The sequence below is a fragment of the Metabacillus sp. KH_069 genome, from assembly GCF_057838075.1.
Genome location: NZ_CM174460.1, coordinates 1363087 through 1824459, shown reverse-complemented (window position 1 = coordinate 1824459; position 461373 = coordinate 1363087). Strand labels below are relative to the sequence as shown.

The window sequence follows — 461373 nt, the reverse complement described above, 5'->3', positions numbered from 1 at the left end:
GTGGGCACTTTGATATTCTGTGAAACGGCTCTGCCGAGTTCAATGCTTATTTCATCCAGCAGCGATTGAAGCTCTTTCTCTGCCTTTTTAAAAGCAATTACTGCGTCATGAAGGTCAAGCTCACGCTTTGCTTCCCTCATGGCCTTGGTGATTTCCTTATAATCTGGATGATATTTGCCGAAACGCTGGACATCTTCGTATAAGTCCTTGATTTCTACAAATTTGGCGATCACCTTTTGTGCAGATTTATCTTTGTTTAATGTATTTAAAGTGCGGCGATAGTCTTCCGCAATTTCTGACTCAACAACTAACGATCCAAGAAGCTCAGCTTCGTCGATTAAATTGACGCTTTCTATAGTAGCAAACATAGACGCATCACCTCCAGCTATATTTTAACATGTTTTTGCCGGAATGGTAAATGCAAGCGTCTCACTGGACCGTAACATTCCACGTTTTTTTTAAATGATATTTCGAAGAATCATTGTGCAATAGTTCAAGGGAAATCGTATGTGTTCCTGTTTTTAAACCTTTTATAATAAATGCTGCTGTATGTATTTCATCCGTTTTTTTTCCGTCAACATACAGGTTCATGTATCCTTCACCATTTATTTTTTTCCCGCGCTCATCTGAAAAAGTGAAATTTGGGACAAAGCACTCTATGTAAACATTTTGCCCTTTAATATGATGATTGACATAAAGCTGTCTTCCTGTCTGAGCACCCGCTTCAATTGCATCCTTTTTTGCAATGCTGATTTCCATCGGAACGGCATCTCCCTCTGGACGGGGTTTTTCATTTGTGCAGGCTGTAAGAGATACGAGAAATAAAATCAGCACCATAAAGTGTTTTATCAATGACAACGCCTCCTTATGGAGGTAGTTTCACCAGTTTTATACCAAATATGTTTTCAGCCAAATAAAAAAAGAAAGTCATGGCGGCGACTTTCTTCCTAGTCAGTCCTGCTGTCTCATCGACTGAAACATTCCAAGCATCATGGATGCCATCTGCACTGAATTTGAAAATTGAGCTACTTTATGCGGAATGGTTTTTTGATAATAATTCATCATCGCAAGCTTCATGGATTCTGTATCTTGAGGATTTCTGGCGAGCTTTCTGTACCAATGGGGCTGTTCACGCAAAAATTTTTTTAATTCATTGTCTGCTGCAATCATTTCCTGAATTTCTTTTCTCATGCTGTCGCTCCTGCTTAATCTTTCCTGAAGGAAAAGGGATTGCTTGGTGTTTTCGACTGGTTAGATGATGAGCCTTTTGTAAGCCCAAAGGTTGAAAATAAGTTTTGTATGGATGAAATGGTGTTGTTCATGTTGTACAAATGCTGATTCATTTGATTGGCATCCATGCTTTTTACAGCCGTCATCATCCTGGACATAAAATCAGACTTCTTTTCTGCTGCAGTTTCCGCCTCATCTGCATCATCTCTGTACTTTTTCCATGAAACATCATTTTCTCCAAGCAAATACCAGTCTTCAAATAATTCCTGCCATTTTTTCTCGCCTTTTCTGACTTCAGTAATCAATTTAGGGTGTTTTTTAACAAATTCTTTAAATTGTCCAATTGAAGGATGTTCTTTTTTTTCTGTCATTAGCTGATCACCTCTGCTTACCTTCGCCTACTATATTTTATTGGATCGTCTAAAAACGGTTCGCCCATTTTTGCCCTTTTACCATGCTGCACAGATTTTTAATAAAATCCTGATTGCACAATATTTGGGAGGACTGATAAGATGAAGTGGAGAATAGAAAGGATTGGGTGAGAGATGGAACAGGAAGAACTGATGCGCTTATTGGCGGAATTAAATGAAGAAGATGCTCCCGTTTTAAAGCTGTTTCTTGAAGGCCTGAAAAAGAAAGCAAGTAAAGAAAATGGATCATACATAGGTGCATTGCTGCATGCACAAGGTGAATATTCCGAAAATCAATTTATATTAACCATCCCCAACACGGCAATTATTCAAAACTCCCTGAATATCGTACATGGAGGAATTACCGCTACACTGCTTGATTCTGCAATGGGATCACTTGTACATCACGTTTTGCCTGAGCACCTTGCTGCCGTTACTTCTGAAATGAAAATAAATTATGTTGCTCCCGGAATTGGCACGGAACTGAAATGTATAGCCTCTCTAATCCATAAAGGCAGCAAAACGGTCGTGACTGAGGGAAAAGTCTTCCGTGATGACGGCAAATTGATGGCACATTGTACAGCAAGCTTTTTTATTATCGATCGTCCTAAACGATAAGTAAGGAGATAGAAATGTTTCCTTTTTTTAAAAAGACATGTTATTTCTGCAAGAAAAAATCCAAGAACACAGAAACTTATATTGGTGATAAACAGGCTAAAATTCAAGTTTGTCACCTTTGTAAGGGCTATGCTGAGAGACGTGCGTATAAAAAAGCATAGACTGGCCTGCATTCTTAAACGAAGCAAAAAGACACCCGCTTGGATGTCTTTTTTTGTTGTGATTATCATTCATTAAGCGGCCTGATAAAATTTTGGGTATAGTAGAGCTCATTTACACCTACACCGAGCCTTGTAAAATCTGGATTTAAAAGCGTATCACGGTGGCCCTTGCTGTTCAGCCAGCCTTCAACAGCCGCTATACCATCAATATATTGGGCTGCAATGTTTTCACCGGCCATCTGATAAGCTACATCCCCTTCTTTTAAACGGTCTGCAAGCGACCCCTCGGTTGGCGATTCATGTGAAAAATAGTCATTGGAAAGCATATCATTGCTGTGCAAAAAGGCTACCTCTGAGGTCATCTGATCCCACTCTACAGGAGGAACATCGTGCCGGCTGCGAATAATATTTGTAAGATCGAGAATTTGATTTTCTGCTCCCTTTTCTACAGCCTTCCATTCTTCTGCGTTAAGCTGCTTAGGCTGAATCAGTTCTCCGCGGTAAACAACTTCATAAGGACGCTGCTTTACCAGCGTTTCTTCATCTAAAGCTCTGATGCTTGAAAGCTCGCCATCAAATTTATCTAAATAAAGCTGAACATACACATTGCCCATTTTTACGATCGGCCTTGTGTTCATATCCTCTTCTGACATTTCAAATCGATAGGAATTGCCGTCAAAATCAATGGAGATACTGGAAGAAATCGAATTAGTCTTAAAAACCTCTCCAACAGGCTGCCCAAGTTTATAAGGCTTTACATTCACCTCAGGGCCGATGGCATATACCGTGACGACTTTATCATCAAGCACTCCCACCTGAAGGTACTGCTGATCGTTCTGGTTATAAATCCACCATTCATAGTCATAGGATGAAGGATCTTTCCTTGCAGGTTCCCCAAGTGTTTTAAGGATCTCTCCCGAAGATTTTCCAACAAAAGAAAGAACGCCTGAATCCGGCATATTTAATTCTTCGTTTGATTCATTTGCGATTTGTTCATTTTCATCTATTTGTTTGATCGGTTCTTTATTTCCATATTGAATAAAAAGAATATAAGTAATAAAAATAATCATCAATAAAAAAATGGTTTTTAATATACTGCTCAGCTTAAATCCCTCCAGGTGACTCATTTCTACCATTATATGAACCATTAGATTCATTATACTACTAAACAGTATTTCACAATATTGGCAGATAGTATATCCTTTTATAGGTCATTTAATCAAAATTAGCAGCATTTTTCAAATAAGATGTTCCATTTAAACTTTTTTCAAGTTCTATTTCCATCCGGAGTAAAGTCCCTTCCACTTAAATGGCTGTTCAGAAAGTCTGTTTTCGCATAATTATTGTTCTAGTTTATAAAAGTTGTCCGTTCTTTTCCGCTCCACTTAAAGTTTGTAACATGGAATGTAATAACCACAAAGTTTATGAAATGAGCCTATAGAAAAAATCAGACAGGATTTTTCCTGCCTGATTCCTTTTAGAGACTTATTGGACAATCCTTTTACAGCTTATTGAAGCTGATGATCATCCTTTTCAGAAATTGTCGTTAATGCAGAGCCTGCCTGCTGATCTGTCAATTGATTTAAGGACAGATCCCCAAGTGAAACCATTCCAACGATATGTCCATCTTCTACAACAGGAAGCCTTCTGATCTGATGCTCTGCCATGAGCTGTGCTGCTTCATCTGCAGATGCATCCGGACTGATTGTGCACAAGTGATCGCTCATCACTTTTGTCACTTGATAAGATCCAGGATGTTTTTCTGCAATCCCTCTAACAACTAAATCACGATCCGTTATCATCCCGAGCAATTGATCGTTCTCAATGATCGGAATGGATCCCACGTTCCATTCTTTCATTTTGACCGCTACTTCGTACACATTATCAAGCGGCGTGCATGCCTGGATGTCATTAGACATAATATCTCGAACCTTCTGCATAAAAAACCCTCCTTGAAAGTAAATAGAATCATCATTCTGCTGAAATAGTTTGGCCTAAAAAAAGATAAAGATGTAAATTATCAGGTAAAGATTGAAAGTTCCATGCATTCGTACTATGATTGAAGTGGAGTTCATTAAAGCGCTTTACTAATGAAAATGCCGTTATAAGGTTTTAGGAGGGAATACATAATGAAATTGGAAAACACTGGACTGGATGGTTTGACAGTAGAATTAGCAAGGCTTGATGAAATTATGGATGAACTTGGCATCGTCCGGGCTGGTCAGTGGGATTATGAACGTGTTACATACGATCGTAAATTCGAAAACAAAGGTGAAACATTTTATCTGCGCATCCCTGGATATGCAGTAGAAGGCGATATTGGCGCAAAGCATGCAGTTGTTAAATTAATGACACCTCTTCTCGGCAAGCACTATTATCCGCACGGAGTAGAATACGGCGAAGGCGAAACGTTTCCAAATGCCGTTTTAAGTACAAGCCAGAAGCTGCTTAAACAGCTAAAAGAAGAAGTAGGCCGCATCGTATAAAGATTTTCATGCAAAAGCATAAACTGCTTTTGCTTTTTTATTTGATCCTTTTATTAAATCCCTTCATACGCCTCATACTGAGAATGATATTTTCATAAAATTTTAAAAAACCTATCTGCACACCGTACTTTCGTACTATAATTTAAGGAGAACCATTGAAAGGAGCAAGGGATTGTCTACTATACTTAATAAGCGAAATTTCCTCATTATTCTATCTGTTATTGTGATTGGGCTGATCATCTATTTTCTTCTGCCCATATCGATTCCCTTGATTATGGCATTTATTACTGCGTTATTATTGGAACCTCTCGTAAAGCTTTTCCAAAACCGTGTTAAGCTGAAACGGAAAATGGCTGTGCTCGTGACTTTTTTGATCTTTCTGTTCACCATTACCATCAGCGGTTACTTTATCACAACTAAAGTAGTAGGCGAAGCCATTCGGACAATTGAAAATGCACCAAGCTACATAAACGAAATTACGATAGCCTGGAACAATATTGAAAAAAGGATTACAAACTCAGCAAAGGACCTTCCGCCGGAGTTTGTAAATGAAATCAGCAATCAGGTAGAAGAATTTCTTGAAAAAACAAAAGCCGATCTTGCAAGCTCTGTAAATATAGACAATGTCAAAAGCATATTTACAAACATTCCTAATTATATGGTAAACATGCTGGTTTTCTTGATTGCCTTATTCCTGTTTATGCTTGAGCTGCCAAACCTGAAAGTCCGAATGTATGGACACATGACGGAAAATACTGCTCAAAAAGTGAACTTTATGATTACTCGCATGTCATATGTCATTTTCGGCTTTGCAAAAGCACAGTTTTTAGTCAGCATTATTATTTTCGTTGCTTCCTTTATCGGACTGCTGCTGATAGCCCCCGAAATTGCGCTTGTTATGTCCATTATCATTTGGATAATTGATGTGATCCCAATCATAGGATCTATCATTATTATGGGCCCCTGGACACTTTATCATCTCATTTCAGGCGATCCAGTGCTTGCGACTAAGCTTGGAATTCTGACAGCTGTTCTTTTAATTATCAGACGAACCATAGAACCTAAAGTAATGGGCAGCCATATTGGATTATCTCCTCTCGCAACGCTCATCTCGATGTATCTTGGTTTAAAACTGTTTGGTGTCCTTGGTTTTTTCATCGGCCCAATGATTTTAATTGTGTATAATTCCGCAAGAGAAGCTGGCATAATCCGATTTAATTTTAAATTTTAAAAAATGAAAGAGGCTGGGACAAATGGTTTTCAGCCAAAGAAAAATCCGAACTATTATGTGAAATTCCAACTTGAATTTCGTTTTAGTTCGGATTTTTTCTTTGGCTCTTTTCATAAATATATTTGCTACAGTTCTAAATGTTAGAACCCTTAAGTGGATTGTAGCGGAAGGAACTTGACTCCTGCGGGAAATAGAGCAAAATGGGAGACCCCACAGGCAACGCCGAGGAGGCTCCCATGCTCCCCGCGGAAAGCAAGTTCCTGGAGCGGAAAGGAACGGGCATTATTTATCATGAAAAACAACAATTTATGTGAAAATAGCTCTTTCTTTTAATGATTTTCGCACTATTCAATGTTCGGCTTTCAATGTTCCAGTCTCTTTTTAAATGCGATCCATGCAAATAGATTTTTTCGAGTGAAGCATTTGCTTCAGCAAATCTAGATCATCTTCCGGTCCCTGAATCAGATCTGCGTCATAGAGCGAAGCTGCTTTCATATACCTGAACAAAACAGCGGTTAAAATGGCTATATCCATCTGCAGACCTCGTTTTGGAGGATGAGAACAGGCACTTCCTTGAGATGCCTTCTGAAAGTGAGTGATCTTGCCCTTTTTTATAAGATAAGTTCCGCTGTTCCAGTCTGCAAAGGAATCATGGATGTGCAAAAAAAGCGGCTTTTCGGCAGGAGCTACCATATATTGCTCTAAAAAAGATTTGACATTAATGATCCTCCCCATAATGGAAGGTTTAACCTTCGATAGAATAAAAGGGTTTTTCAATAAAAACGAAAAATGATCCTGTTCATATGTACGCCAAATCAGTTCTTCAAATTTCAATCCTTTCTGGCAGAGAAAAGTCCAAAGTGATTTTTTTGCTGTGTCATTGAGGGCTATGCATTCATCGATATACAGCTTTTGGTTTTCGAGCCTGCAAATCAAGTATCCATCTGCACTCCCCTCCTTAAGGAAGTGAACAAAAACAAAATGATTTTCATTTAATATCTCTTTTTTCCACCATTCTTCCGATCTGACTAACAAACCATTATTCTCTTTGCTGAAACAATCATAAACTACTTGCAGAAACGGCAAAGCAAGAATCCCGCTGAGCTCTTTGACATTACAGCTCCCGCTAAACGACCGGAGAGGAAGATCTTCTTTCCTTATCGTCCACTGCTTTTCATTTGAAATGAGTTCCCAGCCGAATTTTCTGTAATAAGGTATGGAAAAAGGATGCAGATATGAAATGGAATAGCCGCGGTGTTTCATCCATACTAAAGCTTCAAATAGAAGCTTGTCCATATCATGCTTGCGCCGCTTTTCCGGCAACACACAAATAGATGACAGTCCTCCCATCTTCACTTTTCCCCCAGAAAAATAGATGTTTTGATCCAGGATGTGTACTTTAGCAATCAGCTTCTCACATTCAAAGTCACCAAGTATACACTCACTCTGGAGGCGATTTATTTTTGTGCAATCGTTCTTTAATGAGAATTGTGATAAAAGGGCAACCTCTTCATAATCACTCTTTTCTGCTCTACGAATCATATGGTATTCCTCTCATCTAGGCTTTCTTTTTGAGTTCCCAGGATAAAAAAACGTCCTCTTTTTTTGTGCAGATCATACCGAGTTTTTCAAAAAGGCGAATGGATTTTTTATTATGATCGATGCATTCCATACTGATTTGAATGACCGATTTTTCACTTGTCAGCCATTCAATGACAGCTTCAATCGCTTCAAATGTTAAACTTTCTTCATCTTCGGCCTCGTGGATGTTGTAGCATAGTTCCACACAGCCATGCTCATCCGGCATGCCCTGCAGAAATAAGTCTCCTACAATTCTCTTTTCATGATACAAAATAATCAGCCAAAGTCCCCAGCCGTATTCTTTTTCATTCCTCTCCAGTCTTTCTATATAGAGCGGGAGCATTCCTTTGACGGCAGTTGAAGGCCAAGTAACAGGTATTCCAATCGGGGAGCGGCTTTCCAGTTCTTTTCTGTGAAAGACTAAAGATTTTGCAATATCTAAAGAACAGGGGATAATCAGCAGCCGATCTGTTACAATTTCAATCATCTTACAGTCACTCCCTTTCGTAAACCGTCTGATACTTTCATTTTATGGCCATTCTGTGCGTCCTATACTTAAAGAAAAAAAGAAACAAAAAAGATGTTATAGAATGATCCATTCCATAACACCTTTCGCGTCTCACTAAAACCCTAAAATCGCTTTGAATACAGAGGTCGTCTCTCCGCCTTTATACTGAATATACAGCAGATAATAGACAGCCACGCCGGTAATGGCGGTAAAAAACCAAATAACGCTTGTAACCGGACCTGATTTTCTGTGCTTTGACAGATTGTTTTTATAGCCTGAAATCAAGGTGATAATGCCAAATATTGCACCTATTGTAGCTAAAGTAATATGAAAAATCAGGAAAACAGTATAATAGACTTTAATGTTGTCTGGTCCGCCGAATGCAGTGTTCCCTACAAAGACAGTTCTCGAGGCATATACTAAAAAGAAGATAACCGCAAAAACAGCTGCGGTAAGCATGGCCTTCTGATGGGCTTCTATTTTGCGCTGCTTTATTAAATACCAGCCAACAGCAACAGAAACTGCACTTAAAACAATAAAGGCTGTACTAATAGTAGGTAAAATAGGTACATTCATTTTTGCAGCTCCTAAAAATAAAAATTATAGATTGATAAGCAGAAAATTAGAGCGAAAGTTATTTAATCGGCTGCGGAGTAAATCTTTTTCTTTCCTCAAGATCATCACGCTCTCTCTCCTGACGGGCCCATTTGAAGAAAATAATCCCAAGTAGGGTTCCATAAACAAACTCCTGGATAATTTTCATCATGATGCCTCCAAGCTGCTGATCTTCAACAAGAGGCAATGTATTAAACATTTCCGGACCAGTCAAATTCAGTCCTGACAGCATACTTGCCGGGACGCAGAGTTCCAGGGCTCTGGCCCATGCGCTTGGATCTGAATACGTAGAATAAAGCGAAGTATCAGCAAATATGATAAGAGCACAAGCTGGCGTCAGCAGCATTCCATTGGCGAATATGTATCCGATTTTCTTAATTCCGCCAAGCTCTCTCCATTCAGGCAATTCATTCAGCAATGGCCACCACATCAGCATTGCTGTAATGAAAATTAAAATCGTTACGGAAGCATGCAGGACATGATCTGTTTTCACAGCATCAAATACAAGCGGAATATGATAGATTGAAAAAATCCCATTGAAGACTATCAAGGCTATCAGCGGTTTAGACAGAAATGAAACGATTTGCTTCACTCCCTGTCTGTAAATCATCGCTCTCCACATCCAGACCGGAATGCCATAGATAATCAGAGGCGGTATCAGCAAATATAAAAGGGCCATTTGTGTCATATGTGCACTGAACATTAAATGTCCCATTAAATCCAGCGGACTGCCTTTTACAGCATATAAAAGAATCATGCTGCCTGCAAAAAGTGCCTTCTGTTTGAACGGGACAGGCTGGCTATCATGAAATCGATTTCGAAGAGGTCCGATTAATAGAAAATAAATGCCAAGAATGACCGCAACAAACAGGAAAAAATAAGGGCTCCACATTGCTCTAAAACCAAACATTTCTAAATTTAACAATGAGTTCATCTCCTATTTCTGCTATAACTCCTGCAAACTATTATACACCTTCAATGAAGCGCTATCAATGAACGTTCTATGACATTAGAAAAGCCCAGGAACATAAACTTGAAATTCCCGAACCGGGCAGGAAACGGCCGCTCATTTGATTTGCAGTCTGCTGCCTTACTTTTCAGCAAATAAAAAAACCGGCTGAGGATTCAGCCGGTTTTAGGATTACCACCAAATGATTGTAACAAATGCCAGTACTGTCAAAAATGCTACACCAATTCCTGAGTAAAGGAAAAGCGCAGGCACTTCATGGCCTTTATGGCTCATATGCATAAAGTAGTAAAGCTGGAAAATAACCTGTATAACAGCAAGCAAAAGGATAAACGGAATTTTAAACCATTCTGCAATGCCATCATAGCCAATTGCTACAAATGCAATGACTGTAAGGAAAATCATTAATGCAAATGTAACAACCTGAAATTTCATATCTTCTTTATTTTTCTTGCGGCGATATGCAAGATCTACTTTTGGGTTTCCTGAGTTTTGATTAGCTGCCATCAGTTTATCCCACCATTCCCATTAAGTATACAACCGTGAAAATGAACACCCATACAACGTCAATGAAATGCCAGTATAAACTTGCAACGTAGTATTTTGGTGCGTTGTATAAGTTGAGTCCTCTTTTTGCATTGCGGACCATCAATGTCGTAATCCACAGAAGACCGAATGCCACGTGGGCACCGTGAGTTCCAACAAGCGTGTAAAAGGCAGAACCAAGTGCACTGCTTGTCATTGTGAAATGAAATTCGTGAATATAATGATTAAACTCATAAATTTCAAGGGCAAGGAAGCCTGCTCCTAAAAGCACCGTGATTCCCATCCAAAGCTGCATCTTTTTAAACTGAAAGTTCTTCATGTGATACATCGCATATACACTTGTAAGCGAACTTGTCAAAAGAAGCATTGTTGCTGCAAATACAAGTGGAAGTTCAAACATTTCCTGTGTAGTTGCACCGCCGTTATTTGAATCTCTTAAAGCTAAAAACGTAGCAAACAGAGAAGCAAACAGGACCGTCTCTCCCCCAAGGAAAAGCCAGAATCCTAAAAATTTATTTTTGCCTTCAAGGGTCGCCTTTTCAGGTGAGGCAGGGAACGTTTCAGCTGTTAATTTTTCCTCAACATGCATTATGCCTTAACCCCCTTATCGTTATCATCATTCATTAAATCTTCTTTGTGAATATGATAACCGTGATCATCAATGATTGAACGAAGGAACATACACCCAAGCGTAATTAAGAATCCGATAATAATAACCGGAACTCCCCATGCATAATCTGCATGATACAATAATCCGAATGCTGCAACAAACAATCCAAAAGACATGATCAGCGGCAGGATGGAACCGTTAGGCATATGGATGTCTCCAAGCGGTTCTGCAGGAGTCATGCCTTTGTTGCCTTCCATTCTTTCAACCCACAAAGCGTCAAGACCGCGGACAAGCGGTGTTTGTTTAAAGTTATATTCTGGTGCAGGTGATGATACAGCCCATTCCAGGTTGCGTCCATCTCCCCAAGCATCTCCTGCTGCTTTTTCTCCTTTAATTGAAGAAATAACGATATTGTAAATCAATACGATTGTTCCTGCAGCCATCAAGAAGGCACCAGCCGTACTGATCAGGTTCCCCGTTTCAAGTCCCTGTCCAGGAAGGAAAGTGAAAATGCGTCGCGGCATCCCCATCAATCCAAGGAAATGCTGGATAAAGAACGTTAAATGGAATCCGGTAAAGAACAATACGAAAGTTACAACACCAAGTTTTTCGCCAAGCATTCTGCCGAACATTTTCGGCCACCAGTAGTGCAGGCCTGCGAATAATCCCATAACAACTCCGCCTACGATAACATAGTGGAAATGGGCAACTACGAAATAGGTATCATGATACTGATAATCTGTCGGTGCAGCTGCAAGCATGATTCCTGTTACTCCGCCCATAACGAACGTCGGAATGAATGCAACAGACCAGATCATCGGCACTGTAAAGCGGATGCTCCCGCCCCACATTGTAAACATCCAGTTGAAGATTTTAATACCTGTCGGAACGGCAATGGCCATTGTGGCTACTGCGAAAATCGCATTTGCGATTGGGCCAAGGCCAGTTGTGAACATGTGATGCGCCCACACCATGAATCCTAAAAATCCGATTAATACTGTAGCAAATACCATTGACGAATATCCAAATAATCGCTTTTTCGAGAAATGCGGCAGAACATCTGAGAAAATCCCGAAAGCCGGAAGAATTAAGATGTAAACCTCAGGATGTCCGAAAATCCAGAATAAATGCTCCCAGATAATCGTATTTCCTCCAAGCTCCGGAACAAAGAATCCAGTGCCAAATACACGGTCAAACATCATAATTGCTAAACCAACTGTAAGCGGCGGAAAAGCAAATAAGATAAGTGCTGAAGCTACAAAAGTTGTCCAAGTGAACAACGGCATGCGCATGTAAGTCATACCAGGTGCACGCATGTTAATGATTGTTGCGAGGAAGTTAATACCCGCAATCAGTGTACCAAATCCTGATATCTGAAGTCCCAGCAAATAGAAATCTACTCCATGGCCAGGCGAGTTCAGTGCAAGTGAAGCGTAATTCGTCCAGCCTGCATCAGGTGCTCCATCTAAAAACCAGCTCAGGTTCAGGAAAAGTCCTCCAAAGAAGAACAGCCAAAAACCGAGTGAGTTTAAAAATGGAAATGCAACGTCACGAGCTCCAATCTGAATCGGTACAACCGCATTCATAAAACCGAAGATGAGCGGCATGGCTGCAAGGAAAATCATGGTCGTGCCATGCATAGTTAAAATCTCGTTGTAAAGGCCGGCTGCGATAAAATCGTTATTTGGCACAGCGAGCTGAATTCTTATAAGCATCGCTTCTAATCCACCTACGAGGAAGAAGAAGCCGCCGGAAATCAGGTAAAGGATGGCGATTTTTTTATGGTCTACTGTTGTTAAATAGTCCCATAGAACAGCGCCGAACCCTTTTTTCTGAGTTAACGTACTCACAGTGTTACCTCCCTTTTATTCTGCTGAGACATCTTACTTCGTTTCGACTTTTAAGCCGCTTAAGTATTCAGTAAGTGCATCAAGTTCCTCATCATTCAGCTCAGGATACGTTTTTGTCATCTTGTTTCCTGGTTTGTACTGTTCAGGATCTTTCAGCCAGTTTCTGATATTTTCTTTATCATGAGGCAGAATGCCCGCTACCCTGGTGCGCTCTCCGAAGTTAGCTAAGTTTGGAGCTGTTCTAGCCTGTTCAGGACGCTCATCCACAGGTGTCACAGCATGACAGCCGATGCAGCTTTTTCCTGGAATAACTTTTCTCCCTGTTTAGCTAAGTCTGAAGATGCAACTGCTTTTGCACCTTTCATTTCTTCAAGCCATTGATCAAATTCTTCACGGGATTTTGTTTTTACTTTAAAATCCATTAAAGCATGTGAAGGGCCGCAGAGCTCTGCACACTTCCCGTAAAAATATTCACCTGCTTCTTCTGAACGCTTGCTGTCAAAATTAAGCCAGAACTGATTTATGTTTTCTGTGTTTGTATCCATTTTGCCGCCTGCTGAAGGAATCCAGAATGAATGCTTAACATCAGAAGCAATCAGATTAAAGTAAACCCTTTCATCTGTTGGAACAACTAAATCCTGGCTCGTGATAACCCCTTGATCAGGATATTCGAATTCCCACCAGTAAAGATTCGCTCTGACATTAATGACAACCGCATCTTCAGGTTTGCGGTCCTTTTTGTCCATTGGTTTCACATCTGCAAGTTCAAATGTAGCAGATACTACTGGAACCGCTAACACAAGTAGTAAAAGAATAGGAATAACAGTCCAAATGATTTCAAGTTTATGACTTCCCTCTACTTGCTCAGGAATTTTATTTTCCTCACCTTTGCGCTGTCTGAATTTCAGAACTACATAAATGAAGATCACAGTTACGACTGCGATTACAATGACCATGATGAGCGTACTCAGCACCATTAATGAGTACTGCATATCCGCAACTTCACCAGCTGGTTGAAGAGCGGAAAGATATGGTTCACCACAGCCGGCTAAGACAAGTGTCAACATTGCAAAGATGGCAACGAGACGTAATTTTGTCAGCCTCTTTTCCATAGCTAAATCAAACCCCTCTTTCAGTAAATTAATTCCCGCAATATCACAGGAATTGATAATTCCTTCTATGTAAATTCCTAAAAGAAAGAATTCCTAACCTAGTTGATCGTGAAAAGTACCATCGCCACAAAAAGGATCGTTAAGTAATTCAGTGAATAAATAAACATCCACTTTGCCCATTTCAGATCATCTCTCATTTTCATGCCTGACAAAGCAAGCACAAGCCAGCCGATATTTAAAGCGGTTGCCAGAATGATGAAAGAAACCCCAAGCTGAAATAAGTAAAACGGCAAAGGCAGAAGACAGATCACCCAAACCATCATTTGCCTTTTTGTAATGGCAAAACCATGAACCACCGGCAGCATCGGAATGCCTGCAGCCCGGTATTCTTCCACTCTTTTCATTGCAAGAGCAAGAAAATGCGGCGGCTGCCATATGAACATGATCATAAACAATACCCAAGCTGTCACACTCAGGTCTGCATCGATTGCAGCCCAGCCGATAAGGGGTGGAACTGCACCCGATACACTGCCTACAACAGTATTCAGTGTATAGTGGCGTTTTGTCCACATTGTATATAAAAAGACGTATGTAATTACGCCGATCAACCCGATTAACGTAGCCGTTACAGTTGTCATCAGCAAAAGAATAAAGCCGAACGTAAGCAATAAAATACCAATCCACAAAGCTTGAATTGGGTTCATTTTCCCAGTAACTGTCGGTCTCATTTTCGTTCTTTCCATGATATGATCTATATCACGGTCGTAAAAATTATTGATTGCACAAGAACCAGCAATAATTAAAGCTGAACCAAGTAAAACAAATAAAACACTATCTATATTCTGCAGGAAGCTTTGTCCTGTAAAATGCAATGCCAGCCACAGCCCCGTGAAGGTAGTAATCATGTTAGAATTGACAATGCCCATCTTTATAAGACTCAGGAAGTCTTTAAGAGCTGTCGTTTCGTGGATTTCTTCAGGCCGGGTTCCGCTTAGATGTGTTTCAGATAAGGTCCTTGAATCAGGCACGTTTTATAGACCTCCTTTTTCATTCTGCTTCTAATAAAAAGAATCAGCTGTATGATGGAAACTTTCTATATCATACTAAATAAAACAATATTTACAAAATGCTTCCTTCTTGATATTAAACCATAATCAGCAAAAGTTTTGTGAACAAATTATGAAGAAGTTATGTCGAAATTGTGAAGCAGATGAGCAGCGCAGGTTAATTAATTGAAAAGCTGTCCATTCACTGATACTCTAAAAAATGATGGCATAACTTTTTGACCACGATAACATTCTATCATAACTATTAGGAATTTTTTATAGATTATGGAATCTTTTGCGAAAAAAACATCTGCGAAAGAGTCACCCATATAATTCCTTTTTAATGTGCCTGTTTTCCTACTATAATAAACAGAAATGGTATCCGTCATATTTTTGTTGCCTGATCGGCTGAGGCTGGAGCTGTTATTTCACGCGCACAAGCCCGTTTTTTGTCGATTTAGATAAATCTCATCATTACGAATAAGAAGGTGAACATCTTGCAGAGAGCATTAAAAGGTTTAGGCGTGCTCACATCTATTGTTATGCTTCTCGTACTCTTAGGAGGAGCTTTGGTTACAAAAACAGAATCTGGAGCAGGATGCGGCGATTCTTGGCCGCTGTGCCACGGCGAACTGATTCCGTCTGAGATTACCCCGGAGCTTGTTATTGAGCTCAGTCACCGGGTTGTCAGCGGACTAGCAGGGATTCTTGTCCTTCTTTTAGCTGTTTCATCATGGATTATGATTGGACATAAACGCGAGACAAAATTTCTTGCAGGTTTATCATTCTTTTTCCTGATTCTGCAGGCATTAATTGGAGCCGCAGCAGTTAAATGGGGACAGTCAGATGCCGTTCTTGCGCTCCATTTCGGCATATCGCTCATATCATTTGCTTCTGTTCTGCTTCTTACTTTGCTTATCTTCGAAGTAGATAAGAAGTTTGATACAGAATCCTTGATTATTGATAAAAGAATGAAGTTTCATATGATCGGCATTATCTCTTACTGCTATCTAGTTGTGTATACAGGTGCATTTGTAAGACATAAAGAAGCAAGTCTTGCATGTCCCAACTGGCCAATGTGCAGCAACAGGCCATATGGTCTTCCGGCTACTCTTCATGAGTGGATTCAGATGGGCCACAGATTTGCCGCCGCTTTAATCTTTATCTGGGTGGCAATAGCTGCCTACAAAGCATTTAAATACTATAAACATCAAAAAATCGTTTATTACGGCTGGATGATTGCTTTTGCCCTTATTTCCATGCAAGTAGTGTCCGGGGCGCTTGTCGTGCTGACGGGTTTAAATTTAGCTGTCGCACTCGCCCATGCATTAATTATCTCTTGCCTTTTCGGGGTTCTCAGCTACTTCATCCTGCTTATCAGCAGAAACAAAATAAACCGTCAGGCACAATTGAATAAAGAAAATAAAAAAGTAATCTAAATTGAGGGATTCTTCTATCCCTCAAATAGTATGACGAAGCCAGCCATCCTCTTTCGGCTGGCTTTTTTGATTAAATGTTATCTCTAGAATTATCGAGAGCCTATGACTCCCATAAACCCATCCACCGCCAGGTTTGCCTTCTAAAAGAGCTGATTTGATTCCACTTTTCTCACCTTTTACTGGTGAAGTGTCCTCATAGACCTGCTTTGATTCCTTTTTTCTCTCCTTTTCTAGGTGAAGTGTCCTTATAGCACCGCTTTGATTCCACTTTCCTCACTTTTTCCTGTTGAAGTGTCCTCATTGCATCGCTTTGATTCCACTTTTCTCACCTTTTGCTGGTGAAGTGTCCTCATTGCACCGCTTTGATTCCACTTTTATCACTTTCTCTAGATGAAGTGTCCTCATTGCATCGCTTTGATTCCACTTTCCTCTCCTTTTCCTGATGAAGTGTCCTCATAGACCTGCTTTGATTCCACTTTCCTCTCCTTTTCCTGATGAAGTGTCCTCATAGACCTGCTTTGATTCCACTTTCCTCTCCTTTTCCTGTTGAAGTGTCCTCATTGCATCGCTTTGATTCCTCTATTCTCATCTACTCTTGATGAAGTGTCCTTATACCACGGCTTTGATTTCACCAACAAAAAAGCACACCAAGCGGTATGCGAATTTACTGTTTTATAAAATTTATTAAACTTTCAGCGCGCGTCCCTTTCTTACATGTCCTTAAACATTTCAATCGCTTTTTTCCTTTGCTCGCTGTGTTCAACTGTAGGCTCAGGATAGTCCTCACCGATCCTGCAATTCGTCCGTTTCTGCTGATCATCGTTCATTTTCCATGGTTCGTGAATGAACTGGGCATCGACATCTTTTAGCTCGGGTACATATTTCCGGATGAATTCTCCATCAGGATCGAATCTTTTCGACTGTGTGACCGGATTAAACACTCTGAAATAAGGCACGGCATCTGTTCCGACTGAAGCGGCCCACTGCCAGCCGCCAATGTTGGATCCCGCCTCATAATCTACTAGCTTTTTCGCAAAATATTCTTCTCCCAGGCGCCAGTCGAGCAGATAATCCTTCGTTAAAAAAGAGGCAGTAATCATCCTTAACCGGTTATGCATCCATCCTTCAGCGTTCAGCTGCCTCATTCCCGCATCTACAATTGGATATCCGGTCTTACCGTCGCACCAGGCTTTTAACCGCTCGTTATTTCTGCTCCAATTTATTTTGTGATACCGTTCATCCGCCTCTTCAACGGCACTGTTTGGGAATTGGACATAGACCATATTATAAAAATCCCTCCAGGCAAGTTCTTTTATAAAGGTTTCCTTGCCGCTGTCCTGATCTCCCTCAATCTGTGAGATATAATGGTAAACCGTTCTTGGAGAAATGGCTCCAGTTTTTAAATACCTGGAAAGCGTGCTTGTCCCGTTTACAGCGGGAAGATCCCGTTTTTTATGATAATCCTCTAATCTATCGGAAGTGAAGCTTTTTAACGTTTTTAAAGCAGCTGCTTCTCCTATGTCCTCTCGCTTTTCAAAATCTCCTGCTATTTCTTCAAGCTCGCGGCTTCCATCTGCTGTTAATTTTTCAAACCTGCAGGCGCGTTCAGCAAGGGTCTTTAAATTTATTTGGAGAGGCATGCTCTTATCAAGCTTTCTCCACGCCCTGTAATAAGGAGTAAAGACTTTATAAAACTCTCTATTCTGCTTTTTCACTTCCAGTGCGCCGTGAAGAAAATGATCCTGGAATGTATAGGCTTTTCGATTTTTATCATGAATGAGCTTCATGACCTCATCATCGCGTTTTTTTCCATAGCCTGTTTCATCTTCATTGAAAAAGAACATCTCAATCTCGGGAATGTTATCTAGTAAAGAAGTAAAGACCTTATCTGTCTCTCCTGATAAAAGGTGAAACGCAATGTTCTTACTCTCACACTCTTTCATAAATAAAGATAATGTCTGGAAGAAATACTGATGCCGCATATCTATGCTGTCACTCAAAAAGTGAGGATTCATCTGAAAAAACAATAACAATCTTGCATCATTCTTTTCTGCCCACTTCATCGCATTTGAAAGAGCTGTATGATCCTGCAGCCTTAAATCCCTGCGAAACCAAACTGCCGCTGTTTTCATAGTTTATTCACCTCATTCTAGATTGTATCCAGCTCAATTCAATTATGAAAGAATGGATGGGTTTTTGTATGCTTATCCAAATGCACATTAAGCCGAAACAGAAAAAAACAGCCCGGAGGCTGTCTTTTAATGACTGATTTCAATTAATAAATCACCAGTTTGAATGGCTTCACCGTTTGATACATGAATATCCTTGATCGTTCCTGAGAATGGAGCCTGAACGGTTGTTTCCATTTTCATTGCTTCAGTCAGGAGCAAATGATCGCCCTTGCTGACTTTTTCGCCTTTTTCAACTAAAACCTTGATGACCGTGCCAGGCATTGTGGCTCCGATATGATCTTTGTTGCCTTTATCTGCTTTCATTTTCGCTGTGATTGTCGCTTTAATGTTTTCATCACGGATAATGACCTCGCGCGGCTGGCCGTTTAATTCAAAATAAACGACGCGTGTTCCGTCCGGCTGAGGCTCTCCAATTGAAACCAGTTTTACGATCAGCGTTTTCCCCTGTTCGATTTCAACTTCAATTTCTTCTCCAAGTCTCATTCCATATAAGAATGTTGGTGTATCAAGAACCGAAATATCCCCGAACTGTTCAAATGTCTTTGCATAGTCCATAAACACTTTTGGATAAAGTGCATGAGCGATCGCATCAAAGCTTGTCACTTGTCTATTTAAGCTTTGGAACAGCTCTTCTTTCAATGCGCTAAAGTTGACCGGCTCTAGCAATTCACCAGGTCTGACCGAAATCGGCTCGCGGCCTTTCAAGATAATACGCTGAAGTTCTTTCGGAAAACCGCCGTGAGGCTGACCAAGATATCCTTCAAATAATTCTACAACGGAATCCGGGAAATCAAGCGTTTCTCCGCGCTCATATATATCATCTTCGATTAAATTATTTTGAACCATGAAGAGGGCCATGTCGCCGACTACTTTCGAAGAAGGCGTTACCTTGACTAAATCTCCAAACATATCATTTACGCGGCGGTACATCTCTTTTACTTCGTTCCAGCGGTCATCCAGTCCAACAGCTTTTGCCTGCTGCTGAAGATTGCTGTATTGTCCGCCGGGCATTTCATGCATGTACACTTCCGAATGAGGCGAATTCATGCCGCTCTCAAAATCCTGATAATAGTGGCGCACGCCTTCCCAATATTGAGACAGTTCTTCTAATGCTTCAATATCAGCTTTTGGCCGGTGGTCCATTCCTTGCAGGGCATGATAGAGAGAATTTGCGCTCGGCTGTGAAGTTAAGCCGGACATAGAGCTTACAGCTACATCCACAACGTCGACTCCAGCTTCGATCGCTTTGGCGTATGTGAAAATACCATTTCCGCTCGTATCATGTGTGTGAAGATGAATTGGAATGGAAATCGTTTCTTTTAAAGCAGAAATCAGATCATAAGCAGCCTGAGGCTTAAGCAAGCCTGCCATATCTTTAATTCCCAGGATGTGAGAACCTGATTCTTCCAGTTCTTTAGCCAGATTTTTATAATATTCCAGATTATATTTCCGGCGGGAAGGATCTAAAATATCTCCGGTATAGCAAATCGCCGCCTCGGCAATTTTATTTGATTTTCTGACAGCTTCAATTGCAGGGCGCATTCCTTCAACCCAGTTCAGGCTGTCGAAAATACGGAAAACATCTATTCCTGCATAAGAAGACTTTTCTACAAACTCTTCAATGACATTATCCGGATAATTTTTATAGCCCACTGCGTTAGATGCACGAAGAAGCATTTGCAGCAGGATATTTGGAACTTGCTTTCTGACTGTGAGCAGTCTGTCCCAAGGATCTTCTTTTAAGAAGCGGTATGCTACATCAAATGTTGCTCCGCCCCACATTTCAAGTGAAAATAAATTAGGAAGAAGCCTTGCAGTAGGTTCCGCGATATGTTTGATGTCATTCGTTCTTAAGCGTGTTGCCAGAAGTGATTGATGAGCGTCGCGGAATGTTGTATCTGTTAACAGCACTTCATTCTGTTCTTTCAGCCATCTCACAAGACCTTCCGGACCCTGCTCGTCAAGGATCTGCTTTGTTCCGCTTGGAATCGGTTCGGAAAGTTTCACTTTTGGAATGTAGAGCTTATCGAAAACCGGCTTCTTTTTCTTTTCAATGCCCGGAAAGCCATTAACTGTTACATTTCCAATGTAGGAAAGCATTTTTGTTCCGCGGTCTTTTTTCTTTGAAAATACGAACAGCTCTGGTGATGAATCAATGAAAGATGTATCGTATTCACCTGACATGAATTTCTCATGTTTAATCACATTTTCTAAAAAAGGAATGTTGGTTTTAATCCCTCTGATCCTGAATTCCCTTAAGTTTCGGATCATTTTTGCGGCAGCCTGCTCAAACGTAAGCGCCTGAGTTGAAAGCTTAACCAGCAGTGAATCATAATGCGGCGTAATAACAGCTCCCTGGAATCCGTTTCCGGCATCAAGCCTTACTCCGAAGCCGCCTCCCGAACGGTATGCCATGATCTTGCCAGTATCCGGCATGAAGTTATTCAATGGATCTTCTGTTGTAACCCTTGATTGAATGGCATAGCCCGTTACCCTGATTTGATCCTGTGGCGGTATGCCAATTTTTTTGCCATGAAGAGGATAGCCTTCTGCAACCATTATTTGAGTCTGAACAATATCAATTCCTGTGACCATTTCGGTAATTGTATGCTCTACTTGAACACGCGGGTTAACTTCAATGAAGTAAAACTCACCATTGGCAACTAAGAATTCCACTGTTCCAGCATTCACATATTCAACTTTGTTCATCAGCTTAACGGCTGCATCACAAATGTCTTGTCTTAATTTTTCATCTACAGAAACACTTGGAGCGACCTCGACCACTTTTTGATGACGTCTTTGCACGGAACAATCACGTTCAAACAAATGAATGATATTTCCGTGTTCATCACCAATAATTTGCACTTCAATGTGCTTAGGATTTTCAATTAGTTTTTCAACGTATACTTCATCGTTGCCAAATGCAGCTTTTGCTTCTGATTTGGCACGTTCATAGGATTCTTTAACAGCTGCAGCGCTGCGCACAATCCTCATGCCGCGTCCGCCGCCTCCAAGTGAAGCCTTAATAATGAAAGGATAGCCATTTTCGCGGCCAAAATCTACAACATCCTCTAAGCTTTGCACAGGTCCGCTGCTGCCCGGAATGACCGGAATATCTGCAAGCTCTGCCTGCTTTCTTGCTTTCACTTTGTCCCCAAACATGTCAAGATGGTTAGATTTAGGGCCAATAAAAATAATTCCCTCTTCTTCGCATCTTCTTGCAAAATGAATATTCTCGGATAAAAATCCGTAGCCGGGATGAATGGCATCCACTTGATTGGCTTTAGCAATTTCAATAATGCCATCGATATCTAAATAAGCATCGATCGGTTTTTTCCCTTCGCCTACTATGTATGCTTCATCTGCTTTGTAACGGTGAAACGAGCCTGAATCTTCTTTAGAATAGATAGCCACTGTCCGGATATTAAGCTCCGTGCAGGCACGGAACACACGGATGGCAATTTCACCTCGGTTTGCTACAAGTATTTTCTGAATGTTTTTCTGCGACATAGGAATCCCCCTTAAGCTTCATCAGTTGCACTACTAAAAGTATAACACATTTATAATTAGTATAACACTTTTATTCTATTGAAATGGTACCGTATTACTATGTGTTTCACTTACCGGCTTTTGTTCAGTCTTCTGATAAGTCGCCCGGTATTTAATAAACATTGATATATTAATGAGAAGCCCCATTGAAAGCATTAACAGAATCATTGAGGAGCCTCCGTAGCTTATAAATGGAAGAGTAACTCCGGTAATTGGCAGCAGCCCTGTTAGTCCGCCAACGTTAATAGCTGTCTGGATTCCAATCATGCTTGAAATGCCAATAGCGAGCAGTGTGCCAAATGCATCTTCACAGTTTCTTGCAATGTGAAAGCCTTTCAGCACGATAAAAGCAAGAAGGATCAGGACAAACGCTACTCCTAAAATCCCCAGCTCTTCAGAAATGATCGCCAGAATAAAATCTGTGTGCGATTCAGGCAAATAGCCGTATTTTTGTACGCTTTCCCCGAGGCCAAGCCCCGTCAGTCCGCCTGAACCAATGGCGTAATAAGAATTTATTAAGTGAAACCCTGAGTCTTTCGCATCTCCGAATGGATCCATAAATCCGACAAAACGGCTGACCCGCTCCGCTGTAAAGATCTTGTCCCATTTCAGCAAAACAAGCGGACTGATTGCAGCAAGACCTGCAAGACCCAGGATAATGAGCTTAAAGATGTTCTTCATGCCCAAACCTGAACATAAGACCATCGAAAGAGCGATCATCCCAATGATTGATGCCGAGCCTATATCCGGCTGCAGAATAATCAATACACAGATAAATCCTGTAAAAATAATCGGAGGCAGCACGCCTCTTCCAAAATGATCAATATATGATTGTTTTTTTTCGTACACAGCTGCAAGGTACAAGATAACGCTCAGTTTCACAAATTCTGCCGGCTGCACTTTAAAGCCGAACAGGGAGAACCAGCTTCTGGCACCGCCTGCAACGGAACCAAATACGAAAATAGCAAGGAGCATCAGGATGGACAGCATGACTACCCCCCTGATAAAGAAAGGACTTAAATAAGCTCTGTAAGGAAAGAACATAGTAGCCAAAAGGACTATAAACCCTATTGCTATAAAAATTGCCTGCCTCTGAAAAAAGTGATCGCTTGTATATCCCCACCTGGCAACCGCAGAAATCATACTTGAGCTGTACACCATGACCAAACCAAATCCGCATAAGAGAATCACAGCAAGTATGAGTGAATAATCATATGATTTAAGAATTTTTTTTATCATTTTATCGCTTCCTATCGTGACTTGTTGCTGCATTCTGGATGATTTTATTTTCCTAGTTAGAAATTCGAGATTAAAGCGCAAATTCCTTCCATTATGTTTTCATCTTCTGAACGCACGCCTTATGGTAACCCGGCAAACGTGCGTAAACAAGTTATAAAAGTATGTAGGTCTTTTGTTCTGGTATATAAACCTGCTAAAAAAGGCTGTTTTCGTTCAGACGTTTATTACATAGATATATGACTGGCGAGCTTTATAAAAAAACTCAAACTGTCTAATTAAACAGTTTGAGTTTTATTGTTATTTCTTTGTGAACGCCTCGTGCAATGCTGACATTTCTCTTTCGAGTGTGTCTAGGATAGCTTTGCCTTCCCGCTCATCAATCAGATTCAGCCTTACGGCAAAATCAATTTCTCTCGACAGTCCAAACATTTGTGTATCTAAAACCTCTTCATAAAGAGGACATTGAGGCATCGTCAAATTGTCCATTTGGACTTGAATCAGCTTCGTAATTTTATCAGCATCTGCCTTTAAGAGCGCAAGTGCTTTTTCTCGATGATCAATCGCAATCTCAGACGCCAATTGAACCCCTCCGTTCCCGAGCGATTACCCTAATCTATCTATTAATATTATAGGGAAAACAGTAAAAAATCAAGAAAAAACAAGGTGTTATTCATAACTGAACTTGTTCCCGCACAAAGCTTCATCAGAAAATGCTTAATTCATACTTTTCAGACAAAAGATGAAGCAGTTTTATACCCGCAATACTGTTCCCTTTTTTATCAAGAGAAGGGCCAAAAATTCCGATTCCAAAATGATAGGGCACGATGCCCATAATACCTCCGGACACTCCGCTTTTAGCAGGGATTCCCACTTTTATTGCAAACTCTCCAGAAGCATTGTACATGCCGCATGTCACCATAAACGTTTTGCAGATTCGCGCAATATCTTTGGGGATGATTTGTTTTTCTGTTTGAGGATGTCTGCCGTCCAGAGCGAAGACTGCCCCGATTTTCGCAAGGTCGAGACTGTGCATTTCTACAGCACATTGCTTTGAATATAAATCAATTAAATCCTCTACATCACCATCAATGATGCCGTCTTTTTTCATAAAATAACAAAGAGACCTGTTCAGCCAGGCGTTTTCAAATTCAGATGAAGCGATCTCATGACAGACTTTAATCTCCTTATTGAAGGTTAATTCTTTTGTAAAAGCTAAAAAGCGGGATAGTTTTTCTTCCTTGTCAGATCCCTTGATCATATTTGTAACAGCAAGTGCGCCTGCATTAATCATCGGATTCAGCGGCCGCTGATTTTCATGAGTTTCAAGCTTGACGATTGAATTAAACGGATCTCCCGTCGGTTCCATGCCCACTTTATCAAATACATAGGATTCCCCATGATCCATCAGTACAAGAGCAAGCGTCAGCACCTTTGATATGCTTTGCAAGGTAAAGCTTTTTTCAATATCCCCAGCTGACATACATGTATTTTCAACATGATAAATCGCAACGGATAAATCACCTTGATCTGCTTCTCCTAGTGCAGGAATATAGTCAGCAATCTTGCCTTCCTTCGTCACTTCCCTTGCAATGCTGACAAGCTCCGCCAATTCTTCACTGGTTTGACATGGCATGGTTGTTCACCTCTTCATTCAGTATGAGGTGTTAGTTTGCCCAAAAACTGTCATGCCGATGTCCCCCATGACAAATTCACAGAAAGCGCTTATACTTTTAAAGAAAGGACGTGTAGCAATGGATTCAATCATTTTGATAAAAGGAAATATTGCCTTTCCAATTACACTGGATCCCGGCGTATGGATATTTGATGACAGAAAAGTCGATCTGACTGTTTATTTTGATGAAAACAAAAAAGAACGGAACGAACTGGAAGAGTACACTAAGGCAGTCTCAAAACACTGGGATCAGGAAATCCGTGAAGGAGCAAAGCTCCCGGAAAACAAAAATAATAAACGAACGGAAAAAGAACGAATCTTGAATGGGACGTTTGGTATTCCATTTCTTCCATTCCTTAAAAATGCGGAGCCTGCTGAAGCAGCAGAATATGCTGTTTTTAAAACCGGGCAAGGAGACGTAAGAATGTCTCTTGAGGAAGCCTCTGCCCTCATACTCGGATTCAGTAAAAATGGTAAACCCCTTACTGACGAAGGTCCCGTTACTCTCTATTACGGAGATGGCAGCAACCGTGATAATCCTATTACGAACATAAAAGAAATTATTATTGAGTAAGAAAAGCCGCTGATGACAGCGGCTTTTCCCATCTTTCACAATAAATCTGCTGCCAGCTGGGCAAGACCTGAGCGCTCCCCTTTTACTAATCTGACATGCCCCGCAATATACTGATCCTTAAACTTCTCCACCACATAGGTTAAGCCATTATTGTATTCATCAAGGTAAGGATGATCGATTTGCTCAGGATCTCCCATTAAGACAATTTTGCTTTTTTCCCCTACTCTGGTCAAAATCGTTTTTACTTCGTGCTTCGTTAAGTTCTGGGCTTCATCAATAATAATGAACTGCTCAGGAATACTTCTGCCGCGAATATACGTCAGGGCTTCTACTTCTATTGATCCCATCCCTGCTAAAATGGCATCCAGCTCGCCAGGTTTTTTCGCATTGAAAAGATATTCTAAATTATCATAGATCGGCTGCATCCACGGTCTTAGTTTTTCCTGCTTTTCACCAGGAAGATAGCCAATATCCTTCCCGACAGGAACGATTGGCCTTGCAACGAGCAATTTTTTGAACGTGACTAAATCCTCTGTCTGCATCAGACCTGCAGCTAAAGCGAGCAGCGTTTTCCCGGTGCCTGCTTTTCCAATTAATGTGACCAGTGGCATGTCATTTCTGAGAAGCAGCTCCATTGCCATCGTCTGCTGGACATTTCTTGGCCGTATTCCCCAAATGTGATCGTGATCAAATACGAGCCTCTTTACCTTTTTTCCTGTTTTATCAACACATCCGATCGCAGAAGCAGAGCCGCCAAGCGCATTTTTCATGATGACAAATTGATTTGGATAAAATGGATGATTCGTCACTTCAGACAAAATCAATTCATTTTTTTCATAAAATCTGTTTAAATCATCACCGCTTATATACAAATCTAGATAGCCTGTATAGATTCTTTCAATTTCAACAACCCTGTCGCTTAGAAAATCCTCAGCCAGCAGTCCGATTGCATCCGCTTTTACCCTGACCAGCGTGTCCTTGCTCACAAGGATGACCGGCCGGCCGTTCTCCGTTGTTTCCTCTTCAATTGAAAGATTTTTCGCCACTGCAAGAATGCGATTATCGTTTGTTTTTTCTATAAAAATCTCCTGAAGTTCATGAAATGAGCGATGATTCAGCTCAATCCTCAAAAATCCCCCGCTTGGCAAAGGAATTTTTTCATGAAGCTTTCCAATCAGCCTTAGGCTATCAATCAGTTTGGAAACATGTCTTGCATTTCGTCCTATTTCATCCATATACCGCTTTTTTGAATCGACTTCTTCAAGAACGACTGCCGGAATCACTACTTCGTTTTCTTCAAAAGAAAAAATGGAATTCGGATCTTGCAGTAAGACATTCGTATCCAAAACATAGATTTTACTCAACCTTCCGCCTCCTACCCAGTTCAGGTTTTTATAGTGTATTGCACGTGAAAGTCAGACGAAGATAATCAAGCTGTAATTGAAGCGTTGCTAAAATATATGAATTGGTGCATAAAGATAGAAGATTTATTAGACAATAAAATTAAAAAGCATGGTCTAAAAAGGAGTGATTTCATGCGCAACTTTGTTTTTTCAGCACTGTTTATTCTGCTCGCTCTATCAGGATGCCAAGCAAATCAGGGCTCTCAGGACGACACACCCGAAGATCACAACGGAAAACCCATTAATGTTCGAAACACAGTAAATGAACCTGTGGAAAAAAAATCAGGTCAACAGATTTCAAAACGCCTGGTCAATCTTGCTGGGCGTGTACCGGGAGTCAATGATGTAAGCGCAGTTGTTCTTGGGAAATATGCAGTTGTAGGCATTGATGTAAATTCAAAACTTGACCGCAACAAGGTTGAATCAATTAAATACGCTGTTGCAGAAAGCATTCAGCATGATCCATATGGTGCAAACGCTGTGATTATCGCTGATGCGGATACTACAGTCCGTCTGCGGGAAATGGGCAAAGATCTTCAGCAAGGACAGCCTGTTGGAGGCATCCTTGAAGAGCTTGCCGCAATCGTCGGCCGCGTTATGCCTGAAATTCCCAGTGATATGCTGAATAATCAAAGAAACAGACCAACCGAGGAAGATAATGATCAGCTGAACAAAAAAGAGCAAAAAGAACTTGACCGCGAACAGGAAGATCAGTCAGAAAATCATTTAAATCAGAACTGACTGCTTCCCTTCCCACTATAATCTGGATTGAAAAAAAGCTTAGATATTCCAATCTAAGCTTTTTTCATTGCTTCTAACACCTGACTGTCAAGCTTTGCTGCTGCTTTTTCATCATATGTTTTTTCATATGCAGGTTCGGCTGATATTTTTGACCCGTAAAACATGACATCACGGACTTCAGATATCTTAATCTCAATTAAAGCAAGTTTTAATGGGACACCCTCAAGCTTGTCAATTTTGACATAGGCATGGCCATTTATAGAATATGTAGACTCATTTGCCAGCAGCGTAATAGCTGCAGCAGGATGTTTTTTTACGTTTTCAACAATTCTGGACCGATTATCGACAGCCAGGTAAACTCGTTCTAAATCAGGGGCATATACCCATGATACAGCTGATACGTTCGGAGATCCTGTTTCATGATCAAGAGTTGCAAAAACAGCAAATCTTTCTTTTTGGAGATTGTCAAACAAAGGCTGAATCAATTTTGTTTCTACCTTATTAGCCATTTTCTTCCCTCCATTAAAGTTGTATAATGCTATCATACCTTTTTTTATTTTTGTTTCCAACTGTAAAGTCACATAGAAAAGCGGAACCGCCTGTTTAGCTCCGACAGACAGATAAGGATTCAGCGGAAAAGTCCGGTTTTGACTTTTTCGCTGAATCCGTTCTGGCCGAGGAGTTAGGCGGTGGAGCTGGACAACGAAGCGCAAAATTTTATACTTCTTATCTTTCAAGAAAAGCGGAAGCGCCCGTTTAGCTCCTTTATAAAAAGGTTTATCATCCGATTATAAACATTTAACAATTAATTTTAAAAATGTATTCAACAATTTTCAGAAAAAGAATGATGAGGTGTACCATGAGAGTAAAATGTGTTTTATGCGATAAAGTAGAAACCATTAATGATGAAACGCTTCAGGCGAAGAGGCTGCGAAACCGCCCGATCCATACGTATATGTGCAGTGAGTGCGACCTGAGGATTGAAAACCGGACGATTGAACGTGCTAATACAGGAAATTTCAGATTGTACAGAGATAAGAAAACTGAGGATAGCTGGTAGTGGTTAAGAGGGGAGCTCTTATTGGCCTGATCAGCGGTATTGTTCTTGGTCTTTTTTTAAAATTCGCTGAAATAGTCAGTGGAGAAAAAGTCTATGTGCTTTTGCTAAACATTGATTTTATTTACAAAGAGCCTCTCCCTGAGCTTTTTGAATTTGTCCTCCATTTGGCTGTTGCTGTCTTAATTGGAGTTCTGTATAGTTTCACATTAACCTTTTTTACTATCACATCACAGCTGAATAGATGGCTGACAGCATTTGCGCTGACTCTGCCTGCTGTTTTATTATATTTTCCTTTAACGGCCCTTGCTGTAAGAGAGACGCCGGCAATAGACAACTTAGAAGCACTTACATGGTGGACAGCCGGCCACATCCTTTTTGCGGCTGCAATGGCTGCGTCAGCTCAAATTATGCACAAAAAAACACCTCATTAAGAGGTGTTTTTTTTGTAATTCTGATACTTTTCAGGTTCTGCTTTAATCTGATCAATCATGCTGTCGATTAATTCTGCCGGAAACCTGGATGATTTAGGCTCGCCATTCAGTGTGTAGCTCACAAGATACATGTCATCATCTTTGTGAACTTGAACATCGGCAAGATCATGGTTTTCTTTAAGCAATTCATCAAACAGCCTGAATGTATCCACTGCTGCAGTATCTTCAGGACGGGCATCCGCTACAACTTTAATGGAGAGCCAATTATAAAGCGAGTCCTGGAGAGATCTCATGTTGCTGCATTCCGCTCAGCTTTTTTGGACTGGTGCAGACGAATCTTATAGATGATTAAGATGAGTGCTGCAACAATCAGCCCTTCTGCCACAGGAAGAAATGCACCTAAAAAAGTTAAAACTGTACACCCGAACATTAAGAACAAATAGATGACAATTGCCTTAAGCAGGGGCAGCTTTTTAGCAAACCCCAGCTTAAATACGACAATTGATAATCCGAGAATGACCAAGTATAAAATATTTGCCCCCATTTGAGTATCAGGTTCAGTTGCCGTATAAATGGCATACGCAACCGGCCACATACTTTCGTAAACGTTCATCCCGTGTTCCCCTCCATTGCATGTCTAGGGTTATCTCTTACAGCAAGCCAGCTAATTTTTTCTTCTTAGCTTGTTTTTCGCGCTCATTTTTATCAAGAATTTTCTTTCTTAAACGAATAGAAGTTGGTGTAAGCTCACAGTACTCATCATCGTTCAAGTATTCAAGAGATTCTTCAAGAGACATGATGCGAGGTTTTTTCATTGTGCTTGTTTGGTCTTTATTTGCAGAACGGATATTTGTTTGCTGCTTCATTCTGCAGATGTTGACAACAAGGTCATTTTCACGATTGTGTTCTCCGACGATCATGCCCTCATACACGTCTTTACCAGCATCAAGGAAAATGATTCCGCGGTCTTCAACACCTTGAATACCATAAGTTGTTGATTTTCCGTTTTCCATAGAGATTAATACGCCCTGACGACGTCCTCCAACTTGACCAGGCTGCATTGGCTGATAGCTGTCAAATGTATGGTTGATGATGCCGAATCCGCGAGTAATCGACATGAATTCTGTAGAGTAGCCGATTAATCCGCGTGCAGGCACGTTGAAAATTAAACGAACTTGACCGTTTCCGTTGTTGATCATATCAAGCATTTCACCTTTGCGGGCACCGATTGATTCCATGACAGAACCAGTATGCTCCTCAGGTACATCAATTTGAACGCGCTCAACAGGCTCACATCTTACACCATCAATTTCTTTTACGATAACTTCAGGTTTAGATACTTGAAGCTCATAGCCTTCGCGGCGCATGTTCTCGATTAAGATTGAAAGATGAAGCTCTCCGCGGCCTGAAACGATCCATGCATCCGGAGATTCTGTGTTTTCTACACGCAAACTAACATCAGTCTGCAATTGAGACATTAAACGCTCTTCAATTTTACGTGAAGTCACATATTTTCCTTCGCGGCCTGCAAATGGACTGTTGTTTACAACAAATGTCATTTGAAGAGTAGGCTCATCAATGCGAAGGATCGGCAATGCTTCCTGATGCTCAACCGGGCAAACTGTTTCCCCTACGTTGATATCTTCCATTCCAGAAACAGCGACTAGATCTCCTGCTTTTGCGCTTTCAATCTCTACACGCTTTAAGCCTTGGAAACCAAATAATTTAGTTACACGGAAGTTTTTGAAAGAACCGTCAATTTTCATTAATGAAACCTGCTGTCCTACTTCCATTGTTCCGCGGAATACGCGTCCGATTCCGATACGTCCGACATAATCGTTGTAATCAAGAAGAGCTACCTGGAATTGAAGAGGCTCATCTGTGTTATCAACTGGAGCTGGAATGTGCTCAACAATTGAATCAAACAATGAAACCATGTTCTCTTCCTGATCAGCTGGGTCCGGGCTTGTGCTCGCTGTTCCGTTCATAGCTGAAGCAAAGATAACCGGGAACTCAAGCTGCTCTTCTGAGGCATCAAGTTCAATAAATAAATCAAGAACTTCGTCTACTACTTCCTCTGGACGTGCAAAATCGCGGTCGATTTTGTTTACAACAACGATTGGCGTTAAGTTTTGCTCAAGCGCCTTTTTAAGAACAAAGCGTGTTTGAGGCATACATCCTTCATAAGCGTCAACAACAAGCAATACGCCGTCAACCATTTTCATGATGCGCTCAACTTCGCCGCCGAAGTCGGCATGTCCTGGTGTATCCATGATGTTGATGCGTGTATCTTTATAATTAATTGCCGTATTTTTTGCTAAGATCGTAATTCCGCGCTCGCGCTCTAAATCATTGGAATCCATCGCTCTTTCAGCAACTTGTTCGTTCGCACGGAACGTACCTGCCTGATGAAGCATTTTGTCGACAAGAGTCGTTTTTCCGTGGTCTACGTGGGCAATAATAGCAATGTTTCGAATATCATTTCGAAGTTTCACATTTTCATCTCCTAAAAAATTAAAATAACCTTATGTATTATACCACAAACTTTTATAGAAAAAAGGAATCATTTTATGTAAACTGATAAAAGGGGCAAAAAATGCTGTCCAAACGGTTATGGAAGGGGATGAAAAATCAGATGAAATCTGGAAAATGGATCTTCTTTCTTTTAGCATTCATTGCAGCCGGATCGATGGTTAGCGTCGGCATTGCAGTTGGTGAAAGAAGTATTTTAGGCATAGTGATCTCTATTCTTGCTCTTATTGCGGCGATGGGCTTTGGATTTGCCACAAAAAAGAAAATGCGGGATAAAGGAATTCTTTAACAAAATCGGGGCCATGTCTCCGATTTTTTTATTTGTTTAGGAAATTATAAAAGGTATAGGTTGTGGATAATAAAATAAAGTTATCCAAGTCCAGCTCCGCATAAAAACCCCTTTAAAAGGGGCTATACAGGTTTAACTGATGTTATATACTCTTTGCCTTGTTTATCTTTTTCAGATTTAAGCTGTTCAAATCCGCACTTTCCAAGAAATTGCAGCCAGTCAAGCCTGGATGCCGGACAGCCGGCAAAAACTGCTTTGTGTCCATCCTGTTTTAAAATAGTTGATATCTGCCCGATTATTTCCTTGCCCAGGCCTTGTTTCCGGTGCTGATGATGAATCAGGACCGTTCCAATCCACGGCTTTTCATTGGAGGGAGCCCAGTCAAGATGAAATGAGATGCCTATTATTTCATCTGACTTCATCCAGACAAGCCAATAGCCGTTATACATTTTATAAGATGACATGTATTCTTCTGCCTGAGACGGCGTGCATTCCTCTGCTTGCCATGTTTCGCTTGCTCCGATCAGTTCTGCAAAAAAGGGATAGTCCGAATCTTCAAATGGACGGTATTTCAGCATCTACTTGTGCAGATAATCCTTAAGAATGGTCGAATGAATTCCTTTTTTCGCAACGAAAATACTGTTTTGTCCAAGCAGATTTATCTTTTCTCCATCTAAAGTCGTTGCTTTTGCCCCTACTTCTTCAAGTAAAATCAGACCGGCAGCAAAATCCCACGGAGCAAGTCTAAGCGTAATATACGCGTCAAGCCTGCCAGATGCAACGTAAGCAAATTCAAGTGTTGCTGATCCATATGAACGTGTCCCTCTCACCGCTTTTGCGACAGGAACTAATAAGTTATGATCAAATCGTTTATTTTCCATGACCCATGTTGCATTCAAAGCAATCACAGCCTGGTTTAATGGGACATCTTTAAGCTCAGGAAGTTTATAATCATTCATAAACGCTCCTTTGCCCCTGACCGCATGATACAGCTCGTCATGAACAACATCATAGATCAGACCAACTCGTCCAACCCCGTCTTCATAAATACCGATTGAGATGGCGAAATTCCTTTGCTGATGAACAAAATTCATTGTTCCGTCAATCGGGTCCACAATCCAGACGATTCCCTCTAAAGACTGAATGTCGTGGCCAAAACCTTCTTCCCCAAGAATGCGATGCTCCGGATAGGTTTCATTAATCTTTGAAATTAAATATTGCTCGGTTTCTTTATCCATATTGGTGACAAGATCATCCGGATTCGATTTAGACTGGATTTGGAGCACATTTTGAAAGGACTGGCGGATTGTTTCTCCTGCTGAATATATCCATGATTTTGCATCACTTTCGATCTTAGACCAATTTGACATGTATAAACCTTCTTTCTATGTAGGTAAGCTATTTATATAAATTAAGAATAACGCAAGGAAATTATGGAAAGCAAGCAAAGGGCGCCTCCTGCGGACCAAAAATCATTTACTCAGATAAAAACGAACCCTTTTGCGAGGTTCGCTTTGTTTGCTGCATTTAAGCCTGCAGTCTGAGCCATTCTTTTCTTAGTCTTTCTAGCTTCCGCTTGCATTCATTCTTCTTTGTTTCGTCATTTTCGCTCATGGCGTCATAAAGGGTGGCCAATTCATAATCTAATTCAAGTTTCAGCACCCCAATACGATTATCCGATTCCTTTTGTCCAGTAGTTTTCACAATTTGCTTCATCTTTCTACCGCCCCTTTCAAATATTGTCTATAATTGTTAACCAGCGACTTTTCATTTAACATAATTTTCTGATATTTTTATATATGATATGAAACTTGAAAATAGGATGCAACTTGGAACTGAAAATTGTGTATTTACCTATTATTTATTTAATACCACATTCTCAAAGTGTCGAAACGTGCAAGTTTCTTTCGAATATGCTGGCTGGTGTGCTAAAATGTTCGCATGCACTGTGATATCAGGAGGTTTTAGAAATGGACTTTAAAGGTTTTACTAATGAAGATTTCGATGTTTTTAAAATAGACGGCTTGGATGAGAGAATGGAAGCTTTAATTCAAACAGTAAGACCCAAGCTTGAGCAGTTAGGCGAAAGATTTGCATCTGATCTCTCAGGAATGACTGGAGATGAAATGTATGCACATGTAGCAAAGCACGCCCGGCGCTCGGTGAACCCGCCTAAAGATACATGGGTCGCTTTCGCAGGCAACAAGCGCGGATATAAAATGCTGCCCCACTTTCAGATCGGTTTATGGGAAACGCACGCTTTCGCCTGGTTTGCGGTTATTTATGAATCGCCTGTAAAAGACCAGTACGGTGCTGAGCTTGCAAAAAACTGGAGCAAGCTGCGTTCTGGGATCCCAGAGCATTTCGTCTGGTCGGGTGATCATACAAAACCGGAAGTATCGGTTCAACATAACTTGAGCGAAGATGATTTCAAGAAAATGTTTGAACGCCTTCAAACCGTAAAAAAAGCGGAACTATTATGCGGTATTAAAATAGACCGCGCGGATGCCGTTAAAATGAACGGAAAAGAATTTACAGATAAAATAGAAGAAACATTCAAAACGCTGCTTCCTCTTTATACTATTGCTCAAAAGGCTGCCGTGTCATAAAATTTCTCTCAAATACACAAAAGGACGGGATTTAACCCGTCCTTTTACATTTTGATTTGATCAGAATCGCTGCTTTCTCTGCTTTTTTTAATGGCACGGTAAGAAGAATACCCGCTCATTTCTTCAAAATCATCGCAAAGATTTTTCTCTTCTGCTTTGCCCGGGACAATCTCCTTGAATCTCCGGTACGCCTTCATTAAGTCTTCCCGGCTGATCCCTTTCTCATATGCTTTTTCAATCGATTGGAAAAATGCAATCACATCAATGATTTCATTTGTGCTCCAATCAGGCTGAATCGGATATTGATAATCCATTGTTCCTCACCTGCCTTTTCCTGTTGAGTGGTAAGTTAACTCCACCTTTGTCTTATCTCAGAGGCCTCAGTGATCATCCTCGACATAAGCTGTTCGACGCTTGGCACATCGCGGATTAAGCCTGTCACTTGTCCGGCCCAAGCAAAACCACTGTCTATCATACCATCATATATGTATCTTTTGTTAGCATGTCCGCTAATATAATCTTTTAGCTTTTCATAATCAGCTTGTTTTTGCTCCATCTCCAATATTTTGGCTGTCCAAGGTCCCGCAAGAGCTCTTGCCGGCGCTCCAATACTGCGTTTAATGACAACCGTGTCGCGTTCTGAACTGTTTACTAGAGCATGTTTGTATTCTGAATGAGCATGAACACACTCCTGTGTTGCAATAAATCTCGTTCCCATTTCAATTCCTTCTGCTCCAAGACTAAGAGCAGCCATTAGTCCCCTGCCATCACCAATTCCTCCGGATGCAATGACAGGAATCGATACAGAATCAACTACTTGCGGAATTAATACGAACGTCCCGGTGTCATCTCTCCCCAGGTGGCCTCCGCCTTCTTGTCCTACAACCATGACAGCGTCTGCTCCAAGCTCTTCCGCTTTCTCAGCTTGTCTTCTGGCAGCGACCAGAACAAGTTTTTTTACATTTACCCCTTTTAATTGATCGAATATAGCCGAAGGGTTGCCGCCTGTCATTGAAATAACCGGCACTTCTTCTTCAATTGCCACATCCAGCAGATCTGAATAGGGCCTGCCGTGCTGACCGACGGCAAAATTTACCCCAAACGGCTTATTTGTTTTTTTGCGGACTTTTGCAATCTCTTCCCGAAGCAGTTCAGGTTCCCCAAGAGACATGGCAGTTATTTGTCCCAGCCCTCCTGCATTGGAGACAGCAGCTGCTAAATCTGAGTATGCAAGATAGGCAAGCCCTCCTTGAATAATTGGATATTGAATGTTAAGAAGCTCTGTAATTCTTGTCTCCCATTGCATGAAAATTCCCCTTTCGTTAATACATGAAAAATCCTTCTTTTATTGAAATTCTCTTTTTCTGATTCATCTCCTTTATTAAATAGAATAAAAAAAGGCAGCTGAGGCTGCCTCAAGTCATCAAGAATTGATTTTTACTTCCTGATGAAAAAAAAGTTTCGAAGGATTGATCTCAAGCATCGTTCGTATGTTCTCATCAGGCATTCCCTGTTTCCGAAGCTCAGGGATAATATTTTCAAAAAGGTGGGCAGGATGCCAGTTTTTCATTTTTTCCTGAATCACTTCAGGCAGAATTAACGGCCTTCCCATCCAATGATTAACCGTGTCATGCGACAGCATGATTTGATCTGTATAGCCATGCGATACTAATTTCAAAAGCGTTTCTATTCGTTCGTCATCATTCGGAGCTCCAACCATGCCCTGAATGCCAAAGCGGTCAAATGCTATAAATGCCCCTTTTTCCAATACCTTTAGGTGATAATCTGTATCCGTATTGCCGCACATATGGCCAATCACTATTTTTTTAGGGTTACAGCCAAGCTCCATCAATAGTTCGACTTGTTCTGGCCCCATTGTGCCTTCCTGTGTATGAGTCAGGATGACCGTGCCCTCCTCGCGCTGCACCCGTGCAGCCGCTTTAAAGAACATTCGTTCATACTCCGTAATGACTCCTTTGCTTGAAGCAAGCTTGATAATGCCTGGCTTTATTCCGGTATTCCTGATCCCTTCTGTTATTTCTTTTTTAAACATTTCATATATTTCTTCTTCAGCTGTACCGAGTCCCTGCCTGAATTTAAAATACGGCGTTGCTCCTTCTCCCTCGTAATAAAAACCTGTGGCGCACACAATCTGAAGTCCTGTCCGTTCAGATATTTCCTTTAATAGCTCAGGGTTTCTGCCGCATTCGTTCGGTGTTGGATCGACTACTGTGTCAACCCCGAAACTCATGAGTCTGCAGCGCTATGGTAATCCCTGTCTCAAGGGCATCCTGTTCATCAAATCCTCCCAGGGAGTCATCTCCGTGGAAGCCTGGATAGCCAAACACAAAGTGTTCATGTATTAACGTTTTTCCGAGCTGATCCGCTTCTATTGGTCCAGTTACTGTTTCAACCGTATGTTTCATCCTCTCACCCCACTACCTTTTGTTTTTCTTCTTCCTGAAGCTTTCTCCACAGCAGTTTGCCGCTTGATGTCATTGGCAGGCTTTCTCTGAATTCTACGTGCCGCGGATATTTATAGGCGGCCATTCTTTCTTTTGACCAGTTCACAATTTCTTCTGCATCAATTTTGCCTTCAAAGTCTTTATTTAAAATAATGAACGCTTTAACGGTTTCACCGCGTCTTTCATCAGGAATCCCCACGACGCATGCCTGCTGCACGGCTGGATGCTGATACAGAACACCTTCAATTTCCGTCGGCCACACTTTAAATCCTGATGCGTTGATCATCCGTTTGACACGGTCTACAATAAAGTAATAGCCCTCCTCATCACGTTTGCCGATATCTCCTGTTCTGAAAAACTTCTTGCCCTCAATATTAATAAAAGATTTTTCATTTTCCTCATCACGATTAAAATAGCCCAGGAAAATCTGCGGACCGGAGACAACGATTTCTCCCTCCTGCCCTGTTCCAAGCTCTGTCAGATGAACAGGATCGATCACTCTTGCGTCCACATCGAAAGAAGGAATTCCCAGACACTGCAGCTTCGAACGATCCGGCGGATTGAAATGAGTCTGGGCAATCGTTTCAGACAGCCCATATCCTTCAATAAACTTGAGACCTGTCATTTTATACAGCTTTTCTCCTACAGCAGCAGGAAGAGCTGCCCCTCCTCCTGCTAAGTTCATTAAGGAGGACATATCTTCTTTTACAAGCGCAGGATTTGCTAAAAAGTCAATCAGCATCGTGCTGATGTTAATCCAGTGTGTCACTTTTAAATCGCGAATGACTTTCCTTGCATATTCCCTGTCCCATCTCGTCATCATCACGACTGTTGCTCCTGAAAGAATCGGGATATGCATGCTGTGAACCATCCCTGTCACATGAAAAAGAGGCAACGTTGCTAAGCAGATGGCATCAGAAGTAGCATTCAGCCAGTGGTAGCCCCCAAACGTATTGGCTTGAACAGTCCGATGTGTATGCATGCACCCTTTCGGCAATCCGGTTGTGCCGGAAGTGTAAGGCAATACAGCCAAATCATCTGCATGAGCGCTCATTTCAGATGGAGGAAATAATCCCTGCACAGCATCTTTCCACAGATGATGATTTAAATCTTCTTCAGCACCTCTTTTGACTTCGTCCGGAATATCATCTTCAAGCGATTTCGGTGATAGATAATCAGAGTAAGCAGCTATAATGACATTTTTCAGTGTTGTTGAATCAACAACAGAATGTATCCGTTCGTATAGCTCAATTCCGATAATACCTGTCTTCATCTGACAGTCATGAATATAAAACCTTAGCTCTTCTGCCGTATTCATCGGATTAATCGGAACAACAACCGCGCCCGCTCTAAGAATGGCATAATAGCCGATGACAAACTGAGGGGAATTTTGAACGAACAAAAGAACTTTTTCACCACGCGTGACGGATAGTTTCTTTTCCAGAAACCCTGCGAGTGCATCAACTTCGCGCAGAAGCTGCCTGTATGTAATTTCAGCACCATAATAATAAATGGCTGTTTTATCAGGATATCTCCTCGCTGATATTTCCAGATTGTCATAAAGCGTTGTTTCGGGAACCGTTAACGTATGGGGAACTCTTAACGGCCAATGATCAAAATGTGTTTGAATCATCGTTTCACACCTCTCCTCTTTTATGGTAACGCTTACAGTTTAATTTCTAACTTTTCTGATAAATACCTTTTTCTAAATGAAATATTTTTGGAAACCCTGAAGATAAAGAAAGAGAGTTTCCCGGCGCAGAAGCCGGGAAACTCCATTTTGTTATTTTTTGATATTTACAAGCTTGCCGTCTTCTACAGCGTAAATGGATGTTTCCCAGTCAAATCCATTATTTTCGATCCCCGTTAAATGCCAGACCATCTGCTCGTCTTCAAGGTTCTTAATTCCTTCCTCCATGTTTTCCATGATTTTAGCCGGATCTGACACTGTGCCTGCAGCCTGCATCGCTTTTACGGCAACATGCAGGGCCTGATAGTTAAAAGCACTCTCAGCTGTTGGTACACCATCGCTTACTTCTGCATATTTTTCAACAAATGCCGGGCCGCCAGGTGCATCACTTTGTTTAATAGGAAGTGTTCCAATTCCGCCCTCAAGCATTTCGTATCCTCCAAGCACTACTTCCATTTCTTCAAATTTTGCCTGATCCATTATCATGATTCCGCCTTTAAAACCAAGCTCGCGCGCTTGCTTAATCAAAAGAGCAGTCGGCTGAGAGGGACCTCCGACAAAAAGGACGTCCGGTTTTTCTTTTAAGGCATTTGTCATGATTGTAAAAAAGTCTGTTTCTTTGCTGAAATCGACAGATCCGTCAAAAACAATCTCTCCGCCTTTTTTCTCCCAAACCGGTTTAATTGTCGCCGTCCAGTCTTTGCCGTATTGGGTGGCCGTTGGAATTAAAGCGAGCTTTTTCCCAAACCGCTCCATTTGATAATCAGCATACGGTTCCGGATAAGCATCATAAGATGAAGGAATGCTCAAGGTCAGTTTATTTCCCTGCTCCTGAATTTTAGGCTCACTTGTATAGGCGCCGATAATGAAGTTTTCCTGCTGATTAAACACTTGAGTGGCGAAAACCCCTCCGCTGTGCGGAACGAAAACGATTGGGGTCTTGTTTTCCTGCACAAGTCTCCGTGCGTTTGTACCTGTTTCATTCGGGAGATATTTATCGTCCAGGGAAACAATTTTCACTTTGTATTTTTTCCCGTCTACTTCAAATCCCTCTTTATTAATTTCATCTGCAGCCATCGTTAAACCTCTTAACGTATTTTCCCCGTAAAATGCCGCAGGGCCTGAAAGCGGACCGCTAAAACCGATATTGACTGTTCCGTCTTTTGAACCTGATTCTCCCGCAGCAGTTGACGATTCACTTGAATTGCAGGCTGTGAGTCCGAATAAAGAAATAGACAATCCAAGAACAAGACCCAATTTTTTTAGCGATATCACATTAATTCCCCCTATTTTTTCATATGTTTGCCTTCATGAAACTAAAAAGCTATGGTCATGCGCCTATGTAAGCACGCTTAATCTCTTCGTTATCAAACAGTTCATCTCTTGAGCCTTCCATAACAAGCTGTCCGCTCTCCATGACATATCCTCTTGAAGAGATGGAGAGAGCTGCATGCGCATTTTGTTCCGCAAGCAAAATGGTGGTGCCTTTTTTATGGATTTCCTCTATGACTTTGAACATTTGGTCAACGATAAGCGGTGCAAGTCCAAGCGATGGTTCATCCAGGAGGAGGATTTTCGGGTGGGACATGAGAGCCCGCCCGATCGCAAGCATCTGCTGCTGTCCTCCGCTTAAAGAGCCAGCTGCATCTTTTCTTTTATCAAACAAAATCGGGAAGAGGGCATAAATTTCATCCAGCCTCCGTTTGACCATCTCTTTTTCCTTGCGGTGGCTGTAGCTTCCCATTTTCAAGTTTTCGTAAACAGACATTTCCGGGAACAGCTTTCTCCCTTCTGCACACTGGACAATCCCTGATCTGACCAGCTTGTGAGGAGGTTTATTATGAATTTCAGTATCATTAAATAAGATTTGTCCCTCTGAAACTTTATTCAGCCCTGAGATTGTATTGAATAATGTGCTTTTCCCGGCTCCATTTGCCCCAAGGATCGTGACCAGCTCGCCCTGTCCAATCTCCATTGACACATTTTTCAGTGCCTGATAGCGGCCGTAATAAACATCAATATGTTGCAGCTTCAGCATAGGCATGTCCTCCTAAATAGGCTTCGATGACATTTGGATCCGATTGAATATCCCGCGGCAGACCTTCAGCAATTTTTTTTCCGTGATTCAGGACCATGACTTTATCAGCTAGACTCATGACCATCTTCATCTTATGTTCGATAAAACAGACGGTATAGCCGTGGTTTTTCAGCTTAAGAATGAGCTCTGAAAGACCATCTGTTTCATCAGGATTAACACCTGCGGCAGGTTCATCCAGCAGCACAATTTTCGGTTCAGTTGCAAGCGCCAGCGCAATGGCTACCCTTTTTTGAGATTCTTGCGTGATGGATGATGCTATTTCTCCTGCCAAATGCTCTATGCCGCAGAAAGATAGAGCCTCCATTGCTTTGTCATAACACGCTTTTTGTTCTGATTTCTCCCTTTTGCTGTTAAAAATGCCGTCGAACAGATGGGCTTTCGTCCGAAGCCGGTAGCCGATCAGAACGTTATCAATAACGGTTGAATCTGAAAACAAATTTGTCGTTTGAAACGTTCTGCCGATTCCGAGCTTTGCCATTTTTGCCGGTTTGGCTTTCGTCACATCATTTCCTTCAAAGTGAATGCTTCCGGACGTAGGAGAATGAAAGCCGCTGATCAAGTTCAGAAATGTGGACTTCCCTGCTCCATTCGGCCCGATAATGGCGGTAATCTTGCCTTGTTCAATCCCAAGGTCAACGTGATTCACAGCCGTTAGACCGCCAAAGGATTTCGTCAATTGATTAATCTCGATCAGCATCAGCCTGCCTCCTTCACTTTCTCTTTTACCGGTGCTGTCCTGCGGCTGGTAAGATACGTTTTAACGGAATAATAACTGCCGACAAGCCCTTTAGGATAAAAAAGCATGATCAGCACAACAATCGGCCCGAAAATAAGCATTCTGTACTCTTCTAAAAATTGAAGAGATTGTGTGACAGATACGATTAAAAATGTGCCCAGAATCGGCCCTGTCATGGTTCCAATCCCTCCGACAAGCAAATACATCAGCATTTCAAACGTCACTGTGATGGCTGAAATGTCCGGGCCGAGAAAACGGATAAATCCTGCATAAAGCACGCCGGCGAGACCTGCAAAAAAGGCAGACAGGACAAATGACAGCAGCTGATTTTTCATTATATTGATGCCGATTGTTTTTGAAAGATCTTCACTCCCGCGAATTGCATGCAATGTTCTTCCAAAAAGTGAATCTTTCATTCTTTTCACAACAAATATCGTTCCAAGAAGGAAAAGGAGAATGAAGTAATATTGAGATTCGATTGTTTCAAACGTGATCGGCCCTATTGGTGAGGGAACTGGAATGCCGATAAGACCTCTGACTCCCCCTGTGACCTCATCCCATTTATCAATGGTCAAATAAATAATGAAACCGACACACATTGTGTATATAGCAAAAAAGTGATGTCTCGTCCTCAGCGCGATCAAACCAATCAAGAAACTCAAAGCTACTGTAACAGCCAGAGCAGCAACAAAAGCCAGCCAGAAATTCACTTGATAGGTTGCCGTCAATATCCCGAGGGTATATGCACCGCAGGCAAAAAAACCGGCGTGTGCAAGTGAGAGCTGCCCTGTAAATCCAGAGATGATATTTAATCCGTAAACTGCTATCGACCAAATCATGACGAGAATGATAATTTGCTTGTGATAGTGATTTTGGGACATCAGCGGGAACAAGACGGTGATCAGCAGGATACCAAGCAGCACAAGTCTTTGAATCTTCATGTGCGCGCCCCCTTTGAAAATAATCCTGTTGGTTTAATGGTTAAAATAGCCACTAGAAGAAGAAAGGCTATCATATCTTTATAATCATTTGATAAATAGGTAGCACCAAGGCTTTCTGTTAAACCAAGGAGAAAGCCTCCGACAATCGCGCCGGGTATGCTCCCCATGCCTCCGATAATAATAATGACAAAAGCTTTCATAATAACGAGACTCCCCATCGTCGGAAAGACAAGATTAATAGGGGAAGCGAGCGTTGCGGCTGCAGAAGCAAGACCTGCTGCAATAGCGAATGTAAGCATGGCAACCATGTTTGCATTTATTCCTACTAAAAACGCTCCTTCTCTATTTTGCGACATGGCCACAATCGAGGCGCCTGTCATGGTTTTTGTCAGGAAAAAATGAAGAGCAAGCATTAATAGGATTGAAGATACAACAATCAAGATCCGCTGCTGGGTCAGGGTCAAGCCGAAAATTTCCACCACTCCTGAAAAAGGAGTTGGCATTTGTTTATAATCAGTGCCCCAAATTAAATGAGCCAATGCTTCGAAAAAGAGCATAAGTCCAATGGCCGCAACCATCACCCTCATCGGGTTCACATTCCCCAGGAATTTGAACACAAACTGTTCGCATAAAATTCCTAAAACAGCCACAATCAAAATCGACAGGATCATGGCAATCCAATAATTGATGCCGTACTGTGTCATAAACAGCAGGCTTACATAGGCTCCAATTGTATAAAAGGATCCGTGAGCGAAATTTGGAATATGAAGAATGCCAAAAACGAGCGTCAATCCTAAAGCAACTAAGCTGTAAACGCTTCCAATTGTGATGCCGTTAAATAATTGCTGAAGTAATAGTTCCATAGCGGGCCCCCTTACTTTTTTTGCTGAAAATAAACAAATAATTGAATAGAACCGTTCGTGTGTACGTAATTAAGAAGTCTGTATGAATAAGAAGTGTATTTTTCAGCATATAGGCGGAATTAGTAGAAGGATCTGCAGAATGTAATGGAAAAAAAGGTGGCCCGCTTCAAACCCGGACGGGCCACAATTTATTTAGAAAAAATGACTGAATATTGCTCATTTTTGACAAGCGGAATCGTACAAATCTTTAGCCAGACCTGGACATTTCTGCCGGAGTATACAGCCGATTCTGCTTTGCTTATTTAAGGTACTAAAATGAGTTTTCCTTTTGTTTGTCTTCCCTGCAGCATCTGATGGACTTCCTTTGCACTTTCCAAAGGATAGACGCCCCCGATTGTAAGCTTTAATTCTCCACTTTGAAGATAACCAAGCAGATCTGACAGGCTTTGTAAATATAACTCTTTCTTTCTCATGATCTGCGGAAGGAAAAATCCGATGACCGACAGATTTTGTGCCATGAGTGATGAAGGATAAAGCCTTGATTGTTCACCGCTCGCCACTCCATAGATAACAAGGCGGCCAAACGGCGCCATGCAGGATAATGTCTTGCGGAACACATCTCCGCCAGCCATTTCAAGCGCTACATCTACCCCTTTGCCTCCGGTCAGCTGAAGAACTTCCTTCTCCCAGCCTTCTTGGGTATAATCCACCGCTTCGTCAGCACCCATTTCAATAGCGAGTCTTCTTTTTTCAGGGGTGCTGGCGGTTGCAATGACAATAGATGCGCCAAACAGCTTTGCAAGCTGAACGGCAATGGTCCCGACTCCGCCTGCAGCTGCATGAATCAGAACAATTTCTCCCTGTTCGACCCGCCCCATTGTTTTTAATATGTGATAAGCACTTAGCCCTTGAAGAGGAAGCGATACCGCTTGTTTGACATCCACTCCGTCTGGAACAGGGATTAATCCTCTTTCTTCCGCTACTGTATATTCCGCATATCCTGTTGCTCTGCTGGAACCAAGAAGCGTGACGACTTTATCGCCTTTTTTAAAGCGGGTGACATCACTGCCGATTTCCTCAACCGTTCCTGCCACCTCTGCACCCGGAACAAACGGGAGAGGTGTATCAATGACATATTGGCCTTCTCTTCTCGCTGTATCTGCATAGTTCACGCCGATAGCTTCTATTTTAATTAAAACTTCCTTTGCTGCAGGCTCCGGAACTTCCATTTCAACCACTTTCAATACCTCTGGACCGCCGTATTCTTCTAATTGTATTGCTCTCATCATCATCACTTCCCCTGAAAGACTGGCTTGCGTTTTTCTTTAAATGCATGAATGCCTTCTTGATGATCTTGTGTTGAAATCATCAGTGTCTGGGCAATCCGTTCCTGCTCCAATATTTCTTCAAGTGTGCTGACCGCAGAAGAATTGATGATTTTTTTCATCATGCCATACGCTTTTACAGGTCCCTGTGAAAGCTTATGCGCATAGGAAACGGCTTCATCCTTCAGCTGTTCTGACGGAACCACTTTGCTAACAATTCCATACTCCTCTGCCTGTGCTGCGGTAATTGGTTCAGCATTGAAGAACAATTGCTTCGCTTTATAAGGACCGATGATGCGTGGAAGGAAATAGAGACCGCCTCCATCAGAAATCAGTCCAACCTGTGAAAAACTCATTACAAATTTGCTGTCTTCTGCTGCAAGTATTTGGTCGCATGCAAGGGCAAGATTAAACGCTGCTCCAGCAGCAAATCCGTGTACAGCTGCAATGATTGGCTTATCGAGGTCTTTGAATGCTTTTATGCATTCGTTCAAGCGTCCGATGTGGTCGTATACCTGCTGCCCGTCTGCTTCACCCATTGTTTTCACGTCACCGCCGGCACTGAATGATCTGCCTGAGCCGCTTAGAACGACAGCTCGTATACTGTCATCTGCTTTTGCCTGATTTAACTCACTTGTTAATGCTAAAATCATTTCGGCGCTGAATGCATTCAGCCTTTCAGGACGGTTCAATGTTAAAAACAGTACATTCCCGCTTTTTTCTACTAGTAAATCACTCATTACTAATCTCCTCCTTGGTTTATGTAATCAGCCAGCCGCCGTCTGCAAGCAGATCGGAACCGGTCATATATGACGCTTCGTGTGAAGCGGCAAATGCAATAATGTTTGCAATTTCTTCAGGTTTTCCAACCCGCTTTAATGCGGTATTCCGCTTAATCGCTTCTTGGAATCTCTCGTTCTGAAGACCAGGTTCAGTAAGCGGGGTTTCAATAAATCCCGGTGAAACAGAATTGACTCTTATCCCATTTGGGGCAAACTCATAGGCTAAAGCTTTTGTAAAATTGATAACAGCTGCTTTAGCTGAGCTGTAATGAGGAATTTCGGCTCCTGCTTTATGTCCGGAAAGCGAGGCAACATTGACGATCGCTCTGTTTACCTTCTTGACATTGCTTCTCTCTGCCATATATCCGCCAAGTGCTTTTGAGGCAAGAAAGACACTTTTCAAATTGACATCCTGAACAAAATCCCATTGTTCAGCAGTTGTTTCCATGATTCTTGAATGCACGGATCCGCCTGCATTGTTTACAAGAATATGCAGGTCTCCAAATTCCTCTTTTACATAAGTCAGCAGAGCACTGATATCCTCTTCCTTTGTCACATCCGCAGAGAATGGATAAGCCGCCTTATCAGCAGTGTTCAGCTGATTAGCCGCTGATGTCAGCTTTTCCTCATTTCTGCCGACAAGAATGACTTTTGCTCCTTCTGCAATCAATCGTCTGGCCGTTTCAAACCCAATGCCGCTTCCGGCTCCAGTAACTACGGCCACTTGATGATGAAACCTCATGCGCACCCTTCCTTTCAGTTGGAACTTACCTTTATCCGGTGAAAATCAACCAGTTCATCTCCTATCAATACCGGCACTGTGTTGAAACAATCCCGATTGCTGATAAAGGTGATTTCTTCTCTAAATCCATATTCTTCAAGCATCTTCCCAACTCGTGACTGGCTAAGAACTAAAGCTTGCTCATGACTGCTGCCTTCGTAAAATAATTTTGCCGTCAAGGCAGAATCACTGAGGTTAAAGCCTTCCTGAGCTGTCAGCTGATGAATTAAATATCCTGCACCATAGAAGTCTTCCAGACTAAACTGTCCGGATGAACCTGAACACACGATGATGATTGTCTCATCTTCATGTGCCGCTGTAAGAACATCAGCAACAGCTTTTGAGTTTAATAGAGAGCAGGCATAGACTTTTTTAGCCGGGCTGCTCTTATGAACCGCAACCGTTCCGTTAGTAGTGGATAATATGACTTTTTTACCGGCTGCTGTGTCTTTTAGAGCGGAAGGGTTCGGATCGAGAAACCCCTCAATCGTTCTGCCTTCATATTCACCCACCAGAATGCACTCATCCGTGGATATCCCTGCTGCACGTTTCCTTGCCTGATCCCCATCCAGCACAGGGATAACGGAAACAGCCCCATGATGAAGGACGGTTGCAATGGTAGATGTTGCGAGCAGTACATCAAAAACAACCGCTATTTTGTTATCCATTTTCACTTCATCGATTTCTTCTTTTCTTGTCACGACATGTATTTTCCCCATATTCAGTCCTTCTGTGCCAGGCGCAAGGCATGCTGGATCAGCGTTTCTGTAAACGGGCCAAACCGGGCAAAGCGCTGGTCATTTGTCTGTCCTTTTTTATAGCGGTAGTAAATCTGCTGGCAAATGACAGCCAGCTTAAATGTGGCAAACGTCGTGTAATAATGAATATTTGTGACATCCCTTCCGCTTTTTCTCGCATAGCTTTCAATAAACTCATCTCTTGAATAGAAGGTGCCATTTGTTGTGATCGACGGCTTGCCCATTCCTTTTTTCAGCGGTTCAGGATCCCCTTCCTCCATCCAGTAGCTCATGGCGGCACCTAAATCTGCAAGCGGATCGCCTATCGTGGTCATTTCCCAGTCAAACAAACCCGTCATCTTTTTCAAGTCCTTTGAAAACAATGAATTATTCAATTTAAAATCATAATGAATCACAGTCGGTTCCGGTGATGACGGCAGCTTTTCTTCAAGCCATTTTGTCAGCAGTTCCACTTCGGGAATGTCATCGGTTTTTGCCCTGTGATAGCGGCCAATCCAGCCGTGCACCTGGCGCTCCATAAAACCCTCAGGCTTGCTGAGCCTCTCTAGCGCTGTTCCTTTATATGGGACTTGATGAAGGTTAACAAGCGTATCCACCATCAGCTCGGAAAGGGAGCTTCCAAGTTCTTTTGATGCCTTTATTCCTTCGGGAAGCTCTGTATCCACGAGGATACCGTGCCGTCTTTCCATGACGAAAAACGGACTGCCTGCAATGGACTCGTCGCTGCTGAAAAAATAGGGCTTGGGTGCCAGCGGAAAAAGAGGATGCAAGTCTTTCAAAATGGTATACTCTCTTTCCATATCATGAGCTTTTGGGGCAACTGGACCAAGAGGCGGCCTCCTTAGCACCCCTTCCCAATCGCCTATTTTCAGAGCGTATGTTAAATTTGAAGCGCCGGTGCCAAATTGTTCAATTTGCAGAGAACCTCGGGGAATAGTATGAATTTCTGTTCTCAAGCAGTTCTCAAGAACCTTTGTATTCAGTTCTTCCCCTGTGCGGACTGGAATGATTTGCGACATCGAATCACCTCTTTTGTTTGAAGATTCAGATTTTTACTTCTGCAGCAAATCTCTTCAGCTGCTCCTTAAGATGCTCCGGCATGGCTTCTGTTGCTTGAGTCTTAAAATTAAATGTGACAATGACTGCTTCGCCTTCAGCTATCAGCCTTCCGGTCTCCTGCTCCGTTATTTCATGAAGAACGGTAAAGCTTTTTGAACCGATTTTCAAAACGGCGGTTTTAATGATCAGATGCTCGTTAAAATAAGCCTGGCCGCGAAAATCACATGTCGCTTTTGCGAGGATAAACGGCCAGTCCCCAGAAGACATAGAGTAGCCCAGTGCTTCAAAAAACTGTACTCGTGCATCTTCCAGATAAATAAAGTAACTCGTATTATTCACATGTCCGAGCGCATCTGTTTCGCAAAACCTTACTCTCATCTGTGCTTCATGCACCTGAGCCCACCTCCCTTTATTTATGGCTGAAAGCAGGCTTTCTTTTTTCGATAAATGCCTGTACGCCCTCTTTGATATCTTCTGTCTGAAATACTTCTTCAAACAATTCCGCTTCAAGGTCGAGTCCTTCTTCAAGTGAGCTGCTGAGCCCCTGATCAACCGCTTTTTTGATCTTTGAAAGAGCGGGAAGTGAATGGCGCGTCATACGGCCAGCAAGCTCCAGCGCTTTTTGGAGGCCATCCCCTTTAGGAACTACATATGACACAAGTCCAATGTTTTTAGCTTCTGCTGCATCAATGGGGTCACCTGTAAACATCAGCTCTTTCGCTTTTGCATCTCCTACTGTGCGAGGCAGTCTTTGTGTGCCTCCTCCTCCAGGAAACAAACCGAGCTTAATTTCCGGAAGTCCGACCTGAGCATGCTCCTCTGCAATCCGGAGATCGCATGTTAAAGCGAGTTCACAGCCTCCGCCAAAGGTCAGCCCGTTTAAAACGGCAATGGTCGGCTTTGGAAACTGATCAATCTCATTCAGGAATGCATGGCCTTCAAGGAAATTGGCTTTGATTCCTTTTCTGCCGATCAGATTAGGAAACTCTTTAATGTCAGCTCCAGCCATAAACGCCCTGTCTCCAGCACCAGTCAGGATCACCGCAACGGTTTCATTGTCTTCTTTAAGTGCTGCAAAGGCTTCTTTCAGCTCCCTTGTCACCTGCTGGTTCATGACGTTAAGCGGAGGATTATTGATCGTTACGACGGCAACTGCTCCTATTTTTTCATATGAAACGGCGCGCTCTGTCATTTTTTCACCTCTTCTTTTTGATATGTGTACCAGCCCTTGCCTGTTTTTCGGCCAAGGTCCCCTTGTCTTACTTTCTGCTCAACACAGGCGAACGGTTTGTCAGCTGGATCTCCTGACTCAGCGTAGCGCTGCTGCATGACGTAATATCCGACGTCAATTCCTGATAAGTCCATTAATTCAAACGGGCCGATTGGATGATTTAAGGCTTTGCGGCAAATAATGTCGATATCTTCATAGCTTGCATATCCCTCTTCATAAAGGAAAACAGCTTCTCTCTGAAGAGCTCCTAAAATACGATTTGCGATAAAACCTGAGATTTCTTTCTTCAAAAGCACAGCTGTGCGGTTGATCGTTTTACAAACATCCATTGTTAATTCTGCTGTTTCAATTGATGTATTCTCACTCATGACTACCTCTACACAGTCCATCACAAGCGGCGGGAAAAAGAAATGCATGTTCACGACTTTGTCTTCCCGGTTTGTTGCAGATGCGATCAGAGAATTTACAATCGTTGAGCTGTTGGAGGCCAAAATAGCATGCGGCTTTGCAAGCTGATCCAGTCTTGCAAACAGCTCCCGCTTCACATCAAGCTTCTCTACTACAGCTTCAATAATAAAATCTGCATGACTTGCTGCGCGCTCAAGTGAAGATGTGAATTTCAATCTTGCAAAAGCTTCCTGTTTCGCTTCTTCCGTCAGCTTGGATTTTTTCACCCATTTATCCATGATCGAATGCAAGGTTGACTCCGCTTTTTCTAAAGCGCTTTCCTGAACATCCTGCAGAATCGTTTCATAGCCGCCCAGTGCACACAGCATCGCAATTTGATGTCCCATTTGTCCTGCTCCAATAACTGAGATTTGCTGAATGTCTTCTTTTTTCATCATGATCCTCCTCTAATGACTACTAACCAGTCGGTATGTTATAGGCGAAGAAATTCCCGGTCGCCCGAAAATTCCTCTACTTATTTAATCCTTCAAGCACGATTTTCAGAAAAATATCCGATACTTCACGATCCGATACGCGGCCATTTGGATCAAACCAGAAATAACTCCAGTTCGTCATGCCCAAAATCCCGAATGTGACAATATCCATCGGCAGATCTGAGCGGAATTCGCCGGCAGCAATTCCCGCTTCAAGCACCTGCTGAATCTTCACTCTGAAAAGATCTCTTTTTGCTACTACCTCTGCCATATCTTCTTCACTTAAATTTCTCATTTCTCTGAAGAAGACCTTTGCGCTCAATCCTTCTTTTTCTATATCATGAATGAGCATATAAACCATTTCATGCAATTTATCTTTGTACATTTTCGCATCATCCTGGATAATTTCTTCCTGTTTTCGCAGAAGATCGTCAATGTACTTTAAGTGTATCGCCATTAACAGCTCTGTTTTGCTTTTGTAATAATAATAAAACGTGCCTTTTGTGACACTCAGGGCGTCTACAATATCCTGGATCGATGTTTCTTTAAACCCTTTTTCTCCGAATAGCTGTATGCTTTGCTGTATGATTTTTTCTTTCATTATGCCTAATCCTCTCTAGCCTAGATTAAAGAGATTATACCATAAGCCCTATCATGAGATTCATAGATTATTTGCTTTAAATTCAGCTTTTTACACCTTCTTCTCTGAGAGCCCTCCGCAATATTTTGCCGACGCTTGTCTTCGGCAGCTCATCGCGGAACTCAATGATGGCAGGCACTTTATAGGATGCCAATTGGCTGCGGCAAAATGAAATAATTTCTTCTTCTGTTGTCTTTTTCCCTGGTTTTAATACAGCGAAGGCTTTTACCGTCTCTCCGCGGTAAGGATCAGGCACGCCGATAACAACTGCTTCCTGTATCGCTTCATGCTCGTATAAAACCTCTTCGATATCCCGGGGATAAACATTGTATCCGCTGGCAATGATCATATCTTTTTTCCTGTCGACAATATATAAATATCCTTCCTCATCGACCTTCGCGATATCACCTGTAAAGAGCCAGCCATCCCGAATGGTATTGGCTGTTTCCTCCGGCATATTCCAGTATCCTTTCATTACCTGAGGACCTTTTATGATCACTTCTCCGAGAGTCCCTGCCGGAACCTCTTCTTTACCAGTTGCGACATCGACAATTTTATAAGCTGTTCCAGGCACCCCGATACCAACACTGCCCGGCTTCCGCTCTCCAAACGGAGGATTGCAGTGCGTCGTAGGGGCCGCTTCGGATAACCCATATCCTTCTAAAATTTTCGCACCTGTTTTCCGTTCAAATTCTTTAATCAGCTCTACCGGCATTGGCGCGCTGCCGCTGTTGCAGATGCGGACGCTGCTGATTCCGTATTCTTCTGCCTTTGGATGGTTTGTGATCGCTACATACATGGTCGGAACTCCCGGAAAAATCGTCGGCTGCTCACGTTTAATTGTCTGCATCACTTCTTCAAGATCAAAACGAGGCAGCATGATCATGGAGTTGCCGCGAAGAACCGTTAAGTTCATGCAGGATGTCATCCCAAATACGTGAAACAATGGAATGACAGTTAAGCAGCGCTCTGAGCCTGATTTCACTTCATTTTTAAAGAATTCATACGACTGATAAATGTTTGCCATCAAGTTCCGGTGTGTAAGCATGGCTCCTTTGGATCGTCCGGTCGTCCCGCCTGTGTATTGCAGGACGGCAATATCATGCTCAGGTTCAATCTGAATTGGCAGCACTTCTCCTGAACCCATGCCCAAAAACTGCTGAAACGAATAATCATCGGGATCTGGTGTGAGTTCTTCCTGCAGACTCACTGTTATCACTTGCTTTAAGTCAGTAGTTTCCCTAATAGCTTTTACTCTTGGATAAAGAGCATCAAAAACGACGATCGTCCCAGCCCCAGAGTCATTCAGAATATGGTTCAGCTCTCTTTCCACAAGCATTGGATTTACCTGTGTGATGATGGCGCCAGCTTTTAATGCACCGTAATAAGCAACAGCATACTGCGGGCAATTTGGAAGCATAATCGCCACCCTGTCGCCTTTTTGAATGCCTTTTTTCTGAAGGGCAGAGGCGAAGGCAGTAACCATTCCCGCAGCTTGCTGATAAGAAATGGATTTTCCGTAAAACGAAATGGCTTCTTTTTCACCATACTTATGTACGGTTTCCTCAAACATTTGGGGAATCGACATGTAAGGTATGTCAAAATCATGATGCACATGCTCCGGGTACGTTGCAAACCATTTATCCAATTGCAGGTTCCTCCTTTATGGTTAGGCTCTTTTTTGAGACCCCGCTGTCTTTTCATACAGCTCTCGCGAAAAAGACCTATTGATTAAAAGGTAATTGTTCCCCCATCTACAAGCAGCGTGGCTGCTGTCACATAAGAAGCATCATCGCTTGCCAGAAACAGGACGGCCTTTGCAATTTCCTCAGGCTGCCCAATTCTTGCAAGAGCATTCGATTTCGTATAGATTTCCCATCTTCTTTCATCATTGCGCCACTCATCGATGATAGAAGTATCGATCACTCCGGGAGCAATCGCATTTACGCGGATATTTCCCTTGCCGTAATCAAGAGCGGCGTTCTTTGTCAGAGCAATAACTCCCGCTTTTGATGCATTATATGGAGCCATCCGCTTTTTCCCTTTCATTCCGAGGACGCTTGACGTATTGATAATTGAGCCTCCGCCGCTTTGCAGCATGTATGGGACGGCATGTTTGATTCCCAAGAAAACACCTTTAAGATTGATGTCAACGACCCGGTCCCATTCCTCTGTTTCCATATCGCCGATTTTCACGTTTTGATTAGACACACCGGCATTGTTGAAAAGAATATCAAGTCCGCCGTATTCCACTGCAGCTGTTTTCATCACCGCCTGAACATCCGCAGATTCAGTCACATCCGTTTTAACAAAAAGGCATGGCAGGTTTTTCTCCCTGATTTCATGAGCCGTTTTTTCTCCTGCTTCCCAGTTGGAATCGCCGATTACTACCTTCGCTCCATGTTCTGCAAACAGCATGGCTGTTGCTTTGCCAATGCCGTCTGCTCCCCCTGTAACAACTGCAACTTTTCCGGCAAGTCTCATAAATCAATCTCTCTTTCTATGATCGTAGCAATTCCCTGGCCGCCTCCAATACACGCCGTGATCAGGGCATAGCGTCCGCCTGAGCGTTTCAGCTCATAGATCGCCTTTGTCATCAAAATCGCACCTGTTGCTCCAAGCGGATGGCCGTGGGCAATTGCTCCCCCGTTTACGTTCAGCTTGCCGTGATCAAAATTCAGTTCCCGGTCGCAAGCTAAGACTTGTGCAGCAAATGCTTCATTCAGCTCTACGATGTCCATGTCTGCCAGGGATAACTTTGCTCTCTCAAGCACTTTTTTCACTGCTGGAACAGGGCCGATTCCCATAATATTCGGATCGACACCTGCAACAGCATAATGCTTTACTGTGCAAAGCGGCGTCAAACCTAGTTCCGAAGCTTTTTCACGTGACATGACCACAACTGCTGATGCAGCATCATTCAGCCCAGAACTGGTTCCGGCTGTTACGGTTCCTCCTTCTTTAAAAGCAGGACCCAATGCTCTTAAACCTTCAATCGTCGTATTTGGACGGGGATGTTCATCCGCGCTGAACAGGATAGGATCACCTTTTCTCTGACGGATCTCTACAGAAACAATCTGTTCGTCAAATCTGCCTTCTGATACAGCTGCTGCCATTCTCTGCTGGCTGCGGAGAGCATATTTATCTTGTTCCGCGCGGCTGATCTCATATTTGGAAACCAGATTTTCAGCTGTAATTCCCATTGGAGGATTGCCGATTTCTTTCGGAGACAGCACGGCTGACCTGAATTTTGGCGGTGCAGGACTGAATGGTTTTTTCGGTTTCTCCATTAAATAAGGAGCAAGAGACATGCTTTCCGTGCCGCCTGCAATATAAATGTCTCCGTCGCCCGCTTTAATCGCCTGCGCTGCAAGATTGACAGCATTGATGCCTGAGCCGCATTGACGGTCAACTGTCAGCCCTGGTATATCCAGTGATAGTCCGGTAGACAAGGCTGTTAACCTTGCAATATTCCCGCCGCCAGAGAGGACATTTCCAAAAATGACATCATCAATCATATCTGCAGATACATTTGCTCTGTTCATTGCCTCTTTAATAACAATGGCCCCAAATTCATTGGCTTCCATTGATGAAAGTGCACCGCCCTGTCTCCCGATTGGAGTTCTGACAGCAGCTACGATGACTGGATCACGATTCATTTAACATACCCCTTCCTTACATGGCATGTGTTCCGCCGTCTACGACGAGAACATCACCTGTTATAAAATCAGAAGCTCTTGCCGCCAAAAACAGGGCAGCGCCTTTTAAATCCTGATCTGTTCCAAAGCGTTTAAGAGGAGTGATATTCAGGAAATGATCTTTCCCGTTTTCAATGATCACCTGTGACATTTTAGTAGGAAAAAATCCTGGTGCAATAGCATTTACATTAATGTTGTGCTGGCCCCATTTCACGGCAAGATCTTTAGTAAAAGTGATGACAGCACCCTTACTTGTGTTATAGGCAATCGTGTCCATATAACGCGGATCTGTTCCGCCAAGCCCTGCCACAGAGGCGATATTAATGATTTTCCCGCTCTTTTGTTTAATCATATGTTTGCCTGCTTCCTGGGACATGAGAAATGTACCGGTCACATTCACATTCATTACCTTATTCCAGGCTTCAAGCGGCATATCCTGAACAGGTGCGCCCCATGTTGCCCCGCTGTTGTTTACTAAAATATCAATTTTGCCAAACTCTTCGATTGCCGTTTTTACAGTATTTTTCACATCTTCACTATTTGTCACATCACAGGATAAAGCGATGGCTTTTACTCCATATTCTCTGCTTAATCGTGAAGCTACATCTTCACATGCCGCTGCTTTTCTAGAACAGAGGACAAGTGATGCTCCCGCCTGTGCAAATCCTTCTGCCATCTGCTCGCCAAGCCCTCGGCCTCCGCCTGTGATAACGGCCACTTTGTCTGTCAGATCAAACATTTCTTTAATGTGCATGCTGCCCCTCCTTATACTGTCTGAAGATTTACGTCGTATTTTTTCAGCTCAAGCCTTGCAAGCTGGGCGCGATGCACTTCATCCGGACCGTCAGCAATTCTCAATGTTCTGGCACTTGCCCACTGAGCGGCAAGCGGTGTATCCTCGCTGACTCCAGCTGCACCGAATGCCTGAATAGCCCGGTCGATTACTTTCAAAGCCATATTCGGAGCAATGACTTTAATCATTGCGATTTCCGTTTTAGCTGCTTTATTCCCGACAGTATCCATCATGTAAGCCGCTTTTAACGTCAGTAAGCGGGCCTGTTCAATTTCAATGCGGGAGTCTGCGATCCATTCTCTGATGACACCCTGGCTTGAAATCGGTTTGCCGAACGCCTCTCTTGTTTGTACACGCTTACATAATTCTTCAAGCGCACGTTCTGCAGCACCGATTAATCTCATGCAGTGATGAATTCTTCCCGGTCCCAGGCGGCCCTGTGCAATTTCGAATCCTCTGCCTTCACCAAGCAGCATATTTGAAGCCGGCACCCTTACATCATTAAAAGTGATTTCTGCATGACCGTGCGGAGCGTGATCATAGCCAAAAACAGGAAGCACTCTCTCAATCTTGACGCCTGCAGCATCAAGAGGAACTAAAATCATCGACTGCTGCTCATACTTTGGGGCGTTAAAATCGGATTTGCCCATTACAATAGCAATCTTGCAGCGCGGGTCGCCCGCTCCTGAAGACCACCATTTTCTTCCGTTAATGACATACTCATCTCCATCACGGATGATGCTTGCCCCGATATTCGTCGCATCTGCTGAGGCAACATCCGGTTCAGTCATTGAAAAACAGGAACGGATTTCACCGGCAAGCAGAGGCTTCAGCCATTTCTCTTTTTGCTCATCTGTGCCGTAGCGGACGAGAACCTCCATGTTTCCCGTATCAGGCGCTGCACAGTTAAACACTTCAGGTGCAAGCAATGAGCGGCCCATAATCTCACAAAGCGGCGCATATTCCAGATTTGTCAGGCCTGCGCCGTACTCACTTTGGGGCAAAAATAAATTCCATAATCCTTTTTCTCTTGCTTTCATTTTCAGATCTTCCATAATAGATGGAATTTCAGACCATCTAGATTCCTGCGCATTTAATTGTTCTTCATACTTTTTTTCATTCGGATAAACGAATTCTTCCATAAAAGCTGTCACTTGTTTTTGTAAGTCAATCACCTTATCAGAGTAAGTAAAGTTCAACAAAATCACCCTTTCTTATAACTTACTAACCGGTTGGTATGTAAATCTACTTCTATCATAATATGTAACTGCCAAAAAAGACAACTATTATTCTAAAAATTCTGCCAAATTAAATCTTTTACGGGTTTTTCCTCCTTTCAAAAATACCTTTTCAATCTAAAAGGAAAGTGATATAATTCACTTGTTTTATGTGTAAATATCGAAAATGAAACCATGAAAATAGATACTATTTTTAATTAAAGAAGGTGGGAAAACAAATTGTCGCAATATGAAACACCCTTATTTACAGGATTAAAAGAGCACGCGAAAAAAGATCCTGTTCAATTCCATATCCCGGGGCACAAAAAAGGAGCTGGCATCGATCCTGAATTCCGTTCATTTATCGGAGATCCTGCTCTTTCAATAGATTTAATCAACATTGGACCACTTGATGACCTTCACTCTCCAAAAGGAATGATCAAAAAAGCTCAGGACCTTGCAGCTGAAGCATTTGGAGCAGATTATACATTCTTCTCCGTGCAGGGAACAAGCGGTGCGATTATGACAATGGTGATGGCTGTATGCGGTCCTGGAGATAAAATCCTTGTTCCCCGCAATGTTCATAAATCGGTTATGTCAGCTGTTGTTTTCTCTGGTGCTACACCAATCTTCATTCACCCGGAAATTGATAAAGAGCTCGGCATTTCACACGGCATCACAACGGAGTCTGTTGAACATGCTTTAGAGCAGCATCCAGATGCAAAAGGCCTGCTGGTCATCAACCCTACTTACTTCGGGGTGTCTGCTGATTTAAAGAAAATCGTTGAAATTGCCCATTCTTACAATGTGCCTGTTCTTGTTGATGAGGCCCACGGAGTGCATATTCACTTCCATGAGGACCTGCCGATGTCAGCGATGCAGGCAGGAGCAGATATGGCAGCAACAAGTGTTCATAAGCTTGGAGGCTCAATGACGCAAAGCTCTGTGCTGAATGTGAGCGAAGGATTGGTATCCGTTCAAAGAGTTCAAACCATCCTGAGCATGCTGACGACAACATCTACGTCATACCTGCTATTAGCTTCTCTCGATGTTGCCAGAAAACGCTTGGCTACAGAAGGACGCGAACTGGTCGAACAGGCAATCCGCCTTGCAGAAGATACTCGCAAAAAAATTAATGAAATTGATAAAATCGAGTGCATCGGTGAGGAGATTGTCGGCACCAAAGCGGCATTTGATTATGATCCGACGAAGCTGATCATTTCGATTAAAGAACTCGGTTTAAATGGCTATGATGTAGAAAAGTGGCTGCGTGAAAACTATAATATTGAAGTTGAAATGTCAGATTTATATAACATCCTCTGCATCATTACACCTGGGGATACTGAAAGAGAAACTGGCATTTTGGTTGAAGCGCTGCAGGCGCTGTCTTCAGAATTCATGAACGCATCGGCAGACTTGGTAAAACCGACCGTCATGCTGCCTGATATTCCTGTTTTAGCCCTGACACCGCGCGATGCTTTTTACGCAGAAACGGAAGTTGTGCCTTTCAGTGAATCAGCAGGTCGCATCATTGCAGAGTTTATCATGGTTTATCCGCCTGGAATTCCAATTTTCATCCCTGGTGAAATCATCTCAGAAGAAAATCTTGCGTATGTGCGCAAAAACCTGGAAGTCGGACTCCCGGTACAAGGACCAGAAGATCCTGAACTTAACTACTTGAGAGTGATTAAAGAACATAAAGCAATCAGATAATAGGAAAAGACGATTCATTTGTGAATCGTCTTTTTTGCGCATAGGTTGCCAGCCGAAGCGTATTCAACTGCCAGCATAAAGAAAACAAAAGCATGCAGGAATTCCTGCATGCTCCCATCGATCCTCTATTTAAACCCCTTGAATAACTGTGATTTCTCTTTCGAGTACCTGGCAATCGCAGCTTGTGCACTTCCCATACAAAACACTGACCTTTTCGTCCTCAAAATGATCGATCGTACCATTGCATGTTTGACATACGATTGTTCCCATTTCCATACCCCTTTTTTAAATGGATTAGCGCTTTTCGAATGATTGAAAGCGCTTAACACTTTGTAAGTCTATAATAATATAACACATTTAATCCGTCAAGCCTAAATTGTATAACACATTTAATCTTTTTCTCTTAATATATTTATCTTACTTTCTTATAAAAGCATATTAAAAAACTGGCTGAAATACGCCAGTTTTTTCTTATTCATATTCGGTTGTCAATTGGACGGCTGGGATCACTTCTTTGAAGAAATCAGAGAGTTCGGATGCCTGCTGCAGGGTATCGGTGCGAAATGTGTGCTGGAGGAGGTCGAGGTCTTCGATATCTGATGAGTCGAGCAAAGCTGCTTTACCGGTCTGCAGACATATAACGAGCGGTTTTCCAAAAAACATGTTTGAGTAAACGATGGCCAAATCATACCTCAGATCACATGAAGCAAATCCAACATACCTGACGTTTGCCTGCTCGGTATCATCGTAAAATTTTTCTGAAACGTACATAAAGGCCTCCTTATATTTATCTGATTATTCAGATTAATTATAACCTACTTTACCCTTTTGCACAATTAGGTAAACCTTTATCTTGTCAGACTGTCTAAATATTTGTAAAATTTAAGATAATCATTCAGAATTCAGAAAACTTAGGAGTTGACATGATGGCCACTCACGCTTTTATAAAATTAGTCGGCGGATCCATTCAGCAGCACATAACGGTCGATGAAGTGGAAAATCTTTTTCACTACTATAAGGAGATAACGAGTAAAACCGGCCAGCAATTAAACTTCGCATATGAAAGTTCTGCTTTCCCTTATGATTGCAGGCAAACGGACGGCTATCTTTCTTTAACTTCTGAAGAAAGAGGATATGGAAAAATGTATGTGGGAATCGGTGAAGCCGGAGATGAGCATCCTTCTTTTCTGCAAATCACCCTCCCCTCTGATTCGAAATACGGTGACAGGAATAAAGCAAATGAGTTTTCTAAATTTCTGGCAAAAAAATTAAAGGGCGAATTAACCTTATTCAACGGCAGAAAAATGTACTTTTACAAAAGATAAAAGCGATCCTGAAGGACCGCTTTTTTTTATGAGATTTTTTCAATTGAATCAGGATCGGCTATTTCATACCCCTTTGCTTTCAACCCTTCCACGATTCCCCCCAGTGCCTCATTTGTCCATTCCCTGTCATGCATTAACAGGTTGGCGCCATCTGTGAGAAACGGCGAATTGACCATAATGTCTGTAAGAGCATCTTTCGATTGATAATCCTGCTCCCAATCATACCCGTATGTCCAATTCATCACAACCATTTTTTCTTCACCTGCAATCTTCCTGCTTTCATCAGTGTTGCTGCCGAACGGAGCACGGAAAAAGCGAGGTCTTTCTCCAATGATTGATTCAACAAGATTATTCAGTTCAACAATTTCTTTTTCCTGCTCTTCTGCCGTCAGATCTTTTAAATTAGCATGTGTCATCGTATGGTTGCCGATTGGAAATCCAAGGTCATGAATGTCTTTCAATGTCTTTTTTTCTTCGTCCGTATCTAAAAAGTGTCCATTGACGAAAAAGATGGCACCTGCTCCCAAGTCTTTTAGTGTACGGGCCATTTCAAGACTGTGTTTATCCGGAGCATCATCAATTGTAACTAAAACAGCCTTTGAATTGACATCTGCGCTCAGAGGCTTAATGCTCCAATTCGCCGGATCTATTTTATATTTAGGAAGAGCTTCCGGTTCAGCTGCTGCCTCCTCCGTTTCTTTATCTTCTTTCACTTCAGGTTTTTCCGGCGGCTTATCAATTTTCTGTTCTTCTTTCTGCTTGTCCGCTTCAGCAGGGGCCGATGCTTTATTTCCGGTCTGATTTGAGCTGCACGCCGAAAGCAAACAAACTGCAGCAAGGATGAAAAACAAATACTTCATTATGTATCCCCCATTCTTTCTCCTTTATCAGTATAATATAAGGCTGATTGCTTCACTATATAAAAAGAGGAATTAATTAACAACGGTACCTACTTACTATGTATAAGGAGCTAGTTCTTTTATGAAAAGAATGACACCTGTTTTTATCATTTCCGTAGTTGTTTCTGTACTTTTTATTATCTGGGGAGCATTGCCTAAAGGTTTAGTGGGAGATGCCAATTTATCAAACGCTACGACGATTGTTCACGGATTTATCATTGAAAAGTTTGGCTGGTTTTATCTGCTCACAGCGTCTTTCTTTCTGATTTTTGCTGTGGGATTAATCTTCACGAAATATGGAAATATAAAGCTTGGAAAAGATGACGATGAACCAAGTTATTCATATCTGAGCTGGTTTGCGATGTTATTCAGTGCCGGGATGGGGATCGGGCTTGTCTTTTGGGGAGTTGCAGAGCCTATGAATCATTACAGCGCTCCTCCTTCTGGAGAAGGATTTACAGATGAATCCGCCAGAGCTGCTTTACGTTATTCCTTTTTTCATTGGGGCCTGCATCCATGGGCAATCTATTCTGTTATCGCTCTTGCCCTTGCCTATTTCACCTTCAGAAAAGAGCAGAATGGCGTCATAAGCAACATTCTCAGACCATTATTTGGTGATAAGGTAGATGGAAAGCTCGGAATCCTCGTAGATTTTCTGGCCGTTTTTGCTACTGTTTTCGGAGTTGCTACTTCTCTCGGTCTGGGAGCGATACAAATAGGGGGAGGCGTTTCCTATTTATTTGACGGAATAAACAACTCCTTTACCACCCAGCTGATTATTATTTTTATTGTCACATTTTTCTTTATGCTCTCCGCTCAAACAGGTTTAGATAGGGGTATTAGAATTCTCAGTAACGCTAATATAATTATTGCGATATCACTGATGATTTTTCTCCTTTTTGCAGGACCAACCAATTTCATCATGGATTTGTTCACAACGACCATTGGAGGCTACCTTCAGAATCTGACGTATATGAGCTTTCGCCTTACACCATTTACTGAGGAAAGCACCTGGGTGCAGGACTGGACCATTTTTTACTGGGCATGGTGGATCTCCTGGGCGCCGTTTGTCGGCACCTTTATAGCAAGGATATCAAGAGGACGGACAATCAGAGAATTTTTAATTGGTGTGCTTGCTGTTCCGACTATCTTTGGCGCGCTCTGGTTCTCTGTCTTTGGCGGCTCTGCTCTATATCTTCAGCACTTTATGAAGAAACCGATTATGGATATCATGAATGACAAAGGGATGGAAGTAGCGCTGTTTGCCGTGCTGGAGCAATTTCCTCTCGGTACATTCATGTCCTTGCTTGCCATCCTGTTAATCAGCACCTTTTTTATTACATCAGCTGATTCTGCAACGTTTGTTCTCGGAATGCAGACGACGAATGGCGATTTAAATCCATCCGGCAGGGTGAAATTTATTTGGGGCATCATTCAGTCTGCAGCAGCTGCCATTCTGTTGTGGACGGGCGGTCTTGAAGCCCTGCAAAGAGCTTCCATTATCGCTGCTCTTCCATTTGCCGTCATCATGATTCTGATGGTCTTTTCACTATTAAAGTCCTTGCGCAAAGAAAGACTTGCAATGTATGAGCCTGTGCAAAAAAATAATGAAAAATGAGGCTGGGACAAAAGGTTTTCAGCCAAAGAATAATCCGAATTATTATGTGAAATTCCAACTTGAATTTCGTTTTAGTTCGGATTTTTTTCTTTGGCTCTTTTCATAAAAATTGTTGCTACAGTACTAACTGTTAAAAACCTTAAGTGGATTGCAGCGGAAGGAACTTGACTCCTGCGGGAAATAGAGCAAAGTGGGAGACCCCACAGGCAACGCCGAGGAGGCTCCCATGCTCCCCGCGGAAAGCAAGTTCCTGGAGCTGCAAGGAACGAACAACATTTATAATAAAAAACAACAATCTATGCGAAAATAGCCTTTCTTTTAATGGTTTTCGCACTATTCAATGTTCGGCTTTCATTCAGGAGATGATCGTTACGTCCCAGCCTCTTTTTTATGAAGACAGTGCAATTAAATAAAAGTTCTAATCAGCAAGAGAAATTCATCTTTGCAGAAGAACGCCGCCGCGGCAGTTGCAGCCGTCACAATCAAAGAGATTTTTTTTGATTGTGAAAGAGATGCCGCCATAATATATGCTATGTACAAAAAGACCCCGAGCAAGATCATTTTTGCCTGCAGAGAATCTTTTTCAGAAAGCCGCTCCACCACCAAATAGCTGCCCCATATCATACATTGCAGAAAAATAATCATTGGCCATTTCATCTTTACTCCCCTTCTTTAGCTCTACCGTTATATCACTAGTATTTAAGTTATGCGACATACTTGCTGTATATTTTTCATTTATGTAACAAATAGGTAACATTCAGGGGAATATTCGGAAAACATGATAAAATAGCATTAATTTAGCATGACGGCATTATAAAAATAGGTAGTAAGTATTGGTTTTTCATTCTAAAAAGAACGGTATGTTAAGACCATTTCAATTTAAAGAGGTGGGCAATATGGCAAAGTCGGTTATTGTCGCCTTCATCATGCCAGTATTTCTTCTATCATCTTGCAGTTTGAATTTCACTTCTGAAGCGATTAATAAGCCCGAACCGGAAGAAAGAAAGCTATTATTCTTTTCAGATGAACAAGATGAATATCGGGAATCCGTCTATTATGACGCACTCATTGACTTAAAACGGGATTTTCCAGAAGAAGTTGAAGGTTTGCAATTTATTGAGCCAAGCGCGGAAGAAAAGTATTCGTTTGAAGTAGAAAAATATCCTTCTCTTGTTGTAGTGGACGATAATCAAGTGATCTTCCAAATTGAAGGGCACGTAGGGAATAAAGAAGAGATTATTACCCCTGTCATTAAAGCTTTATCAGGGAGCAGCGGACAGCGTTAATCACCTGAGGTGGTTCTATTTAAAATAGCCGCCTTTTTATTTTGTAAAAAAACCCCCTTAATGCTGAACATTAAGGGGGTTTTTCCTATTATTTTACGATGTGGATCGGGCTTCCGATTGCCACTTCAGCAGCTTCCATTGTGATTTCTCCCAATGTTGGATGCGCGTGGATAGTCATTGCAATATCTTCAGCAGTCATACCTGCTTCGATTGCAAGGCTAAGCTCTGAAATCATATCAGAAGCTGCAGCACCAGCAATTTGTGCTCCAATAACAAGACCGTCTTCTTTACGTGTAACAAGTTTCAAGAAACCGTCTGTTTGGTTAAGAGATAGTGCACGTCCATTTGCAGCAAATGGGAATTTAGCAGCAACAACCTCAAGTCCTTCTTCTTTAGCTTGTGCTTCTGTGTAACCTACTGAAGCAAGTTCCGGCTCAGAGAATACAACAGCAGGAATTCCTAAGTAATCAATTTCAGCGTTTTCGCCAGCGATTACCTCAGCAGCAATTTTGCCTTCATAAGAAGCTTTATGTGCAAGCGGAGGACCTTCAACGATATCGCCGATTGCAAAGATGTTTGAAACGCTAGTGCGGCACTGCTTATCAATTTTGATGACGCCGCGGTCTGACATTTCAACGCCTACTTGCTCAAGACCAAGCTCGTCTGTATTAGCACGGCGTCCAACTGTTACTAACAAGTAGTCAGCTTCAACTGTCTGCTCTTCGCCTTTTACTTCAAATGTTACTTTTACGCCGTTTTCTGTTTCTTCAACAGATTTAGCTTTTGCTTTTGTATGAATTTCAACGTTTCCTTTTTTCTTAAGGTTGCGTTTTACAAGTGAGCTCATTTGTTTTTCGAAGCCCATTAGGATCTCATCCATCGCTTCGATGAATACAACTTCAGAACCGAAGTTAGCATAAGCTGTTCCAAGTTCAGTTCCGATGTATCCTGCACCGATTACAACGATTTTCTTTGGAATTTCATTTAAGCTAAGTGCGCCAGTCGAATCAAGAACGCGTTTAGAATATTTGAATCCAGGAATTTCGATCGGACGTGAACCAGTAGCAATGATTGCATTTTTGAATTTATAAGTTTGAGATGAATTATCATCCATTACTTTAATAGATTCGCTGTCTACAAAATATGCTTCGCCGCGAACGATTTCAACTTTGTTGCCTTTAAGAAGTCCTTCAACTCCGCCGACAAGCTTTTTCACAACGCCAGCTTTGAATTCTTGAACTTTCGTAAAATCAACTGTTACGTTCTCAGCTTTGATTCCCATGTCTTCAGAATGCTTGGCATGCTCAAAACGGTGACCTGCAGCGATTAATGCTTTAGAAGGAATACATCCAACGTTTAAGCAAACGCCGCCAAGGTTTGCCTTTTCTACGATTGTTACTTTCTGTCCTAATTGTGCAGCGCGGATGGCAGCTACATAGCCGCCAGGTCCCGCACCAATGACAAGAGTATCTGTTTCAATAGGGAAATCTCCTACTACCATCGATTACGCCTCCATTAAAATAAGTTGTGGGTCGTTCAATAAACGCTTAATGTGATTTAGTGCATTTTGTGCTGTAGCGCCATCGATCATACGGTGGTCAAAGCTTAATGATAAAGCAAGCACTGGAGCAGCAACAATTTCACCGTCAACTACGATTGCTTTTTCAGCAATGCGGCCGATTCCAAGAATCGCAACCTCTGGGTGATTGATTACTGGAGTGAACCATTGTCCGCCAGCTGAGCCGATGTTTGTAATTGTACAAGATGCGCCTTTCATTTCCGCAGCAGAAAGTTTACCGTCGCGTGCTTTAGTTGCTAAGCCGTTAATTTCATCAGAAATGTCAAAGATTGATTTGCGTTCTGCATTTTTAACAACTGGAACCATAAGTCCTTTTTCTGTATCAGCAGCAATACCGATGTTGTAGTAATGCTTTTGAACAACTTCTTCTGTTTTGTCGTCGATAGAAGTGTTTAGAACCGGATATTTCTTAAGCGCTGATGTAAGAGCTTTCACTACGTACGGTAAATATGTTAACTTAATACCCTGCTCGGCTGCAACACCTTTGAACTGTTTTCTGTGAGAAACTAGTTTCGTCACATCCACTTCATCCATTAATGTTACGTGAGGAGCTGTATGTTTTGAGTTAACCATTGCTTTAGCGATCGCTTTTCTCATCGGGCTCATTTTTTCGCGTGTTTCAGGGAAGTCACCTTCTGGAACAGCTTGTTTAGCCGGTGCTTTTTGCTCTGCTTTTTCTTCTTTAGCTTCTGCTTGAGGAGCTTCAGTTTGTGTTTCAGCAGGTTTAGAGCCGCCTTCTAAGAATGCATCAATGTCTTCTTTTGCAATGCGTCCGTTTTTGCCTGATCCTGATACTTGGCGGATTTCAACGCCTTTTTCACGAGCATATTTGCGGACTGAAGGCATTGCGATGATGCGTCGGTTTGGATCAGCGTCTGCCTGATCCTGTGCACCTGCACCAGTAGCTTCTGTTGTTTCTTGTTTAGGAGCTTCTTCTTTTTTCACATCTTGGCCAGCTTCAGCAGTTGCCTGTACTTGAGCTTCTTCTTTTTTCGGCTCTTCTTTAGCAGGCTCATCCCCATGGTCATCACCTTTAAATTTAAGGTTTTCGTAACCTGGAGCATCAAATGTGATAAGAGTCTGTCCAACTGTCGCAACAGTTCCTTCTTCAACTTTAAGCTCAATAACTTTTCCTTTTACAGGAGAAGGAATTTCAACGACTGCTTTATCATTCTGGATTTCAGCCAGTACATCATCTTCGTTTACTTCATCGCCAGGCTTGATAAACCACTTTACAATTTCACCTTCGTGGATACCCTCACCGATATCCGGCATTTTAAATTCGAAAGACACGGTATATTACCTCCTATTTTTCATATGGAAAAGAAACCAGTTTGCAGGTTTCAAAAGAATTAACATTTGATGTTTGTTCAACTGCTTTCACGCGGCCGCGCCGCGCTGATCATGGAACATAAACACGCCATTCTTCCGGGACCCTCTGATTTCTTTTCTCAGAATGTATAATTAGAAATTCATTACTTTTTTAGCTGTTTCAATAACATCTTTGAAGTTTGGCAGCCATACACCTTCAGCTTGAGAGAAAGCAAATACAGTGTCTGGAGCTGTCACGCGAAGTACAGGAGCTTCTAAGCTTAAGATTGCACGGTCATTGATTTCAGCAACAACGTTAGCTGCAATTCCCGCTTGCTTTTGAGCTTCTTGTACAACAATTGCGCGGCCTGTTTTTTCAACAGATGCAATGATTGTGTCGATATCGATCGGGCTGATTGTGCGAAGGTCGATTACTTCAGCAGAAATTCCGTCTTTTTCAAGCTCTTCTGCTGCTTTCAATGACTCATGCACCATTGCGCCGTAAGTAATAATTGAAAGGTCAGAACCTTCTCTTTTCACTTCAGCTTTGCCGATTTCAATTGTGTATTCTTCTTCAGGAACTTCCTGACGGAAAGAACGGTAAAGTTTCATATGCTCAAGGAAAACGACAGGGTCGTTGTCGCGGATAGCAGAGATTAAAAGTCCTTTAGCGTCGTAAGGAGTTGAAGGAATAACAACTTTCACACCAGGCTGCTGAGCCATAAGACCTTCTAAGCTGTCAGCGTGAAGTTCAGGTGTATGAACGCCTCCGCCGAATGGTGAACGGATTGTAACTGGAGACGACCAGCGTCCGCCAGAACGGTAGCGCATACGAGCCATTTGGCCTGAAATAGAATCCATTACTTCGTAAACGAAACCGAAGAATTGAATTTCAGCAACAGGACGGAATCCTGTTAATCCAAGACCGATCGCAAGACCGCCGATTCCTGATTCAGCAAGAGGTGTATCAAATACACGGTCTTCGCCGAATTCTTTTTGTAATCCTTCAGTAGCACGGAATACGCCGCCGTTTACACCAACATCTTCTCCGAACAATAAGACGTTAGAATCATTTTTAAGTTCTGTGCGCAGCGCATCAGTGATTGCTTGAATCATTGTCATTTGAGCCATGGCTTACTTCGACTCCTTTGCTTTGTAGATTTCATATTGCTCTTTCAGATTGAATGGCATTTCTTCGTACATGATATCCATTAAATCTGTTACTTTTTGTTTTGGATATTCATCCGCTTTTTTGATTGCTTCTTTAATATCTTCTTTAGCTTGTTCAATTGCTTTGTTCTCTTCTTCTTCGTTCCAGATTCCTTTGCTTTCAAGGAACTTGCGGAAACGTACAAGAGGATCTTTTTCTTCCCATTCGTTATCAAGCTCTTTTGTACGGTAGCGTGTTGGATCATCGCCAGCCATAGTATGAGGGCCATAACGGTAAGTAAGTGTTTCAATCAATGTAGGGCCTTCGCCGTTAACAGCGCGCTCACGTGCATCACGCACAGCAGCATACACAGCAAGTGCATCCATACCGTCAACTTGAATTCCTACGATACCTGCAGCAGCAGCTTTTTGAGCGATTGTTTGAGCAGCAGATTGTTTTTCAACAGGAGTAGAGATCGCAAATCTGTTGTTTTGAACAACAAAGATAGCCGGTGCTTTATAAGCGCCTGCAAAGTTGATTCCTTCGTAGAAGTCACCTTGAGAAGCTCCGCCGTCACCCGTATAAGTGATTGCAACAGTTTTAAGGTCTTTCTTTTTCATTCCAAGAGCTACACCAGCAGTCTGGATGATTTGTGCACCGATGATGATCTGCGGTGAAATCGCATTTACATCTTCAGGGAACTGGTTTCCGTGGAAATGTCCGCGCGAGAATAAAAACGCTTGATATAATGGAAGTCCGTGCCAGATGATCTGCGGAACGTCACGGTATCCAGGAAGAACGAAATCTTCTTTTTCAAGTGCAAAATGAGAAGCGATCTGAGATGCTTCCTGTCCTGCTGTTGGAGCATAAAATCCTAAACGTCCTTGACGGTTTAGTGAAATAGAACGCTGATCCAAAATACGCGTATAAACCATACGGCGCATTAATTCTTTTAATTGGTCATCTGATAAATCAGGCATTGCAGCTTCGTTTACAACCTCGCCCTGTTCATTCAGAATTTGGAACGTTTCAAACTGCTTTGCAATTCCTTCGAATTGCTTTTTGCTGTCAACAACAGCATTTTTAGTCTTAGCAGCCATATTTAGTCACCTATCCTTTCTCTTATAAAAAAATAGTTCTAGATAATTACTGACACATACAGCATTAGCCTACCCAAAATGAGTACGCCTGACACATTTTTTTAGGCTATCCTCTATATATCTTTATACCACCTGAGAGAATGCCGAAACGTTCTCTATGTATTGGACAGTACAAATATCTGTACTAATTTAAGTGATGAAAGAAATTAATACAATTCGTTTCAACATGTATTAGTGTACACCATGAAAAATAAGTTCGTCAATTGATTTATATCGATATTCTGAAAAGATATCCCATGTTTTTATTTTACTTTTATTCCCTTTTTATCAATCTGTACTATAACTAATTGTTCATCTGTATTATAAAAAACGGTACAGAGATTTATAGTAAGAAGCCGTTTGAATATGCTGATTCGGGCTGTCTTTATACATCAGTCTGACTGCTGAATACAAAAAACCTGCAGAGAAATCATTCTCTGCAGGCCATGCGGTGTTTTACGAAACTGTTTTTCAGGATTTTGAAGCATTTTCTTCCGGCTGCTCTACCTCTATCTCTGCTTCCTTGTAAAAGTCCATTTTTGCCTGATTGTACTGTTCTGTATACTCATTGAATTTTTTATTTTCAGCTAATACTTTTTCATAGGTGCTGTTAATTTCAGTAATTTTAGCTTCAAGCTCTTCGAGTTTTAAATCCTTTTTTTGAAACATTTGATACAGCTCTTTATCTAAGGCAATGGCTTCTTTATATGAAGCATAAAGGGCATCATAGGAATCGTAGCGATTCTGCATCAGCTCCTGAAGTCTTTCCGCCTTCTCTTTCGCTCCGTCTTCTTCCAGTTCCTTTGAAAGTTCTGCAATGTTTTTAAATTCTTCTTTGGAATCAAGAATGCTTTTCTTTTCATCCTCTACCCGCTTTTCTCTTTCCTCTACCACAGAGGCTGCTTCCTTTGATAGAGAAACAATCTTATCGTACTCTTTCATTCCTAAAGAAATGATTTCTTCATAAAGTTCATTTTCTTCTTTTTCAAGCTCAATTAAAGGTTTCTGCTGCTGCTCAAATGTATCCTCAAGAGAAACAACCTTCTCCAGAGCCGTATACATTTCTTCTTCTGGCGAAGAGCCGGAACAGCCAGATAATAATACCGATCCAATCAAGATTGCCGCCGCCGCGGAAATTGGTTTAGACATTTTTTTCACCGTGGGTCCCCCTAACCATTCAACACTTTAACTATAAGACGTTCTCGGGTTATTTACAATATCTTCTTTTAACAGAAAGAGGAATTGCCCGTTTAGGTCAGACAGTCAGATTAGAATTCACCCCAAAAGTCGGAGTTTTCCTTTTTGAAAGGCTGTTTTCGCTTAAATTGTTGTTTTGATAAAAAATATTGCCCGTTCCTTTCCGCTCCAGTCACTTGCTTTTCGCGGTCCGGCTGGGAGACTCTATTTTCCCGCAGGAGTCAAGTTTATCCGCTGCAATCCACTAAGGTTTACAACTTTTAGTCTAAAAGCAACAAAGTTTACGAAAAGAGCCTTTTGAAAAGATGGGATGATCAGTTTTAAGCCGGTTCGGTCAATGCAAGTAAACGCTAAAAACATATATAACAGCTTACATCCAATTAATGACCATTCGAGACCATTGTATGGTTTCTCCCTATGTCAGCTGTTCCTTGTCCAAGCTATTTGCAAAGCTCAATTTTTTTATTGTATCTGGGCATTTGTCTATACACTTTCCATGCCGTGACATAGTTTATATTAGACGCTCAGGCTAATGCACAGAAGATGAGGGTCATACTAAAAGGAGGTTTTTTACATGTACGGATGTTGCCCTGGATATGGTTACGGCTACCCGGCTGCTGGCGGACGCACTTTCGCTTTAATTGTAGTATTGTTTATTCTATTAATTATTGTTGGTGCTGCTTTCGTAGGCCACTGCTAATGAATGATTGCGGCCGATGATGCCCACATTTTATGTGGGCAAGCCGCATGATTGATGCCGCTTATCCTGAATGGACAAGCTGTACTTTTCGTTTGACAGGAATTCCATTATACTTATATAGATGATTTAGGATCAAAAGAGCAGGCGCCTTGTTCTGAATGAGGATCCAGGCGCAGGAGATGGACGCAGAAACCTATTTCCATATCCACTGCCTCTTGACTTTTATAATTTCCTGGTAAGACAAGAAATGGAGTGTGAGTCCCCGTGATTACAATGGATGATATTATCAGGGAAGGCCATCCGGCACTTCGCAAGGCGGCAGAAGAAGTTGCCATGCCTCCTTCTGATGAAGACAAAAAAACGCTGCAGGATTTACTTGATTATGTTTCTAACAGTCAAAATCCTGAAATGATTGAAAAATACGGCTTAAGACCTGGAATAGGACTTGCTGCACCGCAAATAAACGTTTCAAAACGGATGATTGCCATTCGGCTGACGGATGAAAAAGGAATTTTGCACAGTTATGCATTATTTAATCCGAAAATTGTCAGCCATTCTATTGAAAAAAGCTACTTAACAAGCGGTGAAGGCTGCCTGTCTGTCGACCGCCCTGTACCGGGATATGTACCCCGCTATGCAAGAATCCGCGTGAAAGCCGTATCGCTTGAGGGCGAAGAAATCGATTTAAGACTGCGCGGTCTGCTGTCTATTGTGTTTCAGCATGAAATTGATCATTTAAATGGGATTATGTTTTATGACCATATGAATGAAAAAGATCCTATGCAGGAACCCGAAGGCGCCATTGCCATTGAACGCTGAAAAAACCTGTCTGCATGATGAGCAGACAGGTTTTTTAATTAATAAATATGTTTAGTGCGAATCAAAGCGAAAACACGATCCTACAGCAGTCCTACTTTTTTCAGCCCATTAAGGATACCGTCCTGATTTACATCAGTCGTCACTTCATCTGCAAGCTCCTTCAGCTCAGGAACTGCATTCCCCATCGCTACTCCTGTGCCGACATATTTAATCATTTCAAGATCATTCAATCCATCACCGAAGGCATAAACATCTTTCTTCTCGATCTCCAGGCGTTCCATCAGCTTTTTGATGCCTTCAGCCTTGGAGCCTCCGAAAGGAAGAATATCAGTAGCAAGCTCGTGCCAGCGGATAATATGAAAATCTTCATATTTTTTATAATCTTCTTCTTCGCCTTCTTTACAGAAAAGAAGCGTTTGATAAATTTCGCGATTACGGTAAAAATCCGCATCCTGCTCCGGATGCATAAACTTGAGGCTGCCCATGCTTTCGTGTATATAGGGATGATCTGACTCTGTTGACATCATAGTATCATCACTCATAAAGACTAACGGATGATTTGAAGTGCGTGCAAATTCATATAGTTCTTCCAGTCTTTCTGTATTAAGCGGATTTTTATAAATGACTTTTCCTTCAAATACAACAAACTGTCCATTAAAACTGACAAAGGAATCGATTCCAAGCTCTTGTCTAAGATCCTCAAACATGAAAGGAGCCCTCCCTGTTGCGATGGCAACATGGTGACCTGCTTTTTTTAAATCTTCGATGGCTGTCCGTGTCGTATTCGGTATTTCTTTATCATGATTTAATAAAGTGCCGTCTATATCAAAAAATATGACTTTTCCGTTCATAAAAAACGTCCCCTAACCTGTTTGAATTAATCAACCACAACTAGACTCATAATAAAGGAAAATTTTTCGCTTCTCAACAGAAAACGTTTAACCTCTTCACATTAAACCATGAAAAACAAATATTTTCCACAAATACCCATGTTAACTTTCCTTTTTATCACATATACTAAGTCTGGCAGATTTACGAGGGTTCGGCACACATCGAATTGGACAAGATAAGGAGTGAGACGGAAATGATGAAAAGATTGCGACGCAGATTAAGATCTCAATGGAATAGTATTCTTGGCAGAAAAACAATGGCTTAAAAAAACCCCTCCTATAATTAGAGGGTTTTTTTTCTAATAGAAACAGGCCCAGCTCTTATGAGGGTTGGCTTAGGGACGATTATCGCATATAATAGAACAAGTTAGTCTAACATACGGCAGTTAAGGAGAGATTTGGCAATGCTATATAAAGTTTATTATCAGGAGAAATTAACTCAGGTTCCTGTCCGCGAAAAAACGAAAACCCTTTTTATTGAAGCTAAAACAGAGGGTGACGCAAGAAATAAACTAAAAGACCGCTTTTATAATATTGAATTTATTCAATCAGTTGAAGGCGCTTTTCTTGAATACGAAAAACAAAACGAAAACTTTAAAGTATTGGAGATTTGATTTTTATGAAATTTGTTAAAAATGATCAAGTTGCGGTTTTCGCACTTGGTGGACTCGGAGAAATCGGAAAGAACACGTACGGTGTCCAGTTCCAGGATGAAATCATTATGATTGATGCCGGCATTAAATTCCCTGAAGAGGAATTGCTTGGAATTGACTATGTTATTCCCGATTACACGTATTTAGTGAAAAATGAAGATAAGATTAAAGGTCTTTTCATTACACATGGCCATGAAGACCATATCGGCGGTATCCCTTATCTTCTCAAGCAAGTAAATGTGCCTATATACGGAGGCAAGCTTGCACTCGGCCTAATCCGCAACAAGCTTGAAGAGCATGGCTTATTGCGTCAGGCTAAATTATATGAAATTAAAGAAGATGACATCATTAAATTCAGAAAAACGTCTGTTACCTTCTTCAGAACTACACACAGCATCCCGGATTCGTACGGAATCGTTGTCAAAACACCGCCTGGAAATATCGTACATACAGGAGATTTCAAATTCGATTTTACACCAGTTGGAGAACCTGCAAACTTAACGAAAATGGCTGAAATCGGAAAAGAGGGCGTGCTGTGCTTGCTTTCAGACAGCACAAACAGTGAAATTCCTCACTTTACGATGTCAGAGCGCCGCGTAGGCGAAAGCATTCAGGAAATCTTCCGCAAAGTAGATGGCCGCGTGATCTTCGCCACTTTCGCATCAAACATTCACAGACTTCAGCAAGTCGTTGAAGCAGCTGTTCAGCATAACCGTAAAATTGCCGTATTTGGCCGCAGCATGGAATCCGCGATTGCAATCGGTCAAGATCTCGGATACATTCAATGTCCAAAGGAAACATTTGTTGAGCCGCATGAAATTAACCGCCTTCCTGCCAATAAAGTGACTATTTTATGTACAGGAAGCCAGGGTGAGCCAATGGCCGCTCTTTCCAGAATCGCAAATGGCACACACCGCCAGATTCAAATCATTCCTGGAGATACAGTTGTATTTTCTTCTTCTCCGATCCCTGGAAACACGATCAGTGTAAGCAGAACGATCAACCAGCTTTACCGTGCAGGTGCTGAAGTCATCCACGGTCCTTTAAGCGATGTTCATACATCAGGCCACGGCGGACAGGAAGAGCAAAAGCTGATGCTTCGTTTAATGAAGCCGGAATATTTTATGCCGATTCATGGCGAGTACCGCATGCAGATTATGCATTCAAGACTTGCCAAGGACTGCGGTGTAGCTGAAGAAAACTGTTTTATCATGGATAATGGCGAAGTTCTTGCCCTCAGCGACCGCGAAGTATCGGTTGCCGGAAAAATCCCTTCTGGCTCTGTCTATATTGACGGAAGCGGAATTGGCGATATCGGAAATATCGTATTGCGTGACCGCCGCATCCTTTCAGAAGAGGGATTAGTCATTGTAGTTGTGAGCATTAATATGAAAGAATTTAAAATTTCTGCAGGTCCTGACATTATCTCCCGCGGCTTCGTTTACATGAGAGAATCAGGAGATCTTATTAATGATGCACAAGTGCTGATTACGAAACATTTAAATAAAGTAATGGAACGCCGCACAAGCCAATGGTCTGAAATTAAAAATGAAATTACAGACACGCTTGCGCCTTTCCTTTACGAAAAAACGAAACGCCGTCCGATGATTTTACCTATCATTATGGAGGTGTAAGCAGAAAAGCTGCCGGTAATCCGGCAGCTTTTTTGGATTAGAAATTCTGTCGTAAAGTGCGCTCTATCATATTGAAGAAAAAGAAACTATCCTGTATAATGAACTGTACTGACCGTTCAGTCAAATTTGAAAATGATAGAAAGGTAGTGCCTATCAATGAAAAAGCCATCCTCTCTTGAAAAATTCGTACAGCGTCTAAAAGATAAAGGGGTTAAAGCAGAGCTCATCAGTCCTGCCACAAAAAAAGTTGTGACTCTCCTGCAATTAGACGGTAAGCAAATAAAACAATATCCATTAGAGCAATAAGCTTTATTCGCATAAAGCTCCCTCATGGTCATACATAAATGTAAACAACCGGCCTCATAATGAGACCGGTTTTTCATATTCAGTATTCTAAATGGGCAAAAGCAGTGACATCAAAGATTCCCTGACAAGTTATTTTTAATTCCGGAATAACTGGAAGCCCAAGAAAAGATAACGTTAAGAATGGATTAAAAGTGTCAGGCAAGCCTGCCTTTTTTAATGCTTCATGTATAGAATGCAGGCCGAGCAGCACTTCATCATATGGCTGATCAGACATTAAACCAGAAATGGAAAGCGGAAGCTGTGCAAGAATGTTTCCATCCTGTACAACGGCCAATCCTCCTGCACTTGATTTCAGCACTTGGAGAGCAAGAAGCAAGTCTGCATAATTCGCACCTGCTGCAATGAGGTTATGAGAATCATGCGCGATCGACGTTGCGATCGCCCCTCTTTTCAGCTGAAACCCTTTTACAATGCCTTTTCCGATCAGTCCCGTATTCTTATGGCGTTCAGCCATGATCAGTTTTAAATGATCAAGCTCTGTGGAAGGATGGAAAATACCGTCCCTTACACTTGTTTGTTCGTATATTTTTCTTGTCACAAGCTGATTGGGAATGATTTCAATAATGGGCACCGGCTGAGCTTTTGTAATAGGGAGTTTCAGGTCAGAAGGCTGTAACTCATGCAGATGAACTGTATCTAATAAGTCAGCAGGTGTTTTCGATGATTGGTGCTCAGCCGTTCTTACCTCACCCTCATGCGCAGCTAATTTCCCAGCTTTATATACTTGCTCGATCTGAAAATCGTTTAGGCTGTTTACTACCAGAAGATCCGCTTCATAACCAGGTGCCACAGCTCCTTTATCCTTTAGACCGTAGCACTCAGCTGCATTTAATGTGGCCATTTGTATGGCTGCAGCAGGATCAACTCCATGCTGCACAGCAAGCCTTATATTATGATCGATGCTGCCTTCTGCTGCTAAATCATCCAAATGCTTATCATCCGTGCAAAATAAAAATCGTCTGGAATTGCGCACATTAACAGCTCCTATGACATTCGGCAGATCTTTTGCAACGGAACCCTGTCTGATCAGCACATACATGCCGCGCTGCACTCTCTCTATTGCCTCTTCCGCATTCGTCACTTCATGATCTGTCATAATTCCCGCTGAGCGATAGACATTGATCATATCTGCCGGGAGCCCTGCCATATGTCCGTCGATCACGCGCGAGTGGCGCGATGTCATCTCAAGCTTATTCAGCATGCTTTCAGAAGCTGTTTGGACAGCGACATAATCCATGACTTCTGCCATGCCGATGACTCGATCATGATTAAAAAGCGGCTCTAAATCATCAGCTTCCAATCTTGCCCCTGCATGTTCAAAGCTTGTGGCAGGCACACTGGACGGCAGCATCACAAAAACATCAAGCAAAATGTTTTCTGAGCTGTCCAGCATATATTGAATTCCTTTAACTCCTGATACATTCGCGATCTCGTGCGGATCCGCAATGACCGTTGTTACACCATGAGGCAGAACCACTTTTGCAAACTCGTGCGGCGGAACCATCGATGATTCAATATGAACATGACCATCAATTAATCCTGGACAAAGATACTTACCGCTTATATCAATTTCCTCCATGCCGTCATAATCGCCTATGCCGACAATTCTTCCATTTGTGACGGCAACATCACTCTTTAATATGTCTAGATTAAACACATCGACAATCTGCGCATTTTTAAAAACGATATCTGCTTTTTTTCTCTTTGTACTTCCTTCAATTGATTGTCTGATTTCTTCTTTTTTCATAAAAAAACCCCTCGCTATTTGGAGGAGTGAGATAAAAAAAGGCAACAGAAAATGCCCTTTTTATTCATTCCTCGTAGTCAAACTTTTTACGGCAGTTCGGTAGAAACTTTTGGACCATATTTCCAATATTATACGAGTGCATGAAATTAAGTATTTAGTAACATATAGTAAGGGGTAATAAGCTATCAGTCAACGGTTTTAGTTTCCGTTTTAAAATTTTTCAATATGTGGTATGATAAACAAAAAGTTGAATAACATAAAAATGACCGCAAGTGCAGCAACACTTACGGCCATGCATACATTCGGTCCCGCGTCAGGCGTCGGCCATTTTAATCAATCAATCAAACAGACCTCACCCGCAACTGACAAAGCTGGGAGGTCTATTTTTTCTGGTCAAACGACATAATGGCTATGATAAGCGTAGCAAATGAAATCGCAAAAGATAAGCTCTCATAGACTGTCACCCGGGCATCACCCCCTTTTCCTTGCTTCACAGAGAAAAGAGACAGGGGCTAGCCGACCACCCATATGTTCACGAATGTATACATCTTCCATTATACCACAATCGGCAAAGAACAAACGTTCCATTTCTTAACACAAAAAAAGACACCTATAGTGTCTTCTTCTGATTAAGATTCTAAAACCCGTTTTTCAAATCTGTCGATATCTGTATCTGCACCAATTACAATTAAAATATCATCTTTTTGAATCACTTCATCTGCCTGAGGAGTTACAAATATTTCTTTGCCTCTTTTGATGGCAACGATGTTTATTCCGTATTTTGCGCGGATATCAAGGTCAATTAATGTATTACCAGACAATTTATTATTGACGACAATCTCGACAATACTGTGCTCGTCGGAAAGTTCAAGATAATCAAGGACATTATTTGAGATCAGATTATGTGCAATTCTTCTGCCCATGTCTCTCTCTGGATGAACGATCTGATCGGCTCCAATTTTCCGTAAAATCTTCTCATGATAGTCATTTTGTGCTTTAACAGTGATGAATTTCACTCCGAGTTCTTTCAGCATCAGAGTTGTTAAAATACTTGACTGAATATTATCGCCGATTGCAACGATAACGTGATCGAAGTTGCGGATGCCAAGGCTTTTTAACACAGCTTCGTCAGTTGAATCGCCGACAACCGCATGGGAAGCAATATTGGCATATTCATTCACTTTATCTTCATCCATATCGATGGCCATTACTTCCATGCCCTCTTCACTCAGCTCACGGCATATACTGCCTCCAAAACGCCCAAGACCAATAACTGCAAAATCCTTTTTCATATGTACGTTCCTCCAGCCATCATACTATAAACAATTTTTAACATAACTTTATTCCTTATTAAAAAAAATTACAAGCTTTACTTTTTGCCCTTTACATATTCTGCATCAAATAAAAACAGACGCAAGAGCAAAACAAGCGATGGAATCAAAAGCAGCAGCCCGGCTATAAAAACGACAACAAGTGTAATTCCCATCGTTTCATTCGTATATCCGGAATAAATGGTCACAAACGGATCCAGAATATACGGCAAATGAGACGCCCCATACCCGAAGAAAGCAAAGAAAAATTGCAGCATCACCATTATAAAAGCCGTTCCAAGATTCTTTCTTTTATAGATTAACCAGACGGATGCCATAAAAAACAAGAGAGACAATCCGAACATCCACCAAATATCGAGCGCTTGGCTAAAATGACGGGAATTGTGCTGCTGCAGAGAAAGAAAAACAAGAAAGCTTGCAAGGATTGTAGGCGGAGCCCAAAACAGCGCAAACCTTCTAAGCAGCGACAAAGCTTTGCTGTCTGAAGCACGATCTGCATAGTATGTTAAAAAAGAAGCACTGATAAACAGTACGGAAACAATGGCAAGAAACACTACACTCCATGAATAAAAACTTGTAAATAACTCGTTTGCAAGAAAGACGACAGTGTCATTTCGTTCTTCTAAAAATCCCCCTTCTGATATAGAAAGAGCTGTAGACAGGGAAGCGGGAATCAGAAGCCCTGTGGCTCCGTATAAAAACGTATAAAAAAGACTGTCTTTAGCTCCGTAGTTCCCAAATGCGTAAAACGAGCCGCGGATAGCTATTAAAACCAGCGCTATGCTTCCCGGAACGAGCAGCGCTGTGCCATAATAATAGGCTGTTTGCGGGAAAAAACCTACGATTCCAACAAAAAAGAAGACGAAAAAGACATTTGTCACTTCCCACACTGGAGATAAATAGCGGCTGATTAAGTTATTCACGATATCATCCCGCTTGGTCAGCTGCGCATAAAAAGCGAAGAAACCAGCTCCAAAGTCTATAGAAGCAACGATTAAATATCCGTACAGAAAGATCCACAGAACCGTCATGCCAATGATCGGAATATCCATTTAGACTTCTCCCTCCTATTTAAACCGGTACTCAAGCTCCGCTTCTGCCGGATTTTCTTTGAACATGCGCCTAAGCACGATGATGCACAGTGTTCCAAGCAGAGTGTACAGTCCGAAGAACAGCATAAACATTAATCCTACATGGTCAGATGTCGTCGCTCCTTCAGCTACCTTCATATACCCTCTGAGAATCCATGGCTGACGGCCTACCTCAGCAAAAATCCAGCCCGCCTCGATCGCAATCATGGAGAGCGGTCCGGCTGCTACAATCGGCCATAAAAGCCATGACTGAAAGCCGCGAAGCCTCTTAATTTTTCCAAATAAAACATACAGCATGGACAGTCCCAGACCAAACATCCCAATGGTTACCATTACATCAAACATATAGTGAATCCAAAGCGGGGGTCTTAAGTTTTCTTCAATTTCATTTAATCCTGTTACTTCTGCATTAAAATCATTGAACGATAAAAAGCTGAGCATTTTAGGAATTCTGATTTCATTGCTTATTTCTCCGTCTTCATTCAAGGTGCCATATAAAATTAAATCAGCTCCCGCTTCTGTTTCAAAATGCCATTCTCCCGCTGCCAGCTTTTCAGGCTGATGCTCCGCCAAAAATTTTGCAGAAAGATCACCAGCAAGAGCTGTGCCCAGTGAAAAGACGAGTGCCGAGACCATCGTCACCTGCAGAGCTTTACGGTGATAGTCTGTTCTTCTTCCTTTAAGAATCATAAATGCTGTTATAGCAGCGAGCACAAACGCTGAAGTCATGTACGAAGACATCAGCACATGAAAGACTTTTGAAGGCGCCGCAGGATTAAACATCGCCGCTATCGGATCAATTCCGGTAATTGTTCTGCCATTCAGCGTAAATCCCTGAGGAGTATTCATAAACGCATTAACTGTAGTAATAAAAACAGCTGACATCGACGATCCTATAATAATCGGAATAGAAATCAGCCAGTGGTATATTGGTTTTTTAAACCTGTCCCATGTATAAAGATAGATTCCCAAAAAGATTGCCTCAAAGAAAAAAGCGAAGGTCTCCATAAAAAGCGGCAAGGCAATAACCTGTCCGGCAATTTCCATGAAACTCGGCCAGAGTAAAGATAACTGCAATCCAATACATGTTCCGGTGACCACCCCTACTGCCACTGTAACAACAAAGCCCCTTGTCCAGCGCCTTGCAAGCAGGATATAGTGGGGATCTTTTTTTCTGATTCCCATCCATTCGGCAATCGAAATTAAAACAGGCACTCCGACTCCAATCGTTGCAAAAATAATGTGAAAGGCAAGTGTCAATGTTGTAAGCATCCGGCTAAGTATGACGCTATCAAGTTCAGCCAAAGGGCCACATCTCCTTTTTAGTGTTCTAATGCTCTTATATCACAGATTCTAAACTCCAAAACATGCAAACTTTGTGATGCGCTGAACATGTTATTGAATGATGATAGGCAAAGAAGATTTCTCTTCTGCCTATTAAGGTTTATATTCGGGAAGAGCGTTCATATATGCACGGATTTTTTCGACATACTCATCTCCGAGTCTTCCTTCAGCACCTCTCAGTATTTCTGTTGAGTAGTGGCTTGGCGGGCGGAATTCTTCTTTTTTCTGAATGACAGTAAAGGTAAGGCACTGCTCATACACCTTTTCACCGATTTCCACACGGATAAAGGCAGGACGATACGTTTTAGAGTCAACACCTTCACGCATATAAAGATAGTCCACTGCTTCCTCAGGTACACGATATAAAATGCCTTCAGCACCTCCGCCGTCTTCAACTAAATCAGCCCGGCCCCCGTCTTCCATCGTGACAGTAAATTTAACAGAGTACTTTTCTGATTTTCCTCCACCGATAACATCCGCAAAATGATCCTCAACAGACGCTTTTTGAAAGCGTTCTGTATCCATGCATGAGCCATAAGCAAAATAAAACGTTTCAGCCGGAGGATTCAAGATGAATTGATATTCTTTCCAATCTCCGCTCTTTATTTTTTTCATCCCTTCAGCCTGCTCAGGATTTATCACATAACAAAAGGCATCATGTGCCAATGTATCGGTATAGACCCGGACAGGAACAAATTCAAACAGGCTGTCATTTGCTTCCGGTCCCAGGTAACCTTCTAATTTATGAATCTCAGGAAGAAGATCCTCATCAATTTCATAGAGCTCTCCGTACACTGTATCCTGGTCTACAGTCATCGCTGGATAGCCTTCATTCGAATCAAACAGCGAACCATTTGTCCAGGCTTGTTCGGCAATGCACGTTCCCTGCTTTATATAATGATGGTTTTTCTCCATATAACGCAGTGTTCCATAAACAAATAAATGACAGTTCATCTTACCAATCTCCTCTTAAACGGGTTCTAATATAGATTTCCGATTGACAACAGGCAGGACAACTTCAAAGGTGGTCCCATTATTTAAGCTGCTGTTTACATTGATATGGCCGTAATGGTCTTTTATGATTCTTAAGCATACGGTCAGGCCAAGACCAGTTCCTTTATCTTTTGTAGAAAAGAAAGGTTCGCCAAGTTTTGAGATTTTTTCTTTAGGAATTCCCATCCCGTTATCTTCAATTGAAATGATCACAGCCTCGCCTTTAAGTCTGCAGCTCATGTGGATATTCCCTCCATTTGGCATTGCCTCAATCGCGTTTTTGATCAGATTGATAAATACCTGCTTAAGTTGATTTTCATCACAATCAACAATAATTTCTTCGGTTGGAAAGCTTTTTTTAAGCTGAATATTATGTAAAATGGCATTAGATTCAATCAGCACAGCCACCTGCTCCAAAATGGAAACCATATTCTTTTCTCTGAAATGAATCGCCTGCGGTTTAGCCAATACAAGCATCTCGCTTAAGACCAGCTCAATTCTCTTGATTTCTCCAAAGATAATATCAAAATAGGAATCTTTGTCAGGAAATTCATTTTTAATAAGCTGCAGAAAACCGCTGATGGATGTAAGAGGATTCCTCACCTCATGGGCAATTCCGGCAGCAAGCTGTCCGGCAATCGACAGTTTTTGAGATTTCAGTGCAAGATGCTCATTCATCTCTCTCCATTCCCTCTCTTCAAGCTTTCTGTCTGTAATGTCCTGAATTGTCCCGACTGTTCCAATCAAATAGCCTTCATTGTCATAGTACATTTTAAAATGAACATAAGCATAAAATTCCCCGCCGCTTTTCTTGCGATAGGATGTTTCGAGTCTTCCCTCTACCCGTTTCGAAGCCGTATAATCAGCAAGCGTGCTTCTCACTCTCTTTTTTTCCTCAAAAGTGATGTAATGATAAAAGCTGGAATACAAACTTTCAGAACGTTCATAACCTGTTACATCCGTCCACGCAGGGTTTAAGTATATAAAGTTCCCTTCACCATCAGTTTGAAACACCACTTCCTGGATGTTCTCAAGGACCAGCTTTGTCTCATCAAGCAGGTTTTTATAGCGGAGCTGGCTTTCGCTCAGCTGCTGAATCAACAGCTTTGAATGGTCAAAATAAGTTCCCAGTTTCCAGACAACAGCCAAGATGATGACACAGAATAAACTGCTGTACAGCAGCGGAACGGACTGACTCCCAAAGATAAAGTCAAAGATATTCCATAAAATCAGAAGACATACAGCCAGTAAAGTTATTATTATTCTGCCCGCATATTTGTTCATCGCAGCACCTTTTCGGGTTCTATTTTTTTCAGTATACCATTTTCTGATTTATCAGCATATTCTGACGCTTGGTTTGCATCTATTAATCATGCAGACTATGTTCAGTCAGTACTGCTTTTTTCAGCATTTGCTGCATATAACCGATTCCTCTGCAATTCTGAAGCGGATAAATAAATTTACCTTTAAGCGTATTTTCTGCTATAGGCCTGAATTTCTTCCCTCCAAGTACAACAAACTCTTCAAATTGATGAAGGTTCTTTTCATCAGCCTGCTTCTGAAGTTTTTCAAGTGTTATTACTTCTTCTGTTTTCATACTGAAAGAGACATTATAATTGCCGGGTACTAAATCCTCAGGAAATAAAAATCCATGTTTCGCAGAAAGAATAACCCAGTCATCAAAAAACATTTCTGCATACTGGCGGCATAGCAAATGAAAGGTCCCCGTATAGGCATTTTCAGCTTCCACTTGTCCTCGATGGGGCTCCTTATCCCAAATTTTTTTATTTCCGCATGGTATTACACATAGCTGCTTCAATTTCGTTTCTCCTTTTTTGTATGATGCTGCTTCTAATAGCAGGCAAGTCTAATAGTTGAATATACTTCTTTTTTAGCAGAAGAAAGTGTTTTCTGTCCACAGATTATCATAGATAAAGATTATTAAATAATGACCCCGCTTTAAGCCATATCTATACATCCATTTAGTTATTTTTATAGCGGCATTTATGAAGATTTCATTTCAGCATAATGAAAAAGAGTCAAGTTCTATTCCCTTTATCCTTTTTTAAGCCAAAGGATCAGGTTGCATCCCTGCTCCTCTAGGCTCTGATCAAATCCACTTCTATTCTCCATTCCCCTTACAGCCAAGGATAATCTGTTCCGAATGCGGCTGCCATTGATTCGGTTTCTTCTTTTCGCTTTTTCCGGATGACTGCCCGCTTGAGTGCTGAGTCATTCAGCGTCTTTTCTGTATCTGACTCCGGAACAACTTTCGGGACGGGAGTTGGCTTATTATGTTCATCTACTGCAACCATTGTTAAGAAAGATAGCGCACATACATTTCGATTTCCGTTTAGAAGATCTTCTGCTATGACCTTTACAAAAACCTCCATTGATGTTCTCCCCGTGTATGTTACAAATGCTTCAAGACATACGGAATTTCCTTCATAAATAGGATGCAGAAAATCAACAGAGTCCGTTGATGCGGTAACAACATGCGAGCGAGCGTGCCTGATGGCCGAAATGGCTGCTACGTCATCAATATAAGCCATCAGCTTGCCGCCGAATAAAGTTCCGTAATTGTTTGTATCAGACGGCAGAACGATGCTGGTTTTTACAACAAATGAATGCCGGCAGAATTTCACTTCCATTATAGATGCACTTCCTTTTTTCAATTCTCTCTTTCTTATTCCCTGAAGTTCAAAAAAAATACATCAAAAAAGGACTGGTACCCCCATAAATCGACACTGTTTGCAGAATGAATATAAAAGACTCGAAATCTATGAGGATTGGGTGAAAATAAATGTTTTCTACTTCTGAAATTGGCATTGACTTAGGTACAGCAAATATTCTTGTATACAGCAAGGAAAAAGGAATCGCGTTAAATGAACCGTCCGTTGTGGCGATTGATACAGTAACAAAAAATGTTTTGGCTGTAGGGACGGAAGCAAAAAGCATGATTGGCAAAACGCCGGGTAAAATTGTGGCGGTCCGTCCGCTTAAAGACGGTGTCATTGCTGATTATGATGTAACAACTGAAATGCTTAAGCAAATTATGAAAAAAGCTTCGAAAAAATTAGGATTCTCGATCAGAAAACCTACTGTTGTCGTATGTACTCCTTCAGGTGCAACAAGTGTTGAACGCCGTGCCATTCACGATGCAGTAAAAAATGCAGGTGCTAAAATTGTCCATTTAATTGAGGAGCCTGTTGCAGCTGCAATTGGTGCAGATCTTCCTGTAGATGAACCAATTGCAAATGTCATTGTTGATATCGGCGGCGGGACAACAGAGGTTGCCATTATCTCATTTGGCGGCGTGGTATCTTGCCACTCCATCCGAATCGGCGGAGATCAGCTTGATGAGGACATCATTGGATATGTCCGTAAAAACTATAACCTGTTAATTGGTGAGCGCACAGCTGAGAACATTAAAATGGAAATCGGCTATGCTCTTGTCAAGCATGACGAACTGTTAATGGAAGTCAGAGGGCGTGACCTTGTTACAGGCCTTCCAAAGACAATCACTCTGTCATCAACTGAAATGCAGAATTCGATGAGAGAATCATTGCTTCATATTCTAGAAGCGATCCGTGCTACCCTGGAAGACTGCCCGCCAGAGCTAAGCGGCGATATTGTAGACCGCGGGGTGATTCTGACAGGCGGAGGCGCTTTAATGAAAGGCATGCAGGAATGGCTCAGTGAAGAAATTGTTGTTCCTGTCCACCTTGCACCAAGCCCGCTTGAATCAGTGGCAATCGGAACTGGAAGATCTCTTCAGGTCATTCACAAGCTGCAAAAAGTATCAAAGTAAGATGGAAAGAGCCGCAAATGAGTGCGGTTCTTTTTTTTCAGAAATATAAGAACGTATGTTCTATAATCTATTCTACATATTTCTTCAAAATAAATCAATCATTTGAAAATTATTCTTTTTTTCTCCATATTTTTGAAACTTTTCTCTTTTCACATGCGTCTTACCTATTGTATGATTCACATAAAATAATCTGCATTTTCACTGGGGGAGAACGAGATAAAACGCTTATTTTTGTTCGTGTCAATTATTTTTGTTGTAAGCGGATGCGGTTTAGTGGAAAAAGAAAGCCTTATCATGACGAAAAATGCGGTGAGCGCAAAAGCTGTTTCTTCAAAGGCGATTGAAATGAATCGGGAGTTTGCTCTGATTGACAGCAGAGATGGCAGTACAGCAGCAACATTCGTACCAGCTGACGATAAAGATAAAGAGCAGCATGAAGAGGATATGAAGGCTCTGGTCCGGCAAATGGCTGATAAATTTGATCAGCCAATGACTCCTTCAAAAGTCAAAGACGGCAAGCTTTTACCGGGTCAAAGCCGTGTTGTGCTAGATGAAGAAGCTCTATTCAATCAATTGCTGAATCTATCTGCTTTCAATCACGAAATTCCGCTGCCAATTACGGAAACAGCTCCAAATCTTACACAGGAAGCATTAAATGGCGCTGCGCAAACAGTGATCGGAAGCTACAAAACAACGTTTAATCCTTCTGTAGCAGGAAGAAGCACCAACATTGCCCTTTCATCGAATGCAATTGATGACATCGTTTTGGGGCCAGGAGACAGATTTTATTTTAATTTGGCTGTCGGGGAGAGAACACCTGCACGCGGCTACCAAAAAGCGCTTGAGATTGTAAATAAAGAGTTTGTCGAAGGAATTGGCGGAGGAATCTGTCAGACATCAAGCACTTTGTACAACGCTGTTGCAAAAGCCGGGCTTGAAATAATCGAACTACACCACCATTCCAAAGAAGTCGGTTATGTCCCTATTAATCAGGATGCGACTGTTTCATGGGGCGGCTACGATTTTAAATTCATGAATAATAAAGATTTTCCTGTTATTATCAAAACGATAGTCGATCAAAAAAGCGGCAGTCTTGAAGTTCAAATTTTAGCAGCTTCAAAAAACTGAAGGCTGAGTCATCTCGACTCAGCCTTTTTTAAAAGATAAGAAAGTATAAAGTTTTGCGCTTCGATGGCGAGCGGAATCGCTCAGGCTCCTCGGCCAGGACGGATCCGAAAGTATTGGCAAAAAGCGCAATATTTTCGGATCCTTATCTGTCTGCCTGCGCTAAACGGGCGCTTACGCTTTTCTTGTCATCTTATCAGCTTCCTCTTATCTTGAAGAAGTCTGCTGTACTCTGCATCAAGCATTGCAAAAGAAGGGTCTTCTCTGCTTATTACACTGAGTTTGCTTAACACAGCTGTCAGCTGATGATCGATTTTAAGCAGCTCTTTTTCAGTATCGGTTTCATTCCATTCTTTTCTGTCTTTTGATAAATAGTCACCGAGCTTCATTTCAACTCTTCTTACCACCGCGTCTTCAAATACGAGCAGCTTATCACACAATTTGTTCATAAAATACTGATCGTGAGACACGATGATAATGGTCCCTTCAAACTCATCAAGCGTCTCCTCAAGCTGTTCCCGGCTCGGGAGGTCCAGATGGTTTGTCGGCTCATCGAGTATGAGAACGTCGTATTCTTTCAGGATCATGGACACAAGCTTCACCCTTGTGCGTTCACCTAGGCTTAGTGAACCAATCGGCTGCTTAAGCTTCTCCTCAGTCAGCCCCATATTTGCGAAAGTGGTCCGTGCTCTTAAAATCTGTTCCCTCTCATGAAGATCCAGAGCTTCAAGAACGGTTGCATCTTCCCTTAAATCATTTACGTCCTGACTTAAATAGGCGATCTTCATCGTTTCGCTTTTCCATAGCTCGCCGCCGGTCACGTCCTCCAAGCCTTGAATCATCCGGATGAGCGTAGATTTGCCGGCTCCATTTTTTCCGACAATGCCTATTCTTTCTCCATGTTTAATATAAAAATGACTTTTCTTAATCAGGGAAAGCTGCCCAAACGTTTTTTCAAGCGCTTTTGCTTCCAGTACGCGCTTGCCCCTTTTTCCGCTTGAGTCGAACTGAAACAGGACTTTGGCTTCTTCCTGCGGTTTTTCTTTTTTATTCTTTTCAAGTTCAGCCGTTAAACGCTTCATCTTAGAGCGGACCTGAATGTCCATTTTTTTCGCCTTTACCCGGTTGTATTCTTTAAAGCCCATTTGTTTCCGTTCGGAAGGACTGCCCTGTTTGGTTGATTCACGGTGAGCTTTTTCTGACCAATTCTTTAAATTCTCCATTTGTCCTTCAATTTTCGCTTTATAGCGCTGCTGCACTTCATACTGATGCTTTTGTTCTTCTGCCAGTCTTTTCTTCTCGTTCCTGTATGCCGTGTAATTCCCTTTGAACTCCTTTATCTTCTTATTTTCCAATTCAAAAATATGAGATACGGTCCTGTCAAGAAAGTAACGGTCATGGGAGATAATCAGCACGGCGCAAGTATTGGTTCTCAGCTGATCTGCAAGCCATTCTATTCCATGATAGTCCAAATGATTGGTCGGTTCATCCAGAATCAGCAGATCGGGGTTTGTGGTCCAAACATGAGCGAGTGCAAGCTTCAGCTTCTCCCCGCCGCTTAAATGATGAAGCCGGTCTTCCTTCCAATTCTGCACTTTTTCAAGCCCTAATTTTTTTGTTGTTTCAAAAATCTCCTCAAAGCTTTGATCTTCTAAGACCCCTTTAAAATCATGTACGGTGTAATCAACTGATTGCAGCAAATATCCGATTTTTAAGTCTTTTTTTCTCGTAATGCTGCCTTCATCAGGGAGAAGCTTCCCAAAAATCAGATTGGCTAACGTCGTCTTGCCTGCTCCGTTGTAGCCGACTAATCCGGCACAATCTTCTTGTTTCAATTCAAACTGTATGTTTTCAAGAATGACTTGATCTCCATATTGTTTTTTTACATCTTTCACATTAAGGATTGTATTTGCATGCCGCTGTTTAACTAATCTTTCATTTTTAGCCATAAAAAAACCTCCCAAGTTCGCCTAGAGAGGATTTCAACCATATGAAATAAACGGAATACCCGCCAATAAATGCAGAAAGATGCATAGATTTGGGCCTTCAGCTGGAAATGGTATGAAAAATGAGCGCACTCATCCTATTCTCTAGGTCTCGTTTTTTTGCTTATTCAAAAAACGTTTAGAAAATAAGATTAGTTCCACATGTCTCCAGTACCTTTTCCTTTCCGATATTAGAATGATATTAGTATATGATAAAAAAACAAAATCTGTCAACAGTATTTGTAAGCAGTTACATCATGGATTCGTATATTCCGGCCAGTTGAAGATTCTCTTCCCAGGAAGCCCCATCCTCCAGACACCAGCATGCACTCAGCACAGCCTGACAAAAGCCCCAGCCAATCATACGGCTTCTGTCCAAACCTAATTCTTTTTCAAACTGCTCCATTCTCTTTTCAAGCACGTCCCGGGGATTTTTTTTATCAAATAAATAATTTTTACAGAAGCTTGTGACTTCAAATTCAGCTTCACCTATAACCCCCTTGGGATCTATGGCAATCCAGTCACTGCCTTTTTTCAAAATATTATCCTGATGGAGATCGCCATGCAATAGAATGGGTTTAGAAATGGTGTTTATCAATTGAGCAAAAATAGCCTCAGCCTTATGTATACATTTTTCATCTATGATATTTTGCTCCATCCTTCTTAAGCCAGACACCCAATCTGACAAGTGAGGAAAAGGATGACCGACTGCATACGGCTGCCAAATTCTCTTCATAACAGTAGAAGCAGCTAAAATAGCTTTTTCATCACTTTCAATCTCTGAAAGCATGGTGCCCGGGTTTACTTTTTCCAAAATTAAGAGGCCTTCATTTAGATGTTCATCAATCAGTTTAACCATGCCATTGCCCCTGCCCAGTACTTTTAATGCGAAGCTCTCAGCAATCAAATCTTTATGGTTTGGGAGTCCGACTTTAACAACCGCCTCTTCCCCATTTGCTTTAATAGCCTGAGCGACATAGTGATACGACAATTTATAAGGATCGCCTATTTTCAGGCCGTAAGTCCGCTCGCACCTGGCAATAATGAAAGGGAGTTCACGGAGCCAGGCTTCCCCTTTATCTCCATGAACTCCGGTAATCGTTTGTTTAAACTCTTTTGGAAGGTTCATTTTCCCTTTCCCTCACTAAAAGCCTGGTCTGCAAGGATGGCGTACGTAATTTCATCCGCCGGAGGATTATGGAGCCCTGCTCTTACATCTCTGTAATACCTTTGCAGAGGAAGGGAATTAAAGATACTTTGTCCGCCAACTACACGCATGGCTTGGTCGACCACTTCGACTGCTGTATTTGTAGCAACTGTCTTGGCAGCTGCGAGCTCTGCTCCGAGTTTATTCCGTTCGTTTGGAGCAGTGTCCCATTTTTCTGCTGTTCCATATAAAAGGTGTCTGGCAGTCAGAAGCGAAAGGTCCATGTTTGCAATCTTTCTTCTCACTTCAGGCAGATCTTTAATTGGATGATTTAAACTGTTTGGCTGATGTTTTTTAGCAAATTCGACGGCAAAATTCCTCGCTGCTATGGCAATTCCCAAATAACATGCAGGTATATGCAGCAGCCAGCCTTGCGGAGACGTTCCTTTAGAAGGTTTCGATTTCAAACCTGTCATCGCTTCCAGTTCAAGTTCCACATTTTCAAGAATTAAATCATCGCTTCTTGTTCCTCTCATTCCAAGCGTGTTCCATGTTTCTTCTATGGACAAACCGGGAGATTCCTTTGGAATAATAAATTCCCCTACTTCTCCAGTATCCTCGATCGTTGCAGTGATCAGGAAATAATCAAGTGCAGGAGCAAGAGATGTAAATATTTTCTTGCCGTTAATGATCCACTTATCCCCGCTTCGCTTTGCTGTCGTTTCGGGTTTGCCGCCTCTTGCAGGACTTCCTCCATTCGGTTCAGAAGCGGCACTGTTCAGTAATTTGTCGAACTGTATGATTTCTCGGGAAATCCGGGCATACGTTTTTTCATTCCACTTTTCAGTTTCTCTGATGTTCATGAGGATTCCCAGATGCCAGCCGAGCGATAAAGCCGTTGCCCCGTCTCCCTGTGCCAATTTTTCCTGTATCAACACAAATTCATAAAGAGACAGATTGTCTCCGCCATATTTTCCTGGGATTGATAATTTCAAGAATCCCGCTTTTTTTAAATCATGAAAGTTTTGAAAAGGAAAAAGAGCCTCCCGGTCATAATAATCTGCCCGCTCAGAAAACTGCTCTGCAAGCTCAGAAGCTTTTTCCAACAATGCCTTTTGCCGGTCTGTTTTGATGAATTGCTGATCAAGCACGATTCCACCTTCTTTCACCTTATATTCTATCTTTTCTCGCCATTTTGATAAAGTATTCCGATCTGATAGCTGTTTGTATATAGAATACTCAGTCTTTTATATTTCCTAATGTTAGCAGTTCTGATAAAATAGAACTAATTCTGGTTAAAGGAGATAAACTAATGACTTCTTTTCAAAAAAATCTCGAAAAATATGCGGAGCTTGCTGTTAAGGTTGGCGTAAACATTCAAAAAGGACAAACTCTTGTCATCAACGCTTCACTTGATGCAGCGGAATTTGTTCGCTTAGTTGTAAGAAAAGCCTATGAAACAGGTGCAAAACATGTGCAGGTAGACTGGAATGATGATGAAGTAACCCGTACTAGGTTTGAGCTTGCACCGCAGGAAGCTTTTGAAGAATTTCCTGAATGGCGTGCAAAGGGTCTTGAAGCGCTTGCCGAAAATGGCGCTGCCTTCATGTCGATCGTTTCATCTTCCCCTGATTTATTAAAAGGCATCGACTCAAAGAGAATTGCTGCCAATTCAAAAGCTGCAGGCACTGCGTTATCTACATATCGAAATTATGTTCAGGCAGACAAAGTAAGCTGGTCTGTAATCGCGGTTCCATCACAGAAATGGGCTGCAAAAGTATTCCCGGAAGCCGGTGAAAATGCAGTTGAACAGCTGTGGGATGCAATCTTCAAAGCAACGCGCACAGATCTAGAAGACCCTGTAGCTGCATGGAAAGAACATGATCAATCCCTGAACAGCAAGGTAGAATATTTGAACGGCAAAAAGTACAAAAAGCTTCATTACCGTGCAGAAGGAACAGATTTAACAATTGGGCTTCCTGAAAAACATCTTTGGATTGGCGCAGGCAGCGTCAATGAACAAGGTAATGAATTTATGGCCAATATGCCGACAGAAGAAGTGTTCACAGTTCCTGAAAAAGAAGGCGTAAATGGAGTTGCAGCAAGCACTAAACCACTCAGCTACGGCGGTAACCTCATTGACAAGTTCTCGATTACATTTGAGAACGGCCGGATCACAGATGTAAAGGCAGAAGAAGGAGAAGAAATATTAAAAGAGCTTGTGGCAACAGATGAGGGCTCCCATTACCTAGGGGAAGTGGCTCTTGTTCCGCACGATTCACCTATTTCGATGTCTAATGTTTTATTCTATAATACGCTTTTTGATGAAAATGCATCCAACCACTTGGCAATCGGCAATGCTTATGCTTTCTGTATTGAAGGCGGAAAGAAAATGTCCCGCGAAGAATTGGAGAAAAACGGCGTCAATTCAAGCATCACACATGTAGACTTTATGATTGGATCTGCTGAGATGGACATTGACGGGATCCTCGAAGACGGCACGAGCGAGCCGCTGTTCAGAAAAGGTACTTGGGCCATTTAGGCTCTAATCTAAAAAACCGCCTGGAGATTCACTCCAGGCGGTTTCTATTTATTTCTCAGATGGTTACTTTTCAAACCACATCAGCCCGATTGTTCCTTCACCAACATGAGCGGAAATCACTGGACTCAATTCTCCAACTTCTATTTCCAATGACGGGTCGATTTGCGATAGTCTTTCCTTCCACTCACCCGCTTTTTCAAAGAGATTGCTGTGAATGACAGCTACTCCATAAACACCATTTTCTGTATAGGATGCTTTAAAAAGTTCAAAAATGCGGTTTTCAGCTTTTTTGGTCGTTCTCACTTTTTCAAGCTGAACTAATTCACCATTCTGAAACTCAATAATCGGACGAATTTGCAGCAGATTGCCAATAACCATGCCCACGCCGGAGACACGTCCCCCTTTGTGAAGCTGCTCGAGGCTGCCAATCAAGTTAAGTCCTCTTACCCGCTCAGGGAGCTTCTGCAAATGTTCGGCTATTTCCTTGCCTGTATACCCTTCACGGTCCATGCGGGCACCCTCAAGCATCATGTACTCCAGAGCTTTTGCGCCAATTTTGGAATCAATATGAACCATTTTAAACCCGGCAATTTCTGCAGCGAGCATGGAAGCATTCAGGGTGCCGCTTACTTTTGAAGTCACATGAATGGCAATCCCCATTTCGTACTCCTGTTTCAATTTTTCATATAATTCAACGAAATCACCGACAGCTGGCTGACTTGTTGTTGGTGAAACCTTCGATGCTTTTAATTTTTTATAAAACTCTTCATTTGTCAGTTCAATGCCGTCTTTATAACTATTGCCATCAAATATGATAGAGAGCGGCACAACATTTATCCCGTATTTTTCAGCAGTATCTTCTGAAATGCAAGATACACTATCTGTTACCCATGCAATTTTTTTCAACGTATCGTTACCCCCAGGCGTTTTCACTAGGCTCTTTAGGAAGACATTGTTTTCTAATCTCAGTCTTTGCAAAAAACAGCCTTTCATTAACACATACTACCAATTCCTACTAGATTGCTAGGAAAAGTGTCAACAGTTTTCATTCTATAGTGAACTAAAGGAATAAACAATAGAAAGATTTACATGTTCATTGAATTTTCTTATTTTATGAAGAAGATTGACGAAAAAAGCAGAATTCATGTACGATGAGACATATCAACCTGAACGGGAGAGTAAAACGATGAAATCTGTTGAAGTCTACATATTATCCGGATTTTTAGGAGCGGGTAAAACAACGCTATTAAAAAACATTTTAAAACAAGAACAAGATAAGAACCGGAAAATTGCCGTCATTATGAATGAACTCGGGAAAGTGTCCATCGATTCTGACGCTGTCTCGGATGATATTCCTTTAAAAGAGCTTTTGAATGGATGTGTATGCTGCACAATGCAAGGGCAGTTAGAAGCACAGCTCCAGGGAATGCTCTCACAATACGATCTTGATGCGATCTATATTGAAACAACGGGTGCGGCACATCCGATTGAAGTGCTGGACGCCTGCTTATCGCCTGTTTTTGCTGAAAAGTTAGCCATAGGGTCTATCGTAACGCTTGTTGATGGCGCCCGCTATCATGATCGCAGTGCCTTAAGTATTCAGCTTCAAAAGCTCCTGCAGGAACAAATTCATCATGCTGACATTGTTCTTTTGAATAAAGTGGACAATCTCTCTGAATCAGAACAGGCATCCCTGGTCTTTGACATTCAGAACATTGCCGCTGATTCCAAAGTGCTGCTGACTCAATACGCCAATATCAGATTAAGCGATTTTCAGCATTTAGCCCGCAAGCAGCAGAAGGAGCATCAAAAAACACATGTACAGCTTGATCTTCATTTGAAAACATATGTTCATACCTTTACAGAACAAATTGATTTTGACGCTTTTGAAGATTTTCTGAGAAACATGCCCGATACAATCTACCGCATTAAGGGATACCTATCCTTTACACATTCCCAGGATACGTACTTGTTTCAATATTCTTACGGCATGCCGCTCTATTTAAAAGAGCCTGTTAAAATGAAAAAGACGCTTGTTTTTATCGGCGAAAATTTAGATCATGCCTGGCTGAAGGATCAGCTGGAGGCATTGCAGAAATAGCTTTCGTTAAATGACCTGCAATAGGCAAAATAGATAGGTAAACGGGTAGTAAATTGCACTGCAATTTGTACCCGTTTTTTTTGAATAAAGGTTTGTGCTTGTTGAGTATTCAGTACACTTTAGTTATTCTTTTTCGTCATTCAACTGTAAAATGATTCGGCTTCTTTGATTTCACGAAACCCGGACGTTTGCTCAATTGAGGAATCATACTACCCCTTTGATTCCACAAAACCCGGACGTTTACTCAATTGAGGAATCATACGACTCCTTTGATTCCACAAAACCAGGGAGTTTGACTTATTGTCATACGAACCCTTTGATTCCACAGTACCCGGGAGTTTGACCAATAGTGGAATCATACGACCCCTTTGATTCCACAAAAACCGGGAGTTTGCTCAAATGAAGAATCATATGACCCCTTTGATTCCACAAAAACCGGGAGTTTGACCAATAGTGGAATCATACGACCCCTTTGATTCCACAAAACCCGGATGCTTAACCAGTTAGAGATCCAAAGACAAGTGAATTAGTATTTAAGTACAATAATGAACCTTTATCAATTCCTGACAAAATGAAATAACGCCCAACTGGAAAATTGGGCGTTTTCCTAATGCTATTCTGTTAGACTAAAGTTTTCTCCTCAAAGGGACACTGTTTTCATATAGCAGGCCGGTTCTCTTAGCGATTCTTCTCGTATATCTTCAAATTCGCATACACCATCGATAAAACCTGCGCTTCTATTTTATGTTTTTCAGCAAGCTTCATTAGATACCCCTGCAGATGATCTGCTTCGACTTCTGCCAGTTTTTCCATATCCCTCTGCATGGAGGACTTCATTCCATGTGTCATGTTATGTATTTTTTCGAGCTGAATATCTTCAATTCCGTCAGCGATTGGCGCACTTTCCGCACGCATAATCGATCCGATTTCGTAAAAGAGTTTCTGTGTAACACTCAATCCGAATTCATTTTCGCGGATGGGCCCGATTGGTGAGCGGAACAGCGTTGTGACACCAGACAAGCCGGAGATGAACATATATTTATGCCACATATCAGCGAGGATTCTGTCACTCTTTCGTATCTCAGCATTTGAGCCGGCAAATAATGCTTCCAGTTTTTCAACTGCTTCAGACTGCTCACTGTATAGTGCCCCGTAGACGAGCTCATGGATCGGACTGGTCTGCACGATTACCCCATTCTGATCCACTGTTGATTCAATAAAACATAAACCGCCGATGACACGATCTTCAGAGAATCTCTCCTGCAGCATGTCCAAGTGGGCAAACCCATTCAGAAGCGGCATGATGAGAGTCTGATCTCCCACAAATGGCGACAAATCCCCGATTACTTTTTCCAGATGATAAGCTTTCACAGATAACAGGATGAGATCGAATGCTTCCCTTTTCTCTCCGGCAAGCATGACTTGCGGATAAAAGTGATAATCACCGTGTATACTTTTCACTTGCAAACCTTGTTCACTCAGCAAATGTGCCCTTTTTTCTCTGACTAAAAACGTGACATCTTCCCCTTTTTCGGCAAGACGGGCACCAAAATATCCGCCCACCGCTCCTGCACCAACTACTAAAACTTTCACTTTTCCATCCCCTTCCCTTCATATATAAGTTTATAGAAGCTTTTAAGAAAAGACAAAAAATCCTGCTCGGAATAAGCAGGATTTCTTCTTAACTTTCTTTTTTCTTTGTCCCAAGATTTTGAGTAATTCGGTCTAAAATAATGGCAAGGATGACAATAGCGATACCTGCTTCAAAACCGCGCCCGACTTCAATTCTTGTTACAGCCCTGTAAACATCCACTCCAAGTCCAGGTGCGCCGACAAGAGAGGCAATGACGACCATAGAGAGGGCAAGCATGATGCTTTGGTTAATTCCTGCCATAATGGTTTTAGTGGCAAGCGGAAGTTCAACCTTTATCAGTTTCTGCATGGTGGTCGATCCAAATGCATTGGCCGCTTCAACCAGATCTTCAGGAACCTGGCGAATCCCCAGGTTTGTCAATCTGATGGTCGGCGGCATAGCGAAGATAACAGAAGCTATGATCCCTGGAACGACTCCAATACCAAAGAAAAGAATCGCCGGAATTAAGTAAACAAATGCAGGCATTGTCTGCATTAAATCCAGGATTGGCGTCATAATTTTTGAAAATGTTTCATTCTGAGAAGCAATAATCCCAATCGGCACTCCGATGATAATCGAAATAATAACGGAGGTTAAGACAAGTGACAGGGTATCAATCGTCTGTTCCCAATAGCCAAGGTTAACAATAAACAGCAGTCCGACAAAGGCTAAAACCGGCAATGACCAGCTTCGGCTCACATACCATGCTATGCCTGTTACAATCAAAATCAGCAATAAAGCAGGTATAGCCATTAATCCGTATACAATTAGATCGGTAAACCCTTCAATCCCATCTGAAAGCCAGCCGAAAAAGCCTTCAAACGTTTCATTTAAATAGGTGACAAATCCATCAACCCATCTGCCGACTGGAATTTTAGGAATGTTATTCATGGATGGCCACCTCTTTTTTCTCTGTTCCCGCAAGAGCCTGAATCACTTTCTCGCGTTTAATAATACCTTTAATTCTCATGTTTTCATCTACTACAGGCAATGGATACTTGCTTGATGCCATTTTTTCATAAAGATCATCAAGGACGGTATCCATCGTTACATACGGAATATCTTTTACGACATATGTTTCTGTCGGGACATCTTCCTGAATCGCTTTCACGGCGTCATCAGCTGATATGAGTCCCATCAGTGTTTGTTTTTTATCGACAGTGTAGACGCTTGAATATCCTGCGTCTCTCATAAGCTTGAGCGCAACACGCGGGCCTCTGTCAAGCAGGATTGTTTCTGCACGGCTCATAATCGAGCCTGCTGTGATGACTTTCGATAAATTCACGTCTTCAACAAATCGTTCCACATATTCGTCTGCCGGATTGGTCATGATTTCTTCCGGAGTTCCGATTTGAACAATCGATCCATCTTTCATTAGGGCGATGCGATCACCAATCCTAAGGGCCTCATCAAGGTCATGAGTAATAAAGATAATCGTTTTCTCCATTTTTTCCTGAAGCTCAAGTAATTCATCCTGCATGTCCTTGCGAATAAGGGGATCGAGGGCACTGAACGCCTCATCCATTAAAAGAACATCAGGTGCATTGGCCAAAGCCCTCGCAAGTCCGACACGCTGCTGCATGCCTCCGCTGAGCTCGCTCGGATAACTGTCCATGTATCCTGTTAACCCTACAAGCTCCAATGATTCTTTGGCACGCTCGTGTCTTTCTTTCTTTTCCATTCCCTGTACTTCTAGTCCATATTCCACATTCTCAACGACCGTACGATGAGGAAACAGGGCAAAGCGCTGGAAAACCATACTCATTTTTTTTCGGCGCATTTCCCTTAAGGATTCGCCTTTTAGTTTCATAATATCTTCATTATCAATGTAAATATGACCTGATGTAGGATTAATCAGCTTATTTAACAGTCTTACAAGTGTTGATTTCCCGCTTCCTGACAGTCCCATGATCACGAAAATTTCACCGGCATAAACCTCAAAGGTTGCGCGGTTTACTCCGACAGTCATTCCTGTTTCCTTTAAAATTTCTGCTTTTGATTTCCCTTTTTTCAGCAAATCTACACCCTTTTGCGGGTTTTTCCCGAATACTTTTGTAATCTCATTCACTTTAAGCTTCACTTTTCTCAAGTACAAAACACCTCTCACTCACGACTTCTATTGTTTCAGTTTTCACATCATAAAAATGAAATATGTAATTTTTCCGCTGGAATAGGAAGAATATATGATGGACGGGGTGCTAAAACGGAACCTGTTATCTTTACCCCCTCTAACAGAAATTGAAACAAATTAAATGTTTCCAATACATTTTTATAGGGAATAACATACTTGTTACATAACACGGCTGGAGGTTTTATTGGTGAAAAAAAGCTTTTATGCAATAACAATGGCAATCTTATTTTGTTTTGTTTTATCCTCATGTACTCCCGGAAATACGGATAAAAAAATTAAAATCGGCATGGTAAACTGGATTGATAACATTTCGACTGCTTATTTGTGGAAGCTGATTCTTGAGGAAAAAGGATATGACGTTGAAATCATTGAACTTGAAAAGATCGCGCTATGGACAGGTCTTTCCCGGGGAGATATCGATGTGACCGGACAAGTTTGGCTCCCGCTTACCGACAAACCGCTCTATGATAAATTTAAAAAAGACGTTGAAATCGGAGAGCCATGGTTTGAAGGGACACGACTTGGTCTTGCGGTGCCCCAGTACATGAAGGATGTAAACAGTATAGAGGACCTTAACGCAAAGAAAGCTGAATACAATGGTGAAATCATCGGGATCGATCCAGGCTCAAGCTTGATGCAGCTGACAACAAAAACGAAGCAGGAGTATGGCCTTGACTATGAGCTTGTTGAATCTTCCGAGGCTGCCATGCTGACAGAATTTAAAAAAGCGTACAAAAAGAAAGAACCGATTGTTGTTACGCTATGGAGTCCTCATTGGGTTTTCGCTGATTACGACATTAAATACCTGGAAGATCCTAAAAATGTGTATGGTGCTCCTGATAAAATTCATTCAATGTCAAGGATCGGATTTACGGAAGAACATCCGGAAATTGTGAAATGGATGTCAGAATGGAAAATGAATGATAAACAATTAAATTCTCTTATTAAATACGTTCAGGAAGAATCACTGACGCAAGAGCCTGATGCTTATGAAAAAGGCGCAGAAAAGTGGATAAAGAAGAACAGAGATCTTGTGGACAGCTGGATAGAGGAAAAATAAAAAAACCGCCGATTGGCGGTTTTTTGTATTAAATGACGGAAAACGGCTTGCTCTCGGCAAGGCTATTCCGTTTTTTATGCATACATAGTTTGAATCTGCTTTTGAACATCCTCATTTTCAAGGTACTCATCATATGACATTTGTTTGTCAATCACGCCATTTGGTGTAACCTCAATGATGCGGTTTGCAATCGTTTGAACAAACTGATGGTCATGAGATGTGAAGATCATTGCACCCTTGAAAGCAATTAATCCGTTATTAAGAGCTGTGATTGATTCTAAGTCTAAATGGTTCGTAGGCTCATCTAACAGCAGAATGTTTGAGCTGCTGAGCATCATTTTAGACAGCATGCAGCGGACTTTTTCTCCACCGGATAAGACACTTGCTTTTTTAAGAACTTCTTCACCAGAGAAGAGCATTCTTCCAAGGAACCCGCGCAGGAAGCTTTCGCTTTGGTCGTTCGGCGAGTATTGGCGAAGCCAGTCAACAAGGTTTGATTCAACGCCTTCGAAGAATTCGCTGTTGTCTTTAGGGAAATAAGCTTGAGAAGTGGTTACTCCCCATTTGAATGTTCCGCTGTCTGCTTCCATTTCGCCCATTAGAATTTTAAATAGAGTCGTAATGGCGATTTCATCACGGCCGACAAGGGCAATTTTATCTTCTTTGTTCATAATAAAGCTAACATTATCAAGAACTTTTACACCGTCGATTGTTTTAGAGATGCCGTCTACACGGAGAACATCGTTGCCGATTTCACGTTCCGGTGTAAAGCCGACCCAAGGATAGCGGCGAGAAGATGGTCTGATATCATCAAGGGAAATTTTATCAAGCAATTTCTTTCTTGATGTAGCCTGCTTGGACTTCGAAGCATTTGCACTGAAACGCGCAATAAACGCTTGAAGTTCTTTAATTTTCTCTTCTTTTTTCTTGTTTGCATCAGATGCCATGCGGCTTGCAAGCTGACTTGATTCATACCAGAAATCATAGTTTCCGACATAAACCTGAATTTTACCGTAATCAAGGTCCGCAATGTGCGTACATACTTTGTTAAGGAAGTGACGGTCATGGGATACTACAATAACGGTATTTTCAAAGTTGATCAGGAATTCTTCAAGCCACTGAATCGCTTTGATGTCCAAGTGGTTGGTAGGCTCATCAAGAAGAAGAACGTCCGGCTTGCCGAACAAGGCTTGAGCAAGCAATACTTTCACTTTGTCTCCGCCAGTTAAGTCTGCCATTTTCTTGTCATGAAGCTCATCTGTGATGCCAAGACCTTTTAAAAGAATGGCAGCTTCACTCTCAGCTTCCCACCCGTTTAGTTCTGCAAATTCGCCTTCAAGCTCAGCTGCACGCATGCCGTCTTCATCTGAAAAATCAGCTTTCATGTAGATGGCATCTTTCTCCTGCATTACCTCATAAAGGCGGGCATGGCCCATAATAACAACCTTCATTACTTCATAGTCTTCATATTCAAAGTGATTTTGTTTAAGAACTGCAAGACGTTCGCCAGGTCCTAAGCTGACGTTTCCAGTCTGTGCTTCAATCTCACCTGAGAGAATCTTAATAAAAGTAGATTTCCCTGCACCGTTTGCTCCAATTAAACCATAGCAGTTGCCAGGGGTGAATTTTATGTTAACATCTTCAAAAAGTTTGCGGTCACCATATCGCAATCCAACATTGCTTACTGTAATCATTAAAGTTAGTCCTCCATCTATACATAATCTACAAAATTATAACACGAACTGGCGAAAAAAAATAATAAATGCAGTTTTGGCCATGAAAATAATCTGTTCAATTATCCAAAGTCCATCTAATGTTCACATTCCAAACGTTTTGAACGGTGCATTTTTATGGTAGGATTATGTGTATTACATCCCGGAGGTTATCCCATATGAAATTACTTACACTCCTAGAATACTCGCTATATATTCTATTTACCGGACTGTTCCTTGCTTTTACAGGGTTTCAGACGAGCAATGTCACTTTTTTCATCGGCCTTGTCGTCATCTATCTCATCGTCCACTATTTCAGCAAAAAAATCTTAACTAAATACGGAAAAATAGATGCGAAGGTATCTTTTGGAAAATCAATTCTTGGCATTATCGGAGCAGTTTTTGTCACGATGCTCGTTTTGACGCTGATATACACATAAGAAAAGCGCAAGCCCCCGTTTAGCGCAGGCATGACAGATTAGGATCCGACAGAAAAGGCGCTTTTTGCCAATACTTGCGGATCTGTTCTGGCCGAGGAGCCTGAGCGATTCCGCTCGCCATCTAGAAAAGCGGAACCGACTGGTAAGACCCGACAGACAGATAAGGATCCGGCTGAAAAGGCGCTTTTCGCCTTTACAGACGGAGCTGTTCTGGCCGAGGGGCTAGGAGGTGGAGCTAGACATCGAAGCGCAAAATTTTATACTTTCTTATCTCATAAAAACAGACATCCTCATCGGATGTCTGTTTTTTCGATTCTGCGTGTTTCTCTGCCGAATCGATCTCTTATTTCCTCCATGCGTTTTCGATTGACGCCAAAATCGTAATAGCCGATCCGTGATGCTGACCTGAAATGAATCTTCTTTTCTCCCGGATCGAGGAAAAACTCGACATCATCCTTAAATTTCAAGACTTTCGATCTAAACACAGCATGCAGGCGATTATTGCTTTGCTCAGCAATTTCCGCATGCTCCATTGAGTGAAGAGCATTTCTCAGGTGATTCATTGCGGCGCCTGCATCACAAAAATAGGAGATCGGTTCAATTTGATGGTAGCTCGAAGTATTTACAGTTGACACACAATTTTTTTTCGACTTAGAGCATGCTTTTATATTCATAGTATCCTTCATATTTGCATCCCGCCTTTTTCTTCTTTTTCCCAATCATGGAAAAAAGAAAACCGGAGATTATTCTCCCATATCAGTTGGAGGCGCTGAATTGCCTTTATTCATGTATTTTTTAATTCCAAGCCACAAAGCAAAACAGATTAAAAATAAAACGAGCAGAACTGGAAGATTTCCAGCTGTAAAGACAATTAGAGCAGAACCAGCTGCAAGCAGGGAGTTCAAGCTTTCCATGAACTGTTTTTTCGTTTTATCCCATGTATTCAAATGTTTGTTTTCAAGTCCCGGCACAGTAACCTTATCCTCTGAGATCTGCATCGTAATCGTTGCGAAAGAAGTTTGGTTTTTTAAGTAATTGATTCTGCCTGTTATCTGTTCCATTTCCTCTTGAACTGCACTTAAATCGGAGGATATTTTCAGCAGATCCTCTGTTGTTTGAGCATCTTTCATAAAGCTTAGAAGCCGTTCCTCTACGGCCTTTTTGGCTTTAAGCCTTGATTCAAGGTCTACGTATTCCTCAGTTACATCCTGGCCTGTGACCGTCTGCTGATTCACTTTTACGCTTCCCTTTTCAATGGTTTTTAAGAAGCTCTGGAATTTATCCTGCGGCACCTTGACTGTCAATGATCCTTCCTTCGGCATTTCATCCTCATTTGTATATGTATTTGATTCAATGACATATCCGCCTAATGAAGCAATGGTACTTTGAAAAGAAGAAACAGCTTCATTAAAGTTTTTCACCCTAATAGACAGATCAGCCGTATAAATGACTTTTCGGTTTTCCGGTGCAGAAGGGACAGCTTTGTTTTCAGGTGAAGTTATTTCTGCCTTGTCAGCCTGCCCTCCTTCTGAATTCATGGTCATATCAGAGTCTGCCATCTCATTTGCAGATTCTCCGCCTGAGCTGTCCGCACTTTTATCTGACTGACTTTCTGAACTGCTGCACGCTGCACTAAATAATGCGAGAAATAGGATAACGATGATCGTTCCAGCTTTTTTCATTTTCAACACACTCCCCTTTTATATAAACGATTAGACGAGAGTGATTTCCATTTGGTTACATCTTTAGCATTATTTTGTTTTTCTTATTTTTTCAAATGGAAAGAACACAAATTCTGCCTTTCCGGCAATGCGGTCCTTTGAAATGAATCCAAGACCATTTCTCGAATCCATGCTGTTTGTCCGGTTATCTCCCATGACAAAAACGTCATGTTCCGGCACAGTGACACGTTCAAAATCATCCATCAGAAACATCCCAAGTTTTTCCGCCTTCTGTTCATTTGAAAGCAAATACGGCTCCGTAAGCTGCTTTCCATTTATTTTCAGCTTATGACCTTTAACTTCCACTGTATCGCCAGGCAGCCCAATGACTCTTTTTACATAATGAACATCCTTTTCATCACCATCTATGATGACGATATCTCCCCGCTTCACGTCGCCGATCATAAAACTTGATTTGCTCACAAACAGGCGGTCACCGTCATGGAGAGTTGGATCCATCGATGATCCTTCAACTAAATATGGTTCAAAGAGAAATAGACGGATGATCAAAGCCAGTCCCACTGCAAGCAAAACCGCCTTGCCCCATTCCAGTAATGAGTGTGACTTCCGTTTTTTTGACATATAAGATCCCTCGTTTGCCGGAAATTTTTCTCCTTAAATAGTTAACCGCAGACGATTCAAAACCCTTTTTCCACAAGAAAAAAAGAAAACAGTACACGCCCCTCCCGTTTTTTCAATTTATTTCAGCTTAGAAGAAATTATGAACAATAAATCCCCCATGTCCGAATACATTTAATGGACAAGGAATCGAAAGGCAGATGAATCTGAATGGAAAGCTTATTCTTTATCGTTAAACCGATTGTGCTTGGCATAAGTCTGGCTGCACCAATAGGTCCGATTAAATTGGAGATGATCAAGAGAGGTATCATGGGAGGATTTTGGCCTGCGATGCTAGTTGGAATTGGAGCCATCACAGTCGATATGATGTTAATGTTCGGCATCTTTCTCGGTCTGGTGACATTTCTTGAAAGCACACTGTTTTCTGCAATCTTAAGTGCTGTCGGAAGCTATCTTTTAGCGAAGCTCGGCATTAGCAGTATTCTCCGCTCGCTGTCTGCAGAAAGAATGATAGAGTCAGATGATGAAAAAAAGAGCAGTGCGGGTTCATATTGGACCGGCTTTTTCATCGCTCTTGGCAACCCGTTTATTTTTATATTTTGGCTCGGGGTTTATGGCTCTGCGCTGACAAGTCTTGGCCCGCACCATACGTTTCTTTATTTGCTGATCTACAGTTTGCTGATCATAGCGGGGGTTACTTTATGGAATTTAAATATTGCTCTGACGGTTCATTTTATCCGGGATTATATTAAAGATAGAATGCTGAAAGCCATTACCTTCGCTGCAGGTGTTATCTTACTTGGATTTAGTATAAAATTATTCATTCAAATGGTTGGATTTATTACCTGAATGCTCGAGCAGGGCTTTTTTGACAGCCGGACTCAGTTTTATGACAGCTAGAATATTCGGAATGACAATCAATATAAGAAAGAAATCAAGCAGTGTCCAGACAAGCTTTACACTGCATACAGCCCCGGCAAGAATCGCGGATAAATAAAAGAAGCGAACTGCAGGCATTTTTGTTTCTGGTCTAAGATATTCCATTTGTTTTTCCCCGTAATAGATCATGATCATAATTGTCGAAAGTACAAATAAGGTAAGGAAAAAAGAAAGCATGTGTGCCGCTGCCCTTTCAGGAATAAGTGTTGCAAAGGCATATGCAACCAGAGATGATGCCTCCTGCTCGCTGTGCTCTTTCCAAACACCGGAGCTGAGCACGGTCAGTCCAGTAAGGGTACAAATGACAAGAGTATCCACGATGACCGCAAGCATTCCCCAATAGGCTTGAGTGAGCGGTTTTTTTACATCTGTGGCAGAGTGAGCGATAGCTGATGTACCAAGTCCTGCTTCACTCGAATAAAGTCCTCTTGATAACCCCCATCTGAGAGTACCGGCAATGGCAGCACCTGGGAAAAGCCCCAGTGCCGCTGAGGGAGTAAACGCATGGACAAAAATTTCTTTAAATATAGCTGGCAGCTCAGCTGTATGACTTAAAATGACCCAGAAAGTTGCTGCTATGTAAAGTCCGACCATTAAAGGCACGAAAACACTCATGACCCGGCTGATTCGTTTCATTCCGCCGAAGACAACGAGAGCAGTTACAATCATTAATGCCACCCCGGTTATTAATTTAGGCAGCCCTGCTGAATGCCCTAAGGAAACGGAAACTGCATTCGACTGCACCATAATACTTACAAATAATTGAAGAAATAAAATCAGGGCATAGCAAAAAGCAAGCTTCTTCCACATCAGCCCCTTTCTCATATAATAAGCCGGTCCGCCCACCCATTCACCTGATTGATTTTTCTCTTTATACATTTGTCCGAGCATGATTTCAGTGATCATTGTTGCCATCCCGATTAATGCCACAATCCACATCCAAAAAAGCACTCCCGGACCTCCGAAATAAATGGCCAGAGGAATTCCGATAATATTATTTGCACCGATTGTACCTCCTAGTGCAGAAGAGAACGCTGCAAAAGGTGTAATTTGCCCGCTCGTTTTGTTTTTGGTAAAAACAGATCCGATGGTTTCTTTAAGCATCTCATGCAAGATACGGAATTGAATAAACCTTAATCGAATGGTTAAAAAAAGGCCTCCGCCCAGTAAAACAATGATCATAGGATAGCCCCAAAGCCATTCACACACTCTTGTAAACAAAGCCACCACACTCTTCTCCTTATACTTAACACTTTGAATAGTTTGTGCTTCTATAACTCATTCCATGTTAAAGCAATAAAAAAAGAGGACCATCTAAAAGATGATCCTCTCTTTTCTCTAATTATTCAAATGGTGCCGTTACCAGATATCCTGCATAAAAAAGCACTTCTTTTGTATACACAGGCAATTTCGTTTCCCATGTTTGGTACGCTGAAGTCGTAGTAGGTGAAGAATAAGCATTCATCCCAAGCTGTTTTGCAAGGAGGAAGGAACGCTTCATATGGTATGGATCGCTTACGATCGTGTATGAATTCAATCCTGCTTTTTTCCCTGCTTCATATGCGTACTTCAGATTATCTTCTGTCAGTCTCGAGCTTGTCTCAAGTAAAATATCTGATTCTTTCACACCGTGCTTGACCGCGTAGTTTTTTCCGACAACCGCTTCAGGCAAATCCGTTTTGATCGCTTTTCCTCCTGTAAAGATAATCTTATCAACGTCTTCCTTTTTATATAGCTTGATTGCATGGTTGATCCGTTCTTTAAAGACAGGTGAAGGATTCTCTCCCCATGCAGCAGCTCCGAGCACAATGGCTGCATCGGTCTTAACGGTTTCGTGCTTATTGCCAAAATGCCAGATGCTGACCGAAGAATAGACCATCAGCAAAAGAACGGCAAGCAGGACCATTTTAAAAAGAAATGCGGCAATTTTCCCAAACTTCATTGTAATCATTCCAATCTCATCTGCACATAAAATACCTATACCCTTTTTACCATCATCACCAGCATGGGGCAAGAGTTTTTTTATGAGAAACGCGGAATCGGCTGTTCTGACGGCTTTTCTCTGGTTTATGATCCTGCATCTTATTACATCCAATCACAGCCTGAGAAGTTCTGTTTCATGCGAAGAGATTTCACGGTAAATTTGGATATTTTGTAAGCACGATTAAAATGAGGCTGGGACAAAAGATTTTCAGCCATAGAATAATCCGAACTATTATGTGAAATTCCAACTTGAATTTCGTTTTAGTTCGGATTTTTTCTTTGGCTCTTTTATAAATATTGTTGCTGCCATACTAAATGGTAGAAACCTTAAGTGGATTGCAGCGGAAGGAACTTGACTCCTGCGGGAAATAGAGCAAATTGGGAGACCCCACAGGCAACGCCGAGGAGGCTCCCATGCTCCCCGCGGAAAGCAAGTTCCTGGAGCGGAAAGGAACGGACATTATTTATCATGAAAAACAACAATCTATGTGAAAATAGCCCTTTCTTTTAATGGTATTCGCACTATTCAATGTTCGGCTTTCATTAAGGAGATGATCGTTACGTCCCAGCCTCATTTTATCCTTATTCATATCGAAGAGAATCAATCGGATCAAGCCGTGCTGCTTTGTTTGCAGGCAGCATCCCAAAGATGACGCCGATGATCATGGAGAATCCGAGTCCGCCGAGTACAACCTGCCACGAAACAAGCGACGGCCAGCCTGCAAAAACTGAGACAAGCGACGCCCCTCCGGCTCCAAGAAGGATCCCGATGATTCCGCCAATCAATGTCAGAGTAATGGACTCAATTAAAAATTGAGTGAGTATTTGTCTTTTCGTCGCTCCCAGCGCTTTTCTGATGCCGATTTCCCTGGTTCTTTCAGTGACAGAAACAAGCATGATATTCATGACCCCGATGCCGCCGACAAAGAGCGAAATCCCTGCAATGGACCCGATGATTAATGTCATAATTCTAGTTACCTGTCCGATCCCTTCAGCGATTTCTTCCATATTGAAGACTTGATACGCATCCTCTTTATCATGCTTCTGATTCAAGAGCGCGGTTGCTTTTTTTCCTGCTTCCTGAAGTTCCTCTGCACTTTCTGCCTGAAGAGTTACCTGATTAAAATCAGATTTGCCGAAGGAAGCACGATAGGTATTGGAAGGCAAGTAAATTTCCATGGAGCCAAATGAAAAAAGACCAGTCGGCTTTTCAAGCACACCGACAATCTCAAACGGCTGTCCATTTACCCAGATTACTTCACCAATAGGATTTTTCTCTTTAAATAACTCCTTTTTCGTCTCCTGACTGATGACGCCAGCTCGGCGGCCGCCGATAAAGTCGCCTTCAACAAGATTTCTTCCAGACTCAATTTTCAGTTCGTTTACTTCAATGTAAGCCTGATTAATGCCAAAAATGGAAGTATCCACTGTATCTTCCCTGTACCTGGCAGGCATGAATTCCGAGCTGGAGGCCACTACTTTAGAGACTTCAGAGATACCTGATAACTCATCAATATCCGACTGAGTAAAGGCTGATTCCATATAAGCATTGGGACTCGACTGCATTTCTTCTTCACTTGGCTGGTAAAACACTTCAATCGTGTTGCTTGAACCGGTAAATTGCGATTTCAGCATTTGCTCCCCGCCCTGTCCGATGGCCACAACAAGTATGACAGATGCAACACCAATAATAATTCCAAGCATTGTTAAAATAGACCTCAGCTTATGAGCGAGAACAGAAGCGAACGCCATCCGCAGGTTTTCCATTATGCTCATGCGTTTCTCCTTTCTGCTCCGGCAGATTGAACTTCCCCGTCTCTTACCATGATGATGCGCTTCGTGTAGTCCGCTATTTCCTGTTCATGCGTGACAATGATCACTGTTGTCCCCTCAAGATTAAGAGCTGCAAATTGCTCCATAATGGAGACGCTTGTCTTTGTATCCAGAGCACCTGTAGGCTCATCTGCAAGGATAAGACGGGGCTTGTTGACAATGGAACGTGCTATAGCTACACGCTGTTTTTGCCCGCCTGAAAGTTCATTCGGGAGATGGTTCATCCGGTCTGCAAGCCCGACTTTCTCAAGTGCCAGCATCGCCCGTTCTTCCCGCTCTTTTTTCTTTACCCCTGCATAGACCATTGGAAGCTCTACATTTCTCAAGGCGGTCAGTCTCGGCAGCAGCTGAAACTGCTGAAAGACAAAACCGATGGAAAGGTTCCTCACTTTAGCGAGATCAGTATCCTGATAGGCGGCAACGTCTTCTCCATCGAGAAAATAATGTCCGTTTGTCGGACGGTCCAAGCAGCCGATAATATTCATTAACGTCGATTTCCCTGAACCCGATGGGCCCATTATGGAAATGAATTCGCCTTCTTCAATGGTTAAATGGATGTCTTTTAAAACGTCGAAGGATTCTTTTCCGACCTTGTAGCTTTTCGTAATGCCGGAAAGCTGGATCATTTCACCGTCACTTCCGTCCCGCTCTGAAGATCGTCTTTCGGCTTTGAAACAATCGCATCATCTGCTGTTAATCCATCTTTAACTTCCATATAATCGGAAGAAGCTGTTCCTATTTCAATCGTCTTTTTCTTCGTTTTCCCGTCCAGAACGGTATAGACAAAATAGTCCTCACCATCTTGTTTTACAGCATCAACAGGTACCGTCTGCACGCTGCGCTTTTCCGTTTCAATTTCCATAATCATTTTAAAGCCGGGTTTTGCCTTCATTTCGCTGCCTTCAATGGATACCTCTACCGGATATTGTACAGCCGCATTTTCAGTACCCATTGAACTTGGCGGAGCTTCAGGAAGCAGACCGATGTTGCTGACTTTTCCCTTCCACTTTGCGTCAGGGACAACATCCGAACTTAAGGTAACAGGCTGTCCGTCTGCCACTTTTAAAGAATCATATTCAGACAGTACGCCGCTGACAATAAACTGATCTGTTTTTGCAATATGTATAACTGCTTTTATGCCGCCCTGTTCTGCTGCTTGTTCAGGATTTTCATCAATGGTCATGACAGTGCCTGACATGTCGCTTTTCACTTCGAGAGCACTAAGCTGTTTTTCTATCGTTTCTTTTTGCAGCAGAAGCTGGCGAAGTTCTATATCTGCCATCTTTTGTTCCATTTTCAGCTGATCACGCTCAGCATCGATTGTTTTTTCAGCTTCATCTTCTCCAACTTGTTTGCTTAAATCTTTTTCTTTTTCATTGAGATCGTCCAGCTGATTTTCAAGCTGATTGATTTTAAGATAACCAGATTCAATGGAAAGAGCATTTTGTTCTTTTTCTAGAGAAAACTGCTGATTTTCATAGCGGAGGAGGGGAGTTCCCTCTTTCACGGCATCTCCCTCTTTTACTAGAATTTCAGCAATGTCCCCTTTTTCCGGATCTTGATAAATATACTGTTCATTTTGGAACTTCAGTGTACCGGGAACCATCACATTCGAAGCAATTTCCTGCTGAGAAAGCTTCACTGTACGGACGGTTACTTCCTCTTTGCTCATCGCACGATAGACGTATACCCCCACGAGCAAAGCGATGATTGAAACGACACCGATTGAAATCCAGATTTTTTTCTTCATGCTGCAGGGAACATCCCTTCAAGCACGCCTCCTGCAGCTGCCAGCACTGCACCGATGACGAAGAAAACAATCGCAATTGTCCATGCTGCTGCCTTAGATAAACCTGCCACGCGCTGAAGTCCGAGTGCCGTTAAAATCGTTCCCCAAATTGTGAAGACTTCAAACGTCATAAGCAGTCCTCCCAAACCGCCTTCAGCACCGACAATGCTGTTCAAGCTAGTGTAGGGATTAACATAATTCTCTTCTTTTACTAAAAAGGCAATAAGTCCGTTTAAAAGCGTTCCAATCGATGTGACAAATGCAATGTAAATCGTCATGGAAAGAATTTGTTTAAATTTAACGGCAGACCCAACCATTTTCGTAAACGCAAGTGTGATGGCAGCCATAATTATAAGAACGATAATACTTCCAATACCTCCGACAACGATACTGACGACGCCCATGATTGTTCCAAACATAGCGGCTTCTTCTACTGTAACTCCAAGCTCTGATGATAGATCACCTGTAAGTTCAGGAGCATTTACTAATGATAAGAAAGTACCTGCTAAAACCATCAATGTAACAAGGAGAAAACCAACAAGCACTTTAGGTTTTTGACGAATGCGGTCAAATTGCTCCCCCGGGTTCATGATCATGCCGAATAAAGACGGTTTAGGCGGCTCTGGTGAGTTTCCTTCAACTGCAGGATTTGTTTGCTGTTCCATATCCAATTACCTCCAATTTTTATATGTTCTGTAAGTAATACGATTGTCATAAAAATAGGTTTCATCATTTCTATCATTCTTTGAAAATATTTTATAGGATCAATAAAAAGAGCCAACCGCGATCGATTGGCCCTCTCTTCTTACCCCGCATCAAGCATTCTGAATTGAGCTTTCACAAGTTCAAAATAGATTCCCTGCTGCTTCATAAGCTCTTCGTGATTTCCTTGCTCCATAATATTCCCATGATCGAGTACAATAATATTGTCCGCCTCGCGAATCGTCGATAAGCGATGGGCAATCATAATGGCGGTTCTGCCTTTTAAAAGAGTTTTCAGGGCCTGCTGGATTTTCACTTCTGATTCTGTATCAATACTTGCTGTTGCTTCATCCAAAATTAATATTTTCGGATCAGCAAGTATGGCCCTTGCAAAAGAAAGAAGCTGCCTTTCCCCAACAGATAGCACGTTTCCGCGTTCTTCGACCTCTGACTCATAGCCATTTACAAGATCTTTAATAAATTCATCTGCTCCAACGGCTTCAGCAGCAGCAATGACTTCTTCGTCTGCTGCATCCGGTCTGCCGAAACGGATGTTTTCCATGATCGTTCCCGAGAAGATAAAGGTATCCTGCAGAACGACGCTGATTTGCGACCTCAGGCTTCCGATTGATAAATCGCGGATGTTTATGCCGTCGATCTTTACTTCTCCGCCTGTTGCATCGTAAAAGCGGCTGATTAAGTTTGCAATCGTTGTTTTTCCGGAACCGGTGTGTCCTACAAGGGCGACAGTCTGACCGGATTCAATTTGAAGGGAAACCCCGTTTAATGCCTTGCGGTTCCCATCATATGAAAATTCAACTTTATCAAACTCGATATCCCCCTTCATATCTTGCAGAACGACCGGATCATCGGTTTCTGAAACAATTGGTTTTTCATCTAAAAATTCGAAAATCCGTTCAGATGAGGCCATCCCCATCAGCAGCTGATTATACACTTGGCCAAGTCTTGAAATCGGCTCCCAGAACATTCCAAGATAAAAAGCAAAGGAAACAAACTCCCCAATTGTGATCGAGTCATTTGCAATTAATGAAGCACCAAACCAAATAAGAATGGCAGTGCCTATCGCATTTGTCATTTCAACAAATGGACGGAAGACAGCATTCTTCTGCGTCGCATCCTGCCAGCTGCTGAAGTTTTCCGTGTTGATCCCGTCAAAGAACTGAATGTTCTCTTTTTCCTGCGTGTAAGCTTGAGTAACCCGGATGCCCTGTATGCTTTCATTCAAATGAGAATTCAGCATAGACTGCTTCAGCCGGACGGTCTGCCATGATCTCCGGATTTTCTTGCGCAGGCTTGTTGAGATAAAAAACATAATCGGCAGGATAATCATAATAGCAAGGGCAAGCGGCGGACTGATCGTAAACAAGATGATAATAACCCCGATAAGCAAAAGGAAATCCATTAATAGATTAATAACCCCGCTTGTAAAAAGCTCCTGCAGAGAGTTAATGTCATTCATGATCCGGACGAGAATCGATCCTGCTGACCGGGAATCAAAAAAACGGTGGGACAGAGATTGAACATGTGTAAACAAATGCTTGCGCAAATCATAGATGACATTTTGCCCAAGCATGTTCATCCATCTGATCCTGAGCGTATTGGCCACATAAGAAACGAGGTAAAGTCCAAATATGGACCCTACCAGCACCCACAGCAAATCCAGGTCTTTCTGAACGATTGCTTTATCAAGCGTGTATACTCCGATTAAAATTGGCACAATTAAACGGACAATGGTCGTTAATATAACGGTGAGAAAAGAGAGAGGCAAAAGGTTTTTTGAATACGGCTTAATATACCCCATTAACCTCCCCATCTGTTTCCAGTTAAAAGGCTTTTCAATAATTTGATCCGTAGAATAGTAGAATCTCTGCTTAATTAAATCCTGCTTTTCTTTCTTTGGCATCTTTTTCACCTACCCTGCGTTTGACTGTACAACAGCTTTTTGGTCTTTATATTGAATATCATAAATTCGTTTGTAAGGGCCGCCTGTATGGAGCAGCTGCTCATGTGTTCCTCTTTCGGCAACCTCGCCATCCTGAAGCACGATAATTTCATCGGCATGTTTTAATGAAGAAATCCGGTGAGCGATAATAATCGTCGTTCGATCCTTCATGACGGCTTTTAAGTCTTTTTGGATACGGAACTCTGTGTCCATATCAACCGCACTCGTTGAATCATCCAAAATCAGAATGCTCGGATCCACGCAAATGGCGCGCGCAATGGAAATCCTCTGCTTTTGTCCCCCTGATAGACCCATGCCCCGTTCTCCAAGCATTGTGTCGTACCCCTCAGGAAGCTCCATAATAAATTCATGTGCCTGAGCGCGTTTGGCCGCATCGATGATTTCATCCATCGTGGCATTAGGTTTTCCATAAGCAATATTTGATTTAATCGTCGTAGAAAAAAGGAAAGATTCCTGCAGCACCACTCCGATGCTTCCTCGCAGGGATTTTAAAGAATGATCTTTAATATCCTTTCCGTCAAGCAGAATCTGGCCTGAAGTAGGCTCATAAAAACGCGTCATTAATTGAGTGACGGTTGTTTTTCCTGAACCCGTAGCCCCAATCAGTCCGACCGTTTTTCCAGGAGGCGCATCAAATGAAACATTTGTTAAAGCCGGTACATCTTCTTCATTGTATTTAAGCGAAACATTTTTAAACGTAACGTGGCCTGATAATTTATCTGCTGACAACTCACGGTCTGCATCACTGATCTCTTCATCCGCATCTAGAATTTCAAGTAATCGTTCACCGGAAGCTTTTGCTTGAGAAAATAAGTTGATGACGAATCCCAAGTTCATGATCGGCCACATTATATACCAGACAAGGCTGTAAAAAGCCACTAGCTCACCCGGCTTAAGACTGCCGTTAATCACCATGTATCCGCCGAAAGCAAGTAATGCAACGACGCAAATATTTCCGATGAACTCCATAAGCGGAAAATATTTCGCCCAAACATTCGATGTATCTAAATATTTCTGTTTGTAATCATTGTTTGAGGAATTAAACTTCGATATTTCAAAGTCTTCTCTGGATAAAGATTTTACAGTATGAATGCCGCTTATATTTTCCTGAACATTCGTATTCAGTTTCCCAAATGATTTGCGGATGCCTCTGAAAGCAGGGTGCACCCTTTTATCAAAACGGTAGACGGCGACAGCGAGGAACGGCAAAGCTGCAATCGTGACGAATGTCAGCGGTACCGAGTAATAAAACATGACGCAAAGACTGATGACAATCAGAATAATGAAGCGAATCAGCTCCGCAATTCCGAATGACAGGAAAAAACGGAAGCCTTCCACATCCGCCGTGAGCCTTGACATCAAGTCTCCTGTTTTTGCATTGTCATAATAGCGAAATGGGAGGCGCTGAAGCTTTTCATAAAGTTCATTTCTCATTCTGTACACGGATTTAATTCCAAACATATCCCCTAAATACTGATGAAAATAAGTCGCTACTCCCTTTACCGTCATGATGCCGACAAACCCAAGCGCAATCCAGGGCACAAGTGAAAACTGTTCTTTCAGCACGACATCATCAATGGTAAACTGCAGCACCATCGGATACACAACCGTGATGACTGTCATAATCAGCAGAAAACCCATTGACCATAAGAAATCATTTTTGTAAGGCATATAAAAGGCCCTTAGTTTTTTGAATGTTTCCAATGAAAATCCCTCCTTTGGCCTTTGCTTTTTTTTCTTAGCTTTCAAAATATTTACAACGTATTACTTAATATATCGGGTTTCGAAATATATTTCTAGTCATTTTACGCAATTTTTATAAAATTAATGCTAATTAATGAATTCAGACTCCTTCCCTATTATGAGCCTTCTCCGTCATAAGTCGGATAACTGAAAAAGCACGGAATCAAAGATCCATGCTTCTGAAAACACACTATCTATTTCTATGTTTCAGCCAATTTTTCATGACTTCAGCTTTTGGAAATTGCGTTTGTATACGAGTTTCCATTTTCGCGGCTGCTCCCACAGATGGCTAAACCGTTCATGCTGGCACTTTATCTATTAATGGTGATTTCGTTTTGCTTTATTCAAAATCTGCAAGACACAGTCCGTTTTTGCATCTGCATATTCATTTCCTGTTTTCCAGTCATTCTTTGAAAGATCTTGCTTTACAGCCTCATACATCAGCCGATCTTCCGGATGCCTGCGGAGATGATCACGGAACAGGAGGTGATCCTCCCACCATTGATGAGTGACTGGCACTGTATGAATGTGGGCTGTCCGGTGGTCATGCGGAATGTTTACTCCTTCTTTTTCAATAACATTAGGATAAAGATGCAGATATTCCTTTTTTACCCCGATAAAAAAACGCCTGAATGGCAATGCATCATCGTACACCTTTTTATAAATATAAGGGGAATCTGCTAAAGAATCGACTACAAAAGACAGATCTTCAATAGACGGTACACCGATTAAAATATCAATGACAGGCTTTGCTGAAAGACCTTCAACCGAGGTGCTTCCTATATGTTCAATTTTAATGGAAGACTCATTAAAAGCATTTTTCAGCGTTTCCTCGTGCAGGCGGAATTGCATTTTCCAATCCGGGTTATATTCTGATAGATGGATCTTCATCTTATTCACCAAGCAATGGCTTGCCTTCAGCATCAACCAGCAAGGTAATTCCCACCCCGCCGCCGGAGATCGTCTGCAGGTATTGAACCCCTGTTTCTGTATCCTTTATGACCCTTATTACATCGAGGGTCCCTTGTGACTGAGTCACTTCAAACCGTTTATTTGCTGCCATCCAGATCACTCCTTTAGAAATAATAGGTAATTTCACATTTATAGTATCATATTTAGGTTGGAATCTATGTTTTTTAACCATTTTTTAAGATCTTAGAGCCTTTATAAATGAACAGCAGTCTGAATGATCTTTTGGTATGGCTGTTTTCGCATAGATTGTTGTTTTTCATTATAAATGTTACCCGTTCCTTGCAGCGAGAGGAACTTGCTTTCCGCGGGGAGCATGGGAGCCTCCTCGGCGTTGCCTGTGGGGTCTCCCACTTTGCTCTATTTCCCGCAGGAGTCAAGTTCCTTCCGCTGCAATCCACTTAGCGTTTTTAACAATTAGTCTAACAGCAACAATATTTACTAAAAGAGCCTTTTGTATAGAGAAATATTTTTTATAGAATCCTTCTTTTTCTTGATTTGTTTAATAACAGAAAAATGGTAAGATGATAAATATTGGCACCAAAAATTTTTCATTCAAGGAGTGATTATGTACTATGTCAGTAGACGTTTACCTTAATTTCAATGGCAATTGCCGGGAAGCAGTCGAGTTTTATGCAAAGGTTTTCAAGACAGAAGAACCTAAATTTATGACGTTCGGCGAAACACCGCAAAATCCAGAGTATCCTCTGCCTGAGGAAGCGAAAAACTTGATCATGCATACAAGACTTACTATTGATGGAAGCAATGTCATGTTTTCTGACACTTTTCCGGGAATGCCTTTTGTGGAAGGGAATAATATCACTCTTGCTTTGGTAAATAAGAACATCGAAGAGCTGACTTCTATTTTCAACCAGCTTAAAGATGGCGGCACAGTCGTCATGGATCTTCAGGAAACATTCTGGAGCAAGCTTTATGGACAAGTAACAGATAAGTTCGGAATTCATTGGCAGGTTAATTACGAATAAGTAAAAAAAAAGGGGCCGCGCTGGCCTCTTTTTCAATTCTCAATAGATTTTATGACTCTTGCTGGATTTCCTCCAACGACAACATTGTCAGGGACGTCCTTCGTCACGACCGCGCCGGAGGCAATAACTGCATTGTTTCCGATTGTTACGCCCGGGTTAATGACCGCTCTTCCGCCAATCCACACGTTATCGCCGATTGTGACAGGTTTTCCGAATTCCGCTCCGCTGTTTCTTTCTTCCGCATTTAATGGATGGGTGGCTGTATAGATGTGGACTCCTGGAGCAAGCATGCAATTGGCGCCGATTGTTACCTTGCACACATCCAGAATCACACAGTCAAAGTTGGCATAGAAGTTTTCCCCAACGTGAATGTTTGAGCCGTAATCACAGCGGAATGTAGGTTCTATGTAAATATTTTCTCCAGTCGTTCCAAACAGTTCCTTAAGTATTTTTTTACGCGCATCATCATCCGTTTCAATTGTCTGGTGGAACAGCCTTGTTAATCTTCTGGCGCGGGCACGTTCACTTACTAAATCTTCGTCCCAAGCTAAATAAAGTTCTCCCGCCAGCATCTTTTCTTTTTCTGTTTTCATGAAGAGCATCTCCTTGTAACCGTTATAATTCCTTCATTATACCCTCAGCCATTTCTTTTCCACAAGAAAAAACAGCGCGATCCACCATGCGCTGTTTTCCCATTTAATTCGTATCTGCGATCCCATTCAGCTCCCCAACAACCGTATCCACGATAAACACGGCGTCCTCTTCTTCCAGATTAAGAGGAGGAGAGATTGCAAGGACGTTGTTGTAGCCTGCTACAGTTGCGCCATTTTTCCCAATTATCAGCCCTTTTTCCTTGCAGGATGCAATTACTTTATTCACAAGACCTGCATCCAGCGGTTTTTTCGTCACTTTGCTTTCTACAAGCTCGATTCCAATCAAAAGACCTTTCCCTCTTACATTTCCAACATAACGATTATGCTGGAGACGTGATGTGAGTTCAGATTTCATTTGGCCTCCAACCTCGTTTGAACGTTCGAAAAGCTTTTCATTTTCAAAGATTTCGATATTTTTAAGTGCAAGTGCACAGGCGGCAGGATTTCCTCCAAACGTGTTCACATGGCGGAAATAATCATATTCCTCTGTTCCTTTAAAAGCTTCATAGATTTCTTTTTTAACAGCTGTAGCGGATAGCGGCAAGTAGGCGCTTGTAATCCCCTTGGCCATCGTTATGATATCCGGCTTTACTCCGTAATTCATAAATCCGAATGCTTTTCCAGTTCTGCCGAAGCCGCAGATGACCTCGTCAACAATGAGCAGAGCCCCATGCTTTTCACAGACTTCTTTTACGCCTTTCATATAATTCTCAGGCGGCATCAGAATGCCTCCGCCTGTTATAATCGGTTCCATGATCATCGCGGCAATGGTTTCGCTGAGCTCCCATGTCATCGTCTGGTCAATGGCCTGAACCGATTTCAGTTCAGCCGGGGCTGCATTTTCGTCTTCCGGATACCGGTAAGTGTCAGGCGGAGGCACATGTATAAATCCTGGTGCAAGCGGCTCGTATTTATATTTCCGCTGAGCCTGCCCGGTGGCAGCTAGAGATCCCATTGTATTGCCATGATAGGCCCTGTACCTTGAAATGATTTTATAGCGTTCATGGCTGCCTGTTTGCTGATGATATTGGCGGGCAATTTTGAATGCTGTTTCATTTGCCTCAGATCCGCTGTTCGAGAAAAAGATGACATAGTCTCCGCCAAGCATGTCATTCAGCTTTTCTGAAAGCTGAATGGCAGGCAGATGACTTTGTGTTAACGGAAAATAAGCAAGCTTTTTCAGCTGCTCGTATGCAGCTTCCGCAAGCTCTGTTCTTCCGTAGCCTGCATTCACACACCACAAACCGGCCATTCCGTCCAAATACTTTTTCCCGTTTGCATCACTGATCCATGCGCCCTTTGCTTCCTCTGCTATAATTGTCGCCTCTGGATTGAATGGCTTCATAGAATGCCAGAGATGGGCCTCATCTTTTTGCAGAGCATCTCTTACATCTGTACTCTTTTGCATATTCATCCTCCTTGTCTATTAAAAATCAAATCTGGATGTAATCATTTTTTTGCGTGTATAGAAGTTTACGCCGTCTTTGCCATTAACATGTAAATCTCCGTAGAAAGAATCCTTCCACCCCGAAAATGGGAAGAAAGCCATCGTCGCCGGCACCCCGACATTAATTCCAAGCATTCCTGCATCCGCTTCTTCTCTGAACGTCCGAATGGCCTGAGCATCCTTTGTATAAATGGTAGCTCCGTTTCCATAACGGGATTTTCGTATATAATCAAGACCTTCATCTAAATTTTCCGCTCGCAGCACACTGAGCACCGGTGCAAAAATTTCATCCTTTGCAATGGTCATTTCAGGGGTTACCTTGTCAAAAATCGTTGCTCCCAAAAAATAGCCTTCTTTTTGATTTTCCATATCCCGCCTTCCGTCTCTTAAAAGTGCTGCCCCTTCCTCAATGCCTTTTTCAATATAACCAATGACCTTTTTCAGGTGCGTATCACGAATCACCGGAGTCAGAAGCACTTCCGCGTCCAGACCATTTCCCATCACTAAGTCATCCGCTTTTTGATTTAATGTCTGCATAAATTGATCCCCGTCTCCAACAACAACTACTGCGCTGCAAGCCATACAGCGCTGGCCGGCACTGCCAAAAGCAGAGCTGATAATATGCTGTGCCGCTTTGTCAAAGTCTGCATCGGGCATCACCACATGATGATTTTTTGCACCTGAGAGAGCCTGAACCCTTTTACCTTTCGCAGCAGCTTTTTCATACACATATTTTGCAACAGGCTGAGATCCTACGAATGAAATCGCTTTAATATCTGGATGCTCCAATAATCCGTTCACCACATCGTGACTTCCATGGACAATGTTTAAAACACCGTCCGGAGCACCTGCTTCCGTGAACATCTCAGCAAGCTTATTGGCAAGCAGCGGTGTCCGCTCAGATGGTTTTAAAACGAATGTATTTCCGCAAGCAACCGCAAGCGGGAACATCCACAATGGCACCATCATCGGAAAGTTAAAAGGAGTAATTCCGCCGACAACGCCAAGCGGGTAGCGGAACATTTCAGAATCCATCTCTTCTGCAATTCCGGATAAGGATTCACCCATCATTAAGCTTGGTGCTCCCGCTGCAAATTCAACGCACTCTATTCCTCTTTGAACCTCGCCATATGCCTCTTTATAAGCCTTGCCATTCTCAGAAACAATTAATTTGGCAAGCTCTGCATGATTTTCTGTCAGTAAATGATGATATTTAAATAGAATTCTTGCTCGTTTCGGAACCGGCATCAGCTTCCATGTTTTAAATGCCAGTGCTGCCGCCTTTGCCGCCTGGTCTACATCTTCGGCTGTTGAAATCGGTACAGCTGCGATCTTCTTCCCCGTTGCAGGATTAATTACGCCCTGCACTTCATTCCCTGCTGCACTCACCCATTTTCCATTGATGAAATTTTTAATTGCTGCTGCTTCATTTGCAACTGTCATTGTCATCCCTCCGCATATTCTGAAAATTCTACTAATTATGTTCATTATCTCTCACAAAGGAACGGCAATCATTAGACACTATGTAAAAGATACGGGGGGAATGTTGCTACAGTTTGATTAGAAAAGCGGAGCCGTTCTGGCCGAGGAGTTGGGAGGCGGAGCTGGACAATGCAGAAAAGCGGAACCGACTATTCAGATCAAGGAGTTAATGCTGAATTGATGGGTTTTCTAATTTAATTGGAGGGGTTTTAGAATTAATTCGTGTGGTTTCCGGATTAATTGGAGGGGTTTCCAAATTAATTCGAGGAATTTGTTCTGGCCTGATATGAAGATAAGAATCCACCCCAAATCCTCGTCTCAAGCAAAAACCTAATCAAAAAAGAGCACTCTTCAAAAGAGCACTCTTTCCTGCTATTCGATCTTATGCTGCAGCGGAATGGTTCCTTCTGTATTCATGATGAAATCGTGAGCCATCAGCATAAACTCAAGAGCCAGTCTTCTGTCTGAGTTCATGAAGTTTTCCCCAAGGAGCAATTCAAGCTTTTCTATGCGATGGTAGAGTGTCTGCCTGACGATAAATAATTTTTTCGAAGTTTCTTGTTTAGAGCCGTTGCATGCCAGATAGGTTTTTAAAGTAATCAGCATGTCACCGTTATATTTTCGGTCATATTCTATGACGGGGGCCAAATATTCTTGAATGGTTTCTTCGAGATTGCCATGTTTTTTTAACAAAGACATCATCCGGTACATATGCAAATCCTGATAAAAATAGCTTTTGCCTTCTTTAGAAAGTGAATCTTGCAGAGCCAGGGTTTCTTTAGCTGTTTGATAGCTTAAATGAATACTGCCGAGTTTGTCGGCAAACTTCCCGACTCCAATAGAAATAGATGAGGTTCTGATCCGTTCGGAACCGTTTCCTGAATGAATTCTTGAGAGGGCCCCATCCATTCTCTCTTTCCAATCCTTCTTGTTCCGTTTATTCCCCACGATAAAAATAAGATGATGGCGGACTTCAACGGTAAACAAGTGAAATCCAAATTGCTCAAATACCGTTCGAAACAGAAGCTTGAAATAAGTGCTGTCGACGTTTGGAGCCTGCCCCCCTGAATCAGGCGAAAGCTTGCAGATGCAGACAGTTCCTCCATTTAAACGCAGCTTCGGATCAATGAAGGAGAGCTGTTCTTTGATGACTTCATCCGTGTATTCTCCTTCAAGCCAGTTTGTCAGCCACTCGCTTTCTTCTGCCATCTTTTTTTCTTTGACATATAAATCCCGCAGCAAATGCTGGGCAAATGCGTTGGCTGTTCTGTCTAAAATGAGAAGATCAAATTCATTCAGTTCGCGGCAGCCGGCGACAATCAGCAGCTCAGCGTAGGTTTCTCCAAGAATCTGCACAGGCTGACTTGCGATATTGGATTTATTGTTTTCCTCTCTATTCCCAATTTTCAAAAGCAACGCTTCTTTTTCATCTGCCTTTGGCTCTGGGAAGAAATCGGCTTTATTTCCGCTCAATACAGCAATAACCTGAACTTCTAAATAGGCTTGCAGAAATTTCAGGATTTGCTGGCAGTCTTCAATTTCAAGCAGCATTTTGTTCAGCTGCTGGGAGTATTTTTCTAAATCTGAGAGAAGTTGATATTGTTTATTAATGATGAGGGAATGCACATCTTGGGTAATTTCAACAAAGGGAACCTCTTGATGAAACAGAATGATAGGAAAATGGTGGTGATCTGCAAGTTTGGTAACTGCATCCGGAATACTGTTAATGTGTGTGCCCATTTCGATGCAGAGTCCGGCAGCATGCCTCTCGATCAATTGCCTTAGAAAGGAGACAAAGTGTTGGGGATCATCTTTAAAGCCAAGACCAGTTGTAAGAATCAGCTCATGGCCATTTAAGAGATTGCTGATTTGAACCGATTCAACAATATGAACCCATTTCAATTGGCGGTGCAATCCTTTAGCACCAGCGATTACGTCTGTTTGGGCAAAATGCTTTCGATTTAAAATCTCATCAATCGTTATGTATGATTTCATCCGCACACCCCTTTTTTGATGTCGCTACAGTCTATTATAAAGAATGGCATGTTTGAACACTATACGTTTGTCAGTTTTTCTCACAAAAAAGATAGGACAAATTCTGCCCTATCTTTGTCGAACGATGTCATTTTCGGATTTGAGCCAGCAGCATGGCGGAAAAATACTTTCTGGCATCCGCCGTTTTTACGTGCATTTCAGCTGAATCGTTTTGATTCTTGTGATTTCTGAAAGTAAGATAAGCACCGCTTAAATTTTCAGTCACGCTTGTGATTTTGTAGCCCTGACTCAGATAATAATCAATCTTATCTCTTTCAGACAAATACTCCTGGTAATCAGACATAACGAGCCTCCTTCTTATAATTGCTCTGTTTGTGCCGGGGCAATGGCAACGTTCGGCACTGTTTCATCTTCGAGATCGATTGTCCAGTCATTTCCGACTGAGATACCCAGATACTTTTGATCATCGGGATCTATTAATTCAGCCTGGGCATAAATCTGAAACCACCAATATTTCGCCAAAATGTAATAGACAATGCAGCCGACTGCAAAGCCGACAATAAATGAGTATGAAGGAATAGCCACTGCAGCTGCGCCTCCAATGATCCATGCGATAAAGCCTGCAGCATTTACACCTTTCATATATTTATATTGTCCATCTGATTCGAAGAGGTCTTTTACATTAACCCTGCGCTTTCGAATTAAATAATAATCAGCTACTAAAATCCCGCATATGGCAGATAGGATTCCTCCGACTATTAATAAAATTCCGATAATGACGCCAAATAAACTCCACGGCTGAACGACGATTCCAATCAAACCTGCAACTGCTACTCCCGCCCAGAAAGGAACCTTTGGCCCTCCCACATTAGAGAAAATGGTCGCTGCAGGAATCAGGTTTGCAGAGGTATTTGTGGACCACTGCGCGAGCACAATCATAACCAATAAGATACCAAGAATAATGCCGGATGCAGATTGCTGCAGGGCAACGACCGGATCATAGTTTGTCACAGCGATGTAAGAAACGGCGCCAATCACGACCATAAAGGTTTGCACGATTGGATAGGCAATTAAATTGCCCGCTATTTGGCCTTTGTTCCGCTTGAACCAGTTCTTTTCCATTTTAGGTGCTTTCACAAAACGGGAAAGGGATGGCATATCCGCAGCGAGGGTTCCCCAAAATCCCATATTAGACATAATGACAACCATGAACGCTGTAAATGCCGCTCCTCCAGTTGCCGGATTTTCAACCCATGACCACACGTTTCTGCCTTCCTGCAGCGCCTGATCTGATAGAGTAAAATACATCCAGCCTGAAATAATGATGATGACAGGTGCCGCTAAATCAGCAAATCGTTCAATCGCCTTCATTCCCAGTGCTGTATTGACGACTTGCAAGATGGCAAAAATAAAGAAGCAGACAATCCAATTATCAAACCCGAATAAAGTAGCAAGAATGGCATTCATGGCACTGGCGCCAAAGAATGTATTTACACCAAACCAGCAAGAAGCTACAAAACCGCGTACAACGGAAGGGATGTGCGTCCCGACTGTTCCAAAAGGCGCTCTCATATAAACAGGGAAGGATAAGCCATGTTCAACACCAATATCCCCTGTTAACGTCATTATCAGACCAAGGACAATCGAACCAATTATTGTTGCAGCAATCACCCATCCTAATGGAAGACTCTGAACACCTGATCCGCCGATGGCAAATGCAGCAAGCACAACAGCCATCCCAACCCAGATTAAAGCAAAGCCCAGCGAACCAATGTTTTTCTTATGATGAGGAATCGGCAGCAAATCAGGAGACTTCAAATAATTTTTAGCCACTTTCGCATATCCCCTTCCAAATGGTTATCTCTTTGGTTTTTCAGATCGAAATCGGTGCGCTTTTGGTCGCGTCAAGCAGCTCTCCGTATTTAGCTCTCTTCTGATATTTGCCTCTGCCTGCCTCGCCGGCAAATTGCTTATCCTTTATCACAAATTCACCTCTTGATAAAACGGAAACAGGTTCTCCTGTTACTTTCAGACCCTCAAATGCGTTATAATCAACGGCCATGTGGTGAGTTTCAGCAGAAATCGTCCGTTCTGCAGATGGATCGAAAAGGACAAGATCCGCATCAGAGCCGACTGCAATTGTTCCTTTTTTAGGATAGAGACCGAATAGTTTTGCTGTCTTTGTACTAGTCATATCAACAAATTGGTTTAATGAGATTCTTCCTTTATTCACGCCTTCTGAAAAGAGAATGCTTAGACGATCTTCAATAATAGGGCCGCCATTTGGAATTTTAGTAAAATCTCCTTTTCCCAAATCCTTCTGTCCTTTAAAATCAAACGAGCATTGATCAGATCCAATAGTCTGCAGCACTCCTGTTTTCAGCGCATTCCAGAGTACATCCTGATGCTTCTTCTCGCGGAGAGGCGGTGACCAGACATATTTTGCTCCTTCAAAATCCGGCTTTTCCAAGTACGTTTGATCAAGAACCAAGTATTGAGGACATGTTTCCCCCCACACATCAAAGCCCTTGCTTCGCGCTTCAGCAATTTTTTCAACAGCGTCGGCACATGAAACATGTACAACATACAGCTGAGAGCCGGCAAGCCCCGTTAATTGAGCCGCTCTTCCAGTTGCTTCGCCTTCAACTTCAGGAGGGCGTGTTAACGCGTGATTTATGGGATCTGTCTTTCCTTCAGCGAGTGCTTTTTTCGTCAGATAATCAATGACATCTCCATTTTCAGCATGTACCATGACAAGACCGCCAAGTTCTTTAGCAGTCAAAAGCGTCCGGAATAATGTTTCATCGTCCGCCTGGAAAACATTTTTGTAGGCCATAAAGACTTTAAATGAAGAAATGCCTTCTTCATTAATGACAGCTGGAAGCTCTCCAAGTACGTCATCATTTATTTCAGAAATCATTAAATGAAAACTGTAATCGATTACTGCTTTATCTTTGGATTTTTCATGCCATGTCTGAATGGCATCCTTCAGCGGTTTCCCTTTTTCAGTTAGACAAAAATCAATAACCGTGGTTGTGCCCCCAAAGGCTGCAGCCATTGTTCCGCTCTCAAAATCGTCCTTTGTCACGGTCCCTCCAAAGGGCATATCAAGGTGTGTATGCGGATCTATTCCGCCGGGAAAAACGTAGCAGCCCTTTGCATCAACGATTTCTGCTCCCTCTTCAGGCAAATTGCAGCCAATCGCTGCTATTTGTTCCCCTTCTACTAAAATATCTGCTTTATACGTATCGGCAGCTGTTGCAATTATGCCGTTTTTAATTATTTTTTTCATCAGTCCGCGCCCTCCCTTTACTTCACAAAGTCTGCACTTGAAGTTCCAAGTGCTCCAATCACCGACTGCCTTTCATTCCATGTCATTGGAGGCAGTTCATTAGCAAGCTCGACCATATCGATGGCTCCATCTACCGGACATACGATTGAACAAAGATTGCATCCGACACAATCTTCTTCACGCACTTTCAGATAGGACTGGCCGCTTGCATCCTTAAGCATGTCAATGCACTGATGGGATGTATCTTCACAGGCAATATGACATTTGTTGCAGTTGATACAGACATCTGTATTGATTTTCGCTACAACTTTATAGTTTAAATCAAGCTCTCCCCAGTCTGAGTATCTAGGAACAGACTTGCCGACCAGGTCCATGACGGAGGTTAAACCTTTGTCATCTAAATAATGGGACAGGCCTTCAATCATATCTTCAACAATTCGGAATCCGTGATGCATGGCGGCTGTACAAACCTGGACACCCATTGCCCCCATCAGCATGAATTCGACTGTATCCTTCCAGTTTGAGATGCCGCCGATGCCTGAAATCGGCACATTGATCCGCGGATTCCTTGCACATTCCGCTACCATGTTTAACGCAATCGGCTTAACAGCGGGACCGCAGTACCCTCCGTGCGCTCCTTTTCCGGCTACATGGGGAATGGTATTCCAGGTATCAATGTCAACGCCGGCGAGGCTGTTTATCGTATTAATCATGGAGATGGCATCCGCTCCGCCTGCAACGGCTGCCTCAGCTGTTACCGTAATATCGGTGATATTTGGCGTAAGTTTGACAATCACAGGAGTTTTAGCCGCTTCTTTAGCCCAGTATGTTTGCCTCTCCACCAGGTCCGGAACCTGACCGGAAGCCGCTCCCATGCCGCGCTCTGCCATGCCGTGGGGACAGCCGAAATTAAGCTCAAGTCCATCTACTCCGACATCCTCAACCCGCTTAACAATTTCATGCCATTTCTCCTGTTTCGGTTCTACCATCAGCGAGGCAATAATCGCATGATCCGGAAATCTTTTTTTCGTTTCGTAAATTTCCTTTAAATTCACCTCAAGCGGACGGTCTGTTATCAATTCAATATTATTAAAACCGGCTACACGCTGCCCATTAAAACTGACCGCGGCAAATCGGGAAGAGACATTTAAAATCGGATCTCCGAGCGTCTTCCATACAGCCCCTCCCCAGCCTGCTTCAAACGCCCTCTGAACCTGATAGCCGGAATTTGTCGGAGGGGCGGATGCAAGCCAAAAAGGATTCGGTGACTTTATCCCCGCAAAATCAATTCTTAAATCAGCCATGAATGAACCTCCCTTAATTAGAAATGTGGAATCACCCGTTTAGCTCCGAAAGACAGATAAGGATCCGGCCGAAAAGGCGCTTTTAGCCTTTGCGGACGGAGCCGTTCTGGCCGAGGAGCTGGGTGATGCAGCTGAACACTGAAATGCGGAACTGCCTTATACAGATTAGAGGCAGTTCCGTTTTAATTTAGTGTCATGTAAAATTCAGGCAAGCTTCAGTTCTTCAAAAGATATCTTTTTATGGATCTCATAAGCTGTCAGCTTTCCTTGCTGCGCAGCTGATACGACCATCGCATCTCCTTGGCCTTTGCCGAAAATCACATCTCCGCAGGCAAAGATTTTCTCATTTGAGGTTTGGTAAGAATCCTCTGAAATACGCACTACCCCGTCAGAGTGTTCGACGCCGAATTGTTCGATTAAATTGAGGTATCTGGATTGACCGATTGCACGGATGACAGCATCGGTTTCGATGATAAACTCAGAGCCCGGTACGGGAACAGGACGAGGTCGCTGTCCATCAATTCCTGCAGAAAGCTCCATTTTGAAGCATTCAATTCCTATTACTCTATTATCCTCATTTGTAACAATCCGTTTTGGGGCAGTAAGCCATTTGAATGCTACGCCGTCCTGTTTGGCGAATTCATATTCAAAATCGTAGGCAGTCATTTCCGCCTGAGTTCTGCGGTAAAGAATGCTTACATCCTCTGCACCTAGCCTGACGGAGCAAGTAGCAGCATCGATTGCCGTATTTCCGGCTCCTACAACAACGGCCTTCTTCCCTATGAGATCCATCATTTTTACCGTTTTTGTCTCTTTCACAAAATCAATTGCATCGTATACTCCATCTGCATCTTCGCCTTCAATGCCAAGCTTAGGAACGGATGACATTCCGACAGCAAGAACAACGGCATCATAATTCTCTATTAATTCAGAAGCCATGACATCTTTTCCTACCCGTGTATTCGTCCGGATTTCGACATCAAGGTTTTTCACTTGCTCAACTTCCCAAAAAGAAATGGATTGCGGCAGCCTGAATGAGACGATGCCATACGTATTTAAACCGCCGGCATATGGTTCTGCTTCAAAAATCGTTACGGTATAACCCAGCAGAGCAAGCTCCCTTGCAGCTGATAATCCTGCAGGACCTCCGCCTACAATGGCTACGGTCTTGCCATTCTTTTCTCCCGCTTTAAACAGGACTTGTTCATTATGAATCGCCCAGTCGGTGGCATAGCGCTGTAAATTTCCGATCATGATCGGCTTTGTAGATGAATTAAGGACACATGCTCCTTCACACAGCTCCTCTGTCGGGCAAACACGGGAACAGCTTGCTCCCACAGGATTGGCTGTCATAATGGTTTTGGCGGATCCCTTCAGGTTTCCAGAAGCAATCTTCTTAATAAAAGAGGGGATATCAATACCAGTCGGACAAGCCTGAATACAAGGTGCGTCGTAGCAATATAAACATCTGCTCGCTTCCTCGAACGCTTCCCTGTTTGACAGGGCCTGCTCAACCTCCATAAAATTTCTCTCTAAATCTATTAAAGAAATTTCCCTAGTCAAGATAAAAACCTCCTTTTCCAGCGATTAAGGCAGCAAAGCCGTCATTTCCTGATACGTTTCCGGACGTCTGTCACGATAAAACTGCCACGTATCCCGGACTTCGCGGATTAATTTTTTATCCATTTCACCGATAACGACCTCGTCCCTGTCACGGCTTCCTTCGGCCACAAAGCGGCCTCTTGGATCCGCAAGATAAGATTGTCCGTAAAATTCACCCATGTTCCAAGGCCCTTCGTAGCCAACACGGTTGATGGCTCCAATGTAATAGCCATTTGCAACCGCATGTGCCGGCTGTTCAAGCTTCCATAAATACTCCGAAAGACCCGCTACTGTAGCTGAAGGGTTAAAGACAATTTCAGCCCCATTTAACCCAAGAAGCCTTGCACCTTCAGGGAAATGGCGGTCATAACATATATAGACCCCAATTTTCGCAAAAGCTGTATCAAAAACTGGATATCCGAGGTTCCCCGGTTTAAAGTAAAACTTCTCCCAGAAACCGCCTCCTTCTTTGCCCACTCCTACATGCGGTATATGATGTTTTCGGTATTTCCCTAAGTATGATCCATCTGCATCAATGACTGCAGCTGTATTATAATAAGTAGCAATTCCTTCGCGTTCATAAATAGGCAGAACTATTACGATGCCCAGTTCACGGGCCAGCTCCTGAAACCGTTTAGTAGTCGGTCCATTTGGAATTTCTTCTGCTGCATCGTACCATTTCGTGTTCTGTTCCGTACAAAAGTACGGGCCATAAAAGATTTCCTGAAGACAAACAATCTGCGCACCCCGGTCGCTTGCTTCTCTCACAAGCTTAATATGCTTTTCAATCGCTTTTTCTTTGTGAACTTCGACAGCCTCATTTCCATCCACATCATTGCTGGCCTGAATTAATCCAATCACTACTTTGTCTGACATGCGACAGCCTCCTTAGGACAATTCTTCAAAATAAATAAAAATATTCTAAATATTAAAAATTCAAACTTTGTATCTATTTTACTTTCAATTCCCTCCATTTACATTGTACAAATTGTTAAAAGGTTTCTTTCATTTCTCTTGCACTATGTAAAGAAGGATCCACTCTATGTGAGATTAAGTAACATTTTAGTGTAAAATTTGTGTTATCTTCTTTTTTTCGTTAGGATAAGGAGGAGACAATTGAATTAAATTGAGAGATTGGAATGATACATATTGAATATTGCAGCCTACACGGTTGAAAAATTGCATGATCCATTCGGCATTCTATCAGGAGATCGTTATGAATTCTTTCTGGAGCTTGATGTGGATGAAGACGATGAGTTATATACAGAGAAGGGCCTGCTCTTAAAGGTTATTTACTTAGTCGATGACAGCGGCGGAAGAATCTCCGTTTATCACCTCATGGAAAAGGAAACAAACACATTTCTTGATTTCGAGCTTGATGAAGAAGAAGAAGCCATGATCAAAGAATTTTGCCAGGGGCATTATTCAGAAGAAAATTAAGAAAGAGCAGGCGGTTAGCCTGCTCCTTTTTTATGCTTCTGTTTTTTTGCCTTCTTCCACAATATGAAACAGAAGATGCGCCAGATGATGGATCGGTCCGTGTGCTTCTTCCTCTTCGTTTGTTTCTTCATTAAACTCCAGATCATTTAAATAAAGAGCCGTGAATTGATAGAAATCCTTCAGCTCAAATGAATAGCAAGCGCTTGGATCTTCCTGCTCTTCTTCATAATGAAGAACGAGGTACCACTCTTTTCCGTCTTTATCTTCCCCGTCAAAGAAAACGAAAAAGCCGACGTTTGTATCAAGCTCGAACAAATGGCGCGTTCCGCCTTCTGTTACCAGGTGAAAATCTTCCTCGTTCAGTTTTTGAACGGTCATTGCATCTGTTTGATCTTCTTTATGAAATTCTACTGAAAATGAATTCATGCTATCTCTCCTATGTATTAGATTCTTCCCTATCGTATACCACTTTTCCCTGAAAAACAAAACGAAGGCCCCTTTTTAAAAAAAGGAGCCGTTTCATTACTTTTTAAAAATGCCAAAAGGTTTTCCGATCGGCAGGAAAACACGTCCAAAATGAGCATTCAGCACTGCTGCAGCTGAACCGTAAAACGATAAGAGAGCAATCAGCATTTCAGAAACTGCCGCAAGCATATGCGTCGCTTCGTGCATGATGCCGAAAGAACTTAAAGAAAGACCGATAAATAAGAAATCAATTAGGACAAAAATAAAAAATAAGACTTTATGCGTTTCCATGGCACCAACTGTCATGAATAAGCTGAAGATTAAATAGCCTACAAAAGCAAAGCCAAGCTGTTTTGGATCAACGCTTGCTGCAAGCTCATCTCCGAATACACCTAATTGAATGAGCCAAGAACCTCCGACACCAAGCCAAAACAGGCCAAATGCACCAAAAGCAGTCGTTCCGAACGTGTTGTTGTGCTTTGCATCATTGATGCAGGCAAACAGCTGAGCAAATCCCCCTAAAAAAATCGCCCACGGTAAAATAAAAGAAAGACCCTCTGTTAACCCAAGCTTTTGCGAAGAAGCAACGAGTGTAACCATTGCAAGTCCAAAAAGTCCAAGCGCTGAAGGATCTGCGGTTGTCATTTTTACTTGTTGTACATTCTGATTGTTCATGATGAACCTCCTATATTTTAAACACATACTTGAACAAGATACAGGATTGAAATAGCGGTGTCAATGAGTTTTTGGGGATATTAATTAGTAAACGATTACATTTTTTCTGAAGAAAATAAAAAAAGCTGCCATCAGGCAGCTTTTTAGCTCATTATAATTTTACAACGTTCTCAGCTTGAGGTCCGCGGTTGCCTTCAACGATGTTGAATTCAACTTCTTGGCCTTCTTCTAACGTTTTGTACCCTTCGCCAGTGATCGCGCTGAAGTGAACGAATACATCGTTTCCGCCTTCAACTTCGATAAATCCAAAGCCTTTTTCTGAATTAAACCATTTTACTTTTCCAGTTGCTTGCATGAGAAAACCTCCAAAAATTTTTTAATATGTCCTACTATTTACAACATGGTAAATAAAATATTCACATATTATAAAGAGTATCAATAGAGGAATAGATAGTCTTTATAACATGTGAATGCTAAACCCCATATGAATTCATCTTAAAAAGATTTGACTGATAGTCTGACAATATCTATTGGTTATTCATTTATTTAACTGTGAACACAAAGCAACGAAAGCCCTACCTCTCTCTCGTCCTTGCGGCTCCGATGACCGCGCCAGCTTGAATTGAGCTAACAAAAATCAAAGGATTTGAACTTGAAAAACTAGATTATCCAATAAGGATAATTGAATGTGAAACTCTATTATTTCTTGGTAGAAGGGTATTTATATTATGAACTAACTTTTTTATTATACATTGATTGAAGAAGAAAATCAACTTTTGAGCATGTTTTAGCCGACTTTTTGTCGAATACTTTAGCGATAATTGCTGGATTATTTACGAAAGTTTTTGAAATCACTTTATTATAGGGAAAATCTTAATTAACCAGCTCTGTGCGAACTCATTAATAATTATCAAAAGGCTGTTTTCGCATAGATTGTTGTTTTTGATTATAAATGTTGTCCGTTCCTTTCCGCGGGGAGCGTGGAAGCCTCCTCGGCGAGCCTGCGGGGTCTTCCATTTCGCTCTCTTTTCCCGCAGGAGTCAAGTTCCTGCAGCGTAGATCCACTAATGGTTTTAAACATGTAGTCTCATCAAAGTTTATGAAAAGAGCCTATCAAAAAAAGCGCCCCATTCTCATGGGGCGCTCTTCTCTTATTCTGCTGCGTTTTCTGTTTCAGCCAATACGCGGTTTACACGCTTTTCAAGCATTTTCATGCCGCTTCCGCCTGCCTGGAAATGACGAAGAGCTCCAGTTTTATCAAATACATAGTACGCAGGCACATATTGATTATCAAATGCATCTGTCAGCTTGTGTTCGCTGTCAACGAAAATCGGCTGTGTGATGTCATGCTCAGCTGCTGTTTTTTTTATGTCCTCTAAGTTCAGATCGTCTTCTGATCTAGGCATGTGAACAGCAACTACGTTCAGTTTATCTTTGTACTGATCTCTGAATTCATTAACCTGAGGCATTGCTTCCTTGCAGAGATGGCAGCTTACAGACCAAAAATGAATGAGTGTTGGTTTTTCACCAATTAAATCTTCTTTTGTCTGCTGGCCGTTCAGCCATTCCACTGCACCGTTTAATTCCGGCATTTGTTCGCGTAATTTCATTGTGAATCCCTCCATTACTTGTATAAGAAAAGCTTAAGCGCCCGGTTAGCTCCGACAGACAGATAGGGATCCGACAGAAAAGGCGCTTTTTGCCAATACTTTCTTATCTCTTAAAAAAGGCCTAACCAAGAGTTAGACCTTCCTTTTCTTTTAAAACTTATAGAGTTGCTTGTCCTGGCTTCCAGTTAGCTGGGCAAAGTCCGCCAGTTTGCAATGCTTGAAGCACACGAAGTGTTTCATCTACATCACGGCCGATGTTGTTGTGGTTTACAACAGCATATTGAAGCTCGCCGTCTGGATTGATGATGAATAGTCCGCGAAGAGCAACACCTTCTTCTTCGATTAACACGCCGTACTCGCGTGATACAACGTGGTTTGTATCAGCAGCAAGCGGGAATTTCAATTCGCCAAGACCGTTTTCTTTACGGTCTGTGTTGATCCATGCAAGGTGAGTATGAATTGTATCTGTTGAAACGCCGATTACTTCAGCGTCAAGGTCTTCAAACTCGTCAGCGCGGTCAGACATTGACGTAATTTCAGTTGGACATACAAACGTGAAATCCATTGGATAAAAGAATAATACTGTCCATTTGTCGTTTTTCATGTTTTCCTCAAGACTTACTTTAGCGAATTCTTTGTTAGCCATTACAGCATCCATTTCAAAGCGCGGAGCTTGTTTTCCTACCATGCGTTCTGCCATTATGTATCCCTCCAAAATGTATTTTGATATCTGGTATCGATATCAGCTTAATTGAGAATAATCAAATGATTTTCTCAACTGGTGACTTATTCTTTTCACATTGAACATTATAGAGCAATCCGTATTTTTAGTCAATGTTAAATAATAATTAATTTAATATAGACTGCCCCATTTATTATGAATACATCAATTGGTATTCCCTTTTCTGTGCCAAATCAATCATCAAACTTCAGCAAAATGCGATTGATTTCAACAAATTAAGTTTAACATGCTGTGCAGCGGGTAACCAAATAATTAGTCTTGGTTTTAATTGCACAGGAAGGATGTTGCAGATGGAATTTTTTGATTTACTGAACAAAATTAATTGGGCAGGTCTTATGACAACTGCAGGAATTATCACCTTAAAGCTGATTGGGATTCTGATCGCTTTCGTAGTAGTAAAAGCTATCGGCACACGGGTTGTTGATAAGACGTTTACACGCGTACAGCAGCGCCAGTCGATTTCAATTGGCCGGTCAAGAACCCTTCAAAGCTTAACATTAAATCTTTTTTCTTATATTTTAATTTTCATTTTTGTTGTTATGGTGTTCGAGGTATTTGAATATGATGCGACAGCACTCCTTGCAGGTGCCGGAGTTGTCGGACTTGCGATTGGTTTTGGAGCTCAAGGCCTTGTAAGCGATGTTGTAACAGGTTTCTTTTTACTTCTCGAAAAACAGATCGATGTGGAGGACTATGTTACGACAGCCGGTTATTCAGGAATAGTTGAACAGGTTGGTCTGAGGACAACTCAGATCAGAAGCTTTGACGGTACATTGAACTTTGTGCCGAACCGTGAAATCGTCAGTTTAAGCAACCATTCGCGCGGAAACATGAGAGCGCTTGTTGATATTGGAATTTCATATGATGATAATATTGATGAAGCCATCGCCGTCCTTCAGGAAGCGTGCGACCGCATTGCTGCTGAAGACCCTGCGATTGTTGACGGACCAAGCGTAATAGGCGTTCAGGGTTTAGGTGCTTCAGATGTGGTCATCCGCATCATTGCCAAAACTGAAAACATGATGCAGTGGGGAGTCGAGAGAAATCTCCGCAAGAAATTAAAAGAAACACTCGATGCCCACGGGATTGAGATTCCGTTTCCGCATCAGGTATTTGTTGAAAAAAAGGCTAATCAGGTTCAACATTAAAAAGCTGCCAACCGGCAGCTTTTTTCTCGTGTGTTAGTGCATTCTGTTCTCAACATGCTGGCAAATTTCATCTGCCGTATAACCGCTTGCACTGAAAACAGACCCATTTGTCACCGCATTGCTGATCCCCATGATATTGGAATCTTGACCGGTAATGATGCAGAAGTCACAGCCTTTTGCATCCTCTTCATTTCGCAATTGAACGACCTCATAGCCTTTTTCCTGAAGAGCTGCTGTTACATCTGATAATGATTGTTCAACACCTATTTTTGGCATTTCATCCACCTCCTATCACTAATGTGTCACATGGAGGGGACGTTTATTCTTGGATTCAATTTGCTTTATAGAGAAAATATTTGCACATCAGCTGAACAGCCGTTTCAATCGCTTCTTCTTTAGGCTGCAGTTTAGAATGGTGCAGTCCGTATGGGGATTCCACTCCGAGCCAGAACATAAAGCCTGGAATTTCATCGAGCATATAGCCGAAATCCTCGCCTGTCATGGCTTCACGGCATAATACAACCTCTGTATCCGTGTTTACTTTTGTGAAATCCATGAATTCTTCAGTAAGCTCGTGATGGTTATATACTTGGTGGTACATTGAGCCATAGTCAATAACCGCCTTGCATGCATAGCCAATCTCTAGCCCATGAACAAGCGCTTCAATCCGCTCTTTCACTTTTTCCATAGATTCAACAGAAAGCGTTCGAATGGTTCCTTCTAGTCTTGCATTTTCTGCAATAATATTTTGGACGGTCCCGCCGGTAATTTTCCCGAAAGTAATGACTGCACTGTCCAGTGGGTCGACATTCCTTGCAACGACAGACTGCAGCTGTGTGACAAGTGAAGCTGCGGCAACAATCATATCCTGTGTTGTATGCGGATATGCCGCATGTCCGCCCTTGCCTTTTAGGTCAATAAAAAGCTCTGACGTATTGGCAAAGAGCAAACCTGGACGGGTGGCAATTGTACCTACTGGATATTCAGGCGCAATATGGAGTGCTGTAATTAAGTCTGGCTTCCACTCTTTCATGATTTCACTCTGCAGCATAGGTTCAGCTCCGCCTGGTCCCTCTTCAGCAGGCTGAAAAATAAAGAGCAGATCATCTCGAACTTGATTTTGAACAAAATAAGTGATAATGCCAAGTGCAATCGTCATATGAAAGTCATGACCGCAGGCATGCATGCGGTCTGCGTGCTCTGATTGAAAAGAATAATCCGTTTCTTCAACAATCGGCAGCCCATCCATATCTGCTCGGTAAGCAATTGTTTTCAAAGGATCGATCCCTTTTACTTTAACAAATAGTCCAGTTTTCCACGTTTTGATTTCAAGTCTTTCAGATGGCAGTGAACTTAAATATTTCAGAAGGTATTCCTGCGTCTTAAACTCCTGAAAGCCAAGCTCTGGGATACGGTGGAGATCCCTTCGAATCGTAATTAATGATGGCAGCTGATCCATGACACTTCCCCCTTATACCTATAGAGAAGGCGCGGATGAAAGTCATCCACGCCTTAAAAACAGAAACTCGTATTATAACTGTCTTAATTCTTGTTTGATTTCTGTTTTTGATTTTGTTTTTTCGTCGATATCTTTAATTTTTCGAGCAGGTGTACCAGCTACCACTGTATAAGGAGCTACGTCATCAATAACAATCGCTCCTGCAGCAACAACCGCTCCTTTTCCGACAGTAACGCCTTCAAGAACAACTGCATTTGCTCCGATTACAACGTCATCTTCAATGACAACCGGTTTAGCTGATGGCGGTTCGATAACTCCAGCAAGAACAGAACCTGCTCCGATATGACAGTTTTTTCCGACTGTTGCGCGTCCGCCAAGGACAACGTTCATGTCGATCATTGTACCTTCACCGATCACAGAACCGATATTAATAGAAGCTCCCATCATAATGACAGCATTATCGCCGATTTCCACTTGATCACGGATGATCGCGCCTGGCTCGATGCGGGCTTTAATGCCTTTCATGTCAAGCAATGGAATGGCTGAATTGCGTCGGTCATTTTCCACAACGAAATCTTCAATTTTAGCTTCATTTTTTGTTAAAGCCTCTTGAATTTCAGCCCATTCACCGAAAACAACCCCGCTGTTTCCATTTAAAAATGTTTTTGAAGAAGAACCAAAATCGATGCCTTCTACGTCACCTTTTACGTAAACTTTTACAGGTGTTGATTTCGTGCTATTTTGTATAAATGAAATAATCTCATTTGCATCCATCATTTTCATATGTATTCCTCCTTCAGACTATGTACTTCATTACTGTATCAAAGGAAGTGTTTGTTGACAAGCCGATTGTCTGCACAAATTATGAACGCACAGCCGATTGGATGCAGCGGGCAAATTGACGGCCGAATTCCAGACAGGCTTCCTCCTGATCACCATCCGGAAAACACTCAATCTTAAGGCTTTCCATAATAAGAGAGCCATTATTCTGCTTGATTTTTTCAGCAAGCAGGTCAACCGCACCGCAAAAAAGATCATAAGCTGTATCACCTGAACCAAATAAAGCGATGGTCTTATCTTCAAAATCATAATCGTCCATCTCATCATAAAGATCCATCATTTCATCAGGCATCTCTCCGTCCCCCCATGTATAAGCACCAATTAATATGTGATCATACTCTGTGAAAATGGTGCCGTCAATATCCATTGCTTCAAACTTTTCAGCTTCTGAGCCCGCTTCTTTTAGGCCTTTCTCCATTAAATCGGCAATGGCTTCTGTATTGCCTGACATGCTTGCAAAAATAATGGCTGTTTTCCCCATTTATTCAATCTCCTTTCTTAATGAACCACTGTTGAATAACCGTACAAGTCACCCTGCTTGCTTTCATGAAGGCCTGCTGCAAAAAATGAACGTCCGCTGCCTGCAACCCTGAACGCATGCCCTTTAATTGTTTCCGCTGGAAAAAGGGCCATCGTATCCTCATTTAATGCATATATCCTTGAAAATCCGTACTTATCCTGACTTGAAGCGGCATACGTGATTGTTTCATCACAAAAAACATCAAGAAACGCTTCCTCGCTGTAGATATTTTGACAGCTGATCCAGTTAAGATCATGTCCATCATTCAGGTTAGCCATTTCAATACTTCCTGCATGTCCTTTTGCAGAGCCTCTGCAGATCAGCAGATTTCTATTTTTATCAACGGCTATTGAAGAAATCATGGAGTGTCCTTCTTTTTTAATCCTTGTAAAGGAACCTGTATGATAATCATATCTCCACAAGCCCCCATGCTCTGCATGAATCTGCGTACCGATAAAAAGCTGATTATCATGGAGATAGAGAGATCGGATAACAGGTTTTGAGGAAAAGCGCTTAAACGGCTTAAAGCCGTTCCATGATCTCCCGCTGTCATTTGACTGATAAATCGTATGTTTTCCGTGAATGATGACCGTTCCATCATCATTACCCGCAATGGACCAGATGGCTGCTGTTGTCGGAAGGTATGCTTCAGTGCTTGAGAAATCCGAAGTATTCATGCGGAAAATAAAGCCTTCTTCGCCGACTCCGTACAAATATGAACCAAGCAATTTTAAACAGCGGATTTTCTTATTAATCCGGAGAAGCATTTCCCATTGATCATGGCCGTCAAAAAAATAAAGCCCTTCATTTTTTATGGCAACAAAATACCCGCTTCCCGCCACTTTTTCGACTGCTGTTGCACCTCTATGAAACATTTAATGTCACCTTCCCGTTTTTGGCACACCATGAAGAAAAAGCTTCAGCAAACTGGATGCATTCTGAGATTTCCTCTTCTGATTCAGGTGAACCCTCTATTTTCAGCAAGTCTGCAAAAACATCCGCCCCTGTTTCCGTAAATCTTTCATGTAATAGGTCGACTGCTTCACAAAACTTCGGATAAGTGTGATCACCTGATCCAAAGCAGCCGATGTGTTTGCCTGTAAGATCAGCAGAAGCAAGTTCTTCATAAAAGTCCTCCGCTTCATAAGGAAGATCCCCATCCCCCCATGTATAGGATCCAGCGAGTATATGATCGTACTCCTTGATGCTCTCACTATCACAAGCATCCATTTCTTCATATGTAACTTCCATCTCATCTTCTTGCAGTCTTTTCCCGATCAGTTTAGCGATATCTTCTGTATTTCCTGACATACTTGCATATATAATAAGAGTTTTTTTCAACAAAGCCACCTCTTTAATTGATAATGATTTTCATTTTCATAAATTCACTATAATTGAAATTGATTCTCATTATCAATGGTGTTTTAAAAATAAGCCTGTTTTTAAATATAAATATTGTCCGTTCCTTTCAGCTGGAGGAACTTGCTTTCCGCGGGGAGCGTGGAAGCCTCCTCGGCGAGCCTGCAGGATCTTCCATTTCGCTCTTTTTTCCTGCAGGAGTCAAGTTTATCCGCTGCTATCCACTAAGGTTTACAACTTTTAATCTCATAGCAACAAAGTTTACGAAAAGAGCCTTTAAAAAAAGAAAAAAGCAGCTCCATTTGAAAGCTGCTTAATGAATCTCTTTCTTATTTTCTTTTAAAACATCAAGAAATGCCTGAACCTGCTTTAATTTAAACGAAGATTCAAATCCAAGCAGCCAGGTGTCCCTGACGATTGGCTCTCCGTGTTCATTGAGCAGCGGTATTTTATAGATATCCCGTTCATCATCCAGCAGTGTAACGGATGGCAGAATGGCGTAGCCTATGCCATTGTAGGCCATTTGCTTGCACGTTTCGATCTGATCAACGACAATAGTGCGTTTCGGACTGCTTTGAAAATGTTTGTGCCACCAATCCTGAATTTCCTGATAGTAAGATGAATCGCTTTTAAATTGGATAAAAGGCCTTTCTGTTTCAATAAGGTCCTCAACCTTCTGAATTTCAGTGTCTACTAAATACAGAGTATCTGTGAGCAAATGCTGTTTGACGCCTTTCCACTCAGGATTTCCCCTGATAATGCCGATATGAACATGATCCTCGTACATGCTTTTTAAAATTTCGCTGCTCCAGCCTGTTATAAGTGATATTTTCGCATGCGGGTATTTACTGACATATTGCTTTAATATGTTAGGCAGCCAGTGCTGTCCTATAATTGAAGCAACGGCTATCTTGAGTGTTCCATGAACCTCTCCTTCAAGCTCTGATATTTCCTCTCTCAGTTTCTCCTCTTTTTTCGTTACCTCTTTTGCAAAAGCCACAATTTTTTCTCCGGATGGAGTGAGAGTAAGTCCTTTTTGAGAGCGGATGAAAATCTGAAACCCCCATGATTTTTCAATCGACTGCAGTCTTTGAGACAGCGCAGGCTGCGAGACAAACAGCCGTTCAGATGCTTTTCGCATATTCATTTCCTCTGACAGAACAACGAGCATTCTTAATTCCGTTAACTGCATCTGCATTCCCCTTGATAAGTTTTTCTTATATTATAAGCTAATTTTTTCAACATTTCATAATCATTAAAGGAAGAATATACTAAATTAAAAGAAACATTTTCATACAGGGTGTGATGACTACATGGAATGGCCGATTTTTTTCATTGGAATTGCAGCTACTTTTATCGGAACTCTTGCGGGCAGCGGAGGAATGATCAATATGCCGCTCATGCTCCTTTACGGCTTGCCTGTTCATACAATCATCTCCTCTAATAAATTTGCCAATACGCTGAGCTCTTTTTCAAGCTTTTATGTGCTGCTGAAGAAACGGGAGATTCATTTTAGAGAGATTTTGTATACTGCCCCTTTTACGATATCAGGAGGAATTGCCGGAGCTTATTTTACAAGCAGGATCAGTGAGAACACGATGACCTACATCGCTCTTTTTCTGCTGATCTTCGCTTTAGGATTAAACTTTTTAAGAAAGCCGAAGGAACAAAACTCCGGGGAGAGCAAAATAAAAAAAAGACTCTATCCTCTTGTCTTTGGGATTGGCGCTTATGACGGCATGTTCGGCCCAGGCCAGGGAACTCTTCTGATGTACACATTTCTTCATCAAGGTTTTACTTATATTAAATCCGTTGCTTTTACGAGATTTCAAACGTTTTTAAGCTGCTCTGGGGCATTTGCCACATATGCATTGGCTGGAGTTATGAACTGGACGATCGCCCTGAGTCTGGCCGCCGGAAGCATTATTGGAGCACAGCTGGCGGTGAGATTTGCGAGTAAGCTCAGTTTTAAACACGCTTCTTGGCTAATACGGCTGATTACTGTTCTGATTATCATTCAATTATTCTATAATTTAATTTTTTAGGAGGGGAAAAAATGGGTTTATCCATTGTAAAGCTTCATCATATCCAGCTCTGTGCACCATTTGAAGAAGAACAAAAAGCGCGTGAATTTTATTTAAATACATTGGGATTTGAAGAAATAAAAAAACCCGATTCTCTTTTAAAGAATGGCGGGTTCTGGTGCAAAGCCGGAAATATTGAGCTCCATATCGGTCTTGAAAAAATGAAGCAGGCGAAAAGCAAACGTCATCCTGCCTTTCAGGTAGAGAATCTTGAAGCTGCCAGGACCTTGCTTGAAAAATATAAGATCAAGATTCAAGAAGAAACAAAGATTCCCGGGGTTCAGAGATTTTCCTTTTTTGATCCGTTTGGGAATAGGATTGAATTGCTGAAGATTTAGGACTCTTTTTCAAGTTTAAAAAAAGCGTAAGAGGGATTTCCTCCTACGCTTTTTTACTTTCTTTAGGCAAATTCAAAATCAGCAGAAAACTGATGACGGCGAAAGCAAAAACAACCATGTACACACTGTGAAGAGACTGTGTCAACCCGGTCTTTAACGCCTGGATCGCCTCGTTTGAAAGCTTATCTGCAGACTCCGAGCTTAATAGCTGATTTACAGAATCTAAATTGACTGATTCATTGATTCCCTGCTCCTTAAAATATGATTGCAGCCTTGTATTTAAAATCCCTCCCAGAAGGGCAGCTCCAATCGTATTGCCAAGCGTTCTCATAAACATATTCGCAGCAGTCGCTGATCCGCGCTGCTCCCAGCTGACTGTGCTCTGGATTGAAACAATAAATGCTGTTGTCGTCATCCCCATCCCAATCCCGACTATAAACGACCCCAGAGCTGCCCACAGAGGACCATCATCCGGGCTTAAATTATAAAAGACAAGACTTCCTGCAATCAGGGCGATTCCCCCGATGACAGAGGTTGTCCGGAAACCTATTTTCAATAGCAGATTGCCGGATACAGTTGCAGCAATCGGCCATCCAATCGACATAGCAGTCAGAGTAAAGCCAGCGACAATGGGTGTTTGTCCCATTACTGCCTGGACGAACGCAGGTAAAAATGAAGAAATGCCAATCAGCATGACACCCGTAGTCAATGATGTCATATTCGCAATAAAGATGCTCTTTTCTCTCCAAATTTCAAAAGGCATCATAGGCTCTTTTGCACGATGTTCTTGTCGAATAAATAGGACAAAAGAAAGAAGGGCTGCCGACAGACAGTACAAGAACGGGAGCTGACAGCCACGGCCACCGGATGCCGCCTTCAACAAGGACAATCATTGCTGTACTTATTGAGGCAAATAAGAGGAAAGCACCTTTGTAGTCAATCGAATGCTTTTTCCGTTCCACATCTTCATGCAAATACAGCACCAATCCAGCGATCGCCAATAGTCCAAGCGGAATGTTAATCCAAAACACAAAGCGCCAGCTGACGAATTGGACAAGCAATCCTCCAATTGCCGGACCCATGATGGCAGAGATTCCCCAGACGCTCGATAAGTACCCCTGTATCTTTGCCCGCTCTTCTTTTGAATAGATATCTCCCACAATCGTTGACGCTACCGGCATGACCGCACCTGCACCAAACCCTTGGACAAATCTCGCAGCAATCAGCCATTCCATTGAATTTACCAGCCCGCACAAAATCGAGCCGAGTAAAAAAACGGAAATGCCAAAGATCAAAACAGGTTTTCGACCGAATAAATCCGAAAGCTTTCCATAAATTAATACCGTCACGGCATTCATCAGCAAATAAGAAGAAAAAATCCAGCTGTAAAGAGAAAAGCCTCCAAGCTCGCCTACAATCGCCGGCATTGCGGTAGAAACAATTGTCGCCTCAATCGCTGCCATAAACATCGCAAGCATAACAGCAGCAAGAACGAAGGGGCGCTTCATATTGGATGATTGTTTCTTGATTTGTTCTTTTTCAAGCACTGCCTGTGTCATAAGAATCCCCTCCCTTTGAACAGCAAAAAACAAAAGAAGGAGGCAGGCATGCTCTCCTTCTCTCACCATTATCTGTCTTTCATGTTTATTTGGTTTTTAAGTTCTTTTAGAATTGCCCGTCTTGTCAAAATCCCTTCAAACACACCTTCTGCGTCAACAACGCAGACAAAAGAATGGTCGATTACTAAATCTAACCCTTTGGAAAGAGGATCATTCAGCAATAGACGCGGTATATCAGAATTCATCGCTTCTTCAACCTTCATTTCCTCCAGCTTTTCAAATTCGATTCTCTGAAGACCAAGAATTGCATCCATCATCATATTAGTGCCGAGCAGCCCGTGAAGCTTGAAAAAAGGATCAAGCACAGGCACCGCTGTATACCCTGTTTTTGTCAAAACAAGCAGCGCGTGCTCAAGATTATTCCCCACCTGCACATGCGCAACTTTATCTGCTGGAATCATATACTCTTCTATTGTGGATTCATTTAATAATTTGGTTGTATGTAGACTAATCAATTTGTTCTTCCTCTCTAAAAAAGTTCAGACCGAACAATAATACCCCTTCATGTCTTTTTTGAAACATCCCTTTATATTTTACCACAAAGAGCCTAAGAAATGCGGAACCGTCTTTTTAGCTATTGTACACAGCAAGTGATTTCACGTTTAGATACTTACCGAATAAATCCTTTAATTTTCCGAATTTATTACTGAGCACTTTCTCGCTTAATTCCAAGACTTTACCCACACTTATAGTGCAACGCTGTTTTCGCATAGATTATTGTTTTTGATTATAAATGTTGTCCGTTCCTTTCCGCTGCAGGAATTTGCTTTCCGCGGGGAGCGTGGATGCCTCCTCGGCGAGCCTGCGGGGTCTTCCATTTCGCTCTATTTCCCGCAGGAGTCAAGTTTATCCGCCACAATCCACTCAGGTTTTAAACATCTAGTCTAAAAGCAACAATGTTTACGAAAAGAACCTAGTGCAAAGAGTCTGACCGGCGACCAATGCTCTTTAATTGAAAGCGCATACACACTAAACTATACCACAAAAAAAGATACTCTAACGCAGAGTATCAAACATATGTACCTCTATAGTTCAAATCTGATTCGGTCATACAGGCTTACCAGCTTCTGATACGTTGCGTTATCTGTTTGTTTAGTGCCGCTCTCGATATCATAAATTTCGCTGCTGATCAGCTCAAGAGCATATTGCTGTTTAAGTAAAAGCTCCACTAAAAATTTTTGATCGTCTGATGAGAGTATTTCAACTGCAGAATTCATTTTTTATTGCCCCCTTATCATTTAGAGTAATCAATTTTTGAGTCTTGCGTCAACCGCAAATTCCGACACTTTCTTTACTTAGTGAATCGATTGGCATAGCTGAATGCTGTATATGAATCAGGCTTTATTTTTGCTTCAATTCCCATAGCCTGTATTCTGCCTGTCATCTCCTGTATCAGGTCTTTGGTGAGTCCTTTTCTCCCAATATCAAGGTGAATTTCAAACATCAAATCTGCCCCTTCATCTGAATAAGGAATCAGGATTTCTGCCAGTTCTGCGAGATAGTTTGTGGTAAAAGCGTAAGCCAGCTCCTGACTTAATGTTGTTTCCATGGATATTTTTTCATGCAGGCTTTCAATCGGCCTTGGGATAACCATATTTTTCAAGCATCCCCATGCTCCTTTTCCAATGCGGTGCACATGGACGGCCGTAATAAACTTCGTATCGTACTGGTGGACTTGAGAATCTGTTCCAATGGACAATATATATTCAGAACGCGGATCATTTGAAATGAACGCTTTAATTCTTTCGATCATAGCTTCAAATGACATACTTCCTTCAGACACATTATAAAAGATAAAGTGATCAGTCATAAGACAGCTCCTTTTCAAGAAAAAAATACGGAAACACCATATTATATGCTTGGCTTCACCCGGTGTTGAGTAAAATTGGCGTAAATTTTATAGTATATTTTTTCCTCACACTGCCATTTTTAAACAAGAATCCGCAGGATAAGCTTTTCTTTTGCCAGGGAGCTTTTTTTCATCGACCTCTTTTCTTCCATTCCATTTAATTATAAGACGCCCTTTTCTTCATGAAAGTTTCCGATATTTTTAAAAATAAGAAAGAAATGAGGGTTTTTTTCGTTTGAGGGAGAATATATGTGGATATTTCCGTTCACGGATGAAGATTTTTTCTCCATTCAGCGGCTTTGATTCCTTACCCCTGAAAGGTTTTGTTCACTTAAAAAAATATAAAAAAACAGCCAATAAACTTGGCTGCTTAACCTTTTTTCGTTTGAATATTACGCATATGATAATTGCAGTTGGAACACGAATAAATGACATTTTGATTGGACTGGGCAGTCAGCACCTCATCAAGGGGCCGCTGCTCATGACAATTCGGACAAATGACGCTTGGTTTCGTATTCATCAGTTCCCTCCTATTATTGGAGCAAATCAAAAATTTCAATTGCGATCATATCGATATTGTCAAATTGATAAGTTTGAGGCTTTTCATCTTTTTGAAATACTTCTAATTCGAACGTATCGGTTTTATCAAAGTATTTAACACTGCAACGTTTTTCACCCTCTACTTCAAAGAAGCGCTGGTTGGGTTCATTTGAAGTCGCGTTTTCTTGCAGACTTTGAAGTCTAGTAATGATACCTAAAAGCTGTGACATTAGTATCACCTCCAACAGAGTGAGTCAACTTGAGGTCCGCCTTCGCCTCTAGTTTGTGCGTCCTTATTTATTCTATCCATCCATTTTAGTCTGAAAATAAGTCAGAATATTCGCATCTCCTTTACATTAAGAGTCTGCAAATTTAAAATGGTAGTGATGGGAGAAACCAATTTTTTTATCGATCACAAGGGGGTTTAAGATAAATGTCGCTTGTAACCAAAATTGATGAACGTTCAGCAATCATTGATAGTCATGATTTAGGGATGACGGGTCGGACAAGTTCCTATGTATTACTTGAAGAGAATATCACACTCTTTGAGCCTTCATCAAGTCCTTCTGTTCCGTATATTAAAAATGGGTTAAAGGAACTTGGTGTAAAACTAGAAGATATATCCAATATCATCGTTACACACATCCACCTTGACCACGCTGGCGGCGCGGGTTTGCTGCTTGAAAGCTGTCCAAATGCAAAAGTGATTGTACATCCGAAAGGCGCAAAACATTTAATTAATCCATCTCGTCTGATTGCAGGAGCAAAAGCTGTATACGGAGATAAATTTGAAGAATTGTTTTCACCGATTGTCCCCATTCCGGAAGACCGGATTCTAGTAAAGGGAGACGGGGAATCGCTCAGGATCGGCCAGGATTCTGTTCTTACTTTTTATGATACACCTGGACATGCAAACCATCACTTCAGTATCCTTGACCATAAAAGCAACAGTATGTTCACTGGTGATACAATCGGAATTTTTTATCAGGAGCTGCTTCCTGATGGGCTTGAATTTTATTTGCCGTCTACTTCGCCTAATCAATTTGATCCGGAAGCAATGGAGAAATCAGCTGCTTTTTATGAAAGCTTAAAATTAAATGCCCTTCATTTCAGTCATTATGGTGTCAGTCCGAATCCACAGCACGCCATAGACGCTATGAGACGCTGGCTGCCGATCTTCCTGGAATGTGCACAAAAAGGCATGGAGCAGTCCAAACCTTTCTCTTTAGAAAATGCGGCAGAGCATGTTAAAATAGAGCTTCAAAATCAAGTTTTTTCTTATTTGGATCAGCAAGGGGTTCCGAGGTCTCACCGGGTGTATAACATATTAGCTTTAGATTTATCCGTCTGCGCGATGGGCCTTGTTGATACGCTTTATAAGAAAATGAAATCCGGTACATAAAAGGAGTCTGTATGTCACAAAGCAAACGAGTTTCAGTCTACACACAGCCTGACTGCCCGCCATGTCAGATAGTAAAGCAATATTTAGATCATCATGAAATTAACTATACGTTATTTGACGTTTCAAAGGATGCCAAAGCCAGAAACAAAATGGTTCACGAATTCAAATCGTTTTCAACACCCACTGTTACAGTAGATGAAGAGATTGTCGCAGGTTTTGACCTGCAGAAGCTGGAAAAATTGCTGGAACTCTCATAAAACACTAAAATCCGGCCACCAAAATGGCCGGATTTTTATATACCTGCTGAACGCATTAGTCTTTTAGCAATTTCATCAAAATCCTCTTTTGAAATCCCCGGAGCAAATTCTTCAGGAATTTCGTCTAATTCAGGCATCGGATCTGCACGCACTCGCCGGTTGTTTCATCTCCCCAATGCAACATATTCCAGCAGGTTTTTTGACTGAACGGTCAGAGTGTGGTCCTGTTTGGTCAATTTCAGGGAATTTTCTCTCTCAAATTGACGGATATAGACACAAAAAAAACACAGAAACAGCTGTCCCTGTGTTTTACTCACCGTAATAGGCAAAATCCATTTGCTGATCTGGCTGGTAATAAGCCGTTAAAAAATTCTTGGCTTTAAAATAAGATGTCCATAAAAACGAAAGGTCCTGTTTATTTTGAAAAGGTTCAGCTTCATTTACATCTTCAAGAGTGTTTGAGAAGAGCATGCTTACGTTGATTGCTGAATCATCTTCTTTTTTTTCTTCAGCTGCTTCTGCTTTTGGCTCTTGATCAGAATATTGAATGGAAGAAATTTTGTAGCTTCCGTCTTCCTCGGTAAATTCAACGGTTTCAAAATGATCCTCATAACTCACAGGTCCCTCATCTTCAGCGGGAAAAAACTGATAAAGCTTCAGCTTGCTGTTCTCGCTGCCGAACTTCATGTTTTCATCGTAATTAAAAAATGGAATGCCGTATGGTGTGAAATCACTGCCATACACAATATATTTTTCATTGCCTTTGTGTACATTTTCCTTCATATATCCCTCAATAAATTCATCTGTAAAGTATGGATCCAATGATTGCTCGATTTCTTCAAGGGAGCGCTCATTTTCTGTCAGAGTGAGCTGTGTCTGCGCTGCCTCTCGCGTGAGGTCAGCTGCGTCTTCTTTGTTAAACGATGACTGGGCAAAGCCTGCATGTCCAAAACCCAAAAATAGAATAAGTGCGGTGAATGTGCTTGAAATGAATTTCATTTTTAATCCTCCCACCTTTTTTTCGAATCATATGTCTTAGTCTCTAAATTTTATCAGACTAATTGTCGTTTCTACTCAATTTTCATCCACAAAATAACATCATTTTCTGACAATTTCTCTTATGTTATTCATTACCCTTATAAAAAAAGGATAATCCTGAAATTTCAAATCAATAAAAAAACAGCAGCAAATGCCGCTGTTTTTCACCAAGATCTTGTAAAAGCCAGATAGAAAACAAAGAGTAATAAGAACCCTAAAAAAAAGATCCATGTAAGAAAAACCGGGTTTCGAAGGTAAGGATGCTTTTGAATCTTTTCGTTAATTTGTGTATCCATTTCACTTCTCCTTGCATCTACCAGTCTTCCCACGCTGATCGTATAGAGAAGTCCTCCCGCAACAATCATGAAAGCAACAATAGCAAGTGCCATCGTGAATTTATCCATTGTGTCACTCCTTATTTAAGTAAGAACATGTACGAAGCGGATTTAGGATGCCCTTGTGGTGAATCCGCTTTTCTTATTGTCCAGCTCCATCGCCTAACTCCACGGCCAGAACGGCTCCGGCAGTAAAGGCAAAAAGCGCCTTATCTGTCTGTCGGAGCTAACCAGGCGATTCCGCTTTTCTTATTAGAATGGCACAATCAAAAGAAATTATTACAAAAGGGCTCCATTTTCGTAAAGGTATGAGTACGGCAAATCCAAGAAAAGATAGTGCTGCTGATCGATTGGGTAGGAGAAGGTCCGGATGGTTTCGCCTGTTTCGATGTCGCTGTATAAATCGCTGAAAAATCCCTTTTTCCGGATTTGCATTTTCATGATATTTTCAAGGAAATACGGCCTCCAGCTCCAGTTTTTCATGTAATAGTCAGGCTGATATTCCCATGCTCCGTCCAGTTTGAGAATATTTCCTGATTGCTGAAATCCGTCTCCGTCACAAATGTAGATCCGAAAGCAGCAGTCTGACAGCTGCTGTGATAGCTTTGTGATCAGTTCATCAAACGGAATTCCCGGTTTATTCTCTTTTGAAATCAGCACATGCACTTTTTGATGAAACGCTTCTGAGATGTCATAAAATTGCTGAAGCTTCTTTTTTTCATATTGGATAAATCCATGAAATTCCCGTGTCATTTTTTCTTTAATCATATATGGTTCAATAAATTCTTCTCTAGGAGTCTGAAGATAATCCCCTTGGAAGTAGCGGCCGCCATTTTTCCAGGCATATTGAAATTGAAAATTGACTTCAATTTCTTCGTACAGAATGGTAGCCCCTATTTTCCTCGCCAGAAGAGAAATGGAGTATAATACGTCATGATATGTCTGCAGGGGTGAAGTTAATCTGAGGGGCTGAAGATCAATTTTCAGGATATTGGGCATCAGCATACCGATGCGGTCAAGATTGCTGCTTGCTTTTCCGACGTTGTCCACAGCTATTTTAATGCCGTATGTACGATAATAAGTGAATACGTGTGTCAGCTGCCGAATGTCGCCTGTAAATGTGTGCTCTGTTATTTCTATAACGATCCTCTCAAGGTTTCCGCCTTTTTCTTTCCATGCAAATAATTGCTCAAGCAGGCTTTCTCCGTGATCAAGCATTAGTAAATTTGCATCACGGTTTAGGAAAATAAGCGTGTCATCATTCGTTAAGAGAAAAGCATCAAGTGCCATATGTAAAATGTAATTATCTGCTTCTAACCGGTATTCATCGGGAATGGATTCATCCTTAAAAAAAGGCCCTAAACTTTTCGTTTCCTCTTCCAGATGAATTCTCCCGAGTATTTCATACCCGATCACTTTTTGTTCGTCTGCGCTGAAAATGGCTTGATAGAACGGTTTTACGTGCTCTAAGTTTGTCATAATATCTAAAGGATCCATATGCCATTCCCCACTTTCTCTCTCTGTTTTTGTATGATTATACCACATAGATTCGAACGCGAAAGTAAAAATGGATTCTCCTGTAAAAAAGAGAATCCATTGGCTTTAAAATATTAGAACGGATGCTGATTCAGCCACTGGCCGCCATCCATTGTAATGCATTCGCCATTTATATAGCCGGCTGCATCTGATAAGAGAAAGGATGCAAGTGAAGCGATTTCCTCTGGCGTGCCTAACCGGCCGAGCGGCACACTTTGAAGCGTTCTTTTAGCTGCTTCTTCTGACTGCCAGAGCTTGTCTGCTCCGCCTGTTCTTTCAATCGGTCCAGGCGCGATTGCGTTAACACGGATTCCATATTTCTTGCCCCACTCCACCGCAAGCGTTCTTGTCATGGAAAGGACACCTGCCTTTGCTGCAGCAGAATGGATAACTCCCGCGCCTGCGCCCCATGCATATGTAGCAACCATATTAAGTATGGCACCCTTCTGCTGTTTCTCAATCCAATACTTGCCGGCAGCACTGCTGCAGTAAAACGTCCCATTCAGCACGATATTGATGACTGAGTTCCACCCATTAACCGAAAGCTGTTCAGCCGGGCAAATAAAATTACCTGCTGCGTTATTGACAAGACCGTCAATACGTCCAAATGCTTCATCTGTTTTTCGGATCAATTCCTCTGACATTTCCGGTACACGGACGTCCATTTGAAAAGGAATAATCTTTCCTTCCAAACCTTGCATCTCTTCTTTGGCAGCCTCTAATTTCTCAATCGTTCTGCCAGTAATCACTACATTTGCACCCTGTCTGGCAAAACTTTCTGCCATCGCTTTACCCATCCCGCTTGAACCGCCGGTAACAATCAATACTTTATCCTTCATCAACAACACCCCCAAAATGAATGACCATTCATATTTTATCATATAATTCTTCTATTTTCTAACTATTTCAACTATTATTTAGTAATAATGGTTGTGATAATGGCTGCGTCCTTTTCATCTGTCATGACGTCTTTAATAAACGATTGGTCGATTTTCAGGGAATCAATCGGAAATGTTTTAAGATAGCGAAGGGATGAGAAGCCCCGTCCAAAGTCATCAATGGAAATGGATACACCAAGACGTTTTAACCTCTGCATGGTTTCCAGAGCTTCTTCCGGATTTTGCAGGGCACCCTCTGTAATTTCAAATTCAATTTGATGAGGCGGAATGTGATACGTCTGAAATAAAGATTGAATCATATCTGCCAGATAGTATTGCTGAAATTGCTTTGAAGACAGGTTGATGGCGACTTTTACAGAACAGTGCTCCTTAAGGTTCCATTCTGAAAGCTGTTTGCACACTTCTTCAATAATCCATTCACCTATCGGAATCATCAGACCTGATTCTTCCGCAACTGAAATAAATTCAGAAGGCGGAACAGAACCCAGCGTCTTGCTGTTCCATCTCAGCAATACTTCAAAATTCTTCGTGTCCATCGTTTTTAAATCAACCTGAGGCTGATAGACCAGTGAAAATTCGCTGTTTTCAAGCGCTTGCCTGAGGCCCGTTTCAATCGCCAGCACTCTGCGTGAATTCTGGTTCATTCCGGCGTGATAGATCTGAAAGCGGCCTCTTCCTCTTTGCTTGACGTCATACAAAGCCATATCTGCATGTGTAATCAGCTGAGCTTCTTCTCTTCCGTTTTCTGGATATATGCTGATTCCGATGCTTGGGCTAATAAAATATACAAGCCCGCCGAGATGAATTGGTTCAGCAAATAAGTCAAGAATCTGCTGTGCATACTGTTCCGCCAAGGCTTTGCCCGCATTTTTGAACAGGAGGATAAATTCGTCTCCTCCTTGCCTGTACACTTTATATGATGGTATATCAAGCGACTGCAGACGGATACTGACTTCTTTAAGGAGCAGATCGCCAATCGAGTGTCCCATTGTATCATTCAGCATTTTAAAGCGGTCGAGGTCGATATACATGAGTGTCAGCTTCCGGGTTGTTTGGTCTTCAAGCAGCTTGTCCAGATCTTTTTTTAACGCTGTCCTGTTTAGCAGTCCTGTAAGCGAATCATGATAGGCCATATGCTTAATCAGGGAGTGATGGCGTTTTTGCTCAGATATGTCTTTTGCAATTAAATAAATGCCCTGTATATGGTTATTTAAGATAATCGGAATGGCCTTAACATGAAGATGCACTTCCTGATTTTTCATCTTGAGCTTTGATTCGTCCTCCATCGCTCTTCCCTTGACTGCTTGCGAGAAAAGAGAAGCGATCTTCTCCCTGTCCTGGTCAAACAAGTCAAAAACGGACTTGCCGATCAGCGAAATCGTGAACGTTTTTGTTAAATCGATTGCTGCTGGATTGGCAGAGACAATTGTCCCATTTAAATCCAGTGAAAAGATGCAGTCTATATTATGATCAAACAGTGATTTGTATCTCTGCTGACTTTCAATCAGCTTCTTCTTTTCTGACATCCTTTCAGAAATATCGCGGGTGACGGAAATAATGTAAATGATATCTCCCTTGTCATTCAAAATCGGGGTTAGAACAGATTCACCGAAAATGATGGACCCATCGATGAGCTGCACTTGATCCTGATAGGAGAACGGCTGCTTTGTCTGCATAACGACCCTGTACATTTCGAGCAAATGATCCGCAACTTTCTTATCCATCACATCCGACAAAGATACACCTTCATAATCTTCTCCAAGCCCTGCATGCTTCGCGCCTTCCTCATTTACAAAAACATAGCGTACTTGGTCCTTATCAACTTTCATTAAAAATACAAGGTCTTTTATATGTTCTAAAATGATCGTAAAAATAATCGATTCGATTTTTTCAATATGTATCTCTGACTGAAAGTCTTCTATGATTGCTTTCTTTAATTTGTTCATAAACCCTCGTCCTACTTTTATCTCATTTTTCCTAATAGTAACACAAGGAGTTCTTTAAAACCTCCCTCTTTTTTTCATCAAAAAAAAGAGCGCTGTTTAAGCACCCTTTATCATTATTCTTCGTCTTCTGATACCCTGTATGAAAGCTGTGCAAGGATTGCCTGGCTGTCGATTTCAGGTTCGTCAGCCAATCTTGTGACATAATGATAGTTCCCGGAAGGATCTTGCTCCCGAGCTTTTACATTGTCTGTAAGCATGATGGACAAGAGGTTTGAAATTCTGGATTTTATGCTGCCGTCAAAAACAGGAAAGAGAATTTCGACGCGTTTTTCCATATTTCTGGTCATCATATCTGCAGATGAGAGGAACATTTTCTCTTCTCCGTTATGATGAAAATAATAGATTCTGCTATGCTCAAGAAATCTGCCGACAATGCTCCGCACTTTAATATTTTCGCTGATGCCCTTAATTCCCGGTCTTAAACAGCATGTGCCTCTTACAATCAAGTTAATGTTCACACCTGCATTTGATGCTTCATACAGCTTCATAATAATGACTTTGTCTGTAAGTGAATTCATCTTAGCAATGATTCTGCCATTTCCGTGGTGCTTGTGATAATCAATTTCATGATCGACAAGCTCTAAAAAGTCGCTGCGTATATCAAACGGGGCTACAGAAATATGGTGAAATTCTGGTTTTTCAGTATAACCGCTCAAATAATTAAAGAAGTTGGTGGCGTCAATTCCGTACTTATGATTGGAAGTGATTAAACTCATATCCGTGTAGATTTTTGCAGTTTGATCATTGTAATTGCCTGTTCCTAAGTGGACAAACCGCTCAATTCGGCTGTTTTTCCGTCTCACAACCAGTGTAATCTTGCTGTGGGTTTTTAAGTAGGTCATTCCGTAAATCACATGGCACCCTGCTTTTTCAAGCTCTTTTGCCCATTGGACGTTATTTTCTTCATCAAAGCGCGCCTTCAGTTCAACAAGCACGGTCACCTGCTTTCCTTTTTCCGCTGCACGCTTCAGGGCCTCAATAACAGGCGAACCCCCGCTTACTCTATAGAGAGTCTGCTTGATAGCAAGAACATCTGGATCATCTGCAGCATCCAAAACAAAATCAATAACAGGCTCAAATGATTCATATGGATGGTGCAAAAATAAATCCTGAGCAGCAGCAGCTTCAAAGATATCATCATTCGAGGATAAATCCTTCGGTGGCTGAGGGATGAATGTTTCGTATGTAAGATGATCAAATTTTGTACTGAGCTCTTTATAAAAACCAAATAAAAAAGTGAAGTCAAGCGGCCCGTCAATCTCATAAACATCATTTTTATGAATTTCTAATTCTTCCAGAAGATAGGACATCATTTGAGAATCATAGAAATCCTTTCTCACTTCAAGACGGACGGCAGCTCCCCATTTTCTTTTCTTCAGTTCTTTTTCAATTTCCTTAAGAAGGTCCCTGGCGCCTTCTTCATGGATCGTCATATCTGCATTGCGTGTGATTCTGAACGGGGTGACGGAAAGCACGTCAAATCCGTGAAATAGTTTATAAATATAATAGGCAATAATATCCTCCAAAAGAACATATTCATGCCCGCCTTCAGGGGGAGAAATGGAAACGAAGCGTTCTAAAACAGCAGGCACTTGAACGATAGCGGTTTTCGTTCGGTATTCAATTGATTCGTTTTGATCTTCGAGTTTGATGACAAGATTGAGGCTCTTGTTCAGCAGCATCGGAAATGGACGATAGGCATCAACAGCCATTGGGGTAAGAACAGGAAAGATATGTTCGTCAAAATACTGCTCTATGATCTTTTTTTGGTGAGGAGATAAACTTCTGACAGTTGCAAATGCAACGCCTTCTTTTTTTAAAGCAGGCACGATCATCTCGTTGAATGTGCGGGTTTGCAGCTCTACAAGCGAATGATTCTGTTCGGCTATATGCGACAGCTGCTGCTTTGGAGTAAGTCCCGCTTTGTTTTCAGGCTTGCTGAAGCCTGCTTTCACCTGATCTTTAAGCCCTGCAACCCGGACCATGAAAAATTCGTCGAGGTTAGAGCTGAATATCGCGAGGAACTTCAGCCGTTCAAGCAGCGGATTTCGTTCATCAATGGCTTCTTCTAATACTCGTTTATTAAAAGCAAGCCAGCTTAATTCGCGGTTGTTGTAATAAAGAGGGTTACCAAGCAATATCTGATCGATGTTTACTGTGCTCATGTAAAAAGTCACCCTTTTAAATTAGTCATTTGGATTCACCTGTAATGATAGCACTTGGAAGAGAGAGGAATGTAAATTTATTGTAATTATTGTATGTGGTTTTTGTAAATATAATATCGAGAAAGTACTGACTTATTAGCTGAATCAGCCAAATTGAGAATTTGCCGTGAAATATCTTGATCATCGCGGTAACTCCAATCTGGCCAGGGAGTGCTGCTCTCAGCTTTCCTTAAAATGAAACACAATGTTTTTCTTTAAGATCTTTTCTAAATTCTTTTTTTGCTTCTCTGCCTGATATTCCTCAGGACTGTAATTCCCCTCACAAACAACAGAGCATTTTACACGATCATGATCTTCTTCAAGTTTCAGCGTTTTAATAATATTTCTTCTCGTTGCATTTAAGCTGTATGCGAGCTTGATGATCGCGCCAAGCAGCATCATATTCCTCTGTTCCACTTTAGAGAACCAGTGTTTATAAGGTGCACTATATTGCTTAAACGCTGACTTGCTTTTAAAAGAAGCAATCAGTGCGAGCTGCAGCCGTTCCTTGTGAAGAAGACCGTCGATTGTCCGGTTGGCAATCAAATAAAAAGTATGCTGGCTGCTGGATTCAGAGTCAATATACTGGCCAAGATTATAGACAAATGATGCTCTTCTGATCAAGATAATATCGTCATCTGAGAAGGAGAGCAATCCTGTTTCAGCAAGGTCTTTATACAGCTTTATCGCAATCTTGGTTACATACTGAACATGATGAAGGTCGATATCATAATCACTGAGCAGTTCATGAAAGCTTTCTTCAATAACACTGGGGAATATGGCCGAACCAGTTCCCTTCCTCAAGTCTTCATAAAAAACACCGTCTCTCAGTCCTTTTCTGCTTAAAATAAAATTGTCGGCACCAACGATTTCGTACAGTGCTGTAAAAACATGAGCAGCAGGGATGATTGTATCCGCACGGTCTTTTGACAATCCGTCTGCTCTTTGCAGTTCATGCAGCGATAAAGAAGATAAAAAGTGCTGAACATCTGTCAGATTTTTATAAGTCATTTCATAAAGGTGAACCCCTGCAAGCGGATATTCCTGCATGGCCTGATGAATTTGCACGATGTTCCTGGCACTTCCCCCGATAGCTATAATCGGCAATTCTTTATTTGAGAGCCATGGAAGCGTATGAAATTCCCTCGAGAGGAACTGCTTTAAATCATCCACTTCTTTTTCAGTCGGAATTTCCTGTTTCACAAAATATTTTTTAAGGGAAAGAGCGCCAAACGGAAAACTGTGATAATGAATCAGTTTTCTATTTTCAAAGTATGTAATTTCTGTGCTTCCTCCGCCAATGTCAATGGTAATTCCGCTGCTGATCTGAGTGGAATTAACAACAGCCAAAAAACCGTAATAGGCTTCCTCATATTCAGACAGAATGCGGATTGAAAAATCTGTTTCAGCTTGAACCTTCTCCAAAATGGCTTCTCTATTTTCTGATTGTCTGATTGTTGCAGTGGCAACACATTTTACGTTTTTCAGATCATGATGCCTTGTGACTTCCTGAAAACTGTGAAGAGCTGAAACTAAAACGCTGATTCCTTCGTCATTTAAGAAGGAGTCATCATTTAAATAATTTCGGAGCCGTGCCGCAATTTTCACATTCTCAATTTCTTTTAAACGCTGACTTTTATCGCGCTGGTAGATAACAAGCCTCATTGTATTTGAACCAATATCGATAATTGCATATTTTTCTTTAATCAAATTCGTTCAACTCCTCTGAATATACAAAAAATTATATCACAGCATGACAATTCTCATCTATTCCGGCGGGGCAACAAACACCCTGTTCAGACATAAGCTGTAGCACAGACAGTCAAAATTATGTTAAAGCGGTGAGCTGTATATGGTCCATCTAGTAAAACCAGGTGAAACTCTGAACACAATTGCGCTTAACTACCGGGTCAGCCCTGCTGTTCTAATCAGAGTTAATAATCTGGCCGATCCAAATGTGCTGCTTGTCGGACAGCCAATTATTATTCCGGGTTTGCCTGAGCCTGCTTCTATCCCGTATACAATTTCAGTCTCAGTCGGCAAGAGAACGCTTACTCTTTATCACAGCGGACAAGTAATGAAGGTTTATCCGATTGCTGTGGGAAAAATATTAAGCGGCACACCCATCGGTGATTTTGTCATTGTCAACCGGGAACCGAACCCGGGCGGCCCTTTCGGAGTGCTCTGGCTGAGTCTGTCTAAAATTCACTACGGCATTCACGGCACAAATGATCCAAGCTCCATCGGCAAAGCAGTCTCAAGGGGATGCATCCGCATGCAAAACCGGGATGTGCTTGAACTGGGGTCGATTGTTCCAAACGGTACACGGGTTATCATTAGACCCAATTAAGAATCAGTCATTTTTTTACAAAAACTTCATATTAAAATAAACTTTTTTCTATTATAATAACTACTGTGACCGATATCCTGCAAAATAAGGAGCTGCGTGATGAAAATCTTTGAAAACAGAAATTTTGTGAAGCTCTTTTTTGCCGCTTTGGCATCACAAATGGGCACGACAATCGGTAATATGGCTTTTGCCTTTTATTTGCTGGACCGATTCAGCCATCAGCCTTCTTTCGCAACAATGGCTGAGCTCATGTATTCCCTTCCGACTTTGTTTGTTTTCTTCTTAGTCGGTGTTGTAGCTGACAGATTTGACCGGAAAAAAGTAGCTGAAAATTGTGATTGGATCAGAGCTTTTCTTACCGTCCTTCTTTTTGGCTCATTATTCTTAAATTCAATTCCGCTCGTGTTTTTCTTATTATTCCTGCGGAGTGCGGTTACGAAGTTTTTTTATCCTGCAGAAGCAAGCCTTGTACAGAGTATTTTGAACAAAGATCAATATGCCCAGGCAGCTGGCCTGAATCAGATGCTGTTCAGCATTTTTATGGTATTTGGTGTCGGACTCGGAGCTCTAGCCTATAAAACAATCGGACTGCAGGGAGCTGTAGCCGTTGATTTTTTCAGTTTTGTCATCTCTGCCGTCCTGATTCGAAGATGCAAAATCCCGATGGAAGCAAGACTGCCAAATGGAAAAATTAAATGGAAAGATTTCAGCATTGGAGCCTCTTACAGAGACTTCAAGGATGGAATCCTTTATATTGCCAGAAATAAATTATTAGCTTCTCTGATTTTCGGATTTTTTGTTTTTGGATTTGTAAACGGAGCATTTGCCATATTGCCAATCTTTACGATGAAGTATGAGCTGTCCCCTGATAATTACGAAAAATACGCTTCATACTTTGCGATTTCACTTGGAATCGGACTTCTTGCCGGAAGCGGAATCGGCACGTTCATTTCCTCTAAAATCAAACCGCATCAGATGATGATTTATCCGATTTTCCTGAGCGGCATTTTGATATACATATTAGGTTTGACAGATCATACGGGTATCTTTTTAGCTGCTGTTTTTATGATTGGGACATGCATTGGCCCTATAAATATAGCCATTGGCGGCTGGATGCCGAAAATTGTGCATCCTAAGCTGATGGGGCGGGTCAGCGGCTGGATTGATCCGCTCATGATGTTTGCCCAATCGATCACCCTCGGGATGATAGCCATACTTTTCCCGAAAATCATCAGCAATGTTGAGTATCTCTATTACGGAATGGCGACCGTTATTCTTCTCGTCTTCCTTTTTTACGCACTTACCCTGCCTAAGCTGAGCAGGGAGCTTGAATATTCCCAGGCTAAGAGACCGCGGCTCGCTTCAAACAGGAAAGGACAAGTTCATATCTCTTAAACGTCATCTAAAAGACAGCGCTGCTGTCTTTTTTGATTCCCCACTTTTACCTTTTCAAACTAAAACATGTTAAATTTTCGGATAATTGGCCGATATAATTGAGGAAGTCTGACTTTAAAGGTTGTGGCACTGTTTGAACACATATAAAGATTTCTTAAAAAAACTCCTGATTAATTATTTTATTGGATCTTTCATCGCTGTCTTTGGAATCGGCTCTTTATTCATGTTTTCCACTTTAGTCATCTCTGCTTTTGAAATAGGCATTCTGCTGTTTATATTATGTATATCCATTGTTTGCATGGGGCTTTGTGAATGGTTTGCATTCAGGAAGCATATAGATCCCATCAAGCGGGTATTTAAAACTGGAGATCTTTCCATTGAAGCCATCGAGAATGCATTCAGACAAACACATCGCTTTCCATTACTTACGGTTTACCGGATTTTCGGACCCCATCTCTTCGGTCTTTCGATCCCCGCCGTCTTAATGGCAGCAGTGTTTATCCAGTATGATTTGCTCAGTCTGCCGCTCTACTATACTCTTTTAGCGTCATTGGGTGCAGTCCTGATTGCCGGAATGCACAGCATCATCGAGTTTTTCTTATCTTCAAAAGCGGTGAAGCCGTTGCTGATCAATCTTCGGAATAAAGCACTGATGCTCCACGGCGCAGATTTAACATCAGAAGCGGAAATCCATATATCCATTCAGCAGAAGGTGCTGTACAGCGCGATTTATATAGGGGTCTTTCCCCTTCTCTTATTTACATTGGCCACACAAATTCGTTTTCAGGAAAATGCCGTTCCGCTTTTATCTGAATATTGGAGCTGGGCCATTTTAATCTTAATGGTGTCTGTCTTGTTCGCAGTGTTCGGTGCATTTTTATTGTTTAAAAATATATCGGAACCCATTGAAAAGCTCCAAGATGGCATGTCAGAGGTTGAGCAAGGGATCCTTTCCTACAGAAATGAAGTGTATTCTGATGAATTTTCGAAATTGATCGCAGGCTTCAATAAAATGATCCGCGGACTTAGAGAAAGAGATCAAATTAACAGTCAGCTTCTTGAAAGCCTGTATACAACGCTAGCATTGGCACTTGATGCAAGAGATCCTTATACAGCCGGCCATTCAGTCCGCGTAGCGGAGTATTCCGTCTTAATCGGCAGAGAAGCAGGATTAAGCGAAGAGAGCCTGGACACCCTCCGCAAATCCGCCCTGCTTCACGATATAGGCAAAATAGGCATAAGGGACAGCATTCTGCTGAAAGAAGGACGGCTGACACTCGCGGAATTCGAAGAAATTAAGAAGCACCCGGTCATTGGAGCCGGCATCTTATCAAATGTGCAGCCGGGCGAAATGATGGAGCCGCTCATCCCCGGTGTGAAGTACCATCATGAACGCTATGACGGCATGGGGTATCCTGAAGGACTGACGGGCGCTGACATTCCTTTATACGGCAGAATTATGGCCGTTGCAGATGCCTATGATGCCATGACATCTGACCGCCCCTACAGACGCGGCATGGCGGCTGAAAAAGCGATGGCCATTATCAGGGAAGGAAAAGGCACCCAATGGGATCCGGTTTTTGCAGAACTATTTCTGAATGTCATGAACGATCAAAACGCTGATGAATCAAAATCTGTATAAGCGGTCTGCGGGAGGCACCCGCTTATACTGAACCATCTTATCCCTTTCTTTATTGTGGACTCATCCAGTTCATGCGCTTTTTTCGAATAAGTTGCATTTTACACATGAAAACGTATAATTTAGAGTAAGCATAAATAACCTGCAAAGGAGAGAAAGAATGGACGATCATAATCGAAACCAGCCATTGAAGCCGACAACTGAAAATATTGCCAAAGCGATCTATATTGTGAACCGCCATGCTAAAACAGCTCCGGACCCTAAGTTATTATATACGCTGAAAAAGCGTGCACTTCATAAACTGCTGACTGAGGGAAAGGCAAAAAAGGAAGGTCTCCACTTTTCCAATAATCCCAGAAACAGCAAACAGCAATCAGATGTACTTGTCTCTGCAGGAGAATATTATTTTCATATGCCTCCCACAAAAGAAGACTTCGAAAACCTCCCACATCTTGGTTCACTGAATCAAACGTACCGGAACCCAAAAATACATTTATCTTTAGCAAAAGCTAAAGCGCTGCTGCAGCAATATGTTGGCATAAGGGAATCGACGCCTGCTGGATCAGCTCCTAAAAAACCTTCTCCTACATACAAAAAACCTGTTTTTAAACGTTTGGGCGAAAGCTATTGACCGTTACTAAATAAGAGCATGATCCATTTTCGGATCATGCTCTTTGCTGTTATTCGTCATCTATCTATTCGCTGAAAAACTCCTCAACCAGGCGTTTGTATACGAAGAAAAAACTTGGAACTTCTTTAGATTCAAGGTTCTTAAAAAGATTTTCAGCAATTGAACGATGATACCATTCCTGTTTGTCTTTACCGCGGTTAAACATTCTCCAGATATCGTCTCCATGCTTTCTATGTTCCTTTAAAAGGCTTTCAAGGTTATCCAGTTTATCTGCAGCTAAAACCGCTTTTTCTTCAATACCGGCATGCAGGACTGTTTGTATGGTATGCTCTTTCCTTTCTTCCCATGTCAGTGATTTATCCTCGGTATTAAAAGCAACCAGAGAGGCAACATCCTCACCAAATAACTCATTTATTTGCTGGAGTGATGTTTCCGTATCCTCAACGGTATCGTGCAAGAATCCAGCTGCAACAACCTCTTCTCTGAAATCAGCTTTAAAGAGAATGAGCGCTGTGTTCTCCACGTGTGTGAAGTATGGGCCTCCATTAAGTCTCCGAACCTGCCCTTCATGAGCAGCTTCTGCAAATCGTTTTGCTCTATCTGTTAGATTCATTTTGATCACCTGCAATTTTTAAAGAATATATTGATCAATCATAGTAACCAGTTCAGCAATCTCAGGCTTGCTGACTTGTGCATCGGCTCCTACTTTTTGACCCTTATGTTTCAAATCGTTTGTGATTAAAGACGAAAAGATGATAACCGGCAGGACGGCAAGCTTATTATTTTCTTTTATTCGTTTCGTTAAATGATGGCCGTCCATTTGCGGCATTTCAATATCCGTAATCACAAGCTGAACTTCATCTTTCACTTCCCTGCCCTCTTCAGACAATGAATACAAATACTCATATGCATCTTTTCCATTTTCAAAAAACTCAAGATTTACAAAGCCTGCCTCTTGCAAGGTATCATGAAGAAGACCTCTCAGTAAAGGAGAATCCTCCGCGATCACAATTCTTTTTGCAGAACGTTCCCGTGGCCCCATTTTTTTCACTTGATCAATATGAATGCCTGATTCGGGGTTCAATTCCACCATCATTTTCTCAAAATCAGGCAGCAGAATCATTTCGCCCATCCATTTCACAACACCTGTTATTTGGCTTTCCAGCCCCTGATAAAGCCTGGATGGCTTTTCGATTAAGCTCCATGAAATCCGGTGAATTTGTGTCACACTGTGAACATGAAAGATGACTTTTTGCTGATTAAACTCGGTCACAATCAGCTTATCTGACTGCGGATTTTCACTTTGATCAAGCCCGAGCGCTTTTGCTGCATCGACGACTGGCAGAACTTCTCCCCTAAGCTCAGTGATCCCTTCCACATTTGGATGAGCATGGGGAACTTTTGTGATGCTTTGGAGCTGGATAATTTCTTTTACTTTTATCACATTAATGCCAAATTTCAGCCCCGCAACGGTAAATTCGACGATTTCAAGTTCATTTGTTCCGCTTTCTAATAAAATCTCGGTTTGCTGCATTGTATTCTTCCTCTCTCCGTAAAAAATAACCCATATAGGTTTATTATCGGACTGTCTTCTTTTTTATAAAGGAAACCAGACAAAAAGCTTGAGACGGGTCTCAAGCTTTTTGTTAGAGGGGGTGTTTGCATTGAGTAATACTGCAGAGTCAGCATCCCAGCGGATCCTTGCTGGGATATCCCATCTGCCATAAATATGACAAAGGCATTGATAATTTTTTGCTATCTATCTTCATGAGGGACAAATGAATGAACAATCAGCCCAATTAAAGCAAGGACCATTAGAGATCCGATGGCAATTCGGCTTGCGATATCGCCGTAATCTGCAAGCACTAGCGTAATTGTCCCATACAGGAGCGGTCCTGCAATAGATGACACTTTGCCGGAAAAAGCAAAAAGCCCAAAAAATTGACCCCTCTTCTCTTTTGGAGTCAATTCAACAATAAAAGTTCTGGATGTAACCCACATTGCACCAAGGGATACACCAAATAAACTTCCTGCAATCCAGAACATCAGCGGATTGACAGCAAATGCCGCGAAAGCAAGAGCAATCAGGAGTATAACTGCCACAAGCGTAATGCTTCTTTTCGTCCCGATTGACTTTGTAATATAACCAAAAACAAAAGAACCTGCGATGCTTGCAACTGTAGAGACGAGATAGAGAAGGATAAACTCGCCTGATGTAAAACCGACAATAGCTTTTGAATAAATGGCCATCATCGTTATAGCTGTAGCAATCGCATCGTTTAAAAAGAAGTAAGCAATCATGAACAAAAACGCCGCCCTATGTGTACGTATATCTTTAAATGTTTGATAAATTTCCTTATAGCCGCTTATGAAAGAAGACTTTTTCTGTTCCTGCAAAATCGGCTCTTCTTTTACAAAAAGAAATAATGGCAGTGAAAAAATAAGAAACATCAGCGCTGTCGGAATAAAAGCATGATGATAGCCAGAATCTCCAATAAAAGGATACACCGTTAGTCCAACCAGCGTCCCTATATATCCAACCGCAACCCCAAAACCTGAAATTAAAGGAATTTCTTTTAGTGTTCCAAGATCCGATATCATGGAATCGTAGAAAATCAAACTTGAATGGTAAAAAAATTTCGCAATGATAAACAGCAAAATAACAAACACTAATGCGAGGGGAAGTCCAAATATGGTCTGGGAAAAACGAGTCATAGCGAAGACTCCCATTAAAATGGTGCAGGCAACTGTTATAAGAGTAAATGGAAGAATATATCGTTTTTTTCTGCCCGACCTGTCAATCATCACGCCGAACAGCGGTGAAAAAAGAACAAGGAAAAAGCTTGCAGCAGCATTGGCATACGAGATAAATGTGCTTGCTATTTGATCCAGGCGTTCGTTTTCACCGATCACTTCCTGCAAATAAAAAGGAAAAAAGATGGTCGTAATGTTTGAAGAAAAAATGGTGTTGGCAAAATCATAAAGCGCCCATGACAGGATCGGAAGGGAAAAATAAAGATGCCATGCTCTCTGCTGTTTTTTTAACGCATCCGGCTGTTGATCTATTTGGGCCATACAAGTTCCCCCATACTTTTATTTAGTTTTATTCCCATATAAATTCTTTACCAGAACTGAAACTCCCTGCTTATTTACAAATATTTAACATCAGTGCAGGTTCAGGCTAAAAATAACAAATAAAGATAATGCACAAAGTCTCCCGGCTTGATATAATGCTATATGTGAATCGGCGTTTGCCGATTGTACGGGTTGGGTCGAGGGTTACTTTACAAGGAAGGTTTTAAAAATTGCATAAGTACTTTCAGCTTAAGCAACATGACACAACTGTCAAAAAAGAGCTGCTTGCAGGAATTGTTTCCTTCTTTACCATTGTGTACATTGTTGTCGTAAATGGAGCGATTCTCGCTGACGCCGGCATTCCGATTGAAGCAGGAATCATTGCAACCATCTTAACTTCATTTGCAGGATGCATTTTGATGGGCTTTATCGGCAATACTCCCATTATTCTTGTTCCGGGAATGGGTGTTAATGCATTATTTACGTACACAATCTGCGGATCGATGGGACTTTCATGGCAAGAAGGACTTGCAGTTGTCTTTGTATCCGGCATTTTTTTCGCCATCGTTGCGTTTACAAAGCTCTCAGGCATTATCAGCGCTTCTATTCCAAATTCGCTTAAAGAAGCCATTACTGTTGGAATCGGTATTTTCCTTACATTCATTGGTCTTCAAAAAGGCGGCATTGTAACAGGCAGCGACACGACATTTGTTAAATTGGGCGACTTTACAGATCCCCATGTGATTGTCACACTGATCACCCTGCTTATTACGATTACTTTGTTTGCGCGAAACATTCCAGGCAATTTCTTAATCAGCATTCTGCTTGGTACAGCCATAGCTGCTGGGTTCGGTTTGATTAACAGCACACAAGGTCCGGCATCTGCATTTTCAATGAGTTCTTATTTTGAAGTCTTCGGTGCGATGTCTTTTGAAAAAATAGCGGATCTCGCCTTTTGGACAGCGACTTTTTCACTGACGATGGTCATCGTTTTTGAAAATATCGGACTTGTTCACGGGCATGTTAACATGATAAACAGACCTGACAGATACAAAGGCTCGCTACGGGCAAATGCGATATCTGCCATTACAGCAGGGCTATTCGGCACAAGTCCCACTGTGAGCACAGTGGAAACAGCGGCTGGAATTTCAGCAGGCGGCAGAACAGGCTTAACAGCAATAACAACCGGTTTGCTGTTTTTGAGTTCATTGTTCTTTTTGCCTTATATCAAAATGATTCCAGACAGTGCCATTGCTCCTATTCTCATTTTAATCGGCGGATTGATGATTCAGAATATCCAAAACATCGATTTGAAAGATTTTACGGAAAGCTTTCCTGCATTCCTGATTATCGCGCTCATTCCACTCACGTACAGCATTGTTGATGGAATGGCTTTTGGATTTATTGCTTACCCGATTTTAAAACTGGTCATGAAGCGGACAAGAGAAGTAGCGCTGCCTTTATACGTCATTGCGTTATTATTTCTTGCAAATTTCATTACACATACAATATAGAAAAGCGGAGCCGACTGTTTAGACCCGACAGACAGATAAGAATCCGGCAGTGAAGGCGCTTTTTGCCTTTGCTGACGGATTTGTTCTGGCCGAGGGGCTAGGAGGCGGAGCTGGACAATAGAAATGCGGAATCGTCCGGTTAGCTCCGACAGACAGATAAGGATCCGACAGGAAAGGCGCTTTTTGCCTTTTCTGTCGGATCCGTTCTGGCCGAGGAGCTGGACGATGGAGCTGGATAATAGAAAAGCGGAATCGTCCGCTGAATACAAGAAAACCGCTCAGTTGCCTGAGCGGTTTTCTGCTTATTTTTTCATTTTTATCAAGATCAAAACCGCACTGAACAAAAAAATCGCACCGGCAGCCGCGAGTGCCTGGATCAGAAAATCTGTCATGCGATCCCGGTGCTTTCGTTTTTTTCCAGGAAGGCATCAATTTGAGCTTTATGATGGAGATCATGACCGATGAAATCCTCCATGTAGCTTGCAATCGTAAATGGATGATCTCCAATTTTAAAATGAAATTGATGTTCTTCCCCTTCAAATTTAAAAAAACCATCAATTGCTGCAGAGCGAACCTCCATAAATTCAGCAATAAGTTCATCCTTAGTTATCCCGCTTTTTGCATATTCCGCTGCCCTGTCATTCACACTCTGAAAATCAGGAAAAGGATCCAGTACGGCATTTTCCTTTAGCTTTCCAAGTCTCTGATTTAAAGTAAAACGGTCCCAGGCAATCAAATGAGAAACGATTTCTGCAGCAGACCATTTTCCTGCATGGATAGGCTGAAACCATTCTTCATTGCTCATTTGATTTAATGACAGGATCCAGGAATTAAAGCGGATATAATGATTTTTCATTTCTTCCATTGTTTTCATAGAAATCCCCCCTATTACTCACTTCTCCGCGAACGTACGTTTCTCCTTCCTTACTGAAACAAATGGAGGCTGATTGTCACAGTTGTTCCTTTGCCAATCTCGCTTTCATATTCAACTGTGCCCTTCATTTCACGTATAAGCCGGTTCGTAATCATGGAGCCAAGACCAGTACCCTTTGATTTTGTTGTATAAAACGGCAGGCCTAAATGCTGCAGCTCCTCTTCTGTCATGCCTTTTCCACCATCTTTAATAACAACGATCACAGTACCGTTCGCATAATTTGTTTTTTTAGTTATTTGAATATCACCGCCGTGTTCCATGGCTTCTATTCCATTTTTAATCACATTCATTAATGATTGCTTCAAAAGTGCAATATCGCCATATACCGAACTTTTTTCTTCGCTTTCATATGTTAAAGTCACATTTGAATAAGATCCCAGAGGTTTTAATAGCTCTATGATGTCTTCTAAAACTCCATCAATTTCTATTTTGGTCAATTCATGATGATGAGGCTTAGCAAGCTGTAAATAGTCTGTAATGATTTTATTCGTGCGGTCTAGTTCATCCAGAATTAAGGGAGAAAATTTCTTTAAATTTTCATCCTTTGTATCCTGCTGGATATATTGAATAAAACCTCTGACCGTTGTAATTGGATTCCTGATTTCATGAGCAATGGCAGCTGCCATCTGACCGATTGTCGTCAGTTTATCTACATAAACCATTTCATCAAATTGTTTATTGGTTTTAATCAAGCTCTCAATAATAAAAATCATCGACATGTAGGAAAGATAAAACGCTAAAAAGTAAACCAAGTAAAATTGAAATTCCAGAAAATTAATATACGTATAAATGATTGATATGTATACAAGAAAATAGGCGCCTACTACAGCCGTTCCGCTTATGTACTTCAGTTCTGACTGAATAAAATGCTTTCTGAACAAAAGCCCCGTTACATAAGAAGCCAGCGTGACCACAATGCCGATCAGGTAGAAGTCTCCCCCGATTAAATATCTTGCAAGACATGTTACAATAAGGACAATTCCACCTGAAATCCAGCCTGAATAAAGGGTGACAATCAGGACAAACACCATTCTTAAATCAAAGTAAGTTTCACCAAGCGTTTCAATAGGATAGGCCATACAAAGCAAGGCCCCAAATGCACTGATCAGACCGTAAATGACCCTTTGTTTTACAAAAGGCTTCTGCTTTGTATTAAAAGGGAAAAATAGATTGGCGTTAAAGGTCAGCGAAAATAAAATCGTAATGTTGACTAGTAAAGGTTTAATAATAGATAACACTTAGTTTCCCCCATAAAGGAAATAATTTTTTCAAACACTTTATTTTACCGGATACATTCAATAATTGAAAGATTTATAAAAAACATTCATAATCTTTTCATTCCCTGTCTTATAAAACATGAATCACGAAGTAAAATCATTGCTAAATGGTCAAACTAGACTATATAATTTAAGTAAGCTGAAAAGCGCTGCATCAGCTTCGGTAAAGCGAGGGTACACGATGTCCATGAAATTAGTTATTCTCGGTCTTTTAATGGAACGGGATGCCCATCCTTATGAAATGAAACAAACGATGGAGCAAAGACATATGGATCATTTTATGAAACTGCAAAAAGGATCACTCTATTACGCCGTAGAGCAGCTTCACAAAAAGGAGTATATAAAAGTAGTCGATGTGATCAAGGATACAAACAGACCGGATAAAACCATCTATCAAATAACCGACTCCGGGAAAAAGCTGTTTCACAAGCTGATTCTTGATGAATTGTCCACCGACTCCAATTTATATCATCCGCTGTTTACAGGCGTAGCGTTTGCCTTGCATGGAAATCAGCAGGAAATAGCAGACATCCTTGAAAAAAGAATGAAGTTGACCGAAAAGAGAGTTAGAGAGCTTTCTAGCATTTTAGACTTTTATAAACAATTGCCGCGGGCAGTGATCCATTTAATTAAAGGGTCCATTCTTCACGGAGAAGCTGAGCTTTCCTGGCTGAAGCATTTAATTGCAGATGCCCGTGCAGAAAAACTACAAACACTCGGTGGTGCTGATGAAAATTAGATTATTCGAACCAAAAGACTTGAACACCATTGTCAATCTTTATATAGGGACTGTACATGAAGTCAACCGCAAAGATTATTCCGATATGCATTTGAATGCGCTAGCTCCCAAAAACATGGATTATTACTCAAACTGGAGCGATTTGCTGACGGCGAATACAACTCTTGTAGCCACCAAAAACCAAAAAATTATTGGGTTTGGAACCCTGACACATGACGGAGAAATTCATTTTCTGTATTCTCATATGGATTATCAGGGAAAAGGAGCGGCATCCGCTCTGCTTCAGGAGCTCGAAGAAACAGCAAAAGAAGCAGATCACAAGTGCCTGTATGTCAGTACAGGGATTACCGCTAAGCCCTTTTTCATTAAAAAAGGATATACCCTTATAACAGAGCAATACGTTTCAATCGATCCGATGCTTTTTATCAACTATAAAATGAAAAAACAACTGTAAATTTCCTGTAAACGATTTCGTTTTGGCGATTTTATGACATCTTCTTATATTTGTTAGATCACGGCCGCAAACATGGTAAAATACAATCTGTGTTTTCAGCAGTTCTATCATTATAAAAGAAGGTGTTTTTTCGGTGGGAACCGTTTTATTGTTTCATCATAATCAAGAAATGACAATCTTAGAGGATGTAACAGAAGAAAAATATGAAGACCTAAAAAAGCAATCAGCATGCGGTACATGCAGCTATAAAATAAATGACCGTGAAATCAAGTTCTCAGAAATTCAATTTACCGTCTGGCAGGAACAGATGGATTGGGATTTTGGGTATTGACAGAAAAGCGGAACCGACTGGTTAGACCCGACAGACAGATAAGAATCCGGCAGTGAAGGCGCTTTTTGCCTTTACTGCCGGATTTGTTCTGGCCGAGGGGCTAGGAGGTGGAGCTGGACAATGTGTGAAGCTGAAATCCCTGTTAGCTCCGACAGACAGATAAGGCTCCGGCTGAAAAGGCGCTTTTTGCCTTTACAGACGGAGCCGTTCTGGCCGAGGAGTTGGGCGATGGAGCTGGACAATAGAAAAGCGGAACCGACTGGTCAGACTCGGGCAGACAGATAAGAATCCGGCAGTGAAGGCGCTTTTTGCCTTTGCTGACGGATTTGTTCTGACCGAGGAGTTGGACTATGAAGCTGAAGCGGAATCGACTGGCTAACACTGGCAGGCAGAAAAAGCGGAAAGATAAAAAACACATCAATATCCTTGAATTAGGATACACATTCGTTCGCATGATTCCCCATGTTGGCAGAACTCTGGATATGGGGAATCATTGCCTGCGTATGAGTATCCTTTTTTGATTAAGTCCTGGATTTGAGTGGTCATTGAGTTCGTTTGTTTCCCCTTTTTGACTCAATCATGAAATCCTGTCCTCATAGAGTGTGTTTGATTCCCTTTTTCTCACTCAATCATGAAATCCTGTCCTCATAGAGTGCGTTTGATTCCTCTTTTCTCCATCAATCCTGAAATTGTGTCCTCATAGAATGCGTTTGATTCCCCATTTCTGACTCAATCATGAAATCCTGTCCTCATAGAGTTTGTATGATTCCCTTTTTCTCACTCAATCATGAAATCTTGTACTCATAGAGAACGGTTGATTCCACTTGTCCGGCTCAATTCAGAAATTTTGTCTCATTGAGTCCGTTTGATAGTCCGTTTTATCCCATTTTCTGGATAATAATAGATCTTGGTGCTCAGTGTGTGCGTATATTTCCCCTTCAATGAAGTGTTTTTTATTTGGTTTCAATTTTAAGTTGTCTGCTGAATATTCCACTATCACTCCCTCTTCCATTCCTGCATATGGTGTATGTGTAGGCTAATGAGGAGAGGAATGTGAATATGTATTATCCATATGATCGTCAAATATTCATTGGAACGCCAGGCGGAGGATTTGGACCAGGCGGAGGTTTTGGACCAGGAGGTTTTGGTCCAGGAGGTTTTGGACCGGGAGGCGGAATGCCGCCAGGACCGCCGCCAGGATTTGGAGGAGGAGGACAGGGTCAGGCGCCAACAGGACCGCCGCCAAGTCAAATTCCCCAGCAGGGACCATCCCTTTTTGCGGTTGATCCAGGTGCAATCAGCGGCTGTTTGTTCAGGTATACGTACGTCTGGCTTAACAACGGCAGAAGCTTTTGGTTTTACCCAACCTTTGTCGGCAGAACATCTGTAGCAGGATACAGGTGGAGACCGCGCCAATTCAGATGGGATTATTTCGGCATCGATACACAAAGAATAGCTTCTTTTTCTTGCCGATAACACGAAATGCGGAACCGACTGTTCAGACCCGACAGACAGATAAGGATCCGCCAGAAAAGGCGCTTTTTGCCTTTACTGGCGGATCCTTTCTGGCCGAGGGGCTAGGAGGTGGAGCTGGACAATGCAGAAATGCGGAACCGACTCTGTTCAGACTAGGGCAGACAGATAAGGCTCCGGCTGAAAGGTGCTTTTTTGCCTTTACTGGCGGATCAATTCTGGCCGAGGAGTTGGGGGATGGAGCTGGACACACGAAAAGCGGAACCGACCGTAGACAGAAATAAGAATTCACTCCACGAAAAAAATCAGACCCCCACAAGGTCTGATTTTTTAATCTCCAATGATTCCGGTATTCTTTCCTTCATCGAGAGGATGTTCAATTCGCAGGAACGCTCTGTCTACTGCCATTTCTGCTGTGTTTGCATAATGAATTTCGACGGTCCTTCTCTCGTCAAGATAGGCACCTTCGAAAGCGACTTCTTTTACTTTGGTGGCCCATCCGCCTGATGTTTCGATGACGACAACGGGCTTTTTGTTCATATAGGCGGCTGACAGTTCTCCAAGCGTACCGTTTCCGCCCCGAATCATAATGATGGCGTCTGATGAATGAATTAAGATCAAGCTTCGGTAATCAAAAGACATTCCGGTGGTAATGGGTACATCCAGATAGTCATTCGCTACATGCGTTTCATCTCCTGCGAGAATGCCAATGACGAGTCCGCCGGCCTGTTTTGCCCCTTTTGATGCAGCTTCCATCACTCCGCTGCCGCCGCCAGTCAGCAGCACGGCATTTCTCTTCGCAATTTCTGCTCCAACCTCTTCACTAATTACTCTAATTTCTTCGGGAATTTCACCAGATTGGCCAATTACAGCAATTCTTTTCACGTCCATCCCGCCTTTGATTCTTTTCCTTTATTATACTATGTATGACCTGAATTTTTCTCAAAAAAAAAAACTGCCTTAGAGGCAGCTTGGTTCTTTTAAACTTTCCTTCGATTTCATAAGAAACGAATTTCTTCTTGAGGCTTGATTCATAATGGAATAAATCTCATTTTTATAAAAGGCAAGATGTTCATAGGATATGGCAAAGAACATCTCCTCCTTCAATTTTTTCACTATCTGAATTTCTTTTTCTGTGAGCAGGGTTTCATCGATTTGCATGGAATCACTCCGGTTGCTTTTCATTCTATAGGATAGAATTCGTATACGCAGTGAGAATTATGACTTCATTATTAAAGTTTTGTCCCTTTGTGATACCTGAACCATCCCATTCTTGCAAAAAAGTAGATCATTCCGGCTGCAATCAATACCATTAACCCAACGACAATAAAGTAATTATATTTTCCGGTCAGCTCCGGCATATATTGAAAATTCATGCCATAGAGCCCCGCAATAAATGTAAGCGGGAGAAAAATGGACGAAATGACAGTCAGTGTCATCATCACCCTGTTCATTCTGTCAGAGCTGATTGAAAGATAACTGTCGCGTATATCCGCACTAAGTTCGCGGTTCGCGTCGATCATTTCAACTAATTTCAGAAGATGGTCATAAATGTCCTGAAAGTAAATTTCATCTTTAATGTAAGCTTTTAATCCATTTGAGCTGATCATACGGTACAGTAAATCACGCATTGGAATGATTGTTCTTCTCAGCATATACAAATCCGTGCGGATATCAAAAACACCTTCCATCAGCTCGCTGATTGTTAAGTCTTTTGTGTTTTCTTCTATTTCGTTTAATTGATCCTCAAGCTGGTATACGGGCGGGAAGTATTCATCCACTAGCTGGTCCATCAGCTGGTGCATTAACAGCGAAGGACCGCCTTCCTGAAGAAGATTGTCTTTTTTTATTTTGAACCAAATATTATTCAAATCGCGAATTGATTTTTTATGAAAGGTTACTGCGTAATTTTTGGCTACAAACAGATCCAGTTCTTCAGCTTCCAGCGTTTTTTGATGAATGGAATGCATGACGACAAATAGGTATGTATCATATGTATCAATTTTTGGTCTTTGAACAAATTCGACACAGTCTTCAATGGCAAGCGGGTGAAATTTAAAAAATTTGCTTAACAGCTTAATCTCTTCTGCTGTTGGATCCTGAAAGTCCACCCAATACCATTTGATATCAGGATTTTTCAATTCTTTTAATGGCAGGTCATAAGTAACTGCTCCGGTTGATTGAACGGCAAGTGTACGTATCATTATGTCACATCTTTTCTGTTTGCTATGAATTTTATTCTTCTTCTATTCCCCCTATTCTATGTTCCTAAACAGAGAAAGAAAGGATGATATAGGCGAAAGAATTGTGTATGATGGAACAATAACTACATAAAAAGGATGAACAAGATGGAACATCTCATAAATAAAAATGTGAAAAATATTCAAATTTCGGGAATACGGCAGTTCTTCAATATGGTTTCGCAGTTTGAAGACACCATCTCGCTGACAATCGGACAGCCTGACTTTTTTACCCCTGCTCATGTAAAAGAAGCTGCCGTTGCAGCAATAAATGAAAATTTCACCACCTATACTCATAATGCAGGCTATATTGAACTCAGAAAAGCCGCTGCTGAATTCGTCAAAGTGAAATATGACTTAGTCTTTGACCCTGAAAATGAAATTATCGTCACAACAGGTGCCAGTCAGGCTATTGATATTTCTTTTAGAGCCATCCTTGAAGAAGGCAGTGAAGTCATCCTTCCGGGCCCCGTTTATCCAGGCTATGAACCCATCATCACCCTTTGCGGGGCGGTGCCTGTTCATATCGATACAGCAGAACATGATTTCCGGTTAACTGCTGAGCTGATCAAACAAAAAATAACGGAAAAAACCCGCTGCATTGTCCTTCCCTATCCTTCAAATCCGACGGGAGTGACGTTGCACGAGGATGAACTGAAGAAAATCGCCGATGTCATCAGGGGCAGAGATATCTTTGTTCTATCAGATGAAATCTACAGTGAGCTTGTGTTTAACGGAACACACACATCGATTGCCAAATACTTGCCGCAGCAGACCATCGTCATTAATGGATTATCCAAATCCCACAGCATGACAGGGTTTAGAATTGGTCTTTTATTTGCTCCTGCTGTAATTGCAAAGCATCTTTTAAAAGTACATCAGTACAACGTATCCTGTGCTTCGTCTATCTCTCAAAAAGCGGCATTACAAGCACTTACTGCTGGAATAAACGATGCTGTTCCGATGAATGAGGAGTATGAAAAACGGATGAATTATGTGTATGAAAGATTAGTAAGCATGGGTCTTCAAACCGTTAAACCAGATGGTTCCTTTTATATTTTTCCAAGCATCAGTCAATTTAACGTATCTTCGTTTGATTTCGCTTATTCTTTGGCAAAAGATGGAGGCGTTGCGGTCGTTCCCGGTTCCGCATTTTCAGAGTTTGGGGAAGGATTTATCAGGATTTCCTACGCTTGCAGCTATGAACAGCTTGAGCAGGCTCTAAATCGAATGGAAAAGTATTTGATATCGTTGAAATAGATGCCAGTCCCATAAATGAAAACTGGCCTGCGAATGCACTAAGTGCTGCGCAGGCTAGTTTTTTTCGGCTTCAATCGATGGCAGCTTTAAAGTGAAGACCGTGCCCCGTCCAAGCTCGCTCTCAATGGATATGCTGCCTTTATGGTTTTCAATAATTTTATATGTGATCATTAAACCCAGGCCTGTTCCCTTTTCCTTGGTTGTATAAAATGGCTCACCTATTTTTTTCAGCGCTTCCGGGGGAATGCCTTCACCCTCGTCTATTACATGAACAAGAATATTATTGCCTTCTTTAGTGGAGGACAATGTCAATTTCCCCCCTTCAGGCATGGCATCAATTGCATTTTTTATTAAATTGATAAAGACCTGTTTGATTTGATTCTGATCACAATTGATCCACATCTGATCCTGCGGGTGCTGATGCACAATCATGACGTTATTCATGATTGCCTGTGTTTCAAGCAGGGTTGCAACATCCCCAATCAGCGTATATAAATTCGTTTCCTTTAAAATTCTTTCCTGTGGTTTTGCAAGCATAAGCAGTTCGCTCAAGATGAGTTCGATCCGGTTTAATTCAGAGAAGACAATGTCAAAATAGGTCGCTTCCCCTTTTCCTGCTGAACGCATTAGCTGAAGAAACCCTTTGATTGCTGTCAGGGGATTCCGGATTTCATGGGCTATTCCAGCTGCAAGCTGACCTGCAACGGACAATTTTTCAGAACGGAGCATCAGCTCTTCTGCTTTTTTCCGGTCTGAAATGTCTCTTAAAATAACCTGTGCAGCAGGTTCACCGAAATAAGTAGTTGGGATGCAGACCATCTCTGTATAGATTGTGCTGTTTTTATATGTATGCCATGATTGCTTAGTTACTTCAACATCCGTTCTTAATTGGACGATATTATGCAATTTTTCTTTGACCTGCTCATGAAATTCAGGGTCCAGGGAGGAAAAGATGCTTTTTCCAAGCATATCTGGATAATCATCTGCTTCAAAAAGCTTTACGCCTGATTCGTTGATAAACACCCATTTTTCCCGATGAATGACGGCAATCGTATCAATGGAGTTTTGAATGAGAAGCTGATACCTCTCCCGGCTTTTTTGCAGGATTTTCTGAAATTTTTTTCTGGATGAAATATCAATGAGAACAACCAGTTCTGCTGTCTGGCCTTTAAATAGCGTGGGTGCTGCTTTGATTTCTACTTCGACCGGAGTACCATCAAGTCTTCTCCACGTTTGTTCAATAAGCCCTACATACGAGCCGCTCTGCATTCTTTGAATACGGTTTTTCACAATATCATGATAGTCGTGATCAATGATATCGAGCACATCTAATCCAAGCAAATCTTCCTTGGAGGTTCCCCCAAGCAAATCGATCAGAGCCTGATTCACATAGCATAACTGGCCTTTTTGCGAGATGAATAAGGGACAGGGCATCCTCTTAAGCAGTTCCTCTGCATAAAGGTTTATTTCTTTAGCTTCATCGATTAAAAGCGGGTTATTTAATTGGAGAGGTTTTGACCTGTTCTCCTGTTCACTGGATTTAAGCAATTTTATTTTAAGAACGATTTGATTTTCCTTTTTCGCAGAAGTCGTTTTAATAAAATCAACCGTTGCTTCAAGCCAAATAAACGTTCCATTCTTCATTAAAAAACGAAACGTGCAAGGATGGAGGTGGTGTTCGTTGTAAAAATAACTCTCAACTAAAAATAAATCATCTTTATGGACATAATCCTTCATGGAAGTTCCTATAAATTCTGCACTGGTGAAGCCGAGGTGCTCTTCACTGTTCAGCGACATAAACTGGAATCTTCCATTCTCATTCATAACTGCAAATAATTCAGCCTGCGGCAATACTTGATATTCGGTTTCTGTCTCTTGCTTCATGCATTGCCCCCCTTTTATATGCTCTTTTCACATTTTATTAAACGTGCCTGCTGTTGGGATTGACCGGCTAAAATGAGCGTAATGCGGCTATGACGAGGAATTAAGTGCAGATCAGTCATTCAATGAGGATGGTCTTCGTCTACAGAACGTTCGATTTTACTTAACAAAATTCGATTTTCTTATCCAAAATTCCTCTCTTATTTCCTGAAAAAGTTAATTTTTTTCATTAAAGGGTGAAAATAAAAGAAACCGGGAATGTCCCGGCCTCGTATTATTCTTTATATTCGCCGAAGTTTTTGGCTGCTTTTTCTTTTTTTGCTTTTTCTTTATGGGCAAGGTTGGCTGCTGCACTGCCGAATTCCCCGCTGAATTCAGAGTCAACTTTACTTGAGTCGAAGCCTTTTTTGTTTTTTTGATTGGCATCGTTTTTGTTCGTTTTTGACATTTCATTCACTCCTTATCATAGATTATCCTTAGTGTTTTCAACTCATGGTGCGGCTATTCTTCACTGCTTTGCTCATAAGACTTCAGCATATTAACAGCATGTGTAACAGCGCCGCCTGATCTGAGCAGGGCTGCTGTCATAACAGCTTCCGCCAGTTCTTCCTTTGAACAGCCTTCATTTTTGGCATCAGCGGTATGCGCCGCAATGCAATAAGGACATTCAGATGTATGCGCAACAGCAACAGCGATTAATTGCTTCAGCTTAGCGGTAAGCTTTCCTTCCTCTGAAGCTTTTGAAAAAAATGCCCTTGCTGTCTGCTGTATTTCAGGAGAAAGGTCCTGTAATGTATTGATGTTTGCTAAATCATCTCTGCTGTAAAATGATTCTGCAAGCTTGCCGTCGTAAGCACGATGCATTTGAGTACGGTGAGCATAGGCGCCGCCTGCTTCAATAGCAGCTGCAACCATCACAGCTTCAAACAATTCCTCGAGTGACGCTCCTGCTTTTTTCGCTTTTTTTGTATGGAAATCAATGCAGTAAGGACATTCAGTTGCATGTGAAACAGCAACTGCAATGATTTCTTTTTCCTTTCTTGTTAAATGGCCATCGCTCAAAACTGCTTTGCTGAAGGCAATATATGATTGATAAAGCTCGGGCGCAAGCTCGGGAAACCTCTTCATGAGCTGGATGTTATCGATTGAATAAAACCCCATATTATCCCTCATTTCTGATGATGGGATTATTTTTTCCTACTATATAATGTGTTACTCATAAAACAAAAAAAAGCTTCCCTATTTAGGAAAGCTCAAGTCTTGCTTATTCTTCTGTATTTTCTTCAGTTTCTGCAGGTGGTTCCGGTACAGCATTCGGATCTTTTGGTTCGAGGTTTGCGAATGCTTCGATTGCTCGTTTTGCGATGTATTTGTTTACTGGATGAGAAGCTGTTTTTCCTGTGTAGGGAACAATCACACTGATTGCGACCTCAGGTTTTGAGGCAGGATAATATCCAACAAACGCAAGGTTATTTGTTTCTGTTCCCCAGTATGCGCGTTTGCTTTGCTCTCCATAATAGCTTGTCTGAGAAGTTCCCGTTTTTCCGGCTACATCGTATTTCCCAAAGATGCCTGCTGCAGTTCCGCCCGTTTCCGTAACAGCTTCAAAGCCCCGTTGAACTTGGCGAATGTCTTCTTCTGAATTATTGACGCGATTTAAAATCCGCGTTTCATGCTCGGTTACAATCGAACCAAGCTCATTTTCTTCTACTGGTGAATGGATGCTCGTCACGATTCTCGGTTCTACACGATAGCCTCCGTTAGCAATAGCTGATACATATTGCGCCATTTGAAGCGGTGTATAGGTATCGAACTGGCCGATAGCCATATTTAGCAGGATACCATCGTTTGGTGGAGTTACTTGCTGACCTGTTGCTTCATTAGGCAAATCAATACCTGTTGGAACTCCCAGACCAAATTGACTGTAGTAATTTCTCATTTTCTGAAAGTCAGCTGCAGATGCATTGAATGTCCTATTAGGAATATACGTTTCACCTGCTATATCGTAAGCAACTCTGAACATATAGACGTTGGAACTTCTTTTGAGTGCAGTAATATCATTAACAGGCCCCATGTTGCGTACTGATTTTTTTGGTTTAGTGCCTTTTATTAATAACGGCGTATCATTATATACAGTTCCGCGCGACATTCCATTCTGATATCCCGCTAAAACTGTAGCCCCTTTAATGGTAGATCCGATTTCATACTGAGAAGTAAAATTACCGATTATATAATCATTAATTTTTCCATCTTCAAAATCATACTTCTTGCCAGACATCGCAAGAACGTCACCCGTATTTGGATCCATCATCACGGCAAATGCTCTGTCTGCAAGATGATTTCCCGTTTTGCCCCGAGCCACTCTAAGCTCTTCTTCTACAATCGTATCCAGCTGCTTTTGCAGTTCAAGATCAAAGGACAATTTCAGGTCATAGCCGCGGCGGCCCTCATCGATCATCGTTTCTGAAATGACCTTGCCGCTGCTGTCGGTTACATATTGCACTTTCGCTTTGCGCGGATTCAGATAGTCTTCATATTGATATTCAAGATTGCTTCGGCCCACGCGTTCATTTCTTGCATAGCCGCGCGCTGTGTAATAGGACTTTCTTGCTTCCAGAATTCCCTGCTTAGGAGTCGTAACACTTCCGAAAATGCCGGTTAAAAGATCTCCATTCGGATATGAACGCTTCCAGTCGGTAATGACATCGATTCCCGGGAGAAGTTCAAGATTTTCTGCTACACGAGTCAGTTCTTCTTTTGTCAGCTCTTCCCCTTCCGTCAGACCTGTAGCTGTGACAATCTGAGGCTCGTAGGCATAGCCAGCCGAGAAACGTGTATATAAGGCGACTACTTCCAGTTCGTTTTTATCGCTTTTTAGTTTGGTCAGCTCAGTTTCAGGGACACGATCAATTTGAAGCTGATACGTTTCGCTCCCCTTCTTCTCTTTTTCCTTCTCTTTAAGAAGGTTTGCTGCTTCTTCAGGGTTTGCAGCAACCCAATAGTCTTTTAAATCTCTGTCTTTTAAAAATTCGGTTGGAATTTCAATGAGAGATGCAAGTACTTTTGCTGTTTCAATTTTATCTGATGCTTTCGTTGTTTTTTCTACTGTATATGTGATGGCCTCAACACCAATGTTTTCAACAAGAACATTTCCGTTCCGGTCATACATCTTTCCGCGCGGTGCAGGAAAGCTTGCATAGTTTGACTCAGTGCGGCTGACTTCCTTTGAAAATTCCTCACCCTGAACAATTTGAACAACACCCAGCCGAATGATTAGCGCTACGAAAAGTAAAAACACAAAGAAAAAGAAAACATTGATGCGGATTAAACGTGTTTTCTTCAATTTTCGCAGATCAGCTTGACTATTACCTGGCTCAGTCAACGAATTTATTCCCCTTTCAAAATCGATCTTCGGTTATGAGATCATTTTAACGTTTTTCAAATTCTATTGTAACACTTGTGTAATACTTGTTACATAAAAAAGGGAATTAAATTTATGTCAAGAAACAATTCAATGAAAAAGTTAGTACCACTGGATATAAATAGGAAGATTTTTCGGCGGCAGAGAATGGGGAGCATTCTATTCTTGATGCTATAAAACTAGTGATAATAATGGTTTGTTAACGCTTACTTAATGTAAGTTACATAGAATAAAAGTCTGCAATCTGTCAATGGAAAGCAATGCCTGCTTTATTACGAAAATCGTATGTTACGATGTTGTTGTAGCAAGAAACACACAAAAAAAACTCTTAGGAGGAATTTTTTCATGAAGAAATCTATCGTACTTTCAGTAGCGGCAGCAGCCACTATTTTCACATTTAATGCTGGGGGCCCATCAGCGGATGCAGCAGCTCCACAGCAATCAAATATGCAAGTAAAAGCTTACCAAATTGCTGGCCAAAACTGCAATTTAAATCAAGATCAACAACAAGATCTATTAAAGAACATCAACAATCCTGAGCTTCAAAAAATGGTTGAGCAGCAATTAAACCAATTTAAAGCACAGCAAGGCGATGCTGCAGCGCAAGCACCACAACAACAAGAGCAAGCTGAAGCTCCAAAACAAGAAGCAGCACCGGCACCAGCTAAGCAAGCACAGCCAGAAGCTTCTAAAGAAGCAGCTCCAAAGCAAGAGCAAACACAGGCATCTGTAAGTGAATTCGAGAAAAAAGTAGTTGAATTAACAAACGCAGAGCGTGAAAAACAAGGCTTAAAACCACTTCAATTAGATGAAGAATTAAGCAAAGTAGCTAAAGAAAAATCAAAAGACATGCAAAGCAAAAACTATTTTGACCACAACAGCCCAACTTACGGATCACCATTTGACATGATGAAGAAGTTTGGCGTTGAGTACACTACTGCTGGAGAAAACATTGCTAAAGGACAAGCTTCACCAGAAGAAGTTGTACAAGCATGGATGAACTCTGAAGGCCACCGTAAAAACATCATGAACGGAGACTTCACTCACATTGGTGTAGGCCATGTAGCTGAAGGCAACTACTGGACTCAAATGTTCATCGGTAAATAATAGATTTTCATATTACGAGATAGCTAGAGAATTCTAGCTATCTTTTTTTGTTTTAAGATTTTTTTATGTCTAGCTCCATCGCCTAAATTCCAGGCGCTTCCGCTTTTCTTATGTTCATTTTCAGCCTGACCATATCCATGCACTGGATTCCATTCTCAAAAATTGGTTCTTCGTAATGATCAATGAAGTAATTTCCAATTACTTTTTCCATGCGGAATCCACATTTTTGGTAAAGAGCAAGCTGATTTAAGCTTGAGTTTCCGGTACCAATTTCAAGGTATGCGATATTTTGATCAGCACATACTTGCTTTGCATGAGCGATCAGTTTTTTCGCTATCCCTTTTCCTCTAAAATGGTCATTAACCGCAAGATTCATTATTTCCATAGATGAATCTCCAATCTGCATCAGCACAAGCACTCCTGCTGTTTTCTTCTCATGCTCCGCAAGATAAATGAACCCTTTTTTGAGATATTGGTTTATATTTTGTTCAGAAGGGTCTGCCTCGAGCAAAAGATCCATCGGTGCTCCACTCTTGCAAGGCAGCTTTCTGATTACGATTTCCATAGCTTGTATAGAGCCTGTGTCCCGCTGTCACCTTCGCCTTTTTTCTGAAGCTCCGTGTAAAGGGAATGAGCGAGGGTTAAGCCTGGCGCATCCATTTTCATCGTTTCCGCCTCTTCAATGGCAATGCCCATGTCCTTTAAGAAATGCTTTACATAGAATCCTGGATCAAAGTCCCCTTTCAGCATTCTCGGAGCAAGGTTGCTCAGTGACCAGCTGCCTGCTGCACCTGCTGATATGCTTTTTAAGACATTTTCAGGATCGAGGCCGGCGTGCTCCGCATAAGCTATCGCTTCACTGACACCGATCATGCCTGCTGCAATCGCAATTTGATTGCACATTTTCGTATGCTGCCCGCTGCCTGCTTCTCCCTGATAGACTATATTTTGTCCCATCACAGAAAAAATCGGCATGCAGGCTTCAAACGCTTGTTGATCTCCGCCAGCCATGATGGATAATCTTGCTTCTCTTGCCCCGACATCCCCGCCTGAAACAGGTGCATCCAAAGCATGGATCTTGCGCTGCTTGGCAAGTTCATAGATCTCTTTTGCAAGACTAGGCTTTGAGGTAGTCATATCAATGACATATGTACCTTCTTTTGCAGAGCGCAAAATGCCTTTTTCGCCTAAATAAATTTCTTCAACATCAGATGGATAGCCGACCATCGTTATGATATAGTCCGATTGTGAAGCAAGTTCTTCAATTGTTTCTTTCCAGACTGCACCTGCTTCTATCAGCTCAGCTGCTTTTTCTTTCGTTCTTGTATAGACAAGCACCGGATATCCGTCGCGCAGCAGATGCCCTGCCATGCTTTTCCCCATTACGCCAGTTCCGATAAAACCGACTACACCTTTTTTCTCAGTCATGCAGATCCTCTCCAATCAAAAAGCCCATCTAGACAATGGAAGACTTTTCTTTTAGCTTATCATATTCTTTGATGACAAAATGAAAAAAAATGATAAAGAACGTTTGAATAAAGAGATAAACCGGAAAGGAATATTGCATTTTATATCCTTTGCTGAAATCAAAAATACCGACTAAAACAGCAATCCATTCATAAAAAACAGAAAACACCGACCAGATAATGATATAGACAATCGTAATGATGCCCCTGATTCTCCAATGCTGATAGAGATAGAGAAAAAAGTAGCCAAAAAATCCATACATGCTGTAGTAAATAAAATCCCAGACCTCAAATTTCGGAGAATCATTTACATCATAAATATCATAAGGCGGAATCGCTAGAATATGGTCGGCCGTCAGTCCAATAAAGGCACTGAATGTGAAAATAAGAATCGTAACAGAAGCCGGAAACTTTTTTGGAAGCTTAACAGCTAAGAATAATCCTGCTGCTAAAGTAATGATAATATAGAGCTCATTTATGAAATCCTTCATCTCATAGTGACCCCCTTTTTCAGGATCGGCCGGAATAAGCAGAGACCTATAATCCCTGAAAAATAGAGCAGAGCAGAGTGGATAACAGGAATCAGCCATCTATTTTCTTCATAGTTCATTACGCGAAAATAAGAACAAAGCTCCTCCATCGATATGATCAAAGTAATAGAAAATAGCAGGAGGACGAGTTTTGCGGCTGTCCTTTTCAACATAAAATTCACATGGACGACCATTAGAAACAGAAGGGGAATAATGATAATTCTCTGTAAAATAATGACCGTTAAGGCAGTAGGTGTTTCATAAGCCGATGCCCATCCCAAATTCACAGTAATGATGGAACAAAACGCGTTATTTGCAATCGACAAAATCATAAAAACGAAGACCGATTCTAAATGATTTAATTTTTTTGGAAAATACACAAACAAATGAATTGCAAACCAGACCAAGATCACAGCGAAGACAATCGCCATTATTTATGCCACCCTTAGCTTTAAATTCTCTTGTTTAGTGTACTTCCTGCAAGCTATTTATATACAGATTTACGTGCCTATACGGATTTCACCATTCCTCCGTCAATTAAATGTGTCTGGCCTGTCATATAGCTGTTGGCATCTGAGAGCAGGAAAAGAACATACGCAGCAAATTCGGATGGTTTTCCGTAACGGCCTGAAGGAATTTTGCGCTTCGCTTCTTCTTCCACCTCACTGACGCTGATGCCCTGTCTGTCCGCTGCTGCCTGATCTAAAGAAGCAACTCTGTCCGTTGCAATTCTGCCTGGTGCCGCTGTATTGATCAAAATTTTATATGGGGCAAGCTCTGATGCAAGGGTCTTTGTAAGACCGACAATTCCAAGCCGGAATGTATTCGATAAGATTAATCCTGGTATTGGTTCTTTTACGGAGGAACTGGCGATGTTTACAATTTTCCCTCCCTTGCCTCTCATATATGGAATCACTGACCGGATAAGCCGAACATGGCTTAAAAGATTTAATTCAAACGATTTTTGCCAGTCCTCATCACTCATTTGCTCAAAAAGGCCTGAAGGCGGCCCGCCTGCATTGTTCACGAGCAGATCAATTGTTCCAAAGCGCTTCACCGTTTCTTCTATGAGCTGATTAATCTCATCTGCATTTGATAAATCGCAGGCTTTATATTCAACGAGACCTGAATATTTTTCAGAAAGTTCTTCTTTCACCTTATGAAGCTTATCAGGGTTTCTGCTTGTAATCATGACATGTGCGCCTTCTTTTACAAGTTCTTCAGCAATAGCCCGTCCCAATCCCTGACTTGATGCTGCAACAAGTGCCACTTTTCCTTTTAATCCGAGTTCCATTACTAACACTCCCCTTATTTTTTCTTATTTTTATAGTAACAGGACTGAATGTATTTTGCTTTAATAAGGATTCAGAAAATAGAAAAAACAAGGGATGGACACCCCTTGTTTTTAGGTAAGGCTCTTTTCGTAAATTTTGTTATTTTAAAACTAGATATTTAAGACCCTCAGTGGATTGCAGCGGAAGGAACTTGACTCCTGCGGGAAAATAGAGGGAAATGGGAGACCCCGCAGGCAACGCCGAGGAGACTCCCACCCTCCCCGCAGAAAGCAAGTTCCTGGAGCGGAAAGGAACGGACAACATTTATCATTAAAACAACAATCTTTGTGAAAATAAAATTAGGTGAAGTATTCAATCTTCGCATTTGGAAAGAAGTCGTCAATATACGTCTCCAGAGTTTCTCTTAGATCCGCTTCCTCATCCTTTTGATAAATGTATTTGCCGATTCCATATCTTCCCCATTTGTACCGGCGGTCATCTTCATTCATTTCAAGCTTGGATTTCGGATAGTTTTTTTCAATAACACGCTTGGCTGGTTTAGTAAAACGGTGCTGTATCATTTCGAATGTAATGTCATCACGAGCTTCAGGAGGGAGAAGCTGATCAAGCTTTGAAAATAATTCGTAATATCCTTCACGCCATCCTTCATGAATATATATAGGCGCTACGATAAAACCGAGCGGGTATCCTGCCCCTGCTACTTTGACGGCTGCTTCTAAACGCTTATCAAGCGGTGAGGTGCCAGGTTCAAAATTTTTAATGACATAATCCGCATTGATGCTGAAACGAAAACGAGTTTTCCCTTTATGATCGGCATCCAGCAAATGATCCACATGATGAAACTTCGTAACAAAACGCAAGCGCCCCATGTCCGAATTCCCGAAGAATTCAATCGCTCTTTTTAACGAATGAGTTAAATGATCGATTCCAACAATATCAGACGTACACGAAGCTTCAAACCTTGTGATCTGAGGGTTTCGTTCATCCATATATTCCTGTGCCTGCTGAAAAATTTCTTCTGTATTCACGTATGTCCGGATATAAGGTTTAGAGCCCATTGTTGTCTGCAGATAACAGTAATGACAGTGCCCCATGCAGCCTGTCGCAAGAGGAATGGCATATTCAGCAGATGGTTTGGAAGAATCAAATTTTAGCGTTTTGCGCACCCCTACAACGAGAGTGGATTTTGCATTCCGGTATTTCTGCAGGTCATTCTTTCCGGGAATATTCCGCACCTGATTATGTGAAGTCGTTTCCCTGATTTCAAGACCCATCTTTTCGAATTTTTCTTTCAGCTCCACTCCAAGAGGATATTCAAGCGCCCTCGGCTCAATATAGACAAGCTGCGGCACAAATGGTTTTACCATAACGTCACTTCCTTTTGTTCAAAACGGTATATCCTTAAGGTTTGTTTCGGAAATGGTTCGTATGCTTTTTAAATATTTCCTATACAGAAAAGCGGAGCCGACTGGTCAGACCCGACAGACAGATAAGGATCCGACAGAAAAGGCGCTTTTTGCCTTTACTGGCGGATCCGTTCTGGCCGAGGGGCTAGGAGGTGGAGCTAGACACCACGAAAAGCGGAGGTCGTGTATGATTCCACAAAACCATGATTCAGCCTGAAAATTGTACTCAAAGACCATCTATGATTCCACATAACCATGATTCAGCGTGGAATGTGTACTCAAAGACCATCTATGATTCCACATAATCATGATTGAAAGTGAAAAGTGTCCTCAAAGGCCGTATATGATTCCACAAAACATTGATTCAACGTGAAAAATGTCCTTAAAGGCCGTATATGATTCCACAAAACATTGATTCAACGTGAAAAGTGGCCTCAAAGGCCGTATATGATTCCACAAAACATTGATTCAGCGTGAAAAGTGTCCTCAAAGGCCGTATATGATTCCACAAAACATTGATTCAGCGTGAAAAGTGGCCTCAAAGACCATCTATGATTCCACAAAACCATGATCCAGTGTGAAAAGTAAGGATCGGTCTGATATATTGTCCAGAAATATCTCAAAACACGGTCATGATCAAAAACCTCCGCAGCCTGGGTGGCTGCGGAGGTTAACTACTCATACTGCTCATAATCAAATAACTTATTATACATAACTTCCGCCTCTGAGTAAGACGGAAATATAGCGTCTTCTTCATCTAATAAATGATAGGAATCATGAATAAACAAAGCTTTTTGCCCTGGCTCTGTCGGATGATCGACCACTTCAGCTTCCTGGATATTAGCTACATTTGCAGCATGAGGATTGCGGTAGATGACATACACCTTGTCCCCTGCATTTACATCTTTCTTTTCCACTTTGCATCACCTTTCTTTTGCGCTTGATGACGTTAGTTTCACCTTTTTAGTGAATGTGATACTGGAAAAGTGATCAGGACGGCTGTTCCTTTACCTTTTTGGCTTGTGATCGTTAAGTTCCCCTTATGCTGGCGGATGATTTTTTCCGTTATGACAAGGCCTAAGCCTGTTCCTTTTTCTTTTGTGGTAAAGAAAGGTTTTGTTACTTGGCTGATCATATCTTCTGGAATGCCTGGCCCTTGGTCTGTGATGGTTATTTTAACATCAACATGATCAGCATAAGCATCTACAGCAATCTTTCCGCCTTCAGACATGGCATCAAATGCATTTTTCAGCAGATTGATCAACACCTGCTTCAGCTGATTTTCATCTCCTTTAACGGGAGGGAGTTCCCCATTGCACCTGAACTCAATGCCAACATTTTTCAGCGCGCTTTCGGTAGCGAAAAAGCGGATCATGGAATCAATCAGCTTTCTCATATTTATTTCTTTCTCATGAACGGCCTGCGGTTTTGAAAGGATCAGGAATTCGCTGACTATACTGTTCATGCGCTTCAGTTCTTCCAGCATGATTTTTGTATAATGCGGGTCTATGATTTCCTTTTTTTCATCCATCATTTGAAGAAAGCCTTGAATGACGGTAAGGGGATTTCTGATTTCATGTGCAACTCCAGCAGCCATCTGACCTGCTACTTTAAGCTTTTCCTGCTGAAACAGCGCAACCTCTTCCGCTTTTTTTTCGGTCACATCCCGAATCATTTCACAAAAAGCGATCAATTGGTTTTCATGGCTGTACAGCGGAGTTGTTGTTACTTCCACTTCTATTGCAGAGCCTGATTTTGTCTTGTCACTTCGGGAAGAAACTCCTGATTGGCTGCCGGACGGATAGGGATATTTGCGCCCGATAATTTCCCTTTCACTCCAGCCGTAAAGCTTCAAGAACGCCGGATTAACTCCTCTGACGGTGTGATCAGGCTCTATTATGGCAATGGCATCATGGCTTTGAGAAAAAATCAGGTCAAATTTGGCTTCTGTTGCCCTTAGGGTTTGTGAGATTATCTCATTTTGCCGCTGAACCTTCCCCCATAGAAAATTGATAAACTTAATATAGTAGCAAAGGATAACGACAATAATAATGGCAAAGAAGACGTAATACATGACGTCAATTCTCTCGAAGGAGGTCGAAATAATTTCGTAGCTGCCGAGAAAAAAGTAAAACTGGCTGCATATTGTTATGAATCCTGTTATAACCACGTAGGTCATTTTCTGAAAAACAGCACTGAAAATAACGGGGAACAGCAAGAAGATGAAATTGACGATATATGGATCTGTGTAATTTAAAACAAATAAATAACAGTAAATAAGAGCAAGCGAGCTCCAAACAAAAAAAGAATCCTTCTTTATGAATCTAAGGATGAGTGTATAGCACAATAGAATAACTGCAAAAACAAAGACGATTGGATAATATTTTAAACTTTTCTCAATAAATAAAATAAATAGAGCGTCCAGGATAAAGATAATCCACATAGACTGCAGCAGCAGCTTTTTCCGGACAACTTGATTTTCGTTCCGTTCCAAAAAAATCTTCCCCATTCTTTCTGCATTCGAGACTATTTTACCACAGAAGGGTAAAACATGTGAAAACATTGTTGATATCCATATTTGCGAGCGGGGAAAAAGTCCTTTTTCCATAAAAAAAGACCTGCATATGCAGGTCTTTTCTCACTTAAAGATTGAACTTCGTTTTTACAAACTCAACAACTTCTTCTGTTGTGCTCATAGAAAGAATTTCTTCTTTGAAGCTTGCTGCTTCTTCTTTTGAAAGGTTTTTAATAAGTGAACGTGCTGGGAGGATCGATGTAGCACTCATAGAGAACTCATCAAGTCCTAAACCAAGAAGAACTGGAATCGCAAGCGGATCGCCAGCCATTTCTCCGCACATTCCTACCCATTTGCCTTCTTTGTGAGCTGCTTCAATTACAAGCGTCACAAGACGAAGAATAGCAGGATTATATGGCTGGTACAGGTATGATACGCGTTCGTTCATACGGTCAGCAGCCATTGTGTATTGAATGAGGTCATTTGTTCCGATGCTGAAGAAATCAACATCTTTAGCAAATTGATCTGCAAGAACGGCAGTTGAAGGAATTTCAACCATCATTCCAATTTCAATGTTCTCTGAAACTTCAGCGCCTTCACTTACAAGCTTCGCTTTTTCTTCTAAAAGAATCGCTTTAGCCTGTCTGAACTCGTCCACAACCGCAATCATCGGGAACATGATTTTCAAGTTGCCGAATGTGCTGGCACGAAGCAATGCACGCAATTGAGTGCGGAAGATTTCCTGCTCTTCTAAGCAAAGACGGATCGCACGGAAACCAAGGAATGGATTCATTTCTTTCGGAAGATTCAAGTAAGGAAGCTCTTTGTCTCCGCCAATGTCAAGGGTGCGGACAACAACAGGCTTGCCTTCCATGCGCTCAAGCACAGCTTTGTATGCTTCGAACTGCTCATCTTCTGTCGGAAGCTGATCACGGCCCATGTAAAGGAATTCAGTACGGTAAAGACCAACTGCTTCTCCGCCGTTCTCAAGAACGCCGCGAACATCGTCAGGCGTGCCGATATTGGCTGCAAGCTCAACATGCTGTCCGTCTTTCGTTACCGTTTCTTCATTTACAAGCTTCGCCCACTCCGCTTTTTGCACTTCGTATTGAGCTTTTTTCTTTTCAAAACCTGCAATAACATCCTCAGAAGGATTGACGATTACATCTCCATCGATTCCATCAACGATGACGATGTCGCCATTTTTGATGTCGGATGTAGCTGTTTTCGTTCCTACTACAGCAGGAATTTCCATTGAACGCGCCATGATCGCTGAATGTGATGTTCTGCCGCCGATATCAGTTGTAAAACCTAATACATACTGACGATTCAGCTGAGCCGTATCAGAAGGTGTTAAATCTTCTGCAACGATGATCACTTCTTCAGAAATCATGCTCGGGTTTGGAATTTCAACGCCAAGCAAATGTCCAATCACGCGTTTTGTTACGTCACGGATATCAGCTGCACGTTCTTTCATATATTCGTTGTCCATAGACTCGAACATACTTACAAACATATCAGCTGTTTCTTTCATTGCAAATTCAGCGTTAACTGCTTCGCTGCTGATTTTATCTTTAACCGGATTAAGCAGTTCTGGATCGCTTAAAACTAAGATATGAGCTTCAAAAATTTCAGCTTTGTCTGCACCTAATTCTCTGAATGCATGCTCTTTAATTTTTTCAAGCTCTGATTTTGATTTTTGGATGGCTTCATCAAAACGAAGGACTTCAGCAGGTTTATCTGCCACTTCTTTTTTTGATACTGTAAGATCTGGTTCTTCTAAGCGGTAAGCTTTTGCAATCGCGATCCCAGCTGAAGCTCCAATCCCTCTTAATTCGAGCATTATTCGCCTAAGCCTTCTTTTTTCATTGTTTCTTCAAGAGCTGCGATTGCATCGTTTTCGTCTGAACCAGCTGCAGAAATCGTGATTTCTGAATCTTTAGCGATACCTAAAGACATAACGCCCATGATTGATTTCAAGTTAACTGTTTTACCGTTATATGCTAAGTTCACATCTGCATCAAACTTGCTTGCTGTTTGAACAAGCACTGTAGCCGGACGTGCGTGGATTCCTGATTCTGCTGTTACTTTAAATGTTTTCTCTGCCATAATTAATCAATCTCCTTCATATTTAAATAAAGCTAGTACACAATACCTTATCATAACAGCCGCATCACATGATTGACAAGTGATGCGACTCCATTCCTTTTATTTTTCTATAGAAATGATATGCTCTTCTCCTGCTTTAACGCTGCCGGAAGATTTAATCACGATTGATTCGCCTTCGTTTAAGTTAGTGAAGACAATCGGCGTCATGATAGATGGAGCATTAGCTTTAACGAAATCTAAGTTCACTTGAAGCAGTTTTTGTCCTTTAGTGACAATGTCACCTTCTTTAACAAACGCTTCGAAGCCTTCCCCTTTAAGGTTTACAGTATCAATTCCAACATGAATCAAGATCTCGTTGCCGCTTTCTGATTCAAGGCCGATTGCATGCTTAGTAGGGAAAACATTTAAGATTTTGCCGTCTACTGGTGAAACGATCGTGCCGTCTGTTGGCGTGATTGCAATTCCGTCACCCATCATTTTTCCTGAGAACACTTGATCAGGCACTTCTGTGATTGGGTGAATGTCACCTGTTAATGGAGAAACGAACGAAAAGTCGCTTACTTCGTTTTTAATAGGTTCAGCAACAACGTCTTCGACTTGCTCCTGCACTTCTTTTTCAGCTGAAACAGGTTTCGCAGGACGAGGCGTTTTGCCTGACATAACGTCTTGAATTTGTGATTTTAAGTTATCAGATTTAGGTCCGTAGATAGCCTGAATGTTGTTTCCAACTTCAAGGACACCTGCTGCTCCTAAACGTTTCAAACGGTTTTTATCAACTGCTTTTACATCATTAACTGTTACACGCAGACGAGTGATACATGCGTCAAGGTGTTTGATGTTTGAGCTTCCGCCAAGTGATTCAAGGATGTTATATGGAAGATCTCCTGCACTTTCAGAAACTTTATTATCATCTTCTTCCTGTGCATCTTCGCGTCCAGGTGTTTTAAGGTTGAACTTGCGGATGGCAAAACGGAATCCGAAGTAATAAATCAGTGAGAATACTAAACCTACCGGAATAACAAGCCACCAGTCTGTTCTGTTAGGAAGGATACCGAACAGGAAGTAGTCAATGACCCCGCCTGAGAACGTCATCCCGATTTTGACATTCAGCAATTGCATGGTCATAAATGAAAGTCCTGCAAACACTGCATGGATGGCAAATAGAATTGGTGCTACGAATAAGAATGAGAATTCAAGCGGCTCTGTAATCCCTGTTAAGAAAGATGTTAAAGCAGCTGAACCCATGATGCCTGCAACAAATTTTTTGTTTTCAGGTCTCGCTTCATGATAAATCGCAAGAGCAGCAGCAGGAAGACCGAACATCATGAACGGGAATTTACCTGTCATAAATGTACCTGCCGTTAATTCTGCGCCGTCTTTAATTTGAGCCATGAAAATACGCTGATCTCCGCGGACAATTTCTCCTGCTTGAGTTGTGTAGTTTCCAAACTCATACCAGAAAGGTGAGTAGAAAATATGATGAAGACCAAAAGGAATTAATGAACGTTCAATTAAACCGAAAATGAACGCTGCCAATGTTTTATTGGATTCAAGCAGCCCTGTTGAGAATGCGTTTAATCCATTTTGTACTGGCGGCCAGACAAACAGCATGATTAACCCTAAAGCTACAGCAGAAACAGCTGTCATAATTGGAACGAAACGCTTTCCTGCAAAGAAACCTAAGTATTGCGGCAATTCAATTTTAAAGAATTTGTTATACATGTATGCTCCGAGAACCCCGACGATAATACCGCCAAAGACTCCGGTCTGCAAGGTCGGCATGCCGAGGACTCTCGCGTATTCAGGATGAAGCTGCTGGAAGAATTGTGCAAGCTCTACAGCATCGCTTGGAATTTTTCCTGTTTGAAGCAATACAGCACTCATTGTTGCATTCATGATTAAGTATCCGATGATCGCTGCAAGACCTGCAACTCCATCTCCATTGGCAAGGCCAATTGCTACGCCGACTGCAAAAAGAAGCGGCAGATTTGCAAAAACAATGTCCCCTGATGATTCCATTACTTTTGCGATCAGCTGTACAATTTCATTTGTTAAGAATGGCACTTTTGATGTAAGCTCCGGATTTTGCATGGCATTACCGAATGCAAGCAGGATACCTGCAGCAGGCAAAATCGCTACTGGAAGCATAAGAGCTTTACCAATTTTTTGGAGTACTCCAAATAAATTTTTAAACATGTGTATGACCTCCTTGTAAAAATAGTTTGTGTAAGCAGCAAGCAAAAAAAACATGAAAGCAAATTACAAGCGTTTACATTTCTCACCTAAAAAGAACAACAAAAAAAGCATGGTGCAACAAGGACGACCGCGCACAAAGGGTATATTCCCCCTAATTGCCGGTTTCAACACGTACTTGTTCACTCATGCCTGATCGTATCAGTAACACGTAAGGTACTTTTCTCATTAAGTTTTGTTTGTTAAACGGTATAAATGCAAGGTAAGATAAACAGCCTCAGCTTCATAGACTGGTTTTTTCAGAAATTGCTGCATCACTTTTATCATTTTCCAAGATGTATTGTAGCATAGCGGATATTCTTTTTTCAACAATAAAGTGAATTTTTCTGGTTCTTCAACTGTTTCACCGGAAAGAACCCTTTCAATCGTGTATCTTAAGTGGCGGACAAGCCGCAAATAATTGACGCTGTCATGATTCACTTTTATCTTCATTGAATCTTCAATGACACCTACCAGCTGATTAATCAGCTGTGAAAACTGATTGACATCTGCTATCGGCTTATTCGTGATCGCGCTGTGAATATGAAGGGCAATAAACCCTATTTCCCCTTCCGGCAAGTTCACCTTAAGCCTGTCATTAATCATATCAATAACTTCTTCAGCAATTAAAAATTCATTAGGATAAAGCGTTTTTGTTTCAATCAGAAACGGATTTTTAATGTCCATCCCTTTTTGAAGCCTTTTAATCGCAAATGTAATATGATCAATCAGCGCAATATGAATATGTTCATTTAATGGCAGTTCTACCCGCTCGGCAATAAAATGGATGACATCACTGACAACCTCAATCATGTCTTCATCGACAAAAGGAAGGAGCATTTTAAATTGTTCCTGCTCTTTTTGATTCGTAAGAACAAACATTTTCTCATACGAATCCTCCTGCATCATGTCTCCGCGTTTCTTCCCGAACCCTATGCCCTTTCCAATCAGAACAACCTCTTCATATGTATCATGATCGGCAATAAGTACATTATTATTTAAAACCTTTTTTATTGTAAAGGACTCCTTCACGAAATCCTCAGCTCCTTTTATCTCTCAATGCTTCATATCGTACATAATAGCATGCGATTACGTCAACTGCGAAATACTCAAGCTTGGATCCTAAAGGAAGAAATAGATCCAATTTCTGCTAACGATGCAAATTTATTTGGCGGGCTTTTTGCAAGGCTGTTTTAGCATAGATTGTTGGTTTTGACTATGAATGATGGCCGTTACTTTCCGCTGCAGGAACTTGCTTTCCGCGGGGAGCATGGGAGCCTCCTCGGCTTTGCCTGTGGGGTCTCCCATTTTGCTCTATTTCCCGCAGGAGTCAAGTTCCTTCCGCTGCAATCCACTAAAGGTTTTTAACATTTAATCCAATAGCAACAATATTTATAGAGCCAATAAATAAAAGATTTATTGATCTTCTGGCACATATTCGGTCGTCTCAAACTTTTTTTTATCTCCTACAAAAAAGTAAGCTTCTCCGTCTTTGCCGGTTTCATCCCCGCTTGAGGCCCCGTGAATCATTTTTCCCGGTGAAAGCTCTTTTCGTTCCCCTTTTTCATCGACGTAAAAATAGTTTGTGGCAGCCCAGCCATCGTGGATATTTTTTTCGTTAACAGATGTCTCTCCTTCTTTATTCACTTTGTACTCTTTCTTTTCCTCTGCAGAAGGATCGTTATGAACCGTAACCCACCCTGTATAACCTTCCGGGATTAAGAATGTGCGCTGAGACTCATCCTGCTGTTTTGGGCACCCCGCAAGGAAAAAAGCAGCTGTTAAAATCATCACAAATCTTTTCATCTTACTTCCTCCCAATGAATGAATTATTCGTTAGCATCAACTAATGTTCTGATTCTATCCCTTCATGATTCAAGCTTGTAATTTATACCAGATGTTGACTGTTTCTAATTGGGGAAAGTAAGTGTGAGGTGTTGATATGAAGCTAAAAAAAGTATGTATCTGTCTCCTGATTTTTTTTCTTTATTTGCCTATTCATGAAGGAAGTGCACAAGCTAAGGCCGTCAAAGTAATTGACGTTGAAACAGGCGACGTGGTGAAAGATCTTCCTTCTTCCGCTTATTTTACGAATGAACTGAAAATGGCCATTCAGTCAATGAAGGGAATTACAGTAAAAGTGAATCCCCTGCCAAAGAAAGGGTATTTGATTTTAATTCAGCCTTCAGAATCACTTAAAGTGAAAAACAAATGGTATGACGGAATCGTCTCTGAAGGTATGATTGTCTACAGCAAAGAGGATTCTCCGAGACTCATTTTGTTTACAGATGAAAACAAGCCGTTATTTTTTGAAATATCATACGATCCTAAAAATCTGATTCAGACACTTGGTATTCAGTAGGGGCTTTACCGGACTATCGGGCTTCGCTTTTCACGGGCGAGGCCTGATTAGATTTCTTCAACCCCAAACTGCACCAGACGAATCAATTGCACCGTCTGGGATCTAACCCTATAATGAGACAAGTCAGGGGAACCCCCCGCAGAGAGATTCATCAAGGAGGAGATCAGAAATGATAAAACTATTTGTAAGTGATCTTGATGGAACATTATTAAGCTTCGAAAAAAAAGTGACGGAGCAGGATATTTCCGCTCTTAAAGAATTAAAGAAAAATGGCGTGGATGTATGTTTAGCTTCCGGAAGAATGGATGTGGAGATTGGAGAAATTTTGACGATGGTCGGGGAAAAGTATCATCGAATCAGTCAAAATGGAGCTTTCATCAATACAGATCAAGATGAATCGCTGCATGCGCTCACCTTTGAAAATGTGATTGCTAAAGAAGTGTTTGAACAAGTCCGTTCTACAGACTTAATCACCATTATCGCGGATTACAGCAAAAATTATACAGAACGCCGTGATGAAGTCATCACGGGCATTGAATCGAGAATGTTCTCTCCAATTGAAGAGAACGTCAATCTCCTTCATGCTCTTGGCCAAGATGTCAAAGCATCTAAAATTTCTATTTTAGGTGAATATGAAGCCATTTCTGAGCTGCAGAAAACATTGCAGGAACGTCATCCTGATACAATAGAGACCTACATATCCGATAAGCAGTGCCTGGATGTCATGCCTAAAAACATAAGCAAGGGAAACGCACTTATGATGCTAATTGAACACCTCGGAATAAAGCCCGAAGAGGTTGCCTGCATTGGCGACTCATTTAATGATATTCCCATGTTCAATATGACCCCTCACAGTTTTGCCATGGAAGATGCTCTCCCAGAAGTGAAAAAGGAAGCCGCATATACTGCCTCCTCTGTAGGGGAAGCCATTAAGAAAGTTATAGAAATGAACAAAAAGCAGCTGCAGATAAAAGCTTAATAAAAGACAGAACAAAAAGGGCGATCAAGTCGCCCTTTTTCTGTTTTATCCTATACAGCTTTGCTGCCTGATAAATACATATTTGAAAATTCCTCTGCAGGAATCGGTCTTCCGCCAAGGTATCCCTGAAATTCAAGGCAACCTAATTTTGCAAGAAGATCCTTTTGTGTTTTCGTTTCAACACCTTCAGCAATCACTTTCAGTTCAAGGTGATTCGCCATCGAAATGATCATAGAGACGATCGCTTCGTTTCCATTATGCTGTTCCATTTCTCTTATAAACGATTGGTCGATTTTCAGCCTGTCGATGCTGAGCTTCTGCAAATAACTCAGAGAGCTGTAGCCCGTTCCAAAATCATCCATGCTTATCTCAATTCCCCTGCTCCTCAGCATAGATAATTTCTTGTTCGCCTCAAGCTCATTATCCATCATAGCGGTTTCTGTGATTTCAAGCTCAAGACTTGAAGCATGAATTTGATAAGAAGACAGAATCTCATCAATGGTTTGAATCAAGTCATCCTGGTAGAGATGGAGGTGTGAGATATTAATTGAAACCCGGCCGAAATTCAGGTTCTCACTTTCCCATGTCTGTACATGGCTTGCAACTTCACCAAGGACAAAACGTTCCAGCTCAAAAATCAAACCTGTCTCTTCCGCAATCGGAATAAAAGTAGCTGGTGATATAAAACCAAGCTCGGCATGCTTCCATCTGACCAAAGCCTCTGCACCAATGACCGTAGCTAGGTTTTCTTTGAACTTCGGCTGAAAATAAACGCTGAGTTCTTTATATTGAAGAGCTTTGCGCAATTCATTTTCAATCCTTATTTTTTCAATTAATTTATCATTCATTTCGGGCTTATAGATGCCGAAACTGTTCGAACCGTTCATTTTTACATCGTACATTGCAATATCCGCGAATTTCATCAGCATTTCAGCGTCAGTGCTGTGTGAAGGATAATGGGCGATTCCAATGCTTGCGGTAACTAAACAGTCATTTTCCCTGATCTTCATCGGCAAGCGGAAATGATGAACAATATCATTTGCCGTTTCATTTGCTGCCTCATAATCATCAGAAAGCAAAATAATGCTGAACTCATCACCGCCAAGTCTTGAAAGAATGGACTTTTCGGGGAGAACGGATGTAAGTCTTTCTGCTATCTTTACAAGCACCAGGTCACCGAAAGCATGCCCAAATAAATCATTAAGCCGTTTGAAGCGGTCAAAATCCAGATTTAATATAGCAAAGGCCTGATTTTCTGCCTTTAAATCTGAAAGCTTCTGAATAAAGAACCTGCGATTTGGAAGTCCTGTCAGCTCATCATGAAAGGCCAGATAATTGATGCGGTTCTGAGCTTTTTTGCTTTCAGTGACGTCTTTTACAACGCCATATACTCCTACAACTTTATGATTAACAACTTGCCTTACTGCTGTAATTAAAACATCAAGTGTTTCTCCATTTTTACTCTGCAGGGAAACAGACAGTTCATTTTCACTGAAGTCCCCTTTAACAATTTCAGAAAAGTAAAATAAAGCTTTTTGATGATCCGCTTCTCTTATTAAAGTCAGAAAACTTAGTCCGATCATATTCTTTTCCGGCAGCTGGGTCATGGCTGCGGCTACTTTGTTGACGGAAGTAATGACTCCATGCAGGTCAGTTGATATCACTCCATCAGGACTGTGATGAAACAATGAGCGAAACCTCTCTTCCTTTTCATTAATCCGCTCAGACTGTTCATTCATCATTGTATGGCTGTACAGGTCAGGAATAAATGTAAGAATAAGGTTCAATAAAAAGACAAATAGAAAAGGAAGCAAATAGTGATACGGTCCGTCATCTGCAAGCTGATAGTCTATAACTGAAGTCATGATCACATATGGAATACCTGCAAGTGATACTCCCCCAATGATGCTTCCTGCTGTCCGGTAGTATTTCGCCCGGCGATGATTAATCAAACCGTCCTCTAAAGCGATTAATAATAGTCTTAGCGCAGAAAAACTGAATGCCGCAGACAAAAGCGAAGCAAAGAAAATCAGCAGCGGCTTCACTTCAATCTGACCGTGAAATAATAGTGCATAGCCGATAAAATCAACCAAAATAATTCCAAGAGACATACTGCATCCCGTTATAAAATAGCCTTTTGAGCTCATTGATGGGATGCCTCCAGTTCTTATGGAGAAAAAAGCAACAGCACTGCAAACTGCATAGCTAACCAGAAAGTAAAGGAAAGGCTGCTGAAGCGTTATTTCCAAATGAACGGACCAAATGGCAAGCAGGTGAGTCAGCCAAAACAAGAAACCAAGGGTTAAACTGAGGACTCCTATGAGTGTGGGCTGTTTATCTTGAGTTTTACGACTGTATATAGTTGTGAACACCGGCGTCAGGTGATAACTGATAACCGATTGAACGAGAACAAGGAACATTAAAAACAAATCTGCATTCAAGTTAAACAATCAAAACTCCCCCTTATCTCTTATATCGAACAAAATTAAAGATGTTGAAGGGGGAATTCACTATTTTTTCAAAAAAACTTTCTTCTGCAAAAAATAGCAAAATATAGGTTTAAAAATTGTATGTTTGATGCAAACTATCCAACGAAAGGAAAATTCACTTGAAAGGAGGAATGAGCGATGAACAAGAACAACCAAAACAACAAGCAGCAAAACATGCAACAGCAGCAGCAAAATCAACAACAGCAAAACCAGCAAGCTGATACTGAGTTCTCTCAAGAAATGAATCAGCAAAAAGCTAACAAAAAACAAAAATAAGTTTACATACATGTAAGCTGCAGAAAGACGGTTCTTATGACCGTCTTTTTCTCTTTTATATCTTTGAAACGTTTTGTAAAAAATCAGCTTTAGGACGGGAATTCCCCTGTCATTTTATGATATACTATTTACGTAAAGCTGCAGATGATGCCACATCTACAGCCAAAGCAGTCAAACAGCACTCGAACGGATCAGCTTAATACACAAACGATTTACTGTGACCTCTTGAGATGCAGAGGTCTATTTTTTTTGCCCAAAACCGAGCACTGCCACAATTAACGTAGCAAAAGAAACCATTACAACTAAACTTTCAAAGATTGTCACATGTCATCCCCCCTTTCCTAGGGGTTCAAACTGATCCATTAAAGATTGGCCTGCCAGTCCATTATATCATTAATCGAACAAAACAGGAACATACGTTTGTATTTTGAGTCAAATCTCCTAATTGATGCGGTATTTTTCAAGTAAAAAAAAGAACACACTGAGTGTTCTCTAAACAGATTCCGCACCCACAAATGCAGTTCCTGCAGCGGAAAGGAACGGACCGGAAACAACAATTTTTGCCAAACTTTCTGGGCAGCCCCTTTATTTTGTCTATCTTAATCATGATCTAAAAAAACAGGAATGAAAGACAAACCATTTTCTTTTCTTGCAATTTTAGCATCTTCTGCATTTAAAGCCTGAATTTCACTAAGAATACCAGATGTTTCTGATATGGAAACTTCTATAACCTTTGAATTTTCATGATTTTTCACTTTTCCTATTACAGTTCTATCAATTGAAAATTCTTTTGGATATTTTTCAAGATATAAATCCATTTCTTTCATTTCATCATTCGACAGCGGTTCTGCTGTAAATCCATTTTCAGCTAACAATGCATCTATTTTTGTTTTTTCATTCCCTTTAGTTTGTTTTTCTATAGTTTCACTTTTATTTAATGGGATTTTCAGATCATTACCAACTTCAAGAATGCAGTCTTGGCGATTCTTAACCGGACCAAAGATCAATATATATTCGTCCTTTGCTCCTTCTACTTCACCCTTACTAAAAATCGGCTCCACTTTTTCGCCAGCTGATTTCAAAAATACACCAGATTTTTTATTGTCCACAATGTAACCGTATTTTTCATCTATTTTCCTTGCATGAAGAATTTTTTGTTCTAATTTACTCATTACCCTGTATTGCATTCCACTTTCATCTGTTTGGAGTTTCGTGTCAGATCCAGTAACAACCACTCTTGTTTCCAGCGCCGAAAACTCTACCTTTTTAATCTTGTATGTTTCTCTTTCGAAAGAGAAATTTTTGTTTATTTCTACTGTTTTTCTTTTTGATATGGCAGATTTATCGAGTGTGAAACTAAGTGGCCAAATCGTATGAACTGTACTAGCCTCATTACCATCATAGATTGTCAAGTTTTCAATTTCTAAACGAATGTCCTGACCTTCATATTCTTTGATTGATTCAAAAGATTCGGCCTCAGCCACTTTGTTTTCCTTACTATCGTAATACCTGCTTCCCCACCCTACATTATTTAATTTTTTTCGTTCATTTCCCACAATCAGGTTGATTGAAGTATCGCCTTCAAAAATATCTAGATAATAGTTCTTTAAATTTGTTTTTTCACTTTGATAGGTCAGTAACAGTTTTGTCTCCTTATCATCCGTCACCACCATTTCAAAATGCACTAGTATATCTTGTTTCTTATCATAAAATGTTTGATCAAGAGCTTGACCATACCCCTGGTTAATTGCAGTCCTAACACCAATATCATCAATATGTTTACTCGAAAATAGTTTATCATAAACCTCTTGAATAACTGCTAATGCGGGTGTAAACATTAATGTCGATACAATAATCAAGCACACTACAAAAGCTAATGAAATTTTTTTGTAAGGAGTACTTTTTTTATAGGTGCTGACATTTGTCTTTTTGCGATGTGTTGATAAAATAGAGTATTTATTTCGCTCATTAGATTCCAACTTTTCAATATCAGCTAAAATTCGGTTTTTTAGTTCTTGTTTTTTTGTTTTATCCCACATTAAATCGGAATTCAGCTTTTTTAAGGGATTATCAAACTCAGTATTTTCGTATTGCTTCTTCATTTAAAAACCCCTCCTTAATTAATTGTTTCTTTAGAACCGGCATCGCCCTGAAAAGTGTTGATTTAACCTTACTTTCAGACCAGCTCAAAATCTTTGCGGTATCCTCTATAGAAAAACCCTTGATCTTTCTTAAAACGATCACTTTCCTATATGTATCTTTGATTTCACCTAATGCTTTATAAAGTTCATATGAGTTCTCTTTTATATTTATAATTTCCTCAGGCAATGGAGTATTGTCTTTTTGTGAAATAAATAATTCTTTAAAAAACATACTGGGCTTGCGCTTTCTTAAAAAATCAACCGATAGATTGTGAGCTATGCTGAATAACCATGTTTTTTCACTAGAATGATGTTTAAAAGAATCGTAATACATATATGCTTTAACAAACGTATCGTGAGTCAAATCTTCTGCTTGTTGATAATCTTTAACCAACAATAAAATAAACGTTAAAACTGATTTACTGTGTTGGTCATACCAATCAGCAATTTCTTCTTTTCTGTGCTCCGACAAATTTATCCCCCCCATTTCTTGATGTTCAATACTTAGACGTATTAATAAATCAAAAGTTGTGTTTTAAATTTGTTTTTTTAAATCATTGAAAATCTCCTAAATATAAATTTTTTCTTCCGATCTTTAGAGGTCCTTAGTTGAACAAGATCCTGAATTACTATTTAATCCTCTGGACCGTTCCCAAAACAAAAACCCTTGAATGCAAGGGTTTTTGTTTGTGCATTTTTATAGGGTTTATAGGATTTTATATAAGTTTGATTTGTCAGTGTTTCCGGCTGATGAGTAAGCTTAACGGGTGCATAAAAAAGAGGAAGTTTATGCAGTGTTTTGTTTCGATAAAGGGTTCTTTAGTTAAATATTAATATCCGGTTCCATTTGTCAATCATTTATTCCGTTAGAATTGATGCCATTTAGACTTATAACTTCGCCTGGCCAGACTTATCTTTTTCAAGATAAGCCCCTTTAATGGAAGTACTTAAAATCACTGATAGTATTCATTTTAAAAAGTTTTGAAATCAACATCATTAATAAATATCCTATGCAGCCTCCAATAAAATTCAAGATTAAGTCATCTACATCAAATGATCTGCCCCTAACTATACCGATATAACCAAAAATAAGTTGAGAAGATTCAATAACAAATGTAGTAAGAAAGATTAAAAGCATTACATTAAAAGTTTTTGTCTTCCAAATGAATAAGTAAATTCCTAATGGTACTAGCAAAATCACATTCAACATCGATAATTTAACTGAGTTCCAAAAAAACCAATCAAATCCATTTGAACGATAATGAGAAAGCCAGTCCTCTATAAAATAGAACGGAACCAGCTGCACTAACGGATTATTGTCATTTTGAGGTGGAAACACTATACCATCAGTTGTTACTTGTATTACATTAAATAAATAAAATATAAAGCTATAACGAATTGCTCTTTTCAAAAGGTTTTTTGACTTATATTTAATACAGTCTACAACTATAAAACCTATTAAAAGAAATGTTCCAAAGATAACAACATTATAGTATGTATACAATGGATTCTGCTCCTTATAGCGTTATATTATTTCCAATTATTTCAAATAACGAGTAATATTTCAATGTTTTTTGTACAAAAAAAAGAACTTATCTTTTCTGGATAAGCCCCAATTGTAGAATACTTGTGGGTTACTTCTCCACAGGCACTAATATTTAGTGTTATTTACAGTTTCCCTCTCAAAACGGAACCCCATAGTATTCTTTTTATTGTGTTTTGATCCGGTTTTGATCCACTGTATTACAGGCTATTTTCATTTTTGCCAAAGTGCCTTTGAGGGTTTCTTCATGATTGCATTGATCATTCAGATACATTTCTGATAAATCATAGACAGATCTCGATAGCAGCTCGACGACATTTTTTAAGGAATGAGCATCCGGGGAGTATTCATCATGCAGCACTTTACGGACGATATCATCACTGAACTCTTTGATTTTTAAGACTTTTTCCTTCTCAGGCATTTTGAAATCCTCCTTTTTTTATCATATATAATACATTCGCCAATTCAGGTCAGATCCCCTTTGTATGATTCTGTCGAGACATCGATCTTTTAAATAGAAAAATGACTTCCAGCCGGAAGCCATTTTGAATGATTATTTTTAATCAAGATGGTTCAATATGAACATGAACATGAGAAATGCGATGTTCTTTCTCCATTCTTTTTTCCACTTCATCTGTAATTTCGTGGCTTTCGGTTACGTTCAGTCCGGCATGAACTTCAATAACGACATCCACAAGAACACTGCTTCCCAAGTAGCGTGCTTTAATATCCTTGATTCTGTCTACTCCCGGAGTTGATTCTACTGTTGCTTTAAAGTTCAGCAGCTTCTGATCATCAAAACCGTCTGTCAGGGAATGAGCCGTTTCTTTAAAAATATCCCATGCCGTTTTACAGATAATGAAACCGATTGTGATGGCTGTAATCGTGTCAAACCATGCAACGCCAAATTGAGACGCGACAATACCCGCAAAAGCTCCAACGCTTACAAGTGCATCTGAACGGTTGTCGTGTGCTGCTGCGATCAGTGCTTTTGAATTGATCTTTTTCGCCAATGATTTATTGTAGCGGTAAACTCCATACATGATGATGGCACTGATGATGGCTGCCCATGCGGTGATTAAATTGGGTGATTCTGTTTTGGGCTCTATGATGGATTTAAATCCTTCGAACAAAACCTGAATCCCGACAGACATGATTATAAATGAAGCAACCAGTGCCGCAATTGCCTCTGCTTTAAAATGTCCGTATGGATGATCATGGTCAGGCGGCTTTTGGGAAATTTTCAAGCCGACTAAAACGGCTGCCGATGCAATCACATCTGTCCCGTTATTCAGGCCGTCTGCCAGCAGGGCCTGAGAAGAGTACGCATAGCCGATGCCAAGCTTTGCTGCAGCAAGAAGGACGTAAGCTCCAATGCTCAGCCAGGCGCCGCGTTCTCCTTTTTTTAAATCCTGATAAACGTCCAATGATTTCACTTCCCCATTTAAAGGATCCAGTTGCATAAGCAGAGAAGCTTTGTTGTCAGTCTACTGATTCCACTGCTTCGGAAGCATTTGAATGGACGTATTTAAAGTGTCCAGTTTGCTTTCAATCCGGTGCAGCAGATAGAGAGTAACCATAATCGGAAAACCGACTTCGCTTATTAATTGAATCCACTGTTCCATAATAGGTTTCCTCCTTTTCCAGTTTTTATGTTGACTATTTGCTTATCCATTTAGTGAGGAAGGGCCAGATCCCGAACAGAGATCTGACCCTCATTACCATTATCCGATTGTCAGGTCGGTTAAATTTCTCTCAACGACACGCGCCCCTTTTTTGCTGATCAAGTCTCCGCCTGGAGATGTGAAAGCATTTGATGCAAGGATTAGGTCCATCACATTTGACACATCACTCTCAACAACCGGTTCTTTTGGAGAATCGATGTTGATTTTCACCTGCTTGCCTTCTTCGTTTAGAAATTGAAGTTCCAGTGTTTTCGCCATTTACATTCCCTCCCTTCTTCTATATTTCCTGTTGGATTAAGCTGTTACCTGATGAGAATCGTTTCGTTCAACATGAGATAGAATCTGGGTTTGCAAATCTGTGATTGCAGAGGCTGCCTGAAGCAGCTGTTCAGCGGTTGCTGTTGTTTTCACGTTGTTGTAATTCTTGTATTTGTAAACCTGCTCTCCCAATTCATCCATGCCCATATCGAATACCAGGCGAAGCTGTGAATCAAGAATGATTGTTTCTGCCATGCTGATCACCTCCTTTCGAATACGTTATACAAGGAAACGGTCACCAAAGTAGCAGATTTCAGAAACTTTTTTTGAGAATGGATAAGCAGTATTAAATTTATAGTATGTTCTGCGGTTTTTTACAAAAAATAACATCAGGTTGATTCGTTCAATGGAAATCACACGAATCCTGATAGGTAGGTATGAATGTGAAAACAAGTAAACTGGAAGTTCTGTTATGGAGCATAGCGTTCCCGGGGTTTGGACAGCTTCTGAACCGTCAGCTGATTAAAGGAATCCTGTTTATCACGCTTGAACTGCTGATTAATACATATAGTCACTTCAATCAGGTCATCATGCTCAGTTTTTTAGGAGAAATTGATGAGGCCGTTCAAACGGTGGAATTCGGATGGCTGATGTTTTATCCGTGCATATACATGTATGCGATGTATGATGCTTATAAAAATGCGGATGGGTCCGAGCCTCCCTTGTCTTTTTTGCCTTTTGCCTTCGGCGCTTATTTTGTAACGGTCGGATTAATGTACTCTCCTAAACTCAAGCTGTTCGGCGTGCTGTTTGGACCAATTTGGCTCCCGATGCTTTCTCTTATTCCAGGATTGCTGACCGGATTTCTTATCCGATTTATTATTTTGAGAATTCAAGCGTTTCGAAAAAGATAAACTCTTTTCTATACGTTTTAAGGCCTGAAATTCGGGTAAATAAAGCTTAGAGGCAATGATTCGGGCACATCTGAGATTCACACTTACTCTAGCTGGCGCGGGCTTGGAACCGCAAGGACGTATGAGAGGCAGGGCTTACGTTGTTTAAGTGTCCCAAGATGGGCTGAATCAAACGAACCTACTCCATTACATACACGACTTAAAATATAAAATTAACTGTGCACATGTGTTCTGTTCAGGCTTCATCAACAGAATCATGTGCTTTTCTCGTTTTGGCTGCTTTAATAACATCAGTCCGCTAGAAGACTGGTGCACTTTGGGAGAGATTGATTTGAAGCATATCCTATTACTCGGCGCCGGCCATGCACACGTTGCTTTTTTAAAAAAACTGGAAACAGAAGAACTGGACTGCAGCATTACTTGTCTCTCTCCATCCTCTTTTCAGTATTATTCCGGCATGTTTTCAGGGTTTACAGAAGGACTGTATGAAAAGGAGGAAATAAGAATAAATATTGAAGAGCTATGCAGCCGGACAGGCGCTTCGTTTTTAAAAGGGGAAGCAGTCAAAATCGATCCTTGCCTAAAGCAAGTAGAAACCAGGGCCGGAAATATTATCCCTTTTGATGTTCTCTCTGTTGATATCGGTTCTCTGACAAAATTCAGCAGCTTATCCGCACATGGGGTGTTTAGTTTAAAACCAACTTATACGGTTCCTGAAAGTATTCAGGAGCTGAGAAGTGCGGCAAATCCCGTCATTATTGGAGGCGGTGCCGCAGGGGTGGAGCTTGCACTTTCAGCTGCTGCATTTCGCAGAAAATATGGACTTCCCTCCAATTTGATCCTTTTGAGCAAGACACGTTTAATGGATTCATATGGAGAAAAGCTTTCCAGTAAAATCTCTCGTATTCTGATTGAAAACGGCATACGCGTCATTGAACATCAGGAGATTTCAAAAGTAGAAGAACATACCATTTGTATGGATGACTTGCATGTTAACTATGACATAGCCCTTGCAGTTACTGGGCCAAAAGCTCATCCTCTTTTAATAGAAAGCGGCATGGAATGTGATGAACATGGTTTTTTACTTGTAAATGCCCAGCTGCAGGTTCCCTATTTTCCATACATTTTCGGAGCAGGTGACTGTGCCACTTTGAAGCAGCATTCGGATCTTCCTAAAAATGGTGTATATGCCATCCGTCAGGCACCCGTTTTATATGAAAATATCAGGAGATTTCTGTCTGAAGATGAGCTGACAGCCTTCCATCCGCAAAAGCGATTTATCAGCATTCTTTCAGCGGGTGATAAAAAGGGATTATTCTTATATGGAGGGTTTTCGTTTTATGGTTCTCTCGCATGGAGAATCAAGCATTGGATTGACAGAAGGTACATGCGGAAAATGGGGAGCTGAGAGAAAATAGTCTGTTATTGGCACGTTCTTTCCTTAGAAACTTCAAACTCATTCAGAACTATAGAATGCCATCAAAAAAAGCATGGAGTTCTCCATGCTTTTTAAGGCTTGACTTTGATCCATTTTTCAGTCAGCTTTGGCAGAATGCCTGAAAACAGTTTTTCTCTCCAATACAGATCAGCCGTTTTTTGCACAGCTGCTGCATGATTCGGATACGGGTAAACCATTTGAGAGAGATCTCCGATTTTTTTCCCGTTTTGTTTTGCAAACACCACAGTCTGCATCCAGTCTCCTGCTCCTTTGCCAATCGCATGTGCCCCGAGGATTGTTCCTCCTGTGTTTGTTATGATCTTTACAAAACCATCTGTTGCGCCGTCCGCAATAAAACGATCGACTTCATTGAGCGGAGCTTTAAATACTTGAATCTCTTTATTTGCTTCTCTTGCCTCTTTCTCTGTCAGTCCCAGATGGAAGACTTCGGGACTTGTGTATGTAACCCAAGGCATATGGTCATATTTCACTTTATTCGGCAATCCCAGAACGGCTTTCTGTACAACGGCTTTGCCTTCCATACCGGCTGCATGCGTGAATAGATAGTTTCCATTCACATCACCGATGGCATAAATATGGGACTGGCTGGTCTGCATCGAGTCGTTCACTTTAATAAAACCTTTCTCATCGCATTCGATTCCAATTTTATTTAAGTTCAGTTTATCAGAATTCGGCTTCCTGCCTGCAGCAAGCAAAATCTCATTTACTTCTAATGTCTTCAGCACACCGTCCTGACTGATCACAAGCTCTTTGCGGTCTTCAAATGCTGAAGCAGATTCAATGCTTGCCTCTGTTAAAATCGTCATCTCTCTCCCCAGCAAATCCGTTGCAAGCTCCCTGATTTCATCATCTTCTTTGGAAAGGAGCATGGATGATCTTTCAATGATGGTAACTTCAGAGCCAAGTCTTGAAAAAGCCTGTGCAAGCTCTACACCGATCGGTCCGCCTCCGATCACAGCTAATTTTTCAGGAAGACGATCCAGATGAAAGACGGTTTGATTCGTTAAAAACCTGGAATCTTTAAGTCCTTCAATATCCGGCACAGCAGGTCTTGATCCTGTAGCAATCACAATCTTTTTCCCCTTAATGACCTGTTCTCCGACTTTTATTTCATGTTTAGTCTGAAAAGCTGCCGTTCCATGGATGACATCGATTCCAAGCTTCGTAAAGCGTTCATCGTCATCATGCTCCTGAATGGCTGCTATCGCTTGATGAACATGATTCATGATCTGCTTCATATCGGTACTGCCGCTCACGGATAATCCGAATGATGCAGCTGTCTGTTTTGCCTCATAAACGTGATTTGCGGCAGAAATCAGCGCCTTTGATGGCACACAGCCAGCGTGAAGGCAGTCACCGCCTAAATTTTTATCTCTTTCTATTAAGGCAACGTGAGCACCAAGACTAGCAGCTCCTGCCGCAACAGTCAGGCCGCCTGCACCTCCGCCAATGACAATCACATCATATTCTTCCATGGTTCTCTCCCCCTATTTCAGTATTTTTTTTGCTTCAAGCAGCCGCTGTAATGCGGTGAATAGTTCAATTGCAAAGAATAAATAGGTAATGAGAATCAGCTGATCGGTAAACAAAATCATCAGCGAAAACAAAATAAATCCTTCCGTTCGCTCGGCAAGTCCTGCCTGATAGTAGAATGATTTGACGCCCTGCTTTTCACTGATTGCTCCAACCGTCAAAAAGATCGTCATGGAAATAATGATGGAAACAGAAAGCAATAGCAGCGGCAATTGCGCCTCAGGGTACGCTAATGCAAGACCGACGATAACACTGATCTCAACGACTCTGTCAAACGTTATATCAAGAACCGTTCCAAAACCGGACGGCTTCGTCAGTCTTGCCATCGTTCCGTCAACAGCATCGAGGTAGCCTGAAAACCATAAAACAAATAAAGCCAAAATCGGCTGTTCCAGATAAATGAACACACCTGAAGCGGATCCGATCATAAAAGCAAGGACAGTTACCTGATTGGCTGATAAGCCAGCGTTTAACAGCTGAACAGCAGACTTTTCAATAATAGGCTGCACATACTTGCGTGCATGAGTATCTAGCATAATGTGTCCTCATTTCCCGTTGTGGATGATCATTTTTTTTAGTTGTTTTTTGAAAAAAAGCGGCACAATGAGCAATAGCAAAAAGATCATGCAGGCTGCAACGATAATCGCGGTGTCGCCTGCAGCCAAACTGGAACCAAGAAATGTAAAGGCGAATGTACCTGGAATAATTCCTATAAAAGTTGCAGACGCAAATGGTATCAGCTTCACCTTAGAAACACCCGCCGAATAGCTGATCAAATCAAAATGGAAAAGAGGAATAAGCCTTAAGATAAGAACATAGAGAAACCCATTCTGCTCAAGCTGGCGTTGCAGAGCAGCCGCTTTATCGTTTTCTTTGGTTTTGAAGAGATCAATCTTTAATTTCCCTGCAGCCAAATAGGCAAGTATCGCTCCAGCCGTTGCACCAATCATCGTGTAGACTGTTCCAAAATATGGCCCGAATGCAAGGCCGCCTGCTATAGAAAGGATCGATGCCGGGAAAAGCACAAGCGGCCTAATTGAATAGAGAGCTATATAGAGCAGCGGTGCCCAAAGACCAAAGGATAGAATCCATTCTTTGATCTGTACCGGTTCTATTTTCAAAAAACGCTGATTAATCCATAACAGCATTAGAACCAGACAAATGACCAAGAGAAGTTTTATTATGGTTTGTTTCTTCATCCTGTCTCTTCCTTCAGCATGTCTTCATCAAAATAGCAAAGCATGTCAGGATCTATTACTTCAATAAATACGGAATCACCAATGTCCGCTTTCAAATCAGAATGCAGTGTCAGCAGTTCGCCGTTTCGGTTTAAGAAGACCGTGTAAAACGTCATGCCATGCTTTTGAACAATGTGCTTAACTTCCGCTTGACAGGAAATCGTTCTATTCTCTGACTCATTTGTTACCATCCGCAAATTTTTCACATGGGCAAACGAGGTTTCATCAATCATCAATCCTTCACTAAAAAAGGCCGCTGCTTCCGGATTTTTCGGATGAAGGTACAGCTGCTCTGGAGTTCCCATTTGCTGAATGCTTCCATTGGCTATGATGGCCGTCAAGTCTCCCATATACATCGCTTCCTCCATATCATGGGTGACAAACAGAGCGGATGTGTGCTGTTCCTTCAGCAAATTTCTGACCCATGTTCTAAGGCGGTTTCTAAGGGCCGGATCAAGACTCGCAAAAGGTTCATCCAGCAAGACAAGTTTTGGCCTGATGATAAGCGCTCTTGCTAAGGCAACGCGCTGCTGCTGTCCCCCTGACAGTTCGTGGGGATAAGCGGACTGAAATTCTATCATATCCACCCTGTTCAGCATCTCAGCCACTCTTTCTTTGCGCTTTTTTTCTTTCAAAACTTTTAAACCATATTCCACGTTTTCAAAAACCGTCATATGAGAAAACAAAAGAGGCTGCTGAAACATCATGACAACAGGTCTTTTTTGTGGCCGCACCGCTGACATATCCTTCCCTTCAATCCATACCCCGCCTGCATCGGCTGCCTCTAAACCGGCGATGCATCTTAAAAGCGTTGTTTTCCCGGTGCCTGATGGCCCAACAAGAGAAATGATTTCGCCTTGACTGATAGATAAATTCACATCTTGGAAGATGGACGATTCTTTAAATCTTTTCGTTAAGCCTTTTATCTCAATTATGTCATTCATAGATCAATCACCTTTTCTGATAAGGAGTTACAAGCCGGATAAAACCTTCAAACAGCAGCCATATAAGGATGGGTATGAGGGCAAATAGGACAGAGAAGCTTGCAATGACAGCATCATCTGCGCTGCTGAAATAAGGAAAAAATAAACTTGCAAGTGTAACAACCAATCCTCCCCCAATGAGTGCCGTCAGCAAATATTGACTGAGAGAAATCGTACAGGCCAGAAAAATCACACTGCGAATACTGGGCAGCAGCTGAGGCAGGAAGATTCGGTAAAAAATAGACAGACTGCCCGCTCCAAGAGATTTTGCCTGCTCCTCCCACTTCACTCCTATTCTTTCAAAACCTGACCGCATCACTTTAATGGTATAAGGAAGAGTAGGCAGCATGTGAATCAAAACCACTCCTGCCATACTGCCCGCAAGTCCTGCCCGAATAAAAACAATATGAAGCCCTAAAGCAATCGTTAATGCAGGGACAATAATTGGAGCCAGAAGAAGGGTTTCGATGGCTGCCTTTCCTCTGAAAGATTGATGTGCAAGCACTTTAGCTGCTGGAGTCCCTATCAAAAGGTTTAATCCTATTACCCATAGAGCGATTTCTGCTGATTGAATGACTGCTTCAAAAAGCTTTGGCTCCTGAAAGAGAGTCATGTAGCTGCGCATTGAAAAACCATCAGGCAGCACATGCCCCCACTTCCAGCTGACAGCTGCACTTTTAAACATGACAAATACAGCTGGAAAGAGAAATAAACTGATTGTAATAAAAATAATAGCCTTTGATCCTTTAACTGCACCTGTATTCTCAATCGTGCTTTCTTTTGTTATTCTTTCCCGCTGTCTGTTAAGGATTATATACACGGTAAATAAACAAATGAGAATAGCGGCTGCTGTGGCGATCATAGCCGCAAAAGCAAGAGGCCTCCTGCTCCAATCTCCGGAATAAAACCATTCGAATGTCAGGACAGAAATCATCTTCGGATACGTAGCTCCAAGCAGTGCCGGAACTTCATAGGCTGCAAAAATAAATGAAAACAGAATCACAAAAATTTCAATTAAGGAAGGTAGGATGACAGTCCATTCGACCGTTTTGAATGCCTCCCATTTTGAACCGCCAAGCGTGTAGACAGCTTCTTTTTTAGCCATGTTTAACTGCTGATAAACCGGAAGAAGAATTAAGATAACGAACGGAACCTCTTTCCATAGATAGGTGAGAATAATTCCAGCTCCTCGATCACTCTTCATGATCTCTGGAAAACCATCAGGAGATTCTATGAATCCTGCTTGAAAAAAGAGGGTAGAAAACCATCCGCTTTGCGAAAATAAAAGATAAATCATGTATCCCCAAACGAAATGGGGAAAAAGCATTGGAATCCATGCAGCCAGCCTGAGATGCTTTTTTTGCAAAAGAGGATAAGTGCTCCGAACGATAAGCAGTCCGATGATCATAGACAAGATGACTGAAACCACTGTAATTTTCAGGCTATATAGAAAAGATGCCTGAAAAGACGGATTCTTCAGCAATTCTGTATAAGCAGCTGTATTTATAGTCCCGCCCGGACTTGTAAAGCTCTCAATTGCTGCCATCCATAGTCCTGCTCCTGCCATTATGGCAGTAAACAGGACAGCAGGCAGCAAAGGCCATAGCTTATTTTTTGCCAGCAACTTCATTCATCCAGTTCTCCTTTAGCCAGTTCACATATTGTGCATCAACCTCTGGAACTAGCGCCTCCTGCAGGATTTCCTGAGACAGCACTGATTTTCCGCGTTCGATTTCATTCAGCTGTTTTTTTTCTTTTTCGTTAAAGGTTGTAGGATCGACAGCAAGCCCTTCTCCCCAGTATGTCTGATCATGCTTTGCAAGCTGAGCTTCGGGAGACATAAAGAAATTAATCGCCGTCATTGCTCCTTCAGTATTTTGTGAATTAAAAGGGATCCCCAGGAAATGTGTATTGCCAAGAGAGCCAGATTCTAAGACGAATGATCGGGTTGTTTCAGGAAAAATTCCTTTTTCAATCATGCTCTCCGCTCTTGCCTCGTTATACCCCATCGTCATCCAGACATCTCCGCTGCTGTATAGTCTATCTAGTTCGGCCAGAGAATTCGGATAAGTTTGACCCTTTTTCCATAAAGATGGTTTGATGGCATTTAGGTAATTCCACATCTCCTTGCTGTTTGAAGCAGCGAGCTCTTCATTGAATCCTTCCTCAAGCAGTGCATCTGCTCCGCCTGCAGATTCGTAAAACACATGCCTTAAAAACGCATTGCCTGTAAAATCATTGGCGTCCGGATACGTAAATTTACCCGGGTTCTCTTCGATCCAGCTTTTTAGATCATCTAACGTTGTGGGAGGATTTTTCACCTTTGCTTCATCATACAAAAAGACAAACTGCACCTTTCCCCATGGTGCTTCAAACCCTTCTGTCTTTTCACCAAAATCATATTGAATATCGAGAGCATCCTGATTCACATGCTCTTTAAAATTCGGCAGCTTTTCTGTAAATGGTCCAAAAAGCAAGCCGCTGTTTTTCGCATTTTTGAAATTCTCACCGTTGATCCAGATAATATCCGTGCTTCCCTCTGACTGTCCTGCTTTTTTCTCATTTAATAACTTTTGCAGAAATTCGGGAGCATCCATTGGAACACGTTCAAGCTTAATGCCATATTGCTCTTTAAGCCTTGGGGCAGCCCAGTCATCAATGTACTGATTAATTCCCTCATCTCCGCCCCACATAAACATGTGAACTGTACGGCCGTCTGCTTTTTTCTCAATTTCTTCCCATGATAGGTCAAGTGCGCCCATATTCTCGTTTGGAACGTTTGATTGTGAGCAGCCCGCTGCCAGTATCAGCATAAAAAATAAAATAAATGGCTTCATGGTATCCTCCTGTATTCTCTTTTCATTTTGCACTGATTTTATAATTAATCATGCTATGCCTTCCACATTGTTTCAAGTAGCAATATGCTGTTAGAAGGTAAACGGAGGAAACAGCATTATGGATGAATGGATTTATTGGAATTAGGAACTTCACCTTATAACAGCATAAAAAAACCGAATCAGGATGTGATTCGGTTTTTAAATCATACTTTAAATGCGGAATGCGCCAACAAGCTTTGCGAGATCATCCGATAAATCTTTTAACATTTTTGAGGAGTCAGCAACATCCCTGATACTTACGGAAGATTGATGAACGGAGGCAGAAACTTCTTCTATTCCCGCAGCTGATTCCTCTGAGACAGCTGCCACTTCTTCTACAGCCCTGTTCACAAGTGTCATACCGTCCGCTATCGTATTGACATGCTCGCCGACATTAGCAATTCTCTCATCAAGCTGTTGAATGGAATGACTGATTTGCTGAAAAGACTGACCTGTGAGGTGAATGGAATGTGTAGAATCTTTCACTTTTATTTGTCCGCTGCCAAGCGTTTCGGCAACGTGGTTTGAAAGGTTCTTAAACTCATCAACAATTTTAGTGATATCCGTGATTGAAGACGTTACCCCAACTGCCAATTTCCTGACTTCACCCGCAACTACTGCAAATCCTCTTCCATGCTCTCCGACTCTTGCAGCTTCTATCGCTGCGTTTAAAGCAAGTAAATTGGTCTGATCGGCAATTTGTTCGATGACCGTTACAAGCGATGTAATCTCATTTGTTTTTTCTTCTAACATCAAGACCTCCCGTGCGGAAGAATCCATGACATTCATGATTTCATTCATATGGATAACAGAAGACTCCATTTGATGGGATCCTGAAGCAACAAGCTGCATGACTTTTTCCGATGATTGCCTCATAGAACTTCCTTCTTCATTTGCTTTTTCGATTTGTTTTGAGAAGTCCTCCATTTGCGCGGCAATATCTGAAGATGCATAAGATTGCGCGGATGAACCGGCTGCAAGCTCCTGCATCGTTGCGGATACGTGCTGACTTCCTTCGTTCACTTCAGATGATGCTTTGTTAAGCTGGACACTCCTTGCTTGAAGTTCATTTGAAGCCTCTTTTATATGCATGACCATACCATTCATTTTATTTTTCAAGTTGTTTTGAGAAGCTGTCAGCTGGCCGATTTCATCCCTGCCGCCATACACCATATCCGGTGATGACAGATTCCCTGCTGCCACTTCTTTGGAAAAATCAATGACACGCTTTATATGCTTCATGATTAATTTCTGAATAAGAAATGTGACTGCTGCTGAAATCACAATCGATCCAATCAGGGCGGCGATCAGTGTGAACGCGATTTGTGCCATATACTCCCGGGACTCATTCACTGAATTATTACGTTCTTTCATTTTCATGTCCCGCAGCTCATAAAGAGCAGCAATGGTTTCATCACGGAGAACGTTCGCCCGTTCCCTGGCCTGTCTTAAAGTCTGAGTATTGTTTTGTTCGACAGCCGGCATGACTGTTATGTAAAACAGATCGTTCAGCATCTTATCATTTTGAATTAATTTTAGAAACAGCGCTGTTTCATCTGAATCGTTAAATTCCTTTTTGCTGTCTTCTCCTGCTTGAAGCAATTTTTTCCGGGTTTCAAGGTATGCTTCCTTATTTTCATCGGATGGATTAATAATATAGTCTGCAATCGTTATGTCCATTGAACGAAAAATGGACCCCATTTCTGTTATTTTCCTCTCACTGTCGCTCATCCGATCCATTTTAGATAATTGATCATTGAGACCGCTCAATTGTGCAAACGTTACCATTGTTGAGATCGCAAAAAGGAAAATACAAATAAAAACAGAAAAGCTGAATTTCCAGCCGATTTTAATATTCCTCCACGCACCCGTCAGTTTTTTCATATCGTAACCCCTTTTGATTTTTATCTATGAGTATTATCGACAAAATCTAGTAAATGTTTACTATTCATCCACATGTTTTAAATATAGGTATATTTATTCATAATCTGTTAAAATTTTGATATAATAGATTTATTATTTTTTAAAAGAGGCGATATTTTTATGGAAGCTTGTTCATTTTGTTATCAATCATTCAGCGTTTACGAAACTGGCTTCTTAACATTGAGGACTGCTGATGCTTCAGATGAATTAATAGGAATGGGGTTTTATCTATCAGCAGACAGGTTCGCTCGTTTCCCTTATTCTTCAAAGAATCAACTAAAGGAAACCTTGATGAAAGTGAACCTTTTATTTACTGGCAGACAGTTGGATGCTGCCATTCATAAGGTAAAAGGTCCTGCTCCCTTTCAATTTCATTCCTTACAATTCATCTATCAGCATGTCATGAATGAGGACACCGTAAATCTGATTCAGACGGGTGCATTTGTCAGTCATCTTCAGCCAATCTTACATGCTCAGTCGGGGGAGCTATACGGGTATGAATCGCTGCTGAGATCTGCAGATCAGGAAATTTCTCCGTATCACCTTTTTCAGACTGCCCAGAAAACGAATATGCAGTCCGTCTTGGATAAAAAAGCGAGAGAGGCTGCCATTAAAGCCCGAGTCAGCCAAATTCCGGCTGGAATTAAGAGTTTTATCAACTTTCTTCCATCTACCATTTATAATCCGGAATATTGCCTGAAACACACATTTGATATTGTGAAAAAATACGATGTCTCACCAGAAGATCTAGTATTTGAGGTTGTGGAAACAGAAAAAATTGAGGATATGAACCATTTAAAAAACATCCTTGATACATACCGCAAGAATGGAATGAAAGTAGCTCTTGATGACCTTGGCGCGGGGTTTGCAACACTTGAAATTTTGCGTGAGCTTCATCCGGATTTTGTGAAAATCGACCGGAATTACATTTCGGATTGCCATGAAAGCCTTGAGAAACAGGACTTTCTTGCAAACGTCATAAACCTCGGCCGCAAATTGGACATTCAAGTTCTAGGCGAGGGTGTTGAAAAAGAAGAAGAATTTGAATTCATAAAGGAGCTCGGCATTGATTTTGTTCAGGGGTATTTGTTTGGGAAGCCTGCATTGAAACCGGCTGAACACCTGGTAAGAGTAAAATAAAAAAGCGGGGGCATCTCCCGCTTTTATCTTTTAGAGGCTCTGTATCCCGCACCAACTGCTTCTTCCTCGGAACAGAACATTTCTTCTTCTTTTGTTACGTCATAATATTGTCCTTCAGGCATATGATAAATCTTGTCTCCTGATGAAGAAATATTCCCTTTAATCGTGCAGGCTCCGGCTGGTTCTTCTTTTGGAGCTTCTTCTTTTGGAACTTCTGCTTTTTCTTCCCCGTCGTTAAAGCCTTCGTCCTCTGTTGAATAATTTTCAATGCTCCAGATTCCGATCTCCTTTTTCTGGGCAGCTTTTTGAAGCTCATAAAACTCATCCACATGCTTCGTATTTGGCGCATAAACATAGCCCACACGCGCAAGCCCCTTTTCTATCAGGAGTTTATTGAACATCTTGCCGTCTACATGAAGATAGACAAGCAGCCTTCCATATTTATCTCGTTCCCCTACGTCAAGTTCAAGCTTCACCTCTTTGCCCGAAAGCGTGTTTTTTGCAAAGCTGCTTGCTTCAGGTCCAAACGGCTGGACAGGTTTATTGGGATGAACCGTTTCAGGTGTGTCGACAAGCAGCAGGCGCAGCGTCTCTTCTTTTCCGTCAACAAGCACTTTGACTGTATCGCCATCGATGACCCTGACTACCTTGGCCGGAATGAAATTTTCATTTTCAGCAGCTGCTTCCTCAATTGTGTTCTCTTCTTGTGAGGCTGAATTCTCTGTTTCATTACTAGCTTCATCCTCATTAGGACGAATTTCTTGTGAAGCTGAATTCTTCTTTTCTTTTTCAGCAGGAGTTTCATCCATTGCTGTTTCTGAACAGGCTGTTAACATAAAGGCTGCCAAAAACAGCAGGAACCATTTTTTCATTTTCTTTATCCCCTTTTATTCCTCAAAAATCAAACCGCACGATATTCTTGCATGTGCGGTTTGAATCGATGCTTATTTATTTTCTCTCTATTTAATGATTTGAAGCTCTTTAGGAAACTTTGTCAATGTTTCATGCCCGTTTTTCGTAATGTAGACATCGTCCTCTATGCGGACGCCGCCGATTTCAGGAACGTAGATGCCTGGTTCAATTGTATAAACCATGCCTTCTTGAAGAAGGTCATTGTTCGTATGGCTCATGGACGGGAATTCATGCACGCTAATACCAAGGCCATGTCCCAATCGGTGAGGGAAGTAATCGCCGTAACCTGCATTTGTGATAACATCGCGGGCAATTTGATCCAATTCCCCGATTCTCTCGCCTGGTTTGCTTGCATCCAGCGCTTTTAATTGAGCTTCGAGCACAGTATCATAGATTTCTTTTTGCTTATCACTGATTGATTGATAAGCAAACGTACGAGTAATATCTGAGCAGTAGCCATCAAGCACAACACCAAGATCAAATAAAACGAAGTCCCCTGATTTTAAGGCAGTCAATCCGGGATTTCCATGGGGCTGTCCTGATTTTTCACCGAACAGAACCATCGTAGAAAAGGACATTTCGCGAATGCCTTTTCGTTTTAGTTCATATTCGATTTTTGCAAGAACGTCCATTTCGCTGACGCCTGATTGTAAAGCCTGAACGCCTGCCTCAACGCCGAAATCTGCAAGCGCTGCTGCCTGCTTTAAAATCTGAAGCTCTTTATCGTCTTTAATCAGACGCAATTGATTCATGATCTCCTCGGCTGAAACAAGTTCTGCCCCAGTCAGTATGGTTTGAATCTGCTCTGCACGGGCAAAGGATAAAAGTTCTTTTTCAACCGCTGCTTTTTTCACGTCCTGCTGCCCTCTTTTATTAACGGCATCTTTTACTTTGTCCCATGGATTTTCGTGATCGGCATAACCGATGATTTCTCCGTCAAAGCCTGCAGCTTTCGCTTGTGAAACTTCCATTCCCGGGCAGATAAAAAACGGCTCTTCTTCTTTAAAAACAAATAAACCCATCAGTCTTTCATGGGGATTTGTGTGAAAGTTCGTTAAGTAGAAAATGTTTTCTGTTGATGAAATAAACGCAGCATCTGTATCCTGCTGTCTCAGCCAATCAGTAAGCTTAGTTAATCTTGCTTTTTGCATGCACTCTCTCTCCTTCATCTGCATAAGTCTTCTCTATCATACGCCAAATTCATCAGAACTTAAAGAAGACTGACGGACTTCTTCAGAAATGCGTCCGGCTTTTTTCTTTTGCAGAACCCGGCTCAGTCTGATTCGGTTATAGCGCTGAATCAAAATAAACGGACTATTAAACGCGAAAGCATACAGGACATTAAATAAGCCGGCCGCAGGCGTGTTCCAAATAAAAAAGAAAAAACAAGGGATAAGCTGAAGCCAGTGTGATAACTCGCCTCTTTTTGTTTCTAGAAGAAACCTCTCCATCTCGGACCGGCACTTTCCTGTCAGAGTTTTTTTTGAAAAACCGCCTTTAAACAGTTTCCCCGCTTCCGGCAGACGGTCCTTCCATTTTCTAATTTGGATTTTTTCATAGAATATGCCTGACCGCTCCCAGTTGAATGCTGCAAATATCCCATTAAACGTTCCTATGAACCTCTCACTCATTCTTACGGAAAAAAACGAAACGGAAAGATGAATCAAGAGCCAGGCAGCCATATTAATAAATAGAGCAGCACCATTAGTCAATTCAATCATTTTGCATCTTCACGGACAATAATGTTCCGTCCTTTCCAAGCAGCAGATTTCCTGACGAACGTTTTCCAAAGGGATGCAAGAAAAACAATCATAAAAAAGAGAGCGTGCACCGGAAAAAAACAGACTGTCCAAAGGCTAAAACGTCCGATTTCTTTAACGGCGATCCAAATTTGAAGCATCGCGGCGATATACAGCAGTACATATAAAAACCACCATTTGCTGAAAAGCACACCGATTTCTGTAAAAAAACTCAAACATCCTGTCAGCCAGATGATAATTGGCAAAAGCACATACCATTTTGTCGCTTTGGCACCGCTCGCAAAGGTCTTGCTGAAGCCGCGGATGAGCGACAGGACTCCATCAGGATACATTCTCATGGAGATAGCCCCTTTGCCGCTTGCACAATATACAGGTGCTCCTTGTTTACGAACATGTTCGGCAAATGCCATATTCTCAACTACTTTGTTTTTAATGGCTTTATGCCCGCCCCAGGCAAAGTAGTCCTTTTTCGTACAAATCATACACTGTCCAAACCCGCCTACTGATCTGCCTTTTCCCTGCAGGATATGAAAAGCGCTTGTTGCCGCAAACGTAACAAGGTGAAAAAAAGCAGAAAACGATTCATATGGTTTACGTGTGCTGTGATAAGGGTGAACAGACAAAATTCCTTCTGCTCCTTGTTTTAAAAATGCAGCAGCAGACTGAGCTGCTCCGTTCTGTTCAAAGAAAGTATCAGCATCGATGAACATGAGCCATTCTCCTTTTGCCTGCTCAGCTCCAGTGAAGCATGCCCATGATTTTCCAAGCCAGCCCGGCGGCAATTCTTTTGCTGCTATCACTCTCGCACCAAGAGATGCCGCGATTTCGGCTGTTTTATCTTCAGATCCGTCATCTACAACCATGATTTCACCGATCTCCTGCTTTTCTTTTTCCAATGATGTTAAGAGTCTGCTTATATTTTTTTCTTCGTTTCTTGCAGGAATAATAATAGACAAATTGTGGAGTACTTCACGCCCATCAGAATGTTGTCCGCTCTGAAGTGATGGGATTTTATATAGAAGCATGAGTCCTGTAAGAATTCCGATAATTATTGTAATCATAGAGACGTCACTCTTTCTTATGAATTTGGCCGGCGCCGGCGCTTCCATGTTATAGAAAAAAATCGAAAAGGGCAGAATGGATTGCAGAATAGACTTATTCAGCAGTTTAGACATGAAAGGACAATCTCATAAGGAGGCATTCTTTTGAAAAAGAAAGTGATTATCGTTGGAGGCGGACTTGGAGGCCTCTCTGCAGCTATCAGGCTTTGTGCAGACGGATATGAGGTAACGGTTGTTGAAAAAGGAGAGCGCGTTGGCGGCAAATTAAACATGCGCGGAGGACTCGGCTATACGTTTGACACGGGACCTTCCATTCTTACGATGCCGTGGGTGCTTGAAAAATTATTTAAAAGTGCAGGCCGCAGCCTAGCTGATTATCTCACCATCAAAAGAGTTGAGCCTGGCTGGAGAACATTCTATGAAGACGGGACAACCATTGATTTAACAAGCGATTTGCCTGCTATGCTTGAGGAATTAAAAAAAGTTTCAGTGGAAGATGCAAACGAATTCTTTGATTACCTTCAGTATTGCAGTAAAATGTATGAGTACAGCATGAAAAGCTTCTACAGCAAAAGCCTTTCAGGTCTAAACGATCTTAGGTCCCTGCACAGTGTGAAAGAACTGCTGCAGATGGAACCATTAAAATCAATGGACGGCGTCACCAGAAAGCACTTTAAAAATAAAAAAATCAGGCAGCTTTTCAACTTCCTGATTATGTATATTGGCTCATCGCCATACCATGCACCTGCTGTCCTCTCTCAGCTTACGCATGTACAGCTTGGACTCGGCGTTCATTATGTCGAGGGGGGCATGTATAAAATCGCACTTGCTATGAATAAACTTCTCCATGAGCTTGGCGCTGAAATCATGCTCAATACAAAAGTGGAGCGCATCATAACAACCGGGAAAAAAGCTTCCGGCGTAGAGCTTGAAAATGGAAGAATTCTTGAAGCAGATCTTGTTGTATCGAACCTTGAAGCCATTCCGGCGTATCGCACTCTGTTAAATGAAAACCCTCAATCACAGCAGAAAGCAGCTGAGCTTCAAAAATATGAACCAACCGTCTCAGGCCTTGTTATGCTGCTCGGTGTAAACAGAACCTATGACAATCTTGCCCATCACAATTTCTTTTTCTCAGAAAATCCGGAGGATGAGTTTCAGCAAATCTTTAACGAAGGCAAGCTAGCGGACGATCCGACTGTGTATGTCGGCATCTCTTCAAAATCAGACTCTACTCAGGCTCCTGAAGGAAAAGAAAATCTTTTCGTGCTGACACATGTTCCTCCGCTTAAAGCAGGAGAAAACTGGGAATTCAGAAAAGAAACGTACCGTGAACTCATCTTATCAAAGCTTGAGCGCATGGGAATTCCTGATTTAAGAAAGCATATTGAGTTTGAATATACCTTTACTCCAAACGATTTAGAGCGCCTGTACGGAGCTAATGGCGGATCGATCTATGGTGTTGCAACAGACCGCAAGAAAAATGGCGGATTCAAAATTCCGAGCAAAAGCACCATGCTTGAGAATCTTTATTTTGTAGGCGGATCCACACATCCAGGCGGCGGTGTTCCAATGGTTACCCTATCAGGTCAGCTTACAGCTGATTTAATTGCTGAACATGAGAAGGATCTGAAAGGATTTAAAGAAGAGAAGGAAATTTCATAATGATAGAAAAGCGTAAGCACTGAAGCTTACCATCAATGCGCAAAATTTCATAAATTATATTACTTAAAAGAAGGATAAGATCGCCTCTTATCCTTCTTTTTTCAATCTATATAAAGGAGAATGTCTATGCTTATCTACCAATTGGTCCTGCTTCTTCTTTTAGCATGGACCGTCTTCAATTCTTTTTTTATGCCCAAGTTAAAAAACCGCAGCTCTAATGAAAAACCGCTTGTTTCGATTCTTATTCCCCTGCGCAATGAAGAACGCAATGCGCGAAGCCTGGTTCAATCTTTGATAGGGCTGACCTATCCGAATTTGGAATTCATCCTGCTTGATGATCAATCCGCTGATCAGACAAAAGAAATCCTCCTCTGCGAAACAAAACATGATGACCGTTTCACCATCTGTTCCGGTACGGAGCTTCCGAAAGGATGGTCAGGAAAAGTACATGCCTGTCATCAATTGAGCCACATGGCAAACGGAGATTATTATTTATTTTTAGATGCTGATGTAAGAGTTCATAAAAACACGATAGAAAGCACCCTTTCTCTTATGAAAGAGAAGAAAGCTGGCATGCTTTCAGGTTTTCCCCGCTTTCCAGTGAAGCATGCGCTTGAAAAGCTGCTTGTTCCGATGCAGCATTTTCTGATTTATTTTCACCTTCCGCTCTTTTTTGCCAATTACACATCCATGGTTTCAGCATCCGCTGCTCACGGAGCGTTTATGATGTTTGAAAAAAAAGCCTACAAACAATTCGGCGGCCATGCAGCCATTAAAGATTCCATCGTAGATGATGTTGCGCTTGCAAGAACGGCCAAAAAGCATCATCATCGCGTTCTGCTCGCAAATGTCACAGACTTTGTGACGTGCTATATGTATGACAGCAACAAAGAAGTATGGGATGGCTTCAAGAAAAATATTTTCCCGGGATTTGGGCGTTCAATCCTCATCGTCATCATGTTTACCTTTTTTTATAGTGTGTTTTATATTTTCCCGCTTTTATTAGCCGCTTACGGCATTTTGTCCTTGATATCCGGAGAGTTTCTGCTTTTCTCCTTTATTCCGCTATTGCTGATTATCTTGCAAAAAGCATTTATCGATTTTCGCAGCGGGCAAAAAATCAGCCTTTCCTTTGCAGTTTCATTTTCAGCAGCTGCTTTTCTTATCCTGCTGTATTCCTCGATGATTGCTTCTTTCAAAAAAAGCGGATACAGCTGGAAAGGCAGAACCTATCATTAATAGTTTTATAGTTTTAGCACATTCAACTCTCTGGAAAGGTTTACCTTCATTCTTAACGGGAATGTAACAAATAACTTTATCAGGAGGTGCAAGAAAAAATGTCAAACCATCAAGTAAAAGACGAGTCCATTCAAACAGAAAAGATTGAGAAGAAACTAGATTCAATGAATAATGAGAAAATGGAAGCGATTCTTCGGGATTTCGAAGAGTTCAAATCGTATTTAGGGGAAAAAGTGGAAGCAGGAAAGCGTTTAGGTTTAAGCGATGAAATGCTTGCCAAAGGCGCTGAGAAAGTGGCAAACTATCTGGCTAATAACGTTGAACCGCGAAACAGCGAAGAGAATCTATTAAATGAACTCTGGAAAGTCGGCAATGATGAAGAAAGACATTTCCTTGCGCATATGCTCGTGAAATTAGCCAATGAAGCCAATTAGGATAAGATTATAGGTTCATAGAAAAAATCCATCCTGTAACGGATGGATTTTTTCTTATTTGAGCGAAGATATATCTCTTTTCACATCTACAAGCAGGGCATTGCCTTCATCCGAAACGATCACTTTTGCATATTTAGCCGTTCGTTCAAGTTCCATCCCTGTTCCCTCTTCAACAAAGAAAGATTCAATTCCAAAGACAAGCCCGTCATAGCCGTTATATTTACCCGTCAAATAGGCTTCGTCCGCTTGAGGCTTTTTAAATACGTCCCCAGCTCTCCCTTCAGCCGTTTCTCCGGTTGGCCTGTAAATGCCACTGCTGTCTTTTTTCAGCTTAACGGTGATGACAGTTCCGCTTTTAATGTCATCTGCCGGCTTAAATCGGCCAGCCTCATATTGCAGCTGTACATAATCTCCCTGCAGCATAGATCTTGGGTCGAGCGGCTGCAGTTCAAGCACAACTTCTTTTCCCTGCTCCAGTGCCTGTTCATTTGAAAAGCTCTGGTAGCCTGTAAAAGCAAGCTGCAGGATAAAAACACCTGCAATCATAGCCCAAGTCCTGTTTGTAAATATATTTATTCCAGCAGGCTTTTCTTTATCAAAAAATCTGACTGCTGCAAAGATCACCAGACCAAGCAGCAGGAAAGTCAGCGATTTATGTAGCAGCTTCCAGGCAAAATCGTAATAAAGTCCGATGAAAAATAGAATAAAAAACGTCCAGGTGATGTTTCTCTTAACAAGGACCTCTCTATTATGATAGAGGGCAAGCATGGCTGCATTCAGTCCGAAATACAGAATCTGATAGATAAGGGTTTCCTTCCAGTCCGTTCCCCAAAAAGCGGCCGGATAAAGAAGGAGAAAGCCGTAAAAGACACAAAAGCTGCTGAGCTGTCTCACTTTGTCCATCGGCACGAGCAGCATCAAAAATTGCGCGATCGCTAATACCGCTAAGACGAGGCGGAAATTCTCCATCCATTGAAGGTGCACAGAAAACAGACTGATGAAGCATGCAAGCATAAACGTATAGGCAAGAAACTGGAGAAACTTTTCCCGTTCAATCAGGATAATCACCAGGCTGACCGCAATAAAGAGAATGGCTGCGCCTGCATTAAGCATGAAAAGAACACCTAATGCTGTTAAAATCCCTGTAATGAATAACGTGTACCTTGCAGCCGCATATAGCTTTTTCCAAAAAACAGCTGTGCCGATGAGAAGAAGACTGAACACAGCCAGGCTATATTCCGATTGAAAGATCAGAAACAATAATCCGCCAAGGCTGAACGAAAGCAATAGAGATGAAGTAAAGGTAATGATCACAATTAAAATGTTTTTAAACACTTTATACGTAAGCGAGTCATCCGGTGCTCTTCTCGTTACACGTACGGCAAGGTAAATGCCTCCTCCCAAAAAGAGCAGTGTCCCGAGGATGGAAAATAAATAAAAGCTGTATGGTCCGATTTTGTCTGCCAGCCTTATACTGACTTCGGCATATTTTGAGAGAGCAAAAACCCCCAGCATAACAAACGTAATAATGGTCAGCGTATGCTGACTGTCTTTTTTCATGAATAGGATATAGCTGATTATAATAACTGCCAAATAAACGATGTTCATCCAAGAACTATACGGTTTAAACACATCGTAAAATGACATGATGATCAAAAAGAGATGAACGACAGTAAAAGATGCATATTGCAGCGGTTTTAGCTTTAACAAATAGGCTAAGCCAAATACCATTGCATTCAGTAAGACCATGCCGACATAAATCAGCCATTCTTCTAAATCAGAGCGATTGATTGAGACACTTGCCGGAAACATGTAAAACCAGTACGTAAGCAGCAATAACCCATAGCTCAGGATGGCAAACGGCTGATAGCGCGTAATAATGGCGAGTGCAATCGAAGGCACCATCCAGATGAAAAATAAAAGGTAGCTGTCCGCATGCGAGTTATAGATCTGACCGATCAATGCAGCTGCAGCGCCAAACGAGACAGCTCCTCCGACTAGCAGCCACTTTGGAAGATCCTCCCTATTTGACAAAATCTTTCCGCTCATAAAGCTTGCCGCATAAAATAAAACGATCATCCCGATTGCAAGACCTACCTTTTCCAATCGTCCAAAACCGCTCCAATTGGATGCAAAAAAATAAAAAATGCCCGATAAAATAAGAATAATGGCACTGAGATACCCCAGCGGAATGAGTTTGCTCATCATGATCACCTGACTTCCTCTAATAACTGTAAATTCATATCATTTTAACATTTTTTTACTAATTCATATAGGCTATTTCTAATATCAGATATAAAAAAGGAGATTCTCTCTTGAAAGCGAATACATTTAGAGAAATAACTATATTGGAGGGAAGCAGCTTGAAAGCAGTAATTTCTTTTTCGAACAGGATTATGCAGCGTTATTTGCCTGATCCATACTTGTTTGTCATCATTCTAACATTCGTCGTCTTTGCTCTGGGGCTAATATTCACCCCTTCCTCACCTCTTCAAATGGTCGAGTACTGGGGCGGCGGCTTCTGGGGACTTCTCAGCTTCGCCATGCAGATGGTGCTCGTTCTGGTGACAGGACATGTTCTTGCAAGCAGCCCGCTTTTCAAAAAGGGATTAAGCGCCCTTGCGGATGCTGCTAAAACACCTGGCCAGGCAATCATTTACGTTACCATTGTTTCGATGCTTGCAAGCTTTATAAACTGGGGCTTTGGGCTTGTCATCGGCGCATTGTATGCCAAGGAATTAGCCAAAAAAATCGAGAACCTTGATTACCGTCTTCTGATTGCCAGCGCCTACAGCGGATTTGTCATCTGGCATGGCGGAATCTCAGGCTCCGTACCGCTTACAATTGCGACAGAAGGCCATTTTGCACAGAATATGATTGGTCTTATTCCTACCAGCGAAACAATTTTCGCCCCGTTTAACTTGATTATTGTCGGCGTGCTCTTCATCACCTTGCCGATCGTCAACCGCTTGATGATGCCAAGAAAAGAAGAGACCGTTACCGTTAATCCGGAACTGCTGAGAGATCCGCGGATGGAAGCTGCCGCTCTTGAAAAAGAAGCACTTACTCCTGCCGACCGTCTTGAAAACAGCAGAATCATTTCTCTATTAATCGGCGTCATGGGACTTATCTTTCTTATATCCTATTTTATGACCAATGGATTTAAGCTGAACTTAGATGTGGTGAATTTTTTATTTTTATTTTTGGGAATCCTCTTTCACGGAACACCAAGGAATTTTTTAAATGCTGTGACAGAAGCGATTAAAGGCGCCTCAGGAATCATTATTCAATTTCCTTTTTATGCAGGAATCATGGGAATGATGGTCACATCAGGGCTTGCGGCTGTCATTTCAGAAGGTTTTGTATCTATTTCCAATCAGCAGACGTTTCCGGTGTTCGCTTTTTGGAGTGCAGGAATCGTAAATATATTCGTTCCGTCGGGCGGCGGGCAATGGGCTGTTCAGGCGCCTGTCATGCTCGAGGCTGCTAAAGCACTTGACGTTCCTATGGCAAAAACAGCCATGGCCGTAGCATGGGGAGATGCCTGGACAAACATGATCCAGCCATTCTGGGCTTTGCCAGCTTTGGCCATAGCAGGGCTAAAAGCAAAAGATATCATGGGTTATTGTGTATTTATCCTGCTGATAAGCGGGGTCATCATTTCTCTCGGGTTCTTCTTGCTATAATATAAATGGCATCAGCTAATTTGGCTGATGCCATTTATTTGGCCGATTTGAATCAGCCTGCATTGGAGATCCGGAGTGAATGAACAGCCAAAAACAACAATCACAATAAAAAGAGCCTTTCTAAAAAAGGAAATGCTGATTTTCCATGTGCTTTCTTTTTATGTATAATAAAGTGGGAATTGGTTCTTTACCTAGTTAAGGAGATGTTAGCATTGCTGAAGTTGATGAAACGAAATATAGTCCTCATCTTATGTATAATCGGTTTTGCATCACCTTTTATTTTTATTCAATTAACAGATTGGTTTTACTATAGCTCCCTGATCGGGTGGATCATAGGCTTCATTTGTATTGCTGCAGCTTATGTGATCGTGAGCAAAAGACCTGATGATGAATCAACAGGAGAAAGAACGACATAGAAAAAGGACGAAAGAAATCTTTCGTCCTTTTTTTATCTTAATAACCGCAGTCCATTTAAAATAACAAGAATTGTGCTTCCTTCATGCCCGATGACTCCAAGCGGCAAATCAAGCACCTGCAGGAAATTCGAACAGATCAGCAGGGCAATGACTGACATTGAAAAAACAATGTTCTGTTTGATGATTTTATCCATTTTCCGTGAGACCTCAATCGCTTTTTTCAGTTTCGTCAGATCATTTTTCATCAGGACAATATCTGCCGTTTCAAGAGCAACATCCGTCCCTTCGCCCATGGCAATTCCTACACTTGCAGCAGCGAGGGCAGGAGCATCATTGATGCCGTCTCCGATCATGGCTGTATGTCCGTATTTCTTGCCAAGCTTCTTCACTTCTGCCACCTTATCATCAGGCAGGCATTCCGCAATAAATTGGTCTACTTTTGCTGCACTTGCAACAGATTGTGCTGTGGACTTATTATCTCCTGTCAGCATCACTGTATGAATTCCAGCTTGTTTCAGCTCATCAATCGCTTGAACGGCATCGTCTCTCAATACATCCTGAAGACTAAGAACGGCCGCGATCCCGCTCTCATTTTTTACATAGACAATGGTTTTTCCCTCTTCTGCTCTCTCTAATCCAAATGCCGTCATCATGTTCTCTTCGTTATTTTCCGCAACGGGCTTCCCGACACTCCACATTTCACCCTTCCATTTGGCCGTTACGCCAAAACCGGATTGCTCTTGTACATCAAGCATTTCGGGTTGAAGAGCAGGATATTTCTTTTCAATATAGCCAACAATTGCCTTTGCAAGCGGATGATTGGATTGCTTTTCAATCGACAGCACCGCTTTGAAAACGTCCATTTCATCTGCATTTGAGCTGATTTTCACATCTGTCACAACAGGCTCACCTTTTGTGAGTGTGCCCGTTTTGTCAAAAGCAATCACCTTCAGCTTGCTTAATCTCTCTAAGTGAACACCGCCTTTGAATAACAGGCCGTTTCTTGCCCCATTAGAAATTGCTGACAGTGTTGCTGGCGTAATCGATGCGACCAATGCACATGGTGATGCCACAACCATCAGAACCATCGCCCGGTAGAAGCTCTCATTGAAGCTCCAGCCAAGCAGATAGTGCGGCAAAACCATCATCAGCGCAACTGCAATCAATACCCCTTTTACATAAGTGCCTTCAAATCGTTCGATAAACTGCTGGGAAGGCGACTTTTCAGACTGAGCAGATTGAACAAGCTTGATGATCTTCTGGAAAAGAGTCTCATCGCTGTTTTTTGTTACTTTGACTGTAATCGAGCCATTTATATTAACGGTACCTGCAAATACTGTGTCTTCCGTCTTTTTCTCCACTGGAATGGATTCACCCGTTATCGCCGCCTGGTCAATGCTTGTCGTTCCAGACGCTACTACCCCGTCTGTCGGGATTCGCTCCCCTGGTCTTACAGCGATCAAGTCTCCAATTTCAAGTGAAGATACATGAACTCTTGTTTCTTTGCCGTCCTTAAGCAGGGAAGCTTCCTCAGGCTGCAGCTCCATCAGCGCAGAAAGCTCACGCTGGCTTTTGTTCAATGTAAATGTTTCAAGCGCCCCGCTTAATGCAAAAATAAAGATTAAGATGGCCCCTTCAATCCAGTATCCAATAATTCCTGAACCAATGGCTGCAAAAACCATCAGCAATTCAACATTCAGCTTTCTCTCTTCAAGTGTTTCTTCAATTCCCTCTTTTGCTTTCGCATATCCGCCGATTAAAAAGGCTGATATAAATAAAGCGACAGCTGCAGGCGAGTCCCCCTGATTCGTTTGAATGGCCCACCCTATTAAAATCAGAATCCCAGAGAGGATGGCCGCAATTAGTTCACCGTATTCTTTAAGTCTATCAAATTTTGTATTCTCATCATCTGCCTGATGAAAAGCATTTTCATTTACAAGCATTGTATACCTCCCTAATTGAGAAAAATAATCATCTTCAATAAGCTTATGAAAAAGATAAATGCTGCTGATTTCCAGCAGCAAATCCCCATATATCCGCTATGTCGAATCAGTATATGTCTCATTATACCAAAATGTACGCAAAACTCAATAAAAATTATTATTATTTCTATTTAATAATAATTATCAACAAGAGCCGCGAAAAGCTATTAACAGTCCAATTTTCTTCTGCCATCAAGTTTTAAGGTATAAAAGGTTTTATAAAGATTTCCGGAAAGGAGTTAAAATACTAATTTTTTCGGATGATGAAGTTCTTATAATCTTCCCTATTTACATTTTTCGAATGAATTTTTACAAAATATTCTTATAAAGGAAAAGGAATCCATCCAATAATAGAGAAATTTTTAATAAAGGAGTTGAATGCTATCTATGCTTCGTGGTGAAAGAGTAACTTTAAAACAATTAAATACAGCCGATATCTCTAAATTATTTCATTTCGTATACGGCGAGGCAGAGCCTGAATGGAAAAAATGGGATGCTCCTTATTTCCCCTTAGGCATTATGACAAGAAAAGATTTCGAGAAACAGAAAAAGAAAGAAATGAAAGATCCTAACCCAAACAAACTTTATATATATACAGATCAGCGGCTGATCGGAATGGTCACATACTACTGGGAGCATCAGCCATCTAATTGGCTTGAAGTTGGCATCGTCATCTATGAGCCCCGGAATTGGCACAGCGGAATAGGAACAAAAGCTTTGAACCTTTGGATTCAGCACTTATTTGAAAAATACAACTTGATTCGCATCGGTTTAACGACATGGTCAGGGAACGCAAGAATGATCAGAGTGGCTGAAAAAACAGGAATGAAAGAAGAAGGCAGAATCCGCAAGTGCAGACTTTATAAAGGTGTCTATTACGATTCTATCAAGATGGGCATGCTGAGAGAGGAATGGATATCAAGACATAAGCAAGACGTATAAAAACATCCTTTTTTCCCCAAAATAGATGCAGAAGTCAGCTTGTCTATTTTGAGAGGAGGCCATGTGATGGCACTTGTCGTCATTTGCAGACACTGCAGCGGAGCAGGCAAAATCAGAACAAATCCTTTTATCCCGCTTTCGAAAAAATGCCTGCAGTGCAATGGCACTGGGAAATATCAGGAATTCACTTATAAAAATTAACCAAAAAGGAAGCATGATGTCGTGCTCCCTTTTCCATTTCATTTTAAATTCGCCAAAACATTCCAGACAAAAAATAAAAGCCCAATCACTGTTGCGAAGGATCCAATGATGGTAAGAAGCACTAAACTGTTATTTCCCGAAACTGTAAACACAAGCCCAATCATCATTACCGGAAGTCCGGCATTATGGAGCCAAAAGTGAGCCTTCGCCAAAAAATGATCGGTTAACTCAGGAAATGCATAATATAAAATGCCGGCAATCGTAAGTGTCGTCCATCCCAATAAATTAATGTGGACGTGAACTGGTGTCAATGTATAGTCATGGGCAATCGACATAAACAGTCCGAGCAGAAGACCAACAGCCAAATACAGAACAGACAGCTTAATCATTTTTATTCCCATCTAAAACCCTCCCGCCTTTTTGACATACAATTTAATTTACGCTTGCCGGCCGCACTTTTAGAAATTGTCCGCAGAAAAAGGGACCTTTTTCCATAAGAAAAAGCACCCTTAACAAGGTGCTTTCCTTTCTTACATGAACATTCCCACTAAAACTGCTGTAATAAAACTTGCCAATGTTCCGCCGACAATCGCTTTTAATCCAAGCTTTGAAACGAGGGAACGTTTTGTTGGTTCAAGGGATCCTAAACCGACAATCAGCTGACCGATTGAAGACAGGTTCGCAAAATTGCAAAGAGCAATTGAGAGAATGGCAACTGTTTTAGGATTTAACTCATCAATCATTTTACTTAGATCAAGATAAGCAACAAATTCATTGACTGATAATTTCGTTCCGATAATGGAAGCTGCTCTGAAAGCATCCTCAAATGGAATGCCGATCATGATGGCAAATGGATAAAATACATATCCGAAGATTGTGGACAGGTCCGTTCCGATCAGTCCAAGTCCTCCGTTAATCAGAGCCAGAATACTGATAAACGCAATCAGAAGTCCTCCTATGTTCAGTGCAAGAGTTACGCCGCTGACTGCTCCTTCAGCGATCGCTTCAAAAACATTGGCATGCTTCGTTTTTTCCATCGCCACATTGTCATTTGTTTTGGAAACCTCTGTTTCAGGCTCAAGCAGTTTTGCGATAATCAATGAAACAAAGGGAACGCTGAAAACAGAGATAAGAAGATATTTCATATCAATTCCCATCAGTGAATACCCGACAAGGATGGCTCCGCTTGCTGAAGCCGTGCCGCCTACCATCACCGCAAATAATTCTGATCGAGTTAAATCCTTTAAATACGGCCGAACCAGAAGCGGCGCTTCAACCAGCCCCAAAAAGGAATTTCCGACAGCACTGAACGTTTCAACCTTGGTTGTTCCAAGCAGTTTCCCAATTGATAAACCAATAATTCTTACAACAAAAGGGATAATTCTCAAATAATAAAGAGCTGAAATAAGTGCAGATATAAAGATGACAACAGCAAGTACATTTATCGCAAACACAAACGTGATGTTTGAGCCTTCACCATAAAACCCGCCAAACACAAATTCAATGCCCTCGCTGCTGAAATCGATGATTTTTTGAACAGCAAAAGCTGCTTTTTCTAAAATCATCTCTCCCGCTTTTACTTTCATAACAAATAAAATCAAAGCAGCTTCAAGCAATAATCCAATGCCGATTGTTTTCCATGGAATACTTTTACGGCTGCTGCTTAGAAGCCAGCCGAGAAATAAAATGCCTGCAAGTGATAAAATCCCGTATAAAATACTCATATGAATGCCCCCATCTATTAATGTCATCAGTCGTTTTCCAATCATGAACGGGCGCGGTCAGATGTCTGACGTCTAAAAAGAAATAAAAAAAAGAGACCGCTGTTCAAGACTTTATAAAGAAAGCTTGAACAATGGTCTCTTCATCAGACTGCCTGTTCGTACTCTCCTTATAGTCCGGCACTTTAAGGCTGCCAGGTAGAAACTTATGGACCATATCTCCATGATTATATAAGGAAAACGTATGAAGTTATCTCCGTATTTTACAGCGGGTCAAGGGCTATTTCAATCCTTTTTCTTATTATCGGACTAGCAAGTGTATTGCAAGCTTTCAGAATCATCGGTAAACACTGTCCCTGCGCTCTGTGAGCCACAGCGTAATTCCGATCTTCTGGCAGATTGTCACATAATGCATGAGCGTTAAAAGCACAATGCCTGTATTCATCCCAAGAATAATTCCTGCCATTTGCAGCGAGGGCTGTGAACCAAGCAAAAACATCATCCCAAATGAGACAATATGCGACCAGACAGTATGGTAAAAGGCATCTTTCACAAGCCCAAGTCCTATTAAATAAGCCTGCATGGGAATGACGAAAAAATGAAACAAAAAGTATGGCCACAGCAGCTTCAGATAAAAAGCTGCCTGATCAGATGAGAAGAACAGCGATGTCAGCGGTTCTGCAAAAAGATAAATAATAAATACGGCCGGTATTCCGTAAAGCATGGTAAAAGACATCGATTGCTGGAGAAGCACCCGCAATGTCTTAGTATCCTGCCTGGCGTATGAATCAGAAACGTTTGGAATCAGCATAATCATTAATGAATGGGCAATAAATGCCGGAAAGAAGCCAATGGTCATTGCTACACCCGTCAGCATGCCAAAATGCTCAGTTGCTGCAACCGTGGTGAATCCCGCCGTAATGAGTGCTGTCTGGATTAAAAAAGGCTGGATCGCATTTGTGATGGCATGAAAGATCCTCAAGCCTGTAGTCGGGAGGGATACAGACAGCAGCTTTTGCCTTGCGTGTTTACCGGTTGTAAATGTGTTGTTTTCATATTTCAGAGCATGCATATGTATCATAAACATACTGATCAAATATACAAAAACAATCAGTTCACTGCCAATAAAAGCACAGAGCGCAATCAGCAAAGCATTTTGATCGAACTTAAAAATGGTGAAAATGAGCAGAAGCACACTGAATTGCACCGCTTTTCGCAAAAAATTCGAAAAAGCAATCTTTCCCATCTGCTGCACACCCATAAAGTACCCTCTTGCAATCGAGGAGAACGACGCAATCGGAATGAGCCCAATAATCAGCCATTTAACGATTGGATGAAATCCGTCAAGCAAAGACGTAGCTGAAAAAAGGATGATGCTTGCCATCAGCACAGCAAGTGTAACAATCATTGTCATCTGCAAAGCGTGGCGCAGCATGCTGTAATGCAGGACCCGCTTGTTTTCAGCGATGTATTTGGAAATCGAAATCGGCAGTTCAAGACTTGCAAGAACAGCAACTAAAAAGATGACAGGCAAAATGGACATATATCTGCCCATTCCTTCTTCTCCAAGTTCTCTCGCCAAGATCATGTTGACGAAAAATTCGATGCATTCACTGAAAAAAGCGGCAACGATCAATAAAAGGGTTCCTTTAAAAAAAGAATTCATGCTGACTCACTCCCTGGGAAGAACTTTCTAAAAGGATATGAGACAAGTCACCCAAATATTTTAAAATTTGTTTTAATGATCGTTTTTCCCTACTCAATTACCCCTGTTTCCGTGATCATGACTTCAGGTTTGATTTCAACAGACAGTTTTGGATAAATCTCTTTCCATTCTTTTGTATGCAAGCCTCGAATATGGCTTTGCACCAAATCCTGCAGTCCGAGCGGATCAATCTCAAGTTCTTTAAATTGTTCAATCATTTGTTTTGTTTCTTTTATAATTTCTTTCTCAAAGGCTTTCTCCATTTCACGTTTGATTTTAGGCGTGATCATGTCTCCTGTATACTGCTGAACAACCCCGCTGAGCTTGACCTTTATTGTCAATTTGGATGGATCCTTTTTATTCACTTCAATTTTGCGGTCAGATGCAATGGCTTTAATGGCCACCTGTTCCTTTTTTGGCAGGTTGAGAGCATAGATGCCTTCCGTATATTTATCAGCAATCAGTTTAAAGAAAATCAGTTTTTCATTTGAAATTTCACTGACCATTTTGTCTCCTTTAAATAAGGCCAGGCCATCAATTTCAACCGTGCCTCCTTCGCCTTTTTTCAAAATCGGCAAGAAGGGATCACTGTCTTTTGAATATAAATCATATAGAAAGATATGCAGGTTTGTTTTAGGAACGTCCCTGCTTTCAACGTTGTGGCGAATCAGGTTTGAAATATAGGCAGCTGCTCCTCTGTTTCCAAATTTTGCTTTCATAATAGAACTCGCATCCTCTCTGCCTACCGTCAAATAGACGCGGGAACCGACACTTGCATCCCTCTGCAGCGTATCCACAAGGTTTGTCAGTCCTCTTTCAGCAACTTTCTCTGAATAGATTACAACAGAAATTTTCCCAAGGACGAGCGGATCAGATGATTTACGCTGCAGGTGCGTTAAAATATCTTTGCTGACATCAGTAGATGAAGTAGATTCGATGATTTCACTTTCTACAGGGGCATCCTGCGTATAAACCGGAATGACAACCGTTCCTTTCATTTGATCTGCGCCCTCCATGTCAAAGCCTACAACTGTAATAATATTAACATCGTCCAATATTTCTTTTTCAAGACATCCTGTCAAAAACAGCGGAATGAGAAGAACAAGCAATTTACGTTTCAATTTTTCTTCCTCCCTTCCATTTACGGTAGATCAGAGTGAGTAAATACAGAACCGGTATGTAGGCTATAAAAATATAGAAGCCGACCTCCCCTAAAAATGAGTTAATCGTATTGATCTGTTCACGGTCTTTAATAAGATTAACAGCTCCATAACTGACGGCAAGAACAATCAGAATCGTATATTTCTGCTTTATTTTCACAAGCTGCTTCATGCCTCTGCTTGCACACCAGAGGGTTAAACAAACGTTCGGCAAAATGACTAGGTTCCAGTTTGCGATCCCGATATATTCAAATCTTTCCACAAACGGCATTTCGACAATTTTCCAGATCGTAAGTGTTGCCCATACGTTTTTCTGAAGCTGCTCTTCACTGAAATAAATGATGCTGAACAGCATAATAATCACATAGATTAAAGTTGTAACTGCTGCACCAAAGTGCGCCCACTTCCTCGATTTTTCAGGATTTTTCAGAAAAGGATAATACATAAACAGCGCTTCAAAACCCAGCACTGTCAGCGACATATTTTTCGTGCTTTTTAAAAGATCACTGATGGAGTGATCAAAAAAAGGCATCAGGTTATTAAAGTTCGCAAATTTCAGTGTGAACAAAAAGGTGAAAATAAGGTATCCCGGGAGCACCACGCCAAAGAAGCAAATACCCGCCACAACCCGAAAACCGCCATTTAATATGTAATAAGCAAGCACCAGAAAAATAAAGCTGTAAATCCAGACATTGAGATCTGGAAACATCCATACTTGAATAACTTCGATAAAGGTTCGGAGGACGTTAATGGCAAGAGCGGTAAAGTAAATAATGACAATGGCATTTAACCCATTGCCAATCCACTTGCCAAAAATCTTTTTATGAATATCAAGGATGTTTCCCTCTTGGTCCTTTAAAATTTGATAAATCAAAAAGATCGATATATGAACAACGACTCCGGAAGCAAGCACAGCTATCCAGGCATCATGACCGGAGTCCAGTGAAATAAAACGCTGAAAGCCAAGCACTCCGACACCAAACTGAAGGGAGTGAATAAGAAAAAACACAAGAAAATGCGAAACTTGATATCGTTCTGCGATCTTTTTCATCTGGACACCTCACAATCTGCTATTCATCTATGTCATGTCTCTGTCTTGCTTTCTTCTCTGAAAATTTATCAGGCTGTTTCGTCCGCAGGGCCAAAGGCCTTTTGTTTAATGTTGAGAAAGGGAAACGGATAATCGCATCTTTAAGATCCCGGCTCCGGGGCGGATAAATCGGCACTAAAAAGGGCCTCCCGAGAGATGTCAGCCTTAAGAGATGAGTTGCTAAAAAACAAAAACATAAAACAATGCCGAGAAGCCCATAAATTTGGGCGAAAATTAAAAATGGAAATCGAAGCAGGCGAATCGTATTACCCATCTTGTAAACAGGTGTTGTAAACGATGCAAGTGCTGCCAAAGCGACGATGATCAGGAGAACGTTACTGGTCAGACCCGCTTCAACCGATGCCGTCCCAATAACGATCCCGCCTACGATACCGATTGTCTGTCCGACCTTTGTCGGCAAACGCGCACCCGCTTCCCGAAGCAGTTCAATCGTCAGCTCCAAAAACAGTGCCTCCAATATTGGGGGAAGCGGAATCTCGCGCCGCGAGGTTACGAGCGTGCTCAGCAGATCCTTTGGAATTAACTCATAATGAAAGGTTAGGGTCGCTACGTATACAGGCGTTACTAAGATGGAAAAGGCTACGGCAAATACGCGGATCAGCCTGAAAAATGATGACAGCACCCAATTTAGATAATAATCTTCAAAAGAAGAGAAAAATTCTACAAGCGTTGTGGGGCCGATTAAAACCTGCGGCGAGCCATCAACAACTACTGCGACCTTACCCTCTGCAAGAACAGCTGCCACCCTGTCAGGCCGTTCTGAATCAAGCACCTGGGGAAACGGAGAGTTATGGTTATCAGATATGAACTGAGCCACATAGCCGCTGTCGCCTATTTGGTCATATTTAAGATCTCTTAACCTCTGGATCATGGTATTTACATTTTCTTCATCTGCTATACTGTCGATGTAGAGCACAGCCACTTTTGTTTTGGACAGATCGCCTATTTGCATTTCTTTTATCCGCAGCTGAGGCACTTGTATTCTTTTGCGGATCAAATTGATATTAAATTCAATCGCTTCTACAAAAGCTTCCTTCGGACCTACCACACTGAATTCAACTTCCGGGAGGGAGATGTCCCGTGCCTTATTTAATGTAGCTCTTAACAATGTACATGGACTTCCATATTCGGAGAATGAAATAATGATATAGCCTTCAAGCAATTTCTCTGAAACAATATCCGTGTCAATCGTGACAATGATTTCTTCAATGGGCACAATTTCTTTCAGCTGATCAAGGGTATTCCATTTTTCATTCAGCAAAGGAGCGAGGATGCTCTCATGTAAAAGCGTCGGATCTACCACTGTCCGTATGTAAGACACCCAAAAATTGATCTCTTTTGCATGATGCTCATATTGAACAAAATCAGACGAGGCCTTGAAGCAAGTAATCACTTCAGCCATTGACTGCTTTGGTTTTCCATTCTCCTTATACATCTTGTTCACGATTTCCACCACGCTTCACGATCATACTTTCCCTTATATTTCCTCCCATTTTGTAAATTATTCAAAAAGAAAAAATGGAAAATGTCATACTTGGGAGACAATGATGTATTTGCTAAACGGCATAAAAAAACTCCCATCCATCTGGAAGGGAGTTTTTTTCATTATTTTGCAAATGTGTGTTTTCCGATTGTAAGCGTGACTTCTCTAGTACGAATCCAGTCGCTTTCAGCTGTTACAGGATTATAGAAATAGACAGAATCATTCCCCATACCCTCATAAGCCAAGGCTTCTTGGACCGCTTCTTTAGCTTTATCATCAGCAGGTTCATGAATTGCGCCATTTTCAACTGGAGAAAATGCGTAAATGCCTGATTGCTTTTGATAAATAACATCTTTAATGGTATCAGGGAATCGGTCATCTTTTACACGGTTTAAGACAACCGTTGCCACAGCCACTTTACCAGCATATGGCTCGCCTTTTGCTTCAGCGTGAACAATTCGCGCCAATAAATCCTTATCTTCATCTGAAATGGATTGAGGGACCTCCAGTTTTTCGCCTACATATAATAATTGACCGCTTTTATGATTAAGGGATTGAATCTCTTTAATAGATACACCGTACTTTTTGCCGATCAGCCATAAAGTATCGCCTGTTTTAACCTCGTGCTTTGTTGCTGCCTCTGCTTTTTCAAACCCAAATAATGATAAGGTAAGTGCGGAAATGATCGTAAAAGTAAAAAATGCTTTCTTCATTTATAAACCTCCCAATTTTTCATTCGGATTCGCTTGTAAGAAGTACAAGTAATAGCCTAACAGCTTTATGCACTGAATTCATTGCTTAAAAAATGGAAGGTATCCCAATTCAATATTCAAAAAAATGAGGCATATCAGGCTTTTCATTCTAAAGAAAAATAGAAAACAGGTCATTTCCCCCTGGGAAAACAGCCTATTTGGCGCACCTAACCGCATATATATACCTTCTTTACTGCTTTTACGATTTCCAGCATCGCCATTATGATGAATTTACCGCGGAATATTTAAGTGGAGCGCTCCTAATCGGAGAATTCGATGATAGAAGATAAAAGTTTTGAGGAACTGGTTGAGAAGCATCAAAGTATGATTTATTTTCATATTAAACATTTAAACATCAGGCAGCATCATGAAGAATACTATCAAATCGGACTCATCGCCTTATGGCACGCTTCAAAAACCTATGACGGCTCAAAAGGCTCATTCAGCACTTATCTATATCATTGTATAAAAGGAAGGATGCTGAATGAAATGAATAAACAAAATAGAAGGCACGAAAAAGAAGAGCTTCGCGATCAACATGACGATTTCGGCACGGAAGACCCTATAAAGGAAATAATGAGCGAGCAAATGGTCCAATCCTACGGCGACATCCTCACTCCGATGCAGAAAAAATGGCTGATTGGCTATTGCATTGACAAGAAAACGCCAACTGAAATTGCTGAGAGTGAAAATGTCAGTCCTGCGAGTGTGAAATCGTGGAGAAGAGAGGCAATCAAGAAGATTAAAGCGATAATAGAAAAATCATAAGGGTGATGTGGATAAACATTCTCTCAATCCCTAAAAACAGAAAAACGGCCGTCATATATGACAGCCGTTCTGTTTTCAGCTCCGGGGAACCTGCAAATATTTGTAGATGACGCTTCCGCCCTGCTGTGCTATTCCGCGGAAATGCTTGAAATCCTCACGTTCGACAAGAACCGTTCTAAAGGTAAGAAAAACATCTTTCGGAACATGATATTCATGGATTTCACCATTTTTTAAAGAATCCAGCATTTCGTTTGCCAATTGATTATCCATGGAACGAACTTCCCCCAAATCTTTTCATATATGCAAGTTTACTAAGGAGAAGCCCGCTTGTCCATGACTTAATAAACAAATTTTAAAGCTTCCTCGATATCTGACTCGCCAGAGAGGATTTCAAACGTTTTGTTTTTCACTTCTTCACCAGTAAGAGACGCTATCAGAACCGCCGCCACATCCTCACGGGAAATGCTGCGGTTTTCTTTGTTCTCGATTTTTTCTGAAGCTTCGATCTTTCCTGAGGCGCTGTCATCCGTCAGTGCGCCAGGTCTGACAATCGTATAAGAAAGATCTGATCCCCGCAGATATTCGTCAGCAATTGCCTTTGCTTTGAAATACTGTTCCATTGATTCAGGACCTGCTGAAGGGTTATCTGTTCCCATTGAGCTCAGCATGACGAAATGCTGGATCCGATGTTCTTTAGCAGCGTCTATCAGATTTTTAGCCCCCTCCTGGTCAACAGAAATCGTTTTATCAGGTCCTGTTTTTGATCCAGATCCCGCAGCAAAAATGATGGCATCTGCTAAATGCACGGCATGGGATACATCCCCTTCAAGATCGCCGACGACTGTTTGGGCACCCAGCTTTTCAAGCTCTTTTTCCTGCTTCGGATCCCGCACCATTGCGATTGCGCGATGCTCGCCTCCGCGTGCTATTTGTTCGATTATATGTCTGCCTGTTTTTCCGTTAGCTCCTGCAATTAATACATTCATTCTAAACAACACCTTTATAAGTAGTATGACTGTACTCTTCCCCCTGGAAACTCTCTTCAAACGTTTGGATATGTTTTATCAGGATAATACGTGATGCGGCTCATGCCACTTCTGCAGAGCCTCAAAGCAGGCTTCTGCATCCTGTAAGCCCTGCTCATAGAGCCGTTCCAGTTTAACCGGATTTCGTTCAATCCGGTCAACCTCAAGCTTCCTGGAAGGACGGATGACAAACACATTTCCGAGCTTTTCCTGCTCCTCAATATAATCAAGCGTCTGATTGTACTGCTCATAGCGGTTCAGCATGGCATCTGCAAGCAATGGATACGCTCTGAAAGACCGTCTGACCATCCACTCCATGCTGCTCTTTTTCTTTCTGTATCCTGCATTTCTGGTTAAGATCACCACATTGCGGGCATTGCCGTCTGATTGAGATTTTCTGATCGGAATCGAATCGACAATCCCGCCGTCAAGCAGTTTCCTTCCTTCATAGTCAATCATTGGTGCTATAAACGGAAGGGAGCTTGAGGCTCTTAAAATCGTTAAAATATCCTTCCCAATATCATTTTTATTATAGTAAACAGGCTCCCCTGTCTTGCAGTCTGTTGTTCCCACTAAAAATGTCTGATCACTTTTCAAAAAGGAATCAAAGTTAAACGGAACAAGCTTGTTTGGAATTTCATCAAAAATGAAGTCCATCCCAAACAGCTGTTTATGACGAATATAATTGCTTAACGATAAATAGCTTTTATGATTGGCATAATTGAGGTTTACCGTCTTATTTCTTCCTTTTTGCCTCGAAACATATGAAGCACCCATGCAGGCACCTGCTGAAACCCCGATAACATAGGGGAAATAAAGATTTTTTTCCATGAAAAACTCTAAAACACCTGCTGTATAAACCCCGCGCATTCCTCCGCCTTCGAGGACAAGACCTGATGAAACCAAGCTGATTCGCCTCTTTCAAAATCAATTTTATCTTACTATAACATGCTTCATTCATCTGCTTCATCTAATCTGTTTGGCCTTTTTTCAAAATTATTACACAATTTTAACTGAAAGCCTTTACTTAACGGAAAAAATAATGTTAAATAGTCCTAATGGGGGATCTGTATAGAGAAGGAGAGAGGAAATGAAAATCGCTAAAGTTGGCAATGTGATTGAATTCAGAGACGGTTTACGTGGCATCGTGGAGAAAGTTAATGAAAATTCAGTGATTGTAGACTTGACGTATATGGAAAATTTCCGAGATTTAGATCTTGAGAGACGGACGGTCGTCAATCATAAAAACTATAAAATTGTAAAAGAACAGCTTCATTGATAGGTAAAACAGCAGCCTGAAAGAGAATTCTCCTTCAGGCTGTTTTATTTTGTTCTCAAAATGAATTTTACATTGCTTTAAGGTAATTGAACCATACTAGATAAAGTAATCGACCTATAGACAGATAAAAAGCGGACATCAAGCCCGGGTTAGACTTCTAGATCAAGGAAAAGAGGTGCCTCAAATGGAGTTTCGGCTGCTGACAGAAGAAGACACAGAACAGTACCGGGCACTGCGGCTGCAGGCCCTGAATGAGCTGCCTGCCAGCTTTGCTTCAAGCTATGAAACAGAAAAGAAAAAATCAATTGAAGAATTAATTCAGGAAATCACTCCTTCTGCATCCGCTTTTGTAATGGGCGCATTTGCTGAAGCAGAGCTCGCAGGGATCGCCGCGTTCAAACAGGAGAATCTTGAAAAAATGAAGCACCGCGGTCAAATACTGGGCATGTACATCTCTCCTGTCATGCGCGGCAAAGGATTAGGAAAAAAACTGCTGAGCTCTTTGATTGAACGAATAAGAGAAAATGCTGCCATTGAAAAAATCGATCTTGCGGTTGCTGTTGATAATCATAGCGCAAAAGCGCTGTATGAGTCATTGGGCTTTGTTCAGTTCGGCGAATACACAGAAGCGCTGAAGCTTGCGGATGGTTATGTAGATGAGGCATATATGTGTTTGGAGCTTCGACGGTGAATTGGCAGCTTTCTATCAGGAAAGTCTTGCTATGGGAGCAGACCAACCTTCGCGTGGGCAATTATATCGCATATGCTGACACACCTATTGATTGAATATAACGAGTTTATGAAATCAACTCGCAAAATCGGCTGTCCAATTTACAAGAACGAATCTCCAACTCGCGAGAATCCCGTTTTCATTCGCAGGAACAGCTAATCAATTCGCACAGCTCCAATTCAATTCCTTTATCAATCTGGTGCAATCCAATAAAAAAATCCGCTGCAGACAGCGGATTTCTCATTTTCTATGTAACTGAAAATCTATTATTGATATACTTTAATGTTGACTGATTTTCTGCCCCAATTGATGGCACTGCTTTGTCCGGCAATAAAGACATCAATTTTGTTGCCTGTAATGGCGCCGCCAATATCAGCTGCAATCGCTTTGCCGTAGCCTTCAACTTCTACGGTTGAGCCAATTGGAATCACATTCGGATCAACGGCAATCACTTTCGCTTCAGGGTATTTTTTCAAATCCACACCCATCTTCGTCACTCCGGAACAGCCATCGCATGAAGCCGTATAAGCTGTGCTTGTAACCGTTAACTCTTTTACAGTCCCTGAAACACTGCTTGATTTTTGATTTAGCTTACTAAAGGTTTGCGGTCCAGCGATACCATCACTTTTCAGTCCTCTTTGCTGCTGAAAATTGGCTACTGCACTTTTCGTGCCGTTTCCGTACATTCCATCAACAATACCAGTATATACTCCCCATTCTTTCAGCAGACGCTGAAGCTGGATGACTGGTTTTCCCATATCGCCATAGCGCAACACTTTAATTTTTTGATTCGTTTGCGGTCCAGCTATCCCATCAACCTGAATACGGCTCTTTTCCTGAAATTCTTTCACCGCTTCTTTTGTAATTGGACCATAATAGCCTGTCTCTTCAAAATATGGATACACACTTTTTGATAAAAGATGCTCCTGCAGTTCTTTCACATCTGAATGGCTCATTCCCTGTGAAAGCGTTCTGTCTCCCAGTGCCGCTTCCCCGCTCAGTGGAAAAATTACACTTACACTGAGTACAGATGCGCCAATTAAGCCCATTAGCTTTTTCCTCATATTGTCCCTCCTCAAGTATTAGTAATACATCACACTATACGTGAAAAAGATGGGAGTGTTGGTGTAATGAGGAAAAAACGAAGCGGAAGAACTAGAAAACTGCCATTTATTAGTCCATATTTCGACAAATTACTCATAAGTATTTAAAGCATCTTTTACTGACCTTGTTTATAGGGAACGATAACAGTATTATTTTACATAAAAAAAGGAGAATGCCCATGTGCGGAAGATACACTTTATTCGCAGAGTATGCAGATCTTGTAGACCGATTCCATATCGGCGCAGCCATTGACGAAGATGAATATGTATACAGCTACAACATTGCTCCTTCCCACGAGGTTTTGTCCGTGATTAATGATGGGACTCAAAATCGAATGGGGTTCTTAAAGTGGGGACTCATCCCTCCTTTTGCAAAGGATGAAAAATTCGGATATAAAACCATCAATGCGAGAGCAGAAACATTAGCGGATAAACCAAGCTTCAGACATGCTTTCAGAAAAAAAAGATGCCTTGTACTGGCAGATTCGTTCTATGAATGGAAACGGCAGGAAGGCGGGAAAACTCCGATGAGAATTAAAATGAAAACAGGTGAACCCTTCGGTATGGCTGGGTTATGGGAATCATGGAAATCGCCGAATGGCAAAACCATCTATTCCTGCACGGTTATCACAACCGAACCAAATGAACTGATGAGCTCCATTCACGACAGAATGCCGGTCATCCTGAAGCCTGAAGACGAAGCAAGATGGCTCGACCCCTCCCTTCATGATCCAGACGATCTGCGTCCGTTCTTAAAACCCTTCGACGAGACGCAAATGGAGGCGTTTGAAGTATCGTCTGAAGTAAATTCTCCTAAAAATAATGGAGTGCATTTGATTCGGAAGATTTGTTGAATAAAGTCGAACTTAAAGATTGGGGAAGAATAAGAAATTAAACTCCACTCAAGTAAAACAAAAAACAGCCAAACATCAAAAAAACCAGTTCCTGAGGTAGGAACTGGTTTTATATGTTTAAAGAAAGAAGCCACAATTGCCGTAACTTACGTAAGAAAGTTTTAAACCACCACTTCTCAAAGTGGGTGTTTGCAGCAGCTTTCCTGTCTTCCTCTGCAAATGGAGGCATGACATTTCAGATGCGATATAAAACTCCCTATTACAGCTTAAAGGTTAAAACTTAATTATCATTACGTACAATGCAGCTTGTAGTAGTATATTACATCATTATGCTGCAGCGGTCAACCGGAAAGATTCGTTATCCAAAGAAAACTCAAAAGCAGTTTTTGGCTCATTTACCAGTCCCCTTCTTGCATCCCGGGATCATAGATCCACCGCTCCAGATGCAGGTGATAATCACTGATAAAAGAAATGCCTTCATCTTCTAATAATTTTTTCTGCAGTCTGCCGGATTCTGTCCCCTTCATGCCGATTTCGCCTTTGGAATTGATAACACGATGCCATGGGAGCTGATGCTTTTCACTCATCGAATGAAGAATGCGGACAACCTGCCGCGCTCCTCTGGGCTGGCCCGCGCACCTGGCAACTTGTCCATATGTCATCACTTTGCCAGCAGGTATCGATTTTATAATAAATACCGCTCTTTGCGTAAAAGTCTCCATACTTAATCCCCCTGTCTACTGATTTTCTTATATGATAAACTAAACACAAAATACATTTCACTACAAACAGAGAGGGTGCTGATCATGGCGAAAAAAATCCAGATACCATCAAATCTCTTAACCCATCACTATATTCAGAACGAAGAGTCCGAAGTGAAGATTGTTACACCTGAATATGAACTGAATCCAGATGATTATTTTTCTGAAGAACTGTCAAAAGCTTTTAAAACAGAAGCGATGGAGCTTTTTTATTCATATGTACGCAAAGCAAACCGCACTGACGGCGAGAATGAATTTGAATTTAGGTAAAAGCATGTTGTCCCGCCTCGTTTCGAGTTATAATAGAACAAAGGTCGAATCTCTATGAAATAGGATGGTGACTATATGAAAAACCGTGACAAGCGTCAAAAACGCAAGCGTGACATGCTGAAGGATTATATTAAAAGCAGGTTAAAGAATTTAAAGCCAAAAACGAGCAAGTCACCCGTATCAAATCACCAATCAGGGCGTAAATAATAAATAATCATTTTTTATTAGGTTATCCTGCTTACCTGTGCTAAAATGAAAGCAACCATTTAACAAAGCTTGTAACATGATACCTCCCCCCGCTCAGAGTATTTGAGCGGGGGTTTTTATTGTTTCGGCGAGATGCCGCGGCACTTATCCATTAAACCTTCTACTTTATAAACCTTCGCTTTAGTTTGACCGCTTACTGCTCCTCATTCAACATCTTTGATTCCCCTATGCCAGGGAATTTGTAAGATTGTGGAAGCATTCGGGTCCTTTGATTCCTCTATTACCCGAAATGATCTCATTGGAGGAATCATTCCGACCCTTTGATTCCTCTATGCCCCGAAACTACCTCAATCGAGGAATCATTCCGACTCTTTGATTCCTCTATTACCCAAAATGATCTCAATGGAGGAAGCATTCCAACACTTTGATTCCACTATGCCAGGGAATTTGATCAATTGTGGAAGCATTCGGGTCCTTTGATTCCACTATTCTCCATAATTATCTCAATGAAGGAATCATTCCGCCCCTTTGATTCCTCTATGTCCCGAAATTACCTCAATCGAGGAATCATTCCGACCATTGATTCCTCTATGCCCCGAAATTACTTCAATGGAGGAATCATTCCAACCCTTTGATTCCTCTATTCCCCAAAATGATCTCAATGGAGGAATCATTCCAACCCTTTGATTCCTCTATTCCCCAAAATGATCTCAATTGTGGAATCATACACAAGTAGAATACATTCATGTAGTTTAGCCCATCGCAATGAATCAAATTGAACATTCTAAAGCGTTTACATCAAATGCAACTAAAAAAATACACACAAAAAAACAGCCTCTATAAAAGAGACTGTTTTATATGTCAGCTTAAAATTAAGCTTTTTGAACGTTAGTTGCTTGAGGTCCACGTTGACCTTGCTCTACGTCAAATGTAACTGCTTGGCCTTCGTCTAAAGATTTGAAACCTTCGCCTTGAATAGCTGAGAAATGAACGAATACGTCTTCTCCGCCTTCGCGCTCGATGAATCCGAATCCTTTTTCTGCGTTAAACCATTTTACTGTACCTTGTTCCATTGTTGTTGCCTCCTCGTATGCTTTAGCATACATTGTGTTACTATCCTTGCTCTCATTGATAACAAAAGGTGAAAAGTTTTAGCACTTGTTCTTTCCTTGCGTACCGAACAAAAATAATTCTTAATAAATATAACATGGATTATTTTAAAAAGCAAATTATGCTCGAAAATAATTTCGGTTTTTATCAGCGATTGTCGATTTTCTCCGGATACATATCATGATTCATCAAGCGGTGCTCTGCCATTTGTTCGTATTTTGTGCCTGGTTTTCCGTAGTTTGTATACGGGTCGATTGATATTCCGCCGCGCGGAGTGAACTTGCCCCATACTTCGATATATCTTGGGTCCATCAGTTCAATCAGATCGTTCATGATGATGTTCATGCAGTCTTCATGGAAGTCTCCGTGATTGCGGAAGCTGAATAAATAAAGCTTCAATGATTTGCTTTCCACCATTTTTTTATCAGGGATATAGCTGATATAAATAGTTGCAAAGTCAGGCTGTCCTGTTTTCGGACAGAGGCTTGTGAATTCCGGGCAATTAAACTTTACAAAGTAATCGCGGTTTTCGTGTTTGTTATCAAATGATTCTAAAATGTCAGGGCTGTATTCGAATAAATAATTTGTTCCCTGATTGCCAAGCAATGTTACCTCGGTTAATTCTGAATCTTGTCTTCCAGCCATAATCAGCCTTCCTTTCATAGTTAAACTCCTCTTTTGTTTCCCCATACAAGGGTGTGCAGCTGCGGCAGTACGCGCGCATTATTTAAACCTTCTTCTGATACAGCCCGGTCAATCAGCCACTCGTACCTTGTAAGCAAATGAGAAATTAACTTTCCATCATCCGGTTCGTGAACCAGATCATTTCCTACCTGTAGGTAAAATGGGATTTCCGGGAATTTCAGGTGTACTATTTTTGCAAACTCCAGATCCTGCTCATCAAAGACAACTACTTTTAAACTTGCATGATACAGACGGTTTTTTTCCGTTAAATAGAAAATAATTTCATCTAATTTAGTGAAGTCTGTGTTCATGCCTGAGCTTGGCGGCTTTGGAGAAATCGTTAAATCATCAATTTGATCAAACCAGGGCTGCAGACGGCTGCCCTGTGTTTCAATCGCCACTTTTACGTTCTTTTCGTGAAGAAGATCAATCAGTTCATTCAGGTTCCCAAGTAAAGCTGGATTACCTCCTGAAATGGTCACGTGTGAAAAATGGCTTCCGCCAAGTTCGAACAGCTCTGTCCAAATTTCTTCGGCTGTTAGGTGTCTAATATCGTCTTTAGCTGATCCATCCCATGTGAAAGCAGAGTCACACCAGCTGCAGGAATAATCACATCCTGCTGTACGGACAAACATTGTTTTTTGGCCGATGACCATCCCTTCACCCTGAATCGTCGGACCGAAGATTTCTAAAACAGGAAACTTCTTCATCCGTTTTTCACCTGCTTGGGACGGTACATCACATAGCTTGTTGGTGTTTCGCGGACAAATACACCGACACATTTGGGTTTGTGTCCAAGTGTATCCAAATGCTGCTGAATGATTTCATAAATCGTGCGTGCCACTACTTCAGTAGTAGGGAATTTATTTGGATCTTTGTCATCAAATACTTCATTTTCATTGAGAATCGTATGGTCAAAGCGGTCGTGCACAAGCTGCTTGATATGGGCAAAATTGATAAGGAACCCTGATTGGTCAAGTTCATCGCCTGCAACCGTTACATTTATAAAATACGTATGACCGTGAAGACGGCGGCATTTGCCCGCTTCATCATTCGGCACATAGTGAGCTGCAGATATCTGCATATCTTTGTTCAGCTCATAAGAGTACGGGTGGAGAGTTTGCGGATACATTTGCTGAAGCATTACGCCTCTCCTCCTTTTGCGCCCAAATACTCATCAAGGCCTTTTTTCCTCAAGTGACATGCTGGACATTCTCCGCAGCCTTCTGCGATAATACCGTTGTAGCATGTTAGCGTTTTTTCTTTTACATAGTCGAGTGCACCTAGTTCATCTGCAAGCTTCCAAGTTTCCGCTTTATCGATCCACATAAGCGGTGTATGAATGACAAATTGATCATCCATCGCTAAATTGATGGTGACGTTGCAAGATTTCACGAACACATCGCGGCAATCCGGATATCCGCTGAAATCTGTTTCGCAGACTCCTGTTACGATATGTTTAGCTCCGATTTGTTTTGCAAGGACAGAAGCAAACGTCAGGAAAAGCAGATTTCTGCCTGGAACGAAGGTTGAAGGAAGTTCGCCTTCCTTATGTTCAATTTCAATATCATCTCTTGTAAGGGCATTAGGTGCAAGCTGATTTAAGAGCGACATATCCAAAAGGTGGTGCCTTACTCCAAGATCATCTGCAATCGCTTCAGCCACTTCTATTTCAAGCTTGTGGCGCTGATTATAATTAAATGTAACCACTTCAACTTCTTTAAATTGCTTCATGGCCCAGAATAAGCATGTCGTGCTGTCCTGGCCGCCGCTGAAGACAACGAGCGCTTTATCATTTTTCATCTATATGTCCTCCTCATTCGAAGAGAGCATTCTTTCACAACCCCGATTTAAAAATCGGCATAAGAAAAGACACCCTGAACTTTTTCAGAAGTGTCTAGCATGTAAAATCCCCAACTAAAAAACTATACCTCACTTGGATACAGTTCATACTTAGTTTTTTATAGAGGGTTGTGCTAGAACCTCTCCCGCACAAACTGCGCGGAATTTATCAATATTTTTACCGTTCATACTATACCACGAACGGCCAGACACTTCAATCTATTTTATACAGGGGGACAGATCATGCCTATTAAACCGATTCTCGTCAAAGTGAAATCGAATTTTTGGATCACACCGGCCATCTACGCCGTTCTTTTTTTCATTCTTGCAGTACTGAGTATGACAGGAGACAGATATCTTGCAGAAAACGGTTATTTCAAGCATATTCCATCTGTCTTTTTAACAGATAAGGAACTTGCTCATACCATTCTCAGCGCTACTTCGACTTCGCTTTTAACGATGACGACGATTACGTTTTCATCTGTGCTTGTCGTACTGACAACGTTCCTGGCTAATTTTTCGCCGCGGACGATGCACAATTTCAACTCAGATTCAAAAATCCAGCGGGTGCTTGGAGTTTTTATCGGGGGCTATATTTATTCCCTCGTCCTGCTTAATCAAGTGAGGGAAAATGAAACAAGCAACGATTTTATCGTCCCGACCCTGGCGATTATCGTCGCCTTTATATGTGTTGGTATGTTCGTTTTTCTCATCCACCATATGACCGAATGGATAAAAGTCGGCAATGTGATCTCCAATATCACAAAAGAAACCCTTTCTTCTATAGAAGATAAAAAAAGAACAGACGATCCAGAAGAAGATTTCTCATTAGATAAAGAAAAAACAGTTGAAGTAAAAAGCAGGTATGAAGGCTACATTCAGGATATCGCCCTTTCAGAACTGATTGACTTTGCGGAAAAAGAGCAGCTTGTCATCTCGTTTACAAAAGATCAGGGGGATTATGTCGATGTGGATACACCTTTGCTGCTGGTCTCATCAGAAAGTGAGCCTTTAGATGAGGATGAAATTCTTAAATTTATTACCTTTAACACAGATCATGAGTCCAAGCATGATATTGAGTTCGGCATCCAAAAAATTGCGGAGATTGCGCTTAGAGGCATTGCTCCAGGGAAAAATGATCCTGAGACTGCGATTGCATGTATGGAACACCTGGCCCAGATTTTGACGAAGATCGGAAAAAATCATTCCCCTTCGCCTTACCATCGCGACAGCAAAAATCAAATCAGGATTGTTCTGCCTAAACCAACATTCACCGACTACTTATATGAAAGTTTTTATCAGATCCGTCACTACGGAAAAGAGGATGTATCGGTTATGGCTTCTGTACTGAAAGCATTAATTTTGGTAGCTGAAACGAACCGGAATGAAATAAAACAAGAGGTTTGGGATTTTTCCGCCTACATTTATGAAGGAATTAAACAGCAGGATTGGCTCAGCCTTGATAAAACCATGTTAAATAAACAGCTGAAAAAGCTTGCGAACGCATGCGGCAGAGAAAAAACAGAACGGATATTGTAAGAAAAGCGCAGGCGCCCGGTTAGCTCCTCGGCCAGAACGGATCCGCTAGACATCGAAGCGCTAAATTTTATACTTCCATTTAGTAAGCGAAAAGAAGGAATCCGCAACATTCGGATTCCTTTTTTTCGGCCTATTTTTTATTATTTTGAGTGCCTTCCTGCTCGAGTTCTTTAAAAGACTTTACTTTGCCGTGCTCATTTTGTGATTCTTTGCGGATGTCCCATTGTCTCTGTTTTTGGCCTTTTGATTGAGTCATATTAACGGTCTCCTTTAATTATGAGATTCAGGCTTATTTTATCCTCAGACGCAGATTTTTACGCAAAAAAAAGATGCTGGAAAAAGCATCTCATTGTGTAGCAGCAATTCCTTTCTGAAGAAGCGGGGAACTATCCTCCTTTTTTTTTCGGGTCATTTCGAGATAGCGGATATGGTGGTTTTCCATGTCCTTCACTTTAAATGTAAAGGATCCGAATTCAACCCGTTCCCCTTTTTTTATATCGTATTTCTCAGTCAGCAGCCATCCGCCGATTGTATCTACATCTGTGTCTTCCATTTCAAGTCCGAATAAATCGTTCAGTTCGCTTATTAATACCTTTCCATCGATCACATATTGATCATCCGTGATTTTTTGGACAAGCGGCACTTCATCAGCATCAAATTCATCCCTGATTTCGCCTACGATTTCCTCTAATATATCTTCAACTGTTACAAGTCCTGCGGTACCTCCGTATTCATCAATCAGAATGGCCATATGAATGTGCTCTTTTTGCATTTTAAGCAGAAGTTCTTGAATCGGCACGGAATCGATTACTTGAATAACAGGCCTAATATACGTTTTCAATGAAAAATGATCGCTTTGTTTTGATTGAAATAAGTCCGTAAAAATTTCTTTTATATTCACCATTCCGATAATATGGTCTTTATCACCGTCAACAACGGGATATCTTGTATATTTTTCACTTTTGATGATCTTCAAATGCGACTGCAGCGTCTCTTCAATATCAAGTGAGACGATTTGCGTGCGGGGCACCATAATTTCTTTCGCTATGCGGTCATCAAATTTAAAGATTTTATTCACATATTTGTATTCAGATTGATTGATCTCTCCGCTCTCATAGCTTTCAGACAGGAGAATTCTTAGTTCTTCCTCACTGTGTGCGAGCTCATGCTCTGAGACCTGCTTCATTCCCAGAAAGCTCGTCAGGAGCCGTGCAGAGCCATTTAATACCCAAATGATTGGGTACATGAGACGGTAAAAAGCCATTAACGGCTTTGAAAAGGTAAGCGTAATGCGCTCCGCTTTTTGAATCGCTACTGTTTTGGGCGCAAGCTCCCCCACAACTACGTGCAGAAATGTGATGATGGCAAAAGCAATGGCAACTGACAAAAATTGAACACCTGAACTCGGCATGTCAAACCTTTCAAAAACAGGATGCAGCAGTCTTCCAATTGCCGGTTCCCCAAGCCACCCGAGCCCGAGTGCTGTAATGGTGATCCCAAGCTGGCAGGCTGATAAATATTCATCCAGGTTATCTGTTACTTTTTTAGCTGATATAGCCTGTTTATTTCCTTCTTCAATCAGCTGATTAATGCGGGAACTTCGAATTTTTACAATTGCGAACTCCGATGCTACAAAAAAAGCAGTGGCAGCAATTAAAATCGCAATAATGAACAAATTCACTATGTCCAAATAAATTCCCTCTTCCGCCAAAGACGAAAAAGGAGTCACCTCCTGAAAAATTTCAATCTATTAGGCATACGATGGTGCAAAACCTCCTATGAAAAGTTAATACCCCATCTCATCACCTCTTTAGAAGATATAAAAAATTCAGATAATATTAAAAACATCATAATATGAACAACTTCAGCAGTCAAACAGGAAATATGCCAGTTTTCTTCATAATTATGATGATAATCAAGCCTTTATGTTTAAATTGTTTGATTATTCTTACTTTTTCATCGTTTTATTATGATCAGAATGAGGGGTTTTCCGGACCATCATTAACACCAGAAAGATGATGCTCATATAGCCAAAGATCGGATAGAGAAAGGCAATCAGAGAACTGTAGCCAATTTGACTGACAAAAAAAGCACCGCTCAGCAGGATGAGGATAATGATCATCCTCGGTATTGGAATCACCCGCACCAAATGGCGTTCAAGACCAAATAAATTACCGATGACTGACGTGAAAACTTCCCCGTAAATGACCATTATATATATGAAGAAGAAGGAAAAAACAGAGGCTTTCATCACTTCAGCCATTGGGATATCGTACGTAATCACATCAGGAAGCGTAGACAGAGCAAAATGGCTGCTGAGCAATATAAACGTGAGGGTTGCCCCGCCAACAATTCCTCCCCACTTCACTACACTCTCATCTTCAATCTCCTGAGCAAGGGGAACCAATACGGCCTCTGCCATCGCAAGATTAAAAGCCGCATAGGAAATCGCTGAAATGATCCATTTAAATGATGGAGCATGGTGCAGCTGAACAGATGAAAACGAATGGGCATCAAAAGATGATGCCGCCACAAGCACACTGAAGAGAATTAAAAGCGGCACGACAATAATATTAACGCTAAACAGGCCTTTGGAGCCGAATGACATGGCGATCATCGTCAGCACTATGGTCAGAATCACACCAAACTGCCTTGAATATTCGAGCTGCTCCTCAAAAATTGCCCCGGCACCAGACAGCATAACGGATGTTACACCGAATAAAACAATCAGCATAAAGAGATTAATAATAAATCCAAACGACTTTCCAAATAGAAACAGATTAAAATCCTGGTACGATTTTGCCCCGATCCGCTTTGAAATGATCATCATCTTTGCACCAAGATGCATAAAAAAATACCCGCATATTAAAATACCGAGTATGCCAAACAGGCCATACTGCGTAAAAAATTCTACAATCTCCCGTCCAGTTGCAAAGCCAGCCCCGACAACCGTTCCGACATATACAGCTGCGATTTGAACAACCTGAAACCATCGATTCTTCATCTTCTACCCCCGTTACGATGAATGCGTTAGCTGAACTCTTACCATGTATATGAGACAAGGTGTTAAGAAAGAAGTACAACCTGAATGCGGTTCAGTCGGGTTTGCAGAAGCCATCAATAATTGCCGCATATGCGATTTTGATGCACTTACCTCGTGTTGGAGCCTATAGTAAGTGCTGCATTCGCGGTTTTAAAGCACTTACCTCGTGTTGGAGCTTATAGTAAGTGTTGCATATACGGTTTTAGAGCACTTACCTCGTGTTGGTGCCTATAGTAAGTGCTGCATATATGGTTTTAAAGCACTTACCTCGTGTTGGAGCTTATAGTAAGTGCTGCATTTGCGGTTTGAAACACTTACCTCGTGTTGGAGCTTATAGTAAGTGTTGCATATACGGTTTTAGAGCACTTACCTCGTGTTGGTGCCTATAGTAAGTGCTGCATATATGGTTTTAAAGCACTTACCTCGTGTTGGAGCTTATAGTAAGTGCTGCATATATGGTTTTGAAGCACTTACATCGTGTTAAAGCCTACAGTAAGTGCTGCATATATGGTTTTAAAGCACTTACTTCGTGACGGAGGCTATAGTAAGTGCTGCATTCGCGCTTTTGAAGCACTTCCTTCGTGACGAAGCCCACATTTAGTGCGGCAATCTTGGTTATGGTGCACTTATCCAGTGTCGGAGCCCAGATAATGTGCTGCCTATGCGGTTTTGAACTTTTCAGCCCTGATCTTAGCGTTGAAGCAAATCAGATTAACACCTGGTGAATAGGTAACTTGAAAATTTTTAAGCAAAATACTTGAAAGTCAAATAAGGTCAAACTATAATATGAATCAAGATCATCCAATGAGGTGATTTTTTAACAACTTAATTAGTCAAAGATAGTCAAAGTCAAATTATCTATCAGGAGGTTTTCACTATGCTATGTCAACATTGTCAAGCTAAGAAAGCATCTGTTCATTTAACTCTTCAAATTAATCAGGAGCGTCACCAAGTAATGATTTGCTCTGATTGTTATGCACGTTATAGAAGCTCTGTTCCAAGCGGAGGATTTGGTCCAGTGCCTCCATCACAGCCGTTGCAGCAAGGAAATGCGGAAGGTCAAATCCAAAAACAAGGCAGCGGCGGTCTGCTTGACCAGCTTGGCCGCAACTTAACGCAGGCGGCAAAAGCCGGAGTCATTGATCCTGTTATCGGCAGAGATGCAGAGGTCGAACGATTAATTGAAATTCTGAACAGAAGAAACAAAAATAACCCCGTTCTAATCGGTGAACCAGGTGTCGGTAAAACAGCTGTAGTTGAGGGCTTCGCCCTTAAGATTGCAGAAGGCGATGTGCCTGCCAAGCTGAAAAACAAGGAAGTTTACTTGCTTGATGTGGCTTCGCTTGTTGCAAACACAGGCATACGCGGTCAATTCGAAGAAAGAATGAAGCAATTGATTACTGAGCTTCAGCAAAAGAAAAACATTATCCTATTTATCGATGAAATTCATCTTCTCGTTGGCGCAGGTTCAGCTGAAGGGTCAATGGATGCCGGCAATATTTTAAAACCTGCCCTTGCACGCGGCGAGCTGCAGGTTGTCGGGGCGACGACGCTAAAAGAGTACCGCCAAATTGAGAAAGATGCAGCGCTTGAACGCAGATTCCAGCCTGTCATGGTGTCTGAACCATCACTTGAAAAAGCCGTTGAAATCTTAAAAGGCATTCAGGATAAATATGAAAAATACCATGAGGTGACATACACCGAAGAAGCCATTAAAGCGACTGTCACATTGTCAAACCGCTACATTCAGGACCGTTTCTTGCCTGATAAAGCGATTGACCTGCTGGATGAAGCCGGTTCGAAAAAGAACCTTCAAGCAGGCGGCGGCGAAGACATCAGCGGACAGTTAGCTGAAATTGCCAGAAAAAAAGCTCAGGCTACAAAGGAAGAAAATTACGAGCTTGCTGCAAAATTGCGCGATGAAGAGGTCAAGCTTGAGAAAATGCAGACACCTGTCAAAGCTGTAGTCGATCTTGCAGATATTCAGGCAATCATTGAAAAGAAAACAGGCATTCCAGTCGGCAAGCTGCAGGAAAATGAGCAGGCTCAAATGAAGAACCTTGAGACCAAGCTTTCAGGAAAAGTAATCGGCCAGGACGACGCTGTTAAAAAAGTAGCCAAAGCGATCCGCCGCAGCCGTGCGGGATTGAAATCAAAAGAACGGCCAATTGGATCCTTCCTGTTTGTCGGCCCAACAGGTGTAGGTAAAACAGAGCTGACGAAAACACTTGCGTCTGAACTGTTTGGTTCACGCGACTCACTTATCCGTCTTGATATGAGTGAGTACATGGAGAAGCATTCGATCTCTAAAATCATTGGGTCCCCTCCCGGCTACGTTGGCCATGAGGAAGCTGGACAATTATCCGAAAAAGTCCGCCGGAACCCTTATAGCATTATCCTGCTTGATGAAATTGAAAAAGCACATCCTGATGTGCAGCACATGTTCCTTCAAGTGATGGAAGATGGCAGATTGACAGACAGTCAGGGCCGAACTGTCAGCTTTAAAGATACTGTCATTATCATGACGAGCAACGCCGGCATCGGCCACAAGAAAGTCACAGTCGGATTTGGAAGCAATGAAGCCTTAAACGAAAGTTCTTTATTAGATTCACTCGGATCATTCTTTAAACCGGAGTTTCTGAACCGTTTTGACAGCATCATTGAATTCAAATCACTTGAAAAAACGCATCTGCTTGAAATCGTCGACATTATGCTTGATGATTTGAAAGCAACATTGGCTGAGCAGAAAATAACGCTAAGCATCACAGATGATGCAAAAGAAAAAATCGCTGAACTCGGATATCACCCTGCATTCGGCGCACGTCCGCTCCGCAGAGTGATCCAAGAGCATGTAGAAGATTCTATTGCTGACGTCCTGCTTGACGGCAATGAGATGGCCGAACTTGTAGTAAAGCTTTCAAATGATAAGATTTCTGTAGAAGCTAAATAAAATGGAAAAGAGTGCTGCCCCAAGGATCAGCACTCTTTTTTTGCACTAATTTTATATGGATAAACAGGATGGCTGTACGCAAACTCTGCCTTATCCTCGACTTCAAGAACAATCGGATGAATCTCCGAACCTCTTTGTGTCGGGTACCAATGCCTGCCTTCTTTCACCACCACGACAGAACCGTCACCATTTCCGTGAAAAGCGAACAAATCAGATTCACACTCAAACTGATTCGCTAAAAAAGCCAATTCCCTCCGCATATGTTCAACGTTGTCACACGGCAGGCCGACTTCCACAATGTCATGCCATTCTAATAGAAGATCCGGGACCTCCTCCTTTCTTTCAAGCATTTCAAGCACATTGCCTTCCGGATCATGAAAATACGCCTGCTTTCCTTTCCAGTACAGGCTTACTGCCCCATCTTCGCCGGGCAGCAGCAGACTCTCCAATTCCTGAAACATGACATCAAAAAAAGATTCATTCGTTCTAAAGCATAAATGATAATAGGACCGATTCTCAGCTTTAATAAAGGTTAATCTGCTTAAACCTGCTTTTACAGTAAAACGATCCCTTTTATCTTCTATCAATCTCATTTTCAGCATATCGGTGTAGAATGTTTTCATTTCTTCAAGATGTTTGCACTCTAATATTACATGCACAAATTTCATTTTCAATTCTCCTCTCTTTTCTTCATTTTAATAGAAGAGCTTTGTTTTGAATTCAGCCTTTATAAGGATGATTTATACATCTTACCTACGAAAAAACCGCCAGCATATGCTGACGGCATTTCCCATTATAGGTTTTTGTCATCCACGTTCTCAAGCCACTCTCGAATGTCGCCTGTGACCGATTGTACACATCCATCTTCGAAAGGTGAGATCAGGTTTGCAGTCTTTACTAATTCAAGGAAAGACTTGCTTCCCCCCTGTTTGCACAGGTGCAGATAATCTGCCCATGCCTGCTCTTTATTTTCATGCATCTTTTTCCAAAACTGCAGGGCACAAATTTGAGCAAGTGTGTAGTCAATATAATAGAATGGAGAATTAAAGATATGTCCCTGACGCTGCCAGAATCCGCCTTCTTCCAGGAAGTCGTTATCCTCGTAATTGCGGTGCGGCAAGTATTTCCGTTCAATCTCTCTCCATGCCTGTTTCCTTTCCTTCGGTGTGGCCTCAGGATTTTCATAGATGAAATGCTGGAACTCATCGACCGTTACGCCATACGGCAAGAATAAAAGCGCTCCACTTAAATGGCTGAATTTATATTTCTCTGCATCTTCCTTGAAGAAGGTTTCCATCCACGGCCATGTGAAAAACTCCATGCTCATCGAATGAATTTCGCATGCTTCATGTGTCGGGAAGTGGTATTCAGATAAATTAAAATGACGGCTCATATATACTTGGAATGCATGTCCTGCTTCATGCGTCAAAACATCAATATCCCCGCTTGTTCCGTTGAAATTTGCGAAGATATAAGGCGCTTTATAATCCTCAATATATGTGCAGTATCCTCCGCCTGCCTTTCCTTTTTGAGCAAGCAGATCCATAAGGTTCCGTTCAATCAGGAAATCAAAGAACTCATTTGTTTCAGGAGACAGATCTTCGTACATCTTTTTCCCGTTAGCGATTATCCACTCTGCATCTCCTTTAGGAGTGGCATTTCCAGTTGTAAATTGAAGCTTCTCATCTGGGAAAGCAAGAGTATCAAGCCCTAAGCGTTCCTGCTGGCGCTCTCTTAATCTAGTTGCCATCGGAACGATGTATTCCTTAATCTGATCACGGAATTTCTTCGCCATGGCTGCATCAAAATCAATGCGCTGCATTCTTTCATAGCCAAGCTCTACAAAATTCGCAAAGCCTAATTTCTTTGCAATGAGTGTCCGGACTTTTACGAGCTTGTCAAAAATCTCATCCAGCTTTTCTCCATTTTCAGCGTAAAAGCCGAAGTATGCGTCAGATGCACGTTTTCTTGTGTCGCGCTCTTTAGATTCCATCAGAGGTTCAAGCTGGGCAAGTGTGTACTCTTTTCCGTCAAACTCAATTTTTGCGGAGGCAATAAGCTTTGTATATTCTGACACGAGCTTATTTTCTTTTTGCAAATCTTCAAGCACTTCAGGAGAAAATGTTTTCAGCTGTGCGTCAGCAAGTGCAAAAAGCTGTTTTCCGTACTTCTCTTCCAATTCATTGCGGAAGTTTGAGCTGACAAGCGCTTTGTAAAACTCGGTATCCATTGCTTTAATATGCGGTTCAAACTCGTCAAGATAGTCCTGTTCTTCCTTGTAAAACTCATCATTCGTATCAATTGTATGGCGGATGTAGCAGAGATTGAAGGCTGTTGAAACATTGCCGCGGATGACATTCAGCTGATCAAGCGCCTTTTCCTGCTTTTCTAAGCTTTCTGCCTGCTTAAATAATTCAAGAGCCTCATGAAATGCTGCTTCAACCTCTTCTTTAACCGGTCTTTTGTATTCGTATTCCTGAAATTTCATATGTATTTCCCCACTCTCTTTAAAAAAATGATTTGCCCCTCCTCTTTATTCGAGAAAAAAGTCCTGATTCCTTTCTTTCTCTTTTCATTCTCCTCTTAAAGTTCATAAAAAGATGACGATATAAACAGTAACAAAACGTAACGAAAGAAAGATTTGGTGAGAGTATGGATAAAACGTCGCTTATTGGATTAATTTTAGGCCTTGTTGCCGTTGGTGTCGGCATGTTTATGAAGGGTGTGAGCCCTGCTGTTTTATTAAATCCGGCTGCTTTGCTGATTATTATTGCGGGTACCATTGCAACAGTAGTTACCGCATTTCCCACAAGCGAGATCAAAAGAGTGCCAAAGCTGTTCGGCGTCATTTTTAAAGAACAGCAATCACACAGCATACAGGAACTGATTCCGATGTTTTCCGAATGGGCTCAGGTTGCTAGAAAAGAAGGACTGCTTGCTCTTGAAGCGAAGATTTCAGATGTTGAAAATCCTTTTTTAAAGAATGGGCTGAGCATGGCTGTCGACGGTCAAAACGCTGAATTTATCCGCGATGTCATGACGGAAGAAATAGATGCCATGGAAGAACGCCATTTAGCCGGCGCCTCTATCTTTTCACAGGCGGGCACGTACGCTCCTACTCTTGGAGTACTTGGAGCAGTAGTCGGATTAATTGCCGCTCTTTCCCATATGGATAATACGGATGAGCTGGGAAAAGCAATTGGAGCTGCCTTTGTGGCAACGCTTATGGGGATTTTTACCGGTTATGTACTTTGGCACCCTTTTGCAAATAAGCTCAAAAGAAAATCGAAGCAGGAAGCAAAAGTAAAATACGTCATGATCGAAGGAGTGTTATCCGTACTAGAAGGGCAGGCTCCAAAAGCGATTGAACAAAAGCTTGCCACCTATCTTCCGGCACACGAAAGAAAACAGCTTTTCGCGGAAGGAGAGAGTCTGGATGGCTAGAAAGAAAAAAAAGAAACATGAGGAAGAGCATGTTGATGAATCCTGGCTTTTGCCCTACGCCGATTTATTGACGCTATTGCTCGCCCTCTTCATCGTCCTCTTTGCCATGAGCTCAGTGGACGCCCAGAAATTCCAAATGCTTGCCCGGGCTTTTAACAGCACATTTACAGGCGGAACTGGCGTCCTTGAATACCCAAGTCCGATCCCCGACGGCGAAATGGAGAAGCTTGATCAGGAAAAAGAAAAGAACCCGGACAAAGAAAAACAGGAAACTCTTGAGCAGGAGAAATTAAAAGAAATTCAACAAAAAGTGAATGCCTACATTGCGGGAAACAGTCTTGAGACAAAATTAAAGACCACGCTGACAGATGAAGGCCTTCTGATCACCATTTTAAATGATATCTTTTTTGACTCAGGCAATTCTGACATCCGCAAAAAAGATGAACAGCTGGCGAAGGAAATTTCAAAACTTCTGGTCATGAATCCCCCGCGGAATATCATCGTCAGCGGCCATACAGACAACGTGCCGATCCAAAACGCGGAATATGAATCAAACTGGCACTTAAGTGTGATGCGCGCTGTCAACTTCATGAAGCTTTTGCTTGAAAATGAAAAGCTTGATCCAAGAGCATTCTCTGCAAAAGGATTTGGAGAGTACAATCCAGTTGCAGACAACAAGACGAAAGAAGGCCAGCAGAAAAACCGCCGCGTTGAGATTTTGATTCTTCCGATTGAACAGAACCAGTGAAAAGTGTCCGTTTGAGGACGCTTTTTTTGTTTGCTCTATTAGGTGCGGGGGCTTTAGTTCATCTTTTTCCGGATTTTATCAGCACTCGGGAATCATACTGGGACTTTGTTTCCTCTTTTTCTAGAATTGAACCAATTTTTGGAATCATACAGGGGCTCTGATTCCCCTTCTTCCAGAATTGATCCGATTTGTGGAATCATACAGGGGCTATGTTTCCTCTTTATCCGGAACTAAGCCGAATTGTGGAATCAAACAGGGACTCTGATTCCTCTTTTTCCGGATTTGATTAGCACTCGGGAATTATACAGGCGCTTTGTTTCCTCTTCTTCCAGAATTGAACCGATTTGTGGAATCAAACAGGGGCTATGTTTCCTCTTTTTCCAGATTTGATCAGCACTCACCGATTTGTGGAATCATACGGGGGCTATGTTTCCTCTTTTTCCAGATTTGATCAGCACTCACCGATTTGTGGAATCATACAGGGGCCTTGATTCCTCTTTTTCCAGAATTGAACCGATTTGTGGAATCATACAGGGACTCTGATTCCTCTTTTTCCGGATTTGATTAGCACTCGGGAATCATACAGGGGCTATGTTTCCTCTTCTTCCAGGATTGAACCGATTTGTGGAATCATACAGGAGCTTTGTTTCCCCTTCTTCCATAATTGAACCGATTTGTGGAATCATACGGGGGCTTTGGTTCCTCTATTTCCGAATCAAAAAGAGCAGAAAAAAGCAGCACGGAAAACTGGCCGTTTTCCGTGCTGCTTTTATTTCAGTCTCTCAATCCTGAAGATCCCGAGCATGATAGCCAACCTTTTTGATTAAATCAATGACGGTCTGCTTTTCTTCTGATGTGAGCGTGCCGACAATTTCATCTAAGCGCTCTTGATGAGATGGGAAAATACTCTCGATCAGCTGCTTTCCTTTATCCGTTATCTGGGCAAAGGTAACGCGGCGGTCTTTTTCGCATGCTTTTCGGACCAAGAGTCCTTTTTGTTCAAGCTTGTCTACCACATATGTGATGCTCCCGCTTGCTAAAAGAATCTTCCCGCCGATTTGCTGCAGGGGCTGTTCTCCCTTATGATAAAGAAGCTCAAGAACGGCAAATTCAGTCGGATTGAGCCCGAAGCTTGAGATGTGCTTGTTTACTTGATCATTAATCGCGCGGTGCGCACGGGATAAAACAATAAATAATTTTAACGATTGTTCAATTTGCTGTTGATCTTTCATTTTCATCAATCCTTCGATAACTAAATATCTTGAATTCTAAATAATAATGATACAAAATGGATGCTGAATTGTCAATATGGCCAATGAATCTTATGAGCAAATGACCTTCCAATTCGGATTTAGAGATGCATGTACTTCTTTTTTCTCCAGTAAATAGTTCGCGATCAGCTCAGACATATCAACAGGAACTTCTTTGATGACTTCTTTTCTTTTAAACATGGTGTATTCTCCTCCGCCTGAGGCCCGGTAGTTATTCATCACTACGTCATAGTCGCCCCCAAGATCAAGCGGTTTCCCATTTTTCTCTAAAAGCACGGTCCGCTCGCCGATTGGTTTTGAGACATCAAGTATGTACTCAATTCCGTCCCACATGTCATAGTTATAATGCTGGGGCTTCGGGTCCTGAAACTTCGGATTCACAATGACTGCGCCGTCCTCTCCGCACATAAAGTATGAAGCTGAACGTTCAAGAGCCGCTTTAATGTCGCTTCCTTTTAAGCGAAGAACCTTTAAGGTGTTTGGATAGATATAGTTTGATACAATATCCCGCATGGTGGGGTTTTCAGGAAAGCCTCTTGATGCATTATCAAAAAGAGCCGTGTTAGAAATATCCGTTCCTGCTGCATCCATTTGTACCTTATTAATAAATTCAATAAAAGCTGTTTTCTCCATCCGGGCAGCGAAAGGGTCTTTAATCTCCATATTCCCGGTAATTTTTCCAATTGGCTGATCCAGCCATTTTTGTGTTTCTATTTCGAAGGGCTGCATCAACTCCAGGATCCTCTGATCTGTTTCAATTAAGCTCAGGTCTACAAGCTCTGGTTTTTTCTCTTTAAGATAAACTCCGTTGTCATCAACTTCGAAGGTTACGTCAATCTTTCCGGCAAATCGCCCATTAAACCCAGGCTGAATAACAGTTACTCCATTTAATTCGCCTGAAATGGACCGGTGCTGATGTCCGGTGAGCAGCACATCTATTCCATCAATCTCATGGCAAAATTGATAGGCCTGATTTTCGCCGGTCAGTGCTTCAGTCGGCTCTCCAGTTTCAAGATTGCGTTCAAAACCGCCGTGGTATGAGACAATCAGCAGGTCAGGCGACTCATTCTTTCTTATGTATTCGGTCCAATACATAGCTGATTCAAAGGCATCGTGAAAGGAGAGCTTTTCAATATGCTTCGGGTCCTCCCAATTCGGGATATAATGGGTTGTTACCCCAAGCACCGCAACCTTTACACCGCTGTATCTTTTCATTATATAGGGTTTGCCGAATAGAGGCTCGCCGTTTTCTATGATATTAGCTGACAGCCATGGGAATTCCGATTGCCCGGCAGCTTTTTCAAAAAATCACTGCTGTAATTGAACTCATGATTGCCGATTACTGCCGCATCATATCCGGTCGCATTCATTGCTGCAATGACAGGGTTCTGCTGATCTGGAGCTTTTTTTGCATAATAATACGTAAGCGGGGTTCCCTGGATGCAATCTCCATTATCAATGAGAAGGACGTTTTCACATTCAGTTCTCTCTTTGTTAATGATGGTTGAAATTTTTGCAAGACCGAGGCAATCTTCCTCGTTTGTACTGTAAACAAGCGGAAGAATATGACCATGTAAATCACTTGTCTGCAAGATCGTCAATCTCACTGTTTCTATGAGAAACCCCTCCCTTTTCTTTCCATCATACCTAACTTTCAAGTTCTCTACAATAGAAGAAAATAGGTTTTATGGCAAAGCGTTTTCTCTCCTTCTTTCCTAGTACATTCCAATTAAATGGTTTATAATTCGTATAGTATGCTCATAACCGGGCAATCTCTTATTTGGGGCGATAACTTTGCTGAAAGATCCTAATAGATTTAAAAAAGCATCGATCTATCTTATGATCGTGCTGATTCCATCCCTATTTATCAATACGGGCATTTATTATTACCAAAAAGATAAAATCATGGATTCATATCGCTCTGAAGCAGCTTTTATGATCAACGTTCATAAAAATCAGATTGATAGTTTGATTCAGGATACAAAAGCAAGACTGGAATCAATGGCGCTTGTTCTTGAAGAAGAAACGGACAGGGATAAAATTCAGCGTGTGCTGACACAGGCGCATGATCAGGAGCCCCGTTTTTCAGGTCTTTATTTTGTAAAAAAAAATGGCGACATTTCAGCAGGTTCAACGCAACTGATGAAAACCGTCAACCTTCAGCACCGCGCTTTTTTTAAGAGTGCTCTGGCAACAAAACAATCGACAGTATCAGATGCCTACTTCGGAAATATTACAGGTGATTATATCGTTTCGATTTGCACACCGATTTTTGATGAGAATGGCGAAGTGGCGAACTTATTAGTCGCAGCGCTAAAAGTAGATTATCTGCAGAATATCATCAACGTCATCAGTCCGAGATTGAATATTAAAGTAGTTGATGACAGCAATCATGTTCTGTTTGCCTCCAGTAACGAGAATGAAGCATCCAAAGTTGAGCCGGTGCGGGTTTACCTTGATCAGATCTCTTGGCGGCTTGAGGGAACGCCAGATTCAAAGATAAGCCTCGATCATGTAAAAGACATCATGATTTACATGCTGATCACGTTCGGAATTTTAAACATCATTTTTATTCTCATTCAAAATTTCCTTTTAAAAAGAAAAGCTCAGATTGAACAAAGTCAAATGGATGCTCAAAAAGTGGAACTTGTCGGAATGCTTGCAGCAAGCACTGCCCACGAAATAAGAAATCCGCTGACAGGTGTAAAAGGGTTTATTCAGCTTTTGCAGGAAAAATATCAGGACTCTGAAGATCAATTTTATTTCTCTGTCATCGATAAAGAGATTCAGCGCATCAATGAAATTGTCAGCGAGTTTTTAGTGCTTGGGAAACCGACTGCGCATCACCACGCCGACCATGATATAAATGCGATTGTGCTTGAACTATCCCCTCTTCTCGGGTCAGAAGCCAACCTTTATAATGCAGAAATGGATATCCGGTTATATAAAGAACCCCTTCTCATCAATTGCACCAAGGATCATATTAAACAGGTGCTGCTGAATTTAGCGAAAAATTCATTAGAAGCAATCGAAAAAAATGAGGGTAAATTAACCATTGAAGTGCAAAAACAGGGAGATTTCGCGGTGATTAAAGTAACCGACACCGGAAAAGGCATACCAGAGGATATCATTTCTCAAATCTTTCACCCCTTCTTTACTATGAAAGATACCGGCACTGGCCTTGGACTAGTTGTGTGCAAGCGCATCATCTCCATGTACAAAGGGACAATTGCCATTGACAGTGAATTAAATAAAGGGACAGAAGTGACCATTGCACTTCCCTTATCCGAAAAAGAGTGAAAAGCATCTGCTTTTCACTCTTTTTTTCCATATGTAAAACCTCAGCTTGTGATGATCTCTTCAATACGCTGCAGTGCACTATACCCTAATGCAACGTCCGATGCCTTCGCATTTTCGATGATCTGCTCAGGGTGAGAAGCACCGACAAGCGTGCTTGCCACGTTATGCTGCCTAAGCGTCCACGCAAGGGCAAGCTGTGCAAGTGTGATGTCATGTTCCTTTGCAAGCTGATCGAGAAGCTCCACTTTTCGGTTCACCATATCATTCAGGATTTTTTTCATCCATGAATTTACGTTTTCACCGGATGCACGGCTTCCTTTAGGGATTAAACCTTCTTTATACTTACCAGTTAAAATCCCTTGGGCAAGCGGTGACCACACGACTTGTGAAACTCCTGCGTTTTCGCACATTGGAATGATTTCTTCCTCAATATCCCGGTGAAACATATTGTACTGCGGCTGATTGACGACAATCCGGTCAAGCAGATAGCGGTCAGACACACTCATAGCTTCCTGTATTTGCGCAGCTGTCCATTCGCTAACTCCTGCATACAGAATCTTTCCCTGGCGGATAAGGTCGTCAATGGCCCTCAATGTTTCATCAAGCGGTGTTTCCTGATCATATCTGTGACAGTAAAAAATATCGACATATTCGAGGTCCATCCGCTTTAAGCTTGCATGAACCTGTTCCATAATATGCTTTCTTGATAACCCCTTATCGTTCGGACCGTCACCCATTGGCCAGAATGCCTTTGTCGTCAGAACATATGAATCCCTCGGAAACGATTTAAGTGCCCGCGACATAACAACCTCTGCTTTTCCGCGCTCATACACATTGGCGCTGTCGAAAAAATTAATTCCTGCTTCATATGCCTTATGAATAATTTCTGCCGCTGACTTCTCATCAACTGTTTTTCCGAATGTCAGCCAGCTTCCAAGACTGATTTCACTTACCTTTAACCCCGACCTGCCTAGCCTTCGATAGTGCATCCCTATTCCCCCTGCTGTACGTGATGAATTTCCTTTGTCTTAAACTTATCAGAAATTTCAAAAATCGTAAAGGATGAGAAGTGTTCACCTTTCGACATCAACCGACAAGCCGCAGCATTTCCTTCTAAATCTTTTTCATTTTTAACAGGAATCCATCTTTTTGCTAAAAATAATGGCCTCATATGGCGAAAAAACAAGAATGAATCCTTTTGCTATCTTTTTTTGTTTTTTTTCGGCTATAATATGGCTAATACATACATGCAGGAAAAGGAGTTCAACCATGACTGAGGTTTTAATCGGAAGTACGTTGTCAGCTCTGGCAACAGGATTTGGCGCCATCCCCATTCTGTTTCTTCAAAAAACCATTACGCACAGATGGAGAGATATCCTGCTCGCTTTTACAGCCGGGATCATGATGGCTGCATCTATGATGAGCCTGCTTCCTGAAGCACTGAACCAGGGAGGCGTTTTTCAGGTTTGTGCGGGTCTTTTTCTGGGCGTGCTTGTCCTGACAACACTTGAAAAGAAAATCCCCCACATCGACCTTGAACATTCAAAATACGGGATTGAATTTGACCAGAAAGCCCTGCTTATCATCGCTGCCATCACCTTGCATAATCTGCCTGAAGGGTTATCAGTCGGGGTAAGCTACGCATCTGATCAAAGCGAAACCGGAAATTTAATAGCTTTCGCCATCGGGCTTCAAAATGCTCCAGAAGGGTTTTTGGTTGCTCTGTTTCTAATAAACCAGAATATCGGCAAATTCAAAGCCCTGCTCATAGCGACAATGACAGGGGCTGTCGAAATTGTCACTTCCCTGCTTGGTTACTATTTGACTTCATTTGTAGAAAACCTCGTGCCTTATGGTCTGTCTTTTGCAGCGGGAGCCATGCTGTTCATCATATATAAAGAGCTCATTCCTGAAAGCCACGGAGACGGCAACGAGAGGAATGCGACCTATTCATTTATTTTGGGTATTCTCTTTATGATTGTGATGATTGAGACTTTATAAATAAATGTCTAAAGGCAAAAAAAAACCTAATACTCCTCATGAGTATTAGGTTTTTATATCGTTAAGCCGTCCCTTGCTGTCCATTTCTTCATAGACTCAATAAATTGAAGGAAAGATGGATTTGTTCTGTTTTCTTCTTCAAAAAGAATTTGCTGATATTTATTTAGGAGCATGTCCAATTCCTGACTGCACTGAACGGCGCTTTCACACGTGTACCCGCCTGTTCTTGCTGTATCGATCATTTCCTTGCGTTTAGAGTCAATACTCGCCAATAATTGAGACTTGCTCATTTCAATTGTCATTTTCTTCCCTCCGCCTCATCTCTTAAGTATCTATATTGGGAATAAATATATTTATAAAGTATTACAGATACTTCTAAACTTGTAAATAGATTAGCAATAATCGACAATATTCACGCCTAACATTATGACAATTTTGTTAAAAATAGATAAGATACTCCGTTTTACCCGATTTAAAAAGATATAAAACCACGAAAAACATACTTTTTCTTGTTTTTATAAAAATATAAGGCTGTTTTCGCATAGATTGTTTTTTTCATGATAAATGTTGTTCGTTTCTTTCCGCGGGGAGCATGGGAGCCTCCTAGGCGTTGCCTGTGGGGTCTTCCATTATGCTCTTTTTCCTAAGGAGTCAAAATTATCCGCCACAATCCACTTACGGTTTTTAACCTTTAGTTTAGTCTAATAACAACAATATTTATGAAATGAGCCAAAAATAAAAACAGACCAATATTTTCGGTCTGCTTTTCACAATTTATTATTTAAAAATAATCTTACTGCTTCGTCAGCACTTTTTCACCTAAATTCACATCATCTACAGAAGTTACCCGGAAATCTTTATCTTCCAGCTTCTTGATGATTTTGTTCAGCTTTTTTTCTGAAACGTCATGAGAAAGATTGATGATGATTCTTCTTAAATATGTATCCCCGTTGTCGAGCGTAAGCAAGCCTTCTATGTTTACATCTTTAATGGTTGAAACTAGCTCCTTGATGGCTCCTTTATGCTCTTTCGTGCCGACTGTCAGAATATATCCGCCTGTCTTCATGCCAAATGAATCCTCGAGAACATCCATGACGTTGCCATGCGTAATAATGCCAGAAAATTCTTCTTTCTCATTCAGCACCGCTAAAAATGGAAGGCGTCTGATTGAAAGGAATGTCTTAAAGAAAGAATCCTCTTCATAAATAAACGCATCATGATCCTGAATCAGAGACTCGATCGAATCCTCGTCCTTGCCCTGCTTTTCTACATAATGATCAAGAAGATCCACCTTATAGATTAATCCGGCAAAAGCTGTGCCATTCTCTTTAAGCACCGGTATGCTGCGATACCCTGACTCCTTCAGCAATTCATAAGCTTCCTTTACAGTGCTTTCTGCCTTACAGTACCTGACATCCTCTTTTTTCACGAAATTGTAGCGAATCTTCATCTTTGCAATCCTCCCTTTAAGGCATATTTATTGTTGAAAATTTACCATATAATCATCAGAGAGTAAAGAAAATTAAAATTATTTCGGTATTTTAACGTTCTTGCTGATTTTTCAGTCATGCAGCAGCTGAATAAAAAAACCCCCTCCACCATCCGGTGAAGAGGATTTCAACTTAAGCCTGCTGTTCTTCTTTTTCGTAAATCGGCACCCAGCCTTCAGATGTAACAAAGATGCGCACGGCGACAACTTTACGGTCCTCCTGAAGAGTGAAATAATGACGGATGTTCGGCGGTACGGAGATCAGGTCGCCCGGGTTCAATTCTACATCGAAGAACGAGCCGTCTTTGCCCTGAATGATGAAAATGCCGTGGCCGCTGACGATGAAGCGCACTTCGTCATCAGTGTGATGATGCTCCTGCTGAAAGTTTTGCAAAAGCTGATCAAGGTTTGGGGTGCTGTCAGACAGAGAGATGACATCCTGAGCCTTGTAGCCGCGGCGCTCTGAAATATCCGCAATTTCATCCTTGAATACTTGCAGAATTTCCTCTTTTTGCTCATCTGACAAACTGTAATTTTCTCTTAAAGCTTCTGGAAGCTTCTCGATATCCCAGTGCTCATAAATAACTTCCTGAGACACAAGAAAGGCTGCTACTTCCTTTTGATCAGAGATTCTTTCATTTGTTTCCTGTAATCGTATCGTTGCCATTCTGATTCCTCCTATTGTTAAGCTCTTAATGAGAGAGCGATTTAGCTTGTTTTAAAGAGAGTACTTTTAAATGATAGGAAAATAAAAATTCGCATGCTTCCAGGATTTTCTTCGCTTCGAAAGCATCTTTGCCCCACACCGTGATGCCATGATTGCGGATCAATACAGCACCAGAATCTCCCTTAACATACTGGCCAAAGTCAGCAGCGAGCGCCGGAATATGAGCCGCGTTTTCAATAATGGGAATAAGCCACTCTGCATCTTCTTCCCAAAGTCCAAAGGCTTTGATGATTTCCTGCCCTTTAAACGCAACACCGCCCTCATCGCCGTAGAGCTCTGAGATGACATTGTTGTCAACCGTATGGACGTGGAGGCTGCAGCCTGCGTTTGTACGAGTATAAATTTCCACATGAAGAAGGGTTTCTGCAGAGGGCCTAAGCTTTGTTTCTTCAAGAGCTGCCCCGTCTCCATCGACCAGCAGGAAATCCTCGTCTGTCTCGATTCGCTTATCCTTGCCGCTTGAAGTAACTAAAAACGAGAGAGGCTCTGTGTTCACTTTAATCGCCAGGTTGCCGCTTGTTCCGGGAAACCAGTCCCGCTCTGCAAGCTCGCGTTTTACAGCAGCCAGCTCGCTCCATCGCTGATTTAATATACTCATGATACCGCCTCCTGCTTTTCCTTAAGTCCATCTATGACATCAAAAAACGTAGCGAATTCCTGATGCGGAAGGTCCAGGGACTTGCATTTTTCAAGAAGAAAATCTCTTGCAAAAACAAAGTCTGCAAGCTTTGAAGCCTCTAAGTCTGTAACAGAATCACCGATGACAATGACTTCCTGACCTGGATCTGCAAGCTTCCTGATCAGACTCGGCTTGCAGCAGCCGCAGTCATTGCTGCACTGCGCGTCGCATGTGTTTGGCCATAAGATTTCAATTGTCTCACCGCTGAAATCACCTTCATTGCAGTAAACACGGCTGCGGTCTACAAGGCCATTTAACAAGGGATGGACAAAGAAATCAATGCCTCCGCTTACAATATAGAGAGGAATTTCTTCCTCCTCCGTAAATTGAACAAATGCACGGAAACCATCCCGAAGCTGCGCGGTAAACAGCAAGTATTGAATCATATCGTATTTCAGCTCGGATGGAATCAGCTGAAACATCTTACCCACTCCTTCGCGGACAGAAATCCGCTGACTCAGCACATCATCCTTCAAACCGTCCCACTCAGGCGGAGCAAACTTTTTCATGATGGCAATAATGTTGTCATTATTTGTGATGGTTCCGTCAAAATCACAGATGATGATCGGCTTGCTCATTTGCTCACCTCCACCTGCCCCCAAAGATCGAGTGCGATTCTCAAATCGGCATTTTCCTGTGCTTTTTCAGTCAGGGAGATGCCTTGTAAAGAAGCATCGATTGCTGCACGGAAAGCTTTTCCTCCTGCAGCAGCGCCATTTGGATGGCCATGAACGCCTCCGCCGGCATTGATGACACTGTCTAACCCGAAGTCCTGGATCAAAACAGGGACGAGTCCCGGATGAATGCCAGCTGATGGGACAGGGAATGTTTCCTTCAGACGCACATTTTCCTTACAGGCTGCCCCGATAGAGAGGGCTGCTTCCCGTTCAAGCGCAACACTGCCGTACGGTGAAGGGAACAAAGAAAAATCTGCCCCGCTGTATCTCAGCAATTTTCCAAGTAAAAGAGAATGCGAGATTCCATATAGGGATGATGATGCCAATGCACCGCTGACAGCTGGATGAGCCATCAATGGAATGCCGATGTCTTTGTCCTCAGCCAGGCTTTGCAGCACATCAAGACCGTAAGCAAACACATTAAACAGCAGCGCATCTGCTCCAAGCTCTGCCGCACGCTTGGCTTTTTCTTTCAAATCATAAGTTTTGCCTGATAAATGAACCGCGTACATCGCCTTATGACCTGTCTGCTCATAAACCTCGTTCAGCACTTCTTTTCCGGCAGAGATGCGCTGTTCAAATGGTGTCAGCGGATTTTCAAACAGAATCTCATCATCTTTTACCATATCGACCCCGCCAAGCACCTGATCTTTAAGCTGATTCTTTAAAAATGAGAGATCCCTTCCGATGACGCCTTTAAAGATACTCATTAATAAAGGTCTGTCATACACGCCCAGTTTTTCACGGATGCCGCTGATTCCGAATTTAGGACCTTGAAACTCCGCAAGAAGATCATCTGAAAAATCCAGATCCAGCAGCTTCACTTCGCCGTCCAGGGAAAGCTTTCCGAACACGGTCGCAAGAATCGCCGGCAAATCATGGCTGAAATTCACCCCTGGATAAAAAATGTTGACGATGCCTTTTTTAACGCGTTTGTCTAAAAAAGCGGAGACCTTATCATCTGCGTCAAACTCTTCAATGGATACTACCTTCCCTTTGTGCTGCTGCAATTGTTTCTGCGTCAGTTTCGGAAGATCCGTCCATGAACCAATGGTTAAGCCAAGGGCAATCCCCTCTGCTTTTTTTTCTAAATTTTTCTCATCATGGATAAGATAGGTTGCTGTAATACCGCTCATGTTTGTACCGCCTTCCATAACAATATTAGAAAAGCGCAAGTGCCCGTTTAGCTCAGGCATGGCAGATAAGGATCCGTCTGTAAAGGCGCTTTTTGCCTTTACAGACGGATCCGTTCTGGCCGAGGAGCTGGGCGACTCCGCTTGTCATCTATGCGCAAATCTTATAATTCCTTAAACATATAAAAAAGGCCTCTTTCCGCTAATCGAAAAGAGACCTTATCTGACATGGCTAAGATCCTTATCTATCAGCGAATGCTGCAAGATTTAGCACCGTGCTTAAACCTTGGTTTAAGTCGGTTGCCGGGCTTCATCGGGCTAGTCCCTCCACCTGCTCTTGATAAGAATGGCTTATTTATTTTATCTTCTGAATATCTGAATAATTGAATAACCTGAATTTAATTTGGATTATGACAGTTTTTCAAAAGACTGTCAACATCATTTCAAAATAAATTCAGAGATTTTATCCGCTGGGCGGCTTCTCTCAGTCTTTCTTCTGAGGTCAAAAGCCCTGCCCTTACATAGCCTTCTCCGAATTTCCCGAAACCGACACCAGGTGCAACGCAGACATGGGCGTGCTCGAGAAGATATTCGGCAAAGGATTCTGAAGTAAAGCCTTCCGGGACAGGAAGCCAGGCAAAAAACGACCCAGGAGGCGCTTCAACCTTCCAGCCGATTTCGTTCAGAGCAGTGATGAATGCATGGCGTCTGCTCTCGTACCGCTCCACCAGTTCATCCACACAGGCCTGCGACTCAAGCAGGGCAACTGCTGCCGCCTCTTGAACAGCACTGAAAACACTGACAAACATGTGATCCTGCAAGAGGTTAATCGCCTCAATCACACTTTCATTTCCAATCGCAAAGCCAATCCGCCAGCCTGCCATATTATAAGTCTTTGAGAGAGTATAGATTTCAATCCCAGTCTCTTTTGCCTCTTCTATTTCCAAAAAGCTGACTGGTTTTTTTCCGTCAAATCCTATGGCGCCATAAGCAAAATCATGGACAACGCAAATTTCATTTTCTTTTGCAAACGCAACGGTTTCTTCAAAGAATTCTTTTGTGGCAACTGCACCTGTAGGATTGTTGGGGTAATTCAAAAACATAAGCTTTGCTTCTTTCTTCGCTTCTTCAGTAATCTCACCGTAATCCGGCAAAAACTGATTTTCTTTTACAAGCGGCATAAATTCCATCCTCGCGCGGGCAAGCTCTACCCCGGACCAATAGTCAGGATAGCCTGGATCCGGTACGAGAACTAAATCATCAGGATTGAGTAAACATTGCGGAATTTCAACAAGTCCTGCTTTCCCGCCGAACAAAATCGCGACTTCTTTTTCAGCATTCAGTGTCACACCGTATTCCCGCTTGTAAAATTCCGCAATTGCCTCTTTAAGAAATTTCTGTCCGCGGAACGGGGAATATTTGTGGTAGTCCGGATTTTCTGCCGCCTCTTGAAGTGCCTTTACAATATGGGGCGGTGTCGGCTGATCAGGATTCCCCTGTCCAAGATTAATCACGTCATGCCCCGCTTCGATACTTGCATTCACTCTTGCTACGAGACTTGCAAAAAACTGCTTTGGAAGCTTATTTAATAACTGTGATTGATTGAAGTTTTTCATGTTTTACACCTTCTCAAAAAATTCTTGAAATTCTAGTGAAAAATCATATATTGTTAAAGTCAGCTTGTAAAGAAAAATTTTTAAGGCGGAGATGACGACTGATGAATCCAAAAGTGGCTTGCCTGCAAATAGACCTTGTATTCGGTAACCCAAAAGCAAATATTGAAACGGTAAAAAAAGAAATAGAAAAAATTGCAGCAGCTGAAAAACCGGACGTGATCGTTCTCCCTGAACTGTGGACGACCGGCTATGATCTTACCCGGCTTGAAGAGATTGCAGATCCAGACGGAACTAACACAATCGCTTTTGTAAGCAGTCTGGCTAAAACATATGAAGTCCATATTGTGGCTGGTTCTGTTGCGAAAAAAACGGAATCAGGCGTGACCAACACGATGTACATTTTTAATAGACATGGTGAGCTTATCCATGAATACAGCAAGCTTCATCTTTTTAAACTGATGGATGAGCACCTGTATTTAAACGGCGGAACTGAAAAAGGCCTGTTTCAACTTGACGGTTTGCAGAGTGCGGGCGTCATTTGCTATGACATCCGGTTCCCTGAATGGATCCGTGTTCACACAACACAAGGAGCGGAAATTCTTTATGTAGTGGCGGAATGGCCGCTCCAAAGACTTCATCACTGGAAATCAATGCTGATCAGCCGTGCGATTGAAAATCAGTGTTTTGTTGTAGCCTGCAACCGCTCAGGCAGTGATCCGAAAAATGAGTTCGCCGGCCATTCGATGATCATTGATCCGTGGGGAGAAATTTTAGCTGAGGCCGGGACAGAGCAAACCTCCATTACAGCAGTGCTCCAGATGGAGAAAGTAAAAGAAATCAGGAAACAAATTCCTATTTTCAAAGACAGACTTCCTCATTTTTACTCTTAAAAAAAGTATTGACAGTTTTTCATTTTACCTGTTAACATTCAGAGCAAGTGATAAATTCCAAATTATGCGAATACATTTTCATATCACGAAACGTTAATTTCATACTATCTCTTATCAAGAGTAGGCTGAGGGATTTGGCCCGATGACGCCCAGCAACCGACCGTAAAACCATTGTAAAATGGGGCGCAGTTTTTTATGCGCGGGGAGATTTCTCCCACAAGGCACGGTGCTAATTCCAACAGAAAGAATTTCTTTCTGGCAGATAAGAGGTGCGAAGCCTATGACTTCAAGCCTCTTTCACTGTGGAAGAGGCTTTTCTTATTGCCTGAAAAGCCTCTAACTATTAAATCTGGAGGGTTATAAACCATGTCAAACTATCGATCATCTGCTTATGAACCGTTAACTGAGAGTGCCGCTGTAGCTCTAGCCATCCGACTTGGATTGTTTGAAGAAAAAAGTGTCCTGACGTGCAGGGAAATTGGCGACGGCAACTTGAACCTTGTTTTTCACATAGTGAATCAAAATCAAAAAGGCATCATCATCAAACAGGCGCTTCCTTATGCGAAAGTAATTGGCGAAAGCTGGCCGCTTACTCTTGACCGCGCCAGAATTGAAAGCAGCGCCCTGCTGAAACAGGCAGAAGTGGCAAGTGCCTATGTGCCGAAGATTTATTACACGGATGAAACTCTGGCCATCACGGCAATGGAAGATCTCTCTCATCTGCAGATTGCAAGAGCCGGTTTGATTGCAGGCAAGGACTTCCCGCTTTTAGGAAGACACATCGGCGAGTTTTTAGGAAAAACATTATTCTACAATTCTGATTTCGCACTGAATCCGCAGGTAAAAAAACAGTTTGTCAAACAATTTTCGAACCCCGAGCTTTGCAAAATAACTGAAGATTTCGTCTTTACAGACCCGTTTTTCGACTATGAGTCAAACATCTTTGAAGAAGAGCTGCGACAGGATGCTGAAACCATTTGGAACGATGGTCAGCTAAAACTGGAAGTGGCTAAATTAAAACATAAATTTCTGACAGAAGCTGAAACGCTTGTTCACGGCGATCTTCACACAGGCAGTATTTTTGCAAGTGAAACAGAAACGAAGGTGATTGACCCTGAATTCGCCTACTATGGTCCGATTGGATTCGATCTTGGCCACTTCTTCGCAAACCTTTTAATGAATGCCATTTCAAGGGACGAAGAGAAACAGCAGGTTCTTCTGGATCATATCGAAACAGCCTGGACTGTTTTTGAAAAAGAATTTTCTGAAGCATGGAAGAATGACAGTCTGGAAGCTTACGCAAAAGTGGACGGCTACCTTTCTTTTATTCTTGAAAAAGCGTTTGAAGATGCAATCGGTTTTGCAGGCATTGAAATCATCAGACGGACAATCGGCCTTGCCCACGTAGCGGATCTTGATTCGATTGAACCTTACGAGCGAAAAATTGAAGCAAAACAGCGTGCACTTGATTTAGGAAGCAAGCTTGTTAAGAATCGCCAAGCTATTAAAACTACTGCAGAACTTTCAGATTATTTTAAACAAGTACCTGTCAGATAAGGAGAAATCATCATGTCTTATACAAATACCATCATTCCCCGTTCTGTCGAATGGAAAGAAACGTATATCCGTCTGCTGGATCAGCAAAAGCTCCCTGCTGTGACAGAATATATAAAACTTGAATCGGTCAGAGACGTTTGGGAAGCGATTCAAGCATTAAAAGTGCGCGGTGCTCCTGCCATCGGAATAACCGCCGCCTTTGGCCTTGCTCTAGCTGCCAAACAGTATGAAACCGAGAATTTAGATGAATTTCACAGCCAGCTTACCCGCGATCATGATTATCTTGCAAGCTCAAGACCGACAGCCGTTAATTTATTCTGGGCCCTCGGCAGGCTGGTAAAAAGCGTGCAAGGTGCCGTTTCTGTTAACGAAGCGAAAACCAGCCTGCTTCATGAGGCCATACAAATCCAAGTAGAAGACGAAGCGACGTGCCGCAGAATCGGCGAGAACGCCCTCCCTCTTTTTAAAGACGGTGATTCTGTCATGACGATCTGCAATGCAGGTTCCATTGCTACTGCCCGTTACGGAACGGCTCTTGCACCATTCTATCTTGCTAAAGAAAAAAACATCCATCTATCCGTTTACGCATGTGAAACACGCCCTGTTCTGCAAGGTGCACGCCTCACAACTTGGGAGCTTATGCAGGCAGATGTCGATGTGACGCTGATTACCGACAACATGGCAGCACATACGATTTTCTCAAAAGGCATTTCCGCCATCATCGTCGGGGCAGACCGCATTGCGGCAAATGGGGATACCGCCAATAAAATCGGTACGTATAATCTGGCTCTTTTAGCCGGCGCCTTTCAAATCCCGTTTTATGTTGCAGCCCCGCTTTCTACTTTTGATCCTGAAACGAAAAGCGGTGCAGACATCCCAATTGAGGAACGCGATTCCAAGGAAATTACCCATTTTGGCGGGCAGCAGATTGCCCCTGATCATGTAAAAGTGTTCAATCCTGCTTTTGACGTAACTCCCCATCATCTGATCACGGGAATCATTACAGAAAAAGGCGTTTTATCCGGTGATTATCAATCAGAAATTCAAAGAGTATTCAAGGGGGAAGCTTAAATTGAAAGGGTTCCGGCTATTTATTTTACTGACATTGTTTGTGTTTATATTGGCGGGGTGCACAAGTGAACAGGATGCTGTATCAGGCACTGAGCCGAAAGCTTCTGAAGAAAAGAAAGAAGAAACGGCTGCTGATGTTGCTTCAGGCAGCACCGAAGTACCTGAAGCGGTACAAAAACCGCTCAAAATTGCAGCGATCATGCAGATGTCAATTGGAACGTTTTCTTCACAATACATCTCAGGTGTTCAAGAGCAAGTCGAAAAGTTTGGCGGATCTGTGCAAATTTACAACGCAGATAACGACTTATCAAAAATGGCTACATATGTTGAAACAGCTATCACGCAAAACGTGGATGCCATCTTAATTGACCACGGCCGTGCAGACGCCCTTCAAGGCCCTGTTGAAAAAGCTGTTGCTAAAGGCATCCCTGTTGTAGCCTTTGACAGTGACATCAATGCAGATGGCGTTACCGTCATTGACCAGGACGACTACAGCCTTGCATGGAAATCACTTAAAACATTAGCTGAAGACTTAAACGGCGAAGGTGAAATCGTAACGGTCTGGGTCGCAGGTTTTACGCCAATGGAAAGACGCAACACCATCTATGAAGCGTTCAAACAGCGCTATCCAAACATCAAAGAAGTGGCGAAATTCGGAACAGCAAGCGCCAATACAGCTTTAGATACCCAAACACAGATGGAAGCCATCTTGAAAAAGTACCCGAACAAAGGCGATATTGACGCGGTCTTTGCCGCATGGGATGAGTTTGCAAAAGGGGCCACTCGCGCCATCAAGCAGGCCGGGCGTGATGAAATTAAAGTGTACGGAATTGACTTAAGTGATGAAGACCTTGAACTGATGCAGCAGGAAAACAGCCCTTGGACTGCAACTGCCGCAACGGACCCTGCCGAAGTCGGCCGCGTACAGGTCCGTTTCGCTTATCAAAAGATTGCAGGCGAAGAAACGCCTAACATTTATTCTCTGGAACCGCATCTTGTTGAAAGATCGACGCTTCCTGAGCAATCTATTAAAATGGACTCTCTCTCAGAATATGTTCCAGGATGGGGCACATCCACTGTCGCCACATCACCATGGATGAAAACTCTTGAAACGAAGGGGGAATAAACATGAGCTCCCTCATCATGGATGACATCCACAAATCCTTTGGCGAAGCAGCCGTTTTAAAAGGCGTTTCTTTCACTGTCAAAAAAGGAGAAGTTCATGCGCTGCTTGGCATGAATGGAGCAGGCAAAAGCACGCTGATGAAGATCCTGTCCGGCGATTACAAACCAGATCAGGGGACCATTTCCATAGACGGGAAAGAAGCTGTCTTTCAGCATCCAACTGACGCTAAAAAAGCTGGAATCGGGTTTGTTGTCCAGGAAGTGGACACTGCTCTCTTCCCAACTCTCACAGTCTATGAAAACGTGGCAAACATCCCTGATCAGAAGTCTGCTGCGATTTCATACAAAAAGCTGAAAGCGAACGCAGAAACCGTCCTGCAGCGGGTCGGCCTCAGGATCAATGTAAGCAAGCTGGTTCAGGATTGCACGCTTCCGGAAAAACAGCTGATCTTACTTGCCAAAACCCTTTCTGCATCTGCAAACTACATCATTTTAGATGAGCCGACAGCTCCTCTAAGTGATACAGAAACCAGCATTCTTTTTACCATCATCAGACAGCTGCGCGCAGAAGGTGCAGCGATTATCTACATCTCTCATAAGCTTTCAGAAGTAAAAGAAATCTGCGACAGAGTGACCATTTTACGGGATGGCAAAGTTGTTCACAGCGGGAATACTGCAGACATCGAAATCACAGAGATCGTCAGACATATGATTGGTTCCGCTTTTCAAATTGAGAAAAGAAAAACGGGAAAGACATTTGATAAACCTTTCTTTCATGCAGAAGAAGTCGTCATTGAAAAGTTCGAAAGCAAACTGAGCATCCATGTCCATGAAGGTGAAATTGTCGGAGTAGCTGGGCTTGCAGGCGCTGGAAAAACAGAGCTCGCCGAAGCATTATATGGACTCAGCTCCACAAAAGCTTCAATTGAGCTTAGAGGAAAACGGGTTAAACTCACCTCCCCTGCAGCCGCTATTCAGTCAGGCATTTGCCTGATTCCTGAAGAAAGAAGAAAACAGGGATTGTTTGTTCATGAACCTGTATCGGTGAATTTATCGATTCAGTCGCTCGGCTCCATCACAAAGAGCCTTTGGATTTCAAAGCAAAAGGAACAAGCTTTAGCAAGCCGGCTGATCAGCAGGTTAAATATTTCAGCTGCCTCCCCTTCCATCTCCACAAGTCTGCTGAGCGGAGGTAATCAGCAAAAGGTTGTGATTGGAAAATGGCTTAATACCGATTCCTCACTCTTTCTTTTTGATGAACCGACAAAAGGGATTGATGTCGGCGCCAAAAAAGAAGTCTTCCAGCTGATTCAGCAGCTTGCGGCTGAAGGGAAAGGAATCGTCTATTTTTCAGGTGAATGGGAGGAACTGCTGGAGGTTGCCGACCGCATCATAGTATTGAATAAAGGCAAAGTTGCCAAAGTCCTCACACATGAGGAAGCATCGATAGAAAAGCTCATTTATTATGCATCAGGAGGTGAAGATGATGGAGGAAGCCGTCGTCATCAAGACAAAAAAACAAAGGAGCATTCTGCCCTTTCTGTATAAACACGGCACAATGCTCGTCATTTTAGCTGTGACCATCTACTTCAGCATCGCAGTGGACGAATTTTTAACGTATTCAAATTTCAGTGACATCCTGCGGTCGATTTCAATTGTCACATTTGTTGCAATCGGCATTACTTTTTCACTGATTGTTGATGGATTTGATTTATCTGTAGGATCGACTGTCAGTCTTGCCACGATAGGAAGTGCGGCTGCTCTCGTTTTATTCAGACAGGAATTGCTTGTCGCGCTGCTTGTCCCAATCGTAATCGGAATCGCAGTCGGATTAATCAATTCTTTTTTAGTTGTAAAAGTAAAGCTTCCTGATCTGCTCGCAACACTTGCCGTCATGTATATTGTAAACGGGATTCATTTGACGTACACAAAAGGCTATTCTATTTACAACAGCATGCCGCTTGAAGGCGGCGGAACCGCGACCGGGAAGTTTATTCCCTCGTTTCTTTTCATAGGACAGGGCAGCCTGTTTTCGATTCCCTTTTCAGCTCTGCTGATGATCATTACTGTCATTCTTGTTCACTTGTTTTTGCAGTACACAAAGCCCGGCCGGCTGTTTTATATGACCGGCGGAAACCGTGAAGCTGCAAGACTGTCCGGTATACCTGTTAATCGTTACCGGACATATGCCTATGTGCTGAGCGGGGTTTTTGCAGCGATCGCAGGAATTATCCTTGCATCACGGATCGGAACAGGACAGGTTTCAGCCGGTGCTCCTCTATTGATGGACGGAGTGGCAGCAGCATTTATTGGCATTTCCGTCTTTGGAGCGGGCAAGCCAAATGTCATCGGCACGTTCTTTGGCGCCATCCTGATCGGTATTTTGCTCAACGGTTTAACCATGCTGAATGTTCCTTATTATGCTCAGGACATCATTAAAGGAGCCATTTTGGTTGGTGCGCTGGCATTGTCACATTTACAGAAAAAGTAGAGCGATCATCGCTCTACTTTATTATTTTCTTAAGCTGTTTTCGCAAAGATTGTTGTTTTCATGATAAATGTTGTTTCTTTCCGCTCCAGGAACTTGCTTTCCGCGGGGAGGGTGGGAGCCTCCTCAGCTTCGCTTCCGGGGTCTCCCATTTCCCTCTACTTTCCCGCACGAGTCAAGTTTCTTCCGCTGCAATCCACTTAGGGTCTTTAATATATATTTTTAAAGCAACAGAGTTTACGAAAATAGCCTTTTCTTATAATGGCAGATTGGTCTATTCTCATACATTCCTTCTTTAAAGGCTGTATATCCCATCCGCTGCCAAAATAAATTCCCTCGTTTATTATTTGTCAGCACTCCGAGCCTGACTTCGCTGAAGCCTTCCACGGCAAGGAGCTCCTCTTCTGCTGTTTCATAGGCAAGCTTCGCAAGTCCCTTGCCCTGAACATTGCGGTGAATGATAAATAAGCCAATCCACGGTTTCCCGTCATTTGGATTCAGCGGGCAATATTCAATGATGCCTATTATTTGATTCCCATGTTTAATCATAAACCGTTTTGCATCAACTGCTTTTCCTTCTTCGCGTTCTTTCTGTAAATCTTCTTCCGTCAGACGAGGTTTCCCGCAAGAAATAAGATTAAAATCCGGATTGGAATTCATAATTTCCATTTCAGCACGAAGGTGTTCTTGTTCTCTTGGCTCCAGTTTGATCATCCCATCCGCTCCTATTCAATTTTCGCCCACAATTCTTTAGGATTCAATTCGTAAATGGAGTTTTCCCGGTACATGATGTGATTGACGATAAATTCTCTTCGAATCGTCGCAAAATCCTCATGAAATCTTTTAATGTATTCATTGATCTCTTTTTCCGGGTATTTCTTGCCTGCTTCAAGTCCCTTTGCTAAATGATAGAGAACAATCAGCCTTCTTTTCCGCTGCGGCGGAATGGTTTTCAGCTTTCCGTCCTTCGTTAAGTAATTCCCAAGTATCTTTGTATGCTCTGCTGTTTTTTCCTGATTCACTTCAAGCTCCCCTTTGCCTGTTACAATTTCCATCATGCCAAGTGACAGCTGCTGCAGCAGTTTTTCATTCACCTGAAAATAGATGGTGTTTTTAATCCGTTTTTCTGAAATCAGGCCGATTTCTCTAAGCTTTGTTAAATGGTGTGTAATGGTCGGCGGTGTCAGTCCGAGAATCCCCGCAAGCGCCTGACCGTTTTTGGGACCTTTGGATAAAAGGGCCAGAATGCGGATCCGGGTCGCATCTCCCATAACTTTATGAAACGTGACGAGTTTGTTCAGCTGCATGGGTTCCTCCTTGATTAGATAATTATCTAATTAGATGATAATCGAATTTCTAAATCATTGTCAATTGAATAATTGGAATTTTTTATATTTTTTCAGGCAAAACTCATGAGTTGAACAATTTACAACAAAAAATGCCCAATTCCAAATGGAATGGGCATGCAATCCTTACAGCTTCGTCCGTACATCCCAAAGCTCCGGAAAAAAACGATGGTCGAGCACCTTCTTTAAATACGTGACACCTGATGAGCCGCCTGTTCCTTTTTTGAAGCCGATGATGCGTTCAACTGTTTTCATGTGTCTGAAGCGCCATTGCTGCAGCCAGTCTTCGATATCAATCAATTTTTCAGCAAGTTCGTATAAGTCCCAGTACGTCTCTGGGCTGCGGTACACTTCAAGCCACGCAGCCTCAACTGCCGGATCACCTTTATAGGTAACGGTTACGTCCCTGTTCAGTGTTTCATCAGGAATAGGAAGGCCCGCTGCTGCCAATGCTTGAATCGATACGTCATAGATACTTGGCTTATGGAGCGCTTCAGTCAGCGCACGGTGCAAAACTGGATCTTTCTTATAGATTTCCAATACATGTGTAGTTTTGTATCCCAATGCAAATTCAATCATCCGGTATTGATGAGACTGGAAGCCTGATGCTTGTCCGAGTTTGTCGCGGAACTGGACATATTCTGATGGTGTTAAGGTTGAAAGAACGTCCCAGGCTTCAATGATTTGAGATTGAATTTTTGATACGCGCGCAAGCATTTTAAAAGCCATCGATAATTCCCCTTTTTCAATGGCTTCAATGCTTGCGCTCAGTTCATGAAGAATCAGTTTCATCCACAGCTCGCTTACTTGATGAATGATGATAAACAGCATTTCATCATGATGGCCAGACAACCGCTTCTGGCTGCTGAGCAGCGGTTCTAAGTGAAGGTACTCTCCGTATGTCATCCGATTGATAAAATCGGTGTGTATCCCCTTTTCGTCTTTTGGATCTTTCATTTTATCTCCCCCTCACACCAAAAGAGCTCAGACTGGTGCTGAACTCCTCTATTTTTTGCTCAATATCGTTTTTTTCTGATCTTCTGTAATCACATTCATTTTTGAAAATAAATCAGCATAGAATGCGAGTTTATTTGGACGTTTCCACACTCTCATCACACACCTTTTTTGCACCGGGGCAACTTTTTTAACTATACTAAATAATATGTCGCGCGGGTAAGTGTGTGACAAGCAAATTATTAGTTATAGGAAATTTTTTCAAGGTCAAGAAGAACGGCCTTTAATTCCGTCTTTGTGCCTGCATATCCTGTCAGCATTCCTTTAGCGCCAATCACGCGGTGACAAGGGATAAAGATGGGCAGCGAATTTTTCTTGTTGGCCTGTCCAACAGCACGGACCGCTTTTGGTTTGCCGATTTTGACAGCGACATCAAGATAAGTCCTTGACTCGCCATAAGGAATCTCTGAAAGAGCGGACCATACTTGTTCTTGAAAAACCGTCCCTTCCTGCTTGAAAGGCAGCTGAAAAGAGGTTCTACCTCCTTCGAAATATTCGGATAATTGTTTTTTTGCTTCCTTTAATAAATGATGCTCATCTGATTGCTGCATTGGGTGTTTGAGCAAATGTTCTTCAAATTGTTCCTCTGTAAGGAACACCCTTGTAATAAAGTGATCATCAGCTGTTACGATCACTATGCCAATTGGTGTGTGAACTGCTGTGTATGCTTGCATATGGATTCCTCTCACATGGTTTGTCTGATCGGCAGTGTGATGTGAAACGCTGTACCATTTCCGACTTTGCTTTCAACCTCCACTTTGCCGCAGTGCTCTTCAATGATCTTATAGCTGACCATTAAACCAAGGCCAGTTCCTCTGTCTTTTGTAGTATAGAATGGTTCTCCAAGACGCTTGATTTTATCTTCAGGAATTCCGGATCCTTCATCAATAATTGAGACTTGAAGTTCATTTTCATTTTTGACCAGAATATCTACCTGAATCGTGCCTCCGCTTGGCATCACTTCAATCGCATTTTTCAAAATGTTGATAAATACTTGTTTCAGCTGATTTGGCTCACAATAAACAAGCGGGACAGACCCATTATGATTTAATTGGATCTGTACATTTACAAGAATTGCCTGGGCGTTCAGCAGATCAATCGTTTCCTTCATAATGGTGACGACATCTTTTTCCTGATAGGAGATCGCCTGGGGCTTTGCAAGGATCAAAAACTCGGTAATGATGGATTCAATCCTGCTCAGCTCAGATGTTATGACATTAAAGTACATCGAAAAATCTTCTTTGACATTCGCTTCAAGAAGCTGAATAAATCCCTTTAATGCCGTCATCGGATTGCGGATTTCATGAGCAATTCCAGCTGCGAGTTCACCGACGACACTCAATGTATCTGATTTGCGAAGCCGTTCTTCCAATTCTTTCTTTTCTGTAATGTCGCGGAAGATCGCAAGGTTCATGTTTTCAATTATGTTCCGTTTTAATGAAAACTCCAGGATTTTTTCTTTATTATTTTGAAGCTTAAACGGGATTTCCTCTGTTGTTTCATCGATAAAATACATTGAATTCCCTTCTATTTTATCGTAGGAAATCAACTCGTGCAGGTTGTATTTATGAATCTCGCCAAGCGGAATTTCTAGGATATGGCTTGCGGTCGGATTCGCGTCGATAATCGTGTAGCTGTCATCAATCAGCACAATGCCGTCCATCGCTCCGTTAAAAATCTTCCTAAATTTCTGTTCACTTTCGCGAAGCTCTTTTTCCATGCGTTTACGATCGCTGACATTCCTGAGAATCGTCAAATGATGGCCATCTGTCACGTCCATTTTCGATGTGAATTCAAGCTGTTTGCATTGTCCGTTTGGCATGTAAAACAATAATTCCTCCCGGATGGCGCCTTTTCGCACATATTCTTTTTTAGCGGCTCTGAACTTCAGATCGCTTAAGTCCATAAAGTCGTAAATACTGCTGCTGATTAAATTCTCTATCGACAATTCAAAGGTCCTGCAGGCAGACTGATTGGCACTGATGATTCTGCCGTCATTGTTCCAGATAATGATGGCATCGATTGCATTCTCAAAGATCTCCCTGAATCGTTCCTCGCTCTTAAAGAGCTTCATTTCCATATTCCGTTTGTCGGTAATATCCCTCATAATCGCCATATTAAATCCGCTCAGCACATTTGATGTTGAGGTGAATTCAAACACTTTTTTTCTTCCTGACTGAAGGAGAACAGGCATTTCGCCTTTGGCACGGCCTCCCTCGTTCAGGATCGACCACAGCTTATCAAGCTTAAACTGATTTTCGCCTTCAATAAAATCATCCAGTTTAAATGAACTCAGTTTGCTTTTATCAATTTCAAAATTTTGACAGAACGAACCGTTTGCATCGATAAACTGGCCGCTGCCGTCAAAAATGACAATCCCGTCCACAGCCCGGTGAAAAAGATCTTTAAAGAGCTGTTCATTGATTGTCCGTTCCCGCTCAAGCATTTTATTAGAGGAAATATCGCGCATTAACGCTAAATGCTTCGTTCCAAGTGCATTTTTCTGAATGGAAATCTCGACGAATTTCACTTGTCCATTGTCAAGCTTAATAATCAGCTCATCTGAGGTCTGATCATGATCCCTCAGTTCTTCCACCTGCTTATGAAGCTGCTGATGAGGAACCAGAGATAAAAAATCGCACATTTTCCGCTTCTGCATTTCTTTTTTTGTCAGTTGAAAAAGGTGGCATGCTGATTTATTGCAATCTATAAAATGAAATGTCTCATCAATAATAATGATGGCTTCCATTGCACTTTCAAAGACGATTTCATGTTGACGGCTGTTTTCCAGAAGGCGTTTGTTTTCCATTTCCAGCAACTTAATCTGTTCCTGCAGCGATGTGATTTCACATTTATTGATAACTTGGCTCATGCTATTTTTCGCTCCTTGCCGCCGGGCAAATTTTCATCCTTTTTAAATTCAACATGAAACTGAATTGTCCTTCATCATTTTCTTTTAAGTGACAATTTTACTCCATAGTACCTACACAAACAATTCAATTCAGACAAAAAATGCAAATATTTTAACATTTTACATATACCTTACATGTTCTTTACAATCCTTTTAAAATGGCTTATATTCCAACCTGGCTGTTTTAAACTCTTTGTAAGATGGGTAAAAGGGTAACAAAGATTGCTTGTGGGGAAACTAAACTCGGGAGCCTCTTATGACTTCTGTGAAAATGGGTGATTGTATGAAAAATCGTGAGAGCTATTTCGATAATGCGAAGTTTATTCTGATCATACTTGTTGTGTTTGGTCATGTAATTCGCTCATTTATTGATGATAATGAATTTATGCTGAATGTTTATAAGTTTTTGTATACCTTTCATATGCCGGCCTTTATTTTAATATCAGGGTTCTTTGCTAAAGGATACAACAAAAAGGGCTATGTGCAGAAAATCTTTAAAAAACTGATTATCCCTTATTTGATCTTTCAGGGAATTTACTCTGTGTATTACTTCTTAGTGGAATCCGGAAACACGCTTGCTGTTGATCCATTTGATCCTCACTGGTCGCTGTGGTTCCTTATGAGTTTATTCTTTTGGAATCTGTTCTTATTTGCTTACACTAAACTCGATAAGCGACTGGCGATGCTGATTGCAATCGGACTTGGAGTAGCGATCGGCTATGTTGATTCAGCCAGCAATTACTTGAGTGTATCCAGAACATTTGTGTTCTTCCCGCTCTTTTTAACTGGATTCTATCTTGATAAATCACATTTTAAGAAATTAACAACGGCGAAGGTTCGTTTAGCATCCATTGCATTATTGCTTGTAACGTTTATTGCCTATTTCAATCTTGATTTTGATTATGAATGGCTGTTCGGGTCGAAGCCCTATTCTGCAGTAAGCAATGCAGATGCGGCAGATGCATTTATCCGATTAGGATTTTACAGTCTGACATTTATTCTGACATTCAGTTTTCTGTCCCTGATACCGAAGAGAAACTTTTTCTTCACTCATTGGGGTACAAGAACATTCTACGTTTATCTGCTGCACGGTTTCATTGTCAAATCGTTCAGAAACAGTGAGGCTCTTGAATGGCTTAAGGATTATCAGAGCGTCACGCTGATTATTCTCCTGTCCATTCTGTTAACGTTTATGTTATCAACAAACTTTGTCAAAACTGTGACACAGCCGATCATTGAGCTTAAGGCTACGAATTTAAAGAAATACTTTAAGAACAGAGAAGAAAAGGTTCAATACAGATAGAAATAAACCATCACCATCACCGGTGATGGTTTTTTCCATGTATTATACTCTCCTTCTTTTATGGCTAAAATGTGATAGAATAGATTGATTCAAAAATTAAGGTAGAAGTGGTGTTTTAAATGAAAGTTGTACTGAGTACATTAAATGCAAAATATATCCATACAAGTCTTGCCCTCCGCTGTTTAAAAGCACATGCACAGCCTGAATTCGATGTGACGCTTGCTGAGTATACGATTAAAGATCCTGCTATGAATGTCGTAACAGATCTTTTCCGCATGCAGCCTGATGTTGTCGGTTTCAGCTGTTATATATGGAACATAGAAGAAACAATTAAGATTATTAAAATGATGAAAAAGATAAATCCTTCGCTGATCATTATGCTTGGCGGTCCAGAAGTAACGTACGATACAAGAGAATGGATGGAGCAGATTCCCGAGGTCGACCACATCGTCATCGGTGAAGGAGAAGAAACGTTTAAACAGTTTCTTCAAGAGCTTCAGGCAGAACAAAACTTTAAAAACGTAAGCGGAATTGCCTATAGAGAGAATGGCAGCATTATGATTAATCCGCAGCGAAATAAAATCAATCTGGCTGAACTCGCCTCTCCCTTCCGTTTCGAAGAAGATATTCCCCACCTCTCAAAGCGCGTCACGTATATTGAAACGAGCAGAGGCTGCCCGTTCAGCTGTCAGTTCTGTCTTTCATCAATTGAAGTAGGCGTACGTTATTTTGATCGCGAAAAAGTAAAAGACGACATTCGCTACTTGATGAAAAACGGAGCAAAAACGATTAAATTTGTGGACCGTACGTTTAATATCAGCAGAAGCTATGCAATGGAGATGTTCCAGTTTTTAATTGACGAGCATCTTCCTGGAACCGTGTTCCAGTTTGAAATTACCGCAGACATCATGCGTCCAGAGGTCATTCAATTTTTAAACGACAACGCTCCAAAAGGATTGTTCCGCTTTGAAATCGGCGTTCAGTCCACAAATGATGCTACGAATGATCTTGTGATGAGACGCCAGAACTTCAGCAAATTGACACGCACTGTCACAATGGTAAAAGAAGGCGGAAAAATTGATCAGCATCTGGATTTAATTGCAGGACTTCCAGAGGAAGATTATACGTCATTCCGTAAAACCTTTAATGATGTGTTTGAAATGCGCCCTGAAGAAATGCAGCTAGGATTCCTGAAAATGCTTCGCGGCACTGGCTTGCGCCTGCGAGCCGCTGATCATGATTATGTCTATATGGACCACTCTCCATATGAGATTTTAAAAAACAATGTGCTTCCGTTTGAGGACATTGTGAAGATCAAACAAGTTGAGGATGTTCTCGAGAAGTATTGGAACGACCATCGCATGGATGCAACGATTGAATATCTCATCAGAGACGTCTTTGAAACTCCGTTTGACTTCTTCCAGGCATTCGGAACGTATTGGGATGAACAGGGCTGGGTCCGAATCGGACATCAGCTGGAAGACTTATTTAAACGTCTATATACCTTCCTGTCCACTCATTATAAAGAGCAGGCAGCCATTGCTGAAGGCTTTATGAAGTTTGATTATCTGTCTTCTCAAAAACATAAACCGCGCAAGCCTTGGTGGGATGATATGCTGTCAAAAACAGAAAGAAGCAAGCTCTATCAAACCATTCTCTCAAATCCTGGGCTGCTTGGCGAAGAATTTGAAAAGAAAGCATTCGCTGAAAAAGATTTATACAAGCATACTGTGCTTGATAAAGTGCCGTTCCAGCTTGATGACTATTTAAGAACGGGCGAACTGATCATGGGAGAGAGCATTGTCCTTGTGCATTACGATCCAATCACGCTGAAGACGACTCCTTACGCAGTGACAGAACGAAAACTTGAAGATAAAGTTAGTTAACACGAAAAGCGGAACCAGATGCTCAAGCATCAGCGGTTCCGCTTTTCTTTTTCCCTTAACTCTCTTGCTTGCCGCTTTTTTTACATGCCTTTGCTTTTTTCTCTGCAAATGCATCTATAAATTTGGCTGAGTTGTAATCGCCCATTTCGGTTCCAAACTCTTCTTCAAGAAGACTTGGCTCCATCGGCTTTTTATGCTGTTCGCTTTGCGCGCTTTTGTTTGTTTTTTTGGTCATGAAAATGAACCTCCGGAGCGCCCTTTGCTTCCATTTTTGCTGTTGCGGTTTGCGCCTTTAGCCGGATTTTCCTGACTGTATACAGCCTCGCTTGAGAATTCCGTATCAGGCAGGCTTTCTTTCGGTGTGAAATTGTTTTTTAGCGCTTGATCTCTTGCAGCTTTTCTTTTCATGAAAATCCCCCTCATCAGATGTGTGAGAATTCCTCACTACATTTAGTGTGAGTCATACGTTTCATCTTATGAGAGGGAAAACGAGTCAATTATGTTCTTGTTTGTGCTGATATGCGATGAGAACGATCTCATCGCCTGTTTCAGCGCGAAGCTCATTTTCCATTTTCTTCACTTTTTCTAAATATTCGTCCTGAAGCATGGCGACTGGAAATTCCTGATTCATGATGATCACTCCTTTTTTAGTAGCATAGCCAGAGGCATTCTTTCATATCCGGGCTTTTAAAAGAACATACTAAAAATGGAGGTGAACAGGATGAGTAAAAAAGATGAGTATTCTTTAGACGATACCCTTCCCCATCAAGCCAGTGCCCCGTCATGGAAAGGTACAGGAATCAGCATGCAAAAGCCCTTCATCAACGAGCACGGTGTGGTCATTGGAGACAGTTTTTATGACTCCAGACAATCTCCCTTAAACCAATGGAGTGATGAAATTGACCCTGCGATTATGGCTGGCGATCAATGGGTTCATCCAACAAACGACATCGGCTGGAATACTGGTGAGAACCGGGAGCTGATTGAAAGCAAAAAAAAGCCCGAGGGCTTTCCTTTTACGCATCCGGATAAAGATGCAGGATATGGACAGGACTGACTAGTCATCTTTTGGAAATAAGTCGAAGCGTATTTTTGCTTCGGCTTAATGTTAATTAATTTTATCAAGCTTACCCGCTAGTACATCTGATAATTCAGGTCCCATTTTAATCAGTTCCGTTTGTTTAAACCCCTTAAATCCGTCACCGCCCGAAGCAAGGTAGTTGCTTGTTGCGACTGTATAAGTGCGTTGATCCTCAATTTGTTCTCCCTTTATGGTCTTTATATCACTGATTCTTCCACCTAAAGGAGCATTTCGATTAATGGAATAGGTGATTCCTTCTGTCTGAAGCAAATTTTCAGCTTTTAAAGCCCACTGCTGTTCAAGGATGTTTTTTAATTCTTTTCCGGTCATTGAAATTTTTACTGCGTAATGGTGAAAAGGAAGAGCGGCTATAACCTGCTGCTTCGTTATGTCTCCTGCTTTTAAACTCTCGCGTATACCGCCATGGTGGACCATGGAGATCTCTGTGTTCATTTCCTCATTCATCGCGACTGCTATGAAGCCTGCTAAAGGAGACTCACCGTGATCATTCTTCTTTCTGGAAAGATTTTGAGGAAGACTTCCAACAGGAGTGCTGTATTCTTCTCCAATCCTATCCTCATATTTCTTAATCAGCTGAAGGACAGATTGGTCAGGCTTGACGGTATTATGGTCAGTTAAGACAATTTCAGCCTCTTTTTGAACGATTTCTTTCTTTTTGCGGTCAATCGTTAATGTTACGTCTGATAGAGCTTTTCCATACGAGTAGCTTTGAACGATCAGCTTGTTATCTACAACCGTATTGGCATGCTGATGACTGTGCGCTCCGAAGATCACATCGACTTCATCACTTATGCTGGGAGCCATCTCGGTTAAAGCTTCGCCTGCGTTCTCTCCGTTTTCATCTGAATTCGCACCTACATGCGCTAGAACGACGATGGATTTTACCCCTTTTTTATTTAATTGATCGACTGTTTGATTGATAGCTTCTGTTTCATCAATGATTTCAATTTGCTCTTGATTTTCCGGAAGCAGAAATTGATTCGTTTCTGTCGTGACGACACCGATAAATCCAATTCTGACACCATCTATTTCTTTTATGGAATAAGCGGGAAACATCGGTTTTCCTGTTTTTTTATTGATGACATTTGCTGAAATATAATCCGAATGAGTGCCTTTAAAGAAACCTGTTTTAGGATGGAATCCGCCGCTTACAAGACGCGTGAGTTCGTCTGCTCCCTGATCAAATTCGTGGTTTCCGGGAGTGCCGACATCTACACGGAGCTGATTTAAGAATTCTGCGGTCGGTTCATCTTGAAAAAGAGAAGAAATGGGAGGACTTCCGCCTGTCATATCGCCTGCATGAACAAGCATCGTGTGTTCGTGTTCCTGTCTAAGTCTGTTTACATGAGCAGATAGATATTCTGCACCGCCAACTTTTTTTCCAGAAAGCACAGAATGCGTATTCAGCTGCCCATGCAAATCATTCATGCCAAGCAAATGAATCTCTGAAAGCTGATTTTCACCTGTACCGGCGCGTCCCTGACTCCCACCATACACGGATGCAAGAAAAAGGATAAACACGACTAAAAAGAACATGGATGCCATTTTCACAGTATGCTTCAAATCTGCTTCCCTCCTTTTGATGCTTCTAACGTAGCACGCCAGAATGAAGGGCATCTAAAGTTCAGGTAAAGGATTGTTAAGTTTTGTAAAGAAAAGAAAAAAGAATGGAATTCATTCCTTTTCGCGCGATCCTGCTTCATTTTCCTCTGTTCAACGGCTTTGAAATCCTTTACAATAGGATACCTGAGCTTATAGAGGGATTCATCCAATCAATTCCAAAATCTAACATCCCACATATTAGGTAAAAGCAAGTATACTAGTAGTCAGTTCCAATGTTTTAGAAATGAGGGTTTACTATGCGTTCAGATAAACATCTGCAAAAGAAAAAAAGCGGCAAAAAGAGAGTCCTGATCTTTTTCTCAATCTTTACTCTACTGTTTGCGGGACTTAGCTGGTTCGCCTACGATCAATTTCTCTCAGGCGTGAATAAAACCGCAGCAGAATCAAATATAAAAAAGAAGGACTTCACCTTTAACGGCCAAAAAGATGAAAATGGAAATACAAATATTCTTGTGCTTGGCAGTGATTCAAGAGGAGAAAAACATCCGCGCACAGATACAATCATGATTGCTCAATACAATGAAAAAACAAATAAACCAAAGCTGCTTTCGATAATGCGGGATTCCTACGTGGAAATTCCGGGTCACGGCCAGAATAAAATTAATGCCGCATTTGCCATCGGCGGTCCTGACCTGCTGCGCAAAACCATCAAGCATAACTTTGATATCGATATTCAGCATTATGCAATCATTGACTTTAAAGGATTCGAAAGCATGATTGATACAGCCTTTCCAGAAGGCGTAGGAATAAATGTCGAGCAGCAAATGTCAGAAAAAATCGGTGTAACAATAGAACCCGGACTGCAGAAGCTAGACGGTGAGCACTTATTGGGATACGTGCGCTACCGCGGCGGAGCCGACAGTGACTTCGGCAGAGTAAGGCGCCAGCAGGAAGTGATGAATCTGTTAATGAAAGATATGCTTACTGTAGAGGGCGTAACAAAACTCCCTAAATTGGCTGGAGTCATCACACCTTATATTAATACCAATGTGGATACGTCCACTGGGATTTTCATTGCAAAAGACATGATTACAAACAAATCCGATTTAGAAACAATGCGCATTCCCGTTGACGGCACCTTTGAAAATGCCCGATATGACGGAGCGGGATCTGTGTTGGATCTAAATATTGAGGAAAATAAAGAAGCGATTCGAACGTTTATGAATTCATGAAAAAAAGCTATTGCCGCTGGCAATAGCTTTTTTCAATATGAGAGGCTCATTATAGGCATATATTTACGATCGTGAAGGTAACATTCTGTCCATTTACTATTACATTCACTTCAAATAGCTTGAAAATACATTTTTGACCTTCGGAACGACGTAATGACTGCCTCCGCGGTCTTTTACATCTTCTATCATCATCGTAATTAATAGTTCAGGGTTCTCGGTGTTCATTCCGACAAACCAGCCATTTTCTTTTCCGATCTCTTCCTTAGTCGTTTTCAGTTCCGCGGTTCCTGTTTTGCCGGCAAGCTTGATATTCGGTAATTTCGGCTTGTTAGCTGTTCCGTTTGGATCTTCTACAACTTTGACCAAATCAGAAAGAATAATTGAGTTCTGCTCAGGACTGATAATGCCTTCCTTCCAAATTTCAGGTGCAGGCTGTTCTTTTTTCTCCAGATACGGCTTGAGCATGCTGCCTTCGTTCAAAAAGACGGTATAGGCCGCTGCAAGGTGTACAGGGCTCATCAGCACTTCCCCTTGTCCGTAGCCTGAGTCTGCGAGCAAAACTCCACCAGCCGCTAAATCAGAATTTGAGATGGATGATGCTGCAATTGGAAAAGCATAATCAATGTCTTCACTGAATCCAAATTCCTCTAAGCCCTTTTTAAATGCTTCCGGTCCGATATCTAAAGCAGCTTGAGCAAAATAGATGTTATCGGATGAGACAAGTGCACGTTCTAAGTTTACCGATGAATAGTTATCTGATACTCTCGTAATCGTATATTTGCCCCACTCAGGCCCTTTTTGCCATGTCAGGCCATTAATTTTCTTAACAGCTTCAGGATCAATGCTTCCCGTCTTTAACCCCACCGCTGCCGTAATTGCCTTAAAGGTTGAACCCGGTGAAAAGGTTTTGTTGAATTTCGCGCTGAGCGGTTTTTGCGGATGTTCAGCCAGTGTCTTGTAAGCCGCGCCAGACATTCCAAAAACAAAGGCATTCGGATTATAGGATGGACTGCTGACCATCGCCAGGGTCTCTCCTGTTTTAGGGTGGAGGGCAACAGCAGTGCCTGAGTCCCCTTTCAGCTGATTATAGAGCTGCTTTTGCAGGTCAGTATCAATGGTGACTGTGATATCTTCCCCATTTTCAGCAGGCGTTTCCGCAATCGTTTCATTGGAAGCTTCAATAAAGATTCTGTAGCCCGGCTTTCCTCTCAGGCGTTCCTCGTACACATATTCAAGGCCTGTCTTTCCGATTTGCGAGGTGCTTGTATAGCCTTTATCTTTTAGCTTCTCAAGCTGCTCAGCTGTGATGCTGCCGACATATCCGGACAGATGGGCAGAGCTTTCTCCCTGCGGATAATATCTGCTGTCAACATCTGCTTTTTGAAAGCCCGGCAGAGAGGTTACTTTTATAAGAAGCTCCTTATTGGCAGGATCGACTTTCACAATTGGCACAGAAACATCAGGTTTGACCCAGTTTGCCGAAAGCTTCGCGTCGATGTCCTGTAAGGAAAGATTCAGCAATTTAGCAGCTTCCGCTTTTACCTTTTCAGGCTCATCGCCAAGCTGCCCGGGAACAACTTGAATTTCAGGAACTTTTGCCTGTATGGCGATTCCTTTTCCGTTTTTATCAAAAATACTTCCCCGAAGCGGATTTAGTTCAGAAACGCGGACTGCATCCCCTTCCTTCAGCTGAGGAAAAATCATTGCTGGATTCCATGCTAAAAACCAATTTTCTTCTTTCTCCGTTTCTTCCTGGACAAAAACAGCATCCTGTTCAAACTTCACCGGACCTGCAATTGTCTCCATTTTTAATGCATATGGCAGAGAAGCTTTTTTCTCATCTCCCCTGTCTGCATCCTCTTCCGGTTTGTTATATGTAACATTCAAATTGCTGACTTCAATGGATTCATAGATTTTTTTGTATCGGTCTGTAAACTCTTTTTCGGTCATTTTGCTTTTGGCGTCTGCTGATAGGAAATCGTACATCTCGTTAAATTTTTGCTCGTTCCACAGGCTGACATATTCCTGAAATCTCTCTTCAGGTGTCGGCCCTTTTGAACAGCCGCCTAAAATGATGAGCAGCAGCACGATTGCAGCGAGTATAGGACTTTTCTTCACAATATCTGATCTCTCCCGTTTGTTGATATCTTAAGTATAGCATAGACAAGGGATTATTTTCCTGAATGATGCACATCTAGAACCCAAAAGAAAAGCGCAAGCGCCCGTTTAGCGCAGGCAGACAGATAAGGTTCCGCCAGTAAAGTCGCTTTTTGCCAATACTTTCGGAACCGTTCTGGCCGAGGAGTTGGGCTATGGAGCTAGACATCAAAGCGCAATACCTAATACTTTCTTATCCCATAAAAAAAGCAGGCGCATACACACGCCTGCTGCTGCTAATTATCCAATAATGACTCGTTCCTTTGGATAATGGTAATTTGGTTTGACTTCTTTTGAACCGATAATGTAGATAAAGGTAACAATTCCGATCCGGCCGATAAACATGAGGACCATAATGATGCATTTTCCGATGATGCTCAAATCAGGTGTAATCCCCATGGAAAGCCCCGTTGTTCCGAATGCAGAGCAAACTTCAAACAGAATCTCGATGAAGGTAAACCTTTCAGTAATGGTTAAAATAAAGACAGAAGTGAAACAAAGAACAAAAGCCATCAAGGTAACCACCAGTGATTTTTTAACATCGTCTTCGTGCAGTTCTCTTTTAAAGATTTTGATCGTCTTATTCCCTTTTGCAAAGTGATAAAGCGCCAGTAAATTAAGCGCGAATGTCGTAGTCCGGATTCCTCCGCCGACTGAGCTCGGGGAGGCACCAATAAACATCAGGGCACATAAAATCAGCAGCGTTGCTTCAGAAAACAGGCTGACATCCATGGTTGCGAGCCCGCCGCTTCTCGTTGCGGTTGACTGAAACAGCGAGTAGAAAAAGGTCTCATGCCATGATTTATCCTGAAAGAAAAATTGAAATTCGAGCAATGCAATCATGATCGTGCCGCCAATAACGAGCAGCGTATATGTAACCGTCGTAAGTTTCGTAAAGAGGGTAAAACGGTATTTCCCTTTTTTGCTGAACAGAAAGGTTTTCACTTCTATTAAGACTGGGAAGCCAATTGCACCGAGCGTTATTAATAGGATGATGACAAATTGAATGAAGTAATCATGTGAATAGGGAATCATCGAAGCACCCGTAATGTCAAACCCGCCATTGGTGGTTGCACTGACAGAGTTAAAAAAGCCGTGCAGGAAAGCTTCCTGCCATGTCGGATAATATTTTAGAAAATAAGTGCCAAGGATCATGCCCCCGCTGAACTCGATAATGAGGATCAAAAGCAGTATTTGCTTCATCAAATTCACGATGCCAGACAGAGCATATTGATTTTGATCGGCCATGATCAACCGTCTCTCTCTAAGGCCAATACGTTTTCCTACTATCAGCCAGACAAAGGTACCGAGCGTCATGACTCCAATTCCGCCGAATTGAAGTACAAACATAAGGATAAAAATGCCTGGTACTGTTAAGGTTTCCGATATATTAACAACACTTAAACCAGTCACGCTTACTGCGCTGACCGCTGTAAAAAGACCGTCCATAAATCCCCAGTCCACCCCTGGCTGATGGGCAACAGGCAGGCTCAATAAAGCAACCGAAACACTGACTGCGATAATGTAATAGGCTGCTATCAGCTGAAACGGAGTTAATTTCTGCAAAAATAATTTAAATCGTTTCATTGGTTATGTTCATTCCTTAGATAATGGGGATAACTGCATGGTCTCTATCATAATGAAAAGCAGAGCAGATGAAAAGGGGTATTTCGTAATTTCCAAAAGAAAGATTTCATACCAGGCCTATGTTTCATTTTCAACATGAACCGAATAAAACATACCTGACTGAGTTTCAGAAACAAACTATAATCATTAGTTTATATTGTTTATGAGGCATATGATTCACTATTCCACGCTTTAATGCATTTTTTCCAATGATGCACTTAGTTCTTGGCATACCAAAAAAACAGATGAGATCTTAGTCCCATCTGCTTTTCCCTGTTTATTTCGCTTCTAAACGGCGAATTCTCTCATCTAAATCAGGATGTGTTGAAAAGAGAGCAAGCCCGCGCTTCCCGCTGATCTTAAGTGTCGCAACAGAGGATTGCTCGTTGTTGATACGCTGTGTGTATCCTTTAAGAGCACGCAGCGCATGAACCATTTTGTCCTTGCCGGCGAGATCCGCTCCGCCGTTATCGGCATGGAATTCGCGGTGGCGGGAATAAGCAAAGACCACAAGGCTGCCCAGGATAGAAAACAGCAGCTGGAAAATCAGAATCGCAATAAAATGAACAATTGGCGCCATATCTTCTCTTACAAATCTAGATGCAATCCATGCTGCAATTCTGGCAAGGAAGACAACAAATGTATTGACAACACCTTGAAGCAAGGTCATTGTCACCATGTCACCGTTTGAGATATGCGCTACCTCGTGGGCGAGCACACCTTCAACCGCTGCATCATCCATTTCCTCAAGCAGGCCAGTAGATACAGCCACAAGCGAATTGTTTTTAGATGGACCTGTTGCGAAAGCATTTACCTCGCGCGATTGATAGATCCCTACTTCCGGCATTTTCGTAATACCGGCAGCTCTTGATAATCTGTGTACACGGTCTACAAGATTTCTTTCATAGACAGATAATGATTGATCAGGTTTTAACACCTTCACGCCCATCATCATTTTTGCCATCCATTTAGACATCAGGAGAGAAATAAATGACCCGGTAAAACCGACGACTGCACTAAACACAAGCAGGCTTATGAGATCGATTCCACCAGATGCAGTCACATATGACCCGACTCCTAACAGGGAAAGGACTACCCCTATCGTAATGAGCACAAGAATATTTGTTAAAATAAAGAGGAAAATCCGTTTAGCCATCTTGCACCTCCATCATTTTGAGTTCAAGTGAACTTGTATTATAATCATATTATAATTAAAATACATCATATAAAGCAAATTAAAACACTTTGGTAAACTCAGGAAAAGCGGCTCATCCATTGGGCTAATACATCAGAAAAGAGGTGTGAGATGAAAACGATTCAGTTAAAGCGATCTGATATGGCAAGGCTGCTGCTTGCTTTAAAAGGAGAAAGCGGACAAACGCCGCTTGAATTGCTTTACCAATTAGGCTTCGGTCACGGCGACCCTGAAAACGCACTGCCTGATATTATTAAAAATCATAAACCATTTCCAAGAGGCCTATCTACAAATGAAATCGTCGCTCTTGCAAAGCTGTGTGAATTAACGTCGCTGAAGTCAACATCCATCCAAAACTGGATAAAGCGTGATATAAAGGAACTGATCGGTGCGCCGGAACTCGGCAAGAAGTACTCAATTGAACAGGCTGCCATTCTGCTGATTGTCAGAGATTTAAAATCGGTTTTTGATTTTGATACAATCAGACAATTATTGATGAGCCTGTTTAATACATTATCAGACAGGAGTGATGACTTAATCTCTCCTTTAACCTATTACGCTGCATATGGAGAGATCCTCGAAAGAATGGAATCCATTACGGTTTTCTCCTTATCAGAGCATGAAATGGAGGAGGAAATCTCAAAAAAAATCGAAACTTCCAGGGATCTATTTCAGGATATTTCGAATGAATTATGGCTGCAGGTTAAGAACATTTTAACGGTTACTGTTCTATCTGTGATCGCTTCTTATCTTCAAAGAAGAACCGAGCTGTTTTTTCAGCAGCATCTCGAAAAAACATAGGATTACCTCTGCATATACATTTGAAGGTCATCGTTTTGCTTTCCTGTTAAATGGTCCCGGATGAGGCTTGCAAGCACGTAGCTGCAGACGGTCCCGTTCCCGCCATAGCCAAGCAAAAACAGGCAGTGCGGCAGTTCAGGGTATTCTTTTATCATTGGAAGCCCATCATAAGTGCTTCCAAATACGGCTCCCCAGAAGTATTCAGCCTCAAGCTTCAGTTCTGGGAAAAGCTTTTTCACTTCAAACAGGAGCTGATCTCTTTTGTGGACCAGCTTCGAATCTATATTCAGAGCATCTATCGTTTTTTCATCCAATCCTCCGGCGATAATCCGATTATCTGCGGTCGTTCTCATGTATAAATAAGGCCTTGCTGTTTCCCAAATAAGGGTTTGCCCGTACCAGATTTCGTTCTCGGTAAGCCTGTTTGTGGCAATTGCATATGTACTGGACAAACTAGCATTCTGTTCGCGCCTGATTTCCTGATTTCTGTACCCCACTGCCATGATGACCTTTTTCGCTTTGATGCATGCCCCCCTTGATGTATACAACATCACATGGCCATGCTCAAATTTCCTTCCGTTTACTTCGGTCTTTTCAAAAACACGTACACCCCTGGCTTCAGCTGCATCTATAAGTGAAATCGCAAGCTTAAAAGGATTCACTTCTGCGTCACCCCCAGAGAGGATTCCTGCCGGTTTTTTAAATCCATACATTTTTTCGATGTCAGAAACCGTCAGCCACTCTGCCTGAAACGAATGCTTTTTCAGCATGTTATATTCCTTTCTTAAGGTTTCTTCATCCGCCTTATCAGATGCATAATACAGACTCTCTCTTATTTTAAAGTCAGGATTGATTGTCAGGGACGGAACCAGCTTTTCTAATCCTCTTAATGCCTGTTCACAAAGCCGGTAATGCCTCACAGCTTTTTCCTCGCCAAAGGAGTTGGCGCAGGCTGTCAGCATTTTATCATTCGAATATTGCAGCAGTCCGGTATTTGCACAGGAACTCCCGCTGCCGGCCCGATCCTGTTCAACTAATACGACGTCCAAATCTGTTTCACTTAAAAAATAAGCACAGTGAGCACCAGACTCGCCGCCTCCGATGATTAAGATGTCACAGCTGATATCCTCCTCCAAGGCTCTAAAAGGCTTAGGAGTCAGTGTTTCAGGCCAGTAGAACGTGCCGCTTCGGATATTCATCTCTTCACCGCCTCTTTTAGTATATGAAGGTAGTTTTTGTTATTCCATACCTTTCATTCAGGAATGCTGCCCGGTGACAATTGCCAGTATATTTTTTTTGCTGAAATCAACACTATAGGAACAGCCATTAAGGGCTGCATCATTTAATAAAAAGGAGTTGAAAACAATGGCACGCAGCAGCAACAAATTACTTGTTCCAGGAATTGAACAGGCACTGGATCAAATTAAATATGAAATTGCTCAGGAATTTGGAGTAACGCTTGGATCTGATACAGCAGCACGCTCTAACGGATCTGTAGGCGGAGAAATCACAAAACGCTTAGTCGCTCAAGCTCAAGCAGGACTTGGCGGACAACCTTCTAAAACTGAATAACATGGCAAAAACCGCCGGGTGCATGCACCCGGCGGTTCTCCTATTACAAGCTATGTAAAAACTAAAAAGCGCCAATCCGCTCTAATCATTCTTTTTGGCACTTATGAATTAATCACGATCAGATCTTGACCCCTCGTCGTCGTCTTCATCGTCATCATTATCTCTGTCTCGATCATCTTGATCCTTGTCCCAATTTTTTTCTCTTCTATCTTCATCTCTATCGTCGTCATCATCTTCATCTTCATCGTCATCGTCATCTCTGTCTTCACGCTGCCATTTGCCCTTTTCGGCTTCACGCCGCTTTTTCTCTACTTCTTTTTTTGCTTTTTCAGCTTCTTTATCCGTATCCTTTATCGATACTTTATCTTTAGGCGGCTCAGGAATGACTTTTTTCTTCTCCGGAATCGTCTCTTTCAGCTCTTCCTCTTTAACTTCAGGCTTTTCTCTTTTTGCCGGTTTTTCAGGAGGCGCTTGTTTTTCTGGCTCTTCCGCAGGAGGCTTCAAAGCTGGAGGCGTTTCCTTGCTGTTTTCTTCTTCATCAGCATGAGGTGTCTCTTGCTTTATTTCTTCTTTCTCGCCCTTATTTTCAGTTGAAGGAGGAGTTTCTGCAGGCTGTTCAGCAGGTTTGGGGTTTAATTGTATATACTTGCCGGTTGAGATCCCTTGATCTGCCGCTTTTTTCCTAGTCTCAACATTCGCTTCAACTGCACTGACTTTCACATTTTCACTTTCATATGAATGTTTCAGTTCATCCACATCCGCAAGCATTTTCTTTTTGGCAGATTCATGTTTGTCATCTGTGGTCACGGTTGAAATAAATATTTCTTTATCGCCCTTTAAATACCCTAACTCTTTGCTTTTATCGACAATTTTGGTAAAAACGTCTGAGATCTTTCTGTTTTTCCAGTCTTTTATATCACCAAGCATTTTTTCCCCATCTTCATTCATCGGCTCGATCTGCACGACCTGAAGCTTTTCATTCAATCTTAGTTCAAAGCTTGGATTGATATCAATTGTCATGTAAGCATACACTTTGTCATCTTTAAAAACGGGCAGCACTGTAAAAAAAAGAAGAATAATAGCCATAACTGCCAATAACCCGTTTCTGATTCCGCGCAAATTAAAGATGCTTAATGACTTTGCCCTTTCGCTTGTATCTGAAAGTTGAAAAAAAGTAATTTCCTCACCCAGCTCGTATGAACGTTTTTGTTTGTTTGCTTTCAAAAATTGTCCATCGGGGGTAAGTAATGTAACGTAATCATCATTTCGATCAACGACGATCCCTTTTTTCATGATTGAAGCACCCCTCTTATATAGTCTTTCAGATAAATGTAATCCCCAGATAAAATAATTGTCATTGCAATAATATATTTTCTATTTCTCTCTATAGTTTTGCGACTGACAGATACAAGCGCCTCAAGCTGTTTGACCGGCAGCTGTTTTTTTGTAAACAAGATGCGCTTGAGTTCATCATGTTCAATAAGAATTTGCGCCACCTTAATTGCATTTTGTCTTGCATCCATATGCTTTGGAGATTGCTCCATCAGTTCTGAAAAAGACAAGCCAAATTCCTGCAGCACTGTCTGGAAGTAAATAATCTCTTCTCTGCGCTGTTCTTGCTCGATCAGTTTCTGATGCTCTTCAATCGACAGATCCGCCTCGATCTTGCTTTGCGAGGCTTCGCCTTCTTCATGCTCCTGAAGGTCAATGTTCACGGTCTGCGCATTTCTTGCTTCTTTCCGAATATAATCGATCACTTTTCTCTTTATAATCAATTCGGCGAACGCAAGAAGCGAGCTCCCTTTTTCAGTTGAATACTTTTCAATGGCCTCATTAAAAGCAATGAGTCCGATACTGAATTCATCGTCTCTCTCATCAATGTACCTTTTGCAGACCGAAGAAACGGTTTTTGCCACGAAAGGTTTATATTGGTCAATTAGTGTGTTCTGCATTTGCTGGTCCCCATCTTGGATCTGCAAGACGGTTTCTTCTAAAGTTGGTTTCTTTTTGCCAAGTTTAAACAGTAGGCTAAGCACCGGTTCTCACCTCAGTTTCTCCCATATTACTTCGTATAATCATAGCTAATTTGCATGGAGAGCGCAAAGGAAGAAAATTGGAATTATGCTTGCCCGTCGGATTAAAGGTAATGGGAGACGGAAAAAGATTGGAAGCTGTCAGATGATTTTAAACCTGCTTATTTACTCCTCTCAATTATTTTTCTCACTAAAAAGCTACGAAATGAATGTGGAATTTGAGGGCGTGAAAAGTCTTTTTTTACAAAAAGATTACAAAGTATGTGAAAAAATATAGGAGAATTGTCTGTAATTTGTAATTTCCAACTAATAAAAGGGAAAGTATTTCCAAATAAAAGAATAAATTCTTTTATTATCCTTATCTTATTCAAGTGGTTTATTGTTTGGAAAGATCCAGAAAAATGTCCAAGTTGAGCTCAGAAATTGCCCTTATCTGATTACTCTTGGCACTTTATACCTTTGGAAGTGGAAAAGCACACATTTCCTCCAATAAAAGAGCTGTCCAGAAAGTATGTTTTCGCATAATTATTGTTTTGGAATATTAATGTTGTCCGTTCCTTTCCGCTCCAGGAACTTATAGTTTGTAACATGGAGTCTAAAAATAACAAAGTTATGAAAAGACCTCCATAGAAAAAAGCAGAAAGGAAATAACATTAGTTTTTCCTGCCTGCTTCATTTTAGAGACTTATTGGACAATCACTACCAACTTATCTGTTTATCTGTGTTCCGCTTTTTCAATTATGCGTTCTTCTTCTGATTCCGGCTTCTCGCTTTCGTCTTTTGAAAGGAACCAGCCTGCAATGGCGATGCCTAAAAGGACGATCCAGAAGATCAGCTTCCAAGTGGCAGACTCAATGAAATGCTTATCTATAAGATTGATCTCCGGATGTGCTAATGTGTATAACGCGAGCTTTACACCTACCCAGCCAACGATCACGAACGCTGCAGTTTCAAGACTCGGCCGCTTTTGCAGAAGGGCGACGAAATAGCTTGCTGCAAATCTCATAATGACCAGACCGATGACTCCGCCTGCAAGTATGACTAAAAACTGACCGCCATCCAGTCCGCCAATTGTCGGCAGGGCCGTTTCAGGCAAGGTTACAGCAAGTGCAACCGCTGCTAATATCGAATCGACAGCAAAGGCAATATCTGCAAGCTCGACTTTAATAACGGTTCCCCAAAAACCTGATTCTTTTCGTTCCTTTTGATTATGGAGATCTTTTTTAAAGACGAACTTTTTAAGAATATGATTGATTGAAATAAACAGGAGGTAAATCGCTCCAATCGCCTGAACCTGCCATACGTCCACTAAAAATGAAATTAAAAACAAGGAACCAAAGCGCAGGATAAAAGCTCCCGCCAATCCGTAAAACAGCGCTTTTTTCCGCTGATCATCTGGCAAATGCTTAACCATGACGGCCATGACCAACGCATTATCTGCTGCTAATATCCCCTCAAGGGCAATTAATACAAGGAGTACCCAGCCGTACTCGAGCAATAAAGCTACATCCATTCTTTCATTCCTCCTAATAGCGTATTTTATCTATATACCCACTATCATTTCACTTCTATCCTAAAAACACCTTTGCCTAATCATGGCAAAGGTGTTTCTTTGTTAATTCTTATGAGTAAAGGTTGACGGCTTGATTGCTTTCCTTGTCATAAACTTGTATAAAAGAAAAACAATGACAGCAACTACACCTGCAGGAAGCAGATAATCGTTGGCTATTCCGCCGACTTCTGCCCATTTATCGCCTAATTTAAAGCCAAGAAATACATACAAAAATGTAATCGGCAGCATGGCAGCAAACGTATAGATGGAAAAAATCCAGACGTTCATTTTAGCCATTCCGCATGGTATGGAGATCAGCGTTCTGACGCCGGGAAGGAAACGGGCGGTGAAAGCCACCATCGCTCCGTTTTTTTCGAAGAAAGCATCTGCTTTCGAAAGATTTTCTTCATTGATGAACATATATTTTCCATACTTTATAAGGAATGGCCTTCCCCCGTAGCGGCCAAGCGCATAAAGAGTAAGCGGTCCGATCGTTCCGCCGACTGTGCCCGCAAGAACCGTTCCCCATAAAGTCATATCTCCCTGATAAACCCAATACCCCGCAAGCGGAAGAACCACTTCAGCAGGCACAAACTCAAAGCATAGTGCAAGGAGCACGCCAAAGTACGAAAGGTCTTTAAAGTATTCAATAAAAGCCAGAATGTAATGTTCCATGTTCAGTACCAAACTCCTTTTCAGTTCTACAAGCTATCATACTACACATACGATTAAAAAGGGACAACTTTACAGATTTTTAATTTTCGGCTTTTTTCTGCGGATAAAGAGCCAACTCTTTAATCGAGGTGAAGAAATGGATTGGCTGCAGGCAATGATATTAGGATTTATACAAGGTCTGACTGAATTTCTGCCGATAAGTTCAACAGGACATCTTTACTTGGGAAGAAAGCTGTTTGGTATGGAGGACGGGGGCATCTTCCTTGATACGATGCTGCACATCGGAACCTTTATCGCGCTTATCGTGTTTTACCGGGATATTTTGCTCAAGCTTTTGAAAAATCCTTTTACCAAGCTGACTTTTTTATTATTCCTGGGAACACTGCCGGCTGTTTTTGCTGGGGTATTTATCAGTGATTTTTTTGACGGCATTTCAAAGTCAGGCGTCACCATCGGGTGGGAGTTTTTAATTACAGGAGTGTTTTTGTGGTTTGCTGATTCCATTAAGAAGGGCTCAAAAAAACTGGATGATCTGACAGCCGGCGACGCCTTATTCATCGGGTGTTTTCAGGCACTTGCTATCTTTCCGGCGATTTCAAGGTCAGGAATGACGATTGTTGCAGGATTGATGAGGAAAATTGATAAAGAAACCGCCGCTTATTTTTCATTTTTGCTTTCCATTCCTGCGATATTTGGAGCCATCGTGTTTCAATCGGCTGATCTTTTTTCAGGACAGGCAGCTTCAATCGGCTTTATGCCATTGCTATTGGCAACCTTGAGTGCCGCATTTACTGGTTACATCGCTGTAAAATGGATGATCGGCTATGTAAAAAAGCACTCTCTAAAAGGATTTGCCGTTTATGTTTGGGCTTTGGGAATATTGGTCATTATAATTCAGTCGATTTAGACACAAGGAAAAAAGGGGCTGTCCAATCGCATAATGATTGTTCTAGGTTACAAATGATGTCCGTTCCTTTCCGCTCCAGGAACTTGCTTTCCGCGGGGAGCATGGGAGCCTCCTCGGCGTTGCCTGTGGGGTCTCCCAATTTGCTCTATTTCCCGCAGGAGTCAAGTTCCTTCCGCTGCAATCCACTTATAGTTTGTAACATGGAGTCTAATAACAACAAAGTTTTGAAAAGAGCCTATAGAAAAAAGCAGACAGGAAAAACATTTGTTTTACCTGTCTGCTTCTGTTTTTACACTTATTGAAGAATCCCTTATTTTCTGAACATCAGCTTCAAAAATGAGCGGATTTTAGGATATTTATTTTGATAAGGATACCACTGAATCTCCGTTTTTTTCTTTCCTCGATCAAGCAAAACGGATTTTTCATGACAGAACACACGAATGCCCTCTTTGCCGTGATACTTTCCTATTCCGCTGTGCTTCACTCCGCCGAATGGAAGATGATGATTGGCAACAGACATCATGACATCATTAATGACCGCATTCCCGGTTACAAGCTTTGAAACGACCCGTTTCGCTTTCTTAATGTCCTTGCTCCAAACGCTTGCATTCAATCCGTAGATGGAGTCATTTGCTAGTTCTATTGCCTCTTTCTCAGATTTAAAAGGCATAACCGTGACGACAGGACCGAATGTTTCTTCTTGTACAAGCTTCATTTTTTGATGGACATCAACAACAATTGTTGGAGGGATGAAAAGTCCGGCAGACAAGTCCCAATCACGCGGCAGCGTGCCGGTGACTAAACGGGCTCCCTCTGCAATCGCCTCTTCCAGCTGATCTTTAATAACGTCAATCTGACCGGGATAGGTCATGGATCCAATATCATCATTAACGTCTGTTCCCTGTTTAAGCTTAACCGTTTCATTTTGCAGTTTTTCAAGAAATTCCGCATAAACACTCTGCTCTACATAAATCCTCTCAGAGCTCATGCACACTTGACCGCTGTTCGTAAAAGCTCCCCACGCTGCACCTTTTGCAGCGCGGTCTAAGTTGGCATCTGCAAAAATAATGACCGGATCTTTCCCTCCGAGTTCAAGCGTAGATGGGATTAATTCTTTTGCAGCTTCCTCCTGTATTTTTTTCCCTGTCGCAACCGATCCGGTGAAAAAAATATAATCAGGCTTTCCGCTTATAAGCGCAGCTCCCACGTCTTTTCCTCCATGAGCCACTTGTACGAGCCCTTTTGGAAACTCAGCAAGCATGAATAAATGTTCAATGCATTTCCCTACTAAAGGCGTTACTTCGGAAGGCTTCAGGATAACGGAATTTCCGGCAGCAAGAGCATTCAGCATTGGCACCATCGAGAGCTGCAGCGGATAGTTCCATGGTGAAATAACAAGCACTGTGCCTCTTGCCATATATTCTATGTAGCTTTTCTTTCCCCAGAAAGTGACCGGCGTCTGCACGCGGCGCTCAGCAAGACTTTTTTCCGCGGTCTTTTCTAAAAAAGTAATGGCATCCAAAACCGGCATCACATCAGCAGTGACAGCTTCTACTTTCACTTTTCCAGTATCGGCTGCTATCACTTCAATGATTTCATCCATCCTGTTCAGCATTACGTCCTTTACCTTTCGAATAAAGGCAAGCCGTTCCTTGACACTTTTTTCTTTCCATGTGTCAGAGGCTGATTTTGATAGATCATACATTTGCTGAATGTGATAAATAGGTGTTTCATCTATATTTTCAGCACTGTTTAATGTAGCTGGGTTCAGGACGGTCATAGACTGATTGCGGGACATTGCAGCCCCTCCTTTTCGGCATCGTTATTTAGGTTTTCCCACTAAAAAAGATCATAAACTTTTCAACTGAAAATACGATCTACTTGTACTATCGTCTATTCCCCGAAAGTATTGACGGTCTTCAGCTAAAAACCATTTTTTTCTGTGCATCATCAGGATATAAACGCAGAAGCTAAGAGAAAAAAGGAAAGCGGGAGTAAAATCATGCACACAATGTGGAAAGGGTCCATCAGCTTCGGCCTTGTAAATATCCCAATCAAATTATATGCAGCTACTGAAGATAAAGATGTGAAGCTCAGAAATTTACACAGCAAATGCCATACCCCTATTCAATATGAAAAAAAATGTCCGAACTGCGATGAAACAGTCGGGAATGACGATATAGTCAAAGGCTATGAATATGTAAAAGGCAAGTTTGTCATTTTAGATGAAGATGAACTGAAACAGCTTAAACACGAACATGAAGATAAAGCAGTCGAAATTATTGATTTTGTGAACCTGGAAGAAATTGATCCCATCTATTTTAACCGATCTTATTTTGTCGGTCCCGGTGAAAATGGCGGAAAAGCCTATTCTCTGCTTCGTGAAGCTCTTTTAAAATCAGGAAAAATCGGAGTTGCCGAAATGACCATCCGCTCTAAGCAGCAGCTGGCTGTAGTCCGCGTGTATCAGAATACCATTGTCATGGAAACCATTCATTACCCGGATGAAGTCAGGAATACAACAGACGTTCCAAGTGTTCCGGAAAAAGCAGAGCTTGGGGAAAAAGAACTTGAAACAGCTATCATGCTGATTGATCAATTAACAACAACCTTCAACCCGGAAACTTACAAGGATGACTACCGGGAAGCTCTGCTTAATCTTATTCAGAAAAAAGCCGGCAAAAACGAAGGGAAAACACCTGCAGATGCACCGCGCGAAAATGTCGTTGATTTGATGAGCGCTCTGCAGGCCAGCATTGACCGCTCTAAAGAAAAGCCAGCGAAAAAAGAGACTGCTTCCAAAAAACAGGAGCCAGCCAAAGCGAAGAAAAAAACGAAAACTGCCCGTAAAAAAGCCTGATCATCAGAAATCCTCGTCAGGTCATACGAGGTTTTCTTCTTTAAGTATCCAAACAGCCGCTTCAAGCAGAGTGTCAAACCGGTAATCTGCACCGTGATCCTCTGAACCGATTAAAATCGTTTTCGCACAAGCGGCCTTTCCTGCAAGGATATCAACATCGCGGTCGCCGATCATGTAGCTGTGTTCCAGATTGATTCCATGCTTTAAAGCAAGAGTTGTGATCATGCCAGGCCCCGGCTTTCTGCAGCTGCAGCCGGCGTGCGGGGCATGAGCGCAATAAGCAACCTCCTGTATACGGCCGCCCTCTTTTTCAATTTCCGTGATCATTTTTTGATGAATCCGTTGCAGCATCTCTTCTTTCATATAGCCAAGCCCCACCCCTCCCTGATTCGTCACGACAAATATGGTAAAGCCTTTATCATAGAGAAGCTTTACAGCTTTTGCTGCTCCTTCTAAAAGATAGAGCTGGGACGGATGATTCACGAACTTGACTCGGTCCGATAAAACTTCATTTATCACGCCGTCACGATCCAGAAAAATGGCTCTATTCAAGTTAAACGCTCCCTTTCATAAATTGAATTCCAATGAGTAATAGTAAGTAAAAAAGAATGCAAAAGGACGATTGCCATGTATGTAAAACCAATGCTTCCAACCCTTTCAGCCCAAATTCCTGAAGGAGAAAAGTGGAGCTGCGAAGTCAAATATGATGGATTCAGGGCCATTTTGTCCATTTCAGAAGAAGAAACTACTCTTATCAGCCGAAACGGAAAAGATCTGGGCCCGCTTTTTCCCGAAATCATAGATTCTGTCCAATCTAGCTTTGACAGGCTGCAGGAATTTATGCCGTGCACATTTGACGGTGAGCTCGTGTCATTAAAAAACCCGTATAAAGCATCATTTGAAGTCATCCAGCAGCGCGGCAGGATGAGGGCTAAAGACAAGATCAGCAAAGCCGCAGAAACTAATCCGTGTCAGTATTTAATCTTTGATATTCTTCAATGCAAACACGAAAAAACGGCTTTTTCAGATTATCTTTCACGAAAAAAGAGTTTGAAAAACATTGCCGCAGCATGCGGATTCCCCCTTGAACCTATAAAAAACAATCAGCTCATCCAATATGTCCCATCCTTTTCAAGGACTTTATGGAGCAAAATCCGGGCATTTGATTCAGAAGGAATGATTGCAAAAGAACATAAAAGCAAATGGGAGGCCGGAGTACGCACGAAATCCTGGCTGAAAATAAAAAATTATAAATATGCTTTGTTTTTCATTATAGGATATGACAAGAAGAATGGGTATTTTAAAGCGGGCGTATACAAAGGAGAGAATGTGATAGAAGCTGGTGTTTTTTCTCACGGGCTCGAGGGATCTGACCGTGATTCTTTAATTAAGATTCTAAAGGAAAATAAAGATAGGGAAGATTCACAATGGATCACGATTTCCCCTGCGATCTGCGTGGAGCTGCAGTTTCTGGAGCTTTATAAAAATCAGCTGCGCGAGCCATCTTTTGCAGCTTTCCGGTTTGATCAGCATCCTGAAGAATGCACATGGGAGCAGCTGAAGCTGAATGCTGTTTCGTTTCATGAAGAAGTCCAGATTACACATCCTGATAAACCGCTGTGGGAAAAACCCCTGCGGACGAAGACAGACTATCTGGCTTATTTAGTGGAGGTTTCCGACTATATGCTTCCTTTCTTGAAAAATAAACTTCTGACGGTAATACGATATCCGCACGGAACGTCTGATGAAGCCTTTTATCAAAAAAACTGTCCGGATTATGCGCCAAAGTTTGTGGCAACCGCGGAGCAGGATGGCATTGACTATATCTTGTGCAACGATATCTCCACCCTGATTTGGCTTGGAAATCAGCTCGCCCTGGAATTTCATATCCCTTTTCAAACCTATGATTCCTCTTGTCCGAATGAAATTGTTTTTGATCTAGACCCTCCATCGAGGGATGATTTTCACTTGGCTGTTTCAGCTGCGTCTGAAATGCGCAAACTCTTTGACTCATTCGGCCTTGCTACCTTCCCAAAGCTATCAGGCGGAAAAGGAATTCAGATTCATATTCCCATGACCAAAAATCGTTTTTCATATGATCAGACAAAAAAATTCACTTCCTTTATTGCTGAATACCTGGTCAATGCTTTCCCTGAGCTGTATACAACCGAGCGGCTCAAAAAAAACAGGGGAAACCGGCTGTATGTCGACTATATCCAGCATGCTGAAGGCAAAACGATAATAGCTCCCTATTCTGTCAGAGGGAATCCTGAGGGTGCATTTGTGGCGGCTCCTCTATACTGGGATGAAGTGACGGAAGATCTTCGGGTTAATCAATTTACAATAGAGGCTGCAGCAGAGAGAGTAAAAGATGGATGCCCATTTCAAGATTACTTTACTTCCCCGCAGGACGAAGTGATTGAGCAGGTACTTGAATTTATCGCTGAAAATAAATCTCAGAAGCCTTTATAATTAGAAGGTAATTGGATAAAAGTTAGTACATTACCCGTTTTGGAAAGTATTTATGAGATTTCGGCAAGTAAATTCCTAAAACAAATACGAAAACACAATAAGAGTGCTCGAATCTTCAGAGCACTCTCATTATTACTTATCCGAATCTTTCTCTTTAACAAGCTTTGTAATCTGTTCCAGCAAATCGACCATTTCTTTTTGGCTGTATTTCGCTTCAGCTGAATCCTCTTGGTTTTCATGCTTAACATCATGCGTGCGGGCATCAACTGGATAACCATCTGCAGCGGCCAGTTTTCTGTTCATCGTGCGCGTCTCTTTATCAAACAGACTGTAAATGATTGGAATGACAAATAGTGTGAGGAACGTGCTGGATATAAGCCCGCCGATCACCGTAAGTCCCATCGGCCTGTTGATTTCCGTCCCCTCACCAATTCCAAGCGAAAGCGGGATCAGACCAAGAATGGTTGTTAAAGCAGTCATTAAGATCGGGCGGATTCTTACCTTTACCGATTCAACTAGCGACTCATAGGTTCCATAACCTTCTGCTTTTTTCTGATTGATATAATCAACTATCACAATCGCATTATTCACGACAATACCTGCAAGAACGATGATTCCAATGATCACGGTCAGACTGATGGATGTTCCGGTTGCAAGCAGCGCTGCCGCAACACCGATCATCATAAGCGGTACGGTAAACATAATGACAAATGGATATTTAAACGATTCAAACTGGGCGGCCATTACAATATAAATAAACACGACAGCCAGAACGAATGCCAGAATCATATCGTCGATGCTTGATTCGAGCAGCTCTCTGTCTCCGCTGAAGGAAATATCCGTTTCGTCCGGCAGCTTTAAGGTTTCTATTTCCTGATCAATCTGATTTGACACGTCTCCAAGGTTTGCCGAATTTTTAAACTTCACTGTAAACTGAACGGCACTTTCTTTGTTAATGCGCTGTACGGAACTTGGACCTTCGCCTGTTTCAATTGATGCTACCTCTTTCAAGGGGATAAACGTGCCATCAGGCTTTTTCATCTGAAGGTTGGCAAGGTCATCGATGTTTTCAGTTACATCCTTTGAATAGCTGACTGAGACATTGTAGATTTCATTATTTTCGGCATTTTCAAGCTGAAAGGCATCCGTTCCGCGGGTTGCATCTGCTACAATCATGCCAATCTGAGCAGGAGCAAGTCCCTGATCAGCTGCTTTCTTTTTGTCTACCCTGATTTGAATTTCTTCGATTGTATCTGTTAGATCTGTCGTTACCTCAGTCACATCACCAAGCTCAGCGATAGATTTTTCAACCCGGCTGACTGATTTCTTCAGTCTTTCTGCATCTGTATCCCTGACATTAAACGTTACCGTGTTAGGTGAAGAACCTGAAGTGGACTGAACATTAAAGGAAAGTTCGGCAGAACGGTTCACTCCAAGTGCGGCACTTTCGATTTCCTTTTTAGCATCATCAATAAAATCAAACGTTGAAATCTCGCGTTTATCGCTCTCCGCCATTTTTACATAGACCTCTGCAATGTTGGTGCTTGCCGTCCCTCTGAAAGATTGCTCCTGAGTGGAACCGATCAAACTTACATACAGTTCGACATCCTCTTTATCCTCAAGCTTCTCTTCAATCGCCTCAATTGTTTTTTCTGTTGTTTCAAGAGCCGATCCGTTTTCCAGCTCAACGTCGATTGTAAAGAATCCTTCATCTGTATTCGGCAGAAAGAGTGCCCCTGCTTTTGTTAAGCCGAAAAGGCTGGCGCCGAAAAGAACGAGAGTGAGAATGAGCACAAGTGCACGGTTGCACAGGGTCCATCGGATTGCTGCATCAAGCCGCCTGATAAAAGCGGTATCACGTCTTTTCTCTTCCAGATTTTCAGATGGCCGCTTAAGCAGTCTGCTTGCAAGCATAGGGACAATCGTCAAAGCCACAAACAGGGAGGCAAATAAACTGAAGGCGATGGTTAACGCAAACTCCGTAAAAAGTTCCCCGATAATTCCTGTAATAAAGACAACGGGCAAGAAAACGGCCACGGTCGTAAGAGTGGAGGCAATAATTGCCGGACCCATCTCTCTCGCTCCTTCATAAGCTGATTTCTTTGGATCCTTCCCCATCGATAAATGACGATAGATATTTTCAATCACAACAATCGCATTATCAACAAGCATGCCAATTCCAAGCGCAAGTCCTCCGAGCGTCATGATGTTCAGCGAAAACTTTGAAAAATACATCAGGACAAATGTCACAATAACAGAATAGGGTATGGCGATCCCAATAATTAGCGGACTTTTTACGTTTCTTAAAAAAATAAAAAGAACGATCATCGCCAGAATGCCGCCGATCAGCAGCGTATTCAGCATGTTTCCGATCGCCTGATCGACATAATCTCCCTGATCGAACAAGACGTCTGCTGCAATCGATTCGTATTTTTCATTTTGAAGGAGCTCATCCAAGTTCTCCTGAAAAGCCTTCGATACAGCTGCCGTATTAGCATCTGACTGCTGAAGCACACTTAATAGGATAGACGGCTGCTGATTGGCTCTTGTAATCGTGTCAGATTCTTGAGGTTTTAAGGCAACGGTTGAAAGATCCGAAAGCCGTACATCATCACCGCTGCTTGGATCTTTGGCAATAATCATTTCTTTTAAAGTCTCAACTGAGTCTATCGCCGATATTACCCGCGTCGTCAGCTGTTTTCCCTCAGTTATAATCGGATCACCGGGCATCGTCACTACATTTGACCGGATGGCCTCGACAACTTCTGACTGACTGAGCTGATAGGTCTCTAACTTATCCTCATTCAGCTCAACCTTCACTTCTTCAACGGCTAGCCCTGAGAGATTGACGTTGGCTACACCTTCAGTTTTGGTCAGCTCCTGCTCTAAGTCTTCAGTCAGCTGCTGCAGTTCTTTCCTGTCACCGTCAGAAGTAAGCGACAGCTGGATAATTGGAAATTGCGCCGGGTCAAACTTTAAAAATCTTGGTTTATCCGCATCATCCGGCACAGGGACATCTGCAATTCTGCTCTGAATTTCATTTTGTATATCATCAATTTTCGTTGACCATGAAAATTGCATCAGAATTAAGCTTGCACCCTCTTGAGAGGTTGACGTAATCGTGTCAATCCCTTCTAAAGTCGAAAGCGATTCTTCCAGGGGCTTAGATATTTTATCAACAACTTCATCCGGGCTTGCTCCCTGATAGTTAGTCACAACAACTCCAACCGGCGGATTAATGTCAGGAATGAGTTTTAGAGGAATATTAATAAAAGAAACAATGCCCAAGATCAGCACTAAAAACATGGTTACAATCGTAAAGACGGGTCTTCTAATGGAAAAAGAACTTATTTTCACGCTGCTTTTCATCTCCCGGATCTGTATCTGATAATCGTACTGATACTATATTAAACGCTGATCTTCATTACAAGTTTTAACATGTTTTGAGCACGTATTCCGTCGTAATCGAAAAAGAAAACATATTTAAGCGGGCGGCAGTCAAAAATAAGCCATACCCTTACATATTTGGAGCCGATTTATGCCTAATTTCATCTGGTTTTTCATGCTGTTTCTCATAAGCCTGTTCCTTGCAGCAGCTGCTGCAAAAAAGGACCGGCACATGCTGATTCCCTTATGGTTATTTAATGCAGGTCTTGCATGCATTTTCGAGATTATCATTTTCGTTTTCTGCCATTCATACACATATAAGCCCGGAGTCTTCAGAGACCACTTCTATGACAGCACGTTTGGATCGCTTTTCAGCCAGGTCATGACTGTACCGATGACCGCTGTCGCCATCGCCTTTTTCAGACTCAGTGTTCCAGTCATGCTGCTGATCAGTTTTTGCATATCTGCCATAGAGGTCCTATTCTTGCATTTAGAAATATACGAGCATCACTGGTGGAAAACTTACTTTACAACCGCTTTCCTTCCTGCTGCATTCTATATTTCTTCCGTCTGGTACAGCCTTTTGAAAAAAGGGAATCTCACAGCAAAAAAGATGTCCCTCTATTTTATGAATGTAACAATCACTCTTTCCTTAACCTGGGCTGCAACTGTTCCTTTATCTATGTATCATTTTCAGCCAGGCTGGTTTTCGGATGCAGCACGTGATCATATTGCGGGCAACTCCATCTTTTATTGCCTGGCAAGCTTGATTTACACACTTATGACGCTGTCCAAAAACAAATCAGCCATGGCGCTTATATTTATAAGCTTGCTTAGCTTTCAAGGCATACTATTTCAGCTCGATACTGTCATAAGCGCAAACGGATTTGCTATATTCGCAGGTCTGCATTTGTTTTTTTCAGCAGTAAGCGGTCTTATTTGGATTTCTTTTTTTAAATAAACATTTCTTTCAATTAAGAAAGAAATCGTTTATACTTTAAATAGTAATGATTACGTTTTAAAAGGTGAAATAACATGAATACAACATTATTAGACTTGTTAACGAAACAAATCCTTGCTGCCCTGCCAAGTGATAAACGGGAGCTCTATCGATTTATTGAACATGCGGAGGAAAAGCTTGCACAAAAGGCAAAATCAAAAGACCAGTTCATTCAGCTGCTCGTCAGGCATTCACCCTATAAGCAGGCCGCAGAACACTTTTGCATGACCTATGATCAGACGGCCCGACTCATGCAGGAAATTGAACATGAAGTGAATACAAAGCTTGACATTCAAATCAGAAACATCAAATGGGTGGATTATACAAAGAAAATGAATGTGGAGAATGCGTACTTTTTTCTGTTTAAACAATAAAAAATCTCATGAAAAATGATCAATTCATCAAAAAAATCCCGCCATCTGCGGGATTTTTTAACGAAACAATAAATGCTGGCTATGAACGCCTGCTTTTTTCAGCAAGGCCATGAGCTGCTGCTGCTCTTCAGTTGAAAGCCCCGAAAAGGCGCGCGCCATTCTAAGCGTGTGAATCGGGTAAATTTCATCCAGATAGGATTGTCCTTTTTCAGTCAGCTTCGCATAGACAGACCGTTTATCTTTTGGATCTTGTTCACGGTAGATAAATTCATTTTTTTCAAGCTTATCAATGACATAGGTCACATTGCCGCTGACAAGCAGCAGCCTTGAGCCGATTTGCTGAAGCTTTTGCGGGCCCTTCGTGTAAAGCAGTTCAAGCACGGAAAATTCCGTCGGATTAAAGCCGTGTTCTTTGCTGTCGCGGATGGAGTGCTCTGACACACTTTTAAAAGCTCTTGCAAACGTTTTAAATAAATTCAATGAAAGTTCAAGTTCTTCATCTGTATAAGACACCATTCTCATCGCCCTCTTACTTTAACATTCTCAAAATGTCTTAAAATTCACACAGTTCTATCATTTATTCTACTATCAATCTTGTGTTTTTTGAAGTAGTTTCTTTATTTGAATCACCAGATTCATAGGGTGCATCATTATGGTCTAATGATTTCCTTATTAATGTAAATTGGACCTTTTGGGGAACCATATCGGCCCTTTGATTCCTCTTTTCCTTATTTTGAACTGCTTAGTGGAATCATACAGAGCCTTTGATTCCTCTTTTTCTTAATTTGATCTGTTTAGTGGAATCATACATGGCCTTTGATTCCTCTTTTTCTTAATTTGATCTGTTTTGTGGAATCATACAGAGCCTTTGATTCCTCTTTTCCTTATTTTGAACTGCTTAGTGGAATCATACAAAGCCTTTGATTCCTCTTTTTCTTAATTTCATCTGCTCAGTGGAATAATACAGGGCCTTTGATTCCTCTTTTACTTAATTTGATCTGCTTAGTGGAATCATACAGAGCCTATGATTCCTCTTTTTCTTAATTTGATCTGCTTAGTGGAATCATATAAGGCCATTGATTCCTCTTTTACTTAATTTGATCTGCTTAGTGGAATCATATAAGGCCATTGATTCCTCTTTTACTTAATTTGATCTGCTTAGTACAATCATACAGGGCCTTTGATTCCTTTTTGAGGGATTTGACCTGCTTTTTGGGATCATACAGGTCTATCCCCCATTACTAATTAGAACTGGCCATCTCCTAATATCCTCAAATCTTCTCGCCTATTAATATTGGCAAAACGGCCGGGATTTTTGAAATTAGATTCGTCTAAATAGACGGGATTCAATTGATCCAGCAAGGTCATCATCTTTAATTGTTTTTGATCTAATAATCTCTCAATCTCGGATAAAGCCGAGCAATGATATAAGGCGCATAGAGGATGATATTTTCCGTGTATGATTGGGATGACAGCCGGCTGTTTTTCAGTGATGCCTGATAGAAGAGCTGTCAAAATCTCCTGATCAATAAGCGGCATATCGCATGCCAGTACGAGATACCATTCTGCCTGAACCTCTTTCATAGCTGTATATAGTCCTGCGAGAGGGCCCATTCCCTTATATTTGGGGCTATCCCCGAAAAATTGAACATTCTCATTAGAATGATCTGTTCGCCCGATAACTGCCACGGTTTCTGTTACCGCTTTCAAATTCTTTAAAGCAAAATCCAAAAAAGTACTTTCTTCGTAAGGCTCGAGTGCTTTATCTGAACCAAACCGCCGTGACTGTCCGCCGGCTAAAACGATACCTGCAAGTTTCATTCCCAATTAGCCCCTGCCTTCACATCTTTTTCTCATCTTAACACACAATGATTAGTGGAAGCTATTATCTCTAATTTCATTTTATAAGGAAAATGGAAACGAATGAGGAAAATCATTGAAGAAGCACTGCGGGAGTGATCGAAGAATTAAAATATCTCCATCTTGTATGCCTGTGAATCAGGAAGCAGAGCCTGAGGCTATCACTCTGATGAAAGCGACTATGATATCCGCTTTATCTATATAAGAAAGAAAAATTGGTTTTTGGAGATTGATAGGGGGAGTTTTGATTAGGGGATTTTGTATGCACAGTGGGTGCTGAACCATCAAACGTTTTCCTCTCAGTCACCTGCAGCGCAGCAGCAGAAAGAGATATTTCTTATATTGCTCGCAAGAAAAAAAGCCGGAGACGAACTCGACTTTGAACCGAGGCTATCATTATTACATGAATTTATCGAAAGCAGCAGGCGTGAAATTGATTCTGTCATCCGAAAAGTTCCTCCAAGCCCCAATAAAGACAAGATCACATACAGGTTGAATGCTCTTTTTTTAAACACTCTGAACTCAGGGTTCAAACAGACTTTTTATGTGAAAGCTTGATTAGAGGGATATTGTTATAAAAATAATGATATTCCTTTTTTAACTCTGACAGAGTCATGCTGCTCAAAACTTCTGGATTATAAATGCCAAGCGATAATAGCTTTTTGCAGTAAAAGGCTCTTTGATCTTCCAATGCTTTTTGAAATAATTTACTCATATTCTCATTTCCCCTTTCATTTTGTCCTCTCTTCACTCTACCCGCTAATTGTTGCCCTTCAGTTAAGTGAGTGTAAAAATTCACTGACATGTGTTAAAAAGCTGTAAATGGTCGACACTAGTTTCTAAATTGATCCAGGAGATGATGAAACAGTGAAGCATATTCGGCCGGCAGCTTTCCGCAGAAACCAGCATGATCAAGACATTTACTTCCTTAATACCCTTGAACCAAAGCATGAACAGCTCTTTTGCGCACGCCTCTCTATTCCAGATGAAAAGCTTCTATTTTTATGTGCATATGAAACGAATCTTAACCGTTTCGGTGATGTCACTTCATTATTCACAGAAGAATACATCCATGAGCTGACTCAATATTTGGCAGGCTATTCCTCCTCAATCCCCTCAGCAGCCAATCAGGATGATTTTTTCAAGAAGCCATTTTGCACAAAGCGCAGAAATTCATGAGCATCTTTCCCGATAACGGTCTGCAGATCCTCAAGCATCTCATCCCTCCTTACATCTAATTCCACTATTTTTTTGGCAATTTCAGCTGCCTTCTTCATGTCCATGCTGTCTCCTCCTTCAAACTCTTACTGTTAGTTTAATAAGAAACAAAACTTTTATCAGCATTCTTGTCAATAAACCTTACATACTATTTTCTTTTTCTTACAAACCATGTTAGATTTTCTCACAAAACTTCACTTTTCCAGTTCAGAGTGAGGTATAATTGGAAAAAGAATCTAATGTGCGGGGTGGAAAGATGGAACAGCACGACCACTCATATAAAGACAAAAAAGTAATTTCAATTGGAATTGTCAGCGAACTCACGGGTTTATCATTAAGGCAGATCCGCTATTATGAAGAAAGACATTTAATTTCTCCGCAAAGAACAACACGGGGAACAAGAAAATATTCATTTTCCGATGTCGAGAGGCTCATGGAAATCGCAAACAAACGTGAAGATGGCGTACAGACAAATGAAATCCTCAAAGAAATGCGAAAAAAAGAAATGCGAAGCAAACCGGATTACCGCAAAAAAATGCTCGAAGGCCAGCTTAACGCGCAATTTCATTTCCGGAATAAGAAATGAGGAGCAAAAAATTCATATCAATGATGCACAAAAAGCTCAGAGTCGTTATGCTCTGAGCTTTTTAGGTAAGGGTTCATTATAAATCATGCATAAAATCCAGCGGCATGATACTCGAATTTATTCAAACCGATATGTCTAAAACTGAAACCGATTAACGAGCCTGCTCAGTTTTCCAGACAAGTCTGATAAAGAATCTGCGTTGCTTGAGATTTCTTCCATGGACTGGCTGGACTGCTCTGCGGATGCGGCTGTTTGTTCAATTCCTGCAGCTGCTTCTTCCGATACGGATGCGATGTTTGATATGGATTCATTCATTAATTCACTGTTTTTCATGATCTGATTTAAATCCGTCTGAATGGTGACAATTCTAGTTGACATATCTTCAATAAAAGCTTTGATTTCAGAAAAGCTTTCCCCTGTATGGTGAATGGATTTTGCCCCTTTTACTATCTGCTCGTATCCGTGTCCAAGGTTTTCAGCTACTTCTTCTGTTTCTTTTCTGACATTGCCTACTATTTTATTAATATCAACAATCGACCTTGATACCTGTTCAGCAAGCTTGCGGACTTCATCTGCCACAACTGCGAAACCTCTCCCATGTTCTCCGGCGCGTGCTGCTTCGATTGCTGCATTCAGAGCCAGGAGATTGGTTTGGTCTGCGATGCTTTGAATGACGTCTACTAAAGTGGAAATCTGTCCTGACTGTTCATCAAGCCGTTTCACTTTCAGAACGGTATTTTCCATTAAATCATTAATGCGGTTCATTTGACTGACAGATTCGCTCATTAATGAGTAGCCTGTTTGTGATTGATTCAGCACTTCGGCAGAAGCTTTTGCGACAGCCTGGCCATTTTGGTTGGCGATGTATATCGAATTCATCAGCTCGCCCATTGTTTCAGCCAGATCGGACGCTGAGTTTGCCTGTGTTTCTGCACCTGAAGACAGCTCCTGCATAGTTGAGGCAATTTGCTCGCTGCCTGCCTTCAGCTCTTTTGATGAGGATTGAAGCTGTTCACTCTGCTCTGCAACAGATAAAGAGGCTCCTGAAATATCTTTCACAATGCCATTCAGCTGCTGATTCATTTCATTTACAGAATGGATGAGGTCGCCTATTTCATCGCGTGTATCGGATACAAGAGGCTCATGGTTCAGCTGACCATTCGAGATCGCCTTCATTCGCCTGACGATTGCCAAAATCGGTTTTGTGAGCATATTAGAAATCCGGATGGCCAGAAAGACACCGATTGCGACAATCACAACTGAAAACACAATCCCAAGAATATTAATAAACCGGCCTTGATTAATGATTGCATCTCCATCTTCGATAATGGTCTTTTCTCGTTCACTGGCGAGAGAATCAAACCCATCTGTCAGCTCATCTGCAAGATTTTGCACATCCCCGCGGAGCGTTTGATTCGCCGTTACTCTCATTCCGGAATCAAAGCTTTTAATGACTTCTTCTTCCACGATTTCTTCCCATTCAGCACTTTTTTCCATTAACTCGCGGCTTTTCGGGTTATCACTTTGGACAAGAAGTTTTTTCTGCAGCGCCTGACTTTCTTCAGTCAGCTCATAATATTGATCTTTATATTCATCTTTTCCATAAATAAAATACGCTCTAATAAGAGACACGCGCTGCGTAATATTATCTCTGAGCTTTCCTTCTGCGAGAAGCGACTGCATATCTTCCTGCACAATCTGCTTTGTCCCGCTGTTAACCATGCTGAAACCAACAATATTAAACGCCGCCATCAACAGACTGAGCACAATAATAACCGAAAAACTGCCGAGCAGCTTACCTTTTAGCGTAAATGATGCAAAGCTCTTTTTCTCTCTCGGCTTCCTTTTATTAAACCGTTTCATCCTTTAGGTGCCCCCTCTTTTCTGAACTATAGACAATATTCCTCACTTCAGTTCCATTTCTCCTGTGAAATAAGGCTCATATCTTGTTCATCGGCTATTTTGACAGAATATTAAGAGAGAGACTAAGAAAAACGAAATCAATTTCCTTCACCCGGCTGAACATGCAAACCGCACGAATTATTTTTCGAAAGCACACGAATTAAATTTGAAACCCCTCGAATTATTTCCAAAAGTACACGAATTAATTCGGAAACCCCATGAATTATTTCCGAAACTCCGCGAATTAATTTGGAAACCCCATGAATTATTTCCGAAACCCCGCCAAAAGCCGCGATGCTATTTTTCTGCAAGAAAAAAAAGACAGCGCTTATGCGCCGTCTTTCTCAAATATTTATACGATTTTCGGATGATCTGGTTCAGAAACGATTTTCGGGTGATCCGGCTCTGATACAATCTTCGGATGATCCGGCTCAGAAAATAATCCAACTCCTGCTGCAAATGCTAATGAAAAAACTCCAGCGGTGATGCCCATAACTATTTTTTTCATGACAAGCTCTCCCTTGTTATTTAGTTAGCATATGCCCTTTTCAAAGCGCTGCATACGATTTGGTAATATTGAACGGCTGATTTGTATTTGTGGCGATCTTCAAAGTAGGATGCCATAAGCTCTGAATATTCGATGATATACTGCTGTTTTTCGTGCTCTATAAAATAAGGGATAACGACTTCCATCATAAAATATTCAAATTCAGAAGTGAGATTATCCTGCAGTAAATATTCATAGATTTTAAAGTGATAGTGATATTCCTGATTAGGGTTATTTTCTAATATCGTCTTGCCCTCTACTATCCACTTCTCAGCCTCTTCTTTATTTTCTAACTGATAATAGGCATACAGAATCGAAAAAATGGTGCTTAATGATTCATTCTTATCTTTAAATTGCAGAGCTTCATTGTAGCGATCAATTGCCTGTTCATATTTTCTGGTGATTGAACTGAGATACCCCATATTGTGATAGATCATTCCAAGCAGACTTTTATCATTCAGCTGCTCGGCAATTTTCCTTGCCAGCAAGTAGCTTTCTTCTGAGCGGGTATGCTCTTCGCACCGCAAATAATTAATCCCAAGCAAGATCTGACACTCCGCACATCTCATTAGATCATATCTTGATTGATATATATTTAAAGCAAAGTGAGTGTACTGGATGACCAGTGCCGCTTTTCTTAATTGACTCAGAGTCAGGGCAATCGAATAATAGAGATCTGCTTCCTCCCACTTCTCAAACGGCAGGTGCTTCGTTAAAAAGCGCTCCGCTCCTTTAAGGTGCATAAGGGCTGAAGAATATTTACTTTGAAGATAGTGATGAAGGCCGACAAATTTCTCGTAATAATAGGTCATCTTTTCTTCGAAGATATCTTTGTACAAATTGATTTTTTCAAGCAATGCATCCGCTTCTGCAAACTCTCTTTCAGTCAGCAAATACCTGAATTCAAACAGTACAAAGTAAATCATGGCTGTAGTGTCACTTGATGATTGAATTTCTTTCTGCAGGTCAATGTACCTTTTTTTCAGATGATCGTGCTTGCGGTGAACGATATCATGGTACCAGTCAAATAAGGATTTCATCAGGGGGATTTCTTCTTCTTCGATGAGGTTGATCTCTAGTCTGCTGCATAAGTAATCAAGGACCTCAATACTTGCGGTCGTCTGATTGTTTTCGATTTTCGATAAGTAAGAAGTGGAAATGATGCCTCGTGAAAGTTCCTCCTGCGTCTTATTCTGCTGTATGCGATAGAACCTTATTCGACTTCCGATTTCCATATTCAGCACCTCATCTATACTAATCTGTATGTTTAGTTCTCTCTTTATTATGCCGAATCCTTTTGCTTTCGTATTGGGAAAATAGACTCAATTTTTCTGAATAATACATAAAATAAAGACCCATATTTCCCAATATCCAAAAATCCCAGGAAACATCCCTCCTATTTCTCCCTATTATTCCTGAAAATAGCCCCGCCTTTCCCAATACAAATGACTCTATTAAAATGGTAGCATAATTGATAGAATAGTCAAACTTTTTTAGACACTATGATTATTCTATACTATTTAAGGGGGTTTATTCATGAAAAAGTGGAAGGCTCTGAGTATTTTGTTTGCTTTTGTTCTGTTTTTTTCCATGATTTTTTCTGCACAGTCTGCAAACGCTATTTCAGCTAAGAAAGATTATTTAATAGGAATTAAGGCATCTGTCAAAGATTCTAAAGGTAAGGCAAACATAATCTCGGGTGCCGGCGGCAAGGTCAAGCATCAATATAAATATATGAATGTGGTCCACGCTTCTCTGCCTGATCAGGCAAGCGCTGCTCTTCAAAAGAATCCGAATGTCACTTTTATTGAGGAAGATTTTGAAGCAAAGGCCATTGGCCAGACCGTTCCATACGGAATTCCCCAAATAAAAGCAGATGCTGTTCAATCTTCGGGAGTAAAAGGCAGCGGTGTAAAAGTTGCTGTTCTTGATACAGGAATTGATGCCTCTCATGAAGATTTGAATGTTGCAGGAGGCGCAAGCTTTATTTCCTCTGAACCGAATCCATTTATAGATGGTGACAGCCATGGAACTCACGTAGCCGGGACTGTTGCTGCATTGAATAATTCAACAGGTGTTTTGGGCGTTTCCCCGGATGTCTCACTTTATGCTGTAAAAGTTCTAGATTCTTCTGGAAGCGGAACATACAGCGGAATTGCTCAAGGCATTGAGTGGGCGGTTGACAATGGAATGGATGTCATCAATATGAGTCTTGGCGGCAGCGCGGGATCAACTGCTCTGCAGCAGGCTGTCGATCACGCTTATAATAAAGGCGTTGTTGTTGTTGCAGCTGCTGGAAATAGCGGCACTAAAGGCAAACGAAACACAATTGGCTATCCTGCCAAATACAGTTCCGTTATTGCAGTAGGTGCAGTCGACTCAGCAAACAGCCGGGCATCTTTTTCAAGTGTCGGCTCAGAGCTTGAAGTCATGGCTCCGGGTGTCAGCATATTGAGTACGGTCCCAGGCAATAAATATGCCTCTTTTAATGGCACGTCGATGGCATCACCGCATGTAGCAGGTGCAGCCGCATTAATTCTTTCTAAATACCCGAACATGTCAAATATCGAAGTGCGGAACCGCTTGAAAAATACAGCTGTTCGACTTGGTGATCCATTTTATTATGGTGCAGGACTTATCAATGTACAGGCTGCAATCCAATAAAAAAAAGAGCTCGGTCCTTTTGGACATGAGCTCTTTTTCAGGTATTAGACAACTTTTAATTCAACCTCGATATTTCCTTTTGTTGCTTTTGAATAAGGACAAACGCCATGAGCTTTCTGTACAAGCTCTTCCGCTCTTTCTTTTGATATATCAGGAATGTGAACCTCTAAAATAACAGATAAGCCGAAACCAGAATCGTCCTTCCCGATCGAGACATGTGATGTAACAGATGTTTGGCCGATTTTTTCGCGCTCTGTTCTTGCTACCAGATTTAATGCACTGTCAAAGCAAGCGGAATATCCTGCTGCAAATAATTGCTCAGGGTTCGTTCCCTCTCCGCCTCTTCCGCCAAGTGCTTTTGGCATATCAATGGCAAGGTCAAGCTCCTTGTCTTTCGTTTGGACTCTTCCTTCTCTTCCGCCTGTGGCAGTTGCAGTTGCTGTGTAAAGTTTTTGCATGCTATTATCCCCTTTTCATTTTATACAATTAAATTGTACACAATTTGTTTTTGCAAAACTAATATAGCAACGTTATAATGGGTTTGTCAATCAATAAATGTCGGGAGCAATGAACCAATGCCATCAGAGAAACTTCCTCTCAGCCTGGAACATCAGCTTTGTTTTTCCATTTACGCGTGTTCCAGGGAGATGACAAAAATGTACAGACCCATTTTGCAGGAGCTTGAACTCACATACCCTCAATATTTGGTCATGCTTGTTTTGTGGGAGCATGAAAAAATGAGCGTGAAGGATTTAGGCAAGGAGCTCTTTTTAGATTCAGGCACACTCACCCCCCTTCTGAAAAGACTTGAAGAGGCCGGTCTGGTTGAGCGCATTCGTTCAAAAGCAGATGAGCGCAAAGTAGAAATCAGTTTAACGGCAAAAGGCCAAAACCTGAAAGAAGAAGCGCACCGTGTCCCAGAATACATGCTGAATTCAAGCGGTCTTTCGCGGGAAGATTTTGAGAGGCTGAATTACGAATTTCGAAGTCTGCTTAAAAAACTGACTTCTTTATAATTATTTTTCTTACAGTTGTTTATAACAGGTAAAAAGTGACGATATATAAACTATTCACGGATATTTAGCATGAAATGTGAGGTGATTCTCTTGAATATGGTAGATGTTCTAATTGAGAAATATCGGCAGGAAATGTTTGAAAGCGCCAAAAGAGACGGACTTACTTCCGTGACTACCCTAAAAGCAAGCCAGCAGCTTGACCGCATTTTGAATATCGGCATGCAGATAGAACCATCGAAATGGATGGAACGAAAGAATCAAGTATTGAACTAGCAAGTTTAAAAAAGCGGGAGCTCAGGCTATTAAACGAAGATCCGCTGTGAATATAAATGGGCAGAAATTTATTCTTTCACCTTAAAGGGCTGTCCAGAAAGTCTGTTTTCGCGTAATTATTGTTTTCGATTATAAATGTTGTCCGTTCCTTTCCGCTGCAGGAACTTGCTTTCCGCGGTCCGGTGTGAGCCTCCTCGGCATGCCTGCGGGGTCTCACATTTCGCTCTATTTCCCGCAGGAGTCAAGCTCCTTCCGCTCCAATCCACTCAAGATTTTTAACATGTAGTCTAAAACAACAAAGGTTTACGAATAGAGCCTACAGAAAAAAGCAGACAGGAAATAACATTTGTTTTCCTGCCTGCTTCATTTTAGAGACTTATTGGACAATCCCTTTTTACGGATTCTTTTTTTCTTCAACCACCTGATCCACATAATCAACGATCAGTTCATCTTCATCTGTTTCTCTCACGCGAAAGGCAATGGCCTTGGTCTCCTTTTGATCATCCTGATCATAATAGGCACGGAAAACATAAAAGCTTTCTTCTTTGATTACAAAATCTTCGAGTTCCAGATTGTCTATCTTCCACTTCTTTTTCAGCGAGATCAGCTCTTGAGGAGAATGATAGGCTCCTTCTAAATAGATGTCTCTCATATCTCTTTTATCTTCATCCAGAATGGCTTCAAGCATATCCTCAACCACAACAAGCCTCCGGTCACGGCCCTCATCTTCATCCTTGCATGCAGACAGGGACAGGGCAAGAAGACAGAGGATTAGAACCTTATGTATGTTTCTCACTTATTTACCCCCGTACAAACTGAAACCGGCCTGTGATGCGGCCGGCTGATCAGCTTGATAGTTTATTTGAACCTGTCATTTCATCTGGAGGAACAAAGGTCACTTTTTGCCCCTGTTCATTCCATTCTATCTTCAGTTTTTCTCCCACATCAATTTCACATATATTTCGAATCTCACTAGGTATGGTTATCGTTCCCTTGCTGCTTAAAGTTGTTTCGTTTTCAAAGGCGTTGTTATCATCCATGATTAAATCGATGGTTTTTCCATCTGTCTGAACGACGACCCGTTCACCTGTCTGTATGTTCAGTTTTTTTCGAATGTAGGAAGGGATCATCACTTGACCATTTGACCAGATTTTCACGAAAAATGGACCTGTTTTCAACGATATCACTCCATTCCTTTTAAAGATACCTTCTATTATAGCATGAAAAACGGTAAATTCCTTGTTTCACGCACTGACCTGCGGCTATGCTGCAGCCAAGACAGCACTAAAAAACAATCAGAGATCCTGATTGCTTTCAAGTCTCCATTTTTTTAGCAGCGCTGGTGGATTTTCTAAGGACAAGCTCTGTCGGCAGAATGTAATCTTTCCCTTCAATCCCCTCATTTAAAGCCTGGTAGATAAGATGAGCTGCGAGAGAACCTATTTCATAATTCGATTGCTTGACCGTCGAGAGCGGCGGCGAGATATATTGGGAAATTTCAATATCGTCAAAGCCGATGATGGATAAGTCATCTGGAATTTGCAGACCGGATTCTTTAAATGCTTTTAATGCTCCGACAGCCATCTCATCATTTGCACAAAAGACGGCAGATGGTGCATTTCCCTGCATCATAAGGATTTTGGCAGCAGAATAACCGCCTTCCCTCGTATATTGTCCCTGGAGGATCCAGCTTGGATGCAGAGTGATGGATGAGTCTTTAAGGGCCTGTTTATACCCTTCAAACCGAAGCTGGTTATCACGATTATGGGAAGGTCCTCCAATATATGCGAGCTCCTTGTGGCCAAGGTCAATTAAATGCTGTGTGGCCTGATAGCCTCCAGAAAAATTATCGACAAGCACGTGAATGATCGAATCGCTGTCAAGCTTCCGGTCAAGGACAATGATTGGAAAATCCTCTCTGACTGATTGAAGAATCAATTCATCCGGAAGGCTTTCAGCCAAAATAATGACGCCATCCACACGGCGTTCCTGCAAAAACTTCGAAGCTGTTGTCACATTGCCTCCGATGGAACTGCAGGCGATAAGACCATATTGATGAGTAAGCAGCGTGTCTTGTACACCGCGCATCAGTTCAGAATAAAAAGGTCCGGATAGATCCTGCACGATAATCCCGATTGTTTCGGTTTTGCTTCGTTTAAGGTCTCTTGCAATCCCGTTTTTTTGGTAGTTTAACGTTTTTGCAGCTTCGAGCACACGTTTTGCGGTTTCTGCATTCACTCTTGACTTATGATTTAACGCATAGGATGCTGTTGAAACAGCTACCCCTGCCAATTTTGCAACATCTTTGATTGTGGCCATACGTTTCTCCACCTTACTTTCCATGCTTCTTTCTAGTTGCCTGAGATGACTTTAACGGGGGATCTTCCCGGAGAGTTTGAGTGTGGGGAGACGGTCTATCGCCATTCAAACCGGCACGTAATGGCCGGTTTGAATGCGAAATAGAACCGATTTAACCTTAGAATACTGCTTAAGCCCACCACATATTCGTCGGCTGTTCTTTAATTAATACGCTTTTCAGGTTTGTGACCGCACGCTGGAAGCCTTCTTCAATCGACATGATCGGATCTTCATGCTCAATGCTCACAACATAGTCATAGCCGTATGTTCTAAGAGCGCTGATCATATCAGACCATTCCTGCATGCTGTGTCCGCAGCCGACAGAACGGAAATTCCATGCTCTTGACTGAATTTCGCCGTAAGGCTGCATGTCTGTCAAGCCATACATGTTGATGTTGTCCTGATCAAGGTATGTGTCTTTTGCATGGAAATGATGAATCGCTCCTGCTTTGCCAAGAATTTTAATGGCGCCTACAGGGTCAATGCCTTGCCACCATAAGTGACTTGGGTCAAGGTTTGCACCGATCGCATCACATGTTTCTTCTCTTAGTTTTAAAAGAGTATACGGAGTATGAACAAGGAATCCGCCGTGAAGCTCTAAACCGATTTTCACGTTTAGACTTTGTGCAAGCTCGCCGACTTCCTTCCAGTAAGGAATCAATTTTTGCTCCCACTGCCATTTTAATACGTCATTGTATTCGTTCGGCCATGGTGCTACCGGCCAGTTTGGATATTTTGCGTCTTCATGATCGCCTGCTGTTCCTGAGAAACAGTTTACAACAGGAACGTTCATTTCATTTGCAAGTTTAATTGTGTTAACCAAAGTTTCATGAGATTCAGCAGCAAATGCCGCATCCGGTGATATCGGATTGCCGTGGCAGCTGAACGCGCTGATTGTCAGTCCGCGTGAAGTGATTTTTTCCAAATACTCATTTTGCTTTTCTTTATTGCCTAGAAGTTCTTCTAAAGAGCAATGTGCATTACCAGGATAGCAGCCTGTTCCAATCTCAACAGCTTCAACACCTGATGCTTTTACGTAATCTAACATCTCATCAAGGTTTTTATCTGAAAATAAAACAGTAAATACTCCAAGTTTCATCGTAATCTTCCTTTCTATGCTTTTAATAGCTCGTCCATTTTTTTCGAATTGAGCGCAACTGCGTCCATTAAATCGCCTTCAAAGTGCTCCTGTTCAACGATAAACCATGGCAGCTCAAGCTCTTTTCCAAGGGTAAGCAATGATTTCATGTCAAGCTGTCCCGTGCCGATGACCGTGCTCTGCTTCTCGCCATTTGTTTCCTTCATATCTTTAATATGGAGGGTAACAACACGATCGCGCTGCTCTTTGATAAGAGCCAAAGGATCAAGTCCCGCAAAGGAAACCCAATAGCAGTCAAGCTCGAATTTTACAAGCTTTGCGTCCGTCTCATTCAGCAGAACATCAAAAGGTGTCTGCTGTCCGAATTGATGAAATTCGAAATCATGATTATGATATGCAAGCTGCAAGCCTTCCTGCTTAATGATTTCACCCGCTTTGTTCAATTCTTCTGCAATGCGCTTGTAATCATCAAGACCTGTTCTTTGCTCTTCCGTCAAATAAGGCATGATAATCAGGTCGTTTCCGATTTCCTGATTGTAAGAAATCACTTGTTTAAGCCCATCCCCCGTGATTTGGTCATAAGGCACATGACTCCCCGCTGCCTTCAGTCCATACTCTTTTAATGCTGTATTCAGACGATCGGCAGGCGTGTCATAATAGCCTGCAAACTGTACCCCTTCGTACCCGAGATCCGCCACTTTTTTCAAAGTGCCGAGAAAATCCTTTTCGAGCAGCGTTCTGATTGTATAGAGCTGAAGTCCTTTTTTCGTCATGATTTCTCCCCCTTATGAAAGTTTAACGATTGTTTTCGTTTCGTTTGACTCTAAAGCGCCAAGAACGATTTTAAGAGATTTATAGCCTTCTTCTCCGGAAACAGCAGGCTCCGTGTTGCCGATAATGCTGTCTACAAATTTATCGATGACTTTTGAAGATGTTTGTCCGCCTTCATCGTTTGATTGAATTTTGCCAAGTTCATAGTTTACTACTTCACCTGTAGTATATTGCGCAATTAAAGAGAATTCTGGATGATCTTCTAAACGAAGAACGCCTTTTTCACCGTAGATGACTGTTGCATTATCTTCTTTGCTGTAAGACCAGCTCGCTGCGAGAGACCCCATAATGCCGCTTTCTGTTTTTAACACACATACTGCATTATCATCAACATCTGCGCCTTCTTTAGCAACTGTATCAACGAATGCTGCCACTTCTGTCACTTCTTCGCCAAGGATGTAGCGCATTAAGTCCGCTTTATGAACACCAAGGTCTCCCATTGCACCGATAAAAGCGTCTTCTTTCTTGAAGAACCAGCTTTCGCGTCCGTCTGCACTCCAGCCTTCAGGACCGCCGTGGCCAAATGCCGTACGGAAAGAGAATACTTTGCCGATTTCTCCGTTTTTGATCAGTTCTCTAGCTTTTTCATGAGAAGGCACAAAACGCTGGTTGTGGCCGATCATAAGCTTGCGGCTGTTTTCTTTTGCAGCTGCGATCATTGCTTCTGCTTCTTCTTTTGAAGTAGCCATTGGCTTTTCACAAAGAACATGCTTGCCTGCATTAAGCGCATCAATTGAAATTGGCGCATGAAGGGCATTTGGAGTACAAACGCTTACAGCGTCAATCTCTTCAAGGGCAAGAAGCTCTCTGTAGTCTGTGAATGCTTTTGCATTGTATTGCTGTGCTGTAAGGTTTGCACGGTCTTCGTTAATATCGCAGACAGCAACGATTTCAGCAAATTTGTTTCCAGCCCATTCTGGCAAATGTCTGTGCTTTGAAATGCTTCCGCATCCGATAACGCCGATTTTTAAAGTTTTCATGATTATTTCCTCCTGAGGGTTAGGTTATGAAATCGATTCCTAGATTAAAATACTATTCTTTTCTTTCAAAATAAACAGGTTCGCCTGTTTCGGACGATTTATAAATCGCTTCCAAAATTTCAGTTACGATAAGAGCTTGTTCAGGTTTTACAATTGGATCTTTATCTTCAATGATGGATTCAATCCATAGTCTTGCTTCAATATCTGCTTCGCTTTCAAGCTTGCCGTCAACAACGGATGCACCTGATTCATCCAAGTCCACCAACGTCGTATAAAGCTTGCCGTGCCGCTCTCCATTGATGCGCAGGCCATTATCCATATCAGCTCCGCCTTCTGTTCCCATCAGGGTGCATTTGCTTTCCCCGACATTCACGGAATTCAGTGCCCAGCTTGACTCAAGGAAGATGGTTGCTCCGTTTTGCATCGTAATATAGGCAAAAGCGGAATCTTCGACCTTGAATTTTTCAGGATCCCAAGGGCCCCAGAGATTTGCAGCATTTTCTTTTGTGCCAAGTTTATGAAAAGCTGTTCCGACAACCATTTTTGGCTCATAATTATTCATCATCCATAACGTCAGATCAAGTGCATGAGTGCCGATGTCGATTAATGGACCTCCGCCCTGCTTTTCTTTATCCAAAAACACGCCCCACGTCGGTACTGCACGTCTTCTGATGGCATGTGCTTTTGCAAAATAGATATCACCAAGCTCGCCTTCTTCACAAAGCGTTTTTAAATGCAGGCTGTCTGCCCGGTAGCGATTCTGGTAGGCAACCGATAATTTTTTGCCTGTACGCTTTGCCGTCTCAAGCATTTTTCGTGCTTCAGCAGCAGAAGTTGCCATCGGCTTTTCGCACATCACATGCTTCCCAGCCTCCAAAGCTGCAATTGAAATGTCTGAATGTGAATCATTCGGCGTACATACATGTACAACATCCACTCCAGGATTTGCAAGCAATTCTCTAAAGTCTGTGTAATGCTCGGCCATTTCTGATCCATATTGCATTTTCGCTTCAATCGCTCTTTCTTCAACGAGATCAAAGAAAGCCACCATCTGTACATTCTTCAGCCGTGCGAGAGCAGGCATATGTTTCCCGGTCGCAATTCCTCCGCACCCGATAATTCCAACTCGAACAATCGTACTCATTGTCCACCTCCGAGTTATTTCCGATTATAATTTGAAACGTTTCACATCAATTTAAAATATATGTAATAATTCCTTTATTAAATAAGCGGAATTCAATGTGAAACGTTTCGACAAATTCATTCTAACATGAAAGCGCTTTTAATAAAATAAAAATTTGAAAATATTATTCTATAAATTTATTTTTCATGTATTCTGAAAAAAACGACTGGTATTTAAAACTTTTTTCGAAGATCTCAGTCTAATGAATAGATGCAGCAAAGGATTTAGCGAAAATGCGGTTTTATTAGCGAGAGTGTAAGTTTTTTATAGCTATTTTCAGCTGATTAACCATTCATTTAGCCAGCCTGATTTCCTTTTTAATCGGGGAAATCCCAGAACGCAAACAAGATCTGCAAAACAATAAGGAGGAATCCATTTTGACAGACCCCACACTCGCGGAGAAAGCAATCAAAGGTGATGACGGGGCCTTCCTGCTTTTAATGAAGCAGCATAAGGAACAGCTTTACCGGACGGCATTTATGTATTTAAGAAATGAAACGGATGCGCTTGAAGCCGTACAGGAGGTCACCTTCCGTGCATATAAATCGCTTCATAAAGTAAAATTGCCTTCTTTCTTCACCACCTATTTGATTCGAATCCTGCTGAATTATTGTCATGATCAAATGAAGAGAAAAAAAAGAATCCAGATTAATGAGGAACTGGCTGCCTCTGGCTCAGGCACTGATTCCTTTGTTTATCTGGAAATTGAAGAGGCCCTGCTTGGACTCGATGAAAAATACCAAAATGTAATCATGATGAAATACATTCACGATCTGAAAATCAAGGACATAGCACAGCAGATGAACTGTCCCGAGAGCACAGTAAAAACCCGGCTTACTAAAGCACTGGCTTTATTGCGGCAGCAGCTTGACGAGAAAGGAGGAAATTTTCATGTTTGAAAGAGAAGAAAGCGAGTTAACAAGATTGAAGAAGAAAACAGATCAGATCAAAGTCCCCTATGACAGTCTAGATGATGCCATCATGGCAGGCTTTCAAAAAGCGAAACGAAAAAAAGTGCGGCCATCGATTAAATGGGCATCGCTTGCTGCAGCCATTTTCATCTTTGTTTTTATCACGCTAATCAGAGTTTCCCCTGCTTTTGCTGACTATGTCAGTTCAATCCCCGGCATGGAAAAAATGGTGGAAATGATCCGATACAACAAAGGATTGATGTCGGCCGTCAACAATGATTTTGCCCAGGCAATTGGGGTATCTGACAAGCACAGCGGCATTGAAATTACCCTGAATTCCGCTATTGTTGATCAAAAGAAACTGAAAATCTTTTACACGGTTCATAATTCTGCTGAAAAAGCGAAAGCGGAAATAGAAAAGATACACTTAACATCAGGATCAAAAGACCTTAATGAAAATGCCATGTTCAGTTACGGTCATATGGGAGAGCCGCTTGGAAAAGACGAGAGCTCCGATTGGTCCATTGAGTATGATTTCGTAGAGCCCATGTATCATGAAAATTTCCAGCTTGATTTAATGGTTAAAACAGAAAGACCTCTTTCTAAACCTAAGTTAGACACGTTTCAATTTTCGTTTAAGCTAGATCAGGATTTAGTAAAAGAAAAAATGAAAGTCATTCACATTAACAAGAGAATAACGGTTGATAATCAAGGCATCACGTTTAAAAAAGCAGAGATTACACCCCTTACTGCTGCACTTTACGTTGAATATGATAAACAGAATACGATGGAGCTATTTGCTTTTGAGGACATCCAGCTGACAGATGAAAAAGGAGAACCGTGGTCTCTTTTCAACAATGGACTTGTAGGAAGGGAAATTAGCGGCACAGAAAAAATCATCTTTCTTGAGAGCAACTATTTTGAAGCGCCCAAGGAACTTTACCTCGAATTCAGCAGAATACGGGGTATCAGGAAAGACGATATCGAAGTCATCGTTGATCCAGCTGAAAATATTGTCCTAGAACAGCCCCAGGATGATGTTTTCAGTTCGATTGAAGTCCTTAAAGATGAGGTTGTCTTTACCTATGATGAGGAAAGAGAAAATACAAGCATGCTCATAAATAATCTGACAGATGCAAGCGGTGCAGATGTCTATGTGACATCATCAAGTTCAGAAACGGAAACCGGTGAAAAACGATTTGCCGTACAGTTTGACAGAAGTAAAATCAAGCAGGGGCCGTTATCAATGAAATTCATCGATTCTCCCGGTTACATCGAAAAAGAAACTAAAATCCGCCTTAAATAGAAAAATGCCCGCTTAATTTTATAGAGCGGGCATTTTTTTTATTAATTCCTGCGCAATTTAGCAAGCAAACGCAAAATCTCAAGATAAAGCCAGACTAATGTGACCAGAAGGGCAAATCCTGCATACCATTCCATATGCTTTGGAAGACCAGCCTTCGATCCATTTTCAATAAAGTCGAAGTCGAGCACAAGATTCAAGGCTGCCACTATGACGATTGCGACTGAAATAAGAATGCCAATCGGAGATGCATCATGCAAAAATGGAACGGTTACGCCGAAAAAGCTAAGCACGAATGACAGCAAATACATAATCATAATCCCGCCTGTTGCAGCGAAAACTCCTAATCTGAAATTGCGTGTTACTTTGATTAAACGTGAGCGGTAAGCAAGCAATAGCGCAAGGAAAACACTGGCCGTAAGGAGCACAGCCTGCATCACGATTCCTTCATAGAGGGATGCGTAATAAGCTGAAATCCCTCCAACAAACATCCCTTCAAGCACAGCGTATACAGGCGCCAAAACTGGAGCTGTCTTTGGAACAAAGCTGACAATCAGAGCAACGATGAATCCGCCAATCGCCCCGCCGATCATAATGGCCGTCACATCCTGGCCCTGTGCACTGTAATACCAGGCTGCCCCTGCAGCAGTAATCAAAATAAACAGCAGCAAAAATGATTTATTAATTGCTCCCATCAGCGTCATCGGCTTGCTTGCGTATGATCCTTCCCGTTTTGTAAAAGCTTTTAAAGCTGGATTTGAAGTTCTCAAACGTTATCTTCCTCTCTTTGGGTTTGAATGTAATACGTTCAATCGGCCAAAAAGTTTCATGACCAAAATAGTTTGCTAGTTTCAGTATATCTTATTTCTTCGCAGGATATGAAAATCTTCTTCACTGACACTATAAAGAGAAATGAAGATTAAGTAGCAGAAGAATGAATCTTTTTTTTTTAATTCTTTTTAAATTCTCTTTAAAATCTCTTTATCTATTCTTTATATATAATCTTTCTATGCAGGTGCTCATCTTGTCACTTTTCTTGATCATTTTGATCACCTCTTGTGCTCATTTTGTCACTTTTCTTGATCATTTTGATCACCTCTTGTGCTCATTTTGTCCTTTTCTTGATCATTTTGATCACCTCTTGTGCTCATTTTGTCCTTTTCTTGATCATTTTGATCACCTCTTGTGATCATTTTGTATGAGGTAATCATTTTGATCTTTATTTGAGGTGCTCATTTTGTATTGACCTGATTATTTGTTCTTTTACCTGAGGTGCTCATTTTGAATGACCAGTATTTTGTTCTTTATTTGAGGTGCTCATTTTGTATTTGACCTGATCATTTTGTTCGTTTTTGCACCCATAACAAGAAAAGCGCAAGCTCCTTGATCAAATCCGATAGGCTGATAAGAATCCGATGGAAAAATCCTAGTCCCACCTTTTTATGTGAAAACAGGTTTAGGAATCGGATGATGAAAGATGATCGCTGCACAGAAGCGGGAAACGGGAGGTATTCTCTGCTTTCAATTTTTGGAGAAGTTATCCGTGGCATTCTTACCTCCCCTACCGTTACTCGGTTTAGCAGGGTACGATTCCGGCGTTTCCACTTGCCATTGAAGTATTACAGATATAAATTCTGATATTAGAACAAAAGCGCAAGCGCCAAGGCCCGCACCGACAGGCAGATTCGTTCTGGTTGAGAAGTTGGGCGCTTGCGCTGGAAAACGAAGCGCAATTCATATAAATATTGATACTATAAAAAAACGCCTGAAATTCAGGCGCTCATTTTTCTTTTATGATGGAGACAATCGTTCCGCTCCTATCTGAATCTATTCTGAATGCGAGATCCATTTTCCTTGTCATCATCTGGGCGATTGTCAGTCCGATGCCTGCTCCTTTATTCCCGCTGTCCTGCTGAAAGCCAGGTCCCCTGTCGCGGATTTGAATTTGCTGTCCGGCTGCCGTTTCAATAACAGCAATGCCGACATATTTGCCCTGATCTGCATGGCGAATAATATTCTGCAGCAAATTATCAAGGATTCGCTCAAGCCATTCAGGATCTGCAAACCAGTGGATTGCATCGGACTCAAGCTCGATTTCTGCCTCGAATTTATGTTCTTCAAAGACAGGATACCACTCCGCAGCCTTTTTTCTGACAAACCGGCTGAGATTGATTTCTTGCGGATAAAAATGATACTTTCCTGTTGAAAGAAGTGTATAAGAAAAGAGATTATCAATCAGCGAGCTGATAAAATCAATTTTTTCATCGATAGCCTGAACAGCCTGCAGGCCGGCTGCTGTTTCAGTCTCTTTTTTAACATTAAAAAGCTGCGCACGCATGGTGGTCAGCGGCGTTCTCAAATCATGAGAGAGGCTTGCCATTAAATCTTTGCGGATTTTCTCTTCCTTTTTCCCGCGCTCTCTGCTTTCCTCAAGTTCTTTAATCATGTGATTAAAACTTTCTTCAAGCTCTCCGATTTCATCCTTATTTGATAAAGCTATAGGGAGCGGGAGCCCTGAGTCGTCTTTTTTCTGCATCGCCTCTTTTAAACGAAGAATCCGCTTATGAAGTTTTTTGAAAAACAGCCATGACAGGAAAAAGAACAGGAGCATCATCGCAGCGAGCACAGCAAAATAAACGGCATCAAATCCATCTCCCAGCCTTTGAATCGGAGGTTCGAGCATCAGCCGTTCCACTCGGATGACCATGAATCCATTATCTTGATCCTCTCCGATAAAAGCGACCACCGTAAAAGGATCCGCATCAAAGCTGTTTTTCATAAAGGAAATCGTATAATTTGGCGTCCAAATTTGCGGAAGCTCGCCACTATAGGAAAAAATCTCTCTTGTTCTCCCCTTATTGTCTACCCAAAACAGCTCAGAACCGCGGTATTTTTCATGCAAAGCTTCCAGTTTGTCCGCAATTTCTTGATCATCTGCCCCTTCAAGCTTCCCGGCTTCTTCATGCCACATCTCAGTGAGTTCATTGTAGCCGTCAAAAGGATGCTGCGTTTCTTTTTCAACCTGCAGAAAAACTCCCGGTATATAAACAAGCGTGGATGCCAGGGCAAAAGAAACGGGAATAAAAAGAACAGCTGCAAGAATGATAGAAAGGTATTTGAACTGCAGCGATTTGTGCCAGTTCATCCTCTCACCCTGTAGCCGACTCCCCTGACCGTTTCAATGATCTCAGGCTCAGAAGGATTCTTCTCGATTTTTTCGCGCAAATAGCGAATATGGACCATCAGTGTCTTGTCTCCATCTAAAAACGGCTCGCCCCATACATGCTCAAACAGCTGTTCTTTCGTCAGGATTTGATTGAGATGCTGCAGGAAGCAGGTGAAAATATGATATTGCTTTCCTGTTAAGATTATTTCATCGCCCGTGTCGGCATTCACAATGGAGCGGTTCGCCTGATCAATTTCCAGGTGTTTGAGCATCATTTTTCCTGATGTATGCTTTTGATACCTTCTCAACTGCACTTCAACCCTTTTAACAAGCTCCTCGGGGTGAAACGGCTTTGTCAGATAATCATCTGCGAACTCAAGCCCCTCAAGCTTATCATCGATGGATGTTCTGGCAGACAGCATCAGGATTGGGGTATCCGGGTTTTTCTTTTTAAATCTTCTTCCTAAAGAAAAACCATCAAGCCCAGGAAGCATGACATCAAGAATAAGCAAATCAGCCCTTTTATCCTCTTGCAATGACAGTCCTGAAGTCAGCCACTCAACGGAATACCCTTTTTGCAGCAGCTCATCTTTCACCCAGCTGCCGATTTCGAGATCATCTTCTATGTATAAAATATTCACTTAATTTCATCTCCTCATCTCCCATGTTACAAAATATGGATGGCAATGAAAAGAGAGAATGAGGATTTATTAGATTTGCAGAAAAATAGCCGATTCATGGATATCTATAAATGCAGAAATTTGCGTAAAGACAGCCTGCTGAATTGAGAATAGCAAAAAACCGGTTTTAGATCGTGCTAACCGGTTTTCCCCTTATTTTTTCAAATTTAACACCCGGCCAAGATTGGCCATCAAATTCTCTACAAAAATTGGTCCCTTTTGCAGTGCTTCTTCTAATGTTACAATTCCCGGGACGATGGAAAAAACAGAATCAATTCCCTCGTCATGCACGCTTTCATACCCATCGCCGATTGACCCTGCAATCGCAATAACAGGGATATTCAGCTTTTTTGCAAGCTTTGATACACCGACAGGCGTTTTGCCGTGTATGGTTTGTCCGTCGATTCTGCCTTCACCAGTTATGACAAGATCAGCTTCCGACATGTGTTTTTCAAGCTGCACGGTTTCTATGACAATGCTGGCTCCGCGCTTTAAATTCGCATTCAAAAAGGCAAGCAGCCCCGCTCCCAGTCCTCCTGCTGCACCGGATCCTTCTCTTTTTTCAACATCCATGCCCGTTTCTTTTAGAATGAGAGAAGCATAATGTGAGAGGTTCTGATCTAGTACAGCAACTGTTTCATCTGTTGCTCCTTTTTGGGGACCGAATATGGCAGACGCACCGTTCGGCCCTGTCAAGGGATTATCGACATCACAGGCTACATCAATGGCTACACCTGATAATTCTTTCATCATTCCTGAAACATCAATTCTTGCAAGCTTTGATAAGGCGCCTCCGCCATTCGGTAAGTCTGCTCCCTCTTCATCAAGGAATTTCACTCCCAGTGCCTGAGCCATGCCCATGCCGCCGTCATTAGTTGCACTTCCACCAATGCCGATAATCAAATGCTCTGCCCCTTTTTGCACAGCATCTTTTATAAGCTCGCCAGTACCTGCTGTTGTCGTCATTAGCGGATTTCTTCTTTCGGGCGGCACTAGATGAAGCCCTGAAGCAGCCGCCATTTCAATGACAGCTGTCTTCCTATCTCCAAGCCAGCCGTATCCAGCTTCAACTGGAAGACCTAGAGGACCTGTCACGGTAAGGGAGGTAAAGGTTCCGCCTGTAGCATCCACCAATGCCTGTACAGTTCCTTCGCCCCCATCGGCCATTGGAATTTTCACCGTCTGAACTTCAGGCAAGGACCGTCTTAATCCGCGTTCTATCGCTTCACATACTTCGAGCGCCGTCATGCTTTCTTTAAATGAATCTGGTGCTATCACAATCTTCAACTTTTTCAGCTCCTATCCGAACAGTTTTAATACGCCAAATATTAAGGTAGAGATAACCGCCAGTGTGAATCCGACAAGAGATTCATAGGGAATCAGCTTCATTCTTTCTTTCATTCCCATAAAAACACTTCCTCCTGTTGCGTGAAAAAAGCTACCGTGGGGAAGATGGTCAAGCACAGTAGCTCCTGCATGCACCATGGCTGCTCCTGCAAGGCCGGAAATCCCGATTTCCATGATTGTCGGAGCAAAAACACTGCTTGCTACTGCTGTGCCCGCTGTTGTCGAGGCAGTAGCCATTGACATGAAAATTCCTGATGCCGGAGCCAGAATAAATGCCGGCAGTCCGGAAGCGTTCAAACCTGCTACAATAACATCCTTAAGACCTGAATTCGCAATAATTCCTGCAAGCGTCCCTGTTCCGATAAGCATGATCGCCACACCAGACATTTTCAAAAGCCCTGAAGTGGCATAATCGGTTAAGCGGATAACGTTCTTTGTCGCGATTGCTCCAATGATGCCCCCAAGAGGCAAAGCGATAATCGGATCGACCGCAAGATCAAAAATTGGTCTTAACGCAAGCAATAAGATGGCTGCAAGCGGACCGCTGATGGCTGCTGCAAAAGAAGGAAGATGGCCTCCATCCTGAGACGTAATTTCTTCAGCTTTTACCTGTTCACCTTTTAAAACCATTCTTTTGGCTAAAACATATGTGACAATGACACCAAAAACCGCAGGTATGATGCCAGCTGCCATCACGGATGTAAGCGGCACGTCAAATGCATCTGCTGCCGCAATCGTATTTGGATTTGGCGACATGATATTTCCTGCCTTCCCTCCACCGATCATCGCAAGCAAAATCGCCGGCTTAGAGAGCTTGGCTCTTTGTGCAATGGCAAGAGCGATCGGTGCAACGGTAATAACAGCTACATCTATAAAGACACCGACCATTGTTAAAAGCATCGTTGCTATTACGAGGGCAAGCAGTGAGCGTTTTTCACCTATTTTCTTAATGATTGTATCTGCGATCACTGAGGCAGAACCTGATTCAATCAGCACGCCTGCAAGAACGCCTGCAGCTAAAATTCTAAGAACAGCCGGCGTGATATCCTTGGCGCCGGTGATCATTAATTCTACGGTTTCCGTCAGATTGACTCCTCCAAGAAGGCCGCCTGCCAGCGCGCCTGCCATCATGCCGTATGCTGGAGGAACTTTCTTTAAGATGAGAACGATCGCAACAATCAGCGCGCACACCGCACCGAAAGCGCTTACTTGAATATCCAATGGTGTATCCCCCTTTGTAAGTGTTTCAATAAATATAATTGTAATCGCTTACTAAAAAGGAATCATTGTCACGGCTGACAAAAAAAGAAGGCAATAATCGGACTTATTTGTGCAAATGCACAGCTTAAGTCACCATTATTGCCGCATAAAGGGTCATTAAATCCAGCGTCTTCCGAGGATTATAGGATGTTATTTCTTCAATTTTATCAAGCCGGTATCTGAGAGTGTTTCTATGGATAAATAGCTCCTCAGCTGTTTTATTCATGTCTCCGTCAAACTGAATAAATGCTCTTAAGGTATGCAGCAGCTCTCCATTCCGGTCTGACTGCAGGAATATGTTCATCGTATGTTTAAATAGCTCATGTTTCGTTTCGTCTTTCTTATTTCTGAGCAGAACGGAAAGCGCCCAATCTGTATATATGTAGAAATAACCGTCAGCACAGTATTTTCTTGCAGCATCCAGGGTTTCTTTTGCACTCTCATAAGAAAGTGATACACCGCAAAATCCTTCGTACTGATAACCAAGAGCACCGTAAATACCAAGATTCATTCTTACCAGCATTTCATTCATTTTATCTTGAACAACAGATGACCGAACAACTTTGCTTTCTACCAGCCAGACTATTTCTGAAGCAGAAGTTGTTACGATTAAATCATTTTTTCCGGCTCTATGCTCCAGTTCTCTCATAAAGAGCTGCCTCTTCTTTAAAGGAATTTCTTCAGGAAGGCGAAAAAGAACAGCCTGTCTTTCTGTGGAAATGTTCAGATTCAGGCGTTCTGCCCGTTCTTTAAATTCAGCTGTCTGCTGATTACCGCCTTTTAGGAGCTGAATAAGCGTTTCTTGCTTTAATGCTTCATTCCACCTCATTTGATCTGATAAATAAGCTTGTTCTATTGTAAGCTCAGCCGCCATTTTTACAAGCTCTCCAAACGGAGCGACAACTGATGGATCACCTGTGATGCCGATCACGCCGATTAATTCCTGATGAAAAAAAATCGGCAAATTGACTCCCTGCTTCGTCCGCGGATAATTTCTGCTGTCCTGCTCTGTAAACACAACCTTTTCTCCTGTCTCCAGAACCTTCAGTGCTCCGTGATGTTCATCCCCAAGTCGTGCATGATCACCAGAGCCGATTAAGATTCCATCCTTGTCCATGACATTGATATTGTAGGGAATAATGGACATCGTTCTTGCGACAATCTCTTTTGCGAGTTTTTCATTCATTACAGATTCACCTGCTGATCGTTTTCTTAAATTCTATCATTCAATGAATAAATGGCAATGATTCAATTTTTCCAAAAAGATGAAACTTTCCGCCTATTAAGTCGTATAAGTAAGTGGGACCCAAAGAAAGGACATTTTTCCAAAAAAAGAAAGAGAGAGGGTGATAACTTGTTTGGTTACCCGATTGAAACCATTTATTTAATCGGACTGATTACTGCCGGAAGCTTGACCTTGCTGTTTGTCTTTTTTGGAGACGCCATAGAAGGCATCACCGAAGGTATTCCGTTTTTAAGCCCGACGCTTGTCCTCGCATTTATGACATTCTTTTTTGCCTGCGGATACATTCTTGAAATGACCGCCCTGTTTTCAATGTTTCTTTCCGTACTAATTTCCATCTTCAGTTCAGCAATTCTAGTTACTCTGCTTCACATCTTTGTATTCGTTCCGCTTTCTTCAGCAGAGGAATCCCTTTCTTATCATGAATCAGAGCTTAAAGGCCGCATCGGCCATGTGATTACATCCATCCCGGTTGATGGATTCGGTGAAGTGCTGCTCGCAAGCAGTGTCGGCTCCATCTCTAAAACGGCCGCAAGCTTTGATAATACCCCAATCCCAAGCGGAACAAAGATTTTAGTCATTGAAAGCAAAAACAGCATCGCATTTGTCACATCGTATCAGCCATTTGAAGACACACTTAAGGGGGACACATTATGACCATGCCAATCATTATTGTTTTATGCATTGTCTTTTTCATTCTCATTGCTTTAATCGCTGTATTTGTTACGAAATACCGGACAGCAGGGCCAGATGAGGCACTTATTGTAACGGGAAGCTATCTTGGAACCAAAAACGTCCATACAGATGAAAACAGCAACAAGATTAAAATCGTCCGCGGGGGCGGAACGTTCGTGCTGCCTGTCTTTCAGCAAGCAGAACCGCTCAGCCTGCTTTCAAGCAAACTTGATGTATCGACGCCTGAAGTCTACACCGAGCAGGGAGTTCCCGTCATGGCAGACGGAACGGCGATCATTAAAATCGGCGGTTCAATCGGAGAGATTGCAACAGCTGCTGAACAATTTCTCGGGAAATCAAAAACAGACCGTGAGCAGGAAGCCCGAGAGGTTCTAGAAGGCCACCTCCGCTCGATTCTCGGCTCAATGACCGTTGAGGAAATCTACAAAAACCGTGAAAAGTTCTCTCAGGAAGTACAGCGCGTAGCCTCTCAGGATCTGGCGAAAATGGGGCTTGTCATTGTATCCTTCACCATTAAAGATGTCCGTGATAAGAATGGCTATCTTGACTCTTTAGGAAAACCGAGAATTGCCCAGGTCAAGCGCGATGCTGACATTGCGACAGCTGAAGCTGAAAAAGAAACCCGGATCAAACGGGCAGAAGCAGCAAAAGAGGCGAAAAAATCGGAGCTTGAGCGCGCAACGGAAATTGCGGAAGCAGAGAAGCTGAATCAGCTGAAAATGGCGGAATACCGGAGAGATCAGGATACAGCAAAAGCAAATGCCGATCAGGCCTATGACCTGGAAACGGCAAAAGCGAGACAGCATGTTACCGAACAGGAAATGCAAGTTAAAATCATTGAACGTCAAAAGCAAATTGAACTCGAAGAAAGAGAAATTCGGCGCCGCGAACTTCAGTATGATTCTGAAGTGAAGAAAAAAGCAGATGCTGACCGCTACTCCGTTGAACAGGCCGCAGCTGCTGAAAAAGCAAAACAGCTTGCAGATGCAGATGCAAATCAGTACCGAATTGAAGCTTTGGCAAGAGCTGAGGCAGAGAGAATCCGCATGGACGGATTAGCAAAAGCCGAAGCACAGCGAGCACAAGGGGAAACAGAGGCTGAAGTCATCCGCCTGAAAGGGATCGCTGAGGCTGTCGCCAAAGAAAAAATTGCCGAAGCATTTGAACAATACGGCCAGGCTGCGATATTGGATATGATTGTGAAAATGCTGCCTGAATACGCAAAGCAAGTTGCAGCTCCGCTTTCCAACATTGATAAAATTACAGTCGTCGACACCGGCGGAAGCGGGGAAAACAGCGGTGCCAATAAAGTCACCAGCTATGCGACTAATCTGATGAGCTCTCTTCAGGAAAGTCTGAAAGCATCCTCGGGCATTGACATAAAGGACCTGATTGAAAATTACTCGGGCAAAGGCAATATTAAGCAAAGCATCGATCAGCTCTCATTGAATCAAAAGAGAGACATAGATCCAAAAGAATAGAGCTTCTAGACGCTTGGAAACCATCCAGGCGTTTTTACATTGTAAGGGAAATGATTAATAAAAAGGAAATGTCTATGAGCATCAAGTCTGCATCGTTTTTAGGCAAAAAAAGATCGCATGCTGTTTTCAGCATGCGCAAGCAGGAAGAGGTGTCTTACAAATATGAGGATTCTGAGAAAAGCATCTTCCTCATAAGACATCTTATTCACCCTTCTATTAGTTCGCATGTGTGTTTGTCCAAGACGCGTAAATTTTGTCGAAAATCATCAAACACCCTAATGCGTTATATGTAAAAAAGGAGCCCCTGATTTATCATCAGAAGCTCCCGGCTATTATTAGTATCCGCCGTTGCCGCCGTAGAATGAAGCTCCTACGATGATTAAAAGAATAAATAATACGACTACCAGCGCGAAGCCATTGTTGTTGTTTCCACCAGACATTTCTCTTCCTCCATTTCACGTCTTAGTCACTTTCCTTATCAAAATATGTAAATTACTAGGAATTGACATAGGACAAGAGTGGAGTTTCATCAAAAACCCTCAAATGGCCTAAGCACATTTGAGGGTTCTTTTCTATTAATCTTCATTTTCCCATTCTGTTTTTAAAACATTCCCGGTTTCTGCCGAAATTTCGACTTCTGCTTCTTTGCCGTTTTCACCTTGAATTTCAAAATTGTAGACTGCTTTTCCGTCTTCATTCTCAAGCTCAGCTTCTTCAACCGTTCCTTTTGCCTCTTTTAAAGCGATTTTCGTTGCTTCTTCAAGACTGATTTTCACCTTTTTTGAATCAATGTTTGAATCATCGCTGTCATCATCCTGATTATTGTCCTGTTTCTTTTTCGTGATTTCGCCTGAGTCCGCATTTACGTGAAAATCATAGTCTTTTCCGCCTGACTTCACTTCGATGTCATATACCCAGACACCTGATTCACGCTCAAGGTCCATTTCTGAAATACTGCCTTTTTGTTCTTTCAGGACGATTTCTTTTGCCTGTTCGTAGCTGATTTTCAGATTTTGCTCTTCTGCCTTTTTCTCTGCCTGGGCACGGTCATTCGGTCCGATAAACTGTGATCCTGCCCCAATTCCGCCAATGACAAGTGCTCCTGTTAATAATGCTGTTGTTAATTTCATGTTTTATTCCTCCTTGTTTTTCTCTTACACCCTTATCTTAGACCTCTAAAATGATAAAAAAGAGATAGAAACATTAGAAAACGATGAGAAAAACATGAAATGCTTATCATTTAGCCCTATCTATCCCCAAACAATAAAAAAAACACCTTCTGACAAAATCAAAAGATGTTTTTCAGTCTTCTTCATTTTCAATGGCTACAGATAAAATTTCACCTGTAAATGCGTCAATTTGGATGGTTGCTTCCTGCTGTCCTGCTTCGATTTCGACTTCATAGAATACACTGCCATCCTCTTCTTCTAGATCAATATCTTCTATTTTCCCTTTCACTTCAGCCAATGCGATTTTTTCTGCTTGTTCTTCTGTTAATTTGACCGGCTGTTTGGTTTTTTCAATGCTGCTTTTGTCCTCTGAAGTAATTTCCCCGCTGTCAGCATTCATTTCTACTTTAATTTCTTCTGTTTTTGTCAGCAATGTGATGCTGTAGGTTTTTCCCTGTAAAGTCATAGTTTGAACAGTCCCGCTGTAGGTTTCCTCGGCAAGCTTTTTCGCTTCTGCTTCTGTCAGTGCCGGTTCTTTCTCACTTTCAAGATCTGCCTTCTTTACCTGCTTCAAGTTTTGAATGCTGCCCGTTGCGGCATCTACCTCGAGCGTATATAATCCCTTCTTTTCTTCAAGCTCCACCTGATAGACTTCTCCGCCATCTGATTGAGTTAACACCATTTCTTTAATTGTTCCCGTATAGTGCGCTTCTACTAGATTTCGGGCTTCTGCTTCGGTTACCTTCACATCACCCTTCATGGCAGAAGCAATCCCGATGATTCCAATGACGCCAATGATCACAAGCACACTGATGATGGTCCATTTTCTGTTCATGATTCCCTCCTATTATTCAACCCCTGAAATCATCTTACCTCTTCAAGATTAAAACTTCATGAGAATGTAAGAAAAGCGGAATCGCCCGTTCAGCTCAGGCATGACACATAACAATCCGGCAGAAAAGGCGCTTTTTGCCAATACTTTCGGATCCGTTCTGGCCGAGGAGCCTGAGCGATTCCGCTCGCCATCGAAGCGCAAAATTTTATACTTTCTTATCTATCAAAAAAAGATGAACAGCAGTCCCCTTTCCCTCTGTGCTTTCGATGGAAATCTCTCCTCCATGGGCATGAACAATTTTCCGGGCAATGGAAAGACCAAGCCCTGTCCCTCCTGTTTCTCTGTTTCGCGCTTTATCCACTCTGAAAAAACGGTCGAATACATGCTGAAGATCCTCAGCCGGAATGCCAATGCCCTGATCGGCAATCGAAAGATGCACCCTCCCATTCTCCCGTTCAGCTGTACATGTGATGCTCTTTGAACTGTACTTCATCGCATTATCGAACAAAATAAAAAGCAGCTGTTTCATTTTCAGCTCGTCTGCAAAGATAAACAACTCTTTTTTATCAAAATAAAAGTCAATATGACGGTTGTAGACCTGCTCGATTGTTCGTCCTGACTGCTGACAAAGAGAAACAAGATCGATTTTTTCTGCGTTCAACTGCATACGTGCATCATTTTCTGCGAGCTGAAGTAGCTGCCCGGTCATTTCTTTCATCCTCACTGCTTCAGAGTAAATGGCTTCTACAGATTCTTCCATAACTTCCGGTTTTGTGGTCCCCCATCGTTTCAGCAAGTTTGCATAGCTTTCAATGATTGTTAAAGGGGTTTTCAATTCATGTGACGCATCGGAAATGAACTGCTGCTGTTTTTCAAAATTTGTCTGAAGCAGATCGATCATATTATTGAACGTATTTGTCATCTGATGCAGCTCATCCTTGGAATGGCGGCTGACTTCAATTTTTTTAAAGGTTTCCTTTTTTTCAATTTCCTCCATTGTCCCTATTAATGAATGGATTGGCTTTAGAATCATCCTGCTCAGCATTCTTCCTGCAAGGAAGGAAGGCAGCAATACTAGAAGCGAAGCGATTGCCAGGACGATTTTCAATACATTCATATTTTCATTCACATTCTCAAGGTTTTCGGTTACCTCTAGCTGAACGACTTCCCCATTGCTCCAAATTACCGGAACAGCAGCCTTCGCAAAAGAAAGTCCTTCAGCCTTGACGACTTCGCTGCTTTCAGATGAGCGAAATTCCGGAGACAGGATGTTTCGATAATCTGCATTTTTTGAAACAGCTAAAATCTGTTTTGATTGTTCATTAATAATTCGGATCATCCCGTCAGCAGGCAAATAAGCTCTTAAAAGGTCTGATGAGTTCACCGGCTGGTTTTCACCCTGTCTTATGGCTCCTGCAATGGCTTCAGCATGCAGCTTCACCCGGTCAAGCTCGCTGTTTTGAGTCATCGTCAAAAACAAAAAATAGATGGCAGCATTAATCGCAAGAACGATAATCAGCATCCAGACCGTTGAGAACAGCTGAATTTTATGGTTGATTTTCATGATGCGGGCTCCTTGATTGAGTATCCGACACCTCTGGCTGTGTGAATAAGGGCAAAATCAAACGCACTGTCTACTTTTTTCCGTAAATAACGGATATACACATCAACGACATTTGTATCTCCGTAATAGTCGTATCCCCACACTCCGTTCAGGATCTGCTCCCGGTTCAGCACCTGATTTTTATGGCTCAGCAAATAAACAAGCAAATCAAATTCCCGGGGTGTCAATTCAATTTCTGCCTCTCCCCGCCTTACTTCCCTTGTTTTTTCATTCACAGTCAGATCAGCCGCCTGCAATATTCCTTCGTCCTCAGCTGAACGAATCGGTTTGCTTGTCCGCAGGCAAACCCTTATTCTCGCCAGCAATTCTTCTATTTGAAAGGGTTTTGTTATGTAATCATTCGCACCCTGATCAAGGCCGCTCACTTTATCAGGAATCGAATCGCGTGCTGTCAAAAGAATAACAGGAGTTTCCAGATCATTTGCACGAAGCCTTCTAAGCACCTCAATGCCTGTTAAACCAGGGAGCATCACATCAAGGAGGATTAAATTCCAGGAAGCTGAACGAATTTGTTCAAGCGCATCCAGACCATTGTGAACGGAGTGGACCGAATACCCTTCAAACTCAAGCTCCAGCTTCAGCACTCTGGCAATCTTCACTTCATCTTCTACAATCAAGATTTTTGTTTTCTCCATAACTGCCTCCCTGACACCGTTTTTACTTGCAGTATATCATGATTCTATCCTTCCTGTTGGCATTGATTCATAAACTGGGGTACTATGAAAAGACAAGCCGACCGGGGGTGTATATTTATGGAAACCATCATTATTATCATTGCAATATGTATACTGACAGCCATTCTTTTTTTAAAAAAAGCAGCGTCACAAAAAGGTGCAGGACGCTCAATGCTGACCGTTGCCCACAGAGGGGCCTCAGGCTATGCACCGGAAAATACGATTGCATCCTACGATAAAGCGATCGAAATGAAAGCTGATTTTATTGAAATTGACCTGCAAGTAAGTCAAGATGGCCGATTAATGGTCATTCACGATGAATCCGTTGAAAGAACAACGAATGGAAAAGGCAACGTCCGCGATCTCACAGTTAATGAGCTCCGGACACTCGATGCCGGAAGCTGGTTTCACGAGTCGTTTGCAGGACAAAAAATCCCGACCTTTGATGAGGTGCTCGACCGCTATAGTGAAAAATGCGGACTGCTCATTGAGCTGAAAAGCCCTGCCTTGTATCCAGGCATTGAGCAGAAAGTCTACGATGCTTTAGCAAGCAGAGGCCTGATTGAAAATCGGCAGACACATGTCATTGTCCAATCATTCGATACCAATTCGATGAAACGATTTCATGAAATCGCACCAACGATTCCAATCGGAGTCCTTGTAAAATTCACGCCAAAAGGAATATCGAACACACAGCTCGAGGAATTCAAGACCTATGCAAACTATGTGAATCCTAACAGACGCCTCGTTACAAAAAAACTAATCGCGCGTATTCATGAACACGACATGAAAATCATTCCGTATACGATTCGCGACCGTAAAACAGCAAAAGCTTTTATGCTGCTGGATTTGGACGGGATTACAACGGATTTTCCTGATTATATTAAAGCTCAAAAAGCATGAGGCTGCCCTTCATGCTTTTCTTTATGAAATAATCAGATCGTTTATTCGCTTCGATTCAACGTAAAGCCTATGCGATGCAGGATCTCTTCCAGATTCCCGCCTATCATGACATCCTTCAGATCTAAATTAAGCTGCACAGCTTTCATCGCTAAATCCGGCCGAATTCCTGTCAAAGCAGGAGTTACTCCGATCAGCTTCAGCATCTGCACAAGATTTAACAAATGAAAACTAACGTCATCATTCATTTGTAGTATGCCTGATAAATCGATTATCAAGTATTGCAGAGATAATTCTGAACTTGAGGAAAGAGCCGTATGAATGATTTTTTCAGCCCGGTATTCGCTGATATCACCAATGATCGGAAGGATTGCAACTCCCTTGGTAATCGGGACAATCGGGGCTGAAAGATGAATAATTTCTTTGTTGGCATTATCAAGCTCCAAGACATACGACAGCAGGGATGCCATCGTTTCAAATAGATCGACATGCTTGTCTGTAAAAGCAAAAGGCTTCGCATCAAGACCGCAAATGGTTCCGTAATTTTCACCATTTTCATAGAAAATCGGAATTCCGATAAAGCAGCCGCCGCCTAAATTTTTCGTCACATCCAAATCTTTTGTCAGATCACTGCCGGCTAAATCAGAAATGATCAGTACCTCTCTTCCCTTATCAACGCTCAATTTGCAAAACGTTTCTTTAAAAGGAAGCTCTGAGCCTTCTTCTAAAAGCGTCAATTCCTGATTCAGAACTTTCACAATCTCATTTTTATGACGATCATTTTTCGCAATGAACAAAGTATTAATTTCAATAAATTGGCTCATCATCTTAAGAATGCTTTCAGAAGCTTCATCAAAATTACGATATTTTTTTATTGGAGTACTTAAACCTAAAAGCATTTCTGACATCTATTTTTTCCAGCCTTTCTGATGATCTTAGATTGTATCAGCTCGTTCAAACTTTATTCTTTACCCAATCTGACATAAAAACAAACAATACATCGGTCAGATATTCACATTTTATAATCATTCAATTTAGCTACACTTTTTTCATAATTTCAATTATAAAGCAAAAAGCTGTATTCCGCGAAAAACCCTCTCTAAATTTGTTTTACTTAACCACACGAATTGAAAGGGTTTTCAATTAATTTTCATAACATTTCCATTTTTCAATAACAAAAGGATAAACGAATTCTTCATGTATAATGATGGATATCATCTACAGAAGGAGTCGTCAGGAAACATGCAAAACGTAATACGCTGGGTCAGCATCCTAATTGGCTGTTTTGCCGTGTCCCTCGGCGTTCACTTGCTATCATCCTCAGAACTGGTGATTGGCGGAACGGCCGGTCTTGGCATCGTAGCACAGCATCTGACCAACTATTCATTTGGAACCCTGTTTTTTGTAATCAATCTGCCATTTTATGCACTCGCTGTCACTCAGCTTGGCATCGCCTTTGCCCTTCGGACGTTTATCAGCGTCAGCATCTTGTCCATCACCTCAGAATTTCTGCAGCAATCTTTCATTGTCCATTTTCCGCATCCGGTCATCGCAGCCATCCTTGGAGGAATCTCCATCGGCATCGGACTGATCTTCCTGTTCAGAAACGGATCATCCTTAGGCGGCATGAACATTCTCTGCATTTTCCTTGAGAAGAAATTCGGATTTAACCCAGGCAAAACGATGCTCATCACCGACCTCATGATCGTCGGTTCAGCACTCCTTGTCTTCGGACCGCTGCAAATTGTCTACTCGGCTGTCGCAATCTTTGTTATGACGGCTATCTTAGGCAGATATCATAAAAAAGCTCCGCTTGAGCGGGAGAGTCAGGAAGCAGATTCTGAGGAGAATCGGGTTTCGGCTACGGCTTAAAATTGATATTAATAAGAAAGGAGCCAAGGATTTTGTTATCCTGGCTCCTTTTTTGTTATTTTTTTATTTGTTCGTCTCATGATGAATAAATAAAATTTTTCTTATTCAATTTTGATTCGTATTACCTGTCCGGCCGACTCTTCATCCCTTAACGGATTCTTATACTCTTTAAAGGAGAATTCAAGACCTGAAAGATTGTCAGGCAAAGGCGGTGACACGATGAAATTGTACGAAAGATGCCCATCCGATCCCCCGCCTCCCTTAATTCGGCAATCATAAGCGCCTTTAATAAACAACTTCCAAAAGCTATGCCGGTGAATCCGATCTTCCAGGCAGCCTTCGTTCATCTCCCAATCAATATTCAGAAATACAACACTGGCATTCTCATACTGTCGAATAAATGGGATGGAATAAAAACCTTCTCCTATCTCTATTGATTTTAAAACCTGGATATACTTGCGAAAGCCTTTTGGTTCGACAACAGGACGAAATTGTTCATCATTCCATAATGCTCCGAACACGCTATTGAGCAAATCCTCGTATAATTCGTATTTTGCAGACCACTCAGCGATATACTCCAAAGGCGGAAAACCCGGTTGATTATTAGATATGTCTTTTCTTAATTTCAATAATTCACAAAGCTGCTCATCAATTGGTAACACTTTTTCATCATAATGATCTGTTGGACGTTGAAATGGCATTCGTTTCATTGTATTCCTCCTGTGGTTCTTTTAGATCAAACTTATGCACAGCCGGCAGCATCGGAACATCATGGAACCACCATTGCTTTTCAACTCATTTACCAAACAAGGTAATTTCGAAAAAATAAAAACGCAAACAGCAAAAAGATAAAAAGAACAACAATCGTTTCAATAGTATGTTTATCCCTTTCTTCTTTTCGCCTCTTTTTATCGCGATAACGCTGCTGCACTCTTCTTTTATTAAAATCTGCTCTCATAATGACTCCTTTATCTAGTAACTGGTTTTCAGCTATCCTTAGGAACATCCCATAGTATATAATGACTTGAGAATTGTCTAGTCTCTACTACAACAGACCGCTCTTCCTTCTCAAAAATAAATCCTGAGCCAGCTTGTTCTCTATAAGTCCATCCTTTTTCAGTCATAAATTCCTGTATGAATCCGGAACTATCTGTGCTTTTTGAAACATATCTATGCCCGGAAACCTTTATGTAATCACTCATTGATAGCTCAAGCTCCATGATTGCGAGCAGAATAGATGCAGAATCTTCCTCTTGAAACAATGCGCTGCCGAATCTTAAACCAATGAAACCAGCACAGATAAAGAGTATCAGCAGTATGACAATCAAAAATCTTTTCACATGCATCCTCCTTAAGATTCCTGTAAGTAAATTTCTGCAAATTACTGGAATCTCCTTCTTTACATATCTAAGATCTATGCAGAAATTTCTTTGGCAAAATGATGCCTCAAAAAGGAATCAACCACTCTTATAGAAGGAATTGGTTGATTCCTTTTTACAGCTACCATTATGGAATTTTGTTCTCATAGCGTGCGGTTGATTCCACTTTTCGGTGCAAAAAACAAAATTGTGGAAGCATAGCGTGTGGTTGATTCCACTTTTCTGTGTAAAAACCCAAATCGTGGAATCATAGCATGCGGTTGATTCCACTTTTCGGTGCAACATACAAAATCGGGGAAGCATAGCGTGTGGTTGATTCCACTATTCAGTGCAAAAACTAAAATTGTGGAATCATAGCGTGCGGTTGATTCCACTTTTCGGTGCAAAAAACAAAATTGTGGAATCATAGCGTGTGGTTGATTCCACTTTTCGGTGCAACATACAAAATCGGGGAATCATAGCATGCGGTTGATTCCACTTTTCGGTACAAAAACTAAAATCGTGGAATCATAGCATGCGGTTGATTCCACTTTTCGGTGCAACATACAAAATCGGGGAATCATAGCATGTGGTTGATTCCACGATTCAGTGCAAAAACTAAAATTGTGGAAGCATAGCATGTGGTTGATTCCACTTTTCGGTGCAAAAACTAAAATTGTGGAAGCATAGCATGCGGTTGATTCCACTTTTCTGCGCAAAAAACAAAATCGTGGATTCATAGCGTGCATTTAATTCTGCTTTCCTGCACAATAAACATCAAAAACAACAATCTATGCGAAAACAGCCAATAAAAAAGGATGAAATCACAATGATTTCATCCTCTTTCACGCTATTACTTATAGATCAAATACTCTTTTCGAACCTTTTTAAATTCATCCTGTTCTTTCTGGTACTTATTCATGATGTCTGTAACAGAAGCTCCATCTAGAATCATCGGTCTGACCCATGTGTTTCCGATTAATTTATCGAAGAAGTTGTTCGATAAAAATTGGAAGTCTTTCGGGTACATGTCATGAACCGTTTTAATGATGTGAAGACCTGTTGGGACTGCTTCAAATTCTTCGCGGTCTGTTACATAGATTTCTACCCCGTGACTTAGCTTTCCTTGGTGCTTTGAGAATGTTGGTGTAAAGGATGCTGCTCTGAATTTCACACCAGGCAAGCTCAGCGAGTTGAGTTTTGCAGCCAGGTCCGTGCTGTTGATAAACGGCGCGCCAATCAGTTCAAACGGCTTCGTTGTACCGCGGCCTTCTGAGAGATTTGTTCCTTCAACCAGACCCGTTGCCGGATAAGCAAAGGTTGTTGAAACTGTTGGCATGTTAGGTGACGGAAGGACAAACGGAAGTCCTGTGTCATCATAATCCATCGAGCGCTTCCAGCCTTTCATTTTCACGACTGTCAGATCTGCTCCAATTTCAAATTCTTCGTTAAAGAAAGATGCAAGCTCTCCAACGGTCATGCCGTGCTTTGTCGGAATCGGATAGAGTCCCACGAACGATGCTGCTTCAGGCTCCAAAACGGGTCCGTCAACTGAAAGTCCGCCTTGCGGATTCGGACGGTCAAGCACAACGATTGGAATGTTGTTTTCTTTAGCTGCTTCCATGGCATAAGCCATTGTGTAGATGTATGTGTAGTAGCGTGTCCCGACGTCCTGGATGTCAAAGACAAGCACTTCCACATTTTCAAGCATTTCAGGTGTTGGTTTTTTTGTTTGTCCATAAAGGCTGTAGACAGTCAATCCAGTTTTTTCATCGATGTAGGATTCGACGTAAGATCCAGCTTGAGCATCTCCGCGCACTCCATGCTCCGGACCGAATAAGGCTGTCAGTTCAATATCCGGATCATTGTGCAGCAAATCCACTATACTGGTAAGCTTTGAGTCGATTCCAGTCGGATTTGTAATTAAGCCGACTTTTTTGCCTTTTAAAAGATCTTTTTGATCTTCTAAAAGAACTTCAACACCAGGCAATACTTTATTCTTTTTCTTTTCCTTATGAGCAGCAACATCTTTTGCTGCAGGCAAAGCACTTAGTGCAAGCATCAGGATCGTGATCAGCACAAGAATTCGTTTCAATGAAACCTCTCCCCTTCAAATCGGATTATTTAAGCTGTTTTCCTGAACGAATATCTAGTCCATGGCCAAATGGATAGAGAATTTCATCCGGCTGTGTGACAGATGGAATATCAACAGGCAATTTACCTTGAGGTTTTGAATCGCCAAAGATTGTTTTGATGCCGGCCGGGATATTCGGCTGTCTGTATGCACCGTTTGAATAGCCTTTAAATCCGTAGACCGCAAGCACAGCTTTTGCTTCTTCAAAATTCGCTGCGTCATATGGATTGCGCAGACTCATTAAGACAAAGTCTTTCTCTTTTGCCTGAGCGTCTTTCATAACCGCTCTTGGGAATGCTGTTGCCCACTTGCTTGAATCCTGAACGCTGTCATCGATCACGCCGTCATTTACAGCTGGATCGTTCTTAACAATGTAGGAACCTGTAATCACATAGTCTGCTTCATCAATCATTGCAGCTGTTTCATCATTAAATACTTTGCCAGAGAAAGCATAGCCAGTTACTTCAACATCTTTCTTTTTCCCTTTTAATTCTTTGATGCTTCTTGTCATTGCTTCCACTTGATCCGCAAAAGGAGCAAGAACTAAAACCTTTTCACCTTTTTTAGGCTTAAAAGGCAGTGTTTTGTCTTCATTTTTCAAAAGAGTGACAGCATCCTCAGCCATTTTCTTTTCTTTCATCAAATGATCTTCATTCCCAACAACGTTTAGAGCATTTTCAACTTTCTCATCAATCGGTGTATGGTCCGGAGTCAAGATTCCGCGTTTCACTTTAAGTTCAAGGATTCTTTCAACAGAAGCATTTACCTGCTCAATCGGAAGGTCTCCAGTTTCAACGGCTTCTTTTACTGCGTTAAAAACAGACGCTAAATTCTTTTCCATCTCAAGAGAGTTGACCTGCGCAGGCATTAACGCAATATCCACCCCTGATTTTAAAGCTAAAACAACGGCTTCTTCCTGGCCAAAGTTGTCAGAGATGGCTTTCATGTTCAGCGCATCTGTCACGATGACACCCTCAAAGCCCATTTCCTCACGCAGAAGCCCTGTAAGTACTTTTTTCGAAAGAGTAGCCGGAACAAGAATTTCCTGTCCATCTTTTTTGCTGATATATGTTGTATCATCAAAGGCTGGGAACTGTACATGTGCAGTCATAACCATATCCACGCCTTCATCAATGGCTTTTTGGAAAGGAGCAAGCTCGACTGCACGCAATCTTTCCTTATCATGTGTGACGATTGGAAGGCCGTAATGACTGTCTGTTGCTGTATCGCCATGTCCCGGGAAATGCTTAGTCGTTGCAGCCATGTTCTGGCTTTGGAGCCCTTTAATCGTCTGGATGCCAAGCTTTGAAACAAGCTCAGGATTTGAGCTGTAAGAACGTACTCCGATAACCGGATTTCCAGGGTTATTGTTTACGTCTACAGATGGACCAAAGTTTACATTTACCCCAAGTGACGATAATTCTTTTCCAATGATTTCGCCAGTTTGATAGGCGTACTTTTCACTTCTTGCTGCACCGAGCGCCATATTGCCGGGCAGGTTCGTTCCTGTTTGAAGGCGAGTGACGATTCCGCCTTCCTGATCAATCGTAATAAACAGCGGCAGTTCAGGGCTCGCTTTTTGCAGACCATCCGTTAAACGAGCTGTCTGTTCTGTTCCAACTACATTTTCGGCAAATAGAATGACTCCGCCCAGATGATATTTCTGGATAATGCCGCCGACTTCATCATTCATAACCGTAAACCCGGTTGCCTTGCTTTCCCCTTGTTTTTGCCAGTTGCGGAAGTCCGGCATCAGCATCTGCCCGATTTTCTCGTCAACTGTCATATTCTGAACAATGGCATTCACATCTGTTTCAGCAGACACTTTAGCAGGTTTGATGCCTGCTAAAGCGGAAACTGATAGAACAGCGGCGAGCGCTGCAGAAACCCATTTCTTTTTCCCCATGTTTATCCATCCCCTTATTAATTAGTAGATTCTAAAGCTTCATAAACAGCCGTTACAACACTTCCATAGCTTCCTGTTGTGAAAAGATCCCCGAAAAATTGATTGGAGTTCGCTGCAGGGTTCACAAGCGGCGAATGCTTTTTATTTGTCAGCAGGACGATTCCCAAATCATGTTCAGGATCAATAATCGTGACTGTTCCTGTCCAGCCCGTATGACCGTATGCACTGTCGCTTGCATATTTGCTGAACATCCAGTCCATGCTGTCGTTGCCGTTTAATCTCCAGCCAAGACCATAAGTTCCATTCATGTCTGAAGGTTCAACGAATTCTTCAATGACTTCTTGATCAAAAAGCTTCTCATTTCCATAACCACCGCCGTTCAGCATCACCTGCAGAAGAACAGCGAGATCACTTGTTGTAGAGAATAGACCTGCATGACCGGAAACGCCCTCCATAGAATAGAATGCTTTTTCATCATGCACTTCCCCTTGAAGCGTGTATGTTCGGATGTTCGGGAAGTTAATCACTCCGTCACGCGTGTTGCCTAATAGCTCAGTAGCCGCAATATTCTTTGGTTTGAAGCCTTTTTGAAGCGGGTTAAAGACCGTATTTTTCAGCTTCAAAGGCTTGTACAATTCATTTTCCACGTAGTCATCAAGCTTCTGGCCCGTGATTTTTTCCACAATTGTGCCAAGCAGCATATAATCAACGTCACTGTATACATTTTGTGTCCCAGGCTCATATGTAAGCGGGGTTTTATTAATGTTTTCAATCGTTTTTTCGCGTTCCTGGGAGTAAAGCTCTTTTGATACTGCTGGATTATGGTACTGCGGATCGGGTTTAAAACCGGCCGTATGATGCAGGACATCAATAATACGCATTGTATCTTTTCCTTTAATCACATCTGCTTCTGTGTCTTTAAAACCAGGTATGTAATCCTGCACTTTTGCATGAATATCAAGCTTTCCTTCGCTCGCAAGCTTCTGTAAGGCAAAATTTGCCGCATACATCTTGGTATTGGATGCGAGATCAAAAAGGGTGTCATTCTCCATTTTCAAAAACTTCTTAAGCGGTGTATGTCCGTCAAACTTTTGCTTGTAGCCGTAGCTTTCATTCTTCACGATTTTCCCGTCTTTTATGACAATCAGCGCCGCTCCCGGAAACCCTGCCGCCACTTCTTTTTCAATCAGCTGATCGACTTTTTCAAGCTTTTCAGAGGAAAATCCGGCTTCCTCCGGCTTTTTTGCTTTTGTTAAGACTGGATATTGAACATGTGCTTGAGGTGAAGCTTTTTCATTTGGTTCTGCAAAAGAAGCAGATGGTGCCAGTAGTGAGATTGCGAGAACAGAAGTAAGCGCACAGCTTGTCCATTTTTTCATCATGTTTCCCCTTTGAATTCGTATTTTGATAGCTTATGAAACAACCAGTTTCACTTTTTGACCAGGCAGGGCCAGATCAAGCAGCGGCAAATCCTCTGCAGAAACGTGTCCGATGACATTTACCCGTTCGTCAGCTTCCAAGTTATGCCGGCAAATCTGAATTTCCCCCTTATAGCGTCCATAGCCGTCATTATCCATCGTAATCATTCCTATTTGACGGGCGATTGTGTTCTCAGGTTCTACCTCTGAAGCTGTGCGTGTACCTTGAAGACGGTAGACATCTCTCGAAACATCCGGCCGAAATTGGTATGTTCCGCTGGAAAATGTACTAGAGATGACATTCATTATAAGAATATTCTGATTTTCATAGATAGAAAGGTTTTCGAGTAGTTCATTTTCTGTTCCCGGATCTCCAATGAATACTTCATCCACCTGCTGCATCAGTTCAACTCCGGCAGCATATGGGTTCATGTCCCTGTGCTTTTCAAGTGTGGGCAGGCCGTCAAAAAGCGGTCCCCGTTTTGTTCCCGTACCTGGTATAAAAGAAGCAATCGGGATGCCGTATTTTTTGAACATCTGATTCTGCTGATGAAAAAATGCTTCATCAAGCCCGGTTTCACGCCTTGGATAAAAATTATGCCAGGCAATGAGCCTGTCCGGTTTTATTCCGCTCTCAAGAACAGTCAGCAATTCCTTTTCTGTCAGGGTGCTCGCATTAAGTGAAAGAGAAAAGATGTCTGATAAAGATTGAATGGTTTCATAGTCGAACCCGTCATCAAGCCGGATTCCTTTAATTCCATGCGAGGATAAATCTTCGAATCTGTCAATTCCAAGGTGGTCAAGTGTTTTTAAAGAGACATCTGCATGAATCTCAATATCATGGCTCTGAGCAAGTTTTAGAAGCTCCGTCATCCTGTCAACAAGGTTTCCTTTTTCTTCAGGGATGTGAAGCGAGGTAAATGCCCGCTTCACTCCTGATTTTGCTGCATGAACAAGTTGTTTTTCAGCGTTTGGATCCTGAAGGTAAAATGAAATGCCGATCACTTGAATTCAACTGCCATTTCATCTTTAAATCCGAATAGGTACGTGAAAATAAATCCAAATACATAAGAGATTAGTAGTCCTGCAAGGTAAAGAAGAATCTGGTTTGTGTGAACTAAGAATGTAAGCGGAAGGCCTGATACACCAACTGCAATGGTGGCAATATCAAAATGAGCCTGGAATGCTCCCCCTACGCCTGCTCCTAAACATGCTGTCAAGAATGGACGGCCAAGCGGAAGCGTAACACCAAAGATTAACGGTTCGCCGATTCCGAGCATTCCTGAAGGAAGTCCCCCGCCGATTGCACGTTTTAAGCTTTTCTTTTTCGTTTTAAAGTAGATGGCAAATGCTGCGCCGACTTGACCCGCTCCGCCCATAGCAAGGATTGGAAGCAATGGGTCATCTCCAATGGAGTTGATCAGCTCAAGGTGAACCGGTGTTAATCCCTGATGAAGTCCTGTTACAACTAACGGAAGGAACGTTGCGCCAAGCACAAATCCGGCTACCACTCCGCCAAGATCAAGTACGCTCAGCAAGCCTTTTGTGATCGTATCAGATACAAAACCGCCGACTGGCATGAACACAATATAAGTCACGATACCTGTAATTAATAGGGCGATTGTAGGTGTAACAATGATGTCCAGTGATTGCGGGACAAATTTTCTTACTTGTTTTTCAACTAAAGCGATAAAAATGGCTGCAAATAAGACTCCAATTAAACCGCCGCGCCCAGGAAGCAGATTTTCGCCAAACAAAGCGATATCACCGACAGCAGGATTGATGACGAGAATACCGGCCAGTGCTCCAAGCGCTGGTGATCCTCCAAATTCTTTTGCCGCGTTTGTTCCGACTAAAATTCCAAGATAAGCAAACAGACCAGATCCGATAACAGTTAAAATAATGGCTAATTGTGAATCTGCTGCAAGCCAGCCTGCCTGAACGATTGCTTTTGTAATTCCTGTGATTAGACCAGACGCAACAAGTGCCGGAATCAGCGGGATGAAGATGCTTGCGATTCTGCGTAAAAATAGTTTAAAAGGTTTTGCATTCTTTTTATCAATTTCTGATTTATTTTTGGAAGCTGCGTCCTTCAGGTCAAAATCATCAGCAGCTGCAAGCAGTTTTTCAAATTCTGCTGAAACTTTATTTACAGCGCCCGGTCCGAGGATAATCTGGATCGTTTCTTCTTCTACAACACCCAGAACCCCTTCTGTTTTCTTAATGGCATCCATGTTGACCTTTGAACGGTCCTGCGGCGCGACTCGAAGTCTTGTCATGCAATGTGTGGTCGCCGCGATGTTAGCCGCTCCGCCAAGATGCTCCAATAGTTGTTCGGCAATCAATAAGTTTCTGTTATTCCCCTTTGCCATCTTAAAGCCCCCTTTGAACGTGTCTATTTATATTTTTCTGTCATTGATTTGATGGCCGCTCTTGTATTGTCGATATATTGAACGGTCTCATCGTACTGCTCGGTTGCCATTCCGAGAAACAAAATGTCGATCATATAAAGCTGTGCCAGCCTTGAAGAAGTCGCAGCACTTCTGAACGGCGCTTCATTTGAAAACGATGTGTGAAGCGAAACGTCGCTCAGGGAGGATACGGTCGTCTGTCCAAAGTGTGTAAGACCGATGGTTTTAACGCCGCGCTCTTTAGCAAGCTTCAGTACGTTGATGATTTCCTGTGTCTCGCCGGAAAACGAGATGGCGAACAGGACATCATCCGGATCCGCATTGGCAATCAGGGTTGCGACCAGATGCATATCGGTAAAAGCTGTTGCTCCTTTATTAATGCGGATCAGTTTTTGCTGGGCATCCTGAGCCACAATGTTAGAAGCTCCTACCCCGCAAAAATGAACGTTTTTAGCATTCAGCAGCAAGCTGATAGCGTTTTTTAAATTTTCATGATCGATAATTTCAGCTGTATCCCGGATAATCTGAATCGTGTTGCTCGTTGTTTTTTCAACGACTCTGTACAGGGATTCGGAAGGTTCAATATCACGGTAGCCCTGTTCAACCGATTTCATCAGATCACCGGCAATTCTCATTTTGAGATCCTGGAACCCTTTTAAGCCAAGTGATTTGCAGAGCCTGACAACTGCTGCCCCGCTTGTCTTAGCTGACGCGCTTAATTCACTTACCGTACTGTTTACTACTTCGTGAGGATGCTGAAGAATATAATCTGCAAGCTTTTGCTCGGACTGCGGGAGCTTGTTCAGCATGGTTTGAATGATGGATAATCCGCCTGTGGCCATAGGACTCGCTCCTTAAGATGTATGGAGTGAGATGGCTTTTCGTACATCCCCATCCGCACGATTTAATAGGTTTAATGCTTCTTCCAATGACGTGTTTGTTTTGATCATGACAATCGCAGGCTTGACTTTAAGCGCTGCTTTTTCAAGCGTGTCTTTTGCAAGATCATATTCCGCATCTGTCACCGTTTGGATGATGCTGATCGCTCTCTCTTTCAGCTTGTGGTTGCTGACATTCACATCGACCATAAGATTTTCATAAACTTTTCCGATCTTGATCATTGTCGCTGTTGAAATCATGTTCAGCACCATTTTATGAGCCGTTGCCGCTTTCATCCTGGTTGATCCGGTGACAACTTCAGGTCCCACGACAACTTCAATGCCGATATCAGAAGCTTCAGAAATCTTTGCATCCTTGTTGCAAGAAAGTGCGACTGCCTTTGCCCCTGTTTGTTTTGCATAACGCAGGGCCCCAATCACATAAGGTGTCCGGCCGCTTGCTGCAATGCCGACAACCGTGTCATCTGCCGATATATGAATAGCTTTTAGATCAGCCACACCAAACTCTTCTTTATCTTCTGCTCCCTCTACAGCACGGACAAATGCTTTCTCTCCGCCTGCAATCAGACCGATCACTGTATCAGGTGACGTACTGAACGTCGGCGGGCACTCAACCGCATCAAGAACTCCAAGTCTTCCGCTTGTGCCAGCTCCAATGTAAATCAATCTTCCCCCCTTCTTTAACGATTCATATGCACATTCAACGGCTGCCTTTATTTCAGGCAGGACCTCCTGTACAGCAATCGCCACTTTCAAATCTTCATTGTTCATCATTGAAAGAATTTCGAGTGTATTTGCGCTGTCAATATTCATGGTTTGTTCATTTCTCAATTCTGTCGTTAATGAACGCAGCTGTTTTTCCATAAACGGGTGATGCCTCCTAATAATTAAATTCTCAATTTTCAGTATATTGCATCTTAAACATAATTTCAAATTAATATTCATATTTTTGAAATTACATTTCAGATTATACGTAAATGATAGCGCTTTTATGACTAGACGGCAAGAGGAAATGTTTTGAATAAACGAGTGTTCATGGTGTGTTATTAGGTATTAAAGCATGTTTTTCTGTAAAAAAGGAAATTGCATTGAGGACATCCGTACTGAAATGGATTAATTTGTTGCTTTGTGTAGTCATATTGAATGATTTTTGAATTTTTGTGCACGTGGAATACTAATTGGAGCATCTTTATCAAAGGCTGTTTTCGCATAGATTGTTGTTTTTCTTGATAAATGTTGTCCGTTGCTTTCCGCTCCAGGAACTTGCTTTCCGCGGGGAGCATGGGAGCCTCCTCGGCGTTGCCTGTGGGGTCTCCCACTTTGCTCTAATTCCCGCAGGAGTCAAGTTCCTTCCGCTGCAATCCACTCAAGTTTTTTAATATCTAGTCTAATAGCAACAATATTTACGAATATCAAAAAAACACGTTAGATTATCCTGTGGTCAAATCAGGTGTGAAACAGTCCACATTCTGTGCCGTGGAAATCTGTTCTTCTAACGCTAACTCTCTTAAAAAACTGTTTCACTATTTAGAACCGGGCTCTAACTATTTCAAATGATCAGCATAAAAAAACAGCCCAGGATCCACATCCCCGGCTGTTCTTCTGCTTATAATATTTTCTTCTCTTTCGCTTCTCTGATCCAGTCAGGAAATTCGTTCAGCAAGCGATCATACAGCTGCTCATCTTTCATCGCATCAATGTCCTGAACATGGAAGAAGTTCGCGTTATCGATGAATCTGCCTTCCATCGTGTCAAGGTTTTCCAGCACTTTGAAGGTTGAATCACCGACACCGACAAACTGCCAGAAGATCGGCTTGTCCGAAGATGAGACGACCGGCTTTTTGATGGTGCTCTTGCAGCCGCCGTCATTTATAAACACAATAAAAGCAGGATCCTTGCTTGGATCTTCTTTTAAGTATTTGTTCATGACGTCGTACATGACAGGAGGTTCATCGTTGCGGCCAAATTTATGTATGGCATCGTTTGATAAAATTCTTGCATTTACATAATCTGCAAAATCTCTTTCTGTTACAGAAGGCAGTCTTGAAAACTCATTGTCATAGACCCAAACATCAAGCATCCCGTCATCATCAAATTGGCTTGCGACTGCAAGGATCCGTTCCACCACTTTTTGAACGGTGCCATTTTTATAGAGATTTCTCATTGAGCCCGATATATCAAGAACAAGTCCGACACGTGCGACAACTCCGGTCAGCTTCTTTTTTTCAAGAACGATACCGGCGGTTTTTTTCATTAAGTTAATTGAACTCACAGTATTTATCCCCTTTGCACTCTATTAAACTTCTAATCCGTAATTTCTGCAAAGCGCTGCAAGTCCGCCTGAAAAACCGCTTCCGATCGCGTTGAACTTCCAGTCCTGACCATGTTTGTACAATTCGCAGACCACTACAGCTGTTTCGACTGAAAAATCTTCTCCTAAATCATAGCGGAGGACTTCCTCAGAGTTATCAGCATTTACAACACGTACAAATGCATTGGATACTTGTCCAAAATTCTGATGGCGTCCTTCTGCATCATGAATCGTTACCGTTATTCCAATTTTCTCTACATGAGGAGGCATCAGCGCGAAATCAATGATCATTTGCTCATCATCGCCGTCCCCTTCTCCTGTACGGTTATCTCCAGTATGCTCAACAGCGCCATTCGGACTTTTTAAGTTATTGTAAAAAACAAATTCCAAGTCGTTTTGAACCTTGCCGCTTCCATCTGCAAGAAAAGCAGATGCATCAAGGTCAAAGTCTTTGCCGCCTGAATACTTATTCGTATCCCAGCCAAGCCCAATGATGACTTTCGTTAAACCGGGGTTTGTTTTTGTCAGATCAATCCGCTGTCCTTTTGATAAAGATATTGACATAATCATCACCTCGTAAATTATTTTCCAAAAAGGAAGTCTGCTTCCATTGTACTACGAAATCCGTCAAAAAAAGTTTCAAAAAGAAAGATTGTCCGATTTTTTAGAACACATTGAAATCGATAAGAATGTTTGATACCTGAGAGGGAGTGGAAAAGTTTAAGACAATCATTTAAGGAGGCCAACCATGCAACAGCATAAATTGTACATTAACGGTGAATATATAAACTCTACTTCAGAGGAAACGATCGATGTCGTGAATCCAGCTACGGAAAAAGTCATTTCCAGAATCTTCGCTGGTACAGAAGAGGATGCAAACAAAGCCATCGAGGCAGCTTATGAAGCCCAGAAAAAATGGGAGAAAGTCCCCTCTGCTGATAGAGGTAAAATTGTACGCGAGCTTGGCGATAAGCTGAAAGAAAGACGCGAAACGTTCATTGAATTGCTGAGCGAGGAACAGGGCAAGCCATATGAACAGGCGAGCGGCGAAGTCGATACCGCAATCGACTACTTCTATTATATGTCCGAATGGGCCCGCCGGATTGAAGGAGAAATCATTCCGAGTGACCGCCCAAATGAGAATATTCTGATGTTCAGAAAACCCATCGGAGTAGTAGCAGGAATTGTCCCTTGGAACTTCCCGGTCTTTATTTTGGCAAGAAAAGTGGCAACAGCCCTCATTACTGGCTGCTCGATCGTTTTAAAACCGAGTCAGCAAACACCAAATACGGCAGCTGAATTCACTAAGATTATCGCTGAAATGAAAGACATCCCTGCAGGCGTCTATAATTTCATTACCGGAAAAGGATCAACCATCGGCACAGTAATGGCCTCTCACCCTAAAGTCGGCATCATTACAATGACCGGCAGTGTGAAAGCCGGAACGAAAGTCATGGAAGCAGCAGCTAAAAACATTACGAAAGTCAATCTGGAGCTTGGCGGCAAGGCACCAGCTATTGTAACCAAAAACGCCAATATAGAGACGGCAGTGAAGAGCATCAAAACGTCACGCATAACGAACTCAGGGCAGGCCTGCACAAATGCTGAGCGAGTATATGTTCATGAGGACATCGCAGAAGAATTCATTGAAAAAATGACGCAGGCAATGAAAGAAACGAAACTTGGCATGCCTAATGATAAAAATGCGGAAATGGGTCCGCTTGTCAGTCAGGACCGTCTGGATATTGTTCATGAAATGGTGGAAAAGGCTGTTCAGAGCGGTGCGAAAGTTTTAACTGGAGGTAAAAGAGCAGACATGACGAGCGGGTTCTTCTACGAGCCGACTGTCATTACAAACGTGCAGCAGGATTCAGAAATCATTCAGGAAGAAATTTTCGGACCGGTTCTTCCAATCATGACATATAAAACGCTTGATGAAGCGATTGAACTTGCCAACGATTCAGATTATGGACTGTCTTCTTCTATTTATACAGACAACGTGCATGAAGCAATGAGAGCAGCCAATGAACTGAAATTCGGCGAAACCTTCATCAACCGTGAAAACTTTGAAGCCATTCAAGGCTATCATGCAGGTCTTCGCAAATCAGGACTCGGCGGAGCTGACGGCAAACACGGAATCGAAGATTTCACTGTGACACATGCAGTGTATATGCAGTATGACGATGAGAAGCAATGACCGGAAAGCGTTCAGACAAATGTCTGAACGCTTTTTTCATAAATCCCTCTCAAATAGAGCAAAATTAAAAAAGGGAGGGATCTGTATGTTATATTCAAAACCGCTTAGAATCCTTTTGCTCATTCTTTCTTGGGGCAGTCTTCTTTTCCTGAAACCTGCTTCTGCGAAACGCTTTTCGCAAGCGGCCATTTTAGTATCGCTGCTTTTAACGGTGGAATCCATGATTGCCATTCCCTACAAATTATGGACAATCAAAGGCGGATTAAAAAGACGTTTATGGGGAGATTTCAGCTTTATTTTCGGTCCTTTTTTTGCAGGTACCCTGTGGATTTTTCACCTAACATACGGAAAGTTTTGGAAATACATGCTGGTAAATACAGTTGTTGATTTTCTAATGGCTTATCCACTCACCTTTTTATTTGAAAAAGCAGGCTTTTACCGACTGAAACGATTGAGCAAGCATCGTTTATTTTCTCTGTCTTTGGTTTTTGCAGCAGTCATATACGGGTACCAGGTATTTTTGGAAAAGCCATTTTCAAGAAATGTTGAGGAATCATGAACGGCACATATTATCCGGTGGAAAATCAGAGTCCCACAAAAGGGAACTCCAGATTGATATGGAGTTCCCTCAGTTATTCAATGATAGCCTCCGATTGTTGAATATAAAGTCTTTATTTCTTCTCGATTTTCCAAATCAAATTTTCAGGTTTGTCCTTTTCAAGAAATGTCAAACGATAAACTTTATGATAATCCTTATCCGCAAACTCCACTTTATGATTCAGCTTCCATTCAAGACTTCCGTAATCACTGAAAAGATCCTGCTCATCCGTGTTTTCAACAAAGAAAAGTTTTTCCTTATTGATAACATTGCCGTTTCTTTTCTTAACTTCCATATAAACATCAATATTCCTTACCTCATGATGACAAATGATGTTACATACGTATTTCTTATTAGGGCTGCTCTTCTTTAGCAGCGGATAGGTGTTTTCATAGCCAGTTTTTTTTATAGTGTTATAGATTTCTTCTAAATCAGATAAATCCCAATTCAATTCTTGGGCAGCTTTTTTCATCCCCTCATGGACAATCTCAAGAGTGTGTTCTTTTTTTTCCCGGTCAGAGGTCAAAGCTAAGATCTCTTCAGCATTTGTTGCAACAAAAACAGGATAGTAATCAAATATGATATGTGCAAACGTATCGATCTGCTCTTTTTGTTTTAGACTCTCTACACAAAAAATCTGAATTCCTTTATTTTCTTTTGCGGTTAGTTTTGGCAATAGACGGCTGTATAAAAACGTAATACATCTTGTTTCATGAAAAAAAGTCCAGTTTACATCCTTGTTCTTTGGAACATACAGCTGAATATCTTTGATGCGAGGCATAGCTCAATCTCCTTATGTTTAAGCTGAAATTTCCTAACGAATATAAATATTATTTTTCCTTATCCAATAAACTGTTTTTTAATTTAATAGCTATTATTTCCATTTTAGCATAATTGCCCAATATTCAGCCGCAAATATACAACGCAAAGATACACCATTTAAGCTGCTAAATGGTGTATTTTTTACGTTATACTGTTTTGAACTTCTGAATCGAACCCGTCCGGAAAAAACCAGCCGTTTTATTTCTTGTTCCGAAACATGCGGATGATCTTCAGAAGAACAGCGGCAGCGATTAGAATAACTGTTACCACTACGGTTCTTTTAATTGAGACTGGGTCTTGTTTCACATATATTGCGATATATGCCCAAATGAATACGAGCGGATAATAGATGTCGTCATTTTTGAACGTAAACCATACTGCAAGGACTGCCCCAACCACAAGCATAATAATTGTCCAAGCCAGTTCATTCAGTCCCAGGAACGACTCAATGCCGTTTGTATAGAAGAAAATAAAGAAATTGACGATCGTTGCAACCGAAATCCATCCAAGATAGATTGAAAAAGGTGTGCGCATCAGCCATTTAGGATCCGGTGATGACTGAATTCTTACATATACTCTAATCAAAGAAATTAAAAGACCAAGCATGACAAGCAGTGAAGCTGTAAACAATTCATAATGGAAAACAAAAATCCAAAGACTGTTAAATAGACAGCTGATGAAAAACCAATAGCCGATATTTTCATAAATTTTCCGTTCCTGGTCTTTCACAAAAAACTGCCTCACCACCCAAATTCCGAGCAGCAAATAGATCAATCCCCAAATGGAGAAAGCATATGATGCCGGCGTGAACAGCACCGGAATGCCGGCTGACACTTCACCAGTCGTCTGCCCGTTGATGGGCAGGGCATTTGCCAAGTAATTAACCGCGATGACAAGAATGTACCCAATAACATTAATAAGGGCTAAAACTGAAAAACGCTTCATGATGATCTCCTCCCTTTCCCCTCTAGTTTATTTTGCTTGTCTTTTTTTAATACCCTTTTAAATGAAGCATAAAAAAATTTGAGCACATCAACAAGAAATGCGGAACCCGCCAGGTTAGCGCAGGCAGACAGATAAGGATCCGACAGATAAGGCGCTTTTTGCCTTTACTGGCGGAGCCGTTCTGGCCGAGGAGTTAGGCGGTGGAGCTGGACACCACAAAAAGCGGAACCGCCTGCCTGGACAGAGTCTGCGAGTTCAATCACCATTTTTTGCGAATTGAACCTGCATTTATGCGAGTTGGACCAAGATTTCCGCGAATAGGGCTAGCAATGCGTATTTTAAATGGGGGCAATTCGAGAACCGGACAATTACTTGCTGAAATGCTCCTTTTACTAGCCGGAATGAAATAAATACTTGCCGTTTCAAATGGAATTCTATCTTTTTTCCAGTTCCCTCCTAAAAAAACGCAGGAACCCGTGATCCCTGCGAAAATCTCCATTATTTAGTTTTATAAAAGAAGCGTGAAAGCCCAATACCAACCGTTCCCAATGCTATAAACAAAATAGCCCGCAGGACAATCGAGAGGGAAACAAGATCGAGGAGAACGAGCTTGGATAACGTGAGAAAAAGCAGGCCGATTCCTAAAATCCGAACCTTCCGATGATTTTTCATGACGCCATAGACGACACAGACGACAGAATATAATGCCCAGATTCCTGTAACAGACATCATTCTGATTTCAAATGACATATTGGAAGCAGCTGCGAGAACGAGCATGGTCGCGAAAATAAACGTCGTAATCACGAGTCCGGCAAACAAGACGGTATTCAGAAACCGGACATCACTTTCCTTGAATTCAAGTCTGTATTTTCGAAGCATAAGCTTCAATGCGATCAGTGATGCAACAATACTCATCCAAACGGCTGTTTCATAGGACCATACATGTTCAATCACCTTAGTGCAGCTCGCTAAAAGACCAATTACATAGACAATCAAACCAATATATCTTTGAATGTTCCCTTTCACTGCGAAACCCACATATAACGCAACAAGTCCATGCAGCAGAAGCAAAAGACTAATTTGTTCTTCACCTGTTACTTCTACTATAAAGATGCCTGCAGCATAGGTAGCGATCGGAGCAAAAATATCCAGCTTCTCTGTCTCCGTTTTTTTCAAGAAAAGCCAGACGGCAACCGCTGCATACACACCAAACGAAGCGCCTAGAAATCCGAGATATACGGTCTCATCCGCAAGAGCCTGAAACCAAAAATGCGTGAGGACAAAGCTGATCAGCACCAATGTTTTTTGCTGCAGCTGATAAAGCGATTGGATAAAGTAAGTCATCATAAGCCCCGCATGCTGAAAAAGAATCGCAGTTAAGATAAGGGTACTGTTCTCTAAAGGAGCAAAAGCAGCAAACACAAACAGCGCTGCGTGAAGCAGGAAAAAGGAAGAAAAGTATAGAACAATGTATTTTTTCTTCATTGCATACACCAAAAGCCCTGCGTAAAACAAAAATTCATAAGCGACAAATAAAAGGGCATTGTTTGATTCACTTTCCACTAAAAACGGCACTAAAAATCCGGCAATCCCCGCTAAAACGGCAACTGGCTGGGAACGGTGCCTGTGAGAAAGAAACATGCCGGCACTTACCCAAATCACATTCAAAACAAAAGCAAGCGCTGAAGGTATCAGCCCATATAAAACATTTGCCGAAAATGTGGATAAGATGAAAATCACAATCGCTCCGCCAAGCAGAACTTGCCCAAGCGCCGCCCTTCCCTTCTTAATCTGCCATTCACCGCCTGCAATCAGAGCAGCAGAACACAAATAGCCAAGAATGCATTTCACTGCATCTGTAATAAAACCTTCATCTGATGCGGCCTTAAACGCCCATAATACCCCAAGCAGCAAGACCAGAATAAATACTCGAGGAAGCCAGACTTGTCCAATCACGCGCTCCCAGTCAACCGGTTCTGCCTTTATTTTTGCGGCAGCCGGCTTTTTTTCAGTATGAACCGGCTCTTGTGCCTGATAGACAGTTTTCGCGGCACGGGGTTCTCCTTTTATGTGATTCAGTTCAGCTCGAAGTTCACTTACTTCTTGCTGCAAATGCCTCATTTGCATTTCCATTTCATTTATTTTTCTTTCTAAATTCATACGTCACCTCTGCCCTCTTTCTAAACTTCATTATATGGCAAAAAATAGGGAATGAATAGCTCTTTGATTTTCCTATTTTTATCATCGAATGTCACTTTTTATCATATACCTTAATCATTACGAAAAAAGGAGACGGTAAAGTGAAAGGACAAGTTCGGCTGCTTCCTCATAAATACGGACCGATTGTGAAAAATGTTAAAGCTAATTCTGAAGGTGTCGCCGTGATTCAGGCTCCAAAGATTTGGGAACAAGGCATTAAAGGGAAAGGAATCACAATTGCAGTACTTGATACCGGATGTGATGTGAATCATCCTGACCTGCGGGGAAATATTGCCGGCGGGCGGAATTTCACCACTGACGATAACGGAAACCCTAACAGCCTGACAGATTACCACGGCCACGGCACACATGTATCAGGCACCATTGCGGCGACAAGGTATGTGGGAGTTGCGCCTCAGGCAAAGATTCTTGTAGTGAAAGTGCTTGCGGGAGAATCCGGCAGCGGAGAATATGCGTGGATAACAAACGGCATCTTATATGCCATTGAACAAAAAGTGGATGTAATCTCCATGTCGCTTGGGGGACCTTCGGATCACTCTGAGATGCGAAAAGCTGTCAAAAAAGCGGTTGCCAATCAAATTGCAGTCGTTTGCGCTGCAGGAAATGAAGGGGATAACGACAGCAGAACAGCCGAGTTTTCCTATCCGGGATCCTATAACGAAGTCATTTCGGTCGGATCAATCGGCTTCGGTAAAACTTCGTCGCCATTCTCAAACTCTAATAACGAAGTTGATCTCGTGGCACCTGGAGAAAAAATTGTCTCAACCATCCCCGGAGGAGAATATGCGGCATTCACCGGAACCTCGATGTCAACGCCGCATGTTGCAGGTGCTATCGCATTAATTAAACAGCTCGAACAACAGGAATTTGACCGCAAATTTACAGAGGCGGAAGTGTATGCGCAATTAATCAAGCGGACAATACCCCAGGGAAATCCAAAAACGCAGGAAGGCAATGGACTGCTTTATTTAACTGCACCGGATTTGCTGAGAGAAAGTGTTGAGGAGAACAGGCTGATTGAAGAATAAAGTGAAAGCCATCACCTGATTATCGTGATGGCTTTTTGTTTATCTCAGCTGAAAATCTCCAGACATAGACTTTTTATTCTTCCCTCTTTTTTAATTATTGGATTCAATAAAAACTGACTGCCGGACACCTCACACAAACTGATTATTCCTCCGAAACTTCTCCATCAGACCTCTCGCGTATGAATTGGCTTTTTCCATATTGCCTTGTTCCATGTAAAAATCAAACAACTTTAACCCGTAATGTTCGGTTGGAAGGACGTATCCCATTTCTTTGAAGTGTGGATAAGCCTCTGCCTCCAAGTATTCGTAATAGCCTTCAACATTCCCTTTTATGTTCAGGTGATGGAGGGTGAAGAAATGAAAGAAGGTTGGATTTTTTCCGTTTTCCGAAAGGCGAAGTCCTTTTTCAACTAAAGAAAGCAGTTCCTCTTTCGGGGTTTCCCCCTCTTTTGTCAGAGAGTTTATGTAACCTTCTAAAGAGCCCAGGAAATTGGGATCATGGTCTTCCCGGAAGCTGAGGGATTTTTTATAATATTCGCCTGCAGATTTGAATTGCCCCTTCCGAAGCTGTGAGTATGCGTAATTGTGATGAAGCAGGGCACGCTGGTGCTCCAGTCCGTAGTCTTCTGCCATGTCGATTAATCGTTCATATTCTCTGTTATCAAAGCCTGTATCCTCCGATTGTTCGAGCTGAATGAGCATAAGCATCTCTGATTCAATCATTCTTGAAAAACTGCGTTTCTCCATAAAGTACTGCAAGGCCTTATTGGCATAGAAGTAGGCTAATACATTGGAATGGATTGAATGATAGGCTACAGCTAAATCGTAAAAATACTCTGGGTTTGCGTAATCGGATAACCTGATTTCCTTCAGCAGAGAGATTGCCTTGAAGTTATCATGGTTCTCCCTCATGTAATAGATTCCTTTAATATGCATGAACATGCTGTGTTCATATGGAGATAATTCGGTCCATGTATCCATTTCATCTATTAATTTTTTTGCCTGGAGAAAGTCTGAGTCTGACAAGTAATACCTTGTAAGGATGAGTGTATAAGTTCGGTGAAAATCCTGTATCCGCAATAAGTGGATGCCATCCAGCTGTTTTTTAATTCCATCAGATTTTGTTTGGATTTTTTTAATGATGGACTCATGCCATTCTTTAAGGAGCGCTTCAATTCTATGATAGTTTTCAATTTCATTTTTCATAGTAATCCCCAGTCTCTCAGATAACAATTGAATGGTTTCTTTTGAGACCTCAGTAAGCCCTCGTTCTATTTTACTAATATGAGTAGCTGAACAAATCGCTTCTCCTAAATCTTTTTGTTTGATTTGCTTAAACTCTCGGTAAAATTTGATGATTTTCCCCTCTAGCATCCAGATACCCCCAATTGCAATTGCTGCAGTTATAATTCTCCCTATTATAACCCCAATTAGAAAGGCTGTGATGGCTCCTTTTTCTTGTTTTTTCTCAAAAAAGAGGCCTTTTGAATCGGTATTAAAGATGCATTTAGGTAAAAAGACTAGCATAAAAACCCCAATAGCCTCCCTTAACAAAGAAGACTAGAATTTAAATAGTACTACTATTTAGAATCGTTTTTCTATTTTTATCAGGAAGAGGTTAGAGATTATGAAAGTAAAATCCATTGGAAAAAAGGTTGCCGTGCTTGCCCTTTCGGCCGGACTGCTCACATCCCCTTTTAACACATACTCTGCACCTGTTAAGGCAGAGGCTTGGAAAGCGGAGGACATTCTGTCTACTTTAACAGCAGAGCAAAGATTGGCTTTAAAACAGCTGGAGCTGAACGATCAGACCGGTCTTCAGGGATTTCAGCCGGCTGAACTGTTAACGGATGAAGAAGTCTCCGTCATTGTTCAGTTCCATTCAAAGCCAAGCAAAGTCGCAGTCTTAGAGGCCGAAGTAAAAGGGAAAAAGCTGACGAAAGAAAACGCACAGGCACAGATTGAAAAAGAACACAAAACGTTTAAGGACGACGTACAGAAGCATATCTCCCCGGTAAATGGAAAGAAAGCTTCGCCTAAAATTACCCGTACTTATAAAACGGCGTTCAACGGAGTCGCCATGAAGCTTCCTGCAAGTCAGGTGGAAGAACTGACAAAATCAGCGGCAGTGAAAGCTGTTTTTAAAAATCAAACATATACAGTTGATCCTATTCAAAATGATCTTCCTCAAGACGTGGAAAGAGAGATTACGACTTCAGTAGAAAGTCTTCCATTCTTAAAGGTTGATAAGCTTCATGACGAAGGCATCACAGGCGAAGGCATTAAAGTTGGAGTTCTTGATACAGGGATCGATTACAATCACCCTGATTTAAAAGATGCCTACAAAGGCGGGTATGATTTTGTAGACAATGATGCTGATCCAATGGAAGCCACGTATGAAGACTGGAAGAATTCCAAACAGCCGGAATTCCAAGGCAGCAGCTCCTACTATACCTCACATGGCACGCATGTTTCAGGAACGATCGCCGGACAAAATGCAAATGACAGTGAGGTATCTGTAAAAGGAGTAGCTCCTGATTCAGACCTCTATTCCTACCGGGTGCTGGGTCCATACGGAAGCGGGACAACTGAGGCCGTTCTTGCGGGGATTGATCAAGCTGTACAGGATGGCATGGATGTAATCAATCTATCTTTGGGTGCACCTGTAAATGACCCTTACTATCCGACAAGCACAGCCATTAACTATGCAGTTCTTAATGGTGTGACAGCGGTCGTATCTGCAGGCAACAACGGTCCAAATGATTTTACCCTCGGCTCACCAGGGACAGCTGCACTAGCTTTAACAGTTGGCGCAAGCGATGTCCCTGTTTCTCAAACCCTTTTCACAGGAAAAACGGCTGATGGGTGGACTTCAGAGATTGTAAGCATGGCAAGAGGTTTTGCAGATCAGTTTACGAGTTTAGAAGGTGCATCTCTTGAGTTAGCGGATGTGGGACTTGGAGGTGCGCAAGATTACAAGAATAAGAATGTTCAGGGGAAAATTGCATTTGTACAGCGCGGCGGAGCCACTTTGAATGACAAAGTGAAACTGGCGAAACTAAATGGCGCAAAAGCTGTCATTATGTACAACAATGCTGATGGCCATGTTGGCTTTAACCTAGGAGAATCAACAGATTTCGTACCGGCTTTTTCCATGACAAAAGCTGATGGAGAAAAACTTAAAGCTGCAATCACAGCCGGAAACACGGCCTATACGTTCACTAATTTAAAAGAAACTTATACAAAAGGCGATATGCTGGCAGACTTCAGCTCCAGAGGCCCAGTTACGAAAAACTATGAAATGAAGCCTGAAATAGTGGCTCCTGGAGTGAGCGTGCTCTCAACCTACCCTGCTTATAAAGAGAATCCGGACGAATACAAATACGCCTATGCAAGACTTTCCGGAACGTCCATGGCGTCTCCGTTTACTGCAGGAGCTGCAGCGCTTCTTTTAGGGGAAAACCCGGATTTAGAGCCGGCTGAAATTAAGACCATCTTAATGAATTCTGCTGATCCGCTCTCTGAAAATTACAGCGTATTTGAAGTTGGCGCCGGAAGAATTGATCCATACCAGGCCCTGCACGGTCAGACGAAAATTCAGGTAAATGATGAAACGCTTCTTCCTGAAGGAGAAGATTTAGTAACGATTAAGAATCAAACTGGCGGTCTGAGCTTTGATAATCAAGTCGTGATGGAAGGCGAATCGGTTCGCGTAAAGAAGAGCTTGGACATCACACTTGGCAGCGAAAAGAAAAAGACATTTGACGTTCAAATGACAGAAAACGTTCAGGCTAAAACGAATAGTCTTAAAGAAAACGGTGTAACCGTCCATGCAGACAAAGAGATCTCTGTTACTAAAAAGAAAAAAGTCAACATAACTCTGACAATGCCTAAAACAGCGAAAGAAGGGATTTATGAAGGCTACCTTCTACTTACAAATAAGAACGACAAAAATGAATCGTACCGTGTACCGTTCAGTGTAAAAAAATCGGAAGAAGGGTTTAACAATCTTGATTTGCTGACTCCATCCATTACAACGCCGTTTTTCAATCACGCCTATGATGGCTACCGGACCTCAACCGCTATGGTCCAGTTCAGTACAAGCTCTCCTATCGATTCGATGGATATTATTTTACAGGATGCAAAAACGGGAACTGATTTAGGATTGATTGGAACACTTGATATGACAGCAGCGCTCGATGATACATCTTACTTTTTAAATGCATTCAATGGCACGTATTATGCTTTTACCGGCGATAAGAAACAGCCGGTATCAGAAGAGTTTTCCATCGCTCAGCCTGGCCACTATAAAATGAAGTTCGTCTATACCCTGCCATCAGGCAAATCGAAAACCATTGATCACGATCTGTTCATCGATATCGATGCGCCATCAGTCAAAAGCTCTCTAGACGGTGATTCACCTTTCATTGAATATCAACCAGGACAGGCAACATATCCTTTTGAACTTGAGATTACAGATGAAAATGTGCAAAACATGCAAAATGCAGGCATAGACATAGATCAATCGTCGAACTTTATGGTATACACATACGGCTTCCCTTTTCCTAAAGGTCCTGTTTATATGGATTCTAAAGGAAAGCTTGTGGACGAAGTTGCCATGGACGAAAATGCAAAATCCCTTTCATTTAATGTCATTGGCTATGACAAAGCCGGAAACCAGGCGAAATGGAAAGAGTATTTCTTCGTGAAAGAAGGTACGCCAAATACCTATGCCAAACACAAAACCGAGGTTGCCCGGTCAGGAGACATCTTAACAGCCTCCCTTGTCCTTGATAACCTTGAAGGTGTGAAAGAAGCCGTTTGGACATTTGGCAAGAAGAATACAATTAAGCATGTGGATCTTCTTGAGGCAAACTTAACGGATGAATTATCTGGAAAAGCAACTTTGGATGTCAGCGGCGATCAAGTCAAAGTAACCTTCAATGAAGAAATGAAATTTGATCAAAAATCCATTGTAGATGTAAAAGTAAAAGTTCAGGATGAAATCTTTTATCCAATTGGCTACATTGATCCGACCGCAAAAATCATTGATGCTGATAATAAAACGGCCGAATTATTGCATGGCGGCAGCCGTTTCAATTTAAAACCTTCTTTTAATCGTGTTCAGGGATATCTTTCTCCAGAAGGATATTATGTTGACAACGGATCAGGCGGTTTTACCGGGAACAGAGACTGGTCAAAAGTCGGCGCTTCTGTCAAATTGACCAATTCATCAGGAGACGTTTTTGATGCATCAAACTTATTCGATGGCAACGCACGTTTCACAATGGAAAAACTTCCATTAAGCAAAGATCCATATACATTTGAAGTAAAGGTTCCTGGACACTTTATGACTGTAAGCAAAGAACTGATCGGTTTTGAATACAAAGGAGTTCTTTACGGAAAATCTGCTTCTGTACACTCAGAACTCACTGCGGGCGATGTAAACCAGGATAACGTGATTGATGTACTTGATGCCATTGCCATTCAGGAAGCATGGAACACAAATAACCGCGCAGCAGATATTGATTTCAACGGAACAGTAGATTCAAAAGATATCAGCTATGTTAAAAAGAATTACCTTCTTCAAAACAAAGATGTCGAAAACGCTCCAGCACCAACGAAAACAAAAGATGGCAAAACACTTGAATCCATTTTGAAAGAACTTGGGGTAAATTAAGAAATCATGAAAACGCTTAGGAACGTCCTAAGCGTTTTTTTGCATACTTTACCTTTTCTTTTTTATGAAACTCGTTAAATAATAGACCTGCATGATAAGACGCACAACAATCACTGTACCAAATGTAAAAATAGCGTCTTCAGAAGGATCTCCCCTGCCAATAATTTTAGAACCGAAAAGCAGAAAAATGAGACTGCTTGCCATTTAAGTCAGAATGAAAATACTTATATACCTTCCCATATACAGCTCCCCCTGTTTATTATTCCGTAATTTCCTGCAAACATAAAAAACCCCCAGGCTTCCCAAGGGATTCTCATTGATCTATTTCGTTAATAGCTGCAAAATCATCTCTGCATCCTTTTCTTCCACGTTCATTTCATCAGCAAGCTTTGCAGGATTTTCGGCGAGCGCAGGACTTTTTTTGAGAGCAGCAAGCGCCTGATAGCAAAGGCTGATCGGCGTTTTTTCAATGCGGGTGCTGATAATTCTGCATACTCCGCTCTTTTTAGTCTTAATGGCCCCGAACTGCTCGAGCTGAACGAGCTTTTGCATGGCGGAGCGTTTTGAAACGCCAAGTTCATCTGAAAGTTCGCTGATTTGATAATTCACATTACCATCCGCATCTCGTTTGACAAGCAAATAGCCTAATAGTTTTGAATAGATTCTTGAAAGATTTACTAATGCTCTGTCATTTATGTTCATATACCTGCCACCTAATCCAATCTGTTACAAATAAGTATACATATTGTCTTAGTGCGAATGTTTCATATCATCGTTTTGTAATATAGTTTTCATTGTTCTGTTATAAATTTGTGAGTTTTTAGGAGAAAAAAGAACGGTAATTGAAGCCAACGACCTAAAAAGCGCAGAAATTTCAGTAAAATCTGAAATTAATGATTGAAGAAACGTAAAGTTGAGTTATAATTTAATGAATAAAAGCATAAAAGCGTAAAAGCACAATCAATAATAGGGGGCATTACAATGAACTGGAAATCAAAGCTTGGCATGAGTGCTGCAATCTCAGCAATGTTAATCTCAGCGGGATGCGGAAGCAAAGATACGGCGGGCAGTGCAGGAAGTGAAAAGACTTATCAAGTCGGGGTTACTCAAATTGTTGAGCATCCTTCTCTGGATGCTGCATTGGAAGGATTTAAAAAAGCGCTTGATGAAAAAGGACTGAAGGTTGATTATGATGTCCAGATTGCAGGCGGAGATCAAAACAACAGTCAGACGATCGCAAGCAATTTTGTCGGAGATGACGTTGACCTTATTTTCGCAAACTCAACGCCAAGTGCTCTAAGCGCACTGAATGCAACAAAAGATATACCAATCGTCTTTACATCCGTAACGGACCCAATTGGAGCTGGACTGGTTAAAAGCTTTGAGGAGCCTGGAGCAAATATCACCGGGACAACCGATACTCATCCAGATGCGATTCCAAGCACAGTCAAATTTATCGATGAAAACGTCGAAGGCAATAAAATCGGGATGATTTACAATTCAGGAGAACAAAATTCAGCAGCTCAAATTGATCTTGTTAAAAAAGCGATTAAAGATACTGATTTAGAAATCGTTGAGTCATCTGTTTCCACTTCTGCAGAAGTCAAACAAGCGGCTGAAGCACTTGTCGGAAAAGTGGATTCCTTCTATATCATTACTGACAATACGGTCGTTTCGGCATTAGAATCTGTTATTTCTGTTGCAGGCGATGAAGATATTCCCCTGTTTGTCGGAGAGCTTGATTCAGTAGCACGCGGAGGATTTGCCGCTTATGGATTTGATTACAGCGACATCGGCTATGAAGCCGGATTAAAAGCAGCCGAAATTTTAACCGGCGATAAAGAAGCAAACGAAATACCGGTTGATTTCCCGCAAAAACTTAAACTTCAAATCAGCAAAAAAGCAGCTGAAGCAATGAATGTTGAAATTAAAGAAGATTGGGAAGATGCAGAGATTATCGACTAAGGAGGACCCATCATGTTTACTGCTCTTTTCTCGTCCGTTGAATCCGGACTGATCTATGCCATTATGGCGCTCGGTGTTTATCTTTCATTTCGAATATTGGATTTTCCAGACTTAACGGTGGACGGAAGCTTTGTAACCGGAGCTGCCGTCTGTGCAGCAATGATCGTAAACGGCATAAATCCTTTCATTGCAACGCTCGCAGCCCTGCTTGCAGGGTTTGCGGCAGGCTGTCTGACAGGTATCCTTCATACAAAAGGAAACATCAATCCGCTGCTGGCCGGTATTTTAATGATGATTGCCCTCTATTCTATCAACTTGCGGATCATGGGGCAGTCAAATGTCCCTCTTCTTCAAGAAAGCACGGTCTTTACCGCTTTGCTTGACGGCTGGAATAGCCTGGGGATTGACTCTTTTATGCAATCATTCTTTCTTTCTATCGGTCTTGAAAACTTTATTCCAAAAACGTGGTCAATTCTGATCGCGATGCTGATCCTTATCGTCTTCATTAAGTTTGTCTTGGATTATTTCCTGAAAACAGAAGTCGGCATCGCCATTCGTGCATGCGGCGATAATGAAAAGATGATCGCAAGCTTTTCAGCAAATACAGATATGATGAAAATTATCGGTCTTGGCTTATCAAATGCGCTTGTCGCTTTTTCAGGAGCATTCATTGCCCAGTATTCAGGATTCAGCGATGTCGGCATGGGAATCGGGATGATCATTATCGGTCTTGCTTCCGTGATTATCGGAGAAGCACTTGTTGGGACGAAAACGATTATCCGGGCAACACTCGCGGTCATTATCGGAGCGATTATCTACAGGATGATCATTGCACTTGCTCTCAGAGCTGATTTTCTTGAAACAGGCGACATGAAAATGATTACCGCAGCCATTGTCATTGCAGCTCTGGTCGTTCCGCAGCTGCTCGCTAAGCGGAGGCGCAAAAAAAGCCTGCATCAAAAGAGAGGTGTCAAAATTGCTTGAATTGAAGCAAATACAAAAAGTATTTAATGAAGGCTCGCCTGATGAAAAAAAGGCTTTAAACGGCCTATTTCTTTCTCTTCATAAAGGTGACTTTGTCACTGTCATCGGAAGCAACGGTGCAGGAAAATCGACTCTTTTGAACGTCATTTCAGGCAGAATGTTTCCTGATGAAGGAGATGTATCCATAAACGGTAAAAACGTCAGCTTCGTCCGCGAACATAAACGTGCGAAGTATATCGGGCGTGTGTTTCAGGATCCCATGGCCGGAACTTCCCCTGCTTTGACCATTGAAGAAAACCTGGCCATTGCATACTCACGCGTGAAAAAACGATCATTGCGCCCCGGTGTTACAGCTAAACGGAGAGAATATTTTAAAGAACAGCTTGCCTCCCTTGGTCTGCGGCTTGAAGACAGGCTATCCGCAAAAGTGGGGCTTCTGTCCGGCGGAGAAAGGCAGGCCCTCTCCCTCCTGATGGCGACGTTTACTGATCCTGATATCCTTCTGCTGGATGAGCATACAGCTGCCCTTGATCCGCAACGTGCCGAACTGATCACACAGCTTACAAAAAAGCTGGTTACAAACGGCAGCCTGACTACTTTGATGATTACTCACAATATGCAGCAGGCAGTTGATCTTGGCAATCGTCTGATCATGATGGACGGCGGCCGCATCATCTTTGAAGCAGAAGGCGAACAGAAGAAAAAGCTGACCGTAGCAGCACTCTTAAATGAGTTTTCGAAAATTAAAGGAAATGGATCACTTTCAGATAAAGTGATGCTGAGCTAGAAAGCGGAACCTGCTCCTCAGCACCGAAAGACAAATAACTATTCCCCCTAACGATTTTTAGGGGGAATTTGTTATGGCCGAGGAGTTGGGCGGTGGAGCTGGACACCACGAAAAGCGGAACCTCCCGCCATCACCTTATCCTTTCCTATCATAGTAAATTTCAGGATTAGCTTTCCTTCTTTAGTGGTAAATGCTTACTAAATACACTAAAGGAGATGGACGAACATGGAACAAGAAAAACGCACCTATTTTGTTGATATTGCGAGCGGAGAAATCCTTGAAAACCCGGTTGAATCCAGTCCAAGCTTTAAAATTTTTGCCAATCAATCCGAGCTGAATGAATTGAAATCGTACTACAGCGATAACAGCGCAGCGGATTTTCAAACGTTCCAGCGCGCACAGGTTCCATTTCGCGAATATCACCATGACGCAGAAAATAAAGAGTATGATGATTCCATGAGAAAAATTTATGCCATGATCTACATGCTTGGAGACGCAGAGGCAAGACGCCATATTGAAGAGAACGGTATATTAAAAGACAATCATTCCAACAACCCGGATGAAGTGGAAAATTTCAAATAGGCAAAAGGTCCATTGCTCCCAGGCAATGGACCTTTTCATTGTTCAGCTGATCGCTTCAAGCTGTTCATATAACCATTCGATCTGCTTTTCTTTTTCTTCCTTCAATCTGTTCAGCTCCATCAGCTGCTCAAGATTGGTCAGCGAAATCATCTTTTCTTCAAGACGGAACAATTCGGTTTCATACTGTTCAATCTGCCTTTCAATTTCTGATGGTGCTGCCGCCTTCTTCACTGCGTTTGATTTTTTCGATTCAGGTTTTGAGACAATTTTCACAGGCACTTCCTTTTCATCCAAAAGACCTCTCATCTTTTCCCTGGCCCATGAGTAATTTCCGTCAAATGCATGCAGCTTTTTGTCATACAGCCAGAATGTTTTGGTGAAAAGTTTATTGAGAAAGTATCTGTCATGGGAAACAGCCAGGATGGTGCCCTCAAATTGTTCAATCGCTTCCTCGAGCACTTCCCTTGAATCAATATCCAAATGATTGGTCGGTTCATCCAAAATGAGAAAATTAAGATCCTTCTGCATCAGCTTAGCAAGCTGAATCCTCATTCTCTCTCCCCCGCTCGTATTTTTCATTTTTTTAAACACCGCAGGCCCGTAAAATAAGAATTTCGCTAAAATATGACGGGCGTCATCTTCTGCCACAGACAAATCTTCTCTGAAATAATCAATGATTGTGACCTCTGAATCTGGAAGAGAAAGCTGCTGTGAGAGATAGCCGATTTTCACACTGCTGCCGATCCTTACTCCTGCATCATCAGGTTCATGCTCTCCCATGACAAGCTTCAGCAGCGTTGACTTGCCCGAACCGTTTTCCCCGACAATTGCCGCCCTTTCCTTATAGGTAAGCTGCAGGCTGACATTTCCAAACAACTGTCTATTTCCAAAGGTTTTTGTTACATTTTCAAAGGTCAGCACTTTTTTACCGCTCCGGTCCGATCCGTCAAAATGAAGATCCATTTTCCTGTGGTTTAAAATCGGCTTTTTTACTTTCTCCATTCTCTCAAGTGCACGCTCCATATTCCTTGCACGTTTATGAAGCCCCTCATTCGGAGGATTTGCCTGATTAGCCCATTCTCTAAGCCTTTTAATGGCTTCCCGCATTTTTTTTATCTTTTTCTGCTGATCCTGGTAAGCCTGAAATTCGGCCATCAGTCTCTTCTGTTTTTCCGCAATAAACCCGGAATAATTGTGATGGTAGACTGTGACCTCCCCCTCTTCTAAGTCGATGATTTTTGCAGCCACTTCATCTAAAAAGGTGCGGTCATGGGAAATGACAACAACCGTCCCCTTATATTCTTTTAAAAAGCCTTCAAGCCATTCTACAGCCGCGATATCAAGGTGATTAGTCGGCTCATCCAGCAATAGGATCTGTGGTGCCTGAAGCAGCATCAAACCAAGGGAAACCTTTGTTTTCTCTCCGCCGCTGATGTGGTCGAAATCAGAGTTCAGAAGCGGCTGCAGCTGCAATCCATTTGCTACGGCGCTGATTTTAGCATCCATCTCATATCCGCCCAGATTTTCATACTTTTCCTGGCAAACGCCATATCGTGCAATGGCTTTTTCCAATTTGTCGGAATCCTCTGTATCAGACATTTCCTTTTCCAGCTGTGCAAGCTCGTTCGATAGTTGATGCAGTTCGGCAAACGCCTGTCTCAGAACCTCGTCAACCGTTGTTCCTGCAGGGAACATCGGAATTTGGGCAAGATATCCGACCTTCATTCCTTTTCTGATTGAAATCGTTCCTGCGTCAGGCTGCTCAATTCCTGACAAACATTTAAACAAAGTTGTTTTTCCCGTTCCATTTCGCCCCACAAATCCGATTTTTTCATTTTCATTAATTTCGAAGGATAAATTTTCAAAAATAAGCTGGCTTCCATATGATTTAGCTAATTGGTGTACTGAACAGATTGTCATTTGTAACATCTCCCCTTAAAAAAATAAAAAAGACCAGAAAGAAGCAGTTTCCTGCTTATCCTGGTCAATCGAAAAGCGGAACCGCCTTGCTCAGCTCCGAAAGGCAGATAAAGATCCGAAAGAAAAGTCCTTTGACTTTTTTTGCGGAGCCGTTCTGATTAAGGAGTTAGGCGGCGGTGCAGCTAGACAATGTTGACATAAAAAACGGAGAGCCAATAAGCTCTCCGCATCATTTTAGTTTAATGGATAAGAGAATCTTCTTAACGTTTGATTGTGACTATGCAATTAGTAAAAAAGGGCATACGTATCCCGTTGATTACAATTGCATGAAAAATTGCACGACATAAATAAAGGTATGACAACTCTTTACCGTGCGACACTTTCAAACTCATCATCTCTTATCCACCTCCGTTCCTGTAGTTATTTCTAGTATAACCGATGACTGTCAAAATTATCAATTAATTATTTCACATACATTCATTTGAATTTTATGGAAAACATAAAACGTGTAAAGGTAACGTTTACTTTAGTTAAATACTGGATAACTATTAAATAAAGGAGGGATTCATTTGAAGAATCAAAACTCAAAATTGCCTCAGTTTCCAGAGCCTTATTGGAGAGATACCGCCAAACTGCCGTCTTATCAGAAGCTCTCCAAGCATTTAAATGTGGATGTGGCCATTGTCGGAGGCGGAATAACCGGGATTACTTCTGCCTACTTACTTGCAAAAGAGGGAAAGTCGGTGGCATTGCTCGATTCAGATGTATTAATAAATGGAACAACCGGCCATACAACTGCAAAAATAACGGTGCAGCACGACATCATTTATGATGAACTTATTCAGCACTTTGGCGCTGACGAAGCAAAGCATTACTACGAAGCTAATAAAAGCGGCCTTGACTTTATTCGAAAAACGGTTGAAGAAAAGAAGATTGACTGCGGGTTCTCAGACGAAGACGCCATTCTTTATGCCGTTTCAGATGACGCTCTGAAAAAACTGCATAAAGAAAAAGAAGCCTATGATACTCTTGGCATTCCTTATGAATACACAAATTCAATTCCGCTTGAGATTGAAGTCCAGGGCGCGCTGATCGTAAAAAATCAAGCTCAATTTCATCCTTTAAAATACTTACATACCCTGCTTCAGGAAATGTCCCAGTCTGGTGTTCAAATTTTTGAAAACACCGCGATTATCGATGTAAAAGGAACAGAAGATGAACCGAAACTGATTACAAATGAAGGGTTTGAAGTCACCTGTCAGCACGTCATTGCTGCATCGCATTTTCCTTTTTTTGATGGGAATGGATTTTATTTTGCGAGAATGTATGCAGAGCGTTCGTACGTACTGAGTGCTAAAACGGACAAGCCCTATCCGGGAGGCATGTATTTAAGTGTGGATGAACCTAAACGGTCTCTTCGTTCAGCTGGAAGCGGAGAAGAACAACTTGTCATCATCGGCGGAGAAGGTCATAAAGCCGGACAAGTAAAAGATACACATAAGCTTTATGAAAAGCTTGAAACGTTCGGTGAAGAAGTTTTCGGCTTAAGTGACATCACACATAGATGGTCGGCACAGGATTTATACACTCTGGATAAGGTGCCGTACATCGGAAACCTTACATCAAGCCACAAGAACATGTATACAGCAACTGGCTTTCATAAATGGGGCATGACAAACGGAACCTTTGCAGCCCTTATGCTGAGAGACCTGATTGTCAAAAAAGAATCCCGCTACCTTGATCTCTTTACACCTTCCCGCTTTCAATCCGATCCGAGTGTAAAAGAGTTTCTGAAGCAAAATGCGGACGTAGCCAAACATTTAATCTCAGGCAAGCTAAAGCGTCCGTCCAAAAAGCCTGAAGATCTAAAAACAAACGAAGGCTGTGCCGTCATGTTTCAGGGTAAAAAGGCTGGTGCCTATAAAGATGAGCATGGCGTCCTTCACCTCGTTGATACGACCTGCACTCACTTAGGCTGCGAAACAGAGTGGAACAGCGGCGATAGGACGTGGGATTGTCCATGTCACGGCTCAAGGTTTTCTTACAGCGGAGAAGTGATTGAGGGTCCTGCAGATAAGCCTCTGAAAGTGCTTGATGCTGGATCTGAATAGTATTAATCATTCTCAAAAATGAAGCAGACAGGATAAACAAATGTTTTTCCTGCCTGCTTTTTTCTGTGAAAATAATTAGTGGCGGGAGGCCACAGTAATGTTACCGCTTTTAAAAATTCAAAGCATAAAAAATGGCATCAGGCGCCTTAGTGATGCCACTTTTATCGGCTCAATGCATCAAAAGTAGCGGCACTTGCCTTAGTGATGCCACTTTTAACCGTTCAATGCATTAAAAGCGGCGCCACTCGCCTTAGTGATGCCACTTTAATCGACCCAATGCATCAGAAGTGGCGCCACTTGCCTTAGTGATGCCACTTTTAACGGTTCAATGCATCAGAAGTGGCGGCAGTCACCTCAGTGCTGCCACTTTTAACCGTTCAATGCATCAAAAGTGGCTTCAATCACCTTAGCGCTGGCACTATTGATGAGGCAAGGTCCTAAAATAAGGGCTGCTCTTACACCTTTTTAACAAATTCTGATTTCAGCTGCATCGCACCAAAACCGTCGATTTTGCAGTCGATATCATGATCTCCATCTACCAAACGGATACTTTTTACTTTTGTCCCTATTTTGATGACAGATGAGCTTCCTTTTACTTTAAGGTCTTTGATGACGGTAACAGAATCCCCATCGTTTAAGACATTACCGTTCGCATCTTTAACAACCTTTTGTTCTTCTTGGTTTTCAGCTTCCGCTTCAGCCGTCCACTCATGAGCACATTCCGGGCAGACAAATAGACTTCCGTCTTCATACGTATAAGCGGATTGGCACTTTGGGCAATTTGGCAATTCGTGCATGTGATTCCCTCCAATTTTTTTTGCATAAAAAAAGGACTCCCGGCATGGGAGTCCTTTCGTTCAATTACTTTTGAACGTTAGCAGCTTGTGGTCCACGAGCGCCTTCAACGATTTCGAAAGTAACTTCTTGACCTTCTTCTAAGCTTTTGAAGCCTTCGCCTTGAATAGCAGAGAAATGTACGAATACGTCTTCTTGACCTTCTGCTTCGATGAAACCGAAACCTTTTTCTGCGTTAAACCATTTAACTTTACCTTGTAACATGTGTGTATCCTCCTCGTGCGTTATCCGCACAATTGTATTACTATCCCTGCTCTAGATAATATTCTTCAAGACGAATGCCTTTTTAATCATATTACGAACAAAAATAATTACTCTTAGTATAGCAAATTAGGCCTCTTCCCGCAACCGTTTCTCATATTTTTTTAGGCTCATATCCAATCTTTTCAGGTAACTTCGAAATGTGTCGCTTTTCTTACAATTTGGCAAACTGCTGTTCATTCAGTCTAGAAACATATTAAGATGGAAGTTCCAATTAAATTAAAGATGGCGGGTGTGGAACATTTTATATTACCGGACGCTTCGGAATCATGAACAGAAACCGTGGGTCACGTTTATCCACGGAGCCGGCGGCAGTTCTGCCATATGGTACAAACAAATACGCGAATTTAAAAACCATTTCAATATCCTGCTGATTGATCTGCGCGGGCATGGGAAATCAGAAAAAGGACTGTGGAAAAAGGGCGATGATTTCACTGAGATTGCACAGGAAGTCATTGACGTCCACGATCATCTTAACATCAGCTCTTCTCATTTTGTAGGCATTTCCCTCGGTACGATTGTGATTCAGTCGGTTGCAAGGCTGCGGCCTGGTCTCCTGTCTTCCATGCTGTTAGGCGGAGCGATCACTAAGCTGAATGCTTTTACCCGCATTTTGCTTATTCTCGGCAACCTCGGAAAGCGGATTTTACCCTATATTTGGCTGTATGCTTTCTTTGCCTGGATCATTATGCCTTACTCCAATCATAAAGAAGCGCGCTCGATGTTTATTTCCCAGGCACAAAAAATGTGTCAGAAGGAGTTCATTCACTGGTTCTCACTGACAAGATTTGTAAACCCTTACTTAATGGAGCTGCAAAAGGATTTTCATCAGATCCCGACTCTCTTTGTAATGGGTGATGAAGACCACTTATTTTTGTCTGCGGTTAAGGAAATTGAAGCTGCACATAAAGAAGTCAAAGCCATTTACATAAAAAATTCCGGCCACGTCTGCAATATCGATCAGCCTGAGCAATTTAATACAGCTGCGATTCAGTTTATAAAAGAAAATAATTCATTAAAGCTTGTTGTATAAAAAAACGATTGGACTTCAAATATAGTCCAATCGTTTTTTTTAACTTATTGTACCAGCAAATACAGAGCCTCTGCGGCACCTTTAGAATGACTGATTGCTCATATCGTACTGGAAAAATAATTTGCCCCGCGTTCTTCCCCTTACCTATTATCTCTAAGGAAAAAACGTTGTAACGCCAGTTTCAATTTCCCTTCAGCCTGTTCAATATAAGCTGCAGCTTGCTCTTGTGAAGATTGAGTAACAGTCATAAAGATCGCTTCTTTTAAATTGTAGTGAGTTTGATGCATGGCAGATTCAGCTGCTTCAGCTTCAATACCAGTCAAATCCATTAATATATTTTCAGCCCGTTTTTTCAGCTTCAAATTAATGAGCTTCATATCAACCATTTCATTTTGATAAACTTTTCCAAGCCGGATCATGACTGCAGTAGATATCATATTCAGCGCCATTTTCTGGGCAGTGCCAGCCTTCAGTCTTGTGGAACCTCTAATGACTTCAGGACCCGTTTTTAATTCAATTGCCACATCACTTATTTCGGAAACGTCTGTATTCTGATTGTTGCTGATTGAAATGGCGCATGCCCCTGCCTCTTTTGCACAAGACAGTCCGCTTATCACGAACGGTGTAGAACCGCTGGCAGTCAATCCGATCACACAATCAAAAGCGTTTAACTGGCAGGATTCGAGCTTATTTCGAATAACGCCTACATCATCTTCAGTCTCTTCAAGAGGCTGCCACATCGCTTCATTTCCGCCTGAAACAATGGCAGTCCATCTGCCGGTTTCTACTGAAAAGGTTGGACCAAGCTCTACAGCATCAAGCATGCCGACTCTGCCGCTGGTTCCCGCTCCAATAACATAGACTCTGCCGCCCTCATTCCATCGCTTCACGACTTCATCAACAGCTTTGGCAATTTGCGGCAGAGCTTCATTTACGGCCGCCGTAATCGCTTCATCTTCTTTGTGCATCATTTCCACAATTTGAAGGGAATCCATTTCATCAATAAGAGAAGTTCTCTCATTTCTCTCTTCGGTTGGTTTTCGCACCATTAAAATCGCTCCATATCAATCGTGAATTTATAGCGATCTGCGCGGTAGACAGACCTGACGACCTCAAGAGGTTTATTTGTATCGAGCGTGGTTCTCCGTTCAATCAGCAGTACTGGCGCCCCTTCAGCTACTTCGAGCATCTCAGCCTCTGTTTTTCTGGCAAAGGAGGCTTCAAGCACCTGTCTGCCGTGCTGGATTTTTAATCCTAGCTTATTTTCCACATAATCATAAATGGAGTTCACAGCTATTTCTTCTGTAAGACCATGTGCAAGCTCTTTTGAAATATAAAGCATTTCATAAGCCATAGGCAGCTGATCGGCAAATCTCACTCGTTTCAGCTCGAAAAGAGGAGCTCCTGCTTTAACCTCAAGCTTAGCTGCCAGATCAATACTTGCTTCAACCTCTTTAAAACTGATGACGCGGGTACTGGGTACAAGGCCCCTTGATCGCATATCTTCAGAAAAACTTGTTAACCCCTGAAGCGGCTGCTCAATTTTTTGATGGGCAACGAAGGTACCTTTTCCACGCTGCCGGTATAAATAACCATCATTCACCAGATTCGAAAGAGCCTGTCTCACCGTCATCCTGCTTATTCCATATTTTTCAGCGTATTCTCTTTCAGAAGGAATCATCTCACCTGGCATTAATTGCTGTTGTTGAATGGCTTCTTTTATTCCTTCTTCAAGCTGATAATAAATTGGGAGCGGAGAATTCTTTTGAATCATTTGGCAAACAGCTTCCTTTCATCTTGATGCAATTTTGATAATGCTTCTTGATCGGCAATGATGATTGTATCTGGGTGATTTATTAAAATCGTTGCCGGTATGGAGTTGGTTACATCTGAATGAAACAAATCATATAAAATAGATGATTTTTGTATGCCTGAAGCGAGAAGCAGTATTTTTTTACTTTTCATAATTGAAGCGATTCCCATTGTTACTGCATGAGTGGGTACATCTTCAATTGAGTCAAAGTAACGTGCATTTGCCTCTCGGGTAGACTGTTCCAAAGCGACTAAATGAGTATGTGATTCAAAAGAACTTCCAGGTTCGTTAAATCCAATGTGCCCATTTTGGCCGATGCCAAGCAGCTGAAGATCAATTCCGCCTAATTCCTCAATTTTAAGGTCATAAGTCTCGCATTCCGCTTTCATATCTTGTGCTTCTCCGTTTGGAAGAAAGGTTTGAGAAGAAGGAATATTCACTTCATCAAAAAAGTGTTTTTTCATATAAGCATGATAGCTGTTTTCATCTTGTTTTGATAAACCGGCATATTCATCAAGATTGAATGTATTAATATGCTGATAGGATGTTTTGTTTCGCTGATGATCGAGAATCAGCTGCTGATAAGTGCCAAGGACCGTGCCGCCAGTTGCCAAACCAAGCACTGAATCGGTTTTTGACTTGATTTGATCCAAAATGACCTCTGCTGCAAGCATACTCATTTCATGATAATCTTTTGCTTCAATTAGTTTCATTGTTCAACACTTCCTGTAAAAGAGATTTTGCCCCTGCAAAACGTCATCAGCACTTCGCAATTTTCATCAAGTACGACGATATCAGCATCTTTTCCGGTAGATAAACTTCCTTTGCGGTCATAAACGCCGATTTGTTTAGCTGGATTAACAGATGACATCTTCACAATCTCTTCAAGTGAGCAGCCTGTATAATCCATCATGTTTACTGCAGCATTTCTGAACGTTAAAATACTTCCTGCAAGAGTTCCATCAGCAAGCGTTGCTCTGTCCGCATCAACCGTTACTTCCTGCCCGCCAAGGTCGTATTTACCAGCCCCAAGACCTTTTGCTCTCATAGAATCAGTAATTAATATCGTTCCCTCACTGCCTTTTACTTTATAAGCAAACTTCACCATTTCAGGAGCAATGTGAATACCATCCACAATCATTTCTGTTTTCACTTCATCCATCATAAGAACAGTACCAGCTACGCCAGGTTCCCTATGGTGAATGCCTCTCATTCCATTGAAAAGATGTGTAGCGTGGTTCACGCCTCTTTCGATAGCCTTTTCAACTTCTGAATAGACAGCATCACTATGGCCAATTGAAGCCGTAATGCCGGCAGAGGTTAAATGTTGGGCAAGGTCATATCCATTCTTGCGTTCTGGTGCAAGTGTGACTAGCTTAATATGATTATTTGCTTCTTCCAGCCATTTATCAAAAAGGCTGCATGATGGTTCAATGATATTTCCCGGCGCCTGCGCACCTGCACGTTTAGGGTTCAGAAAAGGACCTTCTAAATGAATACCAAGCACTTCTGCTCCTTCATTATTTTCCCGTTCGATAAATTCAGCCGCATTTTTCAGGGCATCTGTAATTTGGCCACGATCTGCAGTCATTGTTGTTGCGAGATAACTCGTTGTCCCTTCTTTTGGAAGGGCTCTGCTCATGGTTAAAATCGCTTCTTTTGTCGCATCCATCACATCTGCACCATCTGCACCGTGGATATGAATGTCAATAAAACCTGGCAGAATGGAAGCATTGCCTCTAAGATCTATCACCGTATCATCAGCTTCAGGTTCCGGCATTTCAGCCAAGTCACCAGCTGCAATAATTTTATTTTTTTCAATCAGGATAAAACCGTTTTTGAAAACGACATCACCTGTATATAATTTTGCGTTAGTTAAATAGGTTTTCTGCATGGTTCCAGCTCCTTGCATCTATAATCAACCTTACTATAACATCCATCTAGCTAGTTGTCTATACCAGTATAATTCAATATAAAACTCCCTTCTATGATGATATCGTTCTGGCATCATAGAAGGGAATTTATGTTTATAGACTAAAACATAAAGCTTATGGAAAAAGGTCTAGATTTCAAATCATTTTCTGATTTTCTCTATTTCATCCGCAACAAATTGTACTTGTGTACCCACAATGACCTGAATGCTGTTTTTACCGACAATATTAATTCCCGGTACACCTGTGTCTTTAATCTTTTTTTGATCTACAGCATTCATATCTTTTACTTCAATTCTTAAACGAGTCACGCAGTTGTCAACAGACGTCACATTGGCGTCTCCGCCTAAGCCATCATAAATTTCAGCAGCCATTACTGCAAATTTTGACCCCTCAGCGTGAGATTGATTGCCTCTTGATGTATCTTCTTCAAGCATTTCATCCGAATCTGCTTCTCTTCCAGGAGTAGCAAGATTGAATTTTGTGATTAAGAATCGGAATAGCACATAATAAATGACTGCTACCACTAGACCTTGCAGAAGCAGCATATATGGCTGATTCGCTAACGGCAATCTTGAACTTAACACAAAGTCAACAAATCCTGCACTAAAACCAAATCCAGCTGTCCAATGGAAAAATGCTGCTACAGCTAATGAAAGACCTGTTAAGGCTGCATGAACCACATAAAGTGCTGGAGCTAAAAACATGAATGAGAACTCAAGCGGTTCTGTAACACCAGTAAAGAATGAAGCAAAACCTGCCGCTAACATGAGCGATGCAGCCTGTTTTTTTCTTTTCGTTTTTGCAGTATGATACATCGCTAATGCTGCTGCCGGTAAACCAAACATCATAATAGGGAAGAATCCTGCTTGGTACATTCCTGTAACACCTTTTGTTCCTGTCCCTGCCCAGAAATTACCGATATCGTTAATTCCAGCAACATCAAACCAAAACACTGAGTTTAAAGCATGATGTAATCCAGTAGGAATTAAAATTCTATTGAAGAAACCATATAATCCAGCCCCAATAAACCCTAATTTACTGATCCATGTTCCAAAAGCAACCAATCCAGTAAAGATTACAGGCCATGCGAAGAACAATACTACTGATACAAGCAGCATAGAAACGGCTGTCATGATTGGAACTAAACGTTTACCACTAAAGAATGATAAAGCAGCCGGCAATTGTACATGACTAAAACGGTTGTACATCATTGAGGCTACAATCCCTGAAAGAATACCAACAAATTGATTTCCTATTTTAGCAAAAGCAGCATTGACATTTTCCGGGTCAACCCCTTGAAGCATAGCTACTGAGTTTGTTGAAAGCAGAGTTGTTATAACCAGGTAGGCTACCAAACCGCTCATTGCGGCGGAACCATCTTTTTCTTTAGACATTCCGAGCGCTACCCCAACTGCAAAAAGAATCGCCATATTGTCAATGATCGATGATCCGGCTTTAATTAAAAATGCTGCTATCGGATTGCCAGCTCCCCAGCCTGCAGGATCGATCCAATAACCAATTCCCATCAGAATCGCCGCAGCCGGTAATACTGCTACAGGCAGCATCAATGATCGGCCGATTTTCTGAAGATATTTCATCATTTTACATTCCTCCAAAATAAAGTATAGGATAATTAAGAGTTAATAATTGATGAAAAACGACTCCTTGAATTCGTTTTCAAATTCACTATAACATGTATTCAACTAGTTATCTATACCAGTTAATTTTTTTTTTTACAAGTACAGCCTTTTCCCAATAAAAATAGTTGATCCTGCAGCCCATTGCTTTAATTTATATATATAAATAGCGTGGTCTCTTCAAGTAATTCCGAAACTCTTCAACTCTATTTTAAGATATATTGATTTAATCCGTACAAATGTTTCCTCTTGAATTAACCTTTCTAATTAATTCCGGGACCTTTAAAATTAAAATCCCAAGTTCATCTAAAAAAACAACAGCACCCCATCCATCAGGGTGCTGTATTCTCTTACTTCTCTTTCTTCTTTTTCAAATCAACGCCGATGGCAGCGCCATTTCTGCTGGAGTCAGCCACTCCTTTAAATGTTCCTTTTTCATGATCAATCAGAATGCTTTGCACGTTTCCGATGACTACTGGGCTTTGCCCAAACTTGTGGCCCATTTGATTTAAACGGGTGATGATGTCAGAGGAAATGCCGCTTTCAAAGCGGTATGAGCTCAAATTGTTCGTATAGATTCTAGGTTCTTCGACTGCTGCTTTTAATTCCATATCGTATTCGATTGTATGAAGTATCGTCTGAAGAACGGATGTGATAATTGTAGGTCCTCCAGGTGATCCAACAGTTAAAACAGGTTGATCATCTTCAAATACGATAGTCGGAGTCATGCTGCTGAGCGGACGTTTATTCGGCTGAACTTCATTGGCTCCGCCTGGAACAGCGTCAAAGTCAGTGAGTTCATTGTTCAGCATCAACCCGTAACCCGGAACCATAATGCCTGTTCCAAAAACCTGCTCAATGGTTGTTGTGTAAGAAACAACATTTCCCCATTTATCGGTCACACTGAAGTGAGTGGTTTCCCCGTACTGCCTGTCGTTTGGCTGAACGGTTTGTTCATAGTCGGCAGTTCCTTCTTCATACTTCCATGGATCTCCCGCTTGAGGATTTGGATTGACTGAATCAAGACTGATCAGTTCCTGTCTTTCAGAAATGTAATCCGGATGCAGGAGCCCCTCTACCGGTACATCTACAAATTCAGGATCACCTGCATAAACTGCGCGGTCAGCGTATGCAAGATGCATGGCCTCTGCGAGCAAATGATACTTCTCAGCTGAGCGTACATCATATTGAGATAGGTTGAAATCATCAAGGATCTTCAGCATCTGCAGTAAGAAAACTCCACCTGAGCTTGGCGGCGGCATGCTGGCAATTTCGTATCCCTGATACTCGCCCCAAATCGGTTCATCAATGGTAACATCATATTTCTTCAAATCATTCGGCGTCATGGAGCCTCCAAAATCCTGGACAGTGCCGGCTAGAGCTTGTCCGATTTCGCCTTTATAGAACGCATCCGTTCCTTTTGAACGAATCAGTTTAAAGGTTTTCGCCAAATCTTTTTGAACAAGCTTGTCCCCTTCTTTTAACGGAGTTCCATCTGGAAGAAAGACATCCTTTGCTGCTGTTGCTGATAACGTTTCGGCATTGTCTGAAATTGCTGCGGCCAAAACCGAATCGATTTTAAACCCCTTTTCAGCAAGCTTAATCGAAGGACTGATCAATTCCTTCATTGATCGTGTGCCCCACATGTCTAGAGCCGTTTCAAGCCCTTTCAGTGTTCCTGGAACTCCAACCGCAGTACCGCCTTTGTATCGTTCTGAAAAAGGAATTGGATTCCCGTTTTCATCAAGAAACATATCAGGTGCTGCTCCTGCTGGCGCCCGTTCGCGGCTGTTGATAATCGTTGTTTCTTCGGTTTTGCCGTCATACACCATCATGAACCCGCCGCCGCCGATTCCTGACATCATCGGCTCTGTCACATTCAGCGCATATTGAATCGCAACCGCTGCATCAATGGCATTCCCGCCTTTTTTAAGAACCTCTGCGCCAATTTCCGATGCCAGTGGATGGGCCGTTGCTACCATTCCGTCACGGCCTACATCAACTTGGCTGTATTCCACTTTCTTCTCGGGCTTTTTAGCCTCTGTACTGACCGGAAATCCCCCGGCAAGCAAAATGGCAATTAGAAAAACACTCAAGCTTCTTTTCATACCCTTCCTCCTCATAAGTAGAATCTCCTCTCTACCATATGGAAAAGAAAATAGAGAATCAAGCGATACGTCTGAATTATCTGAATATTAGTCCGTTCTTCCTATCCTTATTTTTCCTAATTTGCTTCTTTAGGGAATATAGTATGGTATGACATGTAGACATCAATACCTTTAGCTGACAGGAAAAATATGCTAAAATCCAATCATAAAAGGGGGACTTCAAAAATGATCTTTCAAATAAAGCGAAACCCGATTCTTGTTGCGATTGTGCTGTTTATGATTATTCTGCCGTTTTTTCTGCTCTTTCAGTCTGAAACCCTTCCATCACTGATTATTCCTTTCTTGCTGTCCGCTTTTTTAGCCCACGCATTAATCAAATCTTACTTTGTCATTGAGAACCAAACATTAATCATCGTGTTCGGACTAATCAAAAAAGAAATACCAATAAGAGATATAAAGGAAATCCGTTATTCCAATAATCCGCTCTCAGCTCCCGCATGGACGCTGAAAAGACTTGAAATCGTTTTTGCGAAGCCGATTGGAACGAGACCAAATGCAGCCGCAAGATTTGCCCTTGTCTCTCTGCCTAAGGACGAAACTGGCTTTTTCAAGGGAATTGAGGAGATAAATCCTCACGTAAAAACACCTTAAAAAGTGCCGCACGGCTTTCGTGCGGCACTTTCTTCCTAATAGAGCTCCAGACGGTAAATGGCTTCGCCATTTTCTATTTTTCCTGTATCATTAAAACCCGCTTTTTCATAAAGCCTTATTGCCTGAGTATTTTCAGGAGTGACTCCAAGTAATAGGAAAGGACTGACATCAAAGCGTGATTTCATAAAACTGAGAATGATCTGCAAAGCAGCAAAACCATATCCTTTTCCCTGGTGGTCCTTATCGATCATAAATCGGACAAGCCAGTACACTCCGTCTTCAGGATCTTTACCGACCATCGCAAACCCGACCATCTTATTTTCCGCGTAAATCCCAAGCGGCAAAAAGGAAGTTTCAAATTTTGATTCTGCCAGAGAATACAGATTGCCCGCAACAAACTTCTCTTGCTCTTTTTGAACCTTAAGCGATATACACGTCTTCCAGTTATGCTTCGTTATGGGATGAAGCTGAATCTGCATGCTGTGCCACCTTCTGTTCCTTATCAAAGTATGAATCTGTTATTCTTAATACAATGAGGCCGCTGGTAAAATAAACGGCAGATGCTATGAAAAAAAGGAATGTTACGGTAAAGTACTGAGCTAAAAATCCGCCTCCCATGATCGCAGCTGCTGACATAAGCGATGTGAAAAAATGATAATGGCCAACTTGCATCCCTCTTTTTTCTTCTGTCGTCCACTGAGTCAGCAGCATCTTTTCTCCATGCTTTTGCATCGCGCCAAAGAGGCCCATGATCGTTTGGCATACATATACTTCTTCAATCGTCTTTATATGAGGGTAATACAAAAGAATCAAAGCCATTCCGAACGAAGAAACCGAAAGCATAACTTTGTCGCTTACCTTCCCTGACATACGCCCTAAGAGCGGATGAACAAGCGCTGCTGACAGTCCAAATAATCCATACGAAATTCCGAACTGCGAAAAAGAAGACCCTACATTTTTTATAAATAAAATATAGAATGGGAAAATGAAATTGCCTGCAAAAAACAGCGTGCTCTGAGCCGCAACAAACTTTCTGAACGAATCATTTTTCATCGCGTCCGTACTCCTCATAAAAGTAATTCATGAAAAGTTCCTCTTCATCAAACTCACGCTTCTGCCTGAAAAATTCATCTGTTCGTGGATACGCACGCTTCATTTGCTCTTTTGTCGGATATGGCTGATAAGGCAAATAATATGTGCCGCCATACGAAAGGGTGACATCAATCATTTTCCGGATGACGTTCCTGGTCTTTTTTATCTCTTCTTCAGACATCCCCTGATTGATTAACAAAACGAACGCAAACATATCATCACGGCTGTAGGCCAAGACAGCGTCTTCATTATGATCAACGTATCGAATCGTGATATTAAATAAATTCAGCTCTTCCTCTGTCAATGTTTTCCTCAGACTGTCTACATAGTAAGGAAATGCATCAACCGGAACAAAATACTCCTGCAGAATATCCGTATTGTTCTCATTCTCGTACTCCAAAAACCCGGACTCTGACCGCATCACATTATTTCTCGTAATATAGGAATCTTCTTTTTTCACAAAATAAGACTTTTGGGCTTTCCAAAACGTATTTTTTCCCCAGTCGTAATTCCTTGATAAACCAAGCAGGAATTTCATGAGTGCGACATTCTTTTCTTCACTCAGTTCATCATATTCTGTACGGGCCCCCTGTTCACCTGCAAGCACATAGTCCGTCACATACATTTCCGTCAAAAAAGAATCAGGTGCAGTGGATAATCTGGCAAGATGCATCCGGACATTTTCATTGCCGCGGACTTCATGCTTAAAGTAATCCGCATATTCTTTATAATCGATAGATTTTGTTTTCATAATATAGAGTTCATCATCGGTTAAACTGATTTCTGCATCCAAAATGACTCCGAACAAACCGTATCCGCCTATGACAAGCGGGAAAAGCTCTGGATTCTCCGTTCGGCTGACATGCACAATTTCTCCATCCGCGTTCAGCAAGCGAAAGGATTGAATGCTGTCAATTAAAGAACCATGACGGATATCCCGTCCATGCACGTTCACGCTCATCGAACCGCCCACCGTGAAAATATTTTGAGACTGCATGACTTTCACTGCAAGGCCATGCGGATTGACATAGCGCTGGATATCATCCCAAGTCGCCCCGCTTTGGACAGTGATCGTCTTTTTCTTTTTATCAAAATCCAGAATCTTATTATAGGAAGTCATATCAATTACGATGACATCTTTGTAGTAGGTATGTCCCCCCTGGCTATGCTGTTTTCCTGCAATCGAGATTTTCTTGTTTGACTCTTTTGCTTCAGTGATTGCTTTTCTGAAAGATTCAATCTCTTTTCCTTTTACGACCCTATCAATTTTTTCAGGCATCAATCTGCTGACATCGTTCATAAGTAACGGATCATGCTTTTCTTCTTCAGAAGCTGCTTTTAATGAAAATGCAAAGACTATTAGAAATCCGAGAGTGAGGAGCACAAAATATCTCTTTTTCATCGATCCACCGCCAAATAGAAAAATGTGTTATTTAGTTACATTTTACACTTTGAGGGGATTTTTGACAATCACCTTTTACGATAACGTCAGCACCTTCCCATGTTTTAATCTGCAAATAAGAAGGAATACATACATTAACACCCACTAAAAGGAGATGTTTTACTTGGATAAGCAAAAATTAAACAAAGAAGTTTTAGATATATTGGAAGAGCATAAGGTCGGCACGCTTGCTACTGTAGTAGATAACAAGCCTCACTCTCGCTATATGACATTTTTTAATGATGAATTAATGCTTTATACACCTACTAATAAAAACACCCATAAAGCAGAAGAAATTGACGAAAATCCAAATGTACATATCCTGCTTGGCTATGAAGGTGAAGGATATGGGGATTCTTATATTGAGTTTGAAGGCAAAGCAAGCATCAGCGAAGATCAGGAATTAAAGGACAAGATCTGGAACGATCATATGAAAAACTGGTTTGAAGGTCCGAACGATCCAAATTACATCGTTCTTGCGATTAAGCCGAATAAAATCAGATTAATGAACAGTGAACATGAGTCACCGCAGACTTTAGAAGTATAAGAATTCATGGACCGGCACCTGGCTGCCGGTTCTTTTTGTGCCGATTTCTTGTTTTCATAAGAACCTCATGAGAAAATGAATGCAAGAACGAAAACTAGAAGGTGATCAAATGTATTTCGTGGTAGTGGATATCGGCTGTTCTGACTGCGGAGAAGCTTCGAATGTTGTCGGCATTTTTACAGAAGAAACAAAAGCGCGGACTGCGCTCGAGCAGTATAAAACAATGAACAAACTTGATCTGTATGGGGACGACCATCAATTTTTAATATACAAATTAAACGAGCTTAACGCCATTCACAATAACAGCTTTGACCATCTTATTTATGACAGTGAAGAAGAATGAAGAATGGAGCTGTCCGATAAGTCCCTAAAATAAAGCAGGCAGGAAAAACTTCTGTTTTTTCTGCCTGCTTTTCTGTGAAAAGAATTAGTGGCGTCAGCTTCAGTAGTGTTGCCACTTTTAACGGTGCATTGCATAAAAAGTGGCAGCAGTCACCGGGGTGCTGCCATTTTTTACGGTTCTATACACCGAATGTGGCGGCACTTGCCATAGTGCTGCCATTTTTTACGGTTCAATACACCAAATGTAGCGGCACTCGCCATAGTGCTGCCATTTTTTACGGTTCAATGCACCAAATGTGGCGGCACTCGCCATAGTGCTGCCATTTTTCACGGTTCAAATGCATAAAAAGTGGCAGCATTCGCCGTAGATCTGCTACTCTTTTGGATAAAATCCCAAAAGAAAGGGCTAGCCAGAAAGTCAGTGATAACTGACTTTTGGACAGCCCCATTCCTTTACCTTAATATCCCTTTGGACCGTGACTGTTTAAGCCAATCAGGAAATTCGTTTAAATCGTCAAGAGCGAAGAAATCGGCATTATCAACGACTCTTCCAGTTAAATCGTCAAGTTTTTGAAGCACACCAAAATTTGCGTTTCCAAGGCCAACAAATTGCCAGAAAATATTTTGATTGGAGCAATCTATTAAGAGTTTCGATATTTTCTTATCTTCATAGATGCCTCCGTCACTGAAAAACACGACATAAGTGGGCAGGGAATCGCTCGGTTCTTCTTCTGTATATTTGCGGATCACGTCTTTCATGACTTCAGGTTCATTGTTGCCAATGCCAAGCCCCCCAAAGAACTTGGGTCTAGGATAGGTTCTCTCTACATATCCCTCAAATTCTCTTTCCGTCACGCTTTTCGCTCTCATTGACTTGCTTCCGAAAAACCAAGTATCCATTACTCCGTCATCATCCATGCAGGCAGCTACAGCAAGCACCTTTTCAAAAGCACTTTGAACGGTTCCATTTGAATAGAGATTTGCCATAGACCCGGATGCATCAATGACAACAGCCACTCTTGCCTTCACATGTGAAATCTTTTTCTTTTCAAGTGAAATGACGACCTTCTTTTTCAGCAAATCAATCTTAGTTAAATTAATTGGTGCTTGCTTTACATGATCGACCTTAATTTCTTCCTCCACGTCCGATTCCTCTTCAACCGTTACCCCATGTGCTTCAGCAAGAGGTTTGAGCCCGCCGTTAAAACCTCTTCCTATCGCCCTAAGCTTATATCCCGAAGAATGGGGGTACAATTCGCCAAGAACAAGTGCTTTTTCATCACCAGCATCGGTAACCTCATATGTAATTTCAGATTCATCCGTTATAATCGATACACTGCATCCCTTTACTTCTTTAAATGCGGCGGATTCTCCATCTAAGGTTGCAGCAAAAATGCACTTTTCTGCCAATGAATTCGGCAGTTGATCCAACTGAATCGTAAAGACGGCAGATTGATCAGAAGACCGATTGAATGTCACGATTTTCTGAGGATCAGCAGGCTGATTATAAAAAATCATATAATCATCTGATGGAACCATCCCATTTGAACCAACCATAAAGCAGCTGATGTCCAGATCGCACGGCGCATATTCCCATGAAATATGGATGTCGATTGAACCGCTGTTTCCCGCAAGTGTATTGCCGCCTTTTGACAGCTTAACTTCATTTTTGATCATCTTATCCCCCCTGAAAATAATCGTCCATCTTTATTGTATTACAAAATTTCAGACATTTCTTCAGCTCCTTCCAATTTGTGCAAAACGGTTGATTCTACTAATTAAATCTAGTAAAATTGTAAACTGTGTTTTACGTTCGGATTTTAAAAATGGAAGGAGCTCAGTATGTATAATTCTGTCCTAACACGCAGTGATCAGACATCCATTGACGCTGAAGAACTTCAGTTTCAGCTTTTTAGAATGCAGGATAATCTGAAGGAAATTGCCAAGCGATGGCAGGTTGTCGGAATTGATCAGACAAAAGAAGATAAATGGGTCATAGTTTATGCACAAAATGACGGTGATTCATGCAAGGTGATGCTGAATGATTGTGAATCAGCTTATCGGGGTACATGGGATTTTTCCATCCACGCCACATACAACGATGATAAGGCGATTCACATCGGAGATATCAAAGGCCCTGCTAATAAGGGCTACGGATCCATTTGCATGAATTATTTGAAAGAGTTTGCGAAAGATCAAAACATCCCCTACATCACTGGCGACATTGCCAAAAGAGACTGGGATCACGTTGACCGTCTTGTCCATTTTTATGAAAAACATGACTTTAAAGTAAACATTGACTATGACAAGCAAGCAGGCGAAATTGAATGGAATGATATGTATTAGGAAGCAGACAGGATCTGCTTCTTTTTTGTTGGGCTAAAACATGCGGAGGTCGCTCTGGCACCCGAATTTCGACGTTATTAATTTTTTTTCATTCTTCTGAGGCGGTCATAGGTTGATCGCTTTTTTTAATGGATTATCTCCATTTGAATAAAAGATACATAGGTGAACTTCGTTGATAACAATCTCGTTCTAAAATACTCTGAAACGACTTAATGAACGCGTTTATATTAGTTGATCTAAGTGGAATCCTTTCATGAGTGTTTACAGCACTTAATGTGAGCTTCAGCACCAGATAAGTGTTTCAAAACCGAATTTGCAGCACTTAATATGGGCTCCGGCACGAAATTAGTGTTTCAAAACCGAATTTGCAGCACTTAATATGGGCTCCGGCACGAAATTAGTGTTTCAAAACCGAATTTACAGCACTTAATATGGGCTCCGGCACGAAATTAGTGTTTCAAAACTGACTTTGCAGCATTTAATGCGGGATTCAGCACCAGATAAGTGTTTCAAAACCGAATTTGCAGCACTTAATACGGGCTTCAGCACCAGATAAGTGTTTCAAAACCAAATTTACAGCACTTAATATGGGCTCCGGCACGAAATAAGTGTTTCAAAACCGAATTTACAGCACTTAATATGGGCTCCGGCACGAAATAAGTGTTTCAAAACCGAATTTACAGCACTTAATATGGGCTCCGGCACGAAATAAGTGTTTCAAAACTGACTTTGCAGCACTTAATGCGGGCTTCAGCACCAAATAAGTGTTTTATGCTCCTCGTCATGAATCTATCCCATCTCCCTCCCCCCCCCTAATTTCAAAGTTTTCAAATTATATGATTACCATCCTAAAACTTAGGGTATGTACAACTAGGGCATTTTTTCCTGTTTACCATAATCGCGCTATTTCAAAAAAAGAAAGGAGCCATGAACCTTCAATGAGAAAAAAAGCATTACTCTTATTCTCTGCTCTTTTTCTTGTCAGCATGCTTACCGCCTGCGCAGAAAAAGAGAAATTATCAGATGGCACGGAACTGATTGACAAAGATGAATTTGTGTTTGCGGCTTCAGGTGAATTCAAGCCCTTCAGCTATGTGAAGGATGATATGACGATGACCGGGTTTGATGTTGCCGTCGGCGAAGCGATTGCAAAGGAGCTTGGCCTTACGCCAGTTCAAAAACGAATCAAATTTAAAGGCATTGTTGAAGGCGTGAAAACCGGCCGTGCAGATGCGGCAGTTGCCAGCCACACGATTAATGATCAGCGTGCAAAGCATGTTTCTTTTTCCACTCCCTACTACTACTCGGGTCCTCAGATATTCACACGTCCTGACAGTGATATCAAAACAACAGAAGATCTAGAAGGAAAAGAAGTTGCCGTAGCAAAAGGTTCTACATATGCTGCAACCGCAGAAAAATACACGAAAAACATAAAGATGTACGATAGCGATATTACTGCCCTTAAAGCGCTGAGTACAGGCCGCCACGACGCGGTCATAACTGATTTTGTAACAGGAAAAAGTGCAGCTAAAGGCGGATTTGACATCGTCGGTCAGCAGCTGATCGAACGAAGCGAGCAGGCTGTAGTCATTCCCCAGGATAATCCCGTTCTTTTAAAAAGAGTGAATGAAGCGCTGGAAAAACTCAGACAGGACGGTACCCTTAAGAAAATCAGCATTGATTACTTCGGAGAAGATATTACGACGAAACCTGAGTAACCCACCATTTGCACAGAAAGGATGTTGTTCATTTTGCCTAGTTTTTCACATTTTTTTGATTCGTTAGTTGCGAACAAAGGCGTCTTTTTTGATGCGATGCTTGTCACCCTGCAATTAACGGTTGTTTCCATTTTAATCGGTATTGTCATCGGCCTCTTTTTTGCCCTTTTAAAAATTTCTAAATTAAAAGTGCTTGGCATTATCTCGGATACTTACATTTATTTAGTTCGGGGGACGCCTTTGATTGTACAGATTTTCATCCTGTACTTCGGATTCAGCGGACTCTTTTTAATTCCCGATTTCTGGGCTGCTTCACTGGCGCTCGCCTTTCATAACGGTGCCTATATTGCCGAGATTTTCCGCGGGACCATTCAGTCCATTGATAAAGGACAGATGGAAGCAGGACGCTCTCTTGGCATGACAAGAGGCCTTACAATGAGAAGAATCATTATGCCCCAGGCTTTCAGACGCGCTCTTCCGCCGCTTGGAAACCAGATGATTATCGGGCTTAAGGATTCGTCCCTTGCAGCCTTTATTTCCATAAATGAGCTCTTTAATGTGGCGACCACACTCGGCTCAAATAACTTTGATGAAATGACATTTTTATTGATAGTTGCCGTTTATTACTTAATTTTAGTGGCCATTTTAACACTTATCGTAAATGGTCTTGAAAAGAAAATGTCGATCAGCGACCGCTAAGGAGGTAATGATTTTTGGAAACGAAAGAAATGATCAAGGTTGAAAAGCTGAATAAATCATTCGGCGACCTGCATGTATTAAAAGATATTGATATGAAAGTGAATGAAAGCGATGTTGTCTGTCTAATCGGTTCAAGCGGATCCGGAAAAAGCACCCTGCTCAGATGCCTGAACTTCCTTGAGAAAAAAGACAATGGAAAAATCATCATTAATGGTGAAGAAATCACTCAGGCTACACATGACATCAATGAAGTACGCCAAAAAGTCGGAATGGTATTTCAGCACTTTCAATTATTCCCTCACAAAACCGTGATTGAAAACATCATGGAAGCACCGCTTATGGTGAAGAAAATGAAAAAAGAACAGGCAGCCTCTGAAGCCCGTGCCCTGCTTGAAAAAGTAGGCCTTTCAGATAAAGCTGACGTGTATCCAAATAAACTTTCAGGAGGCCAGAAGCAGCGTGTGGCGATTGCCCGCGCCCTTGCGATGAAGCCTGAAATCATGCTATTTGATGAACCAACATCGGCACTTGATCCAGAGCTTGTAGGTGAAGTATTGGCTACAATGAAAGAGCTCGCTGTTGAAGGAATGACGATGGTTGTCGTCACGCATGAAATGCAATTTGCCCGCGAGGTGGCCGATTGGATTGTTTATATGAACGAAGGCCGAATTGTTGAGAGAGGCCATCCTGATGACTTCTTTACCAATCCTCAGGAAGAACGCACGAAAGAATTTTTAAGAACGACACAGTTAAATTAAAAGAAAAGCGGAAGCGCCCGTTTAGCTCTGAAAGACAGATAAGGTTCCGACAGAAAAGGCGCTTTTTGCCTTTACTGTCGGAGCCGTTCTGGCCGAGGAGTTGGGCGATGGAGCTAGACATCGAAGCGCAAAATTTTTTACTTTCTTATCTATGAACTAAAGCTCAGATAACTTTAGTTCATTATTTGCCAACCTTTTAACTTTTATAATTCTTTAAAACACAGACAAGACGTGAGATTTTCGGATCTCACGTCTTTTTATGTGCTCTTTACAATAAATTTCATATTGCTTTTGCATGCAGAATTGAGTATGATGAAAACGGTTCAAAGAGGTCTGATGACTAACATCCAATTACTTACAATAGATACCAGCTTGAGAGGGGATTTTTGATGAAAGAAAGAGCATTATTTTTTATCACGGGATTATTGATTTTAACACTTGGTGTTTCTTTGATTATCAAATCAGGTTTAGGAGCATCTTCATGGGACGCGCTCGCTGTAGGCGAATCAAACATGTTTGGCCTGACAGTAGGAACTTGCATTTTCATTAATGGAATCGCTTTAATTTTCATCAATGCTTTTTTGATGAAGAAAAAGCCTGAAATTCTTGCAGCAGCAAGTATTCTCCTAATTGGAGCATTGATTGATTTTTGGCTTTTGGTTGTTTTAAAACACTATTCGCCAACTGTCCTGTTTTTCCAGGCTTCAGCTCTTATCGCCGGCATTCTCTCAATGGGCGTCGGAGTAGCTATTTACCTGCAGGCTAAATTCCCTGCAAGCCCTATGGACACATTGATGGTTGCGATTCATACTCGCTTTGGCTTGAACTTAAGAAATTCACGAATTATCAGTGAAGCATTCGCTCTTCTGCTTGCCTTTATTTTTCAAGGGGCAATCGGGATCGGAACATTTATCGTCACGCTTACATTAGGCTTTGTTGTTCAGTACTTTTTCCCTAAATTTGAAGGGTTATTAGCAAGAATGAGCAGCAGACTATCTTATAAATAAACCAAATTTCTTTAAAAAATAGGGTTGCTTTGTTCCTATTAATCTATTATAGTTAAATACGTCAGAGGTCAGACATCAGATGACGCTGACTCTCTTTTTGGAATTAGATGAAAGCGTATACAGATTCTTTTCAAAAATGCTTTTAAATACATCTCAGAGGTGAAGAAAATGAAATACCTAATAGCCCTTCTCGGTCTAGCGATCGTACTCGGATTAGCATGGGTTGCAAGCAGCGACCGCAAAAAAATTAAGTTCAAACCTGTTGCACTAATGATTGTGATTCAAATTCTATTAACGTTCCTTTTATTGAACACGAAGTTTGGTTTAATCATGATCACAGCGATTGCTGATGGATTCGGCAAATTGCTTGGCTATGCAAATGAAGGAATCATGTTCGTTTTCGGCGGACTTGCAAATGATGGACAAGCTCCATTTTTCTTGAATGTATTGCTTCCAATCGTCTTTATCTCAGCACTTATCGGGATTTTCCAGTACATTAAGGTCCTTCCTTTTATCATGAAAGGCATTGGATTTGTATTAAGCAAAATCAATGGAATGGGCAAACTCGAATCATATAACGCAGTGGCATCTGCCATTGTTGGACAATCTGAAGTTTTCATCACTGTTAAAAAACAGCTTGGCCAATTATCATCACAGCGTCTTTACACGCTTTGTGCATCAGCTATGTCTACGGTATCTATGTCTATCGTTGGTGCTTACATGACAATGATCGAGCCAAGATACGTTGTAACAGCAATCGTCATCAACCTGTTCGGCGGATTCATTATCGCATCTATCATTAATCCTTACACTGTTACTGATGAAGAAGATATTCTTGTCATTCAAGAAGAAGAAAAGCAATCCTTCTTCGAAATGCTTGGCGAATATATCATGGATGGATTTAAAGTAGCTATTATCGTAGGCGCAATGCTTATCGGTTTCGTTGCTTTAATTGCAGCTGTAAACAGCATTTTTGATATGATTTTCGGCATTACATTCCAGGCAATTTTGGGCTACATTTTTGCACCATTTGCATTAATCATGGGTGTTCCTATGAGTGAAGCAGTTGCTGCCGGCGGAATTATGGCCACTAAATTAGTGACAAACGAATTCGTTGCAATGATGGATCTGGCTAAAGTATCTGAGAACTTCAGCGAACGCACACTTGGAATCATCTCAGTATTCCTTGTATCCTTTGCTAACTTCTCTTCTATCGGAATCATTGCAGGTGCTGTTAAAGGACTTCATGAAAAACAAGGGAACGTTGTTGCCCGCTTTGGATTGAAATTGCTTTACGGTGCTACACTTGTAAGTATTTTATCTGCGATTATTGTGAGTATTGTACTTTAATAAAGGCATTCTTCGCATATATTGTAGTTTTTTATGATAAATGTTTTCCGTTCCTTTCCGCTCCAGTTAAGGATTTAACAATTAGTCTAATAGCAACAATATATACGAAAAGAGCCTTAATAAAAAAAGGAGCAGGGAATCTAACTTCCCTGCTCCTTTTTTTCTCTATTTAAGCTTCTTCCCATCAAACATAAACCTGTAAACCGGCAGATCTTGTCCAACTTCAGAAGGAATGTATCCAAATGTGACATAGCTGTCAATCGATTCCGGTTCTAAAGAGAGCGACAGCAGGTTGTTTTGCGGCTGGGCGGATAGGAATACATATGTGCCTTTTGGGAACACAACCTCTTTCTTTTCAAGCTCCGTCTGCACTTCTGCAAGCTGGATGCCTTCATACTTCTCCGTGTTCTCCTTGCTGGTTACTTCATAAGCTTCAACCGGCAGTTTCATTTGCTTTGGCAGCTGGAATCCTTTTAAGCCCTGATTCTGAAGCTTAGCTGCAATTTCTCCCTGATCTGGCTTCAGTACATAGGCTGTAGGTCTTTCTCTCGTTAACGTCGCTTCTGCTTCTGTTGCACTGAAATAGTTCACCGGAATATCTTTTACGGTGCCTGTTGCGATATCAATCATTTCAAGTGTTTGATTGTCAAGTTCAGCGGCTTCGCTGTTGACGATAATTGGATCTTTATCATTACTGCGCAGCCCTTTTTTGACAAGCTTTGCCCGCTCTTGCGCGACGGTCATTTTTACTTTTTTCGCATGCTCTGCGGTCTGTCTTAAAATATGCTCGTGCGTCGCAATTTGAGCAGCAACACGGCGGCCGAAATCTTCTCTTCCAATATTGATTCCGCGGCTTTCAACTAAAAATGAAAACGAGGTCTGCAGGCCAAATGCGTTCCGGCCAATGCGCGGCTCAGTTCCGCCTTCAAGGATGTCAATTTCCCCATTAGTTACAGCCGATGTATAATAGCGGTCACCTGTAAAGCCCTTGTCTTCCAATGTGTTTAAAGTCGGATCGACATACAGGCTGTCAGACATCGTCCGGATTTTTTCAGGAATGTTTACATTCCTGCCTGATAATAGCAAAATATCATGATATTTCAGCAGTCCGCCTTCGCCGAACTGGTCTAATGACTTTGTATAAGGTGTGTATTCATGAGCATCAATGACAACCTCTGGAGTATACTTGTTGAACTCGTGATGAATAGCCTGCACCTCTGGAGATTCAAGCTTTACATGATCCCGGTTTCCATCAAGTCCGTTTTGCAGCTGGCGTTTAAAATTATACGAGCCGTCCGGATTCACGCGGGGAACGATGATAACATTAATTTTATCTAATACCTCATCTCCAAGGTCTCCTGTCAACCGGTTCGCAATCGCTAAAATTGATTCTCCGCTTGCCGGCTCATTTCCATGAATCTGGCTTTGAATCCAAACAGTCGGTTTGCGGGATAAATAACTTGGATTGATTTTTTGATCTTTCGTAAAATAAAGGGCAGGCATTTCCATGCCATTTTGAGAAGTGCCGATGTTTTTCACTGAAACATACGGGCTCTTCTCTTTCAGCTCTTCTATGTAAGCAAGCATTTCCTCCTGGGTTGTAAAAGCTTTTTCTCCTTTTACAAATGCAGGTGTCCCATCCGTTACTTCTACCTCCGGAAACAGCGGCCTTACCTGTTCAGGCTGGCTGTACGTCTTACCGTAATAAGGTGTTTCAGCGCTCACTGCAGGCGCTAATAAAAAACTGGCTGTCAATAATACTGGAATCGAGCTTTTTTTCAGAACCTTTTTCATGGACTGCCTCCTCTTTCTTCTTGTGAATCTAATAATAGAGGAAAAGGTTTTTATTTTCAAAAAATTATGAATAGTTTGTTGTCCTCATAAAATTCGACATTTTTGTTTATTTCGGCTAAATCAGGACCTATGATTCAATTATTATTTCGTGATTCGAAGGTTATATAGCAAGGATATCCCAGAATCTCTCATATTTATTTACCTTTCCCTCCTTTTGAATCATTTTTACATTCACGCAAAAAGAGCCTAAAATTCCCCGAATTTTAAGCTCTCTTCATTAATTAAGCAGACGGTTCTGCTTTCTTTTCCACTTCAAGCTTCGTTTTGCCCATAAAAAACACAGTAATCAGCGCCGCTCCAAGCGGAATGAGCGCAACGACAAACATCGTTGTAATCGAATCGGACATCGCATCCACAATCGGCTGCAGAACCTGATTTGGAAGTTGACTTCTCACCTCAGGCTCGAAAATCCCTTGAGGATTGCTGAGATCAAATCCTCCGTTTCCGCCGCCGGCAGGGAAAGACTTTTCTAATTCTCTCGTGAAAATTTTCGTTTGAATGGCCCCAAAAATGGTCACACCAATCGTCATGCCAAGGGAACGGAAGAAGGCATTCGTTGAATTGGCTGAACCGCGGAACCTGGGATCCAGATTATGAATTGATGCGTTAGGCAGCAGGGAAAAGGAAAAACCTACACCAAAGCCTGAAAGAATCATAAAGATAGTTAACAGAATTCTGCTTGTATCAGGAGTCATCGTACTGAGCAAAGCCATTCCAATAATAAATGAGGTGATGGAGACGAACATGATGCTGCGGTAGCTTGTTTTTGTCATAAAAGCACCGGCCAAACCGCTTCCAAGAACTGAACCCAGCATCAGCGGCATCAGGATATATCCTGCACTAGTAGCAGAACCGCCGTACACAGCCTGAACGAAGATCGGGATAAAAATCGTCAAGATGATAAAAGATGCACCATATAAAAAGGCTAAAATTTGCGAGCTGGCAAACAGCCTGTTTTTAAACATCCAAAACGAAATGATCGGATCTTTTGCTTTTGTTTCTGCTGCTAAAAAAGCAAGCAGGAAAAGCAGGAATGATCCAAATAATGCAAGGGACTGCCATGATGTCCATGCAAATTCTTTTCCGCCAAGCTCGAGTGCAAACATGAGGCTTACAATCCCTGCAACTAATGTAAACGCACCAAGCCAGTCAATTTTCTGAGCTTGAAGCTGTGCTTTTTCTTTGTAGTATTTGCTGACTAAAATAACCGAAACAAGACCAATCGGGATGTTCACGTAAAATACCCAATGCCAGCTGATGTACTCTGTTAAGTAAGCGCCAAGCAAAGGGCCGAAAACAGATGCTGATCCGAAAACTGCTCCAAGCAGGCCAGTCATTTTTCCGCGCTTCTCTGGAGGGAAAATATCAAATACAATCGTAAAGGCAATCGGAAGCAGCGCTCCTCCCCCTACTCCCTGCAGAGCACGGAACAGACTGAGCTGTGTAATGTTTTGTGCTATTCCGCATAAGGCAGATCCCGCTAAGAAAATAATAAGACCAAGGATAAAGAAACGTTTCCGCCCATACATATCCGACAGTTTGCCGAAAATCGGCATTCCGGCAAGCACTGTTACCATATACGCAGATGTGACCCACACAAATTCATCAAGTCCCCCAAGGTCACTGACAATGGATCCTAATGCAGTAGCTACAATGGTATTATCAATGGCTGCCATAAAGATCCCAAGAAGCAAACCAGCTACAACTAAACGAATATTGCTTTGAGCTCCATCCATTTGTTTCACTTCCTTAATAATTAAGTATGTTAAGCTTACTCCTTTATTATAGTCAAATTTGAATAATTAGCCAGATTGAACTGTTTAAAATAAATGCACTGTGTTGATTGCAGCTGCCATAATCAGCTCGAATGAGTACCCGGATTTTTTTTATCGGTTTTACAGGGCTCCATTCACATCGTAAAAAAAGAGGCCAACATGATCATTGGCCTGCGGATGGTTTGTACTTTTTTCTCAATTCCTTATATTTTTCAAACTCAAATCCCTGCAGAAATGCTTTTGCCGCGGAATATCCAGATTGATAAAGCAAGGCAATCTCTTCGTCCTTCAAATCAAAATCAGTTGCGGTAATACCCCCTGTAGGGATTTGAATCGTTCTTTCTTTTGTTTCTTCGGTTAGATGTCTAAGGTCATGTGCCTGAAGCATCGTTTTAAAGATATTTTTAAAGAGATGGACGGGTGTTGGAATGACGGCCCCCATCTGAATGTCCTCTTTCACAAACCTGAAGCCGAACGTTGGAAAGCGCGGTTCCTCTTTCGAATCAAAGATCCAGATGGGAAAATTACTGAGCAGCCCGCCATCTAAAATATAAGAGGTAAATCTTGTTTTTGACTTCCATTTGACCGGCCTGAAGAAAAAGGGCAGGGATGCGCTCATCATGACGGCAGTTGATATTTTTACATCCCCTGGTTTCATGCTGTATTTCGGTAAATCATCCGGTAAAATAAGAATTTCTCCGTTTGAAACATCTGATGCGATGATCTTCAGTTTCCCTTCCGGCAGATCGGCAAAAGTCCTGATCCCTTTAGCGGCAAGCATAGAATCAACCCATTCTTCCAGATAATCATTTTTGTAAAATCCTAAATGGATCATGAGTTCAAAGAGCCCGCCGACAATCGGAATATAATTTAAAAAGGATTTGCCTCTAAATTTAGTAAAATCCATTTGAATAAGAAGATCGCGAATTTCATAGCTTTTATACCCGCTTGCCAAAAGAGCAGCGATTACCGCCCCAGCTGAGGTGCCGGCAAGTCTCTCCCACTCCACCTGCTCTTCCTCCATTGCCTGAATGGCGCCGGTAAACGCAATTCCCCGAACGCCTCCGCCTTCAAATACCCCGTCTGCCTTCATAAACTCCTCACCCCGCAGGATCAGATTTTCTCCCTACCTACCTTCAAGATTTCAGCTCCGAATTCCTTTTTGCCATGTTCAAATGATTCCATTCTCCCAGCATTTTCTTTTCATGATTCAGCAGCCATTGTTTTCTCCACGTTTCCCAGGCGTATCCCGTCAGACTGCTGTTTTTCCCTATGACCCGGTGGCACGGAATCAAAATGCCGAGCTTGTTTTTGCCATTCGCCATCCCGACTGCTCTAGACGCTTGCGGGCTTCCTATGTTATCCGCAATTTCGGAATATGAAGCTGTTTGTCCGAACGGGATACAGTTGACTTCAGACCATACTTTTTGCTGAAAAACCGTTCCGATTGCATCAATTGGAACCGTAAAAAAAGGCTTTTCTCCTTTAAAATAATCATCAAGTTCTTGAATGCACCGCTCAATATAGGGATGAGAGACTGATTCTTTTTCTGCCGCCTCCTTAAAAGAAACACCTGAAATCCCCTTCTCAGAACCAATCACTTCTATCCATCCAATCGGTGATTGATAATATCCTTTCATTTGCATGACACCTCCCATTTTCTTATTATAAACGTCTCCACTATTGTATTTTTGCGGTTTCATTTCTTCTATTACGAGATCAGCACGCACACATGATAAAATGAAAGAAAGGAGCTGATCTAATGGAAATGAAATTTTGGAATGCCATCGTATCCTGCGATCAAACCTATGATGGCATTTTCTATTACGGTGTCCGGACAACTGGAATCTTCTGCAGGCCTTCTTGTCCTTCAAGAACACCGAAACAGGAGAATGTCACGATTTATGAAGATAGTGACACCCCTGTTCGTGATGGGCTGCGTCCCTGTAAACGATGTCGTCCGGATGAGCTGCAGACTCCCTCCCTTATACAAACCGCACAAGCCTATCTATCCGAACATCTTACAGAAGAAATGACTCTGGAGAAATTGGCAGAAAAGCTCTATATAAGTCCCTTCCATCTGCAGCGGATTTTTAAAGATGAAACGAAAACATCGCCCAGCCAGTATCTGCTGGAGAAAAGAGTTCAGCGGGCTGAACAGCTTATTCTTGAAACAGAGCTTCCTATACATGAAATTGCATCTGCTGCAGGATTTAAAAATGCCGCTCACTTCTCAGCCGTTTTTAAAAAGAAGACGAATCTCTCACCAACTGAATACCGTTCGACTCACTAAGAAAAGCGCAAGTGCCCGTTTAGCGCAATAATTTTATACTTTCTTATCTCTCAAAAAAGAGAGAATCCGCACGGAATTCTCTCTTTTAACCTCTACTTATTCAGCAAGCCTTCATTTTTCAAATAATCTTCAGCCACTTCTGCAGCCGGTTTTCCTTCTACGTTTACTTGATAATTCATATCACGCATTTCATCATCTGTAATTTTGCCGGCTAGTTTGTTCAACGCATCTTCAATTTCCGGATGCTCTTCAAGTGTTTCCCGCTTTAATAAAGGTGCTCCTTGATAAGGCGGAAACAGATTTTTATCATCTTCAAGAACCGTTAAGTTATACTGCTTCAGTTCACTGTCGGTTGAATAGGCATCAATTAGATTGATTTCCCCTGATTGAATCGCTTCATACCGCAGTTTTGGCTCCATTGTTTTTAAATTTGGAAAGGTTGTTCCGTATAGCTTTTGAATCCCTTTATAACCGTCCATTCGATCTGAGAATTCGAGGGTGAACCCGGCTTTCATATTGCCTGCGACTTGTTTTAAATCTGACATTTTTTCAAGGCCATATTGATCAACAGCTTCTTTTGGAACAGCGAGCGTGTATGTGTTGTTGAACTGCATCGGTTCTAGATAAGCCATATCAAATTTTTTCTCCATGCCTTCTTTCGCCTGCTCATACACTTCTTTCCTGTCTGTGCTGACTGCCTCCTCTTTTAAGAAGGTAGTGATGGCTGTCCCCGTAAACTCTGGGTATATATCGATATCGCCTGATTCAAGGGCATTGAAAACAAACGACGTTTTTCCAAGACCTGGCTTCACTTCAACTTCTAAATCTGTGTCCTGCTCAATCAGCAGTTTGTACATATTGATTAAGATCTCAGGCTCAGAGCCAAGTTTCCCTGCAATCACAATGTCTTTTTTCCCTGTGCCGAATGCAAGCGGAACGGCAGCGATCAAGACGGCGATCAATGCTGCAATCCCAATGGCTTTCATCGATCGTTTCGCAGATGCTTTTTCCACTAATCGAAGGATGACGTCAAAGAAAATAGCCAGCAATGCGGCTGGAATGGCTCCCAGCAAAATCAGCATATTGTCATTTCGGTCAATTCCAAGAAGAATTAGCTTGCCGAGGCCGCCTGCGCCAATAAGGGCGGCAAGTGTTGTTGTTCCAACGATCAGCACCATAGCTGTACGGATACCGGCCATGATGACAGGCAGTGCAAGCGGAAGCTCCACTTTGAACAGGCGCTTTGAGCTGTTCATCCCCATCGCTCTTGCAGCTTCAATCAAGGAAGGATCCACTTCTTTAATCCCCGTGTATGTATTTCTTAAGATTGGCAGCAGCGCATAAATCACTAATGCAATAATAGCCGGCACAACCCCAATTCCAACAAGAGGAATCAGCAGTCCCAGCAAGGCAAGTGACGGGATTGTCTGCAGGACCGCAGAAACACCGATCACCCCTTCAGCCGCCTGTGTTTTTCTTGTTAAATAAATGCCAAGCGGAATCGAGATCACCACTGCAAGCAATAAAGCTATGAAAGAAATTTGAATATGCTCAAACAGAGCGGTCAGCAGCTCACCCTGTCTTTCCTTAAAAACATCAATAAATGCATTCATCGATTAACCTCTTTCTTCCGTTCGTCCAGACAGAAACTGAACGGCAGACTCTCTAGTAATGGTGCCGATTATTTGCCCATTCCGTTCAACTGGAACCATGTCTTCATCCCCTAAACGGGCTAAGGCCTCTCTGATTGTTGCGGAATGAGAAAGCGGTACTTTAAGTGGATCTGTCTCCTGAGGAGGACGCACAAACCCTTCAATAGAACCATCCAGCACATTAGCCGCGGCACGATTGCCGATAAATTGCTTGACGAACTCATTTGCAGGATTTGCAATAATCGCTTGGGGTGAATCAATCTGAATAGCCTCTCCATCCTTCATTACACAAATGCGGTCTCCTAAAGCCAGGGCCTCCTGCATATCATGTGTAACAAAGACAATCGTTTTATGTATTCGCTTCTGCAGATCCAGCATATCCTGCTGCAGTTTTTCACGGCTGATCGGATCGAGCGCGCTGAACGGTTCGTCCATCAGAATAATATCAGGATCAGCCGCAAGCGCCCGGATAACTCCAATTCTCTGCTGCTGTCCGCCTGATAATTCGCTCGGTTTCCGTGTTCGATATGTACTTGGTTCAAGACCTACCATTTCAAGCAGCTCATCTGTGCGTTTACTGATTTTATCCGCGTCCCATTTTCTGAGTTCAGGAACAATCGCGATATTCTCCTCAATCGTCATATGCGGAAACAGCGCAATCTGCTGCAAAACATAGCCAATGTTCCAGCGCAGCTCATGAATGTCATAGTCATGAACATTTTTTCCGTCGATAAACACAGATCCGTCCGTCGCATCAATTAAACGGTTAATCATTTTCATCGTCGTTGTTTTTCCGCAGCCGGATGGCCCGATAAAAACAAAAAATTCCCCTTTTTCTATAGTTAAATCCAAGGAACGAACGGCATTTGTACCATCCTTATACACCTTAGATACGTTCTCAAAGCGGATCATCAGCTCACCTTTTTCTATTATGTAGTGGAAAAATAATCATACCTTTACCTCTATTACCCGAAATAATCAGGAGGTATTCATGTTTTTTCAAATAACAAAAACTTTTCCTTAAGCAAGAGTGGAATTATCTGTATAATACTAGAAAAGAGAGGGTGAAGCCAGTAATGAAGATCAAAACAGATTCCGTAACCGGATTTAAGGATGCTATCATTTCATACACGCTTCTCAGCAATAATTCTGAATCAAAAAGCCTTGCCATCATGTTTCCAGGTCTGGGATATACAGCTCAGGGACCTCTTTTTCATTATGCAACAGGAGTATACATAAATAAAAATGTGGATGTACTGCATATCAATTATCAATACAATTCAGCATTCTATGAATCTTTTTCAAATGAAGAACTCGATGAGGCGTTAAAAAGGGATGTAAGAAACGTCATCGACACTGTTTTAAGCTCACATACTTACAGTGATTTTTATCTGATAGGAAAATCATTGGGGACCATAGCCTTAGCTTCTGAACTAGGCAGAACGGCTTTTTTCGATGCAAAAGTGATTTGGCTGACGCCGCTTTTAAATCGGGAAGATGTTTTTGGATCGATGGTAAAAAGGAAAAAAAGGGGATTGTGCATAATTGGTGATAAGGATCCTTATTATAAAGAAGAACGATTTCAGGAGCTGAAGAAAAATCCGGCTATCGACTCCCTTCTGATCCCAGAGGCAAATCATAGTTTAGAAGTGGAAGGGGATCCTGCTGGTTCCATTGATAGATTAAAAGAAGTGATAACGAAAATTGAAGCATTTTAAAAGCGCGGCAGCGAGCCGCGCTTCTTTTTATTCAAACAGCTGGTCAACGGCACTTTGAGGAAGAGCTTTTTCTCCGCCAATGATGTAATATACCGCTGTAGAATCCATATACTTTTGAACAGTTGTCTTCGTAGCAGCGTTAGCCTGCTTTGGATCTGTCAATACGACAGGACTGAAACTCATGGCTGCAAGTGCAGAACCTGCAAGTGCATCAGGATAGTTTGTTCCAGTGGCAAGATACGTGTAGAATGGGTCAATCTCAGCTGCAAATTGGTCAATGATCCGGCTATTTGTTTCATAGCGGTCTTTGCCGCTGATCCGTTTCATGCCTGGCAGTTTTTTGGCAGTCGCGTCAGAAATAGCACCTGTTCCGCCAATAACATACGTTTTATCTGCTTCCCAGCTTCTCATGTAACTAGTAACAGATGCTGGAATTGAGTCTTTATTTGCAAGTAAAATCGGCATTTCCATTTGAGCTGCGATTGGAGCAATAGATAGAGCATCTGCAAATGTTTTTCCTGTTGCAACTACAACAGTTCCATAAGTTCCAATTTCCTCAGCGATTTTAACAGATGTCTCAAAACGGTCTGAACCGCTTAATCTAGTTACAGTGATTTTCATTTTTTCAAGTTGTGTTTTAACCGTGTCAGAAATAGCTCCTTTTCCTCCAACAAGATAAACTTTTTTTACACCTAAGCGGATAAGTTCTTTCTTAACGGTATCAGGCAATGTATTGGGAGTTGTCAATAGCAAAGGACCACCAACGCGATAAGCAAGAGGCGTTGCACTCAGAGCATCCGGGAAATTGCTGCCAGTTGCGATAACCGCATATTCAGAGCCTTCATCTCCCCAGCCATCCTGAGAAAGCTTTACAGCTGTTTCATAACGGTCTTTGCCGGAGATTCTCTCGAACGTAGTCTCGAGCGGTCCTTCTTCATAACCGATAGAATGGAAAATTAAATAATCCTCATTTAAATCTGTTGAAAAAGGATTTGTGACCTCAATATAATAAGTTCCAGATGCAAGTGATGCATCCAGATACTGAAGACCTCCACCTTCATCATCTTCAAGCAATTCACTTTCAGCAACTTTTTTACCGCTAGCATCAAGTAATCGCACCTTCATCACTCGTGAAGTTTCTTCATTGATCTCATCTTCATTTACCATTAAAGACAGTAATGAATATTCTTCATTTTCGGCAACTGAAAACTTGAAGTAATCGATATCTTTTCCATTATTGGAGACTTGATTATGTATCCTTCCAGATAAATAATAATTAACTTCGGAGTAGGTAGCTTTCCCCATAACATTGTTAGGTTCTTCTTCGTAATAAGTTGCTTCATCCTCATTAAAACTTGCTGCTTTCATTTCGTTTTGCCCTAAGCCCTTCTGGTTAAGAGCAGAAGCCATTTTCTGTTCGGCTGTCTGAACCGGACTTGTTTCTGCAAATCCCTGCCCAAAAGGAAGTGCAAGAAATAATCCGCACGCTAAAATCAATTCTTTTTTCATGTTATCCCCCTGTTTTCTATATGAAATCTATTAGATTATACTCGCAATTTTCGACAGATGTAAGATATATTTACCAAAATTTAGGTTGACTTATAAACTATTTCTTTCGACTTATTTTGACAACTTGAATATAAGAAAAAAGCCCTGATCAGATCAGGACTTTTTCTTGTGCAAATCACTCAAATAATGAGGCAATTGCTGATTCGGGAAGGGCATTTTCTCCCCCGATGATGTAATACATTTTAGCTGAATCTGCATAAGCAGCAAGTGTATCGATCGTTGTCTGCTCAACTGCTTTAGGATTTGTTAGAATCATAGGATTGCCATGAACCGCTGCTGCAGCAGAACCCGACAAGGCATCCGGGTAGTTTGCTCCAGTTGCGATAAACGGACTTGTCATATTCAAATCAGCTGCAAAGTACTTGATAATGCTGCTGTTTGTTTCATAACGAGTTGCCCCGCTGATGCGTTTATGATTTGGGAAACCTTTTGCGATCTTATCAGGCACAGCCCCTGCGCCTCCAATTACAAAGGTTTGCTTCAATTTGCTTGATTTAACGTATTGATTCACTGAATCAGGGATTGCATTTTTCTTTGTTAACAGAATTGGCATAGTTTTCGATGCAGCAATAGGCGCAATCGATAAGGCATCTGCAAAGCTTTCGCCTGTTGCAACGACAGCACGGTCCACTGCTCCAAGCTGTTTTGCGATATTGACAGATGTCTCGTAGCGGTCTTTCCCGCTGATTCTTGAGATTGTTGTCATGCCGGCTGCTTTTAACTCTTTTTCTACGTTAGCTGTAATAACAGATGCTCCGCCAACCAGAATGACTTTTTTTGCTCCCAATCTCTTAAGCTCACTTTTTACAACAGCAGGAAGTTTGTTCGTGTCTGTTAATAAAAGAGGAGCTTTGTTTTTATGTGCAAGCGGTGTTGCACTTAAAGCATCCGGATAATTTTTGCCTGTTGCAATGACAACAGTACCGGAACCAGTAAAGCTTTCTTTTGATACTTTTACAGCTGTTTCATAGCGGTCTGAACCAAAAATCCGCTCCATAGGAATATTCATTCGGTCAATTGCTTTCACTGCTCCGAAGGCATCAAGACGGCCCCAGCCGGAAACTGTGTCATAGCCTGGAATGACTTCTTCTTCAGGGTATGGGTATTCTTCGTCATATGGATATTCTTCATAGTCATCCATAGGATTATCCTGTTCATCAAACGCAATGTCTGCGGCAGATTTTGTTAAGATTCCTTCTACTTCACCTGGCGTTAAATCATGATTATGTGAAAGAAGAAGACCTGCCACTGCTGCAACATGAGGTGTTGCCATTGATGTTCCCGTCATATTCGTGACATTGCCATCAGGCATTAAGCTTGGAATGTCTGTACCTGGTGCAACAAGATCCAGGCCGTTTCCATAGTTTGAATAATCCGATACTAAATCGATGCGGTTTGTTCCGCCTACTGAAATAACATACTTAGAGGAAGCAGGATAAGAAAGCTCTTCCATTCCGTCATTTCCGCTTGCTGCTACAACTGTTACATCATGATCATATGCATATTTTAAGGCACTCTCGATGACGCGGCTGTATCCTCCGCCAAGACTTAAGTTAATGACCCTAGCACCTTGATCTACAGCATATCGAATTCCAAATGCAATTCCTTCAGTGTCACCGCTTCCTGCTGCATCAAGGACTTTTACAGGAAGAATTTTGGCATGAGGATTGATGCCTGCCATTGAATAATGGTTATTTGCTTCTGCCGCAATGATGCCGGACACATGAGTTCCATGTCCATTGTCATCCATGGCATTTGTGTTTTTCTCAATAAAGTTGTAGCCTTTTTCAGTAAGTACCCTGCTGCTTAAATCTGCAAGGGTATGATCTACTCCTGTGTCAGCTACAGCAATCACTGAATCACTGAGCTGTCTGCCTTTTAATAATTTCTGAAGCTGTTCAAATTGAATGTCAGCATCCGCAATGCCGCCATCTTCCCCTTCATTTTCCAATGACCATTGATATGGATATTGAGCGTCAGCAGTAAATGCTTTGTACTGCTGAACAGGTTCTGCAAATTCAACCTCCGGCAGCTTTGCAAGCTGTCCTGCAGCTGTTTTTAACGTTTTTGCTGAGGCTTTGAAATCAGCTGAGCTTCCTTCTACTTCCATTACATACATATCAGGGAAGACCGATTTATTGGCTTTTAGCGGTGAAGCCGACTGAATGCCGTATGATTTTGTTTTTGATTGAATGCTGCTTAATTTCTTGCCTTCTTTTAGTTTTACAATGACACGGTTTTCATAGCTGCTTGCTGCAGGTACAGAATATCCGCCTTTTTGCAAAATAGAAGAAACCGTTTTGTTCGTTACATTTGAAATCCCAATGCTCTTCCCTGTTTTTTCAATTTGATCCTTCAGGAAAGACGGTACTGATTCAAGCGCTGTGCTATATAAACGATTGATCGCATCTTGATCGGCGCTTGTAATTTTATAGGTACTGCTGCTGCCCTTTGCAGCAACATCTGCAAACAAGCCTTTTAATTGGATTAAATCTTGATAAACGTTATCGCGGATCGTCTTGCTGAAAACCACTTTCGTACTTAAAAATGGAGCAATCTTGTAATACATGGAAGACAGTTCTTTTCCATTTTCTGTTTTAGCCAGGACATCTTCACGAATGCTTCTCAAATCTTTTAAAATAGCTTTGCCGTTTTCTCTTTCTTTTGTGCTGAGCTCAGCCGGGCACTCTTCTGTGCTTATATATTCAGAAGGAGGAAGTGTGACTCCGTCGTAGCCGATCGTATATGAAGCGGCAGGCACTGATGGCTCTTCCTCTTCTTCCTCAATCGTCATCTCTTCTTCTATGTATTCCTCTTCCATGGCATAATGCTCTACCTTAATATAAAAAGGTCCAGCCCATGCTACCGGAAAATCAATAACAGCCGGCTGATCGGCGTATGAATATCCCATGTATCTGTCGAATGCTCGATTATCAATTGCATTTTCGAGGCTTGAGTATACCGTTACATTCAGTTCAGCTTCAGATTGAAGCTTCATGCGCAAATGTGTGTAATCTTTTATTTCTGCTTGAGTTGGATCAACTGTGTACCAATGTACTTGTTCCGATTCCTCAAACAAACCTTCAACTGGTTCTGAAATGGTTAATTTGGCTTCTTCTTTCGGCACATCTGCTTCTGCAGCCTTAACATCCTTTATAGGAAACTGACTGAAAAACAGGGCAAAAATCAGAATGACTGCCATGAAACTGCTAAACTTTCTTTTCGTCATTTGAAACCTCCGCTTAATAGATTCATAATATTTACAGTCTCTATTAAAACACAGAAACTCTCCTTTTGGAAAACATTTCTATATTTTTAAGGTAGATTTAAACAAGGAGCTGCTATCCGCAGCTCCTCGTCAGTATGAACCTATTCTTTTACAGCACCATGTTCGATTTCACATAGTGATAAAGCAGCTTTGCCGTATTTTCAAGCGAATCTTTATGAGTGCGCTCAAACGCATGAGAGGAGTCGATACCCGGTCCGATCAATCCGTGCACGATATCATGTCCGGAACGGATCGCCGCTGAAGCATCTGAACCATAGTAAGGATAAATATCTAATTTATAGCCGATGTTATGCTCCTTCGCCAGATTCGTTAAGTTTTTGCGGAGCTCATAGTGATAAGGACCGCTTGCGTCTTTCACACAAATGGAAACGGTATACTCATCCGTTGACTGCCCGTCTCCCATCGCACCCATATCAACAGCTAAATATTCAACGGTTTCAGGTGTGATGTTGGAGTTTCCGCCGTAGCCGATTTCCTCGTTATTTGAAATTAAAAAATGAGTGGTATACGGAAGCAGCACTTTCTCTTCCTTAATTTGTTTCATAAGCTGAAGCAAAAGAGCAACACTTGCTTTATCGTCTAAATGGCGGGATTTGATAAAGCCATTTTCCGTGATTTCCACTCGAGGATCAAACGAAACAAAGTCCCCGACTTCAATGCCGAGCGCGCGTACATCTTCCGCGTTTTTCACCACTTCATCAAGGCGGATTTCCATGTTGGCCTGATTGCGTTCTGCTTTGCCAGCATCTTTGTAGACGTGTACAGAAGTCTGATGCATCAGGATCGTGCCTTTAAATACTTTGCCTGATGAAGATTCAATTTTGCAGTATTCTCCTTCAATCGAGTTGTAGTTAAAACCGCCGATTAAATCAATCGTCAGCCGCCCGCTCGCTTTGATTTCTTTTACAATTGCCCCAAGTGTATCAACATGCGCTGTCAGCATGCGGTGATGGGAATTGTCTCTTCCCGGGATCGTTGCAAGCAGTCCGCCTTTGCGGTTGCGCCTCGTCTCTATTTGACAATCTGCTAAATAGTTTTCTACATATGTAATCACTTCATTTGTATTTCCTGATGGACTCGGTATGGATACGAGCTCTTTAATCAGCTGCATCGTTTCATTCAACAGAATTCTCCCCTTTTGGCTGCTTTTTCTATATTATAGCAGTTTCAGGCTCTCCGATTCTCCGTATTGGAGAATCGGCTGGTTGATGTTATTTATATGAGATGATGCTAAGCCCGTGAGCTTCCAGTGCAGCCGTTGATGCAGAAATCTCCCGACCTGTTAACAGACATGCTGACTTCTTCATTCCGTTTGGAAGAGAAACCTCAATTGGATGATCTGCCCCGTTTAAAATGAACAGGATCTTTTCATCGTTATACATTTTTGTATACATGACAAATTCATCTTTAATGCCTGCCTCCACAAATTGGATTTTCCCCTTGTTGCCGAATGCCGCATTATTTTTACGAAGATCAATCATCTGAGAAATAAAGTTCAATAAATCGCTGTCCTGTTTCTCTTCATCCCAGATCATGCACTTGCGGCAGCCGGGATCCATCACACCTGTCATGCCGATTTCGTCCCCATAATAAATGCATGGTGCGCCCGGTGATGAGAGGAGAAACGCGAAAAGTTGCTTCACTTTATCTGTATTTCCCCCGCAGACAGTAGCGATACGAGGGGTGTCATGACTACCAAGCAAGTTAAAGGCAACCTCCGACACTTGCTCAGGATACATTAGAAGCGCTTCCGACGTTCGGTTTATAAACTCTGATGCCGTTACTTTTCCGTGAGCAAAATAATCGATTGCAACGCTTGTGTATGGGTAATTCATGACGGCATCAAATTGATCGCCCTGCAGCCACGGCATAGCATCATGCCACACTTCTCCCAAAATATAAACCTCTGGATCGATGGCTTTGATTTCTTTACGGAACTCGCGCCAAAAGTCATGCGATACCTCATTTGCCACATCAAGTCTCCATCCGTCAATGCCAAATTCCCGCACCCAGTAGCGCCCAACCTCAAGCAGATATTCCCGCACTTCAGGATTCCCTGTTCTGAGCTTCGGCATATTTTCCGAGAATCCAAACGTTTCATAATGTACCTTGCCGTCTTTTTTCAGAGGAAACTGATCTATGTGGAACCAATCTTTATACTTGGATGCTTCGCCGTTTACGACGACATCCTGAAACGGCGGGAACTCGTAGCCGCAATGATTAAACACCGCATCAAGCATCACCTTAATGCCGTTTTCATGACAGACCTTAATTAATCTTTTAAACGTTTCTTTATCCCCAAACTGCGGATCAATTTCCAAATAGTCAATTGTATCGTACTTATGATTCGAAAACGCTTTAAAAATAGGGGTGAAATAGATTCCGGTAATGCCAAGCTTTACAAGGTAATCAATATGTTGAATAACCCCTTCAAAGTCACCTCCAAAGCTGTTCGCTGCTGTTGGCTCTGTACTGCCCCATGGCAGGGCATCCTTAGGATTAAGTGCAGCGTCTCCATTTGCAAAGCGTTCCGGGAAAATCTGATACCAGACAGTGTCCTTTACCCATGACGGTGCAGTAAAGATGTCTTCTTCATTAATATATGGAAATGTAAAATAGTAGCCGTTATGATCCTGCGGTTTTTTATCAAGAAAACCCTGCTCTGTATAAATCAGCGTTTGGTCGCCTGATATCATCTCAAACCCATACTTCAAACGTCTGTGGGGAGGTTTAACCGCAACCGTCCATATATCGTAAAGTTCAGTCTTTCCAAGCAAAGTCATCTCGATATGCTTTTCTGACTTCCATTTCCAGACTCCTTCACTTTCCTGCTCCCAAGTAAACGGATCCCCCCAGATCAAATTCACCTTTTCGGCATCATTTTTCTTTGTCTGCAGACGGATGTGCAGCGTATCTTTATCATAAGCGTAGGCAAAATTATTTTTTGGACGGTGGTAAACCGCTTCTTTTAACATCATTTTCAATTCCCCCAATTATAGACTTAAACGTTTAAGTAACGGTAGAAAAAAGCAGAAGCTACTCTGCCGGTAAATACGTGTATTTTTCTAAATGCAGACCTCGATTGTCTTTAATGAGATCGGATAAAACCTGGAAAGCAATCGATGCTTTAGAATTCTTAAATAATACGGTTTTTGCTTCGGCTGGAAGGATCTCCGGGCAATTGGATGTACAGATTACGGCATCATCCTCAATGTTCCGGTATTTCGAAACAGTGCCTGCCAAAAATTCGTTGAGAATAATTGCTGATCGATCGCTGTTCGTTGCCAAAAAAGCAGCAAGGCCTTTTTCGTTCTCCATCAGATGAATATTTTCTTCAGCAAGCCCTGATGCCTTTTTAATTTGCTCAGTAAGTCCGGCATTGTGAAACTTCTCCATAATTAATACGGAGGGTTCTCGTTCAAGCTGTTTTTTTGCTGCTGAAAAAGCTCCCAGGTAATCGTACATAACCTTGTAAAAAAGTTCATCATCAATTACACTGTCAACGAGCACGAGCGGAACTCCTGTTGGAACCGTTTTTGAAATGCTGTAGAAGAAATCTTCCCGGACATCAATTAAGAAAACGCCATCCAGTTTTCGTTCTGCGATAATCTCCAGATTGGGTTTTTCCACATCAATCCTTGAGAGCACAACGTGATAACCCTGTTTTGTCAGCAGCTGCTCAAGCTCAAAAATAAACTCGGCGTGATGCGCGCGTCGCCAAACCCCTTCATGTACAGAGCGGTTTAAGAGAATACCGATCAACCCCGTTTTTTGCATAACAAGAGATCTTGCAGCAAGGTTAGGTACATAATTCAATTTCTTTGCAATCTGCAGGACACGTTCCTTTGTCTCTGCTGGAATGGATTGATTTTCTGCATTATTTAATACGTAGCTCACAGTCGCAACCGAAACATTCGCTTCAGCCGCAATATCTTTCATTGTTGCTTTTTTCATTGCTTTCACCATTTCCACTTAATCGTTTAAGTTGAGTATATAGATAAATGGATTGAATGTCTAGAGAGAAAATACGGCCTCCCATTCTAAATTAAGAAAGGGGCTTGTCAGATAGTTCCCTAAATTAAAGCAGGCAGGAAAACTATTATATTTCCTGCCTGCTTTTTTGTGAAAATAATTATTGGCGTCAGTTCCAGTAGTGCTGTAACTTTGAACCGTGCAAAAACATGAAAAATGGCAGCATTCGTCCTAGTGCCGCCACTTTGAACGGTGCAAAACATGAAAAGTGGCAGCATTCGTCCTACTGCTGCCACTTTGAACGGTGCAGAACATGAAAAATGGCAGCATTCGTCCTAGTGCTGCCACTTTGAACGGTGCAGAACATGAAAATTGGCAGCATTCGTCCTAGTGATGCCACTTTGAACCGTGCCAAACATGAAAAGTGGCAGCATTCGTCCTAGTGCCGCCACTTTGAACGGTGCAAAACATGAAAAGTGGCAGCATTCGTCCTAGTGCTGCCACTTTGAACACTTGGGTTTCACTTTTTGGTTTTACCCCCTAAATTCCCAGAAAAGAAAAAAAAGCGGTCTGCACAATCTGTCTGGCAGGCCGGCTCTACTATCCTTTATACCGTTCTCAAAATCGGAAGCGTGCAGCATCTAAATGAGCCGCCCGATTTGATGATTTCAGTAATATCCACTTCAATAACATCGTATCCTCTGTCTCTGAGCTGCCTATTTACATTTTGATTAACAGGAAGACTGATGATTTTTTTACCGCCGATCGATAGGACATTTGTCCCCATAGTGAATTGCTCAGCTTCCGTTACTTCGATTAAGCTGTAGCGTTCTCTAAGCATTTTCAGCTCTTTCTCTTCAAAAGCGGCTGGGAAGACAAGGGCTTCCGTTTCAGAAAGGACATTAAATACGCAGTCAAGATGAAGGTATTTTTCGTTGATTGGAACAGGAATAACTTCAAAGGCGGGAACGAGCGACTGCAGTTTTTCAATCGCATTCATGCACGTTCTGTCACTTACTCCTACGAAAATAGCCGTTCTGTCAATAATGACGTCTCCGCCTTCAATCCGGTGTTCTTTCAGGCATTGCATTGGATAACCCTGTGCGTCAAGCCAGCTGCGGAGCACTTCTTCCTCACCCTGTCTGATGTCCTGGCCCATTTCGGATACAAAAACGGTTTTGCCCAAAGTGAAGCCGATGTCACGGGTGAACACTTGCTCAGGGTACTTTTCATAAGGAGTGAGCATGATTACTTCCGCTCCATTTTCTTCTAATGTTTTGACAAACTGCTGATGCTGGCTGACGGCAAGCTGGACGTCAATATTTTCATCGGCATAATGCCGCTGTGTTTCATTTATAACTTCCGTAATTCGCATATAGTTTGGCTGACAGACTAGCACCTTCTTTAATGAATCATATTCACTGAAACAGGCTAAAGTCTGATCTGGTTTTCGAATCGTCGTCAAAATAAATTCCCCCATAAAAGATTGCTTTTATGAGATTATTCCCTAAATGGCGTAAATATTAAACTTTTTTGTGACATTATCTTACGCCTATTTATTTTATTCCTCTGTTAGTAATTGTCAAACTTGTTAAATTGTTATATAGTTTTAAAGGTTGAACTATATATTTCTCATATGAGGCTGGAAATAATGAAAATGGAAAATGAACTAGAAGCATTGCGAAAAGAAAATCAGCTTTTAAAAGAACTCATCACACAATGGCCGTCTGCATTTACATATGTAAATCCGGAACTTGAACTTGCGGTCTGTAAAGAAAAGTCAGACACGCCTCCATCTATTCTGAAAATGACCAGCACACAGTTGACGGCTCACACAAATCAGCGCCTCTACCTATCATCATCAGAAAACGATTCATTTCATCATACAGAAGCTTTTTTATCCGACATCTTTGATTTAGTTGCCCATCATGTTGTTTTTATTGATGAAACGGGCATTGTTACTTTATGCAATCTTCAAGCAGCAAAAGATCACGGAGTCAACCGGGACGAAATCATCGGAAAACATTTAAGGGAGCTTGTCAACATTCCAGACGAACAGCTTCTGACGCTTGAAACCGCCCGTACCGGGATAGAATTCGTTGACCGTGAAGTGCTTGATAAAAATTATGGCATCCTGAACACGAGAATCCTCTGGAATACCGATGGATCCATCAAACGCGTCATCGGGACCTTCTACTTTTTAAATGCCATAAAAGAAGCTGAAAAACAGGCAATTGCCGGAAGAATTGCTGCTGGAATTGCCCATGAAATCAGAAATCCTTTAACGACAGTAAGAGGATTTCTGCAAGTGCTTCAAGCCTCAGCAGATGCTGATACGAAAAACTTGTTTCAAACGATTTTAATTCCCGAAATCGACCGGGCAAATAAAATCATTTCCGATTTCCTGAGCATCGCAAAACCTGCCGAAATCAGGTCTGAGCATTTCGAAGTGAAAGAGTTTCTGCTGAATCATTTAGGAAGAATTTTAGAAAGCGAATCCCTGCTTTACTCCATTGAGTTTCATATTAATATCGATCCCTATGCAGAAGGAACCTGCATCCTTGGAAATAAGGATGAACTGCTGCAGGTCTTTCTGAATCTGTTTCAAAATTCGTTTCAGGCGAAAAACACAGATCCGCTGAGAATACACATCACCTGCAAGCGCCAGGAAAACAAGCTGCAGATCAGCTTTTCTGATAACGGACGGGGCATCATCCCATCCGCTCTGAATCATATTTTTGACCCTTTCTTCTCCACTAAAGACACCGGGACAGGACTCGGTCTCTCAGTTTCGAAAAAAATTGTAGAGAACCATAAGGGTACAATGCGGGCCAGCAGTGATGAAAACGGGACCGTTTTTTATCTTGATTTCCCTGTTTGTGAAGATCGGATTTAAAACGGCGCACACGAAAAGCTCAGAGTTTTAGCTCTGAGCTTTCTCATATTAATGTCTTTATTATTATCTCTTTAACAGCATTTTATCTAATTCACGCACTTTGTCATATGACTCCAAAAGGTGTTCAGGCACCATTGTTCTCCCATATTCCCAGGCATTGTTTTCTATTTCAGCCATAAGTTCCTCTTTTTCTTCATCGCCCCCATAAATCAGGGTTCTTAAATCATGTTTGTTTTTCTTAAAACTCAAATAATAGCCTATCTCATGATAAATAAGAATTTTAACAAAGTTTTCATCCGATTCTTTAATTCTCACTTTCCCTCTATATCCGTTAATTTGAAGATAATTGAATTTAATTGTATTTGTCGATACGTTATAACTCATATGTGCAGGCAGCTGGTTATCAAATTCATAATTAATATCTAAACGGTGCTCATCTAATACATCTTTAATGATTTTTTCGATATTCCATATATATAACATCTTATCTCTCCCTATCTTTCAGGAATTTTAATCTACCGTCTATTATTTCATAAATTAGAGCTGAAATGAATCATGCTTATTAGAGAAATGCCCTCTGCATCAGAACATTAAACGATTCTTTTAATAGATTCTTTTTCATCAGCTTAATACCTTCTTAAATTACCCAATTAAAAAAGCACCATAATACTTTCAGAAACGGAGCTGTCCAGAAAGTGTGTCTTTGCATATATTGTTGTTTTGATGATAAATATTGCTCGTTCCTTTCCGCTCCAGGAACTTGCTTTCCGCGGGGAGCATGGGAGCCTCCTCGGCCTTGCCTGTGGGGTCTCCCATTTTGCTCTATTTCCCGCAGGAGTCAAGTTTATCCGCTGCTATCCACTTAAGGTTTCTAACATTTAGTCCTGCAGCAACAATATTTATGAAAAGAGCCAAAGAAAAAATCCGAACTAAAACGAAATTCAAGTTGGAATTTCACATAATAGTTCGGATTTTTCTTTGGCTGAAAACCTTTTGTACCAGCCTCTTTTTTTCTGTGTTAACTGAATTGATTATCCATTAATAGCTCATCATAAATGAACTTGCCAATTTCACTGATTGTTCTTCTGCCTGCTTCCTTATTTTGAAGCTGATCCATCAGAACGGCGGCATAAGCCGTCCGATCACTAAAGCGGATGATGGCGCAATCATGCTCAATACCTGGCAGCTCACCGGTTTTGTTGCCTGCGTATACCTTATCCTTGTCCATATGATAGGGAAGCTTGTCTGTGAATTGCTGCTTTTGCAGGATGTCTTCTATTTGTTTTCTGCTTACTTCCGTGAGAAAGCCGTCCTCGCCGATTGCTTTCAAACATTTCAGCATGTCATCAGCAGTCGTCCAGTTATTCAGACCGTTTTTGATTGCTTCCAAATCCATCATATTCCGGTTCAGCTCAGTACCTGTTAGGTTCAGATCCTTCATACAGGCGTGGATCGCCGGTCTGGAAGCTTTATGGATCATATAGTTAGTCGCCGCATTATCGGACACGATGATCATTAATGAAAGCAAATCAGAAACAGTTAAGACGGAGTCATCTGAGAAAGACTGCAGGACACCTGCTCCGCCTGTTTTTTCAATGTCATGAAGGTTCACTTTTTCATCTAATGAAAGAATACCGCGCTCTTTTTGACGAAAAGCTGTCAGGAAGATAGGCAGTTTAATCAGACTCGCTGATGAAAAGATTCCGCGGCTGTTCCGTTTGATGATTTCGCCGTCAAAATCGATCGCGAGTCCAATTCTTCCTGGACAGCGATCTATTAATTCCTGCAGCTTTAGCTCTAAGTTCACCGTCATTTCGTTGCTGCGATTTGAGAAAAATCCTGGTCGCCCATGATCCTCTTGTCATACAAATGACAGGCAACGAAATGATTTTCTTCTACTTCCTGCCACACTGGCTTTTTTGAAGCGCAGGCTTCCATCGCATAGGAACAGCGTGTTCTGAATACACAGCCGCTCGGTGGACTCATCGGGCTTGGCAGCTCACCCTGAAGAATAATGCGCTCCCGCTTGTCCTCTATATCGGGATCAGGAATCGGAATGGCAGTCAGCAAAGCCTGTGTGTATGGATGGAGCGGTTTTTTGTACAGCTCGCTGCTTGCGGTCTGCTCAACAAGGTGGCCCAGATACATAACCCCAATACGGTCGCTGATTTGTTTGACCATGGAAAGGTCATGCGCAATAAAGAGGTAGGTTAGTCCTTTTTCCTTTTGCAGACGTTTCATTAGATTGACAACTTGAGCCTGGACAGATACATCGAGTGCTGAAATCGGCTCATCGGCAATAATGAATTCCGGGTCAAGGGCAAGGGCTCGTGCAATGCCGATCCGCTGTCTTTGGCCGCCGCTGAATTCGTGCGGGTAACGGTTTGCATGATCACGGTTTAAGCCTACATCTTCAAGGAGCTGATGCACTTTTTCCGTACGGCCCTGTTTATTCTTGTACATGCCGTGAACTTCCATCGGTTCAGAAATGATTTCAAGGACCGTTGACCTCGGATTTAATGAGGCATATGGATCCTGAAAAATCATTTGCATCTGCCGGTAGTAGGCAAATTTGTCTTTTCCTTTTAAATCATGAATGTTTTTACCGTTGAAAAGAACTTCTCCTTCTGTCTGGTCGTATAAACCGAGAATCGTCCTGCCGGCAGTTGATTTTCCGCACCCTGATTCCCCGACGATGCCGAATGTTTCACCCTTTTTCACCGTGAATGAAATGCCGTCTACTGCTTTTAGTGTTGACCCTTTACCAAGATGAAAATGTTTCTTTAAATTTCGTACTTCAAGCAAATTCTCCACTGTTATCCCTCCGTCTTTAGCCAATAGCGTCTAGCTGCACATAATTCCTTTTCATATATGGTTCCGGCCATGTCCAGAATCTCAATTGATTTCCCGGTGTTCGGAGAATGAAGCAGCTTGCCGTCTCCATAATAAATGCCCACGTGATGAAGACTTCCTTTTCCTTCTTCGTATGCAAAAAACAATAAATCTCCAGGCTCCATCGAGTCCAGTTCCACTTTTTCACCTGAAGCAGCCTGATCATGAGCATCCCTTGGAATGATGTATCCATTTGCTTTGCACATTGTGTAGCTGAAACCGGAGCAATCAAAGCCGAAGCTGCTCATTCCGCCCCAAAGATAAGGAAGGCCGATAAATCTTTCGCCATCAGCAACGATATCCCCGCCGCTTCCTTTAGGCACACTATCAAACCCATCAAAGATGGAAACATCCGCTGCCTTCAGTTTCCCTTTTCCATCTGGAGTTTCAACTTCAATCCATTCTGTTCCTTCTATTAATACAGGCAAAACAGTTTGAAAACTCAATGCAAATTGAGGAGTTTCATCTTCAGCATAAAGCATCGCTTTTTTGCTTTGAACGACTGCAATCGTTCCTTCCAAAGATTCCGCCTTCTCTTCGATTTGACAAAGCGGCATCCACCCCGGATATCCTCTTTCATCCTTTGAAGAGGACTGAGCCGGAATAATCACATGTGCATAGCCGTCCTCTTCGTCCATAATCCATACTTCTTCCCCAAGCAAAGCCTGTGTCTGAATTCGATTTTCATTGCAAAGAGCAAGGCTTGTTTCATAAGTCAGTCCTCCAAGCCATGAGTCAATATCAACAGGATTCACAACGGCGTTTTTATCCAGCTCCCGTGCGGAATCCTTTGCCGTCCAAACGGTTGCAACGGATACCGCAACTCTGCCTTTTCGTATCGTCATTTTGCCATAACCTCCCCATCGTTTAGAAGGACATCTGAAATTCCCAGTCCATTTCCTTCTGAAAATGTCATTTTTCTGCCGCTATACCGGACTCCGCCCTCTACAATTTCTTTCGCAAGCATAAGCGGGGCATCAAAATCAAAACGTGTAATGTTCTTTTTGGCTGCTGCAAAGTGCGCGGCGGCGGTGATGCCGATTCGCGTTTCAATCATGCTTCCGACCATGCATTCCACTCCGCAGATTTCAGCAAGCTGATTGATGATGGAAGCTTGATAGATGCCCCCTGCTTTCATTAATTTGATATTAATCAAATCCGCACTTCTCGTTTTCAGCACGTCAAACGCCTGCTTTGGAGTAAACACGCTTTCATCTGCCATAATCGGCGTTTCCACGGCATCTGTTACTTGTTTTAACCCCTCTATGTCATGAGCTTTAACCGGCTGCTCCACTAATTCAATGTTCAAGCCAAGGTCTTCCATTTTGCCGATCACATTGACCGCTTCTTTCGGCTTCCATCCTTGATTGGCATCGAGCCGGATTTTAATATCCGGACCGACTCGGCTTCTGATTTCCCGGATCCGGTCGATATCCAGTGCGCTGTCGCCAAGTCCCACTTTAACCTTTAGTACATTAAACCCTTGCTGGATATAGGAAACCGCATCTTCTCCCATTTCGCGCACGTCATTTACACTGACGGTAAAATCCGTTTCCATCTCCTCTTTATATCCGCCTAAATATTGATAAAGCGGCAGTCTGCTATGTTTGGCAAGACAATCATAAAGAGCCATATCAATCGCAGCTTTTGCACTGGAATTGCCTACTAAAATGGTTTGTATTCCCTGGAAAATAACTTCGTAGTTCAATAGATTTTTTCCGATTAAAAACGGCTTCAGCACTTGATGAATACTGGCTTCTATACTCGGCAGACTATCACCGGTAATCACAAGTGTCGGCGGCGCTTCACCCCATCCGGCAATACCGCTTTCGCACGTCACTTTCACGATGACGGATTCTGCCGTCACAACTGTCCGCAGAGCCGTTTTAAAGGGCTTTGTCAAAGGGACAGCTGCCCGAAATGTTTCAATCTTTTCGATTTTCATAGAAATCCACCCTTTTTAAAGAATCCCGCTTTCAATCACAACCGTTTTCTCATATGTATTCATTTCTGCATGTGTACCAAGCGGAATAGAGATATTAGGACTGCAGTGTCCGATTTTAAATCCTTTTAGTGCCGGTTTGTTAGCGAGTTTGATGTAATGAGCCAGCACTTCATCAAGCGAAATCGACTTTTTCCGTTTTTGAGGAACACAGTTATGAAAATCAGCAACCAGAATACCTGCTGCATCCGTTAATTTCCCTGCCATATAAAGCTGATTCATCATGCGGTCAACTGCATATGGCTCTTCATCAATGTCCTCGATTAACAGCAGTTTCCCTTTTGTATCAATCTCATAATCTGTACCGACAGAGCTTGTGATTAATGATAGATTCCCGCCAACCAGCTCCCCGCTTGCATTGCCTTCAATCATCACTTCAAGTGGCGAAAGTGATTCGTCATAAGTAAGCGGACTCTTCTCAAAAAGCTGTTGAAAATACTGTTTTGTTAACGGAAGAACACCAGCTTCTTCTCCAAAATCAGAGCTGAGCATCGGACCGTGAAACGTAATAAGACCGGTTTTCTGTCTGATGGCTGTATGCAAAAAAGTGATATCGCTGTAGCCCCAGAAAATCTTCGGGTTCTTTTCAATAAGATCATAGTCTAAGAGTGAAGCCATGCGGGCTGTTCCAAATCCGCCGCACGCGCAGATGATCGCTTTCACTTCTTGATCCTGAAACATAGTATGAACATCTTCTGCTCTTTCTTCATCTGTTCCTGCAAGATATCCGTATTCGCGTTCAATATGTTTTCCGAGTTTGAATTTCAGGCCTGTTTCTTCTAAAAAAGAAAGAGAGCGCTTCAGGTTCTCTTGATTTGGAGGACTTGCCGGGGAAATGATGCCGATTGTGTCGCCTTTTTTTAACGCCTGAGGTTTTATCATTCTAGTAGTCTCCTTTATATAGAAAAGGGATGTTCAAACAGCTGAACACCCCTTTTGCATGGCTTACTTCTTATCTGCCCATTTTAATTCTAAATATCCGACAGGGTGACGGACGATGCCTGATACATCTTCATTTTGCAGGTAAACCTGGTTGTAGAAATGGATCGGAATGATCGGTGCTTCTTCAAATAAAATCTTTTCTGCTTTGTACAGCATCTCAAAGCGTTTTGCTTCGTCAGATTCATTTTTAGAGTCTTTGATCAATTGATCATACTCCGCATTTGTCCAGCCTGTGCGGTTCATGCTGTGTCCTGTTTGGAAGTTCTCAAGGAAGTTCACAGGATCAGCATAGTCTGCTAAGAAAGAACTGCGTGACAATTGGAATTTCAACGCCTTCTGATCGGTGGCGAACACGTTCGCTTCAAGGTTAGCAAGCTTCACATCCACGCCTAAATTTTCTTTAAACATTTGCTGAAGCGCTTCTGCAATTTTCTTGTGCGTATCATCTGTGCTGTAAGTCAATGTTACTTCAGGAAGCTTGTCATAGCCTTCTTCTTTCATGCCTTTTTCAAGCAATGCTTTAGCTTCAGCAGCATCTGTTTTCACAAGGTCGCCGCTTGCTTCGCGGAAGTCTTTGCCTGATGGATCTTTAAAGCCGGGTGAAACGAAACCATATGCAGCTGTTTCCTGATTTTTTGTTACAAAATCAACGATTTGCTTTTGGTCAACAGCCATTGCGAATGCTTTGCGGATGTTAACATTCTGGAACGGTTCAAGCGTTACGTTCATGCGGTAGAAGTAATCGCCAGCCTGCTCCTCAACATTTGCTTTTCCTTCTTCAAAAAGTGATTCTGCCAAGTCAGCCGGTACATCAGATGTATCCAGTTCGCCTGTTTGGTAAAGCTGGTATTCTGTATTTGTATCTTCTACGATTGCCCAATGTACGCCATCAAGCTTCACGTTTTTTGCATCCCAGTACTGATCGTTTTTCTTCATCATAAATTCTTTGTCATGCTCCCATGACTCTAATGAGAAAGGTCCGTTTCCGACGAATGTGTCAGCTTCTGCAAACCAGTCCGGTGTTTCTGTCGCAACTTTTTCATTTACCGGGAAAAATGCCGGGTTTGCAATCACACTTAAGAAGTATGCTTGAGGGCTGATTAACGTAACCTCAAATGTTTTTTTGTCAACAGCTTTCACTTTGACATCATCTGCAGAGCCAGTTCCGCTGTTGTAAGCTTCTCCGCCCTCAATGAAGTATCCTAAAAATGCTGCCCCTGATCCTGTTTCAGGATTTAAAAGACGTTTCCAAGCAAAGACGAAATCATCAGCTGTTAAATCATCGCCGTTTGACCATTTTGCATTTTCGCGAATGTGGAACGTGTACGTTTTGCCATCTTCAGAAACGTCCCATTTCTCAGCCGCTGCGGCTTCTGGCTCATGATCTTTCCCCAGACGGGTAAGACCTTCCATTAAATTGTTCAGCGCATTCCATGAAACAGCGTCAAATCCGATAACCGGATCAAACGAAGTTGGTTCAGCCCCGTTGTTCAGGTGCAAAATTTTCTCTTTCTCTTTTTCGTCTTTTCCTGTGTCTTTTCCTGCACTCTCATTTGCTGTACATGCTGCAAGCACGAATACAAGCAAGGCAGTCAGGAACATCGCCATCCACTTTTTCATAATACTCCCCCTCTTAATCTTGATCTATATGTTATTTCATTGATGCTGCAGCTAATGCGCGGCTGTCCTGAAGCCAGCAGTCTACTTGGTGCTCTTTGCTTAATGCTGACGTAAAAGGATACACTCGGTCACATACTTCCATCGCATATTCGCACCTTGCCGCAAACGGGCACCCTTCAGGAGGCGAAAATAAATCCGGCGGCGAACCCGCAATCGGAATCAGCTCTTCTCCCTCAATATCAAGCCGCGGGATGGAACGAAGCAAACCCTTTGTATATGGATGCTGAGGCTGATAGAAAATTTCTCTTCTAGAGCCTGCTTCTACAATTTTTCCGGCATACATAACCGCAACGCGGTCAGCAACTTGAGCGACCACCCCCAGGTCATGGGTTATCAGAATAATGGATACCCCTGTTTTCTTCTGAATGTCACGGAACAGATCGAGAATTTGAGCCTGAATCGTCACATCAAGTGCGGTCGTCGGTTCATCAGCAATCAGCACTTCCGGCTCACAGACAAGCGCCATCGCAATGACGATTCTCTGCCTCATCCCGCCGCTGAATTGATGCGGATACTGCTTTAAGCGCGCTTCAGGGCTTGGAATGCCAACAAGATTCATCATCTCAAGAGCTTTTTGTTTTGCTTTTTCTTTCGGCATGCTCTCATGCTGGATAATGCCTTCCATGATTTGATCTCCGATGGTGAGCGTCGGATTCAGTGCTGTCATCGGATCCTGGAAGATCATTGAAATGTCTGCGCCGCGAAGCTTTCTCAGCTCTTTTTCCTTCATTTTTGTTACATCTTTTCCTTTAAAAAGGATGGAGCCTGAATCAATTGTTCCCGGTGGTTCAGGTATAAGGCGCATAATGCTTTGTGAAGTCACACTTTTTCCGCAGCCGGATTCTCCTACGATTGCGAGCGTTTCGCCTTTCCGTAAATCAAAGGTTACTCCCCTTACCGCCTTTACGCGTCCTCCGTATGTTTTAAATGACACGTGGAGGTCGTTTACTTCCAGTACTTTTTCCATGATGTTACCTCCTTAGCTTTGGATCAAGCGCATCCTGCAGTCCGTCTCCGAGCACGTTAAAGGCAAACATTGTCAGAGAGATGCACAGGGCAGGAAAAAAGAGGCGCCACCAGTGTCCTGTTAAGATTGTTGAAAGAGCATCACTTGCCATCACACCCCAGCTTGCAAACGGAGCCTGGATGCCAAGTCCGAGAAAGCTCAGGAACGCTTCTGCAAAAATAGCAGATGGAACGGTAAGTGTAATTTGAACAATAATCGGGCCCATTGTGTTTGGAAGCAGGTTTTTCCGGATGATCCTGCTTGTTTTCGTGCCGAATGATTTAGATGCATGAACAAATTCATAGTTTTTGATTTGAAGCACCTGTCCCCTTACTATCCTCGCCATCCCAATCCAGCCTGTGACGGTCAGGGCTACGATAATCGTAAATAAACCAGGTCCCATCACGACCATGAGCAAAATAACGACAAGCAAATACGGAAGGCCGTACAGGACTTCAACGACGCGCATCATGTAATGATCGATTTTGCCTCCTTTATAGCCGGCAATGCCTCCGTAGAGAACGCCGATTGCAAAGTCAATTAATGCGGCAATCGCTGCAACGAAAAGCGAAATTCTCGCTCCGTACCATGTTCTAGTAAAAACATCGCGTCCAAGTTCATCTGTTCCGAACCAGTATTTGGCTGATGGAGGCAGATTTTGATCGGTCAGAATTTGTGTTCGGACAGAATGGGGTGAAATAATCGGTCCAAAAATGGCCATGAATGTAATAAAAATCAAGAAGATCAAGCCTGTCATCGCAAGCTTATTTTTACGCAGTCTTCTCCAGGCATCGTGCCAGTAGGAAAGACTTGGTCTGACGACGGCTTCTGCAGCCTGCCTGTCCCTCGATTTCGGAACAAACCAATCATCAGGGATATCCCGGGAAGGATCGTGCTGTTTTCTGAGCTCCATTATCTTCCCTCCCTTTTATTTAATTGAATTCTTGGATCTAAAATTCCATAAGCAACATCGACAAGGAAAAGCATCACGATCAGAATCGTGCTGTAGAAGACGGTCGTGCCCATGATGACTGGGTAGTCACGGGTGCCAATGCTTTCGATGAAGTATTTTCCCATGCCAGGAATCGCAAATATTTTCTCAATAACAAATGTTCCTGTTAAGATACTTGCTGCAAGCGTGCCAAGGACTGTTACAACCGGAAGAAGGGCGTTTCTCAGCGCATGCTTGAACACGATTTTGACAGGTGAAAGTCCTTTTGCACGGGCTGTTCTTATGTAATCCTGAGTCAGCACTTCAAGCATGCTTGAGCGTGTCAGACGGGCAATAATGGCCATCGGTCCTGTAGCAAGCGCGAGTGTAGGCAGAATCATGTGCATCGGGCTCGACCATGTCGCAGCAGGAAGTATTTTTAGATTAACGGCCAGATTTTGAATTAAGAGGGTCGCCATGATAAAGTTTGGAACGGATATACCCAGAACGGCGATGGTCATCGCTAAATAATCAATGAAACCGTTGTGGCGGAGCGCTGCAATGATGCCAAGCGCAATCCCTGAAAATACAGCTACAACGAGCGTGACAATTCCAAGCTCAAAAGAAACCGGAAAGCCGCGGCCAAGCAATTCATTGACTGTTTGCGAAGACTTTTTAATAGAAGGGCCGAAATCAAAGGTGACAAGTGACTTCATGTACATCGCATATTGCACAGGAAGCGGTTCGTCCAAATGATAGAAAGCTTCAAGATTTCGCTGTACGGCTTCGCTTGTCCCCCGCTCTTCGTTAAAAGGCGAACCTGGAATAGTATGCATCAGGACGAACGTGAGCGTAATAATCAGCCAAAGCGTAAGGATCATCGAAAGCAGACGTTTAAAAAGATATGTATTCATAAGTTCTCACTTCCTAACAGAATGTCGTTCTCATCGCAAGCTCCGTCATGACAAGCATCGCCCGGTAGGCTTCAAGAATGTCGCTTGCCTGGAAACGGACAATCGTGGTGTTTTCTACGTGCTCTGTTCCGGGCATAAGCGCTGCCCATTCAGCTTGTCCATAGTTTGCAAACTCAATGGCCATAAGCGGACGGTCTGGAGGAGTGAGCGGCTTTACGTTTTCTCTGTTTTTAATGGCAAGGGCTGTTTTCTCTTTTAGCAGCTCCCCTGCCTTGACCGGCGTCAGTGATTTTACGACCGATCTGGAAATCGTCTCCTTTACGACAGCTGTGGTGATATTCGGAATGAGTGCTTCTGCTTCCATTGCTGCCTGATCGTCTCCAGCCACCATAATGACCGGAACCCCGTGATAGCCTGCAACGTATGCATTAAAGCCAAGCTCCCCTACCGCAACATCATTTATGTAGATCTCTCTCACACCAAAAATCATCGTGTGGGACATGACACCTTTTTTAGATGCGCGTGCATGATACCCGGTGAAAATAGCCCCGTAATAACTGTCATCTAGCCCTTGAACCATACTGTAGGGCTTAACATCCCCCGTAATGAGCTGTGTTTCAGGATGCAGCCTTTCAATGAGCAAATTGTTCATTTTAGAGTGACTGTCATTGACAATCACTTCTTCCGCACCAGCGTCAAAAGCCGATTCAATGACATAATTGGCTTCATCCGTCATGATCTGGCGGCCGCGTTCATAATTGTGCCTGGATGAATTCACATGTGTCTCATCAGCGAGTCCAGTGATTCCTTCCATGTCAACTGAGACATATATCTTCACCCATATTCCCCCTGTTTGTATTGCTAATTTTCTTAAAATTATAAATTAAAAATCATTACTTTACAATAACATTTACATAAAAATGCATGATAGCGAATAGATTTACTTCATTTCCCATGGATATAAAGACCTAATAGATACACATTTTAGTAGATGAAACATGAAAGAAAACCTACTCCAGTTTTTATTTGATAGAGTAAAAGAATGATTTTTAAACGTAATCCCGAATACAATAATTTTAACTAAAATGGTGAAAAACCCTTTACTTGTAAAGGGTTTATAAGACGACTTATCCATAATTGCGCTTCCTCCGGCTATCACCCGGACAAAAATCCCGATCTGCATAGTTTACATTTCACCCAAGTTATTTCGGACGCCGAAAAACAGTCATTTAGACTCCCTGCCATTTTTCCTGTGCATAATCTTCGACTATCTAAATACCATCTTCATCTCTGATTAATTTAAACGTCCCTGTTCCCTTGGCCAATATTTTTCCAGAGAAATCTCTTATTTCACCTTCCATAAAAGCTACCTTGTATCCGAGCTGCAGAACATTTGCTTCTGCGAAAATGTCGCCTTCTGAAATAGCCGCCAAGTATTGGACGTTTAAATTCATTGTGGCACATCTTGTTTTTGTAATGGATCTGAGCAGCATACCCTGAATAAAATCCAGCATGGTTGCATGAACGCCGCCGTGCAGCGTTCCATTTGCATTCAGCACATGCTCTTTGATCGAAAGTTTAATTTTGACGGAATGTTCTTCAAAATGAAGGATTTCGATTCCCATATGGTTATAAAAAGGGCTGCTTTCAAAGCTTTCCCTAATGTCATGAACGAGAATGGCCACAGTAATCGTCCCTTCTTATTTGGATGTAAATTCAGGCTTTCTTTTTTCTAAAAAGGCAGATGTTCCTTCATTTTTATCATCGGTTGAAAACAGTACAGCCTGTGCAAGCTTTTCAATGACAAGCCCTGTTTTTTGATCGGCATCAAACCCTGCATGCACTGCAAGCTTTGCGAGTTTGACCGCAAGCGGACCTTTTGAAAGAATTTGTCTCGCTGCTTCTTCTGTTTTTCCCTGTAATTCTCCGGCTTCTGCAATCTCTGAAACGAGCCCGATTCGGTATGCTTCCTTTGCATCAATGATTTTCCCTCTTAAAATCATGTCCATTGCCACACCTTTACCAACTAGCCTCGCAAGCCTCTGTGTGCCGCCTGCACTTGGAATGATGGATAAATTCAGCTCCGGCAGTCCGAATTTAGCATGTTCTGAAGCAATCCGGATGTCACATGCCATCGCAAGCTCGCAGCCTCCCCCAAGAGCGAAGCCATTTACCATGGCAATGGTTGGTTTATCGTAGGCTTCTATGTAATCATAAACCTGCTGCATGCCCCCTCGATTAAAAACATCCAGTGCTGTTCTGGACTTCAGCTGGCCGATATCAGCTCCAGCTGCAAATGATTTTTCGCCGCTTCCGGTAAAAACGACACACCCTGTCTCATCATCTGCTGCCAGGATTTCTAAAGCTTCCATCATTTCAGTTAACGTTTCTTTATTTAAAGCATTTCGAAGCTCCGGTCGATTGATCACAAGGTAAGTAAGTCCGTCTGATTTTCTGACCTCGATATTGGCAAAAGCGTTCATTTTTCTTCATCTCCTTTTTTTAAGCAGTTTAAAGTCTGCCTGGCTTTTCGCAATAAGAATTTGATTTTCATCGTAAACCCAGCCTTCAGCAGATGCCATGCTATCTGAACAGTGCGTCACTCTGGCCCTGCATAGTAATGATCTCTTGACGGCTGCATCAAAAATGGTTGTGTTCAAAACAATCGTCGCAGTGGGAGCACCTCCCGCTTTAGATGCAGCTGTCCCCATGGCAATATCAAGCATCGTGTAAAAAATGCCGCTTCCAATCGTATGAGGATCGGCCAAATGTTTATTCTCAATCAGGACAGAAATGATAATTTCTTTTCCTTGATCCTGCTCCCTCCGGAGGGACAAATGATCAAAAAAGGAAGAATGCATAATATCCAGCATTTGCCCCGCTCCTTTCCGCTTTAGACAAGTTCAATCATCATGGCCATTCCCTGTCCGCCGCCGACACAGAGCGTCGCTACACCAAGCTTGCGATTGCTCCGTTTCATCTCATGTACAAGCGTCGTCACAATTCTTGCACCAGTCGCACCCAGTGGATGTCCGAGTGCAATGGCCCCTCCGTTGACGTTGACTTTTTCCTTATCAATCTCTAATTCTCTGATAACAGCAAGGGCCTGAGAAGCAAAGGCTTCATTTAGTTCAAATACATCTATGTCTGCGATGCTTTTATTGGTTCTTTCTAATAGCTTCCTCACCGCTGGTACAGGACCAATGCCCATAATTTCAGGGGAAACACCTGCTGCCGCCCAATCTACTACTCTCGCAAGCGGTTTTATATTCAGTTCTTCTGCTTTGCTTTCCGTCATTAAAACTAGTGCAGCTGCCCCGTCATTTCTGCCGCAGGCATTTCCGGCGGTTACCGTTCCTGACTTTCTGAATGCCGGTTTTAATTGTGCTAACTTTTCATAAGTAGTTTCAGGGCGAGGGTGTTCATCGGTATTAAATAAAGTAGATCCTTTTTTATGAGGAACATCAATCGGCACAATTTCATCCTGGAAAACCTGATTTCGAGCTGCCTGTTCTGCTCTCTTTTGACTTTCAAGGGCAAAGGCATCCTGATCTTCTCTTGAAACCTGATACTTCTCGGCCACATTTTCAGCTGTGATTCCCATGCCGAGATGCTCGCCAAACGTTTCCTTTGGCTGCTGTCCGTTCTCTTTATTCGAATCGACCAGATGTGCTGCATCTCCGCCAAAACGGGATCCGCGAAGATAGATCGGAGCCTGGCTCATATTCTCCGTGCCGCCGGCGACCACGATTTCAGCCTGTCCTGACTGAATTTGCTGCACGGCAGAGGCGATTGCCTGCATGCCGGATGCGCAAAGGCGATTAATTGAAAAAGCAGGAGCTGTTTCAGGAATACCTGCTCTCAGTGCTGCAACTCTTGCAACATTTGAAGCAAGAGTCGTTTGTCTGACTTCCCCTAAAATGACTTCATCGACCTGTTCAGCAACAACTCCAGCTCTATTTAGAGCCTCTTTTATCGCATAGGAAGCCAAAAAACTGGCCTCAACATCTTTAAGCGCTCCTCCGTACCTGCCGATGGGTGTCCGTACAGCACTTGCTATCACAATGGTTTCCATAGATTCTTAGCTCCTTCCTTATTGATATTGCTTTTTCAGCTGACCTGCGATGATATTTTTCTGAATTTCAGATGTGCCTTCATAAATTCTCGTAATCCGTGCATCGCGGAAAAATCGTTCGATCGGGTAATCTGCAATATAGCCGATTCCCCCATGAACCTGAACCGCTTTATCCGCTACCCGGTTATAAACTTCAGATCCAAACAGCTTCAGCATTGCCGCCTCTTTAATCACCTTCATGCCCTCGTCCACCATCCAGGCAACCCGGTAAGTAAACGACCGCAATGCTTCAATTTCCATTGCCATCTCGGCAATCATGTGAGAAACTGCCTGATGTTCAAAAATAGGAACATCAAATTGCACTCTTTCCTGGGAATATGTCATCGAGAGGTCAAGCAGCTTTTGACAGGATCCCAGATTTCGAGCTGCTAGACCAGCGCGGCCATTTGCGAGAATTTTAAGAGCATTAACGTACCCCTGCCCTTCCTCTCCAAGCACATTTTCAGCTGGAACCTCACAATCTTCTAAAATGATTTCAGCAGAATGGGAACCGCGCAGGCCCATTTTCTTTTCAACAGCTCCTACTTGAAATCCCGGAAAATCCTTTTCAATGATAAAAGACGTGATGCCCTTTGCTCCTTTTGAAGAGTCTGTTACGGCCATTACTGTAAAGACATCTGCCTCGGTGGCATTCGTGATGTAATGCTTCGTCCCGTTCAGAATGTAGTTATCACCTTTTTTCACAGCAGTTGTCTTAAGATTTGTCGCATTAGATCCAGCGCTTGGCTCAGTAAGGGCAAACGCACCGATTTTCTCGCCGCTTGCCATGGCAGGGAGGTATTTCTGCTTTTGCTGATCGTTTCCCATCTCGACGATGCCGACTGTTCCAATCCCTGTATGTGCACCTATTAAGGTTGTATAACCATTATGTGTAGCGCCGATTTCTTCATATAAAGCGCATTTGCCAACCATGCCAATGCCAAGTCCGCCGTATTGCTCCGGAATGCTTAATCCGAAAAGCCCAAGTTCCTTTGACATGGCAATGATCCGTTCAGGAATCGAATTAGACTCCTCAATTTCCATGGCAACGGCTTCAACTTCTGTTTGAACAAAATCGCGGACGTTACGTTTTAAAAATTGAATGTCCTCATCAAATTGAAAGTTCATCAAGGCCGCCTCCTAGCTGTATTCATAAAACCCGCGTCCGCTTTTCTTCCCGAGCCAGCCGGCTTTAACATACTTCACAAGGATCGGACACGGACGGAATTTTTCGCCGAGCGTTTTATAAAGATATTCCATATTCCGAAGCCTCGTATCAAGCCCCACTAAGTCAGCAAGCTCGAGCGGTCCCATTGGATGATTTAGGCCAAGCTTCATCGCCTTATCGATATCCTGAACCGAGCCGACTCCCTCCATCACCATCGTCATCGCTTCGTTTCCGATCAGGCAATTCATGCGGCTGACTGCAAAACCCGGGAACTCATTGATCTTTACGCATTCTTTTCCAAGCGCCTCCCCAAATTGGAAGCAGGCATCTATCGTTTCTTGTGACGTTTCCAGGCCGCAAATGACTTCGATCAGCTTCATTTTTGGCACCGGATTGAAAAAGTGAAGCGCAATGCACTGCTTGGGCCGGCTTGTTTGCGCACCGATTTCAGTCGGGCTCATCGTTGACGTATTCGTTGCAAGAATAGCCGACGGCTTTGCATACCGGTCTAGCTCTTTAAACACGCTGATTTTCAGTTCCATTACTTCAAGGACTGCTTCAATAATGAGATCTGCATCTTCTGCAGCCTGTTTTAGTTCCGTTGTGTAAACAATGCTCGCTTCCGCATCTGTCTTGCCTGCCTTTTCAAATTGTCTCGACACATAAGATCTGCAAATATCCAGCGATTGTTCATGAATATCCTGAACAATAACTGAAAACCCTGCAGCCGCACATGCATAGGCAATGCCGCGGCCCATTGTACCTGCACCAATTACACTGACTTTTTGCACATAATCACCCCTATTTCACTGCAGCCTTTTGGTTGTCATATGTGTAAAAACCTTTGCCTGTTTTTCGGCCGAGCTCTCCTTTTTCTACCTTTTCCTGAACGATCCTGGCAGGCTTATCGCGTTCGTTTCCGCTTTCCTCATAGCGCTGCATTCTGACAAAATAGTTCACATCAATGCCGGTCAGATCCATTAAGGCGAATGGTCCAATCGGATGATTCAGTGCTTTTGTACAGACGAGATCGATTTCTTCATGGCTGGCATAGCCGTTTTCAAGCAGGTACACCGCTTCATCCATCAGCTTTCCTAAAATTCGGTTCGCAATGAATCCTGAGATTTCTTTATTCAGCAAAACTGGCAGCTTATTAATCTTTTTCACAAAGTCCATCGACGTTTGAGCCGTTTCTTCTGAAGTGTGCGGACCTTTCACAACCTCTACAAGCTCCATGACTAATGCAGGATTAAAAAAGTGAATGTTGCACACCTTATCAGGACGGCCCGTTACATCCGCTATCTTTGAACTGACAATCGTTGAGCTGTTAGTCGCTAAAATAGCATGCGGCGGTGTAATTTCATCAAGCTTCTTAAAGAGCTCTCTTTTTACATCCAGCTTTTCAACAATCGCTTCAATGACCAGATCCGCTTCCTTTAATTCATGAAGAGATGCGGTAAACGTAATCCGGCTGAACGCAGCTTCAACCTCCTCAGCAGTGAACCTGCCTTTCTTAACACGTTTCTCCATCTGAATTCCCAGAAACTGCTTTGCTTTTTCAAGGCTTTCTGCGCTTACATCCTGCAGCGTGACCGGATATCCGGCAAGTGAACAGACCATCGCAATTTGCGAGCCCATCGTCCCCGCTCCGATTACAGCCACATTTTCAATTGATTCAATTCCCATTTTGATTGTCCCCTCTCTCTGTTTCTTCTTTTACAAGCAGTCGTTTTAATAGTTTTCCAACCGTATTCCGCGGCAGGCTGTCCCGCACTTCAAACTGCTTTGGAACTTTATAGGGTGTTAGTTTTGTATAGCAATAGCCCCTCAGCTCTTCTTTATCAATCGTCTTCCCATCCTTTGGAACAACGTACGCTTTCACTCGTTCTCCGTGCTCCTCATCAGGCAGACCGACTACAGCCGCTTCCTTGACATCCGGATGTTCATAGAGTACACCTTCAATTTCCTGCGGATATATATTAAAGCCGCCCAATATGATCATTTCTTTCTTGCGGCCGACAATATAAAAGTAGCCTTCCTCATCCATCGTCGCCAAATCCCCGGTGTACAGCCAGCCATTCTGCAGAGCGGAATGTGTTTCAGCTTCATTGTTCCAGTAGCCCTTCATGATCTGCGGACCCTTGATCAAAAGCTCTCCGACACTTTTAGGCCCGAGCGCAAGGTTGTCCTCATCGACAATCATGCAGTCGGTTTCTGGAACAGGAATGCCGATGCTGCCGATTTTTCTTTTGCCAAACGGCGGATTGCGGTGTGTGGAAGGTGAAGCTTCTGACAGTCCGAATCCTTCCCCTATCCGCGTTCCAGTCAAGCTTTCAAATCGCTGAATGATTTCAACCGGAAGCGGTGCAGATCCTGAAGAACAAAGCTTTAGACAATTCAGTTTTGCTTCTTCTATTTCAGGATGATTGACGAAAGCGATATACATCTTCGGCACGCCTGGAAAAAAAGTCGGACGGTGCTTTTTAATTTTTTCCAGTACATCATCAATCTCGAACTTCCTGAATAAAAGCAGCCTCCCTCCAATGAAGATTCCCAGGTTCATGCCGCTTGTCATCGCATACACATGATAGAGCGGTGTTGCAATCAGGACGGTTTCTTTTCCCTGAATCATCGAATCCCCGTACATCAGGTAGCTTTGGTAGACGTTGGCTGTAAGATTGAAATGAGTCAGCATCGCGCCTTTCATTTTCCCGGTGGTTCCGCCTGTGTACTGGATCACTGCAACATCTTCCTTCGCATTGATCTCGGCAGGACGTTTTAAAGAAATCCCAGAGGCAATCAGATCTTCAAGCTTCAGATAATGGCCGTATGAGTCAGAAAGCTGGGATGCCATCATATGGGTAAAGGAATAAAGGTCGCTGACTTCATTAATGGTTTTCCTGCCAGCTGCATCCGCAACGATCGTCGTCACTTCAGCATCTGCTACAATTTGAAGCAGCTCTCTCGCTGTGTACATCGGGTTAATTTGGACAACAATCAGCCCCAGTGCATGAGCGGCGTAATAGGAAATCACGTAATCGGGATGATTGGCCAGCATCAATCCGATGCGGTCACCCTTTTTGAACCCCATTTCATTCCATTTTCCTGCGAGCCTATCAACTTTGTTTTTCAGCTCCAGATACATTATTTCTAATTCTTCAAAAAGGATTGCGGTTTGCCCGCCATATCGCTCTGCGGTTTTCTCAAGCATTGTATAAACGGACTGTTCCGGTATATGAACGTCCCCGTGCTGATAAAATGAATGCCAGGGACGCTGGATCGTACGCTCCACACTACCTCCTCCTTACTTTCCGATTGCGGCTTGATTTTCTGCGGCAAGGTCAATTTTTGAATTAGGCCTTACAAAAACCGTGAACAATACGCCGAATAGCGTAATCAGCCCGGCCATGAAGATGATTGATAAATCAAAGCCTGCCGCACTGTTTTCACCTGATAATCCAATGATATAGCCTGTAATTAAAGGTCCAACAATGCCCGCCAAGTTGCCTGATGAGGTTAAAATACTTGTCATCAGACCGCCGCGCTCAGGGAGCAGGTGAATGATGATCGTTGGTCCTATCGTTAAAATGCCATACGTAAGTCCTTTAGCAAGACACATGGCGATAATAACCCAGATTGAATTTGTAATATAAGCCGTAGAAGCAAGCAGCAGCGCGCCGATGATCATGGCCATGCCGACTACATACACCCTCGATATCCGCCAGTCTTTATTCCGCTTAAACATTCTGTCCGACAAAACAGATACCCCGATATAGACGCCGACTGAAACAACTCCAATGCCTGAAACTGCATAACCCATCTCAATATTTGTCATGTTGACGATTTTCACTAAGTAAACAGGAAGCCACACAGCAAACCAGACAACAAGCAGGTAGGTTGAAAAATAAGCAAGCGTTGTAAACAAAGCAGATGGTTTAGAGAGCATCAGTAAAAATGCTTTTACATCAAGCTTCTCAAGCTGCTTTTTCTTTGGTTTTTCGTCTTCTTCCAGTTCATCAGCCCGAGGGACGTCACGAGTGAATTGGATCGCGACAAACCAGACAATACTTGCGACTCCTAAAAACGCGAAAGCCATCCGCCAGCCGAAAATATGGATGAGCGCGACTAGAATCGGCGCCGCTACCATCGCACCAAGCGTAGCTCCTGATACAACAACTGAATTGGCAAGTCCGCGAAGCTTTGGAGGAAACCAAGTGTTTGCATGGTTATAAGCAATCGGGCTGAACGGCCCTTCAAATGCTCCAAGTAAAAAACGGTACAGCAGAAGCAATGGGAGACCTGCAATGGCAAGCACGCCTATTTGCAAAACCGCCCATGTCAGCATCAAAAATCCGAGCACTTTTTTAGCTCCAACCCGGTCAGCCCATGCTGCGCCAAAAATACCTGTTACAGGATAAAGCCAGTAATAACTGCTGCCGACAAGACCCCAATCGGCGTACGAAAGATTAAATTCCTTCATGATCGGGACAGCTGCAAGCCCCGTAATCGATTTATCCGCAAAGTTAATGAACATCCCAAAGAATAGTAAAACAAGCACAGTCCAGCGCATCTAACTCCCCCTATCCGCTCTTGCTCAATTTTCTTCCAGCACTCGTCTTGCAATGATCAGACGCTGAATTTCATTTGTTCCCTCATAAATTTTCGTAATGCGGGCATCGCGGTAAAAACGCTCTACCGGATAATCCGAAACATAGCCCATGCCCCCATGAATCTGTACCGCTTTGTCTGCTACCCGATTGAAGACATCAGACGCAAACAGCTTCGCCATCGATGCTTCCTTGATGACTTTTTTTCCTTCATCAATCATCGATGCAGCCATATAAGTGAGTGTTCTTGCTGCTTCTGTTTCTGTTGCCATATCCGCAAGCATCCACTGAATCGCCTGATTGTCGGCAATCGGTTTTCCAAATTGAATCCGTTCTTTTGCATACGATGCTGAAAGCGCTATTAACTTGTCGCATGAACCAACTGCTCTGGCCGCCAGCCCCACACGGCCTTCGCTCAGAATTTTCAGCGCTGACATATATCCCATGCCGACTTCACCGATTACATTTTCCTCAGGCACGACGCAATCTTCGAAAATCAATTGTGCTGTATGAGATCCGCGCAGCCCCATCTTTTTATCTTTTTTTCCAAGCGAGAAGCCAGGAAAATCCTTTTCAATTAAAAATGCAGTAATTCCGCCTTTCGCTCCTTTTTCCTTGTCCGTTAAGGCAAATACCGTAAAGACATCAGCAACAGGCGCATTCGTAATGAAATGCTTCGTCCCATTTAAAATCCACTGATTCCCCCGTTTCTCTGCACGCGTTGCGAGATTCGTAGCGTCTGAACCAGCGCCTGGCTCTGATAAAGCAAACGCTGCGATTTTCTTTCCTGCAGCCATATCCGGCAAATACTTTTGTTTTAATGATTCTGAAGCAAGCTTCACGAGTCCTGTGCTTCCGATGCCTGTATGGGCACTGATCAAACTGACAAATCCGTTATGTGTATGTCCCAGCTGTTCAAGCACCACTGCTTTTCCAACCGCATTCAGCCCAATTCCGCCGTACTCTTCCGGAATGCTGATGCCGAAAAGTCCAAGGTCCTTCGCCTGTTCTACTAAATGGTCTGGAATCCGGTCTTCATCCTCAATCTGCTGAGCGTATGGTTCAACCTCGTTATCTACAAAACTTCTCACCATTTTTTTCATTTGTTCGATTTCTTGAGTAACTGTTGCCTGCATCTATAAATCCCCCTTTTAAATTCTTACTCTAGTAGATGCAAGAAGTGTGCCAACTGGGGGAAAGCTTGCGCAGCGGGATTTTTCTAACAAGAAGATTCATTTTTGAATCAATCATGTCGATTTAAGCGGGTTTTTGTGATTCATTTTTGAATCGGAGGATTCAGGATTGAATTAATGAAGTGGCTGTGTTTTCACATAATTATTGTTTTCAATTATAAATGTTGTCCGTTCCTTGCAGCGAGAGGAACTTGCTTTCCGCGGGGAGCGTGTGAGCCTCCTCGGCGAGCCTGCGGGGTCTCCCATTTCGCTCTAATTCCCGCAGGAGTCAAGTTCCTTCCGCTGCTATCCACTACAAAGTTTACGAACAGAGCCTACAGAAAAAAGCAGACAGGAAATAACATTTGTTTTTCTTGCCTGCTTCATATAGAGACTTATTGGACAATCCTGGATGATTGAGATACTTTTTTATTTCAGCTCCACTTTAACAGGAGGCAATTTCACAGGTTCCCCGTTCATGCTGAAGACTCCGAAGGGAATAGATAAAGAATAGTCATTCAGATCAACATCCGCTGTAACGTTAAAATTGGATTGAAAGTGCAGGCTTTCAGGATCGATCAGCTTGGCGTTATTGCGATAAATGAAAGTGTCTCCTATTTGGAGAGAGATGGAATCAGCAAAATTTTTGAGAATGTCCTGCTTGTAATCCGCTCCATTGACATGTTTTATACGATAGTCTAAAACGACTCTGTTATCCTTTTTAGTCACTTTATCTACTTGCAGCTCATACCCAAACCGTTTGCTCTCTGCAGTGAAAGGCGGCGAAACGACTGGAGCCAGGGTTCGCGGCTCATCCCGCTCAATTTCCGGATAAACCATTAAGTATTCGGTTTCATCTGACAATCCCGCTGAAAAAAGATAACGCTGCACCGTATGTACTTTTCCGTTTTTCACTTCTGAGCTAATCACATCTCCATGACCAAGCGGAAGCTCTTTTCCGTGATCGTCTATTACACGGAATGATAAGTTATCATGTTCATCAGACAATACCGTTTCATAGTCTAGCAAAGTGGCAGCTTTTCCTTTCGTAACGGAGTGAATCACAAGCTTTTCATCACCGATCTTTGATTCGGCATTTACAGCTGCCGTTTCATTCGGAATTCGCTTCACAGGAACGTCAAACCTCCATTCCCCTTCTTGACCAGCGATCGAATTAAATGTCAGCGGTAGCGTAAAGTCAGCCGGCAGTTCCTTTCCTTGAAAATAGAATTCCATCGAGCCTATATATCCATCTTCCGTTTTCACAATCCCAGAATGAGAGCCGGGCCACTGCTTTGATTCGCTGCCGTCGAAGAGATGATGTCCGTACCCCGAAGCAGGATCGTTCGGTCCCTCCACCCATTTTTCAGGAAGAGAATCCCCTTCCGCCTTGAATGTAACCCCTATAACATTGCCGTCAAAAAACACACTTGTCAGCGTAATGCCGACCCCATTGCTTACAGCCTTTTCATTCAGCTCAGTTACTAGTTCAGCTGACGCCAGTTCTTTGCCGATAGAAAAAGAGAAGTTTTCATAGATGGAACCGAGCAGCGGGACACTTGCCAATACGTTTGTTACCGGCGTAAAAATAAATCCGGAAGCGAGCAGAATGGATGCTGCCGCTGTTGATAAAAGGGCTGCTGATTTCACAGAGTAACGGCTGTCTTTCCGCTTTTGCTCTTTGCCAGCCTTTATTCCACGTGAAACGGCGGCAAAAATCTCATCTTCAGGCAGTTCAATTTCGGCCATTTGGTTCTCAAACCATTTTTTGTCCATACAGCTCTCCTCCTTCTAGCACTTGTTTCAGCTCCGCTTTAGCCCTGCGCAGATAAGTCTTAATGGTTCCTTCAGGTTTATTCATCATTTCTGCAATCGAACGGATTGATAAATCATGGTAATAGAATAAAATAATGACGGTTTGATAGTTCTGATTCAGCGCAGATATGGCAAAGGTAAGATCAAGCTCGCTCTCTTGATAAACAACAGCTTTTTTTTCAAGAAATGCGCTCTCCATTAAGACTGTTTTTTTCTTTTTCTTCAAAAGTTCATAAGCCGTGCGAATTAAAATTTTTGTCAGCCACGTGCTGAAATATTCCGGCTGCCTTAAGCTTTCTATGGAGATAAAGGCTTTACAAACAGTATCCTGCAGAACATCTAATGCATCTTCTTTATTCCGGACATATAAAAATGCCGTTTTATATAGCTTGGCGCTTTCCGCTTTAACCAGCTCTTCAAATGCTTCTTCATTGCCCTTTATTGCTTTTTTAACAATATGTAGTTGACTCACGCTTTCCTCTCCTTTCACATGTTAGAGGAATCTGATTGAAGAAAAGTTTCAAAGGAATGAAATCTACGTCATTATACAAAAATATGTAAAATAGTGGTATCATTTTTTAATAGAAAGGGGATGGAATCATGATTGCATTACCCCGCAGCACGATGCTTGAAGCTATGCTTTCGGCTGATAAAACGTTCGACGGCGTCTTTTACACCGGTGTAAAAACGACGAAAATCTATTGTCTGCCCTCCTGCTATGCAAAAAAACCTCTTCCTCAGAATGTGATTTTTTTCGAAACTCCAGCAGATGCGGAAAACCAGCAATTCCGCCCATGCAAAAAATGTTTTCCGGATTTTCCGCAAAGCAAGTGGATGGATCATAAGACTTACATAGAGCTGCTCCCTCCAACTGATTTTGCCTTCAGTGAATGTCTTGTCCTTCTAGGAAGATCTGCAGCTGAAGTCCTTCACCGCGTTCAAGGGGATTTTCTGCTGAAATGGAGTGAAATCGATGGGAAAAAGATGTTGCTGAAGGTATCAATGAAGCAGGAAAGACTAGTTATTGAATTCCCTGATCATATTCCTGACAAGTTCAGCCGAGTACAAGCAGGAAAATACATCTGGAATCTATTTGATTTAGACAGGGAGATGCAGCCTTTTTATGAGCTGTCTGACAAGGATGAACTTTTAAGAACCGTCGTCACAAAACATTATGGACTGCGGATCATTGGCATCCCTGATCTATTTGAGGCTTTGACCTGGGCGATTATCGGCCAGCAAATCAACCTGAATTTTGCCTATACGCTTAAAAAGAGATTGATCGAACACTTCGGTCAGAGTCATGATTTTGAAGGATGGCGGCTGTGGCTTTTCCCAAAACCTGAAGTGATTGCTGAACTTGAAATGACAGATCTCCAAAAACTTCAATTCACAACAAGAAAAGCAGAATATATCCTTGGTATTGCAAAAGAGATGGCAAGCGGCAGGCTTTCTAAAAAAAAGCTGCTTGAATTAGAAAAATCGGAAGCAAGATCTCTTCTGCTGAGCATTCGAGGTATAGGCGCATGGACGGCTGACTATGTCATGATGAAAAGCTTGAACGATTCTTCCGCTTTTCCCATTTCAGACGTCGGCTTACAAAATGCTATAAAAGCACAGCTTGGATTAGACAGAAAGCCGTCAATCGGAGAACTGGCCAAACTTGCTGAAGGATGGAAGGGCTGGGAAGCGTATGCAGTCTTTTATTTGTGGAGGTCGTTGTATCAATGATGAACAAGTTAGTTATTCTTGTATGTACTGTTATAGCTGCAGTCCTTATCTATTTTTACGGTCTATACCAAACTTCCAAAATAGCAGAAGGTTTCCCGGTACCAGTAAGTGCAAAGCTTAGTGAGTCACCTGATGAAAAAGCTTATGAAGAATACAGCTGGACACTTGCTTCAGAAGAGAACGGCCTTCCCTCTGCCTATCTCCTTGCAATCAATCTTTGGGGCTGGAAGAAAGTTGATCAGATGGGAGCGCTGACAACGTACGAAAAAAACGGGGAAAAAATAGACGTGATCTCGCAGACTGATTATTTATTTATTGCAAAAAGCGAATAAAAAAAGCTCAGCTCAGGCTGACGGAGTGCAAACATATTAATTAACAGTATTAGCATACCAATTTGCTGAGCTTCTGGTGAGCTGATTTATTAGGGATTTATATGGAAAGAATGCTATTTTCAACACATATGTTAGTATGACAGATAAACGTCCGATAATTCAATGAAAGGGGCAACGCTTCTACGTTTCCCCTTTCTTTACTATCTTTTTTTATTTTTAACATCGAGTTATCATTTTGGCTGAAATTCTTATGGAACTTTGACTTCTTCAACTGTAGAGGCATTGTCAGACAGATAACTTAAATAATTCGGCCCGATTGTGGAATAAAATAGAGGTATTATACTATTCCCCCACTACTTAACTCGATTATTTTAGGTTAAACATACCTTTTCCAGTTTGCATATCTATTGGCAATGATGAATGTTCGTGTGTTATGAGCCAAGACTCTTTTACTTTTTTTAAGCCAAATGTAAAACGGTTTGTCATTTGACGAAGTTTCTCTCCAGATTTTTCTCTGTAAGCAGCGAACGTAACAGCACAATGAACAAATGCAACATTAGTATTTTCCTCAATCGTTAAATCATGAAAATCTACTTTTAATAAAGCTCCGTCTTCACTCAAACCATTAAACCAATTTATCACATTTTCTCTCCATGAAGAAATACCCTTACACTCCCAGTTTCCCCAGCAATCATAAATGTGTACATCAGCAGCATAGACAGATAGGAATTTTTCAGCATCTTTTTCATAAACGGCACATTTGTAATTTTCAAGAACGTCCTGAACTATACTAATACCAATCGTCATAAAGTCATCTCCTTGATAAAAAGTTAAGTTCGTTTATCATTACAAAATATAACAATTAACTGAATCCTTAAATTTAATAATAAAAAGTACGTCTATTAGAAAAGCACCTTTAAAATATCTTCTAAATATTTAGTGCCTTTGCTTCCCACTCTGAACTACCTTAAGATGTACTCCATTATTGATTACTAGACAACACCCTTTTTATGGTAACTCATTTATCATTCTTAAAGTAATGAACAGGACGGACTTCGATGCGCCAGCCAAACTCTTCCCCTCTGCTGATTTGTGTTGTCGGATGAAGAGAGGCTAGCTGGATCGCCTCATCCATGCCCTCTGCTTCAAAAATGAATATGCTGCCGATCATCTCTTTTGTTTCTGTAAACGGGCCATCTGTTACGATTACCTTACCGTTCACACGGCGTAAGGTTTTGGTCTCTGACTCCAGACCGGCATCAATCAGCACCTTACCGCTTTCATAAAAATTCTCAACGACGGGCTGGCATTCACTCATAACGGCCTCAATTTCTGCCCTTGGGCGACTATCCATTTTTTCAGGGTTAAAATAGCCCATACATAAAAATATCATTATCATCTCTCCTAGATCACTCAAATTTTTTGTATATACTAATACAACGATTAGCAAACAGAAAAATCGACTAAATTGTAATATTTTTTTTATTCCATACAATTTCTAGCCTGTTTCAATAGAAATTTCTGTTCTTGTACATTTTGGGTTAACGAAGCAGCACGCTGGAATTCTTTAAAAGCTTCCCTCTTTCTCCCTAGCTTTAGGAGAAAATTGCCCTTTACACTCGGAAGCAAATGATAGTTCTTCAACACCTTATCTGAAAGTAGAGAATCAACAATCTCCAACCCTGCTTCTGTTCCATAAGCCATCGATACAGCAATTGCCCGATTCAATTCAACGACTGGAGAAGGAGCAACTTCTGCAAGTGCACTATAAAAAGCAGTAATTTTATCCCAATCGGTTTTTTCTGGTGAGACCGCTTTGGCGTGGCAGGCAGCTATAGATGCTTGTAAAGCATACATTCCCAGTGATCCTCCCAAGTCTTCTGCTTTTTTTAGTGAGGCAATCCCCCGGCTGATGTGTTCCTGATTCCACAACGAGCGGTTTTGATCCAGCAGCAAAATCATTTCACCATCAGGATTCGTTCGTGCTTTAAATCGGGATGCTTGTATCTCCATTAGCGCAACAAGACCATGAACTTCCGGTTCTATGGTAATAAGTTCTGCTAAAACTCTTCCCATTCTTAATGCTTCATCACAAAGATTCGTCCGTATCAGATTATCACCTGAGGATGCCGAATATCCTTCGTTGAACATAAGATAGATCACTTCCAGCACAGAAGAAAGCCGTTCCGTAAACGCTGACTTCTGAGGTATCTCAAAAGGTACTCCGGCCGCTGAGAGTGTTCGTTTTGCCCTCACTATCCGCTGGGCAATCGTCGGTTCAGGTACAAGAAAAGCATGTGCGATTTCTTCTGTTGTCAGTCCCCCGAGCAATCTCAGTGTAAGAGCCACACGGGCATTTTTGGATAATGCCGGATGACATGTCATGAACATCAACCGGAGCAGATTATCCCCTATATCCTCGTCAATATCATCAGCCCAGTCAGGCTCATTCTGTGTGTTCAATTCGTAAGCAATTTGTTCATATTTTTGATCTAGCAGTTTTTTTCGACGAAGTACATCAATGGCTTTTCTTTTAGCCACAGTCATCAGCCATGCACCAGGGTTATCTGGAATACCAGAGATCGGCCAGCGTTCAAGTGCTATGATCAATGTGTCTTGGACAAGATCTTCCGCCATGCTCAAATCTCTCACCATCCGAGTTATGGCAGCAACTATTTTAGCTGATTCCGTTTTCCAAACCGACTCAATCCGGTGCTGGATGAAAAACTCCTTCATATGTTTGTTCCTCCTTCCCCCAATTGATTCCCTCCTCTATAAAGACAACGAATGAAAATTGTTTATATCGACATCAGTTTTTTTGATTTTTTTCATTACCTTCTCTTTATTTCAATAAATAGTTGCCTAATCCTTTAAGGAAAATCGCATCTATAGTTTTTCATTATTTATTTTCCAAAACTTGTATTCAACTATATTCTCTCTCAAGCAATCAAAATATGGGTCTTATAAGTATAAAACACACCAATTATGCTTACTAATTGGTGTGTTAAATAATGTTCCTGTATGTTTTTTATAATGTTTTGAGCCTTTGAAGAAACCCGTTTTCATTTCGGAGTTCCCTCAGTTGTTCAATTATGCCCCAGTTGGAGAAATTTCTTGTCTATTATTCTTAAGTGTTTTCATCACTTCGGTATTCAAGAATGTCTCCGGGCTGACATTCTAAAGCCTTGCAAATCGCCTCTAAAGTGGAGAGTCTAATTGCTTTTGCCTTTCCATTTTTCAAAATAGAAAGGTTAGCCATTGTTATTCCAACCCTCTCCGAAAGTTCTGTTACGCTCATTTTCCTTTTAGCCAGCATCACATCAATATTGATTATAATCGCCATGTTTTTCACCTCAGACCGTTAAATCATTTTCTGATTTTATTTCTATGGCATTTTTTAACAGCTTTTGAAGAACAGCGGCAAAAACGGCAACCGCCATGCAGCCAAAAATAATGACCAATCCGATTAGTATAATACCCGGGGCATCATCTACTTCTGCCATGAGATACAAGAGCGGCATAAATACCACATACAACGCACTAATGGTAATGGCACAGTATTTGATATTCTCTAAAGACTTTACAGTTAATTCCGAGAAGGACTGATTCTTGTCAATATAGCTTAAAAGTTTAAAAGTCTGGTACAATGCAGTGAAAAATACGATCGCCGTTACATACAAACCGATTAAAAAGGGATATTGCAAAAAATCCAGCTTCGGATTTAATTCTGCAAAAAATCCAGCTATCTCAGGCAACACAAATATACACAAAGCAAGAACAGGAAGTCCCATAAGAACAACAACGAACTTTAAAAAGAATGTTTCTCGTTTCATAAAAAGCACCTCACCTACTTATTATTAATTTGATTTTAACACGCATTTATTGTTTTGCAATAAATTATTATTGAATTTAATTATATAATTGTTGTTATAGAAATATGCTTTAATATTACCTTAAACAAGGTTGAATAAAAAAAACACACCATTTCAAATGGTGTGCCAGATAGGGTATTATACAGGTTGTTTTGCACCTGTGAACCAAGCCAGATGAGCTCTTTTCAATAGTAAGGTGAAATCATCAAGTAAACAATCACACCCGTAAAGCTTACATATAACCAGATCGGCATGCTCCAGCGGACAATCTTGCGGTGCTTTGTCAGCTGTCCTGTCCAGCCCCATACAAGTGAAAAAAGGGCAAGCGGCACAATGATGGCAGCAAGGAAACTGTGTGTAATGAGAATGAAGAAGTAGATGCTGCGAATGATCCCTTCTCCGCCAAATCGAGTCGTTTCAACTGATAGGTAGTGATACGTCAGATAAGACACACAGAAAAGTAATGTCGTAGTAAAAGCGGCTAAAATAAAGCCTTTATGCAGCTTCACATTCTTTTTAATAATCGAGACAAGCGCAATGACCAGGAAAACAAACGTAAAACTGTTCAGTACCGCATTGATCCTGGGGAAAATATGAATATCAAATTTAACTTCGCCGCCATAGCCGATCGGCAAAAAGAACAAACCCAGAATAATCGCATTGACGACAAGAGAAAGGGTGACGATAATCGCCGTATAATTCTTGCCTGTGCGAGCTGTTTCTTCCATAACGATTCTCTCCTCATGATTCAATATGTTCTATTGTACCACGAGATTATGTGCTAATATTCGACAATTGTATGAAGGATGCTCTCGCAAATGCCTTTTTTCAGAAGGCGTTTTAGTGGACAGGCTGTTCAAAACAGAGTCCATACTTCTTCAGCTTTCTCACAATCGTCGGCTGGCTGCTGTCAAGCGCTTCCGCAATTTCATAAGTTGTTTTGTACTTTTTTACCGCAAGCGACAAGATTTTTTCCTCCGCAAGCTCAGCCGCTTCCTTCAGCGTGACAATTTTAGAAATATGGATCGGGCTTTCCTGGCGCTGATACTCTGAAGGCAGATCCCGGATCTTTAATAACTCCTCTTCGCTGATTAAAACGAGTCTTTCAATTAAATTCGCAAGCTCGCGTACATTTCCAGGCCAGCTGTATGTGTAAAAAAAATCTTTGAGAGCCGCATCCATCCGTTTTTTCTTCTCATACCTTTTGTTGGCTTTCTCTAAAAAAAGCTCCGTAAGCGGCAGGATATCGCTTTTTCGGTCCCTGAGCGCAGGAATCAGAATCGGAACAACATTCAGCCGGTAAAATAAATCCTCACGGAACTCCCCGTTTTGAACCATTTCCTTCAGATCTTTATTTGTGGCAGCAAGGATTCTGACATCCACTTTTTTCGGAGCCGTTCCGCCTACCCGCTGAATTTCTTTTTCCTGAATCACACGCAGGAGCTTCACCTGAAGGCTTAGCGGCAGCTCACCGATTTCATCCAGAAACACAACACCCTTATCAGCCAGTTCAAACATGCCCGGTTTCCCCTGTTTGTTCGCACCCGTAAAGGCGCCTGCTTCATAGCCAAACAGTTCGGATTCAAGCAGATCAGCAGGGATGGCACCGCAATTGACTTTAATAAACTCACCCTTTTTTGCACGGGCACTATTGCTGTAAATGTAGCGGGCAAGGACATCTTTTCCGACACCGGTTTCTCCGAGGATTAAAATCGTCGCATCTACATTTACCACTCTGTCAGCCGTTTCATAAATGGAGATTAATTCTTCGCTTTTAATGATGACATCTCCGCTCACATCCGTTTTTCCTTTTAATCGCTCAATCTCTTTTTTGTAGCTGTCATTCAATTTCGTCGCTTTCCGCAAGGCACTCTGTAGATCATTCAGTTCTGAGAGATCACGGATATTTGTCACAATGCTTTCAATTTCGCCTTTATCATTAAAAACAGGGTTACCGGTCAGGAGCGTTTCTTTCCCGGCGCGGTTCAGCTGAACAACGGAAACACTCCGCTTTTTATCCAATACTTTATGAGTCACTGAATTTTCAAGAATTCCCCGGCTGATGAGAGCATTCACATTTTTCCCGATATAGTAATCTTTCGGAATCCCCGTAATCCGCTCAATCGCAGAATTCGTCTTTAATGTGACACCCTCCTTATCTGTAATATAAATGCCGTCATATGAATTTTCGATGATCGCGTCCAGTTCACGATTGACCCGCTTTGATTCCTTAAGCTCATTGATCAGGGTAATAAGTTCAGTGGAAGCGGTTCCAATAAATAGAAAATCATCAGAATCAGGAAGCTTAGTTTTTATAAAAATACAGCTTGAACCGCCGCAGCTCGCATGAATCAGTTTCCCGCCTTCTAATTCTTCCCACACATCAAATAACTCGGTGACCTTCATATTTTGAACGTCTGTCCGGCTGGTGAAATGAAGGACAAACTCATTGCTGTGCAAAATACCATAGCTGCTGGACGTCACAATACATGGAAAAGGAATGCTTTCAATCATCTTCGCATTCATCGCAGTCACCTCTCGATTTTCAGCTGCTGATACTGAAAATGAAGATCTGACAATGCAGCAACAATCGCGTGAATCGCTTTCCCGCAGTAATTTTCCTTAACATGCTGGATCACTTCTTCAACCCCATGCTGAAGACTATAGCCGCGAAGCAGACGTCCGACGAAATCTCTTCCGTGTTCTGTCGCAAGCGTACAGGACGCTTCCAAAATTACTGAATATCTCTTATCAATTTCAACCGTAATGGTCAGCATGTCATATACATTTTTTGCAGCCATTCCTGCCGGCAAGCGAGCATGTCCGGCAATAAACATCGTCTGTGAGTGCATCGTGCAGCCCTTCCTTTCGACAAAAACCCCAATTTGATACTGACTTACTTCTTTATTTATTGGGGGAATCCTGCTTTATCGATAAAACACTTTGATTAACCCAAATAAAAAGCACCCATCAATTCGAGTGCTCAAGTAATATTGCCATTTGATTAAGTTGAAAATTTTTCAAGTGCCTCTGAAATTCTCTTTTCATCTTGTTCCGTTCGTTTACCTTTGTAATTATCTTCCTCCAAAAAAGATCCCCGCAGTTTATAACCGCGGGTTCCTCAATTAGCTTTCTACTTTCTCTTTTGCATCTTCAAACGGCCAGCTCGGAAGCATGTTTGAGAGCGCTTTATCTTCACGGTAGCCTAATACGTATTCCGCCTGCATAACCGTGTGAATCTCTCTTGTTCCTTCATAAATGACCGGTGCTTTTGAATTTCTCAAGAAGCGTTCAACCGGATATTCATTGGAGTATCCGTATGCCCCGTGAATCTGCACGGCATCGTTCGCTGCTTCGTTTGCGAAATCACAGGATTGCCATTTTGCCAGAGACGTTTCTCTCGTATTGCGCTTGCCTTCGTTTTTCAGGCAGCCAGCGCGGAATACAAGGAGACGTGACATGTGATAGCCTGCTTCCATTTTTGCAATCATCTGCTGAACGAGCTGATGCTTTCCGATTTCTTTTCCAAACGTTTTCCGTTCATGACAGTAGTTTACACTTTCTTCAATACAGGCCTGAATGAGACCGCATGCTCCTGCTGCAACCGTGAATCTTCCATTATCAAGGGCAGACATGGCAATTTTGAAGCCATCGCCTTCTTGTCCAAGCAGGTTTTCTTTCGGAACTTTTATATGATCAAAGAAAATTTCTCCCGTGTTGCCGGCACGGATGCCAAGCTTGCCTTTGATTGCTTTTGAATCAAAGCCAGGCATTGTGCGTTCTACTATAAATGCAGAAATACCGTGATGTTTTTTACTTTTATCCGTATAGGCAAACACTAGAAAATGATCCGCATAATCACACAAGGAAATCCATGTCTTCTGACCGTTCAGTATGTAGTGATCGCCTTCTAAAACAGCTGTTGTCTGGAGCGCAGCCACATCAGATCCTGCATTCGGCTCTGTTAATCCAAACGCTCCTACCTTTTCACCTTTTGCCTGCGGAACTAAGTATTTCTGCTTTTGTTCTTCATTCCCCCACTGCAGAAGTGTCAGGCTGTTCAAACCCGTATGAACAGAAACGGCTGTACGATACGCCGTATCCCCGCGCTCAAGCTCCTCGCACACAATCGCAAGTGTGTTGTAGTCCATGGCGCTTCCGCCGTATTCTTCCGGAATACAAATTCCCATAAGCCCAAGCTCTGCAAGCTTTTTCAAAATAGAAGGCTCGAAATGCCCCGCTGCATCCCACTCTGCAATATTCGGATTAATCTCTTTATCTACGAAATCACGCACCATTTTTCTTACTGCATGTTGTTCTTCTGATAAATTAAAGTTCATCATTTGCTCCATCCCCTTTTTGGTTGTAGATATAAAAAAAGCCAACTGCACACTGAAGGCAGCTGGCTTTTGTCAACGTTAATCAATCTCTTCCATAGACAAATCAGCAGATTTGAAAAAAATCCTATTTAAGCTGGTGA

443 protein-coding genes, 1 other RNA gene, 7 pseudogenes and 5 riboswitches (1 of these 456 only partly in view) are annotated in these 461373 nt (G+C 41.9%); of the genes and pseudogenes, 121 read left to right on the top strand and 330 right to left on the bottom strand.

Features of this window, described 5'->3' with window-relative positions:
• The 4 genes from AC3ISE_RS09025 to AC3ISE_RS09010 form a co-directional block, all read right to left on the bottom strand.
• On the bottom strand, window positions 1-368 hold the 5' portion of the coding sequence (locus AC3ISE_RS09025) for a YlbF/YmcA family competence regulator (RefSeq protein ID WP_489223935.1). 82 nt of this gene lie to the left of the window's left edge; the window shows 368 of its 450 coding nt (coding positions 1-368); its start codon is at window positions 366-368; its stop codon lies off the left edge, out of view.
• Window positions 369-429: 61 nt separating this feature from the next.
• The gene (locus tag AC3ISE_RS09020) at window positions 430-852 is read right to left on the bottom strand and encodes a hypothetical protein (protein ID WP_489223934.1); all 423 of its coding nucleotides are present in this window, start codon (window positions 850-852) and stop codon (window positions 430-432) included.
• Between the two features lie 99 nt (window positions 853-951).
• Window positions 952-1191 carry a YlbE-like family protein gene (locus tag AC3ISE_RS09015; RefSeq protein WP_070879055.1) on the bottom strand — a complete coding sequence of 80 codons (240 nt, stop codon included), beginning with the start codon at window positions 1189-1191 and terminating at the stop codon, window positions 952-954.
• 14 nt (window positions 1192-1205) lie between these two features.
• Entirely contained in the window at window positions 1206-1601 is a 396-nt protein-coding gene (locus AC3ISE_RS09010; protein ID WP_070879054.1) for a YlbD family protein, read from the bottom strand.
• A 174-nt stretch (window positions 1602-1775) separates the two neighbouring features.
• Between AC3ISE_RS09010 and AC3ISE_RS09005 the strand changes: the two genes are divergently transcribed.
• Window positions 1776-2258 carry a PaaI family thioesterase gene (locus AC3ISE_RS09005; RefSeq protein ID WP_489223933.1) on the top strand — a complete coding sequence of 161 codons (483 nt, stop codon included), beginning with the start codon at window positions 1776-1778 and terminating at the stop codon, window positions 2256-2258.
• 226 nt (window positions 2259-2484) lie between these two features.
• On the opposite strand, the gene AC3ISE_RS09000 is transcribed toward AC3ISE_RS09005, so the two are convergent.
• Together AC3ISE_RS09000 and AC3ISE_RS08995 are read right to left on the bottom strand one after the other, a co-directional pair.
• Entirely contained in the window at window positions 2485-3522 is a 1038-nt protein-coding gene (locus tag AC3ISE_RS09000) for a CAP domain-containing protein (protein ID WP_489224299.1), read from the bottom strand.
• Window positions 3523-3927: 405 nt separating this feature from the next.
• Window positions 3928-4359, bottom strand: coding sequence for a CBS domain-containing protein (locus tag AC3ISE_RS08995; RefSeq protein WP_489223932.1), 432 nt, complete (start codon window positions 4357-4359; stop codon window positions 3928-3930).
• A gap of 189 nt (window positions 4360-4548) precedes the next feature.
• On the opposite strand from AC3ISE_RS08995, the gene AC3ISE_RS08990 reads away from it, so the two are divergent.
• Complete coding sequence (locus tag AC3ISE_RS08990; protein WP_070879051.1) at window positions 4549-4905, top strand: YugN family protein; 357 nt, start codon at window positions 4549-4551, stop codon at window positions 4903-4905.
• 172 nt (window positions 4906-5077) lie between these two features.
• Window positions 5078-6136, top strand: coding sequence for a sporulation integral membrane protein YtvI (ytvI, locus tag AC3ISE_RS08985; RefSeq protein WP_489223931.1), 1059 nt, complete (start codon window positions 5078-5080; stop codon window positions 6134-6136).
• 381 nt (window positions 6137-6517) lie between these two features.
• On the opposite strand, the gene AC3ISE_RS08980 is transcribed toward ytvI, so the two are convergent.
• From AC3ISE_RS08980 to cyoE, 9 genes and pseudogenes are all read right to left on the bottom strand, one after another.
• Window positions 6518-7678, bottom strand: a complete 1161-nt coding sequence (locus tag AC3ISE_RS08980) for a GNAT family N-acetyltransferase (RefSeq protein WP_489223930.1) — start codon at window positions 7676-7678, stop codon at window positions 6518-6520.
• Window positions 7679-7694: 16 nt separating this feature from the next.
• On the bottom strand, window positions 7695-8204 hold the full coding sequence (locus AC3ISE_RS08975; protein WP_489223929.1) for a GNAT family N-acetyltransferase: 510 nt from the start codon (window positions 8202-8204) through the stop codon (window positions 7695-7697).
• Window positions 8205-8339: 135 nt separating this feature from the next.
• On the bottom strand, window positions 8340-8801 hold the full coding sequence (locus tag AC3ISE_RS08970) for a DUF420 domain-containing protein (RefSeq protein WP_489223928.1): 462 nt from the start codon (window positions 8799-8801) through the stop codon (window positions 8340-8342).
• Between the two features lie 58 nt (window positions 8802-8859).
• Window positions 8860-9774 (bottom strand): cytochrome c oxidase assembly factor CtaG, encoded by a 915-nt coding sequence (gene ctaG, locus AC3ISE_RS08965; RefSeq protein ID WP_489223927.1) that lies wholly within the window; start codon window positions 9772-9774, stop codon window positions 8860-8862.
• A 207-nt stretch (window positions 9775-9981) separates the two neighbouring features.
• Window positions 9982-10314: a cytochrome c oxidase subunit IVB gene (ctaF, locus tag AC3ISE_RS08960; protein WP_070879045.1), complete on the bottom strand. Its 333-nt coding sequence runs from the start codon at window positions 10312-10314 to the stop codon at window positions 9982-9984.
• A 4-nt stretch (window positions 10315-10318) separates the two neighbouring features.
• A complete protein-coding gene (gene ctaE, locus AC3ISE_RS08955) occupies window positions 10319-10942 on the bottom strand; it encodes a cytochrome c oxidase subunit III (RefSeq protein ID WP_133311293.1) in 624 nt (207 codons plus the stop codon).
• Window positions 10942-12813, bottom strand: a complete 1872-nt coding sequence (gene ctaD / locus AC3ISE_RS08950) for a cytochrome c oxidase subunit I (RefSeq protein WP_489223926.1) — start codon at window positions 12811-12813, stop codon at window positions 10942-10944. The genes ctaE and ctaD overlap by 1 nt, the downstream gene beginning before the upstream one ends.
• 33 nt (window positions 12814-12846) lie before the next feature.
• Window positions 12847-13925, bottom strand: a pseudogene (gene coxB, locus AC3ISE_RS08945) (cytochrome c oxidase subunit II).
• 98 nt (window positions 13926-14023) lie between these two features.
• Window positions 14024-14896 carry a heme o synthase gene (cyoE, locus tag AC3ISE_RS08940; protein ID WP_396653201.1) on the bottom strand — a complete coding sequence of 291 codons (873 nt, stop codon included), beginning with the start codon at window positions 14894-14896 and terminating at the stop codon, window positions 14024-14026.
• 572 nt (window positions 14897-15468) lie between these two features.
• Here cyoE and AC3ISE_RS08935 point away from each other — a divergent pair.
• Window positions 15469-16410, top strand: coding sequence for a COX15/CtaA family protein (locus AC3ISE_RS08935; RefSeq protein ID WP_489223925.1), 942 nt, complete (start codon window positions 15469-15471; stop codon window positions 16408-16410).
• 710 nt (window positions 16411-17120) lie between these two features.
• Here the strand turns inward: AC3ISE_RS08935 and AC3ISE_RS08930 are convergent.
• The 5 genes from AC3ISE_RS08930 to glsA all read right to left on the bottom strand — a co-directional run bounded on the left by AC3ISE_RS08930 (window position 17121) and on the right by glsA (window position 25023).
• Complete coding sequence (locus tag AC3ISE_RS08930; RefSeq protein WP_489223924.1) at window positions 17121-18542, bottom strand: cryptochrome/photolyase family protein; 1422 nt, start codon at window positions 18540-18542, stop codon at window positions 17121-17123.
• A 126-nt stretch (window positions 18543-18668) separates the two neighbouring features.
• Complete coding sequence (gene pyc / locus AC3ISE_RS08925; RefSeq protein WP_489223923.1) at window positions 18669-22112, bottom strand: pyruvate carboxylase; 3444 nt, start codon at window positions 22110-22112, stop codon at window positions 18669-18671.
• Between the two features lie 75 nt (window positions 22113-22187).
• Window positions 22188-23390, bottom strand: coding sequence for an FtsW/RodA/SpoVE family cell cycle protein (locus tag AC3ISE_RS08920; RefSeq protein WP_489223922.1), 1203 nt, complete (start codon window positions 23388-23390; stop codon window positions 22188-22190).
• A 297-nt stretch (window positions 23391-23687) separates the two neighbouring features.
• Window positions 23688-23969: an Fpa/YlaN family protein gene (locus tag AC3ISE_RS08915; RefSeq protein ID WP_070879036.1), complete on the bottom strand. Its 282-nt coding sequence runs from the start codon at window positions 23967-23969 to the stop codon at window positions 23688-23690.
• Window positions 23970-24093: 124 nt separating this feature from the next.
• Window positions 24094-25023 carry a glutaminase A gene (glsA, locus tag AC3ISE_RS08910; protein WP_489223921.1) on the bottom strand — a complete coding sequence of 310 codons (930 nt, stop codon included), beginning with the start codon at window positions 25021-25023 and terminating at the stop codon, window positions 24094-24096.
• A 118-nt stretch (window positions 25024-25141) separates the two neighbouring features.
• On the opposite strand from glsA, the gene AC3ISE_RS08905 reads away from it, so the two are divergent.
• Window positions 25142-25636, top strand: coding sequence for a peptidyl-prolyl cis-trans isomerase (locus AC3ISE_RS08905; RefSeq protein WP_489223920.1), 495 nt, complete (start codon window positions 25142-25144; stop codon window positions 25634-25636).
• Window positions 25637-25671: 35 nt separating this feature from the next.
• On the opposite strand, the gene AC3ISE_RS08900 is transcribed toward AC3ISE_RS08905, so the two are convergent.
• Window positions 25672-27000: a PhoH family protein gene (locus AC3ISE_RS08900; protein WP_489223919.1), complete on the bottom strand. Its 1329-nt coding sequence runs from the start codon at window positions 26998-27000 to the stop codon at window positions 25672-25674.
• Window positions 27001-27171: 171 nt separating this feature from the next.
• Between AC3ISE_RS08900 and AC3ISE_RS08895 the strand changes: the two genes are divergently transcribed.
• Window positions 27172-27780, top strand: coding sequence for a YhcN/YlaJ family sporulation lipoprotein (locus AC3ISE_RS08895; protein WP_489223918.1), 609 nt, complete (start codon window positions 27172-27174; stop codon window positions 27778-27780).
• A gap of 53 nt (window positions 27781-27833) precedes the next feature.
• Here AC3ISE_RS08895 and AC3ISE_RS08890 read toward each other — a convergent pair whose 3' ends face one another.
• The gene (locus AC3ISE_RS08890) at window positions 27834-28289 is read right to left on the bottom strand and encodes a pyridoxamine 5'-phosphate oxidase family protein (RefSeq protein ID WP_489223917.1); all 456 of its coding nucleotides are present in this window, start codon (window positions 28287-28289) and stop codon (window positions 27834-27836) included.
• 350 nt (window positions 28290-28639) lie between these two features.
• Here AC3ISE_RS08890 and AC3ISE_RS08885 point away from each other — a divergent pair, with 350 nt between their 5' ends.
• Complete coding sequence (locus AC3ISE_RS08885; RefSeq protein WP_489223916.1) at window positions 28640-28840, top strand: YlaI family protein; 201 nt, start codon at window positions 28640-28642, stop codon at window positions 28838-28840.
• Window positions 28840-29271 (top strand): hypothetical protein, encoded by a 432-nt coding sequence (locus AC3ISE_RS08880; protein ID WP_489223915.1) that lies wholly within the window; start codon window positions 28840-28842, stop codon window positions 29269-29271. The genes AC3ISE_RS08885 and AC3ISE_RS08880 overlap by 1 nt, the downstream gene beginning before the upstream one ends.
• Here AC3ISE_RS08880 and AC3ISE_RS08875 read toward each other — a convergent pair.
• Genes AC3ISE_RS08875 through typA form a run of 3 tightly spaced genes read right to left on the bottom strand, consistent with a single transcriptional unit; the run spans window position 29268 to window position 31766 of the window.
• Window positions 29268-29564, bottom strand: a complete 297-nt coding sequence (locus tag AC3ISE_RS08875; RefSeq protein WP_489223914.1) for a hypothetical protein — start codon at window positions 29562-29564, stop codon at window positions 29268-29270. The genes AC3ISE_RS08880 and AC3ISE_RS08875 overlap by 4 nt on opposite strands.
• A complete protein-coding gene (locus AC3ISE_RS08870; RefSeq protein ID WP_070879027.1) occupies window positions 29561-29884 on the bottom strand; it encodes a YlaH-like family protein in 324 nt (107 codons plus the stop codon). The genes AC3ISE_RS08875 and AC3ISE_RS08870 overlap by 4 nt, the downstream gene beginning before the upstream one ends.
• A gap of 37 nt (window positions 29885-29921) precedes the next feature.
• Window positions 29922-31766: a translational GTPase TypA gene (gene typA / locus AC3ISE_RS08865; RefSeq protein ID WP_070879026.1), complete on the bottom strand. Its 1845-nt coding sequence runs from the start codon at window positions 31764-31766 to the stop codon at window positions 29922-29924.
• A 140-nt stretch (window positions 31767-31906) separates the two neighbouring features.
• Between typA and AC3ISE_RS08860 the strand changes: the two genes are divergently transcribed.
• The gene (locus AC3ISE_RS08860; protein WP_070879025.1) at window positions 31907-32092 is read left to right on the top strand and encodes a YlaF family protein; all 186 of its coding nucleotides are present in this window, start codon (window positions 31907-31909) and stop codon (window positions 32090-32092) included.
• A gap of 122 nt (window positions 32093-32214) precedes the next feature.
• On the opposite strand, the gene AC3ISE_RS08855 is transcribed toward AC3ISE_RS08860, so the two are convergent.
• The 3 genes from AC3ISE_RS08855 to AC3ISE_RS08845 form a co-directional block, all read right to left on the bottom strand.
• Window positions 32215-32670 (bottom strand): GNAT family N-acetyltransferase, encoded by a 456-nt coding sequence (locus tag AC3ISE_RS08855; RefSeq protein ID WP_489223913.1) that lies wholly within the window; start codon window positions 32668-32670, stop codon window positions 32215-32217.
• Window positions 32671-33462: an inositol monophosphatase family protein gene (locus AC3ISE_RS08850; RefSeq protein ID WP_489223912.1), complete on the bottom strand. Its 792-nt coding sequence runs from the start codon at window positions 33460-33462 to the stop codon at window positions 32671-32673.
• Between the two features lie 157 nt (window positions 33463-33619).
• Window positions 33620-33808, bottom strand: coding sequence for a hypothetical protein (locus AC3ISE_RS08845; protein ID WP_070879022.1), 189 nt, complete (start codon window positions 33806-33808; stop codon window positions 33620-33622).
• 254 nt (window positions 33809-34062) lie between these two features.
• On the opposite strand from AC3ISE_RS08845, the gene AC3ISE_RS08840 reads away from it, so the two are divergent.
• Window positions 34063-34701 carry a YktB family protein gene (locus AC3ISE_RS08840; protein WP_489223911.1) on the top strand — a complete coding sequence of 213 codons (639 nt, stop codon included), beginning with the start codon at window positions 34063-34065 and terminating at the stop codon, window positions 34699-34701.
• Window positions 34702-34745: 44 nt separating this feature from the next.
• Here AC3ISE_RS08840 and AC3ISE_RS08835 read toward each other — a convergent pair whose 3' ends face one another.
• The 23 genes and pseudogenes from AC3ISE_RS08835 to AC3ISE_RS08725 all read right to left on the bottom strand — a co-directional run bounded on the left by AC3ISE_RS08835 (window position 34746) and on the right by AC3ISE_RS08725 (window position 56641).
• Window positions 34746-35015, bottom strand: coding sequence for a UPF0223 family protein (locus AC3ISE_RS08835; RefSeq protein WP_133311314.1), 270 nt, complete (start codon window positions 35013-35015; stop codon window positions 34746-34748).
• A gap of 35 nt (window positions 35016-35050) precedes the next feature.
• Entirely contained in the window at window positions 35051-36007 is a 957-nt protein-coding gene (locus AC3ISE_RS08830; protein WP_489223910.1) for an NAD(P)H-dependent flavin oxidoreductase, read from the bottom strand.
• Window positions 36008-36124: 117 nt separating this feature from the next.
• Window positions 36125-37127 (bottom strand): annotated as a pseudogene (locus AC3ISE_RS08825) (phosphotriesterase family protein).
• A gap of 4 nt (window positions 37128-37131) precedes the next feature.
• Window positions 37132-38799 (bottom strand): long-chain fatty acid--CoA ligase, encoded by a 1668-nt coding sequence (locus AC3ISE_RS08820; protein WP_489223909.1) that lies wholly within the window; start codon window positions 38797-38799, stop codon window positions 37132-37134.
• A gap of 150 nt (window positions 38800-38949) precedes the next feature.
• The gene (locus AC3ISE_RS08815) at window positions 38950-40128 is read right to left on the bottom strand and encodes an ABC transporter substrate-binding protein (RefSeq protein WP_489224298.1); all 1179 of its coding nucleotides are present in this window, start codon (window positions 40126-40128) and stop codon (window positions 38950-38952) included.
• A 58-nt stretch (window positions 40129-40186) separates the two neighbouring features.
• A complete protein-coding gene (locus AC3ISE_RS08810; protein WP_489223908.1) occupies window positions 40187-40894 on the bottom strand; it encodes an ABC transporter ATP-binding protein in 708 nt (235 codons plus the stop codon).
• On the bottom strand, window positions 40872-41651 hold the full coding sequence (locus tag AC3ISE_RS08805; protein ID WP_489223907.1) for an ABC transporter ATP-binding protein: 780 nt from the start codon (window positions 41649-41651) through the stop codon (window positions 40872-40874). The genes AC3ISE_RS08810 and AC3ISE_RS08805 overlap by 23 nt, the downstream gene beginning before the upstream one ends.
• The gene (locus AC3ISE_RS08800; protein WP_489223906.1) at window positions 41651-42631 is read right to left on the bottom strand and encodes a branched-chain amino acid ABC transporter permease; all 981 of its coding nucleotides are present in this window, start codon (window positions 42629-42631) and stop codon (window positions 41651-41653) included. Before AC3ISE_RS08800 ends, AC3ISE_RS08805 begins: the two co-directional genes overlap by 1 nt.
• A complete protein-coding gene (locus tag AC3ISE_RS08795; protein WP_070879013.1) occupies window positions 42628-43494 on the bottom strand; it encodes a branched-chain amino acid ABC transporter permease in 867 nt (288 codons plus the stop codon). Before AC3ISE_RS08795 ends, AC3ISE_RS08800 begins: the two co-directional genes overlap by 4 nt.
• A gap of 302 nt (window positions 43495-43796) precedes the next feature.
• Window positions 43797-44780, bottom strand: a complete 984-nt coding sequence (locus AC3ISE_RS08790) for a quinone oxidoreductase family protein (RefSeq protein ID WP_489224297.1) — start codon at window positions 44778-44780, stop codon at window positions 43797-43799.
• Window positions 44781-44785: 5 nt separating this feature from the next.
• On the bottom strand, window positions 44786-45559 hold the full coding sequence (locus tag AC3ISE_RS08785; protein WP_489223905.1) for an enoyl-CoA hydratase/isomerase family protein: 774 nt from the start codon (window positions 45557-45559) through the stop codon (window positions 44786-44788).
• 19 nt (window positions 45560-45578) lie between these two features.
• Window positions 45579-46343, bottom strand: coding sequence for an SDR family NAD(P)-dependent oxidoreductase (locus AC3ISE_RS08780; protein ID WP_489223904.1), 765 nt, complete (start codon window positions 46341-46343; stop codon window positions 45579-45581).
• 14 nt (window positions 46344-46357) lie between these two features.
• Window positions 46358-47101 carry a 2-phosphosulfolactate phosphatase gene (locus tag AC3ISE_RS08775; RefSeq protein WP_489223903.1) on the bottom strand — a complete coding sequence of 248 codons (744 nt, stop codon included), beginning with the start codon at window positions 47099-47101 and terminating at the stop codon, window positions 46358-46360.
• A gap of 2 nt (window positions 47102-47103) precedes the next feature.
• A complete protein-coding gene (locus AC3ISE_RS08770; RefSeq protein ID WP_489223902.1) occupies window positions 47104-48159 on the bottom strand; it encodes a phosphotransferase family protein in 1056 nt (351 codons plus the stop codon).
• A 25-nt stretch (window positions 48160-48184) separates the two neighbouring features.
• Window positions 48185-48592 carry an acyl-CoA thioesterase gene (locus AC3ISE_RS08765; protein WP_489223901.1) on the bottom strand — a complete coding sequence of 136 codons (408 nt, stop codon included), beginning with the start codon at window positions 48590-48592 and terminating at the stop codon, window positions 48185-48187.
• A gap of 16 nt (window positions 48593-48608) precedes the next feature.
• Complete coding sequence (locus AC3ISE_RS08760) at window positions 48609-49391, bottom strand: enoyl-CoA hydratase (RefSeq protein ID WP_489223900.1); 783 nt, start codon at window positions 49389-49391, stop codon at window positions 48609-48611.
• Window positions 49388-50272, bottom strand: coding sequence for a 3-hydroxyacyl-CoA dehydrogenase family protein (locus tag AC3ISE_RS08755; RefSeq protein ID WP_489224296.1), 885 nt, complete (start codon window positions 50270-50272; stop codon window positions 49388-49390). The genes AC3ISE_RS08760 and AC3ISE_RS08755 overlap by 4 nt, the downstream gene beginning before the upstream one ends.
• Before the next feature lie 76 nt (window positions 50273-50348).
• Complete coding sequence (locus AC3ISE_RS08750) at window positions 50349-50912, bottom strand: TetR/AcrR family transcriptional regulator (RefSeq protein ID WP_154318143.1); 564 nt, start codon at window positions 50910-50912, stop codon at window positions 50349-50351.
• Window positions 50913-50994: 82 nt separating this feature from the next.
• Entirely contained in the window at window positions 50995-52539 is a 1545-nt protein-coding gene (locus tag AC3ISE_RS08745) for a long-chain-fatty-acid--CoA ligase (RefSeq protein ID WP_489224295.1), read from the bottom strand.
• Window positions 52540-52682: 143 nt separating this feature from the next.
• A complete protein-coding gene (locus tag AC3ISE_RS08740) occupies window positions 52683-53435 on the bottom strand; it encodes an SDR family NAD(P)-dependent oxidoreductase (protein WP_489223899.1) in 753 nt (250 codons plus the stop codon).
• Window positions 53432-54610: a thiolase family protein gene (locus AC3ISE_RS08735; RefSeq protein ID WP_489223898.1), complete on the bottom strand. Its 1179-nt coding sequence runs from the start codon at window positions 54608-54610 to the stop codon at window positions 53432-53434. Before AC3ISE_RS08735 ends, AC3ISE_RS08740 begins: the two co-directional genes overlap by 4 nt.
• Before the next feature lie 16 nt (window positions 54611-54626).
• Window positions 54627-55403: an SDR family oxidoreductase gene (locus AC3ISE_RS08730; RefSeq protein ID WP_489223897.1), complete on the bottom strand. Its 777-nt coding sequence runs from the start codon at window positions 55401-55403 to the stop codon at window positions 54627-54629.
• A gap of 11 nt (window positions 55404-55414) precedes the next feature.
• Window positions 55415-56641 (bottom strand): acyl-CoA dehydrogenase, encoded by a 1227-nt coding sequence (locus AC3ISE_RS08725; RefSeq protein ID WP_489223896.1) that lies wholly within the window; start codon window positions 56639-56641, stop codon window positions 55415-55417.
• Between the two features lie 258 nt (window positions 56642-56899).
• On the opposite strand from AC3ISE_RS08725, the gene AC3ISE_RS08720 reads away from it, so the two are divergent.
• Window positions 56900-58372: an aminotransferase class I/II-fold pyridoxal phosphate-dependent enzyme gene (locus AC3ISE_RS08720; RefSeq protein ID WP_489223895.1), complete on the top strand. Its 1473-nt coding sequence runs from the start codon at window positions 56900-56902 to the stop codon at window positions 58370-58372.
• Between the two features lie 129 nt (window positions 58373-58501).
• Here AC3ISE_RS08720 and AC3ISE_RS08715 read toward each other — a convergent pair whose 3' ends face one another.
• Both AC3ISE_RS08715 and AC3ISE_RS08710 read right to left on the bottom strand, forming a co-directional pair.
• Window positions 58502-58642: a GapA-binding peptide SR1P gene (locus AC3ISE_RS08715; RefSeq protein ID WP_083328358.1), complete on the bottom strand. Its 141-nt coding sequence runs from the start codon at window positions 58640-58642 to the stop codon at window positions 58502-58504.
• 201 nt (window positions 58643-58843) lie between these two features.
• Window positions 58844-59143, bottom strand: coding sequence for a DUF3055 domain-containing protein (locus AC3ISE_RS08710; RefSeq protein WP_309191400.1), 300 nt, complete (start codon window positions 59141-59143; stop codon window positions 58844-58846).
• 155 nt (window positions 59144-59298) lie between these two features.
• Here AC3ISE_RS08710 and AC3ISE_RS08705 point away from each other — a divergent pair, with 155 nt between their 5' ends.
• Complete coding sequence (locus AC3ISE_RS08705) at window positions 59299-59697, top strand: DUF1885 family protein (RefSeq protein ID WP_489224294.1); 399 nt, start codon at window positions 59299-59301, stop codon at window positions 59695-59697.
• A gap of 26 nt (window positions 59698-59723) precedes the next feature.
• Here AC3ISE_RS08705 and AC3ISE_RS08700 read toward each other — a convergent pair whose 3' ends face one another.
• Window positions 59724-60557, bottom strand: coding sequence for a polysaccharide deacetylase family protein (locus AC3ISE_RS08700; RefSeq protein ID WP_489223894.1), 834 nt, complete (start codon window positions 60555-60557; stop codon window positions 59724-59726).
• 121 nt (window positions 60558-60678) lie between these two features.
• Here AC3ISE_RS08700 and AC3ISE_RS08695 point away from each other — a divergent pair, with 121 nt between their 5' ends.
• Window positions 60679-62214: a glycine betaine uptake BCCT transporter gene (locus tag AC3ISE_RS08695; protein WP_489223893.1), complete on the top strand. Its 1536-nt coding sequence runs from the start codon at window positions 60679-60681 to the stop codon at window positions 62212-62214.
• Window positions 62215-62619: 405 nt separating this feature from the next.
• Here the strand turns inward: AC3ISE_RS08695 and AC3ISE_RS08690 are convergent, their stop codons facing one another.
• Window positions 62620-62871 carry a hypothetical protein gene (locus tag AC3ISE_RS08690; RefSeq protein ID WP_489223892.1) on the bottom strand — a complete coding sequence of 84 codons (252 nt, stop codon included), beginning with the start codon at window positions 62869-62871 and terminating at the stop codon, window positions 62620-62622.
• A gap of 239 nt (window positions 62872-63110) precedes the next feature.
• On the opposite strand from AC3ISE_RS08690, the gene AC3ISE_RS08685 reads away from it, so the two are divergent.
• A complete protein-coding gene (locus AC3ISE_RS08685; RefSeq protein WP_489223891.1) occupies window positions 63111-63500 on the top strand; it encodes a hypothetical protein in 390 nt (129 codons plus the stop codon).
• Between the two features lie 88 nt (window positions 63501-63588).
• Here AC3ISE_RS08685 and lpdA read toward each other — a convergent pair whose 3' ends face one another.
• The 5 genes from lpdA to AC3ISE_RS08660 all read right to left on the bottom strand — a co-directional run bounded on the left by lpdA (window position 63589) and on the right by AC3ISE_RS08660 (window position 69828).
• The gene (gene lpdA, locus AC3ISE_RS08680) at window positions 63589-65001 is read right to left on the bottom strand and encodes a dihydrolipoyl dehydrogenase (RefSeq protein ID WP_489223890.1); all 1413 of its coding nucleotides are present in this window, start codon (window positions 64999-65001) and stop codon (window positions 63589-63591) included.
• A gap of 3 nt (window positions 65002-65004) precedes the next feature.
• Entirely contained in the window at window positions 65005-66372 is a 1368-nt protein-coding gene (locus AC3ISE_RS08675; protein ID WP_489223889.1) for a dihydrolipoamide acetyltransferase family protein, read from the bottom strand.
• A gap of 171 nt (window positions 66373-66543) precedes the next feature.
• Window positions 66544-67521, bottom strand: a complete 978-nt coding sequence (locus tag AC3ISE_RS08670) for an alpha-ketoacid dehydrogenase subunit beta (protein ID WP_489223888.1) — start codon at window positions 67519-67521, stop codon at window positions 66544-66546.
• Window positions 67522-67524: 3 nt separating this feature from the next.
• Complete coding sequence (gene pdhA / locus AC3ISE_RS08665; RefSeq protein WP_070878991.1) at window positions 67525-68640, bottom strand: pyruvate dehydrogenase (acetyl-transferring) E1 component subunit alpha; 1116 nt, start codon at window positions 68638-68640, stop codon at window positions 67525-67527.
• 510 nt (window positions 68641-69150) lie between these two features.
• Entirely contained in the window at window positions 69151-69828 is a 678-nt protein-coding gene (locus AC3ISE_RS08660) for a YkyA family protein (protein ID WP_489224293.1), read from the bottom strand.
• A gap of 622 nt (window positions 69829-70450) precedes the next feature.
• Here AC3ISE_RS08660 and AC3ISE_RS08655 point away from each other — a divergent pair.
• Both AC3ISE_RS08655 and def read left to right on the top strand, forming a co-directional pair.
• Complete coding sequence (locus AC3ISE_RS08655; RefSeq protein ID WP_489223887.1) at window positions 70451-70576, top strand: YjcZ family sporulation protein; 126 nt, start codon at window positions 70451-70453, stop codon at window positions 70574-70576.
• Between the two features lie 264 nt (window positions 70577-70840).
• A complete protein-coding gene (gene def / locus AC3ISE_RS08650; protein WP_489223886.1) occupies window positions 70841-71395 on the top strand; it encodes a peptide deformylase in 555 nt (184 codons plus the stop codon).
• Between the two features lie 80 nt (window positions 71396-71475).
• Here def and AC3ISE_RS08645 read toward each other — a convergent pair whose 3' ends face one another.
• Window positions 71476-72246, bottom strand: a complete 771-nt coding sequence (locus AC3ISE_RS08645) for a Cof-type HAD-IIB family hydrolase (protein WP_489223885.1) — start codon at window positions 72244-72246, stop codon at window positions 71476-71478.
• A 443-nt stretch (window positions 72247-72689) separates the two neighbouring features.
• Between AC3ISE_RS08645 and AC3ISE_RS08640 the strand changes: the two genes are divergently transcribed.
• The 3 genes from AC3ISE_RS08640 to AC3ISE_RS08630 all read left to right on the top strand — a co-directional run bounded on the left by AC3ISE_RS08640 (window position 72690) and on the right by AC3ISE_RS08630 (window position 74878).
• The gene (locus tag AC3ISE_RS08640) at window positions 72690-72899 is read left to right on the top strand and encodes a DNA-dependent RNA polymerase subunit epsilon (RefSeq protein ID WP_489223884.1); all 210 of its coding nucleotides are present in this window, start codon (window positions 72690-72692) and stop codon (window positions 72897-72899) included.
• A gap of 5 nt (window positions 72900-72904) precedes the next feature.
• Window positions 72905-74572 (top strand): ribonuclease J1, encoded by a 1668-nt coding sequence (gene rnjA / locus AC3ISE_RS08635; protein ID WP_309191391.1) that lies wholly within the window; start codon window positions 72905-72907, stop codon window positions 74570-74572.
• A gap of 156 nt (window positions 74573-74728) precedes the next feature.
• Entirely contained in the window at window positions 74729-74878 is a 150-nt protein-coding gene (locus tag AC3ISE_RS08630) for a hypothetical protein (RefSeq protein ID WP_154318138.1), read from the top strand.
• 79 nt (window positions 74879-74957) lie between these two features.
• Here the strand turns inward: AC3ISE_RS08630 and ade are convergent, their stop codons facing one another.
• The 8 genes from ade to AC3ISE_RS08590 all read right to left on the bottom strand — a co-directional run bounded on the left by ade (window position 74958) and on the right by AC3ISE_RS08590 (window position 84095).
• Entirely contained in the window at window positions 74958-76685 is a 1728-nt protein-coding gene (ade, locus tag AC3ISE_RS08625; RefSeq protein WP_489223883.1) for an adenine deaminase, read from the bottom strand.
• 54 nt (window positions 76686-76739) lie between these two features.
• A riboswitch (purine riboswitch) is annotated at window positions 76740-76841 on the bottom strand.
• Between the two features lie 473 nt (window positions 76842-77314).
• Window positions 77315-77977 (bottom strand): potassium channel family protein, encoded by a 663-nt coding sequence (locus tag AC3ISE_RS08620; protein ID WP_070878984.1) that lies wholly within the window; start codon window positions 77975-77977, stop codon window positions 77315-77317.
• A 77-nt stretch (window positions 77978-78054) separates the two neighbouring features.
• A complete protein-coding gene (locus tag AC3ISE_RS08615; RefSeq protein WP_489223882.1) occupies window positions 78055-79068 on the bottom strand; it encodes a cytochrome d ubiquinol oxidase subunit II in 1014 nt (337 codons plus the stop codon).
• Between the two features lie 15 nt (window positions 79069-79083).
• A complete protein-coding gene (locus AC3ISE_RS08610; RefSeq protein WP_489223881.1) occupies window positions 79084-80412 on the bottom strand; it encodes a cytochrome ubiquinol oxidase subunit I in 1329 nt (442 codons plus the stop codon).
• Between the two features lie 132 nt (window positions 80413-80544).
• Window positions 80545-81405, bottom strand: a complete 861-nt coding sequence (locus AC3ISE_RS08605) for a gamma-glutamylcyclotransferase family protein (RefSeq protein ID WP_489223880.1) — start codon at window positions 81403-81405, stop codon at window positions 80545-80547.
• 15 nt (window positions 81406-81420) lie between these two features.
• A complete protein-coding gene (locus tag AC3ISE_RS08600; RefSeq protein WP_489223879.1) occupies window positions 81421-82728 on the bottom strand; it encodes an ATP-binding protein in 1308 nt (435 codons plus the stop codon).
• Between the two features lie 82 nt (window positions 82729-82810).
• The gene (locus tag AC3ISE_RS08595) at window positions 82811-83263 is read right to left on the bottom strand and encodes a DUF6884 domain-containing protein (protein WP_489223878.1); all 453 of its coding nucleotides are present in this window, start codon (window positions 83261-83263) and stop codon (window positions 82811-82813) included.
• Window positions 83264-83582: 319 nt separating this feature from the next.
• A complete protein-coding gene (locus tag AC3ISE_RS08590) occupies window positions 83583-84095 on the bottom strand; it encodes an acyl-CoA thioesterase (protein WP_489223877.1) in 513 nt (170 codons plus the stop codon).
• 152 nt (window positions 84096-84247) lie between these two features.
• On the opposite strand from AC3ISE_RS08590, the gene mreBH reads away from it, so the two are divergent.
• Window positions 84248-85255, top strand: coding sequence for a rod-share determining protein MreBH (gene mreBH, locus AC3ISE_RS08585; protein WP_070878977.1), 1008 nt, complete (start codon window positions 84248-84250; stop codon window positions 85253-85255).
• Window positions 85256-85528: 273 nt separating this feature from the next.
• The gene (locus tag AC3ISE_RS08580; RefSeq protein ID WP_489223876.1) at window positions 85529-86383 is read left to right on the top strand and encodes a VanW family protein; all 855 of its coding nucleotides are present in this window, start codon (window positions 85529-85531) and stop codon (window positions 86381-86383) included.
• Between the two features lie 185 nt (window positions 86384-86568).
• On the opposite strand, the gene abc-f (AC3ISE_RS08575) is transcribed toward AC3ISE_RS08580, so the two are convergent.
• The 3 genes from abc-f (AC3ISE_RS08575) to AC3ISE_RS08565 form a co-directional block, all read right to left on the bottom strand.
• Window positions 86569-88329 carry a ribosomal protection-like ABC-F family protein gene (abc-f, locus tag AC3ISE_RS08575; protein WP_489223875.1) on the bottom strand — a complete coding sequence of 587 codons (1761 nt, stop codon included), beginning with the start codon at window positions 88327-88329 and terminating at the stop codon, window positions 86569-86571.
• Window positions 88330-88615: 286 nt separating this feature from the next.
• The gene (locus AC3ISE_RS08570; protein WP_489223874.1) at window positions 88616-89494 is read right to left on the bottom strand and encodes an aminoglycoside phosphotransferase family protein; all 879 of its coding nucleotides are present in this window, start codon (window positions 89492-89494) and stop codon (window positions 88616-88618) included.
• Complete coding sequence (locus AC3ISE_RS08565; protein WP_489223873.1) at window positions 89491-90663, bottom strand: acyl-CoA dehydrogenase family protein; 1173 nt, start codon at window positions 90661-90663, stop codon at window positions 89491-89493. Before AC3ISE_RS08565 ends, AC3ISE_RS08570 begins: the two co-directional genes overlap by 4 nt.
• A gap of 161 nt (window positions 90664-90824) precedes the next feature.
• Between AC3ISE_RS08565 and AC3ISE_RS08560 the strand changes: the two genes are divergently transcribed.
• Window positions 90825-92054 (top strand): aminopeptidase, encoded by a 1230-nt coding sequence (locus tag AC3ISE_RS08560; protein WP_489223872.1) that lies wholly within the window; start codon window positions 90825-90827, stop codon window positions 92052-92054.
• 63 nt (window positions 92055-92117) lie between these two features.
• On the opposite strand, the gene AC3ISE_RS08555 is transcribed toward AC3ISE_RS08560, so the two are convergent.
• Window positions 92118-92960: a DegV family protein gene (locus AC3ISE_RS08555; RefSeq protein ID WP_489223871.1), complete on the bottom strand. Its 843-nt coding sequence runs from the start codon at window positions 92958-92960 to the stop codon at window positions 92118-92120.
• A gap of 280 nt (window positions 92961-93240) precedes the next feature.
• Between AC3ISE_RS08555 and AC3ISE_RS08550 the strand changes: the two genes are divergently transcribed.
• Window positions 93241-94155 (top strand): CobW family GTP-binding protein, encoded by a 915-nt coding sequence (locus AC3ISE_RS08550; protein WP_489223870.1) that lies wholly within the window; start codon window positions 93241-93243, stop codon window positions 94153-94155.
• A 678-nt stretch (window positions 94156-94833) separates the two neighbouring features.
• Here AC3ISE_RS08550 and AC3ISE_RS08545 read toward each other — a convergent pair.
• The 3 genes from AC3ISE_RS08545 to AC3ISE_RS08535 form a co-directional block, all read right to left on the bottom strand.
• Complete coding sequence (locus AC3ISE_RS08545) at window positions 94834-95748, bottom strand: ketopantoate reductase family protein (RefSeq protein ID WP_489223869.1); 915 nt, start codon at window positions 95746-95748, stop codon at window positions 94834-94836.
• A gap of 88 nt (window positions 95749-95836) precedes the next feature.
• Complete coding sequence (locus tag AC3ISE_RS08540; protein WP_489223868.1) at window positions 95837-96679, bottom strand: ABC transporter permease; 843 nt, start codon at window positions 96677-96679, stop codon at window positions 95837-95839.
• The gene (locus tag AC3ISE_RS08535) at window positions 96672-97877 is read right to left on the bottom strand and encodes a quaternary amine ABC transporter ATP-binding protein (RefSeq protein WP_489223867.1); all 1206 of its coding nucleotides are present in this window, start codon (window positions 97875-97877) and stop codon (window positions 96672-96674) included. Before AC3ISE_RS08535 ends, AC3ISE_RS08540 begins: the two co-directional genes overlap by 8 nt.
• Before the next feature lie 229 nt (window positions 97878-98106).
• Here AC3ISE_RS08535 and AC3ISE_RS08530 point away from each other — a divergent pair, with 229 nt between their 5' ends.
• Entirely contained in the window at window positions 98107-98979 is an 873-nt protein-coding gene (locus tag AC3ISE_RS08530) for a glycine betaine ABC transporter substrate-binding protein (protein WP_489223866.1), read from the top strand.
• 74 nt (window positions 98980-99053) lie between these two features.
• Here AC3ISE_RS08530 and AC3ISE_RS08525 read toward each other — a convergent pair whose 3' ends face one another.
• On the bottom strand, window positions 99054-100673 hold the full coding sequence (locus AC3ISE_RS08525) for an ABC-F family ATP-binding cassette domain-containing protein (RefSeq protein ID WP_133311362.1): 1620 nt from the start codon (window positions 100671-100673) through the stop codon (window positions 99054-99056).
• 197 nt (window positions 100674-100870) lie between these two features.
• Between AC3ISE_RS08525 and AC3ISE_RS08520 the strand changes: the two genes are divergently transcribed.
• A complete protein-coding gene (locus AC3ISE_RS08520) occupies window positions 100871-101131 on the top strand; it encodes a hypothetical protein (RefSeq protein ID WP_133311363.1) in 261 nt (86 codons plus the stop codon).
• 290 nt (window positions 101132-101421) lie between these two features.
• Here AC3ISE_RS08520 and AC3ISE_RS08515 read toward each other — a convergent pair whose 3' ends face one another.
• From AC3ISE_RS08515 to lepB, 3 genes are all read right to left on the bottom strand, one after another.
• Entirely contained in the window at window positions 101422-101817 is a 396-nt protein-coding gene (locus AC3ISE_RS08515) for a DUF1499 domain-containing protein (protein WP_489223865.1), read from the bottom strand.
• Window positions 101818-101874: 57 nt separating this feature from the next.
• On the bottom strand, window positions 101875-102813 hold the full coding sequence (locus AC3ISE_RS08510; protein ID WP_489223864.1) for a DUF4349 domain-containing protein: 939 nt from the start codon (window positions 102811-102813) through the stop codon (window positions 101875-101877).
• A gap of 69 nt (window positions 102814-102882) precedes the next feature.
• Window positions 102883-103434, bottom strand: coding sequence for a signal peptidase I (gene lepB, locus AC3ISE_RS08505; protein ID WP_489223863.1), 552 nt, complete (start codon window positions 103432-103434; stop codon window positions 102883-102885).
• 207 nt (window positions 103435-103641) lie between these two features.
• Here lepB and AC3ISE_RS08500 point away from each other — a divergent pair, with 207 nt between their 5' ends.
• A complete protein-coding gene (locus tag AC3ISE_RS08500) occupies window positions 103642-104280 on the top strand; it encodes a LysE family transporter (protein WP_489223862.1) in 639 nt (212 codons plus the stop codon).
• Here AC3ISE_RS08500 and AC3ISE_RS08495 read toward each other — a convergent pair.
• The 10 genes from AC3ISE_RS08495 to AC3ISE_RS08450 form a co-directional block, all read right to left on the bottom strand.
• Entirely contained in the window at window positions 104248-105597 is a 1350-nt protein-coding gene (locus AC3ISE_RS08495; RefSeq protein WP_489223861.1) for an alanine/glycine:cation symporter family protein, read from the bottom strand. The two genes, AC3ISE_RS08500 and AC3ISE_RS08495, sit on opposite strands and share 33 nt — an antisense overlap.
• A 115-nt stretch (window positions 105598-105712) precedes the next feature.
• Window positions 105713-106321 carry a YdcF family protein gene (locus AC3ISE_RS08490; RefSeq protein WP_489223860.1) on the bottom strand — a complete coding sequence of 203 codons (609 nt, stop codon included), beginning with the start codon at window positions 106319-106321 and terminating at the stop codon, window positions 105713-105715.
• A gap of 614 nt (window positions 106322-106935) precedes the next feature.
• Window positions 106936-108129: an ABC transporter permease gene (locus AC3ISE_RS08485; protein WP_489223859.1), complete on the bottom strand. Its 1194-nt coding sequence runs from the start codon at window positions 108127-108129 to the stop codon at window positions 106936-106938.
• Window positions 108126-108812, bottom strand: a complete 687-nt coding sequence (locus AC3ISE_RS08480; protein WP_489223858.1) for an ABC transporter ATP-binding protein — start codon at window positions 108810-108812, stop codon at window positions 108126-108128. Before AC3ISE_RS08480 ends, AC3ISE_RS08485 begins: the two co-directional genes overlap by 4 nt.
• Complete coding sequence (locus tag AC3ISE_RS08475; protein WP_489223857.1) at window positions 108809-109936, bottom strand: efflux RND transporter periplasmic adaptor subunit; 1128 nt, start codon at window positions 109934-109936, stop codon at window positions 108809-108811. The genes AC3ISE_RS08480 and AC3ISE_RS08475 overlap by 4 nt, the downstream gene beginning before the upstream one ends.
• Window positions 109933-110640 (bottom strand): YknW family membrane protein, encoded by a 708-nt coding sequence (gene yknW / locus AC3ISE_RS08470; protein ID WP_489223856.1) that lies wholly within the window; start codon window positions 110638-110640, stop codon window positions 109933-109935. The genes AC3ISE_RS08475 and yknW overlap by 4 nt, the downstream gene beginning before the upstream one ends.
• A gap of 140 nt (window positions 110641-110780) precedes the next feature.
• Window positions 110781-112601, bottom strand: a complete 1821-nt coding sequence (locus AC3ISE_RS08465; protein ID WP_489223855.1) for an ABC transporter ATP-binding protein — start codon at window positions 112599-112601, stop codon at window positions 110781-110783.
• Window positions 112602-112610: 9 nt separating this feature from the next.
• Window positions 112611-114365, bottom strand: a complete 1755-nt coding sequence (locus AC3ISE_RS08460) for an ABC transporter ATP-binding protein (protein WP_070878952.1) — start codon at window positions 114363-114365, stop codon at window positions 112611-112613.
• Window positions 114366-114722: 357 nt separating this feature from the next.
• The gene (locus AC3ISE_RS08455; RefSeq protein ID WP_489223854.1) at window positions 114723-115295 is read right to left on the bottom strand and encodes a GrpB family protein; all 573 of its coding nucleotides are present in this window, start codon (window positions 115293-115295) and stop codon (window positions 114723-114725) included.
• A 1-nt stretch (window position 115296) separates the two neighbouring features.
• Window positions 115297-115467, bottom strand: coding sequence for a DUF6440 family protein (locus tag AC3ISE_RS08450; protein WP_489223853.1), 171 nt, complete (start codon window positions 115465-115467; stop codon window positions 115297-115299).
• 481 nt (window positions 115468-115948) lie between these two features.
• Between AC3ISE_RS08450 and AC3ISE_RS08445 the strand changes: the two genes are divergently transcribed.
• Complete coding sequence (locus AC3ISE_RS08445) at window positions 115949-116359, top strand: VOC family protein (RefSeq protein WP_489223852.1); 411 nt, start codon at window positions 115949-115951, stop codon at window positions 116357-116359.
• A 32-nt stretch (window positions 116360-116391) separates the two neighbouring features.
• On the opposite strand, the gene AC3ISE_RS08440 is transcribed toward AC3ISE_RS08445, so the two are convergent.
• The 10 genes from AC3ISE_RS08440 to AC3ISE_RS08395 form a co-directional block, all read right to left on the bottom strand.
• The gene (locus AC3ISE_RS08440; protein ID WP_489223851.1) at window positions 116392-116952 is read right to left on the bottom strand and encodes a maltose acetyltransferase domain-containing protein; all 561 of its coding nucleotides are present in this window, start codon (window positions 116950-116952) and stop codon (window positions 116392-116394) included.
• Between the two features lie 103 nt (window positions 116953-117055).
• Entirely contained in the window at window positions 117056-118420 is a 1365-nt protein-coding gene (locus AC3ISE_RS08435) for an aspartate aminotransferase family protein (RefSeq protein WP_489223850.1), read from the bottom strand.
• An 18-nt stretch (window positions 118421-118438) separates the two neighbouring features.
• Window positions 118439-119902, bottom strand: a complete 1464-nt coding sequence (locus AC3ISE_RS08430; RefSeq protein ID WP_489223849.1) for a CoA-acylating methylmalonate-semialdehyde dehydrogenase — start codon at window positions 119900-119902, stop codon at window positions 118439-118441.
• 411 nt (window positions 119903-120313) lie between these two features.
• On the bottom strand, window positions 120314-121936 hold the full coding sequence (locus AC3ISE_RS08425) for a PucR family transcriptional regulator (RefSeq protein WP_489223848.1): 1623 nt from the start codon (window positions 121934-121936) through the stop codon (window positions 120314-120316).
• Window positions 121937-122063: 127 nt separating this feature from the next.
• Window positions 122064-122279: a hypothetical protein gene (locus tag AC3ISE_RS08420; protein WP_133311386.1), complete on the bottom strand. Its 216-nt coding sequence runs from the start codon at window positions 122277-122279 to the stop codon at window positions 122064-122066.
• Window positions 122280-122293: 14 nt separating this feature from the next.
• A complete protein-coding gene (locus AC3ISE_RS08415) occupies window positions 122294-123769 on the bottom strand; it encodes an NCS1 family transporter (protein WP_489223847.1) in 1476 nt (491 codons plus the stop codon).
• Between the two features lie 40 nt (window positions 123770-123809).
• Complete coding sequence (gene hydA / locus AC3ISE_RS08410) at window positions 123810-125228, bottom strand: dihydropyrimidinase (RefSeq protein ID WP_489223846.1); 1419 nt, start codon at window positions 125226-125228, stop codon at window positions 123810-123812.
• A gap of 17 nt (window positions 125229-125245) precedes the next feature.
• Window positions 125246-126532: an NAD-dependent dihydropyrimidine dehydrogenase subunit PreA gene (gene preA / locus AC3ISE_RS08405; RefSeq protein ID WP_489223845.1), complete on the bottom strand. Its 1287-nt coding sequence runs from the start codon at window positions 126530-126532 to the stop codon at window positions 125246-125248.
• A 204-nt stretch (window positions 126533-126736) separates the two neighbouring features.
• The gene (locus AC3ISE_RS08400; RefSeq protein WP_489224292.1) at window positions 126737-128053 is read right to left on the bottom strand and encodes an NAD(P)-dependent oxidoreductase; all 1317 of its coding nucleotides are present in this window, start codon (window positions 128051-128053) and stop codon (window positions 126737-126739) included.
• A 66-nt stretch (window positions 128054-128119) separates the two neighbouring features.
• Window positions 128120-129010 carry a nitrilase-related carbon-nitrogen hydrolase gene (locus AC3ISE_RS08395; protein ID WP_070878061.1) on the bottom strand — a complete coding sequence of 297 codons (891 nt, stop codon included), beginning with the start codon at window positions 129008-129010 and terminating at the stop codon, window positions 128120-128122.
• 273 nt (window positions 129011-129283) lie between these two features.
• Between AC3ISE_RS08395 and AC3ISE_RS08390 the strand changes: the two genes are divergently transcribed.
• On the top strand, window positions 129284-129574 hold the full coding sequence (locus AC3ISE_RS08390; protein ID WP_070878059.1) for a DUF6509 family protein: 291 nt from the start codon (window positions 129284-129286) through the stop codon (window positions 129572-129574).
• A 30-nt stretch (window positions 129575-129604) separates the two neighbouring features.
• Here the strand turns inward: AC3ISE_RS08390 and AC3ISE_RS08385 are convergent, their stop codons facing one another.
• From AC3ISE_RS08385 to AC3ISE_RS08365, 5 genes are all read right to left on the bottom strand, one after another.
• On the bottom strand, window positions 129605-130000 hold the full coding sequence (locus tag AC3ISE_RS08385) for a cytosolic protein (protein WP_489223844.1): 396 nt from the start codon (window positions 129998-130000) through the stop codon (window positions 129605-129607).
• 96 nt (window positions 130001-130096) lie between these two features.
• Window positions 130097-130714 (bottom strand): acetate uptake transporter, encoded by a 618-nt coding sequence (locus AC3ISE_RS08380; RefSeq protein WP_489223843.1) that lies wholly within the window; start codon window positions 130712-130714, stop codon window positions 130097-130099.
• Window positions 130715-130865: 151 nt separating this feature from the next.
• Window positions 130866-131069: a cold-shock protein CspD gene (gene cspD, locus AC3ISE_RS08375; RefSeq protein WP_070878053.1), complete on the bottom strand. Its 204-nt coding sequence runs from the start codon at window positions 131067-131069 to the stop codon at window positions 130866-130868.
• Window positions 131070-131865: 796 nt separating this feature from the next.
• A complete protein-coding gene (locus tag AC3ISE_RS08370) occupies window positions 131866-132324 on the bottom strand; it encodes a TlpA disulfide reductase family protein (protein WP_154318125.1) in 459 nt (152 codons plus the stop codon).
• Between the two features lie 157 nt (window positions 132325-132481).
• Window positions 132482-133024 (bottom strand): peroxiredoxin, encoded by a 543-nt coding sequence (locus AC3ISE_RS08365; protein ID WP_489223842.1) that lies wholly within the window; start codon window positions 133022-133024, stop codon window positions 132482-132484.
• Window positions 133025-133356: 332 nt separating this feature from the next.
• Between AC3ISE_RS08365 and AC3ISE_RS08360 the strand changes: the two genes are divergently transcribed.
• Window positions 133357-134214: a mechanosensitive ion channel family protein gene (locus AC3ISE_RS08360; protein ID WP_154318123.1), complete on the top strand. Its 858-nt coding sequence runs from the start codon at window positions 133357-133359 to the stop codon at window positions 134212-134214.
• A 33-nt stretch (window positions 134215-134247) separates the two neighbouring features.
• Here AC3ISE_RS08360 and AC3ISE_RS08355 read toward each other — a convergent pair whose 3' ends face one another.
• The 7 genes from AC3ISE_RS08355 to ccpC all read right to left on the bottom strand — a co-directional run bounded on the left by AC3ISE_RS08355 (window position 134248) and on the right by ccpC (window position 139584).
• Window positions 134248-134490 (bottom strand): YkuS family protein, encoded by a 243-nt coding sequence (locus AC3ISE_RS08355; protein WP_489223841.1) that lies wholly within the window; start codon window positions 134488-134490, stop codon window positions 134248-134250.
• Between the two features lie 55 nt (window positions 134491-134545).
• A complete protein-coding gene (locus AC3ISE_RS08350) occupies window positions 134546-135673 on the bottom strand; it encodes an N-acetyldiaminopimelate deacetylase (RefSeq protein WP_489223840.1) in 1128 nt (375 codons plus the stop codon).
• A gap of 72 nt (window positions 135674-135745) precedes the next feature.
• Window positions 135746-136456: a 2,3,4,5-tetrahydropyridine-2,6-dicarboxylate N-acetyltransferase gene (gene dapD / locus AC3ISE_RS08345; protein WP_070878041.1), complete on the bottom strand. Its 711-nt coding sequence runs from the start codon at window positions 136454-136456 to the stop codon at window positions 135746-135748.
• 79 nt (window positions 136457-136535) lie between these two features.
• Complete coding sequence (locus tag AC3ISE_RS08340; RefSeq protein ID WP_489223839.1) at window positions 136536-136994, bottom strand: flavodoxin; 459 nt, start codon at window positions 136992-136994, stop codon at window positions 136536-136538.
• A gap of 17 nt (window positions 136995-137011) precedes the next feature.
• Window positions 137012-137908, bottom strand: a complete 897-nt coding sequence (locus tag AC3ISE_RS08335) for an exo-alpha-sialidase (RefSeq protein ID WP_489223838.1) — start codon at window positions 137906-137908, stop codon at window positions 137012-137014.
• Complete coding sequence (locus AC3ISE_RS08330; RefSeq protein ID WP_489223837.1) at window positions 137898-138374, bottom strand: flavodoxin; 477 nt, start codon at window positions 138372-138374, stop codon at window positions 137898-137900. Before AC3ISE_RS08330 ends, AC3ISE_RS08335 begins: the two co-directional genes overlap by 11 nt.
• Before the next feature lie 331 nt (window positions 138375-138705).
• The gene (ccpC, locus tag AC3ISE_RS08325) at window positions 138706-139584 is read right to left on the bottom strand and encodes a transcriptional regulator CcpC (protein ID WP_070878033.1); all 879 of its coding nucleotides are present in this window, start codon (window positions 139582-139584) and stop codon (window positions 138706-138708) included.
• Window positions 139585-139705: 121 nt separating this feature from the next.
• Between ccpC and AC3ISE_RS08320 the strand changes: the two genes are divergently transcribed.
• Window positions 139706-140437 (top strand): sulfite exporter TauE/SafE family protein, encoded by a 732-nt coding sequence (locus AC3ISE_RS08320; RefSeq protein WP_489223836.1) that lies wholly within the window; start codon window positions 139706-139708, stop codon window positions 140435-140437.
• An 11-nt stretch (window positions 140438-140448) separates the two neighbouring features.
• Window positions 140449-140814: a VOC family protein gene (locus AC3ISE_RS08315; protein ID WP_489223835.1), complete on the top strand. Its 366-nt coding sequence runs from the start codon at window positions 140449-140451 to the stop codon at window positions 140812-140814.
• Between the two features lie 43 nt (window positions 140815-140857).
• On the opposite strand, the pseudogene AC3ISE_RS08310 reads toward AC3ISE_RS08315, so the two are convergent.
• The 6 genes and pseudogenes from AC3ISE_RS08310 to AC3ISE_RS08285 form a co-directional block, all read right to left on the bottom strand.
• Window positions 140858-142373: pseudogene (locus AC3ISE_RS08310) on the bottom strand (MDR family MFS transporter).
• A 68-nt stretch (window positions 142374-142441) separates the two neighbouring features.
• Complete coding sequence (gene cbpB, locus AC3ISE_RS08305; protein WP_489223834.1) at window positions 142442-142888, bottom strand: cyclic-di-AMP-binding protein CbpB; 447 nt, start codon at window positions 142886-142888, stop codon at window positions 142442-142444.
• A gap of 570 nt (window positions 142889-143458) precedes the next feature.
• Entirely contained in the window at window positions 143459-143650 is a 192-nt protein-coding gene (gene abbA, locus AC3ISE_RS08300; RefSeq protein ID WP_070878022.1) for an antirepressor AbbA, read from the bottom strand.
• 74 nt (window positions 143651-143724) lie between these two features.
• Window positions 143725-144243 carry a ribonuclease H-like YkuK family protein gene (locus AC3ISE_RS08295; protein WP_489223833.1) on the bottom strand — a complete coding sequence of 173 codons (519 nt, stop codon included), beginning with the start codon at window positions 144241-144243 and terminating at the stop codon, window positions 143725-143727.
• Window positions 144244-144652: 409 nt separating this feature from the next.
• Complete coding sequence (locus AC3ISE_RS08290; RefSeq protein WP_165970932.1) at window positions 144653-144802, bottom strand: hypothetical protein; 150 nt, start codon at window positions 144800-144802, stop codon at window positions 144653-144655.
• Between the two features lie 13 nt (window positions 144803-144815).
• Entirely contained in the window at window positions 144816-145052 is a 237-nt protein-coding gene (locus AC3ISE_RS08285; protein ID WP_070878018.1) for a YkuJ family protein, read from the bottom strand.
• A 203-nt stretch (window positions 145053-145255) separates the two neighbouring features.
• Between AC3ISE_RS08285 and AC3ISE_RS08280 the strand changes: the two genes are divergently transcribed.
• Both AC3ISE_RS08280 and AC3ISE_RS08275 read left to right on the top strand, forming a co-directional pair.
• The gene (locus tag AC3ISE_RS08280; RefSeq protein WP_489223832.1) at window positions 145256-146224 is read left to right on the top strand and encodes an MBL fold metallo-hydrolase; all 969 of its coding nucleotides are present in this window, start codon (window positions 145256-145258) and stop codon (window positions 146222-146224) included.
• An 11-nt stretch (window positions 146225-146235) separates the two neighbouring features.
• Window positions 146236-146481: a glutaredoxin domain-containing protein gene (locus AC3ISE_RS08275; RefSeq protein WP_489223831.1), complete on the top strand. Its 246-nt coding sequence runs from the start codon at window positions 146236-146238 to the stop codon at window positions 146479-146481.
• Between the two features lie 35 nt (window positions 146482-146516).
• On the opposite strand, the pseudogene AC3ISE_RS08270 reads toward AC3ISE_RS08275, so the two are convergent.
• The 8 genes and pseudogenes from AC3ISE_RS08270 to ppx all read right to left on the bottom strand — a co-directional run.
• Window positions 146517-146621: pseudogene (locus AC3ISE_RS08270) on the bottom strand (manganese catalase family protein); the annotation flags it as partial.
• 169 nt (window positions 146622-146790) lie between these two features.
• On the bottom strand, window positions 146791-147480 hold the full coding sequence (locus tag AC3ISE_RS08265) for a DUF3993 domain-containing protein (protein WP_489223830.1): 690 nt from the start codon (window positions 147478-147480) through the stop codon (window positions 146791-146793).
• Window positions 147481-147683: 203 nt separating this feature from the next.
• Window positions 147684-147923 carry a hypothetical protein gene (locus tag AC3ISE_RS08260; RefSeq protein WP_133311409.1) on the bottom strand — a complete coding sequence of 80 codons (240 nt, stop codon included), beginning with the start codon at window positions 147921-147923 and terminating at the stop codon, window positions 147684-147686.
• Between the two features lie 210 nt (window positions 147924-148133).
• The gene (locus tag AC3ISE_RS08255) at window positions 148134-149351 is read right to left on the bottom strand and encodes an EAL-associated domain-containing protein (RefSeq protein ID WP_489223829.1); all 1218 of its coding nucleotides are present in this window, start codon (window positions 149349-149351) and stop codon (window positions 148134-148136) included.
• Between the two features lie 113 nt (window positions 149352-149464).
• A complete protein-coding gene (gene fadH, locus AC3ISE_RS08250) occupies window positions 149465-150229 on the bottom strand; it encodes a 2,4-dienoyl-CoA reductase (RefSeq protein ID WP_070878009.1) in 765 nt (254 codons plus the stop codon).
• Window positions 150230-150303: 74 nt separating this feature from the next.
• Window positions 150304-152235, bottom strand: a complete 1932-nt coding sequence (locus AC3ISE_RS08245; protein WP_489223828.1) for a sensor domain-containing protein — start codon at window positions 152233-152235, stop codon at window positions 150304-150306.
• 113 nt (window positions 152236-152348) lie between these two features.
• The gene (locus tag AC3ISE_RS08240) at window positions 152349-154460 is read right to left on the bottom strand and encodes an RNA degradosome polyphosphate kinase (RefSeq protein WP_489223827.1); all 2112 of its coding nucleotides are present in this window, start codon (window positions 154458-154460) and stop codon (window positions 152349-152351) included.
• 219 nt (window positions 154461-154679) lie between these two features.
• The gene (gene ppx, locus AC3ISE_RS08235) at window positions 154680-156209 is read right to left on the bottom strand and encodes an exopolyphosphatase (RefSeq protein WP_489223826.1); all 1530 of its coding nucleotides are present in this window, start codon (window positions 156207-156209) and stop codon (window positions 154680-154682) included.
• A gap of 142 nt (window positions 156210-156351) precedes the next feature.
• Here ppx and AC3ISE_RS08230 point away from each other — a divergent pair, with 142 nt between their 5' ends.
• The 4 genes from AC3ISE_RS08230 (at window position 156352) to AC3ISE_RS08215 (ending at window position 160514) form a co-directional block, all read left to right on the top strand.
• The gene (locus AC3ISE_RS08230; protein ID WP_489223825.1) at window positions 156352-156849 is read left to right on the top strand and encodes a L,D-transpeptidase family protein; all 498 of its coding nucleotides are present in this window, start codon (window positions 156352-156354) and stop codon (window positions 156847-156849) included.
• A gap of 99 nt (window positions 156850-156948) precedes the next feature.
• On the top strand, window positions 156949-158244 hold the full coding sequence (locus AC3ISE_RS08225) for an MFS transporter (protein WP_489223824.1): 1296 nt from the start codon (window positions 156949-156951) through the stop codon (window positions 158242-158244).
• A 133-nt stretch (window positions 158245-158377) separates the two neighbouring features.
• The gene (locus AC3ISE_RS08220) at window positions 158378-159886 is read left to right on the top strand and encodes an HD domain-containing phosphohydrolase (protein ID WP_489223823.1); all 1509 of its coding nucleotides are present in this window, start codon (window positions 158378-158380) and stop codon (window positions 159884-159886) included.
• A gap of 157 nt (window positions 159887-160043) precedes the next feature.
• The gene (locus AC3ISE_RS08215) at window positions 160044-160514 is read left to right on the top strand and encodes a YkyB family protein (protein ID WP_489223822.1); all 471 of its coding nucleotides are present in this window, start codon (window positions 160044-160046) and stop codon (window positions 160512-160514) included.
• A 64-nt stretch (window positions 160515-160578) separates the two neighbouring features.
• Here AC3ISE_RS08215 and AC3ISE_RS08210 read toward each other — a convergent pair whose 3' ends face one another.
• The 3 genes from AC3ISE_RS08210 to AC3ISE_RS08200 all read right to left on the bottom strand — a co-directional run bounded on the left by AC3ISE_RS08210 (window position 160579) and on the right by AC3ISE_RS08200 (window position 163589).
• Window positions 160579-161127 (bottom strand): HD domain-containing protein, encoded by a 549-nt coding sequence (locus tag AC3ISE_RS08210; protein ID WP_489223821.1) that lies wholly within the window; start codon window positions 161125-161127, stop codon window positions 160579-160581.
• Between the two features lie 18 nt (window positions 161128-161145).
• Window positions 161146-162048: a chemotaxis protein gene (locus AC3ISE_RS08205; protein WP_489223820.1), complete on the bottom strand. Its 903-nt coding sequence runs from the start codon at window positions 162046-162048 to the stop codon at window positions 161146-161148.
• 221 nt (window positions 162049-162269) lie between these two features.
• Window positions 162270-163589, bottom strand: a complete 1320-nt coding sequence (locus AC3ISE_RS08200) for an MFS transporter (protein WP_489223819.1) — start codon at window positions 163587-163589, stop codon at window positions 162270-162272.
• Window positions 163590-163819: 230 nt separating this feature from the next.
• On the opposite strand from AC3ISE_RS08200, the gene AC3ISE_RS08195 reads away from it, so the two are divergent.
• On the top strand, window positions 163820-165103 hold the full coding sequence (locus AC3ISE_RS08195) for an NCS2 family permease (RefSeq protein ID WP_489223818.1): 1284 nt from the start codon (window positions 163820-163822) through the stop codon (window positions 165101-165103).
• 388 nt (window positions 165104-165491) lie between these two features.
• On the opposite strand, the gene AC3ISE_RS08190 is transcribed toward AC3ISE_RS08195, so the two are convergent.
• Window positions 165492-165977: a DinB family protein gene (locus AC3ISE_RS08190; RefSeq protein WP_489223817.1), complete on the bottom strand. Its 486-nt coding sequence runs from the start codon at window positions 165975-165977 to the stop codon at window positions 165492-165494.
• A gap of 50 nt (window positions 165978-166027) precedes the next feature.
• Complete coding sequence (locus tag AC3ISE_RS08185) at window positions 166028-167275, bottom strand: ATP-binding protein (protein WP_489223816.1); 1248 nt, start codon at window positions 167273-167275, stop codon at window positions 166028-166030.
• A gap of 220 nt (window positions 167276-167495) precedes the next feature.
• On the opposite strand from AC3ISE_RS08185, the gene AC3ISE_RS08180 reads away from it, so the two are divergent.
• From AC3ISE_RS08180 to AC3ISE_RS08165, 4 genes are all read left to right on the top strand, one after another.
• Entirely contained in the window at window positions 167496-168053 is a 558-nt protein-coding gene (locus AC3ISE_RS08180) for a PadR family transcriptional regulator (RefSeq protein WP_489223815.1), read from the top strand.
• Window positions 168043-168507 (top strand): GNAT family N-acetyltransferase, encoded by a 465-nt coding sequence (locus AC3ISE_RS08175; protein WP_489223814.1) that lies wholly within the window; start codon window positions 168043-168045, stop codon window positions 168505-168507. Before AC3ISE_RS08180 ends, AC3ISE_RS08175 begins: the two co-directional genes overlap by 11 nt.
• A gap of 133 nt (window positions 168508-168640) precedes the next feature.
• A complete protein-coding gene (locus tag AC3ISE_RS08170; RefSeq protein WP_489223813.1) occupies window positions 168641-168838 on the top strand; it encodes a hypothetical protein in 198 nt (65 codons plus the stop codon).
• A gap of 1059 nt (window positions 168839-169897) precedes the next feature.
• Complete coding sequence (locus AC3ISE_RS08165; RefSeq protein ID WP_070877111.1) at window positions 169898-170314, top strand: transporter; 417 nt, start codon at window positions 169898-169900, stop codon at window positions 170312-170314.
• Between the two features lie 327 nt (window positions 170315-170641).
• Here the strand turns inward: AC3ISE_RS08165 and AC3ISE_RS08160 are convergent, their stop codons facing one another.
• The 3 genes from AC3ISE_RS08160 to corA all read right to left on the bottom strand — a co-directional run bounded on the left by AC3ISE_RS08160 (window position 170642) and on the right by corA (window position 172515).
• Complete coding sequence (locus AC3ISE_RS08160) at window positions 170642-171202, bottom strand: TIGR00725 family protein (RefSeq protein ID WP_489223812.1); 561 nt, start codon at window positions 171200-171202, stop codon at window positions 170642-170644.
• Between the two features lie 69 nt (window positions 171203-171271).
• Window positions 171272-171472 carry a hypothetical protein gene (locus AC3ISE_RS08155; protein ID WP_489223811.1) on the bottom strand — a complete coding sequence of 67 codons (201 nt, stop codon included), beginning with the start codon at window positions 171470-171472 and terminating at the stop codon, window positions 171272-171274.
• A 71-nt stretch (window positions 171473-171543) separates the two neighbouring features.
• A complete protein-coding gene (gene corA, locus AC3ISE_RS08150) occupies window positions 171544-172515 on the bottom strand; it encodes a magnesium/cobalt transporter CorA (RefSeq protein WP_489223810.1) in 972 nt (323 codons plus the stop codon).
• Between the two features lie 144 nt (window positions 172516-172659).
• Between corA and AC3ISE_RS08145 the strand changes: the two genes are divergently transcribed.
• Window positions 172660-173811 (top strand): aminotransferase A, encoded by a 1152-nt coding sequence (locus AC3ISE_RS08145; protein WP_489223809.1) that lies wholly within the window; start codon window positions 172660-172662, stop codon window positions 173809-173811.
• Window positions 173812-173865: 54 nt separating this feature from the next.
• Here the strand turns inward: AC3ISE_RS08145 and AC3ISE_RS08140 are convergent, their stop codons facing one another.
• The 4 genes from AC3ISE_RS08140 to AC3ISE_RS08125 all read right to left on the bottom strand — a co-directional run bounded on the left by AC3ISE_RS08140 (window position 173866) and on the right by AC3ISE_RS08125 (window position 179074).
• Window positions 173866-175695, bottom strand: coding sequence for a PAS domain S-box protein (locus tag AC3ISE_RS08140; protein WP_489223808.1), 1830 nt, complete (start codon window positions 175693-175695; stop codon window positions 173866-173868).
• A 271-nt stretch (window positions 175696-175966) separates the two neighbouring features.
• Window positions 175967-176140: a hypothetical protein gene (locus AC3ISE_RS08135; RefSeq protein ID WP_489223807.1), complete on the bottom strand. Its 174-nt coding sequence runs from the start codon at window positions 176138-176140 to the stop codon at window positions 175967-175969.
• Window positions 176141-176193: 53 nt separating this feature from the next.
• Window positions 176194-176853, bottom strand: a complete 660-nt coding sequence (locus AC3ISE_RS08130) for a carboxymuconolactone decarboxylase family protein (protein WP_489223806.1) — start codon at window positions 176851-176853, stop codon at window positions 176194-176196.
• Between the two features lie 103 nt (window positions 176854-176956).
• The gene (locus AC3ISE_RS08125) at window positions 176957-179074 is read right to left on the bottom strand and encodes a peptidoglycan D,D-transpeptidase FtsI family protein (RefSeq protein ID WP_489223805.1); all 2118 of its coding nucleotides are present in this window, start codon (window positions 179072-179074) and stop codon (window positions 176957-176959) included.
• A 384-nt stretch (window positions 179075-179458) separates the two neighbouring features.
• Between AC3ISE_RS08125 and AC3ISE_RS08120 the strand changes: the two genes are divergently transcribed.
• Window positions 179459-180220 carry a CAP domain-containing protein gene (locus AC3ISE_RS08120; protein ID WP_489223804.1) on the top strand — a complete coding sequence of 254 codons (762 nt, stop codon included), beginning with the start codon at window positions 179459-179461 and terminating at the stop codon, window positions 180218-180220.
• An 82-nt stretch (window positions 180221-180302) separates the two neighbouring features.
• Here the strand turns inward: AC3ISE_RS08120 and AC3ISE_RS08115 are convergent, their stop codons facing one another.
• The 13 genes from AC3ISE_RS08115 to AC3ISE_RS08055 form a co-directional block, all read right to left on the bottom strand.
• Window positions 180303-180785 carry a GNAT family N-acetyltransferase gene (locus AC3ISE_RS08115; RefSeq protein ID WP_489223803.1) on the bottom strand — a complete coding sequence of 161 codons (483 nt, stop codon included), beginning with the start codon at window positions 180783-180785 and terminating at the stop codon, window positions 180303-180305.
• The gene (locus AC3ISE_RS08110) at window positions 180773-181648 is read right to left on the bottom strand and encodes an NAD(P)-dependent oxidoreductase (RefSeq protein WP_489223802.1); all 876 of its coding nucleotides are present in this window, start codon (window positions 181646-181648) and stop codon (window positions 180773-180775) included. The genes AC3ISE_RS08115 and AC3ISE_RS08110 overlap by 13 nt, the downstream gene beginning before the upstream one ends.
• A 28-nt stretch (window positions 181649-181676) precedes the next feature.
• A complete protein-coding gene (locus tag AC3ISE_RS08105) occupies window positions 181677-182177 on the bottom strand; it encodes a hypothetical protein (RefSeq protein ID WP_489223801.1) in 501 nt (166 codons plus the stop codon).
• Window positions 182174-182647 (bottom strand): hypothetical protein, encoded by a 474-nt coding sequence (locus AC3ISE_RS08100; protein ID WP_489223800.1) that lies wholly within the window; start codon window positions 182645-182647, stop codon window positions 182174-182176. The genes AC3ISE_RS08105 and AC3ISE_RS08100 overlap by 4 nt, the downstream gene beginning before the upstream one ends.
• Before the next feature lie 77 nt (window positions 182648-182724).
• Window positions 182725-183510: an SDR family oxidoreductase gene (locus AC3ISE_RS08095; RefSeq protein ID WP_489223799.1), complete on the bottom strand. Its 786-nt coding sequence runs from the start codon at window positions 183508-183510 to the stop codon at window positions 182725-182727.
• Between the two features lie 339 nt (window positions 183511-183849).
• Window positions 183850-184878 (bottom strand): spore photoproduct lyase, encoded by a 1029-nt coding sequence (splB, locus tag AC3ISE_RS08090; protein ID WP_133311437.1) that lies wholly within the window; start codon window positions 184876-184878, stop codon window positions 183850-183852.
• Between the two features lie 713 nt (window positions 184879-185591).
• Window positions 185592-185834: a transcriptional regulator SplA domain-containing protein gene (locus tag AC3ISE_RS08085; protein WP_070876746.1), complete on the bottom strand. Its 243-nt coding sequence runs from the start codon at window positions 185832-185834 to the stop codon at window positions 185592-185594.
• A 38-nt stretch (window positions 185835-185872) separates the two neighbouring features.
• Complete coding sequence (locus AC3ISE_RS08080; RefSeq protein WP_489223798.1) at window positions 185873-187411, bottom strand: ATP-binding protein; 1539 nt, start codon at window positions 187409-187411, stop codon at window positions 185873-185875.
• Between the two features lie 148 nt (window positions 187412-187559).
• Window positions 187560-189275, bottom strand: coding sequence for a phosphoenolpyruvate--protein phosphotransferase (gene ptsP / locus AC3ISE_RS08075; protein WP_489223797.1), 1716 nt, complete (start codon window positions 189273-189275; stop codon window positions 187560-187562).
• On the bottom strand, window positions 189275-189541 hold the full coding sequence (locus AC3ISE_RS08070) for a phosphocarrier protein HPr (protein WP_029281636.1): 267 nt from the start codon (window positions 189539-189541) through the stop codon (window positions 189275-189277). Before AC3ISE_RS08070 ends, ptsP begins: the two co-directional genes overlap by 1 nt.
• Before the next feature lie 99 nt (window positions 189542-189640).
• Window positions 189641-191737 (bottom strand): glucose-specific PTS transporter subunit IIBC, encoded by a 2097-nt coding sequence (gene ptsG / locus AC3ISE_RS08065; protein WP_489223796.1) that lies wholly within the window; start codon window positions 191735-191737, stop codon window positions 189641-189643.
• A 225-nt stretch (window positions 191738-191962) separates the two neighbouring features.
• Complete coding sequence (glcT, locus tag AC3ISE_RS08060; RefSeq protein ID WP_489223795.1) at window positions 191963-192805, bottom strand: glucose PTS transporter transcription antiterminator GlcT; 843 nt, start codon at window positions 192803-192805, stop codon at window positions 191963-191965.
• Between the two features lie 384 nt (window positions 192806-193189).
• Window positions 193190-193579 (bottom strand): DUF6843 domain-containing protein, encoded by a 390-nt coding sequence (locus tag AC3ISE_RS08055; protein WP_489223794.1) that lies wholly within the window; start codon window positions 193577-193579, stop codon window positions 193190-193192.
• A 136-nt stretch (window positions 193580-193715) separates the two neighbouring features.
• On the opposite strand from AC3ISE_RS08055, the gene AC3ISE_RS08050 reads away from it, so the two are divergent.
• On the top strand, window positions 193716-194135 hold the full coding sequence (locus tag AC3ISE_RS08050; protein ID WP_489223793.1) for a hypothetical protein: 420 nt from the start codon (window positions 193716-193718) through the stop codon (window positions 194133-194135).
• A gap of 169 nt (window positions 194136-194304) precedes the next feature.
• Complete coding sequence (locus AC3ISE_RS08045; protein ID WP_489223792.1) at window positions 194305-195114, top strand: Cof-type HAD-IIB family hydrolase; 810 nt, start codon at window positions 194305-194307, stop codon at window positions 195112-195114.
• A 50-nt stretch (window positions 195115-195164) separates the two neighbouring features.
• On the opposite strand, the gene AC3ISE_RS08040 is transcribed toward AC3ISE_RS08045, so the two are convergent.
• Window positions 195165-197564 (bottom strand): putative bifunctional diguanylate cyclase/phosphodiesterase, encoded by a 2400-nt coding sequence (locus AC3ISE_RS08040; protein ID WP_489223791.1) that lies wholly within the window; start codon window positions 197562-197564, stop codon window positions 195165-195167.
• A 177-nt stretch (window positions 197565-197741) separates the two neighbouring features.
• Between AC3ISE_RS08040 and AC3ISE_RS08035 the strand changes: the two genes are divergently transcribed.
• Window positions 197742-197879, top strand: coding sequence for a hypothetical protein (locus AC3ISE_RS08035; protein ID WP_165970936.1), 138 nt, complete (start codon window positions 197742-197744; stop codon window positions 197877-197879).
• 240 nt (window positions 197880-198119) lie between these two features.
• Here AC3ISE_RS08035 and AC3ISE_RS08030 read toward each other — a convergent pair whose 3' ends face one another.
• From AC3ISE_RS08030 to AC3ISE_RS07990, 9 genes are all read right to left on the bottom strand, one after another.
• A complete protein-coding gene (locus AC3ISE_RS08030) occupies window positions 198120-198203 on the bottom strand; it encodes a putative holin-like toxin (RefSeq protein ID WP_223443286.1) in 84 nt (27 codons plus the stop codon).
• 275 nt (window positions 198204-198478) lie between these two features.
• Window positions 198479-199981: a hypothetical protein gene (locus AC3ISE_RS08025; RefSeq protein WP_489223790.1), complete on the bottom strand. Its 1503-nt coding sequence runs from the start codon at window positions 199979-199981 to the stop codon at window positions 198479-198481.
• The gene (locus tag AC3ISE_RS08020) at window positions 199956-200492 is read right to left on the bottom strand and encodes an RNA polymerase sigma factor (protein ID WP_489223789.1); all 537 of its coding nucleotides are present in this window, start codon (window positions 200490-200492) and stop codon (window positions 199956-199958) included. Before AC3ISE_RS08020 ends, AC3ISE_RS08025 begins: the two co-directional genes overlap by 26 nt.
• Before the next feature lie 462 nt (window positions 200493-200954).
• Window positions 200955-201524, bottom strand: a complete 570-nt coding sequence (locus AC3ISE_RS08015) for a VanZ family protein (RefSeq protein WP_489223788.1) — start codon at window positions 201522-201524, stop codon at window positions 200955-200957.
• A gap of 205 nt (window positions 201525-201729) precedes the next feature.
• Complete coding sequence (locus AC3ISE_RS08010; protein WP_489223787.1) at window positions 201730-201984, bottom strand: hypothetical protein; 255 nt, start codon at window positions 201982-201984, stop codon at window positions 201730-201732.
• Between the two features lie 142 nt (window positions 201985-202126).
• On the bottom strand, window positions 202127-202990 hold the full coding sequence (locus AC3ISE_RS08005) for a cation diffusion facilitator family transporter (RefSeq protein ID WP_489223786.1): 864 nt from the start codon (window positions 202988-202990) through the stop codon (window positions 202127-202129).
• A gap of 60 nt (window positions 202991-203050) precedes the next feature.
• Complete coding sequence (locus tag AC3ISE_RS08000) at window positions 203051-203188, bottom strand: YvrJ family protein (protein WP_430008808.1); 138 nt, start codon at window positions 203186-203188, stop codon at window positions 203051-203053.
• A gap of 99 nt (window positions 203189-203287) precedes the next feature.
• Window positions 203288-203506: a DUF2922 domain-containing protein gene (locus AC3ISE_RS07995; protein ID WP_489223785.1), complete on the bottom strand. Its 219-nt coding sequence runs from the start codon at window positions 203504-203506 to the stop codon at window positions 203288-203290.
• Window positions 203507-203542: 36 nt separating this feature from the next.
• Complete coding sequence (locus AC3ISE_RS07990) at window positions 203543-203761, bottom strand: DUF1659 domain-containing protein (RefSeq protein ID WP_489223784.1); 219 nt, start codon at window positions 203759-203761, stop codon at window positions 203543-203545.
• A gap of 188 nt (window positions 203762-203949) precedes the next feature.
• Here AC3ISE_RS07990 and AC3ISE_RS07985 point away from each other — a divergent pair, with 188 nt between their 5' ends.
• A complete protein-coding gene (locus tag AC3ISE_RS07985) occupies window positions 203950-204420 on the top strand; it encodes a hypothetical protein (protein WP_489223783.1) in 471 nt (156 codons plus the stop codon).
• Window positions 204421-204751: 331 nt separating this feature from the next.
• Complete coding sequence (locus AC3ISE_RS07980) at window positions 204752-205828, top strand: FAD-dependent oxidoreductase (RefSeq protein ID WP_489223782.1); 1077 nt, start codon at window positions 204752-204754, stop codon at window positions 205826-205828.
• 101 nt (window positions 205829-205929) lie between these two features.
• Here AC3ISE_RS07980 and AC3ISE_RS07975 read toward each other — a convergent pair whose 3' ends face one another.
• The 7 genes from AC3ISE_RS07975 to AC3ISE_RS07945 form a co-directional block, all read right to left on the bottom strand.
• Window positions 205930-207354, bottom strand: coding sequence for a dihydrolipoyl dehydrogenase family protein (locus AC3ISE_RS07975; protein ID WP_489223781.1), 1425 nt, complete (start codon window positions 207352-207354; stop codon window positions 205930-205932).
• Between the two features lie 12 nt (window positions 207355-207366).
• Window positions 207367-207948, bottom strand: a complete 582-nt coding sequence (locus tag AC3ISE_RS07970) for a CDP-alcohol phosphatidyltransferase family protein (RefSeq protein WP_489223780.1) — start codon at window positions 207946-207948, stop codon at window positions 207367-207369.
• A 9-nt stretch (window positions 207949-207957) separates the two neighbouring features.
• Window positions 207958-208611: a TVP38/TMEM64 family protein gene (locus AC3ISE_RS07965; protein WP_489223779.1), complete on the bottom strand. Its 654-nt coding sequence runs from the start codon at window positions 208609-208611 to the stop codon at window positions 207958-207960.
• Window positions 208608-209594, bottom strand: a complete 987-nt coding sequence (locus AC3ISE_RS07960; protein WP_489223778.1) for an ABC transporter ATP-binding protein — start codon at window positions 209592-209594, stop codon at window positions 208608-208610. Before AC3ISE_RS07960 ends, AC3ISE_RS07965 begins: the two co-directional genes overlap by 4 nt.
• A gap of 7 nt (window positions 209595-209601) precedes the next feature.
• A complete protein-coding gene (locus AC3ISE_RS07955; protein WP_489223777.1) occupies window positions 209602-211263 on the bottom strand; it encodes an ABC transporter permease subunit in 1662 nt (553 codons plus the stop codon).
• Window positions 211241-212470, bottom strand: coding sequence for an ABC transporter substrate-binding protein (locus AC3ISE_RS07950; RefSeq protein WP_489223776.1), 1230 nt, complete (start codon window positions 212468-212470; stop codon window positions 211241-211243). The genes AC3ISE_RS07955 and AC3ISE_RS07950 overlap by 23 nt, the downstream gene beginning before the upstream one ends.
• A gap of 210 nt (window positions 212471-212680) precedes the next feature.
• Window positions 212681-214393, bottom strand: a complete 1713-nt coding sequence (locus AC3ISE_RS07945; protein ID WP_489223775.1) for a methyl-accepting chemotaxis protein — start codon at window positions 214391-214393, stop codon at window positions 212681-212683.
• Between the two features lie 159 nt (window positions 214394-214552).
• Here AC3ISE_RS07945 and AC3ISE_RS07940 point away from each other — a divergent pair, with 159 nt between their 5' ends.
• Entirely contained in the window at window positions 214553-215572 is a 1020-nt protein-coding gene (locus tag AC3ISE_RS07940; protein ID WP_489223774.1) for an EAL domain-containing protein, read from the top strand.
• A gap of 23 nt (window positions 215573-215595) precedes the next feature.
• Here AC3ISE_RS07940 and AC3ISE_RS07935 read toward each other — a convergent pair whose 3' ends face one another.
• From AC3ISE_RS07935 to AC3ISE_RS07920, 4 genes are all read right to left on the bottom strand, one after another.
• Window positions 215596-216444, bottom strand: a complete 849-nt coding sequence (locus AC3ISE_RS07935; RefSeq protein ID WP_489223773.1) for a thermonuclease family protein — start codon at window positions 216442-216444, stop codon at window positions 215596-215598.
• Between the two features lie 87 nt (window positions 216445-216531).
• Window positions 216532-217635, bottom strand: a complete 1104-nt coding sequence (locus AC3ISE_RS07930; protein WP_489223772.1) for a M24 family metallopeptidase — start codon at window positions 217633-217635, stop codon at window positions 216532-216534.
• A 36-nt stretch (window positions 217636-217671) separates the two neighbouring features.
• The gene (locus tag AC3ISE_RS07925; protein ID WP_489223771.1) at window positions 217672-218205 is read right to left on the bottom strand and encodes a glycosyl-4,4'-diaponeurosporenoate acyltransferase CrtO family protein; all 534 of its coding nucleotides are present in this window, start codon (window positions 218203-218205) and stop codon (window positions 217672-217674) included.
• On the bottom strand, window positions 218202-219305 hold the full coding sequence (locus AC3ISE_RS07920) for a glycosyltransferase family 2 protein (protein WP_489223770.1): 1104 nt from the start codon (window positions 219303-219305) through the stop codon (window positions 218202-218204). Before AC3ISE_RS07920 ends, AC3ISE_RS07925 begins: the two co-directional genes overlap by 4 nt.
• Window positions 219306-219449: 144 nt before the next feature.
• On the opposite strand from AC3ISE_RS07920, the gene AC3ISE_RS07915 reads away from it, so the two are divergent.
• The 3 genes from AC3ISE_RS07915 (at window position 219450) to AC3ISE_RS07905 (ending at window position 222643) form a co-directional block, all read left to right on the top strand.
• Window positions 219450-220970 carry a phytoene desaturase family protein gene (locus tag AC3ISE_RS07915; RefSeq protein WP_489223769.1) on the top strand — a complete coding sequence of 507 codons (1521 nt, stop codon included), beginning with the start codon at window positions 219450-219452 and terminating at the stop codon, window positions 220968-220970.
• 126 nt (window positions 220971-221096) lie between these two features.
• Entirely contained in the window at window positions 221097-222209 is a 1113-nt protein-coding gene (locus tag AC3ISE_RS07910) for a glycosyltransferase family 2 protein (protein WP_489223768.1), read from the top strand.
• Window positions 222210-222307: 98 nt separating this feature from the next.
• Complete coding sequence (locus AC3ISE_RS07905; protein WP_133311466.1) at window positions 222308-222643, top strand: DUF3243 domain-containing protein; 336 nt, start codon at window positions 222308-222310, stop codon at window positions 222641-222643.
• A gap of 54 nt (window positions 222644-222697) precedes the next feature.
• On the opposite strand, the gene AC3ISE_RS07900 is transcribed toward AC3ISE_RS07905, so the two are convergent.
• Window positions 222698-224851 (bottom strand): GDYXXLXY domain-containing protein, encoded by a 2154-nt coding sequence (locus AC3ISE_RS07900; protein ID WP_489223767.1) that lies wholly within the window; start codon window positions 224849-224851, stop codon window positions 222698-222700.
• Between the two features lie 155 nt (window positions 224852-225006).
• On the opposite strand from AC3ISE_RS07900, the gene AC3ISE_RS07895 reads away from it, so the two are divergent.
• Window positions 225007-226329 (top strand): short-chain fatty acid transporter, encoded by a 1323-nt coding sequence (locus AC3ISE_RS07895; protein WP_489223766.1) that lies wholly within the window; start codon window positions 225007-225009, stop codon window positions 226327-226329.
• Window positions 226330-226541: 212 nt separating this feature from the next.
• Window positions 226542-226745 carry a hypothetical protein gene (locus tag AC3ISE_RS07890; protein WP_083328206.1) on the top strand — a complete coding sequence of 68 codons (204 nt, stop codon included), beginning with the start codon at window positions 226542-226544 and terminating at the stop codon, window positions 226743-226745.
• Window positions 226746-226777: 32 nt separating this feature from the next.
• Here the strand turns inward: AC3ISE_RS07890 and AC3ISE_RS07885 are convergent, their stop codons facing one another.
• Window positions 226778-228688 (bottom strand): heavy metal translocating P-type ATPase, encoded by a 1911-nt coding sequence (locus AC3ISE_RS07885; protein WP_489223765.1) that lies wholly within the window; start codon window positions 228686-228688, stop codon window positions 226778-226780.
• Window positions 228689-229114: 426 nt separating this feature from the next.
• Here AC3ISE_RS07885 and AC3ISE_RS07880 point away from each other — a divergent pair, with 426 nt between their 5' ends.
• Both AC3ISE_RS07880 and AC3ISE_RS07875 read left to right on the top strand, forming a co-directional pair.
• Entirely contained in the window at window positions 229115-229669 is a 555-nt protein-coding gene (locus AC3ISE_RS07880; protein WP_489223764.1) for a GNAT family N-acetyltransferase, read from the top strand.
• A gap of 66 nt (window positions 229670-229735) precedes the next feature.
• The gene (locus AC3ISE_RS07875; protein ID WP_489223763.1) at window positions 229736-229870 is read left to right on the top strand and encodes a hypothetical protein; all 135 of its coding nucleotides are present in this window, start codon (window positions 229736-229738) and stop codon (window positions 229868-229870) included.
• Between the two features lie 38 nt (window positions 229871-229908).
• Here the strand turns inward: AC3ISE_RS07875 and AC3ISE_RS07870 are convergent, their stop codons facing one another.
• From AC3ISE_RS07870 to AC3ISE_RS07840, 7 genes are all read right to left on the bottom strand, one after another.
• Complete coding sequence (locus AC3ISE_RS07870) at window positions 229909-230271, bottom strand: cbb3-type cytochrome c oxidase subunit I (protein ID WP_489223762.1); 363 nt, start codon at window positions 230269-230271, stop codon at window positions 229909-229911.
• A 129-nt stretch (window positions 230272-230400) separates the two neighbouring features.
• Window positions 230401-231594 (bottom strand): NupC/NupG family nucleoside CNT transporter, encoded by a 1194-nt coding sequence (locus tag AC3ISE_RS07865; RefSeq protein ID WP_489223761.1) that lies wholly within the window; start codon window positions 231592-231594, stop codon window positions 230401-230403.
• A 150-nt stretch (window positions 231595-231744) separates the two neighbouring features.
• Window positions 231745-231846: riboswitch (purine riboswitch) on the bottom strand.
• A gap of 82 nt (window positions 231847-231928) precedes the next feature.
• Window positions 231929-233257: a polysaccharide biosynthesis protein gene (locus AC3ISE_RS07860; RefSeq protein WP_489223760.1), complete on the bottom strand. Its 1329-nt coding sequence runs from the start codon at window positions 233255-233257 to the stop codon at window positions 231929-231931.
• A gap of 89 nt (window positions 233258-233346) precedes the next feature.
• Window positions 233347-234417, bottom strand: a complete 1071-nt coding sequence (locus tag AC3ISE_RS07855) for a Ger(x)C family spore germination protein (protein ID WP_489223759.1) — start codon at window positions 234415-234417, stop codon at window positions 233347-233349.
• A complete protein-coding gene (locus AC3ISE_RS07850; RefSeq protein ID WP_489223758.1) occupies window positions 234407-235507 on the bottom strand; it encodes a GerAB/ArcD/ProY family transporter in 1101 nt (366 codons plus the stop codon). The genes AC3ISE_RS07855 and AC3ISE_RS07850 overlap by 11 nt, the downstream gene beginning before the upstream one ends.
• Before the next feature lie 19 nt (window positions 235508-235526).
• Window positions 235527-237002: a spore germination protein gene (locus AC3ISE_RS07845; RefSeq protein WP_489224291.1), complete on the bottom strand. Its 1476-nt coding sequence runs from the start codon at window positions 237000-237002 to the stop codon at window positions 235527-235529.
• A gap of 170 nt (window positions 237003-237172) precedes the next feature.
• Window positions 237173-237763, bottom strand: a complete 591-nt coding sequence (locus AC3ISE_RS07840; RefSeq protein ID WP_489223757.1) for a cell wall hydrolase — start codon at window positions 237761-237763, stop codon at window positions 237173-237175.
• Between the two features lie 315 nt (window positions 237764-238078).
• Between AC3ISE_RS07840 and AC3ISE_RS07835 the strand changes: the two genes are divergently transcribed.
• On the top strand, window positions 238079-238570 hold the full coding sequence (locus AC3ISE_RS07835) for a sigma-70 family RNA polymerase sigma factor (RefSeq protein ID WP_489223756.1): 492 nt from the start codon (window positions 238079-238081) through the stop codon (window positions 238568-238570).
• 75 nt (window positions 238571-238645) lie between these two features.
• On the opposite strand, the gene AC3ISE_RS07830 is transcribed toward AC3ISE_RS07835, so the two are convergent.
• The 3 genes from AC3ISE_RS07830 to AC3ISE_RS07820 all read right to left on the bottom strand — a co-directional run bounded on the left by AC3ISE_RS07830 (window position 238646) and on the right by AC3ISE_RS07820 (window position 240501).
• Window positions 238646-238840 carry a hypothetical protein gene (locus AC3ISE_RS07830; protein ID WP_133311479.1) on the bottom strand — a complete coding sequence of 65 codons (195 nt, stop codon included), beginning with the start codon at window positions 238838-238840 and terminating at the stop codon, window positions 238646-238648.
• 68 nt (window positions 238841-238908) lie between these two features.
• Window positions 238909-239556: an SDR family oxidoreductase gene (locus AC3ISE_RS07825; RefSeq protein WP_489223755.1), complete on the bottom strand. Its 648-nt coding sequence runs from the start codon at window positions 239554-239556 to the stop codon at window positions 238909-238911.
• Between the two features lie 78 nt (window positions 239557-239634).
• The gene (locus AC3ISE_RS07820) at window positions 239635-240501 is read right to left on the bottom strand and encodes a patatin-like phospholipase family protein (RefSeq protein ID WP_489223754.1); all 867 of its coding nucleotides are present in this window, start codon (window positions 240499-240501) and stop codon (window positions 239635-239637) included.
• 184 nt (window positions 240502-240685) lie between these two features.
• Between AC3ISE_RS07820 and AC3ISE_RS07815 the strand changes: the two genes are divergently transcribed.
• Both AC3ISE_RS07815 and AC3ISE_RS07810 read left to right on the top strand, forming a co-directional pair.
• The gene (locus AC3ISE_RS07815; protein ID WP_029281718.1) at window positions 240686-240874 is read left to right on the top strand and encodes a YkvS family protein; all 189 of its coding nucleotides are present in this window, start codon (window positions 240686-240688) and stop codon (window positions 240872-240874) included.
• 184 nt (window positions 240875-241058) lie between these two features.
• Complete coding sequence (locus AC3ISE_RS07810) at window positions 241059-241565, top strand: GNAT family N-acetyltransferase (protein WP_489223753.1); 507 nt, start codon at window positions 241059-241061, stop codon at window positions 241563-241565.
• A 305-nt stretch (window positions 241566-241870) separates the two neighbouring features.
• Here AC3ISE_RS07810 and AC3ISE_RS07805 read toward each other — a convergent pair whose 3' ends face one another.
• Complete coding sequence (locus AC3ISE_RS07805) at window positions 241871-242668, bottom strand: peptidoglycan-binding protein (protein WP_489223752.1); 798 nt, start codon at window positions 242666-242668, stop codon at window positions 241871-241873.
• A 218-nt stretch (window positions 242669-242886) separates the two neighbouring features.
• Between AC3ISE_RS07805 and AC3ISE_RS07800 the strand changes: the two genes are divergently transcribed.
• Window positions 242887-243561 (top strand): SOS response-associated peptidase, encoded by a 675-nt coding sequence (locus AC3ISE_RS07800; protein WP_489223751.1) that lies wholly within the window; start codon window positions 242887-242889, stop codon window positions 243559-243561.
• 123 nt (window positions 243562-243684) lie between these two features.
• On the opposite strand, the gene ssrS is transcribed toward AC3ISE_RS07800, so the two are convergent.
• Both ssrS and AC3ISE_RS07790 read right to left on the bottom strand, forming a co-directional pair.
• Window positions 243685-243872: non-coding RNA, 6S RNA (gene ssrS, locus AC3ISE_RS07795), on the bottom strand.
• Window positions 243873-243956: 84 nt separating this feature from the next.
• Window positions 243957-244283 (bottom strand): MGMT family protein, encoded by a 327-nt coding sequence (locus AC3ISE_RS07790; protein WP_489223750.1) that lies wholly within the window; start codon window positions 244281-244283, stop codon window positions 243957-243959.
• 84 nt (window positions 244284-244367) lie between these two features.
• Here AC3ISE_RS07790 and AC3ISE_RS07785 point away from each other — a divergent pair, with 84 nt between their 5' ends.
• Both AC3ISE_RS07785 and AC3ISE_RS07780 read left to right on the top strand, forming a co-directional pair.
• On the top strand, window positions 244368-244592 hold the full coding sequence (locus AC3ISE_RS07785; protein ID WP_489223749.1) for a hypothetical protein: 225 nt from the start codon (window positions 244368-244370) through the stop codon (window positions 244590-244592).
• A 75-nt stretch (window positions 244593-244667) separates the two neighbouring features.
• Entirely contained in the window at window positions 244668-244799 is a 132-nt protein-coding gene (locus AC3ISE_RS07780; RefSeq protein ID WP_263596909.1) for a hypothetical protein, read from the top strand.
• An 872-nt stretch (window positions 244800-245671) separates the two neighbouring features.
• Here the strand turns inward: AC3ISE_RS07780 and AC3ISE_RS07775 are convergent.
• The 5 genes from AC3ISE_RS07775 to queC form a co-directional block, all read right to left on the bottom strand.
• Entirely contained in the window at window positions 245672-245872 is a 201-nt protein-coding gene (locus tag AC3ISE_RS07775; protein ID WP_070876230.1) for a cold-shock protein, read from the bottom strand.
• Between the two features lie 184 nt (window positions 245873-246056).
• Window positions 246057-246554: a preQ(1) synthase gene (gene queF / locus AC3ISE_RS07770; protein ID WP_489224290.1), complete on the bottom strand. Its 498-nt coding sequence runs from the start codon at window positions 246552-246554 to the stop codon at window positions 246057-246059.
• A 20-nt stretch (window positions 246555-246574) separates the two neighbouring features.
• Window positions 246575-247303 (bottom strand): 7-carboxy-7-deazaguanine synthase QueE, encoded by a 729-nt coding sequence (gene queE / locus AC3ISE_RS07765; RefSeq protein ID WP_489223748.1) that lies wholly within the window; start codon window positions 247301-247303, stop codon window positions 246575-246577.
• Window positions 247300-247737 (bottom strand): 6-carboxytetrahydropterin synthase QueD, encoded by a 438-nt coding sequence (queD, locus tag AC3ISE_RS07760; RefSeq protein WP_489223747.1) that lies wholly within the window; start codon window positions 247735-247737, stop codon window positions 247300-247302. Before queD ends, queE begins: the two co-directional genes overlap by 4 nt.
• Complete coding sequence (gene queC, locus AC3ISE_RS07755; RefSeq protein WP_489223746.1) at window positions 247737-248396, bottom strand: 7-cyano-7-deazaguanine synthase QueC; 660 nt, start codon at window positions 248394-248396, stop codon at window positions 247737-247739. The genes queD and queC overlap by 1 nt, the downstream gene beginning before the upstream one ends.
• Before the next feature lie 144 nt (window positions 248397-248540).
• A riboswitch (PreQ1 riboswitch) is annotated at window positions 248541-248585 on the bottom strand.
• 93 nt (window positions 248586-248678) lie between these two features.
• Between queC and AC3ISE_RS07750 the strand changes: the two genes are divergently transcribed.
• The gene (locus AC3ISE_RS07750) at window positions 248679-249974 is read left to right on the top strand and encodes a DUF2254 domain-containing protein (RefSeq protein WP_489223745.1); all 1296 of its coding nucleotides are present in this window, start codon (window positions 248679-248681) and stop codon (window positions 249972-249974) included.
• A gap of 130 nt (window positions 249975-250104) precedes the next feature.
• On the opposite strand, the gene AC3ISE_RS07745 is transcribed toward AC3ISE_RS07750, so the two are convergent.
• From AC3ISE_RS07745 to AC3ISE_RS07735, 3 genes are all read right to left on the bottom strand, one after another.
• Window positions 250105-250230 carry a DUF6254 family protein gene (locus tag AC3ISE_RS07745; RefSeq protein WP_223441513.1) on the bottom strand — a complete coding sequence of 42 codons (126 nt, stop codon included), beginning with the start codon at window positions 250228-250230 and terminating at the stop codon, window positions 250105-250107.
• A gap of 90 nt (window positions 250231-250320) precedes the next feature.
• A complete protein-coding gene (locus AC3ISE_RS07740) occupies window positions 250321-251664 on the bottom strand; it encodes a hemolysin family protein (RefSeq protein WP_489223744.1) in 1344 nt (447 codons plus the stop codon).
• A 258-nt stretch (window positions 251665-251922) separates the two neighbouring features.
• The gene (locus AC3ISE_RS07735) at window positions 251923-252978 is read right to left on the bottom strand and encodes a YkvI family membrane protein (RefSeq protein WP_489223743.1); all 1056 of its coding nucleotides are present in this window, start codon (window positions 252976-252978) and stop codon (window positions 251923-251925) included.
• Between the two features lie 916 nt (window positions 252979-253894).
• On the opposite strand from AC3ISE_RS07735, the gene AC3ISE_RS07730 reads away from it, so the two are divergent.
• Window positions 253895-255967: an ATP-dependent Clp protease ATP-binding subunit gene (locus tag AC3ISE_RS07730; RefSeq protein WP_489223742.1), complete on the top strand. Its 2073-nt coding sequence runs from the start codon at window positions 253895-253897 to the stop codon at window positions 255965-255967.
• Between the two features lie 26 nt (window positions 255968-255993).
• Here AC3ISE_RS07730 and AC3ISE_RS07725 read toward each other — a convergent pair whose 3' ends face one another.
• Window positions 255994-256635 (bottom strand): VOC family protein, encoded by a 642-nt coding sequence (locus AC3ISE_RS07725; RefSeq protein ID WP_489223741.1) that lies wholly within the window; start codon window positions 256633-256635, stop codon window positions 255994-255996.
• A 125-nt stretch (window positions 256636-256760) separates the two neighbouring features.
• On the bottom strand, window positions 256761-258455 hold the full coding sequence (locus AC3ISE_RS07720; protein ID WP_489223740.1) for a M3 family oligoendopeptidase: 1695 nt from the start codon (window positions 258453-258455) through the stop codon (window positions 256761-256763).
• Window positions 258456-258619: 164 nt separating this feature from the next.
• On the opposite strand from AC3ISE_RS07720, the gene motA reads away from it, so the two are divergent.
• Both motA and motB read left to right on the top strand, forming a co-directional pair.
• Window positions 258620-259411: a flagellar motor stator protein MotA gene (motA, locus tag AC3ISE_RS07715; RefSeq protein ID WP_489223739.1), complete on the top strand. Its 792-nt coding sequence runs from the start codon at window positions 258620-258622 to the stop codon at window positions 259409-259411.
• Complete coding sequence (motB, locus tag AC3ISE_RS07710; protein ID WP_489223738.1) at window positions 259404-260159, top strand: flagellar motor protein MotB; 756 nt, start codon at window positions 259404-259406, stop codon at window positions 260157-260159. Before motA ends, motB begins: the two co-directional genes overlap by 8 nt.
• A gap of 782 nt (window positions 260160-260941) precedes the next feature.
• Here the strand turns inward: motB and AC3ISE_RS07705 are convergent.
• Both AC3ISE_RS07705 and AC3ISE_RS07700 read right to left on the bottom strand, forming a co-directional pair.
• Window positions 260942-261391, bottom strand: a complete 450-nt coding sequence (locus AC3ISE_RS07705; protein WP_489223737.1) for a MarR family winged helix-turn-helix transcriptional regulator — start codon at window positions 261389-261391, stop codon at window positions 260942-260944.
• 90 nt (window positions 261392-261481) lie between these two features.
• Window positions 261482-263046: pseudogene (locus AC3ISE_RS07700) on the bottom strand (bifunctional metallophosphatase/5'-nucleotidase).
• Window positions 263047-263224: 178 nt separating this feature from the next.
• Here AC3ISE_RS07700 and AC3ISE_RS07695 point away from each other — a divergent pair.
• Window positions 263225-264730, top strand: a complete 1506-nt coding sequence (locus AC3ISE_RS07695; protein WP_489223736.1) for an ATP-binding protein — start codon at window positions 263225-263227, stop codon at window positions 264728-264730.
• Between the two features lie 41 nt (window positions 264731-264771).
• On the opposite strand, the gene AC3ISE_RS07690 is transcribed toward AC3ISE_RS07695, so the two are convergent.
• Together AC3ISE_RS07690 and AC3ISE_RS07685 are read right to left on the bottom strand one after the other, a co-directional pair.
• Window positions 264772-265719, bottom strand: a complete 948-nt coding sequence (locus AC3ISE_RS07690) for an aldo/keto reductase family protein (protein WP_489223735.1) — start codon at window positions 265717-265719, stop codon at window positions 264772-264774.
• A 2-nt stretch (window positions 265720-265721) separates the two neighbouring features.
• The gene (locus AC3ISE_RS07685; protein ID WP_489223733.1) at window positions 265722-265916 is read right to left on the bottom strand and encodes a hypothetical protein; all 195 of its coding nucleotides are present in this window, start codon (window positions 265914-265916) and stop codon (window positions 265722-265724) included.
• Between the two features lie 83 nt (window positions 265917-265999).
• Here AC3ISE_RS07685 and AC3ISE_RS07680 point away from each other — a divergent pair, with 83 nt between their 5' ends.
• Window positions 266000-266731 carry a ZIP family metal transporter gene (locus AC3ISE_RS07680; protein WP_489223731.1) on the top strand — a complete coding sequence of 244 codons (732 nt, stop codon included), beginning with the start codon at window positions 266000-266002 and terminating at the stop codon, window positions 266729-266731.
• Window positions 266732-266784: 53 nt separating this feature from the next.
• Here AC3ISE_RS07680 and AC3ISE_RS07675 read toward each other — a convergent pair whose 3' ends face one another.
• The 7 genes from AC3ISE_RS07675 to AC3ISE_RS07645 form a co-directional block, all read right to left on the bottom strand.
• Window positions 266785-267033 (bottom strand): Spo0E family sporulation regulatory protein-aspartic acid phosphatase, encoded by a 249-nt coding sequence (locus tag AC3ISE_RS07675; RefSeq protein WP_489223730.1) that lies wholly within the window; start codon window positions 267031-267033, stop codon window positions 266785-266787.
• Window positions 267034-267524: 491 nt separating this feature from the next.
• The gene (cbpA, locus tag AC3ISE_RS07670; RefSeq protein ID WP_489223729.1) at window positions 267525-268181 is read right to left on the bottom strand and encodes a cyclic di-AMP binding protein CbpA; all 657 of its coding nucleotides are present in this window, start codon (window positions 268179-268181) and stop codon (window positions 267525-267527) included.
• Window positions 268182-268353: 172 nt separating this feature from the next.
• On the bottom strand, window positions 268354-268887 hold the full coding sequence (locus AC3ISE_RS07665; protein WP_133311501.1) for a 1,2-dihydroxy-3-keto-5-methylthiopentene dioxygenase: 534 nt from the start codon (window positions 268885-268887) through the stop codon (window positions 268354-268356).
• Window positions 268888-268912: 25 nt separating this feature from the next.
• Complete coding sequence (locus AC3ISE_RS07660) at window positions 268913-269545, bottom strand: methylthioribulose 1-phosphate dehydratase (protein ID WP_489223728.1); 633 nt, start codon at window positions 269543-269545, stop codon at window positions 268913-268915.
• A complete protein-coding gene (locus tag AC3ISE_RS07655; RefSeq protein ID WP_489223727.1) occupies window positions 269542-270204 on the bottom strand; it encodes a 2-hydroxy-3-keto-5-methylthiopentenyl-1-phosphate phosphatase in 663 nt (220 codons plus the stop codon). Before AC3ISE_RS07655 ends, AC3ISE_RS07660 begins: the two co-directional genes overlap by 4 nt.
• Entirely contained in the window at window positions 270201-271439 is a 1239-nt protein-coding gene (gene mtnW / locus AC3ISE_RS07650) for a 2,3-diketo-5-methylthiopentyl-1-phosphate enolase (RefSeq protein WP_489223726.1), read from the bottom strand. Before mtnW ends, AC3ISE_RS07655 begins: the two co-directional genes overlap by 4 nt.
• 235 nt (window positions 271440-271674) lie before the next feature.
• Window positions 271675-271783, bottom strand: a riboswitch (SAM riboswitch).
• 96 nt (window positions 271784-271879) lie between these two features.
• A complete protein-coding gene (locus tag AC3ISE_RS07645; RefSeq protein ID WP_489223725.1) occupies window positions 271880-273052 on the bottom strand; it encodes a pyridoxal phosphate-dependent aminotransferase in 1173 nt (390 codons plus the stop codon).
• 101 nt (window positions 273053-273153) lie between these two features.
• Between AC3ISE_RS07645 and AC3ISE_RS07640 the strand changes: the two genes are divergently transcribed.
• The 6 genes from AC3ISE_RS07640 to AC3ISE_RS07615 all read left to right on the top strand — a co-directional run bounded on the left by AC3ISE_RS07640 (window position 273154) and on the right by AC3ISE_RS07615 (window position 280186).
• Window positions 273154-273942: a carbon-nitrogen family hydrolase gene (locus AC3ISE_RS07640; RefSeq protein WP_489223724.1), complete on the top strand. Its 789-nt coding sequence runs from the start codon at window positions 273154-273156 to the stop codon at window positions 273940-273942.
• A gap of 108 nt (window positions 273943-274050) precedes the next feature.
• A riboswitch (SAM riboswitch) is annotated at window positions 274051-274211 on the top strand.
• 97 nt (window positions 274212-274308) lie between these two features.
• Window positions 274309-275499 carry an S-methyl-5-thioribose kinase gene (mtnK, locus tag AC3ISE_RS07635; RefSeq protein WP_489223723.1) on the top strand — a complete coding sequence of 397 codons (1191 nt, stop codon included), beginning with the start codon at window positions 274309-274311 and terminating at the stop codon, window positions 275497-275499.
• 12 nt (window positions 275500-275511) lie between these two features.
• Entirely contained in the window at window positions 275512-276570 is a 1059-nt protein-coding gene (gene mtnA / locus AC3ISE_RS07630) for an S-methyl-5-thioribose-1-phosphate isomerase (RefSeq protein WP_489223722.1), read from the top strand.
• A gap of 1 nt (window position 276571) precedes the next feature.
• Window positions 276572-277696 (top strand): sugar ABC transporter substrate-binding protein, encoded by a 1125-nt coding sequence (locus AC3ISE_RS07625; RefSeq protein WP_489223721.1) that lies wholly within the window; start codon window positions 276572-276574, stop codon window positions 277694-277696.
• Between the two features lie 2 nt (window positions 277697-277698).
• Complete coding sequence (locus tag AC3ISE_RS07620; protein ID WP_489223720.1) at window positions 277699-279243, top strand: sugar ABC transporter ATP-binding protein; 1545 nt, start codon at window positions 277699-277701, stop codon at window positions 279241-279243.
• Window positions 279179-280186, top strand: a complete 1008-nt coding sequence (locus tag AC3ISE_RS07615; protein ID WP_133311511.1) for an ABC transporter permease — start codon at window positions 279179-279181, stop codon at window positions 280184-280186. Before AC3ISE_RS07620 ends, AC3ISE_RS07615 begins: the two co-directional genes overlap by 65 nt.
• Before the next feature lie 234 nt (window positions 280187-280420).
• Here the strand turns inward: AC3ISE_RS07615 and AC3ISE_RS07610 are convergent, their stop codons facing one another.
• From AC3ISE_RS07610 to AC3ISE_RS07590, 5 genes are all read right to left on the bottom strand, one after another.
• Complete coding sequence (locus tag AC3ISE_RS07610; protein ID WP_489223719.1) at window positions 280421-280897, bottom strand: GNAT family N-acetyltransferase; 477 nt, start codon at window positions 280895-280897, stop codon at window positions 280421-280423.
• 11 nt (window positions 280898-280908) lie between these two features.
• Complete coding sequence (locus AC3ISE_RS07605) at window positions 280909-281490, bottom strand: DUF2087 domain-containing protein (RefSeq protein WP_489223718.1); 582 nt, start codon at window positions 281488-281490, stop codon at window positions 280909-280911.
• A gap of 165 nt (window positions 281491-281655) precedes the next feature.
• A complete protein-coding gene (gene kynA / locus AC3ISE_RS07600) occupies window positions 281656-282486 on the bottom strand; it encodes a tryptophan 2,3-dioxygenase (protein WP_489223717.1) in 831 nt (276 codons plus the stop codon).
• Between the two features lie 239 nt (window positions 282487-282725).
• A complete protein-coding gene (locus AC3ISE_RS07595) occupies window positions 282726-283217 on the bottom strand; it encodes a methylated-DNA--[protein]-cysteine S-methyltransferase (protein WP_489223716.1) in 492 nt (163 codons plus the stop codon).
• Between the two features lie 11 nt (window positions 283218-283228).
• On the bottom strand, window positions 283229-285415 hold the full coding sequence (locus tag AC3ISE_RS07590; protein WP_489223715.1) for a PAS domain S-box protein: 2187 nt from the start codon (window positions 285413-285415) through the stop codon (window positions 283229-283231).
• A gap of 295 nt (window positions 285416-285710) precedes the next feature.
• On the opposite strand from AC3ISE_RS07590, the gene AC3ISE_RS07585 reads away from it, so the two are divergent.
• On the top strand, window positions 285711-286757 hold the full coding sequence (locus AC3ISE_RS07585; protein WP_489223714.1) for an acyltransferase family protein: 1047 nt from the start codon (window positions 285711-285713) through the stop codon (window positions 286755-286757).
• Between the two features lie 119 nt (window positions 286758-286876).
• The gene (locus AC3ISE_RS07580) at window positions 286877-288643 is read left to right on the top strand and encodes a B12-binding domain-containing radical SAM protein (protein WP_489223713.1); all 1767 of its coding nucleotides are present in this window, start codon (window positions 286877-286879) and stop codon (window positions 288641-288643) included.
• Window positions 288644-288698: 55 nt separating this feature from the next.
• On the opposite strand, the gene AC3ISE_RS07575 is transcribed toward AC3ISE_RS07580, so the two are convergent.
• The 3 genes from AC3ISE_RS07575 to AC3ISE_RS07565 form a co-directional block, all read right to left on the bottom strand.
• A complete protein-coding gene (locus AC3ISE_RS07575) occupies window positions 288699-288878 on the bottom strand; it encodes a hypothetical protein (protein ID WP_489223712.1) in 180 nt (59 codons plus the stop codon).
• Window positions 288875-289051 carry a hypothetical protein gene (locus tag AC3ISE_RS07570; protein WP_165970940.1) on the bottom strand — a complete coding sequence of 59 codons (177 nt, stop codon included), beginning with the start codon at window positions 289049-289051 and terminating at the stop codon, window positions 288875-288877. Before AC3ISE_RS07570 ends, AC3ISE_RS07575 begins: the two co-directional genes overlap by 4 nt.
• 85 nt (window positions 289052-289136) lie before the next feature.
• Window positions 289137-289274 carry a hypothetical protein gene (locus AC3ISE_RS07565; RefSeq protein WP_489223711.1) on the bottom strand — a complete coding sequence of 46 codons (138 nt, stop codon included), beginning with the start codon at window positions 289272-289274 and terminating at the stop codon, window positions 289137-289139.
• A gap of 90 nt (window positions 289275-289364) precedes the next feature.
• On the opposite strand from AC3ISE_RS07565, the gene AC3ISE_RS07560 reads away from it, so the two are divergent.
• Window positions 289365-289700: a DUF3905 domain-containing protein gene (locus tag AC3ISE_RS07560; protein ID WP_489223710.1), complete on the top strand. Its 336-nt coding sequence runs from the start codon at window positions 289365-289367 to the stop codon at window positions 289698-289700.
• A gap of 51 nt (window positions 289701-289751) precedes the next feature.
• Here the strand turns inward: AC3ISE_RS07560 and AC3ISE_RS07555 are convergent, their stop codons facing one another.
• Window positions 289752-291308 carry a bifunctional metallophosphatase/5'-nucleotidase gene (locus AC3ISE_RS07555; protein ID WP_489223709.1) on the bottom strand — a complete coding sequence of 519 codons (1557 nt, stop codon included), beginning with the start codon at window positions 291306-291308 and terminating at the stop codon, window positions 289752-289754.
• Between the two features lie 296 nt (window positions 291309-291604).
• On the opposite strand from AC3ISE_RS07555, the gene AC3ISE_RS07550 reads away from it, so the two are divergent.
• Window positions 291605-292540, top strand: coding sequence for an LCP family protein (locus AC3ISE_RS07550; RefSeq protein ID WP_489223708.1), 936 nt, complete (start codon window positions 291605-291607; stop codon window positions 292538-292540).
• A 105-nt stretch (window positions 292541-292645) separates the two neighbouring features.
• Here the strand turns inward: AC3ISE_RS07550 and AC3ISE_RS07545 are convergent, their stop codons facing one another.
• The 3 genes from AC3ISE_RS07545 to htpX all read right to left on the bottom strand — a co-directional run bounded on the left by AC3ISE_RS07545 (window position 292646) and on the right by htpX (window position 297479).
• Window positions 292646-294658: a penicillin-binding transpeptidase domain-containing protein gene (locus tag AC3ISE_RS07545; protein WP_489223707.1), complete on the bottom strand. Its 2013-nt coding sequence runs from the start codon at window positions 294656-294658 to the stop codon at window positions 292646-292648.
• Window positions 294659-294937: 279 nt separating this feature from the next.
• The gene (locus AC3ISE_RS07540; RefSeq protein ID WP_489223706.1) at window positions 294938-296284 is read right to left on the bottom strand and encodes a TrkH family potassium uptake protein; all 1347 of its coding nucleotides are present in this window, start codon (window positions 296282-296284) and stop codon (window positions 294938-294940) included.
• A 316-nt stretch (window positions 296285-296600) separates the two neighbouring features.
• Window positions 296601-297479: a protease HtpX gene (htpX, locus tag AC3ISE_RS07535; RefSeq protein WP_489223705.1), complete on the bottom strand. Its 879-nt coding sequence runs from the start codon at window positions 297477-297479 to the stop codon at window positions 296601-296603.
• 150 nt (window positions 297480-297629) lie between these two features.
• Here htpX and AC3ISE_RS07530 point away from each other — a divergent pair, with 150 nt between their 5' ends.
• Window positions 297630-298319: a DUF1836 domain-containing protein gene (locus AC3ISE_RS07530; protein ID WP_489223704.1), complete on the top strand. Its 690-nt coding sequence runs from the start codon at window positions 297630-297632 to the stop codon at window positions 298317-298319.
• Window positions 298320-298321: 2 nt separating this feature from the next.
• Here the strand turns inward: AC3ISE_RS07530 and AC3ISE_RS07525 are convergent, their stop codons facing one another.
• Window positions 298322-299518 (bottom strand): NAD(P)/FAD-dependent oxidoreductase, encoded by a 1197-nt coding sequence (locus tag AC3ISE_RS07525; RefSeq protein ID WP_489223703.1) that lies wholly within the window; start codon window positions 299516-299518, stop codon window positions 298322-298324.
• Between the two features lie 166 nt (window positions 299519-299684).
• On the opposite strand from AC3ISE_RS07525, the gene AC3ISE_RS07520 reads away from it, so the two are divergent.
• Window positions 299685-299891, top strand: a complete 207-nt coding sequence (locus tag AC3ISE_RS07520; protein WP_070876027.1) for an alpha/beta-type small acid-soluble spore protein — start codon at window positions 299685-299687, stop codon at window positions 299889-299891.
• A gap of 108 nt (window positions 299892-299999) precedes the next feature.
• Here the strand turns inward: AC3ISE_RS07520 and AC3ISE_RS07515 are convergent, their stop codons facing one another.
• From AC3ISE_RS07515 to AC3ISE_RS07500, 4 genes are all read right to left on the bottom strand, one after another.
• On the bottom strand, window positions 300000-301184 hold the full coding sequence (locus tag AC3ISE_RS07515; protein ID WP_489223702.1) for an anti-sigma-I factor RsgI family protein: 1185 nt from the start codon (window positions 301182-301184) through the stop codon (window positions 300000-300002).
• Window positions 301181-301927: an RNA polymerase sigma factor SigI gene (gene sigI / locus AC3ISE_RS07510; protein WP_489223701.1), complete on the bottom strand. Its 747-nt coding sequence runs from the start codon at window positions 301925-301927 to the stop codon at window positions 301181-301183. The genes AC3ISE_RS07515 and sigI overlap by 4 nt, the downstream gene beginning before the upstream one ends.
• Before the next feature lie 712 nt (window positions 301928-302639).
• Window positions 302640-303437, bottom strand: a complete 798-nt coding sequence (locus tag AC3ISE_RS07505) for a TerC family protein (RefSeq protein WP_489223700.1) — start codon at window positions 303435-303437, stop codon at window positions 302640-302642.
• Window positions 303438-303539: 102 nt separating this feature from the next.
• A complete protein-coding gene (locus AC3ISE_RS07500; protein ID WP_489223699.1) occupies window positions 303540-304151 on the bottom strand; it encodes a DedA family protein in 612 nt (203 codons plus the stop codon).
• Window positions 304152-304287: 136 nt separating this feature from the next.
• On the opposite strand from AC3ISE_RS07500, the gene AC3ISE_RS07495 reads away from it, so the two are divergent.
• Entirely contained in the window at window positions 304288-305058 is a 771-nt protein-coding gene (locus AC3ISE_RS07495) for an undecaprenyl-diphosphate phosphatase (RefSeq protein ID WP_489223698.1), read from the top strand.
• A gap of 310 nt (window positions 305059-305368) precedes the next feature.
• Here AC3ISE_RS07495 and AC3ISE_RS07490 read toward each other — a convergent pair whose 3' ends face one another.
• Complete coding sequence (locus tag AC3ISE_RS07490; RefSeq protein ID WP_489223697.1) at window positions 305369-306856, bottom strand: aldehyde dehydrogenase family protein; 1488 nt, start codon at window positions 306854-306856, stop codon at window positions 305369-305371.
• Between the two features lie 204 nt (window positions 306857-307060).
• Between AC3ISE_RS07490 and ku the strand changes: the two genes are divergently transcribed.
• Window positions 307061-307918: a non-homologous end joining protein Ku gene (gene ku / locus AC3ISE_RS07485; RefSeq protein ID WP_489223696.1), complete on the top strand. Its 858-nt coding sequence runs from the start codon at window positions 307061-307063 to the stop codon at window positions 307916-307918.
• Between the two features lie 21 nt (window positions 307919-307939).
• On the opposite strand, the gene AC3ISE_RS07480 is transcribed toward ku, so the two are convergent.
• Entirely contained in the window at window positions 307940-308470 is a 531-nt protein-coding gene (locus tag AC3ISE_RS07480; protein ID WP_489223695.1) for a D-glycero-alpha-D-manno-heptose-1,7-bisphosphate 7-phosphatase, read from the bottom strand.
• Between the two features lie 75 nt (window positions 308471-308545).
• On the opposite strand from AC3ISE_RS07480, the gene AC3ISE_RS07475 reads away from it, so the two are divergent.
• Window positions 308546-310390, top strand: a complete 1845-nt coding sequence (locus tag AC3ISE_RS07475; protein WP_489223694.1) for a DNA ligase D — start codon at window positions 308546-308548, stop codon at window positions 310388-310390.
• A 132-nt stretch (window positions 310391-310522) separates the two neighbouring features.
• Here AC3ISE_RS07475 and AC3ISE_RS07470 read toward each other — a convergent pair whose 3' ends face one another.
• Entirely contained in the window at window positions 310523-313747 is a 3225-nt protein-coding gene (locus AC3ISE_RS07470; RefSeq protein WP_489223693.1) for an efflux RND transporter permease subunit, read from the bottom strand.
• A gap of 181 nt (window positions 313748-313928) precedes the next feature.
• Here AC3ISE_RS07470 and AC3ISE_RS07465 point away from each other — a divergent pair, with 181 nt between their 5' ends.
• Together AC3ISE_RS07465 and AC3ISE_RS07460 are read left to right on the top strand one after the other, a co-directional pair.
• Entirely contained in the window at window positions 313929-314738 is an 810-nt protein-coding gene (locus AC3ISE_RS07465) for a hypothetical protein (protein ID WP_489223692.1), read from the top strand.
• A gap of 74 nt (window positions 314739-314812) precedes the next feature.
• The gene (locus tag AC3ISE_RS07460; protein ID WP_489223691.1) at window positions 314813-315151 is read left to right on the top strand and encodes a hypothetical protein; all 339 of its coding nucleotides are present in this window, start codon (window positions 314813-314815) and stop codon (window positions 315149-315151) included.
• Window positions 315152-315208: 57 nt separating this feature from the next.
• On the opposite strand, the gene AC3ISE_RS07455 is transcribed toward AC3ISE_RS07460, so the two are convergent.
• Both AC3ISE_RS07455 and AC3ISE_RS07450 read right to left on the bottom strand, forming a co-directional pair.
• Window positions 315209-315667 carry a MarR family winged helix-turn-helix transcriptional regulator gene (locus AC3ISE_RS07455; protein ID WP_489223690.1) on the bottom strand — a complete coding sequence of 153 codons (459 nt, stop codon included), beginning with the start codon at window positions 315665-315667 and terminating at the stop codon, window positions 315209-315211.
• 729 nt (window positions 315668-316396) lie between these two features.
• Window positions 316397-316972: a molybdenum cofactor guanylyltransferase gene (locus AC3ISE_RS07450; RefSeq protein WP_489223689.1), complete on the bottom strand. Its 576-nt coding sequence runs from the start codon at window positions 316970-316972 to the stop codon at window positions 316397-316399.
• A gap of 207 nt (window positions 316973-317179) precedes the next feature.
• On the opposite strand from AC3ISE_RS07450, the pseudogene AC3ISE_RS07445 reads away from it, so the two are divergent.
• Window positions 317180-317263, top strand: a pseudogene (locus tag AC3ISE_RS07445) (DNA polymerase beta superfamily protein); the annotation flags it as partial.
• Window positions 317264-317540: 277 nt separating this feature from the next.
• Here the strand turns inward: AC3ISE_RS07445 and fbpA are convergent.
• The gene (gene fbpA, locus AC3ISE_RS07440) at window positions 317541-317726 is read right to left on the bottom strand and encodes a Fur-regulated basic protein FbpA (RefSeq protein WP_070879423.1); all 186 of its coding nucleotides are present in this window, start codon (window positions 317724-317726) and stop codon (window positions 317541-317543) included.
• A gap of 412 nt (window positions 317727-318138) precedes the next feature.
• A complete protein-coding gene (locus tag AC3ISE_RS07435) occupies window positions 318139-318294 on the bottom strand; it encodes a hypothetical protein (protein ID WP_165970943.1) in 156 nt (51 codons plus the stop codon).
• Between the two features lie 191 nt (window positions 318295-318485).
• Between AC3ISE_RS07435 and AC3ISE_RS07430 the strand changes: the two genes are divergently transcribed.
• Window positions 318486-318815, top strand: a complete 330-nt coding sequence (locus AC3ISE_RS07430; protein ID WP_133311544.1) for a MerR family transcriptional regulator — start codon at window positions 318486-318488, stop codon at window positions 318813-318815.
• Between the two features lie 135 nt (window positions 318816-318950).
• Here the strand turns inward: AC3ISE_RS07430 and AC3ISE_RS07425 are convergent, their stop codons facing one another.
• From AC3ISE_RS07425 to AC3ISE_RS07415, 3 genes are all read right to left on the bottom strand, one after another.
• On the bottom strand, window positions 318951-320678 hold the full coding sequence (locus tag AC3ISE_RS07425; RefSeq protein WP_489223688.1) for a methyl-accepting chemotaxis protein: 1728 nt from the start codon (window positions 320676-320678) through the stop codon (window positions 318951-318953).
• 391 nt (window positions 320679-321069) lie between these two features.
• The gene (locus AC3ISE_RS07420) at window positions 321070-321225 is read right to left on the bottom strand and encodes a hypothetical protein (RefSeq protein ID WP_154318085.1); all 156 of its coding nucleotides are present in this window, start codon (window positions 321223-321225) and stop codon (window positions 321070-321072) included.
• A 20-nt stretch (window positions 321226-321245) separates the two neighbouring features.
• Window positions 321246-322499 (bottom strand): helix-turn-helix domain-containing protein, encoded by a 1254-nt coding sequence (locus AC3ISE_RS07415; protein WP_489223687.1) that lies wholly within the window; start codon window positions 322497-322499, stop codon window positions 321246-321248.
• A 301-nt stretch (window positions 322500-322800) separates the two neighbouring features.
• On the opposite strand from AC3ISE_RS07415, the gene AC3ISE_RS07410 reads away from it, so the two are divergent.
• On the top strand, window positions 322801-323928 hold the full coding sequence (locus AC3ISE_RS07410) for a S8 family peptidase (RefSeq protein ID WP_489223686.1): 1128 nt from the start codon (window positions 322801-322803) through the stop codon (window positions 323926-323928).
• 44 nt (window positions 323929-323972) lie between these two features.
• Here the strand turns inward: AC3ISE_RS07410 and AC3ISE_RS07405 are convergent, their stop codons facing one another.
• Window positions 323973-324386 (bottom strand): organic hydroperoxide resistance protein, encoded by a 414-nt coding sequence (locus tag AC3ISE_RS07405; RefSeq protein WP_070879419.1) that lies wholly within the window; start codon window positions 324384-324386, stop codon window positions 323973-323975.
• 117 nt (window positions 324387-324503) lie between these two features.
• Between AC3ISE_RS07405 and AC3ISE_RS07400 the strand changes: the two genes are divergently transcribed.
• Window positions 324504-324944, top strand: coding sequence for a MarR family winged helix-turn-helix transcriptional regulator (locus AC3ISE_RS07400; protein WP_489223685.1), 441 nt, complete (start codon window positions 324504-324506; stop codon window positions 324942-324944).
• 96 nt (window positions 324945-325040) lie between these two features.
• Window positions 325041-325217 (top strand): aspartyl-phosphate phosphatase Spo0E family protein, encoded by a 177-nt coding sequence (locus tag AC3ISE_RS07395; RefSeq protein WP_489224289.1) that lies wholly within the window; start codon window positions 325041-325043, stop codon window positions 325215-325217.
• 394 nt (window positions 325218-325611) lie between these two features.
• Here the strand turns inward: AC3ISE_RS07395 and AC3ISE_RS07390 are convergent, their stop codons facing one another.
• From AC3ISE_RS07390 to AC3ISE_RS07360, 7 genes are all read right to left on the bottom strand, one after another.
• Window positions 325612-326013 (bottom strand): hypothetical protein, encoded by a 402-nt coding sequence (locus AC3ISE_RS07390; RefSeq protein WP_489223684.1) that lies wholly within the window; start codon window positions 326011-326013, stop codon window positions 325612-325614.
• Between the two features lie 49 nt (window positions 326014-326062).
• Window positions 326063-326395, bottom strand: a complete 333-nt coding sequence (locus AC3ISE_RS07385) for an AbrB/MazE/SpoVT family DNA-binding domain-containing protein (protein WP_133311551.1) — start codon at window positions 326393-326395, stop codon at window positions 326063-326065.
• A 136-nt stretch (window positions 326396-326531) separates the two neighbouring features.
• On the bottom strand, window positions 326532-327536 hold the full coding sequence (locus tag AC3ISE_RS07380) for a LacI family DNA-binding transcriptional regulator (RefSeq protein ID WP_489223683.1): 1005 nt from the start codon (window positions 327534-327536) through the stop codon (window positions 326532-326534).
• Window positions 327537-327705: 169 nt separating this feature from the next.
• Window positions 327706-328674, bottom strand: coding sequence for a sugar phosphate isomerase/epimerase family protein (locus AC3ISE_RS07375; protein WP_489223682.1), 969 nt, complete (start codon window positions 328672-328674; stop codon window positions 327706-327708).
• Between the two features lie 14 nt (window positions 328675-328688).
• On the bottom strand, window positions 328689-329447 hold the full coding sequence (locus AC3ISE_RS07370; RefSeq protein ID WP_489223681.1) for a sugar phosphate isomerase/epimerase family protein: 759 nt from the start codon (window positions 329445-329447) through the stop codon (window positions 328689-328691).
• A gap of 12 nt (window positions 329448-329459) precedes the next feature.
• Window positions 329460-330485 carry a Gfo/Idh/MocA family protein gene (locus tag AC3ISE_RS07365; protein ID WP_133311555.1) on the bottom strand — a complete coding sequence of 342 codons (1026 nt, stop codon included), beginning with the start codon at window positions 330483-330485 and terminating at the stop codon, window positions 329460-329462.
• A gap of 52 nt (window positions 330486-330537) precedes the next feature.
• Window positions 330538-331629 carry a Gfo/Idh/MocA family protein gene (locus tag AC3ISE_RS07360; protein ID WP_489223680.1) on the bottom strand — a complete coding sequence of 364 codons (1092 nt, stop codon included), beginning with the start codon at window positions 331627-331629 and terminating at the stop codon, window positions 330538-330540.
• Between the two features lie 416 nt (window positions 331630-332045).
• Between AC3ISE_RS07360 and AC3ISE_RS07355 the strand changes: the two genes are divergently transcribed.
• Both AC3ISE_RS07355 and AC3ISE_RS07350 read left to right on the top strand, forming a co-directional pair.
• Window positions 332046-332567: a sigma-70 family RNA polymerase sigma factor gene (locus AC3ISE_RS07355; RefSeq protein ID WP_489223679.1), complete on the top strand. Its 522-nt coding sequence runs from the start codon at window positions 332046-332048 to the stop codon at window positions 332565-332567.
• Window positions 332560-333885 (top strand): DUF4179 domain-containing protein, encoded by a 1326-nt coding sequence (locus AC3ISE_RS07350; protein WP_489223678.1) that lies wholly within the window; start codon window positions 332560-332562, stop codon window positions 333883-333885. Before AC3ISE_RS07355 ends, AC3ISE_RS07350 begins: the two co-directional genes overlap by 8 nt.
• Before the next feature lie 41 nt (window positions 333886-333926).
• Here the strand turns inward: AC3ISE_RS07350 and AC3ISE_RS07345 are convergent, their stop codons facing one another.
• The 6 genes from AC3ISE_RS07345 to AC3ISE_RS07320 all read right to left on the bottom strand — a co-directional run bounded on the left by AC3ISE_RS07345 (window position 333927) and on the right by AC3ISE_RS07320 (window position 341521).
• Complete coding sequence (locus AC3ISE_RS07345) at window positions 333927-334652, bottom strand: Bax inhibitor-1/YccA family protein (RefSeq protein ID WP_489223677.1); 726 nt, start codon at window positions 334650-334652, stop codon at window positions 333927-333929.
• Between the two features lie 1010 nt (window positions 334653-335662).
• On the bottom strand, window positions 335663-337027 hold the full coding sequence (locus tag AC3ISE_RS07340; protein ID WP_489223676.1) for a HAMP domain-containing sensor histidine kinase: 1365 nt from the start codon (window positions 337025-337027) through the stop codon (window positions 335663-335665).
• Window positions 337024-337689 carry a response regulator transcription factor gene (locus tag AC3ISE_RS07335; RefSeq protein WP_489223675.1) on the bottom strand — a complete coding sequence of 222 codons (666 nt, stop codon included), beginning with the start codon at window positions 337687-337689 and terminating at the stop codon, window positions 337024-337026. The genes AC3ISE_RS07340 and AC3ISE_RS07335 overlap by 4 nt, the downstream gene beginning before the upstream one ends.
• A gap of 192 nt (window positions 337690-337881) precedes the next feature.
• A complete protein-coding gene (locus AC3ISE_RS07330) occupies window positions 337882-339015 on the bottom strand; it encodes a glycerate kinase (RefSeq protein WP_489223674.1) in 1134 nt (377 codons plus the stop codon).
• Window positions 339016-339027: 12 nt separating this feature from the next.
• Window positions 339028-340296 carry a GntP family permease gene (locus AC3ISE_RS07325; RefSeq protein WP_489223673.1) on the bottom strand — a complete coding sequence of 423 codons (1269 nt, stop codon included), beginning with the start codon at window positions 340294-340296 and terminating at the stop codon, window positions 339028-339030.
• Window positions 340297-340420: 124 nt separating this feature from the next.
• Window positions 340421-341521, bottom strand: a complete 1101-nt coding sequence (locus AC3ISE_RS07320) for a CdaR family transcriptional regulator (RefSeq protein ID WP_489223672.1) — start codon at window positions 341519-341521, stop codon at window positions 340421-340423.
• A 168-nt stretch (window positions 341522-341689) separates the two neighbouring features.
• Between AC3ISE_RS07320 and AC3ISE_RS07315 the strand changes: the two genes are divergently transcribed.
• Entirely contained in the window at window positions 341690-342235 is a 546-nt protein-coding gene (locus AC3ISE_RS07315; protein WP_489223671.1) for an NfeD family protein, read from the top strand.
• Window positions 342232-343755: a flotillin lipid rafts scaffold protein FloT gene (floT, locus tag AC3ISE_RS07310; protein ID WP_489223670.1), complete on the top strand. Its 1524-nt coding sequence runs from the start codon at window positions 342232-342234 to the stop codon at window positions 343753-343755. The genes AC3ISE_RS07315 and floT overlap by 4 nt, the downstream gene beginning before the upstream one ends.
• A gap of 335 nt (window positions 343756-344090) precedes the next feature.
• On the opposite strand, the gene AC3ISE_RS07305 is transcribed toward floT, so the two are convergent.
• The 5 genes from AC3ISE_RS07305 to AC3ISE_RS07285 all read right to left on the bottom strand — a co-directional run bounded on the left by AC3ISE_RS07305 (window position 344091) and on the right by AC3ISE_RS07285 (window position 348018).
• Complete coding sequence (locus AC3ISE_RS07305) at window positions 344091-344195, bottom strand: YjcZ family sporulation protein (RefSeq protein ID WP_083328226.1); 105 nt, start codon at window positions 344193-344195, stop codon at window positions 344091-344093.
• A 135-nt stretch (window positions 344196-344330) separates the two neighbouring features.
• Complete coding sequence (locus AC3ISE_RS07300) at window positions 344331-344885, bottom strand: PepSY domain-containing protein (RefSeq protein WP_489223669.1); 555 nt, start codon at window positions 344883-344885, stop codon at window positions 344331-344333.
• A 172-nt stretch (window positions 344886-345057) separates the two neighbouring features.
• Window positions 345058-345759: a PepSY domain-containing protein gene (locus AC3ISE_RS07295; RefSeq protein WP_489223668.1), complete on the bottom strand. Its 702-nt coding sequence runs from the start codon at window positions 345757-345759 to the stop codon at window positions 345058-345060.
• 205 nt (window positions 345760-345964) lie between these two features.
• Window positions 345965-347323, bottom strand: coding sequence for a sensor histidine kinase (locus tag AC3ISE_RS07290; RefSeq protein WP_489223667.1), 1359 nt, complete (start codon window positions 347321-347323; stop codon window positions 345965-345967).
• Window positions 347320-348018, bottom strand: a complete 699-nt coding sequence (locus AC3ISE_RS07285; protein ID WP_489223666.1) for a response regulator transcription factor — start codon at window positions 348016-348018, stop codon at window positions 347320-347322. The genes AC3ISE_RS07290 and AC3ISE_RS07285 overlap by 4 nt, the downstream gene beginning before the upstream one ends.
• A gap of 117 nt (window positions 348019-348135) precedes the next feature.
• Here AC3ISE_RS07285 and AC3ISE_RS07280 point away from each other — a divergent pair, with 117 nt between their 5' ends.
• On the top strand, window positions 348136-348960 hold the full coding sequence (locus AC3ISE_RS07280) for a glycerophosphodiester phosphodiesterase (protein WP_489223665.1): 825 nt from the start codon (window positions 348136-348138) through the stop codon (window positions 348958-348960).
• 41 nt (window positions 348961-349001) lie between these two features.
• Here AC3ISE_RS07280 and AC3ISE_RS07275 read toward each other — a convergent pair whose 3' ends face one another.
• Window positions 349002-349865: an STAS domain-containing protein gene (locus AC3ISE_RS07275; protein WP_489223664.1), complete on the bottom strand. Its 864-nt coding sequence runs from the start codon at window positions 349863-349865 to the stop codon at window positions 349002-349004.
• 334 nt (window positions 349866-350199) lie between these two features.
• Here AC3ISE_RS07275 and AC3ISE_RS07270 point away from each other — a divergent pair, with 334 nt between their 5' ends.
• Complete coding sequence (locus AC3ISE_RS07270) at window positions 350200-350829, top strand: YitT family protein (RefSeq protein WP_133311573.1); 630 nt, start codon at window positions 350200-350202, stop codon at window positions 350827-350829.
• A 101-nt stretch (window positions 350830-350930) separates the two neighbouring features.
• Here AC3ISE_RS07270 and AC3ISE_RS07265 read toward each other — a convergent pair whose 3' ends face one another.
• The 12 genes from AC3ISE_RS07265 to AC3ISE_RS07210 form a co-directional block, all read right to left on the bottom strand.
• The gene (locus tag AC3ISE_RS07265) at window positions 350931-351539 is read right to left on the bottom strand and encodes a hypothetical protein (protein ID WP_489223663.1); all 609 of its coding nucleotides are present in this window, start codon (window positions 351537-351539) and stop codon (window positions 350931-350933) included.
• A gap of 89 nt (window positions 351540-351628) precedes the next feature.
• The gene (locus AC3ISE_RS07260) at window positions 351629-351787 is read right to left on the bottom strand and encodes a hypothetical protein (protein WP_489223662.1); all 159 of its coding nucleotides are present in this window, start codon (window positions 351785-351787) and stop codon (window positions 351629-351631) included.
• A gap of 28 nt (window positions 351788-351815) precedes the next feature.
• On the bottom strand, window positions 351816-352169 hold the full coding sequence (locus AC3ISE_RS07255; RefSeq protein WP_489223661.1) for a hypothetical protein: 354 nt from the start codon (window positions 352167-352169) through the stop codon (window positions 351816-351818).
• An 871-nt stretch (window positions 352170-353040) separates the two neighbouring features.
• Entirely contained in the window at window positions 353041-354249 is a 1209-nt protein-coding gene (locus AC3ISE_RS07250) for an exo-beta-N-acetylmuramidase NamZ family protein (RefSeq protein WP_489224288.1), read from the bottom strand.
• 58 nt (window positions 354250-354307) lie between these two features.
• Entirely contained in the window at window positions 354308-356227 is a 1920-nt protein-coding gene (locus AC3ISE_RS07245; protein WP_489223660.1) for a glycoside hydrolase family 3 protein, read from the bottom strand.
• Between the two features lie 17 nt (window positions 356228-356244).
• Window positions 356245-357606: a penicillin binding protein PBP4B gene (pbp4b, locus tag AC3ISE_RS07240; RefSeq protein WP_489224287.1), complete on the bottom strand. Its 1362-nt coding sequence runs from the start codon at window positions 357604-357606 to the stop codon at window positions 356245-356247.
• 33 nt (window positions 357607-357639) lie between these two features.
• Window positions 357640-358650, bottom strand: a complete 1011-nt coding sequence (locus tag AC3ISE_RS07235; protein ID WP_489223659.1) for a MupG family TIM beta-alpha barrel fold protein — start codon at window positions 358648-358650, stop codon at window positions 357640-357642.
• Window positions 358647-360017, bottom strand: a complete 1371-nt coding sequence (locus AC3ISE_RS07230) for a PTS transporter subunit EIIC (protein ID WP_489223658.1) — start codon at window positions 360015-360017, stop codon at window positions 358647-358649. Before AC3ISE_RS07230 ends, AC3ISE_RS07235 begins: the two co-directional genes overlap by 4 nt.
• 23 nt (window positions 360018-360040) lie before the next feature.
• Window positions 360041-360898, bottom strand: coding sequence for a MurR/RpiR family transcriptional regulator (locus AC3ISE_RS07225; RefSeq protein WP_489223657.1), 858 nt, complete (start codon window positions 360896-360898; stop codon window positions 360041-360043).
• Between the two features lie 12 nt (window positions 360899-360910).
• Window positions 360911-361819 carry an N-acetylmuramic acid 6-phosphate etherase gene (gene murQ, locus AC3ISE_RS07220; protein ID WP_489223656.1) on the bottom strand — a complete coding sequence of 303 codons (909 nt, stop codon included), beginning with the start codon at window positions 361817-361819 and terminating at the stop codon, window positions 360911-360913.
• Between the two features lie 742 nt (window positions 361820-362561).
• Complete coding sequence (locus AC3ISE_RS07215) at window positions 362562-363227, bottom strand: vWA domain-containing protein (protein WP_489223655.1); 666 nt, start codon at window positions 363225-363227, stop codon at window positions 362562-362564.
• Window positions 363228-363251: 24 nt separating this feature from the next.
• Window positions 363252-363830 (bottom strand): TerD family protein, encoded by a 579-nt coding sequence (locus AC3ISE_RS07210; protein ID WP_489223654.1) that lies wholly within the window; start codon window positions 363828-363830, stop codon window positions 363252-363254.
• A 184-nt stretch (window positions 363831-364014) separates the two neighbouring features.
• Here AC3ISE_RS07210 and aldA point away from each other — a divergent pair, with 184 nt between their 5' ends.
• Together aldA and AC3ISE_RS07200 are read left to right on the top strand one after the other, a co-directional pair.
• Window positions 364015-365463: an aldehyde dehydrogenase gene (gene aldA / locus AC3ISE_RS07205; RefSeq protein WP_489223653.1), complete on the top strand. Its 1449-nt coding sequence runs from the start codon at window positions 364015-364017 to the stop codon at window positions 365461-365463.
• Between the two features lie 85 nt (window positions 365464-365548).
• Window positions 365549-366022 carry a hypothetical protein gene (locus tag AC3ISE_RS07200; protein WP_489223652.1) on the top strand — a complete coding sequence of 158 codons (474 nt, stop codon included), beginning with the start codon at window positions 365549-365551 and terminating at the stop codon, window positions 366020-366022.
• Window positions 366023-366134: 112 nt separating this feature from the next.
• Here the strand turns inward: AC3ISE_RS07200 and AC3ISE_RS07195 are convergent, their stop codons facing one another.
• The 3 genes from AC3ISE_RS07195 to AC3ISE_RS07185 form a co-directional block, all read right to left on the bottom strand.
• Window positions 366135-366842, bottom strand: coding sequence for a hypothetical protein (locus AC3ISE_RS07195; RefSeq protein ID WP_489223651.1), 708 nt, complete (start codon window positions 366840-366842; stop codon window positions 366135-366137).
• A 239-nt stretch (window positions 366843-367081) separates the two neighbouring features.
• Entirely contained in the window at window positions 367082-367828 is a 747-nt protein-coding gene (locus AC3ISE_RS07190; protein ID WP_489223650.1) for a TspO/MBR family protein, read from the bottom strand.
• Between the two features lie 498 nt (window positions 367829-368326).
• Entirely contained in the window at window positions 368327-369988 is a 1662-nt protein-coding gene (locus tag AC3ISE_RS07185) for a DUF2339 domain-containing protein (protein ID WP_489223649.1), read from the bottom strand.
• Window positions 369989-370128: 140 nt separating this feature from the next.
• Here AC3ISE_RS07185 and AC3ISE_RS07180 point away from each other — a divergent pair, with 140 nt between their 5' ends.
• Window positions 370129-371076, top strand: coding sequence for a S8 family peptidase (locus AC3ISE_RS07180; RefSeq protein ID WP_489223648.1), 948 nt, complete (start codon window positions 370129-370131; stop codon window positions 371074-371076).
• A 129-nt stretch (window positions 371077-371205) separates the two neighbouring features.
• Here AC3ISE_RS07180 and AC3ISE_RS07175 read toward each other — a convergent pair whose 3' ends face one another.
• On the bottom strand, window positions 371206-372603 hold the full coding sequence (locus AC3ISE_RS07175) for a helix-turn-helix domain-containing protein (protein WP_489223647.1): 1398 nt from the start codon (window positions 372601-372603) through the stop codon (window positions 371206-371208).
• Window positions 372604-372703: 100 nt separating this feature from the next.
• On the opposite strand from AC3ISE_RS07175, the gene AC3ISE_RS07170 reads away from it, so the two are divergent.
• The gene (locus tag AC3ISE_RS07170) at window positions 372704-376756 is read left to right on the top strand and encodes a S8 family serine peptidase (protein ID WP_489223646.1); all 4053 of its coding nucleotides are present in this window, start codon (window positions 372704-372706) and stop codon (window positions 376754-376756) included.
• Between the two features lie 321 nt (window positions 376757-377077).
• Here AC3ISE_RS07170 and AC3ISE_RS07165 read toward each other — a convergent pair whose 3' ends face one another.
• Window positions 377078-377458 (bottom strand): hypothetical protein, encoded by a 381-nt coding sequence (locus tag AC3ISE_RS07165; protein ID WP_489223645.1) that lies wholly within the window; start codon window positions 377456-377458, stop codon window positions 377078-377080.
• A gap of 279 nt (window positions 377459-377737) precedes the next feature.
• On the opposite strand from AC3ISE_RS07165, the gene AC3ISE_RS07160 reads away from it, so the two are divergent.
• The 4 genes from AC3ISE_RS07160 to AC3ISE_RS07145 all read left to right on the top strand — a co-directional run bounded on the left by AC3ISE_RS07160 (window position 377738) and on the right by AC3ISE_RS07145 (window position 381074).
• Entirely contained in the window at window positions 377738-378721 is a 984-nt protein-coding gene (locus AC3ISE_RS07160) for an ABC transporter substrate-binding protein (RefSeq protein ID WP_489223644.1), read from the top strand.
• Between the two features lie 12 nt (window positions 378722-378733).
• On the top strand, window positions 378734-379705 hold the full coding sequence (locus AC3ISE_RS07155; protein ID WP_489223643.1) for an ABC transporter permease: 972 nt from the start codon (window positions 378734-378736) through the stop codon (window positions 379703-379705).
• Window positions 379698-380492, top strand: a complete 795-nt coding sequence (locus AC3ISE_RS07150; protein ID WP_489223642.1) for an ABC transporter ATP-binding protein — start codon at window positions 379698-379700, stop codon at window positions 380490-380492. Before AC3ISE_RS07155 ends, AC3ISE_RS07150 begins: the two co-directional genes overlap by 8 nt.
• A 225-nt stretch (window positions 380493-380717) precedes the next feature.
• Window positions 380718-381074, top strand: coding sequence for a hydrolase (locus AC3ISE_RS07145; protein ID WP_489223641.1), 357 nt, complete (start codon window positions 380718-380720; stop codon window positions 381072-381074).
• Window positions 381075-381116: 42 nt separating this feature from the next.
• On the opposite strand, the gene abc-f (AC3ISE_RS07140) is transcribed toward AC3ISE_RS07145, so the two are convergent.
• Window positions 381117-382994 carry a ribosomal protection-like ABC-F family protein gene (gene abc-f, locus AC3ISE_RS07140; protein WP_489223640.1) on the bottom strand — a complete coding sequence of 626 codons (1878 nt, stop codon included), beginning with the start codon at window positions 382992-382994 and terminating at the stop codon, window positions 381117-381119.
• Window positions 382995-383254: 260 nt separating this feature from the next.
• Entirely contained in the window at window positions 383255-383389 is a 135-nt protein-coding gene (locus tag AC3ISE_RS07135) for an RAxF-45 family protein (RefSeq protein WP_489223639.1), read from the bottom strand.
• A gap of 174 nt (window positions 383390-383563) precedes the next feature.
• Between AC3ISE_RS07135 and AC3ISE_RS07130 the strand changes: the two genes are divergently transcribed.
• Window positions 383564-385105 carry an FAD-dependent oxidoreductase gene (locus AC3ISE_RS07130; protein ID WP_489223638.1) on the top strand — a complete coding sequence of 514 codons (1542 nt, stop codon included), beginning with the start codon at window positions 383564-383566 and terminating at the stop codon, window positions 385103-385105.
• A gap of 455 nt (window positions 385106-385560) precedes the next feature.
• Here the strand turns inward: AC3ISE_RS07130 and AC3ISE_RS07125 are convergent, their stop codons facing one another.
• The gene (locus tag AC3ISE_RS07125; protein ID WP_489223637.1) at window positions 385561-385902 is read right to left on the bottom strand and encodes a zinc ribbon domain-containing protein YjdM; all 342 of its coding nucleotides are present in this window, start codon (window positions 385900-385902) and stop codon (window positions 385561-385563) included.
• Between the two features lie 64 nt (window positions 385903-385966).
• The gene (locus AC3ISE_RS07120) at window positions 385967-386164 is read right to left on the bottom strand and encodes a cold-shock protein (protein ID WP_029281940.1); all 198 of its coding nucleotides are present in this window, start codon (window positions 386162-386164) and stop codon (window positions 385967-385969) included.
• A 289-nt stretch (window positions 386165-386453) separates the two neighbouring features.
• Here AC3ISE_RS07120 and AC3ISE_RS07115 point away from each other — a divergent pair, with 289 nt between their 5' ends.
• On the top strand, window positions 386454-387254 hold the full coding sequence (locus AC3ISE_RS07115; protein ID WP_489223636.1) for an alpha/beta fold hydrolase: 801 nt from the start codon (window positions 386454-386456) through the stop codon (window positions 387252-387254).
• 140 nt (window positions 387255-387394) lie between these two features.
• Here AC3ISE_RS07115 and murQ (AC3ISE_RS07110) read toward each other — a convergent pair whose 3' ends face one another.
• The 6 genes from murQ (AC3ISE_RS07110) to ggt form a co-directional block, all read right to left on the bottom strand.
• Window positions 387395-388303 carry an N-acetylmuramic acid 6-phosphate etherase gene (murQ, locus tag AC3ISE_RS07110; protein WP_489223635.1) on the bottom strand — a complete coding sequence of 303 codons (909 nt, stop codon included), beginning with the start codon at window positions 388301-388303 and terminating at the stop codon, window positions 387395-387397.
• On the bottom strand, window positions 388303-389028 hold the full coding sequence (locus tag AC3ISE_RS07105; protein WP_489223634.1) for a GntR family transcriptional regulator: 726 nt from the start codon (window positions 389026-389028) through the stop codon (window positions 388303-388305). Before AC3ISE_RS07105 ends, murQ (AC3ISE_RS07110) begins: the two co-directional genes overlap by 1 nt.
• Window positions 389025-389780 carry a glucosamine-6-phosphate deaminase gene (gene nagB, locus AC3ISE_RS07100; RefSeq protein WP_489223633.1) on the bottom strand — a complete coding sequence of 252 codons (756 nt, stop codon included), beginning with the start codon at window positions 389778-389780 and terminating at the stop codon, window positions 389025-389027. The genes AC3ISE_RS07105 and nagB overlap by 4 nt, the downstream gene beginning before the upstream one ends.
• Window positions 389777-390961 carry an N-acetylglucosamine-6-phosphate deacetylase gene (nagA, locus tag AC3ISE_RS07095; RefSeq protein WP_489223632.1) on the bottom strand — a complete coding sequence of 395 codons (1185 nt, stop codon included), beginning with the start codon at window positions 390959-390961 and terminating at the stop codon, window positions 389777-389779. The genes nagB and nagA overlap by 4 nt, the downstream gene beginning before the upstream one ends.
• A gap of 180 nt (window positions 390962-391141) precedes the next feature.
• Complete coding sequence (gene nagE / locus AC3ISE_RS07090) at window positions 391142-392602, bottom strand: N-acetylglucosamine-specific PTS transporter subunit IIBC (protein ID WP_489223631.1); 1461 nt, start codon at window positions 392600-392602, stop codon at window positions 391142-391144.
• A gap of 386 nt (window positions 392603-392988) precedes the next feature.
• The gene (gene ggt, locus AC3ISE_RS07085) at window positions 392989-394746 is read right to left on the bottom strand and encodes a gamma-glutamyltransferase (protein WP_489223630.1); all 1758 of its coding nucleotides are present in this window, start codon (window positions 394744-394746) and stop codon (window positions 392989-392991) included.
• A 225-nt stretch (window positions 394747-394971) separates the two neighbouring features.
• Between ggt and AC3ISE_RS07080 the strand changes: the two genes are divergently transcribed.
• On the top strand, window positions 394972-395397 hold the full coding sequence (locus tag AC3ISE_RS07080) for a PH domain-containing protein (protein WP_489223629.1): 426 nt from the start codon (window positions 394972-394974) through the stop codon (window positions 395395-395397).
• Between the two features lie 35 nt (window positions 395398-395432).
• Here AC3ISE_RS07080 and AC3ISE_RS07075 read toward each other — a convergent pair whose 3' ends face one another.
• From AC3ISE_RS07075 to AC3ISE_RS07065, 3 genes are read right to left on the bottom strand one after another with little or no spacing between them, the layout of a single operon-like run.
• On the bottom strand, window positions 395433-395876 hold the full coding sequence (locus tag AC3ISE_RS07075; protein WP_489223628.1) for a GNAT family N-acetyltransferase: 444 nt from the start codon (window positions 395874-395876) through the stop codon (window positions 395433-395435).
• Window positions 395842-396450, bottom strand: coding sequence for an MFS transporter (locus AC3ISE_RS07070; RefSeq protein WP_489223627.1), 609 nt, complete (start codon window positions 396448-396450; stop codon window positions 395842-395844). Before AC3ISE_RS07070 ends, AC3ISE_RS07075 begins: the two co-directional genes overlap by 35 nt.
• Window positions 396440-397891: an FAD-binding oxidoreductase gene (locus AC3ISE_RS07065; protein ID WP_489223626.1), complete on the bottom strand. Its 1452-nt coding sequence runs from the start codon at window positions 397889-397891 to the stop codon at window positions 396440-396442. The genes AC3ISE_RS07070 and AC3ISE_RS07065 overlap by 11 nt, the downstream gene beginning before the upstream one ends.
• A gap of 163 nt (window positions 397892-398054) precedes the next feature.
• Here AC3ISE_RS07065 and AC3ISE_RS07060 point away from each other — a divergent pair, with 163 nt between their 5' ends.
• Complete coding sequence (locus AC3ISE_RS07060; protein ID WP_489223625.1) at window positions 398055-398477, top strand: pyridoxamine 5'-phosphate oxidase family protein; 423 nt, start codon at window positions 398055-398057, stop codon at window positions 398475-398477.
• 79 nt (window positions 398478-398556) lie between these two features.
• Window positions 398557-398820 carry a hypothetical protein gene (locus AC3ISE_RS07055; RefSeq protein ID WP_489223624.1) on the top strand — a complete coding sequence of 88 codons (264 nt, stop codon included), beginning with the start codon at window positions 398557-398559 and terminating at the stop codon, window positions 398818-398820.
• A gap of 452 nt (window positions 398821-399272) precedes the next feature.
• On the opposite strand, the gene AC3ISE_RS07050 is transcribed toward AC3ISE_RS07055, so the two are convergent.
• Entirely contained in the window at window positions 399273-400496 is a 1224-nt protein-coding gene (locus AC3ISE_RS07050) for a vWA domain-containing protein (RefSeq protein WP_489223623.1), read from the bottom strand.
• 165 nt (window positions 400497-400661) lie between these two features.
• Between AC3ISE_RS07050 and AC3ISE_RS07045 the strand changes: the two genes are divergently transcribed.
• The 6 genes from AC3ISE_RS07045 to AC3ISE_RS07020 all read left to right on the top strand — a co-directional run bounded on the left by AC3ISE_RS07045 (window position 400662) and on the right by AC3ISE_RS07020 (window position 406697).
• Window positions 400662-401165 carry a GNAT family protein gene (locus AC3ISE_RS07045; RefSeq protein WP_489223622.1) on the top strand — a complete coding sequence of 168 codons (504 nt, stop codon included), beginning with the start codon at window positions 400662-400664 and terminating at the stop codon, window positions 401163-401165.
• Window positions 401166-402103: 938 nt separating this feature from the next.
• A complete protein-coding gene (locus tag AC3ISE_RS07040; RefSeq protein WP_070876939.1) occupies window positions 402104-402883 on the top strand; it encodes a transporter substrate-binding domain-containing protein in 780 nt (259 codons plus the stop codon).
• A gap of 33 nt (window positions 402884-402916) precedes the next feature.
• Window positions 402917-403582 carry an amino acid ABC transporter permease gene (locus tag AC3ISE_RS07035; RefSeq protein ID WP_430005135.1) on the top strand — a complete coding sequence of 222 codons (666 nt, stop codon included), beginning with the start codon at window positions 402917-402919 and terminating at the stop codon, window positions 403580-403582.
• A gap of 29 nt (window positions 403583-403611) precedes the next feature.
• Window positions 403612-404340: an amino acid ABC transporter ATP-binding protein gene (locus tag AC3ISE_RS07030; RefSeq protein ID WP_070877003.1), complete on the top strand. Its 729-nt coding sequence runs from the start codon at window positions 403612-403614 to the stop codon at window positions 404338-404340.
• Window positions 404341-404729: 389 nt separating this feature from the next.
• Window positions 404730-405347: a YczE/YyaS/YitT family protein gene (locus AC3ISE_RS07025; protein ID WP_070876936.1), complete on the top strand. Its 618-nt coding sequence runs from the start codon at window positions 404730-404732 to the stop codon at window positions 405345-405347.
• 168 nt (window positions 405348-405515) lie between these two features.
• Window positions 405516-406697, top strand: coding sequence for a NupC/NupG family nucleoside CNT transporter (locus tag AC3ISE_RS07020; RefSeq protein ID WP_489223621.1), 1182 nt, complete (start codon window positions 405516-405518; stop codon window positions 406695-406697).
• 165 nt (window positions 406698-406862) lie between these two features.
• Here the strand turns inward: AC3ISE_RS07020 and AC3ISE_RS07015 are convergent, their stop codons facing one another.
• The 4 genes from AC3ISE_RS07015 to AC3ISE_RS07000 form a co-directional block, all read right to left on the bottom strand.
• Window positions 406863-408491, bottom strand: coding sequence for a M14 family metallopeptidase (locus AC3ISE_RS07015; RefSeq protein WP_489223620.1), 1629 nt, complete (start codon window positions 408489-408491; stop codon window positions 406863-406865).
• Window positions 408492-408772: 281 nt separating this feature from the next.
• Window positions 408773-410287, bottom strand: a complete 1515-nt coding sequence (locus AC3ISE_RS07010) for an MDR family MFS transporter (protein WP_489223619.1) — start codon at window positions 410285-410287, stop codon at window positions 408773-408775.
• A gap of 202 nt (window positions 410288-410489) precedes the next feature.
• The gene (locus tag AC3ISE_RS07005; RefSeq protein ID WP_489223618.1) at window positions 410490-411419 is read right to left on the bottom strand and encodes a patatin-like phospholipase family protein; all 930 of its coding nucleotides are present in this window, start codon (window positions 411417-411419) and stop codon (window positions 410490-410492) included.
• Between the two features lie 43 nt (window positions 411420-411462).
• Window positions 411463-411972, bottom strand: a complete 510-nt coding sequence (locus tag AC3ISE_RS07000) for a methylated-DNA--[protein]-cysteine S-methyltransferase (protein ID WP_489223617.1) — start codon at window positions 411970-411972, stop codon at window positions 411463-411465.
• Window positions 411973-412088: 116 nt separating this feature from the next.
• On the opposite strand from AC3ISE_RS07000, the gene AC3ISE_RS06995 reads away from it, so the two are divergent.
• The gene (locus tag AC3ISE_RS06995) at window positions 412089-412619 is read left to right on the top strand and encodes a bifunctional transcriptional activator/DNA repair enzyme AdaA (RefSeq protein ID WP_489223616.1); all 531 of its coding nucleotides are present in this window, start codon (window positions 412089-412091) and stop codon (window positions 412617-412619) included.
• Window positions 412620-412711: 92 nt separating this feature from the next.
• Here the strand turns inward: AC3ISE_RS06995 and opuFB are convergent, their stop codons facing one another.
• Window positions 412712-414232 (bottom strand): osmoprotectant update ABC transporter permease/substrate-binding subunit OpuFB, encoded by a 1521-nt coding sequence (opuFB, locus tag AC3ISE_RS06990; RefSeq protein ID WP_489223615.1) that lies wholly within the window; start codon window positions 414230-414232, stop codon window positions 412712-412714.
• Window positions 414233-414235: 3 nt separating this feature from the next.
• A complete protein-coding gene (locus AC3ISE_RS06985) occupies window positions 414236-415183 on the bottom strand; it encodes an ABC transporter ATP-binding protein (protein ID WP_489223614.1) in 948 nt (315 codons plus the stop codon).
• A 164-nt stretch (window positions 415184-415347) separates the two neighbouring features.
• On the opposite strand from AC3ISE_RS06985, the gene AC3ISE_RS06980 reads away from it, so the two are divergent.
• Entirely contained in the window at window positions 415348-415989 is a 642-nt protein-coding gene (locus AC3ISE_RS06980) for an alpha/beta hydrolase (RefSeq protein WP_489223613.1), read from the top strand.
• Between the two features lie 27 nt (window positions 415990-416016).
• Here AC3ISE_RS06980 and AC3ISE_RS06975 read toward each other — a convergent pair whose 3' ends face one another.
• From AC3ISE_RS06975 to AC3ISE_RS06950, 6 genes are all read right to left on the bottom strand, one after another.
• Window positions 416017-417498, bottom strand: coding sequence for a cell wall-binding repeat-containing protein (locus AC3ISE_RS06975; protein WP_489223612.1), 1482 nt, complete (start codon window positions 417496-417498; stop codon window positions 416017-416019).
• A gap of 175 nt (window positions 417499-417673) precedes the next feature.
• Window positions 417674-420787, bottom strand: a complete 3114-nt coding sequence (locus AC3ISE_RS06970; RefSeq protein ID WP_489223611.1) for a cell wall-binding repeat-containing protein — start codon at window positions 420785-420787, stop codon at window positions 417674-417676.
• A gap of 148 nt (window positions 420788-420935) precedes the next feature.
• Entirely contained in the window at window positions 420936-421958 is a 1023-nt protein-coding gene (locus tag AC3ISE_RS06965) for a M42 family metallopeptidase (RefSeq protein ID WP_489224286.1), read from the bottom strand.
• Window positions 421959-422058: 100 nt separating this feature from the next.
• Window positions 422059-423822, bottom strand: a complete 1764-nt coding sequence (locus AC3ISE_RS06960; protein ID WP_489224285.1) for a glycoside hydrolase family 13 protein — start codon at window positions 423820-423822, stop codon at window positions 422059-422061.
• A 61-nt stretch (window positions 423823-423883) separates the two neighbouring features.
• Entirely contained in the window at window positions 423884-424801 is a 918-nt protein-coding gene (locus AC3ISE_RS06955) for a LacI family DNA-binding transcriptional regulator (protein WP_489223610.1), read from the bottom strand.
• A 625-nt stretch (window positions 424802-425426) separates the two neighbouring features.
• Complete coding sequence (locus AC3ISE_RS06950; RefSeq protein WP_489223609.1) at window positions 425427-426299, bottom strand: dimethylarginine dimethylaminohydrolase family protein; 873 nt, start codon at window positions 426297-426299, stop codon at window positions 425427-425429.
• A gap of 171 nt (window positions 426300-426470) precedes the next feature.
• Here AC3ISE_RS06950 and AC3ISE_RS06945 point away from each other — a divergent pair, with 171 nt between their 5' ends.
• The gene (locus AC3ISE_RS06945) at window positions 426471-427715 is read left to right on the top strand and encodes a two-component system sensor histidine kinase NtrB (protein WP_489223608.1); all 1245 of its coding nucleotides are present in this window, start codon (window positions 426471-426473) and stop codon (window positions 427713-427715) included.
• A gap of 63 nt (window positions 427716-427778) precedes the next feature.
• Here AC3ISE_RS06945 and AC3ISE_RS06940 read toward each other — a convergent pair whose 3' ends face one another.
• The 23 genes and pseudogenes from AC3ISE_RS06940 to AC3ISE_RS06830 form a co-directional block, all read right to left on the bottom strand.
• Entirely contained in the window at window positions 427779-428198 is a 420-nt protein-coding gene (locus AC3ISE_RS06940) for a hypothetical protein (RefSeq protein ID WP_489223607.1), read from the bottom strand.
• 535 nt (window positions 428199-428733) lie between these two features.
• Window positions 428734-429528 carry a serine hydrolase gene (locus tag AC3ISE_RS06935; RefSeq protein WP_489223606.1) on the bottom strand — a complete coding sequence of 265 codons (795 nt, stop codon included), beginning with the start codon at window positions 429526-429528 and terminating at the stop codon, window positions 428734-428736.
• Window positions 429525-430535 carry an ABC transporter ATP-binding protein gene (locus AC3ISE_RS06930; protein WP_489224284.1) on the bottom strand — a complete coding sequence of 337 codons (1011 nt, stop codon included), beginning with the start codon at window positions 430533-430535 and terminating at the stop codon, window positions 429525-429527. The genes AC3ISE_RS06935 and AC3ISE_RS06930 overlap by 4 nt, the downstream gene beginning before the upstream one ends.
• Entirely contained in the window at window positions 430532-431452 is a 921-nt protein-coding gene (locus AC3ISE_RS06925; RefSeq protein ID WP_489223605.1) for a C40 family peptidase, read from the bottom strand. Before AC3ISE_RS06925 ends, AC3ISE_RS06930 begins: the two co-directional genes overlap by 4 nt.
• Window positions 431449-432552, bottom strand: a complete 1104-nt coding sequence (locus AC3ISE_RS06920; protein WP_489223604.1) for a dipeptide epimerase — start codon at window positions 432550-432552, stop codon at window positions 431449-431451. The genes AC3ISE_RS06925 and AC3ISE_RS06920 overlap by 4 nt, the downstream gene beginning before the upstream one ends.
• 15 nt (window positions 432553-432567) lie before the next feature.
• Window positions 432568-433491 (bottom strand): S66 peptidase family protein, encoded by a 924-nt coding sequence (locus AC3ISE_RS06915; protein ID WP_489223603.1) that lies wholly within the window; start codon window positions 433489-433491, stop codon window positions 432568-432570.
• Window positions 433492-433554: 63 nt separating this feature from the next.
• The gene (locus tag AC3ISE_RS06910) at window positions 433555-435171 is read right to left on the bottom strand and encodes a peptide ABC transporter substrate-binding protein (RefSeq protein ID WP_489223602.1); all 1617 of its coding nucleotides are present in this window, start codon (window positions 435169-435171) and stop codon (window positions 433555-433557) included.
• Between the two features lie 31 nt (window positions 435172-435202).
• Entirely contained in the window at window positions 435203-436198 is a 996-nt protein-coding gene (locus AC3ISE_RS06905) for an ABC transporter ATP-binding protein (RefSeq protein WP_489223601.1), read from the bottom strand.
• Between the two features lie 4 nt (window positions 436199-436202).
• Complete coding sequence (locus AC3ISE_RS06900; RefSeq protein WP_489223600.1) at window positions 436203-437150, bottom strand: ABC transporter permease; 948 nt, start codon at window positions 437148-437150, stop codon at window positions 436203-436205.
• Window positions 437150-438082 carry an ABC transporter permease gene (locus AC3ISE_RS06895; protein WP_309191075.1) on the bottom strand — a complete coding sequence of 311 codons (933 nt, stop codon included), beginning with the start codon at window positions 438080-438082 and terminating at the stop codon, window positions 437150-437152. The genes AC3ISE_RS06900 and AC3ISE_RS06895 overlap by 1 nt, the downstream gene beginning before the upstream one ends.
• A gap of 13 nt (window positions 438083-438095) precedes the next feature.
• Window positions 438096-438920, bottom strand: a complete 825-nt coding sequence (locus tag AC3ISE_RS06890) for a M55 family metallopeptidase (protein ID WP_489223599.1) — start codon at window positions 438918-438920, stop codon at window positions 438096-438098.
• Between the two features lie 433 nt (window positions 438921-439353).
• Entirely contained in the window at window positions 439354-439767 is a 414-nt protein-coding gene (locus AC3ISE_RS06885; RefSeq protein WP_489223598.1) for a PaaI family thioesterase, read from the bottom strand.
• A gap of 15 nt (window positions 439768-439782) precedes the next feature.
• Window positions 439783-440565 carry an enoyl-CoA hydratase/isomerase family protein gene (locus AC3ISE_RS06880; protein ID WP_489223597.1) on the bottom strand — a complete coding sequence of 261 codons (783 nt, stop codon included), beginning with the start codon at window positions 440563-440565 and terminating at the stop codon, window positions 439783-439785.
• A 6-nt stretch (window positions 440566-440571) separates the two neighbouring features.
• Complete coding sequence (locus AC3ISE_RS06875) at window positions 440572-440955, bottom strand: PaaI family thioesterase (protein WP_489223596.1); 384 nt, start codon at window positions 440953-440955, stop codon at window positions 440572-440574.
• Window positions 440956-440975: 20 nt separating this feature from the next.
• On the bottom strand, window positions 440976-442157 hold the full coding sequence (locus AC3ISE_RS06870) for a thiolase family protein (RefSeq protein WP_489223595.1): 1182 nt from the start codon (window positions 442155-442157) through the stop codon (window positions 440976-440978).
• 18 nt (window positions 442158-442175) lie between these two features.
• Window positions 442176-443324, bottom strand: a complete 1149-nt coding sequence (locus AC3ISE_RS06865; RefSeq protein ID WP_489223594.1) for an acyl-CoA dehydrogenase family protein — start codon at window positions 443322-443324, stop codon at window positions 442176-442178.
• 12 nt (window positions 443325-443336) lie between these two features.
• The gene (locus AC3ISE_RS06860) at window positions 443337-444155 is read right to left on the bottom strand and encodes a 3-hydroxyacyl-CoA dehydrogenase family protein (RefSeq protein ID WP_489223593.1); all 819 of its coding nucleotides are present in this window, start codon (window positions 444153-444155) and stop codon (window positions 443337-443339) included.
• 10 nt (window positions 444156-444165) lie between these two features.
• The gene (locus tag AC3ISE_RS06855; RefSeq protein ID WP_489223592.1) at window positions 444166-445050 is read right to left on the bottom strand and encodes a 3-hydroxyacyl-CoA dehydrogenase family protein; all 885 of its coding nucleotides are present in this window, start codon (window positions 445048-445050) and stop codon (window positions 444166-444168) included.
• Window positions 445040-446656, bottom strand: coding sequence for a long-chain-fatty-acid--CoA ligase (locus tag AC3ISE_RS06850; protein ID WP_489223591.1), 1617 nt, complete (start codon window positions 446654-446656; stop codon window positions 445040-445042). The genes AC3ISE_RS06855 and AC3ISE_RS06850 overlap by 11 nt, the downstream gene beginning before the upstream one ends.
• 12 nt (window positions 446657-446668) lie before the next feature.
• Window positions 446669-447934 carry an MFS transporter gene (locus AC3ISE_RS06845; RefSeq protein ID WP_489223590.1) on the bottom strand — a complete coding sequence of 422 codons (1266 nt, stop codon included), beginning with the start codon at window positions 447932-447934 and terminating at the stop codon, window positions 446669-446671.
• A gap of 24 nt (window positions 447935-447958) precedes the next feature.
• Window positions 447959-449107 carry an acyl-CoA dehydrogenase family protein gene (locus AC3ISE_RS06840; RefSeq protein WP_489223589.1) on the bottom strand — a complete coding sequence of 383 codons (1149 nt, stop codon included), beginning with the start codon at window positions 449105-449107 and terminating at the stop codon, window positions 447959-447961.
• 465 nt (window positions 449108-449572) lie between these two features.
• Complete coding sequence (locus tag AC3ISE_RS06835; RefSeq protein WP_489223588.1) at window positions 449573-450919, bottom strand: DUF4179 domain-containing protein; 1347 nt, start codon at window positions 450917-450919, stop codon at window positions 449573-449575.
• Window positions 450835-451430: pseudogene (locus AC3ISE_RS06830) on the bottom strand (sigma-70 family RNA polymerase sigma factor). The gene AC3ISE_RS06835 and the pseudogene AC3ISE_RS06830 overlap by 85 nt, the downstream one beginning before the upstream one ends.
• 128 nt (window positions 451431-451558) lie before the next feature.
• On the opposite strand from AC3ISE_RS06830, the gene AC3ISE_RS06825 reads away from it, so the two are divergent.
• Together AC3ISE_RS06825 and AC3ISE_RS06820 are read left to right on the top strand one after the other, a co-directional pair.
• On the top strand, window positions 451559-452689 hold the full coding sequence (locus AC3ISE_RS06825; protein WP_489223587.1) for an Ada metal-binding domain-containing protein: 1131 nt from the start codon (window positions 451559-451561) through the stop codon (window positions 452687-452689).
• Window positions 452686-453021: a hypothetical protein gene (locus tag AC3ISE_RS06820; protein WP_489223586.1), complete on the top strand. Its 336-nt coding sequence runs from the start codon at window positions 452686-452688 to the stop codon at window positions 453019-453021. Before AC3ISE_RS06825 ends, AC3ISE_RS06820 begins: the two co-directional genes overlap by 4 nt.
• A gap of 366 nt (window positions 453022-453387) precedes the next feature.
• Here the strand turns inward: AC3ISE_RS06820 and AC3ISE_RS06815 are convergent, their stop codons facing one another.
• The 9 genes from AC3ISE_RS06815 to AC3ISE_RS06775 all read right to left on the bottom strand — a co-directional run bounded on the left by AC3ISE_RS06815 (window position 453388) and on the right by AC3ISE_RS06775 (window position 461233).
• Window positions 453388-453828, bottom strand: coding sequence for a YybH family protein (locus AC3ISE_RS06815; RefSeq protein ID WP_489223585.1), 441 nt, complete (start codon window positions 453826-453828; stop codon window positions 453388-453390).
• 211 nt (window positions 453829-454039) lie between these two features.
• Window positions 454040-454414, bottom strand: a complete 375-nt coding sequence (locus AC3ISE_RS06810; protein WP_489223584.1) for a YciI family protein — start codon at window positions 454412-454414, stop codon at window positions 454040-454042.
• A gap of 89 nt (window positions 454415-454503) precedes the next feature.
• Window positions 454504-455757, bottom strand: coding sequence for an RNA polymerase sigma factor (locus tag AC3ISE_RS06805; RefSeq protein WP_489223583.1), 1254 nt, complete (start codon window positions 455755-455757; stop codon window positions 454504-454506).
• 391 nt (window positions 455758-456148) lie between these two features.
• Window positions 456149-456364, bottom strand: coding sequence for a helix-turn-helix domain-containing protein (locus tag AC3ISE_RS06800; RefSeq protein ID WP_489223582.1), 216 nt, complete (start codon window positions 456362-456364; stop codon window positions 456149-456151).
• A gap of 10 nt (window positions 456365-456374) precedes the next feature.
• A complete protein-coding gene (locus tag AC3ISE_RS06795; RefSeq protein ID WP_489223581.1) occupies window positions 456375-456854 on the bottom strand; it encodes a DUF2975 domain-containing protein in 480 nt (159 codons plus the stop codon).
• Between the two features lie 224 nt (window positions 456855-457078).
• A complete protein-coding gene (locus AC3ISE_RS06790) occupies window positions 457079-457621 on the bottom strand; it encodes a DUF420 domain-containing protein (RefSeq protein ID WP_489223580.1) in 543 nt (180 codons plus the stop codon).
• Window positions 457622-457733: 112 nt separating this feature from the next.
• Window positions 457734-459419 (bottom strand): sigma-54 interaction domain-containing protein, encoded by a 1686-nt coding sequence (locus tag AC3ISE_RS06785; RefSeq protein ID WP_489223579.1) that lies wholly within the window; start codon window positions 459417-459419, stop codon window positions 457734-457736.
• A 5-nt stretch (window positions 459420-459424) separates the two neighbouring features.
• Window positions 459425-459745 (bottom strand): DUF3870 domain-containing protein, encoded by a 321-nt coding sequence (locus AC3ISE_RS06780; RefSeq protein WP_489223578.1) that lies wholly within the window; start codon window positions 459743-459745, stop codon window positions 459425-459427.
• A 273-nt stretch (window positions 459746-460018) separates the two neighbouring features.
• Window positions 460019-461233 (bottom strand): acyl-CoA dehydrogenase family protein, encoded by a 1215-nt coding sequence (locus AC3ISE_RS06775; protein WP_309192199.1) that lies wholly within the window; start codon window positions 461231-461233, stop codon window positions 460019-460021.
• Between the last annotated feature and the right edge of the window lie 140 nt (window positions 461234-461373).

Coding starts and splice junctions, on each gene's coding strand:
- AC3ISE_RS07070 (WP_489223627.1), bottom strand. CDS start 396,450: ATGAAAAATGATTCGTTCAGAAAGTTTGTTGCGGCTCAGAGCACGCTG.
- AC3ISE_RS08160 (WP_489223812.1), bottom strand. CDS start 171,202: ATGGACGTGAAAAGAATTGCTGTAATTGGCCAATCTGGTGAAATTCCC.
- queF (WP_489224290.1), bottom strand. CDS start 246,554: ATGGCTGGAAGACAAGATTCAGAATTAACCGAGGTAACATTGCTTGGC.
- AC3ISE_RS07225 (WP_489223657.1), bottom strand. CDS start 360,898: ATGGCCACAGGCGGATTATCCATCATTCAAACCATGCTGAACAAGCTC.
- pdhA (WP_070878991.1), bottom strand. CDS start 68,640: ATGGCTGCTAAGACTAAAAATGCTGTTGTTGACAGCAAAAAGCAATTC.
- AC3ISE_RS08445 (WP_489223852.1), top strand. CDS start 115,949: ATGTCAGTAGACGTTTACCTTAATTTCAATGGCAATTGCCGGGAAGCA.
- AC3ISE_RS06815 (WP_489223585.1), bottom strand. CDS start 453,828: ATGACGATTGGTATTAGTATAGTTCAGGACGTTCTTGAAAATTACAAA.
- AC3ISE_RS08490 (WP_489223860.1), bottom strand. CDS start 106,321: ATGATTACAATGAAGTTTGGGAAAATTGCCGCATTTCTTTTTAAAATG.
- AC3ISE_RS07675 (WP_489223730.1), bottom strand. CDS start 267,033: ATGACAATTGAAATGAGCAAGTCTCAATTATTGGCGAGTATTGACTCT.
- AC3ISE_RS07910 (WP_489223768.1), top strand. CDS start 221,097: ATGCTTATCTACCAATTGGTCCTGCTTCTTCTTTTAGCATGGACCGTC.
- AC3ISE_RS07120 (WP_029281940.1), bottom strand. CDS start 386,164: ATGTTACAAGGTAAAGTTAAATGGTTTAACGCAGAAAAAGGTTTCGGT.
- AC3ISE_RS06800 (WP_489223582.1), bottom strand. CDS start 456,364: ATGGCGATTATAATCAATATTGATGTGATGCTGGCTAAAAGGAAAATG.
- AC3ISE_RS08115 (WP_489223803.1), bottom strand. CDS start 180,785: ATGGAAATCGTAATCAGAAAGCTGCCTTGCAAGAGTGGAGCACCGATG.
- AC3ISE_RS07165 (WP_489223645.1), bottom strand. CDS start 377,458: ATGAACATAAATGACAGAGCATTAGTAAATCTTTCAAGAATCTATTCA.
- glsA (WP_489223921.1), bottom strand. CDS start 25,023: ATGCCATGTCAAACCAGTGAAGAATTGGCGGAGCTTGTCAGCATTGCA.
- AC3ISE_RS07950 (WP_489223776.1), bottom strand. CDS start 212,470: ATGAAGCCATTTATTTTATTTTTTATGCTGATACTGGCAGCGGGCTGC.
- AC3ISE_RS08560 (WP_489223872.1), top strand. CDS start 90,825: ATGACTTCTTTTCAAAAAAATCTCGAAAAATATGCGGAGCTTGCTGTT.
- AC3ISE_RS08200 (WP_489223819.1), bottom strand. CDS start 163,589: ATGGCCCAAATAGATCAACAGCCGGATGCGTTAAAAAAACAGCAGAGA.
- ade (WP_489223883.1), bottom strand. CDS start 76,685: ATGAAAAAAGAAGAAATCAGACAATCAATTGAAGGAAGTACAAAGAGA.
- floT (WP_489223670.1), top strand. CDS start 342,232: ATGACCATGCCAATCATTATTGTTTTATGCATTGTCTTTTTCATTCTC.
- ptsG (WP_489223796.1), bottom strand. CDS start 191,737: ATGTTTAAAAATTTATTTGGAGTACTCCAAAAAATTGGTAAAGCTCTT.
- AC3ISE_RS06875 (WP_489223596.1), bottom strand. CDS start 440,955: ATGCTGGATATTATGCATTCTTCCTTTTTTGATCATTTGTCCCTCCGG.
- AC3ISE_RS08550 (WP_489223870.1), top strand. CDS start 93,241: ATGAAATCTGTTGAAGTCTACATATTATCCGGATTTTTAGGAGCGGGT.
- AC3ISE_RS06820 (WP_489223586.1), top strand. CDS start 452,686: ATGATGAACAAGTTAGTTATTCTTGTATGTACTGTTATAGCTGCAGTC.
- AC3ISE_RS08290 (WP_165970932.1), bottom strand. CDS start 144,802: ATGAATACGAAACCAAGCGTCATTTGTCCGAATTGTCATGAGCAGCGG.
- AC3ISE_RS07365 (WP_133311555.1), bottom strand. CDS start 330,485: ATGAAAACTTTAAAAATCGGCGTTATCGGATGCGGAAGCATTTCAAAG.
- AC3ISE_RS07840 (WP_489223757.1), bottom strand. CDS start 237,763: ATGAAGAAAGCATTTTTTACTTTTACGATCATTTCCGCACTTACCTTA.
- kynA (WP_489223717.1), bottom strand. CDS start 282,486: ATGAAAGATCCAAAAGACGAAAAGGGGATACACACCGATTTTATCAAT.
- AC3ISE_RS08350 (WP_489223840.1), bottom strand. CDS start 135,673: ATGGATCAGCTGCCATCATTAATTACGATTCGAAGGGATCTCCACCGT.
- AC3ISE_RS07305 (WP_083328226.1), bottom strand. CDS start 344,195: ATGTCTGGTGGAAACAACAACAATGGCTTCGCGCTGGTAGTCGTATTA.
- AC3ISE_RS08425 (WP_489223848.1), bottom strand. CDS start 121,936: ATGAAATCATACATAACGATTGATGAGATTTTAAATCGAAAGCATTTT.
- AC3ISE_RS08225 (WP_489223824.1), top strand. CDS start 156,949: ATGAAAATCTTTGAAAACAGAAATTTTGTGAAGCTCTTTTTTGCCGCT.
- AC3ISE_RS08520 (WP_133311363.1), top strand. CDS start 100,871: ATGAAATTACTTACACTCCTAGAATACTCGCTATATATTCTATTTACC.
- AC3ISE_RS07785 (WP_489223749.1), top strand. CDS start 244,368: ATGGCGAAAAAAATCCAGATACCATCAAATCTCTTAACCCATCACTAT.
- AC3ISE_RS08155 (WP_489223811.1), bottom strand. CDS start 171,472: ATGCAAATCGATGAAACCCTGCTCACAGAAAAAGAAATTCAGATAGTG.
- AC3ISE_RS08805 (WP_489223907.1), bottom strand. CDS start 41,651: ATGCTGATCGAGATTAATCAATTGACGAAATCCTTTGGCGGTCTAACG.
- AC3ISE_RS06915 (WP_489223603.1), bottom strand. CDS start 433,491: ATGATAAAACCTCAGGCGTTAAAAAAAGGCGACACAATCGGCATCATT.
- nagA (WP_489223632.1), bottom strand. CDS start 390,961: ATGCAGAAAACCTATTTAACTAACGCAAAATTATATACAGGTGATGTC.
- AC3ISE_RS07405 (WP_070879419.1), bottom strand. CDS start 324,386: ATGCAAAAACTTTACACAGCAACTGCAACTGCCACAGGCGGAAGAGAA.
- AC3ISE_RS08035 (WP_165970936.1), top strand. CDS start 197,742: ATGAACAAGAACAACCAAAACAACAAGCAGCAAAACATGCAACAGCAG.
- AC3ISE_RS07750 (WP_489223745.1), top strand. CDS start 248,679: ATGCCTATTAAACCGATTCTCGTCAAAGTGAAATCGAATTTTTGGATC.
- AC3ISE_RS08365 (WP_489223842.1), bottom strand. CDS start 133,024: ATGGCAGAACGCATGGTAGGAAAACAAGCTCCGCGCTTTGAAATGGAT.
- AC3ISE_RS08120 (WP_489223804.1), top strand. CDS start 179,459: ATGAAGAAATCTATCGTACTTTCAGTAGCGGCAGCAGCCACTATTTTC.
- AC3ISE_RS07155 (WP_489223643.1), top strand. CDS start 378,734: ATGTTTACTGCTCTTTTCTCGTCCGTTGAATCCGGACTGATCTATGCC.
- AC3ISE_RS07935 (WP_489223773.1), bottom strand. CDS start 216,444: ATGAAAAAATGGTTCCTGCTGTTTTTGGCAGCCTTTATGTTAACAGCC.
- AC3ISE_RS08045 (WP_489223792.1), top strand. CDS start 194,305: ATGATAAAACTATTTGTAAGTGATCTTGATGGAACATTATTAAGCTTC.
- AC3ISE_RS07590 (WP_489223715.1), bottom strand. CDS start 285,415: ATGAGCCAAGTTATCAATAAATGTGAAATCACATCGCTGCAGGAACAG.
- AC3ISE_RS08830 (WP_489223910.1), bottom strand. CDS start 36,007: ATGCAATGGGAGACAAGAATTACAGAGCTTCTTAACATTCAATATCCA.
- abc-f (WP_489223640.1), bottom strand. CDS start 382,994: ATGACAATCTGTTCAGTACACCAATTAGCTAAATCATATGGAAGCCAG.
- ptsP (WP_489223797.1), bottom strand. CDS start 189,275: ATGCTCGAATTAAGAGGGATTGGAGCTTCAGCTGGGATCGCGATTGCA.
- AC3ISE_RS08775 (WP_489223903.1), bottom strand. CDS start 47,101: ATGGGGAAAATACATGTCGTGACAAGAAAAGAAGAAATCGATGAAGTG.
- AC3ISE_RS08205 (WP_489223820.1), bottom strand. CDS start 162,048: ATGCAGCAAACCGAGATTTTATTAGAAAGCGGAACAAATGAACTTGAA.
- AC3ISE_RS06945 (WP_489223608.1), top strand. CDS start 426,471: ATGAAAATGGAAAATGAACTAGAAGCATTGCGAAAAGAAAATCAGCTT.
- AC3ISE_RS06970 (WP_489223611.1), bottom strand. CDS start 420,787: ATGACGAAAAGAAAGTTTAGCAGTTTCATGGCAGTCATTCTGATTTTT.
- AC3ISE_RS07975 (WP_489223781.1), bottom strand. CDS start 207,354: ATGGAAGAATATGATGTGATTGTCATTGGCGGAGGTGCAGGCGGCCTG.
- AC3ISE_RS08695 (WP_489223893.1), top strand. CDS start 60,679: ATGAAAAGAATGACACCTGTTTTTATCATTTCCGTAGTTGTTTCTGTA.
- AC3ISE_RS08025 (WP_489223790.1), bottom strand. CDS start 199,981: ATGAAGAAGCAATACGAAAATACTGAGTTTGATAATCCCTTAAAAAAG.
- AC3ISE_RS08000 (WP_430008808.1), bottom strand. CDS start 203,188: ATGGAACAGTGGATTCAATTAATAAGCGAAGTCGGTTTTCCGATTATG.
- motB (WP_489223738.1), top strand. CDS start 259,404: ATGGCTAGAAAGAAAAAAAAGAAACATGAGGAAGAGCATGTTGATGAA.
- AC3ISE_RS08795 (WP_070879013.1), bottom strand. CDS start 43,494: ATGGAACTATTACTTCAGCAATTATTTAACGGCATCACAATTGGAAGC.
- AC3ISE_RS07920 (WP_489223770.1), bottom strand. CDS start 219,305: ATGATTACAATAATTATCGGAATTCTTACAGGACTCATGCTTCTATAT.
- AC3ISE_RS08875 (WP_489223914.1), bottom strand. CDS start 29,564: ATGAGATCTCTCCAGGACTCGCTTTATAATTGGCTCTCCATTAAAGTT.
- AC3ISE_RS07835 (WP_489223756.1), top strand. CDS start 238,079: ATGATAGAAGATAAAAGTTTTGAGGAACTGGTTGAGAAGCATCAAAGT.
- AC3ISE_RS08320 (WP_489223836.1), top strand. CDS start 139,706: ATGGAATGGCCGATTTTTTTCATTGGAATTGCAGCTACTTTTATCGGA.
- AC3ISE_RS07400 (WP_489223685.1), top strand. CDS start 324,504: ATGCCATCAGAGAAACTTCCTCTCAGCCTGGAACATCAGCTTTGTTTT.
- AC3ISE_RS07275 (WP_489223664.1), bottom strand. CDS start 349,865: ATGTCAGAAATGCTTTTAGGTTTAAGTACTCCAATAAAAAAATATCGT.
- AC3ISE_RS08810 (WP_489223908.1), bottom strand. CDS start 40,894: ATGCTGAAGCTGCAACATATTGATGTTTATTACGGCCGCTATCAGGCA.
- AC3ISE_RS07250 (WP_489224288.1), bottom strand. CDS start 354,249: ATGCTTGCACTAAGTGCTTTGCCTGCAGCAAAAGATGTTGCTGCTCAT.
- AC3ISE_RS07875 (WP_489223763.1), top strand. CDS start 229,736: ATGGCACTTGTCGTCATTTGCAGACACTGCAGCGGAGCAGGCAAAATC.
- AC3ISE_RS08480 (WP_489223858.1), bottom strand. CDS start 108,812: ATGATCCAGCTTTCCGGCATTACGAAAAGCTACAAGGTCGGAAAAGAA.
- ctaF (WP_070879045.1), bottom strand. CDS start 10,314: ATGGCAGCTAATCAAAACTCAGGAAACCCAAAAGTAGATCTTGCATAT.
- AC3ISE_RS06795 (WP_489223581.1), bottom strand. CDS start 456,854: ATGAAACGAGAAACATTCTTTTTAAAGTTCGTTGTTGTTCTTATGGGA.
- mtnK (WP_489223723.1), top strand. CDS start 274,309: ATGTCAAACTATCGATCATCTGCTTATGAACCGTTAACTGAGAGTGCC.
- AC3ISE_RS07045 (WP_489223622.1), top strand. CDS start 400,662: ATGTATAATTCTGTCCTAACACGCAGTGATCAGACATCCATTGACGCT.
- AC3ISE_RS07945 (WP_489223775.1), bottom strand. CDS start 214,393: ATGAAAAAACTGACGGGTGCGTGGAGGAATATTAAAATCGGCTGGAAA.
- ctaG (WP_489223927.1), bottom strand. CDS start 9,774: ATGAACTCATTGTTAAATTTAGAAATGTTTGGTTTTAGAGCAATGTGG.
- AC3ISE_RS08525 (WP_133311362.1), bottom strand. CDS start 100,673: ATGATTACAGTAAGCAATGTTGGATTGCGATATGGTGACCGCAAACTT.
- AC3ISE_RS08440 (WP_489223851.1), bottom strand. CDS start 116,952: ATGAAAACAGAAAAAGAAAAGATGCTGGCGGGAGAACTTTATTTAGCT.
- AC3ISE_RS07870 (WP_489223762.1), bottom strand. CDS start 230,271: ATGGGAATAAAAATGATTAAGCTGTCTGTTCTGTATTTGGCTGTTGGT.
- AC3ISE_RS06865 (WP_489223594.1), bottom strand. CDS start 443,324: ATGAACTTTCAATTTGATGAGGACATTCAATTTTTAAAACGTAACGTC.
- AC3ISE_RS07640 (WP_489223724.1), top strand. CDS start 273,154: ATGAATCCAAAAGTGGCTTGCCTGCAAATAGACCTTGTATTCGGTAAC.
- AC3ISE_RS07050 (WP_489223623.1), bottom strand. CDS start 400,496: ATGATCAAAAATGAAGTTAAGCTGTCAAAAGGCGGCAATACACTTGCG.
- nagB (WP_489223633.1), bottom strand. CDS start 389,780: ATGAAACTAATTGAAGCAAAAGATTATCATGAAATGAGTATGCTTGCA.
- AC3ISE_RS09005 (WP_489223933.1), top strand. CDS start 1,776: ATGGAACAGGAAGAACTGATGCGCTTATTGGCGGAATTAAATGAAGAA.
- AC3ISE_RS08050 (WP_489223793.1), top strand. CDS start 193,716: ATGAAGCTAAAAAAAGTATGTATCTGTCTCCTGATTTTTTTTCTTTAT.
- AC3ISE_RS06845 (WP_489223590.1), bottom strand. CDS start 447,934: ATGCGCTGGACTGTGCTTGTTTTACTATTCTTTGGGATGTTCATTAAC.
- AC3ISE_RS07620 (WP_489223720.1), top strand. CDS start 277,699: ATGAGCTCCCTCATCATGGATGACATCCACAAATCCTTTGGCGAAGCA.
- AC3ISE_RS07705 (WP_489223737.1), bottom strand. CDS start 261,391: ATGAAAGATCAACAGCAAATTGAACAATCGTTAAAATTATTTATTGTT.
- AC3ISE_RS08970 (WP_489223928.1), bottom strand. CDS start 8,801: ATGAATGTACCTATTTTACCTACTATTAGTACAGCCTTTATTGTTTTA.
- AC3ISE_RS08705 (WP_489224294.1), top strand. CDS start 59,299: ATGGCCACTCACGCTTTTATAAAATTAGTCGGCGGATCCATTCAGCAG.
- AC3ISE_RS08790 (WP_489224297.1), bottom strand. CDS start 44,780: ATGAGAGCAATACAATTAGAAGAATACGGCGGTCCAGAGGTATTGAAA.
- AC3ISE_RS07360 (WP_489223680.1), bottom strand. CDS start 331,629: ATGAGTACGATTGTTCGAGTTGGAATTATCGGGTGCGGAGGAATTGCG.
- AC3ISE_RS08685 (WP_489223891.1), top strand. CDS start 63,111: ATGGCAAAGTCGGTTATTGTCGCCTTCATCATGCCAGTATTTCTTCTA.
- AC3ISE_RS07560 (WP_489223710.1), top strand. CDS start 289,365: ATGAGTAAAAAAGATGAGTATTCTTTAGACGATACCCTTCCCCATCAA.
- AC3ISE_RS08640 (WP_489223884.1), top strand. CDS start 72,690: ATGCTATATAAAGTTTATTATCAGGAGAAATTAACTCAGGTTCCTGTC.
- AC3ISE_RS08605 (WP_489223880.1), bottom strand. CDS start 81,405: ATGAACTGTCATTTATTTGTTTATGGAACACTGCGTTATATGGAGAAA.
- AC3ISE_RS08285 (WP_070878018.1), bottom strand. CDS start 145,052: ATGTCACAGCTTTTAGGTATCATTACTAGACTTCAAAGTCTGCAAGAA.
- AC3ISE_RS08010 (WP_489223787.1), bottom strand. CDS start 201,984: ATGCCTGAGAAGGAAAAAGTCTTAAAAATCAAAGAGTTCAGTGATGAT.
- AC3ISE_RS07065 (WP_489223626.1), bottom strand. CDS start 397,891: ATGAAAAAGAGATATTTTGTGCTCCTCACTCTCGGATTTCTAATAGTC.
- AC3ISE_RS08660 (WP_489224293.1), bottom strand. CDS start 69,828: ATGTCTAAACCAATTTCCGCGGCGGCGGCAATCTTGATTGGATCGGTA.
- AC3ISE_RS07230 (WP_489223658.1), bottom strand. CDS start 360,017: ATGGCAAAGGGGAATAACAGAAACTTATTGATTGCCGAACAACTATTG.
- AC3ISE_RS07880 (WP_489223764.1), top strand. CDS start 229,115: ATGCTTCGTGGTGAAAGAGTAACTTTAAAACAATTAAATACAGCCGAT.
- AC3ISE_RS07680 (WP_489223731.1), top strand. CDS start 266,000: ATGACTGAGGTTTTAATCGGAAGTACGTTGTCAGCTCTGGCAACAGGA.
- mreBH (WP_070878977.1), top strand. CDS start 84,248: ATGTTTTCTACTTCTGAAATTGGCATTGACTTAGGTACAGCAAATATT.
- AC3ISE_RS08835 (WP_133311314.1), bottom strand. CDS start 35,015: ATGGATTATCAATATCCGATTCAGCCTGATTGGAGCACAAATGAAATC.
- AC3ISE_RS08435 (WP_489223850.1), bottom strand. CDS start 118,420: ATGCAAAAGAGTACAGATGTAAGAGATGCTCTGCAAAAAGATGAGGCC.
- preA (WP_489223845.1), bottom strand. CDS start 126,532: ATGGCTGATTTAAGAATTGATTTTGCGGGGATAAAGTCACCGAATCCT.
- AC3ISE_RS07375 (WP_489223682.1), bottom strand. CDS start 328,674: ATGAAACTTGGAGTATTTACTGTTTTATTTTCAGATAAAAACCTTGAT.
- AC3ISE_RS08105 (WP_489223801.1), bottom strand. CDS start 182,177: ATGAAGGATTTCATAAATGAGCTCTATATTATCATTACTTTAGCAGCA.
- AC3ISE_RS08295 (WP_489223833.1), bottom strand. CDS start 144,243: ATGACTGATCACTTTATCTTTTATAATGTGTCTGAAGGAAGTATGTCA.
- AC3ISE_RS08255 (WP_489223829.1), bottom strand. CDS start 149,351: ATGGATCCTTTAGATATTATGACAAACTTAGAGCACGTAAAACCGTTC.
- AC3ISE_RS07660 (WP_489223728.1), bottom strand. CDS start 269,545: ATGAGTATATTAAATCAGCGATGGAGCGAGCTGGCTGCTGTAAAACGC.
- AC3ISE_RS08280 (WP_489223832.1), top strand. CDS start 145,256: ATGTCGCTTGTAACCAAAATTGATGAACGTTCAGCAATCATTGATAGT.
- AC3ISE_RS07005 (WP_489223618.1), bottom strand. CDS start 411,419: ATGAAGGCAGACGGGGTATTTGAAGGCGGAGGCGTTCGGGGAATTGCG.
- ctaE (WP_133311293.1), bottom strand. CDS start 10,942: ATGCATGTTGAGGAAAAATTAACAGCTGAAACGTTCCCTGCCTCACCT.
- AC3ISE_RS07580 (WP_489223713.1), top strand. CDS start 286,877: ATGAAAGTTGTACTGAGTACATTAAATGCAAAATATATCCATACAAGT.
- mtnA (WP_489223722.1), top strand. CDS start 275,512: ATGTCTTATACAAATACCATCATTCCCCGTTCTGTCGAATGGAAAGAA.
- AC3ISE_RS07170 (WP_489223646.1), top strand. CDS start 372,704: ATGAAAGTAAAATCCATTGGAAAAAAGGTTGCCGTGCTTGCCCTTTCG.
- aldA (WP_489223653.1), top strand. CDS start 364,015: ATGCAACAGCATAAATTGTACATTAACGGTGAATATATAAACTCTACT.
- AC3ISE_RS07905 (WP_133311466.1), top strand. CDS start 222,308: ATGTCAAACCATCAAGTAAAAGACGAGTCCATTCAAACAGAAAAGATT.
- AC3ISE_RS07775 (WP_070876230.1), bottom strand. CDS start 245,872: ATGGAACAAGGTACAGTAAAATGGTTTAACGCAGAAAAAGGATTCGGA.
- AC3ISE_RS07340 (WP_489223676.1), bottom strand. CDS start 337,027: ATGAACTGGCACAAATCGCTGCAGTTCAAATACCTTTCTATCATTCTT.
- AC3ISE_RS08870 (WP_070879027.1), bottom strand. CDS start 29,884: ATGAACGTTTACGAAAGTATGTGGCCGGTTGCGTATGCCATTTATACG.
- AC3ISE_RS07145 (WP_489223641.1), top strand. CDS start 380,718: ATGGAACAAGAAAAACGCACCTATTTTGTTGATATTGCGAGCGGAGAA.
- AC3ISE_RS08340 (WP_489223839.1), bottom strand. CDS start 136,994: ATGGGGAAAACAGCCATTATTTTTGCAAGCATGTCAGGCAATACAGAA.
- ggt (WP_489223630.1), bottom strand. CDS start 394,746: ATGAAAAGAAGCTTGAGTGTTTTTCTAATTGCCATTTTGCTTGCCGGG.
- AC3ISE_RS07735 (WP_489223743.1), bottom strand. CDS start 252,978: ATGAAGAATCGATGGTTTCAGGTTGTTCAAATCGCAGCTGTATATGTC.
- ccpC (WP_070878033.1), bottom strand. CDS start 139,584: ATGCAGTTAACGGAATTAAGAATGCTCGTTGTTCTGTCAGAGGAAATG.
- AC3ISE_RS08920 (WP_489223922.1), bottom strand. CDS start 23,390: ATGATAAAAAAAATTCTTAAATCATATGATTATTCACTCATACTTGCT.
- AC3ISE_RS07815 (WP_029281718.1), top strand. CDS start 240,686: ATGAAAATCGCTAAAGTTGGCAATGTGATTGAATTCAGAGACGGTTTA.
- AC3ISE_RS07030 (WP_070877003.1), top strand. CDS start 403,612: ATGATCAAGGTTGAAAAGCTGAATAAATCATTCGGCGACCTGCATGTA.
- AC3ISE_RS06985 (WP_489223614.1), bottom strand. CDS start 415,183: ATGATCCGCTTTGAGAACGTATCTAAGGTGTATAAGGATGGTACAAAT.
- AC3ISE_RS07960 (WP_489223778.1), bottom strand. CDS start 209,594: ATGAATGACATAATTGAGATAAAAGGCTTAACGAAAAGATTTAAAGAA.
- AC3ISE_RS07415 (WP_489223687.1), bottom strand. CDS start 322,499: ATGGAAATCGGAAGTCGAATAAGGTTCTATCGCATACAGCAGAATAAG.
- AC3ISE_RS08590 (WP_489223877.1), bottom strand. CDS start 84,095: ATGGAAGTGAAATTCTGCCGGCATTCATTTGTTGTAAAAACCAGCATC.
- AC3ISE_RS07020 (WP_489223621.1), top strand. CDS start 405,516: ATGAAATACCTAATAGCCCTTCTCGGTCTAGCGATCGTACTCGGATTA.
- AC3ISE_RS07185 (WP_489223649.1), bottom strand. CDS start 369,988: ATGAATTTAGAAAGAAAAATAAATGAAATGGAAATGCAAATGAGGCAT.
- AC3ISE_RS07370 (WP_489223681.1), bottom strand. CDS start 329,447: ATGACGAAAAAAGGACTTCAGCTCTATACAATCAGAACGCTGCTCGAA.
- AC3ISE_RS07615 (WP_133311511.1), top strand. CDS start 279,179: ATGATGGAGGAAGCCGTCGTCATCAAGACAAAAAAACAAAGGAGCATT.
- AC3ISE_RS06780 (WP_489223578.1), bottom strand. CDS start 459,745: ATGCACTCACAGACGATGTTTATTGCCGGACATGCTCGCTTGCCGGCA.
- AC3ISE_RS08615 (WP_489223882.1), bottom strand. CDS start 79,068: ATGGATATTCCGATCATTGGCATGACGGTTCTGTGGATCTTTCTGTAC.
- AC3ISE_RS08485 (WP_489223859.1), bottom strand. CDS start 108,129: ATGAGCATAATGGAAAACCTGCGGATGGCGTTCGCTTCTGTTCTCGCT.
- AC3ISE_RS08995 (WP_489223932.1), bottom strand. CDS start 4,359: ATGCAGAAGGTTCGAGATATTATGTCTAATGACATCCAGGCATGCACG.
- AC3ISE_RS07850 (WP_489223758.1), bottom strand. CDS start 235,507: ATGAAAAAGATCGCAGAACGATATCAAGTTTCGCATTTTCTTGTGTTT.
- AC3ISE_RS07565 (WP_489223711.1), bottom strand. CDS start 289,274: ATGAATCAGGAATTTCCAGTCGCCATGCTTCAGGACGAATATTTAGAA.
- AC3ISE_RS08230 (WP_489223825.1), top strand. CDS start 156,352: ATGGTCCATCTAGTAAAACCAGGTGAAACTCTGAACACAATTGCGCTT.
- AC3ISE_RS08735 (WP_489223898.1), bottom strand. CDS start 54,610: ATGAATCGTGATCCAGTCATCGTAGCTGCTGTCAGAACTCCAATCGGG.
- AC3ISE_RS06805 (WP_489223583.1), bottom strand. CDS start 455,757: ATGAAGGAGTTTTTCATCCAGCACCGGATTGAGTCGGTTTGGAAAACG.
- AC3ISE_RS07455 (WP_489223690.1), bottom strand. CDS start 315,667: ATGGTGTCTTATACAGATGAAGAACTTGAACTTTCATTGAATTTATTT.
- AC3ISE_RS08515 (WP_489223865.1), bottom strand. CDS start 101,817: ATGAAGGATACTATGAATATAAAAGCATGCTCTAAGTCGAAAAAAAAT.
- lepB (WP_489223863.1), bottom strand. CDS start 103,434: ATGTCAAAAAAACGGAAGTCACACTCATTACTGGAATGGGGCAAGGCG.
- AC3ISE_RS07805 (WP_489223752.1), bottom strand. CDS start 242,668: ATGAGGAAAAAGCTAATGGGCTTAATTGGCGCATCTGTACTCAGTGTA.
- AC3ISE_RS08670 (WP_489223888.1), bottom strand. CDS start 67,521: ATGGCTCAAATGACAATGATTCAAGCAATCACTGATGCGCTGCGCACA.
- AC3ISE_RS06940 (WP_489223607.1), bottom strand. CDS start 428,198: ATGTTATATATATGGAATATCGAAAAAATCATTAAAGATGTATTAGAT.
- AC3ISE_RS07280 (WP_489223665.1), top strand. CDS start 348,136: ATGGAAACCATCATTATTATCATTGCAATATGTATACTGACAGCCATT.
- AC3ISE_RS07520 (WP_070876027.1), top strand. CDS start 299,685: ATGGCACGCAGCAGCAACAAATTACTTGTTCCAGGAATTGAACAGGCA.
- AC3ISE_RS07125 (WP_489223637.1), bottom strand. CDS start 385,902: ATGCACGAATTGCCAAATTGCCCAAAGTGCCAATCCGCTTATACGTAT.
- AC3ISE_RS07245 (WP_489223660.1), bottom strand. CDS start 356,227: ATGGGGAAAAAGAAATGGGTTTCTGCAGCGCTCGCCGCTGTTCTATCA.
- AC3ISE_RS07270 (WP_133311573.1), top strand. CDS start 350,200: ATGCAAAACGTAATACGCTGGGTCAGCATCCTAATTGGCTGTTTTGCC.
- AC3ISE_RS07015 (WP_489223620.1), bottom strand. CDS start 408,491: ATGAAAAAGGTTCTGAAAAAAAGCTCGATTCCAGTATTATTGACAGCC.
- nagE (WP_489223631.1), bottom strand. CDS start 392,602: ATGATGAAATATCTTCAGAAAATCGGCCGATCATTGATGCTGCCTGTA.
- AC3ISE_RS07550 (WP_489223708.1), top strand. CDS start 291,605: ATGCGTTCAGATAAACATCTGCAAAAGAAAAAAAGCGGCAAAAAGAGA.
- AC3ISE_RS08385 (WP_489223844.1), bottom strand. CDS start 130,000: ATGAATTCATTTTCAGTAGAATTTCATAAAGAAGATCAAACAGATGCA.
- AC3ISE_RS08745 (WP_489224295.1), bottom strand. CDS start 52,539: ATGTCGATTCCCCAAATGTTTGAGGAAACCGTACATAAGTATGGTGAA.
- AC3ISE_RS07465 (WP_489223692.1), top strand. CDS start 313,929: ATGCCTAATTTCATCTGGTTTTTCATGCTGTTTCTCATAAGCCTGTTC.
- AC3ISE_RS07380 (WP_489223683.1), bottom strand. CDS start 327,536: ATGGCCACAATCAAAGATGTTGCAAAATTGGCAGGGGTAGCTGTTTCA.
- AC3ISE_RS08400 (WP_489224292.1), bottom strand. CDS start 128,053: ATGGAGGTTGAGCAGGCCCTGTCAAACAGGGAAGCGTTCGAGGAAGCG.
- AC3ISE_RS06950 (WP_489223609.1), bottom strand. CDS start 426,299: ATGGGGGAATTTATTTTGACGACGATTCGAAAACCAGATCAGACTTTA.
- AC3ISE_RS08710 (WP_309191400.1), bottom strand. CDS start 59,143: ATGTACGTTTCAGAAAAATTTTACGATGATACCGAGCAGGCAAACGTC.
- AC3ISE_RS06855 (WP_489223592.1), bottom strand. CDS start 445,050: ATGGGAATTGAATCAATTGAAAATGTGGCTGTAATCGGAGCGGGGACG.
- AC3ISE_RS08895 (WP_489223918.1), top strand. CDS start 27,172: ATGCGCAACTTTGTTTTTTCAGCACTGTTTATTCTGCTCGCTCTATCA.
- AC3ISE_RS06785 (WP_489223579.1), bottom strand. CDS start 459,419: ATGAATGCGAAGATGATTGAAAGCATTCCTTTTCCATGTATTGTGACG.
- AC3ISE_RS08755 (WP_489224296.1), bottom strand. CDS start 50,272: ATGAAAAAAGAAGACATTCAGCAAATCTCAGTTATTGGAGCAGGACAA.
- AC3ISE_RS07865 (WP_489223761.1), bottom strand. CDS start 231,594: ATGAGTATTTTATACGGGATTTTATCACTTGCAGGCATTTTATTTCTC.
- AC3ISE_RS07585 (WP_489223714.1), top strand. CDS start 285,711: ATGACTTCTGTGAAAATGGGTGATTGTATGAAAAATCGTGAGAGCTAT.
- AC3ISE_RS07260 (WP_489223662.1), bottom strand. CDS start 351,787: ATGAGAGCAGATTTTAATAAAAGAAGAGTGCAGCAGCGTTATCGCGAT.
- AC3ISE_RS07745 (WP_223441513.1), bottom strand. CDS start 250,230: ATGACTCAATCAAAAGGCCAAAAACAGAGACAATGGGACATCCGCAAA.
- mtnW (WP_489223726.1), bottom strand. CDS start 271,439: ATGAGCGGTATTACAGCAACCTATCTTATCCATGATGAGAAAAATTTA.
- AC3ISE_RS07265 (WP_489223663.1), bottom strand. CDS start 351,539: ATGAAACGAATGCCATTTCAACGTCCAACAGATCATTATGATGAAAAA.
- AC3ISE_RS08455 (WP_489223854.1), bottom strand. CDS start 115,295: ATGAAGATCCATCTATCAGAATATAACCCGGATTGGAAAATGCAATTC.
- AC3ISE_RS08655 (WP_489223887.1), top strand. CDS start 70,451: ATGTACGGATGTTGCCCTGGATATGGTTACGGCTACCCGGCTGCTGGC.
- AC3ISE_RS07900 (WP_489223767.1), bottom strand. CDS start 224,851: ATGATGAGCAAACTCATTCCGCTGGGGTATCTCAGTGCCATTATTCTT.
- AC3ISE_RS07200 (WP_489223652.1), top strand. CDS start 365,549: ATGTTATATTCAAAACCGCTTAGAATCCTTTTGCTCATTCTTTCTTGG.
- lpdA (WP_489223890.1), bottom strand. CDS start 65,001: ATGGTAGTAGGAGATTTCCCTATTGAAACAGATACTCTTGTCATTGGT.
- motA (WP_489223739.1), top strand. CDS start 258,620: ATGGATAAAACGTCGCTTATTGGATTAATTTTAGGCCTTGTTGCCGTT.
- AC3ISE_RS07860 (WP_489223760.1), bottom strand. CDS start 233,257: ATGAATTCTTTTTTTAAAGGAACCCTTTTATTGATCGTTGCCGCTTTT.
- AC3ISE_RS08430 (WP_489223849.1), bottom strand. CDS start 119,902: ATGACAGTTGCAAATGAAGCAGCAGCAATTAAAAATTTCATCAATGGA.
- AC3ISE_RS08730 (WP_489223897.1), bottom strand. CDS start 55,403: ATGCACATTAAAGAAATGTTTGATCTGACAGACAAAGTGGCCGTTATC.
- AC3ISE_RS08630 (WP_154318138.1), top strand. CDS start 74,729: ATGAAAAAGCCATCCTCTCTTGAAAAATTCGTACAGCGTCTAAAAGAT.
- AC3ISE_RS07040 (WP_070876939.1), top strand. CDS start 402,104: ATGAGAAAAAAAGCATTACTCTTATTCTCTGCTCTTTTTCTTGTCAGC.
- AC3ISE_RS07175 (WP_489223647.1), bottom strand. CDS start 372,603: ATGCTAGTCTTTTTACCTAAATGCATCTTTAATACCGATTCAAAAGGC.
- AC3ISE_RS08260 (WP_133311409.1), bottom strand. CDS start 147,923: ATGGATAAATTCACGATGGCACTTGCTATTGTTGCTTTCATGATTGTT.
- AC3ISE_RS06920 (WP_489223604.1), bottom strand. CDS start 432,552: ATGAAAATCGAAAAGATTGAAACATTTCGGGCAGCTGTCCCTTTGACA.
- AC3ISE_RS08700 (WP_489223894.1), bottom strand. CDS start 60,557: ATGAAGTATTTGTTTTTCATCCTTGCTGCAGTTTGTTTGCTTTCGGCG.
- AC3ISE_RS08885 (WP_489223916.1), top strand. CDS start 28,640: ATGAGAGTAAAATGTGTTTTATGCGATAAAGTAGAAACCATTAATGAT.
- AC3ISE_RS06960 (WP_489224285.1), bottom strand. CDS start 423,822: ATGTTAAAAGAAGCGGTTTACCACCGTCCAAAAAATAATTTTGCCTAC.
- cspD (WP_070878053.1), bottom strand. CDS start 131,069: ATGCAAGCAACTGGAAAAGTAAAATGGTTTAATTCAGAAAAAGGCTTT.
- AC3ISE_RS08975 (WP_489223929.1), bottom strand. CDS start 8,204: ATGATTGAAATTGTAACAGATCGGCTGCTGATTATCCCCTGTTCTTTA.
- AC3ISE_RS08570 (WP_489223874.1), bottom strand. CDS start 89,494: ATGAACCTTCCAAAAGAGTTTAAACAAACGATTACCGGAGTTCATGGA.
- AC3ISE_RS06955 (WP_489223610.1), bottom strand. CDS start 424,801: ATGAAAAAAGCAACAATGAAAGATATTGCGGCTGAAGCGAATGTTTCG.
- AC3ISE_RS07195 (WP_489223651.1), bottom strand. CDS start 366,842: ATGCCTCGCATCAAAGATATTCAGCTGTATGTTCCAAAGAACAAGGAT.
- AC3ISE_RS06925 (WP_489223605.1), bottom strand. CDS start 431,452: ATGACGATACGAAAAGGCAGAGTTGCGGTATCCGTTGCAACCGTTTGG.
- AC3ISE_RS08600 (WP_489223879.1), bottom strand. CDS start 82,728: ATGAACAAATATGCGGGCAGAATAATAATAACTTTACTGGCTGTATGT.
- AC3ISE_RS06810 (WP_489223584.1), bottom strand. CDS start 454,414: ATGATATTTTTATGTATGGGCTATTTTAACCCTGAAAAAATGGATAGT.
- cbpA (WP_489223729.1), bottom strand. CDS start 268,181: ATGAAGATTCGCTACAATTTCGTGAAAAAAGAGGATGTCAGGTACTGT.
- AC3ISE_RS07720 (WP_489223740.1), bottom strand. CDS start 258,455: ATGAAATTTCAGGAATACGAATACAAAAGACCGGTTAAAGAAGAGGTT.
- AC3ISE_RS08265 (WP_489223830.1), bottom strand. CDS start 147,480: ATGAAATTCATTTCAAGCACATTCACCGCACTTATTCTATTTTTGGGT.
- AC3ISE_RS07190 (WP_489223650.1), bottom strand. CDS start 367,828: ATGAAGCGTTTTTCAGTTTTAGCCCTTATTAATGTTATTGGGTACATT.
- AC3ISE_RS07525 (WP_489223703.1), bottom strand. CDS start 299,518: ATGAATATCCGAAGCGGCACGTTCTACTGGCCTGAAACACTGACTCCT.
- AC3ISE_RS07505 (WP_489223700.1), bottom strand. CDS start 303,437: ATGGATGTAGCTTTATTGCTCGAGTACGGCTGGGTACTCCTTGTATTA.
- splB (WP_133311437.1), bottom strand. CDS start 184,878: ATGGTAAAACCATTTGTGCCGCAGCTTGTCTATATTGAGCCGAGGGCG.
- AC3ISE_RS06825 (WP_489223587.1), top strand. CDS start 451,559: ATGATTGCATTACCCCGCAGCACGATGCTTGAAGCTATGCTTTCGGCT.
- AC3ISE_RS07845 (WP_489224291.1), bottom strand. CDS start 237,002: ATGTATAAGGAGAATGGAAAACCAAAGCAGTCAATGGCTGAAGTGATT.
- AC3ISE_RS08510 (WP_489223864.1), bottom strand. CDS start 102,813: ATGAAAAAAGCTGGAACGATCATCGTTATCCTATTTCTCGCATTATTT.
- htpX (WP_489223705.1), bottom strand. CDS start 297,479: ATGGCTAAACGGATTTTCCTCTTTATTTTAACAAATATTCTTGTGCTC.
- queE (WP_489223748.1), bottom strand. CDS start 247,303: ATGAAGAAGTTTCCTGTTTTAGAAATCTTCGGTCCGACGATTCAGGGT.
- AC3ISE_RS08245 (WP_489223828.1), bottom strand. CDS start 152,235: ATGAACAAATTAAAGAAAGCAATCATAGAAGACTTTCAGTCAGAGATA.
- dapD (WP_070878041.1), bottom strand. CDS start 136,456: ATGAAAATGATGGATGCAAATGAGATTATTTCATTTATACAAAATAGC.
- AC3ISE_RS06900 (WP_489223600.1), bottom strand. CDS start 437,150: ATGGAGCTCAGAAAACAGCACGATCCTTCCCGGGATATCCCTGATGAT.
- AC3ISE_RS07530 (WP_489223704.1), top strand. CDS start 297,630: ATGAAAACGATTCAGTTAAAGCGATCTGATATGGCAAGGCTGCTGCTT.
- AC3ISE_RS07955 (WP_489223777.1), bottom strand. CDS start 211,263: ATGAAGTTGCTGGCAAAAAATAAGCTATGGCCTTTGCTGCCTGCTGTC.
- AC3ISE_RS08540 (WP_489223868.1), bottom strand. CDS start 96,679: ATGAATAACATTCCTAAAATTCCAGTCGGCAGATGGGTTGATGGATTT.
- AC3ISE_RS07990 (WP_489223784.1), bottom strand. CDS start 203,761: ATGGCAGAAACAATCATTCTTGATTCACAGCTTCGCCTGGTATTCGAT.
- AC3ISE_RS06935 (WP_489223606.1), bottom strand. CDS start 429,528: ATGACGGTGAACTTAGAGCTAAAGCTGCAGGAATTAATAGATCGCTGT.
- AC3ISE_RS08140 (WP_489223808.1), bottom strand. CDS start 175,695: ATGAAGCAAGAGACAGAAACCGAATATCAAGTATTGCCGCAGGCTGAA.
- AC3ISE_RS07075 (WP_489223628.1), bottom strand. CDS start 395,876: ATGCAGATTCAGCTTCATCCCATAACGAAGCATAACTGGAAGACGTGT.
- AC3ISE_RS07810 (WP_489223753.1), top strand. CDS start 241,059: ATGGAGTTTCGGCTGCTGACAGAAGAAGACACAGAACAGTACCGGGCA.
- AC3ISE_RS08905 (WP_489223920.1), top strand. CDS start 25,142: ATGGATTCAATCATTTTGATAAAAGGAAATATTGCCTTTCCAATTACA.
- hydA (WP_489223846.1), bottom strand. CDS start 125,228: ATGAAAAAAATAATTAAAAACGGCATAATTGCAACAGCTGCCGATACG.
- AC3ISE_RS08240 (WP_489223827.1), bottom strand. CDS start 154,460: ATGAGCACAGTAAACATCGATCAGATATTGCTTGGTAACCCTCTTTAT.
- AC3ISE_RS07420 (WP_154318085.1), bottom strand. CDS start 321,225: ATGAAAAAAATAGTTATGGGCATCACCGCTGGAGTTTTTTCATTAGCA.
- AC3ISE_RS07430 (WP_133311544.1), top strand. CDS start 318,486: ATGGAACAGCACGACCACTCATATAAAGACAAAAAAGTAATTTCAATT.
- AC3ISE_RS06775 (WP_309192199.1), bottom strand. CDS start 461,233: ATGAACTTTAATTTATCAGAAGAACAACATGCAGTAAGAAAAATGGTG.
- AC3ISE_RS08315 (WP_489223835.1), top strand. CDS start 140,449: ATGGGTTTATCCATTGTAAAGCTTCATCATATCCAGCTCTGTGCACCA.
- AC3ISE_RS07105 (WP_489223634.1), bottom strand. CDS start 389,028: ATGATTCAAAAGAATTCTCCGCTCCCAATTTATTATCAGCTTGAAGAA.
- AC3ISE_RS06975 (WP_489223612.1), bottom strand. CDS start 417,498: ATGAAAAAAGAATTGATTTTAGCGTGCGGATTATTTCTTGCACTTCCT.
- AC3ISE_RS08130 (WP_489223806.1), bottom strand. CDS start 176,853: ATGGGGTTTTATTCAATCGATAACATCCAGCTCATGAAGAGGTTTCCC.
- AC3ISE_RS08645 (WP_489223885.1), bottom strand. CDS start 72,246: ATGAACGGAAAAGTCATATTTTTTGATATAGACGGCACTTTATTAAAT.
- AC3ISE_RS08770 (WP_489223902.1), bottom strand. CDS start 48,159: ATGTCGCAAATCATTCCAGTCCGCACAGGGGAAGAACTGAATACAAAG.
- AC3ISE_RS08860 (WP_070879025.1), top strand. CDS start 31,907: ATGAAATCTGGAAAATGGATCTTCTTTCTTTTAGCATTCATTGCAGCC.
- AC3ISE_RS08760 (WP_489223900.1), bottom strand. CDS start 49,391: ATGACAGAGCGCGCCGTTTCATATGAAAAAATAGGAGCAGTTGCCGTC.
- AC3ISE_RS08145 (WP_489223809.1), top strand. CDS start 172,660: ATGGAACATCTCATAAATAAAAATGTGAAAAATATTCAAATTTCGGGA.
- AC3ISE_RS07210 (WP_489223654.1), bottom strand. CDS start 363,830: ATGTCAATATCTTTATCAAAAGGACAGCGGATTGATCTGACAAAAACA.
- AC3ISE_RS08420 (WP_133311386.1), bottom strand. CDS start 122,279: ATGTCTGATTACCAGGAGTATTTGTCTGAAAGAGATAAGATTGATTAT.
- AC3ISE_RS06965 (WP_489224286.1), bottom strand. CDS start 421,958: ATGCAGCTGATTAAAGAGCTCGTATCCATACCGAGTCCATCAGGAAAT.
- AC3ISE_RS08785 (WP_489223905.1), bottom strand. CDS start 45,559: ATGAGTGATTTACTAGTAGAAAAAAGCGGGAATGTACTGTTTTTAACA.
- AC3ISE_RS06980 (WP_489223613.1), top strand. CDS start 415,348: ATGAAGATCAAAACAGATTCCGTAACCGGATTTAAGGATGCTATCATT.
- AC3ISE_RS07300 (WP_489223669.1), bottom strand. CDS start 344,885: ATGAAATTAACAACAGCATTATTAACAGGAGCACTTGTCATTGGCGGA.
- AC3ISE_RS06870 (WP_489223595.1), bottom strand. CDS start 442,157: ATGGAAACCATTGTGATAGCAAGTGCTGTACGGACACCCATCGGCAGG.
- AC3ISE_RS07160 (WP_489223644.1), top strand. CDS start 377,738: ATGAACTGGAAATCAAAGCTTGGCATGAGTGCTGCAATCTCAGCAATG.
- AC3ISE_RS07475 (WP_489223694.1), top strand. CDS start 308,546: ATGTATGTAAAACCAATGCTTCCAACCCTTTCAGCCCAAATTCCTGAA.
- AC3ISE_RS08850 (WP_489223912.1), bottom strand. CDS start 33,462: ATGTCAAATTGGTCTAAGATCGAAAGTGATGCAAAATCATGGATATAT.
- AC3ISE_RS08690 (WP_489223892.1), bottom strand. CDS start 62,871: ATGAAATGGCCAATGATTATTTTTCTGCAATGTATGATATGGGGCAGC.
- fadH (WP_070878009.1), bottom strand. CDS start 150,229: ATGAAGGATAAAGTATTGATTGTTACCGGCGGTTCAAGCGGGATGGGT.
- AC3ISE_RS07450 (WP_489223689.1), bottom strand. CDS start 316,972: ATGAAACTTGCAGGTATCGTTTTAGCCGGCGGACAGTCACGGCGGTTT.
- AC3ISE_RS08475 (WP_489223857.1), bottom strand. CDS start 109,936: ATGAAGAAAAAAATCTGGATTTCAATCGGTGTCGTTTCAATCATCGCT.
- AC3ISE_RS07320 (WP_489223672.1), bottom strand. CDS start 341,521: ATGAATGAAAAACTCGCAAAAGAGATTGTCGCAAGAACGATGTCCATT.
- AC3ISE_RS08465 (WP_489223855.1), bottom strand. CDS start 112,601: ATGCCAAAGAAAGAAAAGCAGGATTTAATTAAGCAGAGATTCTACTAT.
- AC3ISE_RS08380 (WP_489223843.1), bottom strand. CDS start 130,714: ATGAACAATCAGAATGTACAACAAGTAAAAATGACAACCGCAGATCCT.
- AC3ISE_RS08210 (WP_489223821.1), bottom strand. CDS start 161,127: ATGAATCTAACAGATAGAGCAAAACGATTTGCAGAAGCTGCTCATGAA.
- AC3ISE_RS08395 (WP_070878061.1), bottom strand. CDS start 129,010: ATGTCAGACAAAGTAGTGATTGGATTAATTCAGGCCAGCAATGATGTG.
- yknW (WP_489223856.1), bottom strand. CDS start 110,640: ATGGAACAGCAAACAAATCCTGCAGTTGAAGGAAACTCACCAGAGCCG.
- AC3ISE_RS08275 (WP_489223831.1), top strand. CDS start 146,236: ATGTCACAAAGCAAACGAGTTTCAGTCTACACACAGCCTGACTGCCCG.
- AC3ISE_RS07885 (WP_489223765.1), bottom strand. CDS start 228,688: ATGCTTGTAAATGAAAATGCTTTTCATCAGGCAGATGATGAGAATACA.
- AC3ISE_RS08980 (WP_489223930.1), bottom strand. CDS start 7,678: ATGATTCGTAGAGCAGAAAAGAGTGATTATGAAGAGGTTGCCCTTTTA.
- AC3ISE_RS07395 (WP_489224289.1), top strand. CDS start 325,041: ATGGTAGATGTTCTAATTGAGAAATATCGGCAGGAAATGTTTGAAAGC.
- opuFB (WP_489223615.1), bottom strand. CDS start 414,232: ATGAATGCATTTATTGATGTTTTTAAGGAAAGACAGGGTGAGCTGCTG.
- ku (WP_489223696.1), top strand. CDS start 307,061: ATGCACACAATGTGGAAAGGGTCCATCAGCTTCGGCCTTGTAAATATC.
- corA (WP_489223810.1), bottom strand. CDS start 172,515: ATGATACGTACACTTGCCGTTCAATCAACCGGAGCAGTTACTTATGAC.
- AC3ISE_RS08175 (WP_489223814.1), top strand. CDS start 168,043: ATGAAAATTAGATTATTCGAACCAAAAGACTTGAACACCATTGTCAAT.
- AC3ISE_RS07025 (WP_070876936.1), top strand. CDS start 404,730: ATGAAAGAAAGAGCATTATTTTTTATCACGGGATTATTGATTTTAACA.
- AC3ISE_RS07080 (WP_489223629.1), top strand. CDS start 394,972: ATGATCTTTCAAATAAAGCGAAACCCGATTCTTGTTGCGATTGTGCTG.
- AC3ISE_RS08110 (WP_489223802.1), bottom strand. CDS start 181,648: ATGACTGAGAAAAAAGGTGTAGTCGGTTTTATCGGAACTGGCGTAATG.
- AC3ISE_RS07055 (WP_489223624.1), top strand. CDS start 398,557: ATGCAAGAACGAAAACTAGAAGGTGATCAAATGTATTTCGTGGTAGTG.
- AC3ISE_RS08450 (WP_489223853.1), bottom strand. CDS start 115,467: ATGGCAGCAAATAAACGGTTTGAAGTGACTCAGTCACAAGGGACCCTC.
- AC3ISE_RS07570 (WP_165970940.1), bottom strand. CDS start 289,051: ATGAAAAGAAAAGCTGCAAGAGATCAAGCGCTAAAAAACAATTTCACA.
- AC3ISE_RS08360 (WP_154318123.1), top strand. CDS start 133,357: ATGGAATTTTTTGATTTACTGAACAAAATTAATTGGGCAGGTCTTATG.
- AC3ISE_RS08190 (WP_489223817.1), bottom strand. CDS start 165,977: ATGAAAACAATGGAAGAAATGAAAAATCATTATATCCGCTTTAATTCC.
- AC3ISE_RS06840 (WP_489223589.1), bottom strand. CDS start 449,107: ATGCAGGCAACAGTTACTCAAGAAATCGAACAAATGAAAAAAATGGTG.
- AC3ISE_RS08855 (WP_489223913.1), bottom strand. CDS start 32,670: ATGCTGAAATACCGTCCATTTGAAGATTCGGACTATCCCTTTTTTGCA.
- AC3ISE_RS08620 (WP_070878984.1), bottom strand. CDS start 77,977: ATGAAAAAGGATTTTGCAGTTATTGGTCTTGGGCGTTTTGGAGGCAGT.
- AC3ISE_RS08780 (WP_489223904.1), bottom strand. CDS start 46,343: ATGAGGTTTCATCATCAAGTGGCCGTAGTTACTGGAGCCGGAAGCGGC.
- AC3ISE_RS08070 (WP_029281636.1), bottom strand. CDS start 189,541: ATGGCAGAGAAAACATTTAAAGTAACAGCAGAATCAGGAATCCACGCA.
- AC3ISE_RS07725 (WP_489223741.1), bottom strand. CDS start 256,635: ATGAAATTTGTGCATGTAATATTAGAGTGCAAACATCTTGAAGAAATG.
- AC3ISE_RS07995 (WP_489223785.1), bottom strand. CDS start 203,506: ATGGCGAAAACACTGGAACTTCAATTTCTAAACGAAGAAGGCAAGCAG.
- AC3ISE_RS07435 (WP_165970943.1), bottom strand. CDS start 318,294: ATGGACATGAAGAAGGCAGCTGAAATTGCCAAAAAAATAGTGGAATTA.
- AC3ISE_RS07665 (WP_133311501.1), bottom strand. CDS start 268,887: ATGGCAACGATACGATTACAGGAAACAAATGAAAGAATCTCTGATCAA.
- AC3ISE_RS08180 (WP_489223815.1), top strand. CDS start 167,496: ATGTCCATGAAATTAGTTATTCTCGGTCTTTTAATGGAACGGGATGCC.
- AC3ISE_RS06905 (WP_489223601.1), bottom strand. CDS start 436,198: ATGGAAAAAGTACTGGAAGTAAACGACCTCCACGTGTCATTTAAAACA.
- AC3ISE_RS07610 (WP_489223719.1), bottom strand. CDS start 280,897: ATGATCAAACTGGAGCCAAGAGAACAAGAACACCTTCGTGCTGAAATG.
- AC3ISE_RS08800 (WP_489223906.1), bottom strand. CDS start 42,631: ATGAAGATTCAAAGACTTGTGCTGCTTGGTATCCTGCTGATCACCGTC.
- pbp4b (WP_489224287.1), bottom strand. CDS start 357,606: ATGAAAAAATGGACAAGCTGTGCGCTTACTTCTGTTCTCGCAATCTCA.
- queC (WP_489223746.1), bottom strand. CDS start 248,396: ATGAAAAATGATAAAGCGCTCGTTGTCTTCAGCGGCGGCCAGGACAGC.
- queD (WP_489223747.1), bottom strand. CDS start 247,737: ATGCTTCAGCAAATGTATCCGCAAACTCTCCACCCGTACTCTTATGAG.
- AC3ISE_RS08500 (WP_489223862.1), top strand. CDS start 103,642: ATGGAAAGCTTATTCTTTATCGTTAAACCGATTGTGCTTGGCATAAGT.
- AC3ISE_RS08715 (WP_083328358.1), bottom strand. CDS start 58,642: ATGGGAACAATCGTATGTCAAACATGCAATGGTACGATCGATCATTTT.
- AC3ISE_RS08820 (WP_489223909.1), bottom strand. CDS start 38,799: ATGATTCAAACACATTTTGATCATTGGCCGTTAAGAGTTCCCCATACG.
- AC3ISE_RS07285 (WP_489223666.1), bottom strand. CDS start 348,018: ATGGAGAAAACAAAAATCTTGATTGTAGAAGATGAAGTGAAGATTGCC.
- AC3ISE_RS07645 (WP_489223725.1), bottom strand. CDS start 273,052: ATGAAAAACTTCAATCAATCACAGTTATTAAATAAGCTTCCAAAGCAG.
- AC3ISE_RS07730 (WP_489223742.1), top strand. CDS start 253,895: ATGCTATGTCAACATTGTCAAGCTAAGAAAGCATCTGTTCATTTAACT.
- AC3ISE_RS07930 (WP_489223772.1), bottom strand. CDS start 217,635: ATGCAAAAAGCAAGATTAACTAAGCTTACTGATTGGCTGAGACAGCAG.
- AC3ISE_RS09010 (WP_070879054.1), bottom strand. CDS start 1,601: ATGACAGAAAAAAAAGAACATCCTTCAATTGGACAATTTAAAGAATTT.
- AC3ISE_RS08095 (WP_489223799.1), bottom strand. CDS start 183,510: ATGGAACTCGGATTAAAAGGAAAAGTGGCACTTGTTGCAGCATCAAGT.
- abbA (WP_070878022.1), bottom strand. CDS start 143,650: ATGAATTCTGCAGTTGAAATACTCTCATCAGACGATCAAAAATTTTTA.
- AC3ISE_RS07800 (WP_489223751.1), top strand. CDS start 242,887: ATGTGCGGAAGATACACTTTATTCGCAGAGTATGCAGATCTTGTAGAC.
- AC3ISE_RS07575 (WP_489223712.1), bottom strand. CDS start 288,878: ATGACCAAAAAAACAAACAAAAGCGCGCAAAGCGAACAGCATAAAAAG.
- AC3ISE_RS08215 (WP_489223822.1), top strand. CDS start 160,044: ATGGACGATCATAATCGAAACCAGCCATTGAAGCCGACAACTGAAAAT.
- AC3ISE_RS07410 (WP_489223686.1), top strand. CDS start 322,801: ATGAAAAAGTGGAAGGCTCTGAGTATTTTGTTTGCTTTTGTTCTGTTT.
- AC3ISE_RS08740 (WP_489223899.1), bottom strand. CDS start 53,435: ATGAGACTTGCCGGAAAAGTTGCAGTTGTTACAGGGGGAGCAGACGGC.
- murQ (WP_489223656.1), bottom strand. CDS start 361,819: ATGGAAAAACAGCTGCGTTCATTAACGACAGAATTGAGAAATGAACAA.
- fbpA (WP_070879423.1), bottom strand. CDS start 317,726: ATGAGTAAATTATTTCAAAAAGCATTGGAAGATCAAAGAGCCTTTTAC.
- AC3ISE_RS07780 (WP_263596909.1), top strand. CDS start 244,668: ATGAAAAACCGTGACAAGCGTCAAAAACGCAAGCGTGACATGCTGAAG.
- AC3ISE_RS07595 (WP_489223716.1), bottom strand. CDS start 283,217: ATGCAAGCATACACAGCAGTTCACACACCAATTGGCATAGTGATCGTA.
- AC3ISE_RS06910 (WP_489223602.1), bottom strand. CDS start 435,171: ATGAAAAAGTGGATGGCGATGTTCCTGACTGCCTTGCTTGTATTCGTG.
- AC3ISE_RS06835 (WP_489223588.1), bottom strand. CDS start 450,919: ATGGACAAAAAATGGTTTGAGAACCAAATGGCCGAAATTGAACTGCCT.
- AC3ISE_RS08840 (WP_489223911.1), top strand. CDS start 34,063: ATGGACTTTAAAGGTTTTACTAATGAAGATTTCGATGTTTTTAAAATA.
- AC3ISE_RS09015 (WP_070879055.1), bottom strand. CDS start 1,191: ATGAGAAAAGAAATTCAGGAAATGATTGCAGCAGACAATGAATTAAAA.
- AC3ISE_RS08055 (WP_489223794.1), bottom strand. CDS start 193,579: ATGAAAAGATTTGTGATGATTTTAACAGCTGCTTTTTTCCTTGCGGGG.
- AC3ISE_RS07940 (WP_489223774.1), top strand. CDS start 214,553: ATGGAAGCTTGTTCATTTTGTTATCAATCATTCAGCGTTTACGAAACT.
- AC3ISE_RS08355 (WP_489223841.1), bottom strand. CDS start 134,490: ATGCCAAAAATAGGTGTTGAACAATCATTATCAGATGTAACAGCAGCT.
- abc-f (WP_489223875.1), bottom strand. CDS start 88,329: ATGGCTAAAAATGAAAGATTAGTTAAACAGCGGCATGCAAATACAATC.
- AC3ISE_RS07490 (WP_489223697.1), bottom strand. CDS start 306,856: ATGTCCCGCAATCAGTCTATGACCGTCCTGAACCCAGCTACATTAAAC.
- AC3ISE_RS07350 (WP_489223678.1), top strand. CDS start 332,560: ATGTTTGAAAGAGAAGAAAGCGAGTTAACAAGATTGAAGAAGAAAACA.
- AC3ISE_RS07540 (WP_489223706.1), bottom strand. CDS start 296,284: ATGAAACGATTTAAATTATTTTTGCAGAAATTAACTCCGTTTCAGCTG.
- AC3ISE_RS07605 (WP_489223718.1), bottom strand. CDS start 281,490: ATGCAGCTGAACAAACTCGTCACGTTTCATAAAGTTATGGGAGATGCG.
- AC3ISE_RS07000 (WP_489223617.1), bottom strand. CDS start 411,972: ATGCAAATGAAAGGATATTATCAATCACCGATTGGATGGATAGAAGTG.
- AC3ISE_RS08100 (WP_489223800.1), bottom strand. CDS start 182,647: ATGGCGATTGTCTTCGCTGTGATCTTGGTCTGGTTTGCAATTCATTTG.
- AC3ISE_RS07295 (WP_489223668.1), bottom strand. CDS start 345,759: ATGAACAGAAAATGGACCATCATCAGTGTGCTTGTGATCATTGGCGTC.
- pyc (WP_489223923.1), bottom strand. CDS start 22,112: ATGTCGCAGAAAAACATTCAGAAAATACTTGTAGCAAACCGAGGTGAA.
- murQ (WP_489223635.1), bottom strand. CDS start 388,303: ATGGTGCGAAAACCAACCGAAGAGAGAAATGAGAGAACTTCTCTTATT.
- AC3ISE_RS06895 (WP_309191075.1), bottom strand. CDS start 438,082: ATGAATACATATCTTTTTAAACGTCTGCTTTCGATGATCCTTACGCTT.
- AC3ISE_RS07010 (WP_489223619.1), bottom strand. CDS start 410,287: ATGGATGGAGCTCAAAGCAATATTCGTTTAGTTGTAGCTGGTTTGCTT.
- AC3ISE_RS07690 (WP_489223735.1), bottom strand. CDS start 265,719: ATGCACTATCGAAGGCTAGGCAGGTCGGGGTTAAAGGTAAGTGAAATC.
- AC3ISE_RS08135 (WP_489223807.1), bottom strand. CDS start 176,140: ATGTCAAAAACGAACAAAAACGATGCCAATCAAAAAAACAAAAAAGGC.
- AC3ISE_RS08990 (WP_070879051.1), top strand. CDS start 4,549: ATGAAATTGGAAAACACTGGACTGGATGGTTTGACAGTAGAATTAGCA.
- AC3ISE_RS06880 (WP_489223597.1), bottom strand. CDS start 440,565: ATGAACGCTTTTGCCAATATCGAGGTCAGAAAATCAGACGGACTTACT.
- AC3ISE_RS07790 (WP_489223750.1), bottom strand. CDS start 244,283: ATGGAGACTTTTACGCAAAGAGCGGTATTTATTATAAAATCGATACCT.
- AC3ISE_RS07135 (WP_489223639.1), bottom strand. CDS start 383,389: ATGATGAGTTTGAAAGTGTCGCACGGTAAAGAGTTGTCATACCTTTAT.
- AC3ISE_RS07925 (WP_489223771.1), bottom strand. CDS start 218,205: ATGATTGAATTGACTAATGGTGCTGCTCTATTTATTAATATGGCTGCC.
- AC3ISE_RS06995 (WP_489223616.1), top strand. CDS start 412,089: ATGGAAATGAAATTTTGGAATGCCATCGTATCCTGCGATCAAACCTAT.
- AC3ISE_RS07655 (WP_489223727.1), bottom strand. CDS start 270,204: ATGAGCAAGCCGATCATCATCTGTGATTTTGACGGAACCATCACAAAT.
- AC3ISE_RS06790 (WP_489223580.1), bottom strand. CDS start 457,621: ATGGAAGAAACAGCTCGCACAGGCAAGAATTATACGGCGATTATCGTC.
- AC3ISE_RS07500 (WP_489223699.1), bottom strand. CDS start 304,151: ATGGAACATTACATTCTGGCTTTTATTGAATACTTTAAAGACCTTTCG.
- AC3ISE_RS07495 (WP_489223698.1), top strand. CDS start 304,288: ATGGATTGGCTGCAGGCAATGATATTAGGATTTATACAAGGTCTGACT.
- AC3ISE_RS07460 (WP_489223691.1), top strand. CDS start 314,813: ATGAATACAACATTATTAGACTTGTTAACGAAACAAATCCTTGCTGCC.
- rnjA (WP_309191391.1), top strand. CDS start 72,905: ATGAAATTTGTTAAAAATGATCAAGTTGCGGTTTTCGCACTTGGTGGA.
- AC3ISE_RS07425 (WP_489223688.1), bottom strand. CDS start 320,678: ATGAAACGGTTTAATAAAAGGAAGCCGAGAGAGAAAAAGAGCTTTGCA.
- AC3ISE_RS08890 (WP_489223917.1), bottom strand. CDS start 28,289: ATGGCTAATAAGGTAGAAACAAAATTGATTCAGCCTTTGTTTGACAAT.
- AC3ISE_RS08930 (WP_489223924.1), bottom strand. CDS start 18,542: ATGAAAACAGCGGCAGTTTGGTTTCGCAGGGATTTAAGGCTGCAGGAT.
- AC3ISE_RS07290 (WP_489223667.1), bottom strand. CDS start 347,323: ATGAAAATCAACCATAAAATTCAGCTGTTCTCAACGGTCTGGATGCTG.
- AC3ISE_RS07515 (WP_489223702.1), bottom strand. CDS start 301,184: ATGAAAAAAGGGATCGTCGTTGATCGAAATGATGATTACGTTACATTA.
- AC3ISE_RS07970 (WP_489223780.1), bottom strand. CDS start 207,948: ATGCTAGATACTCATGCACGCAAGTATGTGCAGCCTATTATTGAAAAG.
- AC3ISE_RS08750 (WP_154318143.1), bottom strand. CDS start 50,912: ATGAAAGAAAAAATCATACAGCAAAGCATACAGCTATTCGGAGAAAAA.
- AC3ISE_RS08370 (WP_154318125.1), bottom strand. CDS start 132,324: ATGAAATTACGCGAACAAATGCCGGAATTAAACGGTGCAGTGGAATGG.
- AC3ISE_RS08335 (WP_489223838.1), bottom strand. CDS start 137,908: ATGTTTCATAGAGGTGCAACAGCAGTCGAAAAAGTGGCGGGAAGCGGG.
- AC3ISE_RS08165 (WP_070877111.1), top strand. CDS start 169,898: ATGTATTATCCATATGATCGTCAAATATTCATTGGAACGCCAGGCGGA.
- AC3ISE_RS07965 (WP_489223779.1), bottom strand. CDS start 208,611: ATGAAGAAACAAACCATAATAAAACTTCTCTTGGTCATTTGTCTGGTT.
- AC3ISE_RS07825 (WP_489223755.1), bottom strand. CDS start 239,556: ATGAATGTATTAATTGCAGGAGCTAACGGAAAAACAGGCAGACATATA.
- AC3ISE_RS08845 (WP_070879022.1), bottom strand. CDS start 33,808: ATGAAGCAAATTGTGAAAACTACTGGACAAAAGGAATCGGATAATCGT.
- AC3ISE_RS07830 (WP_133311479.1), bottom strand. CDS start 238,840: ATGGATAATCAATTGGCAAACGAAATGCTGGATTCTTTAAAAAATGGT.